Genomic DNA, 455,468 nt, shown 5'->3' with positions numbered 1-455,468 from the left:
TCCTGGTGGCGGTATCGCGGGCGGGCAAGACCCCGACCTGCATCTACCTGGCCCTGCATTACGGGGTGCGCGCGGCCAATTACCCGCTCACCGACGAGGACCTGGAGCACGACCGCCTGCCGCCGCGGCTGCGGCCCTACCGCAAGAAACTGTTCGGGCTGACCATCGACCCGGACCGGTTGCAGCAGATCCGCCAGGAGCGCCGGCCGAACTCGCGCTACGCCAACCTGGAGACCTGCAAGCGCGAGGTCGCCGCGGCCGAGACGATGTTCCGGATGGAGCGCATCGCCACCCTGAGCACCACCCACACCTCGATCGAGGAGATCTCCAGCAAGGTGTTGACCACGCTGGGGCTGCAGCGCGAGCTGTACTGAGGCCGGGCCACGGCCAGCACCGGCCGGTGAACCGTTTCGGCCCGGGCCCTTTGGCCGGGGCCGGGTCGCCCCCACGTTGGAGGATCAACGTGTAGGATCGACCCATGGCCCAGGCTTCCCCCCGCATCGAACGCATCCCCAGGCTCAGCCGCCTGAGCTGGCTGATGGGGCTGTACGCGGAAAACTACCAGCACCTGGTGCGCCTGTTCGCGCCGGCCGAGCTGGTGCCCGGCAGCTACGTGTCCTCGGTCGGCGACGGCCTGGACGTGCGCCTGGATGTCATCGAGTGCCACCGCTACACGGTGGAGCTGCGCCTGACCTACGACTTCGCCGACCCGGTCACCGGGCAGCCGGACCCGTCGGCCTATGTGCGCCTGTACCGTGACGCGCGCCAGGCCGAGACTACCCATTGCTACGTCGGCCGCCGCTGGCAGGACGTGGTGGGGATGTACCCGCCACCGGCCGAGCTGATCAGCCACCGCATGCGGATGAATACCTTCCTCGGCAAATGGCTGGAATACCTGGCCGAGCGCGGCCACGGCGTGGCCACCCTGCGCCGCGATGGCGATGCGTTGCCGGCCCCTGCCGACACCCGCCGCACCCAGGTCGCCGGCTGAGCCGACCGCGCCGCGGCGATCGCGCATAATCGGGGTTTGTGTTCCCAGAGCCCGCGCCTCATGCCCTATACCCCGATCATGGCCACCCTCGGCTACGTGCTGTCACCCGATGGCACCCAGGCCCTGATGATCCACCGCAATGCCCGGCCGGGCGACCTGCACCTCGGCAAGTACAACGGGCTGGGCGGCAAGATGGAGCGCGACGAAGACGCCGCCGCCTGCATGCGCCGGGAGATCCGCGAGGAAGCCGGGATCGAATGCGGCACCATGCGCCTGCGGGGCACGATCAGCTGGCCGGGGTTCGGCAAGAACGGCGAGGACTGGTTCGGGTTCGTCTTCATCATCGATGACTTCACCGGCACCCCGCTGACCTCCAACCCGGAGGGCACGCTGGAGTGGGTGGACCTGGACAAGCTCGACGCGCTGCCGCTGTGGGAGGGCGACCGCAGCTTCCTGCCGCTGGTGTTCGGCGAGGACCCGCGGGCCTTCCACGGGGTGATGCCTTACCGCGACGGCGCGATGCAGTCGTGGAGCTTTACCCGCCTGTAAGCAGCACGGCGGCCCAGGCCGGCCATTGCGCTGCCCGGCACCACCGACGCGCCCGCAGCCGCTGGACCTGCGTTCTGGCAGGCGCCGGCAATCGCCGTATGGACGGGCAGCGGCTCGATCTGGTTGCACTCATCGCCCGCTGCGGAAGCGAGTGGGCAGGAGCGGGCAGGACGGGCGGCGGCGGGGTCCGCCGCGCACCATAGCGCACCGCGCTGCGGGGGCACAGTGCCTGCGGAGCAGCCGGAGATAACGGCGGGTGATCAATAAATCACCACCGTCGCGTCTATTGAGACTGAGTTGTCCACAGGGGGTGTGGATGACTGGTGCGCAAGTTTGTGGATAAGCGGTGGCAGCCCCCGCCGCTCCTTGCTGTCAAGATGGGTGGTCAAAAATTCACCGCAGGTCGTCGTCGCGTGAAGGCGACGGCAACGCGGATCGGGATGCTGGCGGCCATCTCCTCTGTGACGGTTCGGGCCGGTCGCGGTACTCTCTTGCGATTGCCGTCAACAGATATTCCATGAAACGTCACTTCTCGATGCTGCGCGAGTTCCACCTGGCGGACTGGTTCACCCTGGCCAACGCCTTCTGCGGCACCGGCGCGGTGTTCGCCGCGATGCGCTTCCTGCAGGATGGCGAGCGCAGCTACCTGCTCTTCGGCATGGCGCTGATCCCGCTGGCCTTCATTTTCGACGCGCTGGACGGGCGCATCGCGCGCTGGCGCAAGTCCAGTTCCACCCTGGGCCGCGAGCTCGACTCGCTGTCGGACATCATCTCCTTCGGCGTGGCCCCGGCCGCGCTGGCCTATGCCTGCGGTATGCAGGGCGGCTGGGACTGGCTGGTACTGAGTTACTTCGTGTGCTGCGGCGTGAGCCGGCTGGCGCGCTACAACGTCACCGCCGAGGCCCTGGCCGGCGAAGGCGACAAAGTGCCGTACTTCGAGGGCACGCCGATTCCGACCAGCCTGGCGCTGGTGGTGGTGCTGGCCGTGGCGGCCAGCATGGGCGCGATCGGCCAGGACCTGTGGCTGGGCCAGTGGCAGCTGGGCCCGTGGCAGTTGCACCCGATGGTGCTGTTGTTCGCGCTGTCCGGTTCGCTGATGATCAGCAAGACCCTGCGCATCCCCAAACCGTGAGCCGGAACACGCCCATGCCGTTCGATTCGATCCTGCACGGAGTGTTGGCATGAGCACCGCCGGCAGCGGCAGCAATGCAGGCGACATCGAGGCCCTGGCGCGGCAGTATTTCAGCGCCTGGGGCGATGCGCTGCGGCATGCCGCGGTGCCGCCTGGGCCGGGCGGTCCGGGCGCAGCGGGGCAGGGCAGCTGGCAGCAGGCCATCGACTGGTGGGCGCAGATGATGCCCAACGCCACCAGCAGTCCGGCCGACGCGGCGGTGCACCGTTTCCGCGAACAGGCCGGCGGCTGGTACGGCACGATGCAGCAGGTGGCGGCCCAGTTCGCCGGCCGCGATGCCAGCAGTGCCGACGTGGCCCAGGCCTGGAAGCAGGCCGTGGAAGGCCAGGGCGACGGGCTGCTGCAGTGGATGCTGCAGGGCGCGCGCGGGCAGACCCAAGCCGGTGGACCGGACCTGCTGAAGCTGCTGGAAACGCTGCAGCGCGACCTCGGGCCGTGGCTGCAGAGCCCGGCGTTCGGTCCAGGCCGCGAGCACCAGGCCCGCTGGCAGGCGCTGCTGCGCGCCCAGCAGGAGTACCAGGCGCACTCCAGCGACTACGTGGACCAGATCAAGCAGGCGCTCGATGAGGCGTTCAAGCTGTTCGAACAGCGCCTGGCCGAGCATGAGCAGCCCGGCAACCAGCTGACCAGTGCCCGGGCGATGTTCGACCTGTGGATCGAGGCCGCCGAAGAGGCGTATGCCAAGGTAGCCATGTCCGAAGCGTTCCAGCGCATCTATGCGTCGCTCGGCAATGCGCAGATGCGCCTGCGCGCAGCGACCCAGCAGGAGATCGAGCGGGTCTGCGAGGCGATCGGCATGCCCACCCGCACCGAGATGGACGCGGCGCATCGCCGCATCACCGAACTGGAGCGGCTGGTCCGGCGGATGATGGCGGATGCGGCGCCGAAGGCCTCCTCCGCGCCGAAAACACCGCCGCCGGCGCGCACGCGCGCTGGCACGGCGTCGCCGACCGCGGCCGCCGCTGCGTCGGCCAAGCCCTCCAGAACCGCCGCTGGGAAAGTCGTTCGTAAAGCCCCCGGTAAATCAGCCGGCAGTAAATCGGCCGAGAAATCCGCGCCCAAGGCCGCTGCAACCCCCGCAGCGCCCCGGCCGAAGAAGACGCGCACGCCATGAAAGGGCCCTTGGGCTTCAACGCGGACGACCTGCTGCAGGAAACCCTGGCCATGCAGCGCAAGCTGCTGGATGGGCTCACCCTGCTGCCGTCGGTGGAGGACGTGGACTACGGCGCCACCGCACGCGAGGAGGTCTGGCGCGACGGCAAGGTCGCGCTGTACCGGTTCGTCGGTACCGACACGCCGGTGCATGCGACCCCACTGCTGATCGTCTACGCGCTGGTCAACCGCCCGTACATGGTCGACCTGCAGGCGGACCGCTCGCTGGTCCAACGCCTGCTGGCCCTCGGCCACGACGTGTATGTGCTGGACTGGGGCTACCCCGATCGGTCCGAGCGCTACCAGACCCTGGAGGACTACCTGCTGCGCTTCGTCGATGGCGCGGTGGACCACCTGCAGGTGCAAAGCGGGGCGCCGATCAACATGCTCGGCATCTGCCAGGGCGGGGTATTCGCGCTGTGCTATGCCGCGCTGCGCCAGCACAAGCTGGCCAACCTCATCACCATGGTCACCCCGGTCGACTTCCAGACCCCGGACAACATGCTCTCGCACTGGGCACGGCAGGTGGACGTGGACCTGCTGGTGGACACGCTGGGCAACATCCCGGCTGACCTGATGAATGCCAGCTACCTGATGCTCAAGCCGTTCCGGCTCAACGTACAGAAGTACGTCGGCCTGCTCGACATCCTCGACGACAAGGCCGCGCTGGAGGACTTCCTGCGCATGGAAAAGTGGATCTTCGATTCGCCCGACCTGGCCGGCGAGACGTTCCGTGACTTCATCAAGCAGTTCTACCAGGCCAACGGCCTGATGCACGACGGCGTGCGCATCGGCGAGGACACGGTGCAGTTGTCGCAGGTGACCCTGCCGGTGCTCAACATCTACGCCGAGCAGGACCACCTGGTGCCGCCGGATGCGTCACGCGCGATGCGCGGGCGGATTGGCAGCGCGGACTACACCGAAAGCAGTTTCCGCGGCGGCCACATCGGCATTTATGTGTCCGGACGCGCCCAGCGCGAGGTTCCCGGTACGATTACCGATTGGTTGAAGGAACGTTCCGCATGACCCATCGCACCCGATCCGTGCTCGCCCTGGCGCTCATCGCCCCCGGCCTTGCGCTGGCCGCCCCGACCGATAGCGCCCGCCGCGAGATTGCCGGCCTGATCGGTGCGTTGGATGGCTCCAACTGCCGCTTCCAGCGCAATGGCAGCTGGCACGATGCCGCCGAAGCGCGCGCGCACCTGCAGCGCAAGTACGACTACCTGCTCAAGAAAGACAAGGTGGACACCGCCGAGCAGTTCATCGAGCGCGCCGCCAGCCAGAGCAGCATGAGCGGCAAGCCCTACCGCATCGCCTGCCCGGGCCAGCCCGAGCAGGCCGCCGCGGTTTGGTTCGGCGCCCGCTTGACGGCCCTGCGCCAACGCACGCCGTAGACATCGTCCGCGCTACAGTCCGCCATCGCCCGCTGCCGGAGACCGCTGCCATGAATGCCACCCCGCAACCGCTGTCGCGCTCGCTCAACGACCGCATGATCGCCGGGGTGATGGGCGGCATCGCGCACCGCTTCGGCTGGAGTTCCACCCTGGTGCGGGTGTTGTTCGTGCTGGTCTCGGTGCTGTCGGCGGCGTTCCCCGGCATCCTGGTCTACCTGATCCTGTGGCTGCTGATCCCCAACGAGGCCGATTGAGCCTGCCCACGCCGGCGCTGCGCATCCTGCAGGGGCTGGGTGCGCTGTGGACTGCGCCCAACACCCTGATCGGACTGGTTGCCGGCCTGGCAGGCATGCTGGCCGGTGCGCGTGCGTCATGGAATCAGCGCGACCTGGCGGTGGTGTTCCGTGAGTGGCCGTGGGGGCCGGGCGGGGCGATCACCCTGGGCAACGTGATCCTGCACACCGGCCCGGTGCTGGACGTGCCATGCCGCACCTACGCCCATCAGGCGGGCGAGTGCACCGAGCCGGTGATCGGCCTGCACGACCACGAACGCGCGCACGTCTACCAGTACCTGGTGCTGGGGCCGCTGTACCTGCCGGTATACCTGCTCTGCGGGGGCGTCAGTGCGCGCAATCCGTTCGAGCGGGCCGCCGATGTGTATGCGATGACCGGGCGCGGCTGGTGGCCGTAGCGTTATCTGGCCGTTAAATCCGCGTAAATAAAACGTCGTGCAATGCGACGTCATCTGCATGCAAACAATGGTTATTAGGCTAAATGACGTATCAGTCAGGTTCGCCGCGCTAAGCTGGTGGCTGTTGTATATGCACGATGCTTTATTGGAGGAACACATCACATGGCAATCGTTCTTTATGTCGGTGGTAGCAAGGATGGCGACAAGGGGCTGGTGCCCCATGGTTTCAGCAAGTCACGGGCCGATACCGACGCTGGGCCGGAGATCTATACCGAACGGTTCATGGAGCTTCCCGGGATTGGTCGGATCCGGGTGATGGCGCTGGAGTCGATGCGCGACGACTTGGTCCATCAACGCACGTCGCAGCTTTATCGATGAGCCGGTAGTGCCGGCCCGCGGTCGGCACCGCCCGCCATTGGCGACAGGTTAGGTGCCGGCTGTCAACGCCTTCCCCCCGCCGCCATGCATTGCCACAATCGGGTCTTTCCGTACTGCGGCTCCGGCCGGAAGCAATGCCTGACATCAAGCTCGCCCAGCAGATCGCCCAGACCATCGCCGAAGAAATCGGCGCCCAGACTGCCCAGGCGCGTGCCGCCATCGCCCTGTTGGACGAAGGCGCCAGCGTCCCGTTCATCGCCCGCTACCGGAAGGAAGTCACCGGCGGCCTGGACGACACCCAGCTGCGCAACCTCGAAACGCGCCTGACCTACCTGCGCGAGCTGGAAGACCGCCGCGCCGCGGTGCTGTCCAGCATCGACGAGCAGGGCAAGCTCAGTGACGAGCTGCGCAACGACATCCTCGCCGCGGACACCAAGTCGCGCCTGGAAGACCTCTACCTGCCGTACAAGCCCAAGCGCCGCACCCGCGCCCAGATCGCGCGTGAAGCCGGGCTGGAACCGCTGGCCGACGGCCTGCTGGCCGATCCGACCCGGGACCCGCAGGTCGTTGCCGCCTCCTTCGTCGATACCGACAAGGGCGTGGCCGACACCAAGGCGGCGCTGGAAGGCGCCCGCGCCATCCTGATGGAGCGCTGGGGCGAAGATGCGGCATTGGTCGGCGAGCTGCGCAGCTGGCTGGGCGAGAACGGGGTCATCCGCGCCCGTGTCGCCGAAGGCAAGGAAGAGCAGGGCGCCAAGTACCGCGACTATTTCGATCATGCCGAATCGCTGGCGAAGATCCCCTCGCACCGGCTGCTGGCGTTGTTCCGCGCACGCCGCGAGGAAATCCTGTTCCTGGAACTGGACCCCGGCAACGATGCCGAGGCCGGCCACGTGTACGCCGAAGGCCGCGTCGCCTACAAGGCCGGCATCCGCGACGCGGGCCGCCCCGGCGACCGCTGGCTGCTGGATGCGTGCCGCCTGACCTGGCGTGCCAAGCTGCACATGCACCTGCTGCTGGACCTGTTCAACCAGGCCCGCGAGAAGGCCGAGGCCGAGGCGATCGCGGTGTTTGGCGACAACCTCAAGGACCTGCTGCTGGCCGCGCCGGCCGGCGCCAAGACCGTGCTCGGGCTGGACCCGGGCATCCGCACCGGCTGCAAGATCGCCGTGGTGGACGCCACCGGCAAGCTGGTGGCTACCGACACCATCTATCCGCATGAACCGCGGCGGCAGTGGGACGCGTCGCTGCACACCCTCAAGCAGCTGTGCCAGAAGCACGACGTGGAGTTGATCGCGATCGGCAACGGCACCGCCAGCCGCGAGACCGACAAGCTGGCCGGCGACGTCATCAAGGCGCTGGGCGATGCCCGGTTGCAGAAGATCGTGGTCAGCGAGGCCGGCGCGTCGGTGTACTCGGCCTCGGAGTTTGCGGCCAAGGAGTTCCCGGACCTGGACGTGTCCATCCGCGGTGCGGTGTCCATCGCCCGCCGCCTGCAGGACCCGCTGGCCGAGCTGGTCAAGATCGAGCCGAAGGCGATCGGCGTGGGCCAGTACCAGCACGACGTGGACCAGTACCGGTTGGCGCGCGCGCTGGATGCGCGCGTGGAAGACTGCGTCAACGCGGTCGGCGTGGAGGTCAACACCGCCTCGGCCGCGCTGCTCGCGCGCGTGTCCGGGCTGTCCTCGACGGTGGCCGAGAACATCGTGCGCCACCGCGACGACAACGGCCCGTTCAAGCGCCGCAAGGACCTGCTCAAGGTGCCGCGCCTGGGCGACAAGACCTTCGAGCAGTGCGCCGGCTTCCTGCGCATCGCCGACGGCGACCAGCCGCTGGATGCGTCCTCGGTGCATCCCGAAGCCTATCCGGTGGTCGAACGCATCGTGGCCGCCACCGCGCGCCCGATCAAGGCGTTGATCGGCGATGGCAGCTTCCTGCGCGGGCTCAAGGCCGAACAGTTCACCGATGCGACGTTTGGCGTGCCGACCGTGCGCGACATCCTCAAGGAACTGGAAAAGCCCGGCCGCGACCCGCGCCCGGAGTTCAAGGCGGCGCAGTTCGCCGAGGGCGTGGAAGAACTCAAGGACCTCAAGGTCGGGATGATCCTCGAGGGCGTGGTCAGCAACGTGGCCGCCTTCGGTGCGTTCGTGGACATCGGCGTACACCAGGACGGCCTGATCCACATCTCCGCGCTGTCGGACACCTACGTCAAGGACCCGCGCGATGTGGTCAAGGCCGGCGACATCGTCAAGGTGAAGGTGCTGGAGGTGGACGTGGCGCGCAAGCGCATCGCCCTGACCCGGCGCCTGGATGACACCCCGGCCCCGGCCAAGGCCCCCGGCGAGCGCGATGCGCGCCCGGCCGGCGCAGGCGGTGGCCGCCGTGACGGTGGTGGGGCGGGCCCGCGCAATGGCGGCCGGGGCGGCCCGTCCGGTCCGCGCCCGGGCAGCGCCGCGCCGCCCGCCAACAACGCCCTGGCCGACGCCTTCGCCCGCGCCAAACGCGGCGGCTGAGCCTCCGCCGGGCAGGGTGCCGGGGCCCGCCGCGTGCGGCCCCGGCCTGTCCGGGCGGCTGCTCTGGCGGCGGCACTTCTGGTTTCACCCCGCTTTGGTCACACTTCCCCTCAAATGCCCGTAGGCTGGGGCTCGGGCGGGGAGGCCAGATGACAGTGCAGCAGGCAGGACCGGAGGACCGGGCGGGGCCCAACGCCGTGCGATCGCGCACGACGCCGCGCGCGTGGGCGTGCCGGTGAGCCACGATCGCACCGACATCGGGTCTGGCGGCGACCCCGCGCTGCGCGACATCACCGAGCGCCATCGGCGCCTGCAGATGATCATCGAGGGCACCGCCGCCGGCACCTGGGAGTGGAACATCCAGGACGGGCGGATGTGGGTCAACGAGCGCTGGGCACAGATCGTGGGCTACACCCGCGACGAACTGGCCCCGATCACCCCGGAGACCTTCTTCCGGCTGGTCCATCCCGACGACCTGGCCCAGTCCAACGCGCTGCTCAACGAGCACATGGAAGGACGCTCGCCGCACTACGACAGCCTGTGCCGGATGCGGCACAAGAACGGCCACTGGATCTGGGTGCAGGACCGCGGCCGCGTCTACGAGTGGGATGACGCGGGGCGCCCGCTGTGGATGGCCGGCGCGCATGCCGATGTAACCGACCTGCAGAACGCGCGCCAGGACGCGGCCAACATGCGCCAGCGCCTGCAGGCGGTGGTGGATGCGTCCGACGAGGTGGCGGTGATTGCCACCGACGTGGACGGGGTGATCAACCTGTTCAATACCGGCGCGCAGAAGCTGCTGGGCTACAGCGCCGAGGACGTGATCGGCAAGGCCAACCCCGGCGTGTTCCACGACCCCGACGAAATGATGGATTACCTGCGCCCGCAGGCCGACGCGGACGGGCGCGTGCCGACCGTCTTCGAGGCGCTCACCGCCCAGGCCGCACAGGGCACCTGGTCGCACCAGTGGACGTTCGTGCGCAAGGATGGCGAGCATCGCCAGGTCCGGCTGTCGATCAGCCCGCTCAACTGTGCCGGCGGCCAGCGCCTGGGGTATGTGGGCATGGCCGTGGACATCACCCCGATGATCGAAGTGCGCGAGCAGGCCTACCTGGCGGCCGAGAAATTCTCCGGTGCGTTCTCCTCGGCGGCGCTGGGCATGGCGCTGGTGTCGCTGGAAGGGCGCTGGATGGACGTCAACGATGCCCTGTGCGGCATCCTCGGCTACACCCGTGCCGAGTTGCTGGAGATCGACTTCCAGACTCTGACCCACCCCGACGACCTGCATGCCGACCTGGCGCTGGTCGGCGACCTGCTGGCGGGGCGCCGCGACCACTACCACATGGACAAGCGCTACCTGGGCAGGGCCGGCAACGTGGTCTGGGGCCGGTTGTCGGTGTCGCTGGTGCGCTCGGAGCACGGCGAACCGCTGCATTTCGTGTCGCAGATCCAGGACGTCACCGCCCAGCGCCAGAGCAGCCTGCAACTGCGCGACTCCGAGCAGCGCACCCGGGTCACCCTGGATGCGGTGGCCGACATGGTGCTCACCCTGGACCTGCACGGCCAGATCCAATATGCCAACGCTGCGGCGACCCGCGCGCTGGCGGGTGAGGGGGCCGCGCCGCTGACCCATGGCCAGGTGCAGGACGTGATGGAGCTGACCACCGAGTACGCGCCGCGGTCGCCCCTGGACATCGCGGTGCTGCTGGACCCGGACAGCAACGCGGTGGACCTGCACTCGGACCTGCTGCTGTCGGTGGGGGCACAGCTGGTGCCGGTCGATGTGACCCGGGCCTGGCTGCGTGGCGAAGATGGCCAGGTCACGGGGGCGGTCTGGGTGATCCGTGACGTCACCCAGCAGCGCGCCCGCCAGCGCGAGGCCCGCCACCTGGCCGAGGTGGACCCGTTGACCGAACTGAGCAACCGCCGCGGCTTCGAGGCGCACCTGCAGCAGGCCATCACCCGGGTGGCCCGCACCGGGCAATCGGCCTCGCTGATGTTCATCGACCTGGACAACTTCAAGCCGATCAACGACAGCCACGGCCACCTGGCCGGGGACGCGATGTTGTGGGCGGTGGCCAACGTACTGCGCCATGGGGTGCGCGACTCGGACATCGTGGCCCGGCTGGGCGGCGACGAGTTCGCGGTGATCCTGGCCGGTTGCTCGCTCAAGCGCGCCCGCCGCATCGCCAGCGACCTGCTCGAATCGGTGCGGAGCCTGACCATCCCGTGGGACCTGCAGCGGCTCAGCGTGGGCGCCAGCATCGGCATCGCGGCGATCGGCGGCAACATGAGCGTGGATTCGGCCGTGGCCGCCGCCGATGCCCAGTGCTACCGGGCCAAGGCGCTGGGCAAGAACAACGTCCAGGTCGAGGTACCGCTCGGCCAGGCCAGCGACCCGCTGGACGCGGTCGAGACCAGCGAGGGCGGCGAGGGCTGAGCCCGCCGCCCGGACCGCCCCCTTTGATCGGTCCGCCCTAAACTTTCCTCAGCGCCAGTCGATACCGGTATTGGAGCCACCTTCGCGTGGGTCCGCGCTGGCCCTTGGCTGCCCCCCCGCTCGTGTGGCCGGGACCGCGTGCCTTTGCAACACAGCGTCTGCAGGAAGCAGGACCATGTTGTACAAGCCGCAGGAATGACGCCAGCCCACGGGTGTCTTCGCACGTCCCCAAGCCAACCGATGTGCCGGCGGGCATGTTGCCCGCCGGATCCCACCAGCTACCGGGCACCGAGGATCAGATGATGCTTACTTCAGGCATGCATGCGCATGTGCGGGAACAGGTTGCCGACGCCGGCGTTTCGCCGTGGCGCGCACTGGTTGCACCGTTCGTGGCCCGCCGCGATGCGCGCGGCACCGCCGATGCCGCCCAGCAGCGGCGCCAGCGCGAGCTGGAGGCGCAGGTCGCCGCGCTCCACCGGGTGCAGGCGGTTATCGAATTCGACCTGGACGGGACCATCCTCCACGCCAACGACAACTTCCTGCAGGCCGTGGGCTACGCGCTGGAGGAAATCCAGGGCCGGCACCATGCGATGTTCGTCGACCCGGCCCTTGCCCAGAGCCTGGAGTACCGGGAGTTCTGGGCCAAGCTCGGGCGCGGCGAGTACGACGCCGGGCAGTACCGCCGGCTGGGCAAGGGCGGCCGCGAGATCTGGATCCAGGCCTCCTACAACCCGGTGCTGGATGCCAACGGGCGTCCCTACAAGGTGGTGAAATTCGCCACCGACATCACCGCGCAGATGCAGCAGGCCGCCGATGTCTCCGGCCAGCTGGCGGCGATCAACAAATCGCAGGCGGTGATCGAGTTCGGCCTGGATGGCCGCATCCTGTCGGCCAACGACAATTTCCTGGCCACCACCGGCTACACGCTGGACGAGGTGCGTGGCCAGCACCATGCGATGTTCGTCGACCCCGAGCACCGCCAGAGCCTGGAATACCGCCAGTTCTGGGAGAAGCTGGGGCGCGGCGAGTATGACGCCGGCCAGTACAGGCGCTTTGGCAAAGGCGGCCGGGAGGTCTGGATCCAGGCTTCCTACAACCCGATCTTCGACATGAACGGGCGTCCGTTCAAGGTGGTCAAGTACGCCACCGACATCACCGCCCAGGTGCGCGACAGCCAGGCCATGCAGCAAGCCGTCGCGCAGACCCGCGAGGTGGTGGCCGCGGCGCAGGGCGGCGACCTCACCGGGCACATCGCCACCGCGGACAAGACCGGCCACATCGCCGAGCTGTGCGAAGGCATCAACGCGCTGGTCGATGCGATGGCCACGATCATCGGCCAGATCAAGTTCGCCGCCGATACCATCGCGGTGGGCGCCAGCGAGATCGCCGAAGGCAACAGCGACCTGTCGGTCCGCACCGAGCAGCAGGCGGCGTCGCTGGAGGAAACCGCGGTCTCGATGAAGGGCCTCACCGCGACCGTGCAGCAGACCGCCGCCAACGCGCGCCAGGCCAGCGAACTGGCGATCGGCGCGGTAGACGTGGCTGCACAGGGCGGCCACGTCGTGCACGAAGTGGTCTCCACGATGGCGCTGATCAACGCATCGTCGCGCCGCATCGTGGACATCATCGGGGTGATCGACGGCATCGCCTTCCAGACCAACATCCTCGCGCTGAATGCCGCCGTGGAGGCCGCGCGTGCCGGTGAGCATGGCCGTGGTTTCGCCGTGGTCGCCACCGAGATCCGCGAACTGTCGCAGCGCTCGGCCAGTGCGGCCAAGGAGATCAAACAGCTCATTGCCGACTCCGTGGAGAAGGTGGGCACCGGCACCGGCCAGGTCGAGAGTGCAGGGCGCACCATGGATGAGATCGTGGTCAACGTGAAGCGGGTCAGCGCACTGGTCACCGAGATCAGCGCGGTGGCCCAGCAGCAGAGCGAGAGCATCGGCCAGATCAACCAGGCGGTCGATCACATCGACCAGAGCACCCAGCAGAACGCCGCGCTGGTGGAAGAAGCCTCCGCGGCCGCGCGCAGCATGGAAGAGCAGGCCACGCAGTTGCTGCAGACGGTAGCGGCGTTCCGGGTGGATGCGGGCAAGGGCACGCCACGCGCGGCGGGCGGCCACGTGGCGCACGTTGGGCATCCGCCGCTGCGCCTGGTCTAGGCAGGGGCGAGCACGCCACGGCGCGATGCCGGCAGCAGGGTCCCTGCGGGACCCTGTGCGCGGCGTGTCGCATCGGAATCGTTGCAAAACCCGTCACTGAAAGCGCTTTTACCACTCCTTGCATGGTGTGCCTGGGGGTGGGGTGGTCTCCTAGCGGGTACGCGTCGAACGCCCATTCGGGCAATGCGCACGTCGTCCGCCGTACAGACCGCCCGCGCTTTCAAAGAAACGAAATGCTCCATCTCAATCGATCCCGCCCCCGGGCCAACCGCCAGCGCGGCATCACCCTGGTCGAGCTGATCGTCGCCATCGGCGCCCTGGCGGTGTTGCTGGCGGTCACCCTTCCCGGCTACCGGCACCACACCGCACGCTCGCGCATCAGCGCGATGCTGGAGGAACTCTCGCACGGCAAGGCCGGCGCCGAGTGGCTGGTCAACACCGGCGCGCAGGGCGACTACGTCAGCAACCCCGGCGTGGTTGGCCTGCAGGGAACGTCCTCGCTCTGCACCACCATCGTGGTGGACATCATCGTTCCCGCCCGCACGGCACACCTGTATTGCGGCGGCGAATTCCTCGACTTCGTCGCCCTCGACTACAGCGTCGATCACGGCTGGCAGTGCACGACCAGCGCGTCGCGTGCAGCCCCCCACAACGAGTGGGCACCGGCAGGCTGCACCGCCGTGCTTGAGCGCCTGTCACCTTGAACGCGCGGCCGGTTGCCGTGCTTGCATCCGGGCCGCCGCTGCGGATACCGGCCGGGGTCACCAGCCTGTGGGTACAACTGCGCGGCAGGACCGTCATCGAGGGCCGCGAGGGCCGGCTGGAACTGCGTCGCGGCGGATGGCTCATGCTCGGCCCCGATTCGACGCCGCTGCTGCGCGCGGGCCGCCTCGGGATCTGCGCCGGCGTTTGCCTGTCCTCCGATACGCTGGAGGCACTGGGCACAGGCGCCGGGCCGATGTACCCCGGCATCGGCCAGATGCCAGCGGCCGAACTGCGGATGGCGATCCAGCTGTGGCGTCGGCGCGCGTCCGCACCGGCCAGCAAGGCGCAGGGCCATGCGGATCTGCGCCCGTTGCTGCTGCTCATGGCCGACCAGCAACGCGGGATCGCGGCCCGCGCCGCACACTGCCCGGGCCACTCGCCAGCGCGCAGGCAGCAGGTGTTGGCCACGCTGCAGACCGCCTGCCTGATCATGCACGGCCATACCGAGCGCGCTGTCCCTTCACGCGAGCTCGCCAACCGGTTAGGCATGCCCGTGCGCTATTTTTCCGAAGCGTTCCTGGCCGCCTACGGCTGCACGCCGCTGCAGTTCGGCACGCAGGTGCGGCTGAAACAGGCCGCCCGCCGGGTACGGCGTGGCGAGATGGGCGTGGACGCGGCGGCGCTCGCCATAGGCTTCAAGCACGCCGGCACCTTCCTGCGCGCCTTTCGCGCGACGCTGGGCGTGAGCCTGCACGACCACTGCGAGCAGGCCCGCAGGTAGCAATAGGCGCTATGGGATGCGACCGGCCCACGGCGTGGGCATCCGGCCGACCGGCACGGATCACAGGCGCAGCAGTTGCTCCCGCCAGTTGCGCTTCTCCACGGTGCGGATGCGGGGTGCCCGATCGAGGTGGGCCAGATAGCGGGGCAGGTGGGACAGTTCGTCGTCGCAGGGATCGCCGGTGAACTCGCGTACGCAGACCAGGTTGCCGTAGTTCTTCGCGTATTTGCGCGGGGTGTCGTCGATCCCGATGATCTGGTCGAGCGCGAAACCGAGCTTCTTGAGCTTGGCCAGGCGTTTCTCGCTGGCGTAGTGGCCGGTCTCCCAATCCCGCGCGGTGCTGCAGCGGGCCGACGACCAGACGAACGCAACCGGGTGCGCGCCCATCAACTGCGCCACCAGCGGTTCCGCATACCCTTGGCCGGACGACGTCCAGACCCCGACCTCGAAAGTGGCGAACGCATAGTCGAGGAAGGCGTCCAGATGGGGGCGCTTGTACACGTGGTAGCCGGCAACGCACAGGTCGGCGGGGCGATCCAGCGCGTGTTCGCTGGCGAACACCAGGGTTTCATCGATGTCCAACACCAGCAGTTTGCGTCCTTGCCGATCCACGCCTGACTCCCTTGGAAACGGGCGCCGCTGAGGCGGTCCCTGGCAACAGCGTAGGCACCTCGTGCGTGCGCAGCAAGCCGCTACGCGATGCCCGGCGCGCGGGACGCCGTGATGCGATCGACGCTGTCGGCCGGGGCCCGGCCGCGGCAGCGACGCATGCCGTCGGCCGGTCGTGCGACGGATACCGCAGTATCGCCATCAGGCCGCAAAACGGCTGGCGGCTGAAACGCAAAAGGCCAGATCCGTGGGATCTGGCCTCTGCGTGTTCCATGGTGCCGAAGGTGGGACTCGAACCCACACGCTTTTAAGGGCGGCGGATTTTGAGTCCGCTGCGTCTACCGATTCCGCCACTTCGGCTGGCTGGCCGCGTAGTGTATACAAAACACGACGGTCTGGGGAGATCTGAATGCTTCAGTCGCCATGCGGCCGTCATCTGGGCGGGACGCTATACTCACCGTGCTGAACCATACAGGGAGCCGGTATGAGCGCGTTGCAGGATCTGCGGGTACTGGTGGTGGAAAACGATGAGATGAGCGCCACGCTGCTGCAGATGCAGCTGGTGCAGTCCGGTGCGGTCGTGGTGGGGGTGGCGGCATCGGTGTCCGAGGCGCTGCGCTTGCTGGGGGCCAGCGATCCCCAGGTTGCCTTGCTGGATTATCGGCTGGCCAACAACGAAACCAGTGAGGCCGTTGCGGCTGGCCTGGGCGCGCGCGGCATTCCGTTCGTGCTTGCCACCGGCATGGCGCCGGACCACCTGCCCGACGTATTCCGCAGTGGCGTGTTGCTGGGCAAGCCCTATCTCACCGCGGAACTGAATGCCGCGCTGGCGCGCGCGCTGCGGGGCGCGTCGGTCGCCAGCTGAGCGGGTGGCTCACGCCGCCTCGGCGTAGGCCAGTGATACGGGCTCGCGGTCATCCAGGATGCGGTAGAGCGCGGCCAGGTCCTGCGGGTCCGGGTTGAGCCACGCATCCAGGTATTCGGCCCGGATCGGCACGATGCAGCGATCATGGCCCGCCGCCGCCACGTCACGCGGCGGTTCATCGGTGATGGCGGCAAAGGACAGCAGGCGGCCTTCGGGGCCCTCCCACTCGGACCACAGGCAGGCGATCAGCAGGTCGCGCGGCGGCTGCGGTCGAAACTCCAGCACCACGTTGCCCGGTGTCTCGCCGGGCGCCAGCCTGCGCTGTTCCAGTGCATGGCGCGGGACGTGTTCGTAGAACGACTGCACCACCACCACACCGTGGCGATGCCCGAACGCGGACTTCCAGTACGAGGCGAGGCTGTCGCGCCGGGCGTTGTAGGTACCCGGATACAGCGTGTCGTTGCGAGCGGGTTTGTCAGGCAGGCGGCACTGGTAGCGCATGGGCTTGATCACCCGCTGGCCGTGCTCGGACACGATCACCGGCGCGTACACGCCAGGAAAGATGCGGCTGTCACGCGGCAGCAGGCCGGTGCGGCGCAGGTCGTCCAACCGCGCCTGCGCGCGCTCGATCCGGTTGCCGGCAACGCGCAGCGCGTTGCGTGCCTTCTGCGTGGGGCGGTGGGCCAGGGCCTCTTCGGCCTCCTTGAGGCGCGCGGACTGCACGCGGATCTCCTCGTCCAGCGCCTGCATTTCCTCGGCATGCCAGTGCTGGATCTTCGCCACGATGTCCTGGCCCTGGGCGGTACGCGCGCCGGCAAAGCCATCGTCCATGGCCTTGGGGGTCTTCGGGCGGTGCTTGCCAGGGTCGTGCGCGTAGAGCTGGGCGAACTCGTCCAGCGACAGCATGGCGCCGAATTCGCGGACCAGTTTGGTGTAATCGGCGCGGATCTGGGCGGAATAGCACATGGGGCAGGGCAGCGGCAGACAGGGGTACAGCATAGGCGTCTTCGTCGCACCCGGTGAGAAACCCATGGGTATGCTGGGGGTTCCTTCCTGTTGCGTGTCCTGCCATGTCCCTGCCTGACGGCCTCCAGTGTTTTCCCCAGACGCCCGATGTGGACGAGTACCGCGCGCTGCGCGTGGCCGCCGGGCTCAGTCCCAAATCGCACGAAGCGGCCACGCTTGGGCTGCCGCATACGGTGTTCGGGGTGAGCATCCGTGATGGCCGGAGGCTGGTGGCGATGGGACGGCTGATCGGGGACCGCGGCTGCTTCCTGCAGGTGGTGGATGTCGCGGTGTTGCCCGCATGGCAGGGCCGGGGGCTGGGCAAGGTGGTGATGCAGCAGTTGGACCAGTGGCTGGCCGCGCATGCGGTGGGAGCCTATGTCAGCCTGATTGCCGATGGCCAGGCCAACCGCCTGTATGCGCAGTTTGGTTTCGCGGAAACCGCGCCCCGGTCGGTCGGGATGGCCAAGGTGGTCACGTAGGCGCGAGGGTCGGCGCTGGGCCGCTGCCGAGCACGCAAACAAAAAGCCCCGACCGAAGTCAGGGCTGTTTGTTTGAAGCTGGCGTCCCCACGGGGATTCGAACCCCGGTCGCCACCGTGAAAGGGTGATGTCCTAGGCCTCTAGACGATGGGGACGCGTTAAACCGAATTTGTCTTCCATCGGACGGCCTGTGTCCGGAGAAGTGGTGGAGCCAGGCGGGATCGAACCGCCGACCTCCTGCATGCCATGCAGGCGCTCTCCCAGCTGAGCTATGGCCCCACGTTGATGCTGCGAGCCGCCTATCATAGCGGCGCTTTTGCAGGATGGGAAGCTTTTTCTGCGACCGACCCTGGCGGGTGCGTACAAACAAAAAGCCCCGACCGAAGTCAGGGCTGTTTGTTTGAAGCTGGCGTCCCCACGGGGATTCGAACCCCGGTCGCCACCGTGAAAGGGTGATGTCCTAGGCCTCTAGACGATGGGGACGCGTTAAACCGAATTTGTCTTCTATCGGACGGCCTGTGTCCGGAGAAGTGGTGGAGCCAGGCGGGATCGAACCGCCGACCTCCTGCATGCCATGCAGGCGCTCTCCCAGCTGAGCTATGGCCCCACGTTGTACCGCGAGCCGCCTAGTATACCTGCCTGTTCACGTTTGTGGAAGACCAAACGAAACCCGCGGGAGGCGGTGACAAAAAGACCCGGCAAACCGGGCCTGATGTCGTTGATGAGTGGCGTCCCCACGGGGATTCGAACCCCGGTCGCCACCGTGAAAGGGTGATGTCCTAGGCCTCTAGACGATGGGGACGCATGAACTCATCAATGTTTTCAGCCATCCTGACGGCCTAAGGTCAGGAGTGGTGGAGCCAGGCGGGATCGAACCGCCGACCTCCTGCATGCCATGCAGGCGCTCTCCCAGCTGAGCTATGGCCCCACGATGCTGGAGGCGGAATTCTACGCGGATGTGAAGCTCCCGCCAAGTCTTTTTTCTGTCGTAACGCAGAAAAAAGTGCGTGCAGAACGCCGGTGATACAGAACAAAAAAGCCCCGACCGCGGTCGAGGCTTTCCTGCTTTTCAATTGGCGTCCCCACGGGGATTCGAACCCCGGTCGCCACCGTGAAAGGGTGATGTCCTAGGCCTCTAGACGATGGGGACGCACGAAACTTCATATTTTGTCACTGCACTTCAATCGGCCTAATGATTGGAGTGGTGGAGCCAGGCGGGATCGAACCGCCGACCTCCTGCATGCCATGCAGGCGCTCTCCCAGCTGAGCTATGGCCCCACGTCGTGAGGAGCGAAATCATAGCGACGGTGTTTTCGATTGGCAAGAGAAAACTGCAGGAATTTCTTCATCCGTTGCATGAACTTCACTCACGCCGATCCGCTCATGCATCGGGCAAGCGTTGATGACGCAGGCGCAGTGCATTGCTGATCACCGATACCGAACTCAGGCTCATCGCAACGGCGGCCAGCATCGGCGACAGCGTGATGCCCAACGGATACAGCACGCCGGCGGCGACCGGTATGCCGAGGCCGTTGTAGAGGAACGCAAAGCCCAGGTTCTGGCGCATGTTGCGCACGCTGGCGGTGGACAGCTGGCGGGCGCGCAGGATGCCGCGCAGGTCGCCCTTGACCAGCGTCACCTGCGCGCTGGACATGGCCACGTCGGTGCCATTGCCCATCGCGATGCCGACGTCGGCGGTGGCCAGCGCGGGCGCATCGTTGATGCCATCGCCGGCCATCGCCACCTTGCGGCCCTGCGCCTGCAGGCTGCGGATCAGCGCAGCCTTGTCGGCCGGGCGCATTTCGCCATGGACCTCGTCCAGTCCCAGCGTGCGCGCGACCGCATCGGCGGTGGCGTTGCCGTCGCCGGTGGCCATCACGATGCGCAGGCCGTCGCGGCGTAACTGCGCGATCGCGTCGGCGCTGGACGCCTTGATCGGATCGGCCACGGCGACCAGGCCGGCCAGCCGCCCGTCGGCGGCTAGGAACATCACGCTGGCCGCGTCGCGGCGCAGGGCATCGGCGCGGTCGTGCAGCACGTCCAAGGCGATGCCGTGTTCCTGCATCAGGGCGGCGTTGCCCAGCAGCAGGGCCCTGCCTTCGACGGTGCCGCGCACGCCCATCCCGGTCAGCGAATCGAACGCCTCCACCACGGCAAGCGCGCGCCCGCGCTGCCGCGCTTCGGCCACGATCGCGGCCGCCAGCGGATGCTCGCTGCCCTGGTCCAGGCTGGCCGCCCAATGCAGTACGTCGTCGGCGACAAACGGCGCCACGGCCTGCACGTCGCGGAAGTGCGGGCGGCCTTCGGTGAGCGTGCCGGTCTTGTCCACCACCAGCGTATCGATCTGGCGCAGCGCCTCGATCGCTTCGGCGTCGCGGAACAGCACGCCGTGCTGGGCGGCGCGGCCGGTCGCGACCATGATCGACATCGGCGTGGCCAGGCCCAATGCGCACGGGCAGGCGATGATCAGCACGGCGACTGCGCTGAGCACGGCGTGGGTCCAGGAGGGTTCCGGGCCGAACAGGCCCCAGCCGAAGAAAGTGAGCACCGCCGCCAGCAGCACCGCCAGCACGAACCAGTAGGCCACCGTGTCGGCCATGCGCTGCATCGGGGCGCGTGAGCGTTGTGCCTGCGCCACCAACTGCACGATCTGCGCCAGCATGCTGTCGTCGCCCAGGCGGTCGGCGCGGATGACCAGGCTGCCGGTGCCGTTGAGGGTGGCGCCGATCACGCCGTCGCCGACGGTCTTGCCGACCGGCACCGGTTCGCCGGTGAGCATGGACTCGTCGACCGACGAGCGCCCCTCCAGCACGGTGCCATCGACCGGCACCTTTTCACCGGGGCGCACGCGCACGCGGTCGCCGGGGTGCAGCTGGGCGATGTCCACGTCCGCTTCGCTGCCGTCCTCGCGCAGCACGCGCGCCGTCTTCGGTGCCAGGCCCAGCAGCGCCTTGATCGCCGCCGAGGTCTTGGCCCGTGCGCGCAGTTCCATCAACTGGCCCAGCAGGGTCAGCGAGATGATCACCGCGGCCGCTTCGAAGTACACGCCGACATGGCCGTGTTGGCGGAACGACGGCGGGAACAGGTCCGGCGCGAGCGTGGCAACCACGCTGTAGCCATAGGCCGCCAGCACGCCGGTGCCGATCAGGGTCCACATGTTGGGGCTGCGGTTGCCGATCGACTGCGCCCAGCGCTGCAGGAACGGCCAGCCGGCCCACAGCACCACGGGGCTGGCCAGGGCCAGTTCGATCCACACCCGCACATCGGGCGACAGCCCGTGCAGCAGCGGGGTCATGGCCAGCATCGCCAGTGCCATGGTGGCCACGCTCAGCGGCAGGCTCCACCAGAAACGGCGCCGGAAGTCAGTGAGCTCCGGGTTCTCGCCGTCGTCCAGGCTGGGCATCATCGGCTCCAGCGCCATGCCGCAGATCGGGCAGGTGCCCGGGCCCTCCTGCACGATCTGCGGATCCATCGGGCAGGTGTACAGGGTGCCGGCCGGGGCCGGGGCGGCCATGTGCGAGGCCGGGTCCAGGTAGCGCGCCGGATCGGCGACGAACCGGCGCCGGCAGCCATCGCTGCAGAAGTGGTAGGCGCTGCCGGCATGCTGCGCGTGGTGGGCGGTGCTGGTCGGGTCCACGTCCATGCCGCAGACCAGGTCCTTCACCGTGGGGGCCCCGCCTGGTGCCTTGGCACCGCAGCAGCCGCCGGTGCTGGGCGGTGCCGCTGCCGGCGCAGTGGCGGGCGTGCCGCCGCAGCAATTGCCGCCGGTACCGCCGTGGGAGGCATCGTGGTGATGGGTGTGGCTCATGGGCGGGGCTCCGTCAGCGCCGCCAGGATCGGGCACTGCTGCAGGTCGCCATGCCCGGGGCAGGCATCGACCAGTTGTTCGAGCGCGGCATGCATGCGCTGCAGCTCGGTGATGCGCTGCTGGATGTCGGCCAGCTTGTGCACGGCGGTTTCGCGGACCTGGGCCATGTCCTGGCCGCGCTGGTCGCTCAGGCTGAGCAGCTCGCCGATCTCCTCCAGCGTGAAGCCCAGCGCCTTGGCGCGCCGGATGAACTGCAGCCGGGTCAGGTCGCCCTGGTCGAAGACGCGATAGCCACCGGCACTGCGCCGCGCGGTGGGCAGCAGGTGCTGGCGCTCGTAATAGCGCACGGTGTCGATGGGCACGCCGGCCTGGCGTGCGAGCTGTCCGATGTTCATTGCCACCTCGTTGAAGAGCTGGACGGAAGCGTAAACCCTGGACTCTGGTCAAGAGTCAAGGGTTGCTGAAGCCCAGCCATCCGATGTCGCAGACGGGCCGGAAAATACAACTTGTTTCATAGCTCGCGCCGCACGCCCTCCGTACGCTCGGACACGTTCGCGAACCCCTTTCCCTGCGTGGGTTTCGCTGGTTACGGACGTTGTTCGAGGAGTTTGTCTATGCATGCACGTGTCTCCCCCCCGCCGACCCTTCCCAAGGCGGCGACCCCGGCGCTGATGGAAGTGGCCGTGCTCGAATACCCCGGCAGCCTGCGTGCGGCCGCTCCGGTGCTGTCCGAGCTGGCCCAGCGCTGCAACCGCACCGCAGCCGCTGGCCGGCGCCCGGGCGCGCGCATGCTGGTCACGCGCTGGACGCTGTCCGCGCGGGGCATGCAGCGGGTCGCCGGTGCCGAGCTGTTCGGCGATGCGCCGCCGGCGATCGTGGTGGTGCCGGGCAATGAACCGAGCTGGCCGCTGCCGCCGCCGGACGAGCGGATGCTGGCGTGGGTGCGCGACTGCCATGACGCCGGCACGGTGCTGGCGGGCTGCGACGAGGGCGCATTGCTGCTGGCCAGCAGTGGGGTGCTGGCGGGGCGCACGGTGAGCCTGCCCGATATCGCCCGCTGCCCGTCGCTGGCCTCCACCGTGGCCAGCTGGTCGCAGGGCGACCGCGCGCTGGTGGATGACGGCGATGTGCTCACCACCTCCGGTGCCGATGCCTGGAAGTACCTCAGCCTGCGCCTGTTGGCCCGCGTGTACGGACATGCCGTGATGGTCGAGGCGATCCAGCAGTTGCAGCTGGTGATCCCGCGCGCGGTGCAGGACGATCTGGAGCGCTTCAGCCCCAATTTCGCCCACGGTGACCGTGGCATCCTCAAGGCGCAGCGCTGGCTGCACACCATCGCCGCACGCGGGGTGAGCCTGCAGGACATCTGCGAGTCGTCCGGACTGGAGCCGCGCACCCTGCAGCGCCGTTTCCTGAAGGCCACCGGCCTGCGCCCGATCGAGTACTGCCAGCGCCTGCGCATCGCCAAGGCCCAACTGCTGCTGCAGGCCGGCGGCATCGTGGACGAAGTGTCCTGGGCGGTGGGCTATTCGGACCAGAGCGCGTTCCGCAGGTTGTTCCTGCGCATCGTCGGCGTGACCCCGGCGCGCTACCGCCGGCAGATCATCTCGCAGCGGCGCGCAGGGCGCGCCCGTACCGCCGCGGCGTGCGAGGTCGAGGAGCCGTTGCGCTCGGCTGCCTGACCGCTGCGCGCTGCGCATCCACTCCCACGAGAACGGCAGGCCGGCAGACGCGGCCTGCCGTCGTCGCCTGTGCAGGTGCGGCTTGCCCGATGGGCCTGGGGCGGTGACCATGCCGACGGGGTGATACACAGTTGGGTGCGGCCGCGCGGGGTGCGGCTGGGCCGGAGATGGATGGATGATGAGCAGTATCGGCCCGGTTCCGCTGGGTGTCGTGTGGGTGGTGGTGGGAGGAGTACTGGCAGTGGGCGTGGCGCGTTGGCTGCGGCCCACGCCGCGGGAAGGCCAGCCGGCGCCGAGCGCGGTGTTGCTGGACATGCTGTTGCTGGCCCTGTTGGGTGGCCGCATCGGCTTCGTGATGGCGCATGCGCGCACCTACCTGGCGGATCCGTGGGCGTTGCTGCGCGTGGGCGACGGCGGCTTCCTGTGGTGGGCGGGGGTGCTGGTGGCCGCTGCCTGGGCGATATGGCGGCTGCGCCGCTGGCCCGGCGCCCGGCGCGCGGTCTGGTCCGGCGCGGTGGCCGGGCTGCTGTGCTGGCTCGCGCTGTCGCTGGGCATGGCGCAGTTGCAGCAGGCGCGCATCGTCGTGCCCGAGCTCACCCTGCAATCGATGGAGGGCGCCCCAGTGGCGCTGGCCGGGCAGGGCGGCACGCCGTTGGTGGTCAACCTGTGGGCGAGCTGGTGCGGCCCCTGCCGGCGCGAGATGCCGGTCTTCGCCGAGGCACAGCAACGTACGCCGGCGGTGCGTTTCGTGTTCGTCAACCAGGGCGAGGACGCCGACGAGGTACGCCGGTTCCTGGGCGCCGAGCGCCTGTCGCTGCAGAACGTGTTGCTGGATGCCGACAGCCTGACCTCGACACGACTGCAGGTGCATGCCTATCCGACTACCCTGTTCTTCGATTCGCACGGCCGCCTGCAGGGCCTGCACATGGGGGAACTCAGTGCCGCCGGCCTGCAGGCCAGGCTTGATACGCTGCGCTGAGTACGCGTTGCTTTCCGTTTTGCCGACACCAGGAGTTGCCATGTTGTTCATATCCCCACGCCCGTTGGGTTCCCTGCTTGCCACGGGCCTGCTGTTGAGCCTGGCCGCGTGCAGTCAGGCGCAGTCGCCCAAGGCCCCGGCCACCGCCGCGACCAGGACCGGGGAACAGCCGGCCGTGCTCAAGGGCATCCAGAAGCATGGCTTCGAGGTGCTCGGCGAGTTCGACGCGCCCGGTGGCTTGCGTGGCTTTGCCGGGGTGGTCGGCGGGCAGCAGCCTGCGGCCGCCTATGTGACCCCGGACGGCAAGCACGTGCTGGTGGGCAGCCTGTTCAACGAGAACGGCGAGGAAGTCGGCGCGGCCGCGCTGGAGAAGCTGGCGGCCAAGCCGATGTCCGACCGGATGTGGAACAAGCTCGACGCCAGCGCCTGGGTGCGTGACGGTCGGGCGGATGCGCCGCGCGTGGTCTACACCTTCAGCGACGCGAACTGCCCTTATTGCCACAAGTTCTGGGAAGCGGCGCGGCCGTGGGTGGACAGCGGCAAGGTACAGCTGCGCCACATCATGGTCGGGGTGATCCGCGAGGACAGCCCGGCCAAGGCGGCGGCGATCCTGACCGCGCCCAACCCGAGTGCGGCCCTGCTGGAGAACGAGCATGGCTTCGACAAGGGCGGTATCAAGCCGGCGTCCAAGCTGAGCCCGGAGATCGCCAACAAGCTCAATGCCAACCAGGAGCTGATGCTGGAGATGGGCTTCCAGGGCACCCCGGGCATCCTGTTCAAGGACGACAAGGGGATGGTCGACCGCCTCTCCGGCTTGCCGCAGGGCAAGGACATGGAGCGGGTGATGGGGCCGCGCTGAGCCCACGCGCGGCCGCAGGATTCGCGCGCCGGTGCACTGCCGGCGCGCTGTACGTCACACTTTGCATCATTGGCGGTTGATCTAGATCAAGGCCAAAAACGACATGCGTACTAGCCTGTACGCATGCAGCCCACACGTCCCACGCTCCCGATCCTCTGCCGCACGACGACCGCGCGGCTGCTGCGTTCGCGACGCTTCACGAATGTCTCACCCGGCGATTGTTACTCAAGGCGCTGGCGCGCGGGTCAACCCCGCCATGCCGCTCGGGATGAGGAGGGCATCCCGCACATGCAGTGCAGTACCGGGTTGTCGACCGGATTCCCTCGCGCATGCGCGGCGGAAACGGCCGGCAAGGCTGTTCGCGGTTCATGGAGAACGTGATGCGCCTGGCTGTCGTAACGTTTGCTTGCGTGGCGGCGCTGTCGTCTGCGCCAGTCCATGCACAGGCGTCGGCGGACGCGCTGCGGCAGGAGATCCGGTCGCTGCGGCACACGCTTGAGGCGATGGAGAAGCGCCTGGATGCGCTGGAGTCCAACAAACCTCCGCCAACCGCGTCGAGCGCTGCGAGCACCACGAGTCCCGCCATTCCCGCGATCGCCGCAACGACCGCACCGCTACCGGCCACGTCCCCCCGCGCGCTCACCGAGGCCGGTGCCTCACAGGTGCCCGGCGTCGGCCAGGCCATCCTGCCGCCCCGTGATTCGGTGGCCGATCCGTCTTCGGCTGCATCGCGCCCGGACAGCGCTGCCGGCCCGACCGATCCCGAGCTGAAAGGCTTCTTCGCCATCCCAGGCACCGACACCCTGATCCGCATCGGCGGCTACGCCAAGCTCGATGCGATTGCCGATGCGCGCGCGGCCGGTGACCAGGAACAGTTCGTCACTTCTTCGATTCCGGTCGGCGGTGCACACCGGGATGCCTCCAACTTCACCCTGCATGCAAAGCAGACCCGCTTCAGCTTCGAAGCGCGGCGCCCGACCACGCACGGCAACCTGCGCTTCTACCTGGAGAACGACTTCTTCGGCAGCAGCGACAGCTACACGTTCCGCCTGCGCCACGCCTACGGTCAGCTCGGCAACACGTACGCGGGCTACGGCTATGCGACCTTCATGGACGCCGACAGCCTGCCCGACACGCTGGATTTTGCCGGGCCCGGTGGCGCCGGCTACCTGCTGGTGGCCGGCATCCATCACAGCGTCCCGATGGGCAAGGGCAACACGCTGACCTTCGCCGCCGAAGACCCGGACACGCAGCTGAGCGCGCCGGGCGACGGCACCAGCGCGGTCAACCAGGCACCGGATGTGACGGTCACCGCGCGCATGGAGCGCGGCTGGGGCCACCTGCAGCTGGGTGCCGTGGCGCGCAGCCTGGGCTATGACGGCACTGCCGGCGATGACCGCCGCATCGGCGGCGGGCTGCAGTTGAGCGGCTCGGCCGCGATGGGCGACCAGGACCTGCTGCTGTTCGGCGCGCTGGGCGGCAAGGGCCTGGCCCGGTATACCGCCGACCTGACCGGCTCGGGCATGGATGCGGTGGTGACGGCCGACGGACGCCTGGAACTGCTCTCGCTGCGCGGCGGCTTCGTCGGCTACACGCATTACTGGTCGCCGCTGTGGCGCTCCAACCTGATCTACGGACAGCTCGACAGCGAACGCAACGACGCGCTGGCCGCCGACGCCTTCCGACGCAGCCGCTACGGCGTGTTCAACCTGATCTGGAGCCCGGCGCCGTCCTGGACGATGGGCATGGAGCTGCTGTACGGGCAGCTGGAACAGCAGGGCGGACAACGTGGCGACACGGTGCGGCTGCAGGGCAGCCTGCAATACAACTTCATCAAGTAGACCCCAACGCCCGGCGCGACCGGGTTCCTGCCAGGCAAAGGAGACAGCGTCATGGCGAAAGCGAAGAAGATCGGGGTGGTCGGTGCCACCTTCCTGGTGGCCGGCAACATGATGGGCTCGGGCGTGTTCCTGCTGCCCTCCAGCCTGGCCAAGATCGGTACCGCGTCGATCTGGGGCTGGCTGGTCACCACGGCCGGCGCGCTGCTGCTGGCCTTCGTGTTCGCCAAGCTGGGCAAGCTGGCGCCCAAGGCCGGTGGTCCCTACGCCTACGCACGCGACTGGTTCGGCCCGTACATGGGCTTCCAGACCAACACCATCTACTGGTTCGCCAACTGGATCGGCAACGTGGCCATTCCGATCGCGGCGGTGGGCTATTTCAGCTACTTCTTCCCGATCCTGTCCGAGCCGCTGCCGCGCTGCATCGCGGTGCTGGCCCTGGTATGGGCGTTGAGCTTCGCCAACGTGATCGGGCCGTCGTTCGTCAGCAAGCTGCAGACGGTGACCACCAGCTTCGCGCTGGTGCCGATCCTGGGCATCGCGATCTTCGGCTGGTTCTTCTTCGACCCGACCCTGTTCAAGGGCGCCTACAACGTGTCCGGGGAGTCCAACTTCGGGGCGATCTCCAGTGCGGCCGCCTTGACCTTGTGGGCGTTCATCGGCGTGGAATCGGCCTCGGTGACCGCAGGGGTGGTGGAGAACCCGGAGAAGAACGTGGCCCGCGCCACCCTGGCCGGTGTGTTCCTGGCGGCCATCGCCTACATCGCCAGTTCCTCGGTGATCATGGGCATGGTGCCCAACGGCGAGCTGCAGGTGTCCGATGCGCCGTTCGCGCTGGCCGCGGCCAACGCGGTGGGCGGCTGGGGCGGGGCGCTGGTGAGCCTGTGCGCCTTCGTCGGCGCGGCCGGCTCGCTCGGCGGCTGGATCCTGCTGACCGCGCAGAGCGCCAAGGCGGCTTCCGACGACGGTCTGTTCCCCGGCATCTTCAGCAAGACCAACAAGGACGACGTGCCCGTCAAGGGCGTGCTGATCGTGGCGGTTCTGATGACCCTGGCGGTGCTGGTCACCTCCACCTCGGAGACGGCCTCGGCGCAGTTCGATGTGATCACCTCGGCCGCGGTGGTCCTGACCCTGCTGCCCTACATCTATTCCTGCGTGGCCTGCTACTTCGTGGTCGAGCGCTCGCACACCCTGGTGCATACCGGTGCGTTCTGGCTGCTGACCAGCGTCACGGTCGTGTACTGCCTGTGGGCGATCTTCGGTTCGTCCGGCAGCATCGTCCAGTACGCCTTCCTGTTCGTGCTGTTCATCACGGTGTTCTACCCGTTCTTCAGCGAAGAGCGCCGCCGCCAGCGCGGCCTGCCTGCGCTGGATGCCGCCGTCCGCACGACGCTTTCGTGATATTGCCCCAGGAGAATGCCTGTGTACTTCAAGTCCCTTGATTACCCGATCATCGTCATCGACGACGATTACGAGTCCCCGCGCATCGGCGGCATCCTGATCCGCGCGCTGGTCGAGGAGCTGCGCAAGAGCGACCAGCGCGTCCTGTGCGGCCTGACCCTGGCCGACGCCCAGGCCGGTGCGCGCACCTACGTGGCCGCGTCGGCGGTGCTGATCTCCATCGATGGCACCGAAGAGAACCCGGAGCAGTTCCAGCGCCTGCTCGGCTTCCTGCGCGAGCAGAGCGCGCGCCGGGCCAACCTGCCGGTGTTCCTGTACGGCGAGCGGCGCACCATCGAGAAGGTGCCGAGCAAGCTGCTCAAGTTCGTGCACGGCTACATTTTCCTGTTCGAAGACACCAAGAGCTTCATCGCGCGCCAGGTCATGCGCGCGGCCGAAGACTACATGGCCAACCTGCTGCCGCCGTTCTTCAAGGCGCTGATCCACCACACCGCCGAGTCGAACTATTCGTGGCACACGCCGGGGCACGCCGGTGGCGTGGCGTTCACCAAGTCGCCGGTGGGACGCGCGTTCCACCAGTTCTACGGCGAGAACACCCTGCGCAGCGACCTGTCGATCTCGGTGCCCGAGCTGGGCTCGCTGCTGGACCACAGCGGCCCGATCAAGGAAGCGGAAAACGAGGCGGCGCGCAATTTTGGTGCCGACCACACCTTCTTCGTCACCAACGGTACCTCCACCGCCAACAAGATCGTCTGGCACGGTACGGTAGGCCGTGGCGACGTGGTGTTCGTGGACCGCAACTGCCACAAGTCGCTGCTGCATTCGCTGATCATGACCGGCGGCATCCCGGTGTACTTCACCCCCAGCCGCAATGCGCACGGCATCATCGGGCCGATCAGCCTGGACCAGTTCACCCCCGAATCGCTGCAGGCGGCCATCGCCGCCAACCCACTGGCCAGCAAGGCCTTCAAGGCCGGCTCCAGGCCGCGCATCGCGGTGGTGACCAATTCCACCTATGACGGGCTGTGCTACAACGCCGAAAAGATCGCCGAGGAGATCGGCAGCGCGGTCGACTTCCTGCATTTCGACGAGGCCTGGTATGCCTACGCCGCGTTCCATCCGTTCTACGAGAACCACTACGGCATGGCCAAGGGCAAGCCGCGCGAACAGGATGCGATCATCTTCACCACCCATTCCACGCACAAGCTGCTGGCCGCGTTCTCGCAGGCGTCGATGATCCACGTGCGCAACGCCGCCAGCCGGGAGCTCGATGCCGAGCGCTTCAACGAAGCGTTCATGATGCACACGACCACCAGCCCGCATTACGGGGTGATCGCCGCGTGCGATGTGGCCTCGAAGATGATGGAAGGGGCGGCCGGTGAGTCGCTGGTGCAGGAGATGCACGACGAGGCGATCGCCTTCCGCCGCGCCATGCTGCACGTGCGCGAGGACCTGGGTCGCGACGACTGGTGGTTCAGCGTATGGCAGCCGGACAAGCTGGAGCGTTCGCTGGCCAAGGGCGATACGCCGGCGCCGATGGTGGCCAAGCGCAGCGAGTGGTACCTGCAGCCGGACGCGCACTGGCATGGCTTCGACGGCCTGGTCGAGGACTACGTGCTGATCGATCCGATCAAGGTGACCCTGTTGACGCCGGGGCTGTCGATCGACGGCGCGGTCGGCCAGCGCGGGATCCCGGCGGCGGTACTGAGCAAGTTCCTGTGGACCCGTGGCATCACCGTGGAGAAGACCAACCTGTATTCGGTGCTGTTCCTGTTCTCGATGGGCATCACCAAGGGCAAGTGGAGCACGCTGGTCACCGAGTTGATGGCGTTCAAGGAGCTGTACGATGCCAATGCGCCGTTGACCCGGGCGTTGCCGGGGCTGGCCGCGGACTATCCGGTGGCCTACGCCGGCTGGGGCCTGCGCGACCTGTGCCACGCGCTGCACGAATTCAACCGCGAGTTCGCGGTGGCCCAGGTGATGCGCGCGATGTACGTGGACCTGCCCGAGCCGGTGATGACCCCGGCCGAGGCCTACGACCACCTGGTGCGCGGGCAGATCGAGCGGGTCGACATCGAGCAGATCAGCGGCCGTATCGCCGGCACCATGCTGGTGCCGTATCCGCCGGGCATCCCGACGATCATGCCCGGCGAGCGGTTCGGCGCCAGCGACGAGCCGATCATCCAGTCGCTGCGCATCGCCCGCGAGCAGAACGCGCGCTTCCCGGGTTTCGAGTCGGACGTGCACGGGCTTATCATCGACCGCGACGGCGATGTGCCGACCTACAAGGTGGAGGTGCTGAAGGTCTGACGCCCACGCGCAGGACCTTCGGCGGGCGATGGATACAGCACGCGAGCAGCGGGTCCTGAAACTGTCGATCGGGGTGACGGTGGCGGTCAGCGCCATCGGCTTCATCGGCGGCCTGCTGGTGGGGTCGCAGGCCATCCTGTTTGATGGCGTGTACAGCCTGGTCGACGTGGCCCTGACCCTGGTGGCGCTGGCGGTGCTGCGGCTGGTGGCGCGGGAAGGGAGCCCGCGCTTCCAGTACGGGTATTGGCACCTGGAGCCGATGGTGGAGGCCCTCGGCGGGGCGATCCTGTCGCTGGCCTGCATCTACGCGCTGGCCAATTCGGTCATCGGGTTGACGACCGGCGGCCACGAGGTCAAGGCGGGCCCTGCACTGCTGTGGGCAGCGGTGTTGTGCGTGAGCAACCTCGGCATGGCGGCGTTCGTGCGTACCCGCGCGCTGCGCTTGCAATCATCCTTGCTGTGGCTGGATGTGCGGGCCTGGCTGCTGAGCGGGCTGATGAGCCTGGCGGTGGTGCTGGCATTCGTGATCGCCCTGCTGTTGCGCGGCGGCGCGCACGCCCACTGGATTCCGTACCTGGACCCCTTGGTGCTGGCTGCGATCAGCGTGGCGGTGCTGCCGGTGCCGCTGCGCAGCGCCTGGAAGGCCATGCGCGAGGTGCTGCAGGTGGCGCCCGACACGCTGGACGCGCGCGTGCAGGCGGTCATGCAGGATTTCGTGGCCGAACACGGCTATCTGGATTTCACCAGCCACGTGGCCAAGATGGGACGCATGCGTTTCGTGGAGATCCACATCCTGACCCATCCGGAAACGGTCATCGGCAACATCGGCAACGTGGACCGGCTGCGTGATGAGATCGCCGAACGCCTGGACGCGCGCGGCAGTGAGTTCTGGTTGACCATCGACTTCACCGCCGATCCGGCCTGGACCTGAGGCCGGGGACGGGACTCAGGGGGGGCGGCCTGGGCAGTGGTGGTCCCGGCGATCATCGCAGCGTTCTGCGGCAGGGACACCACGAAAACGTGCGTGGATGACGCGTACCGCGTGCGGCTTATCGCCCTAAAAGGCGGCGCCACCAGGGCACGGGCGGCGTCGGGTCGGGCAGGTGAGCCGCGGGCAGGCTGGCCCAGATGGGCTCGAAGAAGGCGATGTCCTCATTGTCCGGGGCCATCCGCTTGGAGACCGAAGCCACCGGGAACAGCTTGAGCTTGGCGGGGCCGACCACTACCGCGTCGGTGCCATAGGCGTCGGTCTGCATGCGCCAATCGCCGCCGCGATGGGCAATCACGTAATCACCGAAGAGGATGCCCAGCCCGCACGCCACGACGTTGTCGGCAGGGCGCTGGGCAACATCGTCGGCCTTCCAACGCTGGAAGGCCGTGTCCAGCGCGTTCGGGGTGACCTCGCTCGTGCCGGCATAGATCGTCAGCAGTTGTCGGCCCAGATCCCTGGATTCCTGTGCCCACGCGCTTTCCCGGTCCGAAAACCCGGCCAATGCCACGTCCTTGTCGCTCATGCCGTTCTCCGGATGCCCGGTCGCGATTCTGGCAGCTCTGCACGGGCAATGCGACGGCGAATCTCAACGTTGCAGTGTGCGCCGTTGACCTCAACCGCGGTTGAGGCCGGAGACTGCGCACTCACTCCCCGACGACGCCTCCCCCATGTTGACCGATGCCCCTGTTGCGCCTGCCGGCCTGTTTGGTTTCATCAATCCGTCCGGGCTGTACGACCCGACCACGAACGGCTATTCCCACGTTGCCGTGGTGCGGCTGCCGGCCCGCGTGATCCACATCGCCGGGCAGGGCGGGGAAACCGCCGATGGCGCGTTGTCGCCGCGCTTCGAGGCGCAGGTCGCCCAGGCGCTGGACAACCTAAGCCTCGCGCTGGCGTCGGCCGGTGCCAGCCTGGCCGATGTGGCCAAACTGACCGTGCTGGTGGTCGACCATGACCAGGACCGGCTCGGCATCCTGTCCGATCAGATCGGTCGGCGCTGGCCACTGGGCCGCGCCCCGACCTGCACGCTGATCCCGGTGCCGCGGCTGGCGCTGGACGGCATGCTGTTCGAGATCGAAGCCACCGCGTACCGCGAGTGAGCCGGGCGGCTGGTGTGGAATATACGAAGCGTATATGATGTGTATACCTTTTGTGACCGAGGCATCGCCATGGGCATCGTCAACATCGACGACGAACTGCACGACAATCTGCGCCGCGCGAGTGGCGTCTCCGGCCGCTCGATCAATGCCCAGGCCGGGTTCTGGATCAAGATCGGCATGCTGTGCGAGATGAACCCCGGCATGAGCTACCAGGAAATCGTCAGCCGCGAGCTGCGTGCCGCCGGGGTCGCGCCGGGGGCATTGCGGGTGGCCGAGGCATGATCAAGACCCTCGAAGAGCAGGCGTTGATGCGCGCATCGGGGCGGCTGTTGGCCCAGGTGTTCGAGGCGCTGGACACGCTGCCGCTGGAAGGCATGAGCACGCTGCAGGTCAACGACTGGGTGGAGCGCTTCATCGTCGATGAGCTGCACGCGCGCCCGGCCAGCAAGGGGCAGTATGGCTTTGCCTACGTGTTGAACAGCTCGATCGACCGGGTGGTCTGCCACGGCGTGCCATCGGCTGATGACATCCTGCGCAGCGGCAGTATCGTCAACCTGGACATCACCCTGGAAAAGAACGGCTACATCGCCGATTCCAGCAAGACCTACCTGATCGGCGAAGTGGACTACGCGGCCAAACGCCTGGTGCGGGTCACCCGCGAGGCGATGTGGAAAGGCATCGGCGTGGTACGCCCGGGCGCGACGCTGGGCGATATCGGCTTTGCGATCCAGCAGCATGCCAAGGCGCACGGTTACAGCGTGGTCAAGGAGTTCTGCGGGCACGGCATCGGCCGGGAAATGCACGAAGAGCCGCAGGTGCTGCATTACGGTCGGCGCGGCGATGGACTGGCACTGGAGGAAGGCATGACCTTCACCATCGAGCCGATGATCAACCAGGGCCGGGCGGCCATCGACATGAGCGAGGACGGCTGGACGGTGACCACCCGCGACGGCAAGTTGTCCGCGCAGGCCGAGCATACGGTGCTGGTCACTGCCGACGGGGTGGAGGTGTTGACGCTGCGTGCGGGCGAGCAGTCCGGACGCTGACGGCAACCCGGCCGGGCATGGCCGGCGCTACCCGATGTCGCCGCTGCGCGTGGACACCAGCTTGAGGAACGCCTCGTTCTGGTAGCGGCTCATGCGCAGCTGCTGGCCGGTATCCAGGGTGATCACGTGGTGGCCGTTGAACCATGGATGGATCGCCTTGACCCGGCGCACGTTGACGATCGCCGAGCGGTGCACGCGGGCGAAATGGCGCGGGTCCAGCCGGGCGGCCAGCGTGGCCATGGTTTCACGCAGCTCGTGCACGCGGTCGACCAGGTGGATCTCCACGATGTTGCGCGCGGCCTTGATCCAGACGATGTCGTCCACCGCGATCAGCACCACGTGTTCGTCCACCCGCACCGGGATGCGCTGCAGGTAGTCCTCGCGTTGGCGCAGTGCGTCCAGTGCCTGCAGGATCTGCACCGAGGCCTGGCTGCCGACCGCGCCGGCCATCGACAGCCGCTGCTTGGCGCGGTGCAGGGTGGCGGCGAAGCGCTCGCGGCTGAACGGCTTGACCAGGTAGTCCACCGCGTTGGCCTCGAAGGCCTTGACCGCATACTGCTCGTAGGCGGTGACGAACACGGTGGCGGGCATGCGTTCGGCGCCGATGGTGGCGACCACGTCCATGCCGTTGATCGCCGGCATCTGGATGTCCAGGAACACCAGGTCCGGCGACTGGCTGCGGATGGCGGCCACGGCCGAGACGCCGTCGCCGCATTCGCCGAGGATCTCGATGTCCGGGTCATCGGCCAACAGGCGCACGATCGCGCGGCGCGCGATCGGTTCGTCATCGACCACCAGTGCGGTAAGGCTCATGCCGGCGAGAGCCCCGGATGGAACTCGGGGGCATCCTCGGCGCTCTCCAGTGCGCGGAACGGCACCCTGATGCGGCACGCCACCCCTTCGGGCCAGATCATGTCCAGGCGGACCTCGGCGGCATCGCCGTACAGTTCGCGCAGGCGCAGCCGCGTGTTGGCCATGCCGATGCCGTGGCCGGCCGAGGCGGTCGGTTCGGCCGACAGCGTGCTGTTGCGGTTGCGCACTTCGATACACAGTGCATCGCCGTCGCGTCGCGCGTCGATCTCGATGGTGTCGCTGCCCACGCGCTGGCCGATGCCGTGGCGCAGCGCGTTCTCCACCAGCGGCTGCAGGATCAGGCTGGGCACGGCGCAGTCCAGCGTATCGGGGGCGATATAGGTGCGGGTGGTCAGTCGGTCCTTGAAGCGCACGCGCTGGATGCCCAGGTACAGCTCGATCAGGTCCAGCTCCTGGCGAAGGCTGATTTCCTGGCCGTCGTAATCCTCCAGGAAGGCGCGCAGCAGCTCGCTCAGGCGCAGCAGCATGTCCTCGGCCGACAGCTTGTCTTCGTCGAGCAGGGTGATGATCGCGTGCAGCGTGTTGAACAGGAAATGCGGCTGCAACTGCGACTTCAAGGCGAGCAGGCGCGACTGTGCCAGCTCGGTGGCCAACTGGCTCGCTTCCAGTTCGCGCCGGGCCTTTTCAGCGTGGAAGTGGATGGCCTGCTGGATGGCGAACAGCGTCCAGTAGGTGAGCAGCCCGATGGCGAAGTGCTGTTCCAGGAAGTAGCCCAGCTGTTCGGCAAAACCGCTGGGCTCGAACAGCGTGGAGACCAGCGCGCCCAGCACCATCGCCGCGAACGTCACGCACAGGCTCGCCAGCACCTGCGCGCCGAGTCCGTGGAAGCGGAGGGTGCCGCGCACGGGGAAGCGCTCGGCGAGGCGGAAGACGGTGGGGGCCAGGGCGGCCCAGGTGTACCACTGGATCAGCGACCAGCGGGCCAGGTCCCAGAACGGCCAGTGGGTGCGGGGCAGGCCGACGTTGATCGCGTTCTGCATGGCGAACACCATCGCCACCAGCGTCCACAGGGCGATATAGCGTGATAGGCGGATCTGCGTGCTGCCGAGGCGGATGTTCATGCGGGCGTCCAGGGCCAGGCATCGCTGGCGAGCCCCATCTTAGGCAGGCCCCGGGCGGGCGGGAAGCGCCATGACGGCCCATTACGATTGGCCCGCGCGTGGCGACGATTGGTCCCGGATCGGTTGGCGCGGGGCGATGCCCGGTGCCTGATGCGGACGTCCTTCACCGCTACGGAGACGCCGCCATGTTCCTGATCCGCCCTGTCCTGATCGCTTCGCTGTGCTTGATGCCGCTGCTGGCGGCCGCCCCGGCGCAGGCCGGCGAGGCACGTTACCTCGGCCTGCTCAACCGCGCCCATGACAGCGTCGTGGCGCTGGAGGTGGCCCCGGCCGGCAGCGATGCCTACGTCGCCCGACCGATCGACAGGCTCGACGGGGGCGGCGGCGCAATCACCGTGCGCCTGGGGGAGGCCGGCTGCCGGTTCGACATACGGCTGCAGTTCCGCAATGGCCGGCGCGCTATCTATCACGGGGTGGATGTGTGCACCGGCGATACCCTGGCGATCGCACCGCTGCCACGCGGCCGCGACGATGTGGCGGTTGCCGTGCAGTCGCGCTGAGCACGCCGGTCGTCAGTGCTGACGACCGGTTGCCGAGCGTGCGGGTATCGGTGGGTGTCCCGCGAGGCTCACTTGTGCGGCGTTGCGCCTTCCTCGAAGGCCGCGCGACGGGCGCGATAGGCCACTACCTGCAGCTTGCCCGCACCCAGCAACGGACGCATCCGGCTGACCTCGGTGCCGACCCGATAGGCGCCCCCGCCGGGCGTGATGAAGGCCGAGGACTGCGAGGTGATCGTGGTGTCCTGCTTGCCCACGTGGCTGGCATCGGGGCGCAGCAGCAGGTACACCGGCGGCGTCGGACGGCTGCGGTCAACGAACACGCTCAGCGAGTACTCGTTGGTGCGGCGGACGAAGTCGGTGAACCGATACTGCTTGATTGGCTGGAAGCCCGCATCCAGCAGTTCGGCGCTGGCGGCGAAGGTGCCGCCTTCGGAAAGCGACACGCGGATGTCGATCTCCGAGGCGCCTTCCAACGCGTCCAGCCGGTACAACGCCACCGGCAACGCAGCGCCGGCCAGGGTGACGCAGGCTGCCACCTCGGCGAACTCCAGGCGTCGGTCCTCGGCATCTTCCCCGGGCGCCAGGTAATTCAGTGGACGGCTGGTCACTTCCGGCAGGCTGCCCACGCAGTGCAGGCGGGTATCGGGCACCGTGGCCTTGTAGGCCTGGTGGGCGCACCCCGGCAGTCCACTGGCGACCATCGCCAGCAGGACCATGGTGGTCAGCCGGCTCACAGCTGCCTGACCAGGGCGTCGCTGGTGCGGTCGATGGCCAGCTTGATGCCTTCCACGGTTTCGGCACCGGCGTCTTCGAGGGCATCGAAATCGGCGTAGGCAAAGCGCTGCGCCTCCGGTTCCAGGGTGATGACCTTGGCCTGGTTGAGTACGTTGTTGTAGACGACGAAGTCGGTGAAGTAGTTCTGCTTGCCGTCCTGGCTGACCAGGCGCGCGGCTACGCTCAGCATCGGGCGGTAGGGCGCATCGTCACCTGCACCGGCGGCGGCGTAACCGACGAAGTTCACGCTGAGGTCCAGCTGGGCATCGGCCTGGGGCTGGTGGGTATAGGCCTTGCGCAGACCGAACACGCCGCGGGCGGTCTTGCTGCCCTTGGCTTCCACCATCGCGCCGGGCCATACCAGGGTGTAGCCGCGTTCGGCCATGCGCTGGGTCAGGCTTTCCCTGAAGTACACCGCAGGGTCGAACTTGGCCGCGTCGCATGCGGCCTGCAACCGGTCACGCTTGCCGGCCATGTTGGCGGCGGCCACCAGCCCGCCGATCAGGCCGAAGTTGGCGCCGGGGTGGTTCATCATCAACACGTTCGGTTCGATCGGCGTTACGGGCAGCACCACGATGGTCTTGATTGGTGGCGTGGCGTCACGGTTGTACGCCTGCTGGGGTGGCAGGCTGACGCAGCCGGTCAATGCGGCCATCATGGCCAGGCCCACGCACACACGCTGGAAAGCGGCAAACTTCATGGACGAATCCCTCCTGTATGAAATTGCCCGGAGAGAGCCCGCCATGCATGGCTACGCAAGACCAGCCGCCCCCGCGACTGGCAGATCCTCCCCCCAGGATCCAGCCCGGATGCGTCCGGGCCGGCGGCAGCGTAACCGAGCGCCGCGCGCCGCACCAGTGGGGGCCGTGGCGGTTGGCCGGCGGCTGCGGATCAGGCCACAGCCGGGCGCGTCAGTCCCTCGCGCTCCAGCGCGGCACGTACCGACGGGCGCGCCTGCACGCGTTGGTACCAGCGCTGCAGATTGGCCAGCGCGTCGAAGTGGATATCGGCCTTGTAGTAGGAGGTCAGCCACGCCGCCTGGCCCCAGCCGACCAGGGCGAACAGGTAGGCGTCGGCGATGCTGAAGGTGTCGCCGGTGAGGTACGCGCGTTCGGCCAGCTGCGCGTCGATCCAGGCGAAACGTTGCGCGAGCTTCGGGCGTGCGGTGTCTACGTATTTGCCGGCGGCGGTGGCGTACAGCAGCGGGATGAATCCCTTGTGGATCTCGGTGGCGAGGAAGCTCAGCCACTCCTGCAGGTGATAGCGCGCGAGCGTGCCGTTCGGCGGTGCCAGGGCGCTGGCCGGATGCTGGTCGGCAAGGAACTGCAGGATCGCCGCCCCTTCGCGGAGCACGCTGCCGTCGTCCAGTACCAGCGCCGGCACGTAGCCCAGCGGATTGACCTGCAGGTAGTCATCGCCGTCGACGGTGCGGTGGGTGCGGTGATCGACCTTGACCAGCGTGGCGGCGAGACCCAGTTCATTGATCACGATGTGCGGCGCGAGCGAGCAGGCGGCGGGCAGATAATAGAGCTTCATTGCGGTGTCCAGGACGGGAGGGGCCTCCAGGTGAGGCGTCCTGGCGCATTCTAGGAGCGCGGTATAAAAACGGAAGAAGGCACTATCCTGTGGTGTAGGTACATAATTGTTACCTGCCACCTCCTGAACCCTTCGATGAAAGACAACGTCTCCGGCTGCTCGGTGGAAGAAGCGATGCGCCTGCTCGGCGGGCGCTGGCGGTTGCTGATCGCCTCTTACCTGCTGGATGGCCCGAGGCGGTTCAACGATCTGCGCCGCGACATTCCCGCCATTTCCCAGCGCATGCTGACCCTGGACCTGCGGGCACTGGAGGAGGCCGGGCTGGTCAGTCGGACCGTGTTTCCGACGGTGCCGGTCAAGGTGGAGTACGCGCTGACCGACGATGGGCGGCGGCTGCAGCCCGTGGTGGAGGTGATGCAGACATTCGGGCTGTGGGTGAAGGCGCGCGGCGCAGTCACTCCGGTGTAGTGTCCGTCTGGCCGTCAGCGCCGGATGCGTCGCTTCATCACCCGAAACCCGGGCACCCGGCACCTGCGCGATGTGCGGCGATCTTCCGCGGGGAAATCGGTCAAGGCAGCCGATAAGGGGATGTGCCGCACGTCGTGGCCACGCTCGCGAACGGCAACCTAGAATCTGACCCCGGAGAGCGTTGGGAGAGGTGGACTGAAATCCGAAGAAGCAACGATGAGCCCGTATGTCGTGATCGCCATCGACGGGGAATGACCTTCAGATGCCGATCCGGCGGGTTGCGGAAGCCTGGCATCCAGTTGCCCCGCACGCCGCAGAGTGTCGAGAACCCACCACATCTCCTGCAGTGATTTCGCGCCCGCTCCGAATACGGAGAGAATGGGGGCCTCCCAAAGGCGGGTGAGAAGTTCGCTCCAGTCCCTCTGTTCGCCCAGCGCTTCTTGCTTGATCCAGAGCGCGAATTCCTTCCATGCGGTGTCCGCAGCGTCGACAGGATCACCCGTGCGCGCAGTGTCGTACTGAATCCTCCTTGCTTGCCGTCGCAGTGCACTACGGAGCCGCGAGCCAGACCAGCCCTTTGTACGCGCGGCTGCGATCACCGGCATGATCCTGCCCAGCGCATTTATTGCCCACGTCAAGCGCGCCTGCAGTTCCACCTGTTGCACTGCCATGCCGAACCGTAGCTCGGGAAGGTCCGGCGTGCCACGCCATTCCACGGACTCGGACCCGTGATCGTCGTCTGTGAGGGTGCCTGCTTCATAACTCTGGTGCTGGTGCAGGGCGTGTTCGAAGTGCACCAGGTCGGCGAACTCGGTGACGACCATCGGGCCCGATTCACGTTCTGGCAGTGCAGCAGCCTGCGGAATGGGTGGGTCCAGATGGAGGACCTGAAGCAACGCGTTGCTGTCGAAATAGGTGGCCACGCATACGCTGGAGTCGATCGGCTCGGTCGAGGGTGACCACTCCTCGGCCGAATATAGTGAGAGGGTCGGGAATTTCATCGCCTGACCCAATCCCCTTTTCAATTCGCCAGGATCGAGTTGCTTAAGCGTGCCCTTGGCTTCCACGGCTGACCATGCACCGCAACTGCACTGCGCCATGTAGTCCGGGTTCTGTATGCCTTTCATGGATGGTCCGCCCCCTCCCAGGGTGACCGCTGGATGGGCGGTTATCTTGTAATGCCAGAATCGCCGCAGGTATCCGGGGTGGCTGGCATGGCTGCGGGTACGCCAGCGTCCGGTGGCGATGCGGCAGTAGATCGTACCCAAGGCGTAGGAAAGTGCCGATCTTTCCGTGGTTTCCAGCAGCGAGGCGTACGCAGCGCGCTTCCAGGCGGCAGGGGTGCCCAAGGGGCTTGCGTTCTCCAGCAGGGTGAGATGAAACCGCAGGCGCTGGTACAGATGCCGATGAAGTGCCTGCCATTCCTTGCCGCTGCACACGACGCGCTTGTCCCAGCTCACTCCGTAGCCACAGTCATGCGCTGCAGCCCACATCTCGACACTGTTTGGTGCAGGCAGCGTCTCTGCGGGTGCAATCGGCTGGAACTGCGTGGACAAGAAGGACCACGCATCCAGCATGAAATCGATGGATGCCTTGGAGTGGACATTGGGGACATGGAACGTGAGCAGGTTGGTCATCGCCGTATCATCCGTGATCGTCTGCCACGCAGGATATGTCGGACGCGGGCCGCGGCGCCAGCCATCTGGCAACGCCAGTGCGTTACCGCGTGTCGCTGTCGTCGGCGCGGAACTGGATCACCTTGTCGAGGGTGAAGCCCGGCAGCATCGCGCGCAGTTCGGCCAGCATGCGCTGCCGCGATTGTTCGGCGGCGTCGGCGGGAAGGCCGGCGGCGAGGGCACGCTGGAGGGTATCCAGGCCGGCCGCCTGCAACGCCGGGTCGCAATACGAGGCCGCCGCCGTGGCGATCTCGGTGGCGCTGGCACTGCTGCGGAAATGCCGCTGTGCGTAGCCGAAATGACAATCGAGCAGGGCGGTCAGCAGCGGGTCCTGCGCCGGGGCGGCTGCGGGTGCGGTCGTCTGGGCGAGGGCGATGGCGGGGGCCAGCAGTGCGACGGCGGTGACCAGGGCGGGGCGGAAACGGGCGTGCATGCAGGGCCTTTCTGGGGAATGGAACGTGGTTCGCTCAGCGCGGGCGCATCGATTCGACCGGCGTGTGCTCGGCGAGCAGCGCGCCCACCCAGTCGATGAACACCCGCAGCTTGACGCTGACGTGCCGGTTCGGTGGAAACGCAACATACAGCGGCATCGGCGCCACCCGCCAGTCGGCGAGGACGCGGGTCAGTTCGTCGCGGGCCACGTGCGCGGCGGCCATGTAGTCGGGTAGCCACAGTACGCCGAGCCCGGCCAGGCCGGCGGCGAGGTACGCATTGCCATCGTCCAGCGCCAGCCGGTGGCGGCCCTGCACGGTGATGCGGTCCTGGCCACGCTGCAGGGTGTACGGCAGCACCTGGCCGTTGCGCGAGCGCAGGTAGCCGACGACGCGGTGGTGGCTGTCGGCCAGCACTGCCGGGTGGTCGGGGATGCCGGCCTCGCGCAGGTAGCCGGGCGCGGCGTAGAGCCCGGCCTGGAGGTCGCCGATGCGACGCGCGACCAGCGACGGGTCGGTGACCTCGCCGCCGCGGATCACCGCGTCCACGTTTTCGCCGATCAGGTCGATGTTCCGGTCGCTCGCGCCCAGGTCGAGCTGGATGTCCGGATAGCGGGCGAGGAAGCCGGGCAGCGCCGGGACCAGCAGCAGCCGCGCCAGCGGTGCCGGCACGTCGATGCGCAGGCGCCCGCGCGGTTCGGCGGCGGCACCGGACAGGCTGGTGTCGGCATCGTCGAGGTCGGCCAGCAGGCGCACCACCCGCTCGTAGTAGGCCGCGCCGTCGGCGGTGACGTTGACTTGGCGGGTGGTGCGGTTGAGCAGTCGCACGCGCAGTCGCGCTTCCAGGTGCTGCACCAGCTGGGTGACGGTGGTCCTGCTCATCTGCAGGGTCTGGGCGGCCTTGGTGAAGCTGCCGGTCTCCACCACGCGGGCGAAGGCCTGCATCGCATCGAACCTGTCCATGGGGCGCCTTTCGAGGGGATTGTTTGGATTCTACAAACAGTGATGGCCGGTCTGGGACGTTTATCCGGGCCGGTGCGGCCTCTACCGTAACCACATCACAACAACGGGCCGCCGGCCCGGGAGAAAACGATGGCAACCCGTGACGTGGTCTTTCCGCCGGGCCGGCAGGCCCTGTATGAGCGCAACCGCTATTCGCCCGCCGTGCGCGCCAATGGCTTCCTGTTCGTGTCCGGCCAGGTCGGCAGCCGCGAGGACGGCTCGCCCGAACCGGAACTGGAAGCGCAGGTGCGGCGGGCCTTCGACAACCTCAACGCGGTGCTGGGTGCGGCCGGCTGCACCTTTGAGGATGTCGTCGATGTGACCGTGTTCCTGGTCGATCCGGAGCGGATCTTCGAGCGGGTGTGGGCGATCGTTCCCGAATACTGGGGCCAGGCGCCGTACCCGACCCTGACCGGAATCGGGGTGACCTGGCTGTACGGGTTCGATGTGGAGATCAAGGTGATCGCCAAGCTGCCGGACTGAGGGCGTCACGGCCGTGCGCCGGCTTCAACCGTGAGGTGGTGTACTGGCGGTGGAGCCATGCCTGGCATGGCTGGCAACAGTCATGACGCCGCGGGGAAGGCCAGCCACGCATGGCGTGGCCCTACGCCGTTACGCGGCGGGCCTTCACGCGACTGCGTCGGCCGGATGGGGATAGTGCAGGGGTCATTCTGCTGCCGCGCGCCTATTTCCATGCCCCTGATTCCCGAGCGCGTCCAGCGCTGGCCCCGGCCATGGCGCGTCGCGTTGCTCTCGCTGCTGGCGCTGTATGCGCTGTACCTGGTCGCCGGCAACGTGTTTCTCAATACGCCGCTGTTCGACGCGGTCACCAACCGCAAGCCTGAAAAGTTCAGCATGCAGACCGGCCCGGCGCTGACCCTGCTGCCCGGGCAGGCGGTCGTGTGGAACATCCGCATGCGCGGCCAGGCCAACCGCACCGTGTACGTCTTCCGTGCCGACCGCGCCAGCGCCTGGATCGACCTGGTGGCGCTGTTCCGTCGCGAGGTGCGGATCCCGCGCATCGATGCCACGGGCGTGGAAGCGGACATCCAGCGGGTGGACAAGGCGATCCCGCCTCCGCCGCGTGGCGATCGTGGCTGGACGCTGCGCTTTGATGCCATCCATAGCGACTCGATCCGCAGCGGCCAGTTCGGCAAGCTGCTGATCGTGGGGCAGGGGCATGGCAACGTCGGCTTCCTCAAACAGCTCAAGGGCGGGCCTTCGGAACTGTTCGATTCCACCGCCGGCTTCGAGCAGGCCACGGTCAGTTTCGACGGGGTGAAGGTGCTGGACGAGGCCCATCTGGGTGCACGCTTCCACTTCCCGCGTCACTATCGTGACCAGGCGCCGGGGCTGCGCAAGTTCGAGATCAGCTGGGCCCAGCTGCAGATCGACGCGCGCAGCCAGGCGTTGGAAATCGATACCGGCGGCCCGCATGTCAAGGTGGGCAGCACGCCGTCGAACGCGCGCCTCAACGCCGACGTGGTGCTGGACCAGGGCGCGTTGCAACCGGGCAGCCGCGTGGTGTGGCGGGTGCCGGTGCATGCCGGCGTCGATGCCGATGATCGTGGCCTGCTGTCCCTGCAGCTGGATGTGGCGCAGGACATGCGGGTGCAGGCGCGCCTGCCGCGCGATCCGGAAACCGGCAGTGAACTGCACGCCGACCTGCGCGTGACCGGAACGAAGATTCCGTTCCGGGCGCCGGCCGAGCTGCTGCCGCGGTTGTCCGGGCAGGTGCAGGGCGCGTGGAAGTTCGAGTCGTTGAACTGGATCGCCGATCTGTTCGTGCGCAAGCCCTGGTTCCACCTCGACGGTGGCGGGTTGCTCGAAGGCGACCTGAAGATCGCCGACGGCCAGCTCGCGCCGGGCAGCACGCTGGATATCCCGCAGGTGGCCGCGGTGGCGGAGGTAGCGGGCGTCCGCCTGCGCGGCGATGCCAACGCGCATGGCCGCATCGTGGCCGGCGCACCGGCCCAGGCACAGCTGGACGTGAAGATTCCGCAGTTCCGCGCCGCGCCCACGGACGCGCCCAAGGCGTTGCTGTTCGATGGGCGCGCGATGGCGCTGACCCTGCGCGGCGACGCCCGCCTGCAGCAGTTGCGTGACGGCGTGCGCGCGCACCTGCGCTTCAACGATGCGCGGGTGCCGGACCTGACCGCCTACAACCGCTACCTGGGCAACGACAACGTGCGCCTGCTCGGGGGCACCGGCCTGCTCAGTGGCGATGTGGAAATGGATTCGTCCGGTCGTGTCGGCACGGGCCGGGCCGATCTGCGCGGCCGTGGTGCGCAGCTGCAGGTGGCCGGCATCGCCATGCGCGGGGATGCACAGCTGAAGGCGCTCGTGCAGCGGGCCGATTTCGACGCCAAGCAGTTCGACCTGGGCGGTACGACGGTCGATCTGCGCAACATCCGCGTCGGCGATGCCGGCGGTGAAGACAACTGGTGGGGGACGGTGGCAGTGCGCAAGGGCCATATCGATGCGGCCGCGCCGTTCCAGGTGGATGCGCAGGCCGATCTGCGCCTGCGCGATGCCGGGCCGTTGCTGGGCGTGTTCGCCGAACGCAGCGCCTATCCGCGCTGGGTGCTGGGCCTGCTGGACTCGGGCGAGGTGCAGGCCAGCGGTCAGCTGCGCTGGCGCAGTGGCGAGCTGCGCGTGGAGGATCTCCAGGCCGAGAACGAGCGGCTGTCGTTGCGCGCCCGTCTCGATCTTGCGCATGCGCAGCGGCGGGGGGATCTGTACTTGCGCTGGGGCGTATTGGGCGCCGGGATCGAGCTGAAGGGCCAGCAGCGCAAGTGGCACCTGGCCGGCGCGCGCGAGTGGTACGAGCAGCAGCCGCGATTGTTGCCCGCCAGTGGATCGGCCCCGTAATTCGTTGGAATCTGCAGCCACGCCATGCGTGGCTGGCGCGATGCCGCTGATGGCGTAAGCGCCTTGCGGCGCCGTGTTGCCTGTCCGATGAAGATCGCGAACGGGCGGCAGGCCGTGGTGCGCCAGCCACGACGGCTGGCGCCTGGCTGGCTGGAGGGGGGACGCTGCATTGGCGGCACGCCGGAGGCGTGGGATCAATCCAGAGGTGCGGGCATGTCCTGGTAAACGACCTCGCTGCTCAACACGCGCAATCCCTGTGGCCCGCTGCTCAATAGCCGCTGTTCGCCCACGGCCTGTTGCCACTGCAACTGGAATCCCTGTGCTTCGGGCAGTTGCGCGGCGAGCGTGTGCAGGTGGTGGCGCGCCTGCGGACCGTCGCTGTCGAAGCGGCCGAGCAGCGCACCGTGCTGGTGCACGATCAGGCGATGGCTGCTCATGCGGTCACCACTTCGGTCACCGCCGGCGCCGGCAATGCATCCAGCCACGCGCCGAACAGGTCGCGTGCAGCCGCAGCGAGCGGTGCGGCGTAGCGTGCGGCCTGCTCGCGCAGTTGGCGGGGGTCGATGCCGGCGTTGTGCAGTTCGTCGGCATGGCCGATGAGCCAGGTTTCGATCCGGCTGGCATCCACTTCGGGGTGGCATTGCAGGGCCAGCAGGTGGTGGCCGATGGCGAAGCCCTGCTGCGCGCAGGCGGGTGTGGCGGCCAGGCGTTGCGCGCCGGCGGGCAGGTCGAAGGTTTCGCCATGCCAATGCAGCACCGGGATGCCGACCAGGGCGCGCAGCGGCGAGGCCAGGCCGGCGTCGGTCAGTGACAGCGGGGCAAAGCCGATTTCCTTGGCTCCCATGGGCACCACCGATGCGCCCAGCGCACGCGCGATCAACTGCGCGCCAAGGCAGATGCCCAGGGTAGGGTGCTGTGCCTGCAGACGACGCTGCAGCAGCGTCTGCAACGGGGGCAGGTGCGGGTAAGTGCGGGTGTCGTTGGCGCTGATCGGCCCGCCCAGGACGATCAGCAGGTCGGCATGTTCGGCGTCATCGAGCGGGTCGATGCCAGCCTGCAGCGTGCTCAGCCGCCAGCCGCGTGCGGCCAGCAGCGCGGCGAGCACGCCGGTGTCCTCGAAGGCGACATGCTGGACGGCCACGGCGTGGCGGAGCGTTGGCGTGGTCATGGCGTTGCCTCCGGTGCCGGCGTGGGCCAGTAGAAGCTGTCCGGGGTGGCACGCGCGCCGAAGATGGCCTGGCCGACGCGGACCACGGTAGCCCCTTCCTCGATGGCCAGGTCGAAATCGCCGGACATGCCCATCGACAGTTCGTCCAGGGTGACCCCCTCCGGCAAGGTCGGGCGCAGCCGGTCGCGCAGGTCGCGCAGACGCGCGAAGCAGGGGCGGACCAGGCTCGGGTCCGGCGAGAACAGGGCCAGGGTCATCAGCCCGCGCACGCGCAGCCGGGTGAAGGCGGGCAGTTGCTGCAGGAAGTCGGCCACTGCGATCGGATCCAGCCCGTACTTGCTGGCTTCACCGGAGGTGTTGACCTGCACGAACACCTCCAGGTCGCGCTGCTCCAGCTCCAGGCGGCGGTCCAGTGCCTCGGCCACGCGCAGGCTGTCCAGCGCCTGGAACTCGCTGGCAAAACGCGCCACCTCGCGGGCCTTGTTGGTCTGCAGGTGGCCGATCACCGACCAGCGGATGGGCAGGTCGGCCATGGCCTCGGCCTTGGCCTGCGCTTCCTGCACCTTGTTTTCGCCCAGTTCCTGGCAGCCGGCCTGCCAGGCCAGCCGCAGGCGCGCTTCATCGACGGTCTTGCTGACCGGCAACAGGCGCACGCTGGCCGGGTCGCGGCCGGCGCGTTCGCAGGCGCGGGCGATGCGTTGGCGCACGGCGTGCAGGTTGTGGGCGATCTCGTCGACAGTGGTGGCCTGCGGCCAGTCGGGGCGTGCGATGGTCATGCGGAACTCCGGAAACGGGGACAGCTGCACGGCGGCCTCGCGCATGCAACACTGTCCCGGGACGATTCATATATTGGCATAGGACAAAATGAAAATCACCGGCCAGACCGCCAGTGCGGTGTTCGACAGCATCCGCGCACAGATCCTCAGCGGGGCACTCGCGCCGGGCCAACTGCTGCCGCCGGTACGCGAACTGGCGCAGCGACTGGATATCAACCGCAACACCGTGGCGGTCGCCTACAAGCGCCTGGATGCGGCCGGATTGGCGCAGACCCAGGGCCGCCGCGGCACCGTGGTGATCGCGCCGCCCACACCCGGGGCGCAGGAGGGCAGCGCGGCCGGTTCGGCCCTGCACGATCTGTCCAGCGGCAATCCCGATCCGCAATGGTTGCCGGATCTGCGTGCGTTGTTGCCGGCACGTGCGCCACGCTTGTATGGCGCGCCCACCATCGACCCGCTGCTGGAGCGGCTGGCGCGCGTGCAGCTTGACCCGGACTGCCCGCCCGGCTATGCCGTGGAACTCAGCCACGGCGCGGTCGATGCGATCGAGCGGGTGCTGGGCGGCTGGCTGCTGCCGGGGGACCGGGTGGCGGTGGAGAATCCGTGCTTCCTCGGCAGCCTCAACACACTGCGCGCGGCCGGCCATGCCACCGCGGCGGTGGCGATCGATGCACAGGGCATGCTGCCGGCATCGCTGGCGCAGGTATTGGAGGGCGGTGCGCGCGCGGTGCTGCTGACCCCGCGTGCACACAACCCGACCGGTGCCAGCCTCGGCAGCCGCCGCGCGCGGGAACTGCGGCAGGTGCTGGCGCGGCATCCGGAGGTGCTGGTGGTGGTCGACGATCATTTCGCATTGTTGTCGCAGCAGCCGTATCACGCGGTGATCGGCGCGGGCACGCGGCGCTGGGCGCTGGTGCGTTCGCTATCCAAGGCACTGGGGCCGGACCTGCGGTTGGCGGTGCTGGGCTGCGATGCCGACACCGCCGCGCGGTTGCGTCTGCGCATGGCCCCCGGCACTGGTTGGGTCAGCCATCTGCTGCAGGATGCAGCTGCGGCGGCGCTGGGTTCGGCGCGGGTGATGGCGCGGGTGGCCAAGGCCGGGCGCGACTACGCCCAGCGCTGTCGGACGCTGCAGCAGGCGCTGGCCGAGCAGGGCATTGCCACGCCTGCGGTGATGGATGGCCTGAACCTGTGGCTGCCATTATCGGCCGACAGCCAGCCGCTGGTGCTGGCGCTGGCACAACGGGGCTGGCAGCTGCGCGGCGGCGAGGTGTTCGCCGTGCAACCGGGCGTGCACGGCCTGCGCATCACCACGGCGATGCTGGGCGCGGCCGATGCGCGGCGGTTTGCCGTGGACCTGCGCCATGCGCTGGAGCGTCAGGGCGCGCTGGGCGTGCTCGGGCGCACGTAGTGCGATTGGCCGTTGTCGCCGACGAAGATCAGCTCCGGCTTGCCCTGCCATGAGGTGAGCATGGCGCCGGTGCTGTTCTGGTGCTTGATCACCAGGGTGGCGCCGCGATCCGGGTTGGCGGTGACCTTGAAGACTTCGGTGGTGCCGCTGGCATCGTCCAGGGTGAGCATGGCTTCATCGCCGACATCGGCGGTGCCGTAGCCGCCGCGTTCGGAGCCATCGGCGCCGAGCAGGATCAGGCCGGACAACGGCGAGGCGCGCGGCCCCTGCGACACGCCTTTGCTGAGTGGATCGGGCACCGGCGCCCCCAGGATCACCCGGGCCTGACCGTTGCCGTCTTGGATGACCAGGCCACGCGCGGTGATCACCCGGTCCTCGGCCTGGCTCTGGTGCAGGCGCAGGGCGGTCCAGCCGGAGACGACCAAGGCGAGGCTGGAGACGATCAGCGTGGTGAGGGTGAGTGCGCGGGACACGAGCGGCTCCAGATCCTTGGAAGGCAGCGACAATAGCGGAAGGGGCAATTGCGACGCCAGTCGGGAAACTCTGTATTTACATCTATCGTGAAGTAGATCACGCGTTGAGGGCCGTCGCGCGGGTCGTGCAGCGCGCTGCACAGCGCAGTGCGCGAGGGGATGTGGTAAGGCGCGCTGCGGTCAGTGGAAGTCGCGGCTGCGCGTGCGCACGCCGTCGATCAGGGCATCGATGTTGTGCATCTGGCGCACGATCAGGTGCTGCACGCCGTCCACGCGTTCGAGCCGGCCATCGATCTGCATCATCCGCGCTTCGACCAGCACGCGATGCTGGCGGTCGGCGATCTTGCGCCAGACCACGGCGTTGACCATGCCGCATTCGTCTTCCAGGGTGAGGAAGGTGACCCCGCTGGCGGTCTGCGGGCGCTGGCGCATGCGCACCAGCCCGGCGAAACGCACGCTGCGCCCGTGCGGCAGCGCGGCCAGCTCGTCCGAGCGCTGGCAGCGCCGCTGGCGCAGCTGCGGGCGGATGAAGGACACCATGTGCCGGCCCAGCGTGGTGCCGGTGCTGTTGTAGTCGGCCTGCATGTCCTCGAAGGCGCTGGGCAGCGGCAGCGGCACGCTGGCTTCGACGGTGGCGCGCGCGGTGTCGAACAGCGGCAGCGGTTTTTCCACGCCGGACACTTCCCAGCGCGCGCGATGGCGATGCCCGCTCAGCCCCTTCAATGCACCGGCATCGGCAAGCAGGCCCTGGTGACGGCGATCCAGCCGCGCGCGTTGGCTGAGATCGGCCACGCTCTCGAACGGCAGCCGTGCGCGTGCCTGCACCAGCGCGATGGCGACGTCTTCGCTGAAGCCGTCGATCAGGCGAAGGCCCAGGCGGATGCCGAACGGGCGGCCCGGCGTGGTGGGCGGCAGCAGCGTGCAGTCCCAGTCGCTGTGGCGCACATCCACTGGCAGCACCGGCACGCCGTGGCGGCGCGCGTCCTGCAGGATCTGGTCCGGCGTGTAAAAGCCCAGCGGCTGGCTGTTGATCAGGCTGGCGGCGAATGCGGACGGGTGGTGGCACTTGAGCCAGCAGCTGACATAGGTGATCAGCGCGAAGCTGGCCGCGTGGCTTTCCGGGAAACCGTAACTGCCGAAGCCCTTGATCTGCTCGAACAGGCGCTCGCCGTATTCGCGGCTGTAGTTGTTGGCGGCCATGCCAGCGAGCAGCTTGGCGCGGTGCGGCTCCAAGCCACCGTGGCGTTTCCACGCCGCCATCGAGCGGCGCAGCGCATCGGCCTCGCCGGCAGTGAAGCCGGCGGCGGCCACCGCCAGCTGCATCACCTGTTCCTGGAACAGCGGTACACCGAGGGTGCGCTTGAAGACCTTCTCCAGCGCGGGCGGGTAGTCGATTTCCTCGATGCCTTCTTCCTTGAGCTTCTTGCGGCGGTTCAGGTACGGATGGACCATGTCGCCCTGGATCGGGCCGGGGCGCACGATCGCCACCTCGATGACCAGGTCGTAGAAGCAGCGCGGCTGCATGCGCGGCAGCATGGCCATCTGCGCGCGCGACTCGATCTGGAACACGCCCAGGGTGTCGGCGCGGCAGATCATGTCGTAGGTGGGCTCATCGCCGGAGGGGATATCGGCCATGCCCATCTTCGGCGCGCCATGCGCGTGCAGCATGGCCAGGCACTTGCGCACCGCGGTGAGCATGCCCAGCGCCAGGCAGTCGACCTTCATCAGCCCGGTGGCGTCCAGGTCGTCCTTGTCCCACTGGATCACGGTGCGGTCGGCCATGGCCGCGTTCTCCACCGGCACCAGTGTGGACAGGGGGTGTTCGGAAATCACGAAACCGCCCGGGTGCTGGGACAGGTGGCGCGGGAAATCGACCAGCTCGCTGGTCAATGCCACCACCCGCCGCATCAGCGGCGTGTCCGGGTCGAAGCCGCGCTCGCGCAATGCCTCGGGCAACGGCTCGTGGCTGCTCCAGCGGTCCAGGCAGGCGGCCAGTTCGTTGACCTGGTCCGGTGGCAGGCCGAGCACGCGGGCCACGTCGCGCACCGCGCTGCGGCCGCGGTAGCTGATGGCCACGGCGGTGAGTGCGGCGCGCTCGCGGCCGTAGCGGTTGAACACGTACTGCAGCACTTCCTCGCGGCGCTCGTGTTCGAAATCGATGTCGATGTCCGGTGGCTCGTCGCGCTCTTCGGAGATGAAGCGCTCGAACAGCAGCTCCATCTCGCTGGGGTCGATCTCGGTCACGCCCAGCACGTAGCACACCGACGAATTGGCGGCCGAGCCGCGGCCCTGGCAGAGGATCTGCTGGCTGCGCGCGAAGCGCACGATATCGTGCACGGTCAGGAAGTAGGACTCGTACTGCTTGGTGTGGATCAGGTCGAGTTCGTGTTCGATCTGCCTGCGTTGTTTGGGCGTGGCACCGCTTTTCCAGCGCCATTGCATGCCTTCCTCGACCAGCGTGCGCAGCCAGCTGGCCGGGTCGTGCCCGGCCGGGATCAGTTCGCGCGGGTAGGTGTACTGCAGTTGCTTGAGATCGAAGTGGCAGCGGTCGGCGATGCGCAGGGTCTCGGCCAGCAAGGCCGGCGGGTACAGCGCGGCCAGCGCCTGGCGGGTGCGCAGGTGGCGTTCGCCGTTGGGAAACAGGCGCCAGCCGGCATCGGCGATGGTGCAGTGGTGGCGTATCGCGGTGAGGGTGTCCTGCAGGGCGCGGCGGCGGCGCACATGCATGTGGACATCGCCACTGGCCACCAGCGGGATGGCATGTGCCGTGCCGAAGCGTTGCAACGCGTCCAGGCGTTGCGCATCGTCGGCCTCGCGGTGCAGTTCCACCGCCAGCCACAGCCGCCCGGCGAAACGCGCCTGCAGCCAGGCCGCATCTTCCGCGCCGGGGGTGCGGTCCAGCCACAGGCACAGCAGGCTGGCCGGCAGGGCATCGAAGTCCTCGCGCAGGCAGCGGTATTCGCCCTTGGGCGCGCGTCGGCGGCAGGTGGTGATCAACTGGCACAGGCCGGCATAGGCGGCCAGGTCGGTGCACAGCAGGACCAGCCTGGGGCCGTCGTCCAGCTGGAATTCGGCGCCGGTGATCAAGGCCAGGTCGTGCTTCTTCGCCGCCTGCCAGGCGCGCACGATGCCGGCCAGCGAGCATTCGTCGGTGATCGCCAGTGCGCGGTAGCCCTGGCCCTTGGCACGCGCGAACAGTTCCTCGGCGATCGATGCGCCGCGCTGGAAGCTGAAGGCCGACAGGCAGTGCAGTTCGGCGTAGCCGGGCAGGGCGGCGCTCATGCGAACCAGCCGTGCAGCATCCACGGCCCCCCGCGCCCATCGGCGCTGGTATAGGCCCAGCCACGTTGGCCCTGTGCGGTCTGCACGACGTAATAGTCGCGGCGGATATCGCCTTCGTCCCACCACCCCGATTCGATCCGCTCGGGGCCGGACAGGATGCGCAGGTGCGGATCGAGCAGCGGCTGCGGGCGCGGCAGCAGCCAGCCCGGGCGGAGCGGCAGCGGCGGCGGTGGGCCCTTGGGCGCGCCGTGCGCATCGCCGCTGGCCCGTTCCGGGCGGTGCTCGGCACGCAGTCCCAGGCCCTGCACGGCCTCATCGCCCAGCCGCGCGCGCAGGCGTTCGCGCACCTGCTCCCACGGCATCGCCTGCTGTGGGCGTGGGTCGAACAGGTCGCGCGCGGCGGGGACGAACGGCGGCAGGTGCTCGGCCTGCAGGCGCAGACCACGGCTGCCGGCCGGCAGCTGCAGGTGGTCCACGCGGTTGCGGGCCAGCTCGAACAGCATCGCCGCATCGCGCTCGGGGGCGAGCAGGCCGATGCTCAGGCAGGTGTCCGGGTGCTGGTCGTGTTCGAACCACAGATCGAAACGCTGCACGCCGCCATCGCGCGAGCACAGGAACGCGGCCAGATCGCCGGTCAGGCGGCGCAGCGGGAACAGCAGGGCCTGGGTGGACTCGATTTCGTAATCGAACTCGATGCGCGCATCGAAGCGGTCCGGTGGCTGGAAATAACGCAACGGCGGCGTGCTGATCCCGCGCAGCGCATCCAGGTGGGCCAGCACCTGCGGCGGGAAGCGCCGGGCCAGGCTCTCGCGCGGCAACTGGAAGGCCGCGCCCAGCGTGCGCAGGCCCGAGCGCGCCAATACCGTGACCGCCTCGGCCGGCAGGCCGCTGTGCTCGATCGGCAACTGCGCCAGGGTGGCCTCGAGCTGGCCGGCCTCCACCCCCAGCCGCGCATGTACGCGGGTCAATACCCAGGCCGCATGCGGATTTGGTGCGGCGACCAGGCGATGGCGGAAGCCGAGGTCCTTCAAGCCATCGCACAGGCGTTTCTCGATCGCCGGCCAGTCGCCGAACAAGGCGCGGCTGGCACCGATCTCCAGCGCCAGCGCGTGCGGAAAGGCCAGGCTGACCTGCGAACTGATGCCGTACAGCCAACTGGCCAGCAGCTGACGGGTGGCCTGCTCGGCGCGCGGGTCATGTTCGACGGTGAGCATGTCGCGGGTGAGCACCTGCGCCGCCGAGAGCAGCATGCCGCGACGCAACCCCAACCGACGGGCCGACGGACTCACCGCATGCAGCACGCGGCGCTGCGCCGGGCCGTTGAGCAGCACCAGCGGCACCGATGGATCGGGCTGCTGGCGCAGCGCCGCATCCAGCGCCAACTGTGGCAACAACAGGCAGGCCCAGTGCACGGCGGCCGCTCAATGCGCCAGCGACAGCGGCAAGGGCTGCGCAGGGGCCATGCCGCCGCGGCACTTGAGCACGCGCACCTGGCCGTTTTGCAGTTGCAGGCGCAGCGGCGCCGGCGAACTGTTGCGGGCCTGGCGCAGGTCGCGGAAGGCAAAGCCCAGGCACTGGCCGGTTTCGGCGGCCACCTGCAGCCGGCGCAGGGCACGGTCGTCGGCCTGCTGCGGCCAGCACAGCACGGCCGCACAGGCGGCGGAGCGCAGGCATTGCTCGGCCGCCCACAGCGCATCGCGCGGACTGGCCTGCACCACCTGGACCTGGCCCAGCGTCACCCCGGCGCCGGCCCAGCCAGGCGCATGCGGCAGGTAGGGCGGGGCGATCAGGACCACGGTCTGTTGCTGCTGGCTCAACCGCGCCAGGGTGGGCCAGACCAGGGCCAGCTCGCCTTGCCCGGGGGCGGCCAGCAGTACTTCGGACAGGGCCGACGGCGGCCAGCCGCCGCCCGGCAGGCGCGCGTCCAGTGCCGGATGCCCGGTGGGGTGCAGGGCAGTGGCCGGCAGCGCCGTGCGCGGGCTGCCGCGCCAGACCTGGCGGGTTTCCAGCAGCTGGTCCAGGGCCACCACCGCGCCCATCAGCGCACCTCCCGAGGGGGCTGGCACAGGCGGAAGCGGGCGGGAAACCGGGGCATGGCGGCGAGTATCGGCAGGGCGCGTGTCAGGGGCTGAGACCGACAATCCTACCCGCAATTAGTAAAAATGCTAACGCATTCGATAGCCGTGTTTTGAACCCGGTCGGGGTGATGAATGCTTCATCTGCCACCTCCGGTGGCGCCACGCCTGCATGGCTGACAGAAGCCATCGCCCGGAACGCAGACGCTACCGGGCAGGATCCGGGCGGCGCATCGACAGCCAGAGACCCAGCGCGGCAGCCGATACCCCGGCGCCCACGCCGCACACGCCAGGCCAACCGTGCGCGGCATACACCGCGCTGCCCAGCACCGCCCCCAACCCGCTGCCGGCGGCATAGAACAGCATGTAGGCGGCGATCACCTGTGCCTGCGCGTGCGGCGCGGCGGCCAGGATCAGGCTCTGGTTGGTGACGTGCAGGGCCTGCACGGCCAGATCGAGCAGCAGCACGCCCAGCACCAGCCAGCCCAGGTGCAGCGACAGCCCCGCCAGCGGCGCCCAGCTCAGCAGCAACAGCAGCAACGCCGCGCCGGTCACGCGTTCGGCATGGCCTTGGTCGCTCCAATGCCCGCTGCGTGAGGCGGCCAGCGCGCCAAGCAGACCGACCAGCGCGAACGCGCCGATCGCGGTGTGGCTGAGCGCCTGGGGTGGGGCGCTCAGGGGCAGCGCCATGCTGCTCCAGAACAGCCCGAACGCAACGAACATCAACATGCCGAGCACGCCGCGCCGGCGCAGCACCGGGTGCTGGCGCAGCAGCGCGGGCAGGGACAGCCGCGGCGTTGCGGCCGGTATCGGCAAGCGTGGCAGGCGCACCCACAGCAGCACGCCGCTGATCACCATCAGCGCGGCCGACAGCAGGTAGACCGCGCGCCAGCCGGCCAGGTCGGCAACGCCACCGGCCACCACCCGCGCCAGCAGCAACCCGATCACCACCCCGGCCTGGGCGGCACCGACCACGCGGCCGCGCTCGTGCGCATCGGCGGCGGCGGCCGCATAGGCGATCAGGCCCTGGGTCATCGCGGTGCCGAGCAGGCCCAGCGCGAGCATGCCCAGCAACAGCGCCAGCGCGTTGCCGGCGCAGGCGACGCCGAACAGGGCCAGCACCAGCGCCGCGTTCTGCACCGCCATCAGGCGGCGCCGGTCGCGGCGGTCGCCCAGCGGCACCAGCCACAGCAGGGCCAGCACCGAGCCGAGCTGGGTGGCGGCGATCACCGCGCCGACCCGCGCGGTGCCGATGTGCAGGTCGGCGGCCAGCGCATCCAGCAGCGGTTGGGCGTAGTAGACGTTGGCCACGCTGAGGCCGGCGGCGCAGGCGAACAACAGCAGCAGGGGCGTGGCGGTGCGGGGCAGGGAGGCGGCGTGCGACATACGGTGGTCTCAAAATAGAACCAGTTGATTCTGGCGCACATGGTTCTAAAATGAAACCACTTCTGGAGGGCCCGCCATGCATGACGATCCGAACCTGACCTGCCCGGTGGCGCGTGCGTTGGACGTGGTGGGCGACCGCTGGTCGTTGCTGATCGTGCGCGACGCCTTTGACGGCGTGTGCCGTTTCAGCGATTTCCAACGCAGCCTGGGCATGTCGCGCAGCATGCTCAGCCAGCGCCTGCAGGCCCTGCAGGATTCCGGCGTGCTGGCGCAGCAGGCGGCCGCCGATGGCAGCCGGTATCACGACTATGTACTGACGGCGCAGGGCCGGGCGCTGTTCCCGCTGGTGGTGGCGCTGCGGCAATGGGGCGAGGGCTTCCTGTTCGCCGAAGGTGAACCGCGTTCGCAGCTGCTGACGATCGCCGATGGCCGGGGACTGGCCCCGCTGCTGCCGCGCGACGCCGATGGGCAGGTGCTGGAGGCGGCGGCCACCCAGGTGGTGAAGCCCGCCGCAGGGTAATCGGCGGCGGCCGCATGCGCCTGCGAATCTGAACGCGCTGTTGACAGGCATGAACAGGGTGGACGACTCTTCACCGGATGGGTGTCGCCTGCGACGCCCACCGGACAGCATGGCTGTATCGACGGGCGGAGGGGCCTGGTCGTAGCCGTGCCGGCCCGCTGGTACCCGATACCGGCCTGCAAAGGTCGGGATCCGCCATCTTGGCGCTGCACCCTTCTGCGGCACGACTCCCTGGATTTTTTGCGCAAGCAAAGGTGTTTCGCCCGCTCATGAAAACGATTTCAAAGCCACTGGCCCTGACGGCCGCCATCACGCTCTCGCTCACCGCTTCGGCCTGGGCGTCCTCGCCCAAGGTTGCCGACAGCGGCGATGCCTTCACCGTGCTCCGCCTGGACCAGGCGCCCGCGCACCTGGATATCCAGCAGGTGGCCGACCAGCTGCAGGCACTCAACGTGGATGCGTTGACCGTCGGCAACGTGCACCGCCCCGCCGATACCGCCGACACCAGCCACGTGCCGGATCCGCTCGAGGCGCTGGCCGACCAGCTGGGCTACACCTATCGTTTCATCAGCGCCGATCCGGCCTCGGCCGAACGTCGCGGCAGCATCGTGATCGCGCGCCTGCCGGTGGAAGCGACCTCGGGCGTCGAAGCACCGGGCCTGGATTACCTGCGTTTGAACGACGGCCGCCACGTGGTGGCGCTGTACACCCGCAGCGCCGAGGACAGCAGCGGCCTGAAGGCACTGGTCGACGCCTCGCGCGTGGGCGCCCCGGCCGTGCTGCTCGGGGCCGATGCGGCCAGCGCCCAGGCCGCCGGCTTCCAGGCCAGTGGCGATGCCACCTATTCCCAGGGGTTCCAGTCCTCCTCCAGCACCGCGGTCAAGCTGCGCCTGGATGCCGGCAAGACCGCGCTCAAGGGCACCCTGGTGACCCTCGGTTACGCCGCCCCGGTCGGTGGCGATACGCCGTGGATGGATACCGCGCTCAACGCCGATGCACGCGCCCGCCTGATCGTGGCGAAGATGACCGACGATGAGAAATTCCAGATGCTGCACAGCTACTTCGGGCTGGGCAAGGATGGCGGGCCGTTGCCGGAAGGCGCGGTCGGTTCGGCCGGTTTCGTGCCGGGCGTGGCGCGCCTGGGCATCCCGTCGCAGCAGTCGGCCGATGCCGGCGTGGGCGTGACCAACCCGGGCGGCATCCGCAAGGGCGACCACGCCACGGCGATGCCGTCGGGCCCGTCCACCGCCTCGAGCTGGAACCCGGAAGTGGCCTTCGCCGGTGGCGCCACCATGGGCCGCGAGGCCTGGCAGCAGCGCTTCAACATCCTGCTGGCCGGCAGCGTCAACCTGCAGCGCGACCCGCGCAATGGCCGCAACTTCGAATACGCCGGCGAAGATCCCCTGCTGGCCGGTCGCCTGGTGGGCGAGTCGATCCGTGGCGTGCAGAGCCAGCACGTCATTTCGACGATGAAGCACTTCGCGCTCAACGACATGGAAACCTCGCGCAATTTCCACAGTGCCGAGATCGGCGAGCAGGCCATGCGTGAATCGGACCTGCTGGCCTTCGAGATCGCGCTGGACATCGGCAAGCCCGGCTCGGTGATGTGCTCCTACAACCGCATCAACGGCACCTACGGCTGCGAACACGATTACCTGATGAACCAGGTGCTCAAGCAGGAATGGAAGTTCCCCGGTTTCGTGATGTCCGATTGGGGCGGCGTGCACAGCGGTTCCAAGGCGGCGCTGGCCGGCCTGGACCAGCAGTCGGCCGGCGAGGTGTTCGACAAGGCGGTGTTCTTCGATGAACCGCTGCGCCTGGCCGTCAACGGTGGCGTGGTGCCGCGCGCGCGCCTGGATGACATGGTCCGCCGGATCCTGCGCGCGATGTTCGCCAACGGCAATTTCGACCTGCCGCCGCAGCACCAGCCGATCGACGATGCTGCCGGCTTCGCCGCCGCCCAGCGCACCGTGGAAGAGGGCAGCGTGCTGCTGCGCAATGCCAACGACGTGCTGCCGCTGGGTGCAGAGGTCAAGCGCATCGTGGTCATCGGCGGGCATGCCGACAAGGGCGTGATCGGTGGCGGTGGTTCGTCGATGGTGGGCTGGACCGCCAAGGGCACCAACGCGGTGCCGGGCGTGCTGCCGACCACCTGGCCGGGCCCGGTGATCTTCCACCCGTCCTCGCCGCTGGAGGCGCTGCGCGCCGAGCGTCCCGACGCGCGCATCGACTACGTGGATGGTCGTGATGTCGCCGCTGCGGCGCGCGCGGCGGCCGCGGCCGATGTGGCCATCGTGTTCGCCACGCAGTGGTCGGCCGAGTCGGTCGACCTGCCGCACATGAAGCTGCCCGACAACCAGGACGCGCTGATCGCCGGGGTGGCCAAGGCCAATCCGAAGACGGTGGTGGTGCTGGAAACCAACGGCCCGGTCGAGCTGCCGTGGCTGCAGCAGGTACCGGCGGTGCTGCAGGCGTGGTACCCGGGCATCCGCGGTGGCGAAGGCATCGCCGCGCTGCTCACCGGCAAGGTCAATCCGTCCGGTCGCCTGCCGGTGACCTGGCCGGTGGATGCCAGCCAGCTGCCGCGCCCGGAAGTGAACGGCCTGGGCTTCAATCCCAAGCACAAGCCGGACGACACCATCGACTACACCATCGAAGGCGCCAACGTCGGCTACAAGTGGTTCGCCGCCAAGGGCCTGGCCCCGCAGTTCGCGTTCGGCCACGGCCTGTCGTACACGCAGTTCAGCTACGACAACCTCAGCGCGGTGTCGCAGGGCCAGCGCCTGGTCGCCACGGTGGACATCCGCAATACCGGCAAGGTGGCCGGTGCGGACGTGGCGCAGCTGTACCTGAAGCTGCCCGATGGCAGCGCCACGCCGATCCGCCTGGTGGGCTTCCAGAAGGTGATGCTGCAGCCGGGCGAATCGCGCCGGATCCGCATCGAGGCCGAGCCGAAGACGCTGGCCAGCTTCGACACTGCCGACAAGCAGTGGAAGATCGCCGAGGGCCGTTACGAACTGCAGCTCTCGCGCGCGGCCGGCGAGCCGCTGCAGAGCACGCCGATCGTGCTGAGCGGCGGCGTGGTGCGCTGAGCAGGATGGGTACCGGCCCATGGTCGGTACCCATGGGGCGGACGACCCACGGTCGGTACCGGTCCTGGAGTACCGGGCAGGGCACGATTCCGGGTCGTGCCCGCTGTTGATTCAGCCCGGAAGCTGCTGGCGCAGGTGCGCCAGCAGCAGTTGCACCCGGCGCGAGGGATGGGCGGTGTTGGGAAACACCGCGTAGACGCCCTGGCGCGGGAAGCGATGCCCACGCAGGATCGGCAGCAGCCGGCCGGCGGCGAGGTCATCGGCGATCAACCACTGCGGCAATACCGTCGCCCCGGCCCCGGCCAGTGCGAAGGCGCGCAGCGTGGACGCATTGTCCACGGTGACCACCGCATCGGCGGGGTTGCTGGCAAACAGCTGGTCGCTGCCGTCGGGCGCGATCAGGGGCAGGTCGGCCAGGCGCGGATAACCCAGCCGTGGCAGCGTGCGGATCCAGTCCGGGTCGTCGCGGGCGGCCTCGTCGGGCAATGCAGACAACAGGGACGGCGCAGCCACCGCGCACAAGGCATGCTCATCGAGCAGGGTGGCGCGCAGCTCCGAGTCGGCCATGCGCCCCAACCGGATCGCCAGATCGAAGCGCTCGGGAATCAGGTCGGCATGTGTCGGCGAGGTCGACAGGTGCAGGCGCAACTGCGGGTGCTGGGCGCGGAATGTTTCCAGCAGGGTCACCAGCCTGGCGCTGGCATATTCGGGCGTGGTGGTCAGGCGCAGCGTGCCGCGCAGCTGCAACTGCTCGCTGCGCGCGTCCTCGATGGCCTGCGCGGCGGTGGCCAGCATGGCCACGCAATGCTGGTGGAAACGCTCGCCGGCCTCGGTCAAGGCCAGGCTGCGGGTGTTGCGCACCAGCAGGGTGACACCCAGTTCCTGTTCCAGCCGCTTCAGATTGAAGCTCACCACTGCCTTGCTCTGGCCCAGCCGCTGTGCGGCGGCGGTGAGGCTGCCGGCGTCGACCACCGCCTTGAACGTCTCGAAGCGGTCCAGGCTGACCATTGCCCCGCCTTTGAATGTCAAAAATGACTTGACAGTCTTGCATTGGATGTTCGGTTTATCCAGCGCGTGCCGGCGCGCATGCTGCGTCCTCACCAACGGAGCGCGCCATGACTTACCGGACCAAAGTGGAGGGGCTGTACCTGCTCGGGTTCTCGCTGGACCTGGTCAACATGTTCATCGGCAACGTCGCCTATCCGGCGCTCGCGGCCGAGCTGCACGCCTCGGTGCCGCAGTTGGCATGGATCGGCAACGCCTACATGCTCGGGCTGACGCTGGTGATTCCCCTGGGCGGCTGGTTGGCCGCGCGGCTGGGCGAGCGGGCGCTGCTGTGCCTGTCGCTGGGTGTGTTCGCGCTGGCGGCGGTCCTGGCCGGCAGTGCGCCGAGCATCGAGGCGCTGATCGGCTGGCGCTTCCTCCAGGGGTTGGGCGGCGGGCTGTTGATACCGGTCGGGCAGGCGCTGGCCTATCGGCATTGCCCGCCGACCGAGCGCGGCCGGCTGACCGCACGGATCATGGCGGTCGCGCTGCTGGTGCCGGCGTTGTCGCCTGCACTGGGCGGGTGGCTGGTCGGGCTGGGATCGTGGCGCTGGGTGCTGTGGGCCAGCGTTCCGCTGGCGGTGTTGGCGCTGGTGCTGGCGGCGCTGTGGATCCGGTCCGAACCGCCCTTGGCATTGCCGCGCCTGGACCGGCGCGGGCTGGTGCTGGGCTCGCTGGGCCTGAGCCTGCTGCTGGTGGCCCTGAGCCTGATCGCCGAGGCGCCGCAACGTGCGCTGGGCGTTGCGATGCTGGCCGCGGCCGCAGGCATTCTGATCGTCTATGCACGCACGGCCAGGCACACCGCAGAGCCGGTGCTGCAGTGGACGCTGCTGCGGCATCCCTCGTTGCGGCTGGCGATGCTGATCTACCTGTTGGTGCCCGGCACCTTCATCGGCACCCAGCTGGTGGCCACCCTGCTGCTCAGCCGGCTCGGTTACAACCCGGCCAGCATCGGCGGCTTCATGCTGCCATGGGCGCTGGCCTCGGCATGTGCCATCGCCACCACCCGCAGCGCGCTGCCGCGGATCGGACCGCGCGTGCTGCTCAGCGCGGGCATGGCCTGCCAGGCCATCGGCATCGCGCTGCTGCTGGCGGTGCAGCCGTCGCAACCGCTGCTGGCGGTGCTGGCGTTCGTGCTGATGGGGCTGGGCGGCAGCCTGTGCAGCAGCACCGCGCAGACGCTGGCGTTCCAGGGCCTGGCGCATGAAGAACTGATGCCGGGCAGCGCGCTGTGGAATCTCAATCGCCAGCTCAGTTTCTGCCTGGCCGCCGCATTGCTGGCGTGCGTGCTGGGTGCATTGACCGCCGTGCTGCCCGGACACGCATTTGCCCTCACGCTGCTGCTGGCCAGCGGCATGACCCTGCTGCCCCTGCCGCTGCTGTGGCGGATACCGGCAGCGACCCTTTCCCTGCGAGCCACACCATGACCCCTGCAATGCATGCTCTCTCCCACGCCGCCTTCGACGAGGTGCGCCTGCTGCACGTGATGATCGAAGACTGGTTCAACGCGCGCGTGCCGGCCCGTGATCTGGAACCATTGCTGGCGCGCTTCAGCGATGACTTCAGCATGGTCGGCATCGGCGGGATGCGCCTGGACAAGCCGGTATTGGCGCGCTTCTTCGCCAGCGCGCATGGCGGCCGGCCAGGCCTTCGCATCGAGGTGGCCGAGCTGGCGGCGATCGCGTTGCCGGGCGACGCCTGTGCGGTGCGCTACCGCGAAGACCAGACCGACGCCGCGGGGCTATCGACGCGGCGCGAGGCATTGGCGGTGCTGGTCATCGGCCCCGGGGGGGAACTGCAATGGACGGCTTTGCAGGAAACGTCGGTTGGCGGCTGAATGCGCCTAACGGCGACCTTTGGCACCTACCCGGGCGGCGCGCCCGGCGCTAGGCTGCCAAGGTTCGTCGTCACCACCTGCCGGGAGAGAGCCCATGCGTGTCCGTGTCGTGCCTGTCGTGTTGTTGAGTCTCATGGTTGCCGCCAGTGTGTCGGCGCAGACCTCGCCGATGACCCCGGACATCCCGGCCAAGGGCTTCGTGACGCCCACGGCCAACGACAACTACGACAAGCGCGTGGTGATGGTGCCGATGCGCGACGGCACCAGGCTCTACACGGTGATCGTGGTGCCCAAGGGCGCCAGGAACGCCCCGATCCTGCTGACCCGCACGCCCTACGACGCGGCCAACCGCGCCAAGCGCATCGACTCACCCAACATGCGCGACATCCTGCCGCAGGGTGATGAGGTGTTTGTCGACGGCGGCTACATCCGGGTGTTCCAGGACATCCGCGGCAAATACGGCTCCGAGGGCGATTACGTGATGACCCGGCCGCTGCGCGGCCCGCTCAACGGCACCAAGGTGGACCATGCCACCGACGCCTGGGACACCATCGACTGGCTGGTCAAGCACGTGCCGGAGAGCAACGGCAAGGTGGGCATGCTGGGCTCATCGTATGAAGGCTTCACCGTGGTGATGGCGCTGACCAACCCGCACCCGGCGTTGAAGGTGGCCGCGCCGCAGAGCCCGATGATCGACGGCTGGATGGGCGACGACTGGCTCAACTACGGTGCGTTCCGCCAGGTCAACTTCGGCTATTTCACCGGGCAGCTGGCCAAGCGCGGCAAGGGTCCGTCGATTCCCAGCGTGGGCTACGACGACTACACCACTTTCCTGCGTGCCGGGTCGGCCGGGGACTACGCCAAGGCCAACGGGCTGGATCAGTTGCCGTGGTGGCACAAACTGGTGGAACACCCGGCGTACGACTCGTTCTGGCAGGAACAGGCGCTGGATGCGCAGATGGCCAAGACGCCGCTGAAGGTACCGACCATGTGGTTGCAGGGCCTGTGGGACCAGGAAGACATGTGGGGCGCGGTGCACAGCTATGCAGCGATGGAACCACGCGACAGCAGCAACACGCTCAATTACCTGGTGATGGGCCCATGGCGGCACAGCCAGGTGAACTACGACGGCAGCAACCTGGGCGCGCTGAAGTTCGAGGGCGATACCGCGCTGCAGTTCCGTCGCGACGTGCTCAAGCCGTTCTTCGACCAATACCTGGTGGATGGCGCGGCCAAGGCCGATACGCCGCCGGTGCTGATCTACAACACCGGTGAAAACCACTGGGACACGCTGCAGCAGTGGCCGCGCACCGCCGCACGGAGCAAGCCGCTGTACCTGCGCGCCGGCGGCAAGCTGTCGTTCGAGGCACCGCAGCCAGGCGAGGCCACCTACGAGGCGTACGTGGCCGACCCGGCCAAGCCGGTACCGTTCGTGCCGCGGCCGGTGCGCTTCGCCGATCGTGACATGTGGACCAGTTGGCTGGTCAAGGACCAGCGTTTCGTGGATGGGCGCACGGACGTGCTGACCTTCGTGAGCGAACCACTGACCGAGCCGCTGCGCATCGGTGGCGCGCCGCAGGTGAACCTGCAGGCCTCCACGACCGGTACCGATGCCGACTGGGTGGTGAAGCTGATCGACGTGTATCCCGACCAGACGCCGTCGACGCCGGAGATGGGCGGCTACGAACTGGCGGTGTCGATGGCGATCTTCCGGGGGCGCTATCGGGAGAGCTTCAGCGATCCGAAGGCGATTGCGAGCAACCAGGTGCTGGATTACCGATTCGGCCTGCCGACGGCCAACCATGTGTTCCAGCCGGGCCATCGGGTGATGGTGCAGGTGCAGTCCAGCCTGTTCCCGCTGTACGACCGCAATCCGCAGACCTTCGTGCCGAACATCTACCTGGCCAAGCCGGGCGATTACCAGAAGGCGACGCAGCAGGTGTGGCACGCGCCGCAGCAGGCGAGTTTCATTTCGCTGCCGGTGTATTGAGTGCGCAGAGCCGACTGACGGTTGGCTCTACGGGTATAGGCGCAGCCGACCAACGGTCGGCTCTACGGGGTGCAGCTGACTGACGGTTGGCTTTACGGGCGCAGCCGACCAACGGTCGGCTCTACGGGTACAGCTGACCGACGGTTGGCTTTACGGGCGCAGCCGACCGACGGTCGGCTCTACGGGGTACGGCCGGCCGACGGTTGGCTTTATGGGGCGCAGCCGACCAACGGTCGGCTCTACGGGGTCTGGGGCCGTGTCATGCGCCTGAGACGCTCGGGTAATCGGTGTAGCCGTGCGACCCACCGCCGTACAGCGTGTCCGGGTCCAGCTCGGACAGGGCTACGCCGAGGCGCAGGCGTTCGACCAGGTCGGGGTTGGCGATGAAGGGGCGTCCGAAGGCGATCACGTCGGCATAGCCGGAGGCGATGGCGGCTTCGGCGGTGTCCTTGGTGTAGCCATTGTTGGCGATCCACGCGCCCTTGAACTTTGCGCGCAGCGCCGCGTAGTCGAACGCGATGTTGTCGCGTGGGCCGCCGGTGGCCCCTTCGATGACGTGGATGAAGGCCAGCGGGCCGATCGCGTCCAGGCGCTCGACGGCGCGCTCGAACAGCGGCTGCGGGTCCGAATCGTGGGCGTCGTTGGCCGGGGTCACCGGGGACAGGCGCACGCCGGTGCGCTCGGCGCCGATTTCCGAGGCGATCGCACGCACGACGTCATCGAGCAGGCGGGTGCGGTTCTCGATGCTGCCGCCGTAGGCGTCGGTGCGATGGTTGCTGCCGTCGCGCAGGAACTGGTCGATCAGGTAGCCGTTGGCCGCATGCACTTCCACGCCATCGAAACCGGCGGTGATGGCGTTGCGTGCGGCCTGGCGGTAGTCCTGGATCAACGCCGGGATCTCCGCCAGGTCCAGTGCGCGCGGCACCGAGACATCTTCAAAGCCCTTGGCGGTGAAGGTCTTCGCCTTGGCCTGCAGCGCGCTCGGCGCCACCGGCACCTGGCCTTCGGGCAGCAGGCTGGTGTGCGAAATGCGGCCCACGTGCCACAGCTGCAGCACGATCTTGCCGCCAGTCTCGTGCACCGCATCGGTGACCTTCTTCCACGCGTCGATCTGGGCCTGGTTGTAGATCCCGGGCGTGTCCAGATAGCCCTGGCCGAGCGGGCTGATCTGCGTAGCCTCGGCGATCAGCAGGCCGGCGCTGGCGCGCTGGGCGTAGTACTGGACGGCGAGCGGATTGGGTACTCGGCCTTCGATGGCACGATTGCGGGTCAGCGGTGCCATCGCGATGCGGTTGGCCACCGCGATCGCGCCGAGGCGGGTGGGGGTGAACAACGGGCCGTCACTGGAAGAAGTCATGTGCAATACCTTGGGGGAGGGCGCTGCCGGATGTGCAGCGTGGACAGACAGGATGTGGATGTACGCGAACCAGCATAGGGGCAGCTGCGTTGCAGCGATGGGAAGCATTGTTGCGACGTCCCGCGTGCACGTTCTGTAACGCCTCGCGGGCGTACCGTCGTGCCAGGTGCAGGCGATGCCTGCCGGCAGTTTCCAACCAGAGGTACAACGCGATGATTGATTATCAGCTCACGGGCAAGGTGGCGATCGTGACCGGCGGGGTGTCGGGCATCGGCCTGGCCGCCGCAGAACTGCTGGCCGCGTCCGGCGCGGCGGTGGCGGTGTGGGACCTGAAGCACGACGCGGTGCAGAAGACGGCCGACGCACTGCGCGCCAAGGGTGCCAAGGCGATTGGCATCGCACTGGATGTCACCGACGAGCAGGCCGTCGAGGCGGCGGTCAAGCAGACCGTGCAGGCCTTGGGCGGCCTGGACATCGCCGTCAACAACGCCGGCATCGGCGGTCCGTCCGCCAGCAGCGGCGACTATCCGGTGGACGGCTGGAAGCGGGTGATCGATGTGAACCTCACCAGCGTCTTCCTGTGCCAGCGCGCGCAGATCCAGGCGATGCGCGCGGCCGGCAAGGGCGGCAGCATCATCAACATGGCCTCGATCCTGGGCCAGGTGGGCTTCAACAATTCGGCCGCCTACGTGGCGGCCAAGCATGGCGTGGTGGGGCTGACCCAGACCGCGGCCTGGGAGCATGCCGGCGACCGGATCCGGGTCAACGCGGTGGGCCCGGGCTTCATCGCCACGCCGCTGCTGGAAAAGATGGACCCGACGGTAAAGAAGGCGCTGGAGGGCAAGCATGCGCTGGGCCGGCTCGGCCAGCCCGACGAGGTGGCGGCACTGGTGGCCTGGCTGGCCAGTGACGATGCGAGCTTCGCCACCGGCACCTATTACGCCATCGACGGCGGCTACCTGGCGCAGTAAGCCGGGTCCCGCACCGGTCATGCGGCAGCCACAACGCCGCATGACCGTGCACGCCTACCTCACGCGTCCCTTCACGGGCTTGCCACGGCGCTCGCGCAAGGCTGGAGCGAACAGGCGAGGACGTGCGGATGGGATGGGAACAGGATCTATCGATATTGCTGCGGATAGGCGCAGCGATGGTGTTCGGCGGGCTGATCGGCATCGAGCGCGAGATGGGCAAGCATGCGGCGGGTCTGCGCACGCACATGCTCATCGCCGGCGCTGCGGCATTGATCGTGGGCCTGGGCGACAGCATTGCCGAACACTTCCAGCAGGAGCGCTACCGCGACCTGTTGCAGGTTGATCCGGTGCGACTGATCGAAGCGGTGGTGGCCTGCGTCGGCTTCGTCGCCGCCGGCACCATCCTGCGCGGCACGCGCGATGACCAGGTGAGTGGGTTGACCACGGCCAGTTCGTTGATCATGTCCGCCGCGATCGGCATCGCGGTGGGTATCGGGGAGTACGTGATCGCCATCGGCGTCAGCATCCTGTGCCTGATCGTGCTGGCGGTCTTCAGCCGTGTCGCCAAGAAACTGGAGTCCTCATGAGCAGCGATCGCCCCTTCGAGATCCAACGTATCGACCACGTGGTGCTGCGCGTGCAGGACCTGCCGCGCGCGGTGGCCTTCTACCGCGATGTGCTCGGCTGCACGGTGGCGCGCGAGCGGCCATCACTGGGCATGGTGCACCTGCATGCCGGGGCATCGATGATCGACCTGATCGGCATCGATGGAAAGCTGGGCAAGCCGGGCGGGGCGGCGGCGGGTGCCGAGGGGCGCAACCTGGAGCATGTGTGCCTGCGCGTGGAGCCCTTCGATGTGGAGCAGTTGCGGGCGCACCTGCAGACGCACGGGGTGGCATTGAGCGGCAAGCCGGAGAGCCACTTCGGCGCGGAAGGGGATGGGGTGTCGGTCTACCTGCGCGATCCCGACGGCAATGGCGTGGAACTGAAAGGGCCGGCGAGCGACTGCGGCTGCAGTTAATGGTCCTACCAATCACGGGTGACTGCGCTGTGGTTTAATGGGCAGCTGCCGCGAAGTCGACATGCTTCGCGGGCGCCTCCCGGGTAACGCGGATTATTGGTAATACCAATGACGGGGCCCGGCGGGCATCCCGGCCGGTGTCTTCGCGCACCGGCCGCCCTCCGTTTCTGATGAGATCCGCCGATGCAGTCCCGCCACGTCCTGTGTGACCCCTCCCAGCCATGGACGCGCGCGCCTGCCGGTGCGGGCATGAAGGCCGATCGCGTCTCCGACAGGGTGGCCGCGCAGCTGCGCTCGCTGGTCCACGCGCAGCAGTTGCAGCCCGGCGACCGGCTGCCGGCCGAGCGCACGCTGGCCGTGCAGTTGGGCGTGTCGCGCACCGCGCTGCGCGAGGCGATCGCGCAGCTGTCCAGCCAGGGCCTGCTCACCGCCCGGGTGGGCGGCGGCACGTTCGTGAGCGAGCCGACGGCGCAGGCGCGCGCGGCCATCGATGCCCCGTTGCTGCCGTACCTGCCGGTGTTCCAGGGCGATCCAGCCTACCGTTTCGACGTGCTCGAGATCCGCCACGCGCTTGAAGGTGCGACCGCCTGGCATGCCGCGTTGCGCGCCACCGATGCCGATCATGCGCGTATCCGCGCCGCGTTCGACACGCTCATGGCCGCGCATGGCCGGGACGATCCGGCGGGTGAGGCGCGCGCCGATGCAGGGTTCCACCTGGCCATCGCCGAGGCGGCGCACAACCTGGTGCTGCTGCAGGTGATGCGCGGCCTGTTCGAGCTGTTGCAGACCAATATCTCGCAGAGCCGCGCCATGCTCTTTGCCTCCCCGCGCACGTCCGAGCCGCTGTCGGCGCAGCACCGCGAGATGATGGAGGCGGTGCTGGCCGGCGACCCCGAGCGTGCGCGTGCCGCCTCGCACGCGCACCTGGAATTCGTGCACGCCGCGCTGCGCACGCTCGACGACAACGACGCCCGGCGCGCACGCGCCTCACGGCTCCCTGCTGCCCACCGTTGACCGCCATGATCATCTCCGCCTCCACCGACTACCGTGCCGCCGCCCGGCGCCGGCTGCCTCCGTTCCTGTTCCATTACATCGACGGTGGCGCGTACGCCGAACACACGCTGCGCCGCAACGTGGCCGACCTGGCCGATATCGCGCTGCGCCAGCGGGTGCTGCGCGACATGGGCGCGCTGAGCCTGGAGACCGAGCTGTTCGGTGAGCGGCTGGCGATGCCGGTGGCACTGGGGCCGGTCGGGTTGACCGGCATGTATGCGCGTCGCGGTGAGGTGCAGGCGGCGCGTGCGGCGGCCAGCCGCGGCATCCCGTTCACCCTGTCCACCGTGTCGGTCTGCCCGATCGAGGAAGTGGCCCCGGCGATCGAGCGGCCGATGTGGTTCCAGCTGTACGTGCTCAAGGACCGCGGTTTCATGCGCAACGCGCTGGAGCGGGCCAGGGCGGCGGGGGTGACCACACTGGTGTTCACCGTGGACATGCCCACGCCGGGCGCGCGCTACCGCGACGCACACTCGGGCATGAGTGGTCGCAACGCCGCGGCGCGGCGCATGCTGCAGGCGCTCACCCATCCGCGCTGGTCCTGGGACGTGGGCCTGCGTGGCCGCCCGCATGACCTGGGCAACATCTCCACCTACCGCGGCAGCCCGACCGGGTTGGCCGACTACATCGGCTGGCTGGGCGACAACTTCGACCCCTCCATTTCGTGGCGGGACCTGGAATGGATCCGCGCATTCTGGACCGGGCCGATGGTGATCAAGGGCATCCTGGACCCCGAGGATGCGCGCGATGCGGTGCGCTTCGGCGCTGACGGCATCGTGGTCTCCAACCACGGCGGGCGCCAGCTCGATGGCGTGCTGTCCAGTGCGCGGGCACTGCCGGCGATCGCCGATGCGGTCAAGGGCGAACTGAAGATCCTGGCCGATTCAGGCATCCGCAACGGGCTGGACGTAGTGCGCATGCTCGCGCTTGGCGCCGACAGCGTGCTGCTGGGCCGCGCGTTCGTCTACGCGTTGGCGGCACGGGGCGAGGAGGGCGTGGCCCATCTGCTGGACCTGTTCGCCAGGGAGATGCGCGTGGCGATGACGCTGACCGGCGCCCGCACCATCGCCGAGATCAGTCGCGATTCCCTGGTGGACGCCAGCCGCCGCGCCGCAGGTGCGCCATGAGCGGTGCGGGCGACGGCACGGTGGGACTGCTGGCGCGATTGCGCGGCATCGTCGGCACCGCGCACGTATTGAGCGACGACAGGCCGACCCGGCGGTTCCGCACGGGCTACCGTTTCGGCGACGGCCCGGTGCTGGCGGTGGTGCGCCCCGGCACGCTGGTGGAGCAGTGGCGCGTATTGCAGGCGATCGTGGCGGCCCAGGCGATCGTGATCATGCAGGCCGCCAATACCGGGCTGACCGGCGGCTCCACGCCGGACGGCAGCGACTACGATCGCCCGGTGGTGATCATCAACACGCTGCGCCTGACCGGCATCCAGCTGCTCAACGCGGGCCACCAGGTAGTGTGCCTGCCTGGCGCCACCCTGGACCGGCTGGAGCAGGTGCTGGCACCGCTGGACCGCGAGCCGCATTCGGTGATCGGGTCGTCCTGCATCGGCGCCTCGGTCCTGGGCGGGGTCTGCAACAACTCCGGTGGTGCGCTGGTGCGGCGCGGGCCGGCCTACACCGAGATGGCGTTGTTCGCCCAGGTGGATGCGCATGGGCGGCTGCAGCTGGTCAACCACCTGGGCATCGCCCTGGGTGATGACCCGGAGCAGATCCTGGACCGGCTGCAGCGCGGCGACTACCGCGAGGCCGATGTCGACAATGCCACGGGACGCGCCGCCGCCGATCCGCGGTACGCCGCGCAGGTGCGCCAGGTCGACGCGCCCACGCCGGCCCGTTACAACGCCGATCCCTCGCGCCATTACGAAGCGGCCGGTTCGGCTGGCAAGCTGTCGGTGTTCGCGGTGCGCCTGGATACCTTCGCGCGCGAGCCGGCGGAGGTGTTCTACATCGGCAGCAACGCGATGGAGGATCTGACCGGGATCCGCCGGCACCTGCTGACCGCCTTCGAGCGCCTGCCGATTTCCGGCGAATACCTGCATCGGGAGGCCTTCGACATCGGTGCGCGCTATGGCAAGGACACCTTCCTGCTCATCGATCGGCTGGGCACGGCGCGGGTGCCGGCGGCATTCGCGCTGAAGAGCCGGATCGACGGGGCGTTCGAGTCGATCGGTCTGCGCGGCGTCACCGACCGGGTGATCCAGGCGCTGGTACGGCGGCTGCCGGACCACCTGCCGCCACGTATGACGCAGTTCCGTGACCGTTACGAGCACCACCTGCTGCTGAAGGTCTCCGCGCTGGATGCGGCGGCCACCGAGGCGTTCCTGCGCAGCTGCCTGGAGCAGCGCGAGGGTGACTTCTTCCGCTGTACGCCCGAGGAAGGACGCAAGGCCTTCCTGCATCGTTTCGCGGTCGCCGGCGCGGCGGTGCGTTACCGCGCGGTGCATCGCGATACGGTGCAGGACATCGTGGCGCTGGACGTGGCGCTGCGCCGCGACGACCGGCAGTGGGTGGAGCAGCTTCCGGCCGAACTGGATGCGCGGCTGGCCGGCAAGCTGTACTACGGGCATTTCTTCTGCCACGTGTTCCACCAGGACTACATCGTACGCAAGGGCGAAGATCCGCTGGCGATCGAACACGCGATGTGGGCGTTGCTGGACCAGCGCGGCGCGGAATACCCGGCCGAGCACAATGTCGGCCACCTGTATCCGGCCAAGCCGGCGCTGGCGGCGTTCTACCGCAGGTTGGACCCCACCAACGTGTTCAATCCCGGCATCGGCCAGACCCCGAAGACGCACGGCTGGGGCGGCTGCAAGCCGTAGCGCCGCCCCCTTGTGGGCCGCGCGGGAACGCCGACGCCGGATGGCGCAGCCACGCGTGGCGTGGCGCTACTCGCAGCGTACGGCGGTGATCACGTTGTCCTTGTCGATGAACACGCGCAGGCGATCCTGGCGGAGGTCGCGGGTGGTGATGGTGCCGGGGCCGATCGGATTGACCAGGCCGGCGCCGCTCTGTGCGGAGAGCTTGCGCATGGTGGCTTCATCGGCCGGCTGGCCGACGGCCCAGTCCAGGCCGGCGCCCTTGCACAGCCCGGGGCCCTTGACCTCCGGTCCGGGGGTGCTGACGCAGGCGCCCAGCGCCAGGCTGGACATGGCGGCGAGGGTGGGGGCCACGAGGCGGAAAAGGGCTGGCATGCGGTCGCTCCTGCGGGGTCTGCTGCCGAAGATACCACCGCCGGCCCCTGCGCCGCGTGGGCGCGGGGCTACACTACGGCCCGTTGGAAACACTCCGGGAGACAGCGCAGTGCTGCACGTGTTCATGCTGGGCGGGCGCCACCCACAGGCGCGGATCGAAATCCATGACGTGGCCTTCGCCAACGTCGAGCGGATCGAGGACGCCTACCCGCAGCTGCGCCGCGACTGGTTCGGCCAGGCCAAGGGCCTGCACGTGGATGGCTGGCTGGCGGTGGACGGGATCGACGGCTACCAGGTGCGCTTCGGCGATGCCGCGCCGGCGGCAGGCGCGCCGCGGCTGTACTTCGTCAACCTGGGCGGCTATGTGCCGCACTCGCTCGGCGAAGCGCACGACTACCTGCTGCTGGTCGCCGACGACGACGGGGAGGCCCGGCGCAAGGCCCGGCAGCGCCGCGATGCAAGCTGGATCAAGCCGCATACCGACGCCTTGCTGGACGTGGACGACTGCATCGCCATCGACCAGGTCGGCGGCCGCTACGTACAGTTGCTGCCCGGCCCGCACCTGGGCATCGCATTGGCCAGCGACTACATCGTGATCGGCTGACGGGCGCTTACGGGGCGTCGCCGTTGCCGTCGTTGTCGCCGTCTGGCACCGGCAGCACCCGCACCGCGTCCCACACGGCGTCCAGGTGCTGGCGGAACGCGATCGGCGCAGCGGCCAGCGCGGGGTCGTCCTGGCGCTCGCCGCCGAACGGTTCCTCCCCGGGGAGGCTGACCAGCGACTCGCCTTCGATGCCGTAGCTGCGCGCGCCGTCGATCAGGGTGATGTGGATCGCCTGCGGGTCCACGCCGCCGCCGCAGAAGGTGTGGCTGGCCAGGGTGATTTCCGCCTGCCCATCGCCGTCCAGATCGGTGGCGCCCACCTGGTCCAGCAGCCAGCCGGCGTCCAGGTCCAGCCCCGGGCAGGGCACGCGGATCTCGCGCTGCCAGCGCTGGCGGTAGCCCGGCGCGTCGGTGCGCTCGAGCAGGGTGGCGCTCAGCACGGCGACGGCGAGGGTGTCGCCGGGGGTGTCCGGGTCGGCTTCTTCGCGGTCGGCGCGTTCCACTACCAGCAGGCCCTCGCCATGCCGATCGCGGAAGCGCACCGGTATGCGCTTCCCGCCCAGGCCAAGCGCCTGCGCCTGGGCGGCGGACAACCCAGGCAAGGTCTGGAAGGCCGCACTGGCGGGCGCAGTCGCGGGCACGGTCGCGGGCACGGTCGCGGCCCCGGCGGGCACTGTCGCCGGCGCCGGCGGCGGCAACGGTGCCGCACCACAACTGGCAAGCAGCATCGCCGCGGTGAGTGACAGACAGGCGGGATGCAGTCGCATCCGGAGCGGGTGGGGAAGGGGCATGGGCAATCCGTTGCGTGGCAGCGCCGATGATCGCGCGAACGGTGCCCGGCACGCCAGCATTGCTCCCTCCGAGCCGCTGGCGCATAGTGTCGCGGCAATGTGAAGACGCGATGGATGATGATGATGTTCGAGGGGATGTTCGCAGGCCGCTTGGCCCTGCTGTTGGCTGCTGCCTTGGTGGGCACCTCCGCCGCGTCGGCGGCCGAGCCGCTGGTGGGCGGCTGGCGCAACCTGCATTCGGCCAGTGGGGCCGAGCCGATGCTGCGCGACGTGCCGTTCGCGGTGCTGCCACGCGCGGCGACCGAGGGCGATCGCTTCGCCATCCTGGACCGCGAGTCCAAACGCGTGGTGTGCTGCCTGGTGGTGGACAGCCCGCGGCTGGACGCGATCGCGCTTGAAACCCGCTACCGCCTGCCTGGCGTCTGGATCGCCGACCTGACCGGTGACGAGGCCTACAACCGTCGCCGTGGCGAACCGCACGTCTACGCGATGAAGCGCGTGGACGACCTGGTCGACTATGCCTACAGCGATGCACCCGAGGCCTACAGCGATCTGGGCGGGCTGCTGTTGCCGGCCGATGCCGGCATGGACGCGTCCGGCACGCTCACCCTGGGCGCGGACCGCTACCGCCTGCAGTTCACGTCGCTGCCGTTCGCCGACGAGAACGGTGCGCTCGACCGCTACACCCTGCAGCCCGCCGGCAGCGCCCCGGCGCTGGTGGTGGAAGTGCCGTTCAGTACCTACTGAGCGGGCGAGGGGGTCGATGGTGAGGGTACGTTCGGTGTGGTTGATCGCGTGTGCGTGGCTGGTGGGCTGTGCCACGCCCGCGCCGGTGGCGCCGGCCAAGCCGCCACCGAACCCGGATGCGCTGTGGGGGTTGATCCAGCGCGACTGCATCGGGCCGGGCACTCCCCGGGGCGATTGCCTGGCGGTGGAGACAGCGCCGGCGCGCCGCGACGTGGTGTTCAAGGACGCGCACGGGGACTACCAGTTCCTGCTGATGCCGCTGGACAAGGTGAGCGGCATCGAGAGCCCCGCGCTGCTGCGCGCCGGCGCGCCCAATTACTTCGCCAGTGCGTGGGACGCACGCTGGCGTACCGCGCTGGCGTTGGGACGGCCGTTGCCGCGCGAGGTGGCCAGCCTGGCGTTGAACTCGCCACATGGGCGCTCGCAGCACCAGTTGCACATCCACATCGACTGCCTGCGCGCGGACGTGCTGGCGCAGCTGGCGCGGATGGGGGAGGGCATCGATACGCGCTGGAAGCCACTGCCGGAGCCGCTGCGCGGCCATGTTTACCAGGCGCGCCGCGTGCAGGGGGCGACGCTGCAGGTGGACCCGATCCAGCTGCTGGCCGGTGAACTGGCCGGCGCGCAGGACATGGGCCATTGGTCGCTGGTGGTCAGCGGCGCACACGACCGTGACGGCCAGCCCGGCTTCCTGCTGCTCGCCACGCGCATGGACGAGGCCGCCGGCAACGATGCCAGCGGCGAAGAACTGCAGGATCACGCATGCGCCGCGGTGACCGGTGCGGACGGGCCGCTGGACGGCGTGCGCTGAGCCACCGCATCGCTGGGCTATCATGCCGCCTCTCGACACGCGCCCTGCGGCGCGCAGGATGCGATACATGGCAAGGAAGCGTGACCCGTTTTTCTCCCGTCTGACCCTGCTCGCGCTGCTTGCGCTGGCCACTGACGCGGCCCTCGCCGCCCGCCCCGCCGATGGGTTTGCCGACCGCGCCGGCAACCGGCTGGAGGCGCTGATCGAGCAACCGGCGCCGACCGCGCCGGACGCCGATGATCGCGACGCCTCGCCGCGTTACTGCACTGCCGACCACCAGTGGTGCGTGCGTACCCGCGCCGACGCCGGGGACGGCACCGCCCAGTTGGAGGTGGAGCATCATGTGGCCGGCGACGCCGAGCCGCGCATGCGCTTTGTGCCGCTGACCGGCCTCGCCGAGTCCGGAAGCGTGCGGCCATGGCCGTTCATCGTGCGCATGGCGCCGGGCATCGGTGCGCCGCAGGTGCCGGCCGATCCGGCCCAGGCACAGCTGCAGAACGTGCTGGTCGGCGTGCTCGACGAAGCCACCACCGGCTACTCCGGCGGCGGTGCCAGTGCCTCAACGGTGCGGCTGGCCCGGATCTACCACCAGGACGACGGCGTCCAGGTGGACGCGGACGTGCTGGTCCTGCCCGCTGACGGCAACGCGTCGATCCGGGCCTGTTTCAGCGCAGCCGACACCACGCAGCGGGCGGGTGCCTGCCATGACGAGTACACCTTCTCGGCGGACGTGACGCTGGACCCGGCCGGGCAGGGCATGCCGGTGCTGCGCTACCGCACCACCGCCACCCGCTACCCGGCGGGCGTCTCGCGGCGCGAGGATTCGCTGGCCAAGCCGCCGCTGCGGCGCAAGGACCTGCGTACCGAGACCGTGGCGGCCTGCTCGTTCCTGCGCGTCCTGCACTTCGATGGCGCCCGTTACCAACCGGATTCGCCGTTGCCGGACTGTGCCGATTACACCGGTCTCTAGAGGGCGACGCCGCGGCGGCAATTCAGGCCGGATGCAGGGGCCCTGTTGTCCAGGGCCGCACATTCGTCATGGAGCCACGCTATAGTTGCCGATCAATGCGGTGCCCGCTTTCGCGCCCGGGCTGTCTGGCGCGCCGTACCTGACTTATTCCATGACTGCTGAAACGACTACTCCGCCGGCTCCGGCCCAGGCTTCCAGCCCGCTGTTCTACCGCGAGCCGCTGCCGCTGCAATCGGACAAGCACGCCAACTGGCGCCTGGTGCAGGGCACCGTGTCCTTCGCCGCCGAAACCAACGCCATCCCGGCAGTGGTGGGTGAATTCGGCCTGGCCGCGCAACACTTCCCGATCCTGTTCACCGGCAACGATGCCGCCCCGATCGTGGCCGTGGGCCTGGCCCGCAACAACCTGTTCATCGACGGCGACAAGTGGGCCCAGGACACCTACGCACCCGCGTACGTGCGCCGTTACCCGTTCGTGTTCATGCAGGGCGAACCGGACAGCGATTACATGCTGGCGATCGACGCCGGTGCCGAACACGTCAACCAGGGCACCAGCGAAGAAGGCGAGCCGCTGTTCGTGGACGGCAAGCCGACCGAACTGCTCGACAACGCCATGCGGTTCTGCGGCGACTTCACCCGCGAGCATGAGCTGACCCGTCAGTTCAGCGCGGCGATCAAGGCCCAGGACCTGCTGATCGATCGCAGCATCGATGTGACGTTGAACAACGGCGAGCAGATGTCGGTCAACGGCTTCCAGGTGGTGGACGTGGAAAAGCTGGCCAAGCTGCCCGACGACGTCGTCCTGGCCTGGCACCGCAACGGCTACCTGGCGCTGGTGCACCACCACCTGAGCTCGCTGGCGCGCTTCAACGCGCTGGTGCAGCGGCAGAGCCTGCAGGCCGCTGCCAAGGCCTGACCGGCCTGGCAAGGCGTTGCAGTGAAACGGCGGCCGCAGGGCCGCCGTTTCTGTTTTGCATCCCGGCGCGGCCCCAGCGCTGCCGCGGCGCCCGCACTGCGGCTGGTCGGGACCCTGCAGCATCTGCAGCAGCAGCGCGCCGTAGGCGGCGCGGTCGTCGGGAAGAGACACGGGATGGTTCCGCAACGACGTGGCGCCACGTCGACGCAGCAGCCGGCAAGGCATCGCACGCGCGGGCCACGCGCGATGGGCCTTAGGCGGAAAGCCGATATGCATATCGCGGGCGATCATTTCCGGGGCGGGTGCCCATTCAGCAGACTGGCGCGCCCTCCGGCCCCCCCGCGGCAATGGCTTGCCCGCACCGGAGCGACTCTCCCCATCCTGGAACCTGCATGTCTTTGCTTCGTCGTCCGCTGCGCCTGCGTCCCCTGGTCGTGTCCCTGCTGCCGCTGCTTGGCATCAGCCCGCTGGCGCTCGCCGCCGAGGGCGCCGCCCCCACCGAACTGGAGGCGGTCAAAATCACCGGCTCGCGCATTCCGCGTGCCAGCGTGGAAGGTCCATCCCCGGTCACCGTGATCACCCAGCAGCAGATCGAGGCGCAGGGCTACCGCAGCGCGTTCGAAGCGCTCAGCGCACTGACCGAGAACACGGGCAGCGTGCAGGGCGAGGACTTCGGCAATACCTTTACCCCGGCCGCCAATACCATCAACCTGCGCGGGCTCGGTCCCAACCGCACCCTGGTGCTGGTCAACGGGCGTCGCCAGTCGGACTACCCGCTGGCCTACGAAGGCTCGGTCAACGTGGTCAACCTGGCCAATATCCCCAGCGCGCTGATCGACCGCATCGAGGTGCTCACCGGTGGCGCGTCGGCGGTGTACGGCTCGGACGCGATCGCCGGCGTGGTCAACATCATCCTGAAGAAGACCTACGAAGGGGTGGGCATCAACCTCAAGGCCGGCACCACCGGGCAGGGCGGCGGCGACAACCAGCGACTGCAGGTGGTCGGCGGCAGTTCGAGCGACCAGTGGGACGCGATCTTCGGCCTGGAGATCGCCAATCGCAAGGCGATCTACGGCTCGCAGCGCGACTTCATGGATTCGCTGACCGACGACCCGCGCGGCGTGGCTCCGTTGCCGACCGCCGTGGCCTATCGGCGCAACGCCAGCACCAGCACCTACATCGACCCGGGCCTGGCCGGCTGCGATGCCAGCGCCGGCCTGTACGGTGGCAGCGTGTTCCGGGCGCAGAACCCGCGGCAAGGCGCGTACTGCGGCAGCAACGAGGCCGCGGCCACCTTCTGGACCGTGCAGACCGAGAAGCGCAACATCGATGCCTACAGCGCGTTGACCTGGCGCCTCAACGACCGCCAGGAGCTGTTTGCCGACGTGGCCATCGGCACTGCGCGCATCTACAACAACACCCGTGCGCCCAGCTGGACGTCGTCGCGCAACTATTTCTACAACCAGGCCAGCGGCCAGCTGGAAAGCTGGTATCGCCGTTTCGCGCCGGAGGAGATCGGTGGCGTACAGCGCAACGCCAACCGGTTCCTGGAGACCTCGTGGTCGTTCAACGTCGGCGCGCGCGGCAGCCTGGGCAGCTCGGACTGGGACTATGAAGCGGCCTACAGCCGTTCGCGTTACGAAAACCGCACGCGCCGCCCGGTGCTGCTGGCCGGCATCAACGACTACCTGCTCGGGCCGAAGCTGGGCACCCGCAACGGCGTGGATGTGTATGCCCCGGACCCGGCGCGGCTGTACCAGCCGTTGACCCCGAACGAGTACGCCGACCTCTCGGCCACCCAGGAAAGCCGCAACGCGGCGTGGCTGCAGGCGGCCACCTTCAGCGTCAACGGGCAGCTGTTCGATCTGCCCGGTGGACGTGCCGCGCTGGCGGCGGTGCTGGAAGCGGGCAGCCAGGGCTACAACAACCGGCCGGACCCGCGCCTGGCCACCGGCGAATTCTGGAACACCAGCGCTGGCATCCCGGCCGGCGGCGAGCGTGACCGCTATGCGGCCGGCGTGGAACTGCAGCTGCCGCTGCTGGAACGCCTGACCGCCACGGTGGCCGGTCGTTACGACCAGTACCGCGCGGCGGGCGACCACATCGGCAAGGCCACCTGGAGCGCCGGGCTGGAGTTCCGCCCGATCGACACGCTGCTGCTGCGCGCGAGCGCGGCCACCAGCTTCCGCGCGCCGGACATGAACTACGTGTTTGCCAGCGAAACCCGCGGCTACAACCCGGGCATGACGGACTACTGGCGCTGCCGCAGTGCCGGCCAGGCGTACGACGACTGCGACTACAGCGGCCTGTCCATCGACTACACCAGCGGCGCCAATCCGCAGCTGCAGCCGGAGTCGGCCACGTCCTATGGCGCAGGGTTTGTGTGGTCGCCATCGCCGAATGTCGACTTCACCGCCGACTACTACGACATCCGCATCGACCAGGAAGTGACCAACCTGGATTCCTCGCGGATCCTGCGCGACGAAGCCGATTGCCGCCTCGGCCAGACCGTGGGCGGGGACGCGCGCGACATCAACTCGGCGCAGTGCCAGGACGCGCTGTCGCGGGTGATCCGCAACCCGGCCGACGCCGCAGTGCAACCCAACCAGGTGGTGCGCGTGCTGATCAACCCGATCAACGCCGCCTCCGAGTCGGTGCGCGGCATCGACCTGAAGGCGAACACGCGCTGGGATGCCGGCCGTTACGGCCAGTTCTCCGCGCGGCTGGCCTATTCGCTGGTAATCGACCACGAGTACCGCCAGTTCGCCGAGGACGAGGCGATCGACCAGCGCAACTCGCTGGATTCCTACCAGTGGCGCAGCAAGGTCAACGGCAGCGTGACCTGGGCGATCAACGACTGGACCGCCACCCTGTACGGCATCCGTTACGGCTCGCTGCCCAAGACCGATGGCAGTGGTCGCATCGCCCCTTACATGACCTACAACGCCAGCGTGTACCGCAGGCTCACGGACAACGCGAGCGTGGGCCTGATCGTCAACAACCTGCGCGACAGTCGGCCCCCGGCGGACAGGAACGGTGGGGGCTGGCCGTTCTATCCGGTCGGCAACTACGACCCGTATGGCCGTCAGCTGTGGCTGGAGTTCGATTACCGCTTCCTGTAATCGGCGCGCTGCTGTGATCGCAGCAGAGACCCGGCATCGCCGGGCCTCTGTGTGCGCAGCTTGGGTCCAGGTGCGACATCCACCGCCACCCGGTGACGGCAGCAGCGACATCGACAGGGCAATCAGCACGCCGGTGTCGCGGAGTGTGTCCAGCCACGCGGCATCCACGTGCAGCGTCGGGGTGCTCCATGCCGTCGTGCAGCCGATGACGCCAACGGCGCGGCGTGGACGGCGCCATCTGCGCTATTGTCCGCGTTCGAATCATCGATCAGGACGCCGCTGCATGCCCATTACCTACCGCACCGCCATCGCCGACGATGCCGCCGATTGCATCGACCTGCGCGGTCGCACCCGCGAGAACGCATTCTCGGCGGCGCAACTGGCGGCGCTGGGTATCACCGTGGAGAGCTGGGCGGAGGGCATCGCGCAGGGTGGGTTTCCCGGCCACGTGGCCGAGGTCGACGGGCGCATGGTCGGCTACTGCTTTGGTGATCGCGACAGTGGCGAGATCATCGTGCTGGCGTTGCTGCCGGACTGGGAGGGCAAGGGCATCGGCAAGGCGCTGCTGGCGCGGATGGTCGAGGATTTCCGCGGCTGGGGATTCGCACGTCTGTTCCTGGGGTGCGCGGCCGATCCCGCGGTGCGCTCGCACGGGTTCTATCGCCACCTGGGATGGCGGCCGACCGGGGAAATCGATGACCTGGGCGATGAGGTCCTGGAGTTGCGCCTGGCAGTGTGATCGTTTCGATGTTTGAGGTCGGATAGTCCGCACGGCGCGGTAGGTGCAAGGCCCGCCGCCGCGGAAACGCCACCTGCGTCGCGGTAGCGGCAGTGCGTACGCGGGATGCTGGCGGCAGGTCAGGGAGACTGCCGATGCCATCGCGATCTACAGCACGACCCGTTGTCTGCTTCTTGCTTTGGACGCTTGCGCTGATGCCCGCAGGCTCAGCAGCGCCGGCGCCCACGCCCGAAGTGCAGCAGATCCATAAATGCCGGGTGGATGGTGTGGCCACCTTCCAGCGCCATGCCTGCGCCGACGGCCAGGCCGAGCAGGCCTGGGAGGTGGACGTGGTGCCGGCCGAGCGCCGGCACGCGGCACGGATCGAGGCGATCCGCCGCGAGTTGCTGGCGCGCAAGCGGGCGCTGGAGGCCGAGCGCGCGCCACCGCATCAGCATCAGCATCAGCATCAGCATCGCCGGCCACGCCCGGCACGCCGTGACGGCAGTGCGCCCAGGCGGCGCGCACCGGCACCCCCCGGCGCGGTCATTTCGCTGCATCAGCAGCCGCGCGCGTGCGCAACGGCCCGAGGCCAACGTGAGCGGGCGTACGCCCGGGCAGGGATGACGCGCCGCTTCGCGCTGAGCCGGCAGATGGACGACCGCGTGTACGCCGCGTGCCGGTGACGGGCCACGGGTTCAGGGCGTACGGGGCAGCGGCCGGGTCATCAGGTAGCGCGCCAGGGCATCGAAGGCGGGCAGGGTGGTGGGGTCGTTGGCCGCGTTGCCCGCGGTGGGATGGGAGCCAAAGCGGGCGATGACCACCTTGGCGGTCGGATCGATGTACAACGCCTGGCCGTGCACCCCCCGTGCCATGTAGGCACCGTGGTCGTTATGGCTGACCCACCACATGCCGCGATAGCTCCAGCCCGGCAGCAGCGGATAGCCAGCCTTGGCGAAGGCCCGTTTGTCGCCGCCGGCACGGATGCGTGCGATGGCGGCGGCGGGCACGATCTGCTGGCCATTGGCGCGGCCGTCCTGCAGCAGCACCTGGCCGAGCCGCGCCAGGTCGCGCAGGCCGGCATTGAAGCCGCCGCCGGCGAACGGCGTACCGGTGGAGTCGACGGTGTAGTAGGCGTCCTGCTCGGCACCGAGGCGCTTCCAGATGCGCTCGGACAGCAGGGTGGAGACCGGCGTGCCGGTGCGGCGGGCGATGATCCAGCCGAGGGCGTCGGTGTTGATCGTCTTGTAGCCGAATGCCTGGCCGTGGCGGCCCTGCTTCTGCACGGTGGTGAGGTAATCGTAGTAGCTGCGCGGCCCGGTGTAGCCGGGTGCGGGTGGCAACGTGCTGCCGGCGGCCGAGAACTGCCAGACCTCGGCGTTGGGGTCGGCGTAGTCTTCGCTGTAGCGCAGCGCGGTGGTCATCTCCAGCACCTGCCTGACCGTGGCGTCGGCGAAGGCGCTGTGGGCCAGTTCGGGGATGATCGCGCCGACCGTTTCGTTCTCGTCGATCACCCCCTCGGCGACCAGCATCTCGCCGAGCAGGCCGGTGATCGACTTGGTGACCGACATCGCGCCGTGCTGGCCATCGGCCTGCAGGCAGCCGGCATAGCGTTCGTAGACCACCACGCCGTCGTGCAGCACGACGATGCCGTCGGTGTAGTTGGCCTGCAGCGACTGCGCCCAGGTCATCGTGGCGTGCGTGTTCAATGGCGTGAACAGCAGCGCATCGATGGCGGGATCCGACTGTTGCGGCAGCGGTGAGGCCGCGCCGCTGCCTCGGCTGACCCCGACCGTCGGCATCAACTGGCGGAAATGGCAGGCGGTCCAGCGCAACTTCGGGAAGCTGAAGTAGTCGTCGTCGGTGTAGCGGATGCGCTTGGCCTCCGGCGGCGGGAAGCCCTGCATCCAGCCCAGCGCCTGCGGGTCGGAGGCGGCGGCGTCCAGGGGCGGGGTAGTCCTTGGCGCAGCATGCGCCACCGGGAACAAGGCGAGCGCGGCCAGCAGTGCCGCCGCGCGGGCCAAGGGCAGGTGCGAACGGGTCCGGCGGGCCGGTGCGGTGGTCGCCATGGCCATCTCCTCATGCGAGCGCAAGGATTCCTGCGGTTACCCGAGAGGGTACTGCACCGCGCGTGGCAGCGGGCAGCGTGGCCAGGACGACGCGGAAGCGGCTGGGGAGCGGGAAAACGCGGCAGGGGCGCGCGCGTGCGGCAGGCTCCCTGCGCTGCAGGGAGCCGCCTGGCTTACGGGTTGCCGGTGGTGCCGGCCGGTGCCGGGGCCGCAACCGGTGCGCTGCCTTCCGGCGGCGGCAACGACAGCTCCGGGTTGCCCTGCTGGGCCTGCAGGGCCTGGATGCGCTGGTTGAGCGCGTCGAGCTGGCTGTGGGTGCTGCGCAGGTCGGTGCTCAGCGAGACGGCCTGCTGCTTGGCCTGCTGGATCGAGCTGCTGACCTGCAGCGACTGCTGGCGCTGCAGCTCGGCTTCCTGCTGCAGGCTGCGCAGGCGTTGTTCGTTGAAGGCGACCAGGTTCTCGGTGTAACGCTTGCCGGCTTCCAGGCGGGTGGTGTCGATGTACACCTGGGCCAGTTCCTCGGTCTGCTGCACGAAGGTGCGGTACACCTTCTCGGCGTTGTCGACCGAGTCGGTCTTGATCACGCGCCAGAAGTCCTTCTCATGGAACAGCGCCGCGTAGTACTGCAGCGTGGCGGTGTTGAACAGCAGGCTGGCGCCGTAGCTGCCGTTGTAAGTGGTGCGCAGTTCGGTGAGCTGCTGCGAATCCATCAGCTGGCGCAGTTCGTCCACGCTGTTGCGGACCACCGGTGCGCTGCGCGCGGGTTCCGCAGGCTCCCCCTTGGGCGCGCGCGCGGCGAGCGCCTGCGGCGCGATGCCTGCTGCCACCACCATCAGGCTGGCGGCCAGGAGCGTCCGGCCACGGGATACCACTGCTTTTCTCTCTCGCATCATCAGGCCGTCCACGAATGGCTCAATCGGTGAAAGTTCGTCTGTGAAATTCCAGTCCCCGCGGCAGTCTAGCATGCAGTCCACGCGCTGCCGCCAGCGCGCGGGGAGGGGTCAATAGACCAGCTGGGCGGGGGTGCACTGCACCGCGTGCAGGTGCACATCGGTGCGCCCCAGCTCCAGTCCCAGCACCCGTGCCAGGGTCTGGGTGAGGAGGGTGCCGACGCCGTTGAGCAGCGGCTTGAGCAGGCCCTCCAGCACCGGCCGCAGCAGGGTGCAGAGCAGGCCGCTGCAGGCCACCGTGTTGGTGCTCGGGTCGGTGATGCCGCCGTTGCCCTGGTAGCTGTCCAGCAGCCCTGCATCGGCGGTCTGCAGGTACGAAGCGAGGTTGCCCTTGACGCAGTTGTTGTAGGACAGCAGCACGCTGACCAGGCCACTGCAGCGGTTGATCACCAATCCGCCGAGGACGGTGCCGAGCAGACCATCGAGCGCGCCAAGGCCCTGGCCGGTGACCGTGACCCGGTACGCTTCCCACACCGAGCCATCGCGGTAGCAGGTGGCCAGCCCGAGCAGGCCGCAGGCGTACGGCACGCCGTTCTTGACCTGCCAGTCGCCGAAGCGCTGGATGCCCAGGCTGGTGGATCCATCGCGCAACAGCGCGATGCTGGCGTCCACGTCGAACTGGCCGTTGCTCTTGCGGGTGGCCATCAGGAACTGGTCGGCCAACTGGCTGGCGGTCTCGGCCTTGTCCATGCCCTTGGGGGCCGGGTTGAGCACGCCACCGAGCACGCGCAGCAGTTCGCGCACCAGGTCGTTGACGGCGTTGCCGATCTGCGCGCCGTTGATCCAGGTCGATCGGGTGTCGCCCGGTGACAGGGTGACGGTCTCGTCGTGGGTGAGCGCGTTGAGTGAGATCCGGTCGTTGATCAGCGGCGCGCCGAGCAGGGTGAGCAGTTGCTCGTTCTGCAGGCTGGCGTCGCAGACGTTGCGCCTGGAGAACTGCGAGGCCGCATCGACCTTGCCTACGCACGCGCGCAGCACCGAGGACTCGACGCGGATACTGGCGGTGGCCGGCTGCGCGGCGCATTGCAGGCTGGTGAGCGTCCCCATCGCATTGGTGACATCGGCATACACCGGCAGGCGCAGGCGGATGCCGAGCAGGCTCAGTACCCGGCCCACGCCCAGGACGAAGTTGTTGCTGTCGATGTCCAGGCTGACCCGCACCTGCGCGTTGTAGGCGCGCGCGCCGACGCCGCCGATGGCGATCGAGGGTGGCTCGATGATCGCCGCCTTGGCCTGCACCAGGCCGAGGATGTTGAGCTGGTTGACCGCCACGCCCTTGCCGCCGTTGGCGATGCTGATGCTGGTGGTGATCAGGTCCAGCGCGTTGACCTCGGCCTGCAGGGCGGCCGAGGCCGGGCCGTCCGGGGCGACGATGCTGCCGAACAGGCCGCTGCCGGCCGCGTTGCTGCCCAACTGGACGTTGAGCTGGTCGATGTCCAGCTGCGCGCCGAGCGCATCGCGCAGGGCCCGCAGGTCGACGTTGGCCACGCCGCTCTGCGCCAGCACGCTGGCGGTGGCGTCGAGCAGTTGGCCGAGGGAGACCTTGTGCGCGGCCAGCAGCGTGTTGAAGTCGCCGATGCTGATGTTGGCATCCACCGGAATGCCCAACGCCTTGAGCAGGCCCCCGGGGGTGACCTTGGCCTGGGCCAGGCCGTCATAGCCGAGCAACGTGGTCTGGTCCAGGTCGACCCCGACCAGCTTGAGCACGCTCCCGAGCGGCGTGGTGCCGTTGACCCGCAGCAGCTGCGAGCCGACGCTGAACACCGCCAGCGGCGGCGCCCGGGTGGCCACGGCCTGCGCACTCACCTGCGGCAGCCCGCGGGACGGGCCGAAGAACGGCAGCACCGGGCGTTCGGCGATCACCTTGACCGCGTTGACCGTAGTGCTGTCGATGAAATGGTCGCTGCTGGCGTGGGTCGGGTTCCAGTCGCCGCAGCGCACGCGCAGGGTGCCGGCGAAGCGGTTGGCCTGCAGCGCGTTGCCACGGGCGGCGCTGTTGTCGGTGCGGTCGGCGCTGCACAGGTCCAGGCGCTGCGCGCCGGCCAGGGCGGCGAGGTCGGCGATCTTCTGCACGTCGCGCTTGGCCCAGTACAGGTAACCGACCTCGACCAGGCCGAGCATCGCGACCAGCGCGACCATGATCACCATCATCGTCACCGACATCCCGCCACGCTGGCGCCGGCGCGACGCCGAGCGGATGGCAGGGGTGCACTGCGGGCGGCTCATGGGCTCAGTCTCCGCTGCCACTGCCGATGCCATCCCCGGTGATGTCCTTGCGCACGCTGGTGTCGAGGAATTCCGGGATGGGATGGGTGAAGCTCTGCAGGTAGCGCGCGTAGCTGAGCGAGGCCTGGTCGCCGAGCATGGGCAGGTGGGCGCCGGCCTGGGTGCCGCTGGCCTGGAGGCGCAGCAGGGCGCGGGTGGTGTCGCCGATCTGTGGGCGCGGTGGCGGTGTCAGCGGCGCGGGTGCGGGCATCGGGGTGGCCGGTGGCACGGGCGGCGGCGCCGGCACCGTGGCCGGCACCTCGGTGCGCGGCGCGGCGGTGTCGCCGAGCATCTGCCCGGTCAACGGACGCTGCTGGGCAGGTGCGAGGGCGCAGGCCAGCAGGCAGCCCACGGCGATCGACAGACGCATGGCGGGCGAGGCGAAGGCGTTCATGGGGTGCTCTCGTGGGCGGGATCGGCGCCGCCGAAGCGTTCCAGCATCGACGGGGCGAGGCGCGCATCGGCGCGCGGGGGGCGGGCCGCGGTGGCGGCAACCGGCGCGCCCGGGCGGGCCGGTTCGCTGACCGGTGCCGGGGCGGTGGCGGGCGGCACGGCGGCGGGTGGCTGCCGCAACTGTTGGGCGAGCCGCTGCACTTCGTCGCGCGCGGCGGCAGGCAGTGCGGCGCTGCGCATGATCTGGTCGGCCATCGCGGTGTCGTTGCGCAGCAGTGCCCACACCGCCAGGTTGGCGTTGGCCTTGACGTTGCCCGGGGCCAGCTCGGCAGCCTTGGCCAACGGTTCGCGGGCCTGGGCCAGGTGGCCGGCGCGCAGCCGCGCGAAGCCGAGGTCGCCGAGGTAGTCGGTGTTGAGCGGCTGCAGCTGCACGGCGCGTGCCAGGCTGGTTTCGGCTTGCGCCGCATCGCCGGCACGGGCCGCGATCAGGCCCAGCCCGTGCCATGCCGCGGCGCCCTGCGGGCCGTTGGCCAGGCTGGTGTACAGGCTGCGGGCCGCGTCCACCTGTTGGGTTTCGCGCAGGCCATCGGCCTGCAGCAGGCGCAGGGCAGGGCTGTCGCCATAGCGCTGGCGGTAGGCATCCACGTGCGCCAGCGAGGCGAAGTACGCCCCCTGGCGCTGCATCTGGCCGATCAGGTCCAGGTACATGCGCTTGTCGTCCTGCGGCGGTGTCTCCAGCGGCGCCAGGCTGAGCGGGTCGGGGCGGTAGGCGGTGTGCGCCGACCCGCAGGCGGTGCACAGGACCAGCGTGGTGAGCAGCAGCCCCAGATGCGGCAGGCGGTTCGGCATGGTGGTCATCCCAGTCGGTTCACGGCGTTGGCCAGGGCGATGATCGCCGGGCCGGACAACACCAGCATCAGGGCTGGCAGCAGGGTCAGCATCATCACCACGGTCATCTTCACCGAGAGCTTGCCGACCTTTTCCTTCAGCGTTGAACGACGCTGTTCGCGCAGGCGCACGCTGAACTGGCGCAGCGGCTCCTGCACCGCGCCGCCATGTTCATGTACCTGCAGCATCAACTGCACCAGGCTGCGCAGGTCTTCGTCGTCGAACGATTCGGCCAGCCGGCGCAGCGATTGCTGGCGCGTACGGCCGTGCATGTAGGCGATGTTGGCCTGCTGGATTTCGCGACCGAGCACCGGGATGGCGCTGCGCAGCTTGTCGCCGAGCGTCTGCAGGCTCTGGTCCATGCTGAAGCCGACGCCCTGCAGCAGGCGCAGCAGGTCGATCAGTAGCGGCAGTTCGGCCGAGACGCGCTTGCGCAGGCGCGTGGCCCAGGCGCGCAGCGCGAATTTGGGCAGCAGCACGCCGGTGCCCAGTGCGCCCAGCATCACCACCAGGCGGCTGAGGCCATCGCCGCGATAGAACAGCATCGCCAGCACCAGGCACAGGACGGCCAGCAACAGGCGCAGCGCGAGGAAGCTGGCGGTGCCGGCACGCGTGTGCCAGCCGGCTTGGTCGAGCAGCAGGCGGTCCTCCGGCGCAAGCAGGGCCGCCTCGAGGCGACCACCGTTGAAGCGCTCGCCCAGGCTGGCCAGCCACGCCCAGCCACGGGGGCCCGCGTCGGCGGTGGTGGGGGTGTTGGCCGCGGTGGCCGCGGTGGCGGCCGTGGCGGCATCGCGGGGGGCGTCCTCGCGGTTGCGCAAGGCGGTCTGCAGGGTGGCGGCGGTGCGCTGCTGCTGGCCGCTCAGCCACAGCCCGGCCATGCCGAGCAGGCCCACGCCGAGGGCGAGCAGGAGCAGGGCGAGGATGAGCAGGCTGTCGGCGCTCATAGCGAGCGCGCCAGCCGATACAGCAGGAAGCCGCCCACCAGCTCCAGCAGCAGCGCGGCGCCGAGGATGCGATGGCCCAATGGCACCTGCAGCACCGGCTCGAAGAAGTCCGGGCTGACGATCGCCATCAACAGCGCCGACAGTGGCGGCAGCAGGCCGAGTACCCAGGCGGACATGCGCGTCTCGGCGGTGGTGGCCATGAGTTCCTGGCGGGCCTGGTCGACATCGCGCATGAAGTCGCTCATGCGCTGCAGGATCTGGTCCGAGCGGCCGCCGATGCGGATGCTCACCCCCAGCACCACGGCCAGGACGTCCAGCACATCCAGCCGGTACGGTTGCGCTGCCTGGCTGAGCGCGCGGTCCAGGTCCAGGCCACTGCGGGTGCCGGACAGGGTGTCATCGAGCAGGCCACGCAGCGGCATCGGGACCTGCTGGCTGGCAGTCTGGAAGGACATCTGCAGGCTGTTGCCCAGCCCGGTCAGGCGCACCAGGTTGTCGAGAAAGTCGGGCAGTTGGCGCAGCAGGCGCCGTTGCAGGCCGAGGATGCGGCGCGACACCCACAGCCCGAGGACCAGCGCATACAGGCCCAGCGCGATCGGCCAGACCCAGCCGGTGCCGATGCGTGCCGCCGCTGCCCAGGCCAGCAGCACGCCGCCCAGCGCCCACAGGATCGGCAGCCGCCAGCCGGTGCGCAGCGCGGCGCGTTGCAGCAGCGCGTCCCAGGGCAGGGCGTCGGGGCGTGCGGCGGCGGGCGGCGTTGATGCGGCCGCGGCCGGACGTGCCGGCATGCCGGCCAGCAGCGGCGTGGCCGGATGGGCGGCCAGGCGGTGTTCGGCGTGCTGTAGCGAGGCACGCTGGCGTTCGCGGCGGGCCGCGCCCCACCACAGCTCGATGGCCACCGCCACCAGCACCAGGATCGCACTGCACAGCAACAGCACCGTGGTCATGCTCAGTAGCCTCCGTCCAATGCCTCGCGCAGCTGGCGCCGGAATGGCTCCAGCTTGTGCGAGTGGGGATGGAAGCCAAGTCCGACCCAGCGGTCGTGCTCCCGGCCGTCGGCGTCGATCTGGATTTCGTGGCGGAACATTTCCTGGGTGCTGATCAGGTTGTCGCTGACCCCGGTGATTTCCGTGATCGACACCAGCACCCGGCGACCGCTGCCCAGCCGCGAGATCTGCACGATGAAGTCGATCGCGCTGGCGATCTGCCGGCGCAGGCTGTCCTCGCTGCCTTGGAAACCGGCGAACCCGGCCAGCATCTCGATGCGGTACAGGCAGTCGCGCGGCGAATTGGCGTGGATGGTGGCCATCGAGCCGTCGTGGCCGGTGTTCATCGCCTGCAGCATTTCCAGCACTTCGGCCCCGCGCACTTCGCCGACCACGATGCGGTCCGGGCGCATGCGCAGGCTGTTGCGCACCAGATCGCGGATGCTTACCGCGCCCTGGCCATCGGCACCGCCGATGCGGCTTTCCAGGCGCACTACGTGCGGGTGGTTGAGCGAGAGCTCGGCGGTGTCTTCCACGGTGATGACCCGCTCGTCGGCGGGGATGTAGCTGGCCAGCGCGTTGAGCAGCGACGTCTTGCCCGAGCTGGTGCCGCCGGAGACCAGGATGTTGCAGCGGCCCAGCACCATGGCATGCAGCAGCGCCTGCATGGCGCGGTCGAAGGTGCCCATGCGCAGCAGTTCGTCGGGCGTGAACGGGTCCTTGCGGAACTTGCGGATGGACACCATCGGGCCATCGACGGCCAGCGGCGAGATGATCGCATTGAGGCGGCCGCCGTTGGGCAGGCGCGCATCGACCATCGGGTTGGATTCGTCCAGGCGGCGGCCAAGCGGGGCCAGGATGCGGCGCAGGATGCGCAGCAGGTGGCTGTCATCACTGAAGCGCTGGGTGGCGCGCACCAGGCGGCCACCCTGGGAAACGTGGATGTCCTTGTAGCCGTTGATGAGGATGTCTTCGATGCTGGGATCGTGCAGCAGGTCGTCCAGTGGACCGAAGCCGGTCAGCTCCTTGACCAGCGCGCCGGCGACGATGTCCATCTCGGCTTCGTTGACCGGGATGCGCCATTCCTGCACGAAGATCGCGGTCTGGGTGTGCACGTAGCGGGCCACCGTATCCGGTGCCCACGCATCGATGTCGATGCGTTCGTCCTCGATGCTGTTGAGCAGGTGCTCGTGGGCGGCCACCAGCACCTTCTGGTATTCGTCGGACTGGGCGAAGGGGGGCGGCGCGGCATCGACCGCGGGGGCGGCCTCGTTGCGCGCGTGCAGGGGAGCGAACGGCGTCACTTTGTCTTCCATGGGAGACCACTCAGGCGGAGGACGAGTTTTTCCCGCCAGCCACGGGGCAGGGCGCCGGCGAGTGCCGGGTCCAGCCGCGCCAGCAGGGGAGTCAGGGCACGCAGGTAGGGATCGCGCGGTGCATCCTGCAGCAGCAGGTGGCCATGGTTGGCGCTGGCGCGCAGGCGGTGGCAGTCGGGCAGCGTCGCCAGCAACGGCAGCGCGAAGCGCTCGGCGATCTGGGTCGGCGCCAGCCCGCCCGCCTCATCGTGGCGGTTGACCACCAGCTGCAGGCGGGCGTCGCGCGCACCGAGCGCTTCGAGTTGCCTGAGCGCCAGGTCCAGCGAGACCAGCGTGCCGATCGCCTGGTCGGCGACCAGCCAGATCTCGTCGGCGCTGTTGAGCAGCGAGCGCGGGATCTGTCGCACCGGCGCCCCGCCGAGCTCGCACAGCACGGTGTCGAACACGCCGCGCAGGCGCTGCACCAGCACCGCCGGATCGGCGATCGGGCCGCCCTCGCTGCCGGCCGGCTGGCCGAGCAGGGTCAGCCCGCCCGGGTGCCGGGTCATCGCGGTCCGCGCCAGGGTGGCATCGATGCGCGTGGCATTGCGCAGCGCATCCTCGTAGTGGAACTGGCTGTCCAGGTTGAGGTACAGCGCCGCATCGCCGGCCGGCTGGCCAAGGTCGAGCAGCAGCAGGCTGTTGTCGTGCCGGGCCGGGTCGGCGTCGGCGGTGGCGGCGCCGCCCGGGTGGCCGAGCTGTTGCGCCAGTACGCCCAGATGCACGGCCAGGGTGCTGCTGCCCACGCCGGCGCGCACGCCCAGCACCAGCACCAGCCGCGCCTTGTGCGCGGGCTCGGGCGCCACGCTGCGGATGGGTGCGGCACCGCCGGCGCGGCGCAGCACCGTATCGATATCGGCGGTGGCGGCATCCAGGTCGAGGATGTCGCGCAGGCCGGCGCGCAAGGCGGCGACCACGCCGTCGAGCTGGTCGGGGGCGGTGGAGCCTACCGCCACCAGGGCCAGGTCGGGCACGCTGCGCTGCAGGTGCCGGGTGAGATCGGTGGATGCCGCGGCCTGTTCGCGCCGGAAGTCGAGCAGCACCACGCAGGTGCCGCTGCGCCGGTGCGCATCCAGCGCGATGCTCGAACCGCGGCTGTCCTCCCAGTGCACGCGGGTGCCGACCGGGAGCCGTGGGCCGAGCGTTTCAAGCAGCTCGGGGCTGGGCGCGACCAGGACCAGTGTCATCGGCGGCGCCATCGGATGCAGCAACGGGATGGGGGCGGAAGACATGGGGAAGGGGCTCCTGGCATCGGCTCAGCGCGAGAAGCCGGGCAGCTGGTCCGACGATGCCGGGCTGAGCAGCCACGCACCCCAGACCGGCAGGTTCGGCTTGACCTCGCGGTCGCCGGGCAGCGGCACCACGGTGTCGCGCGCCAGCGGTTGCACCAGGCGCGGGGTCACGATGATCACCAGTTCCTTTTCCTCGCGTTTGTAGTTGAGGCTGCGGAAGAACGACCCGATGATCGGCAGGTCGCCCAGCAGCGGGATCTTGTCGACGCTGGAGCTGACCGTGTTGCTGACCAGCCCGCCGATCACGAACGTTTCGCCATCGCCCAGCTCGACGGTGGTGTCGGCACGGCGGGTGGTGATCGAGGGAATCTGCACGCCGTTGTAGGAGATGCCGGCGGCGTAATTGAGGTCGCTCGCCTCCGGGGCGACCTTCAGCGCGATCCGGTCCGGGCCGAGCACCGTCGGGGTGACGGTCAGGCCGATGCCGAACGGCTTGAAAGTGATGGTGGTGGTGCCCAGCCCCTGCGGCTCGAGGATCGGCAGCTCGCCGCCGGCCAGGAAGCTGGCGCTCTGCCCGGACAGCGCCACCAGCGTGGGCTCGGCCAATACGCGCGCCATGCCGTTGCTCTGCAGCAGGTCGATGTTGGCATCCCAGCCGTGGGTGAGTGACTTGAACACCAGCCCGAACGCGGATGACAGCGGGTTGTTGACCACCGGGACGTCGGGGTCGGTGCCGATCGGCGCCACGCCGGGCAGGGTGCCGCCCGGGCGGGTGATCCCGTAGAAGAAGCCGTTGTTCTGGTTGGCGAAGCTCATGCCGATCTGGCGCAGTACCGACTTGTTGAACTCCACCACCTTCACGTCCACCTGCACCACGCCGCCGCTGGCGATGGTGGAGACATCGGCGAGCTGGCCGTCCTTGCCCAGCGCCATGCTGGCGGCCTTGCGGCTCTGCTCATGGTCCAGCAGGCCTGCCGCACTCCCTTGCAGCAGGCCCTGACCGTCCTGCAGGGTGACCTGCAGGCCCTCCGACGGTGGCAGCGCCCCCTGGACCGCGCTGCGCACGTCGATCTGCATCCGTTGCGGCTCGCTCTGCTGGCGGCGCCAGACCAGCAGCGTGGTGGTGCCCGGTGCCTTGCCCACCAGCAGTGCCTGGCGCGGACCGCGCAGCATCACCACGTCGGCCACGCTGGGGTCGGCGATGGCGACCCGCTCGAGGTCGGCCGGCAGCGTCCACGGGCGTTGTTCGCGCGTCTGCAGGACCACATCGGCATTGGCCATGCCCAGCACCGGGCTGCCCCCGAGCACCAGCGCCAGCAGCAGGCGCGTGGACCAGCGGTGCGTGGGACGGTGCAGGCGGGCGGGGCGTGGCGTCATGGAGGGTCTCGGCATGGCTCACGGAGAGCCGCTGTGGGAGGAAACATCGCCGCGGATGATCTCGACACCGCGATCGAGCCGTGGGGCGGTGCGCGGTGCGCTGGCGCGTGGCGGCGCCGCCGCACGCGGGGCGCGGGCGCTGCTGCGACCGGCCAGGGCATCGCTGTCCAGGCCGGCGTAGGCGTCGTTCTCGGGCGAGGCCAGGGCGAGGCGTTGTTCGGGGCTGAGTTCGCGGCGCGGGTCGAGCACGCTGGCGGGCGGGGCGAACAGGCTCTGGTCCGGCTGGCCGACATCGGCCGGATTGCGCAGGGCCAGGAACAAGCGACCTTGTTGCGCGCCGAGCAGCAGGCGGTTGGCGTCGGCCACCGGCACCGCCAGCACCGCACTGCGGATCGGTGCATTGGTGCTGGTGCTGCTACTGGCGCTGCTCGACGCACCGCCCTGGATATCCTGGGCCCGGCTGTCGTTACCGGCGGCGGCAGTGGGGCCGTCCGCACCGGTGGCCACCGGTTGCCCCGGTGCCGCATCGGCGGCGCCGTAGCTGAGCACGCGCAGCCGCGACAGCAGCAGGCGCGCTTGGGCCTGGCCATCGGTGTTCATCCCCGGGGGCGCACGCAGGTTGAGGAACACATCGACGTAGTCGCCCGGCAGGATGCGGTTGCCGGCGGCCACCAGCTCATCCACCGGCACGGCAAGCGCGCGTTCGCCCGGGTTGAGGCGCAGCGCATAGCCCTGCGCCATCAGGGCGCTGTTCAACGCGGTGCCCGCCGGGATGTCGTGCACGGGGACCGCGCCGTTGGCGGCGGCGATGTTGGCATAGCCGCCTGTGGGGGCCTGCGGCGCGGCGCCGATGCGCAGGTCGGCGGCGCTGATCGGACGCCCGGCGGGCAACAGGGTGGCGGCCTCGACAACGGGCCACTGCTGCGGCTGGCCGGCCACGGTCGGCGAGGATGCCGCCGCCGTGTTCGGCGTGCGCCGGCTGACCAGGAACGCGACCACGGCCAGCAGCAGGGCCAGGGCGATCATTGCCACTGCGGCGATGCGGGTCAGCTTGAGCATGCAACTGCCTCCGGGAAGGGTGCGCCGCGCATCAGGGCGTACCCAGGTCGAGCTGGGCCACGGCGGTACTGCGGATCGGCTGGGTCATCAGCCACCCGTACATGCGCCCGGTACCGGGCAGGAACGGCTTGCTGCTGTAGTCATAACTCACCGACACCTGCATGCATTGCGCGCTGGCCAGGCCCACGCACGGGGCCGGTGCCGACACCACGATCGGCGGCGCGGCGGCGTTGTTGCAGTTGGCCTGCTGGCCGGCGAAGTTGAGCAGCCATTGCATCGAGCGCTGCGCGGCCTGGCAGGCCGCGACGCGGCGGTCGTTGGGACTGGCATAGCGCAGCGACGCGCGTGCGCCCTCGGCCGAGGCCAGCGACAGGGTCTGCTGGGCGGCCATGATCATCACGCCGGTGTAGGTGAGCAGCAGCAGCGGCACCACCCCGATGATCAGCATGAAGGCGAATTCAAGGGTGGCCACGCCGCGTTGGCGACGGGCGAGGAGGGCAGCCTTCATGGAGCCGCTCCCTGGCCCTGCCAGAACAGGTAGCCCAGCGTGGCGGCGGCCAGGTAGGCCGCGTAGGGAATGCCCGTCCGGCCCTGGCGCAGGGCCTGCAGGCGCTGGGCGGCGGGGCCTGTCTGCCAGTGCTCGCGCACGCGTGCCTGCAGCAGCTGCGCACGCAGTGGCAGGCTGGCGCGCAGGCCGGGCGCGAGGACGACGACCGTCGCATGCAGGCCGGCAAGCAGGCTCGCCACGATCCAGATCGGCAGCAGTGCCGATGCCCCGAGCAGCAGCCCCAGCACGGCGAAGTACTTCACATCGCCCGCGCCCATCCAGCCGATCGCATAGAACGGCAGCAGCGACAGCAGCCCGAGCAGCAGGCCGAGCAGATGCATGCCGGGGAAGGCGGCACCGGTCATCCATGACCACAGCAGCGCGCCCGTTGCCAGGACCGCCGCGCACAGCAGCCACCGATTGGACACGCGCCGCGCGTACAGGTCGCTGGTGGCGACCTGGGCGCTGAGCAGCACGGCCAATACCGGCAGCAGTGACATCCGATGGTTCCTCCATGATGGCGCACCGAACCGAGGGGCAAGGCATGCCGTTGGCGACGCCGCAGGGTGGCCTGCGGGCGCAGCCTTCGGGCAGTGCGCTTTGGATCAGGTGGTCGGGGTGCTCGGCGCGCCGCCGCTGGCGCTTTCGACAAGCGTCTTGAGCTTGCTGAAGAGCGTGTCGAACATGTCGGTCAGGCCGGTGCGGGCGGCGACGACCAACACGCCGGCGATCACGGCGGCGAGGATGCCGTACTCGAGCGCGGTGACGCCGTCTTCTTCGGCAAGGAAGGTGCGGATGGAGGCTTTCATGACGGTCTACTCCCTGTTCCAGTCAATGGATTGAACTGCCTGCGTATGGATGGGGGATATCCGGCTCCGCCGGATCCATCCTGTGACCTGCGCGCTCCGTGCGCAGGGTACGGCCGCACCTGCGGCCGCAGGCCTACCTGGGTATTGCCAGGCGGACCGTGTGCGGGAAGGGCGGGGCAGGCAGCGTCGGACCGCGCGGCGTGATCGCCTGCGCCGGTCGGGTCGGGAACAGCGTGACATCCCTGAGCATCTGCATTGCATCCCCCTGTCGTGCAAACCCGGTTTCCGCCATGGAACTGCCGGGATGCGTGCCTGCCGGAAAGTCCGGCGTCATCAACAGAATCCAAATCAATCATCGGCGGCGTCGGGTCCGACTTTAATCGCCGCAATCCGCCCGTTATCTCCGCATGAGCGATGAGCACCATTTAATGTTTATAAAGTGAAAGAGATGTGTTTATAACGTGATGGCGTCGTGACGACGGGTTTTTGACGCTGTATTTAGACCGTTCCAAGTTGTTTTCAAAGGAATTTCTTCACCTGCAGTGCCCGCGAGGTGGGTGGGTTTACCTTCCGGCGAGTTCATGCATACTTGCCGAAAATGCGCATCGATAAGCGGGCGGCGACCCGCGCGCAATATGCAGTCAGGGTATTCAGGGTTTTCCGTTGCTGCGCTGGCGGCCGGTGGCGGGTTTATGCAGCGCATTCGCCGAGTGCATACAGGAAGAGACGGGCGCGGCCGGCTTGAGCGGCGTCGCGCGCATCCAGGCGCAAGGGGGCATCACTGTCATGGTAGATGGTGTAGTGGGCGACAATGGCGGCGACGGCGTGTTCCGGTCCTACGACCTGGCCACGCTGAGCGGCGTGCTGCGTGTCTGCGACCTGGAAATGGTGCTGCTCGATGGCAACGGTCCGCGCGCGACCTTGCATTCGCGCGTCCACGACGAAGCCCTGTTCTGCACCGCGCACTGCGGGTTCCACTTCCGCGGTCGCTTCATGCTGCCGCAGGACTGGTGCCTGCTTGGCTTCATCCATGCCACCGACGAGGGGCGCAGCTGGTGCCATGGCATTCCGCTCAGCGCGGGGATGGCGGTGACCGTCCTTCCCGAGGGCATCAGCGAGTTCGCCCTGAGCGCGGGCACCCGGCTGAGCATGCTGCTGGCGCCGATGCAGCGCGTCCAGCGCAAGCTGACCGAACTGAGCCTGCGCAATACGCTGCCCTCGGGGCAGGCGTTGTCGCTGTTCAACAGCGAGGCCAGCGGGGGCCAGGCGCGCCTGCTGCAGCGTTACGAAGCGCTGCATGCGCAGTTGTCCGCGGCGGACGGCGCGCTCGCCGCCGATGCCGTGGAAACGGTGCTGCACGACCATATCCAGGCATTGCTGGGTGCGGGGAGCGAGGACCGGCCGTCCAACTCGCGCGCACGCCGCGCCCATTACCTGATCGCGCAGCGCGCCGAGAATTTCATGCGGCTCAATCTGCGGCGTTATATCTACATGCACGAGATCTGCGACGCCGCCGGGGTCAGCGAGCGTGCGCTGCGCTACGCCTTCGAAGACCTGTTCGGCACCTCGCCCAACCGTTACCTGTCGATGTTGCGGTTGTGCGCGGCTTGTCGCGGGCTGTCGATGGCCGACTCCAGCCGCAAGTCGGTCAAGGCCGTCGCGCTCAGCTGTGGGCTCTGGGACCTGTCCCGTTTTGCCGACAATTACCGTCGTGTATTCGGCGAGCTGCCGCGCGACACGCTGATGCGCGCGCCGGCCCAGATCGGCAGCCCGGCCTGATCGTTCGCGGCAGGCGCCGCCCCCCTCCAGGTGCCATGCACGTTTCCGGCAATCTGCCGGAATTGCGCATGCCGCTGCCGGTTATCGTCCCTGTATTGCCGGAACGCACGCATGCGCTGCCGGAATGAAGTGCCCCGCAGATGACGTGGCGACTGTAATGACATCCAAGTGCCGAGAGGCATGGCTGATGCAGTCCACATCGTCCGTACACGGGGGAATACCTGATGAACCGTATCTTTCGACTGGTCTGGAGCCACCGGCTGAATGCCCTGGTGGTCGTTTCCGAAGTGGCCACCTCGCGTGGCAGCCTGGTGGCCGGCCCGGTCGTGGTGCACCTGAAGGTACCGCTGTCGCTGCTGTCCATGGGCCTGGCCCTGGCCCTGAGCAGCGGAACGGCGCTGGCCGGTGAGAGCCAGACCCGCAGCGACCTGGATGCGCTGACCGCCAAGTACGCACCGCTGCCGGTCAAGCTGGATGCCGACGCCGCGCTTGCAGCGGTGGTGCGTGCCCGCGACAGCTCGCCCGCGCTCAACGCCGATGCCAACGTGTCCCTCAACCTGGGCCTGGGCAAGGCTGGCGGCACGGCGGCGCCCCTGCCTGCGGTGCAGGTGGGGGGCACGCTGAAGGCCGCGCTGCCGCGGCAGGTGGCCGTGCCCGGAACCGCTGCGTCGGTGGCGGCCAACGCGACGGTCACGCTGGCCGGCACGCCGGTACTGGGCGCCGATACATCGGTGAACGCGACCGTGGCCGCACACCCGAAGGCGGCCGTGGCGACCCGGGCGACGCTCGCCGCGAGCGTGCCCGCCCCGGTGAAGCTGGATGCCACGTTGCAGGCGGGCGCGGAGGCCGCGCTGGAGGCGGGTGCCGGCGCAACGGGCGGCGCGAAGGCCGGCATCGCGGCCACCGCGACGATTGGCGCCACCGCCACCGACACCGTCACCGCCAGCGTCGATGACGCGGTGCAGGCCACCCTGGCCTCCGGCGTCGCCGGCGGCGTGGGCGTGGATGCACTCGCGCACGCGGCAGTGGTGGCCGACCGCAACGAAAAGCGGGTGGACGCCGGGGCCAGCCTGATGCAGACCACGTCGCTGACGATGTCGCCGACGGCGGCCTCCGGTGGCCTGCTGGGCGGCGTGGGCGACCTGCTCAATGGCGTGGGCAACACGCTGGGCAATGTGGTGGGCGGGGTGAGCGACACCGTCGGCAACGTCGTGGGCGGGGTGAGCAATACGGTGGGCAACGTAGTGGGCGGGGTCGGCGGCACCGTGGGCAACATCGTCGGTGGCGTGGGCGGGGTGGTCTTTCCGGCGCCCACGTCGCTGCCGCCCGGCCACCCCAAGGCACCGGCACCCACCGATCCCAATGCGGGACTGATCATCGGCACCGGCGGCCTGGTGGGGTCGTTGTCGAGTCTGGTCGGGCCGACCGCGCAGGGCCTGCTCGGTGGCGACGGCTACATGCGCAATGGCAACCTGGCCGTCAGCAGCGCCAACGTCATGCAGACCTATTCGGTGACCAACGTGCTGGGCCTGCCGGTGGTCAACCTGACCCCGGCCGGGACCCTGCTCAACGGGTTGGGCGGGGCCACCACCGGCGGCAGTTCGCACCTGACCCTGATCGGCGGTGTGACCTCCGACAGCTACATCTACAACATCAACAATGGCAATCCCAACGGGCTGCTCGGCCTGCTGCTGCCCGACCAGGCCCCGGGCTGGTCCAATACCTGCGTGGACCTGCTGGTGGCCAGCGTCGATTGCTGGGCGGTCAACGCTGCGCAGGACTACCAGGTGCTGGTCGGCGACGGCGCCTATGCCAATGGGTCGCGCGAAGTGGTGATCGGCGCCAACGCGCGGCATGAGCTGGCGCCGGTGGATGCCAACGTGGCGTTCCCGGGGGCAGGGCAGAACGATCCGAACGACCCCACTGGCGTCCCGACCGCCGACTACGCCGCGCGCATGGGCCATTCGGTGGTGGTGGGCGACAGCGCCAAGGGCACGGCCAACGGTCAGGTGCTGCTGGGCGCGGAGGCCACGTCCACGCAGGCCAACAGCGTGGCGCTGGGCTACCGCACCGTGGCCAACCGCGGCGCGCAGGCCAGCTACAGCGCGTATGGCCTGACCACGCCGCAGGTGTCGGCCGGTGAGGTCTCGGTCGGTTTCGCCGGCGGCGAGCGCCAACTGACCAACGTGGCCGCCGGCAGCGCGCCCACCGATGCGGTCAACGTGCGCCAGTTGCAGGGCGCGATCAACCAGATCGACGCGCTGGATGTGTTCGCGGTGACCTACGACGACGACGGCGCCGGTGGCGCGGACTACCGCCGCATCACCCTGGGCGGTGGCACCGGCACGACCACGTTGGCCAACCTGGCCCCGGGCGCGATCGGCGCGGGCAGCACCGAGGCGGTCAACGGCGCGCAGCTGTTCTCCAGCAACCAGGCCATCGTCGACTACTTCGGCGGGCTGACTGCGTTCGACCCGGCCACCGGTGCCTGGACCGCGCCGAGCTTTGCGATCACCAGCGTGTCCGACGGCGGCGCGATCGCCCAGGGCGTGTACGACAACGCCACCGACGCGTTCTCGGCGGTGGATGGCTCGCTGGTCAACCTCAATACGCAGATTACCGACATCCGCAACGGGGCCGGCAGCAAGTACCTGAAGGTCAACTCGATCGGCCTGGCCGCCGCCGCCGCTGGCACCGACAGCATCGCCGTCGGCAGTGGCGCCACCGCGACCGCGGCCAATGCCATCGCGGTGGGCGCCGGTGCAATGGCCGACCGTGACGGCACGGTGTCGGTGGGGGCGGTGGGCAACGAGCGCCAGGTGGTCAATGTCGCCGCCGGCACGCTGGCCACCGACGCGGTCAACCTGGGCCAGTTGCAGGCCTCCGAGCTGGGTGCGTTGCGCTATGACGAAAACCCCGACGGCAGCGTCAACTACGCCAGCGCCACGCTCGGCAACGGCACCGGCACCACCCGCCTGGGCAATCTTCGCGCCGGCGCGGTCACCGCGGTGAGTACCGAGGCGATCAACGGTGCGCAGCTGTTCAATGCCAGCCAGGCGCTGGCCACGCACCTGGGCGGCGGTGCCGCGGTGGACGCCAACGGGGTGCTCAGCGCGCCGACCTACACGATCAATGCGGTGTCCAGCACCGGCCAGGTCACGGCGGGCGACTACCGCGACGTGGGCACGGCGTTCGACGCGGTCAGCCAGTCGCTGGCCAATGTGGCCGACCAGACCGATGCGGTGGACCGGCTGGCGGTGAAGTACGACGTGGATGCCGGCGGCAACGCCACCGATACGGTCACGCTGGGCGGAACCGGTGGCGGCGCGGCGGTGGCATTGACCAACCTGGCCGACGGCAGCGTGCTGGCCGGCAGCCGTGATGCGGTCACCGGCAACCAGTTGTTCCAGACCAACAACGCGATCATCGGCTACTTCGGCGGTACCACCAGCTTCGATCCCGCCACACGCATCTGGACCGCGCCGACCTTCAGCATTTCGTCCATCGCCACCGACGGCAGCGTGCTGAGCAACGACTACAGCAACGTCACCGTGGCCTTCGCCGCCGTGGACGACTCGCTGCTCAACATCAACACCCGGATCAGCCAGATCCAGCCGGGCGCGGGCAGCCCGTTCGTGCAGGTCAACTCGGCCAAGGCTGCCGCCAGCGCGGCCGGCGCCAACAGCATCGCGATCGGGCCGGTGGCCTCGGCCACCGGCAGCGGCAGCACCGCCATCGGCGATGGCGCCGATGCCAGTGCCGACAACAGCGTGGCGCTCGGCAGCGGTTCGGTGGCCAGCGTGGGCGCGGAGACCGGCTACACCGGCGCCTATGGCGCGGCTGGCGGCAGCAACTCGGCCGGTGAAGTCTCGGTGGGCAGCACCGGTGCCGAGCGCAAGGTCACCCATGTGGCCGATGGCTCCGACCGCTACGACGCGGTCAACGTGGGCCAGCTGCAGAACGGGGTGAGCTACGCCATCGACCAGTCCAAGGCGTACACCGACACCCAGATCAACAACATCAACAACGGCACCTCGGGCATGTTCCAGGTCAACAACACCAACAACCTGGCCGCGCCGGCCGCCACCGGCGCCAACGCGGCCGCCGGCGGCGTCGGGTCCAGCGCGGCAGGGGCCAACAGCACCGCGCTCGGCAACGGGGCCAGCGCGCAGGGCACCAACACCGTGGCGCTGGGGGCCGGCTCGGTGGCGACCCGCGACAACACGGTCTCGGTGGGCAGCGCCGGTGCCGAGCGCCAGATCACCAATGTCGGCGACGGCAGCGCGGCCACCGATGCGGTCAATGTGCGGCAGCTGCAGGCTTCGCAACAGGGAACGATCCGCTACGACACCACGGTCAACGGCAGCACCAACCTCAACAGCGTCACCCTGGGCAGCACCAGCACCGGCCCGACCACGGTGCGCAATGTCGCCGCCGGGACCGCCGGGACCGACGCGGTCAACGTGGACCAGCTGCGCGCCGGCATGAACCAGAGCCTGGACTGGTCCAAGGCCTACACCGACGAGCGCTTCGATTCGTTCGACCGCAACCTGCGCCGCACCGACGACCGCGCATCGGCCGGCGTCGCGGCGGCGATGGCGGTGGCCGGGCTGCCGCAGCCGTATGAAGCCGGGCGCAGCATGGCCGCGATCGCCGCCGGCAGCTACAACGGCGAGTCGGGCGTGGCGCTGGGGATCTCCGGCGTCTCCGAAGGCGGCCGCTGGATCTACAAGGTGGCCGGCACCACCAACAGCCGCGGCGAAGGCGGCGTGTCGGTCGGCGCGGGCATCCAGTGGTGATGGCCCGATGCAGCACCTGACGTGATCGTTCCCGGTGCGCGCCAGCGGCCGCATCGGGGAGTCCAGGCGCCCAGCGGCGCACAAGGGGGAATCCATGTCCGCATCGACCACGCTGTACGACCACGCACCGTTGCTGCGCTCGCTGTCGCTGTGCCTGGCGGTGCTGTTGTTCAGTGCCTGCGCCAGCACCGGCAAACCCAAGGCGGCGGCCGCCGCGCTGCCTGACGCCCGCGGGGAGGGCGCGGCGGTGCGCTTTCCCGATCCAAAGCGGGCCACGCTCAAGGAAGGCCTGTTCGTGGACCTGGACAACCTGCGCCTGTTCGCACGCGGCATGAGCAAGCGGCAGCTGTACACCCTGCTGGGCACCCCGCACTTCGGCGAGGGCATGTGGGGCGTGCGCGACTGGAATTACCTGTTCAACTTCCGCAGCTCGCCCGGCGGCGACTACTTCACCTGCCAGTTCCAGGTGCACTTCGACGGCAAGGGCATCGCCCAGGCCGGCTACTGGAAGCCGCAGGCGTGCGCGGCACTGCTGCAGCCGCCGGCACCACCGCCAGCGCCTGCACCCGCGCCGATGCCGGAGACGCCGGTGCGCCTGTCCGCCGATGCCCTGTTCGCGTTCGACAGCGCCGTGCTGACCGACGCGGGGCGGCGCAGCGTGGACGCGTTGCTGGAACAGGTACGCAATGCCAGCCAAGTGCAGACCATCCAGGTGCTCGGCTATACCGACCGTATCGGCAGCGACAGTTACAACCAGCTGTTGTCGCAGCGGCGTGCGCAGGCAGTGCGCGACGCGCTGGTGCAGGGCGGCGTGGCGGTAGCGGCGATCGTGGCCGAGGGCCGCGGCAAGGCCGATGCGCTGGTGCAGTGCACCCAGGGTGATCGGCAGGCGGTGATCGCCTGCCTGGCACCGAATCGACGCGTCGAGATTTCCGGCCTGGCGCGTTCGCGCTGAGCCGTTGCGCGGCCGTGGGCCGCGCGTCCTCCCCCGTCAATGCCCCGGGCCGATGTGCCTCTCCCACATCGACCGGGGGTCCCTTTTGACCTGGCCCGACGTCCCGGCAGGATGTCTCCCCCGTCATCGCATCGGGGCGGCGGGCCAGGTCATCCTTTTGCCGCTACGCCGGCGTTACGGCATCAGGACCTTGTCGACCACATGGATCACGCCATTGCTCTGGCGCACGTCGGCGATGGTCACGTGGGCGGTATTGCCCTTGCTGTCGGTGACGGTGATGCCCTTGCCGGCCTGGCGCGCGGTCAGTGTTTCACCCTGCACGGTGGTCAGGCTGGCCTTGCCGCCGCCCTGTTTGATCCGGGCCAGCAGCGCGGTGCTATCCAGGTTGCCTGCCACGACGTGGTAGGTCAGCACCTTGGTCAGATCGGCCTTCTTTTCCGGCTTGAGCAGTCCATCGACCGTGCCCTTGGGGAGTGCCGCGAAGGCCGCGTTGGTCGGCGCGAATACGGTGAACGGGCCAGGGCCCTTGAGCGTCTCCACCAGGCCGGCGGCCTTGACCGCCGCGACCAGGGTGGTGTGGTCCTTGGAGTTGACGGCGTTGTCGATGATGTCCTTGTTGGCGTACATCGCCGCGCCGCCCACCGTGGGGTTGGCGGCCATCGCGTGGTCATGCGCGGCCATCGGCGCCTGCGCGAAGGCCAGCGGTGCAGCGGCGGTGGACAGGCAGGCAAGCAGGAGCAGACCGGTGAACGAGGTTTTCATGTGGTTCTTCCCGACAGAGCGTCCAAGTGACGCAACTGGATCTACGCGGGAAGTGGCACCGCGGATGCAGTGCCCGGCACATTGGCCGGCTTGTTAGCGACAGGTGACGGCGGCTCAGTCCGTGCCGCGCTCGCTGGTGATGACCGCGCCCTCGCGCATCACCAGGGTCACCGGGGTGCGTTCCACCACGTCGAGCAGCCGCGCCCATTGTGCGTCGCTGAGCGCGCCACTGGCGTGCAGCACGCGGTGCACCACCAGCTTGCCGGCGTCGTCGCGGCTGGAGGCCAACTCGGCGCGGAACTCGCCCAGGTCCCAGCCCTTTTTTTCGGCATACATGCGCAGCGTGATCGCCGTGCACGCCGACAACGACGCCAGGTACAGATCGAACGGCGCGAAACCGGCGCCCTGGCCACCCAATGCGAGTGGTTCGTCGGCGCTGAGCTGGTGCGTGCCGCTGCGGATCTGGTGGCGGTAACGGGGGCCGTCTGAAACGATCTGGACCTGTGCCATGCGATGCGCCCTGCTGCGGTGGAGGAAGGCGCGCAGCATCGCATGGCGCTGCCTGGGCCGGCGCACGCGGCGCGCGGAACGCAGCGTCATGGCCGTGGCCGCGTTCACTCCACCCCGGGGATCACCTGCTTCAGCGCCGCGGCCTCGGCCTCACAGCCGCTTGCCGGCACGCTGCTGCCGCGCAGGCCGCTGATCTCGGCGCGGGCGGCGGCCATGTCTGCGCTGAAGTCGGCGTCGGCATGCAGCCTGGCGAGCGCGCCGGCCGCCACCGCACGGCCCTGCAGCACGTCGCTCTGCCAATGCGCGTTGCAGATCAACCGGTTCTCGCCGAAGGCGCGTCCACGCGCCAGCAGCGCATCGGCCTGGTCCGGGCTCAACTCGGTGAGCAGCAGCGCCCAGGTCCAGCCGATCGCCGTGTGGCCAGAGGGGTAGGAGCCATCGGTGCGCAGCGCCGCTTCATCGGCCGGCGCGCAGGTGGCTTCCTTGTAGTAGACGAACGGGCGGGTGCGCTTGTAGTGGTCCTTGGCCGCATAGGTGGCCAGGCCCGCATCGACCATGCTCCGCTGCAGCAGCAGGTACAGGCGCGGGGTGTCCTGCTGGCTGATCGGTACCCCCAGCGCGCAGGCGAAGGTCCCGGCGACGTGCGGGAAGCGGAGGTCCGCATCGGAACTGGCCAATGCGTAGCGCGGCGTACCGCGCAGCTTCTGCGATGCGCGGCTGACCGCCTGGTCGCGGGCGAACCCGGGTGAGCCCTTGGCCGGTGGCGGTGGCAGCAACGCCAGGCTGTCGGGCAGGGCGCGGCCGAGATAGCCGGCCGGTACCCCGGGCCGCAGTTCGGGCACGGCGCGTGCAGGGGCAGACGGTGCCGACGGCGGCGCTACGGGTTGCAGGGGTCCCGATGCGCAGCCGGCCAGCAGCGAAGACAGCAGCACCACCCGGGTGGCAACACGCATGGCAACCTCCACGATCATGGCCGTGCCGGCCGACAGGCCTCCAATCTGGAAGCATCGCGGTGGAGCGGCAAGCGGGTTCCTACCTGCGCGGCGACAGTAAAACTACTGTCTGTCGCCTGGATGCGGGCGCGCGGCCAGCGGGAACCGCACCTCGATGCGAGTGCCGCCGAGTGGGCTGCGGTCTACCGCGAGCGTACCGCCAAGCAGGCGCGCGCGTTCTTCCATGCTGATCATGCCCAGCCCCGGCGCCAGCGAGCGGCTGCACGGCGCGGGCATGCCGCGGCCATCGTCGTCCACACGCAGCACCAGGTCCTGGCCACGCACCGCGACCAGCACCTCGGCCAGCCGGGCCTGGGCGTGCCGGTCCACGTTGTTGAGCGCTTCCTGCACGATCCGGAACAGGCTCAGTTCCTGGTCGCCCTGCAATGGCGGCGTATCTTCGATGCGGCAGCGCAGGCGCAGCGTGCCGCGTGCGTTGCGCTTGATGCAGAACGCATCCAGCGCGCTGGCCAGCCCGGTGAAGCGCAGGATGCTCGGATGCAGTTCGTGGGAGATCGAGCGGATGTCGTTGGAGACCGCGAGCAGGTTTTCCTGCAGTTCCACCATCGCGGCGCGCTCGCTCGGGGCCACCTGGTGGCGCAAGCCGCTGAGGCGGATCGAGATCGCGGCGAGCGACTGGTTTACGTCGTCGTGCAGGTCGCGCGCGATCCGCGTGCGTTCTTCTTCCTGCACCACCAGCATGCGCCCGGTGACTTCGCCGAGCCGGCGGTAGGCCTGTTGCAGTTGCAGGTGGTTGGAAAGTTTCTGCTCGGACAGGGCACCCAAGAACAGCAGCGCAAAGCCGGTGCCCAGCGTCCAGGCCTGTGCGGGCAGCAGGTCGTGGCCCGGCGCGGGCGCGGCGAAGGGCCCCATGCCCAGCATGCCCAGCTGCATGCCCAGCACCGCCACCACCAGCATGCTCAGGCTGGCCCCGCTCACCCCGAACACGATCAGGGCCCACACCAATAACGGAATGGGGGCCACCGCCAGCAGCGGGGTCAGCGCGCCCGGCGGCCAATCCACCTGCCACAACAGCGCCAACGCGCCGAGCAGCGTCACGGCCAGTACGATGCTGCGCCAGTGCCAGCCATGCCGCCGCTCGGGGCTGCGCAGCAGGCGGGCCAGGCTGACGACCGCGGGCACGATCAGCAGGTAGCTGACGCTGCCGCACAGCGCGGCCGAACGCAGGTCCGGATGCGGCAGCGCGCCGATTGCGCGGGTGCCCACTACCTGTTGCCAGCCGGCGCTGCACAGCGGCAGTGCGATGCAGGCCAGCAGCAGAAACCAGGCGATATCCAGATAGCCTTCCAGCGCGGAGTGCGCGCCGCGCCAGCGCAGCAGCAGCGCGGCCACCCCCAGCACCAACGCGATTTCGCCGAGGCTGGCAAGCAGGCGCACGACCGCGGTATCGGGCACCAGCGCCGCGCCCAGCACGGTGCCAGCGCAGGCGGCCAGTACGCAGGTCCGCCACGCCGCGCGCGGCGTGCACAGCAACCAGCCCAGCAACAGCGGCCCGGGCAGCCACAGCACGTGCAGGCGCAGGCCGGGTACCACGCTGACATTGGGCAGCAGCTGGCCGAGCAGGCAGGCGGCGAACAGCGGCGCGCCGCAGGTGAAGATGGTGCGCAGATCAGGTGAGGGCCGCGTAGAGATCTCGTCGTGGGCGTCGCTGGAGCGGGGGACGCCGGGGTCCACGGGCTCGATGCCGATCGGCTTGACGGGGCTCGCTACCTGGACCATGCACCTCTGCACACATTGGCTGGGATGGTTGGCGCGTACGCGGATGCATCCCCGGCTCGACCACGCCATTCTTCGGCATGCCACTGCAGGTCTGCGTCCGTGCGTGGATGGGCGCGTGCAGGCGGTGCTTGTCGGCGCTGCCCAACGGCCCCACAATCGCGCCGATCTAAGCACGTCCGTCGTACACCTGCTATCCGATTTCCGACCTGCTCCAGGGAGTTGGCATGGACGAACCGATGGCGCCGTATACCCGCTTCGTGGTCGATGGCTTTGATGCCGATGCATTGCTCGGCGTGGTCCGCGATACCCGTTTCGAGCAGCGCCTGCTCGGTGCCGGGCATTTCCGCGCCTGCCTGCAGCGGCTGGTGTTTCCCGAGTTCAGCCTGGACAGCGGGGCCTATTCGTTGCCGATCTTCGCCAGTGGCAGCTTCGGCGCAGGCTTGATCGCGTTGGCGATGGCGGTGTCCTGCACGCAGCCGATGTGGGCGAACGGACGCTGGATCGGTGCCGGCCAGGTGATGGTCTTTGCCGAGGACAGTGAGTTGAACGTGCGGCCCAGCCCGGGAGGCTGGCAATGGGCGGTGCTGCTGATCCCTCGCGAGGTCCTGCAGCGCGGCGCACTGCAGCGGGTAGGCCGCGAACTGCGCCTGCCCAGCCATGGCTGGTACAGCCGTGCGGCCGCGCCGGCCGACGCACAGGCGCTGCGCGATGGCGTGGCCAGCGTGCTGGGCAGCGCGGCCTCGCACCAGGGCCTGCTCAGTGCGGCGCAGGTGCAGGCACAGGGCGAACTGCTGCTGGGCGTGTTCATCGATGCGGTGTACGCCAGCGACAGCGGGCCGGAGAGCCGGGCGGTCGGCAACTGGGTGGAGCGGCAGCGCGATGCGATCGTGCGCCGCGCCGAGCGCTACCTGAAGACACAGCTGGACCGTGCCTTCGACAGCCGCGGCCTCGCACTGGCCCTGGGCGTGGGCGAGCGGCAGTTGGAGCGCCTGTTCCGTGATGTCTACGGCCACGGGCCCTGCCACTGGCACCAGATGGCGCGGCTCAACCTGGCGCGCAGTGCGCTGCTTCAGGCGGGTCGCAATGACAGCGTGACCGACATTGCGACGCGCTGCGGTTTCTCGCATTTGGGGCGCTTTTCTGTGACGTACCGCAATGTCTTTGGAGAATGTCCACGCGACACCCTACGTACGTGATCGGCAGTCGCGGCCGGCCACGTCGCCGCCTCACAATCTCGTCACGGTAAGGCTCGCATGGTCAGCGCGCTGCACGCCTGCGTGCACTGCGCTCCGGCATCGCCGCCGGTCGCACTGCCAAGGGTGCCGCGACTCAATCAGGGGATGATTGATACCGACGGAGACATCGCAATGAGCGTGATGTGTGAGCGTTCGCTTTCAACGCAGTTCCGCAGGGTCGTGGTGGCCGACGACCACATGCTGGTGGCGCAGGGCATCGAACGGCTGCTGACCGATACGTTCGCCACCGTCGAACTGGTGGCCTCGGGCGAGCAGCTGGTCGAATCGGTGCGGCGCGATCCCCCCGACGTGGTGGTGGCCGACATCAGCATGCCGGGCATGAGTGGCATCGATGCGATGCGCCTGATGCGTGGCGAAGGCTACGCGATGCCGTTCGTGTTCCTGACCATGCACGATGAGTCCAGCGTCGCGGCCGAGGCCATCCGTGCGGGTGCCCGCGGCTACATCCTGAAGAGTTCAGCCGGCGACGAACTGATGCGCGCCCTGGCCGGCATCATGGACGGGCAGACCTACGTCACCCCGACCCTGGCCGCCAACGCCATCGTGTGCTCGGGCCGACCGGCGTACACCCTGACCGAAAAACAGCTGCGCATCCTCGAGTACGTGGCACTGGGCCTGCGCTCCAAGCAGATCGCCTACGAACTGGGCGTGTCGGTGCGCACGATCGAGTCGCACAAGTACGCGATCATGCAGGAGCTGGGGGTGCACGGCACCCTGGAGCTGGTGCGCAAGGCCGAGCAGGAAGGCCTGATCCGGCATTGAGCGGCCACGGGGGTGGCGGCAAGTAGATTTACTTGCCGCCACCCGGTTGTTTTTCCCTTGTTCGCCCCTCCGGGCGCGCCCACCATCGACCCACGCGTCGAACGGGCGGAAGCCATGAATGCGGTCCGTGTGCTGCTGGCCGAGGATGGATGTGCGATGGGGCGCCAGCTCCGTGGCCTGCTGTGCCAGCAGTTCGATGTCATCGGCCTGGTGCAGGATGGCGAATCGCTGGTGCAGGCGTCGGTGGCCATGCTCCCGGACGTGATCGTGACCGATATCGCCATGCCGGGGCTGAGCGGGCTGGAAGCCGCACGCCGGCTGCGCGCGCAACGGCCCGTGCTGGGCGTGGTGTTCATCACCGTGCATGCCGAGCTGCAGATGGTGCGCCAGGCGATGGGGGTGGGCGTATGCAGCTATGTGTTGAAGGCCGATGCCGGCGACGACCTGCTGGTGGCGGTGCAGGCGGCGCTGGAGGGCACGCCCTTCGTATCGCGCTCGCTGCAGCGCTGAGCGCGCCGCCCGCTCAAACCAGGATACCGACCAGCTTCGTCACCAGCTCATCCACGGACATGGCCATCAACGCCAGCGGCAGCAGCGGCAGCGCGGCATGCAGCGCGATCCAGAGCAGGTTCCAGCGGTTGAACGGTACCACCGACATCCGTGCAAGGCCCTGGTAGACCCCGCTGAAATCCGCGTACGCCGACGCATCGCCGTGGTCGAGCAGGCTGTCGGCGCCGGCGTCAGCCGCCTCGCTGCTCGCCTGGAGGCCGGCCGCCTGCCAGCGCTGGTCGAACACGGCCGCGGCACGATTGCCCAGCGCATCGAAGCGGAACAGTGCATGGCGCTTGGCCCGCATCATGCTGGGCATGAGCATCAGCAGGGGCGCGACGAGCAGCGCGGTGGCCCCCACTACGTAGCCGGCCAGCAGGTGCCGCAACGAGTACAGCGACTCGCCCAGCCAGTGCATCTGGTTGCAGCAGGCACCGGCCAGCAGCAGCCCGCCGGCCAGGGCGAGGATCGCGAAGCGCTCCTGGGCCAGGCCGAGGAAGGCCAGCCCACCGGCGCCGTCGGGGTGTTCGGGGTGCAGGCGCAGGCCGACCCGGGGCAACCCGCACAGCAACACGCTCCACAACACGAAGCGCCACAGCCACAGCAGGCCCAGCAGTCGGAATACCGGCAGCGACACCCATTCGTACCAGCGGCCTGCGGCCGTGAGCTGGCCGTCCTGCAAGCGCCAGTCGGCGATCCCCGGCAACAGGTTGACCGCGTGCCCGGCCAGCGCCAACGGGGCCAGCGCGATCACCAGGCACAGCAGCTCGGGAAGCCAGCTGTCGCGGCCGCGGCGGACCCGCGCCAGCAACTGTTCCAGTCGCGCACAGCGGCGCGCCGGCACGAGACTGGCATGGCCGAGCTGGCGCAGTGCATTGCGCAGCAACGCGTCGGCATGCGGGGCCGCCAGCACCAGCAAGGGCAGGGCCAGCAGCAGACGGCTCAGCGTGGCGTAGTCGCCCAGCAGGGCCATGCCGCCGCGGCTGGGCATCAGCGTGCCGGCCACTGCGGTCAACACCAGGGGCGGCAACAGGGTGATGGCCAGCAGGCCTGCCGCCAGCCACCACGACAGGTGCGCATGGCCGCGCAGCAGGCCGGCTGCATGCAGCAGGCGGTGGACCAGGCCACCGCGCATCAGCGAATACCCGTGTTGCGCCATGCTGCGTGGTCTCCCAGCGGGGTCGGCGGTCGATCATCTCCGGCGCGCAGAGCATAGCGCCGCCGCGCCGCCACCACGGCGCAGTAAAAATACTGGGCAGCGTGCAGTACCAATCCGGATGTGCGCCGGACGCGGCACGACCAAGCTGGAGGCCTGTCGCAGGGAATCCGGTAATGCTCTCGGTCATCGACATCCTCACCCGCTTCTGGACCGACATGATCGAGCGCGCGGACGGCCCGATGACGTTCCGCTTCTTCCTGCAGCCGACCATGGCGCTGATCACCGCGCTGATCGACGGCATCAAGGACGCGCGCGCCGGCAAGTCGCCCTACGCGTGGATGCTGGCCCACAGCGATGCCGGGCACCGCTTGAGCGCGTGGCGCGAGGGGGTCACCGCCACCGCCCGCATCCTGCTGCTGGGCGTGGGCATGGACGTGATCTACCAGGTCCGCATGTTCGGCGGCTTCAAGTACCCGGTGGAGGCGTTCGTGATCGCCGTGGTGCTGGGCTTCCTGCCGTACCTGCTGCTGCGGGGCCCGATCAACCGCATCGCCGGCTGGTGGCTGCACCGCCGCGCCATTACCCCTCCCAAGGACCGTGGACCATGAGCGCACAGGATCCCCGCAAGGCGCTGGCCGACCGCGCCATCACCCTCGGCGAGGCGCGCGACCTGCTGGGCGGCACCGATGCGGCCTCGATGGAGCTGTCCTCCCGGCGCACCGGGATGTCGTTCCAGCGCACCCGGATGAGCGCGGACCGTACGCTCATGTCGATCATCCGTACCGCGCTGTCGCTGATCGGCTTTGGCTTCACCATCTACCAGTTCTTCGGGCACATGCTGGAGGTGCCCGGCACCACGCTGCGCCCGCACGCGCCGCGCAACTTCGGCGTGGCGCTGGTGGGGCTGGGGCTGGTGCTGCTCACGCTGGGGATCATCTACCACGTGCGCTACATGCAGCAGCTGCGCAGCGAGCGCGACCTGATGATCGGCGAAGGCCTGATCCACGGCGAGAGCCACTATCCGATCTCGCTGACGCTGATCACCGCCGGCCTGCTGTGGCTGCTTGGCGTGCTGGCCATCGCCGGCATGACCTTCAACGTGGCGCCGTTCGCATGAACGGGCGTGTACCTGGACCCACCGGGAGGGCGCGATGAGCGCGGTCATCGATGACATGGTTGCGCTGGACGGCGGGGTGTTCAGCATGGGCTCCAACGACCACTACCCGGAGGAGCGCCCGGCGCACAAGGTGCGCGTGGGACCGTTCCGGATTGACCGCCACGCGGTCACCAACCGCGATTTCTCGCGTTTCGTCAGTGCCACCGGCTACACCACGCTGGCCGAGCGCCCGGCCGATCCGCGCGACTACCCCGGCGCCGATCCGGCGCTGCTGGTGCCGTCCTCGGTGGTGTTCGTGCAGCCGGCGCACCCGGTGGACATGTCCAACCCGCACAACTGGTGGCACTACCTGGCCGGGGCCGACTGGCGCCATCCGCGCGGCCCGGGCACGCACCTGGAGGGGCTGGACGATCACCCGGTGGTGCACGTCGGCTTTGCCGATGCATGCGCCTATGCCACCTGGAGCGGCAAGACGCTGCCCACCGAGGCCGAGTGGGAGTTCGCCGCGCGCGGCGGCCGCACCGAGGGCGAGTTTGCGTGGGGCGATACGCTCACCGTGCGCGGCCGCCACCAGGCCAACACCTGGCAGGGCGAGTTTCCGTGGTTGAACCTGGACGAGGACGGCCACCGCTGGACCGCGCCGGTGGGCAGCTATGCGCCCAATGGCTACGGTCTGTACGACATGATCGGCAACGTCTGGGAGTGGACCACCGACTGGTACCAGCACCACGACCAGCTGCAGGGGCGGCCCTGTTGCGCCATCGAGAACCCGCGCGGCGGCGAGCGCGAGCGCAGCCACGACCCGCGCGACGCCAGTGCGGTGCCGCGGCGGGTGATGAAGGGCGGCTCGCACCTGTGCGCGCCCAACTATTGCCGCCGCTACCGGCCCGCCGCCCGCATGGCCCAACCGGTGGATACCTCCACCTGCCACCTCGGCTTCCGCTGCGTGGTGCGCGGATGAACCGCCGCGCCGTGCCGCTTCGTCGCTTCCAGAGGATCGCCGATGTCCACCCTGAAAACCTGGCTGGTGGCATGCACCGAACCGGTCGTGGTGGTGATCGATGCGATGGCGCTGGTACTGATCGTGCTGGCCACCGTGATCGCCTTCGTGCGCGGGGTGCGTCTGTTGCTGGGGGGGCACGCCGACAACGTGGCGCGCCGCGAGCTGTGGTTGGAGTACGGGCGCTGGCTGGTGGCGGGGCTGACCGTGCAGCTGGCGGCCGACATCCTGGAATCCTCGATCTACACCAGCTGGGACAGCATCGGCCAGCTGGGGGCGGTCGCGGTGATCCGGACCTTCCTGAATGTCTTCCTGGAGCGCGATATCCAGGAGGTCCGCGAACGCCAGCGACGTGCCGCCGCGCGACAGAACCCGGCCACGCGCAACCGACCCGAGAGGTGATCCGCATGGGCAGCCCATCCTTCCGTCACTACCGTCGTTCCAGCGGGATCTGCGCCGCCCTGCTGGGCGCCCTGGCGCTGGCCGCCAGCCTGCAGGCGCATGCCACCGAAGGGGCGCTGGGACGATCGATCACCGGCATGCAGATCACCTCGTATGCCGGGGTGATCCCGCCGGAACCGGGCATGCAGTGGTCGCTCAGCTACGTGCAGTACGACGGCCGGATCGGCGGCAGCCGCGCCGCGCCCATCGCCGGGCAGATCTCGCTCGGGCTGGAGGCCGACATCAGCCTCACCGCCGCCACCGGCGTGTACGTCTGGCCGACCCACACCGGCAAGTGGAACTTCGCCTCGATGCTGACCGTGCCGTACATCACCGCCGACGTCACCGCCAACCTGGAGGGCCCGCTGGGCGGTCGCCGCCAGGCCAAGGACAGTGCCTCCAACCTGTTCGACGTGTATTTCGCCCCGTTCATCGCCGGCTACCACATCGACCCGGTCCAGCACGTGTCGTTCGGCCTGTACGTCTACGCGCCGACCGCCAAGTACGACCCGGACAAGCTGGCCAACCCCGGCCTGAACGTGTGGACGCTGTCGCCGAGCGTGGGCTACACGCATCTGTTCCAGAAGGGCACGCTCGAATTCAGCGTGCTGGGTGCGGTGGACTGGTACAGCCGCAATGACGACACCGACTACAGGAACGGGCTGGTGGCGCGCACCGATGCGTTGCTGGTGAAGCGCACGCCGAGTGGCTGGGGCGTCGGTGCCGCGGCGGGCTGGATCCAGCAGCTGCAGGACGACCGCGGTGACACCGCCGACCGCCTCAACGGGTTCAAGGGGCGCTCGTTCGGCATCGGGCCGGTGCTGACCTATGGCAAGAAGTGGCCCGGTGGCGAGCACCTGGACGTGTCGCTGCGCTATATCGGCGAGTTCAGCGTGCGCAACCGCTTCGAGGGCGACCCTTGGAGCGTCTCGATCAGCGGCGGGTTCTGAGCCGCGCCGTCCCTTTCCGCTGCCTGGAGACACGCTCATGGTTGCCGCACCCCGCCACATGGCCTGGACCACCTGCCTGCTGCTCGCGGCGCTTCCCGTCGCGCACGCTGCCACCCGGGCTGCCACGCCCGCGTCGCCGCCCGCGGCCACCGCTGCCGTCCAGCCCGAACGCGACCCCGAGGCGCTGGCCGCGCTGGACCGGATGGGCGCGGCGCTGCGCGCGCTCAAGCAGTTCTCGCTGGTCTCGCAGGCCAGTACCGAAGTGGTACTCGATGATGGCCAGAAAATCGAACTCGACGGCACGGTCACCTACAAGGTCGTCACCCCCAACCGGCTGTTCCTGGAGCTGAGCAGCGACCGCCAGCTGCGCCAGCTCTACTACGACGGCACGACGCTGTCGGTGTACTCGCCGCGCTTGAAGTACTACGCCCAGGTGGACGGGGTGCATGCCACCCTGGCCGAGCTGGTCGAGGAGGTCGGCGTGCGCTACGGCATCGAGATGCCGCTGGCCGACATGTTCCTGTGGGGTACCGACAAGGCGCCCAAAAGCGCCATCCGCGGCGCGCTGCACGTGGGAGGCGGCCTGGTCGATGGCGAGGCGATCGAGCAGTACGCCTTCCAGCAGGACCAGGTGGACTGGCAGATATGGATCTCCAAGGCGACCTCGCTGCCGAAGAAGCTGATCATCACCGCGCTGGACGACCCGGCGCTGCCGCAGTACCGCGCCGAACTGCACTGGAATACGCGCGGGACCCTCAAGGACAGCGCCTTCGCCTTCACCGCGCCTGCCGATGCCGCCCGCATCAAACTGGTCCCCGTGGCCGTGGTGGCCATCGACGCTGTACAGGAGAAGTGACATGCCGACGTCAACGCGCACTGCCGCGCCATTGCTGTTGCTGCCATCGCTGCTCGTGCTGGGCCTTGCGCTCGCGGCCGCGCCCGCCCAGGCCCAGCGCGCTGGCTTCCACGGCGGCGCGCGCGCCAGCGCACACACCAACATCAACCGGCCCGTGCAGCGGCCGCAGGGCGGGGCGGTCAATGCCAACCGCACCGTCAACCGCAACGTGAACCGCAACATCAATCGCAACGTCAACGTCGACGTGGACTACCACGACGACCATTGGAACCACTGGGACGACCACCCCTTCGCCACGGCGGCAGCGGTGACCGCCGGGGTGGCCGTGACCTCGGCGGTGATCGGCTCGATCGTCAGTTCCGTTCCGCCCAGCTGCGTCACCACGGTCATCAACGGCATGGCCTACCAGCAGTGCGGCAGCACGTGGTACGAGCCGCGCTATGCCGGCACCAGCGTGCAGTACGTGGTGATCAACCCGCCGCGCTGACCGGTAGTTTTGCCTGCCGCCGCTGCGTAGTAATGCGGATTCGCCGCCACCCCGGGCCCCTTAACGTGGGGCGTACGGCAGCCCGTTTGCCGCCGCACCCGTCATCGTCGTCGCTGCACCCGCAGCGCGTCCTATCCCGCAACTGGAGCCTGCGTCATGAAAGCCTTCGTCATTGCCGTCCTGGCCAGCTCGCTGGTCGCCTGTGCGTCTTCGCCCACGGTGAAGACCGACTACGACAACACCGCCAACTTCGGGTCCTACACGACCTATTCGTGGGCCATCACGCCCCAGGCCGGTTCGCCGCTGGTGCAGCAGCGCATCGTGCAGGGGGTCAATACACGCATGCAGGCCAAGGGCCTGCGTGAGGTGCCGCAGGGCGGCGACATCGCCCTTGCGGTGCACGTCATCACCGCCCAGAAGCAGACCCTGGACACCTTCTACTCCGGCAGCGGCATGGGTGGCTGGGGCTGGCGCGGCGGCTGGGGCGGTGGCATGGCCATGGGCAGCGCGACCACCCAGGTGCGCACCTATGACGTCGGCACGCTGGTGGTGGACATGTTCGATGCGCGCACCAAGCAGGCGGTCTGGCGCGGGACGGCCAGCGGCACCGTGCCGGGTTCGCCGGACAAGGTCAATGCTGCGGTCGATGCCGGGCTGGACAAGATCTTCGCCGCTTATCCGCCGGGTGCCAGCGCCGCACGCTGATCGCGGCGGCCAGGTTCGCTGGTGTCACTGCGCGGTGCCGCGCCGGGCTCTTCCCTCCCGCCGGGGCGGCATCGCGCATCTTCCAGGCATGTCGAGGTGGTTCATGTCGATTCCCCGCCGCATGCTCGGCTGCCTGTTGCTGCTGTCGCCGGTGTACGCGGCCGCCCAGGCCGGCGCCGGGGCCGAGCCGGCCGCCGGGTCATCGCCATCGCCATCGCCATCGCCGTCCACGACGGCTGCGGGTGGCCTGCGCTCGGTGTTCCGTGACAGCGAGGACGGCCGGTTCGACATGTCGCGCTGGCTGCTGGAACACCGCGGCTTCCTGCCGGTGCCGATCATCATCACCGACCCGGCGGTGGGCAACGGCGGCGGCGTGGCGCTGGCGTTCTTCCACGCCCCGCATGCACGGGCCGAGCCGTCGGCCGATGGCAGCACGCCGAAAATGGTCACCCCGGACATCTACGGCGGGGGCGCGATGCGTACCGAGAACGGCAGCGAAGCCTACGGGCTGGGCGCGTCGCTGCATTTCGACGAGGACCGTTGGCGTTATCGCGGCGGCGTGGCCAAGGCGTCGTTCAATCTGGGTTTCCATACGCCGGACACGCTGCTGCCCACGACCAGCATCGAGTACAACGTGGACGGGCTGATGTCGTTCCAGCAAGGCTTCCGGCGCCTGGGCGAGCGCGACCTCTACCTCGGCCTGGCCTGGATCTACATGGACATGGACATCGGTTTCGATGTCGCCAGCGATCGCGACCGCTTCCAGCCGCATGAACTGGCCACGCGCAGCTCCGGGCTGGGGCTGTCGCTGGAATACGACAGCCGCGACAACCCGTTTACGCCATCCAGTGGCTGGTTGGGGATGGTCGAAGGCAACTACTACCTGCCGGGGATCGGCAGTGACACCGCGTTCCAGAGCTATCGCGGGCATGCCTACGGATACTGGCCACTGGGTTCGCGGCTGGTGCTCGGCGGCCGGGCGGACGCACGCTGGGCCAACGGCGATATTCCGTTCTACCGGCTGCCCTATATCGATCTGCGCGGGATCGGCTCGGCGCGTTACCAGGACACCCGCGCGGCGGTGCTGGAAACCGAGCTGCGCTGGAACGTCACCCGGCGCTGGGCAGTGATCGGCTTCGTCGGCGCAGGGCGTACCTGGGGCCGGCACAACAGTTTCAGCGAGGGCAGCAGCCAGGTCTCCAAGGGGACCGGCGTGCGCTACCTGATCGCGCGCAAGCTGGGCATGCAGGTCGGCGTGGATTACGCCTGGGGCCCGGAGGACGACACCTTCTACGTGCAGGTGGGCAGCGCGTGGCGCTGACCGCGCCCCTGCGCTGGCTGTGCTGGCTGCTGCTCGCCGGCTGGCCAGCCGCGCTGCAGGCAGCCGGGCCCGCGCCGTCGGCGCCGGGAACGAGTTGCGGCGTACGCACGGCAGGCGATACCCGTCCGCGGATCGGGTTGGCACTGGGCGGCGGTGGTGCACGCGGCATCGCGCACGTGCGCATCCTCAAGCAACTCGAGGCCCAGCACATTCCGGTGGATTGCATCGCCGGCACCAGTGCTGGCGCGCTGGTGGGCGCGCTGTACGCCTCCGGATCGACCCCGGCGCAGATCGAGCAGCTGGTGCTGGACACGCAATGGATGGCGATGTTCAGCGACACCCTGCCGCGCCGCGAGCGTTCGCTCCGCCGCAAGGCCGATGACTACGAGCAGCTGGCGGCGATCGGCATCGGCTTCGGTGGCGAGCAGGGCAAGGCGGTGTCGCTGGCCGGCGGCGTCTCCGAGGGCGAGAAGCTGATCGCGCTGTTCGAACGCGCCACGGGCGGGGCGCGGGTCAGCGGCCGCTTCGACGACCTGCCCATTCCGTTCCGGGCGGTGGCCACCGACATCAATACCGGCCAGCCGGTGGTGCTGGCACAGGGCAACCTGCCGATGGCGATGCGCGCCAGCATGTCCTTGCCGGGGATCTTCCGGCCGGTGGTGATCGACGGGCGCGTGCTGGTCGACGGCGGTGTGTCCAACCAGGTGCCGATCGACGTGGTCCGGGCGATGGGCGCCGACCAGGTGATCGCGGTGGACGTGGGCACGCCGTTGCGGGTGCTCGACGGCAATGCCAGCCTGGTGGATGTGATCGGCCAGCTCAGCGGTTTCCTCACCACCGGCAGCGCGCAACGGCAACTGGACAGCCTGGGGCAGGGCGACCTGCTGATCTCGCCGGACCTGACCGGCAAGGTCGCCACCGGCGACTTCGACAAGGCGCCGGAGGCGCTGCGGATCGGCCAGTTGGCCGCCGATACCGCCGCACCGGCGCTGCGCGCGTTCGAGCAGCCGCTGCCGGCCTATGCGGCCTGGCAGGCGCAGCGGGCAAGGCGCAGCGTTGCGGTGGCGCCAGCGCAGGTCGACTTCGTGGAGGTGGTCAACGACACCGGCTACGCGGATGCGTTGCTGCTGTCCTACCTGCCGCTGCAGGTGGGCCAGCCGCTGGATACCGCGGCGATGCAGGCGGGTATCCTGCGCGGCTACGGCATGGGCACGCTCGCCAGTTTCAGCTACGAGGTGCGCGAGCGCGACGGCCGGACCGGCGTGGTGGTCACCGCGAACGCAAAACCGAACGGGCCGGCGTACCTGGAGGCCGGGTTGAGCCTGAGCGATGACCTGGAAGGCAACCACGAGAGCAACCTGCGCGCCGGCGTCTTGTTCTCGCCGCTGTCGCCCTACGGCGCCGAGGCGCGCGTGGTGCTGCAGGTGGGCAGCGAGCCGGGGCTGACCGGCGAGTACTACCATCCCTTCGACCTGCGCAACCGCTACGCCTTCCAGGTGGGGGGTGGCCTGCAGACGCGCAGCTTCAACCTCTACGACGAAGACGGTGACAAGACCGCGCGCTTCCGCGTGCGCCGTGCCGGTGCAACGGTGGGGCTGGTGCGCCACGTGGGCAACGTGCTGTCGTTGAGCGCGGGGCTGCAGCGCTACACCGGCAATGCGGAAGTGGAAGTGGGCGATCCCACTCTCCCACGCACGCACTTCGACGAAGGTGCCTGGTTCGCGCAGGCCACGCTGGACGACATCGACAGCCTGTACTTCCCCCGCGACGGGCGCCTGGTCAACCTGGGTACCTACCAGTCGCGCGCCGGGTTGGGCGCGGACACCGCCTTCGGCCAATGGGACCTGGATGCGGTGGCGGCCAGGTCCTTCGGCCGCCACGCGCTGCAGATCGGGCTGCGCTACCACGTCACCACCTCGGGCACCGCCCCGGTGCAGAGCCTGTACCGGCTGGGTGGGCGCTGGCGCCTGGCCGGCTTCCAGCACAACCAGCTGACCGGCCAGGACTACGCGCTCGGCTTTACCGGCTATACCTACGAACTGGGCAGGGTCCTGGGACGCTCGGCGCAGGTGGGGGCCACGCTGGAATACGGCAACGCGTGGCAGCGGCGCTCGGACATGGCGCTGGCCGACGGGATCTGGAACGGCAGCGTGTTCCTCGGCTTCGACTCGTGGATCGGACCGCTGATCTTCGGGGTGGGCTTCCGCGAGGGCGGCGAGAACGTGTTGTTCATCGAACTCGGGCAGTCGCTGTGAGCGCGGCGTGCGTCACCACACCTGCGACAGGATCACCGCCAGCGCGCCGATCCAGCACACCAGCACGAACCAGGCCAGCACGGCGTTGGCGCCGAGCCCGCGATGGCGCACGAGCAGGCTGACCACCAGCGCGGCCAGCAGCGGGAGCAGGAACAGGCTGAGGATCCAGGCCCAGGGATGGGTATGCATGGCGTGGGTTCCTTGCCGGTCAGTCCAGCGCCTTGTCGGGGTAGTAGCGGGTGCCGCTGACCGTCAGTTCCGCGGCCAGGCCGCTTTCGGTCAACTGGTAGACCCACACGCCATCGGACACCTGCACCGCGCCGGTCAGGCCGCCGCCGGCCTTGTCCACCTGCGCGGCCAGCGTGGCCTGGCCACCGATCTCGATGCCGCGGGTGACGAAGTCGGTATAGGCCGCTGGCGTCCTGAACACCCAGACCAGATCGAAGGTCTTCGCGCCGAAGCCCAGCCCGGCCTGGATCTCGACCATGCGCATGAAGGTCTCACGACCGCTGCGGGTCTCGATCGCCACGCCGCGCCCGCTGCCGCCGCCGGCAACCAGGATCTTCACCCCGAAATTGCGGAACACCGCATAGCCGGCCGACGTGGCGATGGCCTGGCGTGCGCCGGGCTGTGCCGCGTAGAGCCGGCTGAGCACCTCGGTGGACGCAACGCGCGCCGTGTTGCGCGCCTCTTGGGTGGCGGCGCTGGGGCTGCCGTCGGCGTTGCGCGGCGGGGCGCTGCTGCAGGCGGCGCACAGGGCGAGGGCCGCGGCGAGCGCGGCGGCGTGGGTCGGGCGCAGCACGTGCATGGTCCATCTCTCCTTGGCGCGTAGCGCCAGCGCCTATTCGGGGAAGACGAGGGTGACGATGAAGCGGCCGGTCCAGCGGCTGGCATCGGCCGGCCGGTCCAGGTTGTAGAACCCGCCCAGGCCCACGCTTACCGGGGTGTGGCCGAGGTGCAGCACCTTCGACACCGTGGCGCCGACGGGCACCGTCCACGCATTGCCACTGGCGGCCTTCCAGTTGTAGCTGGTCTCGGAGGTGAAGCTCAGCGACCAGCCATCGGGCAGGTTGCGGGTCACGAACGGCTGCACGCTGGTGCTGCTGACATCATCGCGATCGTCGTCGCCGGCCACCGACCACACATGGTTGGCCAGTGCGCCCAGCGTCCACGTGCGGGTCTTGTGGACCAGGATGAAGGCCGGGCCCAGCGAATACTTGCCGGTGCCCAGGCTATCGTGCGACGCGGTGTCGAGCAGCGCGGCGGCGCCGAACCCGATCTCGGTGCCGCGCGCCTCGGCGGCTGTTTTGGGGATGTAGTAGCCCTGCACGAACAGATCGCCACTGCCATGCTTGCGTTCGGGGAAGTGGTTCCAGCTCAGCGGCAGGATCGGGCGCAGGATGAATTTGCCGTTGTCGCCCACGAAGGGGATCACCGGCTGGATCTTCAACTGCTGGTTGTGGAACGCATCCCCCGGGCCGACCGACCCGAGGTAGTTGTACTGGAACGGCACCGAGATCAGTGCGGCGCCAGGATCGGCCAGCTTGCGCGCGATATCGTCGGTGGAGCCGCTGCCGGTTGCGGGCGCGGCGACTGCAGCCGGCCACGCCAGCAGCAGCGCCATGCCGAGGACGACGGCGGCTACGCGCGTCATCGCGGCGCGTCCACGACGATGTACTGCACCGTGGTGCCTACATAGCGCGGCTGGTACCAGGCGTTGTCGCACTGCTGGTAGCCGATGCCATCGACCACCACCGTGCTGCAGCTGGGCGGCAGCGAATAGACGATGGAGCCGATCATCGCCGAGGTGACGGCCACACCGGCGGTGACGGCGGCCGCATCCCAGAACGGGTGATCCCAGTACGGGGGCGGCGGCGGCGGTGGGCCTGGCGGATGCGGGCCAGGACCAGGACCAGGACCAGGACCGGGGCCGGGATGGGGTCCTGGGCCAGGATGGGGACCCGGACCGGGACCCGGACCAGGATGGGGACCGGGACCAGGACCAGGCCCCGGATGAGGCCCCGGCTGGGGTGCGGGACCCGGGCCGGGTGGATGTGGCCCCATGCCGCCGCCACCGCCTGGATGGGCCATGCCCCCACCGCCGAAGCCGCCGCCACCGAAGCCGCCGGCGTGGCCGATGGAGGGGTGGGCGAAGCCGCGCAGGCCGGGTCGCGCGTGCACGGCCGCGGGGGCGAGCAGCGTTGCGCCGGCCATGACCAGCAGCGCGGTGCCAAGGGCAGTGCGCAGGTGCGCGTTGGTGTGCATGCTCAGTTCCCCTCTGCGGTGGTGGCCTGCGCGGCGACCGCCACCGGCACGAACACGATCCGGGTGGCGCCGCTCGGGTTGAACGCCAGCTCGCTGGCGCTGATCGCCCGGCGGGTATCCCACTGCAGCGAGGCCTGGTAGCTGGGCAGCGCCGGATCGCTGTGGCTGGTGATCACCACCTGTCGGGGCAGGGCGGTGGCATCGGATATCCAGACCTGCCAGTCGACGCCGGGCTGGCGGAACGCATAATGCTGCGTCGCCTCGCCGCCGACGCGGGCGCTGCCCACGCGCAACGCGGACTGGAAGCGGTCGGTGGGGAAGGCCGGGGTTCCCCACAGGAACAGATCGGCGAGCGGGAACTCCAGGCCGTAGGTGCTGGCCGAGTCGGCGAGCAGGGCCTGGCTGCTGCGGTTGAGGTCCTCCAGCGTGGCGTAGTACTTCAACCGGGGGGAATAGATGGTCAGGCGCTTGCCGTCGTAGAACAGCTGGCGATGTTGCTGGTCGCTCTGGATCTCGACGAAGAAACGGTCCGGTTCGATCGCCTTGTAATCCACGGTGCCGGCGAGGGCGAGCTTCTGGCCGTCGTCGAGCACGTACTCGGTGCTGGTGGTCGCGTGCATGCGGAACTGCGGCAGTGCCCGCAGCGCCTTGCCCATGCGGGTGAGCGCGGCCACCGCGCTGGCGTCGATGTTGTCCGCGCTGGACGTGGCGGCCGCTGCGGGGGGCGATGTCGGGGCCTGTGCCAGCGCGGCTGGCAGGGCAGCGGCGAGGGCCAGGGCAAGCAGCGAGGCAAGGCGTGCGTGCGGCATGAGGGGCTCCGGGACGTGGGCCGGTCGCACCGACCCTGTCCCCACTGTGCGTACCGCCGTCGCAGCGGACAACCGGAGTTACACCGTAGCGGCCTAGGTATTTCTACGCAGGCGCGCCAAGGTCATGCTGGCGCCGCTCAGGGGGCCCGGTGCGGGTCGGCGCCACCGGCGGCAATCCACGCATCCACCGCCTGGCCGACCACCGTCATCGGCATCGCACCATTGCCCAGGATCAGGTCGTGGAAGGCGCGGATGTCGAAGCGTGGCCCCAGTTGTTTCTGCGCGCGTGCACGCAGCGCCACCAGTTGCAGCTGGCCCATCTTGTACGAGCTGGCCTGGCCGGGTTGCACCAGGTAGCGGTTGATCTCCACCCGCACCTCGCTGGCCTTCATGCCGGTCTTTTCCTGCATGTACGTGGCCGCCTGGTCGGGTGTCCAGCGCTTGCGGTGCAGGCCGGTGTCCACCACCAGCCGCACCGAGCGGAACATCTCGGCCTGCAACCGGCCGAGGTCGCCGGCCGGGTCGTCCTTGTAGACGCCGGCCTCGGCCATCAACTGCTCGGCATACAGCGCCCAGCCTTCGCTGAAGGCGCTGGGGTTGAGGCTGCGCCGCAGCAGCGGCAGGTCGGTGAGGGTCTGTCCGATCGAAATCTGGAAGTGGTGGCCGGGCGAGCCCTCATGGTAGGTGAGGGTGGGAATGCTCCAGCGGGTATTTGCGTCGATGTCGCCGAGATTGATGAAGAACGTGCCCGGCCGCGAGCCGTCCATCGCCGGGGGGTAGTAATAGCCGCCTGGCGAGGTGGCCTGCATGTGGGCCGGTACCGGCATGACCACCAGCTGCTGCGGCGGCAGGTGGCCGAACCAGCGTGGCAGGATCGGGTCCAGGTCGCGCAGCCGTTGCTGGATGTCGCCCAGCAGCTGCGCGCGCCCGGCTTCGCTGTCGGCATAGCGGTAGCGCGGGTCTTCGCGTAGCTGCTGCACGCGCGCGGCCACGCTGCCGTCGCGCAGGCCGAGCTGGCTCAGCCGTGCATCCATCTGCTTTTCCACCCGCGCCACTTCGTCCAGCCCGATCTGGTGGATCGCATCGGCATCCAGGTCGGTACTGGTGTACCAGCGCAGCGCGGCGTCGTAGTAGGCCTTGCCCTGCGGCAATGCCCATACGCCCTTGTTGCCAAGGTGGCGCGCCTGCAATCGGGTCACATCGTCCAGCAGCCGCTGGTACCCGGGGTTGACCGCATCCGCCACTGCACGCGTGGCCTGTTCGACCAGCGCGGCACGGCGGGTGGCGGTGATGGCCGGTACCTTCTCCAGCTTGCGCTGCAGCGATTGCACCCACAGGCTGTCCTTCGGCGCGGGGGTGAGCAGGGCGCGGAACTGGTCCGCGGCGCCTTGCAGCGCCACCTCGGGCGGCACCACGCCCTGCGCGGCCTGCATGTCCACGTTGGCCCGCACCTGGTCCAGCTTGGGCCCCATCGCCTGCAGCCGGGCGATGTAGTGGGCCGCGCTGGTCTCATCGGTGACGGCGTGCTGGTTGTCCATGAACTGGGGCAGGTTCACCGGCAGGCTGAACAACTGGTCCACGGCATAGGTGCTGCCGCCCACCGGGAGCCACGCCGCCGACCATGGCACCGCCATCAGGTCGATCTGGGTCTGGTAGAACCAGCGCGCCAGGCCATCGCTCAGCTGCTGCTGCGCATCCAGCGGCGCGCCACGCCACTGCGTGATCGCCGCCAGGTTGTCGGCCAGGAAGCGGCGGTTGACCTCGCGCTGGCCCAGCGATACATCGGTGAGCCGGTCGGAGCTGTCGGCCTGGCCGTCGCCACTGATGCCGAGCATCGTGCGCAACTCGGGATCGGCGTTGATCGCGGCCATGGTCTGCGCATCGAGCAACCCATTGAACGAGACCGGTGTTGGCGGGCCGGCGACGGTTGCCGGCGGCATCGCCGCGGCGGCCGGCGCCTGGGCGTGCGTCGCCGGTGCGCCGAGTGCGAGCGCTGTGCCGATGGCGAGCGACAACAGGGCAGGCAGGGCGGAAGCGGTCGGGATCGGCATCACGGGACATCTCCGGTGGCGGGCGGCGCGGGCTGCACGCAGGCTACGCCAGCCGGCCACAACCTGCACGCGGCCCCGAGGGGAACCGCTTGGCTGTCAGCCCGCGCGCCGCTCGAATCCATCGCCGCTCCAGTCCTCGCTGCCCACACCGTGATGGATCACGAACAGGCCGTCCGGATCGTAGCGGCGCTTGGCCGCCAGCAGGCGCGGGTAGTGCTGCCCCCAGAACGCCTGCTGCCAGTCGGCCTGGAAGTAGTCTGACTCGGACACATAGGCCGGTGCGTGGGGCACCACCGCGCTGAGTGCGTCGTAGGCGCGGCGCGTGCGCAGTGCGCCGCGGCGCGCATCCGGCTCGTCCACCGCGCCGCCGCAGCCGGGGTAGACCGGGCCGCCCGCATTGCCGATCAGCGCCAGCGCAAAGGCATCCAGCACGGCCGGGTGGGTGGCGGTCCCGGCGCTGGCGGCGAGCGCGTCGGCCGGCGCACCGAACAACCCCTTGTTGCAGTGCAGGCCCACGTCCATGTGCTCGGCCGCCGCGCAGAGCGCATCGGCGGCGGTCTCGACGCGGTCCTCGCCCAGCAGCGCCGACGGCATCCACGCCGAGGCATAGCCATGCAGGAACCAGCCGACCTGGCCCTGGTCGCCCTTCCACAGCATGTGCCGGGGCGGCGCGCCGGCGCGCGTGTCTGCGGCGATGAGCCGGGGCGCGTGCTGGCGGAAGAAATCGGCGTCCCAGAAGTCCCGCGCCGGCATCGCCAGCGCCTGGAGCGGCTCGCGCACGGTGTAGCCCGCACGTGCCTGGATCCACGCCAGCAGCGGCTGCCACGTGGCCTCCGCCGTTTGGCGGTCCAGACCCTGGAACACCATCGAGATGGACAGCACGCGGTCGCCGCCGAAGGTGATCTGTTCGCCCCAGTGCGGGTTGCACAAGGCCTCGCGGTAGAAGCGCAGCACCTGGGCGGCCAACGCGCGCCAGCTGGCGTCGCTGTCGGCCTGCACTTTGAGCGACACCCCGCCGAAGGTGGCGGGCAGGGCATGGGTCTTCAGGGTCAGCCGGGTGACGATGCCGAAGCTGGCCGCGCAGCCGCCCTTCAATGCCCAGAACAGCTCCGGGTCCTGGTCGGCGTTGACCACCCGCACCGTGCCGTCGGCGGTGACCACCTCGGCCTCCAGCAAGCTGGCGGCGGCGCTGCCGAAGGCCTTGGAGAAGCTGCCGAAGCCGCCGCCGCTGACCAGCCCGGCAACCCCCACCGAGGTGCAGCCACCGCCCTGCACGTAGCGCCCGCCGTGGGTGGTTACCGCGTCGTAGGCGTCGATCCACATCGCCCCGGCGCCCACGCTTGCCGCCGGTTGAGGTGCCGTGCCGGGCCGCGCGCCCTGCGGCACGAAGGCGTCATGCAGCTGCACCTGATTCATCGCCCGGGTCCAGACCAGCAGCGAGTCCGGCGCGCACGAGGTGCCGTGGTAACTGTGGCCGCCGCCTTTGACCACCAACCGCACGCGGTGCTGCCGCGCGAAGCGGACCGCGGCGGCGACATCGGCGCTGTCGCGGGCGCTCACCATCTGTGCGCTGGGCACCGAACGCCAGGCACCGAAGTAGCCGCTGGTCTGGGTGAGGGCAGGTTGGTCGCCGATGTAGAACGGGTTGTGGATCTGCGCCATGGCCTCGGCGTGCGTGGCCGCGTCGCCCAGGAACGGCGATTGCGGCACCGACAGGCGCCCGCCGACGGCGCGCGACAACTGATCCCACTGGTCGGCGCCTGGCCAGCCGGCGGTACCGGGCCGCACCCGCGACCAGGGGCCGTTCGGCGCGGCAGCGGCCTTGAGCACCAGCGGCATCAGGGGCAGGGCCAGGCTGGCCTTGAGGCAGTCACGTCGTTTCATCGGGGGCATTCCTTGGCGCAGGCAATCGGTATGACCGTGAGTGTGTGCCCGCCACGCCCCGCCGTCATTGGGCCGGGGATGGAGGGAGGGGCGCGGTGACCAGTGGCGGGTGGGCAGGGACGAGTGGCCGCTGCGCCCGGATCGCAGCCCGACCCTGGATGGCCTGGCCTGCATTACGCCGGGGGCCGGGAGCGGCAAGGTAAGCTCGCTGCCTGGCGCGGGGACGGCGCTGTCACCGGGGACGGCCGATGGCCATGGCACTGATCGCGTTGCTCCTGCTCGAGCTGCTCCTGCAGGGCTTCTGGAATGCCGCCTATTGGGGCGCGGGCATCGTGGTGTTCAAGCACTCCCTGCCGGCCACGGCGGCCGCACGCAACCAGCTTGCGCTGGGCAGCCTGCAGCACGATGTCGACCCGGCGGGCTGGCTGCCGCTGGCGTTCCACGCCTTGCCCGATGGCAGCATGGCGTTCCGTGAACGCTGGGGCGCGAGTTTCGCGCGGCGCTACTACCCGGTCATGCGCGGCCGGATCATCGTCGATGCCCGGCGTCGCCAGGTGCGGGTGCTGGGGCTGTGCAACTGGAACGTGGTGGCCATCGCGCTGTCGTCGGTGCCGGTGGCGGTCGCGCATCCCGCGTCGGCCGCGCTGCTGCTCCTGCTGCCGCTGTTCGGGGTGAGCTACGCGTTGCAGCGGCGGCGTTTCATGGCCGTGGTCGAGGCGCTGCGCGAGCAACTGGACACCGACCGCTCGGTGGAGGCGATCCTGGACGCACGCCTGCTGGCCCGACGCCCGCGCTGATACGCCCCGGCCTGCACCGCAGGTAGACTTTCCTGCTCGATCCTCATTGCCTGATGCCCAGGCCGCCGCCCATGACTGTTCCCTCACCCCCCACGAACCGCCGCACACAACTGGCCGACGCGATGCAGGCGGCGGGCTGCGTCGATCCCCGCGACTGGGTGAGCAGCGAGCTTGACGAGAACATCCCGCAGTTCGCGCGGTTCCTGCTGCTGCGTGATGTGCACCATCTGGCCGATGCCGTGCAGGACACGCTTGCCGAGGCGGTGTACGACCGGCCGGATCTGCAGGACACCTTGACTGCCCTGCAGGCGGCCGTGGCGCCTGCGGCGCTGGAGGCGCTGCTGCTGGCCTACGGCCGGGCGCTGGGCAACGGGTTCGTGATGACGCTCGACGACGGCGCGATGGCGCAGGGCGCGGACACGCCGGGCTGGCAACTGATGGAGACCGATGCCGACGGCGAGCCCACCGGCCGCCTGGTGCAGGGCCTGCACGAGGACTACCTGGATTTCGACGGGGCTTACCAGCCACTCGCACGCGCGCCTTGCGGGACCCCCGGCGATGCGTGAGCGCTTGCGCCGCTGGGCACTGGCGGGCCTGGTAGCCTGCCTGAAGGTGACAGCAGCGTCTGCTGCCGAGGCTGCCACGCCCGCTGCATGGACGCCGCCCGCTGGGCTGGCCCAGGTTGCGCTGTGGCCCAACGGCGCGCCCGACGCTGCCCAGGCGGCGGCGCCCAGCGAGTCGGTGACCGCGGTCAGCGCGCCGGGCGGGCACGGCTACCTGGCGGTCGCCAACGTCAGCGTGCCCACCCTGACCATCGTGCCGCCGAAGGGCGTGGCAACCGACGCGGCGATCGTCGTCTTCCCTGGTGGCGGCTTCAGCATCCTCGCCATCGATATCGAAGGCACGGAGATCTGCGATTGGGTGACCTCGCGCGGCATCACCTGCGTGCTGGTGAAGTACCGCGTGCCCGGCGGCAACCACTACTGGAACAAGGACTGCAACTGCCACATCACGCCCCCGGTGCCGTTCGCGCTGCAGGACGCGCAGCGGGCGATCCGGCTGGTGCGCTCGCGTGCCGGCGGGCTCGGCGTGAACCCGGCGAAGATCGGCGTCATCGGATTTTCGGCCGGCGGTTATCTGGTCGCGCAGACCAGCAACCAGCTTGCGCCGCGCTACCGCGCCGTGGATGCGGTGGACCAGGTGAGCAGTCGCCCGGATTTCGCCATCGCGCTCTATCCGGGGCACCTGTGTCGCGCCGGCGGCACCCTCGATCCCGGCTTGACGGTCACCGCCGAGGCGCCGCCGACCTTCCTGCTGCAGGCGTGGGACGACCCGGTCGACAAGATCTGCAACAGCACGGTGTATGCCCGAGCGCTCGACGAGGCCGGGGTGCCGGCCGAGGTGCACCTGTTTGCCAGCGGCGGGCATGCATTCGGCGTGCGGCCCAGCGCACAGCCGGTGTCTGCGTGGCCGGCCCTGGTGGAACAGTGGCTCAAGGGCCTCAAGGTGCTCTGAGCTGGGGGCCCATGCAGCACTGTTGGGGGGCTGAAGCGTCGCACTGAATGCGGGCAGGACGCCGCGTGCCGAGCACTGCCTGGCCGACCGCCGCCCAGCGTGGGCGAGACGAAGACTTACTGAGGCCCGCTAAGTAGAAACACGCTGGCTGCATCGGCGCACGACGAGGACCATCAAGCCACCCCGTCCCCGGAGACTTGCATGGCCAGCGCATCCAAAAAGCCCAACATCCTCGTGATCTGGGGCGACGACATCGGCATCTCCAATCTGAGCTGCTATACGCACGGATTGATGGGCTACCAGACCCCCAATATCGATCGCCTGGCCAACGAGGGCATGCTGTTCACCGACTCGTATGGCGAGCAATCCTGCACCGCGGGCCGGTCCTCCTTCATCACCGGCCAGAGCGTGCTGCGCACCGGCCTGTCCAAGGTCGGCATCCCCGGCGCGCCGGTGGGCATGAACGAAAAGATCGTGACGATCGCCGCGCTGCTGAAGAACGAGGGGTATACCACCGGCCAGTTCGGCAAGAACCACCTGGGCGACCTCAACCACATGCTGCCCACCAACCACGGCTTCGATGAGTTCTACGGCAACCTCTACCACCTCAATGCCGAGGAAGAGCCGGAGATGTACGACTACTTCCCCGAGAAGGAGTTCGGCAAGTTCATCGACACCATCAAGCCGCGGGGGGTGATCCACAGCTTCGCCACCGATGCCGATGACAGCACCGAGCAGCCGCGCTGGGGCAAGGTGGGCAAGCAGAAGATCGAGGATACCGGCCCGCTGGACCGCAAGCGCATGCTCACCTGCGATGACGACTTCGCCGAGCGCGCCAAGGGGTTCATCAAGCAGGCCAACGACGAAGACACGCCGTTCTTCGTCTGGGTCAACTTCACCCACATGCACCTGTATACCCACACCAAGCCGGAAAGCCTGGGCCAGGCCGGGCGCTGGCAGTCGCCGTACCACGACACCATGATCGACCACGACAAGAACGTGGGCTCGCTGCTGGACTACCTGGACGAACTGGGCATCGCCGATGACACGCTGGTGGTGTACTCCACCGACAATGGCCCGCACCGCAACTCGTGGCCGGATGGCGGCATGACCCCGTTCCGCAGCGAGAAGGACACCAACTGGGAGGGCGCGTTCCGCATCCCGCTGGTGGTGCGTTACCCCGGCAAGATCAAGCCGGGCACGATCTCCAACGACATCGTGCAGCACCATGACTGGCTGCCCACGTTCCTGGAGCTGGCCGGCAACAAGACCGTTGTGGATGACCTGAAGAAGGGCGTCAAGGCGATCGGGCGCACCTACAAGAACCACATCGACGGGGTGAGCCTGCTGCCGCGCCTGACCGGCAAGGCGGATGCCTCCCCGCGCAATCTGTTCGTCTACATCTCCGACGATGGCGACATGCTGGGCATCCGCTACGACAACTGGAAAGTGACGTTCATGGAACAGCGCTGCAAGGGCACCATGCAGCTCTGGGGCGAACCGTTCACGGCCATGCGCATTCCCAAGATCTACAACCTGCGCACCGACCCGTACGAGTTCGCCGATGTCACCTCCAACACGTACTGGGACTGGTACATCAACCACGTCTACATCGTCTACGGGGCGATCGCGTTGCTGACCAGGTTCAACGAAACCTTCATCGACTTCCCCAAGATCCAGAAGCCGAACACATTCACCGCCGACCAGGCCATCGAGAAGCTGCAGGACGCGGTGGCCAGCAAGTAACGCGGGCTGCCACACCGGGCTGCGCTGCGCGGCGGAAACGTCGCGCGGCGACCGCTGCCGGCCGTTACCGGCCGCCGATCGGATAGGAGCCGGCGCACACGTCGCCTTCCTCGGTCCCGTCCAGCCATTGCCTGAGCTGCTTCACGCGGTCGCGGGTGAGCAGTTCGTACTCGCTGCTCTGGCACATCGGCAACACGCTGCCGGCATTGCGGGGATCGGGGAAGCGGGCGGCGATCTGTGCGTCGCGGAAGGCAAGCCAGGCACGCTGGGCGGCCTTGAACCGGGTCACGAAGGCGGTATCGGCGGCATTGGCCGCCAGCACCTGGGCATACACCCGGTTGAGCTCGTCGTCGGCGGCCTTGGCGCCGATCCCGGCGCACTGGTTGAGCCCGGCCTGCGACTGGTTCGGGCTGTCGCAGGCCATGCCATCGGTGGTTCTCGCCGCGGCTTGCGCGGCACCCGCGCCCGGCACGCCGCAACTGGCCACGGCCAGCAGAATCAGGAGCGATTTCATCGCAGAAGGTCTCCTCAGCCGCGGTAACCGCGGACGCGCATGCACGTCTTGATCAGGTCGGACTTCTCCATGCCCCGCACCACGCCGTCGCCCACCGCGTCATCGGTGCTGCGCGGCGCCCTGCCATCCGCCACGGTGGCCTTGGAGGCGTCGTAATCGCATTCGGCAAGGTCCTGCTGCTTCTGCGCCTCGCTGGCGCCCGGCTTGCTCCATCGCTTGATCTGGGCAGTGCCGCAGCCGGCGCTGAGCAGGGTGGCACACAGCAGTATCGTGACGCCGGGGAGTCGGCTGTACATACGCATTCCTGGCAGGAGGGAAGGGCGATGTTGCACCGGCGTATTACCGCGCCCGGGCAATGATCGGCCCGTGAAAGCAGCAGGGCGGCAGCGGCCGGCAACGGTCCGCTCCGCAGCCACGGCTGCACCCGCCGGCGCCTCGTCCCCAGCCCGGGTACCCGCGTGCCAACGTGTGGCCAACGGTGTCGGCTGCAGGTGATACCCGCGCCCAGGGAAGGGAACAAGGAAGGCCGCGATGCTGATGATGTGCGTGGGGTTGATCGTGATGGCGTTGGCCTATCTGCTGACGGCCCGGGACACGTCGGGTCCCCGTCGGTGGATCGGGATCGCGCTCATCGCCAGCGTGGCGCCGGTATTTTTCTGGCTCGGCGCATTCTCCCGGCAGGTCGACGCGGGCCTGTGCTACACCAGCGCGATCCAGTCCATCGCCGCTGCGGTCGCGCGCACCGACCATCCGCAGGCGCTGGCCAGACAGATCGAGGCGCTGCCACTGGCCGGCTATGAAACGCGTTGCCCCGAGGTTCGGGACGCGGCCACCGCGCTTCCCGGTGCCGGCGCGCACTGATCGCGCGGCCAGGTGGCCCACCCACCGATAGCCACTCGCCTGCCGGCCCCATCGGCGCCACGTCCCCCGTCACCGTCGGATGGGCGCATTGGACCCTGCCCGGATGCGCATCCGCCACGAGCCTGCCGTGAACGTGCGTGTCGCCCCAGGATGCAGCACCCGCGTATCAGCGGCGCAGCGGCACCAGAACGACGCGACGCGGCGAGGGCCTGCCGGCACAAGTGGCACGGCGGGATAGAATGCCGGCACGGGCGAGCGATCCGGCCACCCGCGTCGGCGCGGCACAGGGACGGGCATGGAAGAGAAGCACGGCGGCATCTGGATGTTCGCGCCCATCGCGGGCGAGGTGGTGGTGTCCGAGCATTATCGTGCCGAACCGGAGCGGCTGGAGCGGATCGTGCAGCACGCCGACGGAGTCCTGCAGGTGGCGGTGCTGCACAAGGTGGTCGATCCGCAGTGGCGGCTGCCGGTGTGGTCGGTGCTCACGGTGGCGCGGGTGGCGTCGGTGACCGACGCCGAACGCCACCTGGCGGCGAGCGCGGTGCGGCAGTACTGAGCGAGGACACGGTGGCCCACCGGCGCGTGGCGCTGCTGGTGCTGCGGAGGGGCAAGCCCGGCCGCCGCTGGTCGTAGCATCACGCCACGCAGCCGCCGGCGCTGGCAGCATCCAGGCTTCCGTATCCGCGTTCCCGAGGAGACAGCCATGGTGTCCACTGCCGTCCCGCCCCGATCCTGGGCCATCCATCCGTTCCACGCCGCGGTGCTGGGCGGCGTGTTGCCGCTGTTCCTCGGCGCGCTGCTGGCTGATTACGCCTACTGGAGCAGCTACGAAATCCAGTGGGCCAACTTCGCTGCCTGGCTGCTGGTGGGGGCGATGGTGTTCACCACGCTGGCGCTGTTGTGCGGCATCGTCGGCCTGGTCCGGCGCACGCGCCGCCTGGGGTATGTGCTGGTGCTGGCTGCCACCTGGGTGGTCGGCTTCATCAACGCACTGCATCACGCCCGCGACGCCTGGGCGATCATGCCCGGTGCGCTGGTGTGGTCGGTGATCGTTACCGTGCTGGCCTTGCTGGCCACCTGGATCGGGTTTGCCAGCCTGCGCGTGGGAGGTGTGCGATGAACCGCCGTACCGTTCGGATCCTTGCCGTCTCCCTGCTGGCCGCCGCGCTGGCCGCGTGCAGCCAGAAGGCCCCGCCGCTGAACCAGATCGGCGCCACGCCCGAGCTGCCCGCGCCGCACCGTGGCGTGATGCCGGACATGACCATCGCCAAGCCGGCCGCATGGGGCGACCGCGTGCCCACCGTGCCCAACGGCTACCGCATCAGCGCGATTGCCACCGACCTGGCCATCCCGCGGCAGACCCTGGTGCTGCCCAACGGCGACATCCTGGTGGCCGAGGGACGCGGTGGCAGCGCGCCCAACCTCAAGCCCAAGGACGTGATTGCCGGCAAAATCAAGGCCAAGGGCAATACCGCGGTCAAGAGCGGCAACCGCCTGACCCTGCTGCGCGATGCCGACGGCGACGGCGTGTACGAAATGAAGACGGTGTTCGCCGACAAGCTCAACGCGCCCTATGGCCTGGCCATGATCGGCAATGCGATCTACGTCGCCAACCAGGATGCGCTGGTCCGTTTCGACTACCAGCCCGGCCAGACCCGCGCGGCCGCACCGCCGACCAAGGTCACCGACCTGCCGTCGGCCATCAACCACCACTGGACCAAGTCGCTGGCCGCCAGCGCCGATGGCCGTTACCTGTACGTGGGCATCGGCTCCAACAGCAACATCACCGAGCGCGGCATGGCGGTGGAACTGGACCGCGCCCAGGTCTGGCAGATCGACGCCGCCACCGGCGCGCACCGGCCCTTTGCGACCGGCCTGCGCAACCCCACCGCGCTGGCGATCCAACCCGGCACCGGTGCGCTGTGGGCGGTGGTCAACGAGCGCGACGAGATCGGCCCCAACCTGGTGCCCGATTACCTCACCTCGGTGCGCGAGGGCGGCTTCTACGGCTGGCCCTACAGCTACTGGGGCAAGAACGTGGACACCCGGGTGATGCCGCAGAACCCGCAGAAGGTGGCCTCGGCGATCGCGCCGGATTACGCGCTGGGCTCGCACGTGGCTGCGCTCGGCGTGGCGTTCTCCACGCCGGCGATGGGCGCGCCGTTCGCCGACGGTGTGTTCGTCGGCGAACACGGCAGCTGGAATCGCAACCCGCCGGTGGGTTACAAGGTCGTCTTCGTGCCCTTCAGCAACGGGCGTCCGGCGGGCGCGCCGGTCGATGTGGTGTCCGGATTCCGCGGTGAGGATGGCCGCACGCGCGGCCGCCCGGTGGGAGTCACGGTGGACCCGCGCGGGGCATTGATCGTGGCCGACGACCTGGCCAACACGATCTGGCGCATCACCCCCGTTACGGTGCCCGCGGCGCCGCGCTGAGCCGCCCTGCAGGCGCGCACGAGGAGGCGCGCCTGCGTTGACGCGGTATTGCCGCGATTGGCGTAAATTGCTGACCCATCACGGGCGGCTGGCAGATGCCAGCCGCCTTTCGTCTGCGTCTGCAACGCTTCCAGCCCAAGGTCCGGTGTTCCGATGTTGCCTGTCCCCGTATTGCCTGCCGCCCGCGCGTGCGCGGCGCCGACCCGCGCGTTGCCGGAGCCTGCCGTTTGAGCGCGGCCGGCGTGCACTTCCCCGGTGGCACCGGGCCGATGGCCGAGCAGGTCCGTCGGCATGACTGGCAGGCCACGCCGCTGGGGCCGGTGGACACCTGGCCCGGCGCGCTGCGCAATGCGGTGAACCTGATGCTGGCCTCGCCGGAAAGCATGTACGTGGTATGGGGCACGGCGCTGACGTTTTTCTTCAACGATGCCTACCGCCCCATCCTGGGCCCACGCCTGGAGGGTGCGCTGGGCGCGCCGTTGCGCGAACTGTGGGCCGATGCCTGGGACGCGGTGCGTGCGCCGATCGAGGCCGCCTTTGCCGGCGAGTCCTCGCGGTTCGAGAACATGCCGGTGGCGATGAGCCGCCGCGGCGTGCCGGAGGACACCTGGTGGACCTTTTCGTTCTCGCCCCTCTATCTGGATGACGGCAGCGTCGGCGGCGCGTTCTGCGTCACCAAGGAAGTCACCGACGTGCTGTTGGCGCAGCAGCGGCTGGCCCGCGAGAACGAGCGGCTGATCGCGCTGTTCGACAAATCGCCGATATTCATGGCCTTCCTCAGCGGGCCGGAGCACCGCATCGAGCTGGTCAACCCGGGCTACCAGCGCCTGGTCGGTGACCGCGCGGTGCCGGGCACGTGCATCCGCGACGCGCTGCCCGAAGTGGTCGAACAGGGCTTCCTGCCGCTGCTGGACCAGGTGTACCGCACCGGCGAAACCTATATCGGCAGCGAGGTCATCTACGATCCCCCCAGCGCCGGCGATCGCGCCAGCGGCCAGCGCCAGCTCGATATCGTGTTCCAGCCGGTGCTCGGCGATGACGGCCACACGGCCGGCGTGTTCGTGCAGGGCCTGGATATCACCCCGCACGTGCAGTTGCAGCGCTCCATGCGTGACGTCGAGGCGCGCCACCGGCAGATCATCGACAGTGCCAGCGACTACGCCATCGTGGCCTCGGACATGGAGGGCAGGGTGACGCTGTGGAATACCGGTGCCGAGCACCTCTTCGGCTGGACCGAAGCGGAGATGCTCGGGCGCAGCGTGGAACGCATCTATACCGAGGAGGACATCCAGGCCCGGCGGCTGGAAACCAACCAGCGGGCCTGCATGGTCTCCGGCGGGGTCAGCGGCGAGCGCTGGTTGCAACGCAGGTCGGGCGAACGTTTCTGGGCGAACGGGGCGATGACCGCCCTGCGCGACAGCGACGGTGCGGTGCGCGGCTTCGTCAAGGTGCTCGGCGACCGCACCGAGCAGCAACGTGCCAACAGCGAACTGGCCCACAGCGAACGCCGCCTGGGTGCGCTGGTGAGTGCCTCGTCGCAGTCGCTGTATGCGATGTCGGCGGACTGGCAGGAGATGCGGCCGATCGCCGGGGCCGGTGCAGCGGACGGGGCCTTGCCGGCGGTCACCGGCTGGCGGGAGGAGCGCGTCCACCCCGACGACCGCCCGTTGCTGGAGGCCGCCATCGCCCAGGCGATGGCCACGCGCCAGCCGCTGCGGCTGGAACACCGCGCCCTGCTGGCCGATGGCAGCGTGCGATGGGTGCTGATGCGCGCGGTGCCATTGCTGGATGACGCCGGCGCGGTGACCGAGTGGTTCGGCACGGCCTCGGACGTGACCGAGCGCCGGCTGGCCGAAACCCAGCTGCGCCAGCTCACCCAGACCCTGGAAGAGCGCGTGCAGGCCCGCAGCGCCGAGCTGCAGGTGGCCGAGGAGCGCCTGCGCCAGAGCCAGAAGATGGAAGCGGTGGGGCAGCTGACCGGCGGTCTCGCGCACGATTTCAACAACCTGCTGACCTCCATCTCCGTCGGACTGGAACTGCTGGAACTGCGGATCGACCAGCAACGCTACGACGACGTGGGGCGCTACCTGGAGATGGCACAGGCCAGTGCGGCCCGCGCCACCGCGTTGACCCAGCGGCTGCTGGCCTTCTCGCGCCGACAGACCCTTGCGCCCACCCCCGTGGTGGTGGAGGTGATGGTGGGCGGGATGCTCGATATCATCTCGCGCACGCTGGGCCCGTCCATCGCCATTTCCACCGACCTGGCCCCCGCGCCGTGGGCGGTGCTGGTGGATGTGCCGCAGTTGGAAAACGCGCTGCTCAACCTGTGCATCAACGCCCGCGATGCGATGCCCGCGGGCGGCCCGCTGGCGATCGGCACCGCCAACGTGGCCCTGGCCGACCCGGCGGCTGCGCAGCTCGATATCCCCGCTGGCGAGTACGTGCGGCTGTCGGTGGCCGACACCGGCACCGGCATGGACGCGGCGGTCATCGAGAAGGCGTTCGAACCGTTCTTCACCACCAAGCCCATCGGCCAGGGCACCGGCCTGGGCCTGTCGATGATCTATGGTTTCACCCGCCAGTCCGGTGGCCAGGTGCGGATCGACTCGCAGCCCGGGCAGGGCACCACGGTGCACCTCTACCTGCCGCGTTTCCTCGGTGACGCCGCCGACGCGTCCACGCCGACGCCGCCCGATGAGGCCGGCGCGGCGCCGGCGGGCAACGTGGGCACGGTGCTGGTGGTGGAAGACGACGATGCGATCCGGGCACTGGTCACCGAGGTGCTGTCCAGTTCCGGCTACCGCGTGCTGCAGGCGCCGGAAGGTGGCCGCGCGATCGAGATCCTGCAGTCCAACGAGGGCATCGACCTGCTGGTCACCGACGTTGGCCTGACCGGCGGGCTCAATGGCCGCCAGGTGGCCGACGCCGGGCGCCAGCTGCGACCGGCGCTGCCAGTGCTGTTCATCACCGGCTACGCCGCCTCCGCCGCGGTGGGGGCCGGCCAGTTGGAGCCCGGCATGCAGGTGTTGACCAAGCCGTTCACCGCGGCGGAGCTGGAACGACGGGCGCGTGCGCTGGTGGTTGGCGACGGCGCATGAGCAGCACGCGGCGGGATCCCGGCAGATCCCGCCGCGCCGCTTCGCCCCCTGCGATCAGAACTTCCAGCCCACCCGCGCGTAGTAGAAGCCGCCGTTGAAGCCATACGGCGAGTGCACCGGGTACTCCGCACCGGCCACGCCGGACCAGGGGTTCTTCGACGGCACCCGGTCGAACAGGTTCTGCGCGCCAACGCTGACGTACAGCCCCGAGTCGAACGTCCAGCCCACGTCGGCATCCACGATCAGCGCGCTGCCGCCGTAGATCGGCAGGCCGCCGTCGGCGGCCGAAATCACCCCGCTGTCCAGGTGGTCCTCGTACCAGGAGCCGTAGTAGTTCAGGCGCAGGTTGGCGTGGAACACCTTGCGCTGGTGGTGGATGCTGAAGTAGCCCTTGGTCCTGGGCAGTGACTTCTCCAGCTTGTACACGCGCGCGGCATCGATGAAGTCGGTGTCGTAGCGGTCCACCTCGGTGCGGTTCCAGTTGGCGGCCAGCGAGTAGGTGGTGGTGCCGCCGAAGTGGTTGCTCTTGTAGCTGGTCACCAGGTCCACGCCGGTGGTGGTGGTGTCGAAGGCATTGCCGAAGTAGGTCACCTGCGAGATCGAGGCCGCCTCGGGGTTGCCGCCGAGCACCAGCGCCGCGCGCTCTTCGGGGGTGACCACGAAGCTGGTGCTCAGCGCGATCCGGTCCTTCACCTTGATCTGGTAGCCATCCAGGGTCACCAACCAGTCGCCGTGGGTCCAGACCGCACCCAGCGATGCGTTCCTGGACTTCTCCGGCGTCAACGGCTGGGCGCCCTTGAGCTGGGCGATGGCATTGGTCGGCGGCAGCGTGGCGATGTCCTCCAGGGCGGTGCCGCCGAACACGGTGCTGATCTGGCTGATGTTGGCCTGCCCCGGGGTGGGGGCGCGGAAGCCGGTATTGAAGGCGCCGCGCAGGGCAAACTGCTCGTTGACGTCGAAGCGCGCGGTCAACTTGCCGGTGGTGGTGCTGCCGAACGAATCGTAGTCCTCATAGCGCACTGCGCCGGCCAGCAGCACGCGCTCGGTGAGCTGCGCCTCCAGGTCCGCATAGGCCGCCCAGTTGCGGCGGTCGAAGGTGCCGGCGGTGCGCGAACTGAAGCCGTTGAAGCCGTTGGAGCCCAGCGCGAAGCCCTGCGAGGTGAGCGGGCCGATCGCGGTGGACGGGCCATCGCCGGGACTGATCTTGAAGCTCTCCTCGCGCCACTCCGCGCCCAGTGCAAGGCGCAGCGGCTGGCTGGTGAAGCTGGTGGCGATATCACGGCTCACGTCGACGTTGAGGTTCTTCTCGGTCTGGGTGTTGCCACCGGGATGGAACCGCAGGCCCTCGGGCTGGTCCGGCCCCAACGACGCGTTGACCGTGTTGTAGATGATGAAGTCGATGTCGTTGCGGCCCCAGGAGCCGCTTACGTCCCAGTACCAGTCGCCCCACAGGCCCTTGGCACCGGCCACCAGCGACATGTCCTCCAGCGAACCGCCGAAGCGCGGGGTGAAGCCGCCGGGCAGGCTGGACAGGAAGGTGTAGCAGTTGGAGGGCAGCGCGGCGACCGCACCGCTGACCGAACTGTACGGCAGCAGGTTGCCGGCGCCATCGCGCAACGCGATGCCCGGGCAGGCGCCGGCACCGGCGCCATTGAGGTTGCCGACCAGCAGGCTGTCGCCGCCGTCGTTGGAGTACACCCCCGAGCGGGCGGTGGGGTCGCGGAAGTAGAAGCCGCCATCCACGTCGCGCTTGGCGTAGTTGCCGAACAGGTAGAAATCCACCGCATCGGTGGTCAGGCCAAGGTTGGCGACCAGCTTGAGGTCGTTGTCCACCTGCGGCGAGCCCCACACCTGCGCGGGCTGGCCCACGCCGGGGTAGCCGGCGGCAATGGCCGCGGCGGCATCGTCGCGCTGCACGCTGCGCGAGGTGTCGTCGGCCTTGCGCCATTCGGCGGTGAGCGTGGCAAACCCGCGGGCCGTCAGCGGCAGGCCGATCTGCGCCGAGTACTGGGTGGTGAGCCCGTCGCCCTCGTAGTACTTGCCGGTGAACACCTCGGCACTGCCGCCTTCGCGCAGCTTCTTCAGGCCGAAGTTGATGACACCGGCGATCGCGTCGGAGCCGTACTGGGCCGCGGCGCCATCGCGCAGCACGTCCACCTGCTCCAGCGCCAGCGACGGAAACACCGACAGGTCCGGGCCCTGCGCGCCGTCGGACAGACCGTGGCCGAGGAAGGTGATCACCGCGGCACGATGGAAGCGCTTGCCGTTGACCAGTAGCAGGGTGTTGTCCGGCGGCAGGCCGCGCAGGTTGGCCGGGCGCACCAGGCTGGCGGCATCGTCGATCGGGATGGTGCTGACGTTGAACGATGGCACCAGCACGCGCAGCTGGTCCAGCGCGTCGGTGGCGCCCTGGTTGCGGAATTCGTCACCGCTGATGATGTCGATCGGCACGGCCGAGGACGAGACGGTGCGCGGTTTGGTGCGGCTGCCCAACACCGAGACCGTGTCGAGGGTGGAGGCCTCCGGCGCGGCCGGAGGTGTGCTGTCCTGTGCCAGCGCGACCGAGCTGGTGGCCAACAGCGTGGCGGCCAGCGCCACGTGTACCGCAGATGCCAATGACGAGATTGCGTTTGGAGCGTGAACACACTTGCCAATGCGGTCGTTCATGCATGCACCTTGCAGTTGGAGGGTCGGAGGTGTCGTTCGTCTACTGGGTCATCCCGTTGGTTCTCCTTGCGCGCCAGGGCCCTGATGCGCTGCACAAATAATTAACAGAACGTAAACCGTACTGCAACGCATCTTTCGTTTGTGCCTCATGCACTTCGCAGGCGGTCACAAAAAAGGCTGGTATAGGTGCTAAAGGCAATCAATACTTGCCAAAGGCATTCATGGGGAGCTGCATGTCCGACGCCCTGACCAACGACGTGGCCCGCCTCCAGGCGTTCAACCGCGATTACGCGCGCCACCTCGCCATGCTGGAAGAGGGCCTGGTACGCGGTGATTTCAACCCCACCGAGGTGCGGGTGCTGCTCGAGCTGGCCGGCCGCGACGGCGTGACCGCTGCCGACCTGTGCCGGCTGTTGCGCCTCAATGCCGGCTACGTGAGCCGCTTGCTGGCCGGACTGGAAACGCGCGGTGTGCTGGCGCGCCGGCCTGCCGTGCACGATGCACGGGCCAGCGTGCTGGTCTTGACCGATGCCGGGCGTACCGTATCCAACCGACTGGACGCCGCCGCCAGCGCGGCCGGCGCGCGCCTGCTCGGCCCGCTCAGCGCCGCCGGCCGGGCGCAACTGGTCGAGGCGATGGAGCAGATCCGGCGGCTGCTGTCCGAGCCTGGCACGGACTACGTGCTGCGCGATCCGCGGCCGGGTGACATGGGCTGGGTCGTGCACCGGCACGGTGCGTTGTACGCGCGCGAGTACGGCTGGAATACCGAGTTCGAGGCACTGGTGGCCGACATCGTCGCCCGCTACCTGCGCGAGCACGATGCGCGCACCGAGCGTTGCTGGATCGCCGAGTGCGCGGGCACGCCGGTCGGCTCGGTGTTGGTGGTCCGCCACGACGCACAGACCGCCAAACTGCGGCTGCTGTACGTGGACGCCAGCGCACGCGGCCGGGGTATCGGCCGCCGGCTGGTGGACGAGGCCATCGCGTTCGCGGCGGCGGTGGGTTACAGGCGGATGGTGTTGTGGACCAACGCGGCGCTCGTCGATGCGGGCCGACTGTTTGCCGAAGCGGGATTCGAACTGCTGACCGAGCAGCCCGAACAGCTGTTCGGCAAGCCGCAGGTCTCGCAGTTGTGGGCCAGGACGTTGTAGGCGAGTGCCGGCGGCGGCAACCAGGCCCGGCGGATGCCGGGCCTGGCGTGCGTGGCAGCGGCGGTCAGAACCGCGCGGTGGCGCCCAGGAAGAACGTGCGGGCGCCGCCGTCGTAGTTGTTGCCTTCCTCGATGGTGGATACGTCGCCCAGGTTGAGCACGCCCGCGCGCAGGGTCAGGTGCTCGTTGACGTCCACGCCGGTGACCAGGTCCCAGGTCGTGTAGGCCTTGGCGAAGGTGGCGCTGGTGGAGGACACCAGCTGCTCGCCGATGTGCTGTGCGCTGAGGTTCAACGACCATGCGTCGGTGACCTGCCAGTCCAGCGAGGTGTTGGCGGTGAGCTTGGGCACCACCAGCAGGCTCGCACCGGTGGTGCGGTTTTTCGATTCCAGCATGCGGGTGGCGTTGGTGGTCCAGGTCAGGCGCTCATGCAGCGGCACGGTCACGCTGGCTTCCACGCCCCGGGTGCGGGCCTTCTGGATGTTCTGCGCCACCGTCCACCAGAAGCCGTTGACGAAGCTGGTGGTCTGGCCCGGGATGTCGCGCAGCGGCACCTGCTGGATCTTGTCGTCGAAATCGGTGAGGAAGTAGGTCGCCGAGGCCGCCCAGCCATTCTTGTCCAGGCCCAGGCCCAGCTCGTAGTTGGTGCTGGTTTCCGGCTCCAGGTTCGGGTTGCCGGCCATGTAGCAGCCGGTGGTGCCATCGGCGCTCACCGAGCGGTTGGTCCAGCCTTCCACGGTGAGTGCGGTGCAACCGTTGCCGCCGGACTGGGTTGCCGCACCGGCGGTGCCCTGCTTCAGGGTGGGGGCACGGAAGCCCTTGGAAACGCCGCCGCGCACCGTCCACGCATCGGCCGGGTGCCAGACGCCGTAGAGGCGCGGGCTGAGGTTGTCATCGTAGTTGTCGGTGTTGTCCCAGCGCAGGCCCACGGTGAGGACGAAGCGCTCGTGCAGGGTGATGTGATCCTCTGCAAACAGCGCCCAGGAATCGGCCTCGCTGGTCGGGCTGATGCGCCCGCTGCCGGTCCAGGTCACCGGCACGGTACCGATGGTGTCGCGGTTCTCCAGCTCCTCGCGCTTCCACTGCCCGCCCACGTTGAGGCTCTGCTCGAAACCCCAGTGGAAGCTGCGGGTGAACGCGGTATCGAACACCGTCTCCTTGGCGTGGTTGCCGACCGTGCTGCCCTTGTCTTCGTAATCGTTCTGCACCAGCGTGGTCCTGGAGGTGGACGCATCGCCGTAGCGGCCATCGTGGGTGGCCACGTAACCGGTCTGTACCAGCTTGGACAGGCCCCACGCACCGACCGCGCCGGCACCGCTGTTGCGCTGCTCGCCACGCGAGGCCTCGAAGCCCACCGTGTGGTCATCGTTGATGCGCCAGTTGAGCCGCGCGTTGGCGTTCTCGGCCTTGCTGCCCGGGGTCTGCCGTGCACCGGTGTCGGATTCGCGGTTGGTCACGTTGGCGCCGACGCGCAGGCCCAGGTTCTCGGTCAGCGGACCACTGAACAGCGCGCCCATCTGGGTGGTGTCGCCGCGCGTGTCCGAATCGGGTTTGCTGTAGTTGAAGGTGACCGAGCCACCCCAGTGATCGGCGATCTTGCGGGTGATGATGTTGATCACCCCGCCCATCGCATCGGACCCGTACAGCGAGGACATCGGCCCACGCACCACCTCGATGCGTTCGATCATGTCCGGGGAGAGCCAGTTCAGATCCTGCGGGCCGAGGTCGTCGCGGTAATTGACGCCCGCGGAATTGCCCTGGCGGCGGCCGTCGATGAGGATCAGGGTGTACTGCTCGGGGAGCCCGCGCAGCTTGATCTTCGATTGCGCGCCGGACAGCGCATAACCGCCGGTCACGCCGGGCACGGTGCTGAGCAGCTGGCCGATGCTGGTGACCGGCTTGCGCTCGATCTCCTCGCGGGTGATCACGCTGATGCTGGCCGGGGCATCCTTGATCCATTGCTGGGCGCCGGTGGCGGTGACCACCACGGTGTCCATCTGCTTGGCCGAGGCCGCATCCGCGCTGGCGTCGGCGTGGGCCTGTGCGCTGAGGGCCAGGCCGATGGCCAGGGCCAGGGCGCTGCCGGAGCGGTGGGAGGCGAGGGAGGGGGAGGGGAACAACATCGACGCAGTACTCCTTGGGTAAGGGGGTCCGCTGGCGATGGCTGGGACGTCCATGTGGGGAATTTCAGAATCCGTTAACAATTGTAATGCAATCCATTCGCATTTGTAACATTCGGATACGTGACGCCCTCCACCGCGTCGGCGCGTGTCCACGGTTCAGGGCAGATGAGTTGAAGATGCGGTCGTGGCGGCGAAGACCCGGACGCGTTGTCGCGGATGCAGCGTCAGCGATAAGATCGCGCGGCGGGGGCCGTGCCCCGGAGCGCAGCGCAGGGAGTGCGAATGCCGATCGACGAAGTGACCGGGAGTGTCGTTGGCGGCATCCTGCGCCTGGTGGCGTGGCTGTTCTTCGACGTCTTCATCGAGATCGTCATCCAGGGCACCGGCTACCGGATCCTGCGCTGGGTGCGCCCCGAAAAGACGCCGTCCGATGCCGCCTGCACGCTTGTCGGCCTGGTGTTCTGGCTGGCCATCGCGGCCGGCACATTCGCCGTAGTGCGTGCAACGCTGCGATAGCATGGCGCCACCATGAACTCGATCAACGCCACTACGCCGCTGCTGCCGTGTCCCTGTTGCGGGCACCGCGGCCTGCTGGAGGCCGGCGGCTACGAGATCTGCAGCCGCTGCGGATGGGAGGACGACCCCAGCCAAGCCGCGCGGCCCGACATGGCCGGCGGCGCCAATCGCATGAGCCTGCATGCCGCGCGCCAGGCGTGGGCGCGCGGCGAACCGGTGGCCTGAGCAGCACAGGCGATCACGCGGGTGCGTGTCGCTGCCGTGGTGTCGCCAGGCAGGGCAACCGCGCGCCCTGCCTGGCGCACCGGGTCAGGCCTGGGCGCTGCCGCCCAGCTGCTTCACCAGCGCCGCGGCGGTTTCCGCCGACGAGGACGGGTTCTGCCCGGTGATCAGCAGCCCATCGCGGACCACGTACGAGCCCCAGTCCGGGCCCTTCGAATACTCACCGCCGGCCGCCTTGAGCATGTCTTCGACCAGGAACGGCACCACGTCGGTGAGGCCGACGCCGGCTTCTTCGCTGTTGGTGAAGCCGGTGACCTTCCGGCCCGCGACCAGCGGCGTGCCCTCGGCGGTGGTGACATCGCGCAGCACGCCCGGGGCGTGGCAGACCAGGGCGACCGGCTTGTTGGCGGCGATGAAGGCCTCGATCAGCGCGATGGAATGGCGGTCATTGGCCAGGTCCCACAGCGGGCCGTGGCCGCCGGGGTAGAACACCGCGTCGAAGTCGGCCGGGTCCACGCTGTCCAGGCGCACGGTGCTGGCCAGTTGTGCGGTCGCGTCGGCGTCGGCCTCGAAGCGGCGGGTGAGGTCGGTCTGGAAGTCCGGCTCGTTGCTCTTCGGGTCCAGCGGCGGCTGGCCGCCCTTGGGCGAGGCCAGCACGAGCGTGGCGCCGGCGTCCTTGAAGGTGTAATAGGGCGCAGCCAGTTCTTCCAGCCAGAAACCGGTCTTGCGGCCGGTGTCGCCAAGCTGGTCGTGCGAAGTAAGGACGATGAGGATCTTCATGCGGGTGCTCCTGGGAGGTTGGGAGTAGACCGGTCGTCTACTCTGGAGGCAAATCAAGGGAACGCAGTACGACGTGTGCCGGCAGGAATGCGCCGGGTCTGGCGGGTCAACCGGTGGGGGGGACGATCTGACGGGTGGTGGCCAGCGCGGCATCGAACGGCTGGGTGGAGCGGACGATCTTGACCATGATGCTGGCGCCCAGCCACAGCTGGTACAGGCTCTGCGCCACCGTAGCGGGGTGGTCGTGGAGGTGCAGTGAGCCCTCGGTGGCGCCGGCCTGGAGTGCGCCGGCCAGGCGCGTGACGATGCCGGCGGTGCCGCGCTGCAGGGCCGCGCGCATGCTGGCCGAGAGGTCGGCCACTTCGGCGCCCAGCTTCACGGCCAGGCACTTGCCCTGGCAGTCGTCGAAGGACTGGTTGGCCCGCCAGGCGTCGAAGTAGGCATCGAGCTGCTGCGCCTTGGTCAGGCCCGGCAGGCGGAAAACACGCTCCATGTCGGCCAGGTAGGCCGCGAAGTAGTCCTCGAGCAGGGCCTCGCCGAAGGCCTCCTTGGAGCCGAAGTAGTGGTAGAACGAGCCCTTCGGCACGCCCGCGGCGCTGAGCACCTCGTTCAGCCCGACCGCCGAGAAACCCTTGCCGCCCATGATGCGTTGGCCGGTCGCAAGGATCCTGTCGCGGGCGTCGGTGGTGTCAGGGGCGGAGGCGGAGTTCATGGGAGCCACTCTACCGCGGATTAGACCGGTCGTCTAGTGGCTCGACGTCCCCGGTGTGCCGGGGCATCGAGGTTGCGGTGACGGCGGCCACGTCGCGGCCGCCAGCGGGCCGGTCGCGGCATCCGCAGGACACTGCGACTGGATGCCACCGCGCTTTCCGCGCACAGTTGATTCCCCCGCACCGGAGATTGGCATGACGTTCAAGGCACTACTTGCGACCAACAATGGCGATTCGATCAGCACCCGCCAGGTGGATCTGGACGACGCCGACCTGATGCCCGGCGAGGTGACCATCGCGGTCGAGTACTCGACGGTGAACTACAAGGATGCGCTGGCCCTGTCGGGGCGCTCGCCGGTGATCCGCACGTTCCCGATGATTCCCGGCATCGACCTGGCCGGTGTGGTGGAACGTTCCAGTCACGCCGGCATCGTGCCCGGCGACCGCGTGCTGCTGAATGGCTATGGGCTCAGCCAGACCCACCATGGCGGCTATGCGCAGCGGGCGCGGGTGCCGGGCAACTGGCTGGTCAAGGTGCCCGACGCGTTCAGCACGCGCGATGCGATGGCCATCGGCACCGCCGGGTATACCGCGATGCTGTCGGTGCTGGCGCTGGAACACGGTGGCCTCACGCCTGCGCACGGCGACATCCTGGTGACCGGCGCCAATGGCGGCGCCGGTTCCATCGCCATCGCGCTGCTGTCCGGCCTGGGCTATCGCGTGCTCGCCTCTACCGGCCGGCTGGAAGAGGCCGACTACCTCAAGGAACTCGGCGCGGCCGAGGTGATCGACCGGCACACGCTGTCCGAGCCGGGCGCGCCGATCGGCAAGGAGCGCTGGGCCGGTGCCATCGATTCGGTCGGCAGCCACACGCTGGCCAACGTGCTGGCGCAGACGCGCTACCGCGGCGTGGTGGCCGCGTTCGGGCTGGCCCAGGGCGCGGACCTGCCGGGCTCGGTGCTGCCCTTCATCCTGCGCAACGTCACCCTGGCCGGCATCGATTCGGTCAACGCACCGCTGCCGGTTCGGCAGCAGGCCTGGGCCCGCCTGGCGACGGACCTGGACCTGGGCAAGCTGGCCCGCACCACGCGGGTTGTCGGGCTGGCCGAGGTGCCGGCGGTGGCCACGCAGGTGCTGGAGGGCAAGGTGCAGGGCCGCACGGTGGTCGACGTCAACGCCTGACGCTGCCGCACCCGGCGGTGTTCGGCGCGCGCCTAGTCCTTGGCGACGGGCGCCGCCGGCGGCAAGGTTCGCAGCACGGCCTTGTCCAGCTTCGCCGCCACGCCCACGCTGCGCCCGGCCAGATTGGCCACGCTGTACTGCACGGCCACGCCGAGCACCTGGGTGGCGTCGGACACACTCAGCCCGTAGCCCTGGCGCAGCCACTGCAGCATGCCGGCGGTGGCCACGCGCAGGGCGTCGTCAGTGGAACCGGCCTGGCCGAGGGTCATGATCTGGGTAGGCGATTCGACCCGTGGGGTGACGATCGACTGGCGTTTCACCAGCGCCACCTTCACCTCCACGTCGAGCGAGGTTTCCAGCGCCCACTGCGTGGTTTCGCCGTCGCCCTGCAGTGCATGCCCGTCTCCCAGGTAGAGCAGGGCGCCGGGTTGCTGCACCGGCAGGTACACGGTGTTGCCTTCCACCACGGCATTGAAATCCATGTTGCCGCCGAAGTCGCCGGTATCGCCGGTGGAGAACGGCGGATAGCCGAAGCCGGGGGCGACGGCCAGGCCGCCCAGCATCGGCTTGACCGGCACTTCAAAGCGCTTGAGCGCAGCATTCGGGTCCTTGGGGCGTGCTACCCCGCGGGCGCGATCCAGTTCCCAGCGTACCGGCTTGCCCAGCGCAGTGGTGTCGGCCGCCACGCGCGCGGTCTTCAGCCGGCTTACGATGCCGTCCAGGCTGTCGGCGTAGTCGCGGTTGAGCTTCAGCGATGTCAGCGTGACCGCCAGCGTGTCGCCCGGCTCGGCGCCGGCCACGAAGAACGGCCCCACCTGCGGGTTGCCGAACAGGGCGCGGGTGACGCCGTGCTCGTCCACGCCGCCGGAATCGAGCGTCCTGGTCGCCACCGAATCGCCGGGCTGGATGACCAGCACGGGCGCGCGGTCGGCACTGAAGGTGTTGGAATACCCGGTGGGCGTAAACACATGCCGCTGCGCCGTCGCCTGGGTGCGCGCGGGCACCTTCCATGCGCTGAAAGCGTGCTGTGCACGCGCGGCGCGGTTGTTGGTGTCCGGCTGGTCGCTCTGGCCCTGCATGCGCGCAGCGTCGATGCGCCCGCTGTAGCGGTAGACCTGCCCGTCGCTGCCGGTGGCGGTGAACGCCAACGCGTGGTCGGCCAGCGTGCCGCGGATCGGGTCGCCATCGAGCGTGCCGCTGACCGCTGTTCCCTGCACCTCCAGGTGCAGGGTCTGATAGTGGGTGTTGCCCCACAGATCGGTGGCCACGATCCATTGATCGGCCGCACACACGTTCAGCGGCAGGGCCGCGATCAACAGCGACGACACTTTCCAGGCACGGGTCATGGCGGGCGGCTTCGCGGCATGCCCCTGGGGGCGATGGCCGCAGCCTAGCCGGTGGCGGCCGGGCCGCCACAGTGTCGAAGGTAACCTGGGCGGGATGCCGCGCTGCCGGTGATGGGCAACCAACGCCTCAGGGAATCAGGCGCTGCGCGCGAAGCTGTGCGAACAGCGCGAAGAACGCATCGTCGCTGGGCTGGTAGTCGAGGAAGCCCATGCGCCGGCTCTTGGACATGTCGGTAAGGACTTCCAGCGGCCGGCCCAGGTCGGCGTCGGTATGCCAGGGCGACACCAGCCGGTGGATGTCCGTCTCGGCCAGGCCGTGCTCGGCGGCCAGGGCCGACCATGCGCCGGCGTCGTCGGCCATCTGCGCTTCCAGCGGCCGCGGCTCGCCCGCGAACGGCGCCGGTTCCAGGCCGAACCAGTCGGCGATGCGGCCCCACATCCACGACCAGCGAAACACGTCGCCGTTGACCACGTTGAAGGCCTGGTCGGCCGCGGCCGGCGTCTGCGTGGCCCACAGCAGGTGCCGGGCCAGCACGCCGGCGTCGGTCATGTCGGTCAGCCCGTTCCATTGCGCGGACGAACCGGGGAACTGGAACGGGCGGCCGCTGCGCTTGCACAGCGAGGCGTACACCGCCAGCGTCGTCCCCATGTTCATCGCATTGCCGACCGCCGCGCCGATCACCGTGTGCGGGCGGTGCACGCTCCAATGGAAACCGTCGCGCGCAGCCGCGGCGAATACCTCGTCTTCCTGCGCATAGTAGAAGTTGTCCACCGCCAGGCGTGGCTGTTCCTCCCGGAAAGGCGTCTGCGGCAACGCACCCTGTGCATACGCCTCGAAGGGCCCGAGGTAGTGCTTCAGGCCGGTCACCAGCGCCACGTGGCGCACCGAGCCGGCCGGGCGCACGGCGTCGAGCAGGTGCCGCACCATGGCCGCGTTGACCCGGATGTTCTCGGCCTCGTTGGCCTGCCGCGACCAGGTGGTGATGAACACATGGGTGGGCGCCAGCCCGGCCAGGGCCGCCGCCGTGGCCGGCGCGTCGCGCAGGTCCGCGGCGACCGCGCCCACCCCGCGCGGCAGGAGACCGGCATTGCGCGCCAGCCCATGTACCTCCCAGCCCGCGTCCTGCAACTGCCGGACCAATGCGCTGCCGACGATGCCGGTTGCGCCCACTACCAGTGCCTTGTTCGTCACGCTGCCGCCTTTGCATCTGAAATCAGGCGCACACAGTAGGATAGGTGCGTACGCCTTGAAAGAAGGCACCAAATGGTAACCAGGCGATGAAAACCGGCAGTCCGGAAGATGAATGGCGCGAAGACTGCGCGCCGCGGCGGGTGCTGGAGCTGTTCAGCACCAAGTGGACGTCGATGGTGCTGCACACCCTGGCGGTTCGCCACGGCGGCACCGCGCGCAGCAACGCCTTGCACCGCAGCCTGCCGGCCATTTCGAAGAAGATGCTGGTCCAGACCCTGCGCGAGATGGAGGGCGCGGGCATCGTGCTGCGGACCGAATACCCGACCGTACCGCCGTCGGTGGAATACGCGTTGACGCCCCTCGGCGTGCAGCTGGTGGAGCCGATCGAGCTGATCTACGACTGGGCGCGGCGCAACGCGGGGGCGCTGGACGCCCTGCAGCCGCGGGCGACGTCACGGCGGCGCTGAGGTATATTCGCCCCCCTTTTTGCGCCACCGCCGGACCTTCTCGATGAGCACCCCGAAAAAGCAGTATTTCAAGCACTGGGCGGAGTCCGACCTGGGCCAGGGCAACGTCTACATCGAAGCGGTGGGCGAGGTGATCGTGCGGCAGGTGGAGATGTACCGCAGCCTCACCACCTGGGCCGACAAGACCGGCCAGAGCGATGCGCGCTTCCTGCTGGCCGACCAGCCGCTGTCCTGGTTCGACCTGGATTCGGACGACGGCATCACCGCGAGCGAGTTCGAGGCCGCGTGGAAGAAGGCCAAGGCCGCAACCACGGGCGGCTGAGCGCGCTCAGCCCAGCGCCAGCGCGTCGCGCAGCGCCGCCAGGTGCGCGCGGCCGACGGCCAGCTCGGTGCCGTCGTTGAGCAGCAGCCAGTAGCGGCTGCCGGTCGCGGCATGCAGGCTGCGCACGTGGCGCAGGTTGACCAGGTGGGAGCGGTGGCAGCGCACGAAGTCGGGCGGCAGCACCGCGCCGAGGCTGGCCAGCGACTTGTCGTGCAGTTCGCAGCGGCCATCGCGCAGGTGCAGTTCGCTGTAGTCGCCGTCGGCGCGGATCCACTGCACGTCGGCCAGCTCCACCACCGCCGTGCCCTGCGCGCGCCAGATGCCGAGGTAGCGCGCCGCACCCGCGCGCACGTGCCCCACCTCCAGCAGTCGCGCCAACGCGGCCTGCAGGCGCTCGCGTGAGAAGGGCTTGGGCACGAAATCCAGCACGCCGTGCTCGAACGCCTGCAGCGCACGGTCGCGATGGGCCGACACCACCACGCAGTGGTAGCGCCCCGCAACGGCGCGGCGCAGCAGCTCGAAGCCGTCTTCCCCACCCAGGTTGAGGTCCAGCAGCAGGCCGTCGTAGACATTGCGCTGGAGCCGGTCGCCCGCGTTCTCCAGGTCGGCCACCGCATCGAAGCGGGCCCGGCTGCCGGCCAGCTCGCTGCACAGGCGGAGCAGGCGCTGGCGCACTAGCAGTTCGTCCTCGACGATCAGGATGCGCATGGCAGCTCCATCCGGCTGCACCAGTCCGCGCCATCGGGCCCCTGCACGAACCGCCAGCGGCCCGGCCACGCCGCCGCCAGGCTGGCTTCGATGTAGGCGGTCCCCGTGCCACGCCCACGATGCGCGGCCACGCCCTGCGCGCTACGCAGTTCCAGTACCCAGCACGGACCGTGCCGCTGCACGCGCAGGCGGAACGGATGCTGCGCACAGGCCGGGGCGCCGGCGTGGGTGAGTGCGTTCTCCACCTGCGCATGCAGCACGCCCGGCGGCAGCCACAGACCGGCAGGGTCGGCCTCGACCTCGAAGCCGATGTGTTGCTCCATGGCCATGCCGACGATGTCCAGGTGGTTGCGGCACAGGGCCAGTTCGTCGTCCAGCGTGACGCTCGACTGGCTGCTGCTGTCGCGCAGGCGGTCGAACTGCTCGGCCAGCGCCTCGACCAGGCGACTGGCCCGCAACGGTGCCTGCTCGATCAATTCCTGCAGGCAGGTGAGGGTGTTCATCAGCCAGTGCGGCTGGATGCCCCGTTGCAGCAGTTGCAGCGCCAGGCGTGCGCGCTCCTCGCGCAGCAGCGCGTTGTGCTGGTCCAGGGCGCGCAGTTGGGCGGCGTGGCGCACCAGCAGGAACCCCATCAGCACCGCCAGGAACAGAAAGTAGGGGCCATCCAGGAAGACGCCGCCGAGCAGCGGAATGGCCAGCGCGCCGGCGGCGACCAGCGCCAGGATCGGCCAGCGTTCCTCGCGCTCGCCGCGTGCACGCAGCAGCAGTGCGACCGAACCGAGCAGGCTCAACAGCAACAGCGCGGCCCCGCGGTTGTCGAACCCGGGCACCCAGGCAATCACGACGAGTAGTGCGGCCAGATAGCCGATGCGCACGCTCGCCGGCAGCGCCACGTCAAAGCGGCGCGCGAGGTACGCCGGCAACAGCACCGCCGCGGCAAGATGCAGGGCCTGCAATGCCAGCAGGCGCGGGCCGTGCCACGGGTAGGCATAGCCGAGCAGGGGGCGCCAGCCTTCCAGTACCGGCAGCGCCAGGCCCACCGCCCCCAGGGCCAGCAACAGGCGCGCGCCGGGCACCGGTGCCCGGCCACGCTGGGCGGCCAGGAAATACAGGCAGGCCGCGCCGAGCGCGCCACCCGCGAACGCGGCGATCAGCCACGGCGTCAGCCGGTACCCGTAGATCGACGCGATGGGCCCCACCGCAAGGACCGCATCGGCGCTGGCCAGGCGCGGCCACTGGTGCTGGCTGGACGCAAGCACGACCAACGCATCGTCGGCCGTGCCGGCCACGGCTGGCAACATGCGCAGGACGTCGATCTGGCCGGGTCGTTCTTGCGCGGCGGTGCGCCCCACCACGCCGTTGGGAGGCAGCGGTTGTCCATGCCAGTAGGGCTGGCTGGCGGCGCGCAGCGACAGCCGCACGGCAGCGTCGCCCGTCCGCGCCGCCGAGGTTGCCGGCAGTTGCCAGCGCAGCCAGTACGGCCCCCGCCAACCTGCGAGGGCGCGTTGATCCAGCGCTTGCCAGGCGATGTCGCGCGGTGGCGTCGCGGGGACGCCGTCGCCGATCGTGGCAGGGGCCATGTCCGTGGCGGCCAGGCAGATCGTTCCCGTCGGCGGTGCCACCGCCCACAGCCACGCGGCGACCGCGACAAGCAACACGGCGAAGGCGGTCAGGGTGCGGAGGATGTGCATGCGCCCATCCTATCGGCTGCGTGGAGACAGTGGTCCCCCGCTGGGAGCTGTTCGGCAGGCCGGCGTGACATCCGCGCAGCGGCGGCAGTGATGCTGGAGGCACCGGCCCACCTCGGCCGATCCAACCCCCTGCCATCCCTGGAGCCTGCCATGACCCTTCCATCCCTGTTGAAGACACATTTCGTCCACCCGCGTCTGCAGGCCGGGCTGGTTGCCGCGTACGTGGCGTTCGCCGCCGCGGCACCGGCTCTGGCAGGCGAGGGCGCGGCGCCGCTGGTATTTGAGCCGTATGCCTTGGAGACGCAGACGCACGGCACGATCGCGGCCGAGGCGGCCTATCTGGAGGTGCCGCGTCGGCACGCACAGCCGGACGGACCACGCATGCGCCTGCGGGTGGTTCGGCTGCGCGCCACCGGTGGCGACGGCCGCGCCGCACCGGTGGTGTACCTGGCCGGCGGGCCCGGCGGTTCGGGCATCGGCACCGCACGCGGGCCGCGTTGGCCGGTGTTCGACCAGGTCCGGCGCGAGACCGACGTGCTGCTGCTTGATCAGCGCGGCGCCGGCCAGTCCGAGCCGCCGCCGGCGTGCCCGCATTCGCACACCTTCGAGGATGCGCAGCCGATCCAGCGCGAGGCCACGCTGGCGGCCCTGCGCGACACGGCCGCCCGTTGCGTCGCGTACTGGAAACACGCCGGCGTCGACCTGGGCGCTTACACCACGGCGGAAAGCGCGGGCGATATCGATGACCTGCGCCGAGCGTTGGGTGTGCGCACGCTCAGCCTGTGGGGGATGAGCTATGGCACCCATCTGGCGCTGGCCACGGTGCGCCTGCACGGGGCAGGCCTGGAGCGGGTGGTGCTGATGGGCAGCGAAGGGCCGGACGACACGTTGAAGCCCCCGATGGCGGCCGACGCGTTGTTCGCGCAGCTGGGCGTGCTCGCGGCAGGGGCGGGGTTCGATGACCTCACCGGCGCGGCACGCCGCGTGCTGGCCACGGTGCGCGGGCAGCCACAACAGGCGCGCAGCCTGGTGAACCCGGACAGGCAGGTGACCCTGGGCGCGTACGACCTGCAGCTCGCGCTGGCGGCCATGCTGGGCCGCCGCACCACCCAGCAGTGGATCCCGTTCGCCCTGCGCCAGGCCGAACGGGGCGACTACCGGCCGTTGGCCGACATCGTGCTGTTCCTGCGCGGCGAGCTGGGTGCATTCGCGGCGATGCCGCTGGCGATGGACGTGGCGTCCGGGCAGAGCCCGCAGCGCCGTGCCCTGGTCGAGCAGCAGGCGCGCCGCAGCCTGTTCGGCGATGCCTTGAACTTCCCATTCCCGGCCCTGGTCGATGGCCTGGGCCTGGCCGACCTCGGCGAGGACTTTCGTGCTCCGCTGCGCAGCGATGTGCCGGTGCTGTTCATCAGCGGCACGCTGGACGGACGCACCCCGCCGGCCAATGCCGAGGCGCTGCGGCCGGGATTCAGTCACAGCACCGCGCTGCTGGTTCGCGGGGCCAGCCATGACAACGAAATGTGGCTGGGCAACCCGGCGATCGCCGCCACCATCGCCACCTTCCTTGCCGGCGGTGAGGTGCACGATGCGGAACTGGCGTTGGCGCCGCCGGAATTCGTGACCAGCAACGAGGCACTGCTGGCGTCATTCCCGCGATGAAGGATGGCGCTCCGCCGCCGGCCTTGTCGGCGTGGCGGCAGCGCCTGTAGAGTCGGCTCTCGCCGCCATCGGATCCGGTGCGGCAGGGAGCCGGTATCGCCCCGTGCGGACGGCAATGGAAAGGGAATGTCCAGGCCGGGGCCGCAGCGCGGACCGGCGGGGAACAGGCGCGCTGCGCCAAGGGGGCTTGGGATGGCGATTCTCGGTTTCTTCGTGGTGTTTCTGCTGTGCATGGGCCTGGCAAAGGCCGTCAACGCGATCCGCGGCAGGCTGACCGTCAATGGTGCGGCGATCCATCTGCTGCTCACCCTCGTCTTCGCCGTCTACATGGTGGTGAACGCGGTGCGCGCGGACCTGCCACCGGCCGCTTTCGGCTATGCGCTGGGGTACACGCTGACGCCGGCCCTGCTGGTGGGCGCGCTGGCCGCGTTCTTTTTCTTCAGGTTCCGGGCCGACAAGGCCGACCAGGCACGGGTTCATCGGTTGCGCGAGCAGCGCCTGTGCGCCGATGCGGATCGGGCCGCGCAATGAACAGCCAGCAGTTTGTCGCCGCGCTGGAAGCGTACGTGCAGGATGCGGCGACGGACGCGACGATCAGCGTCCTGCAATCGCCACCGGGAAGACGACCGCCGCAGGCGCGTCGCGAACGCTCTGCGTGGTACAACGGCTTGTCGGCACAGGACCAGGCGCAGGTGCGCAGCGTGGTGGCCGAGGCCACTGCAACGACCTTGTTCGGCATGCTGGCAGTGCTGGACGGGGCGCGCGTTGTCGACGATGAGAAGGGCAGGTTCGAGCTGTTCCACACGGGCCGTGAACGGACGCTGCTGAACCCGGACGGCATCGACCTGCACGATCTGTTGCGCAGGGCTGACGATGAAACTGGGTGAGCTCACTGCCTTCGGCCATAACGTGGCCGACTCGCTGGCCAGCGGCCTGTGCTTCATGATCGGCTTTTACACGCTGGATATCTTTGCGGAGGCCGCAGCGTCCCGCGAGGGCGAAATCGTGGTCGATTTCCTGACAGGGGAGACTGCGGGCAGCCCGGCCTCGGCCGAGGTGAAGCAAGCCGTCGGCCAGTTCGCACAGCGACTGCCCGCGCTGGCGGCGGGGCACGGTCTGGACATCGGCCAGATCCGGGTTCTCTCCGCACGTTTCGGTACCGACAGAGTGGCAGGCCCGCATTTCCAGGTGACGGTGGAGACCGCGGACGGTCGCCGCTCCATGGACCAGTATGTGGGCAATCCGGGCAGGCGTTACAGCCGACCGCGACGATCTCGCGTCGCACCCGTAACCGACTGACAGCGCCGGCCTACACCGTCCAGCCGCCCTGGCCGGCGGCCACATGCATCAACTGGTCCAGCTGGCGCAGCGCCCGGTGCAGTTCCTGCCGGCTCGCTGCCGCCCCCAGCGAGATCCGCACCGCGTCCTGGATGGCCACGCCGTCCGGGGTGAACGCCGACGACGAGGCGATGCCCAATCCCTGCAGCCGCGCCGCATGGGTGAGGCTGGCGGCGGTCCACTGTGGCGGCACGCGGCACCATGCGTGCACGCCGGCGCAGTGCTGCAGCAGCGTCGGCGACAGCGCCGACTGTGCCAGGTAGCGGCGCTCGGCCGCTTCGTTCTGCACCCGTGTGAGCAGCGCGGTGGCCGAGCCATCCAGGATCAACTGGGTGACCAGGGCATTCATCAACGGCGGCGCCATCAGGTTGACCGCGCGCAGCGCGTCCAGCATGCCCTGGCGTGACACGCCGTCGGGCAGGTGGACGAACGCCGTGTGCAGGCCCGGGCTCAGGCACTTGGACAACGTGGCGATGTAGCACGTGTGCTGCGGCGCCAGCAGGGCGAGCGGGGCAGGGGCATCGTCGACCAACAGCCAGTACGGGTCGTCTTCGATGAGGCGGAGGTCCTGTGCGCGCAGGACCTCCGCCAGCTGCGCCCGGCGCGCGTCGGGCACCGTATGGGCGGTGGGGTTCTGCGCGGTCGGGTTGAGGTACACCACCTTCGCCCCGCTCGCGCGTGCCTGCCGGCGGAGTGCATCCGGGCGCATGCCGTGCTCGTCGCACGCCACCACCTGCAGCGTGCGTTGCAGGACCCGCGCCGCATGCAGCAGGCCGGGATAAACCAGCGGTTCGCACAGGATCGTGTCGCCGGCATCGGTGAGCGCCAGCAGCAGCGCCGACAGCGCGGCCTGTGCGCCTTCGGTCACCACCAGCCGATCGCTGTCCACCTTGCCCAACATCGGCTTGAGCCACTGCTGCGCGGCCAGATGATCGGCGCGGCTGCCGCCGCCGACGTGGTAGGTCATCAGGTTGCCGGCGTCGCTGCGCGTGAGCACCGTGGACAGGCCACGCCGCAGCATGTCGGCCACCTCGCCACCGGGCGGGGGCGGCGGCAGGTTCATGCTCAGGTCCACCAACTGGTCCAGCGCCACCGTGGGCGGGGCAATGAACGAGCCCAGGGGGCCGCGTGCATCGACCAGCCCACGCTTGCGTGCTTCGGTGAACGCACGGGTGACGGTGGTCAGGTCCACGCCCAGCGCGGTGGCGAGGGCGCGCTGGGCGGGCAGGCGGGCGCCGGGGCGCAGCGTACCGGACCAGACCGCGCGCTCCAGCGCCTGCACGATACGCAGGTAGATCGGCCCGTGGCCATCGGCGATGAGGGTGTTCCACTGCATCGGCGCATCTTACGCCCGCACCGGTCGGCGGCTGCGACAGTGTGTCGCATCATGTAGGGATCATGTCGTTGCCTAACGTACGCGGCTGCGGCGGGCACCCCCCATGCATATCGGTCATGCAGGGGGGTGTTCGCCACTTCTCATGATCCGGGCCACAGGGCCCGGCACTGCGTTGGAAGGGCCGACCCGCATGAACCCCGCTACACAACACGCTCGCCGCACCACGCTGGCCGGTAGGGCCCGCGCCGCACGCTGGTTGGGCACGGCAGCGCTGCTGCCGCTGCTCACCGGGTGCAGTTCGCTGGAACTGTTCAACCCCATGGGCAGCATCGCCGAGCAGGAGATGCAGCTGATCCTGGTCTGCACCGGGCTGATGCTGCTGGTGGTGATCCCGGTGATCCTGCTCACGCTGTACTTCGCCTGGCGCTACCGCGAGGGCAACACCACGGCGACCTACGCGCCGGACTGGTCGCATTCCACCGCCATCGAGGTGGTGATCTGGACCATCCCGTGCCTGATCATCGTGGTGCTGGCGGTGCTGATCTGGAAGAGCACCCACGCGTTGGACCCGTACAGGCCGATTGCATCGGACAAGGCGCCGCTGCGCGTTGAAGTGGTGGCGTTGAACTGGAAGTGGCTGTTCATCTACCCCGACCACAACGTGGCCACGGTCAACGAGCTGGTGATGCCAGTGGATACGCCGGTGGCGTTCAAGCTGACCTCCGAGTCGATGATGAACGCCTTCTTCGTACCGCAGCTGGGCAGCATGGTCTACACCATGGCCGGCATGCAGACCCGCCTGCACCTGATCGGGCACACCCCGGGCACCTATGCCGGGATGTCCTCGGCCTACAGCGGCGCCGGCTTCTCGGACATGAAGTTCCCGGCACGGGTAGTCACCGACGCCGATTTCGCCCGCTGGCTGGCGCAGGCCCGCAGCAGTGGCGACCACCTCGGCGCCACCCGCCTGGCCGAACTGGAGACGCCTACCCACGGCTCGCCGCTGCTTCGCTTCAGTGCGGTGGATAGCGGGTTGTTCGACAGCATCGTGCGCCGCCACGGCGGCATGCCCGATGACGAGATCTGCCTGCCGGGCGAGGCGCCCGGGGCGAAAACCCAACTCGTGAGCCTGGCCGCGCCTGCCGCCAGCCGTACCGCGGAGAACTGATTGTGCTTGGAAAGTTGAACCTCGAAGCGATTCCCTACCACGACCCGATCATCATGTCGGCGCTGGCCGGGTCGCTGCTGCTGGGCGTGGCGATCATCGCGGCGATCACCTACTTCAAGAAGTGGGGCTACCTGTGGACCGAGTGGATCACCTCGGTGGACCACAAGAAGATCGGCGTGATGTACATCCTGCTGGCCCTGGTCATGCTGGTGCGCGGCTTCGCCGATGCGCTGATGATGCGCGCCCAGCAGGCCATCGCGGCCAACGATGCCGCCGGCTACCTGCCGCCGGAACACTACGACCAGATCTTCACCGCGCACGGGGTGATCATGATCTTCTTCGTGGCGACCCCGCTCATCGTGGGGCTGATGAACATCGTGGTGCCGCTGCAGATCGGCGCGCGCGACGTGGCGTTCCCATTCGTCAACTCGCTCAGCTTCTGGCTGTCGGCGGTAGGCGCGGCACTGGTGATGCTGTCGATGTTCGTCGGCGATTTCGCCGCCACCGGCTGGGTGGCCTATCCGCCGCTGTCGGGCATCCAGTACAGCCCGACGGTGGGCGTGGACTACTACATCTGGTCGCTGCAGGTTTCCGGCATCGGCACCACGCTGACCGGCCTCAACTTCATCGTCACCATCCTCAAGATGCGTGCGCCGGGCATGGACCTGATGAAGATGCCGGTGTTCACCTGGACGGCGCTGATCACCAACATCCTGATCGTGGCGATCTTCCCGGTGCTGACCGCCACCCTCGTCCTGCTGAGCATGGACCGCTATTTCGGCATGCACTTCTTCACCAATGACGCCGGCGGCAACGCCATGATGTACGTCAACCTGATCTGGATCTGGGGCCACCCGGAAGTCTACGTGCTGATCCTGCCGTGCTTCGGCGCGTTCTCGGAGATCATCGCCACGTTCTCGGGCAAGCCGCTGTTCGGCTACCGTTCGATGGTCTACGCCACCTGCTCGATCGGCGTGCTGTCGTTCTTCGTCTGGCTGCACCACTTCTTCACCATGGGCTCGGGCGCGAACGTGAATGCCTTCTTCGGCATCATGACCTCGATCATCTCCATCCCGACCGGGGTGAAGCTGTTCAACTGGCTGTTCACCATGTACCGCGGCCGCATCCGCTACCACTCCTCGACGATGTGGACGATCGGCTTCATGGTCACCTTCGCCATCGGCGGCATGACCGGCGTGATGCTGGCGATCCCGGGGGCGGACTTCGTGCTGCACAACAGCCTGTTCCTGATCGCGCACTTCCATAACGTGATCATCGGCGGGGTGGTGTTCGGCTGTCTGGCCGGCATCACCTTCTGGTTCCCGAAGGCGTTCGGTTTCACCCTCAATGAGCGCTGGGGCAAGGTCTCGTTCTGGTGCTGGCTGGTCGGCTTCTACCTGGCCTTCATGCCGCTGTACGTGCTGGGCTTCAAGGGCATGACCCGGCGCATGAACCATTACGCGGTGGAGGGTTGGCAGCCGTGGTTGATCGTGGCCGCCATCGGCGCACTGGTGATCGCCGCCGGCATCGCCGCGATGTTCATCCAGTTCTATGTGAGCGTGCGCGACCGCAAGGCCAACCTGGACCTCACCGGCGACCCGTGGAACGCGCGCAGCCTGGAGTGGGCCACCGCGTCGCCGCCGCCGTTCTACAACTTCGCCACATTGCCCGCGATCACCTCGCTGGAACAGCACTGGGACGACAAACAGCACGGCCGTGCCTGGCAGCGCCGGGACAGTTACGAGGACATCCACATGCCGCGCAACACCGCCGCCGGCGTGGTGATCTCCGCGTTCAGCCTGGTGCTGTGCTTCGCCCTGGTCTGGCATATGTGGCTGCTGGCCGCGATTGGCCTCGTAGGCGCGATCGCCACCTTCGTATTGCGCTCGTATGACCGTGACGTGGACTACTACGTGCCCGCCGCCGAGGTGAAGCGCATCGAAGACGCGTACTTCGCGAAGCTGGAAGGAGCCAAGGCATGAGCGGCGATACCCTGACCGCTGCCACGCAGCACGCACAGCTCGCGGCCGGTCACCACGACCCTGCCCACGAGCACCACGACGAGGGCAACAAGACCGTCGTCGGGTTCTGGATGTACCTGATGGGCGACTGCCTGATCTTCGCGGTGTTGTTCGCCACCTTCGGCGTGCTGCTCAACGGGACGGCCGATGGCCCCAGCGGCAAGGAACTGTTCAAGCTCGGGTTCGTGCTCTCCGAAACGGTGGTGCTGCTGCTCAGCAGCTTCACCTTCGGCCTGGCGATGCTCGGCATGCAGGCGGGCAGGCGCAACCGGGTGGTGGGCTGGCTGGCCGTGACCGGCGTGCTCGGTGCGGTCTTCATCGGCATGGAGCTGTACGAGTTCGCCGAGCTGATCCATGAAGGCGCCACACCGGATGTGAGCGCCTACCTCTCGGCGTACTTCACGCTGGTGGCCACCCACGGCCTGCACGTCACCTTCGGCCTGCTGTGGCTGGCCATCATGATCCACCAGGTGCTGACCTTCGGCCTGGACGGGATCGTGCGCCGCCGCCTGGCGTGCTTGAGCCTGTTCTGGCACTTCCTGGACCTGATCTGGATCTGTGTGTTCACCTTCGTCTACCTGCGGGAGTTTGTATGAGCGCGAACGCGCCTGATGGCGATCACGGTGGCGGCCACGCCACGCTGAAGGGCTACATCCTCGGCCTGCTGCTGTGCCTGGCCCTGACCGGCGCCTCGTTCGGCGTGGTCATGACCGATCTGCTCCCGCAGCCGCTGCGGCTGACCGCCATCGTGGTGCTGTGCGTGGTGCAGCTGGTGGCGCAGCTGGTGCTGTTCCTGCACATCGGGGCAGGGCGCAGCCAGCGCGAGAACACCGGCATCTTCCTGTGCACGGCGTTCCTGATCGCCATCGTGGTGGCCGGATCGCTGTGGGTGATGCACAACGCCAACCTCAACATGATGCCGATGCAGATGTCGGGCACGCCATGAGCCGCTCATCCCGCGCAGCCCTGCTGGCCGGGCTGCTGCTGTCCTCCCCGGTGATGCCGGCGGTGGCTGCGGCCGCGCAGGCCCCCACCACGCCGACGGTGTCGGTCAGCGATCCCTGGGTCCGCCTGCCACCGCCAGCGGCGAATGTGGCCGCCGGGTATGTGCATCTGCATAACGGCGGCGCTGAGGACCGGCTGCTGTCGGCGGCGTCCCCGGCGTTTGCCGAGGTACAGATCCATGCCATGCGCATGGACGGTGACGTGATGCGCATGCAGGCGCTGCCCGACGGCCTGGCCTTGCCGGAGCGCCAGAGCGTCGCGCTGCAGCCCGGGGGCTACCACCTGATGCTGCTCAAGCCGCGGCGGCCGTTGTCGGCGGGGCAGGCGGTGCGGGTCACGCTCCAGTTCGCCCGCAGCGCACCGCAGGGGGTGGACTTCAGCGTGCGTGATGGGCTGGTGCCGCACGGAGCGGCGAAGTGAGGCGCTGGCTGGCCGCGGGTATCGTGACGGCGGCGCTGCTGGCCGGTTGCGCCGATGGCGCGGCGCCGGTGATGGGCCAGGCGGCCCTCGGGACGGTCACGCTTGCGAGCAGCGACGGGCGCACGCTTGCGATCCGTGACCTGCAAGGCAAGCCGACGCTGCTGTTCTTCGGCTTCACCCAATGCCCCGAGGTGTGCCCGCTGAGCCTGGTCAAGGCGGTGCAGATCAAGCGGCGGCTGGGCCCTGCGGCGGAACACCTGCAGGTGGCCTTCGTCACCGTCGACCCGCAGCGCGATACGCCGGCGCACCTGCGCGAGTATCTGGCGGCCTTCGATACGACGTTCCTGGGCCTGGCCGGCGACGAGGCCGGTACCCGCGCCATCGCCGAGAGCCTGGGCGTGAGCTATCGGCGCGTCGGCGAAGGGGACCTGGCAACGTTCGAGCACACGGCGTCGTGGTTCCTGCTCGGTGCCGACGGGCAACTGCAGGACGTCTATGGCTACGCCATGAGCGAGCAGGCCATCGTTGACTCGCTGCGGCGACGCCTGGCGGTGACCGGCGGCTGACCCGGCCAACGGCCACGGCCCGGGGGAATGCGCTGCCATGTGCCTGCTCGCGCCGACCTCGTCGGCGCTGCAGCGGATCGGCACGCTGACGGCCCGGCGCTGATTCCACCGTCGCTCACCTTGCCCGGGCCCGCACGTCCCAGCAGGCGGCAGTGAACGTCACGCAATCGCCGTCCAGGAACGGCTCGAACGCACGCAGCACCGCGTCGAGCACCTGCGTTCGGATGTGCGCAGCAAGGGCGCCGTTGCGCAGTGCGCTTCCCACCGGTCCCAGCAACGAGACGTACGTGGCCAGATCCGCACGGTCGATGCGGCACACGGCATCCAGCGGCAGCAGCTCGACATCCTCCCAGCCGGCGTCGCCCAGGATCTGCTCGACCCGGGCCTGATCGGCAAACGCAAACTGACCCGGTGCGCCGGGCTGGCGCGGTGGCAACGCCAGCCAGGGCAACGCGGCGCGCTCGGCGGTGGTCATGAAGGCATTCTCCTCGGCCCCGCGCCAGGCCAGCGCCTGCAGCACCGCGCCGCGCCTGGCGGCGCGCCGTAGCTGGCCGAACGCCTGTACCGGGTCATCGAAGAACATCACGCCGAAGCGCGACACGATCCGGTCCAGGCGCCCTGGGGCGAACGCATGCCGCTGCGCGTCGGCGACGAGGAAGTCCACCGCCAGCCCGGCGCGCTGCGCGCGCTCGCGCGCCAAGGCGATCATCGGCGCGGAGATGTCGACCCCGGCGACGCGTGCTTCCGGACCCAGGCTGGCGGCAATTCCCAATGCCACCGCGCCGGTGCCGCAGCCCACGTCCAGCACCTGCGCGTCGGCGCCCGGCGCGAGGCTGTCGAGCAGGTGGCTGGCCAGCGGCGCGAACATCTGGTCGAGAATGCGCTGCGCTTCCACCCATGCCTCACCGGCCGGGCCATTCCATAACGCGTGCTGCGAGGTATCGGTCATTGCGTGGCTCGGTCCGGGCTTGCCAGTGGGATGGGAAGGTCGCACTGTGGCACTTCAAGTGGGCTTGAGGTCAAGCGGATGCAGGAACTGGATATCGGCGAGGTGGCGCGACGGGCGGGGCTGGCCCCATCGGCCCTGCGGTATTACGAGGAAAAGGGCCTGATCCGCTCGGTGGGCCGGCGCGGGCTGCGCCGCGTGTTTGCCGAGGAGGTGATGGAGCGCCTGGCCCTGGTCGCGCTGGGCAGGGCGGCGGGACTCTCGCTGGAAGAGATCGGCGCGATGCTCAGCGCTGACGGTGGCACCCGCATCGACCGCGCACGCTTGGCGGCCCGGGCCGATGCGCTCGACCAGGGCATCGCCCGGATGACCGCGATGCGCGACGGCCTGCGCCATGCCGCCGCCTGCCGCGCGAGCAGTCACCTGGCGTGCCCGCGTTTCCGTGCCTTGATGCGCCGCGCCACGCCGCTCAGCCCCGGCCCACGTCCACCAGCAGCTTCACGTTCAACACGATGATCAGCCCGCCGATCAGCCAGGACAGCACGACCAGCCAGCGTGGCGCCACCAGCGCGCCCATCCTGGCCTTGTCCGACACGAACCGTACCAGCGGCACCACCGCGAACGGCAGCTGCATCGAGAGCAGCACCTGGCTCAGCACCAGCAGGCGTGCGGTGCCTTGCTCGCCATAGATGGCCGTGACCACCACCACCGGCACGATCGCGATGCCGCGGGTGATCAGGCGCCGCGCCCACGGCGCGATCCGCAGCCGCAGGAAACCTTCCATCACGATCTGGCCGGCCAGCGTCGCGGTCACGGTGGAGTTGATGCCCGAGGCGAGCAGGGCGACCGCGAACAACGTCGAGGCCAGCCCGACCCCCAGCATCGGCGCGAGCAGCTCGTAGGCCTGCTCGATCTCCTGCACGTCGGTCCGGCCATGCGCATGGAACACCGCCGCGGCCAGGATCAGGATGGAGGCGTTGATGAACAACGCCAGCATCAGGGCGATGGTGCTGTCGGTCACCGCCCAGCGCAGCGCACTGCGGCGACCGGCATCCGTGCGCGGGTAGGCACGGGTCTGCACGATGGACGAATGCAGGTACAGATTGTGCGGCATCACGGTGGCGCCGATGATGCCGATCGCCAGGTACAGCGCCTTGGGATCGGTCACCACCTGCGCGTGCGGAACGAACCCGGCCATCACCGCCTGCAGCGGCGGCGCGGCGATGAAGATCTGGATCGCAAAGCAGCCGAAGATCACCAGCAGCAGCGCGATCACGAACGCTTCGAGTGCGCGGAAGCCACGGTTCATCAGCAGCAGCACCAGCACCACGTCCACGGCGGTGATGATCGCGCCAGCCAGCAGCGGGATGCCGAACAGCAGCTTCAAGGCGATCGCCGTGCCGATCACTTCGGCCAGGTCGCAGGCAATGATCGCGATCTCGCACAGCAGCCACAGGCCCAGATTGACCGGCCGCGAATAGTGGTCGCGGCACGCTTGGGCCAGATCGCGCCCGGTCGCGATGCCCAGCCGCGCCGACAGCCCCTGCAGCACGATCGCCATCAGGTTGGAGAGCAGGATCACCGAGAGCAGCAGGTAACCGAACTGTGCACCGCCGGCGATGTCGGTGGCCCAGTTGCCGGGGTCCATATAGCCGACGGAGATCATGTAGCCCGGGCCAAGGAAGGCCAACAAGCGGAACCACCAATGGCCGCCGGTGGGCACGGCGACGCTGGCGTTCAGCTCGCCCAGGCTGGGGCTGTGGCTGTCCGGGGACCGCCAGGCGGGGGAAGTGTCGGGGCGGCGTTGGATGTCCACGGCCGCAATATAGCAGAGGCTATGTTATCAAGGCTTTGCAATCTGCGGCCTCCCAACGCCTTAACCCTGAACCGCGTATCGTCACCGCTCTTTGAGTTGGAGTGGATGCATGCGTTGTATCGTGTTGTTGGCCGCATTGGCCATGCCGGTGGTGTCGTGGTTCTCGCAATCCGGCGCATTCGGCCCGACCAATGGCGCGATTTCCGACCGCTATCCCACCTTGCTGGTGGCCGCGGGGTACGCGTTTGCGATCTGGGGCGTGATCTTCCTGTGGGACGTGATCTTCGGGCTGTGGCAACTCCGTCGCCGTCGCCCGGACCTGCCCGGGGTGCGTGGCTGGGCGGCAGCGGGCTTCGCGCTGACGGCCGCGTGGATGCCGGTGTTTTCCAACCTGTGGTTCCTGCCCGCGCTGGCGATCATCTGGGCCGCGTTGGTGTGCCTGCTGATGGCAGCCGTGCGTGCCGCGCCCCTCGACGCGACCGGCGGGCAGCGCGCCTGGGCGGCGTATCCACTGGCCCTGCACGCCGGCTGGCTGACGATGGCCGCCTTCCTCAACACGGCCCAGGTGATCGTGGCCTACCAGTGGCTGCCCTCCGCCGACATGTTCGGCTGGAGCGTGGTGCTGCTGGCCCTGGCCACGCTGCTGGCCTGGGCGATGAACCAGCGGCTGCGCGGGCATTTTGCCTACCCGGCCGCCGTGGTGTGGGCACTGGTCGGTGTGTACGTGAAGCAGTCGGGCTGGCGCCTGCCGGGTGCCGATACGGTGTCGGTGCTGGCGCTGGCGATTGCCGCGCTGCTGGTGCTGCAGACGTTGCTGCTTCGCACGCGGGCGTGGCGTCATCCGACCGTAGCGGTCGTGGCCGCGCACCGCCATCGGCGTTGAGGTCCTACGCGTTTCCGGGCACCGCGCGTGCCCCTGCAAGGCCGGGCGCTGCCCGGCAATCCCCCATTGAACTGGCAACAGGAGAATTCCATGCGCGCTGCATTGCATGACACCTTTGGCGATCCCACCGTCGTGCTGCACGGAGGCGAGGTGCCCGCCCCGCAACCGGCCGCGGGCGAGGTGCGTATCCGCACCGTGCTGGCCCCCATCCACAACCATGACCTGTGGACCGTCCGAGGCAAGTACGGTTACAAGCCCACGCTGCCGGCCGTTGCCGGCAGTGAAGCGACCGGCGTGATCGATGCGCTGGGCGAGGGCGTGCAAGGCCTGACGGTAGGCCAGCGGGTCAGCGCCGCGTCAGTGCATGGCACCTGGGCCGAGCAGTTCATCGCACCGGCGAAGATGGTGATTCCGATGCCGGATGCAATCGATGATGAAACCGCGGCGCAGCTGATCGCGATGCCGCTGAGCGCGCTGATGCTGCTGGAGTTCCTGCAGGTACGCGAGGGCCAGTGGATCCTGCAGAACGCCGCCAACGGCGCGGTCGGCAAGGCGCTTGCGATGCTGTCCAAGGCGCGCGGCGTGCACTGCGTGAACCTCGTGCGCCGCGACGCCGGCGTCGCGGAAATGGACGCGCTGGGCATCGAAAACACGATTTCCACCGCCAGGTCGGACTGGATGGCGCAGGTGCAGGCCACGGTCGGCGAGGCATCGATCGCCGCGGCGGTCGACTCGGTGGGCGGGCGCGCCAGCAGCGAACTGATGACCCTGCTGGGCGATGGGGGCACGCTGGTGTCGTTCGGCTCGATGACCGGGGAGCCGATGCAGCTCAACTCGGGCGACGTGATCTTCAAGCAGGCCACGGTGAAGGGCTTCTGGGGCAGCAAGGTCAGCCAGGCCATGGCCCCGGACGACAAACGCCGCCTGGTCGGTGAGCTGCTGCAACTGGCCGCGCGCGGTGGGTTGAGCCTGCCGGTGGACGGTGTGTTCGGGCTGGATGCGGTGGCCGATGCCGCCAAGGCCAGCCTCGAGCCGGGCCGCAACGGCAAAGTGCTGCTGCGCCCGTGAGGGCGGCGCCGCATCGGTAGAGCCGACCGTTGGTCGGCTGCCCTGGATCGGGCACCGCGATAGCCGACCAACGGTCGGCTCTACGTTGGGTCTGGTACCGGGATAGCCGACCGACGGTCGGCTCTACGTCGGGTCTGGTACGGCGATAGCCAACCGACGCTCGGATTTACTGGATGAGGTGGCCGATGCCGCCAAGGCCAGCCTCGAGCCGGGCCGCAACGGCGAGGTGCTGCCGCGCCCGTGAGGCCGTCGCCGGATCGGTAGAGCCGACCGTTGGTCGGCTGCCCTGGATCGGGCACCGCGGTAGCCGACCAACGGTCGGCTCTACGTTGGGCCTGGCACCGTGATAGCCGACCAACGGTCGGATTTGCGTCGGGTTTGGCACCGCGATAGCCGACCAACGGTCGGCTCTACGTTGGGCCGGGTACCGCGATAGCCGACCAACGGTCGGCTCTACGTGTCCGCGCGCAATGCCTCGATCACCACCTTCATCGCGCTGGAGGATTGCCGGCGGCTGGGGTAGTAGGCGTAGTACCCGTCGAAGGGGTCGCACCAGTCCTGCATGACACGCCGCAGGGCACCGGCGGCGATGTCATCAAGGACCATGTCCTCGGGCAGATAGGCCAGGCCGGCACCGGCCAGCGCCGCGCGACGGATCGCGCTGCTGCCGTTGAAGGTCCATTGGCCGTCCACGCGCACGTTCACTTCCTCGCCGTTCTTCTCCAGATCCCAGACCATCAGCCCGCCATGGGTGGGCAGGCGCAGGCCGATGCAGTTGTGGGCGGCCAGGTCGGCTGGCACCTGCGGCGCGGTATGCGTGGCGAAGTAGCCCGGGCTGGCCACGATCGCCATGCGCTGCGGCGGGCTGATCGGCACGGCGATCATGTCCTTGGCCACGCGCCCGCCCAGGCGGATGCCGATGTCGTAGCGCTGGGCGACGATGTCGGCCAGGCCGTAGTCGACGGTGAGTTCCACATGCAGGTCGGGGTAGGCCGGCAGCACCGCGGCCAGCCGCGGCCAGACGATCGTGTTGGCCGCATGCTCGGCGGTGGTGATGCGGATGGTGCCGGCCGGGCGGTCGCGGTACTCGCTGATCGCCGCCACCTCGGCCTCGATCTCCTGCATGCGCGGGGCGACGGTGTCATACAGCCGCTCGCCGGCCTCGGTCATCGAGACGCTGCGCGTGGTCCGGGTCAGCAGGCGGACGCCCAGGCGTTCCTCCAGTCCGCGCACGGTATGGCTGAGCGCGGACTGCGAGACGCCCAGTTGGGCGGCGGCGCGGGTGAAGCTGCGTTCGCGCGCGACGGTGATGAACACCTGCAGATCGTTGAAGTTCTCGCGGGCCATGGGGCGGGGCCAAGGGCGCATGGCAGTCATGCGCGCCCATGATGCGCGGGCCAGACTGATGAGTTCAAGCCGCGTTCTGTTTGCATTGATGAGCCATGGTCATGGCTGCATCCCGGTTGCGGTGGGTAGTCCCCGCCCCGGGGCACGCCTACAGTGATCTTCCCCGCGGCGTGATCCGTCGCTCCCCCAGGAGATCGCTTCATGGACCTGTTCAATGCGGCGCTATCGCTGTCGATGGCCGCCACCGGGCCCGCCGCGACGGCGCCCATCCGCATCACCAGCGCCGGCACCACCGCTTCTGCCGCCGGTCCGGCGGACTACTTCACCGGTCGCGTCCGCATCGATGCACCGTTCCAGGCCGATGCGCCCGCACGTGTTGGCGGCGCCACGGTCACCTTCGAGCCCGGCGCACGCACCGCATGGCATACCCATCCGCTGGGCCAGACCCTGATCGTGACCGCAGGCGTGGGCAGCGTGCAGGAGTGGGGCAAGCCCGCGCGCGAGATCCGCCCGGGCGACATCGTCTGGATCCCGCCGGGCGTCAAGCACTGGCATGGCGCGCAGGCCACTACGGCGATGACGCATATCGCGATCGCCGAAGCGGTCGACGGCTCGCCGGTAACGTGGATGGAGCAGGTCAGCGACGCGCAGTACAGCGGCGGCTGAACGTCGGCGCGCGATGCGGACGGCCGTGTCACATCCGCCTGCGTACCCTCCCAGGCAGATCGACACAGGAGAATGGTCTTGAGCAGTGTTTTCATCGTCGGCGCCGCCGGCAAGGTTGGCCGTCATCTCGTCAAACAGCTGGCTGATAGAGCGCATCGCGTGCTCGCGCTGCATCGTCGTGCCGGGCAGGGCGATGAACTCAGCGCACTGGGGGCTACGCCGGTCTCCGGTGACCTCACCGCCATCGACGTGGATACGCTCGCCGGCTGCATGGCGGGCAGCGATGTGGTGGTCTTCACCGCCGGTGCGGGCGGCGCGGGCGTGGAGGTGACCAACGCCATCGATGGCCGTGGCCTGGCGCTGGCCGTGGATGCCGCCCGGCAGGCAGGCGTGCGTCGTTTCCTGCTGGTCTCGGCGTTCCCGGAAGCCGGTCGCAACATGGCGATGGGCGAGGGCTTCGAGAATTACATGACGGTCAAGAAGCGCGCCGATGTGTATCTGGCCGCGAGCGATCTGGATTGGGTGATCCTGCGCCCCGGCACCTTGAGCGATGCACCGGGCACCGGGCGCGTCGCCGCGGGGCCGGCGATCGCCTATGGCGACATCCCACGCGCGGATGTCGCCGCCACGCTGGTCGCGCTGGTGGAACATCCGGGGGTGCGGCGCACGATCATCGAGCTGACCGAAGGCGACCAGCCTGTCCATGACGCAATCGCGGCGCTTGCCCACGCGTAAGCGGGGCCGCCCGGTGCGGCAGTGGTAAAATCGCGTTTCCACACCGCGACACAGACGAGCACGCCATGAACGACGCCCCCTTCTATCCCATCGGCACCCCTGGCCAGCCCTGGGGAGCTGCGGAGAAGGCGCAGTGGCGTGCCCGTCAGCTGCCCCAGCGGCGCTATGCCGACGATGTGCTGCCGGTGGTGGAGGCATTGCGTGACGCATTCGATGTCAGTCAGTACGGCACGCTCGACTACGCCCCGGACCAGTACCCCCTGTTCGCCGTGCGCAGCCGCGACTGGAATCCGGCGTTGCCGACGATGCTGGTCACCGGGGGCATCCACGGCTACGAAACGAGTGGCGTGCAGGGCGCGTTGCAGTTCCTGCAGACCCGCGCGGCCGAGTACGCCGGGCGCGCCAATCTGCTGGTGGTGCCCTGCGTCAGCCCGTGGGGCTACGAGCGCATCCAGCGCTGGAACGCCGAGGCGATCGATCCGAACCGCTCCTTCATGGCCGACAGCCCGGCGGCCGAATCGGCCGCACTGATCGCGCTCGTCGCGCCGTTGCGCGGCAGCATCGCGATGCATATCGACCTGCACGAAACCACGGACACCGATGAAACCGAGTTCCGCCCGGCCTTGGCCGCGCGCGATGGCAAGCCGTTCGAGCCGGGCCTGATTCCGGATGGCTTCTATCTGGTGGATGACAGCGAGAACCCGCAGCCTGCGTTCCAGACCGCGGTCAATGCGGCCGTCGAGCGGGTGACCCATATCGCCCCGGCCGACGACAAGGGCGAGATCATCGGCTCGCCCGTGGTGGCCCCGGGCGTGATCGAGTATCCGCTGGAAAAGCTCGGCCTGTGCGCCAGCGTCAGCGGCGCGAAATACACCACCACCACCGAGGTCTACCCGGACAGCCCGCGCGCCACCCCGCAGCAGTGCAATGACGCCCAGGTGGCGGCGATCTGCGCGGCGATCGATTACGCGTTGGCGCAGAAATAGCACGTCGAGGCGGGCCGATCGCTCTTGGCACCGCCTCAATAGTTGATAAGCACTACCCTCAGAGGATCACGGGTCGTCCTGACCCCAGCCTTCATATCTGGGCCGCTCGCCCTCCAAGGCGAGCTTGAGCATGCGAGCGTGGCGTGCATTCGATGCGTTCTGCGACATCGATTTGCACGCATCGCTGAATGCGCGAGCATGCTCCTCGTGCCCTACCGGCAGAGATCGGGACGCGCCATGATGAAGCAGCTTGGTCACCGTCTTTCGAAGTTGCGTCGAATCCAGTTTCTGCAACTGGCTCAGAAACCACTCTGTCGTCATGTGCGACGGCCCAAAGGAATAGCCGCCGATTGCGATCTCTTGCATGTAGCGCAAGTCTACGTCGTACTCTTCAAGAGGTTCGCCTGCCTCGGCCAGATCGTCAACGAGCTCGCGCTCGCGCAGGAGTTTCGCAAGCTTGGTGTTGAGGCGGTCCGCATCCCACCCTGAGATACGGGCCGATTCTGCGTTTCCAGGAAGACGTCTTTCATAGTCGCTGATGGCCGAGGCCACAAGCGCCCCCGATGCATCAACCTCGCCCAGCAGCCCGAGAGACTCGTCGAACAGGGCGTGATTGACGTACTGCGCCGCGCGGGTCGCGCAACTCCGCGCGGCGGTGACTGCCTCTTCGGTCGGCCACTCAGGATACCAGTCAAAGCGATCCCGCAGTTGTCTGATTTCCTGTGTGAGCTTATGTTGATCTTCGCGAGAGTACTCCTGCTGCAACAGGGTCCGCATACGTTCAACGGGTAGATGTCCGTCGAACATCAATCGCGCGACCAGGTTCGTGAATGGCCCATCGATCGAAAATCCAAGTGCCTTGGCCGCCTGCTCGAGCTCAGGCGTGCTGATGAGGTGGTGCGCGTCGTCGAATTCCAGCCGTTCCAATGCCGGGAATGCGGTTTGCGCGCGGAAATGAATACTCATGAATAGCACCAATGGTGCCAGGAAGTCGCGCATGGTTGCACTGTCGGCGGGCACATCTGCGGGCGCCAGCCTGGCTTCGGCCGCGATCTTTTTGATTGCACGGATATTGGTGATTCCGCAGTAGACAATCAGGGGCGCCAACGCGGCTCGCAGCCTGTCGGGTACCGGAAATACGACGTCCAGCGATTGCTCAGGCCGCGGCCGTAAATTGATTTCCCTGTCGACGATCTTCTCGCGGATATGTTGCCATTTCTCTTCATCTATAAGTTTGGCATCGTTCATGACCAGCACGAATCGACATTTGTGCAGCATGCGAAGCTCGTCTATGAATCCTGAGATTTCATCGATACCGAGCTGGTCGTGTTTTCGCTCGATGTCATCCAGCACGATGATGTGCTCCGCCAAGGCCGCGCCGGAGCGAAGCAGCACAAGCTCATTGGCCATGGGACCGAGCGTATGTGCTTTGCTTAGCAGTGACTCCAATTCCTTTCGCACCCCGCGGGTCTTCTCGTGGAGCAGTCCCCTCAGACCCCCCGTACGCGACATGCTGTCGTCGAGGAGGACCAGCTTAAGTTCTGACAGGGACTTCAGCCCGAACAACGAGGCGCATGCAAAGCTGTGCGTGCCTGACTCGCTCATCTCCTTGATCGTTCTTTCCACGGCAGACGTCTTTCCAGAGCCCCATGGGCCGCTCAGAGAGATGACGACTGTCTCCTGATCCCTTAGTGACGAGAGAAGGGCCTGTCTGACTCCGCCGTGCACGGAATCGGTGTCGTCGACTGACGGCGTGGCATGTGTGTTCATTGGGCTATCCTATCCATGGAGAGAATCGATGTAAGCATGACTTGGTCCGACCTGGCAATCGGTAGATTCGCTGGACGCGTCGGGAAATTTCTTACAATGCAACCGCTCCCGCCGCGCGCAGCGAGGAGATTTCAGCCGGCATTCGGCGACGTTGCACCAGTCGTTCGGGATGCCGCCTTCAAGCACTGCCCGCGGCAGCCACTAATGGGGGAACTGCAGGAACTCATCCAGCAGCCACAACGCCGCCGGGCCGAGCGACGTATCGCGCGACCACACCGCATCGGCACCGACCAACCGTGGCCAGCCGGGCAGGGGCAGCTCCACCAGCATGCCCCGGCCATAGCGCGCGACCAGGGCACGTGGCAGTTCGGCCCAGCCAAAGCCGTCCTCGGCCATCTCCAGCACCATCAGGTAGTCCGAGGCCGACCACGTGCGCCCGCGCGCGTGGCCGTCGCGCAGCGCATCGCCACTCAGGCAGATCTGGCGATGACGGGCCAGGTGCGATTCCTCCGGTGCGGGCAGCGCGGCCAGCGCGTGATCGGCGGCAACGAACACCGCCATCTCCGCACGCAGGGGCAGGGCGCGCACCGCCAGTTCGGAGGGGTACGCCGGCTGATGCGGGATCAGCCCGAGATGGGCGCGGCCACGCTGCACCACCTCCAGCACGTCGCTGCCTTCGGCATCCAGCCATTCCAGGTCGATATCCGGAAACCGCTGTTCGAACCGGCGCAGCAGGTGCTGGTCCGGGTTGAGCTGGTAGATATCCGAGAACACCAGGCTCAGGCGCGGCTCCACCTCATCGGCGAGACGGATGCTGAGCTGCTCCAGGCGGTCGGCGGCGGCGAGGACTTCCTGCGCATGGCCAAGCACTTTGCGACCGTCCTCGGTCAGCACCGGATAACGGCCACTGCGGTCGAACAAGGTGAGGCCCAGGTCGGCCTCCAGCGTGGCGATTGCGGTGCTGACGGTGGACTGGGTCTTTTTCAGCCGGCGCGCGGCGGCGGAGAACGAGCCGAGTGCCGCGGCCTCGACGAAGGCGTGCAGGGATTCCGGGCCATAGCGCATGGATGTATCGCCTTTGTCGATGGGTACCATCTTTGCCCTGATGGAAAATACGATGATACTGGCCGCGTCGCTCGGGTGCCATCGCAGGGCCGCGTGCCGATCATCGGTCGGTCCTTACCGGTCCTCGTGTCGGTGTCGCCACCCACGTCACCGGCAAGCAGCGACACATCCGCATCCGCCCTCCCGGCCGATGCCCGGTGCCCGGCGTTCCGTCGGCGCGTACCGGCCGCAATCAAGGAGCTTTCCATGCACACACAGGTGCATTCCCAACCCCGTGCCCGTGGCGGTCTGATCGCCTGGGCCTGCCTGATCGTGGCGATCGTCGCCGAAGTGGTCGGTACCTCGTTCATGGCCGATGCCGCGCGTCATGGCGGTTACTTCGGCTATGCCGTCATGGCCGTAGCCCTGGCCATTTCGTATTACTTCCTGGCGCTGTCGGTGCGCGGTATCGCGGTGGGCGTGGCCTACGCCGTCTGGGAAGGCCTGGGCCTGACGCTTCTCACGCTGGTCGGCATCGTTGTGTTCAAGGACAGCCTGTCCGTGCAGCAGATGATCGGGCTGGTGATGGCGGCGGTCGGCATCGTCTGCGTCACCCTCGGCGAGGAGCACGCGCCATGAACCTCACCGCTTTCCTGTTCGTGCTGTGCTCGGCGCTGATCGATATCGCCGCCAATATGATGGTCGCCACGTCCGATGGTTTCCGTAAGCCGGCCTGGGGCTTCGCCGCGATCGTTTTGGTCTGGATCGCCTTCGCGCTGCTCGGCCAGGCCGTCAAGACACTGGATCTGGCTACGGCCTATGCCATGTGGGGTGCCATGGGCGTGATCGGCACCGCCCTCTGCGGGCGCGTGCTGTTCGGCAACCGCCTGCGCCCGATCGGCTGGGCAGGGATCGCCTTGGTCACCGGCGCGGTGGGGGTGCTGTCCAGCCACTGAGCCGGGTCAGCGGAACAGTTGATTCAGCACGGCCCCGGAGGCCGCATCGGCGAAGCCGTCGAAGCGGCCTTCGTCCTTCAGCAACTGCGCGGCGCGCATCATTCCGCCCCAGGCGGTGCGCGCCATCGCACCGCCGACGCTGACCCGGCGTACCCCCATCCCCGCGATATCCTGCAGGGTGAACGGCAACGCGCTGCCGACCAGCAGGTTGACCGGCCGCGGCGCCACCGCAGCCACGACGGCCTCGATCTGCTCGCCGGTGCTGATGCCCGGTGCGTACAGGCAGTCCGCGCCCGCCTCGGCATAGGCGCGCAGGCGGGTGATCGCATCGTCCAGGTCGGGACGACCGACGAAGAAGTTCTCGGCGCGGCCGATCAGCAGCACGTCCTCACCGGACGCGTCGATCGCGCGGCGCGCGGCACGCACCCGTGCCACGGCATCGTCCAGCGTGCGCAACGGGCTCGCAGGATCCACGCTGGCGTCTTCGATGGAGATGCCGGCCACGCCGGTGGCGATCGCGCGGGTGACATTGCGGCCCACCTCCTCGACAGCGCCGAAGCCATCGCCGAAATCGGCGTTCAACGGCAGCGGCGTGGCAGCGGCGAGGGAATGCAGATTGGCCAGTGTTTCCTCCAGCGTCAGCGTGCCATCGGCCTGGGCCTGGCTCCACGCATAGCCGGAACTGGTCGAGGCCAATGCCTGGAAGCCCAGGCTGTGGAGGTAACGTGCGCTGCCCGCATCCCACGGATTGGGCAGCACGAAGCAGCCCGTGTCATGCAGCGCACGGAAGGCCGCGCGGCGGGGGCGGGGATCGAAGGCCAGGGCCGTCATGGTGCGCATCCGGTAAGCAGTCACCCGATGGTAACGCCAGCTGCCGCCAGCGCCGTGCTGCGCTGCGCGACCGCGTGGGCCGCGTCGCGCCGGCAACTCGACACGCGAGGGTGCCCTGCCGGTACAGCCAGCGCGGCTACGCCACGTGCGACCCCGCCGCGCACGCTGCGGGGAACGGATGCGCACGGCCGACGCAGCGGCGCGCAGGTGAGGCTGGGCGCCGCTGCATGGGTCAGAGTGGGGCTCAGGCCTTCAGCCAGCGCGCCGACAGCCCGATCAGCAAGAGCGCAGCGGCGACCAGGCAGAACGCGAACACCAGGCTGCTGCCCTGGGCGACGAAGCCGATCAGCGCCGGCCCGGCCAGTACGCCGGCGTAACCGAGCGTGGTGATGGCCGGGATGGCCAGGCTTTCGGGCATGGCCTTCTGGTTGCCTGCCATCGAGAACAGCGCCGGCACGATGTTGGCGCAGCCCAGGCCGATCAGCGCGTAGCCGAGCAGCGCCAGCGGCAGTGCCGGGGCGAAGGTGACCAGGGCGAAACCGCCTGCGGCGACCAGGCTGCCAAGCAGGATCGCGCGGTGTCGCCCCAACCGAGCCACCACGCCGTCGCCGACCAGTCGCGTGACCGTCATCGCGATCGCGAACGTCATGAAGCCCAGCCCGGCACGCGAGGGGTCGACGTGCTGCACTTCATGCAGGAACACCGCGCTCCAGTCGAGCATCGCGCCTTCGGCGAGGAAGGCGACGAAGCACAGCACGCCGATGCCCAGCACCACGCCCTGCGGCACGGCGAATACCGGTGCGCCGGACGCTGCCTTGTCATTGCGCCAGAACGGCAGCGAGGCCGCCAGCAGCGCGGCCATCACCGCCGACCCCAGCAGGCACACCAGCCACGGCGGCAGATGCAGGGCGAGCAGCGCGGTCATCGCCGCCGCGCCGACGGCGCCGCCGATGCTGTAGAAGGCATGGAAACCGGACATCATCGGGCGCCCGCTGTCGCGCTCGACCATCACCGCCTGGATGTTCATGGTGCAGTCGCAGGCCCCTACGCCCGCGCCGAACACGAACAGGGCCAGGCCCAGCGTCCACGGCGAGGGCGCAATGGCCAGCAGCGGCAGGGTGGCAATCACCATGATCAGGGTTGCGATCATCACCGCGCGGCACCCATGGCGGGCGGCCAACATGCCGGCCAGCGGCATCGACAGCAGCGAGCCGGCGCCAAGGCAAAGCAGCACCAGGCCGAGCGAGCCTTCATCCAGGCCGGTGCGGGATTTGGCGAAGGGCACCAGGGGCGCCCACGCGGCGGTGGCGAAACCGGGCAGGAAGAACGCGGCGCGGGTGGCGTGCTGTTCGGTGCGCGTGCCGGCAAGGGCGGAACGGGTAAGCGTGGACATCGGGGGCGGGCTCACTCTGCGCGGGCGTGGTGGAGATCGACGCCGCGACGCGCGAACGCCTCGGCCTGGGCGGACGGTGCGTCGGCTTCGAGCACCAGGATGTCGATCTGCTCGACGCCGCCGATGCGATGCGCGGCCTGCGCGCCGAGCTTTTCGTTGCTGGCCACCACCACGCAGCGGCTGCTCGCGGCGAGCATCGCGCGCTTGAGCGCAGCCTCCTCGCCATCCACGGCCCACATCCCGGCTTCCGCGTCCACTGCGCAGGTACCGATGAAACACACGTCCACCCGCAACGCGGCGATCGCCTCGAGCGCTTGCGCACCGACGGCCGCGCCGATGCGCGGGTCCAGCCGGCCGCCGATCAGGCTGACCTCGATACCGCTGCGCGCCATCAACAGCACGGCGATATCCGGCGCGTTGGTGATCACCCGGATGCCCTGCTGGTCGGGCAGGCAGGCGGCGATGGCGCTGTTGGTGGAACCGGCGTCGAGCAGCACAAGCTCGCCCGGGCGGACATGCGCGGCAGCGGCGCGGGCCAGGGCCTGCTTCTGTTCGCGTTGCTGGGCGTGGCGGTCGACCAGTGGCGGGAACGCCGGCGCGGCGGGCAGGGCGCCGCCGTACACCTTGCGACACAGGCCCTGGCTGGCCAGATCGCGCAGGTCGCGGCGGATCGAGTCTTCCGACACCCCCATCTGCACCGCCAGCGGCGCGGAGAACACACGGCCGTGTTCGCGCAGCAGGCGCAGGATGGTCTGTTGGCGTTCGCCGGGCAGGGCTTCGGAGGTCATGAACGACTCGGAGGACATGGGAGGTGCAGGGAATGTCGGTCAACCCGGCGAAAACGTGCATCTTCTCGCCGTCTTGAGCGGCACACTATACCGAAACGTGCGCGCTAATGCGCATAACCGCGCATTCAATCGTGCAAGAATGTTTACCCCCCCCGCGGTTGCGCTAGTCCTCCCGCGACAGTTCCGGCTGGATCACCCCGGCTACCCAGTCCATGAACGCCGTGACGCGTTGCGGCAGGTGGCGGCGCTGCGCATACAGCAGGGTCACCGGCATCGGCTCGGCGGCCAGCTGCGGCAGCACTTCCACCAGCGTGCCGGCGGCCAGCGCCTGGCGCACCCCGAGCCGGGGCACCTGGATGATGCCGAGCCCGGCCAACGCGGCAGCGTTGTAGCCTTCGCCACTGTTGACGGTGATCGGCCCGCGCATCGGCAGACTGCGGTAGCCGGCGCCGTCGGGATACTCGAACCCCGGGGAACGTTGGCCGAGCGTGCCGACGTAGTGGATCAGGGCGTGATCGGCCAGGTCCGCCAGTTCGTGCGGGGTGCCATGCGCGGCCAGGTACGCCGGGCTGGCACAGTTGACGATCTGCATCAGCCCCAGCGGGCGGGCGACGAGCGTGTTGTCGTCCAGGCTGCCCACCCGCAGCACGCAGTCGAAGCCCTCGCGCACCAGGTCGACGCGGCGGTCGGTGCCGCTCAGCTCGATTTCCAGGCCGGGGTGCTGGGCCAGGAAACCGGGCAGGTGCGGGATCACCAGCTGCCGGGCCAGGCCGCTGGACATATCCACCCGCAGCCGCCCTTTGAGCTGGCTGGTCTGGCGGCGGAACATGCCCTGCAGCTCTTCCATGTCGTCGAGCAGGTCGCGAGCGCGCTGCTGGAACTGCGCACCGTCGGCACTGAGCTGGACGCGACGGGTGGTGCGGTGAAGGAGCTGCACGCCCACCTCGGCCTCCAGCCGCTGCACCGCCAGCGACACACTGGCCTTGGGCAGGCCGAGGCTGTCGGCCGCCCCGGTGAACGAGCCGAGTTCGGCGACGCGCAGGAAGCTGCGCAACTGATCGAGGCGGTCCATGGATTGTTATCTGATGTTGAACAGTCAAATCAGGATCGCGTGATTTATGCGGCGCCGCAAGATCAATAGGCTGTACCCACACCTCAACGTTGGAGAATGGACATGAGCAGTTCCTCCCGTATCGTCCTCGTCACCGGCGGCAGCCGTGGCCTGGGCCGCAATGCCGCCCTGGCCCTGGCCGCCGATGGCGCCGACATCGTGCTGACCTACCGCAGCCAGGCCGACGCCGCCCTGGAGGTGGTCGCGCAGATCGAGGCATTGGGCCGTCGCGCCGCCGCGTTGCCGTTGGACGTGGCCGACAGCGGCCGCTTCGCCGCCTTCGCCGGGCAGGTGAAGCAGGTCCTGGGTGGCTGGTGTGCCACGCACCTGCAGGGCCTGCTCAACAACGCCGGCGAAGGCCTGTACGCAAGCATCGCCGACACCACCCCGGAACAGTTCGACCACGCGGTGGCAGTGCACCTGAAGGGGCCGTTCTTCCTGACCCAGGCACTGCTGCCGCTGATCGCGGACGGTGGACGCATCCTCAACGTGTCCAGCGGCCTGGCGCGGTTCTCGCTGCCCGGCAGTTCGGCCTACGCGATGATGAAGGGCGGCATCGAGGTGTTCACCCGTTACCTGGCCAAGGAACTTGGCGCACGGGGGATCAGCGCCAACACGCTCGCGCCGGGCGCCATCGCCACCGATTTTGGCGGCGGCCGGGTGCGCGACGACGAGCACGTCAATGGCATGGTCGCCTCGATCACCGCGCTCGGCCGCGCCGGCCAGCCGGATGACATCGGTCCGGTCGCTGCCGCGCTGTTGTCGCCGCGCACCGCGTGGATCAATGCGCAGCGCGTGGAAGCCTCGGGCGGCATGTTCGTCTGAGGCATGCGGGCGTGCGCGGTCGCCGTGCACGCCCGTGGCGACGGCGGAGGTCTGTAAACGGGTCGCATTCTCGATTCGCGGCTATCATGGGCGTTCTGTCCCGTGCCGAGCCGAGCCTGATTTGAACGCCACTCTTCCGATGCGCCCGATGGGTCGCGTATTCGCCACCGTCGCTTTCATCGAAGCACTGACCTGGGCCGGGTTGCTGATCGGCATGTACTTCAAATACCACGCCGCCGATCCCACCCCGGTGGGCGTGCGCGTGTTCGGGCCGTTGCATGGCGTCGCCTTCATGGGGTACGTGGTGGTGACCCTGCTGGCGGCGGTGCGCCTGCGTTGGCCGTGGTGGGCGGCGGGCCTCGCATTGCTGGCCGCGGTGCCGCCGCTGGTGACGCTGCCGCTGGAGTGGTGGTTCAAACGGCGCGGGTTGCTGGGCCGTCAAACGGCGTAACCACGCAACCACACCGGTAGCGCCGAGCGTTGCTCGGCGGCACGAAATGGCTCACCGCCCGGGCCGACCTGGCCTTCACCTGGCGGGGCATTTCAGGCCGGCATCAGCGAGGCCAGCGCCTCACCGATCTGTTTCGGTGACTGATACCCGGCCATCCGCGCCACTTCCTGCCCGTCACGGATCAGCAGCAAGGTGGGCGTTTGGCGCAGGCCCAGGCTGCGGAAGAACACGTCGCCGATGGTTTCCAGGTGCACCTTGAGCAGCACGATGCCCGCGGCCCGTGGCGAGTCGGCGACGCTGGCCAGCGACATGTCCAGCATGCGACAGCCGGGGCAGTTGTCCTTGTGGAAATCCACCAGCACGGCGGGATGGTCGCGCAGGGCGGCGCGATAGGCGTCAGGCGTGGCGGCGTGCAGGATCTGCATGGATAGCGGTCTCGATGCGGGCCAACACGGTGTCGGTCCATTGGTGGATGGCATGGGTATCGGCCTGGCCGTGTGGCATCTGCTCGATCTGGAGTACCGGGTGCGGTGAGCCGAAGAACCGTGCCAGGCGGTGCGCGGCGCCGCAGTAGTACTCCGGGCCCCACTGGGTTTCGCCGGTGCCGAACACGGCCACGCCAGGGCCGGGCGGCAGCCCAGCGGAATCGCGCAGCGTGGCCACGAAGGCCTTCATCTCCGCCGGGGTACGGCCGGCGTTGTCGGTCCAGCAGCCCAGCAACAGCGCATCGCGTGGCTGCGCCAGCGCGGCGGCGGCATCGCCGTCCACGTCCAGCAGCTGCAACGAGTGGCCGGTTGCCTGGCAACGTGCCGCGACCTGCCGCGCGACCTCGCGCGTGTTGCCGCTCAACGATGCATAGGCCAGCAGGATGCGCATGGGCGGCTCACAGATCGTCGAAGCCATTGTCCGCATTGGTCTTCTTGTAGCTGGCGTTGCGCATCTCGAAGAAGTCGGTCTTGGTCTCGGTGAAATTGTCGGCGTAGGCCTTGATCCACGGCATCACGTTGACGTTGGTGTCGCTGTAGAGCTTCTCGATGCCGAGCATGCCGGCCATCTTGTTGGCGCGGTACTTCACGTAGCGGATCATCTCGTCCACGTCGATGCCGTCGATGCCGTCCAGCACCTCGCCGGTCCAGCGCGTTTCCAGCGCGATGGCGTGCTCGAACGCGTCGTGCACGTAGGCCGTGAGCGCGTCACCCTGCAGCTGCGGGTTCTCGCCAATGATGGCGCGGATCAGCTCGCTGATGAACTTGGTGTGGGCCAGCTCGTCGCGGTTGATGAAGCTGATGATCTTGCCGGTGCCGGTCATCCGGTTCTGGCGGACCAGGTTGTAGAAGAACGCGAAGCCCGAATAGAAATTGATGCCCTCCAGGATCGAGGACTGGATCAGCGAGCGGATCAGGGTCTCGGCGGTTTTCTCGCGCATGAAGTCGTCGTAGGACTGCATGATCGGCTGGTTGCGCGCCTGGATCGTGGGGTGGGTGCGCGCGATCTCGAACACGCGGTTCTGGTCGGCCAGCCCGGCAATGGAGGCCAGCACGTAGCTGTAGCTCTCGTTATGGATCACTTCCTGCTGGCCGATGATCGCCGCGTTGGCGTGCGCGGCCGGGTCGGTGATGTACTCGGCCACGTTGTAGATGAAACGGGTCTGCGGCGAATCCAGCGTGGCCAGCAGGCCGATGATGGAATCGTAGGCGTTCTTCTCGCGCGCGTTGAGCTCGCCGTAGCCGCGTGCGTCGCCCTTCATGTCCACTTCGTCGGGAATCCAGAAGTTGGTCGACAGCTCCTTGTACGCCCGGTAGAAGGACGGGTAGGGGATGTCGTTCCAGTTGAGGATGCCGCTGGTGCGGCCATTGATGATGCCGGTGGAGCGGTTGGGGTGGCGCGGTTCGAGAATCTTGATGCGCTCGAGGGGTGTTGCCATGGGGGGTATCCTGGTTATCGGTTACGTGCGTTTGCCTGGTGGCCGACCAACGGCCGGCACTACTCGTTGACGACCGGCGGTCGTCAGCTCCCACACCACTCGCATTCGGTGATGTCGATGTCGTTGGAGCGCACGTAGTAGGTCGTTTTCAGGCCCTCGCGCCAGGCGCTCATGTGCAGGGCGAGCAGGGTGCTGGCGCGGATGGTGCTGGGCACGTACAGGTTGAAGCTGATTGCCTGGTCAACGTGGCGCTGGCGGCGGGCGTTCTGGCGGATGCTGGCGAACTGGTCCAGCCGGTAGGCGCCCTTTTCGTAATACGGGTAGGTCTCCAGCGACAGGCCGGGCGCGGCGACCGGGCGGCGGAAGTCCTTCTTTTCCTCGTAGTAGAACGCGCCGTACACCGGGTCGATCGAGGCGCTGGAGCCGGCGATCTGCGCGGTGCTCATGTTCGGCGCCACCGCCAGCAGCCAGCCGTTGCGCAGGCCATGCACGCTGACCTGCGCGGCCAGCTCCTGCCAGGCCGGGCTGTCGTAACCGCGCGCGCGGAAGTACTCGCCGGTCTGCCAGTCGCTGCCGAGGAAGGTGCTGTAGCGGCCCTTCTCCTCGGCCAGGCGCATGCTGGCATGGATCGCCAGGTAGTTGATCCGCTCGTACAAGGTATCGGCGTAGGCCTCGGCCTGTACGTCATTCCAGTGGATCTGCTGCTGCGCCAGCAGGTGGTGCCAGCCGAACGTGCCCAGCCCGATGGCGCGGTACTTGCGGTTGGTGATGGTGGCCTGCGGCACCGGCAGCTGGTTGAGGTCGATGACGTTGTCGAGCATGCGCACCTGGATCGGGACCAGCCGCTCCAGCACATCGCTGGACAGCAGGTCCGGCGCGGCGGTGACCGCACGGCCGAGGTTGATCGAGGACAGGTTGCACACCACGAAATCACCGGCCTGGCGGGTGGTGACGATCTGGTCACCGCTGATCATCTCCTGCATCAGCCGGGTCGGGCTCATGTTCTGCAGGATCTCGGTGCACAGGTTGCTGGAATACACCTTGCCGGCGTGCTTGTTGGGGTTCATCCGGTTCACTTCGTCCCGGTAGAACATGAAGGGATTGCCGGTTTCCAGCTGGCTGACCATGATCCGCTTGAACAGGTCGATGGCCTTGATCGTGCGGCGGCCGATGCGTTCGTCGGCGACGACCTCGGCATAGCGTTCGCGGAAACTGCCCTGGCCGCGCTGCTCATCGTGGAAGTCCTGCAGGTACCAGCCCTTGATCCGCTTCACTTCGTACGGATCGAACAGATACCAGTCGCCGCGCCGCTCCACCGCCTCCATGAACAGGTCCGGCAGGCACACCGAGGTGAACACATCGTGCGCGCGCAGGCGCTGGTCGCCATTGTTCAGGCGCAGGTCGAGGAAGGCCTCGATGTCGCGGTGCCAGACATCCAGGTAGACCGCGATGGCACCCTTGCGCTGGCCAAGCTGGTCCACGCTGACGGCCGTGTTGTTGAGTTGCTTGATCCACGGCACCACGCCGCCGGACGAGTTGGCCACGCCACGGATCGGCGCGCCCGCCGAGCGCACGTAGCCCAGGTAGGCGCCCACGCCGCCGCCATGCTTGGACACGCGCGCCACGTCGGTATTGGAGTCGTAGATGCCCTGCAGGCTGTCGTCCACCGTGTCGATGAAGCACGACGACAGCTGCCCGCCCACCTTGCCCGCGTTGGCCAGGGTCGGCGTGGCCACGGTCATGTACAGGTGCGACAGCGCCCAGTAGGCCTCGCGGACCAGGCGCATGCGCCGGGCGCGGGTGCGGTCGCCGCTGAGATGCTCGTTCTGCATCAGGTACAGCGCAATGGTGAGCCAGCGCTCCTGCGGCAGCTCGTACACCCCCCGCGAGTGGTCGGTGGCCAGGTAGCGCGTGGCCAGCAGGTACAGCCCGTTGTAGGCGAACAGCAGGTCGCGCTCGGGCTCGATCATCGCCCCGGCTTCCTCCAGCTCGTCCTTGGAGTACGCCTTGAGGATATCGATCGAATACACGTTGCGATCGGCGAGGCTTTCCTGCAGGCCCACGTAGGAGCCGTACTTGAGGCTGGCATCGTAGAAGCGGTTCTTGCTGGCGCGCTTGTACAGGCGGCGCAGGTAGAGGCGTGCGGCGAAGTGTTCCCAGTCCGGCGCGACCAGGTCGATGCGCGATTCGGCCTCGCGGATCAGCAGGTCGACCAGTTCATCGGCGTTGAGCTGTTCACGACGGTGCACCAGTGCCAGCACGCTGCGCTGGTAGTCGGCCAGGTCCAGGTGCGGGAACTCGGCATGCACGGCCTGGATGGAACGCAGCAGGCGCGCCTGTTCGAAGGGCATGCGCCGGTTGCCGCCTTCCTTGCTGATCCACAGGCCCGGCTGGCTGCCGCTGGCAATCGCCTCCAACTGCGGGGGTGTATCGGTAACGGTGGTGTCTTCGTTGATCATCGGGAGTCCATGCGGTGCGCAGATGTCGCGTCGCGATGCGGACATCGCGACGGCCGGGCGGGCGTCATGGAGGCAGGGGGATCGTCCGCGGTGTTGACCGGGGAGGGGGCTCGCTTCCAGGCGCTGTTCGGGTGGTCATGCCGTGCAGCCGAGGGGGCATGCAAGGGCGTGACGGGGAACCGGGCCTGGCGGAAGCGGGGAGCCGATAAACACAACATAGTGTGGGTCTGCCTCATCGTCAACATCATATGTTGGGTTGAGGCAGTGCCGGGCGTGACCAAACGCCGCAGCGGCGCGAGGGCGCAGGATCACCAATAGCCGAGCACTTTCCACCACGCGCCGCCGATGACGGCGAACACCAGCAGTTCGAACACGCACATGAGAAATCCGACCCGCCACCAGGTGCCCAGGCTGACGTACCCGCTGCCGAAGATGATCGGCGACGTCCCGGTGGCGTAGTGGGTGAGCGTCATCATGATCGCCGAGCCGGCGGTCATCATCAGCATGAAGGGCACCACATAGTCGGCCGGAATCAGCAACGCACCGACGCCGAGGAAGGCCAGCAGCATCGCGCTGATGTGCGCGGTGGTGCTGGCGAATAGATAGTGCGAAAACACGAAGGCCAGCACCAGCACCGCGGCGATGGCCTGCCAGCCCATGCCGCTGGCGACGATGGCGTGCTTCATGCCCTCGGAGAACCAGCCGATGACGCCGAGCTTGTTGAGCTGCTCGGCCATCATCACCAAGGCACCGAACCAGACCAGCGTGTCCCAGGCGCTCTTCTCCGACAGCACGTCGTCCCAGTCGAGGGTACCGGTGATGATCAGCACGAACAGCCCGAGGAAGGCGACGACGGTCGGGTCCAGTGTCCAGGCGGGCCCGAACAGCATGGCCGGCACGTTCGCCCACAGCACCAGCAGCAGGCCGAAGGTGCCCATCATCACCTTCTCCCTGGGCGCCAGCGGCCCCATCCGTGCCAGTTCGCCACGCGCGAAGTCGACCGCATCGGGCGTGGCTTTCAGTTGCGGCGGCGACAGCAGGTAGATCACCAGCGGCATCAGCAGCAGGCAGACCAGGCCGGGCACCAGCATGCACAGCGCCCAGGTGGTCCAGCTGAGGTGCAGCTGCTGGCCGGTGGCCCTGGCCACGTAATCCACCACCAGCGGGTTGGGCGCGGTTGCCGTGACGAACATCGCCGAGGTGATCGGGTTGGCGTGGTAATTGACCAGCGCCAGGTAGGTGCCGACCTTGCCTTCGGTGCCCTTGGCCGGGTCCGAATCGAACGCATTGGCGATCGAGCGCATCACCGGGTGCACGATGCCGCCGCCGCGCGCGGTGTTGCTGGGGGTGAACGGGGCCAGCACCAGCTCGCATATCGCCAGCCCATAGCCCACCCCGAGCGTGCGCTTGCCGAGCAGGGCGATGAACATCAGCCCGATCCGACTGCCCAACCCGGTCTTCTTCAGCCCGCGCGAAATCAGGATGGCCACCACGATCAGCCAGATCAGCGGGCTGGCGAAACTGCCGAGGGCGTCGGTGATGGCTCCTTTGGAGGAGTTGGACGTGACCTGGGACAGCGAGACGATCACGATCGCCATCAGCGCCATCACCCCGATCGGCATCACCTTGAGGATGATCGCCACGATGGTGGTCAGGAAGATCGCCACCAGTCCCCATGCCTTCGGCGTGAGCCCGTCGGGGCAGGGCAGCAGCAACAGGGTGACCAGCACCGCCGTTGCGATCAGGGCAGGCACCAGCCGGAACGGCACGGCGCCATTGAAATAGCGGAACAGGTCCTGCAGTCGCTTGAGCATCGCGGGAGTCCTTGCGGGCAGGGCGGCGGTGTTACTTCCAGGGCAAGGCGCGCAGGTGCTGACCGCGCAGCCAGGCGAGTTCGGCATGCACCTTGGCGTTGTCCGGGTCGGTCAGCTCGGCGGCCATCGGCGCGCTGGCCGCCTCGCGCGCGGCGCGGGCCCGCGCGTCGTCGAGGTCCTCACTGCGCAGGCCGAGGTCGGCCAGCACGATCACCCGGCCAGGTTGCACCTCCACATGGCCGCCGGACACATAGACATGCAGGGGCGGCTCGGCACCGACCGGGAACACCGAGACCATGCCCTCGCGCAGCGTGGCCAGCAGCGGCGCGTGCCGGGCCAGCACCCCGAAGCGTCCTTCGCTGCCGGGCAGGCTGATCTCACGCACGTCGCCGCTCCAGATTTCGCCGGTCAGGCTGATGATCTGCACGGCCAGGCCGTGCGCTGCATCGGCGACGATGCGGGGGAGGGCAGTGCCGGGTGGGAGTGACGCCATTGCAGAGGCCGTGGTGGGGTAAGGCCAGCTTAGTCGCGTCGCTGTGTGTGCGGGTTGATCGACATCAATGCCGTGGCAAGGCTGCGGCGTGGATGAACGCGCGGGCGCACCTCGGCCAAATCGCGAATACGACCTGTTATCATTTGTGCGGATAGCCACGTCGATGCAGATCGTCGAAGCCGATCAGTCCGACGCGCCGCGCTGCCGCGCCGCGCGACCTTTCCTTGATTGGCGTGGTGGTGGTGCATGGGTGAGCGTTCGGTGGTGCCAGGGTTGCCTGCCCTGGTCTTTGCGGCCTTGACCGGGACGATGGCGATGATGGCCTTCGTCGCGGTGATCGGCCCGGTAGTGCGCTTGCTCGGCCTGGCCGAGTGGCACGCCGGGTTGTCGGTGACCGCCGCGGGCGTGCTGTGGATGCTGTCGGCACGCCGCTGGGGCGTGCTGAGCGACCGGGTCGGGCGCAAGCGCGTGCTGCTGATCGCACTGGCCGCCTATGTGGTGATCTACGTGGCCCTGGCCGTGTTCGTCGACACCGCGTTGGCGCGCCCGCCCGCGCTGTGGCTGTCCGTCGCCGTGCTGGTGGGCACGCGTGCGCTGGTCGGCCTGTTCTATGCCGCGGTGCCCCCGACCGCGGCGGCGCTGGTGGCCGACGGCGCCGCGCCCGGGCAGCGCGCTGCCGCCATGGCCAAGCTCGGCAGCGCCAATGCGCTGGGCATGGTGGTGGGGCCGGCGGCCGCAGGCTGGATCGCGTTCCACCAGCTGTCGCTCACCCTGTACGTCGCCGCCGTCCTGCCGCTGCTGTCGTTGGCGGTGATCGCCTGGCGCCTGCCCGCCGACGCACCGCGCACCCCCGCCAACACCGCCCCACGCACCCCCCTGCACTGGGCCGATCCACGCCTGCGCCTGCCGATCCTGGCGGTATTCGCGGCCATGGTCTCGGTCACCATCGCCCAGGTGACCGTGGGCTTCTTCGCCATCGACCGCCTGCACCTGTCTCCGGCCGATGGCGCGCGTGCGGCCGGGCTCGCCCTCACCGCGGTGGGCGTGGGCCTCATCCTGGCGCAGGGACTGGTGATGAAGCTGACCGGCGTGCCGGCGCGTCGCTGGATCGCCATCGGCGCGTTGATCAGCGGCGTGGGCTTCGCCTCGGTGGCGCTGGTGGAGAGCCGTTGGGCGCTGCTGGCCGCGTACGCCGTGGCCGCGTTCGGGATGGGCTTCGTGTTTCCCTCGTTCCAGGCATTGGCCGCCGATTCGGTCCAGGCCCATGAGCAGGGTGCCGCCGCCGGTACCGTGGCGTCGGTCCAGGGCCTGGGCATGGTGATCGGGCCGATGCTCGGCACGCTGCTGTACCAGTGGCGGCCGAGTGCGCCGTATCTGCTGGTGGGCGCATTGCTGGTGCTGCTGTCGATCGCGGCGCTGCGCCACCGGGCGGGGGCAGCGGCATGAACGAGGTGCTGCACCCGGGTGCGTCCCACGTCGATGCCGGCGTGTGCGTCGCGCAGGCCAGCGATGCCACCCCGTTCCTGCTGCGCGCGCCGCTGCGCTCGCTGGATGCGCACGGCTGTCGCGCGCCGCTACCGCGCGGCAGCCTCGCCACGCTGGCCGACCGCGTGGCCGCCTTTTTTGCCACGCCACGCGCAGGCCTGCCGCTGCTGGTCGGTGCGCTGCCGTTCGATCCGGTTGAACACGATGCGCTGCACCAGCCGCAATGGCTGTCCGGCAACGCCACCAGCACCGCGCCACCCGCACCGCGTTTTGCCGGCAGCATCGCCGCCGAGCCCAGCGCCGCGCGCTATGCCGACAGCGTGGCGCATGCATTGACCGCCCTGCGGCAGGCCCGACCGGCACTGCACAAGGTGGTGCTGGCACGCAGCCTGCACCTGCGCTGCGACCCGCCGGTCGCGCCGCGCGAGCTGGCCACGCGCCTTGGGCATGACGCCAGCGTGGCCACCTACCTGGTGCCGCTGCCGGTCGCGGCCGATGCGGCACCGGCGTGGCTGGTGGGGGCGACGCCGGAACTGCTGGTCTCGCGCCGCGGCCGCGAGGTGCTGTCGCATCCGCTGGCCGGCTCGGCGCGCCGCAGCCGCGATCCCGACGACGATGCACGTACCGCGCAGGCCTTGCTGGCCTCGGCCAAGGACCATGACGAGCACCGCCACGTGGTGGAGGCCATCGTTGCGGCGCTGTCGCCCTGGTGCGCGCGGATCGAGGCCGAGCCGCGTCCATCACTGCACGCCACCGCCACCATGTGGCACCTGGGCACGCGCATCACCGCCACGCTGGCCGACGCGACGACATCGGTCGCCAGCCTGGTCGCGGCGCTGCACCCCACGCCGGCGGTATGCGGCACGCCGCGCCAGTTGGCGCTGGATACCATCCGGGCACTGGAGCCGGTGCCGCGCGGCTTCTACGCCGGCGCCGTCGGCTGGATCGATGCCGAGGGCGATGGCGACTGGTACGTGGCGATCCGCTGCGCACGCCTGCAGGGCGACCACGCGCGCGTGTACGCCGGCGCCGGCATCGTTGCCGACTCGCAGCCGGCGCTGGAAGTTGCCGAAACCGCCGCCAAGTTCGGGGCCCTGTTGAACGCGCTCGGCGTGGACCAGGTGCCCGCCTCATGAATAACCGGAGTTGCTGATGACTGCTGCCCCCACATCCGCGCTGGTGCCGCTGCGCCAGACCTGGCCGCCCGGATCGGTGGCGCGCTACCGCGCCGCAGGGTATTGGACCGGGGAGACGTTCCCCGGCTTCCTGCGCGACCGCGCCACGCGCTACCCCGATGACATCGCGGTGGTGGGTGGGTCGGTACGCCTGAGCTACGCCGCCCTGTGGCAGGAGGCCGGCCGGATCGGCGCGGGGCTGCTCGCGCGCGGGCTGGTGCCGGGCGACCGGGTGGTGGTCCAGCTGGGAAACGTCCCCGAATTCGTGAGCGTGGTCTGCGGCCTGTTCCGGGCGGGGCTGGTGCCGGTGTTCGCCCTGCCGGCGCACCGCATCACCGAGGTCGGCCATGTGCTGCGCAAGGCCCAGGCCCGGGCCTACATCGCTGCGGCCGTGCAGGATGGCTTCGACTACCGCACGCTCGCCCGCGAACTGCAGGCCGCCGAGCCGGCGCTGCAGCACGTGCTGATCGTCGGCGATGCCGCCGAGTTCACCGCCGTCGCCGCGCTGGCCGGGGACGACACCGGTCTGCCGGCCGATCCAGACCCGCAGTCCGTCGCGTTCCTGCAGTTGTCCGGCGGCAGCACCGGCCTGTCCAAGCTGATCCCACGCACCCACGACGACTACATTTATTCGTTCCGCGCCAGCAACGAGATCTGCGGCATCGATCGCAGCAGCGTGTACCTGGTCGCACTGCCGGCCGCGCACAATTTCCCGATGAGCTCGCCCGGTTTCTTCGGTGCGCTGTACGCCGGTGCACGGGTGGTGCTGAGCCCCGGCCCGGGGCCGGATGCGGCCTTCCCGTTGATCGCGCGCGAGGGCGTGACCTGCGTCGGCCTGGTGCCGCCACTGGCATTGCTCTGGGCCCAGGCCGCCGCCACGGGTACGCACGACCTGTCCAGCCTGAAGGTGCTGCAGGTGGGCGGCGCCAAACTGGTCCCGGAGGCCGCCCGGCGCGTGGTCGATGCGCTGGGGTGTACGTTGCAGCAGGTATTCGGCATGGCCGAAGGACTGGTCAACTACACCCGCCTGCATGATCCGCTGGAGGTGGTGCTGACCACGCAGGGCAGGCCGATTTCGCCGGATGACGAAGTGCTGGTGGTTGACGACCACGGCCACCCGGTCGCCGCGGGCGGCATCGGCCACCTGCTGACGCGCGGCCCTTACACCATCCGCGCGTACCACAATGATCCAGCCGCCAATGCACGCGCCTTCACCGAAGATGGCTACTACCGCACCGGCGACATGGTGCAGCAGCTGCCCGGCGGCTACCTGGTGGTGCAGGGACGGGCAGGCGACCACATCAACCGCGCCGGCGAAAAGATCTCCGCCGAGGAAATCGAAGACCACCTGCTGGCGCATGCCGATGTCTTTGACGCGGCGGTGGTGTCCATGCCCGATCCCTACCTCGGCGAGCGCAGCTGCGCCTTCGTGATCGCGCGTGGCACGCCGCCGAGCGCGGCCAGCCTCAAGGCTTGGGTGCGCGGACGCGGCCTGGCCGCCTTCAAGGTGCCCGACCAGGTGGTGTTCGTCGATGCCTTCGGTACCACGGCGGTGGGCAAGGTCAGCCGCCGCGAACTGCGTGCGCAGCTGCGCGCGCGTTACCTCGAACAGACAGGAGAACCGCGCTGATGGCGCTGCCGAAGATTTCCCCCTATCCGCTGCCGTTGGCCAGCGAACTGCCGGTCGCGCGCGGCCCCTGGCAACCGCGCAGCGAGCGCCTGGCCCTGCTGGTGCACGACATGCAGCAGTATTTCCTGGCCGCTTTCGACGCCGACAGCGCACCGCTGGCACCGGTCCTGGCCAACATCGCGCGGCTGCTGGCGCACTGCCGTGCACGCGGCATTCCGGTGTTCTACACCGCCCAGCGCGGCAACCAGGACCGCCGCGACCGTGGCCTGCAGGCCGACCTGTGGGGGCCCGGCATGCACGCCACGCCGGATCATGAACCCATCGTGGCGGCGCTGGCCCCGGCGGCTGGCGACCACGTGCTGGTCAAGCACCGCTACAGCGCCTTCCAGCGCAGCAATCTGGAGACCCTGATGCGCGCCCGCGGCCGCGATCAGTTGCTGGTGACCGGTGTCTACGCGCATATCGGCTGCACGGCCACGGTGAGCGAGGCGTTCCAACGCGACATCGAGGCCTTCATCGCCGCCGATGCGGTGGCCGACTTCTCGCGCGCCGACCATGACCTGGCCCTGCACCTGATCGCCCGCACCTGCGGCGTCCCGCTCACCACCGCGCAGCTGCTGGAGGCACTGGCATGACCCCCGACACCCGCAGTGCGGCACTGGACATCGAGCGCATGCGCGCCGACGTGGCCGGCATGCTTGGCGAAGCCCCCGAGGCGATTGGCGACGATGACAACCTGATCGACCTTGGCCTGGACTCGATGCGCGTGCTGGGGCTGGTGCTGGCCTGGAGCAACACCGGCATCGCGTTGGAGTTCAGCCACCTGGCCGAGCACGCCACCTTGGCCGGGTGGTGGCGCGTGGTGCAGCGGCTGCAGGCCAGCACCGAGCGCGCATGAGCGACATCACCCCCGTTGCGTTGACCGAGGCGCAGGCCGGGCTGTGGTACGCCCAGCAGTTGGCGAGCGAACCTGCCGCGTTCAACACCGCGCACGTGCTGTGGATCGACGGCGCGCTATCGCTGCCGCGGTTCATCGCCGCCTGCGACACCGCGGCGGCAGAGGCGCAGGCGCTTGCGCTGCGGTTCGCGACCGATGACGCGGGCCAGCCACGGCAATGGCACGATCCCGCGCAGGCGCCCGCGCTGCAGGTGGTGGACCTGACCGCACAGCCCGATCCGACGGCTGCGGCACGTACGGCGATGGACCGGGATCGGTTGCTGCCGGTGAACCCGGCCCGCGACCGGGTCGCCCGGCAATGCCTGTTCGTGCTGGGCGGGCAACGCTACGCGTGGTACCTGCGCGTGCATCACCTGGCCACCGATGGCTACGGCATGGCAGTGTTCAGTGAGCGGGTCAGCACGCTGTATGCCGGGGAAGGGCACGACAGCCCCGCGCTCGCAGCGCTGGCGCCGGTGCTGGCCGAGGACACCGACTATCGGCACGGCGAGCGGCGGGCGACGGATGCCGCGTACTGGCAGCAGTACATGGCGGGGGCACCGGCCGCCGAGGGGCTGGCGGGCGCCGCCGCCGCCGCCGCGGCCGACGCGCTGCGGCAGGTCCGCGACGTGCCCTTTGCACTGCGGGCGCGGCTGCATGGCGCCGCCCAGCAGATCGGGCAGCCCTGGCCAGACCTCCTGGCCGCATTCGCGGCCACGTACTGCCGCCGCTTCAGCGCGCTGGACGAGGTGGTCGTCGGCGTGCCGTTCATGGGCCGGTTGGGCAGTGCGTCGGCGCGTGTTCCGGCCATGGTGATGAACGTGCTTCCGCTGCGGGTGGGCGCGGCCGACGACAGCGTGGCCAGCGTCGTGCGCACGATCGCGCGCGACCTGCTGCGCGGCCGTCGGCACGGCCGCTACCGCGGCGAGCAGCTGCGCCGCGACCTCGGCCTCATCGGCGGCCAGCGCCGCCTGTTTGGGCCGTTGATCAACCTGCAGCCGTTCTACCGGCCGTTGCCGCTGGCCGGCGTGCAGGCGCGGCTGGAAGTGTTGGGCACCGGCCCGGTCGAGGACATCACATTCGGCTTCCGCGGCGATGGCCACGCGCTGCTGGACCTGGAAATCGAGGCCAACCCGGCGTTGTACACGGCCGAGACGGTGGCCGCGCATGCCGAGCGCCTGCTGCACTTCATCGCCTCCGCCCTGGACGTGCACGACCAGGGCGGGCGGATGGAGGACATCGCCCTGGCGACGCCTGCCGAGGCGCATCGCCATCTGGTCGAGCTCAATGCCACCACGCACCCGGTGCCGGAGGTGACCTTGAGCGCGCTGCTGGTGGCGGCGATGCATGCCAGCCCGGACGCGACCGCGCTGGTGTTCGGCGATGCCCGGCTCAGCTATGCCGCGCTTGAGCAGCGCAGCCGTGCCCTGGCCCTGCAGCTGCAGGCGCAGGGGGTAGGGCGGGAATCCACGGTGGCGGTAGCGCTGCCGCGCTCGCTGGAATTGCTGGTCGCGTTGGTCGCCGTGCTGCGTGCGGGGGGCGCCTACCTGCCGCTCGACTTGGCCCACCCGGATGATCGCCTGGCACGGATCCTGGCGTCCGCGCAGCCGGTCTGCGTGCTGGCCGCCGGCGACGACGCGCAGCGTTTCGGCAGCGTGCCGGTGCTGGCGCCAGCGCACTGGGCGACGGCCAGCGACAAGGCACTGATCGACGCCACCGCGCTGCACGACGCGGCCTACGTCATCTACACCTCCGGCTCCACCGGCGAGCCCAAGGGCGTGCTGGTCGAGCACCGCGCCATCGTCAACCGCTTGCTGTGGATGCGCAGCCATTACGGCATCGGCGCCGATGAGCGCATCCTGCAGAAGACCCCGGCCACCTTCGACGTGTCGGTCTGGGAGTTCTTCCTGCCACTGCTGTGCGGCGCCACGCTGGTGATCGCCGCGCCCGGGCTGCACCGCGATCCCGTCGCATTGGCCGGGTTGATCCGCGACGCGCGCATCACCAGCGTGCATTTCGTGCCCTCGATGCTGGACGCCTTCCTGGCCGTGCCCGCGGTGCGCGGGTTGCAACTGCGCCGCGTGTTCACCAGCGGCGAGGCACTGGAGCCGGCGCTGCGCGATCGTTTCCACGCCACCGTTGCGGCGGAACTGCACAACCTGTACGGCCCGACCGAGGCTGCGGTGGATGTGAGCTGGTGGCCGGCCGGCCGCGAAGACCATTCGCAGCCGGTGCCGATCGGGCACCCGGTCTGGAACACCCGTCTGTACGTGCTCGATGCGCGCATGCGCGCCTTGCCTGCCGGCGTGCCCGGCGATCTCTACCTGGGCGGGGTGCAGCTGGCGCGCGGCTATCTCGGCCGCGACGATCTCACCGCCGAGCGCTTCATCGCCGATCCGCACGTGCCCGGCGGCCGGCTGTACCGCAGCGGCGATATCGCGCGATGGCGCGCCGACGGTGCACTCGAGTACCTCGGCCGCAGCGACCAGCAGGTCAAGTTGCGGGGCCTGCGTATCGAACTGGGCGAGATCGAGGCCGCGCTGCATGCGCAGCCGGGCGTGACGCGGGCCGAGGTGATGCTGCGCGAGGACCGGCCCGGCGACCGCCGGCTGGTGGCCTACGTCTCCGGCACCGCGCTGCACATCGAGCGGATGCGTGCCGGGATCGCCGCGCGCCTGCCCGACTATATGCTGCCGAGTGCCCTGGTCGAGATCGAACAGTGGCCGGTCACCGCCAATGGCAAGCTCGACCGCACCGCGCTGCCCGCCCCGGCAGCGCAGGCGTCCACCGGCCGTGCGCCGCGGACGGCAAACGAACAGGTGCTGGCCGGGCTGTTCGCGCAGGTGCTGGGCCAGGATGCGCCGGTCGGCGCCGACGCGGACTTCTTCAGCCTGGGCGGCGATTCACTGTCTGCGGTGCACCTGCTGCTGGCGATCCAGCAGCATTGGCGGCGCGACCCCGGCCTCGGTGCGGTGTTCTCGCACCCGACCGTCGCGGGCCTGGCTGCGCTGCTGGACGCGCCGTCGGGCGACATCGACCACGGCCTCGCACCGATGATCACCCTGGCCGCTGGCGAGCCGGGCAGGGCGCCGTTGTTCGTGGTGCACCCGGCGGGCGGCATCGCGTGGAACTACCGCGACCTGGCCCGTGCCCTGCAGCCTGCGCGCAGCGTGCATGGCCTGCAGTCACCGGCGCTCGACCCGGCAGACCCCTTGCCCGACAGCATCGACGCGCTGGCCGCCACCTACGTGGCGCGCGTCCTGTCCGTGCAACCGGAGGGCGCTGTGCACCTGCTGGGCTGGTCGGTCGGCGGGATCATCGCCCAGGCCATGGCGGTACGCCTGCAGGCGCTCGGGCGCACGGTGGGTGAGCTGGTCCTGCTCGATGCCTACCCCAGCGAATGCTGGCGTGCCGAGCCGGCCCCCGACCCGATCGCCGCCCTGCGCGCCCTGCTGGCGATCGCCGGCCACGATCCCGATGCACATCCCGAACTGGACAGCCGCGCCCGCATCCTGGCGTTCCTGCGCCGCGGCGAAAGCGCACTGGGCAACCTGCCAGACGCCGTACTCGACGGCGTGGTGCGCGCCGTCACCGGCACCAACAGCCTTATCCGCGCACATCACCATGGCCGCTACGGCGGCCGGCTGCGGCACGTGCGCGCCGGCCGCGACCACGTCGCACGCCCGCATCTGCACGCCGCGCTCTGGGAGCCGCATGCCGGGGAGGTGGATGCGCATGAACTGCCGTTCCTGCACGCAGAGCTGACCGGCCGCGACGCCGTGGCGCAGCTCGCGCCCTGGCTGTCGCGCCATCTGCAGCGCTGGGACGCCCCCACCGTGGTTGCATCAAAACAGGATAGTCCCGCATGAAACTGACCGGATTCGACGGCACCCTGGCCCTGGTTACCGGCGCGGCCGGCGGCATCGGCGCGGCGCTGGTGCAGCTGCTGCTGGACAGCGGCAGCGTGGTTATCGCCACCGACCTCACTGCGCCGGACGCCCCCGTACATGCCAATCTGCACGCCAAGGCGCTGGACGTAAGCGACGCGGCGGCCGTGGACGCATTGGTCGCATGGGCCGAAACCACGCTCGGCCCGATCGGCTTCGGCATCAACGTTGCCGGCGTGCTGCAGGTCGGCACGGTGGAACAGATCGATGACGCGCAGTGGCGGCGCGTGTTCGCGGTCAACACCGACGGGGTATTCCATGTGTCGCGCGCGTTGGCACGGGTGATGACGCCGCGGCGTCGCGGCGCCATCGTGACTGTCAGCTCCAACGCCGCCGGTGTGCCGCGCCACGGCATGGCGGCCTATGCCGCGTCCAAGGCGGCCGCCAGCATGTTCACCCGCTGCCTGGGGCTGGAACTTGCCCCGCATGGCATCCGCTGCAACATCGTCGCCCCGGGCTCCACGCTGACCCCGATGCAGACCGGCATGTGGGAGGACGCCGATGGCGCCCAGCGCGTGATCGACGGCACTCCCCAGACCTACAAGGCCGGCATCCCGCTGCGTAAACTGGCTACCCCGGCCGACATCGCCCTGGCGGTGATGTTCCTGCTCTCCGAGCAGGCCGGCCACATCGCCATGAGCGATCTGTATGTCGACGGCGGCGCCACCCTGCGCGGGTGAGCGGCGTGGCGCGTGTTTCGTACTAGTTGCATGTATTCCGGCCCGCCAGCCGTGCATCCTGCGCTGCTCTACAGGCAGGAAAACAGCAGGATGTCGTCAATGGTCAGGCCCCGCGGGGAAAAGTGGGAGCAGCGTTTTGCGTTCTTCAAGGAACACGGCGCCCCGAATGCACCGGGTTTCAAGCAGGCATTGAAGGCGCTGCCGCGCTGGAGTGACAAGCTGCGCGTCAATTTCAACGTCTGGGCATTCTTCTTCGGGGCGATCGCGCTGTTCGCCTTCGGCCTGTGGAAGAAGGCTATCATGTGGTTGCTGATCGCCATCGCGCTGCAGGTGCTGTGCGCCCTCGCACCGGATTGGCTGGCGCCGCGCCTGCAGTTCGGGGCATCGATCGGCTGCAGCATGCTGGCGGGGCTGGCCTGCAACTACGCGTACTACCAGAAGGAGCGCCTGCAACGGCAGAGTTGGAATCTGTTTGAAGGCATGCGTTTCTGAGTTGAACCGGCGAGGGCTGCGGTCTGCGCAGCCCTCGTTGTTCGGGGGAGCCGACCAACGGCCGGCACGACCTCGTGCCGTCAGCTTTTCAGCCAACGGTCGCAGGCCGCGCTGGCATCCGCACCCGGCGCAGCCTTCGCGCACGATTCCCCCATCCGCGCCTGCAGGCGGCCCAGCGTGTCCTGGCCGTGATGGGCGCGGCTCCAGGTCTGCAGCGTGCCCGCCAACCGCTCGAAGCGCTGGCGCGTGCGTTGGTGGTAGCCGGCCGGTTGCGCGTCCAGCTCCGCGATTACCTCCGCGGTCGCGTCTTCGATGGCCTTGGCATCGTCCGGACGCAGGCGCACCAGGCCTTCCACGTACAACACGCCCCATTGCACCCGGGTTGCCGGCCCCTGCGCGCCTGCGTACGCCTTGCGCAGCCACTCCAGCGCGGCGTCCTTGTCGCCACGCGCCTCGGCCAGTTCGGCCAGGTCCGGCATGTAGTAGTACGGGGTCTGGCTGCGATCCAGTTCGGCCAACAGCAGCGTTTCCGCCGCCGCATCGTCGCCGACCTCGCGCAGCACGTACACCGCGGTGCTGATCGTCGCCTGCCGCTCGTGCGGGGTCGTGGCCGCTGCGTCGGCCGCGGCAACCCGCTCATGCGCCTTCTCCACCAGTGCCGCCGGCACCGTTGCACCGGCATGCTGCTGCTTGTACAGGGCCAGCTCGGTGATCACGCTGGACAGCCGCGCATCGACGGCGTTGTCCTGGGTGGTGGCGTCGGCGCGCTCCAGCGCGGCCAGCAGCAGGCCGCCCAACGGCTCACGCTGCGCCGGCGTCGCGGCGGCGCGGGCCACCAGCGCCGGTCCCTGGTAGCCGAGCAGGTCGCGGTTGGCGCGCACCTCGGCCGGGGCGGCCAGTACGGTGGTGAGCAGTGCGCGGGCCTGTTCCCGCGCCTCCGGCGTCGGCGGCGTCGTGTCCTTGCCGCTGCTTTCCGCGCCGAGGGCAAGCAGGGCGAAGCGCCGCTGCAGCGCCGGTTCCGGTGCGGACGCGGCCAATTGCCGCAACAGCGCCGCCGGGTCGCGCTGCCCGGACAGGCGGTTGGCGTCCACTTCCCAGCCATAGTCGCCCAGGACGCGCCAGTCGTCCTCGGACACCCGCTGCGGCGACACCACCGCCACCCGCAGCACATCGGCCACCGCGGTGCGGCGACCGGCCGCCAGGGTGAGCGCGCGGGTCAGTTCGGCGCTGTCGTTGCCACCGGCCAGGCGGGTGATTTCGTGGCGCTGCGGATCCAGCACGATCAGCGTGGGATAGCCACGCACGCCGAACTGCTCGCCCAGGGCCTGCGCGCCTTCCTGGTCGCCGTCCAGGTACACCGGGATGTACTGGCGGGTCAGCGCGATGAAGCCCGGATCGCGGAACAGGGTCGCCTTGAGCTTGTTGCACGGCGGGCACCAGACCGCGCCCCAGTAAAGCAGCACCGGCTTGCCGGATTGCCGCGCGTCGGCGAAGGCGTCCTCGACATCGCCGTGGCGCCAGGCGATCGCCTCGGCGACCGGAGCCGCCGAGGCGGTGGCCACCGGACTGGCAGAGGGCGCCTGTTGGCACGCGGCGAGTGCGGCGCACAGGGTGAGCAGGGCAAAGGGCAAGGCAGCGCGCATCGGCAGGTTCCAGGAAGGGCACCGCGTCTGCGGCCATCCCGCATTCTAGGAAGCCGCCGCGGCCCGCAGCGCGGCCGGTTCATGCCCATTGCTCATCTGGCCACTACCGGTGGTGATCAGCCCCGCCCCAACCGGTCGTACATCCTGACCAGGTCCACCAGGGTGCGTGCCTGCATCTTGCGCATGACATTGGCCCGGCGCACCTTCACGGTGATCTCGCTGACCCCCAGTTCGCCGGCGATCTGCTTGTTGAGCCGCCCACGCACGACGCCATCGACCACCGCACGCTCGCCGGGATTGAGCAGTGCCCAGCGCTGTCGCAGTGCATCCACGGCCTCGTCGTCGCGCCGGCGCAGGCGATCGCGTTCGATACCGAGGTGGATCGCATCCAGCAGTTCCTGGTCACGGAACGGCTTGGTCAGGAACTCGATGGCGCCTTCCTTCATCGCGGCGACGCCCATCGCGATATCGCCGTGGCCGGTGATGAACACCACCGGCAAGGCCAGGCCATGGCTGGCCATCTGCCGGTGGAACTCCAGGCCGCTCTGGCCGGGCATGCGCACGTCCAGCACCAGGCAGGCCGGCGCGTCCTCGCGCGGGTGCTGCAGGAACGCGGCGATCGAGTCGAACGCGCGCACCTGCATTCCCATCGACGCCAACAGGTCCTCGAGTGCGGCACGCACCGAATGGTCGTCGTCGACCACGTAGACGATGGGGGCCGGCGCAGCGGCGGGGGCGAGGGGCTTAGCCATGCGCCGCCCCGTCATCGATCGGCAACTCGAACACGAAATGCGCGCCGCCGCCTTCGGCGGGTTCGGCCCGGATCTGGCCACCGTTGGCTTCCAGGATACTGCGGCTCAGGCTCAGGCCCAGCCCCAGGCCGCCGGACTTGGTGGTCCAGAAGGCATCGAACACGCGCTCCGGCGCCTCCAGCGGCAGGCCACTGCCATGGTCACGCACGCTCAAGGCGACACGCCCGCCATCCACGCGCAGGCTGCGCAGGGTCAGGCGTCGGGCCGCGGCCGGAATCCCGTCCATCGCGTCCACCGCGTTGAGGATCAGGTTGCCGATCACCTGTTGCACCTGTACGCGGTCGCCGAGCACCAGTGGCAGTTCGTCGTCGAACTGGGTGGTCACGATAACCGCGTGCTGTTCCAGCTCGCTGCGCGACAGTGCCAGCATTTCCAGCACCGCCTGGTTGAGATCGAAGCCGCGGCGCTCCGGGCTCGCCCCGCGGGTCAGCCCCCGGATCCGCGCGATCACGTCGCTGGCGCGGTGCGCATCGGCGAGGATGCGCGCCAGGGTCTGGCGTGCCTTGTCCACATTCGGCGGATCCTGCGCCAGCCAGCGCTGGCTGGCTTCGGCGCTGCTGGCGATGGCGGCCAGTGGCTGGTTCACTTCATGCGCGATCGAGGTGGTCAGCTCACCCACCGTGGACGCGCGCGCCACCCGCAGCAACCGCGCCTGGGCCTCCTGCACGGCCGCCTTGGCCGCCTCCATCTTCAACGACAGGTAGGTGGTGATGACGATCACCAGCATGCCGATCGCCGAGTTCACCAGGCCGATCCGGTAGGTACCGAAGCGGGTCAGGAAGAAGCTCACCCCGGTCAGCGCGACGCAGGCCGCCGCAAGCAGGACAAGCCCGCGTGGGTTGAGAATCCGCGACGCGGCAAGAATCACCGCGGCATAGAAGCATGCGGCTGCCACCGCATAGTCGGTGAGCGTATCGGCGGCGAAGATCGCCGCCATCACCAGGCCCAGCCCGAGCAGGGCCAGGGTACGTCGCGAAGGCGAAGCGGGCATCGGGACACCTCCCAGTGGTGCCGGTGGAGCGCCGCATGGTGCGGCGCGCGGAGCATAGCATCGGCGCGGTGCGCCGCTCGTGTCACTCGTCGAGGGTGGCATTCCAGAACGCCTGCAATACGCCGTCGGTGGCCGACAACGTGGCCATCACCGCGTCCAGTTCGTCGGCCGCCACCGCCGTCGCATACAGCACGGCCTCGATCTGCACCTCACGCTCGCCGAACGGACGCGGCTCCACCGCACGCACCGGGTAGTGCGCCTGCTCGAGCAGCAGCAGCAGCCGGTCCAGCACGTCGGCCTGGCGATCGCGCTCGCACACCACGGTGACCGCATACGTGGCCTCGCTGAACGCCTCCTCCAGCGGCTGCCGCTGGATGCGGTTTACCACCGGCCGCAGCAGCGTGTTGGCCGCCAGTACGAACAGCGCGGCCAGCAAGGCTTCCGGCAGCAGCTTGATCCCGGCACACGCCCCGACCGCCGCCGAACCCCACAGGGTAGCGGCGGTGTTCAACCCGGAGACCTGGGTGCCGTCCTTCATGATCACGCCGGCACCGAGGAAACCTACCCCGGAAATAACATAGGCCACCACATGCAGCGGCGAGGGCGGCCCGCCGTGCAGGGCGTGGTAGCGCACGGCCAGGTCGACGAACACCGCCGCGCCCACCGCGACCAGCGTGTTGGTGCGCAGCCCGGCGGTGCGCTGGCGCAGTTGCCGTTCCAGGCCGATCGCCGCGCCCAGCACGAAGGCGGTGGACAGGCTGATCAGGGTACTGATCGTGGCACCGGCGTTGAAGGCCGGCAGGTGCGGATTGAACTCCATCACTGCCACCCGTAACGGCGGATGTACACCTTCTTGAGCAGCGTGGTCAGGACCGCGTAGCCGAACAGGATCGCCACCAGGAACGGCCAGTAGCCCGCCGGCAGTGCCTGCAGCTTGAAATAGCCGGCCAACGGACTCATCGGCAGCAGCACGCCGATGGCCATGATCAGGCCGGTCATCAGCAGCAGCGGCGGGGCGGCGATGCTCTGCACGAACGGCACCTTGGGGGTGCGGATCATGTGCACGATCAGGGTCTGGGTGAGCAGGCCCACCACGAACCAGCCCGACTGGAACAGGCTCTGGTCGGCCACCGTGCGTGCGTCGAAGACGTACCACATCAGCGCAAAGCAGCTCAGGTCGAATATCGAGCTGATCGGGCCGAAGAACACCATGAAACGCCCGATATCGGCCGGGTTCCACTTCAACGGCTGGCGCACCAGTTCCTCATCCACGTTGTCGAACGGAATGGCGATCTGCGACACGTCGTACAGCAGGTTCTGCACCAGCAACTGCAGCGGCAGCATCGGCAGGAACGGCAGGAACGCCGACGCCACCAGCACGGAGAACACATTGCCGAAGTTGGAACTGGCGGTCATGCGGATGTACTTGAGCATGTTGCTGAAGGTGCGCCGGCCCTGGATCACGCCGTCCTCCAGCACCATCAGGTTCTTCTCCAGCAGGATGATGTCGGCGGCTTCCTTGGCGATATCCACCGCGCTGTCCACGCTGATGCCGATGTCCGCCGCGCGCAGCGCCGGGGCATCGTTGATGCCGTCGCCCAGGAAGCCCACCACCTTGCCGTGCGCACGCAATGCGCGCACCAGTCGTTCCTTGTGCAAGGGTGTGAGGCGGGCGAACACCCGATGTCGCAGCGCCGCCGCGCAGACCGCCGCCTCGTCCATGCGTTCCAGCTGCGGCCCGGTCACGATGGTCTCGGCCGGCAGCCCGACCTGGGCACACACCCGTGCGGTGACCAGTTCGTTGTCACCGGTGAACACCTTCACTTCCACCCCGTGTGCGGCCAATGCCTGCAACGCCTGCGCGGTGGATTCCTTGGGCGGGTCGAGGAAGGCCACATAGCCCAGCAACGTCAACGCGTGCTCGTCGGCCTTCGAGTACACCTGGCGGTCTGCCGGGGTCTCCTTCATCGCCACCGCCACCACGCGCAGCCCCTGCTCGTTGAGTTCCTCGGTGGTCTGGCGGACGCGCGCCAGGCGGGCCGCATCCAGGGGCAGGTCGCGACCGTCCTCGCGCACGTGGCTGCACACCGCCAGCATTTCCTCCACGGCACCTTTGCAGATCAGCTCATGGTGGTCCTCGCGCTCGGACACCACCACCGACATGCGGCGGCGCTCGAAGTCGAACGGAATCTCGTCCACCTTGCGGTAGTCCTGGGCCAGGCGCAGCTCGGTCTGCAGCTCGACGTGCTCCAGCACCGCGCGGTCGAGCAGGTTGGTCAGCCCGGTCTGGAAGTGGCTGTTGAGGTAGGCGAAGGCCAGCACGTCCTGCGAATCATTGCCGAACACATCGGTATGCCGCTCCAGCGCGATGCGGTCCTGGGTGAGCGTGCCGGTCTTGTCCGTGCACAGCACGTCCATCGCGCCGAAGTTCTGGATCGCATCCAACCGCTTGACGATCACCTTGCGCCGCGACAGCAGTACCGCGCCCTTGGCCAACGTGGAGGTGACGATCATCGGCAGCATTTCCGGGGTCAGCCCGACCGCCACCGACAGCGCGAACAGGAAGGCCTCCGGCCAGTCGCCCTTGGTCACGCCGTTGACCAGCAGCACGAACGGCACCATGACCAGCGCGAAACGGATCAGCAGCCAGCTCACACTGTTCACCCCGGCCTGGAAGGCCGTCGGCGCGCGCTCGCTGGCGGTGCTGCGCTGGGCGATGGTGCCGAAGCAGGTACGGTTGCCCGTGGCCAGGACCACGGCAGTGGCCGAGCCGGAGACCACGTTGGTGCCCATGAACAACAGGTTGGGCTGGTCCAGCAGGTGGGCCTGCTGCGGGTCGGGCTCGGCGAACTTCTCCAGCGGCAGCGACTCGCCCGTCATCGCCGCCTGTGCCACGAACAGATCCTTGGCGCCGAGCACGCGGCAGTCGGCGGGAATCATGTCGCCCGCCGACAGCACGATGTGGTCGCCGGGAACCAGCTCGCGGATCGGCAGCGAGCGCTGCTGCGCCGGGCGCCGGCTGTGCAGGTGCGCGCCAACGCAGGTGTCGGCCAGCTCGGCGACCTCGGTGCCGGGCGCACGCCGCAGCACCCGGGCATTGTTGCCGACCAGTGCCTTCAGGCGTTCGGCCGCCCGGTTGGAGCGGCCCTCCTGGACGAAGCGGATCAGCGTGGACAGGGCCACCATGGTGCCGATGACCACGGTGGCCTTGATGTCCTCGGTCAGCCAGGACACCGTCGCCAGCACGCTCAACAGCAGGTTGAACGGATTGCGATAGCACTGCCACAGGTGGCGCCACCACGGCAGCGGCTTTTCGTGATCGATCTCGTTGGGGCCGAGCCGCGCCAGCCGCTCACGCGCCTCGTCCGCGCTCAGTCCTTCCGGGTGCGCGTCCAGTCCGGCCAGCGCCGCCGCCAGCGGCGCGTGCGCCAGGCGCAGCAGGCCGGCACTGACATCGTCCGGCATCGCCGATGCCGCGCCGCGCCCCGCGCCGGCATCGGGCAGGGCACGGCGGCGGAACAGGCTCGCAGCACGACGGCTGCGCAGGAAGGCATCGAACCATGCATGCAGCAGGGTCATGGGCAAACTCCTCGAAAAGGCGGGCACTGCCGCGCACGCTCGGGCGCGGCAGCGCATGCAGGGTTCAGGCGTGCTGGGCGCAGGCGGTGACGAACGGGCTGGCAGGGCGCAGCGGGTGCGGGCTGCCTTGCGTGCACAGCGGCTGCATCGCCGCCCGCAGCGGGGCGGGCAGGTGCCGCAACACGCGGATGCGCTCGGTGATCGGCAACAGGCTCAGCGCATCGGCAATGACCCGCTCCGAGCCGAGCACCAGGGCGCGGGCGAACAGCGGCGCGCCGTGCGCCAGCAGTTGGCTGCGCAACGCAGCCACGTTGCGCTCACCGATCAGGCGGCGCTGGGTGATGTAGAGGATCTTGTAGTGCATCGGACAGCCTCCGGGCAGGCAACGCCCGGCCGGCCTGCCCGGACTCAGTCGCGCGCAGGCCGCCGGCCAGGCGCCGGGGTCGAACAGGGCAGGGGAGGAAGCAGCGGCGCGCGGCGCCCGGCAGGATCGGGATCCATGGGAACCTCCGGTGGCGGAAGAAGGGGAGCGGCGCGACGCAGTGCGCCAGGCCGGTGCGCGTATTGTCCGCAGGCGCAGCCCTCCGGCCTAGCGTCCCGTGGGTTCGTTCGGATATACGTTGGTATAGCGGCGGCACGCCGGCACCGGGTGGCGCGGCGGATCAGCCCTTGGGCGTGCGGCTGCGGCGTGGCTTGGGAATGCGGCCCACGTCCTTGGCCGGGGCCGCGTTGCGCGGCTGCAGCTGGTCCAGCCAGGACAGGTTGTCCAGGTAGGCCAGGAAGTGCTTCAGGTACTCCGGGCAGGTCTCGCCCATCAGCGTGATCGCCCGCTGCACCAGCACCGCCGAGTTCAGCGGGCCGCCATCACTGGGGGCGGCGGCCAGCGACTGGCGCACCTGGCCGCGACTGCGCACGGTGGCCCACAGCGTACGGAATTCCTCGATCGCCGGCAGCGCGGGGTACGCGCTGGCGGCATCGGTGGGCACTGCGCGTGCGGCCAACTCGGCGGCCAGCGCGGCCAGCGGCGCAGGCCGTGCGGCCGCGGGCATCGGCGCGCCCTTGCGGCCGCGCGGCAGCCGGTCGGCGTATTCGGCCACGCGCGCCGCCAGACGCTGCTCCAGCAGCTCCCGCGCCGGGCCCTGGTGTTGCAGGGCACGGGCCTGGAACGCATCCAGCATCGCCAGGCCCACCGGGTCGTGGCGGTGCGTCGGGTCCTCGCGCCACGCCGCGATCCGCGTGCGCGGGTCGACCGGCTTACGGGGCATCGGTGGCCACCGTGGCCTTCGGCCGCGGGATCGGAGCCATCTCCACGCGCCGGTTGCGGGCGCGTCCCTCTTCGTCGGCATTGCTGCCGACCGGTTGCTCGGCACCGAACGCCGCAGCGAACACGGCTGAGGACGGCACGCCCTCGGCGATCAACGCCCGGGTCACGGTCAGTGCCCGCTCGGCCGACAGCGCCCAGTTGTCGGCGAACTGCCGATTGCCCTCGCGCACCTGCCGGTCATCGGTGAAGCCGCTGACCATCAGGATCTCTTCCCGCGAGGACAGGTACTCGGCCAGCGGCGGCGCCAGGCTTTTGAGCAGCTCGCGCCCCTCGGGCTGGAGCTGGTCGGAGTTCAACGCGAACAACACGCTGCCGCGAATGCCGATGCGGCCATCCACCAGCGTCACCCGGCCGGCCGCCAGCGGTACCGCCAACGCCTGCTCCAGCGTCTTGCGCCGTGCGGCCTCGGCCTGGCGCTGCTTGACCTCATGGTCCAGCCGCGTGGACAGCTCCAGCTGCAGCGCCACCACGCCCACCAGGATCAGCACGAACGCGCCCAGCAGCACCGACATCAGGTCGCCGAATGCGGCCCAGATCGGCGCGCCGGATTCGCCGTCGACCTCGATTTCATCGCTCATGCGCCGGCGGCCTTGCCCGCGCCACGGCGGCTGCCCAACTGCTGCAGTTCGTCGATGATCTGCTTCTGCGAGAGCACGCTCAGGTCGATCACCTCGCGCGCCTGGGCCACGTAATAGGCCAGCTGCTCATCACTGCGCGCCAAGGAGGCATCCAGTGCGCCACCGATCTGCTCCAGGCGCTCGCCGAGGCCGGCGCTGGCGCTGCCGAACACCTGCATCGCATCGCCGAACGCGTCGGCCAGGCTCGCCACCTCGACTGCGCTGCCCGTCACCTGCGCGGCCACCGCGCCAAGCTTGTCGGTCTCGGCCGCCAAGTGCTCGGTAAAGCGGCTGCCCACGCGTTCCAGCAGGTCGGCCGAGGTAGTCACCAGCGCATCCACGGCCGTGCGCTGCTCGGTGGAGGCATGGTTGACCGCATCGAGCAGGGTTTCCAGCGTCGCCAGCAGGCGGCTGCGCTCGTCCAGCATGGCCGTGTCGCGCACCATGCTGTCCGACAGCTTCTGGCGCAGCTCGGCCACCACGTCGGCGGCCGCCTTCGGCGCTTCGGAGGCGACCTGCACCAGCCGCGAGATCTCGGCGATGGTCTCGCTGGCGTGGGCCTGGGTCTGCGCGCTGATGTCCTGCGCGGTCCGCGCCAACGCATCACAGATGTCCTGCTGGCGCTGCGCTACCGCGGCGCTGGTCTGCGTCCACTGCTGGCCGAGGGTGCCGGTGAGCGTGTCGAACGCTGCGCTCCAGCTGGCCAGGCGCTGCGCGTCACGTGATTCCAGGGCGTCCTGCAGGGCGTGCTGCGACTGTTGCATCGCCGCCACCAGCGCGGTGGCATGGGTATCGAAGCTCGCGGCAGCCGCCGACAGCGCCGCCTGGTTGCGCTCGGCCAGCAGGGCCGTGCTGGCCTCCTGCTGGGCGAGTGCGTCGCGCCACGCCGCGGCGTTGTGCGTGGCACTGTCCTGCAGGCGACTGGCGAGGGCATCGGCCAGGTCGGTGGCGCGGGTGTCGTGCTGCTCGGCAAAACGCTGCAGCGCGGCGTCGAGTGCGGCGACCAGGCCATCGTTGGCCTGCTGCTGCGCCTGCTGGGTGGCCGCCCAGCGGGCGGCGGTGGCGTCCAGGCGGCTGGCCAGCGCATCGGCCAGGCCGGTGGCGTGGCGGCCGTGCTGTTCGGTGAAGTCGGCCAGGCTGGCGCGCAGGTCGTCGGCCAGCGCCTGCTGGCGGTCCTGCTGGGCCAGCTGCGCGCTGCCCCAATGGCTCACGTTGGCGTCCATGCGCTCGGACAGCGCATCGAGCAGGCCGGCGGCGCGTGCGTCATGCCGGGTCGCCAGCTGCTCCAGCATGTCGTGCAGCGCGCTGCGCGACTGCTGCTCGGCCTGCTGCTGCGCGGCCAGTGCGTCGCGCCAGGTAGCGGCGTTGGCCAGCTGATTGGCCTCGAACCCGGCATGGACGCCGCTCAACTGCTGCTGCACGGCATCGCCGACGTGCTGCTGCAACGCGCGGGTGTCGCGGGTGATCGCCGCCAGGGTGTCCTGCAGGATCGGCTGCAGCGCCTCGCCCACCGCACGCGCACTCGCGGCCACGCTGTCTTTCAGCGCCAGCTCGACCGACGCGGCCAGTTGCGCATGGTCGGCATCGGCCTTGGCATGGAAGCGTGCCTGGCTCTCCAGCAGCTGCTGCTGGGCCTGGTGGCTGCGTTCCTCGATGGCCACGGTCATCGCATGCAGGCGTTCGACCAGCACCGGCATCAGCTCGGCCTGGGCCTGCGCCATGCGCAGCCCCTCGGCACGCTGCCAGTGGCTGGAATGCGCGGGCAACTGGCTGGCGATCTGCGCATCCAGCGCCTGCACCACCTGCAACCGCTCGCGGCGCACCAGCGCGGCCAGCAGGCCCAGCATCGCCGAGGTCGCCACGCCGGCGATCGACGTACCGAACGCGACCGCCAGGCCCTCGACCGGCGCGCCAAGCGAGCCGCGGATGGCCTGCAGGTCGGTCGCGCTCTCCAGCGCCAGCCCGGTCCCGCGCAGGGTGGCCATCATGCCCAGCAAGGTGCCGAGCATGCCCAGCAGCACCAGCAGCCCTACCAGGTAAGGGGTCAGCACCGGCGCCGGCAGCGCGACGCGCTCGCCTTCCACGCGCAGCCGCACCGCGTTGCGCAGCCCGGCCGGTACCCGCTGCAACCATGCGCCCAGGTCCGATGCGGCGGCCGAAGTGTCCGCGACGGCGCGGCCCAGCCCCAGCGTCGCCTGGCGATAGCGCAGCAGCTCCAGTGCACCGGCGCAGTAACAGGCCACGATCACCGCGGCCACCGCCGCGCCGACCGGATTGCTGCCCAGGTAACCGGCACCGATCCAGCACGCCGCCAGCAGGCCGGCAAGGAAGACAACAAAATAAAGACTCGTTCTGAACATGGCGTCCCAGTTATCGGGGGCGAAGCGCTGCAAGCAGGCCTTCGATCGGTTGAAAACGGACATCCAGTTCGGCCAGCAGCACGTCCTGCATATCCTTGTGGAAGCGCGCCAGCCAGCCCTCGTGGGCGGGTGCCGGCAGCGCCTGCGCGTTGTCGCTGTCGTCCGGCGCGGGCGAGGCCGCCGCGCGCAGACGTTCAAAATGCAGGCCCAGCAGCGTCGGTACCGTGCCCAGCAGCACCTGCTCGCGCGGGCTCAGGGTCTGCTCCATCACCGCGTCCACCTCGGCCAGGCGTGCCATCGGCGCCCCGGCATGACCCAGCATGTCGCGCAAGCGACCACGCAGGCGCCCGGTCGATGCCTGCATCGAGCGCTGCACGGCCATGCAATGCTGGCGGTGCGGGGCATAGTCGTCGCTGGCCGTGGCGCGCCGCCCCTCCGCGGCGGCGGTGATCGACGTCGCCAACACCGTGCGAACCCGCGCGCATTCGGCCTGCTCGGCGCTGTCGAACACCGGCGCGTCCTCGGCCAGTGCAGGCAGCCGCCCATCCAGCGCCCGCGACAGCGCCACCGCGCGGTTCCAGTCCACCCACTGGCTGAGGCGGTCGCTCATGTCCGGGCTGGCGGCAGGCAGGGGGCCATCGGCAAACCCCGCCAGCAGGCGGATGAAGGCCGGGCCGGGCACGGGCGGTCGGTAGGGGGCTTTCGCCATGATTCCGGCTAAAACGATGAATTTTACACCGGAATGACGATTTGCCTGTCTGAACGGCTCTGGCCCTCGGCCAGCGGCCTCGGCCCGGCACTCCCATTCAGTTACCATCGCTGCCGCCATCAGGGACGGAGCAGCGCCATGAAAAGACACACCCGGGGCCGGGCGATGGCCCTGTTGATCCTGGGCGGTTGGGCCACGCTGGCCAGCGCCGCAGAGCTGCCGACCGCCGACAGTCCGGAGGCCGTGCAGTGCCGGGCCGGCGAGGCGGCCGGCTGCGCTGCGCTGATCCGCGCGATCCGTGCCCAGCCCACCCACCTGCCAGCCACGCCCGAACAGGCGTGCGTCGCAGCCCTGCAGGACCGCCTGCTGGACCAGATCGATTGCCGGCGCGGGCACACCGATGGCTGCACCAGCGAACCCATGCCCGCGGCGAGCGATGCCTGCCCGGCGGGCCTGGAGCCTGCCGTGCGCGCGCAACTCGGGCTGGATGCCGGCGCCACGCTGCCGGTCGCGCCGTCGCTCGATGCCGCCTACTGGCGCAGCCACCTGCCGCGTTATCCGGCCGCCGCGTTCCGCGCCGGTATCGAGGGCGAGGCGGTGCTGCGGGTGGAGGTGTCCGCCGAAGGCCGCGCGATCGGCATGTCGGTGGCGTCAAGCTCGGGCAGCCGCGACCTCGACCGCGCCGCGATGGAAGCCCTGCGCACCCATCCCTTCGTGCCGGCCACGGCCAACGGGCGCGCGGTGATCGGGCGTACCCGGGTCAGCGTGCCGTTCGTGATCGGTGGCCGGCAGTGGGAGGCGGGCAGCATGCTCGACATGCGCTCGGTTGCCGCGCCTTCGCCCTGATCAGGCGCGGCCCCTGCCGCCCACGCGCCCGGACACATGCGTATGCCCCGGCACATGCCAGCGCCAGGGGAACGCCACCGCCTTGCTGATCCCGATCCGCGGCCCCACCGCCGGGTCGGGCGGCGGGGCGACGCCGTCGCAGACGATCCGCACGCCGCGATCGTTACGGACCAGGTCGGCGCCATCCAGCGCCTTGGTGATCCCCATCGCCTGCGACAACCGCCCCGGGCCGCTGGCCAGGTCGCGGTCACGACGTATCGCCGGCCGCGCGTCACGGATCAGGTCCAGCCCGTGCACCGGCTCCAACGCCCGCAGCAGCACGCCCCAGCCCTGGCCCACATCGCCACAGACCGCATTGCTGCCCCAGTGCATGCCGTAGCTGAAATACACATACAGGTGCCCGGCCTCGCCAAACATCGTCGCCGTGCGCGCGGTCATGCCGCGATACGAATGCGCCGCCGGGTCCTCGCTGCCGGCATAGGCTTCGACCTCGACGATCCGGCCGGCGCGACCGTCATCGCGCACCAGCAGCTTGTTCAACAGCGCCGGCGCCACCAGCGTGGGATGGCGCTGGTAGAACGCGCGGGGCAGGGGGGACCAATCGCTCACGCCATCTCCTTGATTGCGGTGCAGGACGCGTCGCACGCGCGTCGTTGCCTTCGCGCTGATCATGCCGCAGCGCACGTGGGCGCCGGATCAAGCGCCGTGACCGCGGCCGCGGCCGGTGCGCTACGATCATCGGCGCGGCGCGGCGCGACAGCGTGGCTGCCGGCGCCTGCGGGACGAAACGCGCGCGGCAACGCCCTGGTCCACGCTGCCGCCCGCCGCGCCGCCGATAGTTGCCTACGGGCTGCGGGCTGCTGGATGCGCTGCCGGTGATGGTCGGCTTGGTTCCGTTTTCGCTGGTATCGGGTACCCAGGCCAGCCAGAAGGGGCACAACACAGTCGATGTGCCCTCGATGACCGGCCTCGACGCGCCGGCGGTTCGGCGTTCCCCGCCATTGCGGTGTGGACGTTGCCGCTGCACGTCTTGCTTATCGTGGCCATGGCGATGCAGGTCAACAGCCCGCACGTGTTGATCAGGGTGTGGCTGGCGCCTGCCCACCGTGCTGCGTCGACCCTGCATTTCGTGGCCGAACGCTCGACCGACGCGATTGAACCGGCGATTACACTGCTGGCCGCCAGTCGGGTCTCGATGCTGCCTGCCGTCCTGATCGGCGTGCGCAGCGCAGCAGTGTTGCGCGCTCTGATGGCATGGACGCGCCGGCTACGGCTGCCAGTGCACGGCGGCCAACGCAGCGGCCAGCACCTTCGTCGCGGCGTCCTTGCTGAAGGGCGGCGTGCGCGGCGGGTCATAGACGTCCGGCCGGGTGCCGGCAATGATCAGGTCGATGGCATAACAGGCGCCGCCGTGCACGGCGCGGTAGCTGTCGGCGGACAGGTAATGGCTCATCGCCGCATCGCCCAGCGTGACATGGGCAAACGGCACGCCCCCGACCTCGACGGTATCGACCGGGCCCATCGCTTCATCGGGCGGCACCTGGCAGTCCTGGACATCGGGCGCGGCATCGCTGCGCCCCACCCGCATCTCCGCCGACGTGACCGCATTGGAGCCATCCAGCACCACCGCCACCAGCGGCGTGCCCACGCTGCCTGCCGCGGGATACAGCTTCCAGGCGTCCAGTGCCAGGTAACTGCGTTTGAAGTCACGCACGACATGGGTGCCGGGCACCTTGCGCACGGCGATCCCGCGGCCGGGTTCGGCGTACCCATCCGCGCCGGTAGCTGCGTCGGCATGCGCGGCGGCGGCGGCGGTGGCGGTGCCGGTGGCGGCCTTGGGCCCGGGCCCGGTCGTGCCCGCGGGGGTGGCGGTGCAGCCGCCGGTCATCGCCGCCAATGCGACGGCCAGCATGGAAATGCCAAGCAGGTGATTCATGAGGGGCGCGCGCTCCTTCCAGTCGCCTGGCAGCGTGCACCCGCGCAGGTTAAGCGCGCGCCACGCGCCCGTGCAGGCGAGCCATGCGAGTGCGGGTATCGGCGCCTACGCGGACGGCCCGGCGATCCGGTCCGCAAATGCATCGGTGGCCCGCACCAGCGCATCGGCGGTGGCCGGTTCGGTCGCCCCGTGCCCGGACAGCACCACCTCCAGCGTGGCTTCCGGCCACGCGCATGCCAGGTCCCACGCGCTACGGGCCGGGCAGATGATGTCGTAGCGCCCCTGCACGATCACCCCGGGCAGGTGCCGGATCCGATCGATGCCACGCAGGAGCTGCCCGTGCGCCAGGAACGCGTTATGGCGGAAGTAGTGCGCCTCGATCCGCGCCTTGGCCAGCGTATCCAGCGGGTCGGCGGTCGATACCGCATCGACGTTGTGCACCAGGGTGGCGGCGTGGTCCTCCCAGCCCAGCCAGGCCTGTGCTGCCGCGATCCGGGTGGCCAGGTCATCGCTGTCCAGGCGTTGCCAGTAGGCGGCGATCATCGCCCCGCGTTCGGCCTCGGGGATATGCGCCTCGTAGCGCGCCCAGCGTTCCGGGAACACCCAGCGGGCGCCACCATCGGCCTCGTTGAACCAGCGATTCTCTTCCGCCCGTCCCAGGTACACACCGCGCACGATCACGCCGGTGGCACGCTGCGGATGCGCCTGCGCATAGGCCAGTGCGAGCGTGGACCCCCACGAGCCGCCAAAGACCAGCCAGCCCTCGATGCCCAGGTGCGCGCGCACCGTCTCGATGTCCGCCACCAGGTGCGCGGTGGTGTTGTCGCGCAGCTCGCCAAAGGGCGTGGAGCGGCCACTGCCGCGCTGGTCGATCAGCACGATGCGGTAGCGGGCCGGATCGAAGAAGCGCCGATGGGTAGGCGAGACGCCGGCACCCGGACCGCCGTGCAGGAACACCACCGGAATGCCGTCTGGCCGGCCACATTCCTCGACGTGCAGCGTATGCAGGCCATCGACGGCCAGTGCGAACTCGCGATAGGGAGCGATCGCCGGGTAAAGCGTGCGCATGCGACGTTCCTCGAAAGGGGGCAGGGCAGCATAGCGATCCCCACCGAAGCGGTCATCCCGCCGCCAGGTCGTCCACCGCCGCCGGGGCGCCAGATCGAGTAGGAGTATCCCTACCCGAACATCCAATCAATCCCGATAGGCGCCCATCGATCACGTACCTAGACTCACCAAGATAACCATTTAGACCGTGGGCGTGCTGCAGCACCAGCATCCCACCAGGACGGGGAGTCTTGCCGATGAACGCTTTGTCATTCACGCCACGCGTCATGGCCTGCGCACTGCTGTGCCTCGGCCTGGCCGGCACGTCGAGCGCGGAGGGCACGCTCAGCGCCGACGCCAAGGCGCGCGCCGACGCATGGATCGGCCGCGACGCGTCCGAACTGCTGGTGCAGCTGCGCGTTGACGGTGGCCGCCTCGAGATCGACGAAGACGATACCTCGATGGAAACCTACTACACCTCCAACACCAAGAAGCCCGGCTGGACCGAAAACGTCTACGGCTCGGTGGGTGACCTCCGATACATCGACCACCAGGTCAAACACCCTCCCGAACACCGCTGCGACATCACCTACGTCGCCGACCGCGACGGCATCATCCGCCGCTGGGAGCATGACGGCCCCCAGTGCGACACCGACATCGTCGGGCCCAAGCCGCGGCGCTGACCGCGCACGTCGTTCGGCCCCACACACACTCAAGGAGATTCGCCCCATGCAGAACGTTTTCCGCGTGCCCATGCGCGCCGTCCTGGCCGCGTTGCTGGTTTCAGCCACGATGGCCGCACCGGCATGGGCCAAGCAGCGGCCTGGCGTGATCGAGGAGATGCAGCCCATCCAGAACCGTGGCGAGGACACCTCCAAGCGCACGCGATTCGGGCGCGCCGTGGGCCAGAACCTGGGCATGCTCGGCGGCCTCGCGGCGGCCACGGGGCTGTCGAACGCCGGCCACGCTGAGGCCGGGGTGATCGCGGTGCCGGTCGCGGCCGCCGGCGGCTCCAAGGTGGGCGGCGTGGTGGGCGAGAAGATCGCCGGCGAAGGCCCGGCCACGCGTTACATGGTCAAGGTGCGCCTGGATGGGGGCCGCGTGCTGAGCACGACCCAGTTGCGCGAGAACGTCTCGGGCCTGTCCGTCGGCAGCCGGGTGATCGTCGATGGCAACGGTGACGAGGCACGCATCACCGCCGAATAACGCGTGGTGACCGGGGCGCCGCCGGGTGTGGCGCCCCGGGAGTGCCCGCGCGCGCAGTCCGGCGCGGCCGAGGCAGGCGTCAGGCCGCCGTATGCAGGCGGGCGTGCGGGGCCAAGGATGGCGACATGGACAGGCCATGCTCGCTGGCGAACGCATACAGCTCCGACTCGGCGCGCAGGCCAAGCTTGTTCATTGCTGAGATCCGCTGCCGGCTGATCGTACTGATGCTGCGATCCAGGCGCGTGGCGATCTGGGTGATGCTCAGCCCCGAGGAGTACAACCGCAGCACTTCCAGTTCCTTCGGCGACAGGCATGCGCACAGCGACCCGACATGCTCCTCGTCGGCGCACAGCTGCGACCGCAACCCACTGCTGATGTACAGCGCACCGGCGAGCACTTCGTCGATCGCCCGCGGGATGTCCTGCACCGAAGACACTTTGTCGATCACCGCGCGCACGCCGTTCTTCAACGCCATGCGCAGCGTGGGCACGTTCGACACCATGGTCATCAGTACCACGGGCAGCGCCGTATACCGACGCCGGATCATGGCCAGCATGGCCTGGCCGTCGGGCGACGATCCGCCGGGCATCGAAAAGTCCGTCATCAGCACGTCGCAAGGGGCGCGTTCGAGCGCGCCCAGCAGCTCGTCCGGGGTGGCGGCCTCGGCCACCACGCGATAGCGCCCCGCACTTTCCAGCAGGGCGCGGGCTCCCATGCGCACGACGGGATGGTCGTCAGCGATGATGACGCGAATGGTCACGGTGCAACTCCTTGCGGGCGAACAGGGGAAACGACGCGGGCACGTTGCCGCACGCCTGCAGGTGCGCTTCCGGCTGCACCGAACCTCGTTCTGAGCCGAAATTCTCGGCAATTCAATATTTGTTGTATATACAAATAGTGCGAAAGGCGAGCTGCACCGTTCGCAGTGATGCACAGTAGCGCCGCACCGCTGCAAATCATTGCAAAACGCCGGCGCCGGGTGCGTTTTCGCACTTCTTGCATCGCCAGCGCAGGGCACCGGATGGTCTTCTAGGCCTCGTCGCAACGTGACCGCCCTGCGGCGCCTGCCACGCCTCCGCTCAAACACGAAGCCCCCCATGATGTTGTCCGTTTCATCGACCGCGGCCGCGACAAGGCGCGCGACATGAGCCGCTGCCGCCCCGCGCCGTTCGATGCATGCACGGCACTGCCTTCAATGGCGATGGTGCCGCCCCCCTTCGTGGAGGACCTGCGCCGCCGCCTGACGGGCGAGCGCCGCCAGCACGGGCCGGTGCACTGCGTCGCCATCATCTGCAACGGCAAGCTGCTGGGCTGGCTGGACACAGAGCAGAGCCAGGCGGTGCTGGCCGAGCCCTCCGCGGTGTCGCTGGCAATGCTCCAGGCGGCCCTGGTGGATGCGGTGCCGCGCCTGGAGTTGCTCCCCATCGCGCGGGCGTTGTTCGACGTGCAGGCGCGGCGGGCGCGGCCGGTGGCGTTGCGCCCGCTGCTCTGGCAGGTGGGCCTGGGCGCCTGCGCGGACCACGCGCCGTTGCCGCCGCTGCGCCGGGACAGCTGCGTGAAGCTGGGGCGCTGGCCAGACTTCCGCGTCCTGGCCCACCGCCATGACGATTTCCGCATCTGCGCGCTGCTGATCCAGCATGCACTCGACGTGGATGCCTGCAGTTCGATCCTGGGCGTGCCTCGCGAGGAGGTCCAGGCCTTTTTCAATGCCGCCTATCTGAGTGGCTATGCGCACACCGACACGGACCCGGCAGCGAGGCTGACGGCAGCCCCGGCGGCGCGGGCCGGCGGGAATGCGCTGGCCCGGATGTGGCGCGATGTGCGCAACCGCTGGAGTCGATGAAAATGCGTGAATACAAGATCGTGGTGCTGGGTGAAATGGGCGCGGGCAAGTCGACGCTGGTCCAGGCCCTGGCGCAGGGCAGGGCGGTCTCGACCGAGGTGCGCAATACCGACCCGAGCGCCGCCAAGCCGTTCACCACGGTGGCCCTGGACTACGGCGACATCGACCTGCCCGGCGGTGACCGCCTGCGCCTGTACGGCACGCCCGGCCAGATCCGGTTCGACTTCCTGTGGCCGATCCTGCTGGAAGGCGCGAGCGGTGCGATCGTGCTGGTCAACGCCGATGCGGGGCCACCGGACCAGCAGATAAGGCCGTACCTGGACGCGGTCGACCGCCATCCCGCGCCGCTGCCGGTGGTGATGGGGATTACCCGGATGGATGACGCCAGCCCGACCCGACGCGCGGCCTGCGAACAATGGCTGGAACGCGATGAGGGACAGCTGCCCATCGTGATGGTGGATCCGCGCGATCCGATGCAGGTTCTTACCGTAATGGATGTATTGATGAGCCAGATTGAATGCCAAGCCCTGGTGGCCTGCCATGAGTGACGCCTCCCCCATGGCGGCGATCGCCCCGGTGCGTGCGCAGGTCGACGCACACCTGAGCACCCTCGTGCACGACGTGGACGGGCTGATGGGCGTGGTGGTCGCCAGCCTGGATGGCTTCGCCCTTGCACAGGTCGGGCGCGAAGAAGAAACCGTCAGCCGCCTGGCCGCGATGACCAGCTCGATGCTGGCCCTGGCCGAGGCGCTCGGCCGCGAACTGGCGATCGGCTCGCTCGGCGCGCTGATCCTCGAAGCCTCGCACGGCAAAGTGCTCATGCTGACCATCCCGGTGCAGCCGCCGCAACTGTTGATGGCCGCATGCGACCAGACCAGCGCGATGGGGCAGGTGCTGTGGCACGCCAAGCAGTGCGTACGCCGGCTCGCCGCCACGCTCCCGAGCGACGCCGCGCATTGATGTAACAGCGCTGGCGCCATCCCGGCGCCCGTGAATCATGGGGACGCCGTGCCCGCCCGGGGAAGGGGCGGGCACGGCACTTTCGTGCCCGCAACCCGGGCGCTCAGCTGCTGTCGCGCATTACCCGGTTGCGGTAGGCACGCACGTTGTCGCCGCGGATGCGGGTCTCCTGCGTGCCCGTCACCGTGTCCACCAGGCGGTCCGAGCCGGTCACCGGCTTGGCCTCCACCTCGGTCTCGCGCTCGAATGCGTGGGACTTGTCGGTATTGCGGTAGTAGCGGTACAGCGCCCAGTACAGCGCCGTCGCGCCGGCCGGACCTGCGGCCAGCAACCAGAGCCCACTGTCATCACTCATGAGGAAGCCACCAGGAAGAAAAGGACGAGCGCTTCGATGATCGTGCCCGTGGTGAGCGCGGCGAGCAGCAGCTTCCACTGCTGCACCGGCACGCTGCCCATGGTTTCGCCGGTACGCCCGTTCACCGCGATGTAGTGCAGCATGCCGCCGTTGCTGCCCGGCTGGTGGTAGGAATACAGCCATACCGGCAGGTACATCGACACCCAGCGCGTGCCGTGCACGTCCAGCCGTTCCTGCTCCCAGCGCACGCCCCGGTCGTAGCGCCGCACCGAGCCCTCGACCTGGGCACGGGCGATGGACAGCAACTGGTCTTCCAGCCGTGGGCGCAGCTTCTCCACGTCCAGGTTGCGCTTTTCCGTGGTGAACCCCATCAGGTAGGACGCATTCCACTTCAGCGCATTCTTGGTATCGAACGGCAGGATGGTGTTGATGATGTTGTTGGTGTTGGTGCGCGTGTCGAGGTTGCCGCGCTCGGCCGATGACTCCAGCGGCAGGTCGTCCACGGTGAAGTCCACCTGGCGCTCCACCTGGTACACATTGGCATCGTAGTACGTCTTGCGATTCTTCTCGGTGCCGCGGGTGTACTCCCGCGTCTTGATCTCGCCCTTGCCGGCCACCGCGGCGCTCACGTTGCTGTCCACGATCATGTAGGGCAGGTACACGCCGATCACGTTTTCCGGAGTGAACTCCTGCTTGAACGCCTTCAAGGCGAACAGGCGACGCTTGTCCACGAACTGCCGGATGCGGGCCACCGCATCGGTCTTGCTGATCCGGAAGGGCAGCACCGCATCGGGCACCGCTCCGTTGGCCACCTGCTCGTTGACGCCGAACACGTGCCGGCACCAGTGGCAGCGGGCGGTCATCGTGCTCTCGGTGTTGATGGTCACCTCGGCACCGCAGCCGGTGCACTTGAAACTCATCAGGCTGGCGGTGTCGGCCTCGATATCTCGCGCACCGGAGGCAATGACGGTGCCCCGCAGCTGGTCGATGCCGTCACCCAGCCCGAATTCCTGCTCCACCAGCGCACCATGCCATTCATTGCGGCAGAACTGGCAGACCAGCACGTCCGTGCCGATCCGGAGCCGGACATCGCTCGAGCCACACTTCGGACAGCGATTGACGCCGTCCTTGAGTTCCTCGGCGGCGGTATCGAGGGCGACCGGGTCCGGCGCCAGCAGTTCGTCACGAATCGGCGGGGGCAGGGTGGTCGGGTCGACCGGGAAGGTGCCCGGCAACGGCGGCACCTCCCGTGGCGAGCCCGGGCCGCTCACGGGCGAGGGCGGCGCAGGCGGCAACGGGGGCGGCGCCGACGACGGCAGCGGCGGCGGAATTCTGGAATCGGACATGGTCTACGCGCGTCCTGGGCCTTACAGGCCCAGCGCCTTGGCTTTGAGCGTGTCGTAGTCGTCCTGGGTGATCAGGCCCAGATCCAGCATCTCCTTGGCCTTCTTCAACTTGGCCACCGGGTCATCCGCGGCCGGGGCCGCAGGCGTGGCCGGCTGCTGCAGGGCGCCGGCGCCGAACATGCCCGACGCCATGCCCACGCCCACCAACCCGGCCGCACCACCGTTCTCGCCGGCAGACTGGATGCCCTGGGCGACACTGGCCTGCAGGTTCGAGTTGCCGCGCGAACCGGCCAGCGCATCGGCACGCTGCACGGTCTTGAGCAGTTCGCGGGTGTTGGCGTCGTACTCGATCGACACGATCGCCGTCTTGACGATGGCCAGGCCGCGGTCGGACTTCCACTGGTAGCCCTGTTCGACGGCGGCCGACAGGCTCTGCGCGAAGCCGAGCGAGTCCTGCTGCAGCTTGGTGATGCGGTTGCCCTTGCCCGGGTCGTTGGTATACAGGCTGAAGGCCGGCGCGAGCGAGCCCACCACTTCATTGAACAACTGGCTGGCTGCCGCGTTGTCCAGATCGGTGAAGTCGAACACCTGGCCCGGCTGCAGGTAGCTGGCCGGCACGAAATTCTTCACGAACAGGATCGGATCGACGATCTTCAGCGTGTACGAACCGCGCGTCAGCGCGCCGACCTGCGTGCCCAGGAAACCGTCGTCCCAGTAGATCTCCGACTGGGTGCCGAAACGGTTGTCCGGCAGTTCCTTGAGCGACACAAAGAACGCCGCCTGCTGCGAGCCCGGCTGGCCGCCGAACTTGAAGCGCTCCCAGCTCTGCTTGATCAACGGCCCGACCAGCCCATCGCCAGCGAAGATCGACTGCGAGTTGGCATCGTCCGAACGCCATTCATAGCCACCCGGCTCGGCGACGAAGCCGGTGATCGCCCCGTCCTGGAACAGCAGCAGGCCGTAGCCCTCCGGCACGACGATCTTCGACCCATTGCTGATGATGTTCGAGGACGCACTGGTGTTGGAGCCGCGCCCGGCATTGGTGCCGCGCGGGACGGCGGCGAAGAGGGCCGCCGTGGACGGCAGGCCCGTCGGCACGGTGAAGAAATCCTTCCACTGGTCGGCCAGAACACCACCGACTGCACCTTTCACCGCCTGTACCAGACCCATGACCAACTCCCTGTAATACGTGGACGGGCAGGGTGCCCGTCATGCCGGCCGACTATATCAGCAGCAGGGCAGGGGCGATCAGGGGCGCCGTCGCGACGAACCGGGCGCGAAGGCCGCCCCGATCAGCCCGGAAGATCGCATTGCATCCTGCCGTCCACGTAGTACGGCTTGGGCACGCCCGGGTTCGCGCTGGTCTTCTCGAAGACGACCTCGAATGAGTCGGTGATCGCCGTGCCCTTGCGCTCGGCGCAGGCGTCCTGCAGCTTCTTTTTCACCGCGGCAAGGCCCGCATCACGGGTGGCGCCATCGGCGCTGTTGGTCAGGTTGACCGTATCGGCCAAGGCGCTGTTGCTCAGGCCGAACAGGCAGCCTGCGAGGATGACGGCATTGAGGTTTTTCATGATGCTCCTTGAGTGGTTCGACCAGGTCCAACGCGCCGCATCCGCCTCCCTGCGCGAACACCGCGGTGGGCGGCAGCGGCTGCCCGCAGGATAGGCAAGGCCGGTTAAGGCGCAGTGTTGATCGCGGCGCGCTGGCAGCGTCCTGCCGGTAAGATGGTGCGCCGGCGGGTCTGCAACCCACTGGGCAGGGCGGGTGTCCATCGACAGGAGGATGAGCCGCAATGGATATGCAGGTAGTTCCGGAACCCGGGCTGTCCTTCTCGTGGCTGTACAGGCAAGTGCAGCAGTACAACGAGCAGAGCATCCATCCCAAGGCCTCTCGGCTGGAGCGCTGGGCGCTCGGGACAGGGGTCGCCGCCACTGCGGCAGGACTGACCACAGGGATGCTGCCCGTCAGCGTGCTGCCGCTGTCGTGGGCGCTGATGGTTCTCACCGCCTGCCTGGCCATCGAAGTCTCCGGCTTCACTCTTTTCCTGTTCCTGATGCTCAAGAGAGAAGGAGGCCAATACCTCCGCCCGCGGCTCTCGCATGCGGCCGAAATGGACGCCAACTTCGCCTATTGGACGCATCTGGTGAAGCAGCTCAGCGCGTTCCCCGCCGCTGAGCGGGAAGAGCGACTTCGGTTCGTCCTTGCGCTTCAGAAGACCATGACCGACCGCATGGGACTGATGTACGGCGGGCTGCAGAAGCTGGGTCCGTTTCCCGTACTGGTTGCGCTGTACCTTCAATTCCGGACGTGGACGCCGGGCGATTGGGCCGGCGGGTTCGACGTCAACCCGGTCCTGGGGCTTCTCATCTTTTCGATGGTGCTGCTGTATGCACTCGGCTGGGTCCTGGTCGGCACGCGCACCCGGCTGGACGTCTATTCAGCGCTTCTGGACGCCTCGCTCAAGGACGCGCCTGCGACGTCGCCCTGATCGCGTATGCGACGTTGGCACACATCCGAGCGCGCTCTCACTTAACGCAATTGACACAAACATGAACAGGAGGCAGAGTGGCGCCGCCCAGAGGGGCAACCCACTTTTTGGAAGGATCTGAATGAACAAGTACGTGACCCTGGTCGCCGCGATCGCGCTGGCCACCCTGTCCACCGACGCCATGGCCGGCCAGGCATTCCTCCGCGCCGAGCTGGGCAGCAGCGATACCGAAGTGCGCTATGACGGGTTCCGCGGCAGCGAGTCCGACACCTCCGGCGTGGTCGGCGGCGGCTACTGGTTCACCCCGAACATCGGTGTCGAAGGCCATGTCGGTTCGCTGTACAACAAGGACCTCGGCTACGACGAGGAGCTGGACCTGGTCTCGATCGGCGTGGGCGTGGTGGCGAAGAAGAACTTCGGCGCCGACAACACCGGCTTCTTCATCGGTGCACGTGCGGGCGTCGCGCGCATGACCGCGCAGGTCCGCGAGGACACCTTCGACGTGGTCGATGACGAAAGCTCGACCAAGCCCTACTACGGGGTCAATGTGGGGTACGACTTCAACCGCCGCTGGGGCCTGAGCCTCAATTACGACCGCCGCAAGGGCGAGTTCAGCGGCGTGGACGTCGAGGTGGAGACGGTCAGCGTGGGCGGCGAATTCCGCTTCTGATCGTCGCGCCCCGCGTGACCCGATGACGGCAGGCCGGTGCTACGGCCTGCCGTTTTTGTGTGGCTCGCCAGCGCCGCGTGACACCCGTCCTTCACGCCGCGGCGAGCCCTCGTATATATTGCGCCTCATCACATGGACGAATGGGATGCGCAGATGGCAACGGACGCTTCTACCGCAACGGGAACCTCGGGCGCGGGCGGCGCACCGCCACCGCCGCCGCCGATTGCGGTCAATGGCGCGGGCTCGCCCATCGGCACGCCGGTGATCGGCATGACCCCGGACGGCAAGCCGACCCGTAGTGACCTGCTGTACGACAACGGGCGAACCGGAGACGACCAGGTCCGCATCACCCGCGAGCGGGTGACCGGCGGCAACCAGTTCGACGATGTCATGACCCTGCACACCGGCGACAGGGACGATGACATCCGATTGAGCCAGCGTCCCGATGGGGTGCTGGCCGCGACCGTCAACGGCCAGGCCTATGAACTGACCCTGGGCCGCGACCAGGAACTGGGCGTGCGCAGCAACGGCGGCAACGACCGCATCATTGCCAGCAACACCACGCCGGCATTGACCGAGGGCGTCGATCCCTTCTACGTGCAGACCGTCGCCAGCGCCGGCACCGTGCGCGTGGACATGGACGTGCGCGGCGGCGATGGCGACGATGTGATCATCACCGGCTCCGGCAATGATCGCGTCGACGGAGGCCGCGGCGACGACACGATCCTCACCGGCAACGGCCGCGATGACGTGTCCGGCGGCGCTGGCAACGATCGCATCGATGCGGGGGCCGGCAACGACGTCGTCTACGGTGGCGACGATAACGACCGCATCCGTGGTGGGCGCGGCAACGACGTTCTCGACGGTGGCCGCGGCAACGACGTCATCGATGGCGAGGAGGGTCGCGACGTTCTCTCAGGGGGTCTCGGCAACGACACCCTGCGTGGCGGCGCCGACGTCGACCACATCTACGCCGGGGCTGGCACCGACACCGTGCACAACAGCGGTGGCCAGGACGTGGTGTATGGCAGGGCAGGCGAGGACACCGTGTCGGCCGCCGAGGGCGCTGGCAACCGTGTCGTCGACCCGGGTGCGCATGACCCCTCGCTTGGGTCCAGCATCCTGATTTCCGGGTCCGACAGCTTCCGCGAACGCGTGGAAGCCGACCTGGAACAGATGCGCGGCTCGCCGGCCGGGCGCCAGATGCTGGCCGCACTCGACCAGGCCGCGGCTGCGCCGCCGGTAGGCAAGGGCAACGCCGTCACCATCGCCGAACTGACCAACGAGACCAATGGCGCGGCCGGCGGCCATCCGGCCGGTCCGGGCCAGCCGCTACAGATGCACGATGACATGTTCCTCGAGCCGGATCCGGAAACCGGGGCGATGGTGGCCGGTGCCGGCACGCCGGCGATGGTCCATTACAACCCCAGCTTCCACAGCGATCATTTCCCGGCACCGGGCGTGATCCTCCAGCACGAGTTGTCGCATGCCTACAACGTGGTCAACGGCACCCTGCAACCGGACATGTACCGGGGCGCCGACACCGACGGCCGCAGTGGTGCCGTCGGGCAATGGGAGCGCCAGGCGGTCGGCCTGCCGCACGACGGTGCCAGCTTCGACTTCGACAACGACCCGGCCACGCCGCCGACCCAGGCCAACCCGGCGCCCTTGACCGAAAACGCCGTCCGCCGCGAGATGGGGCTGCCCGACCGCACCGAGTACAGCGTCGGCCCTGGCGCCCTGGTGTCGCCTGGCCAACCGAATGCCGCGCCGGCCAGCGCCCACCCGCACACGCATGGCGCCCACCTTGACGCATTGTTCGACGCCTCCCGACGCGGCGATGACGCAGCCCTCGGCAAGGCCCTGGAGGGCCTGATGGACAGCGACGCAGGCCGCCAGTTCCAACAGCAGATGGACGCCGCTGCCGAACGTGGGGCGCCCGTACCGGAACACGCGCAGGGCCGCGCCGAGCCCGTCCTGGAACGCTGAGCACCTGCATGCATCGCTCCCACCAACCTGCACCTCCCACGCCGCGCCAGCACACTGCCGCACGCGTCCGCCACGCTGCGCTGCCAGCCCTGTTGCTCGCTGCGCTCCTCAGTGGCTGCAGCCACGGCCACACACTCCAAGGAACGGTCACCCCCGCCATGCCGCACGATTCCGCCCCCCATCCGCAGGCCGCGGCAGACAGCCGCCGACTGCTCGCCGTCCTGGTTGCGCAGTTCCGTTACTACACCGAGAACCGCCTGCTCGATTTCCGCTACACCCTGACCAACGACGGCGCCGCCCCGCTTGCCGTATTCGACCGTGGCAGCCTCGACACGTCGCTCGATGCGGTCGGGCCGACCGGGAAGGTGGCGCGGCCGACGATCCGGATCGAGAACGGTGATGTCACGCTGGACTTCCCGGCGCAGCCCACGGGCACGCCCGATGCCCGGCTGCTGGCACTGGAGCTGACCCCGAAGGGCAGGGTGCAGGTGGAAGCATGGGAAACCCTGCCGGGCGCCGACGCGATCAAGCGTGTCCGCCTCTGCATCCCGGTCGCGCCGATGAGCGACGGACAGTTCGAGGGCGCGATCAACGGCAAGGACGGTCCGGTACGCATTGCAACCGCCATCCCCCGGACGCAGCTGCTGTGCAGTGACTGGGTGGATATCGAGCACGGGGCGGCGGACTGGACCGGCTGACGGGCGAACCCCGCCGCGCCTATTTCAGCAGCGAGCGCGCCTGATCAATACGCCACGTCTTGTTCAGGGCAAGCACGACCGCGAACCGCCCACACAGCAGAACATCCGCGTCATTGCCCGGGCGCAGGTGCTGTTCTGCGCCCGGCAGCAATAGGACCTCGACGCCGCCGATGCAATCGCGCCGCTCATACACCCCGGCACTCGCCGTCCGCACGAACGGACCGCTCAGCGCGTGGACCGAAGGCGCCGCGCCAGCGGCGCGCACGGCAGCCAGCAGGTCCACCACGTTCCCGCGCGGCATGCGCCAGATTGCCCGCTCTGGCTGGCCAAACCAGTCAAGCGCCTCCTTCTCGCGAGGAAGCAACGCGCGCACCGGCGGCGTACGACCGAGGGCCGCTGCCGCGCCGCGGCTACGCAGGGCCACCCACAGGATCGCGCCGACGACATACAGCGCACCCAGCAGCAGATACAGCAGCACCAGGCCAAACCACGGCGAATTGTGCGGAATGCCGAACAACATGACCAGAAACACCACGAGCGCTATCCAGCGGGCGGCGCTGCGGCCCGTATCGCCAGCGCTCACGCTCGTGCCCGTGGGTCTGCGGCCAATGCACGCGGCATGCGCGACCTAGCACGGGGCATTGATCTGCCTCCAGCCGTTCTGCACCCGCTCAAACCGGCGCCCCTGTATGCAGCGCTCGTTCTGGCGCAATGGCATGGGGTGCTCGCGCGGCGGCGTCGGCGCGTCCGGCAAAAGCGAGGAGGGCATCGCCTTGAGGTCCGCCTCGAACTGCCGAGTAACCTGTTGAAGCTGGTACCTGGCGTACGCCGCCTCCACGACACTGTGGGCGGTAAGCGCAAGGAAGCCGCCGAGCGCCACCTGCCACCAGATCGTATGAATCGCGTTTGCCGTGCGTTGGTCGTCCATGTCCCATGCCCAAGAGAAGCCGGCAGCCATTCTAGTGGGTGAACCCGGTTGGGTGCAGGAATGTGCCGCGGAGTGACCTGGCGCCAATGAAAGGCGGGGGTCGCGTCGACGACTGGCCTATGTTGAACGGCTGCGGCGTATGCAGGCAGAGCGGGTTGTGCAGGCGGTGAGGGTGCAGAATCGCTACGCTGGCGAATAGCAGGAAAGGCAGGGCATTGATTTCTTTCTTGGCTGCTGCAATAACCACTGCTCGATACAGGGGAGCGAAGATGAGCATTTCACCCACCGAAAGTGAAAAGGCGGCCGCCCTGGTAATTTGCAGGGCGGCAGCGTTCAGCGTGGCGAAGGAAGCAGGGCAATTCTCTGGTTGGATTACGGGCGGCTGCGCCGCCGCCTTCGCCCTCGTGCTCTCCAATTCAGATCGTATGACGCCCGTCGTGGGCAGCGGCGTTCTGCCACTCTTAAACATCCTTGGCCTCCTTGGCTTCGGAATAATGCTCGGCTTCTGGGTCAAATATCGTTTGATCAGCCACAATGCTGCTCGGGACGGATACGAGCAGGCTGTTAAAGCATTTGGCAATGAGATGCCTTCACACGTGAACCCTTTGCCACAAGGCGTGCAGCTTGCAATTCTCCAAATATTGCCTTGGCAAGTGCGCCGCAGGATGAGGTCCGAACTCAAGAAACCTCTCGACATAGCTAGCCGGGATACTCTAATTCGCGCAGTTGAGTGGACTAAAGTCCTCTGCATGATCCAAGTCGTGGCAGTGGTGGCATGCGTCGTGTATGTCATCGCCATCGCGCAGGTCGTGACTTTCCAGGCTGTCGGGGTGTAGCCGCTATTCCCGGACAATGTTGCAGCTCAACGACCACCAGGTCACGTCGCAAGGTTCGAGGCTGTGGCCCTCGGGGGTGAACATGTGGCCTGTTAGGTCGATACGGTCGTGCGGGTCCATCTCGCTCATGCTGCAATCTCGTCTTGTTGGGAGAACGAGTAGGGAAGCAAAAGCCGATTCAGAGCTTGATCCAGCGCCAGCGGGAGCCTGCGAACCCCTCCAGACGGGCCGTTACGTCATTTCGCATAATGTATAGAAGGTGCCACATCAAAGCCGCCCACGGCTGCCTGTACTTCGCGAGGCGAGGCGAAGCCTACCCCCAGCGCTAGGGCCATAGCGACCGACGCTAACTTCTGCGCAATTCGCTTCCAAGCCGCTTTCTCGGCCTCCGAATTACTGCGCTCGGCCATAACCAGAGCGGACCACGTTTCGGGGCTGTCACCGATCTCCAACGCCATCTGCTCGATGTACTGGATTTCCGCATTTTTCCCTTGTTTCCAGCTAGAAACCGTCGCGCGGGTCACCCCCAAAGCGATGGCACCAGCGTTGTCGCTCTGGATCTTCTTAACGTGTTTCCAGCGGCAGAAGAGGTCGTAGCTCTGGCTCATGTAAGCACCCGGTTGACACAGTGTCAGCACCCAGCATACATTCGCGCCCTGATGTCAGCACACTGCTGACATCGCCCGTCAGCCGGCCCCTAAGCCGCTAGCGTGGCTTCTAGGGGCTAGAGAGGGGGTGGACATGCGGGATCCGAAGTCATTTGACGTCTATGTGCGGCAGATCATTCTCCTGCATCGCATCGCTAACTCCCGCATGTTGCGCTTCAATCAGACCGACCAGCTCGTCACTCAGGGCCCCGGCGGCGTTCGCCTGTTCGATCAGGTAAGCAATCCAAAGGGTGTCGTCCGTTACGGGGTCAGTTGTAATCTCGGGATACTCATCTCGAAAGCGCGCAGCCATGTCCAGAAAGGCCGCCACGCGTACCTCAAGTTTGTCAAGAACATCCAGAGCGCCTGGATAAAGAACAACCTTCTCCGCGTCGTCCCAGTGGAGGCGCGTCAAGAACTTTTCGGCGACCTCAACTCGTGCACGTGCGTTAAGCAGGGTGCGTTCGGAGTCTTCACGCTCGAAAAAGTCTCCGATCGAGGATCTGCCCCGAGCCGCCGCCGCAGCCCTGTTCTTCGCAATCTTGAGCTTGTTCAAGAGAGCATTATTCTCCCTCCTCAGCGTGCTGCGAACCTCTGCCACGCGTTGCAAGTGCGATTCCTTTGCGTACTTCCACGCCCCATAGCCAATGACCCACGTACCGGCAGCCGCGGCCCAGTCGGAGACGCTGCCAATGTCAAAAGTCTTCGCAGGTTCACCGGTCCACGCGAAGATCAACCAACTGAGCACGGCACCCCAAAGGGCCGCTATCACGCTGACGACCAGCACGTCTCTGACTTCAATCTTCCTTGTGCTCCAGTTCGTCATGCCGCCCCCTCAGTCGGTTTTCCGGATGGGGGGATTCTCGCATGAGCGCCGTCATCTGCACCCTGTGCCTGATCGGCGCATGCATACTGCTGGCCTTTGGGGCCTCCCGGCTGGTTAGCTGGCTGGCGCATCACCGCGCCTCCCAGCGTTCCAGCGCTGCCCGGCAGGCCAATCTTGTTGCCCTGGCACGCGCCGAACTCGCCCAGCGAACCGCCCGCGATCTGGCACGGATCGAGGCGCGCAATGTCTGACGCCCTGTCGTGCATCGCCAGCGACCTTCTGCCGCAGACGGACGGCGTGTTCATCGTGTTCGGGCTGCTCGCCGCCGCTGGCCTTATCGGCGCTGCATGGGGCGCACTCAGTGCCTGGCTCGATGTGCTGCTCGACCGCGCCTACCGCTGGCTGTGGCGAACGCCTCAATGCACGCCCGGCTACTGCTTTTGCCGCCGCACCTGCGTCTGCCTCACTCAGGACGAGGTGCAGCCCCGTGACTGATTCCGCACGCATGCAGCTTGCAGAGAGTGAATTTTGGGCGCGCGGTCGCGCTGCGGCTGAGTGTGCTACTCGCGTAGCACAGCAGTTTTTACCGGCTGGGCCGGTGGAAAGACGCGAAGGGGCAGGGCAGGTTGGCCCGGGGAGTAACACGGGCCAAAAGTGTCAGCAAACCGCAATTATCGACTACCTGACACTTGTGATGCCCCAATCCGCTGTTGAGGATTTTCGTTGCTCCAACATCGAGTTGCTTTTGTTCAAGCTGTTCGGCTTCCGGGGTGAAGTTCGCGCCGGTCCGCTTCGCGAGAAGAACTGGAATTTCTACACCCTGTCCGCCGTCTTGATCGACCGCGAGGGTGAGCTTGTCGGGCGCATCGGCGCTGGCGGCAACAAGGAAACGATCTGCGTCAGCCTGACCGGCGCAGGCTGCAAGTGGGTCAAGAACTGGCGCACCACCTACAAGGCGTCCCAGCAGTTGCGCGCCAAGATCAGCCGCGTTGATTGCGCGCACGACGACTACGAAGGCACCCGCCTGGACGTGCATGCGCTCCGAGAGCGCGCTGCCGCTGGTGACTTCTGCGAGGGCGGCTGTCCACCAAAGCATCGCTTTATGTCCGACGAAGGCCACGGCACCGGCTCGACGCTCTACATCGGCGGCAAAGGCCATAAAGAGCTTTGCGTCTACGAGAAGGGCAAGCAGTTGGGCCTGCCGTCTTCGCCATGGGTGCGCGCAGAGGTGCGCCTGTACGGCAAGCACGTTGACGTGCCGCTTGATGTGCTGCTCGATCCCGGCGCGTACCTGCGCGGGGCATACAGCGTCATGCGCGAGTTGATCCAAGGCGTGTGCACCCGCCTTAAGACGATCCGCAAGCAAGTCGAAGTTTCCGCCAAGGCGGCAGTGAACTGGCTCAACCGGTCCGCTGGCCCCTTGCTCAATGTTCTGCGCGGCGCATATGGCCATTCGTGGTCGGACGTCGTTGAAGCCCTCATCCTCCGCGACGGTCACCCCGGAAGGTTCAGAGGTATCGCCAAGGGTGACGCCCTACACAAATTCGTGAGAGAAGAACTATGCCCATCTGCCGCGTAAAATCCGCCGCCGTCGAAGAAGAGCACAACCAGAAGACCGGCACCATCATCCGTTCCCAGATGGTCGGCCTCGACCTGGGCAACGACTTCGAACTGCCGTTCCGCGTTGGCCTCGGCAAACGCCCGGCCTATCCGGCTGGCGAATACGACATCGACCCCAAGTCCTTCGCGCTGGGCCAGTACGGCGACCTGACGCTCAAGCGTTATGTCGACCTGATTCCGCTGGTGGCCAAGTCGGCCCCGCCGCCGGTCAAGGCCTAAAACCATGGGCCTCTGCGTCGCACTCACTGAGAACGGGACCATCGTCCCCACGGGCCAGCCTGTGGCTGAGTGCAGCGGATATGTGCTGCTCAGCGGCGCAGAGGTTTCTACCGTCGCCTTGATCGCTCAGGCATTCGAAATTCCAGACAAAGAGGTGCTGGCAACGTGGGCGGCTGGTCCGTTCGGGTTGATCGTCTTCCTCTTCGTCGTCGCGCGGGTTGCCGGTTCCGTCGCGGCGGTGTTCCACAAAGCTTGACCGGCATCAACCTCAATCACAGAAAAGGAGCTTCACCATGGGTACGGGCATTGATTTCAGCAACATTCTGACCGGCGTCGACGCGTCCACCGCAGTGACCGCAGTTCTCGGCGCCTGCGCCATCCTCGCGCTGGTGGGCTTCGCCACCTGGGGCGGCAGGAAGGTCGCCGGCTTCTTCGGCAAGTAAGTGAAGCGGGGGAGGGCAACCTCCCCCTTTTCATTTCCGGACACTGAAAAGGAGTTTCGTGATGATCGTCTGCTTGTTCGCTGGTTTCATAAGCGCCCTGTGTGGCATCGCCGTCGCGCTGGGGATCGCCCAGTGACGCGGCTCATCTTTGCCCTGCTGCTGGCGGTCGCCTGCGCCATCGCGGTACAACCTGCGGATGCCCAGGAGGGGTCGCAGGAATGCGGCGACCTTGAGGACGGCTGCGATGAGGGCCGTGCCTACAAGGTGGCTCGCGCCAGTGCAGACGAAGTAGGGCCGATCCTGTGCATGCCCACTCCGGGCTATCCCACCATGACCTACTACGGACCGAAGATCACCGCCTCGTACTCTCAGTCCGGCAACTCTTTCACGGTCGCCGTGTATTGCCGCGTCGGTAGTAGCGCCTTCGTCGCGACCCCCCGATATTTCATGCACTACTTCGTGGGCATGTGCAGCGATCGCTCGTATGAATGGAACTGGAAAGGTGGGCCGACCGCTGCCTCGGTCAATGTCTGCTATCAAGGCTGCATGTACACCAGCGCGCTGGATGTCGACGCGCCCAGCGGCCATATGTTCTCTCCTACCGGCGCGACCTGCGCGGCGGGTGACGCCCCCGAGCCTGTGGAGGTACGCCCCGACGAAGAGGGGCCAGAGTGCGAGGAAGGGGAAAAGGAAGTCGGCGGCATCTGCGTGCCTGATGAGGGCGGCGGCACCAATCCCGGCAACCCCGGCAACCCGGGGGAGGGTGGTGGCACTGATCCGGGCCTTCCCGGCGACTGGGGCGGGCCGCTCTATACCCAAGAGTATTCCACCGGCAATGTCGGCGAGGTCCTGGACAAGTTCAAGGACCGCGTGGCCCAGTCAGAGATATACAAGGCCACCACCGGCTTCTTTGTGATTAACGTCGGCGGGTCCTGCCCGGTGTTTGAGTTGCCCGCAAGCGACTACTGGCAGGCCATGACGCTCGATGTTCACTGCGGCGGCGAGTTCGCCGAAATGCTGACCCTGATGGGCTGGGTCCTTCTTTCCCTTGCTGCCTATCAGGCGGCCAAAATTGCGCTCATGTGATGAACTTACTTCTCACCCTCATGCATGCCGGCTGGCTCGGTGACCTGGGCGAATTCCTGCGCAAGCAGGTCGAGCGCCTGTGGGACGCCATCGTGCTGTTCTTCAAGGATCTCGTTCTCTTCGCCATCGATCAGTCCCTTGAGCTTGTAGCCCGGGTGATTGAGATGCTGCCGGTGCCGGAATTTCTGGAACAAAACAGCCTCAACGCGATGCTGGGCAAAGCCGGCCCGGTCGTCGGCTGGTTCGTGGAGACGTTTCAGGTGGCAGAGTGCTTTGCCATGATTTCGGCGGCGATCACCTTCCGCATGCTGCGCAAAATCCTGACACTGGGGAAATGGTGAGATGCTCGTATTCAACGAAGGTGTGCCGCGCGCCGGCAAGAGCTACGATGCGGTCAAGAATCACATTCTGCCCAACCTCAAGAAGCGCCGCCGCGTGTTTGCGCGCCTCAACGGCCTGAGCCACGAGCGCATCGCCGCGTACCTGGGCATGCCGCTTGATGAGGTGCAGGATCTGTTGGTGCTGGTGGACACCAAGGACGTGTCCAAGCTGTTTGCCTGCGAGAAAGACGCTGAAACCGGGCAGTGGTGCATCCCCGATCAGTTCAAGGATTCGCTCGTGGTGATCGATGAGGTCCACGAGTTCTACGTGTCCCAGCGCCTGCCGCTGCCCGATGCGGTAGAGAACTTCTGGGCGCTGCTTGGCCAGAACGGCGGCGATGCGGTGATCATGACCCAGTGGATCAACCGCGTGCATCAGGCGGTACGCGCTCGTATTGAGCGGAAGAACGTATTTCAGAAACTCACGGCGGTAGGCCTCAAATCGCGGTACCGGGTAACGTTCTGGCACACCACCAGTCCAGGCAAATACGAGAAGGTCGGCGGCAAGACTGAGAAGTACGATCCGGCCATCTATCCGCTCTACCACGGCTACGCGGTGGGTGCGGAAAACACGGAGGTCTACGATGAGGGCGGGACCAACGTGTGGCGCGCCATGGCGCTGCGCGGCATCATTTTCGGCACGGTCGGCCTGATCGGCGCTTACTTCTTCGTCAGCTTCTTTTTCCAAGACGGCAAGGTGGGCGAGGGCAGTGGGAAGGTGCAGGCCGTGCCCGGATCGCGTGCCCTAGGCCCAACCGCGGCGAACCCTGCACCGGTCATGCCGATGGCGCCCAAGGCAGCACCGCCGCCCGATCCGTTCGCCGGCATGACCATCGAGCAGCGATACGTGGCCGAACTGACCAACGTCAACCGCATCCGACTCGTGTTTCGAGCGAGCATGGGTGATCGCGAGGTCGGCATGGTCGAATGGGTGGATAGCTCCGGCAATACGGCCGATCAACTCACCTTCGATCAGCTCATCGCCATGGGCTACAAGGTCAAGATCGCGGCCTTCGGCGTCACCCTGAGCGCCAGGACGTACGAGTCCGTCGCCACCGCGTGGCCACGGCAGGCTCCGCGACGAGAGCCCGAGGCCCGCCTATACCGGCTGGACCGCGAGGGCGGCGGCGCTGAACCTGCGAGCGGAGCGAGTGGGGGCGGCGCCGGCGTCCGCGCATCCACCCAGTCGGGCGGCACCATCATCGGTGTCGCGAACCGTCCGATGGCTACGTTCCCGGAGTCGGTGCAGAACCGATACACGGGCGGCTAATCGTGACGCGTCACGGCCTGACACGGCACCATGCCGGCATGAGGACCCCATGAGCATCTACGGCGACCTGTCCAAGCCACAGCGATCCATCTTGCGCCAGCTCCTGCAGGAAAGTGCCGTGTCGATCGATACGGCACATCGCTGCAGCAACCGGCGCGTGGAGCCTTATTGGGGTCTGCGGTCTGCTGGCCTTATCTGCGTCACGAGCTATTCCATCTGGCACCGCTCGTATGCCTACTTAACCCCAGAGGGACTAGCACTAGTCCGGCAAGTCGCTGCCAACGCCTCCTCGGCGCGCTACAGCCGTTTCCAATGAGGCCCATGCAACTGGCGACACTAGCCCTAAATCCACCCAAAGTCCGGCATCGTCCCTGCTAGCGAAGCTCCATCCTCGACCGCTAGACTCAGCAGAACGCACAAGCAAGGAGCGCAGAGAGCTATGTCAATCGATATCAACCCTGGCTGCAAGGTGCGACTCATCGAGCAACTAAGTTCTGAGCTTAGGGGGGCAAATGTCTATTGCGACGCATTCATCTACGGACACATGTTGCACGGCCTTCGGGATATTCGAAGCCTTCCGGACAAGGGAAATCTAGCCGAAGAACTTCGCCTTTATGTTGGGGAGAGCGCCTTTGAGGTTTTCGTGGCAGATGAGATAAGACGGCATTTCAAAGGACCGGGATTCAACCCAGAGGGCACTTGGTCACCTCTAACATCAGTTCCCGGTTACGAGGACGTCACTCCAATGGCGACGGCTATCGTGGAGAGCTTCTGCACGCTGCCATGGACCTATCACGTTTGTGTAAGGTTGCCTGATGTGTTTAGGGAGCTACTCAGGTTGAATGGGGGACGTTTTCAGCTCTCAGAGAAACACATCATAATTTCGGGCGCCCAGCTCAGAAAAACGCACGAGCTCCCACCTCACGCCAACCCAGGCCTTAAGTTCAATTTCCTCACTGGGACGCGGCATTCCGATGGCTGGGAAGATGAGGCTGGCTATCTGCAGGTCGAGGCACTTGGGTACTACCGGAATGCGTTAACCGAGCCAATTTTGTCCGCGCGCGACGATGTTCTTTCGTTCTTCGGGCTGGGTCTAGCTCTCGGGCTGTTCGTCGACATACCTATATTCGACCTGGGCGCCCGCCCTGAAATTACTCAGCTTTTCGTTCACTGCTTAGAAGAGGGCAGGTGGCAAGGCCCTAGCTTCATCAACCTTGACGAGCAGCACATAGCTGGCATCCAAACGCTGTCCACGCCCACGGAGATTACCGACGATCCAGCCTTGCTCGCCGAGAGGCTGAATCGCATTGGCACGGTATTTACCAGCAAGCTTGGCGAAAAGATCAGGCTGTCAGCCCGGTGGCTGTTCGATAGTCATTGCGGTCGCGACCAACTCCTTGCCTATGTGCAAGCGGCAGCATCTATCGAGATCCTTCTCGGTGACGATGATCAGGATGCCAGCATAGGCCTAACCACGCTCATGGCAAATCGCTGCGCATATCTGATTGCCAAGACGCCGACTGCACGATCAGACATCATCGATGCATTTCGAGAGATCTATAAGATCCGATCTAAGATCGTCCATACAGGCAAGAATCGCCTCAATCGGCATGAGGTGTCGCTATTTCATTACCTACAGCACCTTATTTACTCGGTGATCAACGAAGAGCAAAGGCATCTTGAGCGAGATCATCAGCGTGGGCGAGCGTTGTAGACCCGTTGGCTGCGAGGGGTGTAGGGGCCTTGCCCCTACGGTCAACGCCTCAACCGCGCTTGGGGCGTCGTGGCCCACGGGACATATGGACCACATTGGACGGCTCGGCGCCGGCGCCGGGGTCACCGATGCCCAGCCGCCGTTCTCTGCGAATTCTGACGTACTCGCGCAGGTATACGACGCTGGAATCCATTGTGGCGCAGCGCTTTCCAGAGGGCAGCGATCGCGTCGGCCGCGGCCGGGCTTCCTCCATCATCAAACGCCATTCCCGGGCAATGTTGCAGGTAAGCGACCACCAGGTCATGTCGCACGGTTCGAGGCTGTGACCCTCGGGGGTGAACATGTGGCCTGCCTGAAAGCCAAAACCGGCCCAAGGGCCGGTCAGGTCGATACGTTCGTGCGTGTCCATTTCGCTCATGCTTCGATCTCGTCCTTGTTGGGGGAACGAGCAGGGAAGCAAGAGCCGATCCAGAGCTTGATCCAGCGCCAGCGAGAGCCAACAAAGGCCAGAAGACGGGCCATCATTGATTTCGCATAATGTATATTATGTAAAGTCTCTGATCGCACGGGTGCGCTACTACGGCGGCCTGCCCAAGCTGGTCCTGGCATCGATCTTGCCTGCCAAGGGTCCCAAGGACAAAGCGAGCATTGATGAATGTGTCAGTACCTAAGCGGCCCCTTCGCAGGCTGGAGCCTTCGCGGCAACTACCTTGTCAGCCCGCATGGCGACCCGATGACGCCCGAACGCCTTGCCGGGCTGGCATGGCGTGATCAGATGGAATTGAGGTTGGCCGGATATGCCTCCCGGCGCAAGGCCGAGGCCGGCATGGGAAAAGCTGGTCAGCGCCAGATGGTGAAGGTCGTCGTTGTGGACCTGGGCGAGTTCCGAGAACGACACTTCGGGCAATCTGCTGGATGAGAGCGTCATCGTAGGGGCTGCGCGCCCCTACACCCCGGGCCGGACTACTTGCACGCGTCGAACACCATGTCATCCATCCGGCGGGTCAATTCGAACGACCTATGAATTCCAGCAGCGTTGAACACGGACGCTCGATGCGCCTTTGCCGACTCGCACCGGTCAGGATCACGGTGCTTACTGATCGATATGCCACGAACGCCACTCTGTGCGTACCGATAGGTTGGACGCTCAATTTGTCTGCGCTGCTCTAGCTCCTGCCGAATGGCATCAAGCCGAGCTTGCTGGTACGGATTCGGAGCCTCTGGCGCCGCATTCCAAGACTTGGCCGCTGGCCCGGTCACGCAGGGGTCCGATTGGTAGATTGTGCGGCCGCTCTCGACACACTTGTGCACCTGCTGGGCAGCTGCATCGCCGGAAAGCGCGAAAACCGCCATCAGAATCCATCTGAGTTCCATACCGCCCCCTTGTCCTGCGGGAATGGTATCTAACTCTCGGTCCACTTGACCGTAGGGGAATCCCCTACCCGCCTTGGTACAGGGGCTGTGCGCCCCTGCACCCCGCGCCGAGCCGTGATCCGTCACGTTAATTCCCGGTGTAGCGGTTCTGCACCGACTCAGGGAACGTCGCCATTGGGCGATCCGCCACTGCAATGACCGCACTTCCCGCGGGAGAAACAGGCTGCGCAAACGAGCCGTGCGAGACCGAGGCGGCAGCGACCTGGCCAGCCGGGGAAGGCTCGCGAGGCGCGCGATAGGGGTTGTAAGCCGGCCCGTTGAGGGCGAGGTGCTTGCACATCTCAAGCTGCACCCTGGCCTTAGTTCCCTGCTCGGTCAGGCACGTACAGGTGGTCTCAGGCCCCTGCCCTGACGACATGCAGTAAAGCTCCGGCTGGGACACCACAGAGCGCTCATCAAACACGGGGGCTGACCATGGAAGGGTGGCGATCCGAGGCCTATGGCGGGCAGCGTACTCATCGGGGGAAATGGAGGCCTGCGCCTTTGGGTGTTGCGGCTTTGGCTTGAGGTATGACCAGCCGGCCCACAACAGCAGCAGAAACACGGTGAGCATAGATAGGCCTTGCCACACCTTTGCCGGCACCTTGAACTTGTGGATTGTTGGATCCGGCTACTTCGAGCCTCGCGGTGATCATGTAAGCATGACTTACAAGTGAGGATAGCGGGCGCTTTGCGCCCGTTATCCGATAACTGTCACGGCGTAATCAGTCGCCCAGCACCACGCCCACGCCCACCCGGAAGATCGGGCGGTCGCCACGAGCCGCCGAGACACCGGCGTTGACGTTGACCCGGCCGTTGTCGCTCCAGCGCGACACACCCACGCCCAGCGCGGTCTCACCGCGATAGGTGGCCATGCCGGCATTGAGCACGGACTTGCCCGGCAGGTACGGCGTCACCTGGACCAAGGCAGCTGCACCGGCGATACCCCGGTTGGCCTGGCGGCTGGCGTGGTCGAAGCGATCGTTGACGTTGTCCCACATGTCCTGCATGCGACCATCAGTGTAGGCGTTGGCATCAGCCATGCGCTCATTGAGCTGCGACACATTGACCGCATCGGTGCCCTGTACGCCAGCCGCCACGTTGGTGATCTGACGCTCCCCACCGGCGCGCCCCACCGACACCGTGTCCTCGCGGTCGGCGACCGCACCGGCGCCCAGCGCGACGGCGTTGTTGGCCGAGGCACTGGCACCTGCGCCAGCAGCGACGGCGCCCTGCCCCGTTGCCGTCGCCGGGCCACCATTGCTGGCCACGCTGCCAGCATCAGCCGGGATCACCGTGCTGCCGCCGCCGGCAGAGGCGTCGTAGTAGGGGTTGTCACCACTACCGGCACCGGGATTGTTCTCGATATGGGTGACGCGGTTGTCGATGTCGCCGATACGGTCCTGCAGCTGGTCGCGCAGTGCGGCCACCTGCCCGCCATTGACGGCGTCGCGGCTGCCCGCACCGATGCGTCCGTCGGCAACGTTGGCCAGCACCGTCCCGTTGGCACCGGCAAAGGTGACCTGCGAACGCTGGCTGTCCTGGTCATAGACCACTGCATCCAGGCTCTGACCGGCATCGCCGATCAGGCCGGCGGCCTTGAGCTGGCGCAGGTTGACCGCGTCGGTGTCTTCGCTGCCGTCAGCCACGTGGGTGATCTGGCGTTCGGCACCGGTCGCACCGACGGCGACGGCGTTAGCGCGGTCGGCGATGGAGTTGGCCCCCAGTGCGATGCTGTTGTCGGCCCGGGCCTGTGCGCCCTGGCCCAGCGCGACGGAGCCGGCACCATTGGCCTGCGCACTGGCACCGGCGGCGATCGCACCGCCGCCGGCAGCGACGGCGTCGTCGCTACCGTCATTCTTGCCGCCCGCCTTGAAGTAGCGGGTGTCACCGCCGCGTACGCCATCAATGGCCGCGCTCAGCTGCGCCACGTTGACCGCATCGGTGGTGTCGGTGCCATCGGCTACGCCCTTGAGCTGGCGCGCACCGTCGGTGCCGCTGAAGTCCACGCGGCTGCCGCCGCTGGCGGCTGCCACGGTCACCACCGCATCGGCGGCCGCCTGACGGACCAGGCCAGCGGTACCGCCAGACAGGTTGCCGAGCACGGTGTTGATGGTGGTGATGTCGCCCTCGGTGGTGGTCACGCGGCCATCGAGGGTGGTCAGTGCTGTATCCACGCCGCCCAGTGCATCGCCGACGTTGTCATGCGTGGTGCCCTGAACGCTGTAGCGCGGGCCGGTGACCGTGCCGGTGCTGGCGTTGATCGCCGCCCCGCCGCCGAGGGCGGACACGACCGGACGCAGCTGCTGCACATTGACCGCATCGGTATTCTCGGTGCCGTTGGTGACGTTGATGATCTGGCGGGTACCGTTGCCGATCAGCGGGCCGGCACCGACCGAGACCACATTCTCGCGGTCGGCGACCGACCCCGCGCCCAGGGCGACGGAGCCTTCTCCCGTGGCGCTGGCATTGGCGCCCAGCGCCATGCTGGCCGTGCCCTGCGCCCGTGCCGCGGTGCCGATGGCGATGGCATCGGCCACGCCGGCGTTGGCCAGGCGTCCCAGCGCGACCGCCCCCAGGCCGGTCGCCTGCGCGTCATCGCTGTCGTCGCCACGGCCGTTGGTCTTGACGTAGCGGGTGGCACCGCTCAGCCCGTCCTGCAGGTTGGCGATGTTGGTCGTGTTGTTGAGTACCTGTGCGTTGGTGGCCTGCAGCTGGCCACCATTGACGGCCTGCTGGCTGCCGGCAGCCAGCGCGCCATCGGCCACGCCGTCGAGCACGCGGGCACCGGCGGTACCGCTGAAGTCGACCCGGCTGCCGGCGCTGGCGGCCGCCACGGTGACATCGGCGGTGGCATCGGCCTGCCGGACCAGGCCGACGGTGCCTGCGTCGATCGCGGTGGACAGCGCGCTGACGCGGCCATCGACATTGAGCACGCTGCTGTTGAGGGTGGTCAACGCATCGCCGACGTTGTCGACCGTGGCATCGCCGCCATTGGCCAGGTCGGCCACGGTGTAGCTCGGTGCGCTCAGGGTGCCGTCTGCATTGACGCCGGCACCGCCGCCCAGGGCGGCAGCCGCGCTCGACGAGGCGGCGCTGAGCTGGCCCAGGTTGACCGCATCGGTCGCTTCGGTGGCGTCGGCCACGTTGACCAGCTGGCGCTCGGCGCCCACGGTGCCGAAGGAAACGCTGTCGGTGCGGTCGGCGAGCGAGGCCGAACCGATGGCCACGGCATTGCTGGCCGTAGCCTGGGCCTGGTCGCCCAGGGCGCTGGCATTGGCGGCGGTGACGCGGCTCTGGGTGCCCAGGGCCACGGCATTGATCGCGCTGCCGGTGATTGTGCTTGCGTTGCCGATCGCCACCGAGCCGGTGCTGGCTGCGGCGATGTTGGCGCCCTGCCCGATCGCGGTCGAGGAGACGCTCGCAGCCGTGGCATTCTGGCCGATGGCTACAGCAGACGCCGCCGTGCTGCGCGCGCCGCCACCCACGGCCGTGCTCCCACCGCCGGAAGACACCGCGCCGTAGCCCAGCGCGCTGGCGTTGTTGCCCGACGACTGCGCACCGGCACCCACGGCGAAGGCACCGTTGGCACTCGCGCGCGAGTTGGTACCGAACGCGTTGGCACCGTTGCCGCTGGCAGAGGCGTTTTGACCCACCGCCAGCGAATTCGGGCCGGTCGGGGTCGAGGCCGCGGTGCCACTGCCGTTGAAGGCGGAGATGAACCGGCTGCCATTGGGAATATTGGCAATCGCTTCTTCGTTGCTGGTCACGCGCGCGTCCAGCCCGGTCAGCGCACTGCCGACGTTGGTGTACGTCGCGCCACCCAGCACATAACTCGGCGCGGTGAGTACATCGGCGGCATCCACGCCCGCACCGCCGCCCAGTGCATCGGCGACGCTCTGCACGCTGCCGCGCAGCTGGCCCACATTGACCGGGTCGGTATCGGCGAACACACCGATCGAACGAGCACCTTCGGCAGCGCAGGCAACCTGGATGCCGTGCTCGTCCACGCACGCCGCATCCTCTGCGGCGATGGGTTCACTGGCACCGGCAGCGGCGGCCAGCGACAGCGACAACAGGCCACCGAGCGCCGCGGCGCGACGGGTCGGCTGCTTGCCGCGGCCCTTGGCGAATTCCGAAGCGACGATCCACGTGCCGGTCGTCGCGTTCCTGACAATGCGATAGATGATGTTCATGGGTGTACTCCGTAAGGGACAAGGGCGACGGCACCGGGATGGCGCTGCTGCGTCGGAGTACAGGCTAGGTGGGGGGGCGCGCCGGCCCCATCGGACACGGCCCAAAACGACGCGCAGGTAGCGCAGGCTTCAGCAGCGATTCCCCAATGGATTCAACGCCCTGGCCCGGCGAGGCGGCGGGAATGGGCCCGGTCCTATGGGAGCGGCAGGGAGCGCTCTCCATCCTTTGGCCTCCTCCGCGCACGCCGTCTGGCGTGCCCGATCCTCATCACTGTCGCGGCGCGCGGGCGTCGTTGCCTTGCCCGTTGCCGGAGCCCCTCATGTTCAACGCACTGCGGCGCCTGTACGCCCCGTTGCCTGCCCGGGATACCGGAGCACAGCAGGATGTAATGGCCTTGCACCGGCATCACCGGCGCATCCTCTTCGCCGGTGGCAGCCTGCTGAGCCTGGTCATCGCGCTGGGCATGCTCGCGGCCGTCGCGATGCACGTGGAGCGCTACCACGACGAACGCAAGGCCGCCTTCGGTCGCGCCGCCACGGCGCTGAACACCGCCCTTGCCCAGCGTGATGTCGATCTGGCGCGCCTGCAGAACATGGCTGAATACGCCTGGCGGCATCCGCCGGAGGTGTGGACCAGCAGCTTCGACAGCGACGATCCCGCGACCACGTTCCTGCGCCAGCACGAGCGTGACCTCGCCAATGCCGGCGCCGACAGCGTGCCGCAGATGGTTCTGGGCCGGGGCACCGCAGGATGGGAACGGGCGCGGTTGCAGCGCTACCTGCGCTTTGCCACGGCGCTGTCGATCATCATGAGCGTCTCCAGTACCGATCCGCAGCAGGCCGCTGCCGAACCCGCCTTCTTCCATGACGCGCGTGGGCGACTGATCGTGCTCAACCAGGGCCTGACCGAAGCGCACCTGACCCGGTCGCTGCAGGCGGACACCCGCGACGCGCTGTTCGCGCGGTTGCTCGCCTATGGCCAGCTCGCGCCGCCGACCCACTCCGGTCACACCATCCCGGGGCTGCATCCCTCCCGGGAAGGCGCGCGGGTTCGGCGCGGGATCGCAGCGCACCCGGTGAGCGGGCAGCTTAGCCTCGTGTCGGCGTTTTCAGTTCTCGACGGCGACACCGACGTGGGCACGTTCGTTGCCTTCGAGCCGATTGCGCGCTTCGCTGCCCTGCTGGGCAGTGGCGATGATGGACACCTCATGGTGCTGGCCCCCAATGGCCGGGTGCTGATGGGTACCCGCCCTGCTGCGGCCCCCATCCCGCTGAGCGCGCTGCACGCCGCCGGGCTATGGACACCCGAGCGCGCCGCGCTTACCCGTCACGGCCAGGACGGGTGCTACTACATCGCCAATCTGGTGCATGACACCGACTGGTCGCTGGTGGATGTCTACAGCTGGCAGGACATCCTGCGCGACGGCGGCTGGAATATGGCGGCAATGGTCGCGCTGGGGCTGAGCCTGATGGCCGGGGTCTGGCTGCTGCTGTTGCGCCTGGATCGGCGCGTGCTGGCGCCGCTCATCGCACGCGCCGTGCACGTCTACCAGAGCGAAGCGGTCAACCGCGCGTTGATCGAAATGTCGCCGGTCGGCCTGTGCCTGATCGACATCGAACGCAACCGCCCGGTGCTGGAGAACGAACAGGTGCGCAGCTATGCCGCCGGTGTCGATGGCGCGGGCGAGTCGCTGTACCAGAACCTGGTGAGCGGCTTCGAGGGCGCCCCGATCACCGCCGCAGGCCGCGAGTACCAGATGGCCGTGCCCGATCCGGATGGCGGCCCCCCGCGCGAACTACTGGTGGGCGCGGCCCGGGCGATCTACCAGGACCGACCGGTACTGCTGTGCGCCCTGCGCGACCTCACCGCACGCATCCAGCTGGAAGAACGGCAGGAGCGCGCCCGCATCGACGCGGAGAACGCCAGCCAGGCCAAGACCATGTTCGTGGCCACCATCAGCCACGAACTGCGCACGCCGCTGCATGGCATCCTCGGGCACCTGGAGCTGCTGGCACGGTCAAACCTGGACGACGCCCAGCAGGAACGGCTGTCACGCGTCACCCAGTCGGCCGATGCCCTGCTGGCCACGATCAGCGACGTGCTGGAATTGTCCAGCATCGAGTCTGGCGAACTGGGCATCGACGAGGCCACGTTCGAACCGGCCCAGATGCTGGAGCGGGTGGCGATGCTGTATGCGCCGCTTGCGCTGGAACGCAGCGTGGACCTGGACGTGTCACTGGCCGAATGCACCGGCGCGGTCTACCGCGGCGCGCAGGGGCGTATCGAACAGGTACTGCGCAACCTGGTCAGCAACGCGGTCAAGTTCACTTTGTCCGGTCGTATCGTGCTGCGCGCGAGCATCCGCGAGGAGCACGGACAGACCCTGCTCCGGCTGGAAGTGGCCGACTCGGGCATCGGGTTGAGTGTCGAGCAGTGCGTGCGCCTGTTCGAGCCCTACGTGCAGGCCGATGCATCGATCCGAAAACGGTTCGGGGGCAGCGGTCTGGGCCTGTGGCTGTGCCAGCAACTGGTGGCGCGGATGGGCGGCTGCATCGCTGTGAACAGTACGCCCGGCGTGGGCAGCGTGTTCCACTTCGAGGTGCCGGTGCAGCGGCTGCCGACCCCCTCGGAGGACTACCCGTTGGCGGACATGCGGTTGGCGCTGGTCTCGCGCTCGGCCAACTGGCGGACCGAACTGGTGCGCCGGCTGGAAGGATGGGGCGCGCAGGTCGCGGTGCGCGCCGATCCCGAAGCGTCCGACGACGAACAGGACATGCCGGCAGATGCGGTGATCGTCTTCGAGCGCTCCACGAGCGTGGTGGAGCTGCCGCTGGCGTACCGGAACCACCCCGCGGTGGTGCGCGTGCGCGCAGACGGCCCGCTCACCGCGCAGCGCCTCGCCGATGGCTGGAGCGTGTCGTGCTACGCCAGCGACGCACTGCTGCAGTTGCTGCGTGGCAGGACCCGACCCGCAACGCCTCCCGGCGATGGGCCGCGGTGACGCCGTCGGTGGGGCGCCCTGCGATGGAAATCACAGGCCTGTTGGCGCACCATCTGGGCATGAGCAGACCCTCCAGCCCGGTTGAACGGTTGTCCTCGCTGCGTCGGCACCAGCGCCGGCTGTTGTTTGGCGGCGGCATCCTGGTGACGGTGCTGATCCTCTCCACGGCGGCGATCAGCGTGCTGCTGGGCATCCGCGATTTCCACGCCAGCCAGCGCCAGCAGTACCTGCATGCAAAAGAGGCGGTGGACTTCCACCTGGGCCAGCGCGACCGCGCCTACGCCAATGCGATGAACGCCAACGACGCGCTTTGGAGCGCGCAGCAACCGCTGCTGGCGCGCAACGGCGAGCCGCTGCGGCAGGCGTTCGCCGCCGCCGGCGAGCAATTGGTGATCCGTGCCGAAGGCAAGACTGCCGTGCCCTGGCTGGTGCTCGGGCGCGACACGCAGCAGTTGCCACCGCAGGTGCTGGCCGCCTACCTGGGCATGATCCAGGAGTACTCCTCCTACGCGGCGGTCAGCATCACCGCGCTGCAGGCTGGGGCGACGCCCTCCATGTACGTCTACGATCCGTCCCGGAGGCTGGTCGCGGTGACCGGCGTGCGGGACGAGGTCGAACTGCTGCAGATGCTCAAGGTCGGCACCCGCGCGCAGGCCTTCGAGCGGCTAACCGTGCATGAAGAACGGCTGGCCGGCATCCGCCCGGCACCGGGCCCGCTGCAGAGCGCCTATGCCGAAGGCCGCCTGGTGTCTTTCATGGGCGAAAACCCGCTGACCCACCAGCAGGCGTTGGTGGGGGTGCTGACGCTTGCCACACATGGAGAGGCTTACATCCGCCATGTCACCCTTGAACGCCTCGACCTGGTCCAGGCCAGGCTGGCCGCATCCACCCCCGGCGCGTTCCTGATCGTGACGCGCAGTGGCAAGCACGTGCTGTCCAGCGGCACGATGCCGGCCAACGCGGACGCCGCCCTGCGTGGATTGACGCTGCCGCTCCAACGCGGCACACCGGTCTATCTGCACCGCGACGGACTGTTCATGGTTGCCGGCCCGATCGGCGGCGTGGACTGGACCATGGTGCACTTCTACACCTGGCGGGATCTGTTCACCGACCAGCGCGACGACCTGGCCCTGCGTGCGGGCGCGACCGTGCTGATCCTGGGCATCCTCTGGGCGCTGCTGCTGCTGCTCGACCGGCGCGTCTTCGCACCGGCCCTGGCCGATGCATCGCGCGTCTATGAGAGCGAAGCGTTGAGCCGCACCATCATCGAAGCCACGCCGGTCGGCTTGTGCCTGCTCGACCCGCGCGATGGCACGCCGCTGGCCGAGAACGACGTGGCCCGGGCCATTGCCGGGCACCCACCGGCGCAGCGCACGTTGTATGCGGGGCTGGTGGCACACGTGCACAGCCCGTCCAGCGCGGTGCCGCAGGAATTCCACTGGTCGCTGGAGGATGCCGGCGGCAGCACCCGCCAACTGCAGGTGGTGATGGCCACGGCGTCGTACCAGGACCAGCCGGTGTGGGTGTGCGCATTGCGCGATGTCACCGCGCAGCTGGAATTGCAGGAAAAGCTGGATGCCGCGCGCCAGGATGCCGAGCGCGCGCGCCTGGCGGCGGAATCGGCAAGCCGCGCCAAGAGCGCGTTCGTGGCCACCATGAGCCACGAGATACGCACGCCCCTCAACGGCGTGCTGGGACACCTTGAGCTGCTCTCGCGCTCGCGCCTGGATGAGGCCCAGCACGAGCACCTGGACCGCATCCGGCTGTCAGCCGATTCGTTGATGGCCACCATCAGCGATGTGCTGGATTTCTCGAAGATCGAAGTGGGCCAGCTGGACATCGACCCCCTGCCCTTCACGCTGCGCGCGCTGATCGAGCAGTCCGCGCTGCTGTATGCACCGGCCGCGCAGCAGAAGGGCCTCAAGCTGTTCCATGCGATCGATCCAGCCCTGGCCGGTGGCTATGTCGCCGACGCCCATCGGATCAGCCAGATCCTCAACAACCTGCTCAGCAATGCCATCAAGTTCACCGACGACGGACGCGTGCTGCTGCGGGTGACGCAGGCAGCGGGCGCGGCCGAGGACACGGCGATGCTGCGGTTCCAGGTGGTGGACAGCGGCATCGGCATGACGCCGGCGCAGATGGCGCATCTGTTCCAGCCGTTTTCGCAGGCCGATGCCAGCATTTCGCGCCGCTATGGTGGCACCGGCCTGGGCCTGGCCCTGTGCCAGCAGCTGGCCCACCTGCTCGGCGGCAGCCTGCACGCAGACAGCACGCCAGGCGTGGGCAGCGTGTTCACCCTGGAGGTGCCGGTAGCGTGCTCCGCCGAGGCGACCCCGCCAGCGCCTGTGCTCCAGGGGCTGGCGATCACGCTGTTGTCGGCAGCGTCGGAGTGGCGCGCCGAGTTCGATACGCTGCTTGGCGGACTGGGCGCGTCGCTGACGGTGCTGGACCGCCCCCGCAGCATGGAACCGGGCGATGCGGTGCTGGTGATCGTCGGGGAACGCCGGGCGTGGAGCGAGGAAGAGGAACAACGCCTGGTGGACGCGCATGCGCGGGTGATCCGCGCGCATGCCGCCGGGCCGCTGGTCGCCCGGCTGGTGGATGGGCAGCTGCAGGTGTCCTGCTACGCCAGCGCGGCGCTGGTCGACGCGATCCTGGCGCACCCGCGCTCACCCGTGGCCAGCCCCACCGTACCGGCCGCGCCGCCCGCCCGGCGCGGGCGGATCCTGCTGGTGGAAGACAACGCGGTCAACCGTGAGCTGATCCTGCAGCAGCTGGAGGAACTGGGCTTCCTGGTCGATACCGCCGACAACGGCCAACAGGGCCTGCAGCGCTGGGCGCCCGGTCACTACGTGGCTGTGTTGAGCGACATCAACATGCCGGTGATGAACGGCTACGAGCTGGCCACCGCCCTGCGCGAACGCGATACGCGCCTACCGATCCTGGCGATCACCGCCACCGCGTTGTCGAGCGAGCGCGAGCGTTGCCGGGCCGCCGGCATCACCGACATCCTGCTCAAGCCGATGAGCCTGGGTGCGCTGGATGCGATGCTGGCCCGATATGTGCACGCCGACGCGCAGCAACCCCCTTCCCGCGTCAGCGCCGGCGCACCTGTCCCTGTCCCTGCACCTGCGGCACCGGCGCAGGCGCAGGCGCACAGATTCCCGCCACGGGTGCTGCGTCTGTTCGTGGACACCGGACGCGAAGACCTGGCCCAGTTGTCAGACGCGCTGCGTGCAGACGACAGCGTGCGGGCCATCGAGCGCCTGCATTCGTTCAAGGGGGCATTGCAGATGCTGGGCGAGCGCACGCTCGCCGAGCGCTGCGGCGCGTTCGAGCAGGCGCTGCACGATGCCCCGACCCACACGCTGGCCGAGCCGATACGCCAGCTGATCGAGGATCTGTCGACCCTGCTGGACGCCTGTGACGACGACCTCGGCGACAGTCGGGATGACCGGCCCAAATAGGCCGCGTCTGATGGGGCGATGAACGGGCATCGCCGATGATGCCCCGCGCGGTCGATGTCGTCCGCCGGAGCATTTGTATGCCTGATGCCACCCACCACTATCTGTTCCGCACCAGCTACGGGCACTGGAACGTGATGCGCGGACGCCAGCTGCTGGCGGGCCGCCGCAACCTGTTCGAAGCCCTGGACCTGCTGTGGTACTTCGCCCGCCTGCAGCGCGGCAATATGCACGAGCGCGGGGGCATGGCCCCATGAAGTCTGCGCCCTCTCATTCCGCCGCGCCGCTCACCACGCTGCATCGCCTGTGGCGACGACTGCGTGGCCGCCTGGCCCATCACGTCGACCATGCGGCGGTCATCGACAACGTGGCCGATGAAGGCGGCTTGAGTCCGCGCTTTGCGTTCATGGCCGTCATGTCCTGCGGCATCGCCATCCTTGGCCTGCTGCAGTCCTCGGCGGCCGTGGTGATCGGGGCGATGCTGATCTCCCCGCTGATGGGCCCGATCGTGCAGCTCGGCTTTTCGCTGTGCGTGGTGGACTTCCGCATGATGGGCCGGGCGTTGCTGGCATTGCTGGCCGGGGTGCTGTTGGCGCTGGCCACGGCCATGTGCATCGTGTGGCTGTCGCCGTTGCGCGAGGCCACCAGCGAAATCCTGGCGCGCACCCAGCCGACCCTGTTCGACCTGCTGGTGGCGATTCTGTCCGGCCTGGCCGGCGGTTATGCGGTTATCACCCGCAAGGGAGAGGCGATCGTCGGGGTCGCCATCGCCACCGCACTGATGCCGCCGATGGCCGTGGTCGCCTTTGGGCTGGCCACCGGTGACCTGGGCATCGCTGGCGGCGCGTTTTTCCTGTTCATGACCAATCTCCTCGCGATCGCGCTCAGCGTCACGCTGATCGCCAAATGGTACGGCTTCGGCGTGGACAATTCGCCAACGCATTCGGCGTGGCAGGCCATCGTCATTGCCTCCACCTTCATGCTGTTGGCGCTGCCGCTGGGGTTGGCGCTGCGCAACATCGGCGAACAGACCTGGACGGCGAACCAGACCCGTGCGGTGGTGCAGAAATACCTGCAGGCACGTGGCGGATCGATCGAGCAGATCAGTGTGGAACGCCGCGGCCAGGGCTACGCGGTGGACCTGGTGGCGATGGTGCCGGCCTACATCGGCAATGCCCAGCTTGAACTGGGTGCACGACTGGCCGCGCGGCTGCCCAAGGCGCCTGCACTGCGGGTGCGGCAGACCCTGGAAGCCAGCGACGATGGCCGCCGCGACCGTGCCGACCTGGATGGACTGCGGCTGCGTGTCAACGCACTCTCCGAGCAGACCCGCCAGCTGCGCGCCGAGGCGGACGCATGGACCCTGGAACATATCCGCACGCTGCTGGGCGACATCACCGCCGATGTGATGCTCGATGGCCTGCAGAAGCGCATCGTGGTGACCCTGCCCCCGACCACGACGGGCGCGGACGCAGCGCTGGACCCGGGCGCCGTTGCCGCCCTGCGCGGGCGCCTGGGCGCGGCAACGCCAGGCTGGACAATCGTGGTCGCCGGGATGGCCGCACCGGCACCAGCCATCGCCCAGCCCGCCAACGAAGTCGACGGCATCGCCGGCAAGGCCACGTTGCCGCATGCGGCGTCGCCCTGAATCGGCTAGCGGTCGTCGCTGGGGCCTGTCAGGCCCAGCTCGGCGGCGTACTTGAACAGGTCCGCGTCGCGTTCGATCCCCAGCTTGGCCATGCCGCTGACCTTCTGCGTGCTGACCGTCTGCTTGCGCAGCTGCAGCTGTTCTGCGATCGCGCTGATCGATTGGCCGCCCACGTATAACGACAGCACCTGGTGTTCACGCGGCGACAACTGCGTGGTGCGCCGCTGGCCCGGAAGCGACGGGGAGAGTGCGGCGATGGTCGGTGACAGGTAACGGCGGTTGGCATGCGCGGCAGTCACCGCCAGCGCAACGTGCGAGACATCGTCTGCCTTGCTGAGCAGGCCGGCAACGGAACGGGACAGGATGGCCTGGATCATCACCGGCTGGTCGATGCCGGTCATTACCACGATCAACATGCCGGGGTAGCGCGCATGCAGGAAATCCAGCAACTGCAATCCATCGCCATGGGCGCCGCCGGGCATCGCAAAATCGGTGATCAGCACATCACAGGGCTGTGCATCGAGCAACGCTACCAGTTCGCTCGAATCGGCCACGGCGCCGATCACCTGGATCATCGGGAAAGCGTCCAGGCTGCTCTCGATGCCCATGCGCACCATCGGGTGGTCATCGGCCACGGCAACCCGGAAAGGCTTGGTATTCATGCAGTTCTCCAGGCGGTTGCAGGGCAGCGCAAGGCACAAAAACGCCGACGTGGGTCAGCGTATCATAGCCCCGCAAGCGGTAGTTCCAGGGCGCGGCAGATGCCGTACCCCCTCCCCATCAAAGGACGCATCGCCTTGAATATCCGCGTTGTTATCGCCGATGACCATCCCGTGCTGCTGGCCGGAATGGAGCACATGCTGGCCGCTGTAGCAGACATCCAGATCGTCGGCCTGGCCGCCGATTCGACCGGCATGGTGGACCTGCTGGCCAGCCAGCAGGTGGACGTGGTGGTCGCGGATTTTTCCATGCCGCAGGGTCGCTACGGCGATGGCATCGCGCTGCTGCGTTTCCTTGACCGGCGTTTTCCGCAGGTGCGCCGCCTGGTGCTGACCGGCGTGGAAAATCCGCGGGTGTTGCGTAGCATCCAGGAGGTGGGCGTGGACGTGATCGTCGGCAAGACAGATCCGCACCTGCACCTGGAACACGCCATTCGCTGTGCCAGGGCCGCGCAGCCGTTCCTGTCGCCGGTGATCCAGCGCCTGCTGGAGCAGCCGCCCGCGCCCGGTGATTCCGCCGCGCAGGGCACGCTGACCAAACGCGAGAGCGAGGTGCTCAGGATGTTCGCCGAAGGTTCTTCTGTGGCCGAGATAGGCGAGCGCGTCGGTCGCAGTCGCAAGACCATCAGCACGCAGAAGATGTCGGCGATGCGCAAGCTGGGCCTTGCCCGCGATGGCGACATCTTCCGGTATGCGATCAGCAGTGGCTTGGTGCAGGCCTCGCAGGTATCGCGTAGCAACGCCGGTGACGACGACGCCTGAGGCGCGTGCGGCGCAGGGCCAAATCCGGGCCCGGTCCGATTGCCCTCGCGCCATCGCCACCTACTCTGGAGGTGGCCGTTCTGTACCTGGCGGAACGGATTTCCCCGAGGTGGCACACCGTGAAATCACCCGATCAATACCGCATCCAGCGCCTGTTGCTGGCGTTCTGCGCGCTGGACAAGCGCCGGCAGGACGATTTCCTGGCAGCGGTCAATCGCTACCTCTACGCCTCTCCGCGCCAGCGCGAACGTTTGCGCCAGGGTTGGGTGCGGCATGTCCTGGACGCCGATACGGCTGCGCCTTCCAGCCAGGCCGATGCCAGCGCGCAAATGGGTCCAGTCCGATAGGGGCACCGCGCACGACTGCCTACGATGCGCTTGGCCGGACGTGTTCCGGTTACGGCAGTCCACCTCCTCCTGAAGAAGTGATCGCAATGAAGCACATCAAGCTTGCCTCCGCCCTCGGCCTCGTATTGGGCATGACCGTTGTCGGCGCCGCCAGCGCGGCCGCCACCGGCGGCACCATCCGTTTCACCGGCGCAGTCACCGATGAAACCTGCACCATCAGCGGCGGTTCCGGCACCGATGGCGGCACGGGAAATTTCGTCGTGGCGCTGGATCCGGTGCGCGCATCGCTGCTCGCCGCTGCCGGCGACGTCGCCGGTGCCAAGCCGTTCCAGGTGATCATCGGCGGCCCGGGCCAGGGCTCCTGCGTCAACGGCAAGGTCGCCACGATGTCCTTCCTGGCCTCCAGCCCGCGCATCGATCCGATGACCGGCGCCCTCACCAACGCACTCATCGGTGAAGCCACCCTCACCCAGGTCCAGGTGATGGAAGGCGACGGCACCCCGATCAACATGGCCGACCCGGCCAATGGCGTGCGCAGCCCGGCCATCGTGAACAACACCGCGATCATCGATTTCCAGAGCCAGTACCTGGCCACCGGTGCGGCAACCCCCGGCCTGGTCGATACCAGCGTGGTCTACGCCGTTTCCTACAACTGACCTCCCCCGGGGTCTGTTTGCGTCGGCGGGTCGCCCGACCCGCCGACGCACTTTGCCTGGAGCAACCCATGAACCCTCTGATCCGCTGCGGCCTGGCCGCCGTGATGTCGATCGCGTGCATGCTCGCCGCGCCCGCCCAGGCGAGCGTGGTGATTGGCGGCACCCGCGTGGTGTACCCGGCGCAGGACCAGGAAGTCACGCTCAAGCTCAACAACGAGAGCACCTCGCCGGCATTGATCCAGGTTTGGCTGGACGACGGTGACGAGCGCTCTACGCCCGACACCGCCAAGGCCCCGTTCAACGTGGCGCCGCCAATGTTCCGCATGGATGGCCAGACCAGCCAGGCGGTGCGTCTGATGTATACCGGTGAGGCGCTGCCCACCGACAAGGAATCCCTGTTCTGGGTGAACGTGCTGGAAGTGCCGCCGAAGGCGGACAACAGCAGCGAACGCAATGTCCTGCAGTTCGCCTTCCGCACCCGGATCAAGCTGTTTTTCCGGCCTGTCGGCCTGCGCGGCGATCTCGCCGGCACCGTCGACGGGCTGACCTGGTCGCTGGTGGATGCGCCCGCCGGCAAGGGCCTTGCCCTGCAGGTGCGCAACCCCGGCGCCTACCACGTCAACTTCGCCCAGGTGGGTCTGAAGACCGCGCAGGGAACACTGGGTGACCAGGGGGGCGGCATGGTCGCGCCCGGCGCGGTGGCCGTGTTCCCGCTGAAGGATGTAATGCACCGTCCGGCCGGCGCGCTTCAGGCAGAGTTTGCGGTGATCAACGACTTCGGCGCGCTCAACCTGCTGGATCGGCCGCTCACGCCCTGAGTGTCGTCTCACTCACGGCACGGCGCTTCTCCATGAGCCTCCCCCTTTCCCGCCAAGCAGGCCTGCCACGCGCGGCGATGCTGCCGATGCTGGTCGCGTTGGCGCTGTCGGCGCGTGCCGGCGCGTCCACGCTGGCCACCGGTGCCGGCAGCGCCGCCGCCAGCGGCAACGTGAGTTTCGATGCGGACTTTTTCCCGCGTGGCAGCGCTGCGGCCGTGGATCTGGCGCGGTTCGGTCGCAGCGGCTACGTCGCACCGGGAACCTATCGCGGTGATGTGGTGATGAACCAGCAGTGGCGCGCGCGCACGGACATCGTCTACATCGACGCCCCCGATCAGGACGACCCACAGCCCTGCTTCACCGCCGAGGCGCTGCGGCGCTACGGCGTGGACTTGGACCACCTGCAGGACGACCCGGTCGATACGCCGCGCAAGACGATCCCGGCCGGTTCCTTCTGCGGGCCGCTGGGCGACTACATTCCCGGTGCGACGGCGACCTTCGATGCCGGCAACCAGGTGCTACGCCTGTCGGTGCCGCAGATCCACACGCTGCGCCACGCCCGTGGCCTGGTCGATGTCTCGCAGTGGGATGCGGGCATCCCGGCGGCAGTGCTGGGATATACCACCAACCTGTATCGCAGCGCAGGCAATGGCACCGGCCAGCTCAGCGGCTACCTGGGGTTGAACGGCTCCCTGCACGCGCGAGGCTGGCAGTTCAGGCACCAGGGCGCGTTGGGCTGGAGCGAACACGGCCACGCCCGCTATCGCAGCAGCGCGGCCTACCTGCAGCACGACGTGCCCGCCTGGCAGGCCCAACTCGTGGTGGGCGATACCTTCACCTCCGGAGAACTGTTCGACAGCGTCCGCATGCGCGGTGCACGCCTGTCCAGCGATGACCGCATGCTGCCGCAGTCGCTGCGCGGCTTTGCACCGGTGGTGCGCGGCATCGCCGATACCAACGCGCGCGTGGTGATCCGCCAGCGCGGCGCCGTGGTCCACGAAACCAGCGTCGCGGCCGGTCCCTTCGCCATCGACGATCTGTACCCGACCGGCTACGGCGGCGACCTGGACGTGGAGATCACCGAAGCCGACGGCCGGGTCAAACGCTACAGCGTGCCGTTTTCGGCGGTGACGCAACTGCTGCGCCCCGGCCAGAGCCGCTGGAGCATCACCGCTGGCCGGGTCGCCGATCCGGATCGCCGCGACCCGCCTGACATCCTGCAAGCCACCTACCAGCGCGGGCTCGGCAATGCGCTCACCGGCTACACCGGTGCGATCGCAGGCAGCGGCTACCAGGCCGTGCTGGCCGGTGCGGCACTCAATACGCGCAGTGGCGCGTACGCGTTCGACCTGACCCGCGCCAGCACCCACATCGGCACCGAGCCCGCCCGCCACGGCGCCAGCATGAGGCTGAGCTACAACAAGAATTTCGTCGGCACCGGCACCGATCTCGCCATGGCCGCCTACCGGTACTCCACCAGCGGCTTTGTCAGCCTGCAGGACGTGTCATTGATGCGCGATGCGCAGGCGCGCGGCGAGGGCAGCGCCATCGTGTCGCGCCAGCGCAACCGCATGGATATCAGCGTCAACCAGTCGCTCGGCGCACGCGCCGGCCAGCTGTACCTGATCGGCTCGCAGCGCAGTTTCTGGGGCGATGCCGGCCGCCAGCTGGATTTCACCGCCGGCTACAGCAACCATTGGGGCGCCGTGAGCTATGGCCTGTCGGTGCAACGCACCCGCGAGAGCCTGGCGCCGTGGCAGGCCGGCGGCCTGCGCGACAGCATTCCCGGCGCGGTCCAGGCCACCGCACCTGCGCTGCGCACCGAGCGCAGCGACACACGACTTTACTTCACGCTGAGCGTGCCGCTTGGCCGTGCGCCGCGCGCACCGGCGCTGACGGCGCTGGTCAATCGCTCGCAGCAGGGCGGCAGCACGACCCGGCTGGCAGTCAGCGGCACGGGCGGCAGCGAGGACCGGCTGAGCTGGGGCGCGGGCCTGTCGCGCGCGGCGTCTGCCACTGCGCTGGACCTGCATGGTCAGTACGCCGGCCAGCACGGACAACTCACGGCCAACGCCAGCCGCGGCCCCGGCTATCGCCAGTTCGGCGCGGGCATGTCCGGCGGGATGGTGCTGCACGCAGGGGGGCTGACCCTGTCGCCGCCGCTGGGCGATACCGTCGGGCTGGTGCATGCACCCGGCGCGGCGGGCGCGCGCGTGGAGAACGGACAAGGCACGCGCATCGATGCGCGCGGCTACGCCATCGTTCCCTACCTGATCCCCTACCAACTCAATGACATCGCGCTGGATCCGCGCGGCGCCGGCATGGGCGTGACCTTCAAGGAAACCAACCGCAGGGTGGTGCCGCGCGCCGGCGCGGTGGTGCGCCTGGACTACGACAGCAGCGCAGGACGCGCGGTGATCATCGAGACCACGCTGACTGACGGGCGCGCCATCCCCTTCGGCGCGGACGTGCTCGACGCGCAGGGCCAGGTGGTCGGCGTGGCCGGACAGGGAAGCCGGCTGTTCCTCAACGGGCTGCAGCACTCCGGGGACATCAGCGTGCGCTGGGGCGACGGCCTGCAGGATCGCTGCCAGGTCCGGGTGACCCTGCACAAGCACCCTGCGCGACCGCGCGGTGGCTACGAAACCCTCCAGGCCGTATGCGAACAGCAGCCGGCGCCGACCACCGCCGCCCATCCCACGCAGCGGCCGCCCTCCTCCTCCAGCAGTGCACGACTGCAGGATTCCGGTGCCCCATGAGCCCGCATTTCCGTTCCCTCCTCGTCTCCGCCGCCGCCCTGGCGCTGCTCGGCCTGCTGTGGGCCTCGCCGGCACAGGCAGGGCGCTGCAGTTACCTGCCCGAGTTCCCCACCGCGTTGCGCTTCAGCGTGCCGATCACCGGCACCATCACCGTCGGTCGCGACCTGCCCATCGGTGCGGAAATCTACCGGCGCAGCTTCTCCACAACCCGCGACTTCACCGTGGCCTGCGACCGCGCGGCCTATACCTACCACCGTGCCTACAGCGCCACGCCGTACCCGTTGTCGAGCTACACCCACCCCACGTATGGCGCGCGCATCTACACCACCGCCGTGCCCGGCATCGGTGCCGCGGTGCTGATCGGCCCGGGCACCACCGCGCTTCCGGTGCAGAACGCACTGGACTACAGCGCAGCCCCCGGCAACCCGCGCATCTCGCTGTTCGCCGATACCCAGTACATCCTGGTGCTGTTCAAGACCGCTGCCACCGTCGGCGCCGGCAGCATCCAGGGCAGCGGCCTGCCTTCACCCTGGTTCAACGTGCAGGGCGACAACCGGCTGGACCTGCTGCAGGCGCAGTTCACCGGACAGGTCAACATCGTCTCGCGCACCTGCAGCACGCCGGATGTGCTGGTGAATCTGGGCACGCACCCGATGACCGCGCTGGCCGGCGTCGGCACGGGTACTGCATGGGTGGACGTGCCGGTACGGCTCAACAACTGCCCGGCCTTCCATGCGCGCAGCCTGTCGGGCACCTACAACGACCGAGGCCAGGCCACGCAGGGCGGCATGGCCAATACCCTGCAGTACCGGGTGGATCCAGTGACTGCGATCGTCAACACGGCCCAGTCGGTGATGGCCCTGCAGCCGGATGGGGTCAACCAGACCGCCACCGGTATCGGCATCCAGGTCGGTACCTCCACGCTTGTGCCGGTCGGCTTCGGCACGCCGCGCAACGCCGGCCTCCCGCTGAACCAGGTCGACGGTTCCAGCTACACCCTCCTGCTGAAGGCACGCTATTACCAGACCGGGGCAACGCCCACGTCGGGCCAGGCCAATGGCGCGGCCACCATCACGCTGGTGTACCAGTGAACACGCGCACCGTCCGTTGCATGCGGATGCTTGCGCTGTCGGCCGGCGCGCTGGGGGCGGGCAGCGTGACTGCGGCCGACCTGACCGTGCGTTTCACCGGCCGTTTCCAACCGGGCACCTGCGCCTTCTCGGTGACCGACGCCGACCTTGGCAGCTACCAGGCCAGCACGTTCACCGGCAGCACCAGCACCGGCTGGCGTCGGCTGACCATCACTCGCAGCGCTTGTACCTCGGACATCACCGTGGTGCACCTGCGCGCCAACGGCACCGCCAGCGCGGACAACAGCCAGTACTTCGCCGCACGCACGGCCAGCGGATCGCTTACCGGTATCGCCATCGAGCTGGGCAACCTGAGCAATCAACGCATGGTGCCCAACAGCACCGCGTTCGACTGGGCCGCCGGTGCCGGCACCGCGATCTACCAGCTGCAGGCGCGCTTCGTGCAGACCCGCGCCGGGGTCAGCGCCGGCCAGGTCCGCACCCCGATCACGCTGCAGTTCACCTACAACTGAGGACTCCAATGACGTACACCCGCCACTGCCTGACCGCGGCACTGCTGCTTGCCGCTGCCAACACCGCACACGCCCAGTCGGTGACCTTCAACCTCACCGGCGAGATCCTGCCGGGCGTCTGCCAGTTCACCGCCAGCGATGTTGACCTGGGCACGTACTACGCCACCGAGTTCACCGGTGCCTACGCCGGCGCCTGGGTCAACGTCCCCATCCAAGTGACCCGCTGCGATCCGTTGATCACCCGCATCGCCATGCGCATCACCGGCCTGGCCGATACCGCCCAGGCGTCATATTTCCGTGGCCTGGGCGGGGTTGGCATCGAAATCCAGCAGGGCACCACCAGCGCGGCTGTGGTGCCGGCGGGCACCACGCTGCCGTACACCACCACGACCGGCACCTACCTGCTGCGTGCGCGGCTGCGTCAGTCCGCCGCCAGCGTGGCCGCCGGCCGGATCAGCTCGCCGGTGACGGTCACGCTGTCCTACAACTGAGTAAACGGCGATGGCGTCCCCACCCTTCTGCAGTGTTGTCGGCATGGCCTGCGCACTCGCCGCCGCACCGGTGCAGGCAACAGACTTCAACCTGACCGGTGAGGTGATGATCGGCACCTGCGACTGGTCGCTAGGCAGCGCGGACAGGCTGGTGATGCTCGACCCGGTCGCTGCCAGCCAGCTGCCTGCATCGGGAGGCTCGCACTACGTCAGCTTCGAACTGAACCTGCAGGGATGCGCGCCTGCGGTCCGACAGGCCACCTTCCGCTTTAACGGCAGTCCGGACCCGGATGAACCCACCCACTTCCGCAATGCCGGCGATGCTGCCGGCGTTGCAGTAGTGCTCGTATCGGAAGACGACCGCGTCATCGCGGCGGACGGCTCGGACAGCGAGCGTGCCGCCGCCGTGACCGGAAAAGCGGCGCGGCTGCGCCTGCGCGCCGGCTACTGGCGTCTTGCTGGGCAGACACCGGGCGTCGGCAGCGTCGCGGCGACGGCGACGGTGACCCTGCGCTACGAATAAGCCGGGGCATGCTGGTCATCGACGTGTAGTAAAACCGAGCCCGGCGCTCTTTTCGCCACAGAGACCCCTACTCAATAGTTGGATCCTGCTGACTGCAGTCCACAACCGTGCGTCCGCGTTCGGCGACGAGCGGCCCCCTACCCGCCCCCTGATAACGAGCCCTTATCATCAGGGTTAGGAATTTTTGAGATTGGCGTGAAAATAGTGCTGTATTCGCACCTTGTAACGCACCACTCGCTTTCCGGTTTCGCGCCTAGCCATCCCTGACCAAGCGCTTACCGGCGCCCCCTCTGCTTCCACCAAGCCATTCTCCCCCGACTTGGACGAAAGGCGCACGCGCGATGCCGGGCCGCGCGGCGCCAGTGTTGAACTCAAGCCGACGCTGCAGCCGGAATCTTGATCGACTTGACGTTCACGAACTCCTTCAAACCTTCCGGACCGTGCTCACGGCCATAGCCGGACGCCTTCACACCACCGAACGGAAGCGCCGGGGATGCGACGTCGAAGGTGTTGATGAAGACCATGCCGGTGTCGAAGTACTTGCTCGCCAGTTCCCGGGCGCGCTGCACGTTCCGGCTGAAGATGCCCCCGCCCAGGCCGTAGCGGCTGTCGTTGGCGATGCGCAGCGCATCCTCATCATCCTCGGCGCGGATGATGGCCGCTGCAGGGCCGAACAGCTCATCCTCGTAGGCCACCTGCCCCGGTGCCACGTCCGCCAGCACCGTGGCCGGGTAGAACCAGCCGGTGCGGTCCGGCACGTCACCGCCCACCACCAGACGCGCGCCCTGCGCGACGCTCCTGGTCACCTGTTCGTGCAGCTTGTCGCGCTGCGCCTTGGAGACCATGGGGCCGAGCTGGGTGTTCTCGGCGTTCGGGTCGCCCATCCGGATCGCTTCGAAGGCCTTTGCGTAGGCGCTGACGAAGGCCTCGTAGTTCTTCTTTGTCACGATAAAACGCTTGGCGTTGACGCAGGTCTGCCCGTTGTTGAACAGGCGGCCCTTGACGCAGGTTGCCACGGCCAGATCCAGGTCGGCGTCGTCCAGTACCAGATAAGCGTCGTTGGAGCCCAGCTCAAGCACGGTCTTCTTGAGGGCCGCACCGGCCTTGGCTGCCACGGTGCGTCCCGCCGCTTCGCTCCCGGTCAGGGTCACCGCGCGCACCAGATCGTTTTCCACGATGTCATTGGACTGGTCGTGGCTGATCAACAGCACGCCGAACAGCCCCTTGGGCAGCCCGGCACTTTCGTAGATGTCGCGCAGCAGCAAGCCACTACCGGTGCAGCTCTCGGCGTGTTTGAGCAGGACGCCATTGCCGGCCATCAGGCTGGCGATGGAATAGCGGATCGCCTGGTACGCCGGGAAGTTCCACGGCTGAATGCCATACACCACACCGATCGGGGCGTGGGTCACAATGCCGGTGGCACCCTCCACATCGCGCTCCTCATCGGCCAGCACGACAGGCCCCTGCTTGGCGGTGTAGTCACAGATGGCGGCGCACAGTTCGACTTCAGTGCGACTGTCCTCGATGAGCTTGCCGACCTCGTCGGTCATCAGCTGTGCGAACTCTTCCTTGCGCTCGCGAAGGGCCTTGGCGATGCCCGCAATGACGTTTGCTCGATCATCGAGACTGCGCAGACGCCATTGCATAAAGGCTTCATGGCTTGCCTTGACGACCGCAGCAGCCTCAGCGTCGGACATGTAGGAATAGGTGGCGAGCACTTCTTCGGTCAGCGGATTGATCGTGGTGAGATGCTTGGTGGACATGGAAAGAGACGCTTCACTTCAAGGGGAGGTCCTGACAGGGTCGCCGCCGTCCAGTTCCTCCGCCGTGAATTCTCCAGCGGAGCGCATCACTGGAGTTTCACCGGGCTTCATCGCCGTTGCCACTGCCATCGGCCCACTGCAGCTCGAACGTCAGCTCCAGCATCTGCCCCGGCTCCAGCCGGCCCGGCAGCAACGTAAAACCATCCGGCGGCCCCGTCTGCGGCTCCACGCACGTTGCATGCGCCGCGCCGTCGTACACCACCCAGTGACCGGTGTCTGCGCGCATACGCAGCACCTGTTCCCCAGACACCATCGCCACCTCCTGCTGGTTGAGGAAGCAGTCATCCCAAGGCCCAGGCACGGGGCGGACGCAAGGCAATGTCGCAATCCCCTCCCCGTCCCGCGGATACATCGCACTGGGGGCGAACACCACCTGATCCGGCTTGCGAAACCAGGGGTGCCAGCCAAGCACGGCCGGCATCGCCCTGTCGCCGGCTTGCACGGCCAACCGCAGCTCGAGACAGTCGGGCGTCACACGGATCACCTGCGTGGCACGCCCCCCAAACGGCCAATACGCATCCTCAGGAAGCGCCAGCGACAGCGTCGCGGCATCCGCACCGAGGCTGTCGACATGCCACGGTCGTGAAAAACCCACCCCATGGATCGCGTGCGCGCCAAAATTCAGCGGCAGCTCAAACGCCGTGCCCTCAAAGACGAAGCGCCCCTGCCGGATGCGCCCGGCCCACGGCACCATCGGATAGCACCCCCAGCCGATCGCAGCCGCCCCAACCTCCTCCTCGCCCACCAGCCACTCCACGCCGTCGTAGCGCAGATGGGCAATGCGGCCACCGGCTTCCGGCGCAAGCGCCACCTCCAGCCTCCCGGCCCGCAACCAGTACAGGCGCCCACCAGGCAGCGGCGCCTCCGCATCATCCTTGGGTGAGGCCGTTTCAAGCGCCATAGGGATCGATCGTCCGGATGCTGCCGTCGGCCTCCATGTGCAGGGGGGTGCACTTGACCGAGCGCAGGTGGGTCACCCCGCCGGACAACAGGGCGTCATGGTAGAAGAGATACCACTGGCCTTCGAAGGCGCAGATGGAGTGGTGCGTGGTCCAGCCGACGACGGGCGTGAGGATCACCCCGGCGTAGGTGAACGGTCCATACGGGCTGTCGCCGATGGCGTAGCACAGCAGGTGCGTGTCCCCGGTGGAGTACGACAGGTAATACCGCCCCTGGTACTTGTGCAACCACGGCCCTTCGAAGAAGCGACGCGCGTGGTCATCGGCGCGCAGCGGCTGGCCGTGCTCGTCCAGGATCATGACCTCCCGCGTGGGCTCCGCCAGCCGGGTCATGCACGGGTCCAGCCGGCCGACGCGCGGCCCAAGCGCAGGCGCATCGCCGGTGGGCTCCTTGTGCGCGGCGTCAAAGCGGTTGTCCCGGTAGTTCTGCAACTGACCGCCCCAGATGCCGCCGAAATAGAGGTAATGCGTGCCGTCGTCATCCTCGTAGACGGCCGGATCGATCGAGTACGTTCCCTCCATCGGCTCGGCGTCGGGGGTGAACGGGCCCTCCGGACGATCCGCCACCGCCACGCCGATACGGAACGTGCCCTCCCCGTCCTTGGCCGGAAAATAGAGGTAATAGCGGCCATCGCGGCTGGCTGCGTCCGGCGCCCACATCTGCCGTGCGGCCCAGGGCACGTCGCGGACATGCAGCGCCACACCGCAGTCGGTGGCCTCGCCCTCGGGCGAATCCATCCGCAGCACATGGTAGTCCTCCATGCCGAAGTGACCGCCTTCATCGTCGAACGGCGCGCCACTGTCGATGTCGTGCGACGGGTAGATGTACAGGCGCCCCTCGAACACGTGGGCCGAAGGGTCGGCCGTGTAGAGGTGGGTCACCAGCGGTTGGGCGATGGCGTGTGCCGCGAGGTGCTCCAGAGTGCTTCCTTGACGTCGCAGATGCAGGTCATGTTCGATGCGGGTCTCCATGCGCTTGTCGATTTTGTAGAAGAAAAGCAGCGCCACCGCGGCCAGGAACGGGAGGGAGCAGTAGACGCTCACGGTCAGGCGGATGCCGTCCACCACGGGCTGGGCCTGCTGTTCGGCGCCGGCCTGATAGCCGTGATGGGCGAGGATGCCGGCCACCAGCGCACCGCCGATGCTGAGGCCGATTTTCAGCCCGCACAGCATCGCCGAGAAGATGATCGCGGTGGCGCGGCGATGGTTCTTCCATTCGGAATAGTCGGCGACGTCGGCGATCATCGCCCACAGCAAGGGGATGGTGATGCCGTAGCAGAACCCGTGCAGCATGAACGCGCCGAAGGCCACGGCCACTGCCGTGGGCGGCAGGAAATAGAACACCAGCAGGAACAGCGTGGACACCAGCAGCGCGCCGCCGAACACATCGCGCTTGCCGTAGCGGTCGGCGAGGCGGCGCGATGCCCCGATGCCCAGGATCATGCAGAGGATGCCGCAGGCGTTGAACAGACTGAACGCCGAGGTGGCCGGATCCTTTGGCCAGGTGAAACCGGACAGCCCCCACCCGTTGAGCGTTGCGTTCAATTCCCCGATGAACGCGTTGAAGCCGGAGCGGTCAAGAAAGCCCGCCAGGGCGGCCTCGCTCATGTAGTACTGGAAGTAATAGATGTAGGTGCCGCCCTTCAGCGCCAGGTTGATGAAGACCAGGACCGTCAGGGCCAGCATCACCTTCCACGGCCGGTTGTGCAGCAGGTCGGACAGGTCCTGCAGCACGCCGCTGCTCTGCTCCTTCGCCGGCACGATGCGCTCGCGGGTGGTGGCGAAGGTGATCAGGAAGAACACGGTGCCCACCACCGCAAATAGCGTCATCACACGTTCGAAGCCCTGCACCCGGTCGCCGTCACCGAGGATCAGCACCAGCGGCAGCAGCAGTACCTGGATGATGAACTGCGCGATCATGACGGCCACGAAGCGGTAGGCCGACAGGCTGTTGCGCTGGGCCATGCTGCCGGTGAGCACCCCGCTGAGCGCGGAGTACGGCAGGTTGTTGGCCGCATACACGAGCATCAGCAGACCGTAGGTCACCAGCGCGTAGATGACCTTGCCGCGCGGCCCCAGGTCCGGGGTGCTGAAGGCAGCAAGCGCCAGCACGCCGAACGGGATCGCCGTCCACAGGATCCAGGGCCGGAACCTGCCCCAGCGGGTGGCCGTGCGGTCGGCGGCGATGCCGATCAGCGGAGTGAACACGAAGGCGCCCAGCAGGCCGATCACGAAAATGATGGTCGCTGCGGTAGCGGGCGGCAATCGGTACACATCCGTGTAGAAGAAGGCCAGGTAGGTGATCAGCGTCTGGAAGATCAGGTTGGCGGCCAGGTCGCCCAGGCTGTAGCCCAGCTTCTCGCGGACCGACAGCGTGTGCTCGGGGGTGTCCATGTGGCGGGAATCAGTCACGCGCCGCCTCCACGGTGAAGCGGCCCTGCACGCGGGCATCGGCGCTTGAGCCGCCTATCCGCACTTCGTAGGCCCCCGGTGGCACCACATAGGTGCCGCGCGCGTCATCGTACTGCCGCAGCGCCTGGTGCGCGTCCAGCGCGAATGCCACCGTGCGCCGCTGGCCAGGCGCCAAGTGCACCCGCTGGAAGCCGCGCAGCGTCTGCTGCGCATCGCCGGCCCCGGCCGCCAACCGCCGCACATACAGCTGCACCACTTCATCGCCCGCGCGCTCGCCGGTGTTGGCCACCTCCACCTCCACCCTGAGCGCGCCATCGTCGGCGATGCGGGGCGAATCGAGCCTGAGCGTTGCGTAGTCGAAGCGGGTATAGGACAGCCCGAACCCGAACGGATACAGCGGCGTGCCGCGGAAGTAGCGGTACGTGCGGCCTTCCATCGCGTAATCGTCAAACGCGGGCATCGCCTGGTCCGCGGTGTAGAACGTGACCGGCAGGCGGCCGCCGGGATTGACCTCGCCGAACAGCGCTTCGCCGACGGCGGTGCCGCCGCGTTGCCCGGGATACCAGCTCATCAGGATCGCCGACAGATTCGCCTGGGCCCACTCCACCGCCAGCGCCGACCCGCCGGTCAGCACCATCACCACCGGCTTGCCGGTGGCGTGCAGCGCCTCCAGCAGCGCCCGCTGGGTGGCGGGCAGGCGCAGGTCGGTGCGGTCACCGCCGGCGAAGCCCGGGTAATTGACCGTCATCTCCTCGCCCTCGACGTCGCCGGTCAGGCCGCCGACGAACACCACCACGTCCGCGCTGCGGGCAGCATCGAGCGCCTCCTCGAACGGTGGCTTCGCACCGGGCATGCGCCAGCCCAGCCGCACGCCTGCGTCACGCTCGGCATCGAAGTACTCCAGTTTCAGGTCGTAGGCACGGCCTGCCTGCAGGTCCAGGTCCACCCCATCGCTGCGCAGGCGATCGCTGCGGGTCCAATGATCCAGCACCCGCTTGCCATCCACGTACAGGCGGAAGCCGTCGTCGGCGGCGGCCTCGATCCGGTAACGGCCCGATACCGGCGGCAGCAGTTGGCCCTGCCAACGGATACTGAAACCATCGCCGGGAATGCCCTGCCCCGGCGCCGCTTCCCCGCGCGCCAACAGGTTGTCGGTCGGGGAACCGCGGTCCCAGCGGAAGCCGATCTGGGCGTCGGTGCGGACCAGCGCGGGCGTCCCTGAGAGATCGGGCGTGCGGAAGTACTGGCCGCGCAACCCGCGTTCCGGAGAGTCGGCCGAGGGCCGCAGGTACGCCGCCTCGATGAGCGGCGTCGCACCGGGATCATCGCGCCCCTCGACCAGGTCCACGCCGCGCGCGTACCGCACCTCGACACCCTTGGCCGCCTCGCGGATGCCCTGCAGGAGGGTCACCGGTGCCGCCGGCGTGCCGAAGTAGTTGCCCAGCAGCGCCATGCTGTCGTCGGCCGTGGGGCCGACCACGGCAATGCGCTTGAGCGTGCGTGACAATGGCAGCACGCCGTCGTTTTTCAGCAGCACCAGCGATTCCCGTGCAGCCTTCAGGGCCAGGGCGTCATGTGCCGGGGCCTGGTTCACCGCCGCAGGGATCCGCGCCCAGCGCACGCGCTCGGGCGGATCGAACATGCCCAGCCGCATCCGTGCGGTAAACAGGCGCGTCACCGCCGCGTCGATCTCCGCTTCACTGATCAGGCCCTGCTGCACCGCTGCCGGCAGCGTGGCGTATTCCTGGCCGCACTCCAGTTCGGTCCCGTTCTTGACCGCCAGCGCCGCGGCGGCCTCGCGGGTGGGCACGATCTTGTGGTGCTTCCAGATATCGACGATCGCCCAGCAATCCGACACCACGTAGCCCTTGAAGCCCCAGTCGCGGCGCAGCACGTCGCGCAGCAGGAACCGGCTGGCGCTGGCGGATTCGCCGTACACCCGGTTGTAGGCCCCCATCACCGCATCCACCTGGCCCTCCTTCACCAGCGCCTCGAAGGCCGGCAGGTAGGTGTCATACAGGTCGCGCTTGCTGGGGCGCGCATCGAAGTGGTGGCGGTCGGCCTCGGGGCCGCTGTGCACGGCCAGATGCTTGGCGGTGGCGTCCAGCTTGCGGTACACCGGGTCGTCGCCCTGCAGCCCCTGCACGAAGGCAACGCCCATGCGCGCGGTGAGGTACGGGTCTTCACCATAGGTTTCCTGGCCCCGCCCCCAGCGCGGATCGCGGAAGATGTTGATGTTCGGCGACCAGTAGGTCAGCCCCTGATAGCGGCCATGCGATCCCTCGCGGATGAACTGGTGATGCTTGGCCCGCGCCTCGTCGCTGATGGTAGTGGCCACCTGCCCCATCAAGGGCACGTCGAAGGTGGCGGCCAGGCCGATGGCCTGCGGGAACACCGTGGCCTGCCCCGCCCGCGCGACGCCGTGCAGGCCTTCGTTCCACCAGTCGTAGGCCGGTACGCCAAGACGCTCGATGGCGGGCGCGGCGTTCTGCATCTGGGCGGCCTTTTCCTCCAGGGTCATCTGCCCCACCAGTGCCGCGGCCCGGGCTTCAAAGCTGGCCGACGTGTCCAGCCACGGTTGGGCATCGGCTGCATGACCTGCGGTGGCCATCGCCATCGCGGCACACAGCGCCAACGTACGGAAGATGGGGGCGCGACGGCGGCTGCACAGGTAAGGCGTACGCATCATCATTTGCTCCTCAAGGCACGCTCGTCGCGCGCGAATGGTCCCAGCAGGGCGCCGACGAAGCCGCCTGCGCGATCCGTACTCAATACCGTTCCGTCCACGTCGCCCGCGAGCGTCTGCCAGCCACGGCCATCGCCGGTATCGAACGCGAACGCATAGCGGCCCCCGTCACCGCCGATCTTCAAGCCCAGTGACGTGGACGCGGCCACGTCGCGCGTGGCCAGGGTGCGGGTCGCACCGCGACCGTCGCGTGTTTCGAGGAAGATCGCCACGCGATCGCCGCCCAGGCTGCGCACGCCGAGGAAATACCAGTAGTCCTCGTTCTGGAACGCTGCAAGGCCGGCCGCCACGCCCGTCGCCGGGCGCGTCATGGCGGTGCTGGCCTCGAACCGCAGGTGCTGCTGGCGACGCCCGAGGAAGGCCGGGTTGCGCAGCGTGTCCAGGTTCTCCGCCAGCGGATGCACCGCCAGGGCGCCCGGCCGCAGGCCCAGGTCTGCCCATGCCTGTTTGGGGACCCGTACCCGCAGCCAGCCGGTGCCGAGTATCGGTGCATCGAAGTCGTCGCGATCGACGAAGTTGCCGGTGGCAGGCGCCTGCGATGCCTCGCCCTGCATCCACGACGGCGCCTTGACCGCGTACGGGATGGCCTGCTCGGCCGGCAGGATCACCGGCCAGCCGTCACGCCATTGCACCGGCAGCAGATAGGTTTCCCGCCCTGTGTTGTAGTGCTGCGTCTGGTAATTGCGACTGGCAAGGAACACCGCCCACCAGGAGCCGTCCGGACCTTCCACCAGATCGGCATGCCCCGCGTTGGTGATCGGCAGCGGCCGGTCGTCGGGCAGGTCGCGCTGGGTGAGAATCGGATTGCCCGCATACGGAATGTACGGCCCCCAGACATCACGGCTGCGCAGGACCACCTGGGAATGCTGCGGCCCGGTACCCCCTTCGGCGTCGGAGAGGTAGTACCAGCCATCGCGTTTGTAGAGGTGCGGGCCCTCGATCCAGATCGGGTTCTTTGCGGGCTTCACGCCGGCGTCGATCAGCACCCTGCGCGGGCCTACCGGCCTGAAGGTGGCCAGATCGAGCTGCTGCATCCAGATCGCGCGGTGCCCCTCGTAGCGCGGCGGGCCCGGGGGCGCATCATTGTTGAGCAGGTAAACCGTGCCGTCGTCATTGAAGAACAGCGAGGGATCGATGCCGTCGACGCCTGGCAGCCAGTGCGGGTCGGACCACGGGCCCGCCGGATCGCGCGCGGTGGCGATGAAGTTGCCACCGCTGTCGACCGCCGTGGTGACCACATGGAACACGCCATCGTGGTACGTGATGGCCGGCGCGAAGATGCCGCGGGACACGCTCAGGCCATCGAAGTCCAACTGGGTGGGACGCTCGATCACGTTGCCGATCTGCTTCCAATGCACCAGATCAACGCTCTCGAACACCGGGATGCCGGGAAAGTAGGTGAAGCTGGAATTGACCAGGTAGAAGCGACCGTTCGCGCTGACGATGCTCGGGTCCGCGTGGAAGCCGGCCAGGATCGGGTTGCGGTAGTGCCCGGCGGGCAGTGGCGTTGCAAAGGCCGTATCGTGCCCCGCGTACTCGAACCAGTCGAAGTAGACCGGTGGCGCGGGCGCGGCGCCCAGCGGTTGCACCAAGGTGGACAACAGCACGACCAGCGTGGCGAGCAGCAGACGCATCAAGGCACCTCTACAGTGGTGAGGGACAGCTCGAACGGGCCCGCCGGCGCACCACTGCTGTCGCGCAGCGTACAGACCGGGCCATCGGCCCAGCAGTAGCGCACGCGTGCGCCAGGGCTGGGCGGCGGGCCGTGCAGGACGACGTCACGCCCGTCCAGTACCGCATCGGCATAGGCACAGTGCCGCGCACCGGCATCGCAGACCTCGAAGCCGATCGGGCCCTTCGCACCGGTGGTGATCAAGGTGCCGGTGACGCTGTCGAACGCGATCCGCACGCCGGCTTCGGTGCGCGACGCCTGGCGGGGCGTGGGGCCGGACGCGGCGACGGACCGGTCGCCGTAGACCACATGCCGGGCCGCCCGCGCCAGACGCCGGCCGAGTTCCTGTTTGTTGGGCGGATGGATGTCGTACGCGTCGCCGATGTCGATGGCCAGCGCGAGCCTGGTATGCAGGTCGTCCGCCGCGACCCGCCGCTGCGCTTCGCGCACCTGTGCCCAACCACTGTCGCCGGGCGCACTGGGCGGCTGGCCATAGCCGGCCAACTGCACCACCAGCAAGGGCATGTCGGCACCGAAACGCCCGCGCCAGTCGTCGCGCAGGCTGCGCAGCCGCGCGGCGTAAGCGGCGCCGTCGCCGGTATTGGATTCGCCCTGGTACCACACCATGCCGCGCAGGCCATAGCGGCCCAGCGGCGCGATCATGCCGTTGTACAGCGTCGACAGGCCCGTCGCGGCGTGCCACGGCGCGAGTGGCGGTGTCGATGCAGCGGGGGCCACCCGGTACTGCCACGGCGAGTCCAGGGCGATCCGCGTGCCATCGTCCAGTCGCACGCTGTGGGCATGTGCAGGGCCCGCCAGGCCGCCGTCGCCGTACGTGTCGAGCACGTTGATCACGACCGTATTGACGCCTGCCTTCAACAGACCGACGGGCAGCGGATACGACCGCGCCTCGCCCGGACCGTACTGGCTGCCCACGGCCACGCCGTTCACCCAGGTCAGGTCGGTCTCATCGACGGCGCCCAGTTCGAGGCGCGCCCCCTGCCCCGCCTGGGCGGCGCTCAGGGTCACCCGGGTGCGGTACCAGACCATGCCGTTGTACTCGGAAAGCGCCGGCACGCCCCAACGCTCCCAAGCCCCGAGCCCGGGCGGTGCGTCCTGCCATCCCGTGCCGCCTGCGCCGGGTTGCCACGGCGTGTCGCCGCCGATGGCACCCTCGCGCCCCGTCCACCACTGCTGCCACTGCCGACCCCATCGGGCATTGGCCGCAACAGGATCGCTGGCATACAGCGCGAGCACGTCCAGCGCCGGGGCCATGCCACCCTGCGTGCGCAGGGCCTCGGTGCTGGTCCAGGCCTCGATCCGCGACCCGCCCCACGCCGACTGGATCAGCCCCATCGGCACGCGGACGGTCTTCTGCAGCTCGAGTGCGAAGTAGAAGCAGGCGGCGGAAAAATCGCGGACCGTGCCCGGCGACGCGGGCTGCCACGACACCGGCGCGGCGAACGCGGGTTCGGGCGTCAACGCGGCCGCCTTCGGCACGGTGAACAGGCGGATGTCCGGCCGCGTGGCAGCGGCCAGCTCGCTATCTGCGTCAAGCGTGCGTCGCACGGGAAGTTCCATGTTCGACTGCCCGGCACACAACCAGACATCGCCCAGCAGCACGTCGCGCACGGTCTGGGTGGCCTGCCCTGCCAGCACCGTCATTTCGTGAGGTCCGCCAGGTGGGGCGGGCCTGAGTGTCGCCTGCCAGTGGCCTTGTGCGTCCGCGCGGGTAGTCAGCGCCTGGCCGGCGAATGTCAGGGAAACCGTGATGCCGGGGGCCGCGTTGCCCCAAACGGGAATGGGCTGGTCGCGCTGCAGGACGGCGTGGTCCTGGAACAGCGGATGCAGCAGCGGCGTCGTTGGTTGCTGCGCCATGGACGGTGCAGCGCCGTGCCCCAGGGCGATGGCCAACAGGCCGCCCAGCCACCAGGTTCTGTTCATCGCCCATCCCCCGGCGCAGAGGGGAACTGCAGGGCTTCGTACCAGGCCAGCGGATGTGGCGGCGCGGCTTCGCCCGCCGGCAACGGCAGCCCGCTCACCGACTGGAAGTAGGCCACGCTCGCATCGCGCCACCACTGTGCTTCGCGCCGCTGGATGCGGAGGAAGGCGGCGACCTGCGCGTATCGTTGCCGATCCACCCTACCCTGCAGGCTGTCCCAGGTCGCCTGCATGGCCTGCACCTGGCTTACGCCCTGCGAATAGCGCCCGACCAGTTCGTTCCACAGTGTCCTGCCGGAGGCCATGCGGTGATCCCAGGGCACGTGGTGGAACCACAGCAGCAGCGGCTCCGGCACCCGCGCCGGATCCCCGTACATGGCAGCCACCCCGGGCGCGTACTGGCCCACCGCATTGCTGCCACGGGCGGTCCGGTCGAAGCCGATCCCCGCGCGATCGGCACGGTGGTAGTACACCGACGTCCAATCCGCGCGCGGGCCGCCGTCCACCCAGGGACCGGGCCCGTAGTGGTGCCCGCGCGCCATCAGGTGGTGCAGGCCCAGCGGGGTCATGTAGTTCACGGCGGCCTCGCGCGAGGCCATCATCATCCCGACGATGGGTTGCACCACCTCCGGATCCGGCGCGAATGTCATCGCGGCCCAGTCCGCCGCGATGGCGCGGGCGGCGTGCTGCGGGTCCCATGCAAGCCTGCCGAACGCGTACCAGTTGGCCTGATCGAAGTGCGACCCGCTCCAGGTGGCGTCCGCACCGACATTGGCGACGCCGGCCATGCCACTCAGGGCCTGCGCAACCGTGGCGCCCCCGCGACCGCCGCGGGTGTCGGCACGAAGCACTTCCTCGTACAGCGGCCCCAGGTACACCAGGTGCGTGGCGAAGCCGAGATACTCCTTGGTGATCTGCACTTCCATCATCAGCGGCGTGCGTGGCATGGCTCCGAACAGCGGATGGAAGGGCTCGCGCGGTTGGAAATCGATGGGCCCGTTCTTTACCTGCAGGATCACGTTCGGGAGGAACGCACCGTCCAGCCCGGCGAATTCGGCGTATGCCTGCGTGGCGCGGTCTGCAGGCACATCGTGTGCATAGACGAAGGCGCGCCACATCACCACCCCGCCATGCGGGGCCAGTGCAGTGGCCAGCAGATTGGCCCCGTCGGCATGCGAGCGACCGTAATCCTGCGGGCCAGGCTGCCCTTCGGAATTGGCCTTCACCAGGAAGCCGCCGAAATCCGGAATGCGCGCGTAGATGTCGCGGGCCTTGTCGCGCCACCAGCGTTGTACCGCCGGGTCGAGCGGATCGGCAGTGTCGAGCCCACCCAGTTCGATGGGGGCGCTGAAGCGCACGCTCAGGTACACGCGGATGCCGTAGGGCCGGAAGATGTCCGCCAGCGTGGCCGCTTTGTCGAGATACGCCGGCGCAAGGCTCTGCGCACTGGCATTGACGTTGTTGAGCACGGTGCCGTTGATACCCACCGAGGCGTTGGCGCGCGCGTAGTCGGTGTAGCGTGGGTTGCGCCACTCCGGCAGCGTCTGCCACTCCCACAGCGATCGCCCGGCGTAGCCGCGTTCGACATGACCGTCGAGGTTGTCCCAGTGGTTGAGCACGCGCAGCCGGAGCCGTGGCGACTCGCGCACGTCCAGGCTGTCCAGTGACGCGCCCGTCTGCAGCAGTCGCAGCAGGTGGAACACGCCATACAGCACCCCGATATCCCGGCGCGCCGCCACCAGAACGACGTCGCGCCCACCCATCCGGGTGCGCCTGAGCAGGTAACCTTCGTCGCCCAGCGATGCAATCTCTGCCCGGAACGGGGCGATCAACGTTGACGACTGCGGTGTACCCAGCACCAGCGACGCCTGGCTGGCGTCACCCTGCATCCGTGGCGGGCTGCCGGTAAGCCCGGTGAGACCACGCCTCAGCTCCTCGCGCGCGGCACGCTGGGTGGGTGTCTGATCGGGCGCCGCTACGTCCGCGAGGCGCGCGTGGCAGTCGGCCGCGAGTGCGGGTTCGAGCGGGACGTAGCGCATCCAAAGTGCATAGCCATCCTCGGCGCGTGCCTCGCCCATGCAGCCCAACAGGACCATCGCGGCACCGAGCATCCAATGACACCGCTCGACACCCGAACGCGGCCGCAGCACGGACCGCAAACCTTGTAAGCTCCGGACGTGCTTTGGATGCGACAGCGTCACAAAGAAGAACGGGAGCACGGAGTGGACAAGCCGAAGAAATCGGTCCGCCGCAAGACCAGCGGCGTGACGATCGACGAGGTGGCGGCGTTGGCCGGCGTGTCGCCGATGACCGTGTCGCGGGCGATCAACCAGGGCAAGGTGCGCGATGCCACCCGTGAGCGCGTGATGCGCGCGGTGCGCGAACTGGGCTATACGCCCAACCTGGCGGCCAGTTCGCTGGCGGCCGCGCAGCACACCCGCATCGCGCTGATCTACACCAATCCCAGCGGTGCCTACCTCCGCGAACTGCTGGTGGGCTTGCTGCGTGTCGCGTCCAACGCTGCCATCCAGCTGGTGGTCGACTACTGGGATGACCTGGACCCCGCCGCCGAGCGCAAGGCGGCGCGGGCCCTGGCCGGCCGCGTGGATGGCGTCATTCTGCCGCCGCCGCTGTGCGAGTCGCAGCCCGCCGTGACCGAGCTCGTCAGGGCCGGCATCCCCGTGGTCGCGATCGCACCGGGCCACCTGGGCAGCGCCATCTCCTGCGTGCGCATCGACGACCTCCAGGCCGGCAAGGAGTTGGCCGAACACCTGATCCAGCAGGGCCACAGCCGCATCGGATTCATCCGGGGCCGCAACGACCTCAGCGCAAGCGCGCGGCGCTACGACGGCTTTGTCAGCGCCCTGCAGGACGCCGGGCTGCAGGTCGACCCCGGCCTCGTCCAGCAGGGGGACTACACCTACCGCTCGGGCCTGGCCGCCGCCGAGAAGCTGCTGTCGCACCGCCGGCCACCGACCGCGATCTTCGCCAGCAACGACGACATGGGCGCCGCCGCGATTTCCGTCGCGCACCGACGCGGCCTCGAGGTACCCCGCGACCTCTCGGTGGTGGGCTTCGATGACACCTCGGCCGCAACCACCGTCTGGCCCGAACTCACCACCATCCACCAACCGATCGCCTCGATGGCCGATGCCGCCATCGATATCCTGCTGCGCGCCATCCGCCGCAAGCCCGACGAAGCGCGTGCACTGACCGATCACATCATGCCCCACCGGTTGGTGGTGCGCGACTCGGTCGCGCAACCGCCCAAGCGCTGATGGCGCACGACGCAGGGTCACGCGCCCGGGCATGCGACGGTGGCCTCCGCTTCGTTCAACGCGCCCAGCGCGACGCGTGATACCGAGAGCGTCATCACTCCCGACGTGCCGATGGACCACGGGCGATCCAGCTTGCCGACGTCCGCGCCTGCCGCCGCCAGGCACTTCAAGGGCACGCCCACGCGGGTCCATTGGCCCACGGGCAACGTGGCCAGTGTCGGCCCGAGCGCAACCCGTGCCGAGCAGCCCGTGCCACAGCCCACCGACAGCCACGCCTCGCCTCGCGGCGCGGCGTCCACCCGCAGCGTGGTCAACAGCATCAGGTCGCCGTTGCTCTCGCGCTGCAGGTCCAGCGGCGTGTGCGACTGCAGCGCGACAATCGCCTCACCCTTGCCCGTCCAGGCGAGGCGGCGGCCGTCTTCCTGCGCCAGGTGATCCACGCCGGTGACCGCCAACAGGCCGCCCTCGAGGGACTCCGGCACCTTGGTGACGGTCACGCCCTGCCCCGTGCTGCCCTCCAGCCGCAGGGCCATGCCGGCGCCGGCATCTCCGCGCGCGAAGAACACCCCGGCGGCGCCTTCGTTGCCGGTAACGCCGGAGACCTCCGGCAGCGCGGCCAGATCGCCGTTGTCCTTGTAGGTCAGCCCGAAACCGAACGCGAACAACGGGGCGTAGCCCTTCTGCCCGACATTGTTGGCGTACTGCGTCGCCGTGCGCGGCCAACTGAAACTCAGCTTTCCCTTGACGTCGTGCTGCACGCTGCCGTCCGCCCCGCGCAGCAGCACATCGGCAATGCCGGCACCTTCCGACCCGGGCAGCCACGCCGCCACGAACGCATCGGCGGCATTGATCTCGCGGTTCACCCACAGCGGGCGGCCACTGAGGAACACCGCGACCACCGCAATGCCGTCGGCCTTGAGCCGCTTGATCAGGGCAAGGTCGGTGTCGTCGCCCGGCTTGTACGCGAGGGTGGGCAGATCGCCCTGGAACTCCGCATACGGGTTCTCGCCGAACACCACCACGGCGACGTCCGGCTTGGTCACGTATTTCCCATCCACCGCAAGCTCGGCGTGGCCGCCCGCGACGTTTACCTGCTGCGCAATGCCCTCGTAGATCGTGTCGGCATTCGGGAAATCCTTGCGGGTGGTGCCGGTGCCCTGCCAGTTCAGCGTCCAACCCCCGGACTGTTTGCCGACATCGTTGGCGCCGTCACCGGCCACCAGGATGCGTTGCGTCGGCGACAGCGGCAGCACGCCGCCCTGGTTCTTCAGCAGCACCAGCGACTCGCGCACCGCCTGCCGGGCAACCTCACGATGCGCCGGCGCGCCGATCAGCGCGAACTGGCCGCCGACCGCGCGCGACGACGGTTTGCCTGCCTCGAACAACCCCAGCCGCATCTTCACCCGCAGGATCCGGCGCACCGCATCGTCCAGGCGTTGCGCGGAGAGAGTGCCGTCCTTTGCCGCCGCCAGCGTGGTCTCATAGAAACCCTTCCAGCTGTCCGACGCCATGGCCATATCCAGGCCGGCGTTGATCGTGGCCGGGCAATCGGTGGTGGTGCAGCCCTTGACCTGGCCGTGGCCGTTCCAGTCGCCCACCACGAAGCCACCGAAGTGCATGCGACCCTTAAGCGCATCGGTCAGGTACGGCTTGTGACCGTGCATCTTCTCGCCATTGACGCTGTTGAAGGACGCCATCACGGTCTGCGCGCCCGCGGCGATGGCCGGCGGGTAGCCGGCGGCGTGGATGCGCACCAGCTCGGCCTCGCTGATCCGGGTATCGCCCTGGTCCTTGCCATCGGTGGTGCCGCCGTCACCGAGAAAATGCTTGACCGAGGCGATCACATGGCGGCCATCCAGGAATGCAGGCGAGCCGACCTTGCCCTGCAGGCCCTCGACCATGGCTCCCGCATAGCTGGCCACCACCTCGGGCGATTCGGAATAGCCCTCGTAGGTACGCCCCCAGCGATCGTCCTGCGGCACCGCCACGGTGGGCGCGAACGCCCACTCCATCCCGGTCGCACGGGTCTCCAGCGCGGTGACCTCGCCGATGCGGCGCAGCAGGTCCGGGTTGCGGGTGGCGCCCAGGCCGATGTTGTGCGGGAACAGGGTCGCGCCGATGATGTTGCTCTGCCCGTGCACGGCATCGATGCCGAAAAGCACCGGAATCGCCTTGCCGCCCTGCGAGGTATCCATCGACGCCTCGTAGAACGCATCGGCCAGCGCCAGCCATTGCGCAGGCGCGGCGTCGTAGCGGCCGCCCGGGTCGGAGTTGCCCCCGGCCAGGATCGAGCCGAGCCGGTACTTGCGCAGGTCATCCGGGGTGATGCTGGCAATATCGCCCTGCACCAGCTGGCCCACCTTCTCCTCCACCGTCATGCCGGCCATGAGGTCGGTGATGCGCTTCTCGAGCGCGGCGTCCTCGGCCAGCGGCCAGGCCACCTGCGGCCACGGCTGCGGCTCCGGTTCGGCCACCGCCGCTGCAACGGGCGTGTCATCGTTCGCGCAGGCAGCCAGTGCCAGCAGCAGCGCGGTCAGCAAGACGCCACTGCAGGCGCGCGCAAGGCGTCGATTCGTCATTGTGTTCATCCTTCCATCTGCTCCAGTTCCTTGCCCTTGGTTTCGTGCACGTACCGGAGCACGAAGAAGACCGAGAGGATCGCCGCCACCAGGTAGATGCTGTAGGTCGCCGCCAGCCCGATGCCGGCCAGCAGGATGGGGAATGTCACCGTGACGGCGAAGTTGGCGGTCCATTGCGCGGCACCCGCCACGGCCAACGCCGAGCCACGGATCTGGTTGGGGAACATCTCGCCCAGCATCACCCACATCACCGGCCCCCAGGAGAGGTTGAAAAACACCACGTAGGCATTGGCCGCCACCAACGCCAGCGTGCCCATGCCCCCGGGCAGGTGCAGGCGCCCGTCCACCAGCGAACCACTGGCGAATGCCACCACCAGCAGCGCCAGCGACACCGCCATGCCCGCCGAGCCGACCCACAACAGCGGCTTGCGCCCGATACGGTCGATCAGCAGCACGGTGACGATGCAGGCCCCGATGCTGAGCGCACCGGACAGGACATTGATCAGCAATGCATCGTTTTCGGAGAAGCCGACCGCTTGCCAGAGCACCGCGCCGTAGTAGAACACCACGTTGATGCCGACCAGCTGCTGGAACGTAGCCAGGCCGACGCCGACCCAGATGATCGGGCGGATCCTGCCGGTGACCGTGTTGCGCAGGTCTGACAGTCGCGGGCGATGGTGGTCGGTCGACAGCGAGGCGTCGATCTCGACCAGCTTGGTCTGTGCCCCGGCAGCGCCGAACAACCGGGTGAGCACGACCAGCGCCGCCTCCTTGCGGCGCTTCGCCACCAGGTAGCGCGGGCTCTCCGGAATGGTCAGCAACAGCACCAGGAACAGCAGCGAGGGCAGCGCCTGCATCCAGAACATCCAGCGCCACGCCGCGTGCCCGCCCCACAGCGCCTCGGTCGAGGCGCCGGCGGTGGCCGCCAGCAGATAGTTGGACAGGAAGGCGACGGTGAGCCCACTGATGATGGCGATCTGCTGCACCGTGGCCAGGCGCCCGCGGTAGCGCGCCGGCGCGACTTCGGCGATGTACGCCGGCGAGATCACGCTGGCCGCCCCCACCGCAAAGCCGCCCATCACCCGCGCAACGATGAACATGGCCGAGGACGACGCCGCACCCGCGCCGATCGCCGACAGCAGGAACAGTATCGCCGAGATGATCAGCACGTTGCGCCGCCCCAGGCTGTCGGCCAGCCGGCCGGCGCTGAACGCACCGACCGCGCAGCCCAGCAGCATCGAGGCGATCTCGAACCCCTGCATCCACTCGCCGGACCTGAACGCCTGGTGCAGGCCGTCCTGGGTGCCGTTGATCACGCCGCTGTCGAACCCGAACAGGAATCCGCCAATCGTCGCCACCACGCTGATCAATATGATCAGCCGGGTGTTCTCGCCGCCGCTCATCGCCTGGTTCACTGCTGTGCTCCTCCCCGGTTCGGTGTCATCGCTGCGCGCGCTCACGCTCAGCGCAGCAGGTACTGGTTGAGCAGGTTCTCGTAGCGCTCCTGCTTGCCGCTGGCCTGCGCAGGCTCCCCGGCCTTGCTGGCCAGCGACACCAGGTCGGGCAGGCCGAGTGCGCCGTTCTCGAAGTCCTTGCCCGCGCCGCTGTCGAAGCTGGCATACCGCTGCGTGCGCCACTGCTCCCACGGCGAGTCGGTCAGCAGCCCGTGCGCCACTTCCAGCCCGCGCGCGAACGCATCCATGCCGCCGATGTGGGCGATGAACAGGTCCTCCATGTCGGTCGATTCCCTGCGCAGCTTGGCGTCGAAGTTCAGGCCGCCCTCCAGCCCGCCCTGCCGCAGTACCACCAGCATCGCGCCCACGGTGTCGTACAGGTCGGTGGGAAACTGGTCCGTGTCCCAGCCGTTCTGCCCGTTGCCGCGGTTGGCATCGATGCTGCCCAGCAGCCCGTGGTCGGACGCGACCTGGAGGTCGTGTTCAAAGGTATGGCCGGAGAGCGTGGCGTGGTTCGCCTCGATATTGAGCTTGAAGTCCTTGTCCAGGCCGTGCGCCTTCAGGAAGCCGGCCACGGTGGCGCTGTCGAAGTCGTACTGGTGCTTCATCGGCTCCATCGGCTTGGGCTCGATCAGGAAGTTCCCCTTCAGGCCGATGCTGCGGCCGTAATCGCGGGCCATGCCGAGGAACCGCGCCAGGTGGTCGACCTCGCGCTTCATCTGCGTGTTCACCAGCGAGGCGTAGCCCTCGCGACCGCCCCAGAACACATAATGTTCGCCGCCCAGTTCCACCGTCGCCTCCAGCGCCGCCTTCACCTGCACCGCCGCACGCGCCACCACCGCGAAATCGGGATTGGTCGCCGCGCCGTTCATGTAGCGCGGGTGCGAGAACAGGTTGGCCGTCCCCCACAGCAGTTTCACCCCGGTTGCGTCCTGGCGTGCCTTGGCCAGGCCCACCATGTGCGTCAGGTTCTTCTCGTACACGCCGACATCGTCGGCATCCGGCGCCAGGTCGATATCGTGGAAGCACCAGTACGGCACGCCCAGCTTGGTGAAGAACTCGAATGCGGCATCCACCTTCGCCTCGGCGGTCGCCATGGGCGAGCCGACTTCCCAGGGGAACTGGCGGGTGCCCGGACCGAACGGATCATGCCCGGCGTTGCAGAAGGTATGCCAGTAGCAGGCCGCGAAGCGCAGGTGGTCCTGCATCGTCTTGCCACCGATGACCTTGGTCGCGTCATAGACCTTGAAGGCCATCGGGTTGTCCGAGCCGCGGCCTTCGAAGGGGATGCGGCCGATGCCGGGGAAATATTCCTTGGCGCCGATGAAGGGCTGATTGCTCATGGTGCGTCTTCCTGTCGTTGTGCGGGGGTCGCGTAAGAGGGAGATCAGCCGCGATACAGCGGCGTGATGGCGTCGAGATGTCGCAGGAAACGTGCGTAGGCCGCGGCATAAGCAGGCGTGCGCGCCGGGTCCGGCTGTGCGGACTGCAGCGGGTCGAGGGCAACGTGCCGGTCCACGATGTCGGCGATGGAGGCGGCGTCACCGCGCGCGTGCCCCATGGCCCACAGCGCCTGCAGGGCCGCGCCGAATGCCGCGCCCTCGGACTGGGTGGGCACGTCCACCGGAAGGCCGAAGATATCGGCCACCAGTTGGCGCCACTGCGCGCTGTTGCTGCCGCCGCCGGTCAGCACGATGCGGTCGAACCGCATGCCCGCGCGGACAAAGGCGTCGTACCCGTACTTGAGGCTGTACGTCGCCCCTTCCATGGCCGCGCGATAGAAGTGCGCCGGGGTCATATTGGTCGTGTCCAGGCCGGCCAGCACCCCCTTGCCCAGCGGCAGGTTAGGCGTGCGCTCGCCATTGAGGAACGGCAGCATCACCAGCCCGTCCGCACCGGGCGGCGTGGCCCGCAGGTGTCCATCGCCATAGCGCGTACTGAAGGCGAAGGCATCGGCCACCTGCTCGGTGACCACCGTGCAGTTCATCGTGCAGATCAGCGGCAGCCAGCCGCCGGTGGACGAGCAGAACGCGGCCCACGCCCCGTCCGGGTCGACCACGGGCGTGTCCGAGTACGCAAACAGGGTGCCCGAGGTGCCCAGGCTCATCGCCAGGCGACCGGGGACGACGCAGCCGGTACCGATGGCCGCCATCATGTTGTCGCCCCCGCCGACGGCCACCTTCACCGTCGCGCGCAGCCCCAGTGCCGCGGCGGTGGCGGGGTCGATGTCGAACACCTCCTCGGGCGCGGCGATGCGCGGCAGGCACTGGGCAAGATCGCGCGCCGGGTCGGTGGCGCGCAGCAGCTCGCTGGACCAGGTGCGGGTGCGCACGTCCAGCCACCCCGTGCCGGACGCATCCCCGTACTCGCAGAAGCGCTGGCCGGTCAACACGAAATTGAGGTAATCGTGCGGCAGCAGGATGGTGGCGAGCCGCGCGTAGGCCTCGGGCCGATGGGTCTTCGTCCACGGGAGTTTGGAGGCGGTGTAGCCGGTCAGCACCGGGTTGCCCGCCAGCGCGATGGTGCGCGCGGCCCCGCCGACCGCGTCCATGACCTGCACGCACTCGGCCGAGGTGCTGGTGTCGCACCACAGTTTGGCCGGTGCCAGCACCTCCCCTGCCGCATCGACCGGGACGAAGCCGTGTTGTTGGCCCGACACCGCCAGCGCGGCAACACGGGCGCGCACCTTGGGATCCACCGCACCGAAGCAGGCGTGAAGGGCCGCGACCCAATCGGCCGGCGACTGTTCGCGGCTGCCATCGGCGGCGGACGTCAAGCTCAACGGCGCGCTGGCACTGGCCACGAGGCGACGCCCCGCAGGGTCGTAGACCACCACTTTCAGACTTTGCGTACCTGCGTCGATTCCGGCAACCAGATCCATGTATTCCACTCCGCCCATGCCTGAAGGTAGCGCTACCATTTCTGCGCAACAGCGTGCGCGCCGGTTATGCCAGCGCGGATGCCCGCGGCCATACACCCGGCGCCGCCTTGCAGTAGCGTTCGATGAACGCCGCCTGCGACGGCATCGCCGCGACCGCCTGCTGGACCGGCTGCCGGATCCGCGCCAACAGCGTGCGCAGGTCCGCGTCATTGATGGCCCTTGCAAGCGGATGCGGCGGACCCGGCTGGATCCCCTGCCCCATCAACACGCTGGTCCACGAGTCCACGCGGAACAGTTCACCGGGGTCCTGCCAGGCGTGTGCGCGTTCGCGCCAGGCGCGCAGCCGGAGCGCCAGCGACTCGGGCAGCGCCATCTCGCGACAGGCCGCCCACATGGGCTCCTCACGCTGGTTGGCGTGGTAGTGCAGGATGATGAAGTCGCGCACGTGCTCCATCTCCTGGCGGCTGACGTCGTTGTACAACGCCACCAGCGCCGGGCTGATGCCGTCGAAGGGGAACAGCTGGATCAGGCGCACCACGGCACTGATGGTCAGGTGGATGCTGGTCGATTCCAGCGGCTCGATGAAGCCGCTGGCAAGCCCGAGCGCCACCACATTCCTGTTCCACGCCTTCAGCCGGCGCCCGCTGCGGAACGGAACCAGCCAAGGGTCCCGCAGCGGCGGGCCGTCGATATCACGCAGCAGCTTGGCGTGCGCCTCGTCGTCGGACATGTGGCGGCTGGAGAACACCAGCCCGCAACCGACCCGGTGCTGGAGCGCGATATGCCACCGCCACCCGGCCTCGTGCGCGATGGCGCGCGTGTACGGCACCGGCGGTGCGACGGACTCGGTCTGCACCGCCACGGCGCGATCGCTGGGCAGCCAGTCGTGCCAGTCCTCGTAGCCGGTGTGCAGGGTCTGCTCGGTCAACAGGCCACGGAACCCCGTGCAATCGATGAACAGGTCGCCCTCGATGACCTGCCCGTCTTCCAGCACCAGGGCCGCCACGGCGCCGTCATGGTCGTGTTGCCGGACCTCGCGGATCTTGCCTTCCACCCGTCGCAGGCCATGCGCTTCGGCCTTGCTTCGCAGGAACTTCGCGTAGAGCCCGGCATCGAAGTGATAGGCGTAGTTGACCTGCGGTTGCGTGTCCAGCGAGAACTGGTCGCCGAGCGAGGCGACACTCTCCAGGCAGAAGTCGCCCAGCGCCGAGGGCATGCCGCGGCGCAGGCTGTCCAGCCAGAAGTGGTGGAACGGCGTGGCCCACGTCCCCTGCCCGATCGTGCCGAACGGATGGATGAAACGATCGCCGGGGCGGCGCCAGTTCTCGAACGAGATCGAGAGCTTGAACGTGCCGGCGACCGCGCGCAGGAACGCCTGCTCATCGATCTGCAGAAAGCGATGGAACGCCCGGATCGGGGGCACGGTCGACTCGCCGACGCCCACGGTGCCGATCTGCTCCGATTCCACCAGCGTGATCTCCAGCTGGTCACGGAACTGGTGGGCCAGCGCACAGCCGGCCAGCCAGCCCGCCGTGCCACCCCCGGCGATGACCACCTTGCGGATCCGCCCTTCTGTTGTGTTCGCCACGTTCAAAGCGATGCTCCCATCAGCGATTGAGTCGAGCCAGCAGCTGGGCGCGCGTGCGCCGTGCCTGCGTCTCGTCGAACGGCGCCAGCTCACCCCGGGCGGCGTCGGGCAGATGCTGCCCTGCGCGATCGCCGGGACCGAACACGTAGTACGTGAAGATCTCTGCCCAGGCCTGCTTCTCGCGCGCCGGCAGATCGCGCAGCGCCCACATCGCATGCTGGAGCGCCGGCAACGGTGAAGGCAGGAAACGCGGCGACGTGCGCCACCAGTAGTTCACCAGCACGTTGAACGGCTCCAGGCTGCGCACGTGGTGCCACCACATGCTCGGGATGAAGATCGCATCGCCCGGTTCCAGCACGGCGGTCTGCGCGCTTGCCAGCGCGTCAGCGAATCGTGGATGGCGCGCGACGTCCGGGTGGTCGATATCCACCACGCTCACCACCTGCCCGCCCGGGGTGGGTTCCAGCGGCCCCGGATACAGATTGTCGATCTGCTCGGGCGGGAACAGGGTGAACCGACGCCGGCCCACGGCGCAGCACGCCAGGTTCTGCGGGGTATCAAAATGACAGGAGGCCGTCACCCGGTTGCCGATCCAGATGCTCGCCGACGCCTCGATGCCCTGCCCGGCCAGGCCGGCGTCGTTGGCCTGCGCGAATCCGGGGAGCGCCTGGTCGATCAGCAGCGACGCGACATAGTAGGTGGGCGGCCGCGGGTCTTCGAGGGTGTCTGCAATTGCATCCAGCACCTGCGTCAGCAGCCCGCGGCGCACCTCGACATTCAACTGCGTGAAATCCTCGGTGTAGAACGGACGCCCGTCGATCTCCGGGCCGCCGAAGGAATACGGCACCGGCACGCCCGCCTCGAAGCCGCGCAGATACGCCATGGCCGCGTGCGTGGAGCGCAGCCCGGCCTGCACCAGTGCCCAGTCGCGCGCGATCCCGCGCAGCACCACCGGCTCCCCGGCGGCCACCAGCGCCTCCAGCGGCAACGCCGTGGGCTCAACGCCGTCCAGTGTCCGCATGGCAATGCCGTCCAGCACCGGTCAGTTCCTGCCGGCAGCGACGCCGGCGTCGGCCATGCGCAGGCGCCGTTGCTTCTCGGCGATCAGCCGGCGCATGTTGTGCAGCGAGGTCAGCATCAGGTACGCACCTTCCAGATAACCGGCACTGTTGAGCTCGGCCAATGCGGCACCGTCCAGCAGCGCCAGGCGGTCACGGTCGATGGCGTGCAGGCCGTTGATGCCGACCCGGTGCTGCGGATCGATCTGCACGTCGAGCGTGAGTGGCTGGATCAGCCCGTGCGCATCGAGCGCGGCAAACATCGCCGCGCCAAAAGCGTGGCCATCGTGAATGCCGCGCAGCACGCCGGCGATATGTTCGAGATACGGCGTGTTGCCCCCCTGCGGCAGGAACACCGGCTCCCCCTGCGTCGCATTCACGCGCGGATGCTCCAGGTCCACGTGCAACACCGCCTCCCGGGTGAGCGCGCCATCGATCCGGCTCTCCTGGAAACCGATGAGGAACGGCCCCTTGGCCGCCGCCCCGGGCAGGTAGGCCGCATTCCAGCGACCGTCCTGCAGGAACAGATTCTCGTGCTGTTCAAACCCCAGCAGGGCCACCGACTGCCAGTCACCCGTGGCCGGGTCCTTGCGAAGGAAGATCGGGTATTCCCGCTGCAGCTCGGCAAACTCACTCGGGTAGGCCGGCACCATGCCCACCGCATCACCCAACTCGGGACCGAAATCGGTGGCCACGCGCAGGTCGCGATGGGCGATGTTGTTGAGCATTTCGTAACGCGGCATGGTGTTGTCCAATCCCCTCGTCAGCCGTGAACAGGTGCCGCTGCATCGACAGCGGCACCCACCGTTCAGAACCTGTAACGAACGCCGAGCATGTAACGCGGGCTCTGGTCAGCCAGCTTCACGATCATCTGCGAGGTGCGCGAGCGCCAGCGGACGTCCTCACCGGTCAGGTTGATCGCTTCCAGACCGAACGACCAATGATCATCCAGGGTGTAATTCACGCTGAGATCCCACTGCTCGTACGCTTCCACGTAGTACGGATTGCGGCTGGCCCCCTGGTTGGCGAGGATCAGGTACTGGTCACGCCAGTTCCACGCAAGCCGCACCGACCAACCGTATTTTTCGTACATTAGCACGGCGTTTGCGGTGTCACTGAGGCCGGTCAGCGCGAACTGGTCGATGCCCGGGTCGCCCCCGTTGTCGTAGCCGACATCGCCATTCACCAGGGTGTAATTGGCGAGGACGCCAAACCCGGTATCCCCGAAGAAGTACTGCCCGCCCAGCTCCCAACCGTGCAGCTTGGCCTGGTTCTGGTTGATCGGCCGGTTGACGTTGAACTGGTACAGCGGGTCGCCGGCCTGCCCATAAAGATCGTAGGCCGCTTCGGTCGCCAGGACCTGCGCGTCGGTACCGTTATAGGCGCCCAGCCCGGCCGGGTTGTTGCGCAGAAGGGCCAGCGCGGTGAACAGCGCCGTATCGTTGGCCGAGCAGGCCGCCGCGTTGGCCGCACCCACCTGGGTGATGCAGGCGCCGCTGTTGAGGAACGCCAACGCTGCCTGCGCATCCGGACCGGAGGTGGGGTCCCTGAGCCCGTACAGGTTTTCCTGCACGATGGTGTTGCCGATGAAGTTGTTGACCGACTTGTTCCAGTACGTCAACGACACGTAGCTCGCGTCGGCGAAGTACCACTCCAGCGCCAGGTCGAGATTGTCCGATTCCAGCGGCTTCAGCTGCGGGTTCTGCGCGGTGCCGCTGGCCCGCGACGACGGATCGATCAGCACCGAGCCAAACGGCTGCTGTGCGGTCGGGCCCGCATAGAGGTTGCCGATCGGCGCGCGCGCGATGCTCTTGCCGAACGAGACGCGCCCCTTCAGGTCGTCCATCAGGTCGATGCTGAAGTCGAGGTTGGGCAGGATGTAGCTGTAGCTGTTCTTCTCGGTGAACGGCTGTTGCTCGTCGGACAACACCACGCGGAAGTCGTTGTTGGACTGCCATTCGATGGCTTCCGGGATGGCGATGACCGAGGTCGATACCACGTCGGTGGTTTCATAGCGCACGCCCAGGCGGGTATTGGTCCGCATGCCGCCCAGCTCGCCGTCCAGCTCGACCTGGAAGTAGGCCGATTTGGTTTTTTCCTCCACCAGGTTGTCGGCGGCGCGCTGCGGGCTCACGCCGAGACTGGCGTTGTAGTTGTCCGCAGCCCACTGCGCAATGCGGCCCGCATCGCCACGCCACGCGGTAAAGCTGTTGGCGTTGAAGTCGTTGAACAACCCCACGATGTTGACCGGCTGCAGCAGGTCCATCAGCCCGTTGGCGACATCCCCGTCCACGTTGGCCACGCCCCAGTCGCCCAGGGTGCTGTAATTCTCCGCTGCCTGGATGCGGTGGGTGGTCTGCTTGCTCGAATCCACGCCGAACTGGAAGCGTCCCTTGTCGAAGCTCCACTCACCGTCGATGCGCCCCTGCTTGATCTCGCTGACCTGGGTCTGCGAATTGATGCGCAGCACCTGCGAACCGATCTCTCCCGGCGCAAAGCCCGGGTTGACCACGCCGTTGGTCTTGGCGATGGCATCGGCCGTGCTCGGGTACCAGACCTGGGTGCCCACCGGCAGGCCGTTGTTGAAGTTCATTTCCTGCACCCACGACCCGCCGCAATGCGGCCCGCTGGTGCAGTTGTTGGTACCGGCGATGCTGCTGAAGATGGAGCCACCGCCGGTCAGCGGATCGTTCGGCCGGCTTTCGTTCTTCGAATCGTGCGCGTCGAAGGTCAGCTTGAACCGGTCGGTGACGTTCCACAGGGCATTGAAGCCGAGCGATCCCAGCTTGTACTTCTGCATGCTGCGCTGCTGTTCAAGCCCGAAGTCCTTGGTCCCGGCGATTTCGCGGATGTAGATCGGGGTCGCGACCGCGCCGCTGGTATCGAACGTGACATCGGTGTAATTGCTGTTCTGCAGCCACATCCCCTGCTCGCCACGATTCTCGGTGATCTCGTTGGTCGAATACGTGTAGTCCAGGGTCAGCGTCACCGCGTCGGTGGGGGCGAACTGCAGCACCGCCTGGCCATTGATGCGCTCGCGCTCGAACTCGGAGAACGCATAGCGCAGGTCGTTGGGACGGGCATACAGCGCGCCGACCGCCGGGGCGTTGACCACGGTCGGGTTGCCGGGCATCGTGCCGGTCCACGGCTGCACGTTCCAGTAATTGTCGGTGGCCTGGACCGAGCCACCCTTGCGCTTCTGGTAGCTGGCACTCACCCCGACACCGAAGGTCTTGTCCGGGTTGCTGTAGCTGAAGATGCCGGACAGTTCGGGCGTCAGGTCGTTGTCGAACGGCTGGCTCTGGTCGGAGACGACTTTCGCGCCGGCACTGGCCACGGTGCCCTCATGATCGAACGGGCGTCCGGTCAGGATGTTGATGGTGGCGCCGATACCACCGCTGGGAACATTGGCCTGGCTGGTCTTGTAGACCTCGATGCCATTGATGGATTCCGCGGCCAACTGGGCGAAGTTGAAGGCACGGGTGCCGCCGTCGACACCGCCGATGGCAACCTGTCCGGCGGCACCGAATGCATCGGCACCCGGCATCTGCCGCCCATTGAGCGTGACCATGTTGAACTGCGGGCCAAAGCCCCGCGCCGTTACCTGGGCGCCTTCACCATCACGGCGTTCGATGGAGATGCCGGTGATGCGTTGCAGCGATTCGGCCAGGTTGGTATCGGGGAACTTGCCGATGTCCTCGGCGCTGATCGCATCCACCACGCCGGCCGAGTCGCGCTTGATGTCCATCGCCTGGCTGAGGCTGTTGCGGATGCCGGTCACCTGGACGGCGTCCAGCTGTGTCGGGCTGGGCTGGGCCTGCGGTTGGGCAACGGGAGGCGGCGTTGCCGCATCCTGTGCGAATGCGGGATTGATGACCAGAACGCCGCCTACAAAGGTAAACATGGCCCTGGAGGTGAACTTCGCCAGCGTCCGGCTCATGAACGAGCCCTCCGGCCTGGGGTACGACGGAACGTAGATGCGCGCATGACTCTCCCCTCTGACATAACGATCGAATGGATGTACCGCCCCTCCTGGGGGCACGTACGGGCGATGCCCGTCTTCCACACCGAACATCGCAGTGCGCCGAGCGCAAACTGCGACTCAAACTCGCTTTCAGGCTTGCCAGAACAGCCGCGTGGTAAAGGGGGGGTACCTGCTGGCCTTACTCCGGCCCAGTGGTAGCGCTACCATCACGTCACGGGCGCAGACTAATCATCCGGGGTTGCGCTTGTCATCATGCAGCGCAACAAAGGAAGCCAGGCCTTGAAGAGCAGTCACAAAGCGGTCCGTCGAAAGGCAAGCGCCATCACCATCGACGACGTGGCGGCGCATGCAGGCGTCTCCGCCATGACTGTATCGCGCGTCATCAACGGCCATGCCGGCGTGCGTGAAGGCAACCGCGCGCGCGTCATGCGCAGCGTGCACGAACTGGACTACCGGCCCAACCTGGCCGCCAGCGCCCTGGCCGCGGCGCAACACACCTGCATCGCGCTGATCTACACCAATCCCAGCTCGAGCTACCTGCGCGAACTGCTGGTCGGCGCGCTGCGCGGGTCGACCCGGGCGGCGGCACAGTTGGTGATCGCCAGCTGGGATGAGCTGGGCACCCCGGCGCGTCGCGAGGCGGCGCGGCAACTCGCCGGCGGCGTTGCGGGCGTGATCCTGCCGCCGCCCCTATGCGAATCGGAGGACATCGTCGACGCGTTCGTCGGTGCAGGCATTCCCGTGGTCTCCATCGCCTCCAGCCAGTTCAGCGACCGGCTGTCCTGCGTGCGGATCGATGATCGTCGGGCCAGCCACGAAATGGTGTCGCATCTGATTGCCCACGGCCACACCCGCATCGGCTACATCACGGGCGATCCGAACCAGACCGCCAGCGCGCACCGCTGGCAGGGGTATCGGGATGCGCTGGCCGCCGCCGGCATCCACCATGACGATGCACTCGTCCAGCCGGGGTACTTCACCTATCGCTCCGGACTGGAAGCCGCCGAGCGGCTGCTGGCCCTGTCCGCGCCGCCCAGCGCGATCTTCGCCAGCAACGATGACATGGCCTCGGCCGTTGTGTCCGTCGCGCATCGTCGTGGCCTGGCCGTACCGGGCGATCTGTCGGTGGTGGGGTTCGACGACACCTCCGCATCGACCATGGTGTGGCCTGAGCTGACCACGATCCATCAACCGGTGGCGGAGATGGCCGACACCGCCATCGACATCCTGCTGCGCGAGATCCGACGCCCCGCGTCCGCGCCACGCGGCACGGTCAACCATGTGCTCGCGCACCGGCTGATCACGCGCGCGTCCGTTTCCAGGCCGCTGCCAGCGACGGAGCGCCCGCCAACGCGGGAGGGCCGCACGACGTCTCACGGCGATTGATCGGATTGCCGGGCGCACATGGCGCGGTGCCGCCGCTGCGCCCCCTACAGCGCAGCAACAGCAACGGCGTCCAACGCGCCGTCCCGTTCAATGCTGCCATCCGCCCTGAGTATGTCGAGCTGCCCTGCTCCCTTGTTCAACCTGACATTGGCCTGCTGGATATCAGGCGATGCCCACAGAAGCTCCACCTGAAGGACATAATCGCCGGGCGCAAGCTGCAAGGGCACCGTATCGATAACGCTGCCGATTTCTATGTGGCCGTCGGTGGTGACGAAAGGAACCTTGAAGGCACGTACCACGTCCACGCCAAGGCTGGGGATGGGCTCGTCCACATAGGCGCGCACCACGCACCTCCCCTCCTCCAGCAGCGTCCTGAAGGACACGCTGCAGTCGCGCCAGGAGAATCCCTGGCTGACGTGCCGTTCGCTCCACTGGTTGAAGGGATGATCGAGGTTGCTTGAGAAAACGCACAGTTGCGCGTACGAAATGTGGATGTTCATTTCGACGATGGACATTGGTCGCCCTCCGTTATTCCGGCCATTGCTTTTCTGGCGACAAGGGACGCGCCATCGCCAGGATCCAGCCCCACACAATGTAGACGACGGGAAGGGCGGCAAGCACCCCGAGCAACAGCAGCCAGCGCGCGTTATCGAGCAGTTGCCGCGGGCTGCACTGCAGCGGGCCGCTGTTGCCCTTGCCCATCCGAACACAGCCGTGCTCCGGATAAGCCATGGCATGGGCGCCCCAGAGGAAGAGCCCGGCCAGCAGTGCAAAAAGCAGCATCACCCCCACGTCGGGACCACGGTTACCCATACGCTTCCAGCGTTCCGCGAGCCGCAGGTTCAACACACGTCCACGCAATGCCCGGTCGGGGCCGCATGGGCGCGCGAAACCGCTGGACGCTGGTTCGAGCAACACCGGCCATCCGCCACCGCCGTTGCCAACACTGCCACACCCATGGCGATCTTGAGCTGGCCACCGCCCCTGTCACTCACCTGCTTCATATCCCTCCCGTTCAACACGCCCCCATCCAGCGGTAGTGGCGCGGGTCTACCTCTGTCATCGCACACGCCCAACGCGGATCTCTCACCGATCCTAAGGTAGCGCGCCCGGGCCAACAAGCACGCGGTGAGCGGGACGCGCATTCCAAGGATAGACGTAACCAGCACGCCCCCATCCGTGTTTATCCTTGGACCGCCCCGCCCGGTCCTCGCCACCGCGCGTGTTGGTAAACCGCCGCATTCCATCCCGAAGGACGTCCGGCCCGTCATGGCCGCCAAGGAGACGCGTAGATGACACTCTTTGTTGCTGATCGTTCCATTTCCCACCCTCGCCTGCTCAGTGAGCGCTGCCGGCGGGTCGTGCACCTGATCGACGACGCGGACGCGTGGCTGCAGTGGGCCATTGGCAACCAGGATCATCGCTATTACTTCGCCGATGAGCCCCGGCTGCTGGATGGCCTCCAGAAAGGGTTGCATGGCTCGGGCCTGGCCTGGTTGCCACGGGTCGGACTGCAGGTAAGCCCGAGCAAGCTGCTCAGCCTGGGAGCGAACGACCTCGATGCGCTATACCGGCTGGAGCAAGGCGAGAACGGCAGCGCGCTTGCCGGGCAGGTGGCGTCCGTGCTGTCGCGGCATGCGCTGCTCACCAACGCGATGCTGAAGTCGTCGCAATCGTTCCTGTCCGCCATCGGTGCCGGTGACGCGCCACTGCTGCAGCAGCTGGACCTCCGCGGCAGCGTGGCGCTGTGGCACCTGGCCGCCGAATACGGCGCGGCGGCCGACGGCAGCGGCCCGCATGCTGAAGCGGCCGGCTTCGCGTTGCAACATGCGCGCCATCCGCTCGAGTTCTGCGACTACTATCGGTTCTACCTCCATGTCGAGCATCCCGATGGGAGTGCCGGGCAGCGGCTGGCCAACGCCACGCGTTCCCTTAACGCACTGCGCCCCCTGTGGTTCGATACGCTCGATGCGCCACAGGTGCAGCATCTGCCCTCCCTGCAGGAAGCGCGGCAGATCATCGACATGACCCTGGCAGCGGGCCAGCGGATAGGCTTTGCACGCATCTCGCTGGCGGTGCAGCAGGTCGCGCCCATCCTGCGCGGCCTGGCCCTGGAAGAGCCCACGATCCACGCCGCCTCGCGCCAACTGCTGCGCGATGTCCATGCCGTCCTGCGCACCTACCCGCTCCAGCACGGGCAGTTGGGACAGGACGGCACCAGCGTGCGCTTCCCCATCGAGGCTCCAGGCGTGCATATCGTGCTGCAGGTGGAGGACGACGCCATTACCCTGGCCGAGTACACGCTTGTGTCCGGTGATCGTGATCGTGATCGTGCCGCCGAGGCTACGCCCGATGCCCCGCACAGTGACCAGGGGGATGCCGAGCCTGCCGCGCCGCAGGACCTCGCTGCGGCGCGGGCGCAGGCCGAGCAGACCCTGGCGAGCGCGCGGGCCGCGCTGCTGCACATGCCGGGCGCGCGCACCGGCGGGACACTGGCATCCTCCGGGGACGGGGACATCCCCCCGCCGGTGCCGTCGCCAGGCCCGGCGACGCCAGAGGATGCCCGCACCCCGCGAACGTCGCCGCTGCAGATCGCCCAGGCGCTGGCCGACGCGGCCATGGTCGCCAGCGAGCAGGCCATCCGTGAGGCGATGGCCGCGTCGCAACAGGCCATTGATGCTGCCAACGAGGCCCTCCGGCGCGCCGATGCCGCCGCCGAGGAGGCGGTGCGTCGCGCAACCGAGGCGGCCGCGGAGGACGAGGCGAGCTGGAAAAAACGCGGGTAACGCAGCCATCGCGCAGTGGCCGGCAAGCGCCGGCCACTGCGCCGCTGTCCGTCGCTGCCAGGCACATGCGCCCGGTAGCACCGGCCGCCCCACGTCTGCGGGACGCCGCTGGCAAGCTGAACAACGCGGCCGCCGACCCGATTGGCGCCAACACCCCCGGATCGGGGACAATGGCCGGCGACCGGATGCCCCGGTCAGTTACAGCGTGGGCCCGCATCGAGGCGTTCATCGCTCTGCCGTCCGTCGCTGTCTCCCTACCGCTGCTCCCGGATCTGAATTGAACGCCATCGCCCCTCCCCTCGCCGCCGACGATCTGCCCCTGACCGACCGCCTGCGCGTCGCGCTGGACCTGCTGGAGGCGATCGAGGCCGACCGCAGCGTGCTCGACACCCTGCCCGACGCCGATCGCGCGCGCCTGCACCAGGTGGTGGCCAAGGTCTATCACCCCGAGCCGAAGGCGCGCCGGCAGATGCTCAAGCAGCAGGCCAAGCAGCGCCACCAGGAAAAGGTGCGCAAGGCCGAGGCCCTGCTCGAGCAGACCGGCATCCGCACGCTGCGCCGCAAGCCGGTGTTCAGCACGCCGAACTATTTCCCGCCGCACGCCGCCGGCCTGCATGACGCGCACAATGGCGAAGGCGTCGCGGCAGCACCCGAGCCGGTGCATTCGCCGGAACTGCGCCACTGCTACGTGTGCAAGCAGAAGTTCACCCAGCTGCACCATTTCTACGACCAGATGTGCCCGACCTGCGCCGCGTTGAACTTCACCAAGCGCACCGAGACCGCCGACCTGCGCGGTCGCGTCGCGCTGTTGACCGGCGGCCGGGTCAAGATCGGTTACCAGGCCGGCCTGAAGCTGCTGCGTGCCGGTGCCGAACTCATCGTGACCACGCGCTTCCCGCGCGACTCGGCGGCCCGCTATGCCGAAGAGCCGGACTTCGCCGAGTGGGGCCACCGCCTGCAGGTGTACGGCCTGGACCTGCGCCATACGCCCAGCGTGGAAGCGTTCTGCAACGAGTTGCTGGCCACCCGTACGCGGTTGGACTTCATCATCAACAACGCCTGCCAGACCGTGCGCCGCCCGCCGCAGTTCTACGCGCACATGATGGCCGGTGAGACCGCCGCGCTGCACGAGCTGCCGGAAACGGTGCGCAAGCTGGTCGGCCAGTACGAAGGCCTGCGCAGCCCGGAACTGCTGAGCGACGCCTCGGCGATCGCGCTGCCGGCGGTGCAGGAGCGCGGCCTCAACGGGGCCGATGGCCTGACCCGCGCGGCCGAGTTGTCGCAGGTGGCGCTGCTGGAAGACGAGCTGGTGGGCCAGCAGCATCTGTTCCCCGAGGGCCGTCTGGACCAGGACCTGCAGCAGGTGGACCTGCGCGGCCGCAATTCCTGGCGCCTGTTGATGGCCGAAGTACCGTCGGTGGAATTGCTGGAAACCCAGCTGGTCAATGCGATCGCGCCGTTCATCATCAACGCGCGCCTGAAGCCGCTGATGCTGGCCACGCCCGAGCGCGACAAGCACATCGTCAACGTGTCGGCGATGGAGGGCCAGTTCTACCGCAACTTCAAGACCACCCGCCACCCGCATACCAACATGGCCAAGGCCGCGTTGAACATGATGACGCGCACCTCGGCGGCCGATTACCAGAACGACGGCATCCACATGAACAGCGTGGACACCGGCTGGGTGACCGACGAGGATCCGGCGGAGATCGCCGCCAAGAAAGTGCAGGAAGAGCGCTTCCACCCGCCGCTGGATATCGTCGACGGCGCCGCGCGCATCGTCGACCCGATCATCCATGGCTTCAACACCGGCGAGCACGTCTGGGGCCAGTTCCTGAAGGACTACGCGCCGACCGACTGGTAAGCGCGCGGCAGGGCGCGGGGCGACCCGCGCTCAGGGATCGGAGCGCGCCGGATCGAACACGAACCGGTGCGTGGCCGGATCGAACACGAAGACATTGAACGTGCCCTCGCCCCCGGCGCCGCCCGACCAGGCCGGCAGGAGGAGATCGGGGTGGCCGTCGGCGTCGGCGTCCACCACCTGCAGCAGGTCGGATTCGCCCGCCAGGACCGGCTCGGTATCGAAATCCCTCAGGACCTGCACGCGCTCACCGGTGCGGGCGTCGAGCACCTCGATCGCCGTCAGCACTCGTCGCGCCTCGTCCTGCGTGTCACGCTCGAACCCCAGACGAAACCGGAACCCGGGTGCGCTGGCGGCCTGTTCCACCCACAGCGGCCGCGACAGTGCATCGCGATCGATCCAGCCGGTCCTGCTGCCGCCATCGGCCGCCACCTGCTCTACCCGATACCACGACGGCGTGCGCGCGAGCACCGCCACGAAACTGCCGGCCGCCAACGGGGTGCCGCCGCCTTCCTGGCCGGCATGCGCGTGCAGCGCAATCGCGTTGGGCAGGTACAGCACGTCCTGGTAGTCGCGCGCCTGCGCCAGGGCAAAGCCGTCGCGGTAGTGGGTCACCTCGTAGTGCTGGATGCTGCGCCCATACGCCTCCGGCGCGCAGACATCGGCGATGGCGCAGATGCCGGCCTCCTCCGGCGTAGGCGTGCGCACCGCCGGAACCTGCTCGGTCCCGGTGGCGCGCTTCTGGTCGTCCCAGCGCACCGTGAACCGGGTTGCGGTCCACTCGATCACCGCCTCGCTGCCGTCGGTGCCGATGTGGGTGCGACAGAACGGCTGCGCGTCGGACCGGGCGTTCCAGCCCGGAAACGCATAGGCCTGGCACAGCCGATGCACGGGGTTGCCGTCGTCGCGATCGTCCGCATCGGTGACGAACACCAGCTTGTTGAGCCCGGCCTGGCGGTCACGCGAGACGTAGGCATAGCGGACCTTGGCCGCCACCGGCAGCGCGTGCTCCACGCGTTGCCGGTACGCCTGGCCAGGCGGCGCGATGGCCGGCGGTGCCGACAGGTACGCCTCCGGGTCCAGCCGGTACAGGCCCGGCTGCAGAAGATCGACAGGCGCGGCCTCGGCGCTGGCCAGGACGGCGGCCAGCGCAAGCAGGGAAAACGGCATGCAGCAGACTCGTGGATAGGGGGGAGGCGCACGTTACGCGCGCCATGCGTCATGCCTGGCGGGCGATCTCACTGGCCTGCACCTGCTCGGCCGCGCGCGCGGTCTCCGGCGCCGGCGCCCGCGCCTCGGCCACGGTCTGCAACGCACGCACGTGCTCGCCCACCGGCGTCGCCACCGCCTCGGTGGTCTCGGCCCGCGCCAGCCGGCGGTCCGCGCCGTGCGGGTCGCCCTGGACGGCGAACGCGTACTGGCCGTTCTCGCTGAGCACGGCCTGGTCGATCCGCTCCAGGCCCTCGCGCCGCGCCGCCACCAGCAGGCCCATGTACAGGCGCTCGCTCATCGCATCGGACTGGCGACCCATGCCCTGGTCCAGCGCACCGACCGCCGACTGGCCCTGCCGCATCAACCCGTGGTCGGGGCTGTCGGCATGGCGCGGGTCCTGCGGCAGCAGGGGCGTCGGCGCCGGCAGGTTGCGCAGCCGCGGGCTGTCCACGCTGGCGTCAATCGGGACGAAGCCGCCGCGCGGATCGCCGTCGGCGGCGTTGGAGAGCTTGAACAGGCGCTCGGCCATGCCATGCGCGGACTGGCCCTGCATGCGCGCCATCGTGGTGGCGAACGCATCCACATCCTGCTGCGGCCTGCCTTGCCCGTCATCGGCCAACACGTGCCAACGCGGGTCGGCACCGGGGTTGTCCTTCACCAGCGCCTGGGTCTGCGCCATCAACGCGCGCATCTGCGGCTCGCTGAAGCGCAGGGTGAGGGTGTCGCCGGCCTGCACCGGTCCCTCGCGGCGGGTGTCGCCGGTGAGCGCGGTGTTGAGCATGCCGGCGATCTGCTCGGCGTGCGGCTGGTTGCGCAGGTCGAGCTGGAACTCATAGCGCCGTGCCTGGACATTCTCGGTGCCATCGGCGGCGTGCACGCTCAGCCGGGTCATCGGCACGTTGCCACTGTATTCCACGCGACGCGCATCGACATGGCTGCCGTCGTCGAAGCGCGTGCGCACTACCTCACCGGCATTGCGTGCGCCGCCCAGGTCCGCGCCCAGGTGCTCACCGATGCCTACCTTGAGACGCGTCTGCGAACTCATCCCGAGCCGTTCCACCGTCGCGGCCGCTTCGACGCCGGGCGTCTGCGCGGCGATTTCGCCGGTCGCCACGAAATGCGCGTAGGCGGCCTGGCCATCGGCCTGGCCGAGGTCGAAGGTCGCGGTCTTCACCGTGGACTGGCCGAGCGCGTCCTGGCGGCCGAGCATCGCGCTGACGCCACCGGCCGACACACCGAGCCCGTTGAACGCCGATACCGCCTGGTTGGGCCCCATGCTCACGCGCACATGCTGCGCATCCACGCGGTCCACGCGGTAGCTGGCCCCGGCGGCCTCGGTGAGCTGGGTCTGGGTGGCGATGTGGCGGAAGCTGGCATCCAGCGCAGTGCCCTGGAACGCCTGCCCATCCAGCGTGACCCGGCCACCGACCGGAATCGAGGTGGGATCGAACGGAGACACCCGCGCCGCGTCGGTCGCATCCTGCCCGGCGGGCAGGCTGACCAGATAGCGACCGCGCGTGCCGGCAGTGCTGGACACTTCGGCAGCGGCACCACGGCTGCCGCTGCCGCCGTGCTCGGCGCGCACCCCGGCCATCTGTTCCATCTGCACCTGGTAGTTCACCAGGCCATCGGCACTGGCGTGGGTGAAGGTGACCGCCTGGCCCTGGGTCTGCGCCGTCGCGCCGAGCTTGGCGACGTCGCGCTCGGTGGCGCCCTTGACTGCCCCATCGCCGGGATTCCAGCTGATCGCGTGGGCCCCCACGCCGGCGCGGTACTCGCTGTTGGCCGAACCGTAGTCCGGGTTGAAGGCCACCTCGGCGGCACTACGATGGCGCGCGATGCTCGCTGCGCCGTCCCTGTTTGTATCGGCATTCATGCCGTGACCTCCTTGAAACGAGCGCTCCATTGTAGAGGCCGGGACTGAAGCGCGCGTTCACTGCGCGTGGCGGCAACGGTGCCCCAATCGCGACGACGGCCGCCCAAATCGCGCGAGACGGGACGCCGTCGAGCGCCTACGCTTATCCATCTCCCCCGTCCGCCGGTCCGGGGCCAGCCGCGCCCCGCGCCTGGTATCGCGACCCTCCTGCGTTTGATGCCGCCCATGACTGCACCGCCCCCCGCCCCCAGCTCCCCCTCGAACATTCCCGCCGCCACGCCCGCCGCCCCGGTCAACCAGGGCTTTGCGATCCGCATCGTCGGCGCGGCCGCGTTCGCGCACCTGCTCAACGACATGATCCAGGCGGTGCTGCCGGCGGTGTACCCGATGTTCAAGAGCGAGTTCCAGCTGAGCTTCGGCCAGATCGGCGTGCTCGCGCTGGTTTACCAGGTCACCGCCTCGCTGCTGCAGCCATGGGTGGGCATGTACACCGACAAGCGCCCGCTGCCGTACCTGCTGCCGTCGGGCATGGTGGCCACCTTCATCGGCATCGCGATGATGGCCCTGGCCAACAGTTACGAGATGCTGCTGGTGGCGGCCGCCGTCGTCGGCGTGGGCTCGGCCACCTTCCACCCGGAAGCGTCGCGGGTGGCGCGGATGGCCTCGGGCGGTCGCTTCGGCACGGCGCAGTCCACCTTCCAGGTGGGCGGCAACACCGGCTCGGCACTGGGTCCCCTGCTGGCGGCGGCCGTGGTGATCCCGCACGGCCAGCGTGCGATCGGTTGGTTCATGCTGATCGCCGCGGTCGCCATCTTCGTGCTGTTCCGGCTCACCGGTTGGACCGTGCGCCATGGCCAGGCCAAGATGAGCAGCCTGGCGCGCAACCACGGCACCGGCCTCAGCCGCGGCAAGGTAGTGCAGGCGATCGTGGTGATCTCGGTGCTGATGTTCGCCAAGTTCGTCTATATCGCCTCGTTCACCAACTTTTTCACCTTCTACCTGATCGAACGCTTCCACCTCAGCGTGCAGCAGAGTCAGATGTATCTCTTCATCTTCCTGGCCTCGATCGCGCTGGGTACCTTCATCGGCGGCCCGGTCGGCGACCGGATCGGGCGCAAGGCGGTGATCTGGATCTCGTTCCTTGGCGTGGCCCCGTTCGCGCTCGCCCTGCCCTACGCCAACCTGATGGGCACGGCGGTGCTGGCGATCGCGGTCGGCCTGGTGATGTCCTCGGCCTTCGCCGCGCTGGTCGTGTATGCGCAGGAAGCCGTGCCGGGCCGCGTGGGCATGGTGTCGGGGCTGATGTTCGGCCTGATGTTCGGCATCGGCGGCGTGGGCGCGGCAGGCCTGGGCAAGCTGGCCGACATCCACGGCATCGTGTGGGTCTACCACTTCACCTCGTACCTGCCGCTGCTGGGCCTGGCGACGGCGTTCCTGCCGAAAACCCGGCCGCACTGATACCACGCTGCGCGCGGTCCGTGCGCGGCGTCAGTGGAAGAACTGGCTCGGCCGTTCCCCGAAGCGCTTCTTGAACATCGCGGTGAACGCGCTGGGGCTGGCATACCCCAGCGACAGCGCCACATCGATGATCTTGTCCCCGTGCGCCAGCCGCTCCAGGGCGCGCAGCAACCGCGCCTGCTGCCGCCACTGGCCGAAGGTCATGCCCAGCTCGCGCGCGCACAGGCGCTGGATCGTCTTGACGTCCACCGACAGGCGGCGCGCCCAGTCCTGCAGCGTGGAGGGATCATCCGGGGCGGATTCCAGCCGGCGGGCGATGGCCTGCAGGCGCGGGTCCCGCGGTTGCGGCAGGTGCAGCGGCAACACCGGCAGCGTCTGCAGTTCGTCGAGGATCAGTTGCATGACCCGGCCATCGCGGGAGTCCTGGCGATACGGCTGCTGCACCTCGACGGCGGCGCGGATCAGCGCGGCCAGCAACGGCGTGACCGAGACCGTGGAGGCCGTGCCCGGCGGGTGGGCGATGGCCGACGGCAGGATGTACAGGCTGCGCATGCCGACCGCGCCGATGCAGCTCACCTTGTGGCCCATGCCGACCGGCATCCAGATCGCGCGCGTGCTTGGCACCACCCATCGCCCCGCACCTGCCTGCACCACCAATACGCCGGTCTCGGCGTACACCAGCTGATGGCGGTCGGGATGATGGTGCAGCGGAATCACGGTGCCGGGGGGGTAGTCGCGCGCGCGGCACAGCACTGGCGCATCCGGCGCGAAGGGCACGCTGCGGCCCTGCCCATCGGCGGCGGTGATGTCCTTTTTTCCATAGGGCACGCGTGGATCCCGGCAAACAACCAACGCCGGGATTCTAGCCCTGCAGCGCGTGACCGAACACCGCCAGATCGCCATCCCCGCGCGGCCGCACCACCCGCGCCACCTCCTGCCCGTCGCGCAGCAGGATCACCGTCGGCCACAGCGTGACCTTGAACGAGCGGCCCCCAGGCCGGCCCTTGCCGTCCTCGATCTTCAGGTGCGGCATCTCGTGCACGTCCAGCCAGTCCTTGAGGACCGACTGGGCGGCACTGCAGTGCGGGCACCACGGCGCGCCGAACTCGAGCAGTTGCCAGCCCCTACCCGCGTCGATGTCGGCGCGGGAGGGCTCCTGGCTGGCGTAGTCGCGGCTGTAGCTCATCGCGCCTGCTCAAGCGCCCGCTGGATGTCTTCGAGCGGGGCGTTGGTCAGATCTTTGGCCAGGTCGGCGAGCAACCGCGACTGGACTTCCTTGTGCAGCTGCGGCCGGATCCGGCCCAGCGTCTGCGGATCGGCGATCAGCACCAGGTGGGCATAGCGGTTGTTGAGGGCGTCTTCGTTCAACTGGCCGGCCAGCTGCTTGGCGAAGGTGGCTTCGTTCATCTGCGAAATGCTCATGTCCTGCGGCATCGAGCCCGATGGCCCTTGGCCGGAGACACCCTGTGCGCTGATGTCCTGGACCTTCAGCTCATCGTGCTGCTTGAGCTGCAGGGTGCGGCCATCGCCGACGTTGGTGAACACACGGGCCGAGCCGCCATCTGCGACGACGACGAGGGTGCCTGCGGGAATGTGCTGCTGCATCGTGGACTCCTTGGGAAAACGGGTCGCCATTGCGCCCTGGGTCCAAGGTAGGCAGCACCATGTAAGCACCGCGCATACGGATGTGTGCGCCGCGTGTGCACCGCCCCCTGCCCGCTGCGTCAGGCAGCGCCGGCGTGCAGTTCCATCGCCCGCATCACGATCGGCTTGGCCCAGTCCGGGGTGTGCAGCAATTCGGCGACCGACACCGGGTAATGCAGGCCATCGCGGTCCAGTTGCAGCAGGGGCCGCGGGTCGGCGCGACCCTGCTCGTCCAGCGGGGCGCTGTTGTCGTAGACGTGCAGCTCGGCCAGCGACGGAAGCAGATCGATGAGGTTCTCGCGTGAGGCGTCGTAGCGGGCGCGGATCTTGTCCTGCGGGATGTCGTGGCCCCCACGGCTGACCCGGGCCGCCACGCGCTCGACGTGCAGGTCCACGCTGTCCAGGCCGCAGAACCAGATGGCCACCTCATGCGACGCGCAGGCCTCGCCCAGCAGGCGCGGAATGGTGTTGCCGCCGAGCGTGCTTTCAAAGGCGAAATCGCTGCCATCGGCCATCGCCTGGCGCAGTCGCCGGGTCCCTTCGTGCCATGCCATCGCGTTGGCCTCGGCCTCTACCCAGCCCGCCTGGACCAGGGCGCGGGTGAACGCGTCGGGGTTGTACCAGGACAATCCCTGGGCTTCCAGCAGGGTGCCCAGCAGCGAACTCTTGCCGGCGCCGTTGACGCCGGCCAGCACCAGGATCCGCCCCATCGGTCAGAGCGACTTGCCGGGGGTGATCTTGCCGCGATGGATCGGCTTGCCCAGCACCTTGCCGAGCCCGCCATCACGATTGAGCCCGACCAGTTGCGCGTCGAACTCGGCGCGCAGGCGCTCCAGCGTACCGCCTCGCGCGTCGCCCGCCGCCCCGGCGGCCCTGGCCAGCAGTTCCTGGTAGGCCTTGATGTCCACGATCACCGCTTCGGGGTGGTTGTGGTTGGTGATCACCAGCGCCTGCTTCTCGCGCACGGTGCGCATCAGGCTCGGCCAGCCACGGGTTTTCACCGATGACGCGGTGGCCTTCTCAAGGCCGGGCAGATCCAGTGGCAGGGTCATGGCGCGCTCCAGCGCGAAGAGGTGGGGACATAATACCCCTTTTGGGTAAATTGGGAATAAATACCCATGTCCCCCGCCCCACGGCCGCCGCTGGGGCAGGCCCGTGATGGCCAGCCCCGGTCCGACAAAGGTACGCCCGCCTCAGCGCGACATCGAGTAGGGCGCCTCGGCCCCCTGCCCCGGCCATGACCGGTTCGGCTCGGCCTGCAGGGTGAAGCGCAGCTCGCCGCCGGCCAGGATCTCGGCATGGCGCAGGAACGTGCGCTGCAACGGCTGCCCATTGAGGGTGACCGTGCCGACGTAGTCGTGCCCCTTGCCCATGCCCTCGGTGATGACCGTGAAGGTCTTGCCGTTGGGCAGGTGCAGCGTGGCCCTGGGCAGGAACGGCCGGCCGATGATGTATTCGCCACTGCCCGGCGCGACCGGGTAGAAGCCCAGCGCGGTGAAGACGTACCAGGCCGACATCTGGCCCAGGTCGTCGTTGCCGGCCAGGCCGTCGGGACGGTCGGCGTACTGGGTGTCCATGATCTGCTTCAGCCGGGCCTGGGTGCGCCACGGCTGGCCGGCGTAGGCGTACAGGTAGGCGACGTGGTGGCTGGGCTCATTGCCGTGCGCGTACCAGCCGATCAGGCCGGTGATGTCTTCCATGTGTTCGAAGATCGACGGGTCGACCTTGGCATCGAACACCTGGTCCAGGCGCGCCAGCAGCGTGTCGCTGCCACCGTGTGCGGCGGCCAGCCCGGCCACGTCCTGCGGCACGTACCACGAGTACTGCCACGCGTTGCCTTCGGTGTAGTCGGTGCCGTACCCGCTGGCCGACGGATCGAACGGCTCGCGGAAGCTGCCATCGCGCTTGCGGGCACGCATGAAACCGGTGCCCGCGTCGAAGGCATGGCGCCAGTTGCCGGCGCGCGTATCGAAGGTGGCCTGCACGTCCTTGCGGCCCATCGCTTCGGCCATGCGCGCGATGGTCCAGTCATCGAAAGCGTACTCGAGCGTCTTGCTCGCGGCCTCGCCTTCCTCGTCGATCGGCACCCAGCCCAGCTCGCGGTATTGCGCGATGCCATCGTAGGGACCGTAGTTGGCGGTGGCGACCATCGCGTCCAGCGCCTTGTCCGCATCGAAACCGCGGATGCCCTTGACGTAGGCGTCGGCGATCACCGGCACGGCGTGGTAGCCGATCATGCACCACGTCTCCTGCCCGTGGAACGCCCACACCGGCAGCATGCCGTAGGCGCTGTGCTGCTGGTGGGCGATCAGCGAATTGATGAAGTCACTGTTGCGCTTTTCCGGCTGCACCAGGGTGAGCAGCGGATGCAGCGCCCGGTAGGTATCCCACAGCGAGAACGTGGAGTAGTTCGTATAGCCTTCGGCCTGGTGGACCGCATTGTCCGAGCCGCGGTACTGGCCGTCGGCATCCATGAACAGCGTCGGGCCGAGCATGCTGTGGTACAGCGCGGTGTAGGCGCTGCGGCGGTCATGCGCGGGCGCGTCGATCTCCACCGCCGACAGCGCCTGGGTCCATTGCTGTTTTGCCTCGGCACGGACGCGGTCGAAATTCTGGTCCCTGGCCTCGGCGTCGAGGTTGGCGATGGCACCGGCCTCGCTCACCGAGGAGATCGCCACGGTGACCACCAGCGGGGCGTCCAGCACGCCAAAATCGAACGTGCCCACCAGTTGCCGCCCTTCGATCTGCGGGCGCTGGCCGGGATCGTTCTGCCCCGGCGGCGGGAAGCCCTTGTAGGCGATGTCGGTCTCGGTGTTGTGCAGCGCATGCGCGGTCAGCGGACGCGAGAAACGCATCGCGAAATACAGCTGCCGCCCCGGTGCCCAGCCGCGGGTTTCGCGGAAGCCGGTGACCGTGCCATCCGGCTGCAGGCGCAACCGCGACCAGGAAATCTTGCCCGGGTAGTCGTACAGGCTGGTGCGCAGGTCCAGCAGCACGCGCGCCTTCTCGCCGCGCGGATAGGTGTAACGATGCACGCCCGTGCGCGCGCTGGCGGTGAGTTCGGCGCGCACCTTGTAGTCGTCCAGGGTGACCGCGTAGTAGCCGGGCTCGGCCGTTTCGTTGTCGTGGTGGAAACGCGAGGCGTAGCCGCTGCGCGGCGTGTCCGGATCGCCGCGGTCCAGGCCGGGGTCGCCGGTGAACGGCATCACCAGCACATCGCCCAGGTCCGAATGGCCGCTGCCGGAGAAATGCGTATGCGAGAAGCCGACAATGCTGCTGTCGTCGTAGCGGTAACCGGCGGCCCAGCCGTAGGCCTTCTCGCGCGGCTGGATGCGCGTATCCGGGCTGAGCTGCACCATGCCAAAGGGGACCGTGGCGCCGGGATAGGTATGCCCTTCCCCGCCGGTGCCGATGAAGGGATCGACAGCGGCGTAAGCGCGCTCCCCGACCTTGGCCGGTGCGGCGGTGGCCATGCCCGCCACCAACATCGCCCCTACCGCGAGCCCCAACCACTGCACCGTCCCTTTCTTTGTCATGGCGTCGAATTTAGATCGATTCAGGTGGTATCGATCCTAGCACCGTCGCGGCGACGCCGCATGTTGCGGTGCGGGTGCCCCGGCGCCGGTCGTCCCGGCCGGCACCGTGACTGCGCAGTGGGTGATGCACTGACCAACCCTGCAATCCTCAGCGCCCCCCTTCTTCGTCCCCGCCGCGGTACGCCGATGCACGATGTCGTCGACATTGCATGGGCAGCTGTCCTTCCCGCTCGGCGGACGCTGAGCCGCTAGGCCAGTTCCACGGTCATCCGGGTCAGTGACTGCCCGAGCAGATGCAACCGGATCTGGTCCAGGCTGGTGAAGTAGCACGCCCTGTCCGCGCCGGCCAGCCGATAGATACCGCGCTTGCCACCGAGCAGGACGAATTTTTCCTGGTCCACCAGGTACTGGGCGACCGGCGGCACACCCTGAGCCTTGAGCCCATCGATGTCGATGGGTTCAAGGGCCTCCAGATCATGTAGTGCTGTGGTCATGGGAAGCAACGTCTCGTCGGGAAGGTCAGGTTAGCCGCGGCGCAGGCAGCATCGCGTGGAATCATCGTGAGGACGGCGCGAGTGCGGCCGCCAAGCCCGATGACCCATCCTGCACGACACCCGCCCGCACGTCCCTACAACGATTACGAAACGCAGCAGAACGTGGCTCCGACGGCTACGGGTAGTCCATCGTCAGTGTCACCGCGCTCCCTATCGTGCCGGGGGAGATGGCGCCGGTACGGATGTAACGCACCGCCAGATCGGGCGCTGGGAACGTGCCGGTCGGGGTCTTTGTCTGGGTCCAGCTTGCGCCCATGTTCTGCACCGCGTAGCTGCCGCCCGCGGGCCTGCGCAGCAGTTGCAGACGCACGCCGGCGCTGGTGGTGCTGCCCGGGATCGGCGTGAGCTGGTTGGAGGTGTTGCCGGTCGCCTGCGCGTCCTTCAAGGTGAAGCGGATCGGTACGCTGGACATGTTGCCGTTGGCGCAGGTCATGGGCACGGCAAACCCTGCGTTCCCTGCCGCCGTGCTGCCTACCGCGGGCAGATCGGCCGCGCGGAGGACGGCCAGCCGCGGCGCGATGTCGCTCAACTGGCACGTTGCTGGCTGGGCGGGATAATAAAGCCGGTTGATAAAGGTGTCGTTGCCTTCCACAAGCGGGCAGCCAAAGCTACCAGCAACTGCTGCGTGTCCGCAGATCGACACGAAAACATGCGGCACGCTCCCCGATTGCACCAGGCTTGCCGTGCTGCGTCGGATCACCTCATAGGTGATCGGCCAGCTTCCAGACGCAGGCGGGTTCAACATCTTGAAACGCTCGCTGGTGATCAGCGTGCCATTGAAACGAATCCTCACCCCCAGGCCCGGCGCGTTTCTCGAGTCGTAGAAGGCTGAGGTTGCGGCATCGTAGTTCGAGCCGAACACCCAGAAGTAGATAATGTTATTGGTCGGGTGGCACCCCGAAAAATTGAAGTTGGTGGCCGTGGTCAGGCTCAGGCGCCCTCCCAATGCGGGGAGCGCAACATTCGTGGGTGCCGTGTACTCACGGTACTGCCGGTTGGTTCCCTGGCAGGCGAAGGCCGAGCTGGTGACGAGCAAGGCCAGCACCACGACGACGATCGACGCCGCGCCGCGCAGGGCCCCTGAAGGAGTGAAGTTCATGATGGGTGCATCTCACAGTGTCAAAAAGGGCGGGCGCGAACCAGGGCGCGCTGGCATGGACTGAGCGGCCAACGCCACGCATCAGCGGTAGTCGATCGTCAGGGTGGCCTGGCTGCGGATCGTGCCGGGCGTGATCGCACCGGTACGGATGTAACGCGCTGCCAGATCCACCGCGCTGGTACCGGTGCCGCGGTGCGCCGATTGGTCCCAACTGCTGCCCATGTTCTGCAGCACGTAGGTACCTGACGCATCCTTGCGCAGCAGCTGCAGCCTGACCCCGGCAGAGGTGGTGCCTGCGGCGATGGTCGTCAGCTGGTTGGAGGTATTGCCCGTGGCGTTGGCATCGCGCAGCGTGAATCTCAACGGCGTCTCACGGGCGTTGTACGGATTGTCGATGCACGTCACCGGCATGCTGAAGCCAGCGTTGGCGCTGGTGGTTGAGTTGACCGACGGCAGCGATGCCGCGCGCGCCGTGACCAGCGGTGGCGCCGCGTTGGCGACCGTGCAGGTACTCAAGGAACCATTCACCGTGGTTGTATACACGGCATAGCGTTTACCCGGACCTGGGAACGCGGTTCCATCGGCCGCGGACCACATATACAGTTCAAGCGGGTTCGGGCTTTGACCAAAGCCCGCACCTGCGCGCCGGGTCAACTTTGTAGTAACCCAGAGAGTAGTGTTGTTTCTGGTTGTAATCTGGCCACGGGCTTGTACGACGGGAAGCTGAGTGCCGGTCAACGGGCCGATGGTCAGCTTGAGCCCCAACGCCGGCGTATTCACGTGCCACCATTCGCCACTAGCGGTGTCATAACGCCAACCCGAGGAGTAGCCGATCGCGAAGTACACCACGTTGTTGCTGCACGGGGTGTTGCCAGCCGGCGTGTTGTAGGTACGGTTCGCTCCGGTCGCCCATACGCCGCCGATCGGCGAGCTGCCTGCCTGCGGTCCAATTGTCTGGGCATGGGTTCCTGCGTTGTCCGGCCTGCACGCCCAGGCAGAGAACGTGCATGGGAGCAAGGCCATCACCAGCCACCCCGGCGCGCGACTCATGGCGTGAGCGTCGCAGTCGCAGGCAGATGCCCGCCGAAGTCGTCGATCCAGTCGAACTGCACCGCAGTGCCGGCCAACGGGGCCTTGTCCAATATCATTCGCGAGGTTGCACCGGGCGCGATCATCGCCGGTTCGCTCGCGCTTGCCCCGCCCACCGAGGCCGCGGCCAGCGACACGTGATAGCGGCTTGGGTTGTGTACCTCCAGGTACGCTCCGTCAGCATCCCTGCCCTGCTTCCACGTGAGGCGGGCGGGCGCCTCGCGCGACTTGCCTTCCAGGCCCTCGGGCCGGTAGAACAGCTTGATCCGGCTGCGCACCGCCAGCTGGAGCAGGTTCTCGTCCGGGCCGGCGTCGCGCCGCGGCGGGATTTCCAGCACGTTGAAGTAGAACACCGACTCGCGGTCCACCGGCAGCCCAGGCATGCCCTGCGGGGTGTGCAGCAGACGCAGCGACTGTCCCTGGCGCGGCTCGATCCGGGCCAGCGGCGGGGTCAGCACGAACGGCACCCGGATCTCGCTGGCCTTTGCGTCTGCGTCACCGGCGTCGATCCAGGCCTGGATCATGGCCGGGGCGTCGTCCTGGTTGTTGAGCTGGATGGTGCGGTCTTTGTCTTTGGCATCGAAAATGATGCGCGTGCCGACGATGACCACGCCGGCGTGCGCGGCGGGGAGCATGCCGATGCCCGTGGCGGCCAGCAGGGCGCAGGCCAGCAGGTGGCGAAGGGAAGAAAGGCGCATGAGGTAACTCCGGTAGACCCGGCGACGCCGGGCTGCCCTGCACCGGGGCACGCTTGCGCGGCCCCGCTGCGACAGGCGGTCAGGGATACGCCACCACGAAGGTCGCGTTGGATTTGGCGGTACCAGCACCGGCCGGGCCGCCGACGGCGACATACACCGCGGTGTAGTCCAGCACCACCGCGCCGGTCTTGATCGGCACGAACGAGTCCGCGGTGGCCAGGCCGTTGATCACCTGGCGGGTGCCTGCGGCGTTGTCGATGGCGATCTGCACATTCGTGGCGCTGCTGGCGGCCGTGGTGCGCAGGTTGCCGGTGACGCTGTCACCAAGCGTCAGGCTCTCGAAGCGGACGGCGACGGTGCCGGTGGGAGTGGTGCCGGGACACTCCAGAGTAATCGGCATCGCGCTGCGACCGGCTTCCTTGCCGGCCGCGCTGAGGTCGGCCACATCCAGCTTGCCGAACTTCACATCGATCTTGGTGGCGGCGGCGATGGTGCAGGTGCTGGTCAGCAGTTCACCGTCGAAATCGATGGTGTTGGCCGAGGCCAGGCCCGGCAGCAGCAGCGTGGCCAGCAGCAGGCGGGTGAGGGAAGGTTTCATGGGCGGTTCCTTTTACAGTGGGCTTGTTACAGTGGGCTTGAGAACATGCGCTGGTCCGGCCTGCTCAAGCGACAGGCTGGCGCCCTGGGGCTCAGTCGTAGGTCACGACCACCGTGCCGGCGCTCTTGAAGCTGCCGTGCTGGAGGGGCGTGCCGTTGTGTCGGTAGAAGTAGCTGCGGCCGTGATAAGTCGCCGCACTTCCGGTGACGGTCAGGCTGGCGTGGTGGCCATCGGCGGGCATCACCGCGTCCGTGCGGTCATCGACCAGGTGCAGGCTCACGCCGGTGGCACTGCCGGTGTTGGCGTACTGGGGCTGGCCCGGCGCATGGGGTGGGCCGGCGAAGACCAGCGATACGCGCCGCACCCCCCGGCAATTGACCAGGCGAAACTCCCAGTCAAGCTCCGTGGCCAGGACCACGCCATTGGCCGCGCCAACCACATGCAGTTGCACCTTCGGCAATTCCACGCGCTTGGCCTGGTCTTCGGCGTGCACATCACATGTGCCCGGGCGCACGCTGCCAGACAGGTCCACCACCGCGCCAGCGGATGCCGCCCACGGCGAGACCATCAGGCACAGCGCCATGCCGATGCGGCACGGCCCTGATGCGCTGGCGGGTGCGCGCTTCATTCGTAATCGACCGTCACGGTGAACGTGCTGGCGATGTCGCCGGCGGTCACTTCCCCGCTGCCGACCTTGCTGTACTGCGCGCACAGGGCTTCGGTGTGCGTGCCGCTGAACGCCCGGGTGAGCGTGCTGCCCGGTGCCACCGTGATGCCGGTCGCCGAACAGGCGCCGCTCTGCAACCAGATCCCCGTATTAGGCGCTGCGCCGGTGGTCAAGGTATTGCGGAAGCGGGTGGCGTCCGGCGCAGGCGCTGCGTCGGCCGCCGTACCAAAGGTCAACCGTGCGCCTTTCACGCCGCTGCACGCGGTCAGTTCCAGCGAAAACGGGGTGTAGCTGTCGACCACGCCGCCGCCGGCGGTGGCCGGGAACTTCTCGGCACCGACCGGTGGCATCGTGTGGGACGGGTTGTTCACCGTGCACGTACCGGGGCGAACGGTGCCGGTCAGGCTGATGTTCTGGGCATGGGCCGGGGCCAGCCCGAGCGATGACAGGACAATGAAAGTACAGACAGCGAAACGCATCATGGAAGGCCTCATCGGTAGGTGATGGTGACGGTGAAACTGGTGGACAGCGGGCCCATGGTGACCAGGCCGCCGGCGTTCTTGTGGTACTGCGCACATAGCGGCAGGTTGTACGTGGCGGTGGTGAAGTTGCGGCTGAGGAAGGCACCCGGCACGACGGTGTTCCCGCTGGTGCACCCCGCCCCTTCCCGTATCCAGTACCCGGTGAAGGGCGCCCCATTGGTCGCCTTGTTCCTGAAGACGCTCGCCTGTTGCGGGCTGGCATCGCCGGCCACACCGATCTGGAACGTCGCACCGGTGACCCCGGCGCAGGCAGTCAGTGCGATGTCGAAATTGGTGTAGCTGGCGACCGCGCCAGCGGTGGCGCTCGCCGATTGAGGAAACACGTTGGCGCCGACGACAGGGATGTTCTTGGTCACCGCCGCGGCGGTGCAGGTGCCGGCCTGCACGGTGCCGTTGAGGTCGATCCGCGCCGTGGAGATGGTCTGTGCGACTGCCGACATCGGCAGTAACAGCGTGAGCAGGCCCAGCACAGTAAACAGGTTCATGCTGATCCTCATCGGTACGTGATGGTGACGGTGAAGGTCGTGCTGATCGTCCCGCGCGTAACGACGCCTCCGGCGAGTTTTACGTAGAGCGCGCATAGCGGAACCTGGTGTGTGGCACCACTGATGGTTTCGTTGCGCGTTCCGGCGGGCGCGATGGTTCCGCCGGTGGCACAATCGGTGGTGGGCCTCAGCCAGATGGCCGCGTACGGTGCGGCATCCGCCGTAGCCTTGTTCCGGAACATCGACACGCGGGACGGCTCTGCATCTGCGGCTGTCCCGAACACCAGCGTTGCGCCGGTCACTCCGGCACACCCCGTCAATGTGAGATGGAACGGAAGCCAGCTGGCGGAATTGCTGTTCTCGTTCGCGGGATTGCTGTTGAACGTGTTCGCCATGACGGTTGGAAAACGTTCATTGACCGCCGCCACCGTGCAGGTGCCCGGCCCGATGCTGCCATTCAACGTGACATTGGCGGTGCCGACATTCTGGGCACGGGCCGGTGCCAGGCCGCCCAGCAGCACTGCCGTCAGAAGCAGACGCGATCGCATCAACGTGCTCATCGGTAGGTAATCGTCACGGTGAAATCGGTGCTGATTGCGCCCTGGGTCACCAGGCCACCGCGGTGCTTGTGGTACTGCGCGCACAACGCCAGGTCGTACTCCGGCGTGTTGAAATCCCGCGAGATCGTCCCGCCCGGTGTGATCGTGGTCCCCGAGGCGCACGTGCCGGCCTTCAGCCAGATCGAGGTGAACGGCGCCGCGTCCACCGCCTTGTTGCGGAATGCGTTGGTATGGGTCGGCTCGGCGTCGGCCGCCGTGCCCATCGCGAAGGAGGCCCCCACCACGCCGGCGCAGCGCGTCAGCGCCAGTGCGAACGCCGTATAGCTGGACGGCACCCCGGCCGTGCCGGAGGCATTCTGCGAGAAGGCATTGGCGGCCACCTCCGGCATGCTCCTGGCCACCGTGCTCGCGGCGCAGGTGCCGGCCTCGATCTGCCCGCCCATCGCCACGCTCGCGGTGGGCCCGGTCTGCGCCCCGGCAGCCACCGGCAAGGCCAGGGCGAACAGCAGCAGGGTTGGACGCATCGTCGCCATGGCTCAGCGGAATGTCACGGTCAGAGTGAAGGTGGTGCTGATCGCGCCCTTGCTTACCAAGCCGCCCGCGAGCTTGTAGTACTGCGCGCACAGCGGCACGTTGTGGGTGGCGGTAGCAAACGTGCGGGTCAAGGTCTTGCCCGGGGTGACGGTGGCGCCGGTGGTGCAGTTGGTTTCCTTCAGCAGCACCCCGGTGTTGGGCGCGGCATTGGCCGCCGCCTTGTTCTTGAACGCATCGGTCTGGCCGGTCGCGGCATCGGCGGTGGCGCCAAAGGTGATCGTGGCACCGGTCACCCCGCTGCAACCGGTCAGGGCGAGATTGAACGTATCGAAACTCGGCACGGCACCGCCCACGGTGGCCGCCGCGTTCGGGAAGTCGCTGGCCGATGCCGTCGGCATGGTGCGGTTCACTGCGCCAATGGCACACGTGCCGGCCTCGATCTGGCCGGTCAAGGCGAAGTTCGCGGTGGCGCGCTGCTGCGCCGCGGCCGGTGCGGCAGTGGCTGCCAGGGCGAGGAGTGCGGTGCACGCGAGCGCTGCGCGTGAAGGCGTCATGGTCATGGAGCACCTGTCGAAGAAGTAGAGGGAAGCGGTGCAGGCCGCAATGCGGCCTGCTCGGTGGAAGGCGAGGTGGGCGGCGCGGCGTCATCTTCGGCAACGCTGTCCGTGTCGTGGCAGACCGACTCGGCCCAGCGCTGACCGCGCTCCCTGCGCACCTCGGCCTGACTGAACTGCATGGCGCAGTGCACCGTTGCACCGGTGCCAACGGTCAGCCAGCCATTGATCGGCGCGTGCAGGTGCACAATGCCGCCCTGCCCGACCACGCCGACAACCGCGCCTTCCGTGTCGTACACCTGGCTGCCGAAGTGGCTCAGCGCAGTGCCGTCGGGATGGGTGACATAGGCGAACGCGGCATGCTGTTGCTGCGTCTGGAAATCCAGCGCCACCGCGGCCCCGGCCGTCGGTGCCACGCGCCGGCTGTTCTGCAGCAGGCTGAGGTCCAGCGAGAGTCCATCGGCGGCCACGGTGACGTCGTTCCAACGATAGGGGCTGAGCCCTGGCAGCAGCGCGTAGCCGTTGCGGCCGACTTTCGAGCCGTTGATACCAACGCGTGCGCCCTTGCCGCCGTCCACGCGCACGATGCCGAAGGTAGTGCCCAGCGACGGCCCGACGTTGATGCCGCCGCGATGCCAGACCACCGCGCCGGACGCACCGCCCACCAGCCGCTGGTCGTGTTCGCTGTACATGTAACCGGCACTGAGCCGGGCGACCGGCGTCTGCAGCTGGGCGCTCACATTGGCGGCCTGGCTGCCATCGGCCGCGCGCGAGACGCCTGCACCGTAATCCACCGGCAGCGCACCCGGTGCGCGCCCGCTCATGTTGACGTACTGGCTGGTGCCGCCCTGCTGCTGGGCCAGAGACACGCTGACCGCGGCGGGCCGTTCCGCACGCCCCAGCGGCAGTTCGAACTGCGCCTGGACCTGGTCATCCCGGCGCCCGATACTGGAACGCACCCGCATCGCGCTCAGGCTCCAGCTCACCCGCCGCCAGCTGCTCTGGACGCCGATCTGGTAGTCGGTCTGTGCCTGGGCGGCGTTCCAGTAGCTCACATGGCTGGCACGCACGAACGCGGACGAACGCGATCCCAGCCGCTGTGAGAAATCCAGTTGGATGCGGCGCTTGGCGCGTTGCAGGATGGCCTGGCCGGAATCGTCGCCGGGATGGGCGCGCCACTGCATCGCCTCGTCCAGGGTCACGAAATGGCGGCTGCTGTAGCGGTAGGTGGCGAGGCCGACATTGGTCCCGGTACTGGCCACGTTGCGCTGGTAGTTCACGCGGACGCTGTTGCCGCGGCGCGCACCGTGGCCGTCCAGGCTGACCTGCGAATGGGTGACATCGGCACCGAAGGCGCCGATCGAGGTGTTGATCGCCGCGCCGGTCAGCAGCGATTGATAGCCTTCCGTCGCCTGCGCGCCGGCCAGCAGGGTCAGCCAGTTGTTCATGCCGCGCCCCCACGTGCCCTGTGCGAACACGGGCTCGGCCAGGCCGTCGCGGGTGCCAAACGTGCGCCGCCGCCCTGACGCCACGCTGTAGCGCGATACGCCCTGGCGCAGGGCCTGCGGCACGGCGGCGAAGTTCACGGTGAAGCGCTGCTCACTGCCATCGGCTTCGGTGACCACAACCTCCAGGTCGCCGCCGTAATTGGACGGGTACAAGTCATCGATCAGGAACGGCCCGGCCGCGACGCGGATCTCGTGGATCACATAGCCGCCCTGGCGCACGGTGACCGTCGCGGCCGAGCGCGCCATGCCGCGGATCACCGGCGCGTAACCACGCAGGGCATCCGGCAGCATCTGCTCATCGCTGGACAGCAGCAGGCCGGTGAAGGCCATCCCGTCGAACAGCTCGCCGGTGGTCATCGACTGCCCAAGCAGCAGCTGGCTGCGCCAGCGCACGATGTCGCGCTGCAGGTAGGTGTGCCCCGCCTGATAGCCACTGTCGCCTTCGTGCAATCGCCAGGTGCCATGATGACGCAGCCGCCAGGGGCCATGGTTGAAGCCGAAGGACAGGCCGGCGTACGCGGCGACGCCCTGGTCGGTACGCTGCGCGTTGACGTCGTAGTCGAGCATGCCGGCGGTCACGCCGGGGTCCCACTGGCTGGGATTGACGGTGCCGCGCGCCTGGGTGTCCATGGCCTGCTGCGGCACGCTCAGGTTCAAGCGCAGCGCGTGGGTATCAAAGTGTGCCTGCGCGTGTTCCACACGGCGGGTCAGGGGCACGCAGCCGGCGTCATCTTCTTCCAGGTGCTCGGCTTTTACGCCGCCTTCGCGCAGCAGTGCCTGGGGCAGGCATGCCTGCGCACGCAGCGGGTCTGCACCGGCATGGAAGGTGATGCCGTGCCGGCCGAGAAACGCGTCGTTGAGATGCACGTCCAGGTCGTAATGCCCGGGCTCGACGGGATTGCCGTGCCGGAAGCGCTCCAGGTCCGCACCGGATGCCCCATCCATGAGGAAGTCGGCATTGAAGTCCAACTCCATCGGCGCGCCGCTGCCGCCGGCCCATGCGATTCCTTGCGAGCAGGCCGCCAGCGCCGCCGCCAGCGCGCTGATGCGCGCGCCGAGGCGACGCAGGCGCGCCGATGGCGGAAGGCGCACGGGGAGAGGGAAACGTAGAGAGGGCACAGGCTTGCCACCCGCGCAGGACGGGAGGGGGTCGGAGAGGAGCGTGCAGAATGCTGGCAGCCCATCCGGTGCACCATGCAACTAGTTTCAAATCGGGCAAACCGGATTCACGACGCCGACGAATGCTGGCGAGCATTCAGGATCGCGGCCCACCGATCCTCGAATCGGGCACCGGCTCCGGACGCGCGTCCAACCTGATCGGCGCGCCCTACCCTGCGGCACCACCGGCCACGGTGACGGACTAATCGCGCGCGACGCGCGTCAGTTGCCCCGGTGTCCAGCGATAGCGCCAAAGGTGCGGCCCCGGTGGCGGGCAGTCGCTGGCACGCGGCTCACCGCCGGCGGTGACGGCCGCGCGTTGGCAGGTGGGCGAATCAAGCCGACTCTCGAAGCGCACCCGAATCTCCCCACCCACCACCTCGAGCCCGGTGAGCTCGCCGGGGATATGCACCGACACATCATCGGCGTATCCCACCTCGCGGAGGATCGCGAACGAGCGGTCATCCGATGGCACGTTGCCGGGATACGGCGACTGTCCTCGCCGGTCCCCGGGTCGCAGCGCGGTCATCACCACCAGTTCGTTGGGTCGACTGCCGGTCGAGCCGGACGTGGTCGCGGTGTACGTATAGACGATGCCGCGGGTGCCCGCGCCGTCGAGGTCGGCCACCCGGATCTCGACCGGACGGTAATCGAACACGATGTCGTCGGGCGGGAGCATATCGAGCGTCGCCGCGACGGCACGCCGCGCGGCGTCCAATGTCGGCCGATCACCGGCCAGCACAGTCCCGGTGGCGGGCAAGGCAGCCAACAGGAGCAGAACGCGCCCCATCACAATCCGTGTCATGGTCCAGCTCCTGGTGAATTGGGCCCAGTATGCCCCAACGGCGGGCGCGTGGCCGACCGCCGCCATCCTGTCGGCCTGGCGCCCCGGTTACGCCGGCCGCGCCTCGTCCGGCACCGCCGCTTCAGGCAGCGTGGGCTGGGCGCTGTCCACGGTCATCGGCGCATCGCTGCGCAGCAGCGCACGCGCCTCGGCCTCGCTGGCCACCGCCGGCGGCGAGCCACGCAGCGGCATGCGCGCGGTCTCGTTGACGAACAGCATGGTGATCACCCCGATCACCGCCGCACCCATCAGGTAGTACGCCGGCACCAGCGGGTCGCCGGTACGCTCCACCAGCCACGCGGTGACCAGCGGCGTGGTGCCACCGAACAGCGACACCGACACGTTGAAGGCGATGGACAGCGCGCTGTAGCGCACCGGGGTGTAGAACAGCGCCGGCAGCGTGGACGGCATCGAGCTGGTGAAGCACACCAGGGCCAGCCCCAACAGCATCAGCCCCAGGAAGATCAGCCAGTCGTTGCCGGTGCCGATCAGCTTCAGGCACGGGATGGCCAGGGCGAACAGCGCGATGCACGCGCCGATGATCATCGGGCGGCGGCCGAGCCTGTCACTGAACAGCCCGCCGACCACGTTGAGCGGCATCATCACCAGCATCACGATGATGATCAGCAGCAGCCCCTTGCTCTCGGCATAGCCCATGGTCACGCTCAGGTAGCTGGGCATGTAGGTCAGCAGCATGTAATCGGTGACGTTGAACACCAGCACCAGGCCCACGCACTTGAGCAGCTGCGGCCAGTGCACGCGGAACAACGCTCCCAGCCCGGGACGCGCGTGGTCGCGCTTCTCGGCTTCTTCGGCGTAGGCGCGGAACGCCGGGGTCTCCTCCAGCTTCATGCGCATGTACAGGCCGAGCAGCCCCAACGGGCCCGCCACCAGGAACGGGATGCGCCAGCCCCAGTCCAGCATCTGCGCGCTGCTCAGCGCCATGTGCAGCGCAGTCACCGTGCCGGCGCCGGCGATGTAGCCGCCGAGCGTGCCGAACTCCAGCCAACTGCCCATCAGCCCGCGGTTGCGGTCGGTGGAGTACTCGGCGATGAAGGTGGCCGCGCCGCCGTATTCGCCGCCGGTGGAAAAGCCCTGCACCAGCCGCGCCAGCAGCAGCAACGCCGGCGCCCATAGGCCAATGCGGTCGTAGGAGGGAATCAGCCCGATGCTGAAGGTGCCCAGCGCCATCAGGATCATGGTGAAGGCCAGCACCTTCTGTCGTCCGTACTTGTCGCCCAGCGGACCGAACACCACCCCGCCCATCGGCCGCACCAGGAAGGCCACGGTAAACGTGGCGAACGTGGCGATCAGCTGTGCGGTGGGATTGCTGGAGGGAAAGAACACCTGCCCCAGGGTAACGGCGATATAGCCGTACACGCCGAAATCGAACCACTCCATCGCGTTGCCGAGCGCGGCGGCGCCCACGGCTTTTTTCAGCATCGGCCGGTCGACCACGGTGACTTCGTCCACCTGTACCTGGCGGCGGCGTTTGAACCAGCCGAAATGGGCATGTGCGGCGTGGCGGTCCTGCATGGGTGCTTTCTCCTGTAAGCATGGCCATCACCACGCCCGAGGTCCCGCGCACGGCACAGGAAAGAACCGCCTCCGAAAGAACGCGGCACGATGCGCGAAGAGGGGTGGCAACAGGCGATCCCGGACGGCCGCGTGGAATTCCACGGCGCTGCAGGAAGGATGACCGAGAGACGGGCAATGGCCCGAGGCAATGATCAAGCGCGCCATGATACTACACATCCAAAATGTGATCTTTATCGCACCTTCACGCCACCCGAGCGCAGCCCTTCAACGCATGCAAAAACAGCGGGAAATCGGGCAGAATTCGTCGGCCGCGGCGACGTGCTCACACGGAACGTGCGCCCGGCACACACAGCACGAACACCCAACCCATCGAGGCTTCATGTCCATCAAGACCACCACCCTGTGCGCCCTGCTCGGCCTGCTCGCGCCTGCGGCCGCCATCGCCCAGGACAGCACCGCATCCACGCTGTCGCGCCTGCTCGAATGCAAGCTCACCGCCGCCGAGGTCGCCGCGTTCACCGACCGCATCAACGCCGAGGACGTGCAGGACTTCGCCCACGCCGGCTCGGACGCCTCCGGTGATGCGGCCCTGAGCCTGTGGAAGAGCGATGCGCCCGTCACCGCCTGGGGTGAAACCTCCGACCTCGTGCACCTGTCCAGCACCACCGAGATGCTGCTTGCCTTCAAGGTCACCCCGGGCCAGGAACTTGCCCGCGGCAAGGCGATCGTGGACCGCATCGGCGGCATGGCGCCGCGCCCGGACCAGGCCGCCATGGAAGCGACCTACGGCTGGAAGGGCATGGACTACCGCAAGCCGCTCAGCGACAACCGCAACGTGCGCGTGCTGGTGGACCTGGGTTACTCGCCCGGCTGGGTGACGGTGGGCTGCGCGTACGGGGATGTTCTGTAGGCTGCCAGCGAAACCAGTTGCCGGGGCAGCGACCGATGGATCGCCACCGCCGGTATGTCCTGTCCGCCCCACCTTCGGGCGGACAGGACAGCCTCCATCCCCAATGCCGCGGCGCTGCGCGTGCGCAATACCGCCGTTTACAGCGACAGCGAGGTTTCCACGTCCAGCACCATGCGCCGGGCCAGCGCCAGGTTGGACTTCTGGCGGTCCAGCACGACGTAGAAGAACAGGCCCTTCTTGGCGGCCACCGGACGCAGCACGTGATACGCGCGGCCCAGGGTGATCAGCACGTCTTCGATGCTGTCGTTGAGCTTGAGCGCTTCGGCAGTCTTCATCTTGGCGCGCAGGACTTCGGTATTGCCGGCCGCGGCCAGTTCCATGTCCACGCCCGAGCCCGCTTCGCCGAGCAGCATGCCGCTGTCGTAATCGACCAGGGCCACCGCCTGCGCGCCGTTGATCTGCATCAGGGTGTCCAGGCATTTGTTGATTGAAGTGTTCATTCGATTCTCTGAGTGGTTGTAAAAGGGGAAGATTCGGCGGTGTGATCCGTCAGTCGGGGGACGTTGCTGCGGTGGCGATGCCACGCACGCACCGCCTGGCGTGCCACAGCACGGTGCCCATGACGTACGCGTCGTCGCAGGCGACCATCAGCAGGCTGGGCGGTTCGCCGGGAACGGCCAGCATCAGCACGCTGCCGCGTTCGGCATCCAGGATCAGCGTTTCCAGCGCACCGATCGCCAGCTCCCGTCCCAGCGCGGTGGCCAGTGCGAGCATCGAACTGGTCATCGCGGCCAGGCGGTCCACGGTGCCTGCCTGCCCGCCCCGCTGCGCCAGTGCGAAGCCATCCATGCTGGCCACCACCGCGCCGTGGACGCCGGTGACATCGGCCACCAACGTGGTCAGATGGCGATCCAGCGCAGGATGCGACGCGCGATGTGGGATCGCTTCAGTCAAGGGCGTGTACCAGGGACTGGCATTCGATCTGACTCATCAGCACATCCATCAGCGTGAGCACCTGTTGCGGTTTGCGCGGGTCAACGGGAATCGCAGGTAGCGAGGGGGCGGTCGATTGCAGCCAGTGCCCGCAGTCGCCTAGCTGCGACACGGAGAAGCTGTCCTGCCTGGTCAAACCGATGACCACCGGCAGAGAGGGGCTATGGCCCGCAATGGCCTCGAGGTGGCTGATCGCCAGGTTGCGTGTGGCTTCGCTGGTGGCATCCACCAGCACGATCGCACCGCTGGCACCCTCCAGCAGGATCGGCCACAGGAACGCGAACCGCCGTTGGCCCGGGGTTCCATATAGACGCAGCCGGTCGCCACCCGGGAGGGCAATATCGCCGTAGTCCATGGCCACGGTGGTCAATGCCTTCTGTGCGCCCGGGTCGCTGTTGCGCACGTCGGTGTTTACGGCTCGCCCGCCCGCGAGGGCCTGGACCAACGTGGATTTGCCGGCGCCCATCGGCCCAAGCACCACAATCTTGTATTCCTGCATGGATTATTGGCTCCAGCGGGACCGTACATCGCGCCATCGCGTGGCCAGCCGCCCGGCCTTGGGCGGAATCGTGGGCGCATCGGTGGCAAGAACAGGCAAGGCATAGCCACTGAGATAGGCGGCGTTGAAGAACGCCTGCACCTGGTTCTGCGGAAGATTCAGGGCATCGCACGCGTGCTGCACGGTCAGCCCGCGCCTGATCAGCAGCGCACAGATGCGGAAGTCATCGTGGCGACGGGTGAGCACGCGAAAGTCCGGCCATCGACGCAATTGCAGGCAGCTATCCGCGGACAATGGTGGCATCGGTGCGCTGCCGTCCAGCACGTTCAAACCGGTCTGCCACAACAACGGCCGCATCGGCGTGGTCCTGGTGTGCCTGGAACGCACGTCAAATGCCTCGCGGGCGAACGGCTCCAGGCTCAGCCGTTCCGGTTTCGTGCCAAGTGCAATCTCCAGTTGCTTCAAGGCAATACTTGCGGGCTCGGCCACCAGCACCAGGTTCTGCTCGATGTTCAGCCAGCACAATGCGTTCTCCTCCAGGATGACAGCAGCGCAATGCAGGTGAAGCTGCGGGACCTTGTCGGCAGCCAGTCGCTGACGCAGCCGGTGCACGAACCCCAGCGGAGCGGACACCGGTTCGGCGGCGCCCGGATCTGGCGTGAAAGGAATCTGGTGGAAGCAGGTCATGGGTACTGGGCGGCGACAGCGCGGCCTTGCTGCGCTGTCGCGTGGGTTGCCTGTGCTGTGGCCGACACGGGGTCATCGGCAGGGAGAGGCAGGATGTGGAATGCATCCTGCCGTACGCGCCTGGGGTGATCAGGGGGTGCCGCGGCAGCTGACCGGAACCAGCTCGGCGGGGGTGACGCTGCTGGTGCAGGTCCACGCGCCGTCCGCAGCACGTGCGACCGTCAGCGTATCCGACGCCTTGATCTTCGATGCCGGCCTGAAGGTGCATACCAGGCTGCCCGCCCCATCAGCAGCGAACGTTGCCGCAATGGTGGCGCACGTGTCACTGGATGCTGGCAGGCCCAGCGCCGCCGGAGCAGCCACCGCAACGCCCTCGCCCACGCTCGTCTCCACACCAATCTTGCCCGGCGAGAGCTCGGCCAGCGCGGCGCCCGTCTTGGCCTTTGCCACGTAGTTCTGATACTGCGGCATCGCGATGGCGGCGAGGATGGCGATAATAGCGACGACGATCATCAGTTCGATCAAGGTGAAGCCACCTTGGCGCGAAGCCGTGTTGAGGCGCGTCTGGCTACGGAAGTTCATACATGTCCTTTGAGCAACGATAGAAGTTGGCACGACCCGTCAAAGCACCACGGATCGGCCGGGGCACAGGAGACCACTCAGGACATCAATGCAGCTATGCAAGTCCTATTAAAAACGCGTTCATTACGGCGTTTTACTAGTTCTTGCATGCCTGGCAAGCTGATCGTGGCCGAAAGAACCGCCCCCTATCACGCGCATTTCAGCCATCTCTGTGACCGCGCCAATGTGCCCCGTGCGATCTCCGCCCAAGCCGCGGCAAGCTGCGCCTTGGTGACGCAGCGAGGCACGCGACGCTTCACAAGGTGCTGTGGTAACGCGACGCTACGGGTCATTCACCGCTGCGGTCAGTCATCCGATGGCGATCGTGCCGGGGTTCTACACCCTCAACGCGCGCGCTACGCGCCGCGGATGCGCTCCGGGGACAGGACAAGCCCGGGATCTGGCATCAGCGGATACGGACGGCGGCGCATGCCGTACTGAAGGGGGCGGTGAGCGAGGCGCCTTGGACCCCGATCTCGCCGTCCTGGGCGCCCTGCTGATCGAAATGGCACAACGAGCCGACAATCGTCTGCCCAGTCTGGCCAGTCTGGCAGTGCTGCGTGCATCTGCAGCCGTCGAAAACCAGCCTCCCGCGCAGGAATGTGTTGCACGGCAGCGCTGACCGCGGAGGCCGCAGATGGGGTGCCGCCATGGCTGAGCGTGGTCGCCCACTGTCCGGGCGTGGTCATGGATTCAGAACCGCTGGCACGGGAAGAGCACACGCCGAGCAAATGCAAGAAATCTACTGAAACTACCGCTGTACCGGCCCTGCACGCGATATCAAGAGGCCGCCATAACGCCTCGAACGGAGGCAGCGCTGATCGCCCAGCAAAGGCCGGGACGAAGCGGCCTCGCCGTCATCGCCCGGGTACGCTGTCAGGCGCCGTTCAACGCTGGGCCAGCGCGAAATCCAGTCCGGCACACACCGCCGCCACTTGCGCGTCGTTGCATTCCTGCGGCGTGGTACGCGGGCTGTCCGGGTAGACCTCGGTGGTGGTCGCAAAGCGTGCATCGGTGAAGCCGGCGCAGGCACCGATCGAACGCGACTCGCCCCAGACCACGCCCTTGGACTGCAGCGGCATGCCGATCAGTTCGCCGTTGGCATCGGCCGGGGCGATATGGGTGACCTTCTCCACCGCTGCGATCAGCGCCTGCTGGAAGGCCGGCTGCGGGTCTTCGCTGTTGCCGATCACGTAGAAGCCATCGGGAATGATGTCTGGCACGAGAACCTTGCCGTCGCGTGCGCAGCGCGCGGGGTCGAACTCGTGCAGATCGCTGTCGGTGGTTTCGTGCAGGTCCAGGTGCACCAGCAGGGTGTCGCCGCGCGTGACCACCCACTGCATCAACGCACGTGCTTCTTCGATCAGGCCACCCTCGCGGAAGCTGCGGTTGGGATCGATCGCGTCGGGATTCCAACGCTGGATGCGCTCATAGCCCCACGGGCTGACGCACGGCGCAACGATGAGGTTGATGCGGCCGGCGTAGGCTTCGGCGTTTTCGTCGAGGAACTGCAGCGCGCCATGCACGCCGCTGGTTTCATAGCCGTGCACGCCCCCGGTGACCAGCGCGGTCGGCAGCGTGGCATCCCAGTCCTGGTTGACCACGGCAAACAACGGGTAGTGATCGGGCGCGTAGTCGAGCTGGCCGTACTGGACCACCTCGAAGCGTTCGCCGAGGCGTTCGAGCGCGGCCACCACGTCATCGTGGTAGCTGCGCTGGCGCTGCTGTGCCGCCCGCCATTGCGCGCGCTCGGCGTCACCCCAGGGCTGGCCGGGGGTGCCGATCGGGTAGAAATGCGCGGTGGTCATCAAGCGGCTCCAAAGATCGAATACGGTGCAGCCGGCTATTCTATCCCTGTGCGCCCAGCGCCGCTTACCCGACCGGCCGCGGGCCAGGCTGCCCGGCGCCGCCGAGCTGAACGCTGCAGCCAACCCGGGCGAACCCGTGGCGCCGGCTCACCAGGCGGCGCGCAGCCCCAACGAGGCAGTCCCTTCCCGATACCCCCCATCGCCGCGCTGCCAGCCCGCGTCGCCCCATGCGCTCCACCGCGACCCCAGGCGCACCTGCGCACCGGCCGACGCCTCAACCCGGTCGCGCGGCACGCCACCGGCCACCCGCTCGCCATCGAAGCGCAGGCGGTTGTCGCCGCTTTCGCGGATCCAGTCGACCGCCACGTATGGCTGCACGCGGTGGTGGCCGGCGGTGTTGGCATGACCGAACACCCGCACGCCCACCCGGCTGCTCAGGCCATCGGCCTCCGCGCCATCGATCACGGTGCCGTTGGTTTCGGTATGCGGGTCGGCATCGAAGGCGGTATGGCGCAGTTGCACCTGCGGCTGCACGTACAGCGCGCGCGCGCCGCTGTCGACCAGTGCGAAGGCGTACCCGACCTCGACCGACGCCGCGGTGCCGCGGCTGTCGTAGCGCTCTTTGCGCAAGGCATCGCCCTGCACGCTGTTGTCGAAGCGTGCGTGCTGCAGCGCGGCGCCTGCGTACAGGCCACGGTCACTGCCCGCGGCCTGCCGCCACTGCCCGTATACGCCCACGACCTGGCCGCTGACCTTACCGTGGGCGCGGTAGCCGGTCAGGCGCGAGGCACTGGTGTTGGTGGCGCGCCCGCTGCCCACCATCACCCCCAGTTGGCCGCGACCGACCTGCCCCCAGTCCAGTACATCCGTGCCCACCTGGACCGCCACGCTGTCGCCGCGCACATGCAATTGATCGGCAACGGCACCGTAGCGGGCGCGACTGCCGCTGACCATCGCCCATGCGCCGCGCTCGCTGCCGCCGCGCGCCGCATCACGATCCTGCGCCGTCGAAGCGAACATCTGTACTGCCGCGCGCTGGTTGGCCAGGTAAGCGCCGGGCTCCGGACGAAGCACGGGCTGCGGTGCGGGACCGGTTTCCGGCTCCGGACGCAGCTCCGGTTCCAGCGTCTCGTCGATGCATTGCGGCAGGCCGGGGTCAGCCAGGCAAGGGTCCGGCGACGGCGCGGTGCAGCCATCCGCCGTGGGATCGGTCGCGCACGGATCGGTCTCCGGCTGCAGTTCCGAGCGCAGGTACCAGTGGCCGTCAGCCGGATCGCTGTGGCTGCCCTTGAACAGGAAGTACTCGTACTGCCCACCGACGGCACGGCCGGCGAGGGTCAGCGCGGCAGCGGACACGCCATCCACCCGGATCAGCTGGATGCCATCCACGGTCTGGCCGCCGCGGCCGCCTGCATTGTTGACCACGACCGCGCCACGCCCGGCGGTATCGCCCTTCACCCACAGATGATCGGTCGGCGAGCCGTCATCACCCAGGGCGCTGTCGAACGCCAGGGTGCTGTCTTCGATCCGCAGATCACCGCGCACGATCAGGCGGTCGCCGACGCTGCCGGCACCCAGCGCAAGCACGCTGCCGTTGCGCAGGCTGAGCTGGTCCAGTTGCGACGGGCCCCACGCATTCCAGCGGCTGCTGTCCAGCTGCACGGCCAGCGACGCACCTTCGTCAGCCTGCACGCTGCCCTGCAGGCGCGAGCCGGTGGCGTGGATGTCGATGGCGGCGCCATTGCGCGCGTGCGCCAGGCCCATGCCGCCCGCCACCTGGACGTCGCTGTTGTCCAGTTGAACGCCCAGGCGCGCACCGTTGTCGGCCACCAGCGCCTGCGCGCCACGGCCGATCAACGACGAATCGGTGGCAGTGACGCGGTTGATGCTATCGGCTTCGCCGGCAAACACCACCGCATCGCCCCCATCCAGCACGCTGCCGGCGCCAAGGTCCAGCGTGTTGTCCTGGCCGCGCAGGAACTGCACCGCGTGACTCTGCGCCGACCTCACGCCGGCGTGCTGCAGGCGCAGCCGCGCGCCGATGCCGACCGGCGTGCCGTTGTCCTGGTAGCCGGCCAGGATGCCGACGCTGCCAGCGCCGAAGGTGGTCACCGTGGTGTCGGCCAGGGTAACGTCGGCGCGGTAAACCACGCCCGGTCTGCCGCTGATGCTCCAGCGCATCGAACGCGCATGGATACCGTGCGCGCCATCGCCGGTGGTCGTCACGCTGGACCCGTCGCGCATGGCGAGGATGCCGCCCATCATGCTGACACCCGCAGCGCCCTGCCCGGCCGTCGTGAACTGCGTGCCGGTCACGTCCACCGCATTGACCCCGGCCACCCCCATCGCGTGGGACTGCACGCCGGTCGTACTCACGGTGCTGCCCTGGACCGTGATCTGGCCGACCTTGTCCAACGCACCCGTGCTGCTGTCGAACGTTGTCGAACTGAACAACAGTCCAACCGCCTTGTCGCCACTGGTACGGACATCCGAATCCACGATCACCGCGTCATAGACCACGCCATTGTTGTAGTACTCGGCGCCGTAGTACGACAACGCGCTCATTTCATCGCCGCGGGTGACCACCTCGGTGCGCTCCATCCGCAGGTTGCCACGATCAATTCGGACGGCTTCGCGGCCAGCGCCGCTGCCACTGGCGTGATTGATCACCCGGGAGTCGTAGATTTCCGCGTGGCCGTAGGTAACCGGCTGGATGAATTCCAGCTCGGCGTCACGAATGATCACGGTCTCGGCGGCGACGGCCGCCATCGGCGCCAGGGATACCGCAAGGGCGGCAGCGACGGCCAGGCACAACGTGTTGCCACGCAGGGAGGGAGCATTCATGGGAGGCATCCAGAAGAAGGAGAGCAGCGCCGCGCCACGCAGACATCGCGGGGTGCGATGCCCTGCGAAAGCGGCAACCGGGTATCACGGGCGGGCGAAGGGCGAGGAAACCGCACGCAATCGCATGTCGCGCCCGACCTCCTTTGTGGCGCATTGTCCGGATGTGCGTGCCGGACCCAATGCAACTAGTACGAAATGCGCGGCGCGGCGACGCCTGGTTCATTTGGCGTAAATGCCCACGAAAAAGGGGCCGGTTTCCCGGCCCCCTTCATCTTCTTCATCAGCGGAGGGTGATGTCCATGCCGACTCACGGCCGGCCGTCCCCCATCAAGCCGCCTGCACTTCCTCATAGCCATTGAAGCGCATGTCGCTGGTCGCCCTTCCCTGGGTGAGCGAGCGCAGCGCGGTGGTGTAACCGGCGAGCCGCGCCAGCGGCGCATAGCCCACCACCTCCACCTGCGCGCCATGGTCCTCGATCGAGGCCACCCGCCCGCTGCGCCGGTTGAGGTCGCCCACCACGTCGCCGACATTGCCCGACGGCGCATGGATGGCCACTTCCATCACCGGTTCCAGCAGGCGGGTGCCTGCCGTGGCCAGTGCCGCCTTGAGCGCCTCGCTGCCGGCCCGGTGGAAGGCCATCTCCGAGGAGTCCTTGGCGTGGGTCTGGCCGTCGGTCAGCACCACCTCGATCCCGACCACCGGATGTCCACGCGGCCCTTCTTCCAGTGCCGCGCGCACGCCCTTCTCCACCGCCGCCACGAACGACTTCGGGATGACCCCACCGACCGTGCGGTCGATGAAGCGCACCGCGTCGTCGCCGGTGGGCGTCACATCCACCAGCACCCGGGCGTACTGGCCCTGGCCACCGGTCTGCTTGACGACCTTGCCTTCCACGCCCTGCACCGCCCGCGCCGGGGCTTCCTGGTAGGCCACGCGGGGCGCGCCCACCTTGACCGGCACGTTCCACTCGCTGCGCAGGCGCTCGACCATCACCTCCAGGTGCAGCTCGCCCATGCCCCAGATCAGGGTTTCCCCGGTCACCGCATCGGTAGCGACGCGGAACGAGGGGTCTTCCTGCGCCAGGCTCGACAGGCCCTGGCTCATCCGGATGAGGTCGGACGCCTTCTCCGCGCCCAGCCGCCACGCCAGCACCGCGTGCTGGGCATGGATGGTATCCAGCAGCAGCGGCGCAGATGGCGCGCTGAGCGTTTCACCGCTCACCGCATCCTTCCAGCCGATCACCGCCACGATGTCACCGGCAACCGCCTCGGTGATGTCGCGGGTCTGGTCGGCCTGCACCCGCACCAACCGACTGATGCGGCGGCCCTGTGCGTGCTGCGAGCTGGCCACCTGGTCGCCCACCTTCAAGGTGCCCGAGTACACCCGCACGAAACTCAATGCGGCATGGGCCTGGTGGGTGATCTTGAACAGCAGCGCGGCCAGCGGCCCGTTCGGGTCCGGCGGCAACCGCACCTCGCTCTCGCCACGCGTCGCCACCACCGCAGGACGGTCAAGCGGCGACGGCAGGAAGTCGACGATCGCATCCAGCAGCGTGTCGATGCCCTTGCTCTTGAACGCAGCGCCGGCCAGCACCGGCACGCCGGCGCCCGCCAGCGTGGCCCGGCGCAGCGCGGCGCGCAGCGCGGCATCGTCCACCACCGCGCCCGCCAGCCAGGCATCGGCCAGGGTGTCGTCGTGATCGGCGACCGCCTCGATCAGGCGCAGGCGATGCGGCTGCCACTGCGCCTGCTGTTCGGCGGTCCAGTCGCTGCGGGTCGGGTTGCCGGCGTCGTCCCATTCCACCACCTGCCGGGCGATGAAATCGACCCAGCCGTGGAAGTGGTTTTCATCGCCAAGCGGCCAGCCCACGGCCCACGGACGCGCCTGCAGCTTGTCCTGCAACTGGGCCAGCACGCGTTCGAACGAGGCGCCGATGCGGTCCATCTTGTTGACGTAGGCGATCAGCGGCACGCCATGCCGGCGGGCCTGGTGCCAGACGGTCTCGGACTGCGGCTGTACGCCATCGACGGCGGAGAACACCGCGACCGCGCCGTCGAGCACGCGCAGCGAGCGCTCCACTTCGATCGCGAAATCGATGTGCCCGGGGGTATCGATCAGGGTCAGCCGATGGTCCTCGCCGCCGCGCGGCGCCCAATGCGCCTGCACGGCCGCGGCGCCGATGGTGATGCCGCGCTCGCGTTCGATCGCCGAGAAGTCGGTGGTGGCCGCGCCATCATGGACTTCGCCGACGCGGCGGATCTCGCCGGTTTTCCACAGCAGGCGTTCGGTGAGGGTGGTCTTGCCGGCGTCGATGTGGGCGATGATGCCCAGGTTGCGCCAGTGGGAAAGGGTGTGGGTCGTGGTGTTCATGGTGATTGCTCTCATCGCCAACATCGAGGAGCCGCACGCCGCCGTTGGCTAACGGGCGTGCGGCCAGGTTTGGGGCTCGGCGATCTGGTGCATGGCACGTTCTCCTTTGCATGGGTCATGAAGCGCTGAAACGAAAAGAGCGCCCGGTTGGGCGCTCTGTCTGGGGTCTTTCAGGGTGACCGGAAACCGGTCAACCGCCTGATGAGCCGCAGGGCAGACGCCCCCGTACCGCGCTTGCGCGGGTCTGGGTAAAAAACGTCAGGAGCGGCATCGAGGTCATGGCGGCGGAATCGGGTGGATGCGCGCATTCTAGACCTCGTCGCGGCATGCGCAAGCCTTTATTGCACTCATGCATGGAACGCTGAGGCGCCCGGTGGCGGATAGGCTCCAGCCATGTTGCACATTGCCGACGATACGTGTCCCGTATATGCGAATGGGTCGCAATTGCATAATGCGGCGAAATCCCTAGAATGCTCCGGGCAAACGTCGCCCCAGGCGACGCGAACGACGCGGGTCGCGGCTCCGGGCCGCCTTGCGCAAGCCAGTCCCCGCACCCCCTTCCGTGCCTTCGAGTCATCCGTCATGCCCTTCCCCACCGAATCCTCCCGCCGGTTGCGCCCCAACCTGCTTGCCTTGGCCTGTGTGCTGGCCGCTGCCGGCGTGTTTCCCGCGCACGCGCAGACCGCGACCGATCTCGACGCGGTCAAGGTCAATGCCTACCGCGCCGCCAACAGCACCAGCGGTGCCACCAAGACCAGCACCAGCATTGCCGAAACGCCGCAGTCGGTGTCGGTGATCGAGCGCGCCGAACTGGATGCGCGCGGTGTGCAGTCGCTCAACGATGCGATGCGCTACGTGGCCGGGGTGAGCCTGGAAAGCAGCGGCATCGACAACCGCGTCGATGACTTCCGCATCCGCGGCTTCGATGCCGGCAGCTGGTCCAACAACGTCACCCTGGACGGCATGCGTGCGCCGCAGGGCAGCCAGTGGAACCGCAGCATGTTCGACAGCTGGAACCTGGAGCGCGTGGAGGTCCTCAAGGGGCCCTCGGCGGTGATGTACGGGCAGATCGCCCCCGGCGGCATGGTCAACCAGGTCAGCAAGACCCCCACGCCGGACCAGGCGCAGCAACTGCGCCTGGGCGTGGATGCCAATGGCCAGTACAGCGCCGCCTTCGACGTGGGCACCGGCACCGCCGACAACGACCATCTGTTCCGCCTGGTCGGCCTGTACCGCGATGGCGACACCCAGATCAAGCACACCCGGCAGACGCATGGGTTCCTGGCACCCAGCTACACCTGGCAGATCGCCGCGCGCACCCGCCTGACCCTGCTGGGCCTGTACCAGAAGGACGACGGCGGCTCGACGTACCAGTTCCTGCCGGCCGCCGGCACGCTCAACCCGACCCGCTACGGCTACATGAAGAACAGCACCTTCATCGGCGAGCCGGGCTGGAACACCTTCGACCGCACGTTGTGGACGGCCGGCTGGATGTTCGAGCACGCGTTAAACGACCACCTCACCCTGACCCAGAGCGCGCGCCGCACGCATGTGGATTCGCTGTACCGGGGCGTGGTCACCTTTGGCGCACTCAACGCCGATGGCCGCACCCAGAACCGTCGCGGCGTGATGGGCACCGGCGACTCGGACGGCGACACGTTCGATACCCGTCTGCAGGCCCGCTTCGCCACCGGTGCGGCAGACCACACCGTGCTGCTGGGCTGGGACTGGCAGCGTGCCGACTGGGAAGGCGTGCGCAGCGCGATGAGCAGCCCGCGCCCGATCGACATCTTCAACCCGGTGTACTCGACTTACGCGCCCACGCTGAGCACCGAAACGCCCACCGCCGGGGTCAACCGCCAGAGCGGCGTGTACCTGCAGGACCAGATCGCACTGGCAAACTGGCGCCTCACCCTGGGCGGGCGGTATGACTGGACCAAGGACGACAGCAGCAGCGCCAACCGCAATATCGCCACCGGCGTTTCCACGCCTGGCGGGCACAGCGTGATCAAGAGCGAGGCATTCACCGGTCGCGCCGGCCTGCTGTATGTGTTCGACAACGGCCTCACCCCGTACGTCAGCTATGCCGAGTCGTTCCAGCCCTCGACCAAGTCGCCGCTGGACAGCTTCACCCAGACCGCGTTCGAGCCGGTCACCGGATCGCAATGGGAGGCGGGCCTGAAATATCAGCCGGCCGCCGTCGATGGCCTGCTTACGCTGGCCGTGTACGACCTGCGCCAGCAGAACATGATCGTCGACGATCCGGTGGCCAGCCACCGCAACTGCGGCGCCACCGGCACCGCCACCTGTTCGATCCAGGGCGATGAAGGGCGCGTGCGTGGCATCGAACTGGAGGGCCGGATCACTCCGATCGAGGGCTTCAGCCTGATCGGCGCGGCATCGCGGATGGACTCGGAGATGATCCGCTCGGCCCCCTACAAGGGCAAGGCGCTGGCGATGGTGCCCGATTACACGGCCTCGTTCTGGGCCGACTACACCTTCCAGGGCGGCGCACTGCGCGGCTTGAGCCTGGCCGCCGGCGCCCGCTACAACGGGGTCAGCTATGGCGACAGCGCCAACCTCTACCGGATCCCGTCCTACACCCTGTTCGACGCCGCCATCCGCTACGACCTCGGCCGCATCGGCGGCACCGACGTGCAACTGGCGCTCAACGGCAGCAACCTGGCCGACAAGCGTTTTGTCTCGACCTGCACCGGCGTGTCGTCGTGCTACTACGGCAGCGGTCGCACGGTCATGGCGACGGCGAGGTTCGGCTGGTAACTCCGCCTCGGCGGGTCACCGGCAGCGCCGGGCGCTGGCTCACCTGTCTTCGTGTTTGGAGCCGGCCGACGGTTGGCGTTTTGGTGGCCTTGATCGGGATGCGTGTGCAGCCGACCAACGGTCGGCTCTACGGACTGTACTTCGGTACGTTACCTGTGCAGCCGACCAACGGTCGGCTCTACGGACTGCGCTTCGGTACGTTACCTGTGCAGCCGACCAACGGTCGGCTCTACGGACTCCGCTTCGGCACGTTACCTGCGCAGCCGACCAACGGTCGGCGCTACGGACTTCGCTTCGGCACGTTACCTGTGCAGCCGACCAACGGTCGGCTCTACTGACTGCGCTTCGGTACGTTACCTGTGCAGCCGACCAACGGTCGGCTCTACTGACTGCGCTTCGGCACGTTACCTGTGCAGCCGACCAACGGTCGGCTCTACGGACTTCGCTTCGGCACGTTACCTGTGCAGCCGACCAACGGTCGGCTCTACGGACTCCGCTTCGGCACGTTACCTGTGCAGCCGACCAACGGTCGGCTCTACGGACTGTACTTCGGCACGTTACCTGTGCAGCCGACCAACGGTCGGCTCTACGTTGGGTCGGCCACTACTACCAGGGGCACGCCGCGCTGCGGGTGGCGCAGCACGATCACCGGCTGCTGGTAGACACGGCCCAGGGTGGCTTCGGTCAGCACCTCGGCCGGCGTGCCGTCGGCCGCGATCCGGCCCTGCTCCAGCAGCACGATGCGGTCGGCGTGGCCGGCGGCGAGGTTGAGGTCGTGCAGGACCACGATCACGCAGGCACCGGCATCGGCCAGGCCGCGCACGGTGCGCAGTGTGCGCTCCTGGTGGCGCAGGTCCAGCGCGGCGGTCGGCTCATCCAGCAGCAACAGCGGGGTCTGCTGCGCCAGCACGCGCGCGAAGGTGGTGCGTGCCGATTCCCCGCCCGACAACTGCTGCACCTCGCGTTGGCGCAGTGCCTGCAGTTCCGCCGCGTCGATCGCCTGCTCCACCTGTGCGTCATCGCGTGCCGGATCCGGCGGATGCGGCAGCCGCCCCATGGCCACCACTTCCTCCACGCTGAAGGCGAAGCGCACGCCATGTTCCTGCGGCATCACCGCGCGCTCCCGCGCCAGCGGCCCGGCCCTGTAGCCGGCCAATGGCTGGCCCTGCAGCAGCACCTCACCGGCATCGGCGGGCAGATCGCCGGACGCCACCGCCAGCAGGGTCGACTTGCCCGCCCCGTTCGGGCCGACCAGCGCGGTGACGGTGCCCGGCACGACGTCCAGGTCGATGCCGTGCAGGATCTCGCGCTGCTGGCGACGCACGGTCACCCCGCGCAGGCGCAACAAGGGACTCATGGGGTCTCCTTGCGACGTTGCTGCAGCACCAGCCACAGGAAGAACGGCGCGCCCAGGGCTGCCGAGAACAGCCCCAGCGGAATCTCCGCCGGTGGATCGAGCGTGCGCGCGGCGGTATCGGCCACCACGATCAACACCGCACCGAGCACGCCGGACACCGGCAGCATCCAGCGATGTCCCGGGCCCACCAGCATGCGCGCCACGTGCGGCACCACCAGGCCCACGAACGCCACCGACCCGGCGAAGGCCACCGCGGCGCCGACCAGCAACGCACTGAACGCCACCAGGCGCCGCCGGGTGCGCGCCACGTCCAGCCCCAGGTGCTGGGCCTGGCGCTCCCCAAGCGCCAGCATGTCCAGTGGCGTGGCCAGGCGCTGCAATGCCAGCACGCCGATGGCGAACAACGGCGCCACCGCGGCGACGTCGCCCCAGCTGGCACGGGCCAGCGAGCCCATCTGCCAGAACACCAGCGACTGCAGTTCGCTCTCGCTGGCGATGTAGGTGAGGAAGCCTATCAGCGCCGAACAGAACGCGGCCATCGCGATCCCCACCAGCAGCAGCGTGGCGTTGCCGCTGCCCTTGCCCGGGCGCGCCAGCACGTAGGTCAGGCTGATCGCCAGCGCCCCGCCGACGAACGCGGCCACCGGCACGATCCAGCCGGCGGCGCCGGCCGCACCGAGCACGATCGCGGCCACCGCCCCCAACGCCGCGCCCTGGCTGACGCCGACGATGCCGGGGTCGGCCAGCGGATTGCCGAACAGGCCCTGCAGGCTGGCGCCGGCCATCGCCAGTGCCGCCCCCACCATGGCGCCCAGCAGCGCGCGCGGAATGCGCAATTGCCATACCACTGCCAGGTCGCGAGGGCTGACCGACTGCGGGTCGGCCAGCCCCAGCTTCACCGCGATCGCCTGCAGTACCTCCAGCGGCGGCAACCGCAACGGCCCCACCGCAAACGAGGCGAGCACCGCCAGCAGCAGGGCCGCTGCCGCCAGCATCAGCATGCCCCGCCCCCTGCGCCGCCGCCGATCCGCCGGACTCATGCCGGCGGCAGCGCCGCCAACGCCCTGGCCAGCGCCAGTGCGCCCACGCCGGAGCCGACGCTGGCGTACTTGAGCTGCACATCGGGCATTACCCAGACCCGGTTGGCCTGGCCGGCCGGGGTCTGCTTCAGCGTCGGATAGGCCTTCCACAGGCCATCGGCGCCGCCGAACAACTGCAGGTCATGCTCGGTGACCAGGATCACCTCGGGTGCGGCAGCGACCACGCCCTCGTTGCTCAACGCGGAGTAGTTGGCCACGCCGGCTTCGGTGCCGATGTTGAGACCCCCGGCCAGGGTGATCAGCTGGGCCGATGCACTGTCTGCGCCGGCTACCGTCGGCGCGCCGCCGGCCCCGGTGGCCGAGACATGGATCACCCGCGGGGCGTGCCCACTGGCCTTGCCGATCGCAGCGGCCTGGTCCAGCTGCTGCTGCACCTGGCCCGCCAACTGCTCGCCGGCGGCGGCAAGCCCGAGTGCGGCGGCGATCTTGCGCACCTTGTCCGGCGCCGGCTGCAGGTCGTCGACCACCACCGCCGGCTCACCGACCGCGCGCAGCTTCTGCGCCAGCTCGGTATGCCGGCGCAGGCTGTTGCCAAGGAACAGCGAGCCCTGCAGGCTCAGCACGCCTTCCACGCCCGTGGTGCGGTTGAACAGGAACTGGTGCGGCGCGGCGCGGCCGGACGCGGTGGTGGTGTTCTTCGGCGCGGCGAACACCTGCGCCCCCAGGCCGAGCGCATCGATCACCGCGATCACATCATCACCGCCAACGATGATCCGACCGGTGTCGTCCACCTCCACCTCGGCGCCGTCGTCGGAGCGCACCTTGGCCGGCAGGACGGCCGCCTGGCCGGTCAGGCTCGGCAGCGCGCCACCGTCAAGCCGCGTCCAGCCGGTCGGCAGTGCGGGCGCGGCGTCGGCGCCCTTGCTGGCGGTCACCGCGGCCGTGCCTGCGTCGGCCGCCGGCGGCGGCGCCGTGCCTCCGCAGGCAGCCAGCAACAGGGCGGTGGCCAGCGGCAGCAGCCGCGCGCAATGGGTCATGTTCATGTCGTTGCTCCTTCGGCAGGACGGCACGCTGCCGCCCTGCCCTGTGGCTTATGGCTGGCGCAGTGCGATACGGGTGATGCGGTCGCCCTTGGCATCGTCGGTGCCACGCGATTTGTTCACCGCGAACACGTTGCCCTTGCCGTCCGCACGCACATGGTTGGGGAAGGTGCCGCCGTCGAGGTTGCCGACCACCTTGCCGCTGCGGTCGACCACGGTCACCGTGCCGGCACCGCGGCTGGTCACGTAGGCCAGTCCGGTCTTCGCGTCGAAGGCCACGTTGAGCGCGCCCGCACCCACCGCCACGTCGTGCAGCACCTTGCCGCTGGCGACATCGACGATGAGCAGGTTGTCGGTACCCTGCGAGGCCACGTACAGGTGGTTCTGCTGCGGGTCGTAAGCCACGCCGGACGCACTGATCGAATTACCCAGGTCGATCACCTTGTCGACCCTGCCGCTGGCCACGTCGATCACCGCTGCTTCAGGGGTGCCGATGCTGACCGTGAACAGCTTGCCGCTGGCCTCGTCGAGCACCAGGCTCATCGGAGTGAACTTTCCATCGTCCACGCCCGAGGCCAGCGTGATCGGCGCCAACGCCTTGAACGTCTTCGCATCGAACACCGACAGGTGGTCTTCGCCGGTGGCCGAGGCAAACACCTTGCCGCGCTTGGCATCGACCACCACGTCGCGGGCGTGCGGCACGATCCCGACCGGGAACTGGTGCACCAGCGACAGGTCCGACTGGCGATACACCGCCACGCTGTCCTGGCGGGTGTTGGTCACCCACACGTTGCCGTTGGCATCGTCCACGCCCACGCCGTACACCGCGAATACGCTGCCCCCCTTGGCATCGGGCACCTGCGCCGGCGTGATCGCCTTGACCACCTTCAGACTGCCAGGGTCCACCTTGAGCAGCTGCGACCGGGTCACCGGCGGACGGCCGACCGCGGAGGTCACGAACACCGCGTTGCTGGCCGCGCTGTAGGCCGACTGGTACAGGCCCTGCACCAGCTTGTTGGACTGGCTGGCAAACCGCTCCTGCCCCGACAACGGCAGCTGCGGCGACACCCGCAGCTTGAGCACGGTGGCGGCGGCCGGCTGGCTGGCACGCACGACCACCGGGTGGGTGCCCGGCACCGCGTCGGCGGGGATCTGCAGCTGGGTCTTGAAGTTGCCCTCGGCATCCACGCTGAGCGGCTGCGCGTTGAGCACGGTCTCACCGCGCACCAGGCTGACCTGCTGGCCCGGCACGAAGCCGCGGCCGATCACCTCGGCATGGCTGCCGGGCACGACATTCTCGCCGCGCGAGACGACGGTGCCCTTGAACACGCTGGCGGGCTGGTCGAACACCGGCTGTGCGTGGCTGGCCACGGCCAGCAGCAGGCCGGCGGCCAGGGTGGAGAGACGGAGTGAGGAATGGAACGACATGACAGGCTCCTTGCACGGGGTACCGCGCATCGCGCGGCGGTTCATCGATTGCCTGGGCCGGTGCGAGGGTGCACAGGGAGCCTGGGTAGCGGGTGCGCGGCACGGCGCGCGGTGGTTCAATGCGGCAATCAGGGCTGCGCCGGCGCAGCTTTGCTGCGGTCGTCCACGCCATACAGCGCGGCCAGCGTGGCCTGCAGCGAGGCCTGCAACATCGGGCCATGGCCGAGGCCGTCGAATTCGCGGTACTGCACCTCGAGCCCCGGCACCTTGGCCAGGCGCTGCGAGAGCTGCATGGCCGCATCCGGCGTGGCGCCGCCGATGCGGCGCAGGTGCGCGACCACGCGCGGATTGGTCAGGTCGCGCGTGCCGCGATCGCCGATGCGCTCGGCGCCGCCGAGCATCACCCACACATGGGCCTTCTGGCCATGCTGGTTGGCCAGGAACTGCTGCTCCATGTCGCCGAGCGGGGCACCCTGGCTCCACCACAACGACGGGCTTGCCGCGACGTAATACTGGAACGCGGCCGGCCGGGTATACAGACTGCTGAGCACGAACAGCCCGCCCAGCGAATGCCCCCACAACGCCTGCCGCCCGCGATCGATATTGGCGCGCTTCTCCACTTCCGGCTTGATCCGGCGCTCGATCAGGTCCTGGAAGGCGAACGCACCGCCCCCGACCACGGCCGGCGTGCCGTTTTCGTCATCGGCCCGATCGATCCACGCGGTGTAGTCGGTGGTGCGCGCGGGCGAGTCGATCCGCAGGTCGTTGTCGTAACCGATGAATACCAGTACCGGCGCCGCCCTGGCCGCCAGCTGGGTGAGCAGCGGCTGGTCCATCACCAGTGCGGCCGCATTGCCATCGAGCATGTACAGCACCGGCGCGGGCGCCTTGCCAGCGCGCGCGGGAATGCCGATGTTGACCTGCCAGCGGCGTTGTCCGTCCGGGCTCTCCAGGGTGAAGCGCTCGAAGCGGTAGCTCTCGGCCTTCTGCTCGAAGATCGTGTTGCTGACCCGTTGCTGCGGGTTGCGTTGCTGCGCAGACGCCGACGGCACGGCACAGGCCAGGCCGAACAGCAGGCCGGCGAGCGGCAACAGGGCGGGCAAGCGGCGACCGCAGGCGGCAAAGGACAACGTCATGGGCACTCAGGGGCGGCGGCGACAGGCCGCGCACCCGCTTCACATGGGGACGACGCAGTCTACCCCAAATGCGAATGCTTATCACATCGATCGGTGTGTCGACGTGTATCGTCCACGCCGTGTTTCACTCCGCGTTGCAGGCGCTCCGGCCTTCGCCCACCGTGGCAACCGCCTTGCCACCCGGCGCGCTCGGCAGCCAGCCACGCAGTGACATCGCCGCCGGCACCGATGCCGGCCGCTCGCCGTCGGCGATGACCAGCTCGCGCCAGGTGCCTACCGGCTCCAGCTCGGCCAACCGTGCCTGGCGGTCATCGGCGGTGCTGAAGGTTGCGTCCGGATCGTCGGCAGCGGCGGTGGCACCGTGCGACGTCTTGACCGCGCGCACCTGCAGGCCCTGCCCGGCGACGTGCCGGGTACTCACGGTGAACTGTTCGCGCCCGTAGGCCCAGGCGTTGCTGCCGGTGGACGCCACTGCCGCGTCCGAGGACGGCACCTGCAACGTTTCGCCGCCGATGCCCTGCACCATCGCAACGCCGGTCAACGTGCCCATGTACTGCATCATGCGCAGCGCCTGCAGGTCTTTCCCGGCCAGGCGCTTGCCGCTACCGGTTTCGCCGACGGGATTGATCCACCCCTGCTGCGAGCAGAGGATCAGCAGCACCGGCTGGCCCTCGCCCTCACCGACGCGCAGCAGCGTATCGCCGTTGGCGAACTGCTGCAGCTGGCCACGGAACACAGGCTTTCCATCGCTCCCGCCCTGCGTGAACGTCACGTTCGGGCTGCGCTCCAGCAATGGCTCGATGGCGCCGGGCGCGGCGCTGGCACCGGCACTGAACAACGCAATGGCCAACAGCGTGCAACGCGGGAACACAACAGACATACAGACAATCCTTTGCAATGGCATCGACGTGCGGCCGACGCGGAACGGGCGAGCATCATACGCCGGTACCGCACATGCGAAGGCCCGACCGAATGGCCGGGCCTTGGCACGATATTCAACTGGCAGACGACTTATTCTTCCTCGTCCTGCCCGCCCTGCTGTGCAGTGCGCTCGCGCTTCTGGTCCTGGTCCTGTTGCTGCTGCTGGCCCTGGCGCTGCGGGTCGCGCTGCTGCTGTTGCTGGCCCTGCTGGCCCTGCTGGCCCGGATTCTTCTGGTCCTGCTGATTCTGTTGGTTCTGCTGCGGGTTCTGGTTGGTACCCATCTGTGCATCTCCGGAATGCGGCAACGAAATGATGCCGGTGGATGCACCCTAGACGCGATGAGGTTACCGGCGCGTGCGCTGCCTGCCATCATGCGTAGACGCCATCGACATCTCGGTAAACAATTCAGAACGCGGCCGCGAACGTCCACTCCGGTGTCACATGCGCACGGTGGCTACCGCGCGCGAGCCGCCGCCTGACATGCGCATGCACAGGTAGAGCCGAGCCATGCTCGGCTGCTCTAGCGTGACACGCACCAGGCAGAGCCGAGCCATGCTCGGCCGCTCTAGCGTGACACGTACCGGGGTAGAGCCGAGCCATGCTCGGCTGCGTCGCGCACGCCGTGCGTCAGGCCCGCGCCACCATCGCGATGATGGTGTCCGCCAACTCCTGTTGCGCCTGCTGCGGCGTGATATCCCCGTTCACCGCCGCATACGAAAGGCCTTCGGCGGCGCCGAGCATGCCCCACAATCCCGCGGTCGGAAGCACGCCGTCGCGCGCGAACGGGGCCAGCAGGGTGCGGCACTGCTCGATGAAGATCGCCTCGTACTCGCGCTTGATCCGCGCCAGTTCCGGCGAGCCGGCCAACGCTGCGATCACCCCGGGGATCTCACGCCCCTGGGTCTGCACGCAGGCCACGTAGGCCTGCGCGATCACCCCGGCCTTGTCCTGCAGCGTCGGGCCACTGGCGGCCAGCGCGGCGTCCATCACCACGCCCTGGCGCTGGTCGAAGTCCCGGTACAGCGCCGCCAACAACCCGGCCCGGGTCCCGAAATGGTCATACACCACCGGCTTGGTGACCCCGGCCTGTTCGGCCAGTCGACCCAGGCTCAGGGCCTCGGTGCCCTCCTCGCGGACCAGTTGCCAGGCCTGGGCAAGCAGTTGCTGCAGCCGGTCGGCGCGGCTGAGGCGTCGGCGTGGCGAGGGCACAGCGGCACTGGGCGAGCTTGACATGGCTATATACCAATCGTAACTTAAGGGTCGTAACTTACCAAAAGTATACCGCCACCCGCCCCCCAACGTCATCGGACAGCCCATGCATACCCTGATCGTCATTGCCCACCCCGACCCGACCTCCCTCACCCATGCCGTCGCCGCGGAAGTCAGCCGCGGCATCGCCGCCGCCGACCCGGCCGCCAGCGTGGAACTGGCCGACCTCAGCGCGGAAGGCTTCGACCCGCGGTTCACCCGCGCCGACCTGGACGGCCACCACCGCCGGCAGCCCTTCCCCACCGATGTCCTCGCCGAGCAGGCGCGCCTGGATCGCGCCGACGCGGTGGTGCTGGTCTTTCCGGTGTATTGGTGGGCGATGCCGGCGCAGCTCAAGGGCTGGATCGACCGGGTGTTCTCCAATGGATGGGCGTATGACGATGCCGGCGACGGCGCTGTCCGCAAGAAGCTGGGGCGACTCAGGGTGCACCTGCTCGGCCTGGGCGGCGCCGATGAACGTACCTGGAGCAAGCGTGGCTACGATGTGGCGATGAAGACCCAGATCGAGACCGGCATCTTCGACTACTGCGGCGCCCCGGTGGTCAGCGCGACCGTGCTGCTGGCGGTGGACGCAGGCGACGCGACGCCGCATCTGCAGGCCGGCTACGCACTGGGTCGGTCGATCGGGCAGGACGCGCGTTCCTGCTTGCCCCAGGAAGGTGCCGCTCCCATCTGAGGAGCGCCTGGTTGCAAAGGTCGTTGCGGAGTGAGCGCGAGCTACCCATGTTGACGGCAAGTACCGCCGGCGCGTGGAGGCGGCGGGTGTCTGCGTTCGGGGTTACCGCGAGCGCTTGGGCTTCGTAGCAGCCGGCAGGCCCTCGGCGCACATGTTCCCCGGCCGCAGCCGGCCTCCTGCTTTATTCTGCCCAGAGTCCTGCCGGCTGCTGCTATGGCACTCGCTTGCGGTAGAGGCTGAGAGCCGAGCACTCTTCCAGGCGCTGGGTGGGAGACGTACCAAAAAAAACGCCCCGCGATGCGGGGCGCTTTGGTCCAGCGTGGTGCAATCGGTCAGACCGCCGGTGCGGCGGGGCCGAAGCGGTTGTCGCCCGGGGTGCCCGGCAGCACGTAGAACACCAGCAACACGATGCCCGCGAACGGGATCATCCCCAGCAGCATGAACCAGCCGGACTTGTCGGTGTCGTGCAGGCGGCGCACGGACACCGCGATAAACGGTACCAGCGTGGCCAGGATGAAGAGGATGACGATCGCGCCGAACAGCATCGTCAGCACGTCGCTCCCCATGGCCGCACCAATCCCCATGCCGATGTAGCCGACCACGGTGACCAGCATGACGAACAGGTAGAACATCCAGAATTCCTTGCGGCTGGCACGGCCGTCGAACTGGGCGTAACGGGTAAGCGGGATCAACATCGAATTCATGGGATTCACTTCATCCTGAAAGTGTAAAGACCTGCCTCTCCATGGCCGCGACTGCGGCCCACGTAGCAGGGCGGCGCGCAGGATAGCAGTTGTTCAGCCGTTTTTGATTGGCACTTCCGGTATTGACACGCTCACCCTTCCGCGGTGCGCCACGCCGCCACCTTGGCCCGCGTCTGTTCGAGCAATGCGTCCAGCGCCTTGCGGTCGTACACCTGCCCACGCAGTACCACCGTGTCGATCGCTCGCGTCGCGTTGATGTCCTGCAGCGGGTTGTTGTCCAGCAGCACCAGGTCGGCGGCCTTGCCGCTGGCGATGCCACCGTAGCGGTCCAGCGTGCCGAACCACGCCGGGCCCGCGCGCGTGGCCGCGGACAATGCCTGCGCCGGGGTCAGCCCCTCCTCGACGAACAGCGACAACTCGTCGTGCAGGCCGATGCCGGGGTAGTTGAACGAGTTGAGGAAACCGGCATCGGTACCGGCCATGATCGTTACGCCGGCCTGTTGCAGCATCGGCAGCACCGCGGCGACCTGGTGGTATTCCTGGTGGCGCGCCTTGACCTGTGCCGGCGTCGCCTTCGCCGCACGTTCAACGCGCCAGGCGTAGGTGGCCTGCAGCTTCGGGCCGATATAGGCCAGGTACGGATCGTTGGCGTGGTCGTCCTGGTCGAGGAAATCCAGGATGCGGCCGCCGTTGAGCGTCGGGGTCACGAACACGCCCTTGGCGGCAAAGCCGCGGTAGGCAGCCATCGCCGTGTCACGATCGAAGCCGGCATCCAGGCGCCGATTGGCCTCGGCGCGATCGATGCGCCCGGCCGCGAAATCCGCGGCGATCGCCGCCTCGTCCTTGACCCCGGCCTTGTAGGCGTAGTCCAGGTGTTCGATGGAGCTGATCCCCGCGTCCACTGCCTGCTGTACGGTCAGTGCCATCGGGATGTGGCCGGAGGCGCGCAGGCCGTTGGCGCGCGCGCCACGCACTGCGGCCAGGAACAGCTCGGGGGTCAGCGTGCTGTCGGTGATCTTGACGAAATCCACCCGGTCCTGCTTCAGCCGCAGCAAGGCCGCATCGAGGTCGGCCTGGCTGCCCACTTCAAGGGTGCCCTTCCAGACCGGCTTGATGCCCTCGATCTTGGCGCCGGAGGTGAACAACTGCGGCCCTGCCAGGCGGCCGTCACGGATATCGCCGCGCCAGGCCAGCACCTGCGCCGGCAGATCGCCGGAGGCATCGCGGATCGTGGTGATGCCGTGGGCGATGTAGAGCGGCAGCAGCGCCTTGTTCTCCTCGATCAGCGCAGGACCGCCGCCGAAGTGCACGTGCATGTCCCACAGCCCGGGGATCAGGTAGCGGCCCTTGGCCTCGACCTTGGTCGTGGCTGACCACTGCCGCGCAATGACGGTGTCATCCCCCACTGCCACGATGTCGGCGCCGCGCACCACGACGCTCTGGTCGGCCAGCGTACGGGCGTGCTCCACGTCGACCACGGTGGCGTGGCGGATGATCAGGTCCGCCTGTTCGGCGGAGAATGCGGGCGCGGCCAGCAGCAACAGCGCGGGAACCAAGGCACACAGCGTGGTTTTCATGGGGCGGCAGGGAGGGAAGGAAGACGGGCCACCTTAAGACCGTGCCGCCTGCATGCACCAGTTAAATTTCGGCATGCGCCGCATGCACAAGGCAAATGCCCTGCCGCGCCGTCCGGCGTCGACAGGGCACGTCGCGTCGCCGGCGACTAGACCTCGCCCTGCATGGCCGGGCGCGCCTGCAGCCTGCCCAGCCAGTCCTTCACCGCCGGATGGGCATCCACGTCCGCACCCACGTACACGCCATAGCCGACGACGGAGCCCACCACCAGGTCGACCAGCGAGTAAGCCTCCCCCAGCATCCAGCGTCGCTCGGCCAGGTGTGCGTCCAGCAGATCCAGCAAGCCATCCACCCCGGCCAGTGCAGCCGCCGCATGCGCGTGGTTGCGCAGCGCCTCATCGGCGGTGGCCAGCGACAGCCGGCTCAGCAGCGCCGCATAGGTGACATAGGCCCAACTGGTCCAGGCCAGCGCCTGCAGCCGCGCCGGGCTGTCATCGGCCGGCCACAGCCCCTGCGCCACGCCGTAGCGCCCGCCCAGCCACTGCAGGATCGCCACACCCTCGAACAACGGCGTGCCGTCCACCACCAGACACGGCACCTTGCCGTTCGGATTGATCGCCAGGTATGCCGGCGTACGCTGCTCGCCTGTGCGGATATCGATCCGCACCCGCTCATGCGGCACGGACAGTTCGGCCAGCGCGCAGGCGACCGGGGTGGCACTGGACATCGGGTGCCAATAGAAGACGAGGGACATCGGGAACTCCTTGAGGATGATGGTGCGGGAACGGTGCCGGCCTGCCAGGCTTGCACCCTGGATTCAGGCTAGCCACCATTGCGGACAGGTTCCGTCCTCGATCAACCGCCACACTGGGCCCATGCTGACCGCCTCCACCCGCCTGCTCGGCCTGCTATCCCTGCTGCAATCGCGGCCGCACTGGGGTGGCAATGACCTGGCCGAGCGACTGCAGGTGCACCCGCGCACCCTGCGCCGCGACATCGATCGCCTGCGCCAGCTGGGCTACCCGATCCAGGCCAGCAGCGGCGTCGCCGGCGGCTATGCGTTCCGCGCCGGACGTGCACTGCCGCCGTTGCTGCTCGATGACGAGGAAGCCCTGGCGGCGGCCATCGCCTTGCGCACCGCCGTGACCGGCACCGTCAGCGGCATCGAGCAGACCGCGATCACCGCACTGGTCAAGCTGGAACAGGTGATGCCGCCGCGCCTGCGCAAGCGCCTGGACGCACTGCGCTCGACCATCCTGCCGCTGGACCAGTCGGGGCCGGTAGTCGACGCCGGCCTGCTGGCCACCCTGGCCGGCGCATGCCGCGACCAGTTGCAGCTGGACGTCCACTATGCCGACCGACACAACCAACCCAGCCATCGCCGGCTCGAGCCACAGGGCGTGGTGCATGCCGACCGGCGCTGGTACCTGGTCGCCTGGTGCACCGCGCGCAGCGATTGGCGCACCTTCCGCATCGACCGCATCGTGGCCGCGCCGGTGGTCGGCGCCCACTTCAGCCCGCGCCCGCCGCCGGGCAACGGCGACCTGCGCGAGTGGGTCGCGCGCTCGCTGGCGCTCGGCCAGTACAGCGAACAGGCCCGGGTGATCCTGCATGCACCGTTGGCCAGCATGCAGCGCCAGATCCCGGCCTCGGCCGGGGCACTGGAGGCGGTGGACGCGGAACGCTGCCTGCTGGTCTGCGGCGCCGGCGCGCTCGGCTCACTCGTGTACTGGCTGATGGCGATGGAGCTGGAATTCGAGGTCCTCGGCCCGCCCGCCCTGCAGCAGAAGCTGCGTGACGCCGGCGAGCGGGTTGCACGTGGGCTGGCCCGCGCCACACCCGCGCCTGCACCCGGCACGTGACCGGGCGCGGCGGTTTGCCGGGCCCGGGGCCGCGTGCAAGACTTCATCCCCATGCCGAACGTGGATGGCAGCGTGGCCGCCAGTGAAAAACCCAATCGCAGCCTGTTCGACCTCGACCTGCTGCGCGCGATCGTGACGGTCGCCGACTGTGGCAGCTTCACCACGGCCGCCGCGCGCCTGCATTCCACCCAGTCCACGATCAGCCAGAAGATCCGTCGCCTGGAAGACATGGCCGGGCACCCGCTGCTGGTGCGCGGCAATCGCGATGTGCACCCCACCGACGCCGGGCAGACCCTGCTCGGCCACGCCCGGCAGATGCTGGCGTTGAACGAACAGATGCTGCAGGCACTGGCCGGTGCCACGGTGGCGGTGACGGTGCGGCTGGGCGTGCCGGAGGATTTCGTCAACGCGCGCACCACCCAGTTGCTGGGCCGCTTCAACCGCCGCCACCCGCAGGTGAAGCTGGAGGTCACCAGCGGGCTGAGCCGCGACCTGGCCAACGGCTACGACCACGGCGAACTGGACCTGGTCCTGATCAAGCAACGCCGCAACAGCCGCGAAGCCACCGCCTGCTGGCCCGAGCCGATGCGCTGGGTGGACAGCGCCCGCACCCCGTGCATCGCACTGGACCCGATCCCGCTGGTGACCTTCCCGCTGCGCGGCTTGTATCGGGACGACCTGATCGCCGCGGTCGAAGCCATGGGCCGGCGCTGGCGGATCAGCTTCACCAGCTCCAGCCTGAGCGGCATCCAGGGCGCGGTCGCCGACGGCATGGGCATCAGCCTGCTGCCGGCCCGCGCCATGACACGCGAGCATCGCGCACTGAATCGCCGGCACGGCCTGCCGCCGATGGACGGCATGGAGATCGCCCTGCTGCATCGCCCCGGTGCCGACCCCCTGGTGCGCGAGCTGGCCGGCCGTTTCGCCCGACTGCTCGATCGCGAGCACCGCTGACGCCGCGTGCCAACGGCCCGGATAGTGACGAGGCTCGCGTACCACTGCTAGGAATCGTCGTAAATTCGGGTGTAAGCGACATTGCTGCACATCCAACCGGGGAGAATCTCCCAACACTTCCTATCGCGTAGCCCCCTTTGTCCAACAGCAAACAGATCCCATGAGCGGACAGGCCACCCCCTGCACCCTGAAGATCGCGCTGCTCGACGACCACGATGTTGTCCGGCACGGCAGCTTCGTCCACCTGTCCTGCGATCCGCGCTTCGACGTGGTCGGCAGCCATGCCCACAGCCGCGAACTGTTCGACACACTGTCATCCACGCACGTGGATGTGGCCGTCGTCGATTACGCGCTGTCCATCGACGACCTGCCCGGCCTGGAGCTGCTGCCGCTGCTGCGCACGCACTTTCCCTGGGTCCGCCTGCTGCTGTTCACCGCGCACTGCAGCCAGGTGCTGCTGTCGCGCCTGATGGATGCGGGCGCCAGCGGCGTGGTCAGCAAGACCGAGCGCCTGGATGCGCTGGCCGTTGCCGTCGTGCATGTCGCGGCCGGACTGTGCCGGCTGCCGGACGGCTTTGCCAGCGACATGGATGCCCTGGCGCTGTCCCGCAGCGAGCGCGAAGTGCTGCGGTTGTGCCTGGCCGGAATGAGCGTCACCGAGATCGCCCACCACCGGCACCGCAGCATCAAGACCGTCAGCACGCAGAAGCACACCGCCTTCCGCAAACTCGGCCTGCGCAGCGACGGCGAGCTGTACATGCTGCGCCACCAACTGGCGCCGCTATGAGCCGGGCCCGGGGCCGCGCATTGGCGGCAGCGCTGGCGGCGGTCGTGGCCACGCCTGCGGACGCCGTGGCCGCCGCCCGCACCGTGCACGTCGCCCTGGACCCGGGCCAGCACCGGGCACTCGTCGCCAGCGCGCTGCCGTCGCGCCAGGCCAGCCTGGCGCACGGGTATGCCGCCCTGATCGGCACCCATAGCGGCGTGCGTTTCGACGCGCACGAAGTGCCCTCGCACCAGGCGGCGCTGCGCGCGGTGTGCGACCGGCGCGCCGACCTCATGCTCATGCTTGGCCCCCTGGAAGAGGCGCCGTGCGCACTGGCATCGTCGGTGGCGTACTACCGCGGCGAGACCCTGCTTGCCAGCCGCCACGCCAACCGCGCCAGGCTGTCGCTCACCGACACGCGCCCGCACCGGATTGCCGTGGTCCGGGGCAGCCGCTATCCCAGCTGGCTGCGCCGGCATTACCCGCACCTGCAGGTAGTGCCCGCCCCCGACCTGCCGGGCGCGCTGGCCGCGGTCGAGGCCGGCATCGCCGACGCGGCACTGGGCCTGGACGTGCTGATTCGACCGCTGGTCCGGCGTGACTTCGCCGACAGCCTGCAGCTGCAGAGCGCGCCGGCCGACCTGCCCGCCGATGTCTTCCTGGTCGCCCGTGCGGCCGACCAAGCCCTGCTGCACGACATCGACACGGCGATGCGGGCGATCACCCCTCGGCAACACGCCCAGGTGCTCACGGAGGTGGCCGCCCATCGTCCATTCGACCCGCCCTCGCCCGCCGCACTCATGCGTCACTTCCGCTGGGAATTGGCGGCCGCCTGCGCGGCGTTGGCGGCACTGCTGGTGCTTGGCGCCTGGCTGGCGCGCGCCCACCGGGCAGCCCAACGCAGCGAACAGCGCCAGGCGCGCTTCATCGGGGTGATGAGCCACGAGGTGCGCAACGCCGCCCAGGCGCTGGTCGCCTCGGTGGACCTGCTCGGACAATCGCACCTGGACCAGGGCCAGCGCCAACTGGTGGACGCCGCGCGCGCCGCCGGCGTCGGCCTGCGCCAGCTGCTGGGGCATGCGCTGGATTACTCGCGCATGGCCGCCGGTCACTTCCAGCCGGTCCTGGACTGGCACGACGTGGCGGACCTGGCGCAGGAGTGCATCGCCGCACTGCACCCGGCGGCCCACGCCAAAGGCCTGGTGCTCTGCCTGCACGCGCCACCCGCGCCGCTGCCCAGGCTGCGTACCGATGCCGCCGCCCTGCGCCAGATCCTCAACAACCTGCTGGGCAACGCGCTCAAGTTCACCGCCAGCGGGCGCATCGATGTGACCGTATCGCTGCGCCCGCAGGCGCACGGCGAGCAGCTGTGCCTGACGGTCAGCGATACCGGCATCGGCATTCCCCTCGAGCGCCAGGCCGGTGTGTTCAAGCCGTTCGCGCAGGCCCACGACACCCAGTCCCAGGTCCTCGGCGGCGCCGGCCTGGGCCTGTCGATCTGCCACGACCTGGTGCAGGCCCTGCACGGCCGCATCCATCTGTGCAGCGCACCGGGCCGTGGCAGCCGCTTCGAGGTCATCCTGCCGGTGGTGAGCGAGCCTGCGACCACCCCGCCGGCGCCCCGCCCGCTGGCGGGCTACGCGGTACTGCTGGTGGAAGACCATGCGCTGAACCGCGCTTTCGTGGCACGCCGGCTGGAAGCGCTCGGCGCTGCCGTGCACGCCTGTCGCGATGCGGCCGGCGCCCTGCAGCGCCAGGCCGCCGCACCGGCACGGCTGGTGTTGATCGATTGCAGCCTGCCGCAGGTGAGTGGCTACGAGCTGGCACAGGCGCTGCGCCGACTGGAAGCCGCACAATCGCAGCCGCCCGCACTGCTGGTGGCCTTGTCGGCGGCCACCTCCCCTACCCATGTGCAGCGCTGCCACGCCAGCGGCATGGACGCGGTGTTGTGCAAGCCATTGGATGAGCGGCAGCTGCTCGCCGCCTTGGGGCTGGACCATCCCGACGCCGCCATCGCCGCGCCTGCGATGGCCCGCAGCGATCCGTTGTTTCCCCCGTTGCTGCAGTCGCTCGGCGACGAGTTGTCGGCGATGCAGCGGGCATGCGCCCATCGGCAGGCCGGGCTCATCCGCCACCATGCCCATCGCCTGACCGGCGCCTTGCGCATGCTGGGCCAGGAGGACCTGGCCGACACCGCTGCCGACCTGCAGGAGCTGGGCCTGGCGTCGGCGGCCAGCTGGGCCGAGGCCGACCGCCTGCTGGCCTACCTGCAGGACGCCGTGCCGCAGATCGAAGCAGGGACTACTTGAGCTGCAGCGGGTAGCGCTGCCACAGCACGTGCACCAGGAAGCCGGTCAACTCCGGGTCCTTGCTGCTGATCGCCGCGCGGATCTTGTCCAGCAGCACCATGTCGCTGCAGGTGCGCACATCGGCATGCCCGGCTTGCCCGGCGCGGCGCGCACGGTAGCGGGCCGCACGCTGCGCGTCGGTCATGGCGTAGCCGAACGTGGGCGGACGACCGCGCTTGCGCGGCAGCGTCAGCTCCAGGGTGCCGGGGTCTTGTTCATCGCGCATGACGGACGAGGATGCGAACGGGGGCGCGCACGATATCGTGAGACATCACTTTAATCCAGCGTTTTCAGCGCTTTTTCTGCATCCCGTTGCGGTCCCAGCGCCGACGCCGGCTCAGCGCCAGCCCTCGGCCACCCGTGCGCCGGCCCATACCAGCGCCATCCCGCCCACCAGGCTGATGCCCAGGTACAGCGGCATCATCAGGCCGCGCTCGGCACGCGCGAAGACCAGCGTCTCCAGCATCATCGAAGAGAACGTGGTGAGCCCGCCGATGATCCCCACGATGAGGAAGGCGCGCCAATACAGTGCGGCGCTGCCGCGGCTCTGCAGCCAGACCATCACGTACCCGGCGGCGAAGGCGCCGACCAGGTTCACCGTCAAGGTGCCCCACGGAAAGCCGGCGCCTAACTGGCGCAGCATCGCATCGCCCACCATGAAACGCAGCGCCGCGCCCAGCGCGCCACCGGCCATGACCAGGCCCAGCTGTTGCCACCACACACTGAAGCCGCCCATCACTGCCCACCCTTTTCGGCCCGCGCCTGTTCACGCGCCGCGCGCAGCCTGTCCAGCTTCTCCTTCAGTTTGATCTCCAGCCCGCGCGGCACCGGCTCGTAATACACGCGCTCGCCCATCGCATCAGGGAAGCCGGTCTGGTCCAGCGCGATGCCGCCGTCGGCATCGTGGTCGTACTGGTAGGTCTTGCCGTATCCCAGCTCCTTCATCAGCTTGGTCGGCGCGTTGCGCAGGTGCAGCGGCACCTCCTGCGTGCCGGTCTCGCGCACTTCCTGCCTGGCTTTGTTGAACGCGGCGTAGCCGGCATTCGATTTGGCGGTACTGGCCAGGTACAGCACCAACTGCGCGAACGCGAGCTCGCCTTCCGGGCTGCCGAGGCGCTCGTAGATGTCCCAGGCTTCCAGCGCCATCGACTGCGCGCGCGGATCGGCCAGCCCGATGTCTTCGATCGCCATGCGGGTGAGCCGTCGCGCCAGGTAGGACGGATCGCAACCGCCATCAAGCATGCGGGTCAGCCAATACAGCGCGGCATCCGGGTTGGAGCTGCGCACCGACTTGTGCAACGCCGAAATCTGGTCGTAGAACTGCTCGCCGCCCTTGTCGAAGCGCCGGGTGCGGTCGGCCAGCACCTGCAGCAGCATCTCCGGACTGATCCGGCCCCCATCCCCGCCCGCCAGTTCGGCGGCGATCTCCAGCAGGGTCAGGGCGCGGCGCACGTCGCCGTCGGCGGCGGTGGCGATTTCCAGCAGCGATTCCGGGGCCACCTGCAGGGCTTCGCTGCCCAGGCCGCGTTCGCCGTCCTGCAGCGCGCGCTCCAGCGCCTCCACGATGTCGGCCGGCGACACCGATTCGAGCACATGCACACGGCAGCGCGACAACAGCGCCGAGTTCAGTTCGAACGAGGGGTTTTCGGTGGTGGCGCCCACGAACACGATGGTGCCGCGTTCGATATGCGGCAGGAACGCATCCTGCTGCGCCTTGTTGAACCGGTGCACCTCATCGACGAACAGCACGGTGCGGCGGCCGTCGGCGAAGCGCTGGGCCGCCTCGGCCAGCACCTGGCGCACCTCCGGCAGACCGGACAGCACCGCGGAGATCGCGCGGAACTCGGCATCGGCGTAGTGCGCCAGCAGCAGCGCCAGCGTGGTCTTGCCACAGCCCGGCGGCCCCCACAGGATCATCGAGTGCACGTGCCCGGATTCGACCGCGCGGCGCAGCGCGCTGCCCGGGGCGAGCAGGCGTTTCTGCCCCACCATCTCGTCCAGGGTCTGCGGTCGCATCCGCTCGGCGAGCGGACGCATGTTGTCCCGATCCACGGTCAGGAGATCGGGGCCGTTGAATGTCGTTCGGTTTCTGGCCACCCGCGTATTCTATCGCGAGCGCGCGTGAACCCACGTCGGATCGGCACCGGTAGAGCCACCCATGGGTGGCTGCTCTCCGTGCGGCGGACGCATTTCGCATGCCGGTAGAGCCACCCCATGGGTGGCTGCTCTCCGTGCGGCGCACGGGATATCAGGAAGGCCCCAGCCAGGCATGGCCTGGCTCTACCCCCCTCCCGTCTCACTGGCCCGGGGCTACGCTCGCCCGTCCCGGCTTATTCGCCGATGACGTCGGTGCCCTTGGGCGGTGCGAAGCTGAAGGTGCCGGCGGCAAAGCCCGGGTTGCGCTTCCAGCCGGTGAAGTTGATCACCGTGCGCTGACCCACCGCGTCCACCACCTCCATCCGCGCCAGGCCCTGGGCATTGAAGCCCAGCGCGGCGTACTGGAAGGCGGTGTCGGTCTCGCGCTTGGGGCTCAGCGACAACCACTGCAGGCCATCGCGGGCCGCCGCTTCTTCGCTCACGTCGTACTGCTTGTCCAGCAATGCCGGATTGATCAGCGCGGTCAGCGGGCTGTTCTGTTCCTCGGCGCCCTGCGGGCGCACGGTGGCCTGCTCCAGATCCTTCTCATACACCCAGACCTTCTTGCCATCGGCGACGATCAGCTGCTCGTGCGGCTTGATGTATTCCCAGCGGAACAGGCGCGGCGCCGACAGCGCGACGCGGCCGCTGGTGTTCTCCTTGACCTTGCCCTTGCTGTCGAACACCTGCTGGCTGAACTGCCCATCGAGCCCCTTCAGGCCCTGGGTGAAGCGGTTGAGTTCATCGCGGGCGCCGGCCCAGGCCGAGGCCGACCCGACACTGGCCACGACCAGGGTGGCGGCAACCAGATAGCGGCGGAAAGGGGTATGCATGGGCGTATCCAGACAAAATGGGAAGGATGGCGGCAGTGTGCCCATTTAAACCTGAATGGGCGATCAGGGGCAGTCCGCACAGGGTGGCACGGGCACGCTACGCCCGCGGCGACCCCTCAGGGGTTGGCCTGGACGGTCTTCAGGTCGCCGTACACCACCTGGCCGCGGAAACCACGCCGCACCTGCTGGTACAGCTCGCGGAACGCAGGGTAATCCTGCGGTTGGCACAACGCCTGCGCGCCGCGCACCGCGCGTTGGTGCAGGCGATGGTGGGCGATGATGGTCTGGCCCTGGCGGCTCCAGTCCAGGGTGTACTCACCGGCGGCGTTGCTGAACTGCTGGCCGCGCGGAATCGCCACGATCGGCACCCCGGCCGGGAACTGCAGGCGATAGGTCTCCTCGCGCAGGCTGTCGGTGCAGTAGAACGGCGCGTCGTTCTGCGGCGCCGAGGTGGTCGCGTAGATGCCACGCACCGACTCGGCTCCGGGCGCGTCCGGCAGCGGCATGCCGCCCACCACGCCAAAGTCCACGTAATCGCTGGCGTGGAAGTCGTAGCGATAGTTGAACGGCTGCGCCAGGTCCTGCGGGTCGCCAAGCAGGGTGAGCGCGCCGGTTCCGTCGAAGCCGGAGGACGCCATGATCGACTCCTCCACCCGCGCGCGGTTCTGCGCGTTGAGCCGGGCAAACGAGCCCCGCATGCCGATCTCGGTGACCCCGCTGGGCTGCTGCACGGTCTGCCCGGTCAGGTTGCCGAGCGCATCGAAGCGGAAATCGACCTGCAGGCCATTGCCGTTGCGCGTGGCATCGTTGTCGGGCGTGCGCGACAGCGTGGCCGTGCGGGTCAGCAGCACCGGCGCGCCGAGGTCCGCGTCGGGCAACTGGCCGAAGCGCGCATAGGGGCTGGTCGAGTCCAGGAACAGGTCGAACTCGGGGATGTAGGTGATGGCGTGGTTGAAGCGGCCCAGCAGCGGAATCGCCGGCAGGCTCGGCCCGCCACCCGCGCCGATCAGCACCGCGCTGCTCTGGATGCCGCGCGCGGCCAGCAGCGCCTCCAGGATCACCACGTGGTCCTTGCAGTCGCCGTAATGGTTGTCGAGGATGCTCTGTGCCGGATTCGGCTCCAGCCCGCCATTGCCCAGGTACACCGCCACATAGCGGATGTTCTGCGCCACCCAGCGATACAGCACCGCCGCCTGCTCGCGGCGGTCGTCGATGCCGGCGGTCAACTGGTCGGCCAGCGCCTGGATGCCGGGTGTCACCTGCGCGGCCTGCCCACCCTTGAGCTGGTACGCGCGCGCCACCTGCGACCAGTCTCGGTAGGTGCTGGCCATGATCGTCGGGCTGAATTCCCAGGGCGCGGCCGACCAGTTCTGCGACTGCATCGGGGTGCCGCGCTGGTAGCGCCAGGCCCAGCTGGCCTGGCCGTCACGGATCGTCGGCCGGTCGCTGCCCTGCACCCCGCGTTGCTGCACGAACATCGGCAAACTGGCCGGTGCGGTCAGGGTCACGCGCGCGTCGTCGTACTGGGTGAACACGCTGAAGGTTTCCCACAGGCCGAAGTAGCCCGGGAAATACGGCGTGTTCTGCGTGCGACGGGTGGTGTAGACCACGCGCGTGCCCGGCGCCAGGTTGGGGAACACCACCACCCGCACCTTGCGGTCGGCGTACATTGCCGCCGACGCGCTGGAGTAGCTTTCCTGGGTGTAGATGCGGTCGGCCGGCACGTCGCGGCGCTGGCCGTCGGCGGTCAGCGTGTAGGCGGCCAGGACCTCCAGCGTTTCCATCTTCTCGCTATAGCTCAGCCGCACCTGGCTGAACTGCTCGACCGCAGCCTTGGTCTTGAGCAGGATCTCGTACTCTTCGGTCTGGGTGTTGCCGGCATCGGCGCGCACGGCATAGTCCGCGCGGTAGCGCACGAAACTGAAATTGTTGCTGGCCTGCGCGTCGCTGGCGACCGATGGGCCGGGCGTCGCCGGCGGCGCCGCCGCAGGCGTCGCATCGGCATGCGCCACGACCGGGGCAACCCCCAGTACGCCCCACAGCATCCAGACCATCGGCTTCATTGCAGGTTCCTTGTACGGGGCGATGCCCATGGCCTGGCGGCGCGGCGTTACTTCGGCGGCGGCGGCGCCAGCACGCTGCGGTCGCCGTTGTGTTCGGGCGGACTGACCACCCCGGCCATTTCCATCGCCTCGATCAGGCGCGCGGCACGGTTGTAGCCGATCTTCAGCCGGCGCTGCACGCCGGAGATCGAGGCGCGGCGGGTCTCGGTGACGATGCGCAGGGCCTCGTCGTACAGCGGGTCGGACTCGTCACCGCTGCTGCTGCTCGCCTCGGGCAGGCCACCGGCACCCACCACCACGCCGTCGCCCATCATCTGCACCTCGTCGAGGACGCCGCTGATGTAATCGGCCGGACCACTGGCCTTGAGGTGCTCGACCACGCGATGCACTTCCTCGTCGGACACGAACGCACCGTGCACGCGGTCCGGCAGCGCGGTACCCGGCGGCAGGTACAGCATGTCGCCGTGTCCCAGCAGGGTCTCCGCACCGGACTGGTCCAGGATGGTGCGCGAATCGATCTTGGAACTGACCTGGAAGCCGATGCGGGTGGGGATGTTGGCCTTGATCAGGCCGGTGATCACATCCACCGACGGGCGCTGGGTGGCCAGGATCAGGTGGATGCCGGCCGCACGCGCCTTCTGCGCCAGGCGCGCGATGAGTTCTTCGACCTTCTTGCCGACGATCATCATCATGTCGGCGAATTCGTCGATGAAGATCACAATGAACGGCAGCGTCTCCAGCGGACGCGGGGCTTCGCCCAGCTCCGGGTTCGGCTTGAACAGCGGGTCCATCATCGGCTGGCCGGCGTCCTCGGCATCCTTGACCTTCTTGTTGAAGCCGGCCAGGTTGCGCACGCCCACCGCGCTCATCAGCTTGTAGCGGCGCTCCATTTCGGCCACGCACCAGCGCAGGCCGTTGGCGGCCTCCTTCATGTCGGTCACCACCGGTGCCAACAGGTGCGGGATGCCCTGGTAGACGCTCAGTTCAAGCATCTTCGGGTCGATCATCAGCATCCGCAGGTCTTTCGGCGATGCCTTGTAGAGCAGGCTGAGCACCATGGCGTTGACCGCCACCGACTTGCCCGAACCGGTGGTGCCGGCCACCAGCAGGTGCGGCATGCGCGCCAGGTCGGCCACGGTCGGGCGGCCGGCGATGTCCTTGCCCAGCGCCAGGGTCAGCGGGCTGGCCGACTTGTCGTACTCCTTGGAGCGCAGCAGTTCGGACAGGTAGATCATTTCGCGGGTGACGTTGGGGATTTCCAGGCCCACCACCGACTTGCCCGGGATCACGTCGACCACGCGCACCGACTTGACCGACAGGCCGCGGGCGATGTCCTTGTCCAGCGAGCTGATCTGGCTGACCTTGATGCCCGGCGCCGGCTCGATCTCGAAGCGGGTGATCACCGGGCCCGGATAGGCACCGACCACCTGGGCCTCGATACGGAAGTCCTTGAGCTTGAACTCGATCTGCCGCGACAGCGTTTCCAGCGTGTCTTCGTCGTAGCCCTTGGGCTGCGGCTTGGGATCGTCCAGCAGCGCCAGCGGCGGCAGGTCCGAGCCGTCACCGTTGACCCCGCGGAACATCGGAATCTGGGTCTCGCGCTTGGCCCGGTCGCTCTTCTCCAGCACCGGCTCCGGGCGCGGCTCGATCTTGACCGGCTCGCGCTTGGCGCGGACCTCGGCATCGACCTTGCGCACTTCCTGACGCTCCTCGCGCAGGGCGCGGGTCTGCTGCCATTCGGTGGCCTGTTCCTTTTTCTTGTTGAACAGCGGCGGCAGCGCCAGCACCCAGCGGCCGATCTTCTCCATCACCACGAACCAGGAGATGCCGGTGGCCAGGGTGATCGAGGCCAGCAGCAGCACCAGCACGAACAGGTTGGCGCCCAACGCGCCGAAGCCGGCACTCAGGGAATTGCCGACCAGCCGGCCGAGGATGCCGCCGGCATGGGCGACGTCGCCGGTGAACAGGCGCACGTGCAGGAAGCCGGTGCCGGCGATCAGGAAGCCGACCAGGCCGACCAGGCGCAGCGCCGGGTCGAGGTCATGCCCGCCCTTGCTCTCGCGCTTGAGCCCGAACATGGCGATCCAGGCCAGCGCGCCGAGCACGATCGGCAGCACGAAGGCGATGTAGCCGAACAGCTGCAACAGCACGTCGGCGATCCAGGCGCCGACACGGCCGCCCATGTTGTGGATGGGCGCGACCACGCTGCCGGTATGCGACCAGCCCGGGTCGGACGCCGAATAGGTGAACAGACTGGCCACCAGATACAGCAACGCCGGGGCGATCGCGATCAGGCCGAGGTCGCGCCACAGTCGCTGACGGCCCGAATTGTCGGCAGGCGCAGGCGCCGCCGCAGCCTTGCGCGACGGTTTGCTGTCGGGAGACTTGGATCGTTCCGGGAGCTGCTTCGCCACCTTAGACCACACCTTGGGAATGCACTGTTAGTGCTTGATAATAAACGACTGGGCCGCGCTTTTCAGTGCCGACCGCTGGACAATTCAGTTGCCGCCGTCAAATCGATGGCGCGGGGCCCGGTCATGGCCCTTGCGGACCGCCCCGTTCCACCGGCCGCCTTGAATCGCCCCGCCCCTGCCGCCACTCTATGACCTGTCTTGGACGTCACGCAATCACCGCCGGCGCCCCGCCCCACCCCTCTTACGCGAGTCTACATGAGCCATTCCCTGCCCTCCCGCCACCAGAAGCTCGTCATCCTCGGCTCCGGCCCGGCCGGCTGGACCGCCGCCGTCTATGCCGCGCGCGCCAACCTCAAGCCGGTGGTGATCACCGGGCTGCAGCAGGGCGGCCAACTGATGACCACCACCGAAGTGGACAACTGGCCGGGCGATGCGCATGGCCTGATGGGCCCGGACCTGATGACGCGCATGCAGGCCCATGCCGAGCGCTTCGAGACCGAGGTCATCTTCGACCACATCCACACCGCCGACCTGTCCCAGCGCCCGTTCAAGCTGATCGGCGACAGCGCCGAGTACACCTGCGACGCCCTGATCATCGCCACCGGCGCCACCGCCAAGTACCTGGGCATCGAATCGGAAGAGGCGTTCAAGGGCCGCGGCGTGTCGGCCTGCGCCACCTGCGACGGCTTCTTCTACCGTGACCAGGACGTGGTCGTGGTCGGCGGCGGCAACACCGCCGTCGAAGAAGCGCTGTACCTGTCCAACATCGCCCGCAAGGTCTACCTGGTCCACCGCCGCGACACCCTCAAGGCGGAGAAGATCATGCAGGACAAGCTGTTCGCCAAGGTCGCCGCCGGCAAGATCGAGACCGTGTGGCACCACCAGGTGGACGAAGTGCTGGGCAACGATGCCGGCGTGACCGGCGTGCGGGTCAAGTCGACCCTGGACGGCAGCACCCGCGACATCGAGGCCCACGGCTTCTTCGTGGCCATCGGCCACCACCCCAACACCAGTCTGTTCGAGGGCCAGTTGACCATGAACAACGGCTACCTGGACATCCGTTCGGGCCTGGGCGGCAACGCCACCCAGACCTCGGTCGAGGGCGTGTTCGCCGCCGGCGACGTGGCCGACCAGCACTACCGCCAGGCCATCACCTCGGCCGGCTTCGGCTGCATGGCCGCGCTGGATGCCGAGCGCTACCTGGATGCGAAGGGCGAGCTGGGCTGAGGCCGGGCAGCACCGGCGCAGCAGCAACGGAAGGCCGGCGCAGTGCGCCGGTCTTTTTGTTAGGGGTGCGGGCTATGGGGCGCCATGGCAGCTCAAGCCTGGCAGCTGCGACGCATAGCGGCGTGACCCAGCGTCATTTTTGTCCGCAGCTTCACCGCCCTCCCGGGAATATGGCCCTGGAACGACGGAATGTCTTCATGCTCACTCCCAGCCAACGAAGCTCAAACGCGGCTACCCGAATACTGAGCCAACGGTGGCGCAGCCATCCCGTGTAAACCCGGCCTATGGACGACGGATGCACTGCTGCCGATGCCGGACCGGCACCGATTTGACCCCGTCATCATCAACCAGCGAGGTCTCCCAGAACAATGGGGCCGAACCGCCGTTGTTGCAGGACAACGCGATCTTCAACGGCGTCGGCTGCGGTACCTCCACGGTGATCTCGCTGCCTCGGCAGACCCAGCCCGGCGGGCACCCCACGTTGCGCGTCACGATGCGCAACGGATACTGCGGATAGCCCTCAAACGGCACCTCGATCTCGCGGGAAGCGCCCTGGGACATGCTGACATCCTCGATGGCTTCGCCCTTGAGCGGCTTGCAGTCCTTGCCTTCGCGGAACAGGCGGTAGCCCTTTTCGACGCCCTTCATTGAGGCGGCGCGAAATTCTGGATCGAGTAGCGCAGCTGCATCAGCAGCATTGGTATGAAATGCCGTTTCAACGATTATTGACGGCATGTGCGCCTCTCGATTCTCCCCTTTGTTATCAACATGCGGGGCGGGCGCCACCACGAAAGTCTCATAGCCGGCCCTACTTTGTATCAGTTCTTTCATTGAGCACAGCACACTACGTCCCAGTGCAGCGTCAACAGCCCGGCCCGGCTGGACTATGACCCGGCTACCACGCACCACGCCACTGTCTTCGCCATTGCTGTGAAGATGTATGACCACATCTGCCCCGACGTGGTTGGCTAGCTTTGGCCTGCTATTGATGTCCTCCCGCTCCTCCCTGTCCCATAGCGTACTGCCTGCGTATGTATTCCATATCCCGGTCTCCATGGGGTATTGCTGCGCGATTGCATAGCGCGCGGCCATGGTCCACCACTCGAATCCACTCTCTGGATGAGTCGTACCTGGCTCCTGTACGCGTGCCCGTGTGACTGCCATACCACTACGAGCCTCCACCAAAGCCCTCAATTCACCTGCATACAAAGGCATCAGCAACCCCTCGCTTACACCGTTGTGCTCATCGCGGGAGGTTACCCACGTATTAGTCCTGTAGCTCATGAAATAACCATGACCTGCCGCAACAACTGCCAGCCCGGACCGTTCCGCCGCTTGCCGCCGCTCGCCTTCCAGGCGGGCAGCGTCATCGGCAGCCTTGACCTCGGGAAAGTAGTGGTAGATATCCTTGCCGTCGTACAGGTACTCCACGGCACTGACTGGAGCGAACTTTTCGGCTTCATAGATCAAGCCGTTGTTTATGTTGCTTCTCTGGTCCTCGAATGAAGGGCCGTAGTCCTCAGGAAGAAATGACCTGTCCAGGCGCACCGTAATAACCCCGGTTGCGATGTTCAGCGAGGCATTGACATGCCGGGGGCGCGACTGACCGTCTACCAGCGCCACCCGTTCCAAGGCATATCGAACGCGCTGCGTCAACAAGGTATCGAGCTCGACATCGCGCTCTAACTGCAGCGACTCTGCACTTGCACCGCGCACCGACGCGGCGAGAAGAAGATTCGCCCCTGCAATCAATCCGACCAGCAGTAGAATGGAAGTGACTTGGCGTGACATTGACGTTCTCCGTAGGATCAAGGGGCGTGCATGGCCGCATCACCTCGTCATCAGATTGCCCCGCCCTGTCAACGCTAAACGCGCGTTTCCGCACGCTTCGCTGAGCCCGCGGAACCTTGATCCAATCAATGCAACGAAACAAATTGATAAGACCTACTCACTAAACCGACCCCTGCGCCCAGCACATCTATATCGACAGCACGGTCACCTCTCCGCTGCCCAGATTCACCCAGACCTTCGCCGTAATAACGGCAGCTGTCAGCTCCGGCGCGGCTGCCTGTCCATTAATTGCTCGATCTCCTCTGTGGAGCCGTCTTCTTCAATGGGGAGAAAGCCTGGCCCGAAGTTGATCCCCAGCATTCTCCGTTCAATATCCACCTGAGCCGAGACAGTTGCGTTGGCCGCCTGGGAGCGCTTGATGCGGTCAGCGTCGAGAAGCCGCTGCGCTTCTCGGGTGAGCAGAAGATCCAGTCCTGCGTCACTCCCATTGACACTCGCAAGTCCTCATATTGATTCCCCCAATCATGTGAATGAAGCCCGCGCCCTCGATACGGCTTGCGCATGCTTACCGCGCCTTCCGCTGTCATCCCAATCGGTGCGCTACCGCCCAGTTGTCGCGAGGTGCCGAATAGACTTTCAATCAGTTCCGCAAAAGGCATTGATCCACCCTCAGCCCCCATTCGCCATCGCCCTGCCCTATCCTCTCCCCATGCCCGATCCACGCTTCCTCCATCGACTCTCCGACATCCCCGCCGCCGACTGGGACGCCCTGCACGACGGAAGCAATCCCTTCGTCCGCCACGCCTTCCTGGCCGGGCTGGAGCAACACGGCTGTCTGCGCCCGGAATGGGGCTGGCGCCCGCGGCACTTCACCCTCTGGGACGGCGACGCCCTGGTCGCAGCGATACCGGGTTACCTGAAGGACAACTCGCACGGCGAATTCGTGTTCGACCATGCCTGGGCCAATGCGTACGCGCGGCACGGGCTGGACTACTTCCCCAAGTGGCTGGGTGCGGTGCCCTACTCGCCTGTGACCGGGCCGCGCCTGCTGGCCCGCGACGATGTCGATCGCGCCGCGCTGGCCGAGATCCTGCGCGCGGAAGTGCAGCGCATCGGCTGGTCATCGGCGCACGTCAACTTCCACCGCGCGGAGGAAGATGCGGCCTTCGGGGCGGACTGGATGCTGCGCGAGGACATCCAGTTCCAGTGGCACAACCCGGGCGAGTGGCGCGACTTCGGCGATTTCCTTGCCGCGATGGACCACAAGCACCGCAAGAACATCCGCCAGGAACGGGCCAAGCTGGCCCGCAGCGGCGTCACCTATCGGATCGTGCACGGCGATGACGCCAGCGAGGACGATCTGCTGGCCATGCATGGCTTCTACCTGCAGACCTTCGCCGAGTACGGCAATGCCCCGGCGCTGACCCTGCCGTTCCTGCGCCACCTGGCCGCCGCGATGCCACGCCAACTGGTCATCTTCCTGGCCCACAGCGACGGCGTCCCGGTTGCCGGGGCGTTGTGCCTGCGCGGTGCGGATACGCTGTACGGGCGCTATTGGGGGGGCGCCACCCTGCCCGGCCTGCATTTCGAGACCTGCTACTACCAGGGCATCGAGTACTGCCTGCGCGAGGGCCTGACCCGCTTCGAACCCGGCGCGCAGGGCGAGCACAAGCTGGCGCGCGGCTTCCTGCCGACAGCCGTGCGCAGCCGGCACTGGGTGGCGGAGCCGGCCTTCGCCGAGGCGCTGGCGGACTGGTGTGCCAGCGAGCGCGCTGACGTGGCGCGCTATGCGCAGGCGCTGGCCGAGCACAGCCCCTTCAAGGCGGCGGACCCGGCATGAGCCGCCGCTTGCCCTGGGCGCTGGACGCGCGCGCCGACGCCCCCTTCCCGCCCGCCGAGACCGCACTGCGCGACCCCGATGGGCTGCTGGCGATCGGCGGCGACCTGTCGCCGGTGCGGCTGCTCAATGCCTACGCGGGCGGGATCTTCCCGTGGTTTTCCGAGGGCCAGCCACTGCTGTGGTGGTCACCCGATCCGCGCATGGTGTTCCGTACCGACGGCGTGCGCCTCTCCTCGCGCTTTCGCCGCAGCGTGCGCGGCAGCGATTGGGTGGTGCGGGCCGATACCTGTTTTGCCGAAGTGATCGCCGCCTGTGCCTCCACCCCGCGCCCCGGGCAGGACGGCACCTGGATCACCGGCCAGATGCAGGCGGCCTACATCGACCTGCATGCGCTGGGCTACGCCCATTCGGTGGAGGTGTTCAGCGCCGACCGCCTGGTGGGCGGCATCTACGGCGTGGCGATCGGCCGGATGTTCTTCGGGGAAAGCATGTTCAGCGCGGCCAGCGGCGGCTCCAAGGTGGCCCTGGCCGGCCTGGCGCAGCGTTTGCGACAGTGGGGCTGGCCGCTGATCGATGCGCAGGTGGAGAACGATCACCTGCTGAGCATGGGCGCCGAACACTGGCCACGGGCGCGATTTCTGCAGGTTGTGCGCGAGCAGGTGGGCGCGGGTGGAGCGCCCGGGTCCTGGACGCAGGCCTTCGGTACGTTCGGCGCGGCAGCGCTGGCCTGACATCGGGCGATCGCGGAGGCCGGTCGACGCTCGGCGCCCCAGCCGCGCCGGGGACCGCCTGGCGCCAAACGCGGGCCGGCACTGCCTGGGACCGCTGAACGTGCCCGATTAACACAAACTTTGCATCCAGGGGGAAGAGCGCGTAAAATGCCCGCTCTTAAGGCCAGCTCGGCCGTTTACAGAACTGCACAGGACTACATGTCGAAAGACGACTCCATCGAGTTCGAAGGCACCGTCAGCGAGACGCTGCCGAACACCACTTTCCGCGTCCGACTGGAAAATGGGCATGAAATCATCGCCCACATCTCCGGCCGCATGCGCAAGAACTACATCCGCATCCTGACGGGCGACCGCGTCAAGGTCGAAATGACGCCCTACGACCTGACCAAGGGTCGTATCACGTACCGCATGAAGTAAGCGGTTCGGGGCGGCTTCCCCACAGAAGCCCCGCCAGAAGGCCAGCCAGGAGCTGGCCTTTTTGCGTGGGCGCGAAAAAGCGGCCGCCCCTGCCAAGCGGCACCCTGACCCTGTGCACCCTGACATCGGTCAGGCTGCCTTGCTGCAGATTCGCCCTGGCGGGCAAGCGCGCACGCTGGTTGCCGGTCCACTCCGGATCGCCACCGTTGGCCCCCGCCATGAAGACCCTTTCCCTGCTGAGCCTGCTCGTTGTCGCCTCTACCGCTGTTGCTGCCCACGCCGCCGAGCCGGCCGCCGCCCCCGCGGCCGACTGCATCACCCTGAGCGCCGACCAGCAGATCGTGCGCGCCAACGCGAACAGCGACGTGCTGCTGCGCAATGGTGACCAGCACTACATCGTGCGCTTCAACAGCAGCTGCACCAGCGCCGCGCAGTCACCCAAACTGGCGTTCGTGACCCCCGACCGCGCGGGCGAGATCTGCAGTGGCGGCATCAGCAGCCTGCGCACGAAATCACAGACGTGCGACATCAGCCGCGTGGATCTGATCACCGCCCAGGAATTCGCCACGCGCGCCCGTGCCCGGCGCTGATCGCCGAGCGATCAAGCGGGCATGAAAAAGCCCCTTGCGGGGCTGGCTCACGTGCAGCGGCAGCGTCACGACCCCGGCCGTGACCGGCCAGCAGCCCGCGCCACGACCGACGGTCGTGGCGCAGGGGTGGCTTATTCCACCGTGGCAGGCAGGCGCCGTTCCGGCTCGGCCTGGGTTTCCACGAACAGCTCGTCGTTGCGGACGTCGATGCTGACCCGGCCTCCGTTGACCAGCTTGCCGAACAGGAGCTCGTCGGCCAGCGGGCGCTTGACCTTGTCCTGGATCACGCGTGCCATCGGGCGGGCGCCCATCAGCGGATCGAAGCCGTGGCGGGCCAGCCAGTCGCGCGCGGTCGGGGTGGCCGACAGGCTGACGTGCTTTTCCTGCAGCAGCATCTCCAGCTCGATCAGGAACTTGTCCACCACGCGCAGGATGTGCTCGAAGCCCAGCGGCTGGAACTGCACCACCGCATCGAGGCGGTTGCGGAACTCCGGCGTGAAGCTCTTGCGGATGATCTCCATCGCGTCGGTGGCGTGGTCCTGGCGGGTGAAGCCGATCGAACGGCGCGAGGCCTGGGCCGCACCGGCGTTGGTGGTCATCACCAGCACCACATTCTTGAAGTTGGCTTCGCGCCCGTTGGTATCGGTGAGCACGCCTCGGTCCATGACCTGCAGCAGGATGTTGAAGATGTCCGGGTGGGCTTTTTCCACCTCGTCCAGCAGCAGCACGCAGTGCGGGGTCTTGACGATCTTCTCGGTGAGCAGGCCACCCTGGTCGAAGCCGACATAGCCCGGGGGCGCGCCGATCAGGCGACTGATCGAATGCGGCTCCATGTACTCGCTCATGTCGAAGCGGACCAGCTCGATGCCCAGCTGCAGCGCAAGCTGCTTGGTCACCTCGGTCTTGCCCACCCCCGTGGGGCCGGCGAACAGGAAGTTGCCGATCGGCTTTTCCGGGTTGGCCAGGCCCGAGCGGGCCAGCTTGATCGCCGAGGACAGCGTCTCGATGGCCGGGTCCTGGCCGAAGATCACCATCTTCAGGTTGCGCTCGAGGTGCTGCAGCACATCCTTGTCGGTGGCGCTGACCTGCTTGGCCGGGATGCGGGCCATCTTGGCGACGATGGTCTCGATCTCCTCGATGTCGATCAGTTCCTTGCGCTCGCCTTCCGGCAGCAGCCGCTGGCGGGCGCCGGCCTCGTCGATCACGTCGATCGCCTTGTCCGGCAGCAGACGGTCGCCGATGTGCTTGACCGACAGGTCCACCGCGGCCTGCAGCGCGTCATCGGCATAGGTCACGCCGTGGTGCGCCTCGTACTTGGGCTTGAGGCCCTGCAGGATCTCGTAGGTTTCGCCCACGGTCGGCTCGACGATGTCGATCTTCTGGAAGCGCCGCGCCAGCGCGCGGTCCTTCTCGAAGATGCCGCGGTATTCCTGGAAGGTGGTCGAGCCGATGCAACGCAGCTCGCCAGAAGCCAGGGCCGGCTTGATCAGGTTGGAGGCATCCATCGTGCCGCCCGAGGCCGAGCCGGCACCGATGATGGTGTGGATCTCATCGATGAACAGCACCGCGTTGGGCATCTTCTTCAGTGCGGTCAGCACCCCCTTGAGGCGCTTCTCGAAGTCGCCGCGGTACTTGGTGCCGGCCACCAGCGCGCCCAGGTCCAGCGAGTAGATGATCGCGTCGGCCAGCACGTCCGGCACCGAGCCTTCCACGATGCGCTTGGCCAGGCCTTCGGCGATGGCGGTCTTGCCCACGCCGGCCTCGCCCACGTACAGCGGATTGTTCTTGCGGCGGCGGCACAGGACCTGGATGGTGCGCTCGATCTCGTCGGCGCGACCGACCAGCGGGTCGATCCGGCCGTTGCGCGCGGCCTCGTTGAGGTTGCTGGCGAATTCGGCCAGGGCGTCGCCCTTGCCCTCGCCTTCGCCGCCCTCGGCGCGGCCCTCGCCATCGGCGGCCGGCGGCACTTCGCCGTCCTCGCCCAGCTTGGCGATGCCATGCGAAAGATAATTGACGATATCCAGCCGGGTCACGTCCTGCTGGTTGAGGTAGTAGACCGCGTGGGAGTCCTTCTCGCCGAAGATGGCGACCAGCACGTTGGCGCCGGTGACCTCCTTCTTGCCCGAGGATTGCACGTGGTACACGGCCCGCTGCAGCACGCGCTGGAAGCCCAAAGTGGGCTGGGTATCGCGCCCGTCGTCTTCGGCCAGACGCGAGACCGAGGCCTCGATGGCCTGTTCCAGCTCCTGGCGCAGCCGCTCCGCATCGGCCCCGCATGCCTTGAGCACGGCTTGGGCGGACGGGTTGTCGAGCAGTGCCAGCAGCAGGTGTTCCACCGTCATGAACTCATGCCGGGCCTCACGGGCGCGCTTGTAGCACTGACCGATGGTGTGTTCGAGGTCTTTACTGAACATGTTCTACTCCGGCGGCAGGTGGAAACAATATGCGGCCTAGCTGCTCAATTTCCATCACCCTAGCGGATCGGTGCGTTCAGACGGCGTTAGCAGTCCACCGCTACCCCGGATTCCCCAGGCCATTCCAGCGACCTCATCATGCCCGAACTACCGCTCACGAAATGGCAGCTTGCGCGTGATGGCGACGTCATCGCCACGCCGCATGCCCGGCTATGGCCGGTCCGCCTCCCCGACGGCACGGCGGCCATGTTGAAGATCAGCACGGCGAAGGAGGAGCGCAACGGCCACCGCCTGCTGGACTGGTGGGCCGGCGATGGCGCGGCGCGGCTGCTGGCGCATGACCAGGCGGCGGTACTGCTGGAGCGCGTGGTGCCGGGCCACCGCCTGCGCGGGATGTCCATCGACGGCGGCGATGCCGAGGCCACCGCGATCCTGTGCGCGGTGGCCGCACGCCTGCATCGCCCGCGCGGCCCCGCGCCGGCCGGGCTGGTCGACCTGCACACCTGGTTCGCCGATCTGCTGGCCCCACCGATCCGCCTGCCTCCATTGCTGGAACAGTGCAGATCACTGGCGCAGTCGGTACTTGCCGCCCAGATCGACATCCGCCCCCTGCATGGCGACCTGCATCACGACAACGTGCTGGATGGCGGCGACCGCGGCTGGCTGGCAATCGACCCCAAGCGGCTGCTGGGGGACCGGGCCTTCGACTACACGGTGCTGTTCTGCAACCCGGACCTGTGCGGCCCGGGTATCCACGTGGCCACCCGCGACGCCGTGTTCGAGCGGCGGCTGGCCCAGGTGGGGGCGTTGGCGGGTCTGGAACGCACGCGCCTGCTGCGCTGGATAGCGGCCAGCGCCGGGTTGTCGGCGGTAGGGTTCCTGGCCGACGGGGACCCGGCGGCGGTCAACCTGGCCGTGGCGAGGCTGGCACTGCAGCGCCTGGGCGCAAGCACGGACTAGGCGCCGGTCTTTTCCATCGTGCACAGCAGCGGATGCTGGTTCATGCGCGAGAATTCGTTGACCTGGGCGACCTTGGATTCGGCGACTTCCCGGGTGAACACCCCGCACACGCCGCGACCGCGGGTATGCACGTGGAGCATCACCTGGGTGGCCTTGTCCAGGTCCATGGCAAAGAAGCTCTGCAGGACAGTCACCACGAAATCCATCGGGGTGTAGTCGTCATTCAGCAGCATCACCTGGTAGAACGGCGGCGGTGCCACCTCCGGCCGGGCCGGTTCCAGCATGACGCCGTGATCGTGGTGGGGTTCTTGGGAGGGCTCGCGGGGCATCGCTCCATTATAGCGGGATTGGACGTTGCCTCTGTCGACCTTCACAATCTGCATGCTTCACAATCACCCCCACCCATACTTTCACAGGGTTTTCATGAAAAGGATCGTCACCGCGCTGTTGCTGACCGCTGCCGTGTCCGGCGCGCACGCAGCCGAACCGGACAAGGCCGTCGGCAAGGTGCTCAAGCAGCTCGAGTACCCCTACGAGATCGATGAGGACGGCGACTACAAGCTGGTCTTCGACGCCGGCGACGACCGCAGCCAGCTGGTCTTCGTGCGCTCGACGGTGGAAGAGTACGGCAGCCACCGGATCCGCGAGATCTGGTCGCCCGGTTACACCTCCCCGGACAAGCAGTTCCCGGCCGCGGTGGCCAACCGCCTGCTGGAAGACTCGCAGGACGCCAAGCTGGGCGCGTGGGTCAAGCAGGATCAGCTGGCGATGTTCGTGGTCAAGGTGGATGCCAACGCCAACAAGGACGTGCTCAGCGACGCCATCGATGCGGCCATGCGCACCGCCGATGCGATGGAAGCCGAACTGACCCACGCGGACGAATACTGAGGTGACTGCCGTGCAGGACCCGCGCTGGACGCCGCATGTCACCGTCGCCACGGTCGTGGTCGATGACGGGCGCCTGCTGCTGGTGGAAGAGCTTATTGACGGCCAGCGGGTGCTGAACCAGCCGGCCGGCCACCTGGAGCCGGGTGAAAGCCTGGCCGCGGCGGCCCTGCGTGAAACCCTGGAGGAATCCGGTTGGGAGGTCCGTCTGACCGCCTTCATCGGCGTCTACCAGTGGACCGCGCCGGACGGGACCGCCTTCCTGCGCTTTGCCTTCGCCGCCACCCCGGTCGCCCACGATCCGGCGCGGGCGCTGGACACGGGGATCATCCGCGCGCTGTGGTTGACCCCGGCCGAGCTGCGCGCCGATCCGGCGCGCCTGCGCAGCCCGCTGGTGCGCCAGGTGGTCGAGGACTTCCTTGGCGGCCAGCGCCACCCCTTGGCACTGGTGAAGGACATCGCATGAGCACGCCACGGATCATGGTCGGCGTGTCCGGCGGGGTGGACTCCTCGGTGGCCGCATGGCGGCTGGTCCAGCAGGGCGAGCCGGTGGCCGGGCTTTTCATGCAGAACTGGGCCGACGACGGCAGCGGCGACTGCCGCGCCGAGGACGACCGCCGCGACGCGGTGGCCGTGTGTGGCCTGCTCGGGATCCCGTTCCATTTCCGCGACTTCTCCAGCGAGTACTGGCAGGGCGTGTTCGAACATTTCCTGGCCGAATACGCCGCCGGGCGCACGCCCAACCCGGACGTGCTGTGCAACCGGGAGGTCAAGTTCAAGCATTTCCTGGATGCGGCCCGCGAGCTGGGCGCCGAGCGCATCGCCACCGGTCACTACGCCCGCGTGGCGCAGGTGGCTGGGCGTTGGGCGCTGCTGCGCGGTGCCGACCGCAGCAAGGACCAGAGCTATTTCCTGCACCAGCTGGGCCAGGCCCAGCTGGCCGCCACGCTGTTCCCGATCGGCGACCTGCAGAAGAACGACCTGCGCCGGATCGCCCGCGATGCGCGGCTGCCCACCCACGCCAAGAAGGACTCCACCGGGATCTGCTTCATCGGCGAACGCGACTTCCGCGAGTTCCTCGGGCGCTACCTGCCGGCCCGGACCGGCGAGATCCGCGACCCGGAGGGCAACCTGATCGCCGAGCACCCCGGCGTGTTCTATTTCACCCTGGGCCAGCGCGAAGGCCTGAACATCGGCGGCGTGCGCGGCCGGCCGGCCGCGCCCTGGTACGTGGTCGGCAAGGAAGTGACCAGCAACATCCTCTACGTGGACCAGGACCGCGACAGCCCCTGGCTGCTGTCCACCCGGCTGCACTCGGAGGCGGCGCACTGGATCGCCGGGGCGCCCCCGGCGCGGCGCTTCACCTGCACCGCCCAGACCCGCTACCGCCAGCCGGACGAGCCCTGCCAGGTGCAGGTCAACGACGACGGCACGCTGCTGGTCCGTTTCGACCGCCCGCAACGCGCCGTCACCCCCGGTCAATCGCTGGTGTTGTATGACGATGAGGTCTGCCTGGGTGGCGCGGTGATCGCCGCCACCGATGCGCCGCTGGAACAGCGGCTGCGGACCGTTCCTTCTCCCTTCGAGGTATCTGCTGCATGAGTTTTTCCGTCGACGACCGCGTTCTTGCCTTGGCCGGCATTGCCCAGGCCCTGCAGCAGGTGCGCCGCATCGCCGAGACCGGCCATTCCGAAGCAGCGGTGGTGCGCACGGCGATCGACAGCGTGTTCCGCATCGACGCCGACAGCCCCCAGGCCATCTACGGCAGCCCGGCCAACGTGGCCTCGGGGCTGCGCCTGCTGCACAACTATTTCCGCAGCCAGGGCCAGGACGAGGCGCTGCCGCGCCTGGCGCTGGCGGTGCTGCAGCTGGAACGCCGCTTCGTGCGCGAGCACGCGGTGGTGGACAAGGTCAGCCAGGGCATCGCGCGCGCCCAGCGCCAGGCCACCGAGCTGGGCGACAGCGCCCATCCGGACGTGCTGGCCGCGCTGGGTGGGCTGTACGCGGACACCATCAGCAACCTCAAGCCGCGGGTGATGGTCCAGGGCAACCCGCATTACCTGGGCCAGGCCGGGGTGGTGGCCGAGATCCGCGCCCTGCTGCTGGCGGCGGTGCGCTCGGCGGTGTTGTGGCGCCAGACCGGCGGCCAGTACTGGGATTTCCTGTTCTCGCGCAAGGCGATGATCGAGGCGGTGGACCGGCAGCTGCGCTGATGCACGGCGACGGGGCGGGCGGCGTGCAGCCACCCATGGGGTGGCTCCAGCGTTGATCGACGCGGGTGGAGCCACCCCACGGGTGGCTGGGTCGGGCGGTCGGGGATCCCGCAGCCCCCCATGCGGTGGCGCTACCGCGGGGAGGTTTTTCGAGGGAATGTGCAGTGCAGCACTAAAGCAAACGGGGGTACGGCCGATACATCAACCGTGCACTTCCCGAGAACGTCCATGTACTCACGCATCTTCATCCGTCTGGCCGCCCCCCTGGTCCTGACCCTGCTCCTCCCCTTCGCCATCGGCTTCGAATGGCCAGCCGCCCTGCGTTGGGCGATCCTGACCACCATGACGCTCAGCTGGCTCGGGTTTGCCTGGTGGACCGCACGGGCACAGACCCAGCGCTCCCCCGAGCACGCCCGCATCCTGCGCGAGCAGGACCAATTGCTGACCGAGCTGCGCTCCTTCGTCGCCAACGAAGTGGACGGCTCGCGCGGCGAAGTCGAACGCGCCCGTGACCTGATCCGCCATGCGGTCAGCGGCCTGGGTGGCAGTTTCGACGCCATGAACCGCAAGTCGCGCCAGCAGAGCCAGGCCCTGGCCCGCATCGTCGACCGTGCCGGTGAAGACGGCGGCGCCGGCGTCGACGTGGCCCGCTTCGCCCAGCATGCCAGCCATCGCATGGAACAGCTGGTGGAGGCGCTGGAACAGGTCAGCGGCCAGAGCAGCAATACCGTGCAGCACATCGACCAGATGGCCCAGCACCTGGATGGCATCTTCGCGCTGCTGGAAGACGTCAAGTCGATCGCCGACCAGACCAACCTGCTGGCCCTGAACGCGGCCATCGAAGCGGCGCGTGCCGGTGAAGCCGGTCGCGGCTTTGCGGTGGTCGCCGACGAGGTGCGCAACCTGTCCGAGCGCTCGACCACCTTCAACGAGCAGATCCGCAAGCTGGCGCACAGCTCCAAGGACGCCATCGCCAAGGTTCGCGAGACCGTCTCCAACATGGCCTCGCGCGACATGGACCGCTCCCGCGAAGCGCGTCATGAAGCGGCGCAGATGCTGGACAACGTGGCCCAGATCAATGCTTCGCTGGGCGACGGCATGCGCGAGATCTCCGAGTGTGGTCGTGCCATCGACAGCAGCGTGGCCGAAGCGGTGCGCGCCCTGCAGTTCGAGGACATCGCCACCCAGGCCCTGGGCGGGGTGCATACCCACCTGGACCGCCTGACCGCGATCAACCGCGAAGCGGTGGCGCTGCAGGAACTGCTGCACCGCAATGGCGGCGTGTTCGACGAGGAAGTGGTCAACGCCCTGCAGCGCACCGGCAGCCGCCTGCGCGAAATGCGCAGCGAGTGGGAGCGTCCGCCGCACAAGGCGGTGGCCCAGCAGAGCATGGCCGCTGGCGCGGTCGAGCTGTTCTGATCTACATGACGCGTGCCGGTTCCGGCACGAGCAACGGCCCCGGTTTCCCCGGGGCCGTTGTGCTTCCAACACTCGTCCTGGCTGCAGATGATCGCCCGATGTCGTTGACTGCCTCCCCCAGCCCTGCCTCCCCGTCGCCTGGCGCCCACCCCGACGTGGACGGTCTGCCGGCCGCGCGTGCCGAGGCCCCTCCAGCCCCGATGGCCGAACCGTTGCGGGGCCTCGCCCTGATCGGGCGACTGGAGCAGTTGGCGCAGGCCGAGCTGGCACGGCTGGCCGACCGCAGCGGAACAGCCGAAGGCGCCCTGCCCGCCCCGGTCGACCCGGCGCTGGCCGGGCTGGCCTGGGATCTCGGGTTGAGCGGCGAGGCCGCTGCCAAGGCCGCGCGCGAACGCTGAGCGGAGAGCAGCCGAGCATGGCTCGGCTCTACCTATGCCATCGCATCCCGGTAGTGCCGAGCCGTGCTCGGCAACACATCCCACAGACATCGCACGCCCGGTAGTGCCGAGCCATGCTCGGCACCGCCCCCCGACAGAGATCGCACACCCCGGTAGTGCCGAGCCATGCTCGGCACCGCACCGCACCCACCCCACACAGCACTCGCGTGCGCCCCCTGCCCAATACGAAACGTTTGGGAATACGCGTGCCGGCATCCGGCCTGGAACCAGGCGCTGCCTGGCGTGGGGAGACCCGATCAAGAGCAGTCGAGCATGGCTCGGCTCTACCGATGCCATCGCATCCCCGGTAGTGCCGAGCCATGCTCGGCACCGCACCCCACACAGCACTCGCGTGCGCCCCCTGCCCGATACGAAGCGTTTGGGATTATGCGTGCCGGCATCTGGCCTGGAACCAGGCGCTGCTTGGCGTGGGGAGACCGGATCAAGAGCAGCCGAGCATGGCTCGGCATCGCACCCCGACAGAGATCGCACACACTGGTAGTGCCGAGCCATGCTCGGCACCGCACCCCGTGCAGCATGCGTGTGCGCCCCCGGCCTATACGAAGCGTTTGGCATTGCACATGCAGGCATTTGGCCTGGAGCCAGGCAACGCCTGGCGTGGGGAGACCGGATCAAGAGCAGCCGAGCATGGCTCGGCTCTACCGATTGGGGGGGATCAAGAACAGCCGAGCATGGCTCGGCCCTACCGCTTAGGGCGGATCAAGAGCAGCCGAGCATGGCTCGGCTCTACCGATTAGGGCGGATCAAGGGCAGCCGAGCGTGGCTCGGCTCTACCCGATTGGGGCGGACGAAGCGCAGCCGAGGGTGGCTCGGCTCCACCCGTTGGGCGTGGTCAGACGGCGTGGGTCAGGGCGACCAGCGCGTCGCGCGGGGCCATCTGGGCGCCGCCGGCTTTGAGCCACTGGGCCAGGTCGCGCGGGGTCAGGGGGCGGGAATACAGGTAGCCCTGGATTTCGTCGCATCCCTGGCGCCGCAGCATGGCCTCTTCCTGCTCGGTCTCCACGCCTTCGGCGACGACCTTCATGCCCAGCGCATGGCCGAGGTGGACGATCGCCTGGGTGACTTCGGCGGTGCCGGTGTCGTGCAGCATGCCCTGGACGAAACTGCGGTCGATCTTGAGGCGGCCGACCGGGAAGCGGTTGAGGTAATGCAGGTTGGAGAACCCGGTGCCGAAGTCGTCCACCGCCAGCGGCACGCCGTGGCGTTCGAGGACGTCGAAGCAATGGCGCAGCACGTCGGTGTCGCGGATCAGGGCCGATTCGGTGAGTTCCAGCTCCAGCCGCTGCGGCGGCCAGCCGTGCGCGTGGCAGATATCGATCACCCGCTCGGCAAATCCACGATCGCGCAGCTGCACGGCCGAGACATTGACCGCGACACGGTCGAACTGCAGGCCCGCCGCGTCCCACGCGGCCGCCTGGCGGCAGGCCTCGGTCAGTACCCAGTCGCCGATGCGGACGATTTCGCCGCATTTCTCGGCGATCGGAATGAACTCGGCCGGGCTGCAGTAGCCGATGCCAGGCCGATGCCAGCGCAGCAGCGCTTCGATGGCCGGTGGCTGGTCATGCGCGGCGTGCAGCAGCGGCTGGTAGGCCAGGGTGAATTCTTCGCGCTCGATCGCGCCCAGCAGGGCGTGCTCGATCTCCAGCTTGCGCTGGATCCGCATCAACGCATCCTGGCTGTAGTACTGGTAGGTGTTGCGGCCCGCCTCCTTGGCCGCGTACATGGCGGCGTCGGCGGCACGCAGCAGCGAGTCGAAGTCGCCACGGCCCTCGTCGAGCATGGCGATGCCGACGCTGGCGCCGACCTTGAGCGTGGTCTCGCCGCGCTGCAGCGGCTCGGCCAGCGAGGCGATCAGCTTGCGCGCCACGTGGCCGGCATCTTCCGGCTCGGCCAGGTCGCGAAGCACCACGATGAACTCATCGCCGCTGAAACGGCCGAACAGGTCGGCGTTGCGCAGGTTCTGGTGCAGGCGCGCGGCCGCGGCCTTGAGCAGGGCATCGCCGGTGGCGTGACCAAAGGTGTCGTTGATGGTCTTGAAGCCATCGAGGTCGATGAACAGCATCGCCAGCGGCGCGCCGCGATCGCAGGCCTCCTCGATCGCATCGGCGGTCTGCTCGCGCAGCAGCATGCGGTTGGGCAGCCCGGTGAGCAGGTCGTAGTGGGCCAGCAGCTCGATGCGCTCGTTGGCTTCGCGTTCGCGGGTGATGTCACGGAACAGCACCACGAAGCGCGTCGGCAGGCCGTCGCGACGGTCCAGCTCGATCAGCACCTGGACCCAGATGCGCAGGCCGGACTGGCGGTAGAAGCACAGGTCCAGCTGCTCGGGCAGGCCGCCGTCGGCGATACGGGCCAGCGCGGCCTCGAACGCATCGCGGGAGTCCTGGGTGTACAGCGCCAGCGCCTGGTCCAGGCTGATCGGCTCCTTGCGCAGGCCGTGGATGCGGTAGCACTCCTCGGTCCACTGCATGTGGCGGGTGCTGACCTCGATCTCGCAGCCACCGATGCGGCCCAGGGCCGAGACCCGGTTGAGCAGCTCGGTCCGCCAGCGGATCAGCGCATCGGTCTGGTGTTGCTCGGTGATGTTCTGGACCTGGCCAAGCAGGCGCTGGATGCGCCCGTCGGCGCCCAGCAACGGTTGCATCCACAGGCGCAGGTGCAGCGCACCTTCGCGTTCGCGCGGCAGTTCCAGTTCCAGGGTGGCCGGCTTGCCATCGTGCAGCATGCGCCGCCAGGCGTGGCGCAGCAGGCTGCGCGAGCGCGGTTCAAGGCGGCGCAGCCAGCGGCGCCGCCCGGTCAGCGGTTCGTCGCCCACGCCGAGCAATGCGCGGAACTCTGGCGACCACCAGAACTGGCGATCATCCGGGTTCCACGACCAGCTGCCCATGCTGGCGATGCGCTGGGCTTCGCGCAGGTGCACCTGCTGCTCCAGCAGCAGCGCTTCCATCTGTTTCTGCGCCTGGATGTCGGTATGGGTGCCGACCATGCGCAAGGGCTGGCCATCGGCGGTGCGGGCGACCACCCGGCCGCGGTCCAGCACCCAGCGCCAATCGCCCTCGGGATGGCGCACGCGGTACTCGGCGGTGTACACCTCGCCCTGCCCGCCCAGGTGCGCGTCCAGCGCGGCGCGTACGGCCGGCTGGTCATCGGGATGGATCGGGGCGAGCAGCGCGGCGGCCGCGTCGCCGCGGGTGGTTTCCTCGGTCGGGGCAGGCTGGCCGTCCCAGCGCCGGGACCGGGTCACCGCGTCGCTGGGCACGTCCCAATCCCACAACCCGTGGCCGGCATGGTCCAGGGCCAGCTCCCAGCGGCTGCCGGCATAGTTGGCCACCGGCTCGGGCACGCTGAGGGTGAAGGCCAGCAGGTGGCCGTCCGGGTCGTGCACCGCGCGCATCCAGCCGTCGAAGCGTCCGCGCGGGCCGCCGGGCAGCTGGCACGGCACCAGGCCCCCATCGGCGGCCAGCAGGCGCAGGTCTTCGAGCAGCTCGCCATAGGCCGCCACGGTTGCCGGCAACCCATGCTCGCGTGCGGCCGGGTTGGCCGCCAGCGGGCGCCCCGCCCGGTCCAGGATGACCAAGGCCGACGCCAGTGGATGCTGCAGCAGACTCGCGATAATCCCTTGGTCCACGCGGTAAGACTCCGATAACGCACCCGACAGCCGGGAACGCAATCGTTAGCGGCGGATTCCGCGGATAGTTGAGCCGCGTACCGCGCGCAGCCCCCAAACCGGACGCCACGCTCTAAGATGCAGGTCGCCCGCCTCGATCCGGTCCCTGCCCCGTCCATGCCTGTCGCCCCGTCCGGCCAGCCCACCCCCGCCCCGCCCGAACGGCCGCTCGCCCAGGCCTTGCGCCGCGACCGCTGGCGCGTGGTGCTGGGCTATCTGGGGCTGGCCCTGGTCTGGATCCTGTGCAGCGATGCCGCCGTGCAGGTGCTGACCCGGGACATGGCCACGGCCGCGCACTGGCAGACCGTCAAGGGCGCGTTCTTCGTGGTCGCCAGCGCGGCGCTGATCTACCTGCTGCTGCGACCGCTGGCCCAGCACGTGCTGCAGACCCACTCCAAGCTGGAGTGTTCGGAGACCCGCCACCGGCAGATGTTCCAGAACAACCCGGGGCCGATCCTGGTCTACGACCTGGACACGCTGGCCATCCTGGACGCCAACCCGGCGGCGATGCAGCTGTTTGGCTGGTCCCACGATGAATTCACCACGATGCCGATCAGCGCGTTGTGGCCCACCGGCGACGAGCCGAAGCTGGCGGCCAAGCTGGCGCAGATCCGCGCCGCACCGGACGAGCTGTGCGTGATCAGCGCCGACCTGCAGCTCAAGGACGGCAGCCGCCGGCACATGGAGATGCGCAGCAACTTCATCGACTACGACGGCCACCGGGCCCGCCTGCTGATCGCCATCGACCGCACCAGCGAGGACCAGGCGCTGCGCCGCCGCGACCTGGCGCTGGCACGGGTGGAGGAAGCGCATGAAATGGCCCGGATCGGCGCCTGGGAAGTGGATCCGGGCACCGGGCTGGGCCGCTACTCCAACCAGGTCTACCACCTGCTGGGCCGGCGCCCGCCCGAAGCCCGGCGCTGGCACCGCTTCGAGGAACTGCTGGTGCCGGCCGACCCGGCCACCGCCGCGCTGACCGAACAGCTGCTGCAGGACATGGCCGCCGAGCAGGTGCAGATCGACGTGCTGCTGCCGCTGCTGGCGATGGACGGGCGTGCGCTGATGGTGCACCTGCGCGCCGAGAGCGGCCATGACGATGCCGGCCGGCCGCGGGTGCTGGGCACGCTGCAGGATGTGACCGAGCGCGAGCAGTCGCGGCGCCTGCTGCGCGAGCGCGAGGAACAGTTCCGCGAGCTGGTGCGGGTGCTGCCGGACGGCGTGGTGATCCTGTCCGACGAGCACGTGCTGTACGCCAATGCCTGCGCGGCCGCGCAGTTCGGCTACGGCCAGCACACCCTGCTGGGCGAGCCGCTGGCCGCGCTGGTGGCGGCCGAGGACCTGGCCCGGGTGCGTGCGCAGTTGTTTGCGCCGATCCCCCTGCCCAGCACCGGGGCCGGCGAGGTCATCGGCATGCGCCGGCTGGACGGCGAGCACTTCCAGGCGGGGCTGGCGGTAGGCGATGTGCGCTATGGCGGGCGCAACTGCAAGCTGCTGATCGTGCGCGACCTGAGCGAGCCCGAGCGCATCCGCGAGGCGCTGGAGACCAGCAACCGCGAACTGCAGGCCATGGCCGGGCGACTGTTCTCGCTGCAGGAGGACGAACGCCGCGCGATCTCGCGCGACCTGCACGACGACATCGGCCAGGCGATCACCGCGATGAAGCTGTCCGCCTATGCCGCGCAGGACGAGGACGACCCCGCCCGGCGCGGCGACGACCTCGAACAGATCATCCAGTTGGCCGACGCCACGGTGGGAAAGCTGCGCGACATCTCCACGCTGCTGCGCCCGCCGCAACTGGACGCGCTGGGGCTGGAGGCCGCGCTGCGCTGGCAGGCCAGCGTACTGTTCCGCTCGGCGGCGATCGAGCTGCTGCCGGATATCCAGGCGCTGCCGCAACGCCCGCAGGGCGACATCGAGCAGGCCTGTTTCCGCATCGCCCAGGAAAGCCTGACCAACGTGCTGCGGCATGCGCGCGCCAGCCAGGTGAGCCTGCAACTGCATGACATGGGCGATGCCGGACTGCACCTGCAGGTCCGCGATGATGGCGAGGGCTTCGACCCGGAAGGCCCGCGCGGGCTGGGCCTGATCGTGATGCGCGAGCGCGCGCAGAGCGTCGGCGGCACCCTGCGCATCGAGTCGGCACACGGTGCCGGTACCCTGATCGACCTGTACCTGCCGTATCGCAGCAGCGATCCGGCCACTCCCGATACATTGGAACACTGAACATGTGGAACCCTTCCCTGCCCCTGGTCAGCATCGAGGATGCGCCGCCGCGCCTGGGGGCCGGCAATCCCGAGCTGCAGGCCATGGTCAGCGACGCCGCCTCCGGTGGCACCCCGCTGATGCTGATGCACGTGGACATCGACCATTTCGCCTCGGTCAACGAGAACATGAGTGCCGAAGTGGGCGACCAGGCCCTGGTGCTGGTCGCCCAGCGCCTGCAGCACCACCTGCGCGGGCGCGGCAAGCTGTGGCGGCATGGCAGCGATGAGTTCCTGCTGGCGGTGCCGCGCAGCGCCGACATGCCGCTGCCCGAAGACCTCGCCGAGGAGATCCGCCAGCAGCTGGAACTGCCGCTGTCGGTGCTGCCCTATACGCTGTTCATGACCGGCAAGCTGGGCGTGAGCCTGTGCCCGGAACACGCCAGCGACACCTCGCGGCTGCTCGACCATGCCGAAGACGCGCTGCACCAGGCCGCCCGCGAAGGCGGCAACGCGGTGCGCATCCACGCGGTGGATACCCCGTCAAGCGCGCACAGCGAGAGCATCATCGCCCGGCAGATCGTGGATGCCATTCCCAACGGCGAATTGAAGCTGCGCTACCAGCCGCTGGTGAGCGCGCGCGACGGCCACGTGGTGGGCATGGAAGCGCTGCTGCGCTGGCAGTCGCCGACGCTGGGCATGCTGGTGCCGGAGCGTTTCATGCGCACCGCCGAGCGCCTGGGCATCATCGTGCAGATCGGCACCTGGGTGCTGGAAGGCGCGTTGAAGCAGGCGCGGCTGTGGCGCGACCAAGGGTTCGACGACTTCACCATCGCCGTCAACGTCTCCACCCTGCAGCTGCTGCGCCCGAACTTCTTCGCCGAGGTGATGTCGCTGATGCAGGCCGCCGGCGTGCCGGCGCAGATGCTGACGCTGGAGATCAACGAAAGCGCGCTGACCAACAACGTCAACTTCGTGCATGAAACGCTGGTCAACCTGCGCAACGAAGGCATCAGCCTGAGCTTGGACAACTTCGGCACCGGCGACTCCAGCCTGAGCGCGCTGGTGCGCTACCCGGTGGACAAGCTGAAGATCGACCGCAGCTTCATCAAGAGCGCGCCGGCCGGCAACCGCGAGGCGGCGATCGCGCGCGCGATCATCGCCATGGGCCACCAGCTGGGCATGACGGTGATTGCCAATGGCGTGGAATCGCAGGCGCAACTGGGTTTCCTGCGGCGCAACGACTGCGATGTGTTCCAGGGCTATCTGTTTGGCGAGCCGATGTCGGCCGATGCGGCCGGGATGACCCTGCGCCGGCGTTACCTGCGCCCGGAAGCCTTCGCCGAGACGCGCCCGGACCGCACCCTGCTGCTGCTGGACGATGAGGAAAACGTGCTGCGCTCGCTGGTGCGGCTATTCCGCCGCGATGGCTACCGGATCCTCGCGGCGGGCAACGTGCGCGATGCGTTCGACCTGCTGGCGATCAACGACGTGCAGGTGATCCTGTCCGACCAGCGCATGAGCGACATGAGCGGCACCGAGTTCCTGGGCCGGGTGAAGATGCTCTACCCGGACACGATCCGGCTGGTGCTGTCCGGCTACACCGATCTGAACACCGTGACCGATGCGATCAACCGCGGCGCGATCTACCGGTTCCTGACCAAACCATGGAACGACGACGAACTGCGCAAGCACATCCACCAGGCGTTCCGCACGCACGAGGAACAGCGGCGGGCGAATACGGCACCGCCGGTGGCGCTGCCGGCCGCGGACGACGACTGACCCACGCGATTGCCGTAGAGCCGACCGTTGGTCGGCTGCTCTCAACCGAGGTGCCACCGCAGCCGACATGTCACGGAAGCCGACCAACGGTCGGCTCTACGAAAATTGTCGTGCCGTGGCAGCCGACGTTGCACGGCGGCCGACCAGCGGTCGGCGCGACGACAATGCGGCGTGCGGATGCGTGGCGCCATGCCATGCCCGCGAGGTTCGCCGGCGAGGCCCGTAGAGCCGACCGTTGGTCGGCTGCTCTCAACCGAGGCGCCATGGCGGCCGACGTGTCACGGCAGCCGACCAACGGTCGGCTCTACCAAAATCGTCGTGCCATGGCAGCCGACGTGGCACGGCAGCCGACCAACGGTCGGCTCTACGAAAATTGTCGTGCCATGGCGGCCGACGTGTCACGGCAGCCGACCAACGGTCGGCTCTACGAAATTGTGGTGCCGTGGCAGCCGGCGTGGCACCGCAGCCGACCAGCGGTCGGCTCTACCGCGTGGGTGGTCAGCGCGGCTGCTTGATCGGGAGTACCAGGCGGAACCTGGAGCCTACGCCGGGGGTGCTGTCCAGGTCGATGCGGCCGTGGTGCTTGTTGACGATGCTGTAGGAAATCGACAGACCGAGACCGGTGCCGCTGCCGACCGGCTTGGTGGTGAAGAACGGGTCGAAGATGCGCTGGCGCAGGTCCGGCGAGATGCCGCCGCCGGTGTCTTCGAACTCCACCCACACGTGGTCGCCATCCACGCCGGTGCGCACGGTGATCGTGCCGCGCTCGGCGATGGCGTGGCCGGCGTTGAGCAGCAGGTTCATGTAGACCTGGTTGAGCTCGGACGGCAGGCATTCCACCAGCGGCAGCTGGCCGAACTCGCGCTGCAGGGTGACCTTGTACTTGAGCTCGTTCCAGATGATGTTGATGGTCGATTCGAGACCGGAATGCAGGTCGACCAGCTTCCAGGACTCATCGCGGCCGGAATAGGAGAAGTCCTTGAGGTCGCGCACGATCCGGGTGACCCGCTCGATGCCTTCGCGCGACTCGGCCATCAGCTGCGGCAGGTCGCGGCTGATGAAATCGATGTCGAAGCGGTTGCGGATGTCGTCGATCTCCGGGATCAGCGCCTTCGGATCGGGGGCGCGCAGGGCGCGTTCGTAAGCCTCGATCACGGTGAACAGGCTGCGCAGGTATTCCTGCAGGCTGCCCAGGTTGGAGTGCACGTAGCCGATGGGGTTGTTGATCTCGTGCGCCACGCCGGCGGCAAGCTGGCCGATGGAGGCCATTTTCTCGGACTGGAGCAGCTTCTCCTGGGTGCCGTTGAGGCGCAGGTAGGCCTGGCGCAGCTCGGCATGGCGCTGCTGCAGCTCGCGTTCGTAGTCTTCCTGGCCTTCGATGCGGCGGAACAGGGCCAGGTAATGGCGCTGGCCGGCTTCTTCGTGCTGGTACAGGTGGGCGATGACCATGCGCTCGCCGACCGGCAGGCTGCCGTTCCAGTGGCCATGCAGGCGTGCGTGCTCCAGCGCGTCCGGTGGCAGCAGCTGGTGCAGCCATTGCGCCGCCCCCAGCCCGGCGGCGTTCTCGGCCTGGCCGAGCATCTCACTGACGGCCGCATTGGCCAGGGCCACGCTGCCATCCTCGCGGAACAGCAGCATGCCTTCGTTGACACGCTCGAACAGGGCGAGCAGGACCGGCTGCGGGGGCAGCGGTGCGGTGACGAGGTTGGAAGAAGCGGTCACGGTCACATCGGGCAGTCGAAACAGGCGCCCAATATACGCGTTGGCCTGCGCGACGGAAGCCCGCGGACGCGTTCGCGGCCCGCGCGGGCCGGATCAGGCGACGGCGAGCGGCCGGCGGGTATGCAGCGTGCTGGACTGGCCCTTGGCGTCGTAGGACGAGGCGTCTTCGCTGCGGCCGAGCTGGCGCAGGGCCCAGTTGACCTCGCGGCGGCGGCGCGACAGCAGCACGCCATTGGCGCGGTTGCGCTCGGCCAGTTCCTGCAGGCGCTCGCCCTGCCCGACCGGCGGCACGGTCTCGAGCGCGCGCAGCGCCTCGAGCTTGGCGCCGGTGGCCCGGATCAGGGCCTGCACGTCATGCTCGACCAATGCCTGGCGTTCGACGTCCAAGGCATCGCTGAGGCGCTGCAATGGCTCGCTCATCGCCAGTTTCATCCCTGCAGCTGCTGGTCCAGCTCGAGCATGCGCGAGGCGATCGCATCGGGATTGATCTTGTAGGTGCCGTTCTGCAGCGACTCACGCACGGCCTGCACGCGGCCGGCGTCGATCGCCGGGGCGCTGTTCAGTTCGCGCTGCAGGGCCTGCAGGCTGGTGGCTTCACCGGTCAGGCGCAGGCTGTCGGCGGCTTCCACCGGACGCGTCGGGGAATCGGCGCTGGCGGCCGGCTTGCTGCCAAGCGCGACACTGCGCAGATGGGCGGTGGCCTGCAGGTTGCCGTCGATTTTCTGGCTCATGGAGTTGTCCTGGAAGTACGGTTCACAAGGGATAACGGCATGGAGACCGCCATCTTTAGGGGATTCTGCGGTTTTTTTGGCACATTCCGCCGCGGGTTCAGCATTGTGCTCAACGCGTCACAAAAACGTCGCCGTTGGCGGCCACGGTGCCCTGGACGATCTTCCGCGAGGACAGATTTTCCACCGACACCCGCTCGTTCTCGCCGGCGTCGGCCATGGCCTTGCCCGCGACCCGCACCTCCACGCCCCCCAACCGCGACACCAGCGCCACGTTGTCGCCACGGCGCACGAGGCGCTGGGCGACCAGGTCGTTGGCCGAGAGCAGGCTGCCGGCACTGAGTGTACGCCGGGCCACCCGCCCGACCGCGGCGGCCGGATCGGCCAGCGCGGCGCCGGCGATACGGGCCACGTCACGCTGGGCAGTGGTGATATCGGCGGCGGCCAGGGTTTCTCCAGCGCTGATGCCCCGGTTGAGGATGAGTACGGTCTGGTTGCGGCGCACCTTGACCGGAACGAACAGGCGCCAGCCGCCGGCATCCGGGCAGCTGACTTCCACGGTGCTGGTGCCGGTGGGCTGGGCACGCAAGCCCTGGCCGCAGGCCGGCAGGCGCAGCGCGGAATCCAGGGTGGTGTCGCCCTCGGTCCCGGCCGGCAGGGTAGACAGCGCGGCGGCGCGGATGCTGTCCACCGGCTGCCAACCGCCGGCGGCGGACGCGGGCAGCGTGGCCAGGGCGAACACGGCAAGGATGATCCAACGCATGGCGACTCCACGGGCAAGGCACATGTGCAGCGTCCTGCAAGGGCCGTGCCGGAATCGGCGCGGCGGCGCGCTCAAGTCGGCGGGGCTGGCGCCGATACCACTCCCATGTCACATGACCTGCTCAACCGCATCGACCAGCGTACGCGCCTGGCCGGCCACAATCGTCTGGCCCTGCTGCTGTTCCGGCTCGGCGGACGCCAGCTTTTTGGCGTGAATGTGTTCAAGGTGCAGGAAGTCCTGCGCCGCCCGGACCTGTTCCAGGTGCCCGGGCTGCCCAGCCAGTTCGCCGGCGTGGCCGATGTGCGTGGCCGCTCGGTGCCGGTGCTGGACCTTGGGCTGGCGATCGGCCACCCCGAACGCGAACCGAACGCCGACAAGGCGCCGGGCTACCTGGTGGTGACCGAGTTCAACCGGTCGATCCAGGGCTTCCTGGTGAGCGGGGTGGAACGCATCGTCAACATCGCGGTGGAGGATATCCACCCGCCGCCGGAACTGGGCGCCGAATCGAGCTATCTGACTGCGGTGACGCGGTTCCAGGGCGAGTTGATCCAGGTGATCGACGTGGAAAGCGTGCTGGCCGATATCGCGCAGGTGCGTGGCGAGGCAGTGCTGGACCCGTCCCTGGCGCAGGCGCTGCCCACGGATGGGCCGCAGCTGCAGGTGCTGGTGGTGGACGACTCGCGGGTGGCCCGTCAGCAGATCCGCAGCGTGCTGGACCAGTTGGGGGTGGGGGCGACCCTGCTGTCGGACGGCAAGCAGGCGCTGGACCACCTGCTGCAGATCCATGCCTCGGGCGAGAACCCGGCCGAGCGCTACGCGATGGTGATCTCGGACATCGAGATGCCGGCGATGGACGGTTACACGCTGACGACGGAAATCCGTCGCCACCCGGGCCTGGCGGGGCTGTACGTGCTGCTGCACACCTCGCTGTCGGGCGTGTTCAACAACGCGATGGTCGAGCGGGTGGGCGCCAACGCGTTCGTGGCCAAGTATTCGCCGCATGAGTTGGCCGATTTCGTGCTGGACCGGTTGCGGAAGGTGGCGCTGGCGGCCTGATTGTCCGGGTGAGTAGCGGCGGTTGGCATACCGTTTGTGGGACGGGGTGGATGGGGCGGCGCCCTGGTTATCTTGTGAGCGTTGAGTAGGAGCAGCCGAGCATGGCTCGGCTCTACCGGTGTCCAGGCGCAGCCGGGCATGGCTCGGCTCTACCCGTGTCCAGGAGCAGCCGGGCATGGCTCGGCTCTACCCGTGTCCAGGAGCAGCCGAGCATGGCTCGGCTCTACCGGTGTCCAGGCGCAGCCGGGCATGGCTCGGCTTTGTCGGTTCATCAAGCCCAGCGCTCCGCTGGGCTTTTTTGTGGGCGCGGCGGTGGTTCAGCCTGGGATGGCCCGGCGCTTCCAACGCGCAGCCGCCAGCAGCCGGGCCGGGGCGCGGAGCGGGGTTCACGGCGTGTCCCGGCAGGGGTTCAGGGCGCTCGGCCGGTGGGTGTGCTTGAACGTTGGGGTTCATGGGGCTTCAGCCGACCAACGGTCGGCTCTACCCCCTCCGCAGGCTGTGGGCTTCCTGTCCGACGACGCAAGCGTGTCCTGGCGAGGGTCGGTGGCGGCAGGCGTGGCGGCAAATCGCAGACTGGCACAGCCCTTGCACCACTCCCACCATCGTCCCGTGGGAGCGTGCCATGCCCAATCTGATTTCCGACTATCTGGGGGTCCATGCCCAGGCCATGCCGTTGCGCGAGCAGCGGATGAAGCTCATCGCCAGCAACCTGAGCAATGCCGACACCCCCGGCTACAAGGCCCAGGACCTCGACTTCGATGCCGCCCTGCGCAATGCCCAGGGCCTGGACAGCAATGGCCTGATGAAAACCACCAACGAGCAGCATTACGCCATCGGCGGCGGCCTCAACCCCTTCCAGATCACCAAGGAAGGCGTGCAGCCCAGCATCGACGGCAACACCGTCGACCCCGACGCCGAACGGGCCGCCTACGGCCGCGCCGCGCTGGAATACCGCGCCTCGCTCAGCTTCGTCGAATCCAAGGTGCGCTCCATGCTCACCGCCATCACGGGCCAATAAGCCATGAGCAACCTGCCCATTTTCGATATCGCCGGCTCCGCCCTCCAGGCCCAGTCGGTGCGCATGAGCACCATCGCCTCCAACCTCTCCAACGCCGACACCGTCGCCGGTTCGGCGCAGGCCGTCTACAAGCCGCTGGAGCCGATCTTCCAGTCGGTCACCAGCCGCACCGATCCCAACATCACCACCGTCCAGGTCAAGGAAATCAGCCAGAGCGACGCAGCGCCGATCAAGCGCTACGAGCCCGGTCATCCGCTGGCCGACGGCGACGGCTACATCTACCAGCCCGACGTCGACCCGGTCGCGCAGATGGTCAACCTCATCTCCACCTCGCGCAATTACCAGGCCGGCGTGGAAATGCTGACCACCGCCAAGGAACTGGCGCTGGCCACCCTGACCATGGGTCGCTGACCCTCGCCCCCACAGGACTTACCGTCATGAGCACCACTTCCGGCGTTGGCCAGAACAGCGATGTGTACACCGCGCTGGGCCTCAATGCGCCCAACAGCGACACCAGCAAGAAGAAGAGCACCCTGGACCAGGCCGATTTCCTGCGCCTGATGACCGAGCAGCTGCAGCACCAGGACCCGCTCAAGCCCATGGACAACACCCAGATGGTGGCGCAGATGGCGCAGCTGTCCCAGGTGCAGGGCATCACCGACCTCAACACCACGGTACAGGGCTTCCAGGACCAGATGTCCAGCGACCAGATCCTGCGCGGTGCCGCGCTGGTCGGTCACGACGTGCTGGTGCCCTCGACCAAGTGGCAGCTGGAGGCCGAAGGCACGACCAGCGGCATGGTCGCTGCCTCCGGGGCCGGCTACGTCAACGTGGAGATCACCGACGCCAACGGCGTCAAGGTCAACACCATCAGCGTGGAAGCCAAGGCCGCCGGCGAAGTGACCTTCGACTGGGATGGCAAGGATGCCAACGGCAACCGCATGGCGCCGGGCAGCTACACCATCGCCGCCACCTTCACCGACAGCGCCGGTGCCCAGAGCAAGGTCAACACCTACGTTGAAGCGCCCGTGGAAAGCGTCACGGTCGGTTCGGACGGGCTGTACCTCAACCTCAAGGGCCTCGGTACGGCCCCCATCGACTACGTGCTCCGCATCAGCTGAGCCGCCCTACCCCGCATACCAGGAGCAATCCCATGGGCTTCAACATCTCGCTGTCCGGCATCAACGCCGCCAATGCCGATCTGAACGTCACCGCGAACAACATCGCCAACGTCAACACGACCGGCTTCAAGGAATCGCGCGCCGAGTTCGCCGACCTGTTCTCGGCCACCAGCTACGGCCTGTCCAAGAACGCGGTCGGCTCGGGCGTGCGCCTGACCAACGTGGCCCAGCAGTTCTCGCAGGGCAACAACGAACAGACCGGGCGCAGCCTGGACATGGCCATTTCCGGTGAGGGCTTCTTCACCATGACCATGAACGGTGCCCGCGTCTATTCGCGCGCCGGCAACTTCCAGACCGACCAGGCCGGCTACGTGACCAACCCGCAGGGCGCGCGCCTGCAGGTGTTCGCGCCGAACGCCGATGGCACCAGCTTCGACGCCGGCCGCCTGGTCGACCTGCAGCTGCTCACCACCGACAGCCCGCCCAAGCAGACCAGCAAGGTCAACGTGAGCTTCACCCTGCCGGCCGACGCCAAGGTGCCGACGGTGAACGTGTTCGACCCGACCGATTCCAACAGCTACAGCCAGTCCACCGGCGGCATCACCGTCTACGACTCGCTGGGCGTCAGCCACACCCAGACGTCGTACTTCGTCAAGACCGCCAACCCGAACGAATGGCAGGTCTACAACTATGTCGACGGCCAGGCCGCCGGCGGCGTCAGCACGCTGACCTTCAACAACGCCGGCGCGTTGACCGCCCCGACCAACGGCCAGATCACCCTGGCCCCGTTCACCCCCAGCACCGGCGCTGGCCAGCTGGCGCTGACCCTGGACATCAGCGGGTCCACCCAGTACGGCGAGAAGTTCGCCCTGCGCAACACCCAGCAGGACGGCTACGCCGCCGGCAAGCTCAACGAAGTCACCGTGTCCGAAGAAGGCGTGGTCTACGCGCGCTACTCCAATGGCGACGACAAGCCGCTGGGCCAGGTGGCGCTGACCACCTTCAACAACGCGCAGGGCCTGGAAGCCAAGGGCAACAACCTGTGGGTGGAAACCTTCAGCTCGGGCACCCCGCGTACCGGCGCACCGGACAGCTCCAACCTGGGCAAGGTCCAGGCCGGGTCGCTGGAAGCCTCCACGGTCGACCTGACCGAGCAGCTGGTCAACATGATCACCGCCCAGCGCAACTTCCAGGCCAACTCGCAGATGGTCTCCACCATGGACCAGATCACCCAGACCATCATCAACATCCGTTGATGAGCCACTGACCGCATCACGGGACCAAGACGATGGACAAGGCGCTCTACGTAGCGATGACCGGTGCACGTGCCTCGCTGCAGGCACAGGGCACGCTCTCGCACAACCTGGCCAACACCGATACCCCTGGCTTCAAGGAAGCCCTCGCCAATACCGAGGCCTTCCCGATCAAGGGCACCGGCTACGCCTCGCGCGTGGACGCCCTGCACGTCGATGCCGGCTTCAACCGCCGCATGGGCGCGCAGCAGATCACCGGCAACCCGCTGGACCTGTCGCTGCAGTCGGGCAACTGGCTGGCGGTGCAGGCACCGGCCGGCGGCGGCGAGGCCTATACCCGGGGTGCGGCGCTCTCGATCACGCCCAATGGCCAGCTGGTGACCGCCGGCGGCCATCCGGTGCTGGACGAGAACGGCGCGCCGATCGCGATTCCGCCGCACCAGGCGATGGACATCGGCAACGACGGCACGATCTCGATCATTCCGCTGGGCGAAGGCCCGCAGACCATGGCCAACATCGGCCGGATCCGCGTGGTCGCGGCGGCCGATGAACGCCTGGAGCGCGGCCTGGACGGCTTGATGCGCAACACCGACCCGCAGCAGCCGTTCGTGCAGGCCCAGGGCAAGTCGCTGGAAAGCGGCCAGCTGGAAGGCAGCAACGTGGATGCCGCCGGCGCGCTGGTGCAGATGATCCAGCTGCAGCGGCAGTACGAAATGCAGGTGAAGGTGATCAAGCACGGCGACGACAACGCCCGCAGCGCCAACAGCCTGCTGCGCCTGGGCGGCTGACCCGGACCGGGCTGAGCAGGCACCGCCGTAATTCTGGCGCGGTTCTGGCACGGCCCATGCATCGCCCCCCTGTAACGGCCGCCCCGGGCGGCCACCCGCATCATTCAAAGGAACATCGCCATGAACCAGGCATTGTGGATCGCCAAGACCGGACTGGATGCGCAGCAGACGCGCATGTCGGTGGTTTCCAACAACCTCGCCAACACCAACACCACCGGTTTCAAGCAGGACCGTGCCAGCTTCGAAGACCTGCTGTACCAGCAGGTGCGGCAGCCGGGCGGTTCCTCCTCGGCGCAGACCCAGTTGCCCACCGGCCTGCAGTTGGGTACCGGCGTGCGCGTGGTCGCCACGTCGAAGAACTTCGAACAGGGCAGCCAGCAGCAGACCGGTCGCGCGCTGGACGTGATGGTCAATGGCCGCGGCTTCTTCGAAGTGCAGATGCCCGATGGTTCATCGGCGTATACCCGCGATGGCTCCTTCCAGCGCAACCAGGACGGCGAGCTGGTGACCAACAGCGGCTACCCGGTGCAGCCGGGCATCCAGATTCCCGAAGGCGCGCAGTCGCTGACCATCGGTACCGACGGCACCATCAGCGTGAAGATGGCCGACGACGCCGCCTCGGTGGAAATCGGCGCGCTGACCCTCACCGACTTCGTCAACCCGGCGGGCCTGCAGGCCCGCGGGGAAAACCTGTTCCTGGAAACCACCGCCTCCGGTCCCGCCCAGAACGGCAACCCCGGCCTCAATGGGCTGGGCAGCGTGGTCCAGGGCGCGCTGGAAGGCAGCAACGTCAACGTGGTCGAGGAGCTGGTGTCGATGATCGAAACCCAGCGCGCCTACGAAATGAACGCCAAGGCGATCTCCACCACCGACGCGATGCTCGGCTACCTCAACCAGAACGTCTGATCGGTCGAACCGGGAACCCTGCCATGTCGCCCCTGCCCCTTACCCTCCGTCTGTCGCTCGCCAGCGCCCTGGTCGCCCTGCTCGGCGGCTGTGTCATCGCCGGCGATGTGCGGCCCTACCCGGCGATGGCGCCGATCACCCCGATCGTGGCGCCCACCGCGCCGGCCACCGCCGGCGCGATCTACGCCGCCGGCCCGGGCCTGCAGCTGTACTCGGACCGGCGCGCACGCGACGTGGGCGACCTGCTGACCATCACCCTGACCGAAAACACCACCGCGCAGACCACCGCCAATACCACCACCGCCAAGGAATCGGAGCTGAGCATCGGCACCCCGACCCTGTTTGGCGCGCCGGTCACCCTGGGCGGCAAGGACATCCTGGCCGCGAGCGCGGCCGGTTCGCGCGACTTCACCGGCAAGGGCACCAGCGCGCAGAGCAACCGCCTGGTGGGCAACGTGACGGTCACGGTGATCCAGCGCCTGCCCAACGGCAATCTGGTGGTCCAGGGCGCCAAGAACCTGCGGCTCAACCAGGGCGATGAACTGGTGCAGGTGCAGGGCATCGTGCGTGCGGCGGACATCTCCCAGGACAACACCATTCCCTCAAGCCGCGTTGCCGATGCCCGCATCGTCTACGGCGGCCGCGGCCCGGTGGCCCAATCCAATGCGATGGGCTGGCTGAGCCGTTTCTTCAACTCGGCGTTGACGCCGTTCTGAGCCTGACATGACCCTTTCCTTTTCCCTGTTCGGGCAGCGACGCATGGCGTCGCCCTACGTGGTGCATGCGCTGGCGGTCCTGCTGGCGACCTTCGCCGTGGTGGCACCGGCCTCGGCCGAGCGCATCAAGGACCTGGCCCAGGTGGGCGGCGTGCGCACCAACGCGCTGGTCGGCTACGGGCTGGTGGTCGGCCTGGATGGCAGCGGCGACCGCACCAGCCAGGCGCCCTTCACCGTGCAGAGCCTGAAGAACCTGCTGGGCGAGCTGGGCGTGAACGTGCCGGCCAACGTCAATCCGCAGCTCAAGAACGTGGCCGCCGTGGCGATCCACGCCGAGCTGCCGCCGTTCGCCAAGCCGGGCCAGCCCATCGACATTACCGTGTCCTCGATCGGCAACGCGGTCTCGCTGCGCGGAGGCTCGCTGCTGATGGCCCCGCTGCGCGGCGCCGACGGCCAGGTCTACGCCATCGCCCAGGGCAACCTGGTGGTCGGCGGTTTCGGTGCGCAGGGCAAGGACGGCTCGCGCGTCTCGGTGAACGTGCCCAGCGTGGGCCGCATTCCCAATGGCGCCACGGTCGAACGTGCGCTGCCGGACGTGTTCAACGGCGGCGGCGACATCACCCTGAACCTGCACAAGAACGACTTCACCACGGTCTCGCGCATGGTCGCCGCGCTCAACAATGCCTTCGGCGATGGCGCCGCGCGTGCGATCGACGGCGTGACGGTGTCGGTGCAGTCGCCGAGCGACCCGGGCGCACGCATCGGCCTGCTGGCCCGCATCGAGAACCTGGAACTCACCCCCGGCAGCGCGCCGGCCAAGGTGGTGGTCAACGCCCGCACCGGCACGGTGGTGATCGGCTCGCAGGTGCGCGTGGGCGCGGCGGCCATCTCGCATGGCTCGCTCACCGTGACCATCAACGAGAACACCAACGTCAGCCAGCCCAACGCGTTCGGCAATGGCCAGACCGTGGCCACCCCGCAGTCCACCATCACCGCCACCAACGATGGCAGCCGCATGTTCAAGTTCACCGGCGGCACCACGCTGGATGAGATCGTGCACGCGGTCAATGCGGTGGGCGCTGCCCCCGGCGACCTGATCGCCATCCTGGAAGCCCTCAAGCAGGCCGGTGCGCTCAGCGCCGAACTCGAGGTGATCTGACATGCGCATTACTCCGGCACTGGAACTCAATCCGGCCCAGGCCAACAGCCCGGCCAAGGTGGACAAGGTGGCGCGCCAGCTGGAAGGCCAGTTCGCGCAGATGCTGGTCAAGAGCATGCGCGATGCCAGCTTTGGCGACTCGCTGTTCCCCGCCGAAAACACCATGTTCCGCGAGATGTACGACCACAAGATCGCCGAGGCCATGACCCGTGGCCGCGGCCTGGGCCTGTCGGCGATGATCACCCGCCAGCTCGGCGGCGCCGAGGCCGATGCGGCCAAGCCGACGGACACCGCGTTGAACCCGGCCGCGGCGTTGCGCGCCTACCGGCTCAATGCGCCGGCCGCTGCGCCGATGGCGCTGCCGGCCTCGGCCACGCCGGCCGGCGCGCCGAGCGAGGTGGAGATGCTGCAGCAGCTGCGCGGCGCCGACCCGTCGGCGGTGTTGCAGCCGATGGAGCGCGCGCTGGACCTGATCGCCGGCCGCGAAAGCAGCCAGATGCACGAGGCGCTCGGGCGCAGCGATCCGTATTCGGCCACCCCGGGCGTCACCGATCCCACCCAGGAGAACTGGGCCGCGCTGGCCAACGACCGCTGGAGCGGCGTCAACGACAGCGCCGCCCCGCGCGGGCCCAGCGCGGTGGATACGCTGGCCGCCAGTACCGCCGCCGCCCAGCTCGGCCCGCACACGCCGGAAGGCTTCGTGGCCAGCATCTGGAACCACGCCCAGCAGGCCGCGCGCGAACTCGGCGTGGACGCCAAGGCGCTGGTCGCCCAGGCCGCGCTGGAAACCGGCTGGGGCCGCAAGCTGGTGCAGCGCAACGGTGGCGGCAGCTCGCACAACCTGTTCGGGATCAAGGCCACCGGCTGGAGCGGCGAGCGCGCCAGCAGCGGCACCCATGAATACGTGGACGGCGTGCGTCGCAATGAAACGGCCAGCTTCCGCGCCTACACCTCGGTCGGCGACAGCTTTGCCGACTACGTGAAGCTGCTCAAGAACAGCCCGCGCTACCAGAACGCGCTGCAGGCCGGCGGCGACGTCCGCGGCTTCGCGCAGGGCCTGCAGAAGGCCGGCTACGCCACCGATCCCAGCTACGCGGCGAAGATCGCCGCGATCGCCGGCGGCCCGACCATCGAGCGCGCCATCGCCGCCGTGGGCGATGCCAGCCAGCGCCTGGGCCAGACCTTTGCCAGCACCGCCAGCCCGACCGGGCTGGGTGTCATCCGTCGTTGAGGTAATCCATGTCCAGCGTACTTTCCACCGGCACCAGCGCCCTGCTCGCCTTCCAGCGGGCGCTGGCGACCACCAGCCATAACGTCGCCAACATCAATACGCCCGGCTACAGCCGGCAGAAGGTCGACTTCGCCACCGCCAATCCGCAGAACGTCGGCTATGGCGACGTCGGCAACGGCACCCGCATCACCGACATCCGCCGGGTGGCCGACCAGCTGGCGATCTCGCGGTTGCTCGATGGCAGTGGCGAACTGGCGCGGTTGAAGCAGTTGTCGAGCATGGCCGACCGTGTGGATGCGATGTTCTCCGATACCGCCACCAACGTATCCGGGGTCTGGTCGAGCTTCTTCGACACCGTCAGCGGCCTGTCCTCCAATGCCTCGGGCACGGCCGACCGGCAGAACATGCTGGACGGCGGCAAGACCCTGGCCGGCCGCTTCCAGCAGCTCAACGGCCAGCTCAATACGCTCAACGGGGAGGTCAACAACGGCCTCATCGCCGGCGCGTCGGAGATCAACCGGCTGGCCAAGGAGATCGCCCAGCTCAACGGCAGCATCGGCGGCAACGCGGCCAACGCCGCGCCGGACCTGCTGGATCGCCGCGATGCGCTGATCGCCAACCTGGTCGGCTACACCGGTGGCAACGCGGTGATGCAGGACGGCGGCGTGATGAATGTCTACACCGCCGGTGGCCAGGCGCTGGTGGTGGGCACCACTGCCTCCAAGGTCACCACCGTGGCCGATCCGTACATGCCCGAGCGCCTGCAGCTCGCGCTGGAGAGCGCCGGCCAGAAAATCACCCTGGAACCCAAGACGCTTGGCGGCCAGATCGGCGGCCTGCTGGAGTTCCGCGATACGGTGCTGACGCCGACCCAGGCCGAACTGGGCAAGCTGGCCGTCGGCATGGCCAGCAGCTTCAACGATGTGCACCGCCAGGGCGCGGACCTGTACGGCAACCTGGGTGGGGACTTCTTCAACATCGGCAGCCCGCGCATCACCGGCAACGCCAACAACACCGGCACCGCCAGCATGACCGCCAGCTTCGGCGACCTGTCCAAGCTGGACGGGCAGAACGTGCTGCTCAAGTTTGACGGCACCCAGTGGCAGGCGACCCGCGCCGACACCGGCGCGGCGATCCCGATGACCGGTACCGGCAGCGCCACCGACCCGCTGGTGATCAACGGGGTGGAACTGGTGATGACCGGCACTCCGGCGGTGAACGACCGCATGCTGCTGCAGCCCACCGCAGGCGTGGCCGGCACCCTGTCGGTGGCGATCACCGACACCTCGCGCATTGCCGCGGCCGCCCCGATCAAGGGCACCGCCGCCCTGACCAACACCGGCACCGGCAAGCTCACCGGGGTCAAGGTGACCGACCACACCAACGCGGCGCTGCGCACTCCGGCGGCGATCGTGTTCACCAGCGCCACCGAGTACACCCTCGACGGCACCGGTCCGTTCACGTACACCGCCGGCCAGACCATCAGCGCCAACGGCTGGAGTTTCGTGCTCGATGGTGCGCCCAAGACCGGCGACACCTTCAGCATCGGTCCGACCCCGGCCGGATCCTCGGACAACAGCAACGCCCTGCTGCTGGCCAAGGTGGAACAGGCCAAGACGTTCAACGACGGCACCGTCACCCTCAGCGGCGCGCTCGGTGGCCTGACCACCCAGGTCGGCGCGGCGGCACGCTCGGCCGACTACTCGCTGCAGGCCCAGCAGGTGATCACCGACCAGGCGCAGTCCGCGCGCGATTCGATCTCCGGGGTCAACCTGGATGAGGAAGCAGCCGACATGCTGCGCCTGCAGCAGGCCTACCAGGCCGCCTCGCAGCTGATCTCCACCGCCGACAACATGTTCCAGACCATCCTCGGAGCCGTGAGCCGATGAACAGCCGCATTTCCACCGGGATGATGTTCCAGCAGTCGGTGTCGTTGATGATGGCCAAGCAGGCCAAGATGAGCCACCTGGAACAGCAGATCGCCACCGGCCGCCGGCTGGTGACCGCCAAGGACGACCCGGTCGCCTCCGGCGCCGCCGTGGGCCTGGACCGCACCCTGGCCTCGCTGGACCGCATGCAGCTCAACGCGGGCAACGTGCAGAACCGGCTGGGCCTGCAGGAAAACGCGCTGGCCCAGGTCGGCGACATGATGGGGCGCATCACCGAATTGACGATTTACGCCAACAACCCGGCGCTGGCGGCGTCGGACAAGCAGTCGATGGTGACCGAAATCGAGGCGATCCGCGGCAACCTGCTGGCGCTGGCCAACAGCACCGACGGCACCGGGCGCTATCTGTTCGGCGGGACGGCCGATGACAGCCCGCCGTTCAGCCAGATCGATGGCAAGGTGGTCTACAACGGCGACCAGAACCAGCGCCAGGTCGAGGTCGGGCCGGACACGTACGTGCTCGATGCCCTGCCCGGCAGCGAGATTTTCCTGCGGATCGGTACGGGCGATGGGCACGTGGATGGGGCGGCCAGCACGGCGAACACTGGCACGGGCGTGCTGACCAACGTGACCCGCGACGGCAGCGACAGCTGGAACGGCCAGGGCTTCAGTGTGCGCTTCACCGCCGAAGACCAGTACGAGCTGCTGGATGCCGGCGGTACGGTGGTGTCCACCGGGACGATGAAGGCGGGCGACGATCTGGTGCTCAACGGGGTACGTCTGCACATCGACGGCAAGCCGGCGGCCGGCGATACCTTCGAGGTCAGTCCGGCGACGAGCCGGGATATCTTCAGCACGTTGGACAGTCTGATCGGGTCGCTGAAAATGGACACCGGCAGCGCGGCCAAGTCGGCGGCACAGCAGAATCTGCTGCAAAGCGGTCTGCGTGACGTTGCGCGGGCCTCGGAGCGGATGATCGACTCGCGTGCGGCCGGTGGTGCGCAGTTGAAGGCGCTGGACAATGCGGCGGACATGCGCGAGTCCAATACGGTGACGCTCAAGAGCACGCTCTCGCAGATGCGCGATCTGGACTACGCCGATGCGATCAGTCAGTACCAGCTGGAGAGCACTGCCCTCCAGGCCGCGCAGACGCTGTTCTCGCAGATGCAGCAGATGTCGTTGTTCAACGTGTTGCGCTGATACCGCGACACGACACTCCGGATGGCCAAAAAGCCGCGATGCGTTGAGCATCGCGGCTTTTTTCGTTTTTCTTCAAAGCGTTTCAAAGCAACGGCCTCAGTCTGCCGCTGTTCCTGTTTGGGCGGGGGTGTGTGGGTTCGCGGGACACGCCGTAAACCCATCCATGGGGGCTCGCACACGCCATCCATGGCGTGTGACGGTCCCGCGAACCCACACACCCCCGCCCTCGACAGTTGACCGGTGGCCTGTGCAGAGCCGAAGAGCGGTAGAGCGGTAGCGCGACAGAGCGACAGAGCGACGAACAGCATGTTCGCCAGCCAGCAACTCACACGGCTCTTTCCTTGCGCACCCGCCCCCTGTCAAAGGGGTGGCACGGGTGGGTTGGCGGGACCGTCATGCGCCATGGATGGCGCATGCGAGCCTACAAGGACGTATTTACGGCGTGTCCCGCCAACCCACCCGTGCCAGCCCTCCCCCAGCTGCGGCAGACCTGATGCTTCTGCCGTTGCTGTTGCTGTGGCTGTGGCTCCGGGCTCCGGGCTCCGGGCTCCGGGCTCCGGCCCCAGACCTGGCCATGAACATCAAAAAACCCCTTGAATTCCCGCTTTCCATGCCGTTAACCCTTATGTCCGGCAAGCCCGCCATGGCCCCGGATGGCCCACCAGACAGCCTCAGCGAAATTTCCGCCTAAAGGTTGTTGACAAAGCGCCGTTATTCATTTGGCAACAGCGAAGCACACAGCCAAACAAAAAAATCGGCGGCGCTTCGTTCCATTCACCACCGGGATTCCAATAAGGGAGACGACCCATGGCACAGGTAATCAACACCAATACGATGTCGCTCAACGCTCAGCGCAACCTGAGCACCAGCGGCAGCTCGCTCGCTACCACCATCCAGCGCCTCTCGTCCGGCCTGCGCATCAACAGCGCGAAGGACGACGCCGCCGGCCTGGCCATCAGCGAGCGCTTCGGCACCCAGATCCGCGGCACCGACGTGGCCATCCGCAATGCCAACGATGGCATCTCGCTGGCCCAGGTCGCCGAAGGCTCCCTGAGCGAAATCGGCAACAACCTGCAGCGCGTCCGCGAACTCGCCGTGCAGGCCTCCAACGCTACCAACTCCGCCAGCGACCGCAAGGCCCTGCAGGCTGAAGTCACCCAGCTGGTCAGCGAAATCGACCGCGTCGCCAAGCAGTCCGACTTCAACGGCACCAAGCTGCTGGACGGCAGCTTCACCAGCCAGCTGTTCCAGGTGGGCGCCAATGCCGGCCAGGCCATCGCCATCAACAGCGTCGTCGACGCCAAGGCCAGCTCGCTGGGCAACGCCAAGTTTGCCCCCCCGGTCGACAGCACCGCCGACATCGCCACCATCACCGACCTGACCGGCGTCACCATCAACGGCATCACCCTCGGCACGATCAGCGGCAAGACCACCGCCGAGTTCGCCGCCTCCGCGGCCGCCCAGATCAACACCCAGATCGGCGAAGCCGGTGTCTACGCCGAAGTCGTCACCACCGCCGGCACCCCCGATACCCAGCGCCTGAAGCTGACCTCGGTCCAGGCCGACCGCGACCTCGTCATCACCGGCGCCACCCAGCTGGGCCTGGCCGACTCCACCGTCGCCGCCCCCAGCTCGGTTGCCGCCACGGCCACCTCCAGCTTCGTGCAGGACCTGGACGTCTCGTCCTACGTCGGTGCGCAGAAGGCGCTGGAAATCGTCGACAAGGCACTGGAATCGGTCAACAGCGTCCGCGCCGACCTCGGCGCCATCCAGAACCGCTTCACCTCCGTGGTGGCCAATCTGCAGACCTCCTCGGAAAACCTGTCGGCATCGCGCAGCCGCATCCGCGATACCGATTTCGCCAAGGAAACCGCGGAACTCACCCGTACCCAGATCCTGCAACAGGCCGGCACCGCGATGCTGGCCCAGGCCAACCAGGTTCCACAGAACGTGCTCAGCCTGTTGCAGCGCTGACATGAGCCGCTCCTGAAGCACGTCAGGAGCGTCTAACCCATCGTACGTGCACTGCTCAAGGACCTCTCCTCATGGCACAAGTCATCAACACCAACACGATGTCGTTGAATGCTCAGCGCAACCTGAGCACCAGCGGCAGCTCCCTGGCCACCACCATCCAGCGCCTGTCCTCCGGCTCGCGCATCAACAGCGCCAAGGACGACGCGGCCGGCCTGGCCATCTCCGAGCGCTTCGGCACCCAGATCCGCGGTACCGACGTGGCCATCCGCAACGCCAACGACGGCATCTCGCTGGCCCAGGTCGCCGAAGGCTCGCTGACCGAAATCGGCAACAACCTGCAGCGCGTCCGTGAACTGTCGGTGCAGGCCTCCAACGCCACCAACTCCGCCAGCGACCGCAAGGCCCTGCAGGCCGAAGTCACCCAGCTGGTCAGCGAAATCGACCGCGTCGCCAAGCAGTCCGACTTCAACGGCACCAAGCTGCTGGACGGCTCCTTCTCCAGCCAGCTGTTCCAGGTCGGCGCCAACGCCGGCCAGGCCATCGCCATCGACAAGGTCGTGGACGCCAAGGCCAATGCCCTGGGCGGCGCGCAGTTCTCCAGCGGCACCGCCACCGCGATTGCCGGCGTGGCCGATACCGATACCGATATCGCCGCCTTCACCATCACCGACAGCAAGGGCGCAGTGGTCAACTTCGCCGCGCAGACCGTCAAGAGCGTGGGTGACGTGGCTGCCAACACCGCCGCCAACGGCAAGGCCGTGGCTGCCGCGATCAACGCCAAGATCGGCGAAACCGGCGTTTACGCCGAAGCCGATGACGCCGGCGCCCTGACCCTGACCTCGGTCAAGGACAGCGTCGACGCCGATGGCGCGTTCCAGGACATCGCCAGCACCCTGGCCGGCTTCGCCGCCACCGATCCGGCCGACGGCAAGCAGTTCGCCGACAAGATCGACGTGTCCACCGTGAAGGGCGCCCAGCAGGCCCTGGAAATCGTCGACAAGGCCCTGGGTGCGATCAACAACACCCGCGCCGACCTCGGTGCCATCCAGAACCGCTTCACCTCGGTCGTTGCCAACCTGCAGACCTCCTCGGAAAACCTGTCCGCGTCGCGCAGCCGCATCAAGGACACCGATTTCGCCAAGGAAACCGCAGAGCTGACCCGCACCCAGATCCTGCAGCAGGCCGGTACGGCCATGCTGGCCCAGGCCAACCAGGTGCCGCAGAACGTGCTCAGCCTGCTGCGCTGATCCACGCCTGCCCGGCGGCGCCGGATTGACCGGCGCCGCTTCCAACGTCTCACGCACCACCCACGCCTGAAGGAATTTCCATGGCACAAGTCATCAACACCAACACGATGTCGTTGAATGCTCAGCGCAACCTGAGCACCAGCGGCAGCTCCCTGGCCACCACCATCCAGCGCCTGTCCTCCGGCTCGCGCATCAACAGCGCCAAGGACGATGCGGCCGGCCTGGCCATCTCCGAGCGCTTCGGCACCCAGATCCGCGGTACCGACGTGGCCATCCGCAACGCCAACGACGGCATCTCGCTGGCCCAGGTCGCCGAAGGTTCGCTGACCGAAATCGGCAACAACCTGCAGCGCGTCCGCGAACTGTCGGTGCAGGCCTCCAACGCCACCAACTCCGCCAGCGACCGCAAGGCCCTGCAGGCCGAAGTCACCCAGCTGGTCAGCGAAATCGACCGCGTCGCCAAGCAGTCCGACTTCAACGGCACCAAGCTGCTGGACGGCTCGTTCTCCAGCCAGCTGTTCCAGGTCGGCGCCAACGCCGGCCAGGCCATCGCCATCGACAAGGTCGTGGACGCCAAGGCCGACGCCCTGGGCGGCGCGCAGTTCGTCACCGCCACCGCCGCTGCCCCGACGGTCGCCGCCGACGGCACCTCGACGGTCGCCGCGTTCAGCCTGACCAGCGCGTCGGGCACGGTGTCCTTCGCCGAGCTGAAGCTGACCGAGACCACCACCGCCAAGGCCGGCCAGTCGCTGGCCGCGCACATCAACGCCAAGATCGGCGAAACCGGCATCTATGCCGAAGCCGATGCCACCACCGGCGCCCTGACCCTGACCTCGGTCAAGGACAGCGTCGACAAGGACGGCGCCGTCGTGCAGCTGAGCGGTACCGACATCACGCTGGCCGGCAACACCACGGTCCCGACCAAGCAGTTCGCCGACAAGATCGACGTGTCCACCGTGAAGGGTGCCCAGCAGGCGCTGGAAATCGTTGACAAGGCGCTGAGCTCGATCAACAACACCCGTGCCGACCTCGGTGCGATCCAGAACCGCTTCACCTCGGTCGTTGCCAACCTGCAGACCTCCTCGGAAAACCTGTCCGCGTCGCGTAGCCGCATCAAGGACACCGATTTCGCCAAGGAAACCGCAGAGCTGACCCGCACCCAGATCCTGCAGCAGGCCGGTACGGCCATGCTGGCCCAGGCCAACCAGGTGCCGCAGAACGTGCTCAGCCTGCTGCGCTGATCCACGCGTCCACGCCGCCGGCCAAGGCCGGCGGCGCGGGCAACCCCGACAAGACAGCCAACTGTCGCGCAGGAACGGGCCATGGCCATGGGCCGGACTCTCTCCCGGTCGCCACATCCACCGTGGCCATGGCCCGCCCCTGCGGCCCAACCGTTATCAGCGCTGTTTGTTTGACTGAACTCCCCGGGTGGCTTCGTCTCCCCCCGCTTTTCAGTAGCCTGAGCCCTCCTCTACATTGGAGGAGGGTTTTTTACAGACCACCGGCCGGACCTGCATTGCGTCCCGCCCTTATGCCCCTGCAAAGTGCGTGCCATTTCTCCGCGCCAGGCCATTGGCACAACTCCTGCATCAACGTGGTTCTAAAGACCTGGCGGCTACGGCCGCTACCTTCGTTGACAGCACGGCCACGCGGCGACGCCGCGGCGGCACACAGACAGGAGATACAACGTGGCTGACTTTGGTTACGGCGGCATCGGTTCCGGACTGGATATTTCCGGCATGGTCGCCAGCCTGGTGGCGGCAGACCGCAAACCTTCGGACAACGCACTCAACCTGCAGCAGTCCAAAGCCAAGATGCAGTTGTCGGCAGTGGGCACGGTCAAGTCCGCGTTCGACCTGCTGAGCACCTCATTGAAGGCGCTGAAGGCCTCGACCGCGTTCGACGCCCGCCTGGTCAGTGCGACCAAGGACGGCACCGACGACATCCTGACGGTCACCAGCACCAATTCGGCGGCCACCGGCAACCATGTCATCCACGTCGACCAGCTGGCCACGGCCAACAAGTGGATCGCCGACACGGCGGTGCCCAAGACCAAGACCTTCGGCGCCGGCACCCTGACGCTGGACGTGGGCGTGGGCGACAAAAAGAAGACGCTGGAGATCCAGGTCGAGGCCGATGACACCCTGTCCTCGATCCGCACCAAGATCGAAAAGGCCGGCCGCAGCCTGGGCGTACAGTCGACCCTCATCGCCTCCGGCGACAACCAGTACCTGTCGTTGTCGCAGGAGAAGTCCGGCACCGCCAATGCGATCAAGCTCAGCGCCGGTGCCGGCAATGCCGAGCTGACCGCACTGGCCAACAGCCTGACCGAACGCACCCCGGCCGCCGATGCCAAGCTCACCATCGACGGGGTGGACGTGGTGTCCAGCGAGAACACCGTCACCGACGTGGTTCCCGGCCTGACCCTCAACCTCAAGAAGAAGGGCGACACCACCGTCACCGTCAGCACCGACGTGGCGGCGGCACGCAAGGTGATGCAGGACTTCGTCACCGCCTACAACGGTGCGATCAGCGCGATCAACACCGCCACCAAGTACGACATCGAGAACAAGGAGCCCTCCTCGCTGACCGGCGATGCGCAGATGCGCGGCGCCTCCAGCCAGTTGCGCTCGATGATGGGCGGCGTGCTCAAGGACCTGGCCGCGGTCGGCCTGGACCCGAAGACGCTGGGTCTGCAGACCCGCGCCTATCCCAACGCCGACGGCAGCCTGGTGCTGGATGCCACCAAGTTCGAGGCGGCGCTGGTCAACCAGGCCGGTGCGGTACGGCAGGCGCTGACCGGTGATGACGGCGCGGCTACCAAGCTGTTCAACATGGTGGATGGCTATGTCAGCACCACCGTTGGCAAGGAAGGCGCCTTTGTTTCGCGCACCAAGAGCATCAACGCCACCCTGACCGACATCGACAAGCGCCGCGCGGCGCTGGACGTGCGCATGGCCGGCGTGGAGGAACGCTACAAGAAGCAGTTCCTGGCCCTGGATGCATTGATGGGCAAGCTGAGCCAGACCACGTCGTCGCTCACCTCGCAGCTCAGTCAGCTGGCCGGTTGATCGACACGGCCGCCTGCTCAAGTAAAGCGCGAACGCTGCCGATACTGGTACCAGCGCAGCAGCCAACGCAGGCTCCACCCCGGTGCCGCAGACCCCGCAAGGCACGCGGCCCCGCACGAAGGAGACATGATTGATGTACGGTTCAAACCGTCAATTCACCGAGCAGTACCGCAAGGTCGGCGTGCAGAGCTCGATCATCGACGCCGACCCGCACAAGCTGGTGGCGTTGCTGCTGGCCGGTGCACTCGAACGCGTGCGGCTGGCCCAGGCCTGCCTGGAACGTGGCGATCAGGCGCGCAAGGGCAAGGCGATCGGCGAGGTGTGCGCGATCGTCGGGCATCTCAACGGCTCGCTCGACCATGAAGCCGGTGGCGAGATCGCCGGCAATCTGTCGGCCCTGTACGATTACGTCATGCAGCGCCTGACCGAAGCCAACCTGCACAACGATCCGGAGGCCCTGCGCGAGTCGCTGGAGCTGCTGGGCGAGATCGACGCGGCCTGGAATGCAATCCCGCGCGACCAGCGCGCGCCCGCGCAGGCCGCCGTGTAATGGCCACCGCGCCCACCCTGGCCGACCTCAACAGCACGCTGGACACGCTGGAAGCAGCGTTGCTGGACGGTGACCACGCACGTGCGGGCACCTGCCTGGACACCCTGCACGCCGACCAGACCCAACTGCTGGCCCAGCCCGGCGGGCTGGATGACGTTGCCGGCCTGCGCGCACTGGAAAGCCGCCAGCAGCGCCTGATGGTGATGATCATGAGCCAGCGCGACGAGGCCGCCGGCCACGTGCGCAAGGGCGCTGCCGCCAACCGCGCCGCGCATGCCTACCTCACCGCGGAATCCCTGTCATGAGCGAGCTGCGGCCCAGCGCCATCCATCATCCGGCCGAAAGCGAGCTGTTCGATGAAACGCTGAGCTGCGAGGTGGCGCTGCCGGCCGAGTTCCGCCTGGGCAGCGCGGTGGTGCGTCCGGGCAGCGCCGAGACCCTGCTGCGCAGCGTGGCCCTGGTGGAAGATTCGCGCGGCGATGACGGCCACGACGAGCGCGGCGAAGCCACCGCGCAACTGCAGCGCCTGGAGGCCAAGCTGGACCTGACCATGGTGCTGCTCGGCCGGCTGGTGCGGCAGACCGCGCAGGACCTGGACCTGCGCCCGCTGCGCTGGTCACGGCGCGGCATCCGCCTGGAACAGGGCATGCGTACCGGCGCGACGGCTGGCAGCCTGGGCGTGATCCGGCTGCAGCCCTGCGACTGGCTGCCGGACCATATCGACCTGCCCGTCTCCGTGCTGGCCGAAGCGGCCACCGGCGCCGGCGCGCATTTCCTCTGGCTGCGTTTCGAGCCGATGAGCGATGCGCTGGAGATGGCGCTGGAACGGCACCTGTTCCGCCTGCACCGTCGCCAGGTCGCGCAGGCGCGCCTGGCCGACCGCCGTCCGCTGGACCCCTGAGCCCATTTTTTGACGGGTTGCCGGCCAACGGCAGGCACTACCGTGACGGGATCGGCTTGGCGGTAGGCCGCCACTCCGTTAAGGTGGTCACCCCGCCTTAACATCTGCCGAAGCCCTGCCTGTGCGCGTTCTCATCGTCGACGATCACACCCTGGTCCGCGCCGGCCTCAGCCGCCTGCTCCAGGGCTTTGCCGACGTGGACGTCGCCGCAGAAGCCAGCAACGCCGAACAGGCCCTGCAACTGGCCATCCAGCACAGCCCGGACGTGATCCTGATGGACCTCTCGCTGCCCGGCCGCACCGGCCTGGAAGCCCTGAGCGACATCCTGCTGCGCGCCCCCGGTACCCGGGTGGTGATGATGACCATGCACGACGACGCCGTGCACGTGCGCGACGCGCTGGACCGTGGCGCCGTCGGCTTCGTGGTCAAGGATGCCGCGCCGCAGGAGCTGGAACTTGCCCTGCGGGCCGCCCACGCCGGCCAGGTATTCCTGAGCCCGCAGATCTCGGCCAAGATGCTGGCGCCCATGCTGGGCAAGGAAAAACCGGTCGGGGTGGCGGCGCTGTCGCCGCGCCAGCGCGAAATCCTGCGCCAGATCGGCCGCGGCGAGAGCAACAAGGAAATCGCCGCCGACCTGGGCATCAGCGTCAAGACGGTGGAAACCCACCGCGCGCGCATGATGGAGTCGCTGGGGTGCCGCCGCGCCAACGATCTGCTGCTGCTTGCCGCCCGCCACCAGCACGAGCTGGAGTGAACCGGCCCGGGCAATGCGTCGGTTCCCCGACACCCTGAAGGCTTCAGCCTGCGGTCCGCCGGATTTTTGAACCGCCCCCAGCCGCCTTGGCTACGGAAACACAAGGGCTCCCGCCGCAGGCAGCGTCAAAAGTCCGGGGTCATGTAGGGGTTTTCCTGACGGAGCGTCAGGAAACCAACGACAGCACTCAGGAACCCCCCGATTACGGCGTCGGGATATCAGAAGCAAGATGTGTTCCATAACGCACCGGGGAGTCGGTGCGACGGGGAAAAACACATGAAGCCGACGATGTCGACCCAGCTGGGTCAGCAGCTCCACCTCACGCCGCAACTGCTGCAGTCGATCCGGCTGCTGCAGCTGGACGGCATGCAGCTCGAGCTGGAGATCCGCCGCGCACTGGAAACCAACCCGCTGCTGGAACTGGAAGAAGCGCCCGAGGCGCCGGCCAGTGACACCAGCGAGAGCGTGACCGTGCAGGACGTGGCCGCCTTCGACGAGCTTCCCGAAAGCGCCATGTGGGACGTGCCCGGCGCCAGCTGGCAGGACGGCGACGACGACCGCATGCAGCGCATCGCCGCCGACGAATCCAGCGACCCGCAGCTGCGCGCCCTGCAGCGCCTGTCGCTGGAGCTGGATGCGCGCGAACTGGCCGTGGCCAGTTTCTGGCTGGAGCATTGCGACGACGCTGGCTACCTCGATGCCCCGCTGGCACAGCTGCAGCTGCTGGCCAGCGCGCGGTGCGACGTGGATGCCGCCGGGGTGGAAGCGGTGCGCCAGCAGATCCTGCACGGCGACCCGGCCGGGCTGGCCGCCCAGGACCTGCACGAATGCCTGAGCGTGCAGCTGCGCGCCCTGCCCGGCCGCGTGCCCGCCCGCCACCTCGCCCAGCGCGTGCTCGACGAGGGCCTGGCCGCGCTGGCCGCGCACGACTACCTGGCCCTGTCGCGCCAGCTCGACGCCGAGATCGCCGACATCCACGAAGCGGTGCGGCTGATCCTGTCGCTGCAGCCGCGCCCGGGCGACAGCCTGCGCCCGGACGACAACGGCGTGGTCATCCCCGACGTGATCGCCTGGCACGCCGATGGCCAGTGGCGCGTGGCGCTGAACCCGGCCACCAGCCGCCGTCTGGGCATCAACGCCAGCTACGAGGCCGCGCTGGCCGACGCCGGCGAGGCCGCCCAGCCGCTGCGCGACATGCTGCAGGAAGCGCGCTGGCTGACCCGTGGGCTGTCGATGCGCTATGACACCCTGCTGCGCACCACCCGGGTGATCATCGAACGCCAGGCCGGGTTCCTGACCCGCGGCGAGGAAGCGATGGCGCCGCTGACCCTGAAGGAAGTGGCCGATGCGATCGGCATGCACGAGTCCACGGTCTCGCGCATCACCACCGGCAAGTACCTGCAGACCCCGCGCGGCACGCTGGAGCTGAAGCACTTCTTCGCCGTGCGGCTGGAAGGCGCCAGCGTCTCCGGCCAGGCGGTCAAGGCGATGGTGCGCCGGCTGATCGATGCCGAGCCGGTCGGTCGGCCGCTGGCCGATGAGGCCATTGCCGGGCTGCTGTCGCGCCAGGGGGTCAACATCGCCCGCCGTACCGTTGCAAAATACCGAGAACAACTGGACATCGCCCCGGCCCGCGAACGCCGCCGGATGCATGCCCGCACCCCGCAATTGGCCCGGGTGGGCTGAAGGAAATGGAAGACATGAACAAGCTCACCGTCCTGCTGGTCGACGACCACGAGGGTTTCATCAATGCCGCCATGCGCCACTTCCGCAAGGTCGACTGGCTGGACGTGATCGGCAGCGCCGCCAACGGCCTGGAAGCCATCGAACGCTCCGAGTCGCTGCGCCCGCAGGTGGTGTTGATGGACCTGGCCATGCCCGAGATGGGCGGTCTGCAGGCCACCCGCCTGATCAAGTCGCAGGACGATGCGCCCTACATCGTCATCGCCAGCCATTTCGACGATGTCGAGCACCGCGAACACGCGCTGCGTGCCGGCGCCGACAACTTCGTCAGCAAGCTGTCCTACATCCAGGAGGTCATGCCGATCCTGGAAGGCCTGAAGGGGAAGGATCATGAGTGAGTCGCGCATCCTGGTACTGGACAACGATGCCGTCCGCGCCGAACGCACCGTCGCCCTGCTCGAGTTCATGGATTTCAACCCGCGCTGGGTGGCCGACGCGGCCGATATCGACACCACCCGCCAGCGCCCCAACGACTGGGTGGCGGTGATCATCGGCAGCCTGGACCCCGGCGCGCGCAGCGATGCGCTGTTTGCCTGGGTCGGCAAGGGCGCCCTGCCGCCGCCGGTGATGCTGGTCGATGGCGATGCCGCCAGCTTCGCCCAGCAGCACGGCCTGCACGAGGCCAACGTGTGGCCGCTGGAAGCCCCGCTGCGCCATGCGCAGATGGAAGCGCTGCTGCGCCGCGCGAGCCTGAAGCGACTGGACGCCGAGCACCAGGCCGGTGCCGTGCAGGAACAGGGCCCGACCGGTGACGGCGCGGCGGTGAGCGCGTTGCGCCTGATGATCGAGCAGGTTGCCGCGTTCGATACCACGGTGCTGGTGCTGGGCGAATCGGGCACCGGCAAGGAAGTGGTGTCGCGGTCGATCCACCAGCGCTCGCCGCGTCGCGATGGCCCGTTCGTGGCGATCAACTGCGGCGCGATTCCCGCCGACCTGCTGGAAAGCGAACTGTTCGGTCACGAAAAAGGCGCGTTCACCGGTGCACTGAGCGCGCGCAAGGGCCGTTTCGAAATGGCCGAAGGCGGCACGCTGCTGCTGGACGAGATCGGCGACATGAGCCTGCCGATGCAGGTCAAGCTGCTGCGCGTGCTGCAGGAACGCAGCTTCGAGCGGGTCGGCGGCAACCAGACCATCCGCTGCAACGTGCGGGTGATCGCCGCGACCCACCGCGACCTGGAGTCGCGTATCGCCGACGGCAAGTTCCGCGAGGATCTGTTCTACCGTCTCAACGTGTTCCCGATCGACGTGCCGGCCCTGCGCGAGCGCAGCGAAGACCTGCCGGCGCTGGTGACCACCATCGCCGCGCAGCTGGCCCGTACCGGCCGTGGTGAAGTACGTTTCAGCGCCGAGGCACTGCAGGCGCTGGCCAGCTACGAGTGGCCGGGCAACGTGCGCGAGCTGACCAACCTGGTCGAGCGCCTGGCGGTGCTGCACCCCGGCGGCAACGTGCGCGTGCAGGACCTGCCGGCACGGTACCGCGGCGATTTCAGCGTGGCGGCACCGGCCCCCGTGGCCGCGCCGCCGGCGCCGGTCGACGAGCGCCTGGACCTGCGCAGCTTCTCTTTCCACACCCCGGCCCCGGGCACGGCTGCCCCGCTGGAGAACGGCATCGGCCCGGTCACCCGCGCCGCCGGCCTGCCCGATGCCGGCCTGGACCTGCGCAACCACATGGCCAACATCGAGCTGACGCTGATCAACGAGGCGCTGGAGCGCACCCAGGGCGTGGTTGCCCACGCCGCGCAGTTGCTCGGCCTGCGCCGCACCACCCTGGTGGAAAAGCTGCGCAAGTACGGTATCGAACGCGACCAGGCCGAACTGGCCGGTTGATCGCCGCGCAGCACCAAAAAAGCCCGGGCCTGCCCGGGCTTTTTTTTGCTCTTCTCCCATCCGCGCGCGACACACTAAGCGTGCGCTGAGCATTTCCAGGCGCGGCTGCCGGTGGGTCGGGCGCTGGGGCCCCATGCCCTTTCCGGCGAATGTCCCCCGGCGTCGGCCTGCGGCCGCCCCCTCCTCCTTTATTTCGCCTCCAAGGGCATGGGGCCCCAGCGCCCGACCCACCGACCACCGGCAAAACAGCCTGGATCCTACCTGCTTTACCGCAAGCCGAGCCGGGTAGCGGCCGGTAGGCCCCTGGGCAAAATAAAGGAGGAGGCCGCTTGCGGCCGGGGGACATTTGCACCAGGGGCCTACCGGCCGCTGCCGGGCCCCAACGCTCGCGGCCCGCCCCGAACGGAGAAGTAAACGCCCCCCACCACCCCGCCAGCCATTCGGCGCCGCCGGTTTTCCGACGCCAGCAAGCCGACCCGGCGCCGCGCCAGGTTGCCGCAGCCCCCGCCCGCAGCACCGGGGCCCGCCCGACCCACCGCATCGCCAGCTACACCAACAAAACTGAACCGTGCAGCGATTTCGGCACGCCACTTGCAACGTATTCACTCGAAACCCCATCCCAGCTTCGGAACGTTCCAGATGTCGCACTCCGTCACCTCCGTCCTTTCCCAGATCCGCACCCTCCAGACCCAGATGGGGCAGTCCGCCGTCAGCCCGCTGACGGAGGCGCCGAAGAGCAATGCCATCCAGGGCCTGGTGTCGCCGCAGGAAGTACAGGGCCCGAGCTTCACCGAAACCCTGCGCGGCGCCATTGCCGGCGTCAACGAAGCGCAACAGAAATCCGGCGCCCTCGCCAAGGCCTTCGAACTGGGTGAACCCGGTGCCGACCTGGCCAAGGTCATGGTCGCCTCGCAGCAGTCCCAGATCGCCTTCCGCGCCACCGTGGAAGTCCGCAACCGTCTCGTCCAGGCTTACCAGGACGTGATGAACATGCCGCTGTAAGGATAGAAACGCATGGCCCTGTCGCTCTCCAAGGAATCCCTGAACGCCGAAAAGGCGGGCCAGTGGTTCGACCGGCTGCAAAGCCTGCAGATCACCCGTCGGCTCGGACTGATGGCGATGATCGCCGTGGCCGTGGCGGCAGGCCTGTTCGTGTTCTTCTGGTCGCAGAAACCGGGCATGGTGCCGCTGTACACCGGCCTGGACCAGAAGGCCACCGCCGAAGCCACCGACCTGCTGCGCACCGCGCAGATCCCGTTCGAACTGGACCCGGCCACCGGGGGCATCACCGTGCCGGAGAAAAACCTGCACGACGCGCGCCTCAAACTGGCCGGCTCGGGCCTGACCGACAGCGGCCGGCTCGGTTTCGAACTGATGGAGCGTGACCCGGGCTTCGGCGTCAGCCAGTTCATGGAGAACGCGCGCTACCAGCATTCGCTGGAAACCGAGCTCTCGCGCACCATCAACACCCTGCGCCCGGTGCGCGATTCGCGCGTGCACCTGGCCATCCCCAAGCCGAGCGCCTTCACCCGCCAGCGTGACGTGGCCAGCGCCTCGGTGGTGCTGGAACTGCGCGGCGGGCAGCAGCTCGAGCGCGGCCAGATCGATGCGATCGTGCACATGGTGGCCGCCAGCATCCCCGATCTCACCCCCGAACGCGTGACCGTGGTCGACCAGAGCGGGCGCATGCTCAGCGTGTCCGATCCGAACAGCGAGGCGGCGTTGAACGCGGCGCAGTTCGAGCAGGTGCGCCGGCAGGAGACCTCCTTCAACCAGCGCATCCGCGAACTGCTCGAGCCCATGACCGGCCCCGGCCGGGTCAACCCCGAAGTCAGCGTGGACATGGACTTCTCGGTGATCGAGGAAGCCCGCGAGCTGTACAACGGCGAGCCGCAGAAGCTGCGCAGCGAGCAGATGAGCGAGAACAGCAGCAGCACCCCGGGCCCGCAGGGCGTGCCGGGTGCGGCCAGCAATACCCCGCCCGGCCCGGCCGCCGCGCCGACCACCGCGGCCACGCCCACCGAAACCTCCAAGAACGCCACCCGCAACTACGAACTCGACCGCACCCTGCAGCACACCCGCCAGCCGGCTGGCCGCATCAAGCGTGTCTCGGTGGCCGTGCTGGTGGACAACGTGCCGCGCGCCGGTGCCAACGGCAAGATGGTGGACCAGGCGCTGTCCGCCGCCGAGCTCACCCGGGTCGAAGCCCTGGTCAAGCAGGCGGTCGGCTTCGACGCCGAGCGCGGCGACACCGTGTCGGTGATGAACGCCCCGTTCGTGCGCGAAGTGACCCCGGTCGAAGGCCCGAAGTGGTGGGAGCTGCCGCAGGTGCAGGATGGCCTGCGACTGCTGCTCGGCGCGATCGTGGTGCTGGCGCTGGTGTTCGGCGTGCTGCGCCCGGCGCTGCGCTCGATCACCGGCCAGGCCCGGAAGCCTGGCGATGAACCCCTGGAACCGCACAGTGCCGACGTGCAGCTGGTCGACGACGGCGAGGGCCTGCCCGCGCTCGGTAGCGAACGGCTGGGCGCGGCCGGACATGAAACCCTGGCCCTGCCGGTGGACTCCTACGAGGAACGACTGCGCATGGCGCGTGAAGCTGTAAAGACCGATTCCAAGCGCGTGGCCCAGGTGGTCAAGGGCTGGGTGGCCAATGACTGACGCCGCCCCCAACGCACCGTTGACCGGCGTGCAGCGCGCGGCCGTGCTGCTGCTCTCGCTGGGCGAACTGGACGCGGCCGAAGTGCTGCGCCACATGGAACCCAAAGAGGTGCAGAAGATCGGCATCGCCATGGCCACCATGACCGACATCACCCGCGCCCAGGTCGAAGGGGTCATGGACCAGTTCAGCAACGAACTGGGCTCCAAGACCTCGCTCGGCGTCGGCTCGGACGACTACATCCGCAACATGCTGGTGCAGGCGCTGGGCAGCGAGAAGGCCGGCAACCTGATCGACCGCATCCTGCTCGGCCGCAACACCACCGGCCTGGACGCGCTGAAGTGGATGGACCCGCGTGCGGTGGCCGACCTGGTCCGCAACGAACACCCGCAGATCATCGCCATCGTGATGGCCCACCTGGAAACCGACCAGGCCGCCGACGCGCTCAAGCTGCTGCCCGAACGCACCCGCGTGGACGTGCTGCTGCGCATCGCCACGCTGGACGGCATTCCGCCGAACGCACTGAACGAACTGAACGAAATCATGGAGCGCCAGTTCGCCGGCAACCAGAACCTGAAGTCGTCCAACATCGGCGGCGTGCAGTGCGCGGCCAACATCCTCAACTTCATGGACAGCGGCCAGGACCAGGCGATCCTGGGTGAAATCGCACGCATCGACGCGCCGCTGAGCGGCCGCATCCAGGACCTGATGTTCGTGTTCGACGACCTGGTCGACCTGGACGACCGCGAACTGCAGCTGGTGCTGCGCGAAGTCAGCGGCGAGCGCCTCGGCCTGGCCCTGCGCGGCGCCGACATCAAGGTGCGCGACAAGATCACCCGCAACATGTCCCAGCGTGCCGCCGAAATCCTGCTGGAAGACATGGAAGCCCGTGGCCCGGTGCGCCTGTCGGATGTGGAAGTGGCGCAGCGCGAGATCCTGGCCATCGTCAAGCGCATGGCCGATGAGGGCACCGTCACCATCGGCGGCAATGCGGAGGCGATGCTGTGAACAACGCCGTGCGCTGGCTTGCCCCGGACCTGCTGGCGGTGCCCGAGCCGCCGCAGGAGGAGCAGTTCGAACTCACCGAGCCGGATCCCGAACACGAGCCGGAGCCCTTGCTGCAGCTGCCCACGCTGGAAGAGATCCAGGCGATCCAGGACAGCGCGGAGAAAGACGGCTTCGAGCAGGGGCACGCCGATGGCCTGGCCCAGGGCCAGGCCGAAGTGCGCCGCCTGATCGCACAGATCGAGGGCATCCTGGACAACTTCAGCCGGCCGCTGGTGCGGCTGGAGAACGAAGTGGTGGCCGCGCTCGGCGAACTGGCCGTGCGCATCGCCGGCACCCTGGTCGGCCGCGCCTACGAGGCCGACCCGGCCCTGCTCGCACAGCTGGTCGGCGAAGCCGTGGACGCCGTGGGCGGCGCCAACCGCGAGGTCGAGGTGCGCCTGCACCCGGACGACATCGCCGCACTCACCCCGCTGCTGCAGCTGTCGCCCACCCAACGCCTCACCGCCGACCTCAGCCTGAGCCGCGGCGACCTGCGCGTGCATGCCGAGGCCGTGCGCATCGACGGCACCCTGGAGGCGCGCCTGCGCGGCGCGCTCGATGCGGTGCTGCGCCGTTCCGGAGCCAGCGCATGATGACCGACCCCCTGCCGACGCCGGCCCCCGCCGCCGACTGGGCCGCCGCGCGCAATCTGCGCCTGGCCGCCCGCCTGGACGGCATCCAGCCCGATGGCACCCATGGCCGCGGGCTGATCCGCGAAGGCGTGCTGCGCCGCGCCGTGGGCCTCACCCTGGAAGCGGTGGGCTGCGAGTCGCCGCTGGGCGCCAGCTGCAAGGTCGAAGTGGCCGACGGTGGCTGGGTGGACGCCGAAGTGGTCGGCTTCGCCGGCGAACGCACCTACCTGATGCCCAGCGCCGAGCTGCATGGCCTGCTGCCCAACGCGCGCGTGGTGCCGGTGCTCGGCCGCGGGGGCGTGGAAGTCGGTGAAGGCCTGCTTGGCCGGGTCATCGACAGCGACGGCGTGCCACTGGATGGCAAGGGCCCGATCCGCGCCGAGGGCACGGTCAGCATGGCGGGCGTGTCGATCAACCCGCTCGCCCGCGAACCCATCACCCAACCGCTGGACGTGGGCGTGCGCGCGATCAACGCGCTGCTGCCGATCGGTCGCGGGCAGCGCGTCGGCCTGTTCGCCGGCTCGGGCGTGGGCAAGTCCACGCTGCTGGGCATGATGACCCGCTACACCGCCGCCGATGTCATCGTGGTCGGGCTGATCGGCGAACGTGGCCGCGAAGTCCGCGATTTCGTCGAAAGCACGCTGGGCGAGGAAGGCCTGCGCCGCGCAGTGGTGGTGGCCAGTCCGGCCGACCGCCCCCCGTTGGCGCGCCTGCACGGCGCCTACCGCGCCACGGCGATCGCCGAGTGGTTCCGCGACCAGGGCCTGAACGTGCTGCTGCTGATGGATTCGCTGACCCGCTTCGCCCAGGCCCAGCGTGAGATCGGCCTGTCGGTGGGCGAGCCGCCGACCACCCGCGGCTACCCGCCGTCGGTGTTCGCCAAGCTGCCGGCCCTGGTCGAACGCGCCGGCAACGGTGCCAAGGGCCGCGGCTCGATCACCGCCTTCTACACCGTGCTGACCGAAGGCGACGATCCGCAGGACCCGATCGCCGACGCGGCGCGCGCCATCCTGGATGGCCACATCCTGTTGTCGCGACGGGTGGCCGACAGCGGCCTGTACCCGGCGATCGACGTGGAGTCCTCGGTCAGCCGCGTGGTCACCGAGATCGCCGACGAGCCGTGGCGCCTGCGCATCCGCAAGCTCAAGCGGCTGGTCTCGGCGTACTCGTCCAACCGCGACCTGATCGCCATCGGCGCGTACCAGCGTGGCAACGATCCGGCCACCGACGAAGCGCTGGAGCGCTGGTCGGACATCGCCGAATTCCTCGGACAGGACGTCGGCAAGGCAGCCGACCTGCCGCACAGCCAGGCCGCACTCAAGCGCCTGGTGGAACCAGAGAGCTAAGCCATGATCCAGTCCAAGCGTTTCGATCCCCTGCTCAAGCGGGCCCAGGACCACGAAGACGAGGTGGCGCGCGACCTGGCCGAACGCCAGCGCACGCTCGACACCCACCTGTCGCGGCTGGACGAACTGCGCCGCTACGCCGAAGAGTATGCAAACGCGCAGATGGCCGCGACCAGCCCGGCGCAGCTGCTCAACCGGCGCGCGTTCCTGGACCGCCTGGACAGCGCGGTGGCCCAGCAGAGCCAGACCGTGAACAGCAACCGTGAAAAGGTCGAGGCCGAACGCGCGCGCCTGATCCTGGCCAGCCGCGACAAGGCCGTGCTGGAACAGCTGGCCGCCAGTTACCGTGCCCAAGAGAAGGTGGTCACCGACCGCCGCGACCAGCGCGAGATGGATGACCTGGGCGCGCGCCGTAGCCGCCAGGCGCAACGCGACGACAGCGACACCGGAGGTATCGCGTGATGCCCCCCGCACTGCTCGGCAGCGCCGCCGCCACCGGTACCGCCACGGCCACCGGCGCCAGCCCGCGTCCCGACAGCGCCGCCACTGGCGACCGCCGGGACTTTGACGCGATGCTCAAGGGCGACGCCAACAGCGTGGCAAAGCCCGCGGGACAACGCGCCGGCAGGTCGGGCACGCCGGACTCGAAGGGCGCACCGGCGCCCGACGCAGACGCCGCCAATCCCGGTGAGCCGGGCAAGCGCCCGGCCAGCGATGACACCATCGACGCCGGCAGCGAGGCGACTGCCGCCACGCCAGCGACCCCGGCCAAGCCCGGCGAGGCGCCGGCCGAGGACGCCGAGGCCGCGCCATGGCCACCGCTCGGCCTGGCCGGCCTCGCCCTGATCGGGCTGGCGCCGGCGGCACCGCCGGCCGCCGCAGCGCCCGCGCCGGCTCCCGGCGCCACCGGCGCGGCCACCGACCCGCTGCTGGCCGCCGCCGCAGCCACGCCGACGGCGGCCGCACCCGCGCTTCCCGTTGCGGGGGCAACGGGCGCGACCGCCTCGGCCGCAGCGCCCGCCGCGATCGTGCTGCCGGCCGATGCCGAGGGTGCCGACGACAGCCAGCTGCTCAAGGCGGTCACCGATGCCATCGCCAGCAGCGACGGCGGCGACGCGCCGCAGGCGCCGCTGCTGCACGCCCTGCATGCAGCCGCCGAGCTCAAGGGCAGTACGGCCAGCCCGGTTTTCAGCGGCAGCCCGACCGCCACCCCGGACGTGGGTGCGGATGATTTCGGCGATGCCATGAGCGCGAGGATCGGCTGGCTGGCCGACCAGAAGATCGGGCACGCGGTGATCCGGGTCACCCCGCACGACCTGGGCCAGGTGGAAGTGCGCCTGCAGATCGACGGCGACAAGGTCCACGCCAGTTTCAGCAGTGCGCATGCCGAGGTCCGGCACGCGCTGGAAACCAGCCTGCCGCGCCTGCGTGAAATGCTTGGCGAGCAGGGGTTCCAGCTCGGCAACGCCGATGTCGGCCACCAGCACACCGCGCAGGATGGCACGGCGGGCGGCGGTCAATCGGGCGCGGGCGGCGGCGACGGGGAACCGGCGTTGGCCGACATCACCGTGTCGCCGGCGCAGTTGATGCGCCAGCGTGGGTTGGTGGACGCGTACGCGTAAGCGCCACCGCGGGGTGCCGGGCGTTGGCCGGGGCCTTGCGGTGCTGGATGGGGTCGGTATGGGCCTCAGCCACGCATGGCGTGGCGCTACGGTTGGATGGTCGGTACGGGCTCAGCCACGCATGGCGTGGCTCTACGGTTGGGTGGTCGGTGCGGGCCAGCCACGCATGGCGTGGCTCTACGGTTGGGTGGTCGGTACGGCCTCAGCCACGCATGGCGTGGCTCTACGGTTGGGTGGTCGGTGCGGCCCAGCCACGCATGGCGTGGCGCTACGGTTGGGTGGTCGGTACGGCCTCAGCCACGCATGGCGTGGCTCTACGCGTTGGGTGGGTCTGTGCGGCCTTGGCCACGCGTGGCCTGGCGACACGCTGTCGCCGCGCCGCCAGAAACCCGACGCGCTGCGGCCCCGGCATTCAGGCACGGGCTTTGCATGTAGCCAGGAAGCAATCCAATGGAGCTTCCCCTCGTGGCCGCAGCCGCCGACAAAACCAAGAAATCCGCCGACAAGGACAAGGCCGCCAAGCCGCGTAGTCCGTTGTTGATCACTGCCCTGGTGGCGGTCCTGGCCGCCGGTGCCGCCGGTGGCGGCGCGTGGTATTTCGCCTCGTCTTCCCAGCACGACAGCAAGGACGCCAAGCCGACCGCCAGCAAGGCGGTGCCGGCCCCGGCGCAGTACTTCGGGCTGGAGCCGCCGTTCGTGGTCAACCTCAACAGCAGCCTCGACGGCCCGCGCTACCTGCAGGTCGAAGTGCAGCTGATGACCCGCGACCCGGTTGCGATGGAGGCGATCAAGCTGCACGCCCCGGCCATCCGCGCCAAGCTGCTGATGCTGTTCTCGCAGGTCGAGCCGAACCAGATCGCCGACCGCGCCGGCAAGGAACGCCTGCAGGCCGACTCGCTCGCCGAGGTGCAGAAGCTGCTCAAGGCCGAGACCGGCAAGCCGGGCGCCGACGAACTGCTGTTCACCAGCTTCGTCACCCAGTAAGGGCCTGCCATGAATGACCTGCTTTCCCAGGACGAAATCGATGCGCTGTTGCACGGCGTGGATTCGGGTGCGGTCGAAACCGAGGTGGATGCCGCCACGCCCGGCGAGGCGCGCAGCTATGACTTCGCCAGCCAGGACCGGATCATCCGTGGGCGCATGCCGACCCTGGAAATGGTCAACGAGCGCTTCGCCCGGTTGTGGCGGATCGGCCTGTTCAACCTGATCCGGCGCTCGGCCGAGCTGTCGGTGCGTGGCATCGAGCTGATCAAGTTCAACGACTACATGCACTCGCTGTACGTGCCCACCAACCTCAACCTGATCCGCTTCAAGCCGCTTCGCGGCACCGGGCTGATCGTGTTCGAGCCGACCCTGGTGTTCGCGATCGTGGACAACTTCTTCGGCGGCGACGGGCGCTACCCGACCCGCATCGAAGGCCGCGAGTTCACCGCCACGGAAATGCGGGTCATCCAGCTGCTGCTCAAGCAGACCTTCGCCGACCTGCGCGAAGCCTGGGCGCCGGTGATGGATGTCGAGCTGGAATACATCAATTCGGAAATCAACCCGCACTTCGCCAACATCGTGACGCCGCGCGAGTACGTGGTGGTCTGCCGCCTGCATGTCGAACTGGACGGCGGTGGCGGCGATATCCACGTCACCCTGCCCTATTCGATGCTCGAACCGATCCGCGAGCTGCTCGATGCCGGCATCCAGAGCGACCGCAACGACCGCGATGCCAGCTGGGGCGTGATGCTGCGCGAACAGCTCAACGTGGCCGAAGTCACCCTGTCCAGCGTGCTGGCCACCAAGCGCATGAGCCTGCGCGACCTGACCCGGCTGAAGATCGGCGACGTGCTGCCCATCGAACTGCCCAAGCAGGTGCCGGTGTGCGTGGAGAACGTGCCGGTGTTCACCGGTGAGTTCGGCGTCGCCAACGGCTTCAACGCGGTGAAGATCACCGCCACCCATCCCCCGGGCACCCGCCCGCGCGTTCCCGTACTGCAGGAAGACCCGCAATGAACGATATCGACACCAACGAACCGGCCCCGGCGCAGTTCACCCAGCTGCAGTCCGACGACACCACCGTCGGCGACGAGCTCAACCTGGATGTGATCCTGGATGTGCCGGTGACCCTGTCGCTGGAAGTGGGCCGCGCCCGCCTGCCGATCCGCAACCTGCTGCAGCTCAACCAGGGCTCGGTGGTGGAACTGGAACGCGGCGCCGGCGAGTCGCTGGACGTGTTCGTCAACGGCACCCTGATCGCACATGGCGAAGTAGTGGTCATCAACGATCGCTTCGGCGTGCGCCTGACCGACGTGGTCAGCCCCAGCGAACGGATCCGGAGACTGCGTTGATCGCATCGCTGCTCATCGCCGCCGGCACCCCGGCGACCAAGGTCGGCCAGCACGCGGCCGCCGCACCGAGCATGTTCGGTGCGGTGCTGGCGCTGCTGGCGGTGCTGGCCCTGATCGTCGGCCTGGGCTGGCTGCTCAAGCGCATGCCCGGCAGCGGCTTCCGCCCGGCCGAGGGCATGCGCGTGGTGGCCAGCCTCAACGTGGGCGCCAAGGAGCGCGTGGTGGTGGTGGAAGTCAACGGTGAGCAGCTGCTGCTGGGCGTGACCGCCGGCGGCATCAACACCCTGCACCACCTGCCCGAACCGCTGCCGACGCCGGCCCCGGCGCGCCTGCCCGACTTCAAACATCTCCCGAATTTCGCCCAGCTGCTGCAACAGCGGCTGCGCAAGGAACCCTGATCATGCGTGGCCCGAACGCCTCCTGGACCCGTTACCTGCCGTTGCTGCTGCTCCTGCTGCTGTGCGCCCTGCCCGCGCTGGCGATGGCCGCCCCCGGCCTGCCCGGCACGCCGTCGCTGCCGGACGTGAATGTCGGCAAGATCGGCGGCCAGGCGGTCAGCCTGCCGCTGCAGACCCTGCTGCTGATGACCGCGATCACCCTGATCCCGTCGATGCTGCTGGTGCTGACCGCCTTCACCCGCATCATCATCGTGCTGGGCCTGCTGCGCCAGGCGCTTGGCACCGGCCAGACCCCGTCCAACCAGGTACTGCTCGGCCTGGCCCTGTTCCTCACCGCGATGGTGATGCTGCCGGTGTGGCAGAAGGCCTGGGGTACCGGCATGGCGCCCTACCTCAATGGCGAGATCGACTTCCAGACCGCCTGGACGCTCACCACCGCGCCGCTGCGTGCCTTCATGCTGGCCCAGATCCGCGAGACCGACCTGATGACCTTCGCCGGCATGGCCGGGCACGGCACCTACTCCGGGCCGGACGCGATCCCGTTCCCGGTGCTCGTGGCCTCGTTCGTCACCAGCGAGCTGAAGACCGCCTTTGAAATCGGCTTCCTGATCTTCATCCCGTTCGTGATCATCGACCTGGTCGTGGCCAGCGTGCTGATGTCGATGGGCATGATGATGCTGTCGCCGATGCTGGTCTCGGCACCGTTCAAGATCCTGCTGTTCGTGCTCGTCGACGGCTGGGTGCTGGTGGTGGGCACGCTGGCCGCCAGCTTCAACGCGGTGCAGTGACATGACCCCCGAACTCGCCCTCACCGAACTGCGCGGTGGGCTGATCGTGGTGCTGTGGGTGGCCGGCCCGTTGCTGCTCACCGTGCTCATCGTGGGCGTGGTGGTCGGCGTGGTGCAGGCCGCCACCCAGCTCAACGAGCCCACCATCGCCTTCGTCGCCAAGGCCGCGGCCTTGACCGCAGTGTTGTTCGCGCTCGGCAGCCTGCTGATCGGCCATCTGGTGGAGTACACCACGCTGCTGTTCCAGCGCATTCCCCACCTGATCGGGTAGCCACGATGGATTCGGCCACCCAGATGGCGACCGACGGCCTGCAGGCCTTCGGCATGATCGGCACCATCCTGTGGACCATGCTGCGCATCGGCGCGATGATCATGGCCATGCCATTGATCGGGACCCGCGCGGTGCCCTCGCGGGTACGCGTGGTCCTGGCCGGCGCGCTGGCCGTGGCGCTGTCGCCGATGCTGCCGCCGGTGCCGGCCTGGTCCGGCTTCGATGCGGCCACCGTGTTGAGCATTGCCCGCGAACTGGCCATCGGCGTGTCGATCGGCTTCCTGCTGCGGCTGGTATTCGAGGCCGGCGCGATGGCCGGCGAGCTGGTCGCCCAGGGCACCGGCCTGGCCTTCGCACAGATGAGCGACCCGCTGCGCGGCGGCAGTTCCGGCGTGATCGGACAGTGGTTCTACCTGCTGTTCGGCCTGCTGTTCTTCACCAGCAATGGCCACCTCGCGTTGATTTCGCTGCTGATGGACAGTTACAAGGCCGTGCCGATCGGCACCTCCCTGCCCGACATCAACGCGTTCCTGAGCGCCGCGCCGACGTTTGCCCTGCAGGTATTCCGTGGCGCGCTGGGGCTGGCGCTGCCGCTCACCGTGGCGATGCTGGCGATCAACCTGGCCTTCGGCGTGCTGGCACGCGCGGCGCCGGCGTTGAACCCGATCCAGCTCGGCCTGCCGGTGGCGCTGCTGCTGGGCCTGTTCCTGCTCACCGTGCTGGCCGGGGAAATGGGACCGCCGGTGCAGCGCCTGTTCGATGCCGCCTTCCAGGCCGCCGACGGCGTGACCCATTGATTCACGCAGCCCTCACGAAATAATGCGTCGCGACACTTGCGATCCCCCCCATCGTTGGCGGTAGGCTGTCGCTACCGCCCGCGGTTGCCGGGCCGGGAGCCGCGCACGCCGGGGAAAGGCACGCGCGGCCTGCATGCCATAACGCCATTGCAGATGTGCTGACCAAGGAGAGTCATCGATGCTCGACGGCAGCTACACACCGTGGTTGGTCGTGGTTTCGCTGCTGGTCGCCATGCTCGCCTCGTTCACGGCGCTGGACATGGCCAATCGCATCACCACCGCGCCCAGCACGCGGCTGAGCCTGGTGTGGCTGCTCGGCGGTGGCTGCGCGATGGGGCTGGGCATCTGGTCGATGCACTTCATCGGCATGCTCGCCTTCCGCCTGCCGATCCCCCTGGGCTACGACCTGGCCTGGACCGCGATCTCGCTGCTGGCCGCCCTGGCCTCCTCCATCTTCGCGTTGTGGCTGGTGTCGCGCCCCACCCTGCCGCACACCCGCCTGGCGCTGGGCGCGCTGCTGATGGGCAGCGGCATCGCCTCGATGCACTACCTGGGCATGGCGGCGATGCGCATGCAGCCGGGTATCGAGTACGACCCGGCGTGGCTGGCGGTTTCGCTGCTGATCGCGTTCGCCGCATCCTGGAGCGCGCTGTTCGTGGCCTTCCGCCTGCGCCTCAGCCAACGCCGCCTGCGCCACCGGCTGCTGCCGGCGGTGCTGCTGGGCTCGGCCATCGTGGGCATGCACTACACCGGCATGGCCGCCGCCCGCTTCCAGGCCGGCAGCATCTGCGGGGCGGCGGCGGGTGACGGGCTGCAGACCCAGTGGCTGGCGGCGATCGTGCTGGTGTTGACCACCGCGATCCTGGCCGTGGTGTTGATCGTGTCCTGGCTGGACCAGCGCATGCAGGCGCAGCTGCTGCGCATCCGCAACGACATCCTGCGCAGTTCGCTGGACGATGCGCAGCAGGAACTGACCCAGGCTGCCCTGCACGACCCGCTGACCCGCCTGCCCAACCGCCTGCTGCTGCAACAGCGCATCGAGAACGCGCTGGCCGAAGCGGAGCAGCGCGGCAGCCGGTTCGCGGTGATGTTCATGGACCTGGACGGCTTCAAGCAGGTCAACGACGCCTACGGCCACCAGACCGGCGATGCGCTGCTGGTGGCGGTCGCCGAGCGCACCCGGCACCTGCTGCGCCCGTCCGACGTGCTGGCCCGGTTGGGTGGCGACGAGTTCGTGCTGGTGGTGCGCATCGACAACGACGAGGACATCGCCACCCTGGCCAGCCGCATCCTGCAGGCGATCGGCGGCGGCCCGTTGCTGCCCGACCACGACCTGCAGGTCACCGCCAGCGTCGGCATCGCGATCTGCCCCGACCACGCCGCCAGCGAGCGCCAGTTGATGGCCTTCGCCGACGCGGCGATGTACCAGGCCAAGGAGGCCGGCCGCAACGCCTACGCGGTGTTCGCCGACTGGATGAACGACAGCGCCGAGCAGCAGTTCCAGCTCCTGGCCGACCTGCGCCGCGCCATCGGCACCGAGCAGTTGTTCCTGCATTACCAGCCAAAGATCCGCGTCGCCGGACAGGGCGTCAGCGGTGCCGAAGCGCTGATCCGCTGGCACCATCCGCAGCAGGGCCTGATTCCGCCGGACCGCTTCATCCGCCTGGCCGAACGCAGCGGCGTGATCAACGAGATCGGCCGCTGGGCGCTGGACGAGGCCTGCCGCCAGCTGCGCCAGTGGCAGGACGCCGGGCATGACAGCTGGACGGTGTCGGTGAACCTCTCGCCGATCCAGTTCAGCTCCCCCCACCTGCTGCAGGAGGTGCGCCAGGTCCTGCAGACCCATCGCCTGGAGCCACGGCGGCTGGTGCTGGAGATCACCGAAAGCACGGTGATGCGCGACACCGATGCCAGCCTCAGGCTGTTGCAGGCGATGGCCAGCCTGGGCGTGGGCATCTCCATCGATGATTTCGGCACCGGCTATTCCAGCCTGCTGTACCTCAAGCGCCTGCCCGCCACCGAGATCAAGATCGACCACGCGTTCGTGCGCGACCTGGAAAACAGCTCCGAAGACGTGGTGATCGTCTCGGCGATCGTCGCCCTGGGCCACGCGCTGGACATGGACATCGTGGCCGAAGGCGTGGAAACCGCCGGGCAGCGCGCCTACCTGGAGCGGCTGGGCTGCGACTACCTGCAGGGCTACCTGCTGGGCCGCCCGGTGGACGCACAGCGCTTCATGCAACTGCACGACCACCCGCGGCCGCGGGTGGAGGTGGCGGCCGGCTATACCGGCAGCGCCAGCCGCCGGTAGGGTCGCGCCCCGGCCGACTGGCGACCGCCGGCGAACGTCCGGCGCCCCCGTCACGGAACGGTTCTTGCACCGCCCCGGGTACCCCCCCCGTGTCGTGCAGCCCATGTCCGAGAACGAACAAGCCGGCGAAAAAACCGAACAACCCACCGAAAAACGCCTGCGCGATGCCCGCGAGCAGGGCAACATCCCGCGCTCGCGGGAGTTGGCCACGGCGGCGGTGTTCGGCGCCGGCGTGCTGGCGTTGATGGCCTACTCGGGCAGCATCAGCAGCGGCGCCAAGGCCTGGATGACGCTGGCGCTCAGCCCCGAACCGGGCCTGCGCATGCATCCGCAGGCGCTGTTCGGGCACTTCGGCCAACTACTGCTGCAGCTGCTGCTGGCGATGTGGCCGCTGGTGCTCATCTGCCTGCTGGCCAGTTTCCTGGCGCCGGTGGTGATGGGCGGGTTGCGCTGGTCCAACAAGTCGCTGGTGCCCGATTTCACCCGGCTCAGCCCCATGGCCGGCATGAAGCGCCTGTACGGCCCGGAGGCGATCGCCGAATTCACCAAGTCGCTGCTGCGCATCGCCTTCGTCGGCACCGCCGCCGGGCTGGTGGTCTGGCACGGCATCCGGCCGCTGCGCGACCTGCTCAACCAGCCGCTGGAAGCGGCCATGGTGCATGGCCTGGGCTTCACCCTGAAGCTGATGCTGGCCACCGGCGGGGCAATGATGCTGCTGGCCGCCATCGATGCGCCGTACCAGCGCTGGAACTGGATGCGCAAGCTGAAGATGACCCGTGAAGAGCTGCGCCGGGAAATGAAGGAAAGCGAGGGCAGCCCCGAGGTGAAGGGCCGCATCCGCCAGCTGCAGCAGCAGCTGTCCAACCGCCGAATGATGGAAGCGGTGCCCACCGCCGACGTGGTGGTGGTCAACCCCACCCACTACGCGGTGGCCCTCAAGTACGAGGGCGGCAAGATGGGCGCGCCCACCGTGGTGGCCCTGGGCGTGGACGAAACCGCCCTGCGCATCCGTGAAGTGGCCGACGGCAACAAGGTCGCCATCGTCTCCGCCCCGCCTTTGGCACGCGCCTTGTATCGGGAAGGTCAACTTGGAAAGGAAATTCCCGTGAGACTGTATTCGGCCGTGGCCCAGGTTCTGTCCTACGTGTACCAGCTGCGCACCTGGCGCGGCGGGCCGATGCCGGCTGCGCCCAGCATCGATGTGGATGAGTTCGGCACGGGAGGCCGCCCGTGAGCGCCCAGCCCGCCGGTGCCGGCATGAACGCACGCAAGGCCCTGGACATGATCCGCAACGGCCTGGGCGCCCCGCTGATCGTGCTGGCGCTGCTGGCCATGGTGGTGGTGCCGCTGGCCGCCCCGGTGCTGGATGCGCTGTTCACCTTCAACATCGCCATCTCGCTGATGGTGCTGCTGGCGGTGGTGTACGTGAAGCGCCCGCTGGACTTCACCATCTTCCCGATCGTGCTGCTGATCACCACCATGCTGCGGCTGGCGCTGAACGTGGCCTCCACCCGCGTGATCCTGCTCAACGGCCAGAACGGCCACGAGGCGGCCGGCAAGGTGATCGCCGCGTTCGGCGAGTTCGTGATCGGCGGCAACTACGCCGTCGGTATCGTGGTGTTCGCGATCCTGACCATCATCAACTTCGTGGTCATCACCAAGGGTGCCGGGCGCGTGTCGGAAGTGACCGCCCGCTTCATCCTCGATGCCATGCCCGGCAAGCAGATGGCCATCGATGCCGACCTCAACGCCGGTTTGCTGACGCGTGAGGAGGCCAAGGCCCGGCGCGAGGAAGTGCGCGAGGAAGCGGACTTCTACGGTGCGATGGACGGTGCCAGCAAGTTCATCCGCGGCGACGCCATCGCCGGCATCCTGATCCTGTTCATCAACCTGCTCGGCGGCCTGGCCGTGGGCGTGCTCCAGCACGGCATGCCGTTCGGCGAAGCCGCCGCGACCTACACCCTGCTGTCCATCGGTGACGGCCTGGTGGCGCAGCTGCCCGCCCTGCTGGTGTCCTCGGCGGTGGCCATGCTGGTCACCCGCGCCTCGCGCTCGCAGGACATGGCCCAGGCCATGATGGGCCAGGTGTTCGGCCAGTACCGTGCGCTGACCATCGCCGCGGCGATCATGGGCGTGGTCGGCCTGGTCCCGGGCATGCCCAACGTCGCCTTCTTGACGCTGGCCGCCATCCTCGGCTTCGTGGCCTGGAAGGCCTGGAAGAAGAGCACCGCCGCAGAGCGCGTCGCCGAGACCCCGGCCGCCGGCCGCGGCGAAACCCTGGGCCTGCCCGGCGCGGCGCCCTCGCCCACCGCCGAGCTGACCTGGGACGAACTGCGCCCGGTCGACCCGCTGGGCCTGGAAGTGGGCTACCGGCTGATCCCGCTGGTGGACAAGAACCAGGGCGGCGAATTGATGGCGCGGATCAAGGGCGTGCGCCGCAAGCTCACCCACGACATCGGCTTCCTGATTCCCTCGGTGCACATCCGCGACAACCTGGAACTGCCGGCCAGCGGCTACCGCCTGCTGATCCACGGCGTGCCGGTGGCCACCGCCGACATCCACCCCGACCGCGAACTCGCGCTCGACCCGGGCAGCGCCCTGGGCACACTGGACGGCATCGCCGGCAAGGACCCCGCCTTCGGCCTGGACGCCACCTGGATCCAGCCGCACCAGCGCGCGCATGCCGAATCGATGGGCTATACCGTGGTCGACCCGGCCACGGTGGTGGCCACCCACCTGTCGCACCTGATCCGCGAACACGCCCCCGAGCTGCTCGGCCACGAAGAAGTGCAGCAGCTGCTGGCCAACCTGGCCAAGAGCGCGCCCAAGCTGGTCGAAGACCTCACGCCCAAGTCGCTGCCGCTGTCGGCGGTGGTGCGGGTGCTGCAGAACCTGCTGATCGAGCGCATTCCGATCCGCCAGCTGCGCAAGATCGTCGAGTCGCTGGTCGAGAACGCGCCCAACAGCCAGGACCCTTCGGTGCTGACCGCGGCGGTGCGCAACGCGCTGGGCCGTTTCATCGTGCAGGAGATCGCCGGGATGTCGGCGGAGCTGCCGGTGTTCACTCTCAACCCACAACTGGAACGCGTCTTGCAGGAGTCCACGCAGGGCAACGGCGCCGCGCTGGAACCCGGACTCGCCGAGCGACTGCATCAAAGCCTGGCCGAATGCGTCGGCAAGCAGGAAGCGAAGAACGAGCCGGCGGTCGTGCTGGTACCAGGCCCGGTGCGTGCCGCGCTGGCACGGCTGGTGCGCCACAGCGTCCCCTCGCTGTCGGTGCTGGCCTACAGCGAGGTACCCGAGGACAAACGGTTGAAGCTGGTCGGCACGATCAGCTGACGCCGGAACCCCGACGGTGATGCGCCAGAAAACAGACACACCCCCATTCGATATCAACGCAGCAGGACATAAAGGGAAACCCGGACCGTGCAGACCACCGACAACCAGCGCTTCCCTTCCACCACCCCGCCGCCCCAGTCCCGGTACCACAGCATGAAAATCAAACGCTTCGTCGCCTCCGATATGCGCTCGGCCATGAACCTGGTACGCAAGGAACACGGTCCTGATGCGGTGATCCTGTCCAACCGGCGGATCGAGGAAGGCGTGGAGATCGTGGCCGCGGCGAACTATGACGAAGGCGCCGTGCAGCGTGCCCTGGAAGCGGCCCGCAAGGATGTGGCGCCGGCGCCGGCCCCGCGACCACGCAATGCCGCCGATGCGGTGATCGCCGCGGTGACCCGCCGCAAGCCGGTCGCCGCCGCCGAGCCGGTGGCCGCCACCACTTCCGCCGTGGCCGCGCTGGCCCGCGCCGCGGTCGGCGCGACCGGTCGCACCCTGGATTCGGCCAACGAAATCGTGCCGCCGCGCGGCAGCACCGGCTTTGCCGCCACCCTGGCGCAGGCCGTCGCCCCGTCGCTGCGCGCCGCCGCTCTGCCGGAGCAGATCTTCGCCCCGTTCAACGTCGAACAGGCCGCGGCCGCCTCCCCGGCGCCGGTGGAGACGCTGGCCGCGATCGTCGAGGCTGCACCGGTCGCCGCACCGGCACCGGCACAGATCAACCGCGCGCGCTTCATCATCGACCCGCCGCTGGACGACGAACCGCACTTCCAGATGCACGTGCCTGCCGCACAGGTGGCGATGCCGCCGCTGCCGGTGAGCGTCACCGTGCCGGCGATCCCGGCCCCGGTCGCGATCCCGGCCCCGGTCGCGATCCCGGCCCCGGTCGCGGCCCCGGCCATGGTCGCCGCACCGGCACCGGTGCAGGCCGCGGTGCCGGCCCCGAATGCATTCGAGCCGCGCCTGGACGCGCCGGCCATGGTCCAGGAACAGGTTGGCAGCGCGCCGGTCGCAACCGCGCCGGTGGCCGTGCCGGCCCCCGCCGAACCGGCCCAGGTCCAGGCCCAGCCGCTGCCCGCCGCCGAGCTGGTGGTGGTGCCGCGCGATGACGAAGAACTGCGCCAGCTGCGCCATGAAGTGGCCGGCATGCGTCAGGTGATCGAACGCGAGATGCACCGCTTCACCGACGAACGCCTGCGCGGCTCGCCGGTGCGTGCCGCCGCCCTGGACCTGATGGACGAATACGGCTTCGACGCCGGCATCAGCCGCGACGTGGCCATGCAGATCCCGCTGGACACCGAAGCCCACCGCGGCCGCGGGCTGATGCTCGGCCTGCTGTCCAAGAAGCTGCCGATCGCCCCGGTCGACCCGCTGGAATCGGGCGGCGTCATCGCCCTGGTCGGCCCGACCGGCGCCGGCAAGACCACCACCATCGCCAAGCTGGCCTCGCGCTTCGCCGAGAAGCACGCCGCCCGCGACGTGGCCCTGGTCACCACCGACACCGGCCGCATCGGCGCCCGCGAGCAGCTCTACGGCTTTGGCCGCCAGCTCGGCATCGCGGTGCACGAGGCCAACAGCGGCAGCGACCTCAACCAGCTGCTGGAGCGCCTGCAGGACTACAAGCTGGTGCTGATCGACACCGCCGGGCTGGGCCCGCGCGACCGCGCCCTGGCTGCCCAGCTGCACTGGCTGCGCGCCGCCCAGCAGATCCGCACCCTGCTGGTGCTGCCGGCCAACACCAGCTTTGGCGACATGGACGAAGTGGTCCGCCGCTTCAGCGCCGCCAACCCGCAGGGCGTGGTGCTGAGCAAGCTGGACGAAACCGGCCGCTTCGGCACCGCCCTGTCGGTGGCCGTGGACCACCGCCTGCCGATCACCTGGGTCACCGATGGCCAGGACGTTCCCGAAGACCTGCACCGGGCCAGTGCGGCCAATCTTGTACTTCGCCTTGAAGATTTGCGCCGCGCGGCCGATATGCCCTGCAACCCGGAGTTGAACCATGCCGTCGCGTGAGTATGCCAAGCTGACCAAGACCTTCCCGCTGTCGGCCACCCGCAGCCAGCCGCTGGGCCCTGTGCGCACCATCGCCGTCACCGGCGGCAAGGGCGGCGTGGGCAAGACCAACGTGTCGGCCAACCTGGCCGTGGCGCTCGCCGACATGGGCAAGCGCACGCTGCTGCTGGACGCCGATCTCGGGCTGGCCAACATCGACGTGATCCTGGGCCTGCAGCCCAAGGTGACCCTGGCCGACCTGGTCGCCGGGCGCTGCACCCTGGAAGAAGTGATCCTGGAAGGCCCGGGCGGCGTGCTGGTGGTGCCGGCCGCGTCCGGCCGCCGCCACATGGCCGAGCTGCAGCCGGCCGAGCACGTGGGCCTGGTCAACGTGTTCTCCGAACTGGAGCGTGAGCTGGACTTCATGGTGGTGGACACCGCCGCCGGCATCACCGACGGCGTGCTGACCTTCTGCCAGGCCGCGCAGGACACCGTGGTGGTGGTCTGCGACGAGCCGGCCTCGATCACCGACGCCTACGCGCTGATCAAGGTGCTCTCGCGCGAGCGCGGCGTGGACCGTATCCAGGTGGTGGCCAACATGGTCCGCGACCCCAACGAAGGCCGCGTGCTCTACGAAAAGCTGACCCGGGTCTGCGAGAAATTTCTCGCTGATGTCTCGCTCAACTACCTGGGCTGCGTGCCGCAGGACGACTGGCTGCGCCTGTCGGTGCAGCGCCAGCAGCCGGTGGTCAAGGCCTACCCCTCCAGCCCGGCCGCGCAGGCGATCACCGAGATCGCCCGCCGCACCGCCCGCTGGCAGGCACCGACCGAGCCGCGAGGCGGGGTCGAATTCTTCCTGGAACGCATCCTCAAACAACGCGGGGTGACCGCATGAAAGGCGCCGCACAATACAAAGAGGTGCAACGCACGGCCGCCAACGAGTGCATCGCACAGCACTCCGACCTGGTCCGGCGGATCGCCCACCACCTGGCCGCCCGGTTGCCGGCGAGCGTGGAAGTGGATGACCTGATCCAGGCCGGCATGATGGGCCTGATCGAGGCCTCGCGCAGCTACGACGCCGACCAGGGCGCCTCGTTCGAAACCTATGCCTCGATCCGCATCCGCGGCTCGATGATCGACGAGATCCGCCGCGGCGACTGGGTACCGCGTTCGGTGCACCGCCGCGCCCGCGACGCCGCCTCCACCATCCGCCGCCTGGAGCAGAGCACCGGCCGTGCCGCCAGCGCCACCGAAGTGGCCGCGGCGATGGACATGCCCCTGCCGGACTACCTGCGGCTGATGGAAGACGCCGCGCGCGGCCAGGTGCTGAGCCTGGAGTCGCGGATCGAAGACCAGGGCGAGCTGGATACCGTCGCCCAGGGTGGCCCGACCCCGCAGCAGGTGCTTGAGCGCGGCGAATTCGGCCGCGAGCTGGGCAATGCGATCGGGCTGCTGCCCGAGCGCGAGCAGCTGGTGCTGTCGCTGTACTACGAGCAGGAACTGAATCTGAAGGAGATCGGCGCGGTACTCGGTGTCAGCGAGTCGCGCGTCTGCCAGATCCACGGCCAGGCGGTCCTGCGCCTGCGTGGCCGACTGAAGATCTTCGAGGCGGCCGACGCCGGCCTCGAGAACCATTGATACCGAGGAAAGTGCTTTGAACAAGAACATGCGTATCCTGATCGTCGACGATTTCTCGACCATGCGTCGTATCGTCAAGAACCTGCTGGGCGATCTGGGCTTCACCAATACGGCCGAAGCCGAGGACGGGCATGCCGCGCTGTCTCTGTTGCAGAGCCAGTCGTTCGATTTCGTGGTCACCGACTGGAACATGCCGGTGATGACCGGGATCGACCTGCTCAAGGCGATCCGCGCCGACGCCAAGCTGAAGACGTTGCCGGTGCTGATGGTGACCGCCGAAGCCAAGCGCGAGCAGATCATCGAAGCGGCCCAGTCCGGCGTCAACGGCTACATCATCAAGCCGTTCACCGCCCAGACCCTGGAAGAAAAGCTCGGCAAGATCTTCGAACGCCTGGCGGCGAGCGCCTGATGGAAACCCTCCGCGACAAATCGGCGCTGGTGCAGCGCCTGCAGGATGCCCTGGCCGCGCTGGAAAGCGGCGACGAAGCCGGCTGGCGGCGGGAAATCGACGCGCTGGCCGCGTTGCGTACCCAGCCGATGATGGCCGGGCTGAACCGGCTCGCCCGCGAGTTGGGCCAGGCGTTGGGCGAACTGCCCAGCCTGCCCAGCGAGGCCGGCGAACTGGACGATGCCTGCGCACGCCTGGACCACGTGGTGGCGATGACCGAGCAGGCCACCCACCGCACCCTGGACCTGGCCGAGGAATGCCGCACGCTCACCGAGCAGCTGCGCGCCAATGGCTTGACGGCCGACCAGGACCAGCAGCTGGACCGGATCCGCCACAACCTCACCGAGATCGCGCTCACCCAGAGCTACCAGGACCTGACCGGGCAGATCATCCGCCGCGTGGTGGGCATCGTGCGCCGCGTGCACGAGGGCTTCGGCGCGCTCGGCCTGCCGCCGCAGGACGACAGCGCGCACAAGCGCGACAACGGCCTGGCCGGCCCGGCCGTGAACGGCCTGGATCGCCACCAGGTGTCACAGGTCGACGCTGACGACCTGCTTTCCGATTTGGGGCTGTAACACCATGAGCGCTGTTCCAGACGATATTGCCGCCGATTTCATCCTCGAGGCCCAGGAAATCCTGGATCGCCTCGGCGAACAGCTGGTGTCGCTGGAGCAGTCGCCCCAGGACAGCGACCAGCTCAACGCGGTGTTCCGCGGCTTCCACACCCTCAAGGGCGGTGCCGGGTTCCTCGGCATCCAGGCCATGGTCGAACTGTGCCACGCCGCCGAGGAAACCCTGGGCATGGCGCGGTCGGGCAAGGCGGTGCTGCAGGCCCATCACTTCGATGCGGCCCAGCAATCGCTGGACTACCTGCAGTCGATGCTCGATTCGGTCTCGGCCGGCACCGAGCCCGGCTATGCGCCGCCGGAGCTGATCGCGCAGTTCGACGTCAACGGGCCGGCCACGCCGGCGCCGGTGGCCGCCGCTGCGGCGGCACCGACCAGCGGCGAGTTGATCACCGACGACGAGTTCGAGGCCCTGCTCGACACGTTGCACGGCGGCGCGGCGCCCACCGCCGTGGTGCCGGCGAACAAGGCCAATGACGGCCTGATCGGCGAAGACGAATTCGAGGCCCTGCTGGACCAGCTGCACGGCGGCGCCGCCCCGGGCGCCAAGGCCGTGGCCGCCGCACCGGCGCCGCGCGCGCCCGCCGCCGCCCCGGCCCTGCCGGCCAAGCCGGCGGCCAACAAGCCGGTGGCCGAAGCCGAGCACACCGTGCGCGTGGACACCAAGCGCCTGGACGCCATCGTCAACCTGATCGGCGAACTGGTGCTCTCGCGCAACCGCCTCAAGACCCTGCGCGCGCGCCTGCACGACGAAGAACTCGACCGCGCCGTGTCCACCCTGGACATCGCCACCGCGCGACTGCAGTCGGCGGTGATGCGCACCCGCATGCAACCGGTGGGCAAGGTGTTCTCGCGCTTCCCCAAGGTCGCCCGCGACGTCGCCCGCAACCTGAAGAAGGAAGTCGAGCTGGAGCTGGTCGGCGCGGAAACCGAACTGGACCGCAACCTGGTCGAAGCGCTCGCCGACCCGCTGGTGCACCTGGTCCGCAACGCCATCGACCATGGCATCGAGACCCCGGAGCTGCGCGAAGCCCAGGGCAAGCTGCGCAGCGGCCACGTGCGCCTGTCGGCGCAGCAGGAAGGCGACTACGTCAGCATCGAAGTGCAGGATGACGGCGCCGGCATCGATCCGGAACGGCTGCGCCAGAAGGCGCGCGAGAAGGGCCTGATCGATCCCGAAGCCGCTGCCCGCCTGAGCAGCGAGGAATGCCTGCACCTGGTGTTCCTGCCCGGCTTCTCGACCAAGCAGGAAGTGACCGATATTTCCGGCCGTGGCGTCGGCATGGACGTGGTGCAGTCGCGCATCCGCGAACTCAGCGGCCAGATCCAGATCCAGTCCGAACTGGGCCGCGGCAGCCGCTTCATGATCCGCGTCCCGCTCACCCTGGCCATCCTGCCCACCCTGCTGGTGCAGGCCGGCGAGGACGTCTACGCCCTGCCACTGGCGCGCGTGATGGAAGTGCTGCACGCGCCCAATACCTCGCTGGGCTGGTTCGACGGCCGCGCCGTGCTGGATCGCAAGTCGCACACCCTGCCGCTGGTGGACCTGCGCCATTGGCTGGCGGTGGAGCCGGCCGCCTCGCCGCTGCTCACCATCGTGGTGCTGCAGGCCGGCGAAGCGCGCTTCGGGCTGGTGGTGGACCAGGTCCGCGGCCGCGAGGAAGTGGTGATCAAGCCACTGCCCAAAGCCCTGCGCGGGCTGCGCGGCTATGCCGGCGCGACCCTGATCGGCGACGGACGGATGTCGCTGATCCTGGACGTGGACGGGCTGCGCACCCCGCACGATTGACCGCCCTGCCCCCTGCAAAAGTGTGACCGCTGCAACACCTGCCGCCGTCGGTGTCTCAAGTCCCATTCACACAAGCCGATAACGGACCCATGGACAGACTCAGCCTCATTGGACTTTTCCTCGCCCTGGCCTCGCTGGTCGGCGGCAGCATCCTCAAGGGGGCCGGCCTGGCGTCGCTGTGGTCGCCGGCGGCATTCGTGATCGTGATCGTGGGCACCATCGCCTCGATCCTGCTGCACACCTCGCCGGCGGTGTTCAAGCACGCCTTCAAGATCGTGCGCTGGGTGATCCTGCCGCCGAGCAGCGACCGCCATGAGCTGATCCGGCAGATCGTCGACTGGAGCAACATCGCCCGTCGCCAGGGCCTGCTGGGCCTGGAGGCGCAGGTGGACGCGCAGAGCGACCCGTTCCTTCGCAAGGGCCTGCAGTTGCTGGTCGACGGCGTGGAGCCGGAGACCATCCGGCACATGATGGAAATCGAACTGAGCAGCCAGGAGCACCAGGACCTGGCCGCGTCCAAGGTGTTCGAGGGCATGGGCATCTATGCCCCGACCCTGGGCATCATCGGCGCGGTGCTCGGCCTGATCGCGGTGATGAAGAACCTGGCCGACCCGAGCAAGCTCGGCCACGGCATCGCCGCCGCCTTCACTGCCACCATCTACGGCATCGCCTCGGCCAACCTGCTGTTCCTGCCGGTGTCGGCCAAGCTCAAGAGCGTGATCCACCACAACAGCCGCGACCGCGAAATGATCATCGAAGGGTTGATCTCCATCGCCCAGGGCGAGAACCCGCGCAACATCGAAACCAACCTGTCCGGATTCCTGCACTGACATGGCCCGCCGCAAGCACCACGAAGAGCACGCCAACCATGAGGCCTGGGCGATCCCCTATGCCGACCTCATGACGCTGCTGCTCGCCTTCTTCGTGGTGATGTACGCCATCTCCTCGCTCAACGAGGGCAAGTACCGGGTCATGGCCGATGCGCTGACCACCGCCTTCGGCGGCGCGCCGCGCACCATCAACCCGGTGCAGGTGGGCAACCAGCAGGTGCAGGGCGGCGGCTGGGACAGCCCGTCGGTGATCAAGGCCGGCAACCGCGTCGGCCCCTCCGCGCCCTCGCCCTCCAACGACCCCACCCTGCTGCCGGCGATGGCCTCGCAGATGCGCATGCCGGTCTCGGTGCGCAACCAGGAACAGCTGCAGCGTGCCGAGCGCCAGCTCAACACCATCGCCGACAAGCTCACCGCCACGCTGGCCCCGCTGATCGAGCGCGGCATGATCACCGTGCGCCGCACCGAGCTGTGGATCGAGGTGGAGATCAACAGCGACATCCTGTTCCCGACCGGCTCGGCCACGCTGGACGTGCACGCGCGCGACACGCTCTCCACCTTGGCCCAGGTCCTGCGCGATGCGCCCAACGGCGTGCGCGTGGAAGGCCACACCGACAACGTCCCGATCGCCACCTCGCTGTTCCCCTCCAACTGGGAACTCTCGGCCGGGCGCGCGGCCAGCGTGGTGCACCTGTTCGCCGACCAGGGCCTGCAGCCGGCGCGGCTGGCCATGGTGGGTTACGGCCAGTTCCGCCCGCGCGAGGACAACGCGACCGCCGAAGGGCGCAACCGCAACCGCCGCGTCATGGTCATCATCCTGGCCGACACCACGCGCGGCGCAGACCCGATCGGGCCGCAGCTCAGCGCGCAGACCGACGCGCCGCCAACCGCCAGGCCGACCACCCCCTCCGTACCCCCCCTCGCCCCGGTGCAGTTGCCACCGGTGCCGGCCGGCAGCCGCGTTGGCGCCGCCGTTCCCCCTGCAATGAAGGAGTGAACCGAATGCGCATCTGGGCAATCGCCAATCAGAAGGGCGGCGTGGGCAAGACCACCACCACCCTGGCTTTGGGCCGTGGCCTGGCCACGCTCGGCCACCGCGTGCTGTTGATCGACCTCGATCCGCACTCTTCGTTGACCCGCGCCTTCGGCGTGCCGCTGGACCCGCCGCCGCAGGGCGTGCTGGAACTGTTCGGCGCACCGCCGGCCGAGCTGGGCACCCTCGGCCATCGCAGCGACATCCCGGGCCTGGACTACGTCTGCGCGCAAGCCGCGCTGGCCACCCTGGAGCGACGCAGCGCCAACCAGCCCGGCCTCGGCCTGGCCCTGCAGAACGCCCTGGCCCGCCACCATGGGCAACACGATTACATCCTGCTCGATTGCGCGCCCACCCTGGGGCTGCTGATGATCAACGCGCTGGCCGCGGCCGACCGGCTGATCATCCCCACTCAGGCCGAGCCGCTGGCATTGCACGGCCTCGATGGCATGGTCCGCACCGGTGAAATGGTCGAGCGCTCGCGCCGCCGTCCCCTGCCGATGTCGATTCTGCCGACCCTGTTCGATCGCCGCACCCGCGCCGGCAATGAGACGGTCAAGCTGATGCAGGACAAGCACGGCCAGCGCGTGTGGGAAGACGCGATCCCGGTGGACACCCGCATCTGCAACGCGGCCAGCCTGACCGTGCCGCCGCAGTCGGAGGACTACCCCGGTCGCGGCCTGGCCGCGTACCGGCGTGCGCTGGAATGGATCCTGGCCGACGACGCGCTGCAGATGGAGCGCGCGGCATGAACACCGCCGGCGTGCTCGACGACTACCTGGAGCAGCTGCTCGGCGATGCCGTGCCCGCCGCGCCCGCTCGGGAGGAACTGTCCGTCGCCCCGGCGGCGGGGGTGGCCGCCCAGGACGGCGCTGAAGCAGCCGGTGTCGCCCTGGCGATCAGTGCCGAATTTGCCGGGTCGGCTGCCGGCGACGTCGAGGCTGCGCCTGCGCCGGACGCGGCCGTTGCGGTCGGCCACGACACCCCGACCTCACCGGGCGCGCCGGCCCATCTGGCGCTGCTCGACGAGCTGATGAACGATCCGGCCCTGGGTCCTCCGGTCGACAGCCTCGCGGCCTCGCACGACACGCCGACCTCGCCCGGCAGCCCCGCCAACCTCGCACTGCTCGACGAACTGATGAACGACCCGGCGCTAGGCCCGCCGGTCGAGAGCGTCGCGACCGCGCACGACACGCCGACGTCACCCGGCTCCCCGGCCAACCTCGCGCTGCTCGACGAACTGATGAACGACCCCGCGCTGGGCCCGCCGGTCGAGAGCGTCGCGACCGCGCACGACACGCCGACGTCACCCGGCTCCCCGGCCAACCTCGCGCTACTCGACGAACTGATGAACGACCCCGCGCTGGGCGCGCCGGTCGAGAGCATCGCGACCCCGCACGACACGCCGACGTCGCCCGGCTCCCCGGCCAACCTCGCGCTGCTCGACGAACTGATGAACGACCCGGCGCTCGGCCCGCCGGTCGATAACCGCGCGTCCGCTCACGAAACTCCCACCTCGCCCGGTAGAGCCGAGCCACGCTCGGCTGCTCCTGCCGCTGCCGAGGCCGGCCGCCCCAGCTGGGACGATCTGCCTGACGAGGTGCTGCACGACAGCGCACCGCCCAAGGCCGCCGCACCGGCGCCGGCACCGATCGCCCCGGCTCCCGTTGCCCCCGCTCCCGCCCCGCTGCCTGCCGCCCGCCCCATGCCGACGACGATGCCCCTGTCCGCGCCCAGCGCCCGTGCCGGCGCCCCCGCCCCGGCCCACACCCGCCCGGGCAGCTGGCAGGAACTGCAGGCGCAGGCGCAGAACCCGGCCTCCAGCCCGCGCGAGAGCCGCCGTGCCAGCGAACGCACCTCGCGCTGGTTGCGCCTGCGCTGCGGCGCCCAGGCCTATGCGCTGGAACTGCTGAAGGTGCAGGAAGTAGTGCTGCCGGTACCCCTGCTGCCGCTGCGCGGCACCGCCTCGGCGATGCTGGGCATCATGAACCTGCGCGGCCAGGTGGTGCCGGTCATGGACCTGGGCATCCACCTCGGCGCCGGCCCGGCCCAGGACGACGCCAACACCCGCATCGTGGTGCTGGAGGAAGATGGCGAGACCATGGGCCTGCGCGTGTCGGCGGTGGAGGACGTCGCCAACCTCACCGACTCGCAGATCGAACCGCCTGATACCGCGCGCATCTGCCAGATTTCCAACGACCTGTTCCGCGGCGTGGCGCGGGTCACCGCACAGCCGATGATCCTGCTCGATGCGACCCAGCTGTTGAATTGACCGCCACCTGCAGGGCAGCCCCCCAGGGACTGGCTCCACCTCGGCACCCGTTCCCCGGTAGCGCCACGCCATGCGTGGCTGCTCTCCGCCCCGGCGCCAGCATCGCCCGATGGCGCCCGGACGGCTCCGTTGCGCTGCCGCGCCAGCCCCCCCCCCAAGGGCTCGCTCTACCGGGCGGTTTCCCCTAACGGTGAAGATCCCTTGGCCCGTCCCCCTAAAGCTTCCCCGCTTTGGGCCGTTATAAACCTCGGAACCGTTTGTCCGGAGCAACGATGAGCACTGTGGCCCTGGGTGGTGATCTCGGTATCGAGACCAGCACCGAGCTGAAAACCCGCCTGGCCCCTTTGGTGGACCAGGCCGGCGAACTGACGCTGGATGCCAGCGAAGTGAGCCGTATCCATACCGCAGCAATGCAGGTCCTGTGCGCATTCGTCGACGCCCGCCGCCAGGCAGGCTACCCGACCGGATTCGACGGTTGCACTGCAACCTTCCGTGATGCCGCGCGATTGCTCGGCGTCACCCAGGCCCTCGGCCTGGACGCAACCCATGACAACCTGAAATCTGTGGAGAACGCTGCATGAGCGCACGTATCTTGGTGGTGGACGATTCGGCGTCGATGCGCCAGATGGTCTCTTTCGCCCTCACCTCGGCCGGCTTTTCCGTCGAAGAAGCCGAGGACGGCGCCGTCGCGCTGGGCCGGGCCAAGGGCCAGCGCTTCAACGCGGTGGTGACCGACGTCAACATGCCCAACATGGACGGCATCTCGCTGATCCGCGAGCTGCGCCAGCTGCCGGACTACAAGTTCACCCCGATGCTGATGCTCACCACCGAATCGGCGGCCGACAAGAAGTCCGAAGGCAAGGCCGCCGGTGCCACCGGCTGGCTGGTCAAGCCGTTCAATCCCGAACAGCTCGTGGCCACCGTGCAGAAAGTCCTGGGCTGAGCCCAGCGCCGCTTCGCCCCTCCCTCCCTTCGCAACCGGACCCCACGCACCATGAGCATGGATCTGCAACGTTTCCACGCCACGTTCTTCGAAGAAAGCCGCGAGGGGCTGGATGCCATGGAGGCTGGCCTGCTGGCGCTCGAATCGGGCCAGCAGGACCCGGAAATCATCAATTCGGTGTTCCGCGCCGCGCACTCCATCAAGGGCGGCGCCGGCACCTTCGGCTTCGATGCGATCGCCGCGCTCACCCACGTGCTGGAGACGCTGCTGGACGAACTGCGCGCCGGCAAGCGCGCCCTGGAAGCCAACGCGGTGGATGCCATGCTGTCCTCGGTGGACGTGCTGCGCGCCCTGCTGCGCGAGGCCGAACACGGCCAGCCCGCCGACCCGCAGGCGGTGGCCGCGATCAAGGCACGGCTGGAAGCGGTGCTGTCCGGCCAGGCCGCTGCCAGCGCCCCGGTCGCCGCCGCCAAGGTCGATGACACCCCGGAAGCGTGGCAGATCGGCTTCGTGCCGTCGCCGTCGCTGTTCATGAGCGGCAACGACCCGCTGCGCATCATCCGCGAGCTGGAACACCTCGGTTCGCTGCAGGTCGCCGCGCGCATGGAGCGCCTGCCCGGCTTCGACCAGCTCGACCCGCTGGAAGCGCACCTGGCGTGGGACCTCGGCCTGGTCGGCAAGGTGCCGCGCAGCAAGATCGAAGACACCTTCGCCTGGGTCGTGGACGACTGCGAGCTGGACATCCGTCCGGCCGCCCCGCCGAGCCTGGCCACCAGCGCACCGGCTGCCCCGGCAGCGGTGGCGCCTGCCGCTTCTGCTGCCGCACCGGCGGCCGGCGCGCCGGCTGCCACCGCGCACGAAGCGGAAACCTCCATCCGCGTCGCCGTGGAAAAGGTCGATGCGCTGATCAACCTGGTCGGCGAACTGGTCATCACCCAGGCCATGCTCAAGCAGGTCTCGCATGCCCTCGACCCGGTCCATGCCGAGCAGCTGTTCGCCGGCCTGGACCTGCTCGAACGCAACACCCGCGACCTGCAGGAAGCGGTGATCGGCGTGCGCATGCTGCCGGTGGATGCGGTGTTCCGCCGCTTCCCGCGCCTGGTCCGCGATCTCTCCTCGCGGCTCGGCAAGCAGGTCCGCCTGCGCACGATCGGCGAAGGCACCGAGCTGGACAAGGGCCTGATCGAAAAGATCGCCGACCCGCTGGTCCACCTGGTCCGCAACTCGATCGACCACGGCCTGGAAATGCCCGACATCCGTCGCGATGCCGGCAAGGACGAGACCGGCACCATCACCCTGGCGGCCTCGCACCAGGGCGGCCACATCGTGATCGAAGTCAGCGACGACGGCCGCGGCCTGAACCGCGACAAGATCCTGTCCAAGGCGCTTGAACGTGGCTTGAGCGTGCCCGACAACCCCACCGACGCGCAGGTCTGGGACCTGATCTTCCAGCCCGGCTTCTCCACTGCCGATGCGGTCACCGACCTGTCCGGGCGTGGCGTGGGCATGGACGTGGTCCGCCGCAACATCCAGGCGCTGGGCGGCGAAGTTCAGCTGGAGAGCAAGGCCGGCAACGGCACCCGCGTGCTGATCCGCCTTCCGCTCACCCTGGCCATCCTCGACGGCATGACCGTGGCCGTGGCCGGCGAAACGGTGATCCTGCCGCTGGCCTACGTGCTCGAAGCACTGCAGCCGCAGCCGGAAGACGTGCGCACCATGGCCGGCGAAGGCCGCGTCCTGCGCGTGCGTGGCGAGTACCTGCCGATCCTCTCGCTGAGCGAGTACTACGGGTTTGGCGGGCGCACCAAGGACGATTCGCTGGTGGTGGTGGTCGAAGGCGATGGCCAGAAGATCGCACTGGAAGTGGACGAACTGGTCGGCCAGCAGCAGGTCGTGGTCAAGAACATCGAGAACAACTACCGCCGCATCAGCGGTGTGTCCGGCGCCACCATCCTTGGCGATGGCCGGGTCTCGCTGATCGTGGACATCGGCGGGCTGGTGCGGTCGCTGCGGGTGCCGCAGGCCGCTTAAATCTGCGCATTCGCGAAGATTTCCCCAGGGTTTGCTACGCAAACCCTGGGCCCCGGCCTCACCAGCACCCAACACCCCCCGCCGTCGGCGCGCCCCTCGGTCTGCCCTCGCATGCGCGATGGCTCCCCACGTTCCGCTACGCGGAACGCGGGCCCCGACTTACTGTCACCCAACACCCCCCGCCTGTCGGCGCGCCCCTCGGTCCGCCCTCGCATGCGCGATGGCTCCCCACGTTCCACTACGCGGAACGCGGGCCCCGACTTACCGTCCCCCAACCCCCCCCCGCCTGTCGGCGCGCCCCCGCTACTAGCGGGGGCTCCTCGTCGTTGGGGTCCGCGCGTTGCGTGCTGCGGGCTGGCGTTCGGCACACCCGGGCCTGCGATCAACGGTGCGGCGCGGTGCTACGCGTGCGGGTTCCGCGCCTTTTTTGAAACTGTGACGTCGAACTTGGCCGATACGCGGGCGTACTGACCCGTCTTTCGGGCGACGCACGCGGAAGCCTTGCCATTGCTTGCTCTTGCAACCAATGCGGTGTGCCCTGCGCTGCGTCGTTTTCAAAAAAAATGTGACATCGAGCACTCAAGTTGCGACGGGGCAGCGCCGTTATCCCGGGAGAGCGATGACGCCATCGTCACGTGTCCCGCGCCCCACCTCGCCTTCGTTACGACCTCTCGCCCAGCACCCCACGGCTGTGCGCCCCCGCCCTGCCCGGAGTTCACACCATGAAGTGGTTCCATGATCTGCCCATCGCCCGCAAGCTGGCGGTGGGGTTCACCCTCACCACGCTGATGACCGTCGTCCTGGGCGTGTTCGCCCTGGTCCGCCTCAACGGCGCCAATACCGAACTGGCCGCGATGGCCGGCAACAACATTCCCACCCTGCAGCACCTGGGTGAGGCGCGCGCAGTGCTGGGTGAGTTCCGCACTTACGAACTGGCCCAGGTCAGCATGCTCGACCAGCCCGACAAGGTCGCCGACTACAACAAGCGCATGGACGACTCGGCCAAGGTAGTCCGCGACGAACTGGCGGCCTACGCCGCGCTGCCGGCCAATGACCGCGAGCGTGCGCTGTACGCCAAGGTCGCCGCGGACACCGACGCCTACTTCCTGGCCAACACCGACCTGCGCGCCGCCGTGGCCGCCGGCGATGCGGCCGGTGCCCGCGACATCTCCGACAACAAGTCGCGTCCGGCGCGCCGCCAGTTGTTCGAAGACCTCAAGGCGCTGGGCGCGTACAGCAACAGCCTCATGGCCGAGCGTATCGCCGGCGCCAATGCCACCCACCGCGCCAGCGTGATCGCCATCGTGGTCTGCATGGTGCTGCTGTCGGTGGTGGCCGCCGCCCTGGCGTTCGTCATCTCGCGGGTGATCACCCGGCCGCTGTCGCAGGCCGTGCACGCCATCAAGTCGGTCGCCCGGGGCGATCTCAGCGTCACCACCCGTGCCACCAGCGCCGACGAAGTCGGGCAGATGCTGGCCGCCACCGGCGAGATGACCAGCATGCTGCGCCGCTACTCGGACGAAACCCGTCAGATGTCGGCCATGCATGCCGGCCCGGATATCTCCCACCGCATGCCGGTGGACTTCCCCGGCGTCTACGGTGAACTGGCCGTGGGCACCAACACGGTGGTGTTCGACCACCTGGATGCGATCAAGGACGCCATCGCCGTGCTCAACCAGTACGCGGCCGGCGACCTGTCGCAGAACGCGCGCCGCCTGCCGGGCAGCCGCGCGATCCTGCACGAATCGATGGATGCGGCCAAGGCCAGCCTGCTGGCGATCAACACCCAGATCCAGTCGCTGGCCCAGGCCGCGGCCGCGGGCGACTTCAGCCAGCGCGGCGACGCACTGCGCTTCGATCACGATTTCCGGGTGATGATCGAGCACCTGAACACCATGATGGAAGTGGCCGACGGCAACCTGTCCCAGCTCTCGCACCTGCTGCAGGCGATCGCCAACGGCGACCTCACCGCACGCATGCAGGGGCAGTTCCACGGCGTGTTCGCCAGCATGCGCGACGATGCCAACACCACGGTGGCCCAGCTGACCCAGATCGTGGGGCGCATCCAGCACGCCTCCTCCAGCATCAGCACCGCCGCAGGCGAGATCGCCTCGGGCAACAACGACCTGTCGCGCCGTACCGAGCAGCAGGCCGCCAACCTGGAAGAAACCGCGGCCTCGATGGAGGAACTCACCTCCACCGTGCGCCAGAACGCCGAACATGCCCGCCAGGCCAACCAGCTCGCCATCGGTGCCCACAGCGTGGCCAGCCAGGGCGGCGAAGTGGTCGGCCGGGTGGTCAGCACGATGCATGAAATCGACGCCTCCTCGCGCCGCATCGCCGACATCATCACCGTCATCGACGGCATCGCCTTCCAGACCAACATCCTGGCGCTCAACGCCGCCGTGGAAGCGGCGCGTGCGGGTGAGCAGGGCCGCGGCTTTGCCGTGGTCGCCTCCGAGGTGCGCACCCTGGCCCAGCGTTCGGCCAGCGCGGCCAAGGAGATCAAGGGCCTGATCGACGAGTCGGTCGGCAAGGTGGCCGAGGGCTCGGCGCTGGTCAACCAGGCCGGCAGCACCATGGGCGAGATCGTCGCCTCGGTGCAGCGCGTGACCGACATCATGGCCGAGATTTCGGCGGCCTCGCAGGAGCAGTCGGCCGGCATCGAGCAGGTCAACCAGACCATCACCCAGATGGACGAGACCACCCAGCAGAACGCCGCGCTGGTGGAGGAAGCCACCGCGGCGGCCCGCTCGATGGAAGAGCAGGCCGGTCACCTGACCGATGCGGTGGCCCTGTTCAAGCTGGATGGCCAGTCGGCCGTGCTGGCCGCCGCGCCGGCCGGCAGCAGCCGCGCGCCGGCGGCCACCCCCGGCCGCGGCCGCCCCGCCCCGGCACCGGCGCGCCGCGCCGCGGTACGCGAGCCGGTGCTGGCCAACGACGGCGACTGGCAGGAGTTCTGATCCGCCGCCGCGGGTTTCGATAAAGACACGACACCCCGCTCCGGCGGGGTGTCGCTGTTTTGGCTACCGGGTGGCGTGGCATCGGCCGCCGCATGAGCGCCCCCGACGCACAATTCCCCCTACATAAACGTGAACTGCTGCCGATAAACGGACAGAGCCCTGGCAAAGTCCGCCATCGGCGCCCGCCCAAGCCAGCAAGAGTCCATGTCCGAAGGTAGCCTTGACGTACACGACGGAACCCATGCCGCCCGCGACGACGGCACGGACGACCGTTACCTGGTCCGCAACCCGAGGCAGATCCGCCAGTTGCTGCAGGCCCTGATCGACCAGCGTTCGCTGATCAACGCCCACCTGGGCGGCCGCGACCAGTCGTTCCCGACCGCGATCCTGGAACTGGACGAGGACGAGGACACGCTGCTGCTGGACGGCAGTCCGTCCGAACCGGCCAACCGCGCCGCCGAGGAGGCCGGGCACCTGCTCTGCTTCGCGCAGCTGGACCGGGTAATGGTGCGGTTCCGGCTGGATCACCTGGAGCGCACCGGCGGCTCGGGCCACGTGGCCTTCCGGGTGGCGTTCCCGAGCGAACTGGTGCACCTCCAGCGTCGCGAGCTGTATCGGCTGGAGACGCCGATCACCGACTCGCCACACCTGCTGTTCCCGATCAACGAGGATCGCAGCGAGGCATTGAGCCTGCGGGTGGTGGACATCAGCGGCGGCGGCCTGGCGGTGACGGTGCCACCGGACTGCAACGTGTTCTCCCTGCAGAAGCGCTACGACGCACGCCTGGACATGCCCGACAGCGGGCCGCTGCAGGTGTCGCTCATCGTCTGCAACCAGTTGGCGGTGAAGCTGCCCAACGGGGTGGAGATGAAGCGGATCGGAATGCGCTTCGACACGCTGCCGCGCGGTGGCGACAGCGCCATCCAGCGCTACATCTTCCGCATCGACCGCCAGCGCAGTGCGCGCAAGAACGGGGAGAGTTAAGGCGGGCTGCCTTTCCGGGGAGCAACGTCAACTGCGGCGGTTCGTCTGTGGCGCGCAGGGTCGGTACGGGTGGCTTTGGCCGCGTAGAGAGCAAGCGCTCGCAGCGTCCGGGGGTCCAGGTGCCGAGCAGCGCTCGGCACTCCCCCTCCCCGCCAGCGGCGGCTCCATCCAACCGATAGCGGAATCTGTGGGCCTGGCACCGCCCGCCGCGCCTCGGCAGTGCACAGCCGACCGCTCTCTCCACGCCCGCTAAAGTCGCCCCCATCCAGGCCGATATTGAGCGTGACGCCCGGTTTTTCCTTACCGCCACGCCCGACCCAGGATTCCTTCGATGAACGACAGCAACCCCAACGCCGCCAGCAGCGGTGGCGAGTACCTCAGCTTCACCCTCGGCGCCGAGCACTACGGCGTGGACATCCTCAAGGTGCAGGAAATCCGCGGCTACGACTCGGTCACCCGCGTCCCAGATGCGCCGGACTACATCAAGGGCGTCATCAACCTGCGCGGCACCATCGTCCCGGTCATCGACCTGCGCCTCAAGCTGCGCCTGGACAAGGCCACCTACGATGCCTTCACCGTCATGATCGTGCTCAACGTGGAGGACCGCGTCGTCGGCATCGTCGTCGACAGCGTCTCCGACGTCATCCCGCTCAGCGCCGACCAGATCCGCCCGACGCCCGAGTTCGGCGCCGCCGTCGATACCCGCTTCATCTCCGGCATCGGCACCCAGGACGATCGCATGCTCATCCTGCTGGACATCGAGACCCTCCTCGACAGCGCCGACATGGGCAACCCCACCCCGGTCGAAGACGTCGCCGCCTGATCCGCAGCACCCCGGCCAAGGCGTCCTGCGGCCGTGGTCGAAAAAAGTTCTTCAGTTCCCCCCGGCACGGCCGATAGCTGCTTCAGGACCCGGCTGTGTGGGGCTGCCCAAGGCCGGGCCAATTCGTCCATTTTCCCCGGAGATTTTTCCCGATGAAGTCCCTGCTTGCGCTGTTCTCGGTTGCCGTTCTCGCCACCTCCGCCTCGTCCGCTTTCGCCCAGTCGGCCGAAATGATCCCGCCGGAAATGGCACCGCGCTCGGTCGGCAAGGACGGCATGGTCTGCGGCAAGGTCGAAAAGGCCCGCTACGCCGAAGGCTCCGAAGGCCAGCCTACCTTCCTGTACATGGGCGGCGCCTTCCCGCGCCACACCTTCTCGGCCCGCATCGCCGGTGCGAACCGCGGCAAGTTCAGCTTCCCGCTGGAAACCCTGGAAGGCAAGACCGTCTGCGTGATCGGCAAGATCGCCCGCGATGCATCGCGCGCTGAAATCGAAGTCAGCTCGCCGGCCGGCCTGAAGCTCGCCAACATCAAGTAATCCGCCGTACGCCATGCCACGCCGGCACTGGCCGGCGTGGACGTTGCAACCGGGCACGACGCCCGGACGCGTCTGCCATTGGAGATCGCACTGCTCATGCCCTGGATCAACAACCTCAAACTGATGCCGAAGTTGATGCTGACTTTCGGCGTCCTCCTGCTGGTGATGCTGCTGCAGGGCATCGTGGCCTATCGCGGCCTCTACTCGCTCAACAACGTCACCACCGAGCTGGCCGGCCACCGGATGGAGAGCATCCGTACCGCCGGTGAGATCCGCGGCATGGTCGGCGAATACCGCAACTCGGCTTACCAGGGCCTGATCCGCGCCAGCGAAGACGTCAAGGCCGACGCGAAGAAGCGTGCCAAGGACCTGCGTGGCCAGATCGACCTGGCCATCAAGAAGTACCCCGAACTCATCGACAATCCCCAGCAGAAGAAGCTGTTCGACACCTTCGCCAAGGATTGGAAAGACTCGCTGGCCTCCTACGACGCGGTCACCGAGATGCTCGAGCTGGACCTGCCGGACGACGCCATCGACACCTTCGTCGGCGAAACCCGCAGCAAGCACCTGAAGGCCTCGTCGGCGCTCGAAGCGCTGATCGCCGAAGACAACCGGCTGGCCCGCGCCTCGCGCGAGGAAGCCGAATCCACCTATGCCGCCTCGGCCACCCTGACCGTCATCGCCCTGCTCGGCGGTGCCGCGCTGGGCCTGGTCCTGGTGTACCTGTTCGCCCGTTCGCTGGTGGGCAGCATGCGCGGCGCCGTGTCGGTGGCCAACGATGTCGCCAGCGGCAAGCTCGATGGCCACATCGACGTGAGCCGCAAGGACGAAGTGGGCGACCTGATGCAGGCCATGCAGCGCATGCAGCGCGACCTGCGCGAGCGCACCGAGACCGACCAGGCCATCGCCCGCGAGAACCTGCGCATCCGCACCGCGCTGGACTATAGCTCCACCGGCGTCTACCTCACCGATAACCAGCTCAACATCGTCTACGCCAACCGCGCCCTGGAGCAGAGCCTGTCCCAGTACCAGGACGAGCTGCGCAAGCACCTGCCCGATTTCGACGCGGGCGCCTCGCTGGTCGGCCGTCCGCTCACCGTGCTCGAGCACCGCGGCGAGATGGACGCCAGCCTGCTGGCCAACCTGAAGCAGCATGGCGTGGCCCGTCGCGCCATGCAGTTCGGCGATGCCCAGTTTGCCCAGGTGGTCTCCACCATCCGCAACGAGGAAGGCGAGAGCGTCGGCCACGTCGTGGAGTGGCGTGACCGCACCCCCGAAGCGCTGGTCGAAGCCGAAGTGGCGCGCGTGATCGCCAAGGCCGCCGCCGGCGACCTGTCCGGTCGCATCGTCGCCGAAGGCAAGGACGGCTTCTTCCTGCAGCTGGCCCAGCAGATCAACGGCCTGCTGGACGCCAACGCGGCCAGCATCGAACAGATCTCCGGCCTGCTCACCGCGCTGTCGCAGGGTGACCTCACCGTGCGCATGCACGGCGATTTCCAGGGCGTGTTCGCCACCATGCGCGACGACGCCAATGCCACCGCCGAGCAGCTCAGCGGCATCGTCACCCGCATCAAGCACTCCAGCCAGGCGATCAGTTCGGCTGCCAGCGAGATCGCCACCGGCAACAGCGACCTCTCCCGCCGCACCGAGCAGCAGGCCGCCAACCTGGAAGAAACCGCCGCCTCGATGGAGGAGCTCACCTCCACGGTGCGCCAGAACGCCGAGCACGCCCGCCAGGCCAACCAGCTCGCCATCGGTGCCCACACCGTGGCCAGCCAGGGCGGTGAAGTGGTCGGCCAGGTGGTCACCACCATGAGCGCGATCCAGACCTCGTCCAAGAAGATCGCCGAGATCATCTCGGTCATCGACGGCATCGCCTTCCAGACCAACATCCTGGCGCTCAACGCCGCCGTGGAAGCGGCGCGTGCGGGTGAGCAGGGCCGCGGCTTCGCCGTGGTCGCCTCCGAAGTGCGCACCCTGGCCCAGCGTTCGGCCGGGGCCGCCAAGGAGATCAAGGGCCTGATCGACGACTCGGTCGGCAAGGTCAACGACGGCTCGGCGCTGGTGCACAAGGCCGGCGCCACCATGGGCGAAATCGTCGCCTCGGTGCAGCGCGTGACCGACATCATGGCCGAGATCTCGGCGGCTTCGCAGGAACAGTCGGCCGGCATCGAACAGGTCAACCAGACCGTCGTGCAGATGGACGAAACCACCCAGCAGAATGCCGCGCTGGTGGAAGAAGCCACGGCCGCCGCCCGCTCGATGGAAGAACAGGCCGGCCACCTCAGCGACGCCGTGTCGATCTTCACGCTCGACGAGCAGGACGTGGCGGCACCGGTCGCCTTCAGCGCTCCGGCCCCGCGCGCACCCGTGCGCCAGGCCGCCGCCGCACCGGCTGCCCCGGCCCGCCGCGCGGCTGCCCGCCCCGTCGCCACCGAACTGGCCGACGGTGACTGGCAGGAGTTCTAAGCCCGCCTGCGGCCCGTAAACCGGCACTGCAAAAGGCCCCGACACCCGTCGGGGCCTTTTTGTTGGTCAAGCTGCAATCCGCGTAGAGCCACGCCATGCGTGGCTGCTCTTACGTCCGGCCCCGCGTGCAGCCACCCATGGGGTGGCTCTACAAACGCACCCACACCACGTAGAGCCACGCCATGCGTGGCTGCCTTTCCGTCCGGCCCCGCGCGCAGCCACCCATGGGGTGGCTCTACAAACACGACCCCACACCACGTAGAGCCACGCCATGCGTGGCTGCTCTTCCGTCCGGCACCGCGCGCAGCCACCCATGGGGTGGCTCTACAAACACGACCCAACACCACGTAGAGCCACGCCATGCGTGGCTGCTCTTCCGTCCGGCACCGCGTGCAGCCACCCATGGGGTGGCTCTACAAACGCGACCCCACGCCACGTAGAGCCACGCCATGCGTGGCAGCTCTTCCGTCCGGCACCGCGCGCAGCCACCCATGGGGTGGCTCTACAAGCACGACCCCACACCACGTAGAGCCACGCCATGCGTGGCTGCTGTTCCGCCCGGCCCTGCGCGCAGCCACCCATGGGGTGGCTCTACGAACGCAACCCCACACCACGTAGAGCCACGCCATGCGTGGCTGCTCTTCCGTCCGGCGCCGCGCGCAGCCACCCATGGGGTGGCTCTACAAACGCACGCATACCACGTAGAGCCACGCCATGCGTGGCTGCTCTTCCGTCCAGCCCCACATGCAGCCACCCATGCGATGCCGCTACGCGGGATGTCGCACCGCACTCCCCCGCTCCAACCTGAATACGCTCAGCCACACCACCTCAATACGCGCGCCCTGCGGCCGATAACAGCATTGCCGCGACACGTTCGTCGATCAAAGACCCCTGCCCATGAATCTGCTCAGCCGCTGGAACCAGTCCTTCGCCAACCTGTCGGTCAGGCGCAAGCTCAACCTGCTCACCGCTCTCATCGCCGTGGGCGTCATCGCCCTGGCCATCATTGCCGCGCGCATGCAGTACCTGGATCTGGCGGAAACCCGCAAGGACGCGCTGAAGACCCAGGTCGAACTCAGCTACGGCATCCTCGACCACTACAAGCGCCTGGCCACCACCGGCGAGCTCACCGAGGACGCCGCCAAGGCGGCCGCGCTGCAGGCGCTGGAGGTCATGCGCGCCGACAACGACAGCGCGTACTACAACGTGCTCGACACGAAATACACGCTGCTGATGCATCCCTTCGCCCGCGACCGCGTCGGCAAGGTGCAGAAGGACTACACCTCCAAGGACGGCGTGCCGATCTACCTGCAGCAGGTGGACATGGCCCGGTCCGGCGGCGGCTTCACGTACTACAAGACCACCAAGCCCGGCAAGGATGACCTGATCGAGAAGGTCACCTACGCCGACATGTACGCGCCCTGGCAGTGGGTCGTGACCAGCGGCGTCTACATGGACGATGTGCAGTCCGACGCTCTGGCCTTCACCGCCGTGATGACCGTGGCCGGCGGCGTGGTCGTGCTGATCGTGCTGGCGCTGAGCTGGCTGATCGGCAACCGCATCACCCTGCCCCTGCGCCAGGCCACCCACGTGGCCGAGAGCATCGCCGCGGGCAAGCTGGACAGCCGCATCGGCGCCCAGGCCCACGACGAACCGGGCCGACTGCTCGAAAGCATGGGCCGCATGCAGAAACAGCTGCACGCGGTGATCAGCGGCCAGCGCGAGATGGCCAGCCAGCACGAGGCCGGCCAGACCCGCTTCCGCATGGACGAGAGCGCCTTCCCCGGCGAGTACGGCCTGATGGTGCACGAGACCAATGCCCTGGTCGGCGCCCACGTACAGACCATGGACGACGTGCTGCAGGTGGTGCAGCGCTATGCGGTGGGCGACCTGCACGCCGACATCGCCCGCTACCCGGGCGAGAAGGCCGGGATCACCACCACGGTGGACACGGTCAAGCGCAACCTGGGCAGCATCAACGATGAAATCAAGCGCCTGGCCGGCGCCGCGGCAGCCGGTGATTTCAGCCAGCGCGGCGACACCGCCCGCTTCGACCACGACTTCCGCCTGATGATCGCCAACCTCAACGCGATGATGCAGGTCAGCGACGACAACCTGGGCAAGCTCTCGCTGCTGCTGTCCGGCATCGCCGAGGGCGACCTGACCGTGCGCATGCACGGCGACTTCCAGGGCGTGTTCGCGCGGATGCGCGACGACGCCAACGCGACCGTCAGCCAGCTCACCCAGATCGTCGGCCAGATCCAGGCCTCGGCGGGCAGCATCAACCAGGCCGCCGGCGAGATCGCTTCGGGCAACACCGATCTGTCGCGTCGCACCGAGCAGCAGGCCGCCAACCTGGAAGAAACCGCCGCCTCGATGGAGGAGCTCACCTCCACCGTGCGCCAGAACGCCGAGCACGCCCGCCAGGCCAACCAGCTGGCCATCGGCGCGCATGGCGTGGCCAGCCAGGGCGGCGAGGTGGTCGGCCAGGTGGTCACCACCATGAGCGCGATCGAAGCCAGCTCGCGCCGCATCGCCGAGATCATCTCGGTCATCGACGGCATCGCCTTCCAGACCAACATCCTGGCGCTCAACGCCGCGGTGGAAGCGGCGCGTGCGGGTGAGCAGGGCCGCGGCTTCGCGGTGGTCGCCTCCGAGGTGCGCACCCTGGCCCAGCGTTCGGCCGGGGCCGCCAAGGAGATCAAGGGCCTGATCGATGACTCGGTGGCCAGCGTCGCCGATGGTTCGGCCCTGGTACGAAAGGCGGGCAGCACCATGGGCGAGATCGTCGCCTCGGTGCAGCGCGTGACCGACATCATGGCCGAGATTTCGGCGGCCTCGCAGGAGCAGTCGGCCGGCATCGAACAGGTCAACCAGACCGTCACCCAGATGGACGAAACCACCCAGCAGAACGCCGCGCTGGTGGAAGAAGCCACCGCCGCCGCGCGTGCCATGGAAGAACAGGCCACCCAGCTCGCCGATGCCGTGGCCATCTTCCGCCTGGACAACCAGGTCGCGGCCGCAGTCAGCGCGGTGACCGCGCGCGTGGTCGTGCCCGCCGCGCTGCGCCCCACGGCCAGGGGCGGCGCCGCACCGGTCGCGCGGCTGCAGCCGGCGCCCCGTGCACAGCGCAGCCCCACCCCTGACGACGGCAACTGGCAAGAGTTCTGAGCCCTTGCGGCGGCCACCCGGCCGCCGCCTCCCCACCCCCATCGAGTGCGCCCGTGTCCACGCCTTCCGCTCCTGCCGCCACCGCCCAGAACGGCCGCGAATTCGAGTTCGCCGACCGCGATTTCCGCCGGGTCTGCGACCTGATCTACCAACGCGTCGGCATCTCGCTGGCGCCGGCCAAGCGCGACATGGTCTATGGCCGTCTCTCGCGCCGCCTGCGCGCGCTCGGCCTGCGCAGCTTCACCGAGTACCTGGACCAGCTCGAAAAGGACGGCGGCGAGGAGTGGCAGGCGTTCACCAACGCGCTCACCACCAACCTCACCGCGTTCTTCCGCGAACCGCACCACTTCGAGAAGCTCGACACCGAACTGCGCGCGCGCGCCGGCCACGGCACGCTGCAGCTGTGGTCGTGCGCGGCCTCCACCGGCGAGGAGCCCTACTCCATGGCGATCACCGCCTGCGAAGCCTTCGGCACGCTCAAGCCGCCGGTGCGCATCCTGGCCACCGACGTGGACACCCAGGTGCTGGCCACCGCCAGCCGGGGCGTCTACGCCATCGACCGCGTGTCCGGGCTCGATCCGGCGCTGAAGAAGCGTTACTTCCAGCGCGGCAGCGGCCCCAACGAGGGCCACTGCCGGGTCAATCCGGCGCTGCGCGACCTGATCGACTTCCGCCCGCTCAACCTGCTGGCCCCGCGCTATGACGTCGGCGGCCCGTTCGACGCGCTGTTCTGCCGCAACGTGATGATCTATTTCGACAAGCCCACCCAGCGCGGCATCCTGTCGCGCCTGATCCAGCACATGGGGGACGATGGCCTGCTCTACACCGGCCACTCGGAGAACTACCTGCACGCCGCCGACCTGATCCAGCCGTGCGGTCGCACCCTGTACAAGCGCGCGCCCGGAGCACCGGCATGAATGTAGCGGTGCGCAACGACGATGTGATGCGGTACTTCGACAGCCGCTTCAAGGTGACCGCGGCCAAGCTGCTGCCCACCCAGTACCTGGTGGTGGATGACGACACCGCACTGACCACCACGCTGGGCTCGTGCGTGGCCGCCTGCCTGCGCGACCCGGTGCTGAAGATCGGCGGCATGAACCACTTCCTGCTGCCGGAGGGCAACGTCGGCGACGGCGCGCCCGCGCGCTACGGCAGCTACGCCATGGAACTGCTGATCAACGACCTGCTCAAGCGCGGCGCCCATCGCAAGCGCCTGGAAGCCAAGGTGTTCGGTGGGGCCAACGTGCTCAAGGGCTTCACCAGCAACCCGGTCGGCACCCGCAACGCCGAGTTCGTGCGCCAGTACCTGCAGGCCGAGCACATTCCGGTGCTGGCCGAAGACCTGTGCGGCATCCATCCGCGCAAGGTGTGGTTCTTCGCCACCACCGGCCGGGTAGTCGTCCAGCGCCTGCCGCATGCCCACGAGGCCGAAGTGGCCGCGACCGAATCGGCGGTGCGTGCGCGCCTGTCCAAGGCCCCGGTCACCGGCGGCGTGGAGTTGTTCGAATGACCCAGAACGGCCCCTGCCGCGTGCTGATCGTCGATGACTCCGCCGTCGTCCGGCAGATGCTCAGCGAAATCCTCGCCAGCGATCCCGGCATCGAGGTGGTCGGCACCGCCGCCGACCCGCTGCTCGCACGCGAGAAGATCAAACGCCTGGCCCCGGACGTGATCACCCTGGACGTGGAAATGCCGCGCATGGATGGCCTGGCGTTCCTGGAAAACCTGATGCGCCTGCACCCACTGCCGGTGGTGATGATCTCCTCGCTTACCGAGCGCGGCGCCGACACCACCCTGCAGGCTTTGGCGCTGGGCGCGGTGGACTTCGTCTCCAAGCCCAAATTCGACGTCGCCCGCGGCCTGCAGGGCTATGCCGAGGAAATCATCGGCAAGGTCAAGATGGCCGCGCGCTCGCGGGTACGCACCCTGGCCCGCCCGATCACCCCGCGCATCACCCTCGATACCGTGGCAGCCGCCGCGCCGGCACGCAGCATCCAGTTCCGCACCACCGACCGCCTGATCGCCATCGGTGCCTCGGCCGGCGGCACCGAAGCCCTGCGCGTGGTGCTCGAAGGCATGCCCGCCGACGCCCCGGCCGTGGTGATGACCCAGCACCTGCCCGCCGCCTTCAGCACCCCCTTCGCCGAGCGCCTGGACCGTCATTCGGCGATGTCCGTGCGCGAAGCCACCGACGGCGAAGCCGTGCTGGCCGGCCACGCCTACCTGCCGCCCGGCGGCAAGCATCTGCGCATCATCCGCGACGGTGCGCGCTGGCGCTGCCGCGTCGATGACGGCCCGGCCGTCAACCGCCACAAACCGGCGGTGGACGTGCTGTTCCGCTCGGTCGCCGAAAGTGCCGGCGGCAACGCCATTGGCGCCATCCTCACCGGCATGGGCGACGACGGCGCCCGCGGCCTGCTCGAACTGCGCAACGCCGGCGCCCCCACGCTGGTGCAGGACGAAGCCACCAGCGTGGTCTGGGGCATGCCGGGCGCCGCCTACAAGCTGGGCGCCGCCGAAGAAATGGTGCCCCTGGAGCGCATCGCCGACCGCCTGATGGCCCTGGCGCGCGCCTAGCCCGCGCCTGCCGGTTGTGCCACGCGATGCTTGGCACCCCCTCATCGCGCGCAATCCGCACCGCACGTCCCGGTACTGCCACGCCATGCGTGGCAACCCCCGCCGCATGCACGCATGCATGCACGCATGCACGCACGCACGCACGCACGCCACACCGTACACCCGGATTTTTCCAAGGAGCACCACCGTGAGAGCCTCACATCACACCCTCCGCCGCATGCTGCTGTGCAGCCTGCTGCTGGCCACGCCGGCCTTCGCCGCCGACCCGGTCAGCGCCACTGCGGATGCCGCCACGCCCACCCCGGCCCCTGGCGCGAATGCCACACCGGCCGCCGTCACCGACGCCAGCACCGATGCCACACTCGCCACCGCGCTGGCCGCCCCGGCCACCGCCGTCGACTGGCGCAGGCAGATCATCGTGCGCAGCCGGCCGGGCACAGGCACCCGCGACACTGAGAACGACAAAGGTACCCTGCGCCTGGTGGTCCGCAGCGACACCGCCAAGGTGACCGCGCTGAAGGTCGGCGAGTTCGCGCTGCGCGCGCTCGGCGGCTACGGCACCACCCGCACGTTCTCCAAGGACGACCTCAAGGGTGAGCTCATCCCCGATCTGCCCAGCCCCGCCCACGACGCCCTGCCGGGCCTGCTCGCCGAGCGGCTGGACCGCTATTTCAGCGCCCATCCCGGCGCCATTCCCGGCGAGAGCCACGTCCTGGAAGCGCGCACCACGCAATGGACGCTGGTGTATCAGGACCTGGCCCCCGGGGCCACCGCCTACGAGCTGCGTCACGAGCTGAACATCGGGTTCCCGATCGCCAGCGTGCTGCGCGGGCCCGCCGGTCGCAACGTGCAGTGCAACACCCCGCCGCAGGTGGCCACCCTGAAGGAATGGCAGGCCGACGACTATGCCAAGGTCCGGCAGGCCTCCCGCCAGGTCGCCGAAGCGTGCGCTGAAGTGTTCGCCGCGCAGTTGCCCAACCTGTTGCAGGACGTGGCCAACGAAGAGGCCGTCGCGCTCAAGCTGGCCGCCGCCAACAGCACGCCGAAGGAAGGCGACGCTGCCGCGGCCAAATCGCGCATCCGCATCTTCGGCGCCAATGGCCAGGGCATCACCATGCTCACCGATGCGCCGTGCCGCGAGCAGTACAGTGGCAAGATCGAGGTAGTGCGTTCGGCGGGCCGGGCCATCGGCAGCGTGTTCGGCGGTGCGCCGGACAATGTCTCGCTGGGCATGCCCGAGACCGAAACCGTGCGCAACATGAAGAGCTTCGCCTTCTCCAAGCCCAACTACCAGGAGTTCGAGGTGGCCGGCGGCCGTCCGCTGATCTTCGATGCCCGCATCGAGAACACCAACGACTACCGCTGCGCGGCCGACCTCTCGCTGCAGTTCATCCCCGAACCGGGCGCCGACTACGAGGTCTTCATGAAGATCGGTGGCGGCATGTGCCTGCTCTACAGCAGCAAGGTGGCAAAGGACGGTACGCTGCAGAACAACCCGGTCGTGCAGCCCCGCACCTCCTGCCAGGCCCCGGCCCAGCCCGCGCTGCGCGCACGCGTGGAGATGGCGGTGTTCCTGTTCGAGCCCGGCACGGTGCACTACCGCAGCCTGGGCCTGGGCAACGACGACGCCCTGAACACCCTGCCCGACAGCGCCGACAACGCCGCCCGCTTCGAGGAGGTGCTGCAGCAGACCGCTGCCCTGCCCGGCACGCGCGTCTGCGTGGTCGTGCCCGACCTGGACTACGCCAGCACGCTGCATGGCCCGCTGGAGGCGATGGTGCTGGACAAGGGCCCGGCCCTGCCCGGCCTGTGGGAAACCGCCGCCACGGTCAACCTCAAGCGCGGCGCCGCCGCCGGTAGCGCCATCGACCTTGCTGCTGCCACCCGGCATTGCCAGAGCCTGCCACGGGCTGCGTTCGATCCGCGCTGATCGCCAGACTGCCTTGAATGGCAACCGCGCCCCCGCCGGTCGGCAGGGGCGCGGCAATGTCACTGGCCCCAGTACAACCGCATGGGGTTGTCTACAAGCAGCCTGCGCTGCTCTTCGGCGCTCACCGCGATGCGCGGAATGACATCGACCAGCGCGCCGTCATCGGGCATGTGCGAGGTCAGGTTCGGGTGCGGCCAATCGGTGCCCCACAGCACGCGGTCCGGGAAGCGCTCCACCAGGTGGCGTGCGAACGGCACCACATCGTCATAGGTCGGCGGACCGCTCTGCGACAGACGTTCCGGGCAGCTGACCTTGCTCCACACATTCGGGTGCTCGTCCATCAGCCGCACGAACTGCTGGAAGGCCGGGCCCTCCACGGGCTGGCTCACATCCGGCCGCCCCATGTGGTCCACCACCACAGTGGTGGGCAACGAGGTGAAGAACGCCCAGCGCTCGGCCAGGTCGGCCGCCTCGAAATACACCACCACATGCCAGCCCAGGGGCGCGATCCGCTCGATGATTGCCCGGTAGTACGCGTCAGGCTTGGGGTCCACCAGGCGGCGCACGAAGTTGAAGCGCACCCCGCGCACACCGGCGGCGTGCAGCGCCTGCAGCTCGGCGTCGGTCACGCTGTCGCGCACGGTCGCCACGCCGCGTGCCCTGCCTTCGGAGGCCAGAAGCGCGTCGACCAGCGCGCGGTTGTCGGCGCCATGGCAGGTGGCCTGCACGATCACGTTGCGGCTGAAGCCCAGCCGGTCACGCAACGCAAACAGCTGGTCCTTGCCCGCATCGCATGGGGTGTATTTGCGCTCGGGCGCATACGGAAACTGTTCCCCCGGGCCGAACACATGGCAATGCGCGTCCACCGCGCCAGGCGGCGGCACGAACCTCGGCACGCTTGGGGCCGGGCAGAAATCCAGCCAGTCAGCGTCTTTCACGAATGCACTCATCACAGCCCCCTCGCCTTCAATTGCGCGTCCAGACGCGGATATACCCTGCGCGCGTTGCCTTCGAACACCTTGCGCCGGTCGGCGTCGGACAGCCCCAGCGCCTCCACATAACGCAGCGTGTCGTCGAAGTACTGCCCGGTCTCCGGGTCGATGCCGCGCACCGCCCCTACCATCTCCGACCCGAACAGGATGTTGTCGATATCGATCACCTTGAACAGCAGGTCGATGCCCGGCTGATGATAGACGCAGGTGTCGAAGAACACGTTCTTCATGACATGCTCGTTCAGCGATGGCTTGCCCAGCATGTCCGCCAGCCCACGGAAGCGGCCCCAGTGGTACGGCACCGCGCCGCCGCCATGCGGGATGATGAAGCGCAGGTCCGGGAAATCACGGAACAGGTCGCCCTGCAAGAACTGCATGAACGCGGTGGTATCGGCGTTGAGATAGTGCGCGCCGGTGGCGTGGAAGTTGGAATTGCAGCTGCCCGACACGTGCACCATCGCCGGTACGTCCAGCTCCACCATCTTCTCGAAGAACGGGTACCAGGCGCGATCGGTGAGCGGCAGGCCGGTCCAATGCCCGCCGGAAGGATCCGGGTTGAGGTTGCAGCCGACGAAGCCGAGCTCGTTGATGCAACGCTCCAGTTCGGCAATCGAATGGGCGATCGGCACACCCGGTGACTGTGGCAGCTGGCAGACACCGATGAAGGTGTCCGGGTACAAACCGACCACGCGCGCGATAAGGTCGTTGCAGCGGCGCGTCCACTCCGCGCTGACCTGTTCGTCGCCGATGTGATGGGCCATGGTGCTGGCACGCGGCGAGAAAATGGTCATGTCCGCGCCGCGCTCGCGCAGCAGTCGCAACTGGTTGCCCTCCACGCTCTCGCGCAGCTCGTCATCGCCGATGAGGGGGTAGACCGGCGCGGGCAGGGACGCATCGTTGAAATGCGCCACCTGCTGCTTGCGGAACGCGTCGTGGCTGGCGGGGGCGGTCGTGTAGTGACCGTGGCAGTCGATGATCATGGAATGGCCTCGTGGGGGAGGAATCACCAGCCGAACAGCTGGGCGAAATGCACGTCCACGCGCAGCCCGACGATGAGTGCATCGGGGATGTCGGTGGTGCGGGTGGGTGCGTAAATGGGGTCGGGGTTGATGACGTACTGCAGGTTGGGCATCAGCCGCACGCCCTTGTAGACCGCCCAGCCGTAACTGAGCTCGGCGATAATCTCGTCGGCGTGTGGTGCGCCGCTGCCGCCGTTGCGGGTGCGGCGATCACGCAGGTAGTCGATCTGCTCGTCACTGAAATGCGTGTTGGAGACGAACATCGCCATCGTGTCCTGGTCGCGGCCGGCGAAGGTACCGGTCTTGACGAAGCCGGCCGAGAAGAAGGTGTCGATCGGCGCTTCGTTGCCCGTGTTTACGTACGCGCGTGCAAACAACGCGAGATTGCGCTTGCCTGCACCCCGCCAGACGGTCTGGTCGGCCATCGCATACCCGCCCGCCCGTGCCCCCTCCTGCACCGCCGTCGGTCTGCCGGTCAGCGCCGCCGAGTTGCCGTTGGCGTCGTAGTAGGAGCTCCTGCCCCCATCGCTGTTGCGGTACATGCCCAGGCGGTAGGTCCGCGGCAGGCGGTCGTTGGCAAAGGTGGTCTGGTAGCCCACCTCGTAGGCGGTGATGGTGCCGGTGCCCTCGCCCACCGAGAAGTCCAGCCCGTTCTTGCCGGCCTGGTTCAACGCATTGTTGTAGTCGAACGCGCCGGCCTGTGCGTACCAGCGGTCGCCCACGTCGTAGCGCACGATGCCGGCCCAGGACGAATTCGGATACGCGGTGATGCCCAGGTCGGTGATCGCCCCATACGGGGTCAGGCACATCGCGTTGCTCATAAATACGCAGTTGAGCGCGGAGTTGTTGAAGTAGCTGTTCACCGGCGCGCGACCGGCGGTGATGCTCAGCCCGTTATCGAAGCGATGACGCAGGGTGAGCCGGGTCAGACGCCCACCGGCCACCGGCCGCCAGGTCTGCTGGGCACTGATCGAATTGCCGATCTTTTCGCGCGCCAGGTTGCGACCGGCAAACCACGCCCACTGCGCATCGACGTCGGTGTTGTGCACGCCCCACAGAGTATCGAGGTCGAACTTCGACTGGGCCATCACCCAGTAAGAGCCCTCGGTGCCCTGCTCCACACCGCCCACCGGATTGGAGGCCACGTTGCCGACCAGATCCAGGGTGAGATCGACCCCGTCGGACAGGCTGTTGGAGGGGGGTGCCCCAGCGAACGCGGGAGCGGCCAGACTGGCGGCAACAAGCACGCACAGCGTGCGGCGGGAAATCAACGACACAAGCGCCTCCTGTCCGGGGCCAGGGCACCGGAACGAAGTGGAATTCGGAAGGGCCGCAGCGGTGCTGCAGCCGCGGGATCAGACCGGTTGCACGCCCAGCACGCGGCGTCGCAGTCGGCGCGTGCCGATCTGTTCGGCCAGCACCGTCTCGTCCAGCTTGCCTTCCCACTTGGCGATCACCAGCACGGCGACCGCATTGCCGATCAGGTTCACGAAGGTCAGCCCTTCGGCGAGGATGCGGTGGATGCCCAGGATCAGCGCGATGCTCGCCACCGGAATGGTGCCGGTGGTGCCCAGCGTCGCGGCCAGGACCACGAACGCCGCACCGGCCACGCCAGCGGCACCCTTGGAGGTCAGCAGCAGCACCGCGATGAGGCCCAGTTGGTGCCACACGGTCAGCTCGGTATTGGTGGCCTGCGCCAGGAACAGCGCCACGGTGGTCAGGTACAGGCACGTGCCGTCGAGATTGAACGAGTAGCCGGCCGGGATCACGAACCCCACCACGCCCTCCTCGCAGCCGAGCTTCTTCATCTTCTCGATGAGGCGCGGCAGCACGGTCTCGGTGGAGGTGGTCGCCGCCACGATCACGATCTCATCGCGCAGGTAGCCCAGCAGCCGCCACAGGCTGGCGCCGGTCCACCAGCACACGCTGCCCAGCACCAGTACGGTGAACACGCCGCAGACCACGAAGAACTCGATGATCAGCTCGCCCAGCGACAACAGGGAGCCGGCACCGAACTGACCCACCGTAAAGGCAATCGCACCAAATGCGCCGATCGGGGCGAAGTACATGATGTAGCCGATGATCTTGAACAACGCCGACGACGTCGCCTCGATCACCTTCATCACCGGCTCGCCGCGCTCGCCCACCGCCGCAAGCGCCACGCCGAACAGCACTGCCACGAACAGGACCTGCAGCACATGCGCCTCGGTGAACGCGCTGACCAGCGTGTTGGGGATGATCGCCATGATGTAGGACACGATCGACTGGTCATGCGCGGTGTGCACATAGCCCTGGATGCTGGCCATGTCGATGGTCGCCGGGTCGATGTTCATGCCCGCGCCTGGCTGCCACAGGTCCACCGCCACCAGGCCGATGATCAGCGCCAGGATGGTGATCACCTCGAAATAGACCAGCGACTTCAGCGCCAGCCGCCCGACACTGCGCATGTCGCGCATGCCGGCGATGCCGTGCACCACCGTCACGAAGATGATCGGCCCGATCATCATCCGGATCAGCTTGATGAAGGCGTCACCAAAGGGTTTCATCGCAGAGCCGATATCCGGCTGCAGCCACCCCAGCACCACCCCGATCACGGTACCGGCCAGTACCTGGAACCACAGTTGGCCAAGAATGCCGAAGCGGCCCGGCCGCTTCTCTACAACGGTCATATCAACCCTCCCAGGTTGCAAGAATAGGGACGTCGCGCGTATTCAGTCGAACAGCACGCCATCGAACAGTTTTCTGGCGGTTCGCAGCACCGCTGCGCGGGTCACCTGCCCCGCCTCGTCCAGGTCCAGCACGCAGCCTGTACTCCCGCTGGGGTGTTCCACCGCCAACGTCTGTCTGGTGCCGGCGGGGAGCACGGCCACCGCATGCGCGGGCGAGCCCGGCAGCAGGCAGGCAGTGGCCACGCTCACCGCGCCCAGCACCCCGATCGAGGCATGGCAGCGATGCGGAATGAACGAGCGCACGCAGATCGCCCCGCCGTCGCGCGGCGCGGCTATCAGCATCATTTTCGGTACCGACTGCGCACTGACATCGCCCAGGTTCATCATCGGGCCGGCCTGCAGGCGGATCGCTTCCAGTCGTGCTTTCAGTGCCTCATCGGCGTCCAGCGTCTGGCGATCCTCGTACCCGCTGATGCCCAGGTCGGCTGCGCGAAGCACCACGCACGGCATCCCGTTGTCGATCAGGGTCGTCTCGATGCCGTCGATCAGGTCCACCGCACGCCCGGACGGCAGCAACGCACCACAGCTGGACCCGGCCGTATCCTCGAAGGTCAGCGGAATCGGTGCGGCCGTGCCCGGAACGCCGTCGATGCGCGCCCGGCCTTCATAGCGCACGCGCCCATCGGGCGTCTGCACCGTCGCACGCGCGATCTTGCCGGTGTTGGCCATGAAGATCCGCACATCAGTCTGCCCGGAGGACGCGGCGACAAGCCCACGCTCGATCGCGAACGGGCCGACACCGGCCAGCATGTTGCCGCAGTTCTGTGCATCGCTGACCAGCGCCTGGTCCACAAACACCTGCAGGAAGAGGTAGTCCACATCGGCATCGTCACTTGCGGACGGTGACACCACGGCCACCTTGGAGGTCAATGGATCAGCCCCGCCCATGCCGTCGATCTGGCGTGCATCCGGCGAGCCGTAGGCACGCAGCAGGTAGGCGTCGCGCGCAGCCACGTCGACGGGCAACTCCGAGGCGAGGAAGAACCCGCCCTTGGAGGTGCCACCGCGCATCCACATCGCGCGCACGCCCTTACTCATAGCGCAGGCCCTTGGCCGCCAGGCGTTCGCGCATGGCGTAGATGTCCAGGCCCAGTTCGCCGTTGGCCAGCCGCGCGCGCTTGTCCGCTTCGCGGGCCTCGCGCGCCTGCGCCTCGCCGGCCACGCGCGCCGCGTCGGTGCGCGGCACGATGCACACGCCATCGTCGTCTGCGATCACCACGTCGCCGGGGTTCACCAAAGCGCCGCCGCAGACCACCGGTACGTTCACCGACCCCAACGTTCCCTTGACCGTGCCTTGGGCGTGAATGGCCCGGCTCCACACCGGGAAGCCCATCGCGGTGAGGTCGCGCACATCGCGCACCCCGGCATCGATCACCAGCCCCCGGCAACCGCGCACCTGCGCGGACGTCGCCAGCAGGTCGCCGAAATAACCATCCGTGCAGTCGCTGGTCGGTGCCACCACCAGGATGTCGCCCTCGCGCAGCTGCTCGATGGCCACGTGCATCATCCAGTTGTCGCCTGGCGGCACCGACACCGTGATTGCGCTGCCGCCAATGCGCGCCCCGCTGTAGATCGGGCGCAACCGGGGATGCAGCAGGCCAGAGCGGCCCTGCGCTTCGTGTGCGGTGGCGACACCAGCCTGGGCCAGTACCGCGATAAGCGCCGGATCAGCGCGTTCGATCTGGGTGACTACGCGGGACATCCATCCATCCTTCGTTGGTGATGGCCCAGTCTTGTCTGGCTGCCCGCACCCCCTCAAGATCGTTTTTCGTTACAGCCATTGGGTTTGGTTATAGTTGATCCATGGATGCGACCCTGGACCTGAACCTCAAGCACCTGCATGCACTGGCGGCCGTGTACCACCACGGCGGCATCAGCGCCGCCGCGCCACAGGTCAACCTGTCCCAGCCCGCGTTGACCCAAGCCATCACCCGGCTGGAGAAGCAGCTGGACAGCGTGCTGTTCGACCGCCAGCCCGGAGGCATGGCCCCCACCGAAGCCGCGCGCCTGCTGGTACCGCGCATCGAACGGGCGCTGGCCTACATCGCCCACGGCGTGCGTGCCGCCCGACGCACCCAGCGCCTGCCTGCGTTACCGGCCATCGAGCGCCGCGTCACCCTTGGCCAGCTACGCGCACTGGCCGCCGTGGATAGTGCCGGCAGCTTCACCCTGGCCGCCGCTCGAAGCGGCGTCTCGCAGCCGGCCATGTATCGCGCGGTTCATGACTTGGCCGAGGTCATTGAAATTCCCCTTACGCTGCGCCGTGGCAAAACCGTGCAGGCCACCCCGGCGGCCACGCGCATGCTGAGACCGGTGCGGCTGGCGCTGTCAGAGTTGGCGGCCGGCGTGGACGACCTCGCCACGCTGCGATCGGAACTTGCCGGCCGGGTAACCCTCGGTGTCATGCCGCTGGCCCGCGCCATCCTGCTGCCGCAGGTGCTGGCCCGCTTCGCCCGCGCCCACCCCGGCGCCTCGGTCAACGTGATCGAAGGCCCCTACGCGGAACTGCTGGGTGACCTGCGCGAAGGCAGCCTGG

At 68.3% G+C, this 455,468-nt stretch carries 417 protein-coding genes, 9 tRNA genes and 2 pseudogenes (2 of these 428 cut by a window edge); 238 read left to right on the top strand and 190 right to left on the bottom strand.

Features of this window, described 5'->3' with window-relative positions; all coding sequences use genetic code 11:
- From M2421_RS02365 to M2421_RS02295, 15 genes are all read left to right on the top strand, one after another.
- On the top strand, positions 1-374 hold the end of the coding sequence (locus tag M2421_RS02365; RefSeq protein WP_259202984.1) for a pyruvate, water dikinase regulatory protein. Its footprint begins 448 nt before the window's first position; only the last 374 of its 822 coding nucleotides appear in the window; its start codon lies off the left edge, out of view; the stop codon is at positions 372-374.
- A gap of 104 nt (positions 375-478) precedes the next feature.
- On the top strand, positions 479-991 hold the full coding sequence (locus tag M2421_RS02360) for a DUF1249 domain-containing protein (protein WP_259202983.1): 513 nt from the start codon (positions 479-481) through the stop codon (positions 989-991).
- A 60-nt stretch (positions 992-1,051) separates the two neighbouring features.
- Positions 1,052-1,540, top strand: a complete 489-nt coding sequence (locus M2421_RS02355; RefSeq protein ID WP_259202982.1) for an 8-oxo-dGTP diphosphatase — start codon at positions 1,052-1,054, stop codon at positions 1,538-1,540.
- Between the two features lie 517 nt (positions 1,541-2,057).
- A complete protein-coding gene (locus tag M2421_RS02350) occupies positions 2,058-2,672 on the top strand; it encodes a CDP-alcohol phosphatidyltransferase family protein (RefSeq protein WP_259202981.1) in 615 nt (204 codons plus the stop codon).
- 49 nt (positions 2,673-2,721) lie between these two features.
- Complete coding sequence (gene phaE / locus M2421_RS02345; protein ID WP_259202980.1) at positions 2,722-3,846, top strand: class III poly(R)-hydroxyalkanoic acid synthase subunit PhaE; 1,125 nt, start codon at positions 2,722-2,724, stop codon at positions 3,844-3,846.
- The gene (gene phaC / locus M2421_RS02340; RefSeq protein WP_259202979.1) at positions 3,843-4,910 is read left to right on the top strand and encodes a class III poly(R)-hydroxyalkanoic acid synthase subunit PhaC; all 1,068 of its coding nucleotides are present in this window, start codon (positions 3,843-3,845) and stop codon (positions 4,908-4,910) included. Before phaE ends, phaC begins: the two co-directional genes overlap by 4 nt.
- A complete protein-coding gene (locus tag M2421_RS02335; RefSeq protein WP_259202978.1) occupies positions 4,907-5,278 on the top strand; it encodes a YfeK family protein in 372 nt (123 codons plus the stop codon). Before phaC ends, M2421_RS02335 begins: the two co-directional genes overlap by 4 nt.
- A 50-nt stretch (positions 5,279-5,328) precedes the next feature.
- Entirely contained in the window at positions 5,329-5,532 is a 204-nt protein-coding gene (locus M2421_RS02330; RefSeq protein ID WP_259202977.1) for a PspC domain-containing protein, read from the top strand.
- Positions 5,529-5,969, top strand: a complete 441-nt coding sequence (locus M2421_RS02325; protein WP_259202976.1) for a hypothetical protein — start codon at positions 5,529-5,531, stop codon at positions 5,967-5,969. Before M2421_RS02330 ends, M2421_RS02325 begins: the two co-directional genes overlap by 4 nt.
- A gap of 162 nt (positions 5,970-6,131) precedes the next feature.
- Entirely contained in the window at positions 6,132-6,347 is a 216-nt protein-coding gene (locus M2421_RS02320) for a hypothetical protein (RefSeq protein WP_259202974.1), read from the top strand.
- A gap of 134 nt (positions 6,348-6,481) precedes the next feature.
- Entirely contained in the window at positions 6,482-8,860 is a 2,379-nt protein-coding gene (locus M2421_RS02315) for a Tex family protein (RefSeq protein ID WP_259202973.1), read from the top strand.
- A gap of 235 nt (positions 8,861-9,095) precedes the next feature.
- Positions 9,096-11,300 carry a PAS domain S-box protein gene (locus M2421_RS02310; RefSeq protein WP_259202972.1) on the top strand — a complete coding sequence of 735 codons (2,205 nt, stop codon included), beginning with the start codon at positions 9,096-9,098 and terminating at the stop codon, positions 11,298-11,300.
- A 302-nt stretch (positions 11,301-11,602) separates the two neighbouring features.
- Positions 11,603-13,462 carry a methyl-accepting chemotaxis protein gene (locus M2421_RS02305; protein ID WP_310439184.1) on the top strand — a complete coding sequence of 620 codons (1,860 nt, stop codon included), beginning with the start codon at positions 11,603-11,605 and terminating at the stop codon, positions 13,460-13,462.
- A 233-nt stretch (positions 13,463-13,695) separates the two neighbouring features.
- Complete coding sequence (locus tag M2421_RS02300; protein ID WP_259202971.1) at positions 13,696-14,166, top strand: prepilin-type N-terminal cleavage/methylation domain-containing protein; 471 nt, start codon at positions 13,696-13,698, stop codon at positions 14,164-14,166.
- Positions 14,163-14,948 (top strand): AraC family transcriptional regulator, encoded by a 786-nt coding sequence (locus tag M2421_RS02295; RefSeq protein ID WP_259202970.1) that lies wholly within the window; start codon positions 14,163-14,165, stop codon positions 14,946-14,948. The genes M2421_RS02300 and M2421_RS02295 overlap by 4 nt, the downstream gene beginning before the upstream one ends.
- Positions 14,949-15,008: 60 nt before the next feature.
- On the opposite strand, the gene M2421_RS02290 is transcribed toward M2421_RS02295, so the two are convergent.
- On the bottom strand, positions 15,009-15,560 hold the full coding sequence (locus M2421_RS02290) for an HAD family hydrolase (RefSeq protein ID WP_259202968.1): 552 nt from the start codon (positions 15,558-15,560) through the stop codon (positions 15,009-15,011).
- 270 nt (positions 15,561-15,830) lie between these two features.
- Positions 15,831-15,917 (bottom strand) — tRNA-Leu (locus M2421_RS02285).
- A 124-nt stretch (positions 15,918-16,041) separates the two neighbouring features.
- On the opposite strand from M2421_RS02285, the gene M2421_RS02280 reads away from it, so the two are divergent.
- The gene (locus M2421_RS02280; protein WP_259202967.1) at positions 16,042-16,422 is read left to right on the top strand and encodes a response regulator; all 381 of its coding nucleotides are present in this window, start codon (positions 16,042-16,044) and stop codon (positions 16,420-16,422) included.
- 9 nt (positions 16,423-16,431) lie between these two features.
- On the opposite strand, the gene M2421_RS02275 is transcribed toward M2421_RS02280, so the two are convergent.
- Positions 16,432-17,388: an SOS response-associated peptidase family protein gene (locus M2421_RS02275; RefSeq protein ID WP_259202966.1), complete on the bottom strand. Its 957-nt coding sequence runs from the start codon at positions 17,386-17,388 to the stop codon at positions 16,432-16,434.
- Positions 17,389-17,492: 104 nt separating this feature from the next.
- Here M2421_RS02275 and M2421_RS02270 point away from each other — a divergent pair, with 104 nt between their 5' ends.
- Positions 17,493-17,909, top strand: a complete 417-nt coding sequence (locus M2421_RS02270) for a GNAT family N-acetyltransferase (RefSeq protein ID WP_259202964.1) — start codon at positions 17,493-17,495, stop codon at positions 17,907-17,909.
- Positions 17,910-17,988: 79 nt separating this feature from the next.
- On the opposite strand, the gene M2421_RS02265 is transcribed toward M2421_RS02270, so the two are convergent.
- From M2421_RS02265 to M2421_RS02220, 10 genes are all read right to left on the bottom strand, one after another.
- Positions 17,989-18,064: transfer RNA gene (locus M2421_RS02265), tRNA-Glu, on the bottom strand.
- A 48-nt stretch (positions 18,065-18,112) separates the two neighbouring features.
- A tRNA-Ala gene (locus tag M2421_RS02260) sits at positions 18,113-18,188 on the bottom strand.
- 128 nt (positions 18,189-18,316) lie between these two features.
- Positions 18,317-18,392: transfer RNA gene (locus M2421_RS02255), tRNA-Glu, on the bottom strand.
- Positions 18,393-18,440: 48 nt separating this feature from the next.
- Positions 18,441-18,516, bottom strand: a tRNA-Ala gene (locus M2421_RS02250).
- 119 nt (positions 18,517-18,635) lie between these two features.
- Positions 18,636-18,711: transfer RNA gene (locus M2421_RS02245), tRNA-Glu, on the bottom strand.
- Between the two features lie 50 nt (positions 18,712-18,761).
- A tRNA-Ala gene (locus M2421_RS02240) sits at positions 18,762-18,837 on the bottom strand.
- Positions 18,838-18,983: 146 nt separating this feature from the next.
- Positions 18,984-19,059 (bottom strand) — tRNA-Glu (locus tag M2421_RS02235).
- A 52-nt stretch (positions 19,060-19,111) separates the two neighbouring features.
- Positions 19,112-19,187: transfer RNA gene (locus M2421_RS02230), tRNA-Ala, on the bottom strand.
- Positions 19,188-19,290: 103 nt separating this feature from the next.
- Positions 19,291-21,717 (bottom strand): heavy metal translocating P-type ATPase, encoded by a 2,427-nt coding sequence (locus M2421_RS02225; RefSeq protein WP_259202962.1) that lies wholly within the window; start codon positions 21,715-21,717, stop codon positions 19,291-19,293.
- Positions 21,714-22,112, bottom strand: a complete 399-nt coding sequence (locus tag M2421_RS02220; RefSeq protein WP_259202960.1) for a heavy metal-responsive transcriptional regulator — start codon at positions 22,110-22,112, stop codon at positions 21,714-21,716. Before M2421_RS02220 ends, M2421_RS02225 begins: the two co-directional genes overlap by 4 nt.
- 219 nt (positions 22,113-22,331) lie before the next feature.
- Between M2421_RS02220 and M2421_RS02215 the strand changes: the two genes are divergently transcribed.
- From M2421_RS02215 to M2421_RS02185, 7 genes are all read left to right on the top strand, one after another.
- A complete protein-coding gene (locus tag M2421_RS02215; protein WP_259202959.1) occupies positions 22,332-23,399 on the top strand; it encodes a helix-turn-helix domain-containing protein in 1,068 nt (355 codons plus the stop codon).
- Between the two features lie 178 nt (positions 23,400-23,577).
- On the top strand, positions 23,578-24,378 hold the full coding sequence (locus M2421_RS02210; RefSeq protein WP_259202958.1) for a TlpA disulfide reductase family protein: 801 nt from the start codon (positions 23,578-23,580) through the stop codon (positions 24,376-24,378).
- Between the two features lie 40 nt (positions 24,379-24,418).
- Positions 24,419-25,237 (top strand): thiol:disulfide interchange protein DsbG, encoded by an 819-nt coding sequence (gene dsbG / locus M2421_RS02205; protein ID WP_259202957.1) that lies wholly within the window; start codon positions 24,419-24,421, stop codon positions 25,235-25,237.
- Between the two features lie 380 nt (positions 25,238-25,617).
- Positions 25,618-27,078, top strand: a complete 1,461-nt coding sequence (locus M2421_RS02200) for a porin (RefSeq protein ID WP_259202956.1) — start codon at positions 25,618-25,620, stop codon at positions 27,076-27,078.
- Positions 27,079-27,129: 51 nt separating this feature from the next.
- Positions 27,130-28,476: an arginine/agmatine antiporter gene (adiC, locus tag M2421_RS02195; protein WP_259202955.1), complete on the top strand. Its 1,347-nt coding sequence runs from the start codon at positions 27,130-27,132 to the stop codon at positions 28,474-28,476.
- Positions 28,477-28,497: 21 nt separating this feature from the next.
- Positions 28,498-30,786, top strand: coding sequence for an Orn/Lys/Arg decarboxylase N-terminal domain-containing protein (locus M2421_RS02190; RefSeq protein ID WP_259202954.1), 2,289 nt, complete (start codon positions 28,498-28,500; stop codon positions 30,784-30,786).
- 28 nt (positions 30,787-30,814) lie between these two features.
- Complete coding sequence (locus tag M2421_RS02185; RefSeq protein WP_259202953.1) at positions 30,815-31,717, top strand: cation diffusion facilitator family transporter; 903 nt, start codon at positions 30,815-30,817, stop codon at positions 31,715-31,717.
- Positions 31,718-31,835: 118 nt separating this feature from the next.
- Here M2421_RS02185 and M2421_RS02180 read toward each other — a convergent pair whose 3' ends face one another.
- Positions 31,836-32,300, bottom strand: a complete 465-nt coding sequence (locus M2421_RS02180; RefSeq protein WP_259202952.1) for a DUF3806 domain-containing protein — start codon at positions 32,298-32,300, stop codon at positions 31,836-31,838.
- 145 nt (positions 32,301-32,445) lie between these two features.
- Between M2421_RS02180 and M2421_RS02175 the strand changes: the two genes are divergently transcribed.
- The 3 genes from M2421_RS02175 (at position 32,446) to map (ending at position 33,923) form a co-directional block, all read left to right on the top strand.
- A complete protein-coding gene (locus M2421_RS02175; protein ID WP_259202951.1) occupies positions 32,446-32,877 on the top strand; it encodes a RidA family protein in 432 nt (143 codons plus the stop codon).
- 69 nt (positions 32,878-32,946) lie between these two features.
- Positions 32,947-33,159 (top strand): ParD-like family protein, encoded by a 213-nt coding sequence (locus tag M2421_RS02170; protein ID WP_038687903.1) that lies wholly within the window; start codon positions 32,947-32,949, stop codon positions 33,157-33,159.
- Entirely contained in the window at positions 33,156-33,923 is a 768-nt protein-coding gene (map, locus tag M2421_RS02165) for a type I methionyl aminopeptidase (protein WP_259202945.1), read from the top strand. Before M2421_RS02170 ends, map begins: the two co-directional genes overlap by 4 nt.
- A 27-nt stretch (positions 33,924-33,950) precedes the next feature.
- Here map and M2421_RS02160 read toward each other — a convergent pair whose 3' ends face one another.
- Together M2421_RS02160 and M2421_RS02155 are read right to left on the bottom strand one after the other, a co-directional pair.
- Positions 33,951-34,736, bottom strand: coding sequence for a response regulator (locus tag M2421_RS02160; protein WP_259202943.1), 786 nt, complete (start codon positions 34,734-34,736; stop codon positions 33,951-33,953).
- Positions 34,733-35,857, bottom strand: coding sequence for a histidine kinase (locus M2421_RS02155; protein WP_259202941.1), 1,125 nt, complete (start codon positions 35,855-35,857; stop codon positions 34,733-34,735). The genes M2421_RS02160 and M2421_RS02155 overlap by 4 nt, the downstream gene beginning before the upstream one ends.
- Before the next feature lie 185 nt (positions 35,858-36,042).
- On the opposite strand from M2421_RS02155, the gene M2421_RS02150 reads away from it, so the two are divergent.
- Positions 36,043-36,417 (top strand): hypothetical protein, encoded by a 375-nt coding sequence (locus M2421_RS02150; RefSeq protein WP_259202940.1) that lies wholly within the window; start codon positions 36,043-36,045, stop codon positions 36,415-36,417.
- 68 nt (positions 36,418-36,485) lie between these two features.
- Here the strand turns inward: M2421_RS02150 and M2421_RS02145 are convergent, their stop codons facing one another.
- The 3 genes from M2421_RS02145 to gstA all read right to left on the bottom strand — a co-directional run bounded on the left by M2421_RS02145 (position 36,486) and on the right by gstA (position 38,727).
- Positions 36,486-37,151 (bottom strand): hypothetical protein, encoded by a 666-nt coding sequence (locus tag M2421_RS02145; RefSeq protein WP_259202939.1) that lies wholly within the window; start codon positions 37,149-37,151, stop codon positions 36,486-36,488.
- On the bottom strand, positions 37,148-37,891 hold the full coding sequence (locus tag M2421_RS02140; RefSeq protein ID WP_259202938.1) for a hypothetical protein: 744 nt from the start codon (positions 37,889-37,891) through the stop codon (positions 37,148-37,150). Before M2421_RS02140 ends, M2421_RS02145 begins: the two co-directional genes overlap by 4 nt.
- Before the next feature lie 191 nt (positions 37,892-38,082).
- Entirely contained in the window at positions 38,083-38,727 is a 645-nt protein-coding gene (gene gstA, locus M2421_RS02135; RefSeq protein ID WP_259202937.1) for a glutathione transferase GstA, read from the bottom strand.
- A gap of 135 nt (positions 38,728-38,862) precedes the next feature.
- Between gstA and M2421_RS02130 the strand changes: the two genes are divergently transcribed.
- Entirely contained in the window at positions 38,863-39,195 is a 333-nt protein-coding gene (locus M2421_RS02130) for a helix-turn-helix domain-containing protein (protein ID WP_259202936.1), read from the top strand.
- 158 nt (positions 39,196-39,353) lie between these two features.
- Here the strand turns inward: M2421_RS02130 and M2421_RS02125 are convergent, their stop codons facing one another.
- The 3 genes from M2421_RS02125 to M2421_RS02115 all read right to left on the bottom strand — a co-directional run bounded on the left by M2421_RS02125 (position 39,354) and on the right by M2421_RS02115 (position 42,265).
- Positions 39,354-40,832 (bottom strand): hypothetical protein, encoded by a 1,479-nt coding sequence (locus M2421_RS02125; RefSeq protein ID WP_259202935.1) that lies wholly within the window; start codon positions 40,830-40,832, stop codon positions 39,354-39,356.
- Between the two features lie 82 nt (positions 40,833-40,914).
- On the bottom strand, positions 40,915-41,304 hold the full coding sequence (locus M2421_RS02120) for a hypothetical protein (RefSeq protein ID WP_259202934.1): 390 nt from the start codon (positions 41,302-41,304) through the stop codon (positions 40,915-40,917).
- Between the two features lie 34 nt (positions 41,305-41,338).
- Entirely contained in the window at positions 41,339-42,265 is a 927-nt protein-coding gene (locus M2421_RS02115) for a LysR family transcriptional regulator (protein WP_259202932.1), read from the bottom strand.
- A gap of 129 nt (positions 42,266-42,394) precedes the next feature.
- Here M2421_RS02115 and M2421_RS02110 point away from each other — a divergent pair, with 129 nt between their 5' ends.
- Positions 42,395-42,787: a RidA family protein gene (locus M2421_RS02110; RefSeq protein WP_259202930.1), complete on the top strand. Its 393-nt coding sequence runs from the start codon at positions 42,395-42,397 to the stop codon at positions 42,785-42,787.
- Positions 42,788-42,997: 210 nt separating this feature from the next.
- Complete coding sequence (locus M2421_RS02105) at positions 42,998-45,175, top strand: hypothetical protein (protein ID WP_259202929.1); 2,178 nt, start codon at positions 42,998-43,000, stop codon at positions 45,173-45,175.
- A 194-nt stretch (positions 45,176-45,369) separates the two neighbouring features.
- On the opposite strand, the gene M2421_RS02100 is transcribed toward M2421_RS02105, so the two are convergent.
- The 3 genes from M2421_RS02100 to M2421_RS02090 are packed head-to-tail and all read right to left on the bottom strand — an operon-like array spanning position 45,370 to position 47,119.
- Positions 45,370-45,612 (bottom strand): hypothetical protein, encoded by a 243-nt coding sequence (locus M2421_RS02100; protein WP_259202926.1) that lies wholly within the window; start codon positions 45,610-45,612, stop codon positions 45,370-45,372.
- A complete protein-coding gene (locus M2421_RS02095; protein WP_259202923.1) occupies positions 45,609-46,343 on the bottom strand; it encodes a glutamine amidotransferase in 735 nt (244 codons plus the stop codon). Before M2421_RS02095 ends, M2421_RS02100 begins: the two co-directional genes overlap by 4 nt.
- Positions 46,340-47,119, bottom strand: a complete 780-nt coding sequence (locus tag M2421_RS02090) for a YggS family pyridoxal phosphate-dependent enzyme (protein ID WP_259203533.1) — start codon at positions 47,117-47,119, stop codon at positions 46,340-46,342. The genes M2421_RS02095 and M2421_RS02090 overlap by 4 nt, the downstream gene beginning before the upstream one ends.
- An 88-nt stretch (positions 47,120-47,207) precedes the next feature.
- Here M2421_RS02090 and ptsJ point away from each other — a divergent pair, with 88 nt between their 5' ends.
- A complete protein-coding gene (gene ptsJ, locus M2421_RS02085) occupies positions 47,208-48,530 on the top strand; it encodes a transcriptional regulator PtsJ (protein WP_259202921.1) in 1,323 nt (440 codons plus the stop codon).
- On the opposite strand, the gene M2421_RS02080 is transcribed toward ptsJ, so the two are convergent.
- The 5 genes from M2421_RS02080 to M2421_RS02060 form a co-directional block, all read right to left on the bottom strand.
- Entirely contained in the window at positions 48,497-49,003 is a 507-nt protein-coding gene (locus M2421_RS02080) for a hypothetical protein (protein WP_259202919.1), read from the bottom strand. The two genes, ptsJ and M2421_RS02080, sit on opposite strands and share 34 nt — an antisense overlap.
- A gap of 180 nt (positions 49,004-49,183) precedes the next feature.
- The gene (locus tag M2421_RS02075; RefSeq protein WP_259202917.1) at positions 49,184-52,285 is read right to left on the bottom strand and encodes an error-prone DNA polymerase; all 3,102 of its coding nucleotides are present in this window, start codon (positions 52,283-52,285) and stop codon (positions 49,184-49,186) included.
- The gene (locus M2421_RS02070) at positions 52,282-53,697 is read right to left on the bottom strand and encodes a DNA polymerase Y family protein (RefSeq protein WP_259202915.1); all 1,416 of its coding nucleotides are present in this window, start codon (positions 53,695-53,697) and stop codon (positions 52,282-52,284) included. Before M2421_RS02070 ends, M2421_RS02075 begins: the two co-directional genes overlap by 4 nt.
- Before the next feature lie 9 nt (positions 53,698-53,706).
- Positions 53,707-54,324: a translesion DNA synthesis-associated protein ImuA gene (gene imuA, locus M2421_RS02065; protein WP_259202914.1), complete on the bottom strand. Its 618-nt coding sequence runs from the start codon at positions 54,322-54,324 to the stop codon at positions 53,707-53,709.
- A 243-nt stretch (positions 54,325-54,567) separates the two neighbouring features.
- Positions 54,568-55,746 (bottom strand): MFS transporter, encoded by a 1,179-nt coding sequence (locus M2421_RS02060; RefSeq protein WP_259202913.1) that lies wholly within the window; start codon positions 55,744-55,746, stop codon positions 54,568-54,570.
- A gap of 76 nt (positions 55,747-55,822) precedes the next feature.
- Here M2421_RS02060 and M2421_RS02055 point away from each other — a divergent pair, with 76 nt between their 5' ends.
- Positions 55,823-56,266: a helix-turn-helix domain-containing protein gene (locus M2421_RS02055; protein ID WP_259202912.1), complete on the top strand. Its 444-nt coding sequence runs from the start codon at positions 55,823-55,825 to the stop codon at positions 56,264-56,266.
- 269 nt (positions 56,267-56,535) lie between these two features.
- Complete coding sequence (locus M2421_RS02050) at positions 56,536-59,358, top strand: glycoside hydrolase family 3 C-terminal domain-containing protein (protein WP_259202911.1); 2,823 nt, start codon at positions 56,536-56,538, stop codon at positions 59,356-59,358.
- Between the two features lie 111 nt (positions 59,359-59,469).
- Here the strand turns inward: M2421_RS02050 and M2421_RS02045 are convergent, their stop codons facing one another.
- On the bottom strand, positions 59,470-60,366 hold the full coding sequence (locus M2421_RS02045) for a LysR family transcriptional regulator (protein ID WP_259202910.1): 897 nt from the start codon (positions 60,364-60,366) through the stop codon (positions 59,470-59,472).
- A 107-nt stretch (positions 60,367-60,473) separates the two neighbouring features.
- On the opposite strand from M2421_RS02045, the gene M2421_RS02040 reads away from it, so the two are divergent.
- From M2421_RS02040 to M2421_RS02030, 3 genes are all read left to right on the top strand, one after another.
- Positions 60,474-61,829 (top strand): MFS transporter, encoded by a 1,356-nt coding sequence (locus tag M2421_RS02040; protein WP_259202909.1) that lies wholly within the window; start codon positions 60,474-60,476, stop codon positions 61,827-61,829.
- Positions 61,830-61,837: 8 nt separating this feature from the next.
- Entirely contained in the window at positions 61,838-62,239 is a 402-nt protein-coding gene (locus M2421_RS02035) for a DUF4440 domain-containing protein (protein ID WP_259202908.1), read from the top strand.
- A 94-nt stretch (positions 62,240-62,333) separates the two neighbouring features.
- Positions 62,334-64,229, top strand: coding sequence for a CocE/NonD family hydrolase (locus M2421_RS02030; protein ID WP_259202906.1), 1,896 nt, complete (start codon positions 62,334-62,336; stop codon positions 64,227-64,229).
- Positions 64,230-64,488: 259 nt separating this feature from the next.
- Here M2421_RS02030 and M2421_RS02025 read toward each other — a convergent pair whose 3' ends face one another.
- Positions 64,489-65,586: an alkene reductase gene (locus M2421_RS02025; RefSeq protein WP_259202904.1), complete on the bottom strand. Its 1,098-nt coding sequence runs from the start codon at positions 65,584-65,586 to the stop codon at positions 64,489-64,491.
- 212 nt (positions 65,587-65,798) lie between these two features.
- On the opposite strand from M2421_RS02025, the gene M2421_RS02020 reads away from it, so the two are divergent.
- The 6 genes from M2421_RS02020 (at position 65,799) to dld (ending at position 71,464) form a co-directional block, all read left to right on the top strand.
- Positions 65,799-66,557 carry an SDR family NAD(P)-dependent oxidoreductase gene (locus M2421_RS02020; RefSeq protein ID WP_259202903.1) on the top strand — a complete coding sequence of 253 codons (759 nt, stop codon included), beginning with the start codon at positions 65,799-65,801 and terminating at the stop codon, positions 66,555-66,557.
- Between the two features lie 128 nt (positions 66,558-66,685).
- Positions 66,686-67,144, top strand: coding sequence for an MgtC/SapB family protein (locus tag M2421_RS02015; RefSeq protein WP_310439164.1), 459 nt, complete (start codon positions 66,686-66,688; stop codon positions 67,142-67,144).
- The gene (locus tag M2421_RS02010; RefSeq protein ID WP_259202900.1) at positions 67,141-67,578 is read left to right on the top strand and encodes a VOC family protein; all 438 of its coding nucleotides are present in this window, start codon (positions 67,141-67,143) and stop codon (positions 67,576-67,578) included. Before M2421_RS02015 ends, M2421_RS02010 begins: the two co-directional genes overlap by 4 nt.
- Positions 67,579-67,827: 249 nt before the next feature.
- Complete coding sequence (lldR, locus tag M2421_RS02005; RefSeq protein WP_259202899.1) at positions 67,828-68,592, top strand: transcriptional regulator LldR; 765 nt, start codon at positions 67,828-67,830, stop codon at positions 68,590-68,592.
- A 5-nt stretch (positions 68,593-68,597) separates the two neighbouring features.
- A complete protein-coding gene (lldD, locus tag M2421_RS02000) occupies positions 68,598-69,758 on the top strand; it encodes an FMN-dependent L-lactate dehydrogenase LldD (RefSeq protein WP_259202898.1) in 1,161 nt (386 codons plus the stop codon).
- The gene (dld, locus tag M2421_RS01995; protein WP_259202897.1) at positions 69,755-71,464 is read left to right on the top strand and encodes a D-lactate dehydrogenase; all 1,710 of its coding nucleotides are present in this window, start codon (positions 69,755-69,757) and stop codon (positions 71,462-71,464) included. Before lldD ends, dld begins: the two co-directional genes overlap by 4 nt.
- A gap of 66 nt (positions 71,465-71,530) precedes the next feature.
- Here dld and M2421_RS01990 read toward each other — a convergent pair whose 3' ends face one another.
- Positions 71,531-71,836 carry an I78 family peptidase inhibitor gene (locus M2421_RS01990; protein ID WP_259202896.1) on the bottom strand — a complete coding sequence of 102 codons (306 nt, stop codon included), beginning with the start codon at positions 71,834-71,836 and terminating at the stop codon, positions 71,531-71,533.
- Between the two features lie 109 nt (positions 71,837-71,945).
- Here M2421_RS01990 and M2421_RS01985 point away from each other — a divergent pair, with 109 nt between their 5' ends.
- Complete coding sequence (locus tag M2421_RS01985; RefSeq protein ID WP_259202895.1) at positions 71,946-72,440, top strand: DUF1543 domain-containing protein; 495 nt, start codon at positions 71,946-71,948, stop codon at positions 72,438-72,440.
- Between the two features lie 7 nt (positions 72,441-72,447).
- Here the strand turns inward: M2421_RS01985 and M2421_RS01980 are convergent, their stop codons facing one another.
- On the bottom strand, positions 72,448-73,230 hold the full coding sequence (locus tag M2421_RS01980) for a hypothetical protein (protein WP_259202894.1): 783 nt from the start codon (positions 73,228-73,230) through the stop codon (positions 72,448-72,450).
- A 135-nt stretch (positions 73,231-73,365) separates the two neighbouring features.
- Between M2421_RS01980 and M2421_RS01975 the strand changes: the two genes are divergently transcribed.
- The 7 genes from M2421_RS01975 (at position 73,366) to M2421_RS01945 (ending at position 81,200) form a co-directional block, all read left to right on the top strand.
- A complete protein-coding gene (locus M2421_RS01975) occupies positions 73,366-73,977 on the top strand; it encodes a decarboxylase (RefSeq protein ID WP_259202893.1) in 612 nt (203 codons plus the stop codon).
- A gap of 40 nt (positions 73,978-74,017) precedes the next feature.
- Positions 74,018-74,788 (top strand): CDP-diacylglycerol diphosphatase, encoded by a 771-nt coding sequence (locus M2421_RS01970; RefSeq protein ID WP_259203532.1) that lies wholly within the window; start codon positions 74,018-74,020, stop codon positions 74,786-74,788.
- 67 nt (positions 74,789-74,855) lie between these two features.
- The gene (locus M2421_RS01965) at positions 74,856-75,758 is read left to right on the top strand and encodes a hypothetical protein (RefSeq protein WP_259202892.1); all 903 of its coding nucleotides are present in this window, start codon (positions 74,856-74,858) and stop codon (positions 75,756-75,758) included.
- 151 nt (positions 75,759-75,909) lie between these two features.
- On the top strand, positions 75,910-76,674 hold the full coding sequence (locus M2421_RS01960) for a SapC family protein (protein ID WP_259202891.1): 765 nt from the start codon (positions 75,910-75,912) through the stop codon (positions 76,672-76,674).
- Positions 76,675-77,066: 392 nt separating this feature from the next.
- Entirely contained in the window at positions 77,067-79,796 is a 2,730-nt protein-coding gene (locus M2421_RS01955) for a TonB-dependent receptor (RefSeq protein WP_259202890.1), read from the top strand.
- A 283-nt stretch (positions 79,797-80,079) separates the two neighbouring features.
- On the top strand, positions 80,080-80,535 hold the full coding sequence (locus M2421_RS01950) for a GNAT family N-acetyltransferase (protein WP_259202889.1): 456 nt from the start codon (positions 80,080-80,082) through the stop codon (positions 80,533-80,535).
- Between the two features lie 233 nt (positions 80,536-80,768).
- Positions 80,769-81,200, top strand: a complete 432-nt coding sequence (locus tag M2421_RS01945; RefSeq protein WP_259202888.1) for a hypothetical protein — start codon at positions 80,769-80,771, stop codon at positions 81,198-81,200.
- A 12-nt stretch (positions 81,201-81,212) separates the two neighbouring features.
- On the opposite strand, the gene M2421_RS01940 is transcribed toward M2421_RS01945, so the two are convergent.
- The 14 genes from M2421_RS01940 to M2421_RS01875 all read right to left on the bottom strand — a co-directional run bounded on the left by M2421_RS01940 (position 81,213) and on the right by M2421_RS01875 (position 95,388).
- Entirely contained in the window at positions 81,213-82,583 is a 1,371-nt protein-coding gene (locus tag M2421_RS01940) for a serine hydrolase (protein ID WP_259202887.1), read from the bottom strand.
- 173 nt (positions 82,584-82,756) lie between these two features.
- Positions 82,757-83,473, bottom strand: coding sequence for a DUF2968 domain-containing protein (locus M2421_RS01935; protein ID WP_259202886.1), 717 nt, complete (start codon positions 83,471-83,473; stop codon positions 82,757-82,759).
- A gap of 111 nt (positions 83,474-83,584) precedes the next feature.
- On the bottom strand, positions 83,585-85,759 hold the full coding sequence (locus tag M2421_RS01930; protein WP_259202885.1) for a TadG family pilus assembly protein: 2,175 nt from the start codon (positions 85,757-85,759) through the stop codon (positions 83,585-83,587).
- Positions 85,760-85,763: 4 nt separating this feature from the next.
- On the bottom strand, positions 85,764-86,192 hold the full coding sequence (locus M2421_RS01925) for a DUF3613 domain-containing protein (protein WP_259202883.1): 429 nt from the start codon (positions 86,190-86,192) through the stop codon (positions 85,764-85,766).
- Positions 86,189-87,049: a Flp pilus assembly protein TadD gene (locus M2421_RS01920; protein ID WP_259202882.1), complete on the bottom strand. Its 861-nt coding sequence runs from the start codon at positions 87,047-87,049 to the stop codon at positions 86,189-86,191. The genes M2421_RS01925 and M2421_RS01920 overlap by 4 nt, the downstream gene beginning before the upstream one ends.
- The gene (locus M2421_RS01915) at positions 87,046-88,023 is read right to left on the bottom strand and encodes a type II secretion system F family protein (RefSeq protein WP_259202881.1); all 978 of its coding nucleotides are present in this window, start codon (positions 88,021-88,023) and stop codon (positions 87,046-87,048) included. The genes M2421_RS01920 and M2421_RS01915 overlap by 4 nt, the downstream gene beginning before the upstream one ends.
- Positions 88,020-88,970, bottom strand: coding sequence for a type II secretion system F family protein (locus M2421_RS01910; RefSeq protein WP_259202880.1), 951 nt, complete (start codon positions 88,968-88,970; stop codon positions 88,020-88,022). Before M2421_RS01910 ends, M2421_RS01915 begins: the two co-directional genes overlap by 4 nt.
- A 2-nt stretch (positions 88,971-88,972) precedes the next feature.
- Positions 88,973-90,325 (bottom strand): CpaF family protein, encoded by a 1,353-nt coding sequence (locus M2421_RS01905; RefSeq protein ID WP_259202879.1) that lies wholly within the window; start codon positions 90,323-90,325, stop codon positions 88,973-88,975.
- Positions 90,310-91,596 (bottom strand): fimbrial protein, encoded by a 1,287-nt coding sequence (locus M2421_RS01900; RefSeq protein ID WP_259202878.1) that lies wholly within the window; start codon positions 91,594-91,596, stop codon positions 90,310-90,312. The genes M2421_RS01905 and M2421_RS01900 overlap by 16 nt, the downstream gene beginning before the upstream one ends.
- 24 nt (positions 91,597-91,620) lie before the next feature.
- Positions 91,621-92,877, bottom strand: a complete 1,257-nt coding sequence (locus M2421_RS01895; protein ID WP_259203531.1) for a type II and III secretion system protein family protein — start codon at positions 92,875-92,877, stop codon at positions 91,621-91,623.
- 114 nt (positions 92,878-92,991) lie between these two features.
- Positions 92,992-94,032, bottom strand: coding sequence for a Flp pilus assembly protein CpaB (gene cpaB, locus M2421_RS01890; protein ID WP_259202877.1), 1,041 nt, complete (start codon positions 94,030-94,032; stop codon positions 92,992-92,994).
- A 31-nt stretch (positions 94,033-94,063) separates the two neighbouring features.
- Positions 94,064-94,540: a pilus assembly protein gene (locus M2421_RS01885; RefSeq protein WP_259202876.1), complete on the bottom strand. Its 477-nt coding sequence runs from the start codon at positions 94,538-94,540 to the stop codon at positions 94,064-94,066.
- On the bottom strand, positions 94,537-95,079 hold the full coding sequence (locus M2421_RS01880; RefSeq protein ID WP_259202874.1) for a prepilin peptidase: 543 nt from the start codon (positions 95,077-95,079) through the stop codon (positions 94,537-94,539). The genes M2421_RS01885 and M2421_RS01880 overlap by 4 nt, the downstream gene beginning before the upstream one ends.
- A 105-nt stretch (positions 95,080-95,184) precedes the next feature.
- A complete protein-coding gene (locus M2421_RS01875; protein ID WP_259202873.1) occupies positions 95,185-95,388 on the bottom strand; it encodes a Flp family type IVb pilin in 204 nt (67 codons plus the stop codon).
- Positions 95,389-96,174: 786 nt separating this feature from the next.
- Between M2421_RS01875 and M2421_RS01870 the strand changes: the two genes are divergently transcribed.
- From M2421_RS01870 to M2421_RS01860, 3 genes are all read left to right on the top strand, one after another.
- On the top strand, positions 96,175-97,167 hold the full coding sequence (locus tag M2421_RS01870) for a helix-turn-helix domain-containing protein (RefSeq protein WP_259202872.1): 993 nt from the start codon (positions 96,175-96,177) through the stop codon (positions 97,165-97,167).
- Positions 97,168-97,391: 224 nt separating this feature from the next.
- Positions 97,392-101,966, top strand: coding sequence for a YadA-like family protein (locus M2421_RS01865; RefSeq protein ID WP_259202871.1), 4,575 nt, complete (start codon positions 97,392-97,394; stop codon positions 101,964-101,966).
- A 94-nt stretch (positions 101,967-102,060) separates the two neighbouring features.
- Positions 102,061-102,921 (top strand): OmpA family protein, encoded by an 861-nt coding sequence (locus tag M2421_RS01860; protein ID WP_259202870.1) that lies wholly within the window; start codon positions 102,061-102,063, stop codon positions 102,919-102,921.
- Between the two features lie 174 nt (positions 102,922-103,095).
- Here M2421_RS01860 and M2421_RS01855 read toward each other — a convergent pair whose 3' ends face one another.
- From M2421_RS01855 to M2421_RS01840, 4 genes are all read right to left on the bottom strand, one after another.
- Complete coding sequence (locus M2421_RS01855) at positions 103,096-103,683, bottom strand: fasciclin domain-containing protein (RefSeq protein WP_259202869.1); 588 nt, start codon at positions 103,681-103,683, stop codon at positions 103,096-103,098.
- A gap of 114 nt (positions 103,684-103,797) precedes the next feature.
- Positions 103,798-104,193 carry an OsmC family protein gene (locus M2421_RS01850; RefSeq protein ID WP_259203530.1) on the bottom strand — a complete coding sequence of 132 codons (396 nt, stop codon included), beginning with the start codon at positions 104,191-104,193 and terminating at the stop codon, positions 103,798-103,800.
- Positions 104,194-104,297: 104 nt separating this feature from the next.
- The gene (locus M2421_RS01845) at positions 104,298-105,146 is read right to left on the bottom strand and encodes a phosphatase PAP2 family protein (protein WP_259202868.1); all 849 of its coding nucleotides are present in this window, start codon (positions 105,144-105,146) and stop codon (positions 104,298-104,300) included.
- 102 nt (positions 105,147-105,248) lie between these two features.
- Positions 105,249-106,925, bottom strand: a complete 1,677-nt coding sequence (locus tag M2421_RS01840) for a sensor histidine kinase (RefSeq protein WP_259202867.1) — start codon at positions 106,923-106,925, stop codon at positions 105,249-105,251.
- A gap of 224 nt (positions 106,926-107,149) precedes the next feature.
- On the opposite strand from M2421_RS01840, the gene M2421_RS01835 reads away from it, so the two are divergent.
- The 3 genes from M2421_RS01835 (at position 107,150) to M2421_RS01825 (ending at position 109,453) form a co-directional block, all read left to right on the top strand.
- Positions 107,150-108,121, top strand: a complete 972-nt coding sequence (locus tag M2421_RS01835; RefSeq protein ID WP_310439152.1) for a helix-turn-helix domain-containing protein — start codon at positions 107,150-107,152, stop codon at positions 108,119-108,121.
- A 171-nt stretch (positions 108,122-108,292) separates the two neighbouring features.
- The gene (locus tag M2421_RS01830; RefSeq protein ID WP_259202866.1) at positions 108,293-108,943 is read left to right on the top strand and encodes a response regulator transcription factor; all 651 of its coding nucleotides are present in this window, start codon (positions 108,293-108,295) and stop codon (positions 108,941-108,943) included.
- Between the two features lie 114 nt (positions 108,944-109,057).
- Positions 109,058-109,453, top strand: a complete 396-nt coding sequence (locus M2421_RS01825) for a response regulator transcription factor (RefSeq protein WP_259202865.1) — start codon at positions 109,058-109,060, stop codon at positions 109,451-109,453.
- A gap of 13 nt (positions 109,454-109,466) precedes the next feature.
- Here M2421_RS01825 and M2421_RS01820 read toward each other — a convergent pair whose 3' ends face one another.
- Complete coding sequence (locus M2421_RS01820; RefSeq protein ID WP_259202864.1) at positions 109,467-110,651, bottom strand: hypothetical protein; 1,185 nt, start codon at positions 110,649-110,651, stop codon at positions 109,467-109,469.
- Positions 110,652-110,824: 173 nt separating this feature from the next.
- Between M2421_RS01820 and M2421_RS01815 the strand changes: the two genes are divergently transcribed.
- The 10 genes from M2421_RS01815 (at position 110,825) to M2421_RS01770 (ending at position 119,783) form a co-directional block, all read left to right on the top strand.
- A complete protein-coding gene (locus tag M2421_RS01815; protein ID WP_259202863.1) occupies positions 110,825-111,259 on the top strand; it encodes a hypothetical protein in 435 nt (144 codons plus the stop codon).
- Positions 111,256-111,768 carry a DUF202 domain-containing protein gene (locus M2421_RS01810; protein ID WP_259202861.1) on the top strand — a complete coding sequence of 171 codons (513 nt, stop codon included), beginning with the start codon at positions 111,256-111,258 and terminating at the stop codon, positions 111,766-111,768. Before M2421_RS01815 ends, M2421_RS01810 begins: the two co-directional genes overlap by 4 nt.
- 34 nt (positions 111,769-111,802) lie before the next feature.
- On the top strand, positions 111,803-112,729 hold the full coding sequence (locus tag M2421_RS01805; protein ID WP_259202859.1) for a formylglycine-generating enzyme family protein: 927 nt from the start codon (positions 111,803-111,805) through the stop codon (positions 112,727-112,729).
- 42 nt (positions 112,730-112,771) lie between these two features.
- Positions 112,772-113,170, top strand: coding sequence for a DUF1622 domain-containing protein (locus M2421_RS01800; RefSeq protein WP_259202858.1), 399 nt, complete (start codon positions 112,772-112,774; stop codon positions 113,168-113,170).
- 5 nt (positions 113,171-113,175) lie between these two features.
- Positions 113,176-114,159, top strand: coding sequence for a transporter (locus tag M2421_RS01795; protein ID WP_259202857.1), 984 nt, complete (start codon positions 113,176-113,178; stop codon positions 114,157-114,159).
- A gap of 37 nt (positions 114,160-114,196) precedes the next feature.
- Complete coding sequence (locus tag M2421_RS01790; protein ID WP_259202856.1) at positions 114,197-115,015, top strand: DUF2092 domain-containing protein; 819 nt, start codon at positions 114,197-114,199, stop codon at positions 115,013-115,015.
- Between the two features lies 1 nt (position 115,016).
- A complete protein-coding gene (locus M2421_RS01785) occupies positions 115,017-115,502 on the top strand; it encodes a hypothetical protein (RefSeq protein ID WP_259202855.1) in 486 nt (161 codons plus the stop codon).
- 156 nt (positions 115,503-115,658) lie between these two features.
- Positions 115,659-116,207: a DUF4136 domain-containing protein gene (locus M2421_RS01780; protein WP_259202854.1), complete on the top strand. Its 549-nt coding sequence runs from the start codon at positions 115,659-115,661 to the stop codon at positions 116,205-116,207.
- 103 nt (positions 116,208-116,310) lie between these two features.
- Positions 116,311-117,528: an outer membrane protein assembly factor gene (locus M2421_RS01775; protein WP_259202853.1), complete on the top strand. Its 1,218-nt coding sequence runs from the start codon at positions 116,311-116,313 to the stop codon at positions 117,526-117,528.
- Positions 117,519-119,783, top strand: coding sequence for a patatin-like phospholipase family protein (locus M2421_RS01770; protein ID WP_259202852.1), 2,265 nt, complete (start codon positions 117,519-117,521; stop codon positions 119,781-119,783). Before M2421_RS01775 ends, M2421_RS01770 begins: the two co-directional genes overlap by 10 nt.
- Positions 119,784-119,795: 12 nt before the next feature.
- Here the strand turns inward: M2421_RS01770 and M2421_RS01765 are convergent, their stop codons facing one another.
- From M2421_RS01765 to M2421_RS01735, 7 genes are all read right to left on the bottom strand, one after another.
- The gene (locus M2421_RS01765) at positions 119,796-119,972 is read right to left on the bottom strand and encodes a hypothetical protein (RefSeq protein WP_259202851.1); all 177 of its coding nucleotides are present in this window, start codon (positions 119,970-119,972) and stop codon (positions 119,796-119,798) included.
- A gap of 19 nt (positions 119,973-119,991) precedes the next feature.
- Positions 119,992-120,591 (bottom strand): YSC84-related protein, encoded by a 600-nt coding sequence (locus M2421_RS01760; protein ID WP_259202849.1) that lies wholly within the window; start codon positions 120,589-120,591, stop codon positions 119,992-119,994.
- 33 nt (positions 120,592-120,624) lie between these two features.
- Positions 120,625-121,437, bottom strand: a complete 813-nt coding sequence (locus tag M2421_RS01755) for a hypothetical protein (protein ID WP_259202848.1) — start codon at positions 121,435-121,437, stop codon at positions 120,625-120,627.
- Positions 121,434-121,601, bottom strand: coding sequence for a DUF6515 family protein (locus M2421_RS01750; protein ID WP_259202847.1), 168 nt, complete (start codon positions 121,599-121,601; stop codon positions 121,434-121,436). Before M2421_RS01750 ends, M2421_RS01755 begins: the two co-directional genes overlap by 4 nt.
- A 449-nt stretch (positions 121,602-122,050) precedes the next feature.
- A complete protein-coding gene (locus M2421_RS01745; protein ID WP_259202846.1) occupies positions 122,051-122,857 on the bottom strand; it encodes a DUF2092 domain-containing protein in 807 nt (268 codons plus the stop codon).
- 137 nt (positions 122,858-122,994) lie between these two features.
- On the bottom strand, positions 122,995-124,908 hold the full coding sequence (locus tag M2421_RS01740; protein ID WP_259202845.1) for a DUF885 domain-containing protein: 1,914 nt from the start codon (positions 124,906-124,908) through the stop codon (positions 122,995-122,997).
- Between the two features lie 96 nt (positions 124,909-125,004).
- Positions 125,005-126,792: an FAD-binding oxidoreductase gene (locus tag M2421_RS01735; RefSeq protein ID WP_259202844.1), complete on the bottom strand. Its 1,788-nt coding sequence runs from the start codon at positions 126,790-126,792 to the stop codon at positions 125,005-125,007.
- A gap of 254 nt (positions 126,793-127,046) precedes the next feature.
- Between M2421_RS01735 and M2421_RS01730 the strand changes: the two genes are divergently transcribed.
- The 4 genes from M2421_RS01730 (at position 127,047) to M2421_RS01715 (ending at position 130,850) form a co-directional block, all read left to right on the top strand.
- Positions 127,047-127,589, top strand: a complete 543-nt coding sequence (locus tag M2421_RS01730) for a hypothetical protein (RefSeq protein WP_259202843.1) — start codon at positions 127,047-127,049, stop codon at positions 127,587-127,589.
- A gap of 71 nt (positions 127,590-127,660) precedes the next feature.
- Positions 127,661-128,155: a hypothetical protein gene (locus M2421_RS01725; protein WP_259202842.1), complete on the top strand. Its 495-nt coding sequence runs from the start codon at positions 127,661-127,663 to the stop codon at positions 128,153-128,155.
- The gene (locus M2421_RS01720) at positions 128,148-129,104 is read left to right on the top strand and encodes an alpha/beta hydrolase (protein ID WP_259202841.1); all 957 of its coding nucleotides are present in this window, start codon (positions 128,148-128,150) and stop codon (positions 129,102-129,104) included. The genes M2421_RS01725 and M2421_RS01720 overlap by 8 nt, the downstream gene beginning before the upstream one ends.
- Positions 129,105-129,305: 201 nt before the next feature.
- Positions 129,306-130,850, top strand: coding sequence for an arylsulfatase (locus M2421_RS01715; protein WP_259202840.1), 1,545 nt, complete (start codon positions 129,306-129,308; stop codon positions 130,848-130,850).
- Between the two features lie 64 nt (positions 130,851-130,914).
- Here M2421_RS01715 and M2421_RS01710 read toward each other — a convergent pair whose 3' ends face one another.
- Positions 130,915-131,364 carry a lysozyme inhibitor LprI family protein gene (locus M2421_RS01710; protein WP_259202839.1) on the bottom strand — a complete coding sequence of 150 codons (450 nt, stop codon included), beginning with the start codon at positions 131,362-131,364 and terminating at the stop codon, positions 130,915-130,917.
- 14 nt (positions 131,365-131,378) lie between these two features.
- On the bottom strand, positions 131,379-131,660 hold the full coding sequence (locus M2421_RS01705; RefSeq protein ID WP_259202837.1) for a hypothetical protein: 282 nt from the start codon (positions 131,658-131,660) through the stop codon (positions 131,379-131,381).
- A 235-nt stretch (positions 131,661-131,895) separates the two neighbouring features.
- On the opposite strand from M2421_RS01705, the gene M2421_RS01700 reads away from it, so the two are divergent.
- The 5 genes from M2421_RS01700 to M2421_RS01680 all read left to right on the top strand — a co-directional run bounded on the left by M2421_RS01700 (position 131,896) and on the right by M2421_RS01680 (position 137,756).
- Positions 131,896-132,225: a hypothetical protein gene (locus tag M2421_RS01700; RefSeq protein WP_259202836.1), complete on the top strand. Its 330-nt coding sequence runs from the start codon at positions 131,896-131,898 to the stop codon at positions 132,223-132,225.
- Between the two features lie 295 nt (positions 132,226-132,520).
- Positions 132,521-132,781, top strand: a complete 261-nt coding sequence (locus M2421_RS01695; protein ID WP_259202835.1) for a hypothetical protein — start codon at positions 132,521-132,523, stop codon at positions 132,779-132,781.
- A 147-nt stretch (positions 132,782-132,928) separates the two neighbouring features.
- Positions 132,929-133,345 (top strand): DUF2231 domain-containing protein, encoded by a 417-nt coding sequence (locus M2421_RS01690; RefSeq protein WP_259202834.1) that lies wholly within the window; start codon positions 132,929-132,931, stop codon positions 133,343-133,345.
- A complete protein-coding gene (locus M2421_RS01685; protein ID WP_259202833.1) occupies positions 133,342-134,658 on the top strand; it encodes a sorbosone dehydrogenase family protein in 1,317 nt (438 codons plus the stop codon). The genes M2421_RS01690 and M2421_RS01685 overlap by 4 nt, the downstream gene beginning before the upstream one ends.
- 269 nt (positions 134,659-134,927) lie before the next feature.
- Positions 134,928-137,756, top strand: coding sequence for a PAS domain-containing protein (locus M2421_RS01680; RefSeq protein WP_259203528.1), 2,829 nt, complete (start codon positions 134,928-134,930; stop codon positions 137,754-137,756).
- 54 nt (positions 137,757-137,810) lie between these two features.
- On the opposite strand, the gene M2421_RS01675 is transcribed toward M2421_RS01680, so the two are convergent.
- Complete coding sequence (locus M2421_RS01675; protein ID WP_259202832.1) at positions 137,811-140,372, bottom strand: TonB-dependent receptor; 2,562 nt, start codon at positions 140,370-140,372, stop codon at positions 137,811-137,813.
- 284 nt (positions 140,373-140,656) lie between these two features.
- On the opposite strand from M2421_RS01675, the gene M2421_RS01670 reads away from it, so the two are divergent.
- The gene (locus tag M2421_RS01670; RefSeq protein WP_259202831.1) at positions 140,657-141,574 is read left to right on the top strand and encodes a bifunctional helix-turn-helix transcriptional regulator/GNAT family N-acetyltransferase; all 918 of its coding nucleotides are present in this window, start codon (positions 140,657-140,659) and stop codon (positions 141,572-141,574) included.
- A gap of 64 nt (positions 141,575-141,638) precedes the next feature.
- Here M2421_RS01670 and M2421_RS01665 read toward each other — a convergent pair whose 3' ends face one another.
- Positions 141,639-143,696, bottom strand: coding sequence for a TonB-dependent receptor (locus M2421_RS01665; RefSeq protein ID WP_259202830.1), 2,058 nt, complete (start codon positions 143,694-143,696; stop codon positions 141,639-141,641).
- Positions 143,697-143,978: 282 nt separating this feature from the next.
- Between M2421_RS01665 and M2421_RS01660 the strand changes: the two genes are divergently transcribed.
- Positions 143,979-144,212 (top strand): hypothetical protein, encoded by a 234-nt coding sequence (locus tag M2421_RS01660; protein WP_259202829.1) that lies wholly within the window; start codon positions 143,979-143,981, stop codon positions 144,210-144,212.
- A 12-nt stretch (positions 144,213-144,224) separates the two neighbouring features.
- Entirely contained in the window at positions 144,225-144,437 is a 213-nt protein-coding gene (locus tag M2421_RS01655) for a CPCC family cysteine-rich protein (RefSeq protein WP_259202828.1), read from the top strand.
- 84 nt (positions 144,438-144,521) lie between these two features.
- Here M2421_RS01655 and M2421_RS01650 read toward each other — a convergent pair whose 3' ends face one another.
- Together M2421_RS01650 and M2421_RS01645 are read right to left on the bottom strand one after the other, a co-directional pair.
- Complete coding sequence (locus M2421_RS01650) at positions 144,522-145,214, bottom strand: type 1 glutamine amidotransferase domain-containing protein (RefSeq protein ID WP_259202827.1); 693 nt, start codon at positions 145,212-145,214, stop codon at positions 144,522-144,524.
- 106 nt (positions 145,215-145,320) lie between these two features.
- Positions 145,321-145,926: a TetR/AcrR family transcriptional regulator gene (locus M2421_RS01645; protein ID WP_259202826.1), complete on the bottom strand. Its 606-nt coding sequence runs from the start codon at positions 145,924-145,926 to the stop codon at positions 145,321-145,323.
- 193 nt (positions 145,927-146,119) lie between these two features.
- Between M2421_RS01645 and M2421_RS01640 the strand changes: the two genes are divergently transcribed.
- Positions 146,120-147,106, top strand: a complete 987-nt coding sequence (locus M2421_RS01640) for an MDR family oxidoreductase (RefSeq protein ID WP_259202825.1) — start codon at positions 146,120-146,122, stop codon at positions 147,104-147,106.
- A gap of 32 nt (positions 147,107-147,138) precedes the next feature.
- On the opposite strand, the gene M2421_RS01635 is transcribed toward M2421_RS01640, so the two are convergent.
- Together M2421_RS01635 and M2421_RS01630 are read right to left on the bottom strand one after the other, a co-directional pair.
- Positions 147,139-148,452 (bottom strand): acetamidase/formamidase family protein, encoded by a 1,314-nt coding sequence (locus M2421_RS01635; protein ID WP_259202824.1) that lies wholly within the window; start codon positions 148,450-148,452, stop codon positions 147,139-147,141.
- 127 nt (positions 148,453-148,579) lie between these two features.
- Entirely contained in the window at positions 148,580-149,644 is a 1,065-nt protein-coding gene (locus M2421_RS01630) for an SDR family oxidoreductase (RefSeq protein WP_259202823.1), read from the bottom strand.
- An 86-nt stretch (positions 149,645-149,730) separates the two neighbouring features.
- On the opposite strand from M2421_RS01630, the gene M2421_RS01625 reads away from it, so the two are divergent.
- A complete protein-coding gene (locus tag M2421_RS01625) occupies positions 149,731-150,111 on the top strand; it encodes a helix-turn-helix domain-containing protein (RefSeq protein WP_259202822.1) in 381 nt (126 codons plus the stop codon).
- 43 nt (positions 150,112-150,154) lie between these two features.
- Positions 150,155-150,433 carry a hypothetical protein gene (locus M2421_RS01620; protein WP_259202821.1) on the top strand — a complete coding sequence of 93 codons (279 nt, stop codon included), beginning with the start codon at positions 150,155-150,157 and terminating at the stop codon, positions 150,431-150,433.
- A gap of 6 nt (positions 150,434-150,439) precedes the next feature.
- On the opposite strand, the gene M2421_RS01615 is transcribed toward M2421_RS01620, so the two are convergent.
- Both M2421_RS01615 and M2421_RS01610 read right to left on the bottom strand, forming a co-directional pair.
- Positions 150,440-151,141 carry a LytTR family DNA-binding domain-containing protein gene (locus M2421_RS01615; protein WP_259202820.1) on the bottom strand — a complete coding sequence of 234 codons (702 nt, stop codon included), beginning with the start codon at positions 151,139-151,141 and terminating at the stop codon, positions 150,440-150,442.
- Entirely contained in the window at positions 151,129-152,832 is a 1,704-nt protein-coding gene (locus tag M2421_RS01610; RefSeq protein ID WP_259202819.1) for a histidine kinase, read from the bottom strand. Before M2421_RS01610 ends, M2421_RS01615 begins: the two co-directional genes overlap by 13 nt.
- A gap of 150 nt (positions 152,833-152,982) precedes the next feature.
- Here M2421_RS01610 and M2421_RS01605 point away from each other — a divergent pair, with 150 nt between their 5' ends.
- The 4 genes from M2421_RS01605 to M2421_RS01590 all read left to right on the top strand — a co-directional run bounded on the left by M2421_RS01605 (position 152,983) and on the right by M2421_RS01590 (position 155,790).
- Positions 152,983-154,491 (top strand): alpha/beta hydrolase, encoded by a 1,509-nt coding sequence (locus tag M2421_RS01605; RefSeq protein ID WP_259202818.1) that lies wholly within the window; start codon positions 152,983-152,985, stop codon positions 154,489-154,491.
- Between the two features lie 192 nt (positions 154,492-154,683).
- Positions 154,684-155,022 (top strand): hypothetical protein, encoded by a 339-nt coding sequence (locus M2421_RS01600; protein WP_259202817.1) that lies wholly within the window; start codon positions 154,684-154,686, stop codon positions 155,020-155,022.
- The gene (locus M2421_RS01595) at positions 155,019-155,378 is read left to right on the top strand and encodes a hypothetical protein (RefSeq protein ID WP_259202816.1); all 360 of its coding nucleotides are present in this window, start codon (positions 155,019-155,021) and stop codon (positions 155,376-155,378) included. Before M2421_RS01600 ends, M2421_RS01595 begins: the two co-directional genes overlap by 4 nt.
- Complete coding sequence (locus M2421_RS01590) at positions 155,365-155,790, top strand: hypothetical protein (protein WP_259202815.1); 426 nt, start codon at positions 155,365-155,367, stop codon at positions 155,788-155,790. Before M2421_RS01595 ends, M2421_RS01590 begins: the two co-directional genes overlap by 14 nt.
- A 10-nt stretch (positions 155,791-155,800) precedes the next feature.
- Here M2421_RS01590 and M2421_RS01585 read toward each other — a convergent pair whose 3' ends face one another.
- Positions 155,801-157,165 (bottom strand): PLP-dependent aminotransferase family protein, encoded by a 1,365-nt coding sequence (locus M2421_RS01585; protein WP_259202814.1) that lies wholly within the window; start codon positions 157,163-157,165, stop codon positions 155,801-155,803.
- A 190-nt stretch (positions 157,166-157,355) separates the two neighbouring features.
- On the opposite strand from M2421_RS01585, the gene cyoA reads away from it, so the two are divergent.
- Genes cyoA through M2421_RS01555 form a run of 6 tightly spaced genes read left to right on the top strand, consistent with a single transcriptional unit; the run spans position 157,356 to position 162,345 of the window.
- The gene (gene cyoA / locus M2421_RS01580; RefSeq protein ID WP_259202813.1) at positions 157,356-158,333 is read left to right on the top strand and encodes a ubiquinol oxidase subunit II; all 978 of its coding nucleotides are present in this window, start codon (positions 157,356-157,358) and stop codon (positions 158,331-158,333) included.
- A gap of 2 nt (positions 158,334-158,335) precedes the next feature.
- Positions 158,336-160,315, top strand: a complete 1,980-nt coding sequence (cyoB, locus tag M2421_RS01575; RefSeq protein ID WP_259202812.1) for a cytochrome o ubiquinol oxidase subunit I — start codon at positions 158,336-158,338, stop codon at positions 160,313-160,315.
- Complete coding sequence (cyoC, locus tag M2421_RS01570) at positions 160,312-160,950, top strand: cytochrome o ubiquinol oxidase subunit III (protein ID WP_259202811.1); 639 nt, start codon at positions 160,312-160,314, stop codon at positions 160,948-160,950. The genes cyoB and cyoC overlap by 4 nt, the downstream gene beginning before the upstream one ends.
- Positions 160,947-161,300, top strand: a complete 354-nt coding sequence (gene cyoD / locus M2421_RS01565; RefSeq protein ID WP_259202810.1) for a cytochrome o ubiquinol oxidase subunit IV — start codon at positions 160,947-160,949, stop codon at positions 161,298-161,300. The genes cyoC and cyoD overlap by 4 nt, the downstream gene beginning before the upstream one ends.
- A complete protein-coding gene (locus tag M2421_RS01560; RefSeq protein ID WP_259202809.1) occupies positions 161,297-161,779 on the top strand; it encodes a copper chaperone PCu(A)C in 483 nt (160 codons plus the stop codon). Before cyoD ends, M2421_RS01560 begins: the two co-directional genes overlap by 4 nt.
- Positions 161,776-162,345 carry an SCO family protein gene (locus M2421_RS01555; protein ID WP_259202807.1) on the top strand — a complete coding sequence of 190 codons (570 nt, stop codon included), beginning with the start codon at positions 161,776-161,778 and terminating at the stop codon, positions 162,343-162,345. Before M2421_RS01560 ends, M2421_RS01555 begins: the two co-directional genes overlap by 4 nt.
- 115 nt (positions 162,346-162,460) lie before the next feature.
- Here the strand turns inward: M2421_RS01555 and M2421_RS01550 are convergent, their stop codons facing one another.
- On the bottom strand, positions 162,461-163,294 hold the full coding sequence (locus M2421_RS01550) for a class I SAM-dependent methyltransferase (RefSeq protein WP_259202805.1): 834 nt from the start codon (positions 163,292-163,294) through the stop codon (positions 162,461-162,463).
- Positions 163,295-163,372: 78 nt separating this feature from the next.
- Between M2421_RS01550 and M2421_RS01545 the strand changes: the two genes are divergently transcribed.
- On the top strand, positions 163,373-163,807 hold the full coding sequence (locus tag M2421_RS01545; protein WP_259202803.1) for a MerR family transcriptional regulator: 435 nt from the start codon (positions 163,373-163,375) through the stop codon (positions 163,805-163,807).
- Here the strand turns inward: M2421_RS01545 and M2421_RS01540 are convergent.
- Entirely contained in the window at positions 163,761-165,041 is a 1,281-nt protein-coding gene (locus tag M2421_RS01540) for an Nramp family divalent metal transporter (protein WP_259203524.1), read from the bottom strand. The two genes, M2421_RS01545 and M2421_RS01540, sit on opposite strands and share 47 nt — an antisense overlap.
- Before the next feature lie 175 nt (positions 165,042-165,216).
- On the opposite strand from M2421_RS01540, the gene M2421_RS01535 reads away from it, so the two are divergent.
- Both M2421_RS01535 and M2421_RS01530 read left to right on the top strand, forming a co-directional pair.
- Positions 165,217-165,990 (top strand): hypothetical protein, encoded by a 774-nt coding sequence (locus M2421_RS01535; protein ID WP_259202801.1) that lies wholly within the window; start codon positions 165,217-165,219, stop codon positions 165,988-165,990.
- Positions 165,991-166,080: 90 nt separating this feature from the next.
- Positions 166,081-167,058, top strand: coding sequence for a zinc-binding dehydrogenase (locus tag M2421_RS01530; protein WP_259202800.1), 978 nt, complete (start codon positions 166,081-166,083; stop codon positions 167,056-167,058).
- 453 nt (positions 167,059-167,511) lie between these two features.
- Here the strand turns inward: M2421_RS01530 and M2421_RS01525 are convergent, their stop codons facing one another.
- Positions 167,512-168,405 (bottom strand): LysR family transcriptional regulator, encoded by an 894-nt coding sequence (locus M2421_RS01525; protein ID WP_259203522.1) that lies wholly within the window; start codon positions 168,403-168,405, stop codon positions 167,512-167,514.
- Between the two features lie 201 nt (positions 168,406-168,606).
- Between M2421_RS01525 and M2421_RS01520 the strand changes: the two genes are divergently transcribed.
- The 3 genes from M2421_RS01520 (at position 168,607) to M2421_RS01510 (ending at position 170,792) form a co-directional block, all read left to right on the top strand.
- Positions 168,607-169,071 carry a cupin domain-containing protein gene (locus M2421_RS01520; RefSeq protein ID WP_259202799.1) on the top strand — a complete coding sequence of 155 codons (465 nt, stop codon included), beginning with the start codon at positions 168,607-168,609 and terminating at the stop codon, positions 169,069-169,071.
- Between the two features lie 78 nt (positions 169,072-169,149).
- Positions 169,150-169,806: an SDR family oxidoreductase gene (locus M2421_RS01515; RefSeq protein ID WP_259202798.1), complete on the top strand. Its 657-nt coding sequence runs from the start codon at positions 169,150-169,152 to the stop codon at positions 169,804-169,806.
- Between the two features lie 65 nt (positions 169,807-169,871).
- Positions 169,872-170,792 (top strand): M14 family metallocarboxypeptidase, encoded by a 921-nt coding sequence (locus tag M2421_RS01510; protein ID WP_259202797.1) that lies wholly within the window; start codon positions 169,872-169,874, stop codon positions 170,790-170,792.
- A gap of 66 nt (positions 170,793-170,858) precedes the next feature.
- Here M2421_RS01510 and M2421_RS01505 read toward each other — a convergent pair whose 3' ends face one another.
- Both M2421_RS01505 and M2421_RS01500 read right to left on the bottom strand, forming a co-directional pair.
- Positions 170,859-172,562, bottom strand: coding sequence for a KAP family NTPase (locus M2421_RS01505; RefSeq protein WP_259202796.1), 1,704 nt, complete (start codon positions 172,560-172,562; stop codon positions 170,859-170,861).
- A 201-nt stretch (positions 172,563-172,763) separates the two neighbouring features.
- Positions 172,764-173,627, bottom strand: coding sequence for a LysR family transcriptional regulator (locus tag M2421_RS01500; RefSeq protein ID WP_259202794.1), 864 nt, complete (start codon positions 173,625-173,627; stop codon positions 172,764-172,766).
- A 246-nt stretch (positions 173,628-173,873) separates the two neighbouring features.
- Between M2421_RS01500 and M2421_RS01495 the strand changes: the two genes are divergently transcribed.
- Entirely contained in the window at positions 173,874-174,245 is a 372-nt protein-coding gene (locus tag M2421_RS01495; protein ID WP_259202793.1) for a multidrug efflux SMR transporter, read from the top strand.
- The gene (locus M2421_RS01490; RefSeq protein ID WP_259202792.1) at positions 174,242-174,562 is read left to right on the top strand and encodes a multidrug efflux SMR transporter; all 321 of its coding nucleotides are present in this window, start codon (positions 174,242-174,244) and stop codon (positions 174,560-174,562) included. The genes M2421_RS01495 and M2421_RS01490 overlap by 4 nt, the downstream gene beginning before the upstream one ends.
- A 6-nt stretch (positions 174,563-174,568) precedes the next feature.
- On the opposite strand, the gene M2421_RS01485 is transcribed toward M2421_RS01490, so the two are convergent.
- The 4 genes from M2421_RS01485 to M2421_RS01470 form a co-directional block, all read right to left on the bottom strand.
- Positions 174,569-175,393, bottom strand: coding sequence for an isocitrate lyase/phosphoenolpyruvate mutase family protein (locus M2421_RS01485; protein ID WP_259202791.1), 825 nt, complete (start codon positions 175,391-175,393; stop codon positions 174,569-174,571).
- Positions 175,394-175,637: 244 nt separating this feature from the next.
- Positions 175,638-176,786, bottom strand: a complete 1,149-nt coding sequence (locus M2421_RS01480; protein WP_259202789.1) for an MFS transporter — start codon at positions 176,784-176,786, stop codon at positions 175,638-175,640.
- An 11-nt stretch (positions 176,787-176,797) separates the two neighbouring features.
- A complete protein-coding gene (locus tag M2421_RS01475; protein ID WP_259202787.1) occupies positions 176,798-177,592 on the bottom strand; it encodes a DeoR/GlpR family DNA-binding transcription regulator in 795 nt (264 codons plus the stop codon).
- Positions 177,593-177,737: 145 nt separating this feature from the next.
- On the bottom strand, positions 177,738-178,646 hold the full coding sequence (locus M2421_RS01470; protein ID WP_259202786.1) for a LysR family transcriptional regulator: 909 nt from the start codon (positions 178,644-178,646) through the stop codon (positions 177,738-177,740).
- A 96-nt stretch (positions 178,647-178,742) separates the two neighbouring features.
- Here M2421_RS01470 and M2421_RS01465 point away from each other — a divergent pair, with 96 nt between their 5' ends.
- Positions 178,743-179,510 carry an SDR family oxidoreductase gene (locus M2421_RS01465; protein WP_259202785.1) on the top strand — a complete coding sequence of 256 codons (768 nt, stop codon included), beginning with the start codon at positions 178,743-178,745 and terminating at the stop codon, positions 179,508-179,510.
- Between the two features lie 139 nt (positions 179,511-179,649).
- Entirely contained in the window at positions 179,650-179,961 is a 312-nt protein-coding gene (locus M2421_RS01460) for a DUF3817 domain-containing protein (protein WP_259202784.1), read from the top strand.
- A 92-nt stretch (positions 179,962-180,053) separates the two neighbouring features.
- Here M2421_RS01460 and M2421_RS01455 read toward each other — a convergent pair whose 3' ends face one another.
- From M2421_RS01455 to atpC, 6 genes are all read right to left on the bottom strand, one after another.
- Positions 180,054-180,386, bottom strand: a complete 333-nt coding sequence (locus tag M2421_RS01455; RefSeq protein ID WP_259202783.1) for a thioredoxin family protein — start codon at positions 180,384-180,386, stop codon at positions 180,054-180,056.
- Positions 180,358-180,837, bottom strand: a complete 480-nt coding sequence (locus M2421_RS01450; RefSeq protein ID WP_259202782.1) for a flavodoxin — start codon at positions 180,835-180,837, stop codon at positions 180,358-180,360. The genes M2421_RS01455 and M2421_RS01450 overlap by 29 nt, the downstream gene beginning before the upstream one ends.
- 7 nt (positions 180,838-180,844) lie before the next feature.
- Positions 180,845-181,885 (bottom strand): ribonucleotide-diphosphate reductase subunit beta, encoded by a 1,041-nt coding sequence (locus tag M2421_RS01445; RefSeq protein WP_259202781.1) that lies wholly within the window; start codon positions 181,883-181,885, stop codon positions 180,845-180,847.
- A gap of 83 nt (positions 181,886-181,968) precedes the next feature.
- A complete protein-coding gene (locus tag M2421_RS01440; protein ID WP_259202780.1) occupies positions 181,969-184,344 on the bottom strand; it encodes a ribonucleoside-diphosphate reductase subunit alpha in 2,376 nt (791 codons plus the stop codon).
- 308 nt (positions 184,345-184,652) lie between these two features.
- Positions 184,653-186,158: an anion permease gene (locus M2421_RS01435; RefSeq protein WP_259202778.1), complete on the bottom strand. Its 1,506-nt coding sequence runs from the start codon at positions 186,156-186,158 to the stop codon at positions 184,653-184,655.
- Positions 186,159-186,189: 31 nt separating this feature from the next.
- A complete protein-coding gene (gene atpC / locus M2421_RS01430) occupies positions 186,190-186,651 on the bottom strand; it encodes an ATP synthase F1 subunit epsilon (protein WP_259202777.1) in 462 nt (153 codons plus the stop codon).
- A gap of 246 nt (positions 186,652-186,897) precedes the next feature.
- Between atpC and M2421_RS01425 the strand changes: the two genes are divergently transcribed.
- From M2421_RS01425 to M2421_RS01390, 8 genes are read left to right on the top strand one after another with little or no spacing between them, the layout of a single operon-like run.
- Positions 186,898-188,097, top strand: coding sequence for an MFS transporter (locus M2421_RS01425; RefSeq protein WP_259202776.1), 1,200 nt, complete (start codon positions 186,898-186,900; stop codon positions 188,095-188,097).
- The gene (locus tag M2421_RS01420; RefSeq protein ID WP_259202775.1) at positions 188,094-189,272 is read left to right on the top strand and encodes an isochorismate synthase; all 1,179 of its coding nucleotides are present in this window, start codon (positions 188,094-188,096) and stop codon (positions 189,270-189,272) included. The genes M2421_RS01425 and M2421_RS01420 overlap by 4 nt, the downstream gene beginning before the upstream one ends.
- 16 nt (positions 189,273-189,288) lie before the next feature.
- Positions 189,289-190,941, top strand: coding sequence for an AMP-binding protein (locus tag M2421_RS01415; protein ID WP_259202774.1), 1,653 nt, complete (start codon positions 189,289-189,291; stop codon positions 190,939-190,941).
- Positions 190,941-191,576, top strand: a complete 636-nt coding sequence (locus tag M2421_RS01410) for an isochorismatase family protein (RefSeq protein WP_259202773.1) — start codon at positions 190,941-190,943, stop codon at positions 191,574-191,576. The genes M2421_RS01415 and M2421_RS01410 overlap by 1 nt, the downstream gene beginning before the upstream one ends.
- Positions 191,573-191,839 carry a phosphopantetheine-binding protein gene (locus M2421_RS01405; protein ID WP_259202772.1) on the top strand — a complete coding sequence of 89 codons (267 nt, stop codon included), beginning with the start codon at positions 191,573-191,575 and terminating at the stop codon, positions 191,837-191,839. Before M2421_RS01410 ends, M2421_RS01405 begins: the two co-directional genes overlap by 4 nt.
- Positions 191,836-195,747 carry an amino acid adenylation domain-containing protein gene (locus tag M2421_RS01400; protein ID WP_259202771.1) on the top strand — a complete coding sequence of 1,304 codons (3,912 nt, stop codon included), beginning with the start codon at positions 191,836-191,838 and terminating at the stop codon, positions 195,745-195,747. Before M2421_RS01405 ends, M2421_RS01400 begins: the two co-directional genes overlap by 4 nt.
- Positions 195,744-196,505, top strand: coding sequence for a 2,3-dihydro-2,3-dihydroxybenzoate dehydrogenase (locus M2421_RS01395; protein WP_259202770.1), 762 nt, complete (start codon positions 195,744-195,746; stop codon positions 196,503-196,505). Before M2421_RS01400 ends, M2421_RS01395 begins: the two co-directional genes overlap by 4 nt.
- Positions 196,506-196,535: 30 nt before the next feature.
- Entirely contained in the window at positions 196,536-196,997 is a 462-nt protein-coding gene (locus M2421_RS01390) for a DUF2628 domain-containing protein (protein ID WP_259202769.1), read from the top strand.
- Between the two features lie 80 nt (positions 196,998-197,077).
- Here the strand turns inward: M2421_RS01390 and M2421_RS01385 are convergent, their stop codons facing one another.
- The 10 genes from M2421_RS01385 to M2421_RS01340 form a co-directional block, all read right to left on the bottom strand.
- Positions 197,078-198,640: a thioredoxin family protein gene (locus M2421_RS01385; RefSeq protein ID WP_259202768.1), complete on the bottom strand. Its 1,563-nt coding sequence runs from the start codon at positions 198,638-198,640 to the stop codon at positions 197,078-197,080.
- A 116-nt stretch (positions 198,641-198,756) separates the two neighbouring features.
- Positions 198,757-199,392, bottom strand: a complete 636-nt coding sequence (locus M2421_RS01380) for a response regulator (protein WP_259202767.1) — start codon at positions 199,390-199,392, stop codon at positions 198,757-198,759.
- Positions 199,385-200,443: an ATP-binding protein gene (locus M2421_RS01375; protein WP_259202765.1), complete on the bottom strand. Its 1,059-nt coding sequence runs from the start codon at positions 200,441-200,443 to the stop codon at positions 199,385-199,387. The genes M2421_RS01380 and M2421_RS01375 overlap by 8 nt, the downstream gene beginning before the upstream one ends.
- 82 nt (positions 200,444-200,525) lie before the next feature.
- Positions 200,526-201,263: an MgtC/SapB family protein gene (locus M2421_RS01370; protein ID WP_259202764.1), complete on the bottom strand. Its 738-nt coding sequence runs from the start codon at positions 201,261-201,263 to the stop codon at positions 200,526-200,528.
- Entirely contained in the window at positions 201,263-204,022 is a 2,760-nt protein-coding gene (gene mgtA / locus M2421_RS01365; protein ID WP_259202763.1) for a magnesium-translocating P-type ATPase, read from the bottom strand. The genes M2421_RS01370 and mgtA overlap by 1 nt, the downstream gene beginning before the upstream one ends.
- A gap of 64 nt (positions 204,023-204,086) precedes the next feature.
- A complete protein-coding gene (locus M2421_RS01360; RefSeq protein ID WP_259202762.1) occupies positions 204,087-204,386 on the bottom strand; it encodes a hypothetical protein in 300 nt (99 codons plus the stop codon).
- 298 nt (positions 204,387-204,684) lie between these two features.
- On the bottom strand, positions 204,685-205,287 hold the full coding sequence (locus M2421_RS01355; RefSeq protein WP_259202761.1) for a DUF2894 domain-containing protein: 603 nt from the start codon (positions 205,285-205,287) through the stop codon (positions 204,685-204,687).
- Positions 205,277-205,924 carry an OmpA family protein gene (locus tag M2421_RS01350; RefSeq protein ID WP_259202760.1) on the bottom strand — a complete coding sequence of 216 codons (648 nt, stop codon included), beginning with the start codon at positions 205,922-205,924 and terminating at the stop codon, positions 205,277-205,279. Before M2421_RS01350 ends, M2421_RS01355 begins: the two co-directional genes overlap by 11 nt.
- Positions 205,921-208,323 (bottom strand): DUF802 domain-containing protein, encoded by a 2,403-nt coding sequence (locus M2421_RS01345; protein ID WP_259202758.1) that lies wholly within the window; start codon positions 208,321-208,323, stop codon positions 205,921-205,923. The genes M2421_RS01350 and M2421_RS01345 overlap by 4 nt, the downstream gene beginning before the upstream one ends.
- A 10-nt stretch (positions 208,324-208,333) precedes the next feature.
- Complete coding sequence (locus M2421_RS01340) at positions 208,334-209,032, bottom strand: DUF3348 domain-containing protein (RefSeq protein WP_259202757.1); 699 nt, start codon at positions 209,030-209,032, stop codon at positions 208,334-208,336.
- Positions 209,033-209,170: 138 nt separating this feature from the next.
- On the opposite strand from M2421_RS01340, the gene M2421_RS01335 reads away from it, so the two are divergent.
- The gene (locus tag M2421_RS01335) at positions 209,171-209,878 is read left to right on the top strand and encodes an energy transducer TonB (RefSeq protein WP_259202755.1); all 708 of its coding nucleotides are present in this window, start codon (positions 209,171-209,173) and stop codon (positions 209,876-209,878) included.
- Here M2421_RS01335 and M2421_RS01330 read toward each other — a convergent pair whose 3' ends face one another.
- The 3 genes from M2421_RS01330 to pip form a co-directional block, all read right to left on the bottom strand.
- Positions 209,879-210,487 (bottom strand): DNA-3-methyladenine glycosylase, encoded by a 609-nt coding sequence (locus tag M2421_RS01330; protein WP_259202753.1) that lies wholly within the window; start codon positions 210,485-210,487, stop codon positions 209,879-209,881.
- 658 nt (positions 210,488-211,145) lie between these two features.
- Positions 211,146-211,814, bottom strand: coding sequence for a hypothetical protein (locus tag M2421_RS01325; protein WP_259202751.1), 669 nt, complete (start codon positions 211,812-211,814; stop codon positions 211,146-211,148).
- Between the two features lie 105 nt (positions 211,815-211,919).
- Positions 211,920-212,882, bottom strand: a complete 963-nt coding sequence (pip, locus tag M2421_RS01320) for a prolyl aminopeptidase (RefSeq protein ID WP_259202750.1) — start codon at positions 212,880-212,882, stop codon at positions 211,920-211,922.
- Between the two features lie 236 nt (positions 212,883-213,118).
- On the opposite strand from pip, the gene M2421_RS01315 reads away from it, so the two are divergent.
- On the top strand, positions 213,119-213,544 hold the full coding sequence (locus M2421_RS01315; protein WP_259202748.1) for a hypothetical protein: 426 nt from the start codon (positions 213,119-213,121) through the stop codon (positions 213,542-213,544).
- Positions 213,545-213,590: 46 nt separating this feature from the next.
- On the top strand, positions 213,591-214,067 hold the full coding sequence (locus M2421_RS01310; RefSeq protein ID WP_259202746.1) for a hypothetical protein: 477 nt from the start codon (positions 213,591-213,593) through the stop codon (positions 214,065-214,067).
- Positions 214,068-214,146: 79 nt separating this feature from the next.
- Here the strand turns inward: M2421_RS01310 and M2421_RS01305 are convergent, their stop codons facing one another.
- Positions 214,147-214,827 carry a response regulator transcription factor gene (locus tag M2421_RS01305; protein WP_259202743.1) on the bottom strand — a complete coding sequence of 227 codons (681 nt, stop codon included), beginning with the start codon at positions 214,825-214,827 and terminating at the stop codon, positions 214,147-214,149.
- A gap of 435 nt (positions 214,828-215,262) precedes the next feature.
- Between M2421_RS01305 and M2421_RS01300 the strand changes: the two genes are divergently transcribed.
- Genes M2421_RS01300 through M2421_RS01290 form a run of 3 tightly spaced genes read left to right on the top strand, consistent with a single transcriptional unit; the run spans position 215,263 to position 216,870 of the window.
- Positions 215,263-215,910 carry a hypothetical protein gene (locus tag M2421_RS01300; protein WP_259202741.1) on the top strand — a complete coding sequence of 216 codons (648 nt, stop codon included), beginning with the start codon at positions 215,263-215,265 and terminating at the stop codon, positions 215,908-215,910.
- A 2-nt stretch (positions 215,911-215,912) separates the two neighbouring features.
- Positions 215,913-216,458, top strand: a complete 546-nt coding sequence (locus tag M2421_RS01295) for a GTPase (protein ID WP_259202738.1) — start codon at positions 215,913-215,915, stop codon at positions 216,456-216,458.
- Complete coding sequence (locus M2421_RS01290; protein WP_259202737.1) at positions 216,451-216,870, top strand: roadblock/LC7 domain-containing protein; 420 nt, start codon at positions 216,451-216,453, stop codon at positions 216,868-216,870. Before M2421_RS01295 ends, M2421_RS01290 begins: the two co-directional genes overlap by 8 nt.
- Before the next feature lie 103 nt (positions 216,871-216,973).
- Here the strand turns inward: M2421_RS01290 and M2421_RS01285 are convergent, their stop codons facing one another.
- The 4 genes from M2421_RS01285 to M2421_RS01270 form a co-directional block, all read right to left on the bottom strand.
- On the bottom strand, positions 216,974-217,225 hold the full coding sequence (locus tag M2421_RS01285; protein WP_259202734.1) for a hypothetical protein: 252 nt from the start codon (positions 217,223-217,225) through the stop codon (positions 216,974-216,976).
- Positions 217,222-218,571, bottom strand: coding sequence for a TFIIB-type zinc ribbon-containing protein (locus tag M2421_RS01280; protein ID WP_259202732.1), 1,350 nt, complete (start codon positions 218,569-218,571; stop codon positions 217,222-217,224). Before M2421_RS01280 ends, M2421_RS01285 begins: the two co-directional genes overlap by 4 nt.
- Positions 218,572-218,592: 21 nt before the next feature.
- The gene (locus M2421_RS01275) at positions 218,593-219,741 is read right to left on the bottom strand and encodes an SPFH domain-containing protein (protein ID WP_259202731.1); all 1,149 of its coding nucleotides are present in this window, start codon (positions 219,739-219,741) and stop codon (positions 218,593-218,595) included.
- Positions 219,742-219,863: 122 nt separating this feature from the next.
- Positions 219,864-220,142, bottom strand: coding sequence for a hypothetical protein (locus tag M2421_RS01270; RefSeq protein WP_259202729.1), 279 nt, complete (start codon positions 220,140-220,142; stop codon positions 219,864-219,866).
- 221 nt (positions 220,143-220,363) lie between these two features.
- Here M2421_RS01270 and M2421_RS01265 point away from each other — a divergent pair, with 221 nt between their 5' ends.
- The 4 genes from M2421_RS01265 (at position 220,364) to M2421_RS01250 (ending at position 224,416) form a co-directional block, all read left to right on the top strand.
- Complete coding sequence (locus M2421_RS01265; RefSeq protein WP_259202728.1) at positions 220,364-221,059, top strand: hypothetical protein; 696 nt, start codon at positions 220,364-220,366, stop codon at positions 221,057-221,059.
- A gap of 121 nt (positions 221,060-221,180) precedes the next feature.
- The gene (locus tag M2421_RS01260; protein ID WP_259202727.1) at positions 221,181-221,729 is read left to right on the top strand and encodes a porin family protein; all 549 of its coding nucleotides are present in this window, start codon (positions 221,181-221,183) and stop codon (positions 221,727-221,729) included.
- Between the two features lie 132 nt (positions 221,730-221,861).
- The gene (locus M2421_RS01255) at positions 221,862-223,718 is read left to right on the top strand and encodes a M91 family zinc metallopeptidase (protein ID WP_259202726.1); all 1,857 of its coding nucleotides are present in this window, start codon (positions 221,862-221,864) and stop codon (positions 223,716-223,718) included.
- Between the two features lie 158 nt (positions 223,719-223,876).
- Positions 223,877-224,416, top strand: coding sequence for a hypothetical protein (locus M2421_RS01250; protein WP_259202725.1), 540 nt, complete (start codon positions 223,877-223,879; stop codon positions 224,414-224,416).
- 19 nt (positions 224,417-224,435) lie between these two features.
- On the opposite strand, the gene M2421_RS01245 is transcribed toward M2421_RS01250, so the two are convergent.
- Both M2421_RS01245 and M2421_RS01240 read right to left on the bottom strand, forming a co-directional pair.
- Positions 224,436-224,999, bottom strand: coding sequence for a hypothetical protein (locus tag M2421_RS01245; RefSeq protein ID WP_259202724.1), 564 nt, complete (start codon positions 224,997-224,999; stop codon positions 224,436-224,438).
- Positions 225,000-225,044: 45 nt separating this feature from the next.
- Positions 225,045-225,344 carry a hypothetical protein gene (locus tag M2421_RS01240; RefSeq protein ID WP_259202723.1) on the bottom strand — a complete coding sequence of 100 codons (300 nt, stop codon included), beginning with the start codon at positions 225,342-225,344 and terminating at the stop codon, positions 225,045-225,047.
- 269 nt (positions 225,345-225,613) lie between these two features.
- Here M2421_RS01240 and M2421_RS01235 point away from each other — a divergent pair, with 269 nt between their 5' ends.
- Positions 225,614-226,180: a hypothetical protein gene (locus M2421_RS01235; RefSeq protein ID WP_259202722.1), complete on the top strand. Its 567-nt coding sequence runs from the start codon at positions 225,614-225,616 to the stop codon at positions 226,178-226,180.
- Between the two features lie 236 nt (positions 226,181-226,416).
- Here the strand turns inward: M2421_RS01235 and M2421_RS01230 are convergent, their stop codons facing one another.
- The gene (locus M2421_RS01230; protein WP_259202721.1) at positions 226,417-226,788 is read right to left on the bottom strand and encodes a DUF3693 domain-containing protein; all 372 of its coding nucleotides are present in this window, start codon (positions 226,786-226,788) and stop codon (positions 226,417-226,419) included.
- A gap of 148 nt (positions 226,789-226,936) precedes the next feature.
- A complete protein-coding gene (locus tag M2421_RS01225) occupies positions 226,937-227,653 on the bottom strand; it encodes a hypothetical protein (RefSeq protein ID WP_259202720.1) in 717 nt (238 codons plus the stop codon).
- A gap of 41 nt (positions 227,654-227,694) precedes the next feature.
- On the opposite strand from M2421_RS01225, the gene M2421_RS01220 reads away from it, so the two are divergent.
- From M2421_RS01220 to M2421_RS01170, 11 genes are all read left to right on the top strand, one after another.
- Positions 227,695-227,904: a hypothetical protein gene (locus tag M2421_RS01220; RefSeq protein WP_259202719.1), complete on the top strand. Its 210-nt coding sequence runs from the start codon at positions 227,695-227,697 to the stop codon at positions 227,902-227,904.
- The gene (locus M2421_RS01215) at positions 227,897-228,148 is read left to right on the top strand and encodes a hypothetical protein (protein ID WP_259202718.1); all 252 of its coding nucleotides are present in this window, start codon (positions 227,897-227,899) and stop codon (positions 228,146-228,148) included. The genes M2421_RS01220 and M2421_RS01215 overlap by 8 nt, the downstream gene beginning before the upstream one ends.
- Positions 228,141-229,232, top strand: coding sequence for a replication initiation factor domain-containing protein (locus tag M2421_RS01210; protein WP_259202717.1), 1,092 nt, complete (start codon positions 228,141-228,143; stop codon positions 229,230-229,232). The genes M2421_RS01215 and M2421_RS01210 overlap by 8 nt, the downstream gene beginning before the upstream one ends.
- Complete coding sequence (locus M2421_RS01205) at positions 229,214-229,492, top strand: G5P family DNA-binding protein (protein ID WP_259202716.1); 279 nt, start codon at positions 229,214-229,216, stop codon at positions 229,490-229,492. Before M2421_RS01210 ends, M2421_RS01205 begins: the two co-directional genes overlap by 19 nt.
- 4 nt (positions 229,493-229,496) lie before the next feature.
- The gene (locus M2421_RS01200) at positions 229,497-229,748 is read left to right on the top strand and encodes a hypothetical protein (RefSeq protein WP_259202715.1); all 252 of its coding nucleotides are present in this window, start codon (positions 229,497-229,499) and stop codon (positions 229,746-229,748) included.
- Positions 229,749-229,785: 37 nt separating this feature from the next.
- A complete protein-coding gene (locus M2421_RS01195; RefSeq protein WP_259202712.1) occupies positions 229,786-229,935 on the top strand; it encodes a hypothetical protein in 150 nt (49 codons plus the stop codon).
- A 132-nt stretch (positions 229,936-230,067) separates the two neighbouring features.
- Positions 230,068-231,021: a hypothetical protein gene (locus tag M2421_RS01190; protein ID WP_259202710.1), complete on the top strand. Its 954-nt coding sequence runs from the start codon at positions 230,068-230,070 to the stop codon at positions 231,019-231,021.
- On the top strand, positions 231,021-231,362 hold the full coding sequence (locus M2421_RS01185) for a phage coat protein (RefSeq protein WP_259202708.1): 342 nt from the start codon (positions 231,021-231,023) through the stop codon (positions 231,360-231,362). Before M2421_RS01190 ends, M2421_RS01185 begins: the two co-directional genes overlap by 1 nt.
- A gap of 1 nt (position 231,363) precedes the next feature.
- Positions 231,364-232,671 carry a zonular occludens toxin domain-containing protein gene (locus tag M2421_RS01180; protein ID WP_259202706.1) on the top strand — a complete coding sequence of 436 codons (1,308 nt, stop codon included), beginning with the start codon at positions 231,364-231,366 and terminating at the stop codon, positions 232,669-232,671.
- A 49-nt stretch (positions 232,672-232,720) separates the two neighbouring features.
- The gene (locus tag M2421_RS01175) at positions 232,721-232,987 is read left to right on the top strand and encodes a hypothetical protein (protein WP_259202705.1); all 267 of its coding nucleotides are present in this window, start codon (positions 232,721-232,723) and stop codon (positions 232,985-232,987) included.
- A 123-nt stretch (positions 232,988-233,110) separates the two neighbouring features.
- Complete coding sequence (locus M2421_RS01170) at positions 233,111-234,385, top strand: HEPN domain-containing protein (protein WP_259202704.1); 1,275 nt, start codon at positions 233,111-233,113, stop codon at positions 234,383-234,385.
- Between the two features lie 49 nt (positions 234,386-234,434).
- On the opposite strand, the gene M2421_RS01165 is transcribed toward M2421_RS01170, so the two are convergent.
- Entirely contained in the window at positions 234,435-234,803 is a 369-nt protein-coding gene (locus tag M2421_RS01165; RefSeq protein ID WP_259202703.1) for a DUF3653 domain-containing protein, read from the bottom strand.
- A gap of 237 nt (positions 234,804-235,040) precedes the next feature.
- Between M2421_RS01165 and M2421_RS01160 the strand changes: the two genes are divergently transcribed.
- Entirely contained in the window at positions 235,041-235,304 is a 264-nt protein-coding gene (locus M2421_RS01160) for a phage protein (RefSeq protein ID WP_259202702.1), read from the top strand.
- A gap of 1,219 nt (positions 235,305-236,523) precedes the next feature.
- Here the strand turns inward: M2421_RS01160 and M2421_RS01155 are convergent.
- Positions 236,524-239,994: an ESPR-type extended signal peptide-containing protein gene (locus tag M2421_RS01155; protein ID WP_259202701.1), complete on the bottom strand. Its 3,471-nt coding sequence runs from the start codon at positions 239,992-239,994 to the stop codon at positions 236,524-236,526.
- 320 nt (positions 239,995-240,314) lie between these two features.
- Here M2421_RS01155 and M2421_RS01150 point away from each other — a divergent pair, with 320 nt between their 5' ends.
- From M2421_RS01150 to M2421_RS01135, 4 genes are all read left to right on the top strand, one after another.
- Positions 240,315-242,996 (top strand): ATP-binding protein, encoded by a 2,682-nt coding sequence (locus M2421_RS01150; RefSeq protein WP_259202700.1) that lies wholly within the window; start codon positions 240,315-240,317, stop codon positions 242,994-242,996.
- A 59-nt stretch (positions 242,997-243,055) separates the two neighbouring features.
- Complete coding sequence (locus M2421_RS01145; RefSeq protein ID WP_259202699.1) at positions 243,056-246,466, top strand: hybrid sensor histidine kinase/response regulator; 3,411 nt, start codon at positions 243,056-243,058, stop codon at positions 246,464-246,466.
- A gap of 77 nt (positions 246,467-246,543) precedes the next feature.
- A complete protein-coding gene (locus M2421_RS01140) occupies positions 246,544-246,720 on the top strand; it encodes a hypothetical protein (RefSeq protein ID WP_259202697.1) in 177 nt (58 codons plus the stop codon).
- On the top strand, positions 246,717-248,111 hold the full coding sequence (locus M2421_RS01135; RefSeq protein ID WP_259202696.1) for a DUF389 domain-containing protein: 1,395 nt from the start codon (positions 246,717-246,719) through the stop codon (positions 248,109-248,111). Before M2421_RS01140 ends, M2421_RS01135 begins: the two co-directional genes overlap by 4 nt.
- 5 nt (positions 248,112-248,116) lie before the next feature.
- On the opposite strand, the gene M2421_RS01130 is transcribed toward M2421_RS01135, so the two are convergent.
- Positions 248,117-248,773, bottom strand: coding sequence for a response regulator transcription factor (locus tag M2421_RS01130; protein WP_259202693.1), 657 nt, complete (start codon positions 248,771-248,773; stop codon positions 248,117-248,119).
- On the opposite strand from M2421_RS01130, the gene M2421_RS01125 reads away from it, so the two are divergent.
- The 9 genes from M2421_RS01125 to M2421_RS01085 all read left to right on the top strand — a co-directional run bounded on the left by M2421_RS01125 (position 248,732) and on the right by M2421_RS01085 (position 256,789).
- Positions 248,732-249,592, top strand: a complete 861-nt coding sequence (locus M2421_RS01125; RefSeq protein WP_259202692.1) for a response regulator — start codon at positions 248,732-248,734, stop codon at positions 249,590-249,592. The genes M2421_RS01130 and M2421_RS01125 overlap by 42 nt on opposite strands.
- 119 nt (positions 249,593-249,711) lie before the next feature.
- The gene (locus tag M2421_RS01120) at positions 249,712-249,939 is read left to right on the top strand and encodes a hypothetical protein (protein WP_259202690.1); all 228 of its coding nucleotides are present in this window, start codon (positions 249,712-249,714) and stop codon (positions 249,937-249,939) included.
- Between the two features lie 86 nt (positions 249,940-250,025).
- Positions 250,026-250,595, top strand: coding sequence for a type 1 fimbrial protein (locus tag M2421_RS01115; protein WP_259202688.1), 570 nt, complete (start codon positions 250,026-250,028; stop codon positions 250,593-250,595).
- A 68-nt stretch (positions 250,596-250,663) separates the two neighbouring features.
- Complete coding sequence (locus M2421_RS01110) at positions 250,664-251,413, top strand: fimbria/pilus periplasmic chaperone (RefSeq protein WP_259202687.1); 750 nt, start codon at positions 250,664-250,666, stop codon at positions 251,411-251,413.
- 32 nt (positions 251,414-251,445) lie between these two features.
- Positions 251,446-254,172, top strand: a complete 2,727-nt coding sequence (locus tag M2421_RS01105; RefSeq protein WP_259202685.1) for a fimbria/pilus outer membrane usher protein — start codon at positions 251,446-251,448, stop codon at positions 254,170-254,172.
- Positions 254,169-255,263 carry a fimbrial protein gene (locus M2421_RS01100; protein WP_259202683.1) on the top strand — a complete coding sequence of 365 codons (1,095 nt, stop codon included), beginning with the start codon at positions 254,169-254,171 and terminating at the stop codon, positions 255,261-255,263. Before M2421_RS01105 ends, M2421_RS01100 begins: the two co-directional genes overlap by 4 nt.
- 20 nt (positions 255,264-255,283) lie before the next feature.
- On the top strand, positions 255,284-255,775 hold the full coding sequence (locus tag M2421_RS01095) for a fimbrial protein (RefSeq protein WP_259202681.1): 492 nt from the start codon (positions 255,284-255,286) through the stop codon (positions 255,773-255,775).
- Between the two features lie 8 nt (positions 255,776-255,783).
- Positions 255,784-256,266, top strand: coding sequence for a fimbrial protein (locus M2421_RS01090; protein ID WP_259202679.1), 483 nt, complete (start codon positions 255,784-255,786; stop codon positions 256,264-256,266).
- 43 nt (positions 256,267-256,309) lie between these two features.
- Positions 256,310-256,789 carry a fimbrial protein gene (locus M2421_RS01085; protein WP_259202677.1) on the top strand — a complete coding sequence of 160 codons (480 nt, stop codon included), beginning with the start codon at positions 256,310-256,312 and terminating at the stop codon, positions 256,787-256,789.
- Positions 256,790-257,160: 371 nt separating this feature from the next.
- Here M2421_RS01085 and M2421_RS01080 read toward each other — a convergent pair whose 3' ends face one another.
- The 8 genes and pseudogenes from M2421_RS01080 to M2421_RS01045 form a co-directional block, all read right to left on the bottom strand.
- A complete protein-coding gene (locus M2421_RS01080; protein WP_259202675.1) occupies positions 257,161-258,552 on the bottom strand; it encodes an aldehyde dehydrogenase family protein in 1,392 nt (463 codons plus the stop codon).
- 97 nt (positions 258,553-258,649) lie between these two features.
- A complete protein-coding gene (locus M2421_RS01075; RefSeq protein ID WP_259202673.1) occupies positions 258,650-259,513 on the bottom strand; it encodes an aldose epimerase in 864 nt (287 codons plus the stop codon).
- On the bottom strand, positions 259,503-260,468 hold the full coding sequence (locus M2421_RS01070) for a glycoside hydrolase family 43 protein (protein ID WP_310439311.1): 966 nt from the start codon (positions 260,466-260,468) through the stop codon (positions 259,503-259,505). Before M2421_RS01070 ends, M2421_RS01075 begins: the two co-directional genes overlap by 11 nt.
- Before the next feature lie 27 nt (positions 260,469-260,495).
- A pseudogene (locus M2421_RS01065) lies at positions 260,496-261,965 on the bottom strand (MFS transporter); the annotation flags it as partial.
- A 10-nt stretch (positions 261,966-261,975) separates the two neighbouring features.
- A complete protein-coding gene (locus M2421_RS01060) occupies positions 261,976-264,600 on the bottom strand; it encodes a glycoside hydrolase family 3 protein (RefSeq protein WP_259203520.1) in 2,625 nt (874 codons plus the stop codon).
- A gap of 71 nt (positions 264,601-264,671) precedes the next feature.
- A complete protein-coding gene (locus M2421_RS01055; protein ID WP_259202671.1) occupies positions 264,672-266,363 on the bottom strand; it encodes a glycoside hydrolase family 43 protein in 1,692 nt (563 codons plus the stop codon).
- The gene (locus tag M2421_RS01050) at positions 266,363-268,345 is read right to left on the bottom strand and encodes a sialate O-acetylesterase (protein WP_259202669.1); all 1,983 of its coding nucleotides are present in this window, start codon (positions 268,343-268,345) and stop codon (positions 266,363-266,365) included. The genes M2421_RS01055 and M2421_RS01050 overlap by 1 nt, the downstream gene beginning before the upstream one ends.
- Complete coding sequence (locus M2421_RS01045; RefSeq protein WP_259202668.1) at positions 268,342-270,438, bottom strand: alpha-glucuronidase family glycosyl hydrolase; 2,097 nt, start codon at positions 270,436-270,438, stop codon at positions 268,342-268,344. Before M2421_RS01045 ends, M2421_RS01050 begins: the two co-directional genes overlap by 4 nt.
- A gap of 126 nt (positions 270,439-270,564) precedes the next feature.
- Between M2421_RS01045 and M2421_RS01040 the strand changes: the two genes are divergently transcribed.
- Positions 270,565-271,620, top strand: coding sequence for a LacI family DNA-binding transcriptional regulator (locus M2421_RS01040; RefSeq protein ID WP_259202667.1), 1,056 nt, complete (start codon positions 270,565-270,567; stop codon positions 271,618-271,620).
- A 17-nt stretch (positions 271,621-271,637) separates the two neighbouring features.
- Here the strand turns inward: M2421_RS01040 and M2421_RS01035 are convergent, their stop codons facing one another.
- The 8 genes from M2421_RS01035 to M2421_RS01000 all read right to left on the bottom strand — a co-directional run bounded on the left by M2421_RS01035 (position 271,638) and on the right by M2421_RS01000 (position 285,120).
- The gene (locus M2421_RS01035) at positions 271,638-274,199 is read right to left on the bottom strand and encodes an exo 1,3/1,4-beta-D-glucan glucohydrolase (protein ID WP_259202666.1); all 2,562 of its coding nucleotides are present in this window, start codon (positions 274,197-274,199) and stop codon (positions 271,638-271,640) included.
- Between the two features lie 5 nt (positions 274,200-274,204).
- Complete coding sequence (locus M2421_RS01030) at positions 274,205-275,659, bottom strand: sugar porter family MFS transporter (protein ID WP_259202665.1); 1,455 nt, start codon at positions 275,657-275,659, stop codon at positions 274,205-274,207.
- Positions 275,660-275,661: 2 nt separating this feature from the next.
- A complete protein-coding gene (gene xylA, locus M2421_RS01025) occupies positions 275,662-276,996 on the bottom strand; it encodes a xylose isomerase (protein ID WP_259202664.1) in 1,335 nt (444 codons plus the stop codon).
- 44 nt (positions 276,997-277,040) lie between these two features.
- Positions 277,041-278,534: a xylulokinase gene (gene xylB, locus M2421_RS01020; protein WP_259202663.1), complete on the bottom strand. Its 1,494-nt coding sequence runs from the start codon at positions 278,532-278,534 to the stop codon at positions 277,041-277,043.
- A gap of 64 nt (positions 278,535-278,598) precedes the next feature.
- Complete coding sequence (locus M2421_RS01015) at positions 278,599-280,128, bottom strand: tryptophan halogenase family protein (protein WP_259202662.1); 1,530 nt, start codon at positions 280,126-280,128, stop codon at positions 278,599-278,601.
- A 13-nt stretch (positions 280,129-280,141) separates the two neighbouring features.
- Positions 280,142-281,161, bottom strand: coding sequence for a cupin-like domain-containing protein (locus M2421_RS01010; protein ID WP_259202661.1), 1,020 nt, complete (start codon positions 281,159-281,161; stop codon positions 280,142-280,144).
- Positions 281,162-281,164: 3 nt separating this feature from the next.
- A complete protein-coding gene (locus M2421_RS01005) occupies positions 281,165-281,923 on the bottom strand; it encodes a SapC family protein (RefSeq protein ID WP_259202660.1) in 759 nt (252 codons plus the stop codon).
- Between the two features lie 65 nt (positions 281,924-281,988).
- Entirely contained in the window at positions 281,989-285,120 is a 3,132-nt protein-coding gene (locus M2421_RS01000) for a TonB-dependent receptor (RefSeq protein ID WP_259202659.1), read from the bottom strand.
- A gap of 297 nt (positions 285,121-285,417) precedes the next feature.
- Here M2421_RS01000 and M2421_RS00995 point away from each other — a divergent pair, with 297 nt between their 5' ends.
- Positions 285,418-286,551: a LacI family DNA-binding transcriptional regulator gene (locus tag M2421_RS00995; protein WP_259202657.1), complete on the top strand. Its 1,134-nt coding sequence runs from the start codon at positions 285,418-285,420 to the stop codon at positions 286,549-286,551.
- 44 nt (positions 286,552-286,595) lie between these two features.
- On the opposite strand, the gene comJ is transcribed toward M2421_RS00995, so the two are convergent.
- Positions 286,596-287,066, bottom strand: a complete 471-nt coding sequence (gene comJ, locus M2421_RS00990) for a competence protein ComJ (protein ID WP_259202656.1) — start codon at positions 287,064-287,066, stop codon at positions 286,596-286,598.
- A 13-nt stretch (positions 287,067-287,079) separates the two neighbouring features.
- A complete protein-coding gene (locus M2421_RS00985; protein WP_259202655.1) occupies positions 287,080-287,397 on the bottom strand; it encodes a hypothetical protein in 318 nt (105 codons plus the stop codon).
- 446 nt (positions 287,398-287,843) lie between these two features.
- On the opposite strand from M2421_RS00985, the gene M2421_RS00980 reads away from it, so the two are divergent.
- Positions 287,844-289,337, top strand: a complete 1,494-nt coding sequence (locus M2421_RS00980) for a hypothetical protein (RefSeq protein WP_259202654.1) — start codon at positions 287,844-287,846, stop codon at positions 289,335-289,337.
- A gap of 277 nt (positions 289,338-289,614) precedes the next feature.
- Positions 289,615-291,201, top strand: coding sequence for an SDR family oxidoreductase (locus tag M2421_RS00975; protein ID WP_259202653.1), 1,587 nt, complete (start codon positions 289,615-289,617; stop codon positions 291,199-291,201).
- 30 nt (positions 291,202-291,231) lie between these two features.
- On the opposite strand, the gene M2421_RS00970 is transcribed toward M2421_RS00975, so the two are convergent.
- Positions 291,232-292,368 (bottom strand): hypothetical protein, encoded by a 1,137-nt coding sequence (locus tag M2421_RS00970; protein WP_259202652.1) that lies wholly within the window; start codon positions 292,366-292,368, stop codon positions 291,232-291,234.
- Positions 292,369-292,417: 49 nt separating this feature from the next.
- Positions 292,418-294,286 carry an XVIPCD domain-containing protein gene (locus M2421_RS00965; RefSeq protein WP_259202651.1) on the bottom strand — a complete coding sequence of 623 codons (1,869 nt, stop codon included), beginning with the start codon at positions 294,284-294,286 and terminating at the stop codon, positions 292,418-292,420.
- Positions 294,287-294,511: 225 nt separating this feature from the next.
- Between M2421_RS00965 and M2421_RS00960 the strand changes: the two genes are divergently transcribed.
- Positions 294,512-295,744 carry an MFS transporter gene (locus tag M2421_RS00960; RefSeq protein ID WP_259202650.1) on the top strand — a complete coding sequence of 411 codons (1,233 nt, stop codon included), beginning with the start codon at positions 294,512-294,514 and terminating at the stop codon, positions 295,742-295,744.
- Between the two features lie 30 nt (positions 295,745-295,774).
- On the opposite strand, the gene M2421_RS00955 is transcribed toward M2421_RS00960, so the two are convergent.
- The 18 genes from M2421_RS00955 to M2421_RS00870 all read right to left on the bottom strand — a co-directional run bounded on the left by M2421_RS00955 (position 295,775) and on the right by M2421_RS00870 (position 310,904).
- Positions 295,775-296,572, bottom strand: coding sequence for a helix-turn-helix transcriptional regulator (locus tag M2421_RS00955; protein WP_259202649.1), 798 nt, complete (start codon positions 296,570-296,572; stop codon positions 295,775-295,777).
- Positions 296,573-296,606: 34 nt separating this feature from the next.
- Positions 296,607-296,930, bottom strand: a complete 324-nt coding sequence (locus M2421_RS00950) for a thioredoxin family protein (protein ID WP_259202648.1) — start codon at positions 296,928-296,930, stop codon at positions 296,607-296,609.
- Entirely contained in the window at positions 296,927-297,349 is a 423-nt protein-coding gene (locus M2421_RS00945) for a host attachment family protein (RefSeq protein WP_256774361.1), read from the bottom strand. The genes M2421_RS00950 and M2421_RS00945 overlap by 4 nt, the downstream gene beginning before the upstream one ends.
- A 119-nt stretch (positions 297,350-297,468) precedes the next feature.
- A complete protein-coding gene (locus tag M2421_RS00940) occupies positions 297,469-298,098 on the bottom strand; it encodes a hypothetical protein (RefSeq protein ID WP_259202646.1) in 630 nt (209 codons plus the stop codon).
- A gap of 3 nt (positions 298,099-298,101) precedes the next feature.
- On the bottom strand, positions 298,102-298,440 hold the full coding sequence (locus M2421_RS00935) for a type II toxin-antitoxin system Phd/YefM family antitoxin (RefSeq protein WP_259202644.1): 339 nt from the start codon (positions 298,438-298,440) through the stop codon (positions 298,102-298,104).
- Positions 298,441-298,581: 141 nt separating this feature from the next.
- Positions 298,582-300,876, bottom strand: a complete 2,295-nt coding sequence (locus M2421_RS00930) for a GH92 family glycosyl hydrolase (protein ID WP_259203519.1) — start codon at positions 300,874-300,876, stop codon at positions 298,582-298,584.
- Between the two features lie 296 nt (positions 300,877-301,172).
- Complete coding sequence (locus M2421_RS00925) at positions 301,173-301,418, bottom strand: hypothetical protein (RefSeq protein ID WP_259202643.1); 246 nt, start codon at positions 301,416-301,418, stop codon at positions 301,173-301,175.
- Between the two features lie 175 nt (positions 301,419-301,593).
- Entirely contained in the window at positions 301,594-302,577 is a 984-nt protein-coding gene (locus M2421_RS00920; RefSeq protein ID WP_259202641.1) for a hypothetical protein, read from the bottom strand.
- Positions 302,578-302,658: 81 nt separating this feature from the next.
- On the bottom strand, positions 302,659-303,627 hold the full coding sequence (locus M2421_RS00915; RefSeq protein WP_259202640.1) for a fimbrial protein: 969 nt from the start codon (positions 303,625-303,627) through the stop codon (positions 302,659-302,661).
- The gene (locus M2421_RS00910; protein WP_259202639.1) at positions 303,624-304,364 is read right to left on the bottom strand and encodes a fimbria/pilus periplasmic chaperone; all 741 of its coding nucleotides are present in this window, start codon (positions 304,362-304,364) and stop codon (positions 303,624-303,626) included. Before M2421_RS00910 ends, M2421_RS00915 begins: the two co-directional genes overlap by 4 nt.
- 79 nt (positions 304,365-304,443) lie before the next feature.
- Complete coding sequence (locus M2421_RS00905; RefSeq protein WP_259202638.1) at positions 304,444-304,962, bottom strand: fimbrial protein; 519 nt, start codon at positions 304,960-304,962, stop codon at positions 304,444-304,446.
- A 91-nt stretch (positions 304,963-305,053) separates the two neighbouring features.
- The gene (locus M2421_RS00900; RefSeq protein ID WP_259202637.1) at positions 305,054-305,590 is read right to left on the bottom strand and encodes a fimbrial protein; all 537 of its coding nucleotides are present in this window, start codon (positions 305,588-305,590) and stop codon (positions 305,054-305,056) included.
- A complete protein-coding gene (locus M2421_RS00895) occupies positions 305,587-306,111 on the bottom strand; it encodes a fimbrial protein (protein WP_259202636.1) in 525 nt (174 codons plus the stop codon). The genes M2421_RS00900 and M2421_RS00895 overlap by 4 nt, the downstream gene beginning before the upstream one ends.
- An 8-nt stretch (positions 306,112-306,119) precedes the next feature.
- On the bottom strand, positions 306,120-306,656 hold the full coding sequence (locus M2421_RS00890; RefSeq protein ID WP_259202635.1) for a hypothetical protein: 537 nt from the start codon (positions 306,654-306,656) through the stop codon (positions 306,120-306,122).
- 8 nt (positions 306,657-306,664) lie between these two features.
- Positions 306,665-307,216 (bottom strand): fimbrial protein, encoded by a 552-nt coding sequence (locus M2421_RS00885; RefSeq protein WP_259202634.1) that lies wholly within the window; start codon positions 307,214-307,216, stop codon positions 306,665-306,667.
- Positions 307,213-307,740, bottom strand: a complete 528-nt coding sequence (locus tag M2421_RS00880) for a hypothetical protein (RefSeq protein ID WP_259202633.1) — start codon at positions 307,738-307,740, stop codon at positions 307,213-307,215. Before M2421_RS00880 ends, M2421_RS00885 begins: the two co-directional genes overlap by 4 nt.
- Positions 307,741-307,752: 12 nt before the next feature.
- On the bottom strand, positions 307,753-308,304 hold the full coding sequence (locus tag M2421_RS00875) for a fimbrial protein (RefSeq protein ID WP_259202632.1): 552 nt from the start codon (positions 308,302-308,304) through the stop codon (positions 307,753-307,755).
- Positions 308,305-308,306: 2 nt separating this feature from the next.
- The gene (locus M2421_RS00870; protein ID WP_259202631.1) at positions 308,307-310,904 is read right to left on the bottom strand and encodes a fimbria/pilus outer membrane usher protein; all 2,598 of its coding nucleotides are present in this window, start codon (positions 310,902-310,904) and stop codon (positions 308,307-308,309) included.
- A gap of 77 nt (positions 310,905-310,981) precedes the next feature.
- Between M2421_RS00870 and M2421_RS00865 the strand changes: the two genes are divergently transcribed.
- On the top strand, positions 310,982-311,176 hold the full coding sequence (locus M2421_RS00865; protein ID WP_259202630.1) for a hypothetical protein: 195 nt from the start codon (positions 310,982-310,984) through the stop codon (positions 311,174-311,176).
- Here the strand turns inward: M2421_RS00865 and M2421_RS00860 are convergent.
- Positions 311,173-311,775: a hypothetical protein gene (locus M2421_RS00860; protein WP_259202629.1), complete on the bottom strand. Its 603-nt coding sequence runs from the start codon at positions 311,773-311,775 to the stop codon at positions 311,173-311,175. The genes M2421_RS00865 and M2421_RS00860 overlap by 4 nt on opposite strands.
- 87 nt (positions 311,776-311,862) lie before the next feature.
- Entirely contained in the window at positions 311,863-313,350 is a 1,488-nt protein-coding gene (gene proP / locus M2421_RS00855; protein ID WP_259202628.1) for a glycine betaine/L-proline transporter ProP, read from the bottom strand.
- A 382-nt stretch (positions 313,351-313,732) separates the two neighbouring features.
- Between proP and M2421_RS00850 the strand changes: the two genes are divergently transcribed.
- On the top strand, positions 313,733-314,263 hold the full coding sequence (locus M2421_RS00850) for a hypothetical protein (RefSeq protein WP_259202627.1): 531 nt from the start codon (positions 313,733-313,735) through the stop codon (positions 314,261-314,263).
- Between the two features lie 137 nt (positions 314,264-314,400).
- On the opposite strand, the gene M2421_RS00845 is transcribed toward M2421_RS00850, so the two are convergent.
- From M2421_RS00845 to M2421_RS00825, 5 genes are all read right to left on the bottom strand, one after another.
- Entirely contained in the window at positions 314,401-314,727 is a 327-nt protein-coding gene (locus tag M2421_RS00845; RefSeq protein ID WP_259203518.1) for a hypothetical protein, read from the bottom strand.
- Between the two features lie 85 nt (positions 314,728-314,812).
- Positions 314,813-315,217 carry a roadblock/LC7 domain-containing protein gene (locus tag M2421_RS00840; protein WP_259202626.1) on the bottom strand — a complete coding sequence of 135 codons (405 nt, stop codon included), beginning with the start codon at positions 315,215-315,217 and terminating at the stop codon, positions 314,813-314,815.
- Entirely contained in the window at positions 315,210-315,755 is a 546-nt protein-coding gene (locus tag M2421_RS00835) for an ATP/GTP-binding protein (RefSeq protein WP_259202625.1), read from the bottom strand. The genes M2421_RS00840 and M2421_RS00835 overlap by 8 nt, the downstream gene beginning before the upstream one ends.
- A 3-nt stretch (positions 315,756-315,758) precedes the next feature.
- Positions 315,759-316,442, bottom strand: coding sequence for a hypothetical protein (locus M2421_RS00830; RefSeq protein ID WP_259202624.1), 684 nt, complete (start codon positions 316,440-316,442; stop codon positions 315,759-315,761).
- A gap of 129 nt (positions 316,443-316,571) precedes the next feature.
- Positions 316,572-317,024: a pilin gene (locus M2421_RS00825; protein ID WP_310439078.1), complete on the bottom strand. Its 453-nt coding sequence runs from the start codon at positions 317,022-317,024 to the stop codon at positions 316,572-316,574.
- A gap of 502 nt (positions 317,025-317,526) precedes the next feature.
- On the opposite strand from M2421_RS00825, the gene M2421_RS00815 reads away from it, so the two are divergent.
- Positions 317,527-317,685: a hypothetical protein gene (locus M2421_RS00815; RefSeq protein ID WP_259202623.1), complete on the top strand. Its 159-nt coding sequence runs from the start codon at positions 317,527-317,529 to the stop codon at positions 317,683-317,685.
- Positions 317,686-317,950: 265 nt separating this feature from the next.
- Here M2421_RS00815 and M2421_RS00810 read toward each other — a convergent pair whose 3' ends face one another.
- The 3 genes from M2421_RS00810 to fusA form a co-directional block, all read right to left on the bottom strand.
- Complete coding sequence (locus M2421_RS00810; protein WP_259202622.1) at positions 317,951-318,871, bottom strand: M14 family metallocarboxypeptidase; 921 nt, start codon at positions 318,869-318,871, stop codon at positions 317,951-317,953.
- 147 nt (positions 318,872-319,018) lie between these two features.
- On the bottom strand, positions 319,019-321,715 hold the full coding sequence (locus M2421_RS00805) for an autotransporter outer membrane beta-barrel domain-containing protein (protein ID WP_259202621.1): 2,697 nt from the start codon (positions 321,713-321,715) through the stop codon (positions 319,019-319,021).
- 327 nt (positions 321,716-322,042) lie between these two features.
- Positions 322,043-324,085 carry an elongation factor G gene (gene fusA / locus M2421_RS00800; RefSeq protein WP_259202618.1) on the bottom strand — a complete coding sequence of 681 codons (2,043 nt, stop codon included), beginning with the start codon at positions 324,083-324,085 and terminating at the stop codon, positions 322,043-322,045.
- A gap of 582 nt (positions 324,086-324,667) precedes the next feature.
- Here fusA and M2421_RS00795 point away from each other — a divergent pair.
- Positions 324,668-326,866 (top strand): TonB-dependent siderophore receptor, encoded by a 2,199-nt coding sequence (locus tag M2421_RS00795; RefSeq protein ID WP_259202617.1) that lies wholly within the window; start codon positions 324,668-324,670, stop codon positions 326,864-326,866.
- A 586-nt stretch (positions 326,867-327,452) separates the two neighbouring features.
- Here M2421_RS00795 and M2421_RS00790 read toward each other — a convergent pair.
- From M2421_RS00790 to M2421_RS00755, 8 genes are all read right to left on the bottom strand, one after another.
- On the bottom strand, positions 327,453-328,223 hold the full coding sequence (locus tag M2421_RS00790; RefSeq protein WP_259202615.1) for a heme ABC transporter ATP-binding protein: 771 nt from the start codon (positions 328,221-328,223) through the stop codon (positions 327,453-327,455).
- Entirely contained in the window at positions 328,220-329,263 is a 1,044-nt protein-coding gene (locus tag M2421_RS00785; RefSeq protein ID WP_259202614.1) for an iron ABC transporter permease, read from the bottom strand. The genes M2421_RS00790 and M2421_RS00785 overlap by 4 nt, the downstream gene beginning before the upstream one ends.
- Positions 329,260-330,306 carry an ABC transporter substrate-binding protein gene (locus M2421_RS00780; RefSeq protein ID WP_259202613.1) on the bottom strand — a complete coding sequence of 349 codons (1,047 nt, stop codon included), beginning with the start codon at positions 330,304-330,306 and terminating at the stop codon, positions 329,260-329,262. The genes M2421_RS00785 and M2421_RS00780 overlap by 4 nt, the downstream gene beginning before the upstream one ends.
- A 48-nt stretch (positions 330,307-330,354) precedes the next feature.
- A complete protein-coding gene (locus M2421_RS00775; protein WP_259202612.1) occupies positions 330,355-331,731 on the bottom strand; it encodes an ATP-binding protein in 1,377 nt (458 codons plus the stop codon).
- A 128-nt stretch (positions 331,732-331,859) separates the two neighbouring features.
- Positions 331,860-332,867: an alpha/beta hydrolase-fold protein gene (locus M2421_RS00770; protein WP_259202611.1), complete on the bottom strand. Its 1,008-nt coding sequence runs from the start codon at positions 332,865-332,867 to the stop codon at positions 331,860-331,862.
- A 124-nt stretch (positions 332,868-332,991) separates the two neighbouring features.
- The gene (locus M2421_RS00765) at positions 332,992-333,747 is read right to left on the bottom strand and encodes a hypothetical protein (RefSeq protein ID WP_259202610.1); all 756 of its coding nucleotides are present in this window, start codon (positions 333,745-333,747) and stop codon (positions 332,992-332,994) included.
- Between the two features lie 131 nt (positions 333,748-333,878).
- The gene (locus M2421_RS00760; protein ID WP_259202609.1) at positions 333,879-334,070 is read right to left on the bottom strand and encodes a hypothetical protein; all 192 of its coding nucleotides are present in this window, start codon (positions 334,068-334,070) and stop codon (positions 333,879-333,881) included.
- Positions 334,071-334,416: 346 nt separating this feature from the next.
- The gene (locus M2421_RS00755) at positions 334,417-335,022 is read right to left on the bottom strand and encodes a TetR/AcrR family transcriptional regulator (RefSeq protein WP_259202608.1); all 606 of its coding nucleotides are present in this window, start codon (positions 335,020-335,022) and stop codon (positions 334,417-334,419) included.
- Positions 335,023-335,104: 82 nt separating this feature from the next.
- On the opposite strand from M2421_RS00755, the gene M2421_RS00750 reads away from it, so the two are divergent.
- Positions 335,105-335,734 carry an NAD(P)H-dependent oxidoreductase gene (locus M2421_RS00750; protein WP_259202607.1) on the top strand — a complete coding sequence of 210 codons (630 nt, stop codon included), beginning with the start codon at positions 335,105-335,107 and terminating at the stop codon, positions 335,732-335,734.
- Positions 335,735-336,066: 332 nt separating this feature from the next.
- On the opposite strand, the gene M2421_RS00745 is transcribed toward M2421_RS00750, so the two are convergent.
- The 3 genes from M2421_RS00745 to M2421_RS00735 all read right to left on the bottom strand — a co-directional run bounded on the left by M2421_RS00745 (position 336,067) and on the right by M2421_RS00735 (position 338,767).
- Positions 336,067-336,438, bottom strand: a complete 372-nt coding sequence (locus M2421_RS00745) for a DUF805 domain-containing protein (protein WP_259202606.1) — start codon at positions 336,436-336,438, stop codon at positions 336,067-336,069.
- Positions 336,439-336,569: 131 nt separating this feature from the next.
- Positions 336,570-338,015 (bottom strand): amidohydrolase family protein, encoded by a 1,446-nt coding sequence (locus M2421_RS00740; RefSeq protein WP_259202605.1) that lies wholly within the window; start codon positions 338,013-338,015, stop codon positions 336,570-336,572.
- Between the two features lie 146 nt (positions 338,016-338,161).
- Positions 338,162-338,767: a glutathione S-transferase family protein gene (locus M2421_RS00735; protein ID WP_259202604.1), complete on the bottom strand. Its 606-nt coding sequence runs from the start codon at positions 338,765-338,767 to the stop codon at positions 338,162-338,164.
- A 121-nt stretch (positions 338,768-338,888) separates the two neighbouring features.
- On the opposite strand from M2421_RS00735, the gene M2421_RS00730 reads away from it, so the two are divergent.
- The 4 genes from M2421_RS00730 (at position 338,889) to M2421_RS00715 (ending at position 343,904) form a co-directional block, all read left to right on the top strand.
- Positions 338,889-339,875 (top strand): WYL domain-containing protein, encoded by a 987-nt coding sequence (locus M2421_RS00730; protein ID WP_259202603.1) that lies wholly within the window; start codon positions 338,889-338,891, stop codon positions 339,873-339,875.
- A 51-nt stretch (positions 339,876-339,926) separates the two neighbouring features.
- Entirely contained in the window at positions 339,927-340,829 is a 903-nt protein-coding gene (locus M2421_RS00725) for a LysR substrate-binding domain-containing protein (RefSeq protein ID WP_259202602.1), read from the top strand.
- A 160-nt stretch (positions 340,830-340,989) separates the two neighbouring features.
- A complete protein-coding gene (locus tag M2421_RS00720) occupies positions 340,990-341,616 on the top strand; it encodes a response regulator transcription factor (protein ID WP_259202601.1) in 627 nt (208 codons plus the stop codon).
- Positions 341,613-343,904: an ATP-binding protein gene (locus tag M2421_RS00715; RefSeq protein WP_259202600.1), complete on the top strand. Its 2,292-nt coding sequence runs from the start codon at positions 341,613-341,615 to the stop codon at positions 343,902-343,904. Before M2421_RS00720 ends, M2421_RS00715 begins: the two co-directional genes overlap by 4 nt.
- Here M2421_RS00715 and M2421_RS00710 read toward each other — a convergent pair.
- The 6 genes from M2421_RS00710 to M2421_RS00685 all read right to left on the bottom strand — a co-directional run bounded on the left by M2421_RS00710 (position 343,897) and on the right by M2421_RS00685 (position 351,389).
- Complete coding sequence (locus tag M2421_RS00710) at positions 343,897-344,169, bottom strand: hypothetical protein (protein WP_259202599.1); 273 nt, start codon at positions 344,167-344,169, stop codon at positions 343,897-343,899. The genes M2421_RS00715 and M2421_RS00710 overlap by 8 nt on opposite strands.
- A gap of 111 nt (positions 344,170-344,280) precedes the next feature.
- Entirely contained in the window at positions 344,281-344,679 is a 399-nt protein-coding gene (gene crcB / locus M2421_RS00705) for a fluoride efflux transporter CrcB (RefSeq protein WP_259202598.1), read from the bottom strand.
- Positions 344,679-345,980 carry a replication-associated recombination protein A gene (locus tag M2421_RS00700; protein ID WP_259202597.1) on the bottom strand — a complete coding sequence of 434 codons (1,302 nt, stop codon included), beginning with the start codon at positions 345,978-345,980 and terminating at the stop codon, positions 344,679-344,681. The genes crcB and M2421_RS00700 overlap by 1 nt, the downstream gene beginning before the upstream one ends.
- Positions 345,981-346,273: 293 nt before the next feature.
- A complete protein-coding gene (gene lolA, locus M2421_RS00695; RefSeq protein WP_259202596.1) occupies positions 346,274-346,912 on the bottom strand; it encodes an outer membrane lipoprotein chaperone LolA in 639 nt (212 codons plus the stop codon).
- A gap of 116 nt (positions 346,913-347,028) precedes the next feature.
- Complete coding sequence (locus tag M2421_RS00690; RefSeq protein WP_259202595.1) at positions 347,029-348,975, bottom strand: DUF3857 domain-containing protein; 1,947 nt, start codon at positions 348,973-348,975, stop codon at positions 347,029-347,031.
- A 47-nt stretch (positions 348,976-349,022) separates the two neighbouring features.
- The gene (locus M2421_RS00685; RefSeq protein WP_259202594.1) at positions 349,023-351,389 is read right to left on the bottom strand and encodes a DNA translocase FtsK; all 2,367 of its coding nucleotides are present in this window, start codon (positions 351,387-351,389) and stop codon (positions 349,023-349,025) included.
- Positions 351,390-351,644: 255 nt separating this feature from the next.
- Between M2421_RS00685 and trxB the strand changes: the two genes are divergently transcribed.
- Positions 351,645-352,616, top strand: a complete 972-nt coding sequence (gene trxB / locus M2421_RS00680) for a thioredoxin-disulfide reductase (protein WP_259202593.1) — start codon at positions 351,645-351,647, stop codon at positions 352,614-352,616.
- 282 nt (positions 352,617-352,898) lie between these two features.
- Here trxB and M2421_RS00675 read toward each other — a convergent pair whose 3' ends face one another.
- Positions 352,899-354,407, bottom strand: coding sequence for an N-acetylmuramoyl-L-alanine amidase (locus M2421_RS00675; RefSeq protein WP_259202592.1), 1,509 nt, complete (start codon positions 354,405-354,407; stop codon positions 352,899-352,901).
- 709 nt (positions 354,408-355,116) lie between these two features.
- On the opposite strand from M2421_RS00675, the gene M2421_RS00670 reads away from it, so the two are divergent.
- From M2421_RS00670 to M2421_RS00655, 4 genes are all read left to right on the top strand, one after another.
- The gene (locus M2421_RS00670) at positions 355,117-356,247 is read left to right on the top strand and encodes a GNAT family N-acetyltransferase (RefSeq protein ID WP_259202591.1); all 1,131 of its coding nucleotides are present in this window, start codon (positions 355,117-355,119) and stop codon (positions 356,245-356,247) included.
- Positions 356,244-356,978: a leucyl/phenylalanyl-tRNA--protein transferase gene (aat, locus tag M2421_RS00665; protein ID WP_259202590.1), complete on the top strand. Its 735-nt coding sequence runs from the start codon at positions 356,244-356,246 to the stop codon at positions 356,976-356,978. The genes M2421_RS00670 and aat overlap by 4 nt, the downstream gene beginning before the upstream one ends.
- A gap of 198 nt (positions 356,979-357,176) precedes the next feature.
- Positions 357,177-357,395, top strand: a complete 219-nt coding sequence (infA, locus tag M2421_RS00660; RefSeq protein ID WP_005409596.1) for a translation initiation factor IF-1 — start codon at positions 357,177-357,179, stop codon at positions 357,393-357,395.
- 218 nt (positions 357,396-357,613) lie between these two features.
- Positions 357,614-357,985 carry a hypothetical protein gene (locus M2421_RS00655; protein WP_259202589.1) on the top strand — a complete coding sequence of 124 codons (372 nt, stop codon included), beginning with the start codon at positions 357,614-357,616 and terminating at the stop codon, positions 357,983-357,985.
- A 131-nt stretch (positions 357,986-358,116) separates the two neighbouring features.
- Here the strand turns inward: M2421_RS00655 and clpA are convergent, their stop codons facing one another.
- Complete coding sequence (clpA, locus tag M2421_RS00650; RefSeq protein WP_259202587.1) at positions 358,117-360,399, bottom strand: ATP-dependent Clp protease ATP-binding subunit ClpA; 2,283 nt, start codon at positions 360,397-360,399, stop codon at positions 358,117-358,119.
- Positions 360,400-360,537: 138 nt separating this feature from the next.
- Between clpA and M2421_RS00645 the strand changes: the two genes are divergently transcribed.
- The gene (locus M2421_RS00645; protein WP_259202586.1) at positions 360,538-361,359 is read left to right on the top strand and encodes an aminoglycoside phosphotransferase family protein; all 822 of its coding nucleotides are present in this window, start codon (positions 360,538-360,540) and stop codon (positions 361,357-361,359) included.
- Here M2421_RS00645 and clpS read toward each other — a convergent pair.
- Positions 361,356-361,688, bottom strand: a complete 333-nt coding sequence (clpS, locus tag M2421_RS00640; RefSeq protein ID WP_259202585.1) for an ATP-dependent Clp protease adapter ClpS — start codon at positions 361,686-361,688, stop codon at positions 361,356-361,358. The two genes, M2421_RS00645 and clpS, sit on opposite strands and share 4 nt — an antisense overlap.
- Before the next feature lie 94 nt (positions 361,689-361,782).
- Between clpS and M2421_RS00635 the strand changes: the two genes are divergently transcribed.
- The 6 genes from M2421_RS00635 (at position 361,783) to M2421_RS00610 (ending at position 366,274) form a co-directional block, all read left to right on the top strand.
- Complete coding sequence (locus M2421_RS00635) at positions 361,783-362,247, top strand: hypothetical protein (RefSeq protein WP_259202584.1); 465 nt, start codon at positions 361,783-361,785, stop codon at positions 362,245-362,247.
- Between the two features lies 1 nt (position 362,248).
- Entirely contained in the window at positions 362,249-362,710 is a 462-nt protein-coding gene (locus M2421_RS00630; protein ID WP_259202583.1) for an NUDIX hydrolase, read from the top strand.
- A complete protein-coding gene (gene mnmA / locus M2421_RS00625; RefSeq protein WP_259202582.1) occupies positions 362,707-363,846 on the top strand; it encodes a tRNA 2-thiouridine(34) synthase MnmA in 1,140 nt (379 codons plus the stop codon). Before M2421_RS00630 ends, mnmA begins: the two co-directional genes overlap by 4 nt.
- Complete coding sequence (gene hflD, locus M2421_RS00620; RefSeq protein WP_259202580.1) at positions 363,843-364,457, top strand: high frequency lysogenization protein HflD; 615 nt, start codon at positions 363,843-363,845, stop codon at positions 364,455-364,457. Before mnmA ends, hflD begins: the two co-directional genes overlap by 4 nt.
- Before the next feature lie 228 nt (positions 364,458-364,685).
- Complete coding sequence (locus M2421_RS00615; protein WP_259202579.1) at positions 364,686-365,876, top strand: methyl-accepting chemotaxis protein; 1,191 nt, start codon at positions 364,686-364,688, stop codon at positions 365,874-365,876.
- Between the two features lie 98 nt (positions 365,877-365,974).
- Complete coding sequence (locus M2421_RS00610; RefSeq protein WP_259202578.1) at positions 365,975-366,274, top strand: hypothetical protein; 300 nt, start codon at positions 365,975-365,977, stop codon at positions 366,272-366,274.
- A gap of 892 nt (positions 366,275-367,166) precedes the next feature.
- On the opposite strand, the gene M2421_RS00605 is transcribed toward M2421_RS00610, so the two are convergent.
- The gene (locus M2421_RS00605) at positions 367,167-369,959 is read right to left on the bottom strand and encodes a bifunctional diguanylate cyclase/phosphodiesterase (RefSeq protein ID WP_259202577.1); all 2,793 of its coding nucleotides are present in this window, start codon (positions 369,957-369,959) and stop codon (positions 367,167-367,169) included.
- A 156-nt stretch (positions 369,960-370,115) separates the two neighbouring features.
- On the opposite strand from M2421_RS00605, the gene M2421_RS00600 reads away from it, so the two are divergent.
- The gene (locus M2421_RS00600) at positions 370,116-372,221 is read left to right on the top strand and encodes a PAS domain S-box protein (protein ID WP_259202576.1); all 2,106 of its coding nucleotides are present in this window, start codon (positions 370,116-370,118) and stop codon (positions 372,219-372,221) included.
- Positions 372,222-372,223: 2 nt separating this feature from the next.
- Positions 372,224-373,981 carry an EAL domain-containing protein gene (locus M2421_RS00595; RefSeq protein WP_259202575.1) on the top strand — a complete coding sequence of 586 codons (1,758 nt, stop codon included), beginning with the start codon at positions 372,224-372,226 and terminating at the stop codon, positions 373,979-373,981.
- A gap of 498 nt (positions 373,982-374,479) precedes the next feature.
- Here M2421_RS00595 and M2421_RS00590 read toward each other — a convergent pair whose 3' ends face one another.
- The 4 genes from M2421_RS00590 to flgA all read right to left on the bottom strand — a co-directional run bounded on the left by M2421_RS00590 (position 374,480) and on the right by flgA (position 377,194).
- Entirely contained in the window at positions 374,480-375,703 is a 1,224-nt protein-coding gene (locus M2421_RS00590) for an ATP-binding protein (RefSeq protein WP_259202574.1), read from the bottom strand.
- A gap of 93 nt (positions 375,704-375,796) precedes the next feature.
- Positions 375,797-376,135 carry a flagellar protein FlgN gene (locus M2421_RS00585; protein ID WP_259202573.1) on the bottom strand — a complete coding sequence of 113 codons (339 nt, stop codon included), beginning with the start codon at positions 376,133-376,135 and terminating at the stop codon, positions 375,797-375,799.
- A complete protein-coding gene (flgM, locus tag M2421_RS00580) occupies positions 376,132-376,434 on the bottom strand; it encodes a flagellar biosynthesis anti-sigma factor FlgM (protein ID WP_259202572.1) in 303 nt (100 codons plus the stop codon). The genes M2421_RS00585 and flgM overlap by 4 nt, the downstream gene beginning before the upstream one ends.
- A 109-nt stretch (positions 376,435-376,543) precedes the next feature.
- A complete protein-coding gene (gene flgA, locus M2421_RS00575) occupies positions 376,544-377,194 on the bottom strand; it encodes a flagellar basal body P-ring formation chaperone FlgA (RefSeq protein WP_259202571.1) in 651 nt (216 codons plus the stop codon).
- Between the two features lie 105 nt (positions 377,195-377,299).
- Between flgA and M2421_RS00570 the strand changes: the two genes are divergently transcribed.
- The 63 genes and pseudogenes from M2421_RS00570 (at position 377,300) to M2421_RS00260 (ending at position 448,192) form a co-directional block, all read left to right on the top strand.
- Complete coding sequence (locus M2421_RS00570) at positions 377,300-378,250, top strand: chemotaxis protein (protein ID WP_259202570.1); 951 nt, start codon at positions 377,300-377,302, stop codon at positions 378,248-378,250.
- A 622-nt stretch (positions 378,251-378,872) separates the two neighbouring features.
- A complete protein-coding gene (flgB, locus tag M2421_RS00565; protein ID WP_259202569.1) occupies positions 378,873-379,268 on the top strand; it encodes a flagellar basal body rod protein FlgB in 396 nt (131 codons plus the stop codon).
- A gap of 3 nt (positions 379,269-379,271) precedes the next feature.
- Entirely contained in the window at positions 379,272-379,679 is a 408-nt protein-coding gene (flgC, locus tag M2421_RS00560) for a flagellar basal body rod protein FlgC (RefSeq protein WP_259202568.1), read from the top strand.
- A 26-nt stretch (positions 379,680-379,705) separates the two neighbouring features.
- Positions 379,706-380,389 carry a flagellar hook capping FlgD N-terminal domain-containing protein gene (locus M2421_RS00555; protein ID WP_259202566.1) on the top strand — a complete coding sequence of 228 codons (684 nt, stop codon included), beginning with the start codon at positions 379,706-379,708 and terminating at the stop codon, positions 380,387-380,389.
- A 32-nt stretch (positions 380,390-380,421) separates the two neighbouring features.
- Positions 380,422-381,645, top strand: a complete 1,224-nt coding sequence (gene flgE / locus M2421_RS00550) for a flagellar hook protein FlgE (protein WP_259202565.1) — start codon at positions 380,422-380,424, stop codon at positions 381,643-381,645.
- Between the two features lie 32 nt (positions 381,646-381,677).
- On the top strand, positions 381,678-382,430 hold the full coding sequence (locus tag M2421_RS00545) for a flagellar basal body rod protein FlgF (RefSeq protein WP_137189434.1): 753 nt from the start codon (positions 381,678-381,680) through the stop codon (positions 382,428-382,430).
- A gap of 120 nt (positions 382,431-382,550) precedes the next feature.
- Positions 382,551-383,336 carry a flagellar basal-body rod protein FlgG gene (flgG, locus tag M2421_RS00540; protein ID WP_256776987.1) on the top strand — a complete coding sequence of 262 codons (786 nt, stop codon included), beginning with the start codon at positions 382,551-382,553 and terminating at the stop codon, positions 383,334-383,336.
- A gap of 23 nt (positions 383,337-383,359) precedes the next feature.
- Complete coding sequence (flgH, locus tag M2421_RS00535) at positions 383,360-384,052, top strand: flagellar basal body L-ring protein FlgH (protein ID WP_259202564.1); 693 nt, start codon at positions 383,360-383,362, stop codon at positions 384,050-384,052.
- A gap of 43 nt (positions 384,053-384,095) precedes the next feature.
- Positions 384,096-385,211 carry a flagellar basal body P-ring protein FlgI gene (locus M2421_RS00530; RefSeq protein WP_259203515.1) on the top strand — a complete coding sequence of 372 codons (1,116 nt, stop codon included), beginning with the start codon at positions 384,096-384,098 and terminating at the stop codon, positions 385,209-385,211.
- Position 385,212: 1 nt separating this feature from the next.
- Positions 385,213-386,442, top strand: coding sequence for a flagellar assembly peptidoglycan hydrolase FlgJ (gene flgJ, locus M2421_RS00525; RefSeq protein WP_259202563.1), 1,230 nt, complete (start codon positions 385,213-385,215; stop codon positions 386,440-386,442).
- Between the two features lie 8 nt (positions 386,443-386,450).
- Complete coding sequence (flgK, locus tag M2421_RS00520) at positions 386,451-388,331, top strand: flagellar hook-associated protein FlgK (RefSeq protein WP_259202562.1); 1,881 nt, start codon at positions 386,451-386,453, stop codon at positions 388,329-388,331.
- A complete protein-coding gene (gene flgL / locus M2421_RS00515; protein ID WP_259202561.1) occupies positions 388,328-389,530 on the top strand; it encodes a flagellar hook-associated protein FlgL in 1,203 nt (400 codons plus the stop codon). The genes flgK and flgL overlap by 4 nt, the downstream gene beginning before the upstream one ends.
- A gap of 807 nt (positions 389,531-390,337) precedes the next feature.
- A complete protein-coding gene (locus M2421_RS00510) occupies positions 390,338-391,504 on the top strand; it encodes a flagellin (protein ID WP_259202560.1) in 1,167 nt (388 codons plus the stop codon).
- Positions 391,505-391,575: 71 nt separating this feature from the next.
- Positions 391,576-392,751 (top strand): flagellin, encoded by a 1,176-nt coding sequence (locus tag M2421_RS00505; RefSeq protein WP_259202559.1) that lies wholly within the window; start codon positions 391,576-391,578, stop codon positions 392,749-392,751.
- An 80-nt stretch (positions 392,752-392,831) separates the two neighbouring features.
- Positions 392,832-393,992 (top strand): flagellin, encoded by a 1,161-nt coding sequence (locus M2421_RS00500; RefSeq protein ID WP_259202558.1) that lies wholly within the window; start codon positions 392,832-392,834, stop codon positions 393,990-393,992.
- A 447-nt stretch (positions 393,993-394,439) separates the two neighbouring features.
- A complete protein-coding gene (fliD, locus tag M2421_RS00495; protein WP_259202557.1) occupies positions 394,440-395,822 on the top strand; it encodes a flagellar filament capping protein FliD in 1,383 nt (460 codons plus the stop codon).
- A gap of 133 nt (positions 395,823-395,955) precedes the next feature.
- On the top strand, positions 395,956-396,372 hold the full coding sequence (fliS, locus tag M2421_RS00490) for a flagellar export chaperone FliS (protein WP_259202556.1): 417 nt from the start codon (positions 395,956-395,958) through the stop codon (positions 396,370-396,372).
- Complete coding sequence (locus M2421_RS00485; protein WP_259202555.1) at positions 396,372-396,677, top strand: hypothetical protein; 306 nt, start codon at positions 396,372-396,374, stop codon at positions 396,675-396,677. Before fliS ends, M2421_RS00485 begins: the two co-directional genes overlap by 1 nt.
- On the top strand, positions 396,674-397,273 hold the full coding sequence (locus M2421_RS00480; protein ID WP_259202553.1) for a PilZ domain-containing protein: 600 nt from the start codon (positions 396,674-396,676) through the stop codon (positions 397,271-397,273). Before M2421_RS00485 ends, M2421_RS00480 begins: the two co-directional genes overlap by 4 nt.
- 121 nt (positions 397,274-397,394) lie before the next feature.
- Complete coding sequence (locus M2421_RS00475) at positions 397,395-398,027, top strand: response regulator transcription factor (RefSeq protein WP_256776975.1); 633 nt, start codon at positions 397,395-397,397, stop codon at positions 398,025-398,027.
- Positions 398,028-398,303: 276 nt separating this feature from the next.
- Positions 398,304-399,713 (top strand): RNA polymerase factor sigma-54, encoded by a 1,410-nt coding sequence (gene rpoN, locus M2421_RS00470; protein WP_259202552.1) that lies wholly within the window; start codon positions 398,304-398,306, stop codon positions 399,711-399,713.
- Between the two features lie 14 nt (positions 399,714-399,727).
- Positions 399,728-400,108 carry a response regulator transcription factor gene (locus M2421_RS00465; RefSeq protein WP_259202551.1) on the top strand — a complete coding sequence of 127 codons (381 nt, stop codon included), beginning with the start codon at positions 399,728-399,730 and terminating at the stop codon, positions 400,106-400,108.
- Complete coding sequence (locus M2421_RS00460) at positions 400,101-401,597, top strand: sigma-54 dependent transcriptional regulator (protein WP_259202550.1); 1,497 nt, start codon at positions 400,101-400,103, stop codon at positions 401,595-401,597. The genes M2421_RS00465 and M2421_RS00460 overlap by 8 nt, the downstream gene beginning before the upstream one ends.
- A 639-nt stretch (positions 401,598-402,236) precedes the next feature.
- On the top strand, positions 402,237-402,599 hold the full coding sequence (gene fliE, locus M2421_RS00455; protein WP_259202549.1) for a flagellar hook-basal body complex protein FliE: 363 nt from the start codon (positions 402,237-402,239) through the stop codon (positions 402,597-402,599).
- 12 nt (positions 402,600-402,611) lie between these two features.
- Positions 402,612-404,255 (top strand): flagellar basal-body MS-ring/collar protein FliF, encoded by a 1,644-nt coding sequence (gene fliF / locus M2421_RS00450; RefSeq protein ID WP_259202547.1) that lies wholly within the window; start codon positions 402,612-402,614, stop codon positions 404,253-404,255.
- Positions 404,256-404,274: 19 nt separating this feature from the next.
- The gene (gene fliG, locus M2421_RS00445; protein WP_259203514.1) at positions 404,275-405,261 is read left to right on the top strand and encodes a flagellar motor switch protein FliG; all 987 of its coding nucleotides are present in this window, start codon (positions 404,275-404,277) and stop codon (positions 405,259-405,261) included.
- Complete coding sequence (locus M2421_RS00440; protein ID WP_259202546.1) at positions 405,258-405,893, top strand: FliH/SctL family protein; 636 nt, start codon at positions 405,258-405,260, stop codon at positions 405,891-405,893. Before fliG ends, M2421_RS00440 begins: the two co-directional genes overlap by 4 nt.
- On the top strand, positions 405,890-407,278 hold the full coding sequence (locus M2421_RS00435; protein WP_259202544.1) for a FliI/YscN family ATPase: 1,389 nt from the start codon (positions 405,890-405,892) through the stop codon (positions 407,276-407,278). Before M2421_RS00440 ends, M2421_RS00435 begins: the two co-directional genes overlap by 4 nt.
- Positions 407,279-407,281: 3 nt before the next feature.
- A complete protein-coding gene (fliJ, locus tag M2421_RS00430; protein ID WP_259202543.1) occupies positions 407,282-407,740 on the top strand; it encodes a flagellar export protein FliJ in 459 nt (152 codons plus the stop codon).
- On the top strand, positions 407,740-408,900 hold the full coding sequence (locus M2421_RS00425) for a flagellar hook-length control protein FliK (RefSeq protein WP_259203512.1): 1,161 nt from the start codon (positions 407,740-407,742) through the stop codon (positions 408,898-408,900). Before fliJ ends, M2421_RS00425 begins: the two co-directional genes overlap by 1 nt.
- A 450-nt stretch (positions 408,901-409,350) precedes the next feature.
- Positions 409,351-409,884 (top strand): flagellar basal body-associated FliL family protein, encoded by a 534-nt coding sequence (locus tag M2421_RS00420; protein ID WP_259202541.1) that lies wholly within the window; start codon positions 409,351-409,353, stop codon positions 409,882-409,884.
- Between the two features lie 9 nt (positions 409,885-409,893).
- Positions 409,894-410,901, top strand: coding sequence for a flagellar motor switch protein FliM (gene fliM, locus M2421_RS00415; RefSeq protein WP_259202540.1), 1,008 nt, complete (start codon positions 409,894-409,896; stop codon positions 410,899-410,901).
- Positions 410,898-411,236, top strand: coding sequence for a flagellar motor switch protein FliN (gene fliN / locus M2421_RS00410; protein ID WP_259202538.1), 339 nt, complete (start codon positions 410,898-410,900; stop codon positions 411,234-411,236). Before fliM ends, fliN begins: the two co-directional genes overlap by 4 nt.
- Positions 411,233-411,634, top strand: a complete 402-nt coding sequence (fliO, locus tag M2421_RS00405; protein WP_259202536.1) for a flagellar biosynthetic protein FliO — start codon at positions 411,233-411,235, stop codon at positions 411,632-411,634. Before fliN ends, fliO begins: the two co-directional genes overlap by 4 nt.
- Before the next feature lie 2 nt (positions 411,635-411,636).
- On the top strand, positions 411,637-412,422 hold the full coding sequence (gene fliP / locus M2421_RS00400; protein ID WP_259202535.1) for a flagellar type III secretion system pore protein FliP: 786 nt from the start codon (positions 411,637-411,639) through the stop codon (positions 412,420-412,422).
- A gap of 1 nt (position 412,423) precedes the next feature.
- On the top strand, positions 412,424-412,693 hold the full coding sequence (locus M2421_RS00395; RefSeq protein ID WP_259202533.1) for a flagellar biosynthetic protein FliQ: 270 nt from the start codon (positions 412,424-412,426) through the stop codon (positions 412,691-412,693).
- 5 nt (positions 412,694-412,698) lie between these two features.
- On the top strand, positions 412,699-413,490 hold the full coding sequence (gene fliR / locus M2421_RS00390) for a flagellar biosynthetic protein FliR (protein ID WP_259202532.1): 792 nt from the start codon (positions 412,699-412,701) through the stop codon (positions 413,488-413,490).
- Between the two features lie 178 nt (positions 413,491-413,668).
- The gene (locus tag M2421_RS00385; protein WP_259202531.1) at positions 413,669-415,801 is read left to right on the top strand and encodes an EAL domain-containing protein; all 2,133 of its coding nucleotides are present in this window, start codon (positions 413,669-413,671) and stop codon (positions 415,799-415,801) included.
- A gap of 103 nt (positions 415,802-415,904) precedes the next feature.
- Positions 415,905-417,035, top strand: a complete 1,131-nt coding sequence (flhB, locus tag M2421_RS00380; protein WP_259202530.1) for a flagellar biosynthesis protein FlhB — start codon at positions 415,905-415,907, stop codon at positions 417,033-417,035.
- Positions 417,036-417,058: 23 nt separating this feature from the next.
- On the top strand, positions 417,059-419,140 hold the full coding sequence (flhA, locus tag M2421_RS00375) for a flagellar biosynthesis protein FlhA (RefSeq protein WP_259203511.1): 2,082 nt from the start codon (positions 417,059-417,061) through the stop codon (positions 419,138-419,140).
- A 153-nt stretch (positions 419,141-419,293) separates the two neighbouring features.
- Entirely contained in the window at positions 419,294-421,150 is a 1,857-nt protein-coding gene (flhF, locus tag M2421_RS00370; RefSeq protein WP_259202528.1) for a flagellar biosynthesis protein FlhF, read from the top strand.
- The gene (locus M2421_RS00365) at positions 421,137-422,024 is read left to right on the top strand and encodes a MinD/ParA family protein (RefSeq protein ID WP_259202527.1); all 888 of its coding nucleotides are present in this window, start codon (positions 421,137-421,139) and stop codon (positions 422,022-422,024) included. Before flhF ends, M2421_RS00365 begins: the two co-directional genes overlap by 14 nt.
- Positions 422,021-422,767: an RNA polymerase sigma factor FliA gene (locus tag M2421_RS00360; RefSeq protein WP_259202525.1), complete on the top strand. Its 747-nt coding sequence runs from the start codon at positions 422,021-422,023 to the stop codon at positions 422,765-422,767. The genes M2421_RS00365 and M2421_RS00360 overlap by 4 nt, the downstream gene beginning before the upstream one ends.
- A gap of 16 nt (positions 422,768-422,783) precedes the next feature.
- Positions 422,784-423,176: a chemotaxis response regulator CheY gene (gene cheY, locus M2421_RS00355; RefSeq protein WP_256776952.1), complete on the top strand. Its 393-nt coding sequence runs from the start codon at positions 422,784-422,786 to the stop codon at positions 423,174-423,176.
- The gene (locus M2421_RS00350; RefSeq protein WP_259202522.1) at positions 423,176-423,790 is read left to right on the top strand and encodes a protein phosphatase CheZ; all 615 of its coding nucleotides are present in this window, start codon (positions 423,176-423,178) and stop codon (positions 423,788-423,790) included. The genes cheY and M2421_RS00350 overlap by 1 nt, the downstream gene beginning before the upstream one ends.
- A gap of 4 nt (positions 423,791-423,794) precedes the next feature.
- On the top strand, positions 423,795-425,630 hold the full coding sequence (locus tag M2421_RS00345; RefSeq protein ID WP_259202521.1) for a chemotaxis protein CheA: 1,836 nt from the start codon (positions 423,795-423,797) through the stop codon (positions 425,628-425,630).
- 89 nt (positions 425,631-425,719) lie between these two features.
- Positions 425,720-426,460 carry a flagellar motor protein gene (locus tag M2421_RS00340; RefSeq protein WP_259202520.1) on the top strand — a complete coding sequence of 247 codons (741 nt, stop codon included), beginning with the start codon at positions 425,720-425,722 and terminating at the stop codon, positions 426,458-426,460.
- 1 nt (position 426,461) lies between these two features.
- Positions 426,462-427,289 (top strand): annotated as a pseudogene (gene motD / locus M2421_RS00335) (flagellar motor protein MotD); the annotation flags it as partial.
- Between the two features lie 173 nt (positions 427,290-427,462).
- Positions 427,463-428,245 (top strand): ParA family protein, encoded by a 783-nt coding sequence (locus M2421_RS00330; RefSeq protein WP_259202518.1) that lies wholly within the window; start codon positions 427,463-427,465, stop codon positions 428,243-428,245.
- A gap of 386 nt (positions 428,246-428,631) precedes the next feature.
- Positions 428,632-429,765: a chemotaxis protein CheW gene (locus M2421_RS00325; protein ID WP_259203510.1), complete on the top strand. Its 1,134-nt coding sequence runs from the start codon at positions 428,632-428,634 to the stop codon at positions 429,763-429,765.
- A gap of 272 nt (positions 429,766-430,037) precedes the next feature.
- Complete coding sequence (locus M2421_RS00320; protein WP_259202517.1) at positions 430,038-430,346, top strand: STAS domain-containing protein; 309 nt, start codon at positions 430,038-430,040, stop codon at positions 430,344-430,346.
- Positions 430,343-430,708, top strand: coding sequence for a response regulator (locus M2421_RS00315; protein ID WP_038688521.1), 366 nt, complete (start codon positions 430,343-430,345; stop codon positions 430,706-430,708). Before M2421_RS00320 ends, M2421_RS00315 begins: the two co-directional genes overlap by 4 nt.
- Before the next feature lie 51 nt (positions 430,709-430,759).
- Complete coding sequence (locus tag M2421_RS00310; RefSeq protein ID WP_259202511.1) at positions 430,760-432,739, top strand: chemotaxis protein CheA; 1,980 nt, start codon at positions 430,760-430,762, stop codon at positions 432,737-432,739.
- A 722-nt stretch (positions 432,740-433,461) separates the two neighbouring features.
- Positions 433,462-435,702, top strand: a complete 2,241-nt coding sequence (locus tag M2421_RS00305) for a methyl-accepting chemotaxis protein (protein WP_259202509.1) — start codon at positions 433,462-433,464, stop codon at positions 435,700-435,702.
- 204 nt (positions 435,703-435,906) lie between these two features.
- Positions 435,907-436,686, top strand: coding sequence for a flagellar brake protein (locus M2421_RS00300; protein WP_259202508.1), 780 nt, complete (start codon positions 435,907-435,909; stop codon positions 436,684-436,686).
- 331 nt (positions 436,687-437,017) lie between these two features.
- Positions 437,018-437,509, top strand: coding sequence for a chemotaxis protein CheW (locus M2421_RS00295; protein WP_259202506.1), 492 nt, complete (start codon positions 437,018-437,020; stop codon positions 437,507-437,509).
- Positions 437,510-437,661: 152 nt separating this feature from the next.
- The gene (locus tag M2421_RS00290; RefSeq protein WP_259202505.1) at positions 437,662-438,045 is read left to right on the top strand and encodes a hypothetical protein; all 384 of its coding nucleotides are present in this window, start codon (positions 437,662-437,664) and stop codon (positions 438,043-438,045) included.
- Positions 438,046-438,141: 96 nt separating this feature from the next.
- Positions 438,142-440,514, top strand: a complete 2,373-nt coding sequence (locus M2421_RS00285; protein WP_259202503.1) for a methyl-accepting chemotaxis protein — start codon at positions 438,142-438,144, stop codon at positions 440,512-440,514.
- Positions 440,515-441,411: 897 nt separating this feature from the next.
- Positions 441,412-443,685 (top strand): methyl-accepting chemotaxis protein, encoded by a 2,274-nt coding sequence (locus M2421_RS00280; RefSeq protein WP_259202501.1) that lies wholly within the window; start codon positions 441,412-441,414, stop codon positions 443,683-443,685.
- 53 nt (positions 443,686-443,738) lie between these two features.
- Positions 443,739-444,602: a CheR family methyltransferase gene (locus M2421_RS00275; RefSeq protein WP_259202499.1), complete on the top strand. Its 864-nt coding sequence runs from the start codon at positions 443,739-443,741 to the stop codon at positions 444,600-444,602.
- Positions 444,599-445,195, top strand: a complete 597-nt coding sequence (cheD, locus tag M2421_RS00270; protein WP_259202497.1) for a chemoreceptor glutamine deamidase CheD — start codon at positions 444,599-444,601, stop codon at positions 445,193-445,195. Before M2421_RS00275 ends, cheD begins: the two co-directional genes overlap by 4 nt.
- Positions 445,192-446,262 carry a chemotaxis response regulator protein-glutamate methylesterase gene (locus M2421_RS00265; protein WP_259202496.1) on the top strand — a complete coding sequence of 357 codons (1,071 nt, stop codon included), beginning with the start codon at positions 445,192-445,194 and terminating at the stop codon, positions 446,260-446,262. Before cheD ends, M2421_RS00265 begins: the two co-directional genes overlap by 4 nt.
- 187 nt (positions 446,263-446,449) lie before the next feature.
- The gene (locus M2421_RS00260; RefSeq protein WP_259202493.1) at positions 446,450-448,192 is read left to right on the top strand and encodes a hypothetical protein; all 1,743 of its coding nucleotides are present in this window, start codon (positions 446,450-446,452) and stop codon (positions 448,190-448,192) included.
- A 59-nt stretch (positions 448,193-448,251) separates the two neighbouring features.
- On the opposite strand, the gene M2421_RS00255 is transcribed toward M2421_RS00260, so the two are convergent.
- The 6 genes from M2421_RS00255 to M2421_RS00230 all read right to left on the bottom strand — a co-directional run bounded on the left by M2421_RS00255 (position 448,252) and on the right by M2421_RS00230 (position 454,634).
- Positions 448,252-449,130, bottom strand: a complete 879-nt coding sequence (locus M2421_RS00255; RefSeq protein WP_259202492.1) for an amidohydrolase family protein — start codon at positions 449,128-449,130, stop codon at positions 448,252-448,254.
- 11 nt (positions 449,131-449,141) lie between these two features.
- Positions 449,142-450,164: an amidohydrolase family protein gene (locus M2421_RS00250; RefSeq protein ID WP_259202491.1), complete on the bottom strand. Its 1,023-nt coding sequence runs from the start codon at positions 450,162-450,164 to the stop codon at positions 449,142-449,144.
- 23 nt (positions 450,165-450,187) lie between these two features.
- Positions 450,188-451,480, bottom strand: coding sequence for a carbohydrate porin (locus tag M2421_RS00245; protein WP_259202490.1), 1,293 nt, complete (start codon positions 451,478-451,480; stop codon positions 450,188-450,190).
- A 78-nt stretch (positions 451,481-451,558) separates the two neighbouring features.
- Positions 451,559-452,872, bottom strand: a complete 1,314-nt coding sequence (dctA, locus tag M2421_RS00240) for a C4-dicarboxylate transporter DctA (RefSeq protein ID WP_259202489.1) — start codon at positions 452,870-452,872, stop codon at positions 451,559-451,561.
- Between the two features lie 42 nt (positions 452,873-452,914).
- Complete coding sequence (locus M2421_RS00235) at positions 452,915-453,970, bottom strand: 4-oxalomesaconate tautomerase (RefSeq protein WP_259202488.1); 1,056 nt, start codon at positions 453,968-453,970, stop codon at positions 452,915-452,917.
- Positions 453,963-454,634 (bottom strand): 4-carboxy-4-hydroxy-2-oxoadipate aldolase/oxaloacetate decarboxylase, encoded by a 672-nt coding sequence (locus tag M2421_RS00230; protein ID WP_259202486.1) that lies wholly within the window; start codon positions 454,632-454,634, stop codon positions 453,963-453,965. Before M2421_RS00230 ends, M2421_RS00235 begins: the two co-directional genes overlap by 8 nt.
- Before the next feature lie 101 nt (positions 454,635-454,735).
- Here M2421_RS00230 and M2421_RS00225 point away from each other — a divergent pair, with 101 nt between their 5' ends.
- Positions 454,736-455,468: the 5' portion of a LysR substrate-binding domain-containing protein gene (locus M2421_RS00225; RefSeq protein WP_310439032.1), read on the top strand. The gene runs 518 nt beyond the window's last position; 733 of the gene's 1,251 nt are visible here — the first part of the coding sequence; its start codon is at positions 454,736-454,738; its stop codon lies off the right edge, out of view.

Source organism: Stenotrophomonas sp. BIGb0135 (genome assembly GCF_024810105.1).
GTDB lineage: Bacteria > Pseudomonadota > Gammaproteobacteria > Xanthomonadales > Xanthomonadaceae > Stenotrophomonas > Stenotrophomonas maltophilia_AB.
The sequence above is the reverse complement of the archived record's forward strand: the minus strand, read 5'-3'. Positions and strand labels throughout refer to the sequence as shown.

Bases quoted from the DNA above. Each gene is read 5' to 3' on its own strand.
- M2421_RS01000 (WP_259202659.1), bottom strand. From the start codon at position 285,120: ATGAGCCGGACGCTGGCGAAGTTCACCTCCAGGGCCATGTTTACCTTT.
- M2421_RS02270 (WP_259202964.1), top strand. From the start codon at position 17,493: ATGTCCCTGCCTGACGGCCTCCAGTGTTTTCCCCAGACGCCCGATGTG.
- M2421_RS00675 (WP_259202592.1), bottom strand. From the start codon at position 354,407: ATGTCACGCCAAGTCACTTCCATTCTACTGCTGGTCGGATTGATTGCA.
- M2421_RS02360 (WP_259202983.1), top strand. From the start codon at position 479: ATGGCCCAGGCTTCCCCCCGCATCGAACGCATCCCCAGGCTCAGCCGC.
- M2421_RS01810 (WP_259202861.1), top strand. From the start codon at position 111,256: ATGAGCGCACAGGATCCCCGCAAGGCGCTGGCCGACCGCGCCATCACC.
- M2421_RS01380 (WP_259202767.1), bottom strand. From the start codon at position 199,392: ATGGCTAAGCCCCTCGCCCCCGCCGCTGCGCCGGCCCCCATCGTCTAC.
- M2421_RS01340 (WP_259202757.1), bottom strand. From the start codon at position 209,032: ATGGCGAAAGCCCCCTACCGACCGCCCGTGCCCGGCCCGGCCTTCATC.
- M2421_RS01420 (WP_259202775.1), top strand. From the start codon at position 188,094: ATGAACGAGGTGCTGCACCCGGGTGCGTCCCACGTCGATGCCGGCGTG.
- rpoN (WP_259202552.1), top strand. From the start codon at position 398,304: ATGAAGCCGACGATGTCGACCCAGCTGGGTCAGCAGCTCCACCTCACG.
- M2421_RS00885 (WP_259202634.1), bottom strand. From the start codon at position 307,216: ATGAGCACGTTGATGCGATCGCGTCTGCTTCTGACGGCAGTGCTGCTG.
- M2421_RS00610 (WP_259202578.1), top strand. From the start codon at position 365,975: ATGTCGTTGACTGCCTCCCCCAGCCCTGCCTCCCCGTCGCCTGGCGCC.
- M2421_RS01600 (WP_259202817.1), top strand. From the start codon at position 154,684: ATGGCGATTCTCGGTTTCTTCGTGGTGTTTCTGCTGTGCATGGGCCTG.
- M2421_RS01830 (WP_259202866.1), top strand. From the start codon at position 108,293: ATGAGCGTGATGTGTGAGCGTTCGCTTTCAACGCAGTTCCGCAGGGTC.
- M2421_RS01425 (WP_259202776.1), top strand. From the start codon at position 186,898: ATGGGTGAGCGTTCGGTGGTGCCAGGGTTGCCTGCCCTGGTCTTTGCG.
- M2421_RS01435 (WP_259202778.1), bottom strand. From the start codon at position 186,158: ATGCTCAAGCGACTGCAGGACCTGTTCCGCTATTTCAATGGCGCCGTG.
- M2421_RS01725 (WP_259202842.1), top strand. From the start codon at position 127,661: ATGACTGTTCCCTCACCCCCCACGAACCGCCGCACACAACTGGCCGAC.
- M2421_RS01825 (WP_259202865.1), top strand. From the start codon at position 109,058: ATGAATGCGGTCCGTGTGCTGCTGGCCGAGGATGGATGTGCGATGGGG.
- comJ (WP_259202656.1), bottom strand. From the start codon at position 287,066: ATGTCCATCGTCGAAATGAACATCCACATTTCGTACGCGCAACTGTGC.
- M2421_RS00890 (WP_259202635.1), bottom strand. From the start codon at position 306,656: ATGAACCTGTTTACTGTGCTGGGCCTGCTCACGCTGTTACTGCCGATG.
- M2421_RS00385 (WP_259202531.1), top strand. From the start codon at position 413,669: ATGCTCGACGGCAGCTACACACCGTGGTTGGTCGTGGTTTCGCTGCTG.
- M2421_RS00725 (WP_259202602.1), top strand. From the start codon at position 339,927: ATGCCGAACGTGGATGGCAGCGTGGCCGCCAGTGAAAAACCCAATCGC.
- M2421_RS00845 (WP_259203518.1), bottom strand. From the start codon at position 314,727: ATGCAGATCAACGGCGCGCAGGCGGTGGCCCTGGTCGATTACGACAGC.
- M2421_RS00485 (WP_259202555.1), top strand. From the start codon at position 396,372: ATGGCCACCGCGCCCACCCTGGCCGACCTCAACAGCACGCTGGACACG.
- M2421_RS00905 (WP_259202638.1), bottom strand. From the start codon at position 304,962: ATGAAACCTTCCCTCACCCGCCTGCTGCTGGCCACGCTGCTGCTGCCG.
- M2421_RS00350 (WP_259202522.1), top strand. From the start codon at position 423,176: ATGGAAACCCTCCGCGACAAATCGGCGCTGGTGCAGCGCCTGCAGGAT.
- cpaB (WP_259202877.1), bottom strand. From the start codon at position 94,032: ATGCTCAAGCTGACCCGCATCGCCGCAGTGGCAATGATCGCCCTGGCC.
- fliN (WP_259202538.1), top strand. From the start codon at position 410,898: ATGAACGATATCGACACCAACGAACCGGCCCCGGCGCAGTTCACCCAG.
- M2421_RS02225 (WP_259202962.1), bottom strand. From the start codon at position 21,717: ATGAGCCACACCCATCACCACGATGCCTCCCACGGCGGTACCGGCGGC.
- M2421_RS01740 (WP_259202845.1), bottom strand. From the start codon at position 124,908: ATGCCGATCCCGACCGCTTCCGCCCTGCCTGCCCTGTTGTCGCTCGCC.
- M2421_RS02350 (WP_259202981.1), top strand. From the start codon at position 2,058: ATGAAACGTCACTTCTCGATGCTGCGCGAGTTCCACCTGGCGGACTGG.
- M2421_RS00320 (WP_259202517.1), top strand. From the start codon at position 430,038: ATGAGCACTGTGGCCCTGGGTGGTGATCTCGGTATCGAGACCAGCACC.
- M2421_RS02175 (WP_259202951.1), top strand. From the start codon at position 32,446: ATGTTGACCGATGCCCCTGTTGCGCCTGCCGGCCTGTTTGGTTTCATC.
- M2421_RS02320 (WP_259202974.1), top strand. From the start codon at position 6,132: ATGGCAATCGTTCTTTATGTCGGTGGTAGCAAGGATGGCGACAAGGGG.
- M2421_RS01150 (WP_259202700.1), top strand. From the start codon at position 240,315: ATGTTCAACGCACTGCGGCGCCTGTACGCCCCGTTGCCTGCCCGGGAT.
- M2421_RS01360 (WP_259202762.1), bottom strand. From the start codon at position 204,386: ATGCACTACAAGATCCTCTACATCACCCAGCGCCGCCTGATCGGTGAG.
- cyoA (WP_259202813.1), top strand. From the start codon at position 157,356: ATGAACCCCGCTACACAACACGCTCGCCGCACCACGCTGGCCGGTAGG.
- M2421_RS01035 (WP_259202666.1), bottom strand. From the start codon at position 274,199: ATGACGAATCGACGCCTTGCGCGCGCCTGCAGTGGCGTCTTGCTGACC.
- M2421_RS01855 (WP_259202869.1), bottom strand. From the start codon at position 103,683: ATGAAAACCTCGTTCACCGGTCTGCTCCTGCTTGCCTGCCTGTCCACC.
- M2421_RS01345 (WP_259202758.1), bottom strand. From the start codon at position 208,323: ATGTTCAGAACGAGTCTTTATTTTGTTGTCTTCCTTGCCGGCCTGCTG.
- M2421_RS01280 (WP_259202732.1), bottom strand. From the start codon at position 218,571: ATGTCCGATTCCAGAATTCCGCCGCCGCTGCCGTCGTCGGCGCCGCCC.
- flhF (WP_259202528.1), top strand. From the start codon at position 419,294: ATGAAAATCAAACGCTTCGTCGCCTCCGATATGCGCTCGGCCATGAAC.
- M2421_RS02115 (WP_259202932.1), bottom strand. From the start codon at position 42,265: ATGGACAGGTTCGATGCGATGCAGGCCTTCGCCCGCGTGGTGGAGACC.
- M2421_RS00425 (WP_259203512.1), top strand. From the start codon at position 407,740: ATGCCCCCCGCACTGCTCGGCAGCGCCGCCGCCACCGGTACCGCCACG.
- M2421_RS01880 (WP_259202874.1), bottom strand. From the start codon at position 95,079: ATGTCACTGCTGCCGGTATTGGCCGTGCTGCTCAGCGCCCAGGTCGCC.
- M2421_RS00930 (WP_259203519.1), bottom strand. From the start codon at position 300,876: ATGTTGGTGGCGGGCATGGCCACCGCCGCACCGGCCAAGGTCGGGGAG.
- proP (WP_259202628.1), bottom strand. From the start codon at position 313,350: ATGCAGGACCGCCACGCCGCACATGCCCATTTCGGCTGGTTCAAACGC.
- M2421_RS01605 (WP_259202818.1), top strand. From the start codon at position 152,983: ATGACCCTTCCATCCCTGTTGAAGACACATTTCGTCCACCCGCGTCTG.
- M2421_RS00920 (WP_259202641.1), bottom strand. From the start codon at position 302,577: ATGAACTTCACTCCTTCAGGGGCCCTGCGCGGCGCGGCGTCGATCGTC.
- M2421_RS00970 (WP_259202652.1), bottom strand. From the start codon at position 292,368: ATGCCGTTTTCCCTGCTTGCGCTGGCCGCCGTCCTGGCCAGCGCCGAG.
- M2421_RS01270 (WP_259202729.1), bottom strand. From the start codon at position 220,142: ATGAAAAACCTCAATGCCGTCATCCTCGCAGGCTGCCTGTTCGGCCTG.
- M2421_RS00395 (WP_259202533.1), top strand. From the start codon at position 412,424: ATGACCCCCGAACTCGCCCTCACCGAACTGCGCGGTGGGCTGATCGTG.
- M2421_RS02355 (WP_259202982.1), top strand. From the start codon at position 1,052: ATGCCCTATACCCCGATCATGGCCACCCTCGGCTACGTGCTGTCACCC.
- M2421_RS01775 (WP_259202853.1), top strand. From the start codon at position 116,311: ATGTCGATTCCCCGCCGCATGCTCGGCTGCCTGTTGCTGCTGTCGCCG.
- M2421_RS00735 (WP_259202604.1), bottom strand. From the start codon at position 338,767: ATGTCCCTCGTCTTCTATTGGCACCCGATGTCCAGTGCCACCCCGGTC.
- cheD (WP_259202497.1), top strand. From the start codon at position 444,599: ATGAATGTAGCGGTGCGCAACGACGATGTGATGCGGTACTTCGACAGC.
- flgL (WP_259202561.1), top strand. From the start codon at position 388,328: ATGAACAGCCGCATTTCCACCGGGATGATGTTCCAGCAGTCGGTGTCG.
- mgtA (WP_259202763.1), bottom strand. From the start codon at position 204,022: ATGACCCTGCTGCATGCATGGTTCGATGCCTTCCTGCGCAGCCGTCGT.
- M2421_RS00790 (WP_259202615.1), bottom strand. From the start codon at position 328,223: ATGAGTCCCTTGTTGCGCCTGCGCGGGGTGACCGTGCGTCGCCAGCAG.
- fliM (WP_259202540.1), top strand. From the start codon at position 409,894: ATGAATGACCTGCTTTCCCAGGACGAAATCGATGCGCTGTTGCACGGC.
- M2421_RS00780 (WP_259202613.1), bottom strand. From the start codon at position 330,306: ATGAACATGACCCATTGCGCGCGGCTGCTGCCGCTGGCCACCGCCCTG.
- M2421_RS01230 (WP_259202721.1), bottom strand. From the start codon at position 226,788: ATGAGCCAGAGCTACGACCTCTTCTGCCGCTGGAAACACGTTAAGAAG.
- flgG (WP_256776987.1), top strand. From the start codon at position 382,551: ATGAACCAGGCATTGTGGATCGCCAAGACCGGACTGGATGCGCAGCAG.
- M2421_RS00300 (WP_259202508.1), top strand. From the start codon at position 435,907: ATGTCCGAAGGTAGCCTTGACGTACACGACGGAACCCATGCCGCCCGC.
- M2421_RS00915 (WP_259202640.1), bottom strand. From the start codon at position 303,627: ATGAGTCGCGCGCCGGGGTGGCTGGTGATGGCCTTGCTCCCATGCACG.
- M2421_RS01665 (WP_259202830.1), bottom strand. From the start codon at position 143,696: ATGTTGTTCCCCTCCCCCTCCCTCGCCTCCCACCGCTCCGGCAGCGCC.
- M2421_RS01510 (WP_259202797.1), top strand. From the start codon at position 169,872: ATGAACGACGCCCCCTTCTATCCCATCGGCACCCCTGGCCAGCCCTGG.
- pip (WP_259202750.1), bottom strand. From the start codon at position 212,882: ATGCGCACGCTTTACCCGGCGATCGCTCCCTATCGCGAGTTCGCACTG.
- M2421_RS00585 (WP_259202573.1), bottom strand. From the start codon at position 376,135: ATGAAACTGGCGATGAGCGAGCCATTGCAGCGCCTCAGCGATGCCTTG.
- M2421_RS01560 (WP_259202809.1), top strand. From the start codon at position 161,297: ATGAGCCGCTCATCCCGCGCAGCCCTGCTGGCCGGGCTGCTGCTGTCC.
- M2421_RS01400 (WP_259202771.1), top strand. From the start codon at position 191,836: ATGAGCGACATCACCCCCGTTGCGTTGACCGAGGCGCAGGCCGGGCTG.
- flgA (WP_259202571.1), bottom strand. From the start codon at position 377,194: ATGCGTTGGATCATCCTTGCCGTGTTCGCCCTGGCCACGCTGCCCGCG.
- M2421_RS02300 (WP_259202971.1), top strand. From the start codon at position 13,696: ATGCTCCATCTCAATCGATCCCGCCCCCGGGCCAACCGCCAGCGCGGC.
- M2421_RS01930 (WP_259202885.1), bottom strand. From the start codon at position 85,759: ATGAGCCGCCCGCAGTGCACCCCTGCCATCCGCTCGGCGTCGCGCCGG.
- M2421_RS00600 (WP_259202576.1), top strand. From the start codon at position 370,116: ATGCCTGTCGCCCCGTCCGGCCAGCCCACCCCCGCCCCGCCCGAACGG.
- M2421_RS00290 (WP_259202505.1), top strand. From the start codon at position 437,662: ATGAAGTCCCTGCTTGCGCTGTTCTCGGTTGCCGTTCTCGCCACCTCC.
- M2421_RS01135 (WP_259202696.1), top strand. From the start codon at position 246,717: ATGAAGTCTGCGCCCTCTCATTCCGCCGCGCCGCTCACCACGCTGCAT.
- M2421_RS02100 (WP_259202926.1), bottom strand. From the start codon at position 45,612: ATGAGCAGCCATCGCCTGATCGTGCACCAGCACGGTGCGCTGCTCGGC.
- M2421_RS01375 (WP_259202765.1), bottom strand. From the start codon at position 200,443: ATGCCCGCTTCGCCTTCGCGACGTACCCTGGCCCTGCTCGGGCTGGGC.
- clpS (WP_259202585.1), bottom strand. From the start codon at position 361,688: ATGCCCCGCGAGCCCTCCCAAGAACCCCACCACGATCACGGCGTCATG.
- lldR (WP_259202899.1), top strand. From the start codon at position 67,828: ATGAAGGCCGATCGCGTCTCCGACAGGGTGGCCGCGCAGCTGCGCTCG.
- M2421_RS01545 (WP_259202803.1), top strand. From the start codon at position 163,373: ATGCAGGAACTGGATATCGGCGAGGTGGCGCGACGGGCGGGGCTGGCC.
- M2421_RS01820 (WP_259202864.1), bottom strand. From the start codon at position 110,651: ATGGCGCAACACGGGTATTCGCTGATGCGCGGTGGCCTGGTCCACCGC.
- M2421_RS02140 (WP_259202938.1), bottom strand. From the start codon at position 37,891: ATGAAGTTTGCCGCTTTCCAGCGTGTGTGCGTGGGCCTGGCCATGATG.
- M2421_RS00810 (WP_259202622.1), bottom strand. From the start codon at position 318,871: ATGACCACCGCGCATTTCTACCCGATCGGCACCCCCGGCCAGCCCTGG.
- M2421_RS01415 (WP_259202774.1), top strand. From the start codon at position 189,289: ATGACTGCTGCCCCCACATCCGCGCTGGTGCCGCTGCGCCAGACCTGG.
- M2421_RS01505 (WP_259202796.1), bottom strand. From the start codon at position 172,562: ATGAACACACATGCCACGCCGTCAGTCGACGACACCGATTCCGTGCAC.
- M2421_RS00510 (WP_259202560.1), top strand. From the start codon at position 390,338: ATGGCACAGGTAATCAACACCAATACGATGTCGCTCAACGCTCAGCGC.
- M2421_RS01975 (WP_259202893.1), top strand. From the start codon at position 73,366: ATGTTCGCAGGCCGCTTGGCCCTGCTGTTGGCTGCTGCCTTGGTGGGC.
- M2421_RS00500 (WP_259202558.1), top strand. From the start codon at position 392,832: ATGGCACAAGTCATCAACACCAACACGATGTCGTTGAATGCTCAGCGC.
- M2421_RS02130 (WP_259202936.1), top strand. From the start codon at position 38,863: ATGAAAGACAACGTCTCCGGCTGCTCGGTGGAAGAAGCGATGCGCCTG.
- ptsJ (WP_259202921.1), top strand. From the start codon at position 47,208: ATGAAAATCACCGGCCAGACCGCCAGTGCGGTGTTCGACAGCATCCGC.
- clpA (WP_259202587.1), bottom strand. From the start codon at position 360,399: ATGTTCAGTAAAGACCTCGAACACACCATCGGTCAGTGCTACAAGCGC.
- M2421_RS01715 (WP_259202840.1), top strand. From the start codon at position 129,306: ATGGCCAGCGCATCCAAAAAGCCCAACATCCTCGTGATCTGGGGCGAC.
- M2421_RS00925 (WP_259202643.1), bottom strand. From the start codon at position 301,418: ATGACCACAGCACTACATGATCTGGAGGCCCTTGAACCCATCGACATC.
- M2421_RS01205 (WP_259202716.1), top strand. From the start codon at position 229,214: ATGCCCATCTGCCGCGTAAAATCCGCCGCCGTCGAAGAAGAGCACAAC.
- M2421_RS01050 (WP_259202669.1), bottom strand. From the start codon at position 268,345: ATGAACAGAACCTGGTGGCTGGGCGGCCTGTTGGCCATCGCCCTGGGG.
- fliJ (WP_259202543.1), top strand. From the start codon at position 407,282: ATGATCCAGTCCAAGCGTTTCGATCCCCTGCTCAAGCGGGCCCAGGAC.
- imuA (WP_259202914.1), bottom strand. From the start codon at position 54,324: ATGGGCGCGGTGGTGGCCCTGGACCAGCTGCTGGAAACCCGCCAGGTC.
- M2421_RS00765 (WP_259202610.1), bottom strand. From the start codon at position 333,747: ATGTCTGTTGTGTTCCCGCGTTGCACGCTGTTGGCCATTGCGTTGTTC.
- M2421_RS02275 (WP_259202966.1), bottom strand. From the start codon at position 17,388: ATGTGCTATTCCGCCCAGATCCGCGCCGATTACACCAAACTGGTCCGC.
- M2421_RS01640 (WP_259202825.1), top strand. From the start codon at position 146,120: ATGACGTTCAAGGCACTACTTGCGACCAACAATGGCGATTCGATCAGC.
- M2421_RS01815 (WP_259202863.1), top strand. From the start codon at position 110,825: ATGCTCTCGGTCATCGACATCCTCACCCGCTTCTGGACCGACATGATC.
- atpC (WP_259202777.1), bottom strand. From the start codon at position 186,651: ATGGCGTCACTCCCACCCGGCACTGCCCTCCCCCGCATCGTCGCCGAT.
- M2421_RS00420 (WP_259202541.1), top strand. From the start codon at position 409,351: ATGGAGCTTCCCCTCGTGGCCGCAGCCGCCGACAAAACCAAGAAATCC.
- M2421_RS01875 (WP_259202873.1), bottom strand. From the start codon at position 95,388: ATGAAAGCCTCCATCCGCACCTTCCTTGCCGAAGAAGACGGCGTCACC.
- flgJ (WP_259202563.1), top strand. From the start codon at position 385,213: ATGCGCATTACTCCGGCACTGGAACTCAATCCGGCCCAGGCCAACAGC.
- M2421_RS00935 (WP_259202644.1), bottom strand. From the start codon at position 298,440: ATGACCCTGCCACTGGATCTGCCCGGCCTTGAGAAGGCCACCGCGTCA.
- M2421_RS01845 (WP_259202868.1), bottom strand. From the start codon at position 105,146: ATGCGTGTTGCCACCCGGGTGGTGCTGCTGTCTTCGCTGCTGGCCGGC.
- M2421_RS02125 (WP_259202935.1), bottom strand. From the start codon at position 40,832: ATGACCAACCTGCTCACGTTCCATGTCCCCAATGTCCACTCCAAGGCA.
- M2421_RS00545 (WP_137189434.1), top strand. From the start codon at position 381,678: ATGGACAAGGCGCTCTACGTAGCGATGACCGGTGCACGTGCCTCGCTG.
- M2421_RS01905 (WP_259202879.1), bottom strand. From the start codon at position 90,325: ATGGAAGACAAAGTGACGCCGTTCGCTCCCCTGCACGCGCGCAACGAG.
- M2421_RS01595 (WP_259202816.1), top strand. From the start codon at position 155,019: ATGAACAGCCAGCAGTTTGTCGCCGCGCTGGAAGCGTACGTGCAGGAT.
- M2421_RS01235 (WP_259202722.1), top strand. From the start codon at position 225,614: ATGAGCATTTCACCCACCGAAAGTGAAAAGGCGGCCGCCCTGGTAATT.
- M2421_RS02105 (WP_259202929.1), top strand. From the start codon at position 42,998: ATGCCCCTGATTCCCGAGCGCGTCCAGCGCTGGCCCCGGCCATGGCGC.
- M2421_RS01335 (WP_259202755.1), top strand. From the start codon at position 209,171: ATGAAAAGACACACCCGGGGCCGGGCGATGGCCCTGTTGATCCTGGGC.
- M2421_RS01480 (WP_259202789.1), bottom strand. From the start codon at position 176,786: ATGTCCACGCTTACCCGTTCCGCCCTTGCCGGCACGCGCACCGAACAG.
- M2421_RS00945 (WP_256774361.1), bottom strand. From the start codon at position 297,349: ATGCAGCAGCACATTCCCGCAGGCACCCTCGTCGTCGTCGCAGATGGC.
- M2421_RS01550 (WP_259202805.1), bottom strand. From the start codon at position 163,294: ATGACCGATACCTCGCAGCACGCGTTATGGAATGGCCCGGCCGGTGAG.
- M2421_RS01100 (WP_259202683.1), top strand. From the start codon at position 254,169: ATGAGCCCGCATTTCCGTTCCCTCCTCGTCTCCGCCGCCGCCCTGGCG.
- M2421_RS01680 (WP_259203528.1), top strand. From the start codon at position 134,928: ATGGCCGAGCAGGTCCGTCGGCATGACTGGCAGGCCACGCCGCTGGGG.
- M2421_RS02020 (WP_259202903.1), top strand. From the start codon at position 65,799: ATGATTGATTATCAGCTCACGGGCAAGGTGGCGATCGTGACCGGCGGG.
- M2421_RS01765 (WP_259202851.1), bottom strand. From the start codon at position 119,972: ATGCATACCCATCCCTGGGCCTGGATCCTCAGCCTGTTCCTGCTCCCG.
- M2421_RS01835 (WP_310439152.1), top strand. From the start codon at position 107,150: ATGGACGAACCGATGGCGCCGTATACCCGCTTCGTGGTCGATGGCTTT.
- M2421_RS02010 (WP_259202900.1), top strand. From the start codon at position 67,141: ATGAGCAGCGATCGCCCCTTCGAGATCCAACGTATCGACCACGTGGTG.
- M2421_RS00505 (WP_259202559.1), top strand. From the start codon at position 391,576: ATGGCACAAGTCATCAACACCAACACGATGTCGTTGAATGCTCAGCGC.
- M2421_RS00950 (WP_259202648.1), bottom strand. From the start codon at position 296,930: ATGAGCTACAGCCGCGACTACGCCAGCCAGGAGCCCTCCCGCGCCGAC.
- M2421_RS01215 (WP_259202718.1), top strand. From the start codon at position 227,897: ATGTCTGACGCCCTGTCGTGCATCGCCAGCGACCTTCTGCCGCAGACG.
- cyoD (WP_259202810.1), top strand. From the start codon at position 160,947: ATGAGCGCGAACGCGCCTGATGGCGATCACGGTGGCGGCCACGCCACG.
- M2421_RS02330 (WP_259202977.1), top strand. From the start codon at position 5,329: ATGAATGCCACCCCGCAACCGCTGTCGCGCTCGCTCAACGACCGCATG.
- M2421_RS01145 (WP_259202699.1), top strand. From the start codon at position 243,056: ATGAGCAGACCCTCCAGCCCGGTTGAACGGTTGTCCTCGCTGCGTCGG.
- M2421_RS00980 (WP_259202654.1), top strand. From the start codon at position 287,844: ATGACACTCTTTGTTGCTGATCGTTCCATTTCCCACCCTCGCCTGCTC.
- M2421_RS01155 (WP_259202701.1), bottom strand. From the start codon at position 239,994: ATGAACATCATCTATCGCATTGTCAGGAACGCGACGACCGGCACGTGG.
- M2421_RS00720 (WP_259202601.1), top strand. From the start codon at position 340,990: ATGAGCGGACAGGCCACCCCCTGCACCCTGAAGATCGCGCTGCTCGAC.
- M2421_RS01265 (WP_259202728.1), top strand. From the start codon at position 220,364: ATGGATATGCAGGTAGTTCCGGAACCCGGGCTGTCCTTCTCGTGGCTG.
- M2421_RS02090 (WP_259203533.1), bottom strand. From the start codon at position 47,119: ATGACCATCGCACGCCCCGACTGGCCGCAGGCCACCACTGTCGACGAG.
- M2421_RS01690 (WP_259202834.1), top strand. From the start codon at position 132,929: ATGGTGTCCACTGCCGTCCCGCCCCGATCCTGGGCCATCCATCCGTTC.
- M2421_RS00755 (WP_259202608.1), bottom strand. From the start codon at position 335,022: ATGTCAAGCTCGCCCAGTGCCGCTGTGCCCTCGCCACGCCGACGCCTC.
- M2421_RS01385 (WP_259202768.1), bottom strand. From the start codon at position 198,640: ATGCGCGCTGCCTTGCCCTTTGCCCTGCTCACCCTGTGCGCCGCACTC.
- M2421_RS01115 (WP_259202688.1), top strand. From the start codon at position 250,026: ATGAAGCACATCAAGCTTGCCTCCGCCCTCGGCCTCGTATTGGGCATG.
- M2421_RS00280 (WP_259202501.1), top strand. From the start codon at position 441,412: ATGAATCTGCTCAGCCGCTGGAACCAGTCCTTCGCCAACCTGTCGGTC.
- M2421_RS01895 (WP_259203531.1), bottom strand. From the start codon at position 92,877: ATGGCCAATGCCGATGTGGTCCTGCAGACGCGCGAACAACGCCCGTGG.
- M2421_RS02040 (WP_259202909.1), top strand. From the start codon at position 60,474: ATGACTTACCGGACCAAAGTGGAGGGGCTGTACCTGCTCGGGTTCTCG.
- M2421_RS01780 (WP_259202854.1), top strand. From the start codon at position 115,659: ATGAAAGCCTTCGTCATTGCCGTCCTGGCCAGCTCGCTGGTCGCCTGT.
- M2421_RS02025 (WP_259202904.1), bottom strand. From the start codon at position 65,586: ATGACTTCTTCCAGTGACGGCCCGTTGTTCACCCCCACCCGCCTCGGC.
- M2421_RS00340 (WP_259202520.1), top strand. From the start codon at position 425,720: ATGGACAGACTCAGCCTCATTGGACTTTTCCTCGCCCTGGCCTCGCTG.
- M2421_RS00460 (WP_259202550.1), top strand. From the start codon at position 400,101: ATGAGTGAGTCGCGCATCCTGGTACTGGACAACGATGCCGTCCGCGCC.
- flhA (WP_259203511.1), top strand. From the start codon at position 417,059: ATGAACGCACGCAAGGCCCTGGACATGATCCGCAACGGCCTGGGCGCC.
- M2421_RS01685 (WP_259202833.1), top strand. From the start codon at position 133,342: ATGAACCGCCGTACCGTTCGGATCCTTGCCGTCTCCCTGCTGGCCGCC.
- mnmA (WP_259202582.1), top strand. From the start codon at position 362,707: ATGAGCACGCCACGGATCATGGTCGGCGTGTCCGGCGGGGTGGACTCC.
- M2421_RS00775 (WP_259202612.1), bottom strand. From the start codon at position 331,731: ATGTCGTTCCATTCCTCACTCCGTCTCTCCACCCTGGCCGCCGGCCTG.
- M2421_RS00305 (WP_259202509.1), top strand. From the start codon at position 433,462: ATGAAGTGGTTCCATGATCTGCCCATCGCCCGCAAGCTGGCGGTGGGG.
- M2421_RS02155 (WP_259202941.1), bottom strand. From the start codon at position 35,857: ATGAACATCCGCCTCGGCAGCACGCAGATCCGCCTATCACGCTATATC.
- M2421_RS01915 (WP_259202881.1), bottom strand. From the start codon at position 88,023: ATGAGCGCCGACAGCCTGCTCATCCTCGCCCTGCTCCTGCTCGCCCTC.
- M2421_RS01445 (WP_259202781.1), bottom strand. From the start codon at position 181,885: ATGGCAACACCCCTCGAGCGCATCAAGATTCTCGAACCGCGCCACCCC.
- infA (WP_005409596.1), top strand. From the start codon at position 357,177: ATGTCGAAAGACGACTCCATCGAGTTCGAAGGCACCGTCAGCGAGACG.
- M2421_RS02335 (WP_259202978.1), top strand. From the start codon at position 4,907: ATGACCCATCGCACCCGATCCGTGCTCGCCCTGGCGCTCATCGCCCCC.
- M2421_RS01745 (WP_259202846.1), bottom strand. From the start codon at position 122,857: ATGCCGCACGCACGCCTTGCCTCGCTGCTTGCCCTGGCCCTCGCCGCT.
- M2421_RS00315 (WP_038688521.1), top strand. From the start codon at position 430,343: ATGAGCGCACGTATCTTGGTGGTGGACGATTCGGCGTCGATGCGCCAG.
- flgE (WP_259202565.1), top strand. From the start codon at position 380,422: ATGGGCTTCAACATCTCGCTGTCCGGCATCAACGCCGCCAATGCCGAT.
- M2421_RS01160 (WP_259202702.1), top strand. From the start codon at position 235,041: ATGTGTCAGTACCTAAGCGGCCCCTTCGCAGGCTGGAGCCTTCGCGGC.
- M2421_RS01850 (WP_259203530.1), bottom strand. From the start codon at position 104,193: ATGGCACAGGTCCAGATCGTTTCAGACGGCCCCCGTTACCGCCACCAG.
- M2421_RS02170 (WP_038687903.1), top strand. From the start codon at position 32,947: ATGGGCATCGTCAACATCGACGACGAACTGCACGACAATCTGCGCCGC.
- M2421_RS01275 (WP_259202731.1), bottom strand. From the start codon at position 219,741: ATGGGTCTGGTACAGGCGGTGAAAGGTGCAGTCGGTGGTGTTCTGGCC.
- M2421_RS00345 (WP_259202521.1), top strand. From the start codon at position 423,795: ATGAGCGCTGTTCCAGACGATATTGCCGCCGATTTCATCCTCGAGGCC.
- M2421_RS01490 (WP_259202792.1), top strand. From the start codon at position 174,242: ATGAACCTCACCGCTTTCCTGTTCGTGCTGTGCTCGGCGCTGATCGAT.
- M2421_RS01470 (WP_259202786.1), bottom strand. From the start codon at position 178,646: ATGGACCGCCTCGATCAGTTGCGCAGCTTCCTGCGCGTCGCCGAACTC.
- M2421_RS01920 (WP_259202882.1), bottom strand. From the start codon at position 87,049: ATGACCACCATGCCGAACCGCCTGCCGCATCTGGGGCTGCTGCTCACC.
- M2421_RS02180 (WP_259202952.1), bottom strand. From the start codon at position 32,300: ATGAGCGACAAGGACGTGGCATTGGCCGGGTTTTCGGACCGGGAAAGC.
- M2421_RS01055 (WP_259202671.1), bottom strand. From the start codon at position 266,363: ATGCGTCTGCTGCTCGCCACGCTGGTCGTGCTGTTGTCCACCTTGGTG.
- M2421_RS00230 (WP_259202486.1), bottom strand. From the start codon at position 454,634: ATGTCCCGCGTAGTCACCCAGATCGAACGCGCTGATCCGGCGCTTATC.
- M2421_RS01140 (WP_259202697.1), top strand. From the start codon at position 246,544: ATGCCTGATGCCACCCACCACTATCTGTTCCGCACCAGCTACGGGCAC.
- M2421_RS01485 (WP_259202791.1), bottom strand. From the start codon at position 175,393: ATGACGGCCCTGGCCTTCGATCCCCGCCCCCGCCGCGCGGCCTTCCGT.
- M2421_RS01940 (WP_259202887.1), bottom strand. From the start codon at position 82,583: ATGGCGACCACCGCACCGGCCCGCCGGACCCGTTCGCACCTGCCCTTG.
- M2421_RS01535 (WP_259202801.1), top strand. From the start codon at position 165,217: ATGCGTTGTATCGTGTTGTTGGCCGCATTGGCCATGCCGGTGGTGTCG.
- M2421_RS01710 (WP_259202839.1), bottom strand. From the start codon at position 131,364: ATGAAATCGCTCCTGATTCTGCTGGCCGTGGCCAGTTGCGGCGTGCCG.
- M2421_RS00360 (WP_259202525.1), top strand. From the start codon at position 422,021: ATGAAAGGCGCCGCACAATACAAAGAGGTGCAACGCACGGCCGCCAAC.
- M2421_RS01500 (WP_259202794.1), bottom strand. From the start codon at position 173,627: ATGCGCTATGGCCCGGAATCCCTGCACGCCTTCGTCGAGGCCGCGGCA.
- M2421_RS00655 (WP_259202589.1), top strand. From the start codon at position 357,614: ATGAAGACCCTTTCCCTGCTGAGCCTGCTCGTTGTCGCCTCTACCGCT.
- M2421_RS02315 (WP_259202973.1), top strand. From the start codon at position 6,482: ATGCCTGACATCAAGCTCGCCCAGCAGATCGCCCAGACCATCGCCGAA.
- M2421_RS01405 (WP_259202772.1), top strand. From the start codon at position 191,573: ATGACCCCCGACACCCGCAGTGCGGCACTGGACATCGAGCGCATGCGC.
- fliP (WP_259202535.1), top strand. From the start codon at position 411,637: ATGCGTGGCCCGAACGCCTCCTGGACCCGTTACCTGCCGTTGCTGCTG.
- M2421_RS01170 (WP_259202704.1), top strand. From the start codon at position 233,111: ATGTCAATCGATATCAACCCTGGCTGCAAGGTGCGACTCATCGAGCAA.
- M2421_RS00940 (WP_259202646.1), bottom strand. From the start codon at position 298,098: ATGGGGCGGATCCTGGTGCTGGCCGGCGTCAACGGCGCCGGCAAGAGT.
- M2421_RS00635 (WP_259202584.1), top strand. From the start codon at position 361,783: ATGAAAAGGATCGTCACCGCGCTGTTGCTGACCGCTGCCGTGTCCGGC.
- xylB (WP_259202663.1), bottom strand. From the start codon at position 278,534: ATGGATCTGGTTGCCGGAATCGACGCAGGTACGCAAAGTCTGAAAGTG.
- M2421_RS01660 (WP_259202829.1), top strand. From the start codon at position 143,979: ATGCCGATCGACGAAGTGACCGGGAGTGTCGTTGGCGGCATCCTGCGC.
- M2421_RS00615 (WP_259202579.1), top strand. From the start codon at position 364,686: ATGTACTCACGCATCTTCATCCGTCTGGCCGCCCCCCTGGTCCTGACC.
- M2421_RS02075 (WP_259202917.1), bottom strand. From the start codon at position 52,285: ATGAGCGCCGCCCTGCCCGGCTACGCCGAACTGCACTGCCTGTCGGCC.
- M2421_RS00480 (WP_259202553.1), top strand. From the start codon at position 396,674: ATGAGCGAGCTGCGGCCCAGCGCCATCCATCATCCGGCCGAAAGCGAG.
- M2421_RS01250 (WP_259202725.1), top strand. From the start codon at position 223,877: ATGCCGCACGATTCCGCCCCCCATCCGCAGGCCGCGGCAGACAGCCGC.
- M2421_RS01240 (WP_259202723.1), bottom strand. From the start codon at position 225,344: ATGGACGACCAACGCACGGCAAACGCGATTCATACGATCTGGTGGCAG.
- lolA (WP_259202596.1), bottom strand. From the start codon at position 346,912: ATGCATACCCCTTTCCGCCGCTATCTGGTTGCCGCCACCCTGGTCGTG.
- M2421_RS02035 (WP_259202908.1), top strand. From the start codon at position 61,838: ATGCATGCTCTCTCCCACGCCGCCTTCGACGAGGTGCGCCTGCTGCAC.
- M2421_RS00995 (WP_259202657.1), top strand. From the start codon at position 285,418: ATGCAGCGCAACAAAGGAAGCCAGGCCTTGAAGAGCAGTCACAAAGCG.
- M2421_RS01870 (WP_259202872.1), top strand. From the start codon at position 96,175: ATGGTAGATGGTGTAGTGGGCGACAATGGCGGCGACGGCGTGTTCCGG.
- M2421_RS01440 (WP_259202780.1), bottom strand. From the start codon at position 184,344: ATGATCAACGAAGACACCACCGTTACCGATACACCCCCGCAGTTGGAG.
- M2421_RS00960 (WP_259202650.1), top strand. From the start codon at position 294,512: ATGACTGCACCGCCCCCCGCCCCCAGCTCCCCCTCGAACATTCCCGCC.
- phaE (WP_259202980.1), top strand. From the start codon at position 2,722: ATGAGCACCGCCGGCAGCGGCAGCAATGCAGGCGACATCGAGGCCCTG.
- flhB (WP_259202530.1), top strand. From the start codon at position 415,905: ATGTCCGAGAACGAACAAGCCGGCGAAAAAACCGAACAACCCACCGAA.
- M2421_RS01255 (WP_259202726.1), top strand. From the start codon at position 221,862: ATGGACGAATGGGATGCGCAGATGGCAACGGACGCTTCTACCGCAACG.
- M2421_RS01910 (WP_259202880.1), bottom strand. From the start codon at position 88,970: ATGACCACGGTGCTGTTGCTGTGCAGTGCGATCCTGGTGCTGGTGGCG.
- M2421_RS01175 (WP_259202705.1), top strand. From the start codon at position 232,721: ATGAGCATCTACGGCGACCTGTCCAAGCCACAGCGATCCATCTTGCGC.
- M2421_RS02045 (WP_259202910.1), bottom strand. From the start codon at position 60,366: ATGGTCAGCCTGGACCGCTTCGAGACGTTCAAGGCGGTGGTCGACGCC.
- M2421_RS01795 (WP_259202857.1), top strand. From the start codon at position 113,176: ATGGGCAGCCCATCCTTCCGTCACTACCGTCGTTCCAGCGGGATCTGC.
- M2421_RS01220 (WP_259202719.1), top strand. From the start codon at position 227,695: ATGAGCGCCGTCATCTGCACCCTGTGCCTGATCGGCGCATGCATACTG.
- M2421_RS01955 (WP_259202890.1), top strand. From the start codon at position 77,067: ATGTCTTTGCTTCGTCGTCCGCTGCGCCTGCGTCCCCTGGTCGTGTCC.
- M2421_RS01090 (WP_259202679.1), top strand. From the start codon at position 255,784: ATGACGTACACCCGCCACTGCCTGACCGCGGCACTGCTGCTTGCCGCT.
- phaC (WP_259202979.1), top strand. From the start codon at position 3,843: ATGAAAGGGCCCTTGGGCTTCAACGCGGACGACCTGCTGCAGGAAACC.
- M2421_RS01585 (WP_259202814.1), bottom strand. From the start codon at position 157,165: ATGCAGTGGAACACCCTCATCGCCGATGGCCACGGGCCGATCTACCTG.
- M2421_RS01950 (WP_259202889.1), top strand. From the start codon at position 80,080: ATGCCCATTACCTACCGCACCGCCATCGCCGACGATGCCGCCGATTGC.
- M2421_RS01045 (WP_259202668.1), bottom strand. From the start codon at position 270,438: ATGGTCCTGTTGGGCTGCATGGGCGAGGCACGCGCCGAGGATGGCTAT.
- flgC (WP_259202568.1), top strand. From the start codon at position 379,272: ATGAGCAACCTGCCCATTTTCGATATCGCCGGCTCCGCCCTCCAGGCC.
- dctA (WP_259202489.1), bottom strand. From the start codon at position 452,872: ATGACCGTTGTAGAGAAGCGGCCGGGCCGCTTCGGCATTCTTGGCCAA.
- M2421_RS02015 (WP_310439164.1), top strand. From the start codon at position 66,686: ATGGGATGGGAACAGGATCTATCGATATTGCTGCGGATAGGCGCAGCG.
- M2421_RS00830 (WP_259202624.1), bottom strand. From the start codon at position 316,442: ATGACCTGCTTCCACCAGATTCCTTTCACGCCAGATCCGGGCGCCGCC.
- M2421_RS01165 (WP_259202703.1), bottom strand. From the start codon at position 234,803: ATGAGCGAAATGGACACGCACGAACGTATCGACCTGACCGGCCCTTGG.
- M2421_RS00555 (WP_259202566.1), top strand. From the start codon at position 379,706: ATGAGCACCACTTCCGGCGTTGGCCAGAACAGCGATGTGTACACCGCG.
- M2421_RS01005 (WP_259202660.1), bottom strand. From the start codon at position 281,923: ATGCCGCGTTACGAAATGCTCAACAACATCGCCCATCGCGACCTGCGC.
- M2421_RS00570 (WP_259202570.1), top strand. From the start codon at position 377,300: ATGTCACATGACCTGCTCAACCGCATCGACCAGCGTACGCGCCTGGCC.
- M2421_RS01800 (WP_259202858.1), top strand. From the start codon at position 112,772: ATGTCCACCCTGAAAACCTGGCTGGTGGCATGCACCGAACCGGTCGTG.
- M2421_RS00710 (WP_259202599.1), bottom strand. From the start codon at position 344,169: ATGCGCGATGAACAAGACCCCGGCACCCTGGAGCTGACGCTGCCGCGC.
- flgB (WP_259202569.1), top strand. From the start codon at position 378,873: ATGCCCAATCTGATTTCCGACTATCTGGGGGTCCATGCCCAGGCCATG.
- adiC (WP_259202955.1), top strand. From the start codon at position 27,130: ATGGCGAAAGCGAAGAAGATCGGGGTGGTCGGTGCCACCTTCCTGGTG.
- flgH (WP_259202564.1), top strand. From the start codon at position 383,360: ATGTCGCCCCTGCCCCTTACCCTCCGTCTGTCGCTCGCCAGCGCCCTG.
- M2421_RS01730 (WP_259202843.1), top strand. From the start codon at position 127,047: ATGGCACTGATCGCGTTGCTCCTGCTCGAGCTGCTCCTGCAGGGCTTC.
- M2421_RS01260 (WP_259202727.1), top strand. From the start codon at position 221,181: ATGAACAAGTACGTGACCCTGGTCGCCGCGATCGCGCTGGCCACCCTG.
- M2421_RS01130 (WP_259202693.1), bottom strand. From the start codon at position 248,773: ATGAATACCAAGCCTTTCCGGGTTGCCGTGGCCGATGACCACCCGATG.
- M2421_RS01530 (WP_259202800.1), top strand. From the start codon at position 166,081: ATGCGCGCTGCATTGCATGACACCTTTGGCGATCCCACCGTCGTGCTG.
- M2421_RS01805 (WP_259202859.1), top strand. From the start codon at position 111,803: ATGAGCGCGGTCATCGATGACATGGTTGCGCTGGACGGCGGGGTGTTC.
- M2421_RS01465 (WP_259202785.1), top strand. From the start codon at position 178,743: ATGGACATGAGCAGTTCCTCCCGTATCGTCCTCGTCACCGGCGGCAGC.
- M2421_RS00740 (WP_259202605.1), bottom strand. From the start codon at position 338,015: ATGAAAACCACGCTGTGTGCCTTGGTTCCCGCGCTGTTGCTGCTGGCC.
- aat (WP_259202590.1), top strand. From the start codon at position 356,244: ATGAGCCGCCGCTTGCCCTGGGCGCTGGACGCGCGCGCCGACGCCCCC.
- M2421_RS01225 (WP_259202720.1), bottom strand. From the start codon at position 227,653: ATGACGAACTGGAGCACAAGGAAGATTGAAGTCAGAGACGTGCTGGTC.
- M2421_RS00860 (WP_259202629.1), bottom strand. From the start codon at position 311,775: ATGACACGGATTGTGATGGGGCGCGTTCTGCTCCTGTTGGCTGCCTTG.
- dld (WP_259202897.1), top strand. From the start codon at position 69,755: ATGAGCGGTGCGGGCGACGGCACGGTGGGACTGCTGGCGCGATTGCGC.
- M2421_RS02305 (WP_310439184.1), top strand. From the start codon at position 11,603: ATGCTTACTTCAGGCATGCATGCGCATGTGCGGGAACAGGTTGCCGAC.
- M2421_RS02210 (WP_259202958.1), top strand. From the start codon at position 23,578: ATGAGCAGTATCGGCCCGGTTCCGCTGGGTGTCGTGTGGGTGGTGGTG.
- M2421_RS01635 (WP_259202824.1), bottom strand. From the start codon at position 148,452: ATGACCCGTGCCTGGAAAGTGTCGTCGCTGTTGATCGCGGCCCTGCCG.
- M2421_RS02280 (WP_259202967.1), top strand. From the start codon at position 16,042: ATGAGCGCGTTGCAGGATCTGCGGGTACTGGTGGTGGAAAACGATGAG.
- M2421_RS01720 (WP_259202841.1), top strand. From the start codon at position 128,148: ATGCGTGAGCGCTTGCGCCGCTGGGCACTGGCGGGCCTGGTAGCCTGC.
- M2421_RS01885 (WP_259202876.1), bottom strand. From the start codon at position 94,540: ATGAAGGCTGCCCTCCTCGCCCGTCGCCAACGCGGCGTGGCCACCCTT.
- M2421_RS01325 (WP_259202751.1), bottom strand. From the start codon at position 211,814: ATGAATCACCTGCTTGGCATTTCCATGCTGGCCGTCGCATTGGCGGCG.
- M2421_RS01295 (WP_259202738.1), top strand. From the start codon at position 215,913: ATGCGTGAATACAAGATCGTGGTGCTGGGTGAAATGGGCGCGGGCAAG.
- M2421_RS02050 (WP_259202911.1), top strand. From the start codon at position 56,536: ATGAAAACGATTTCAAAGCCACTGGCCCTGACGGCCGCCATCACGCTC.
- M2421_RS01700 (WP_259202836.1), top strand. From the start codon at position 131,896: ATGCTGATGATGTGCGTGGGGTTGATCGTGATGGCGTTGGCCTATCTG.
- M2421_RS01960 (WP_259202891.1), top strand. From the start codon at position 75,910: ATGACTGCTGAAACGACTACTCCGCCGGCTCCGGCCCAGGCTTCCAGC.
- M2421_RS01095 (WP_259202681.1), top strand. From the start codon at position 255,284: ATGCGGATGCTTGCGCTGTCGGCCGGCGCGCTGGGGGCGGGCAGCGTG.
- M2421_RS02060 (WP_259202913.1), bottom strand. From the start codon at position 55,746: ATGTCGCACGCCGCCTCCCTGCCCCGCACCGCCACGCCCCTGCTGCTG.
- M2421_RS01590 (WP_259202815.1), top strand. From the start codon at position 155,365: ATGAAACTGGGTGAGCTCACTGCCTTCGGCCATAACGTGGCCGACTCG.
- M2421_RS01110 (WP_259202687.1), top strand. From the start codon at position 250,664: ATGAACCCTCTGATCCGCTGCGGCCTGGCCGCCGTGATGTCGATCGCG.
- M2421_RS00850 (WP_259202627.1), top strand. From the start codon at position 313,733: ATGTCCATCAAGACCACCACCCTGTGCGCCCTGCTCGGCCTGCTCGCG.
- M2421_RS01075 (WP_259202673.1), bottom strand. From the start codon at position 259,513: ATGGCGCTTGAAACGGCCTCACCCAAGGATGATGCGGAGGCGCCGCTG.
- M2421_RS01655 (WP_259202828.1), top strand. From the start codon at position 144,225: ATGAACTCGATCAACGCCACTACGCCGCTGCTGCCGTGTCCCTGTTGC.
- fliR (WP_259202532.1), top strand. From the start codon at position 412,699: ATGGATTCGGCCACCCAGATGGCGACCGACGGCCTGCAGGCCTTCGGC.
- gstA (WP_259202937.1), bottom strand. From the start codon at position 38,727: ATGAAGCTCTATTATCTGCCCGCCGCCTGCTCGCTCGCGCCGCACATC.
- M2421_RS01525 (WP_259203522.1), bottom strand. From the start codon at position 168,405: ATGGCCCGCGAGAACTTCAACGATCTGCAGGTGTTCATCACCGTCGCG.
- M2421_RS00595 (WP_259202575.1), top strand. From the start codon at position 372,224: ATGTGGAACCCTTCCCTGCCCCTGGTCAGCATCGAGGATGCGCCGCCG.
- M2421_RS01315 (WP_259202748.1), top strand. From the start codon at position 213,119: ATGAACGCTTTGTCATTCACGCCACGCGTCATGGCCTGCGCACTGCTG.
- M2421_RS00250 (WP_259202491.1), bottom strand. From the start codon at position 450,164: ATGATCATCGACTGCCACGGTCACTACACGACCGCCCCCGCCAGCCAC.
- M2421_RS00530 (WP_259203515.1), top strand. From the start codon at position 384,096: ATGGCGTCGCCCTACGTGGTGCATGCGCTGGCGGTCCTGCTGGCGACC.
- M2421_RS00900 (WP_259202637.1), bottom strand. From the start codon at position 305,590: ATGAAGCGCGCACCCGCCAGCGCATCAGGGCCGTGCCGCATCGGCATG.
- M2421_RS01105 (WP_259202685.1), top strand. From the start codon at position 251,446: ATGAGCCTCCCCCTTTCCCGCCAAGCAGGCCTGCCACGCGCGGCGATG.
- M2421_RS02160 (WP_259202943.1), bottom strand. From the start codon at position 34,736: ATGAGCCTTACCGCACTGGTGGTCGATGACGAACCGATCGCGCGCCGC.
- M2421_RS01450 (WP_259202782.1), bottom strand. From the start codon at position 180,837: ATGCGCATCCTGCTGGCCTATGCATCGTTGAGCGGCAACACGCGCGAG.
- M2421_RS02095 (WP_259202923.1), bottom strand. From the start codon at position 46,343: ATGACCACGCCAACGCTCCGCCACGCCGTGGCCGTCCAGCATGTCGCC.
- M2421_RS00365 (WP_259202527.1), top strand. From the start codon at position 421,137: ATGCCGTCGCGTGAGTATGCCAAGCTGACCAAGACCTTCCCGCTGTCG.
- flgK (WP_259202562.1), top strand. From the start codon at position 386,451: ATGTCCAGCGTACTTTCCACCGGCACCAGCGCCCTGCTCGCCTTCCAG.
- fliE (WP_259202549.1), top strand. From the start codon at position 402,237: ATGTCGCACTCCGTCACCTCCGTCCTTTCCCAGATCCGCACCCTCCAG.
- xylA (WP_259202664.1), bottom strand. From the start codon at position 276,996: ATGAGCAATCAGCCCTTCATCGGCGCCAAGGAATATTTCCCCGGCATC.
- M2421_RS01370 (WP_259202764.1), bottom strand. From the start codon at position 201,263: ATGGAGTTCAATCCGCACCTGCCGGCCTTCAACGCCGGTGCCACGATC.
- M2421_RS00965 (WP_259202651.1), bottom strand. From the start codon at position 294,286: ATGAATGCCGATACAAACAGGGACGGCGCAGCGAGCATCGCGCGCCAT.
- fliS (WP_259202556.1), top strand. From the start codon at position 395,956: ATGTACGGTTCAAACCGTCAATTCACCGAGCAGTACCGCAAGGTCGGC.
- cyoC (WP_259202811.1), top strand. From the start codon at position 160,312: ATGAGCGGCGATACCCTGACCGCTGCCACGCAGCACGCACAGCTCGCG.
- M2421_RS01410 (WP_259202773.1), top strand. From the start codon at position 190,941: ATGGCGCTGCCGAAGATTTCCCCCTATCCGCTGCCGTTGGCCAGCGAA.
- M2421_RS01180 (WP_259202706.1), top strand. From the start codon at position 231,364: ATGCTCGTATTCAACGAAGGTGTGCCGCGCGCCGGCAAGAGCTACGAT.
- M2421_RS01610 (WP_259202819.1), bottom strand. From the start codon at position 152,832: ATGCACATCCTCCGCACCCTGACCGCCTTCGCCGTGTTGCTTGTCGCG.
- M2421_RS01860 (WP_259202870.1), top strand. From the start codon at position 102,061: ATGTCCGCATCGACCACGCTGTACGACCACGCACCGTTGCTGCGCTCG.
- M2421_RS01200 (WP_259202715.1), top strand. From the start codon at position 229,497: ATGGGCCTCTGCGTCGCACTCACTGAGAACGGGACCATCGTCCCCACG.
- M2421_RS00750 (WP_259202607.1), top strand. From the start codon at position 335,105: ATGCATACCCTGATCGTCATTGCCCACCCCGACCCGACCTCCCTCACC.
- M2421_RS01080 (WP_259202675.1), bottom strand. From the start codon at position 258,552: ATGTCCACCAAGCATCTCACCACGATCAATCCGCTGACCGAAGAAGTG.
- M2421_RS02110 (WP_259202930.1), top strand. From the start codon at position 42,395: ATGGCAACCCGTGACGTGGTCTTTCCGCCGGGCCGGCAGGCCCTGTAT.
- M2421_RS00880 (WP_259202633.1), bottom strand. From the start codon at position 307,740: ATGCGTCCAACCCTGCTGCTGTTCGCCCTGGCCTTGCCGGTGGCTGCC.
- M2421_RS01755 (WP_259202848.1), bottom strand. From the start codon at position 121,437: ATGACGCGCGTAGCCGCCGTCGTCCTCGGCATGGCGCTGCTGCTGGCG.
- M2421_RS01840 (WP_259202867.1), bottom strand. From the start codon at position 106,925: ATGGTCCAGGTAGCGAGCCCCGTCAAGCCGATCGGCATCGAGCCCGTG.
- M2421_RS01980 (WP_259202894.1), bottom strand. From the start codon at position 73,230: ATGCCCCTTCCCCACCCGCTCCGGATGCGACTGCATCCCGCCTGTCTG.
- M2421_RS00835 (WP_259202625.1), bottom strand. From the start codon at position 315,755: ATGCAGGAATACAAGATTGTGGTGCTTGGGCCGATGGGCGCCGGCAAA.
- M2421_RS01925 (WP_259202883.1), bottom strand. From the start codon at position 86,192: ATGAACGCCTTCGCCTCGCCCGCCATGCGTCTGTCGATCGCCGTGGGC.
- M2421_RS01645 (WP_259202826.1), bottom strand. From the start codon at position 145,926: ATGAACTCCGCCTCCGCCCCTGACACCACCGACGCCCGCGACAGGATC.
- M2421_RS01695 (WP_259202835.1), top strand. From the start codon at position 132,521: ATGGAAGAGAAGCACGGCGGCATCTGGATGTTCGCGCCCATCGCGGGC.
- M2421_RS01350 (WP_259202760.1), bottom strand. From the start codon at position 205,924: ATGAGCGATGAAATCGAGGTCGACGGCGAATCCGGCGCGCCGATCTGG.
- M2421_RS02215 (WP_259202959.1), top strand. From the start codon at position 22,332: ATGCATGCACGTGTCTCCCCCCCGCCGACCCTTCCCAAGGCGGCGACC.
- M2421_RS01735 (WP_259202844.1), bottom strand. From the start codon at position 126,792: ATGAAACGACGTGACTGCCTCAAGGCCAGCCTGGCCCTGCCCCTGATG.
- M2421_RS01705 (WP_259202837.1), bottom strand. From the start codon at position 131,660: ATGTACAGCCGACTCCCCGGCGTCACGATACTGCTGTGTGCCACCCTG.
- M2421_RS00670 (WP_259202591.1), top strand. From the start codon at position 355,117: ATGCCCGATCCACGCTTCCTCCATCGACTCTCCGACATCCCCGCCGCC.
- M2421_RS00330 (WP_259202518.1), top strand. From the start codon at position 427,463: ATGCGCATCTGGGCAATCGCCAATCAGAAGGGCGGCGTGGGCAAGACC.
- M2421_RS00825 (WP_310439078.1), bottom strand. From the start codon at position 317,024: ATGAACTTCCGTAGCCAGACGCGCCTCAACACGGCTTCGCGCCAAGGT.
- M2421_RS01520 (WP_259202799.1), top strand. From the start codon at position 168,607: ATGGACCTGTTCAATGCGGCGCTATCGCTGTCGATGGCCGCCACCGGG.
- M2421_RS00295 (WP_259202506.1), top strand. From the start codon at position 437,018: ATGAACGACAGCAACCCCAACGCCGCCAGCAGCGGTGGCGAGTACCTC.
- M2421_RS00715 (WP_259202600.1), top strand. From the start codon at position 341,613: ATGAGCCGGGCCCGGGGCCGCGCATTGGCGGCAGCGCTGGCGGCGGTC.
- M2421_RS00805 (WP_259202621.1), bottom strand. From the start codon at position 321,715: ATGAATGCTCCCTCCCTGCGTGGCAACACGTTGTGCCTGGCCGTCGCT.
- M2421_RS01625 (WP_259202822.1), top strand. From the start codon at position 149,731: ATGAAAACCGGCAGTCCGGAAGATGAATGGCGCGAAGACTGCGCGCCG.
- M2421_RS00910 (WP_259202639.1), bottom strand. From the start codon at position 304,364: ATGCGCCTTTCTTCCCTTCGCCACCTGCTGGCCTGCGCCCTGCTGGCC.
- M2421_RS01935 (WP_259202886.1), bottom strand. From the start codon at position 83,473: ATGCGAGAGAGAAAAGCAGTGGTATCCCGTGGCCGGACGCTCCTGGCC.
- M2421_RS01900 (WP_259202878.1), bottom strand. From the start codon at position 91,596: ATGTCTTCCGCCCCCATCCCGTTGCTGCATCCGATGGCGCCGCCGATG.
- crcB (WP_259202598.1), bottom strand. From the start codon at position 344,679: ATGGGCGGCTTCAGTGTGTGGTGGCAACAGCTGGGCCTGGTCATGGCC.
- M2421_RS00235 (WP_259202488.1), bottom strand. From the start codon at position 453,970: ATGAGTAAGGGCGTGCGCGCGATGTGGATGCGCGGTGGCACCTCCAAG.
- M2421_RS01865 (WP_259202871.1), top strand. From the start codon at position 97,392: ATGAACCGTATCTTTCGACTGGTCTGGAGCCACCGGCTGAATGCCCTG.
- M2421_RS01615 (WP_259202820.1), bottom strand. From the start codon at position 151,141: ATGCGCATCCTGATCGTCGAGGACGAACTGCTAGTGCGCCAGCGCCTG.
- M2421_RS01455 (WP_259202783.1), bottom strand. From the start codon at position 180,386: ATGCAGATCCTGCACGCCGCCACGCCTGACGCCTATCGCGCCGCCCTG.
- M2421_RS01650 (WP_259202827.1), bottom strand. From the start codon at position 145,214: ATGAAGATCCTCATCGTCCTTACTTCGCACGACCAGCTTGGCGACACC.
- M2421_RS01310 (WP_259202746.1), top strand. From the start codon at position 213,591: ATGCAGAACGTTTTCCGCGTGCCCATGCGCGCCGTCCTGGCCGCGTTG.
- M2421_RS00730 (WP_259202603.1), top strand. From the start codon at position 338,889: ATGCTGACCGCCTCCACCCGCCTGCTCGGCCTGCTATCCCTGCTGCAA.
- M2421_RS01390 (WP_259202769.1), top strand. From the start codon at position 196,536: ATGTATTCCGGCCCGCCAGCCGTGCATCCTGCGCTGCTCTACAGGCAG.
- M2421_RS02055 (WP_259202912.1), top strand. From the start codon at position 55,823: ATGCATGACGATCCGAACCTGACCTGCCCGGTGGCGCGTGCGTTGGAC.
- M2421_RS01785 (WP_259202855.1), top strand. From the start codon at position 115,017: ATGCCGACGTCAACGCGCACTGCCGCGCCATTGCTGTTGCTGCCATCG.
- M2421_RS00760 (WP_259202609.1), bottom strand. From the start codon at position 334,070: ATGGGTACCAACCAGAACCCGCAGCAGAACCAACAGAATCAGCAGGAC.
- M2421_RS00310 (WP_259202511.1), top strand. From the start codon at position 430,760: ATGAGCATGGATCTGCAACGTTTCCACGCCACGTTCTTCGAAGAAAGC.
- M2421_RS01355 (WP_259202761.1), bottom strand. From the start codon at position 205,287: ATGCCCCGTAAGCCGGTCGACCCGCGCACGCGGATCGCGGCGTGGCGC.
- M2421_RS00435 (WP_259202544.1), top strand. From the start codon at position 405,890: ATGATGACCGACCCCCTGCCGACGCCGGCCCCCGCCGCCGACTGGGCC.
- M2421_RS02120 (WP_259202934.1), bottom strand. From the start codon at position 41,304: ATGCACGCCCGTTTCCGCCCCGCCCTGGTCACCGCCGTCGCACTGCTG.
- M2421_RS01990 (WP_259202896.1), bottom strand. From the start codon at position 71,836: ATGCCAGCCCTTTTCCGCCTCGTGGCCCCCACCCTCGCCGCCATGTCC.
- M2421_RS00745 (WP_259202606.1), bottom strand. From the start codon at position 336,438: ATGAATTCGATGTTGATCCCGCTTACCCGTTACGCCCAGTTCGACGGC.
- M2421_RS02030 (WP_259202906.1), top strand. From the start codon at position 62,334: ATGCGTGTCCGTGTCGTGCCTGTCGTGTTGTTGAGTCTCATGGTTGCC.
- fliF (WP_259202547.1), top strand. From the start codon at position 402,612: ATGGCCCTGTCGCTCTCCAAGGAATCCCTGAACGCCGAAAAGGCGGGC.
- M2421_RS00700 (WP_259202597.1), bottom strand. From the start codon at position 345,980: ATGCGTCCGCTCGCCGAGCGGATGCGACCGCAGACCCTGGACGAGATG.
- M2421_RS00875 (WP_259202632.1), bottom strand. From the start codon at position 308,304: ATGACGCCTTCACGCGCAGCGCTCGCGTGCACCGCACTCCTCGCCCTG.
- M2421_RS01085 (WP_259202677.1), top strand. From the start codon at position 256,310: ATGGCCTGCGCACTCGCCGCCGCACCGGTGCAGGCAACAGACTTCAAC.
- M2421_RS01760 (WP_259202849.1), bottom strand. From the start codon at position 120,591: ATGCACGTGCTGCGCCCGACCCACGCCGCCGCGCTCGCCGCGGCCCTC.
- M2421_RS00465 (WP_259202551.1), top strand. From the start codon at position 399,728: ATGAACAAGCTCACCGTCCTGCTGGTCGACGACCACGAGGGTTTCATC.
- M2421_RS00690 (WP_259202595.1), bottom strand. From the start codon at position 348,975: ATGAAGCCGATGGTCTGGATGCTGTGGGGCGTACTGGGGGTTGCCCCG.
- M2421_RS00265 (WP_259202496.1), top strand. From the start codon at position 445,192: ATGACCCAGAACGGCCCCTGCCGCGTGCTGATCGTCGATGACTCCGCC.
- M2421_RS00895 (WP_259202636.1), bottom strand. From the start codon at position 306,111: ATGATGCGTTTCGCTGTCTGTACTTTCATTGTCCTGTCATCGCTCGGG.
- M2421_RS01195 (WP_259202712.1), top strand. From the start codon at position 229,786: ATGGGTACGGGCATTGATTTCAGCAACATTCTGACCGGCGTCGACGCG.
- M2421_RS00645 (WP_259202586.1), top strand. From the start codon at position 360,538: ATGCCCGAACTACCGCTCACGAAATGGCAGCTTGCGCGTGATGGCGAC.
- M2421_RS02185 (WP_259202953.1), top strand. From the start codon at position 30,815: ATGGATACAGCACGCGAGCAGCGGGTCCTGAAACTGTCGATCGGGGTG.
- hflD (WP_259202580.1), top strand. From the start codon at position 363,843: ATGAGTTTTTCCGTCGACGACCGCGTTCTTGCCTTGGCCGGCATTGCC.
- fusA (WP_259202618.1), bottom strand. From the start codon at position 324,085: ATGAACACCACGACCCACACCCTTTCCCACTGGCGCAACCTGGGCATC.
- M2421_RS02220 (WP_259202960.1), bottom strand. From the start codon at position 22,112: ATGAACATCGGACAGCTCGCACGCCAGGCCGGCGTGCCCATCGACACC.
- M2421_RS01395 (WP_259202770.1), top strand. From the start codon at position 195,744: ATGAAACTGACCGGATTCGACGGCACCCTGGCCCTGGTTACCGGCGCG.
- M2421_RS02150 (WP_259202940.1), top strand. From the start codon at position 36,043: ATGTTCCTGATCCGCCCTGTCCTGATCGCTTCGCTGTGCTTGATGCCG.
- M2421_RS01790 (WP_259202856.1), top strand. From the start codon at position 114,197: ATGGTTGCCGCACCCCGCCACATGGCCTGGACCACCTGCCTGCTGCTC.
- M2421_RS00325 (WP_259203510.1), top strand. From the start codon at position 428,632: ATGAACGACCCGGCGCTAGGCCCGCCGGTCGAGAGCGTCGCGACCGCG.
- M2421_RS01290 (WP_259202737.1), top strand. From the start codon at position 216,451: ATGAGTGACGCCTCCCCCATGGCGGCGATCGCCCCGGTGCGTGCGCAG.
- M2421_RS01185 (WP_259202708.1), top strand. From the start codon at position 231,021: ATGAACTTACTTCTCACCCTCATGCATGCCGGCTGGCTCGGTGACCTG.
- M2421_RS01300 (WP_259202741.1), top strand. From the start codon at position 215,263: ATGGCGATGGTGCCGCCCCCCTTCGTGGAGGACCTGCGCCGCCGCCTG.
- flgM (WP_259202572.1), bottom strand. From the start codon at position 376,434: ATGAGCCAGAAAATCGACGGCAACCTGCAGGCCACCGCCCATCTGCGC.
- M2421_RS01060 (WP_259203520.1), bottom strand. From the start codon at position 264,600: ATGGCGATGGCCACCGCAGGTCATGCAGCCGATGCCCAACCGTGGCTG.
- M2421_RS02200 (WP_259202956.1), top strand. From the start codon at position 25,618: ATGCGCCTGGCTGTCGTAACGTTTGCTTGCGTGGCGGCGCTGTCGTCT.
- M2421_RS01495 (WP_259202793.1), top strand. From the start codon at position 173,874: ATGCACACACAGGTGCATTCCCAACCCCGTGCCCGTGGCGGTCTGATC.
- map (WP_259202945.1), top strand. From the start codon at position 33,156: ATGATCAAGACCCTCGAAGAGCAGGCGTTGATGCGCGCATCGGGGCGG.
- M2421_RS01965 (WP_259202892.1), top strand. From the start codon at position 74,856: ATGGCAAGGAAGCGTGACCCGTTTTTCTCCCGTCTGACCCTGCTCGCG.
- M2421_RS01285 (WP_259202734.1), bottom strand. From the start codon at position 217,225: ATGAGTGATGACAGTGGGCTCTGGTTGCTGGCCGCAGGTCCGGCCGGC.
- M2421_RS00770 (WP_259202611.1), bottom strand. From the start codon at position 332,867: ATGACGTTGTCCTTTGCCGCCTGCGGTCGCCGCTTGCCCGCCCTGTTG.
- M2421_RS00865 (WP_259202630.1), top strand. From the start codon at position 310,982: ATGCTGGCAGCCCATCCGGTGCACCATGCAACTAGTTTCAAATCGGGC.
- M2421_RS00285 (WP_259202503.1), top strand. From the start codon at position 438,142: ATGCCCTGGATCAACAACCTCAAACTGATGCCGAAGTTGATGCTGACT.
- dsbG (WP_259202957.1), top strand. From the start codon at position 24,419: ATGTTGTTCATATCCCCACGCCCGTTGGGTTCCCTGCTTGCCACGGGC.
- M2421_RS00785 (WP_259202614.1), bottom strand. From the start codon at position 329,263: ATGAGTCCGGCGGATCGGCGGCGGCGCAGGGGGCGGGGCATGCTGATG.
- M2421_RS01670 (WP_259202831.1), top strand. From the start codon at position 140,657: ATGTCCGACGCCCTGACCAACGACGTGGCCCGCCTCCAGGCGTTCAAC.
- M2421_RS01460 (WP_259202784.1), top strand. From the start codon at position 179,650: ATGCGCCCGATGGGTCGCGTATTCGCCACCGTCGCTTTCATCGAAGCA.
- M2421_RS00795 (WP_259202617.1), top strand. From the start codon at position 324,668: ATGCCCTTCCCCACCGAATCCTCCCGCCGGTTGCGCCCCAACCTGCTT.
- lldD (WP_259202898.1), top strand. From the start codon at position 68,598: ATGATCATCTCCGCCTCCACCGACTACCGTGCCGCCGCCCGGCGCCGG.
- M2421_RS01475 (WP_259202787.1), bottom strand. From the start codon at position 177,592: ATGTCCTCCGAGTCGTTCATGACCTCCGAAGCCCTGCCCGGCGAACGC.
- M2421_RS01620 (WP_259202821.1), top strand. From the start codon at position 150,155: ATGAGCACCCCGAAAAAGCAGTATTTCAAGCACTGGGCGGAGTCCGAC.
- trxB (WP_259202593.1), top strand. From the start codon at position 351,645: ATGAGCCATTCCCTGCCCTCCCGCCACCAGAAGCTCGTCATCCTCGGC.